The sequence below is a fragment of the Streptomyces venetus genome (genome assembly GCF_039540295.1).
GTDB lineage: Bacteria > Actinomycetota > Actinomycetes > Streptomycetales > Streptomycetaceae > Streptomyces > Streptomyces venetus.
Window position 1 is genome coordinate 285,054 of record NZ_BAABET010000001.1, and the last position, 459,107, is coordinate 744,160.

Below are 459,107 nucleotides of genomic sequence, written 5' to 3' on the forward strand. Positions count from 1 at the left end.
GACACCCGCGCTCCCAGGCGCCCCGAAGGGGCGCGGGGAACTGCGCGACAAGCCACCGCGACGCCGCACCCGCACGACGACCAGGACACCCGGGTTCTCAGGCGCCCCGCACTGCCCCCAGAAACTCCGTCAGGATCCGCTCCCCGGCGAGAACGCCCCGTTCGGGAAGCGCCCTGATCGAGGGAGCTGTGAAACCGGAGTCGGCCAACTCCCCGTGCCCCGGGCGCCAGCCCCGATCCGCCGCGAGCAGCAGGTCGGCGTCGAGCAGGGAGTCCCCGGCGGCGAGGGTGAGATCGGCCCCGGTCCGCCGGGCGATCTCGCGCATCGCCGCGCTCTTGGTGAGCGGCTTGGGCACGGCGTAGATCTTGCGGCCCTGGAGGGACACCGTCCAGCCGCGGTTCTCCGCCCACACCGCGAGTTCCTTCACCCAGTCCTCGGGCAGCAGTTCACGCTCGACCACGAGGTAGGCGAAGAGGTCGTCGGCGACGCGGTGCTTGCGCACCCAGACCGGGTCGGCCGCCCTCAGCAGGTGTTCCTGCACCTCGGCGAGGGGCGCGCACTGGTCGGCCAGTCGTGCGGTGACGTGGGCGTGCCAGTCGGGGTCGGAGACGCCGTCCACCAGCAGGTGGCCGCCGTTGGCGCAGATCGCGTACCTGGGCTCGGGGCCCGGCAGGTTGATGCGCTGGTACTGCTTGCGCGTCCGGGTCGTCGTCGGCACGAACACGGCCGCGTCGCCCAGGTCGGTGAGGAGCTGGGCCGCCGTCTCCGTCATGTACGACAGCGGTCTGCTCTCGTGCACCTCCACGCACAGCAGCCGGGGCGCCCGGGCGTCCGGCATGGTCAGTGCCAGGGCCGCGGCGGAGTAGATCAGCGTACGGTCGAGGTCGCTGGCGACGAGTGCGGGCATCAGAGCGTCACCGCCTTGCCGTCGGCGCCGGTCGCGCCCCGGGTGTACCTGGGGTGGATCAGGCCGACGCAGGTGTACGGCAGTGCGTCGACCTCCTCGACGGGCACACCGCGCTGCTCGGCCAGCAGGCGCACATGGTCGAGGTCGCTGCCCGCCCCGGCACGTGCCAGCACCTTCCAGGGCACGCGGCGCAGCAGCACCCGGGTGGTCTCGCCGACGCCGGGCTTGACGAGGTTCAAGTCGTGGATGCCGTACTCGTCGCTGATGCGCTCGACGGCGGCCCAGCCCTCCCAGGTGGGCGAGCGGTCGACGGAGAGCAGTTCCTTGGCCTGGGCGCAGGCCGCGTCCGCGACCTCCGGGAAGCGGGCGGACACGGCGTCCAGGAAGGTCACCGAGACGTCGGTGCCGGCGAGTTCGCGGTAGAACTTGGCGCCGTGGTAGTCGTGCGGGCCGACCAGGTCCGCCCGCAGCACGGTCCGCGAGATCAGGCCGGACACGGTCGAGTTGAGGCAGGCGGAGGGGATGAGGAAGTCCTCGCGGGTGCCGTAGGTCCGTACGCAGGAGCCCGGGTCGGCCAGGACGGCGATCTCGGGGCTGAAGCCGGTGATGCCGTCGGACTTCTCGAACTCCTCCAGGGCCTGGGCGAGTTCGCGGGTGATGGCGCCCTTGCCGGTCCAGCCGTCGACGAAGACGACGTCCCCGGGGTCGTGGTGTGCGGCGAGCCAGCGCAGCGCGTTGGCGTCGATACCGCGGCCGCGGACGATCGACACGGCGTAGTGCGGCAGGTCGAGGCCGTGCCGGTACTGCGCCCAGCGGCGCATGAGGATGCCGACGGGCGTCCCCGCGCGGGCCAGCGAGACCAGGACCGGACGGGGACCGCGCTCGGTGAGGACCGTCTCGGTGACCACGCCGACCGCCTGGGCGATGCGGGCCGCCGAGGTCTCCAGCGCGGCGTGGAACAGCGCCTGGTACTGCTCGTTCGGCTGGTACTCCACGGGCAGCGACTCGGCGTAGTGCGCGCCGCCGCTCTGGATCGCCTCCTCGCGCTCCTCGGTCGGCGCCTCCAGCGTCACGTCCGAGAGGTCCTGGAGCAGCCAGCCGACCTCCTCGGGCGGGTACGAGGAGAAGGCGGGGCCGCGGAGGGGCTCGGGCAGCATGGAGGGCCTTTCAGGGACGTACGAGTCGGGGACGTACGACGGTATGACGGCGAGCAGCACGTGCGGGGTGTGTGCGGCGAGCCGGGCCAGCAGGCCGTCGGGCGCGTGCAGCGCGGGAGTGTCCGCGGTCGAGTCGACCACCACGACGACGGCGTCGAATCCGGCACCGGCGACGTTGTAGGCGTACCGCTCGCCGGGGCCGTCGGCGGGGTCGTCGTGGGCGGGGAAGGTGAGCCGGGTGCGTATCGCGTAACCCGGGTCATCGACGGCCAGGACGGGTGAGCGGGTGGTGGTGGAGTAACGGACCTCGACGTCGGTCGTGCGCTCCAGCTCCAGGGCGAGTCGGAGGGGGGCGTACATCAGCTCTTCGAAGCCGAGGATGTGCACGCGGTGTGCGTCGGGGGGCAGGGCGGCGGCGAGCCGGGCGGCCATCTCTGGCAGGGCGGCCTCCAAGCGCTCCCGATGGGAGGGAGTGAACCCGTGCCGACCGCCGTCCGGCAGCCCGGCGGGCCAGCGCAGGTCTATGCGGTTGACTTCCGGGTGCGGGCCGGTGGGGGCTTGTCGCGCAGTTCCCCGCGCCCCTAGGGGGTTGGCGCCGTCGTTTGGGGGCGCGGGGGACTGCGCGAACAACCCCGACGGCGCCGCAGACGACACAGCACCTGCCGCGGCACTCTCGGACTCGTACCGCGCCACCAGCTCCTGCCCCTTCTCCAGCACCCCCTCGGGCAACCGCACCGTCCCCGACGCCGCCGCGACCAGGTCCACACGGGCCCCGATCTCGCGGGCGAACTCCTCCAGCCGCCCGGCATCCCCCGCCGACCGCATGTCGACCAGCGCCACCACGACGTACCGCCGCCGCGGATACCGCCCATGCAGATCCCGGACGGTGTTCAGCACCGTGTTCCCCGTGGAGAACTCGTCGTCGACCAGCACCAGCGGCCCGTCACCGGTCAGCAGCTCGGGATCCTCCGGCAGCAGCAGGTGCGAGGTCGCGTGCGAGTGGGACTCCTCGAAGCCGCCGGCCGTGGCGACACCGGCGACGGGGCGGCGGGTGGAGTGCAGGCAGGGGGCGAGGCCCAGCCCGTCGGCGACGGAGTGGCCGAGGCCGGTCGCGGTCTCCGCGTAGCCGAGGACGACCGCCCGCCCTGCCTCCTCGTCACCCAGCAGCTCACGCACCCGGCGGCCGAGCTCGAACCCGTAGCCGTACACGACGGACGGCGACTGCGGTACGTGCTTGCCCAGCACGTTCGACACCAGCAGGTGGGCCCGCTTGGGGTTGCGGCGCAGCGCCAGCCCCAGCAGGCCGGCCAGCCGGTCGTCGCCGACGAGCTCGACACCGAGCCGTTCGGCGACCCAGCTGCCGGACCAGACACCGTCGGCGTCGTCGCGCATCTCGCCGTACTCCCCCTCGTTCACTGCCTTCTCCGCCTTCTCCATGCCTTCAGCCCGGCAATCCCGCCGCCAGCAGTTCCACGAAGCCGATGTCCTCGCCGGCCACGCCGAAAACCTCGGCACGCAGCAGGGTCCGCTCGGCCCAGGCCCGATGCGGCTTCACCTCGTTCATCTTGTTCGTGTACGCCGACCTCAGGACACCCCCGCCGCCGCGGTCGGGGCGCAGTATGTCCTCGGCGTCCGAGAACTCCTCGTGGCTGACGACCGACAGGGCGTGCACCGGCAGCACGTGCGAGGGGTGGATGCAGGTCTTGCCCAGCAGGCCGTTGGCCTGGTCCAGGGAGATCTCCCTGAGCAGGCCGTCCATGGCGTGCTCAATCAGCTTCTCGCGCAGTTCGGCGGCCTGCACCTCAAGGAACGGGCTCTGCCTCAGCAGCGGCTTGAACATGCGCTCCTGGACCCGGAAGTACTCCCACACCGGCCCGGTCACGGTGAAGCCGGTGCCGTCGGCCCGGCCCAGCATGTTCACCACGTCGGCGATCACGGAGGCGACGATCTGCACGTCGTACGCGGTCATGTCGGGGCCTCTGCGCAGCCCGTACGAGGAGCAGAAGTCCGTCACGCCGAGGCGCAGGGCGAGCACGCGGTCGCGGTACTTGTCGACGGCCCGGGCGATGCCCTCCAGGGTCTCCACGCGGGACTCCCGGTAGAGCAGCTCCGGCGACTCCAGCACCGGCATGGCGAAAAGGCGACGGCCGCTTTCGGCCTCGGCGGTCGCCAGCGCCTCAAGGAACGGTATGCCGCGTTCCGCGGTGAACTTCGGCAGCACGAACCCGGACAGCAGCCGTACGGCGGGCCCGAGGCGGCGTACGAGGTCGGGGATCTGCTCGGGGACACGGACCCGGATGAACAGCAGCGGCACATCCGCGTCCGGGAGCCCGGCGAGGCCGGTGAGCTGGCGGACGAGGTTCTCCTCGCCCGGGCCGACCTCCGCGTCGTCGATCGAGTCCTCCAGGCACAGCACCATCGAGACCACACCGCGCCCGGCCTGCTTGAGGATGTCGTCGGCGAGGCGCGGCCGGGTGGCCGGGCTGTAGAGCGTGGCACCCAGGGCGACCGAGAGCAGCCGGGCCGGGGAGTCCGGGGTGAACGCGCACGGCTCCCGATGGAAGAGACGCTTCCGCACCTCAGGGGCGATGTGCCCGAAATGACGCATGGATCTCCCCCGTGGTGGTTGTGCGACCTGCGAATCGTCGAAAGCTGGCCGGTAATAGTACGTAGAAGGCCTGTCAGAGGTTCCCATAGGGCATGAATTTCAGGTAACGCGGGCAAGCACAGCCAGACCCGGCCATGACGACGGTAGCCCCCGACGGCCGACGGCGCCGCTCGTGACGCCGCGGCCCCGCGTTGTCGTGAGCAGGACCGAGAAGGCAGGATGACCGCATGACGCACGCGATGCTGAAGGGGTCGAACGTCCCACTGGAAGCCACCACGGTGCGCGCCGTGCTGCGCTGGACGCCCGGGCAGGGGGTTCCGGACGTCGACGCCTCCGCGCTGCTCCTCGGCCCCGACGGTCGGACGCGTTCCGACGAGGACTTCGTCTTCTACAACCAGCCCCGGCACCCCTCCGGGAAGGTGTGGCGGCTCGGCAAGAAGCGGGTCGCCGAGGGCCTGACCGACACGATCCAGACGGAGCTCACCGGTGTCGAGTCGGGAGTCAGCCGGATTCTGCTGGTCGCATCGGCGGACGGCGTGACCTTCGACCGCGTACAGGCGCTGCGCATCCTGCTGTACGACGCGGCGGGCACCGGGGAGGAGGCGCTGGCGTACTTCGACGTCAAGCCGGAGACGGGCGAGGAGACCGCGCTGATCTGCGGTGAGCTGTACCGGCGCGGGGAGGGCTGGAAGTTCCGGGCGCTGGGCGAGGGCTATTCGAACGGGCTGGAGGGGCTCGCGACCGACTACGGCATCTCCGTGGACGAGTCGGAGGCGCTGGAGGAACCGCCGACCACGACCGTTCCCACGCCCCCGACCACGGCCTCGACCATCCAGCATCCCCCGGCCCCGGCCCAGCCCTCCGCCGAGGTGTCCCGGCCGCTGCCGCCGGAGCAGCCGACCGCGGTGCCCGCGCAGCCCGGGTACGGCTATCCGCCCCAGCAGCCGGCGACGACCCAGCCGGCCTACGGCTACCCGCAGCCCGCCGGCCAGCCCGCCTACGGCTACCCCCAGGCGCCGGCCACGGCGGGTGTCACGGGGGCACAGTCGGGCTACGGCTACCCCCAGCCCGTCGCCGCCGCGGCCCCCGACCCGGACCTCCGGCTTCCCCCGCAGGGCCCGCAGTTCATCGGCCGCTGAGCGCCGGGGAGCCCTGGGCCGGGCCCTCCCCCGCCTGCCGGAGGTCCTTCTCCAGCAGCGTGAAGGCCTTGGGCGCCCCGCCCGGCTGCGGCTTGCCCTCCTTGCGGCCCACGACGCGGTATCCGGCGTCCCGGTAGTAGGCGTTGAGCTGTGCGCTGCCGGCCAGGCAGTCGAGGCGCACATGGGTCCGTCCCGCGGCCGCCACGCGGCGTTCCGCGGCCCGCAGCAGCAAGCGCCCGGTGCCGGGTGGGGCGGTGCTCCGGTCCACCATGAGCCGGTGCACGTAGCCGGCCACGGGCGGCTGCGGGCCCCAGGCAGCCTCGTCCTCCCACCACACCTCCCAGGCGCCGGCGACGTGCCCGCCCGACTCCGCGAGCCAGACCTCGCCGTGGGCCATGACCTGGCGGAAGTGGTCTTCGTCCAGTTCTCCCGGCCGCCACTGCCCGGTGACGCCGCGGGCCAGCATCCAGCGTGCCGCGTCGTCGCGGAGGCGGACGAGGGTGGGAAGGTCGGACTCGGTGGCGGGGCGGACGCGTAAATCATTCACCCGGGGATCCTCGCACGAGCGTCCGACCGTCCTCCCTCCGGGCGGCGCCCCGGGCACAGCGGCGGCCCTCAGCGGTCGACCTTCGTCTTGTACCCCCGGCCCCACTGCAACCCCCACCCGTACAGCCGGTCGATCTCGGCCTGGAAGCCGTAGACGAACTTCGCCTCGCGGCGCACCACGATCTCGTTCTTGACGTTCTCGATCATGACGACGGCGCAGGAGCGAGCCTGGGGCTGGCGTTCGTCGAGGTGGATCTCGATACGCGGGCCGCTGCTCGGGTAGAGGGTGACGCTGGCGTGGGTGCGGTCGAAGGCGGGCGTCTGGTCGTAGATGTAGACGAAGACCAGGAGCCGCTTGATGCTCTCGCGGTGGTCGAGGTTGATGTACATCGTCTCGCCGGACCCGGAGCCGAAGCGGTCGTCGCCGCTGAGCTTGACGTACGGCGGGGCGTTGACGTCGCCGAAGTAGCCCCCGAGGGGCTGGACGACGCCCTTGGTGCCGTCCTGGAGCTCGTACAGACAGCCCAGGTCGAGGTCGACGTTGACCATGCTCTGGCTGTGGCCGACGACCTCAGGCGGTTTCAGCGCCCGGAAGGGGTGCCTCAGCAGGCTCTCCCGCTGCGGGCCCCCGATGTCGGAGGTACGCATCCGCCAGCTCAGATTGACGCGTAGATGGCCGGTGGCCGCGTCCTGCTTGGTGAGCGATATCTGAGCGCGCCGTTTGGTCAGTTCGATCGCGTTGGTTGCCGCGTGGCCCGAGTCGAACTGCACATCGCCACGCCGGAGTCCGTCGAACAGGCCCATTCCGCCCCCACGTTCACTTGGAGACCGCGGGTCACCGTCGTACCCGCGGCCCTTGACGACCGACGGGGCGGCCCCGAGGAGTCGCCTCGGCAGCCGCCCCGCACAGAGCGTTCCTCACCCGGAGGGATGTCACACCCCGGACGAGACCTCAGTCTTCTCGTCCGAGTCGGCCTTTCCCTCAGCCGCCGCGATGGCGCGGTTGCGTCGCACGGAGGACCAGAAGGAGGCGGCGATCAGGACGACGCCGATGAGGCCGGTGATGATCTCGTTGATCTGGTACTGGATGGTCACGAGCAGGAGCACGGCGAGCGCGCCGATCGCGTAGTGCGCGCCGTGCTCCAGGTAGACGTAGTCGTCGAGGGTGCCCTGGCGGACCAGGTAGACCGTCAGCGACCGGACGTACATGGCGCCGATGCCGAGGCCGAGAGCCATCAGGACGATGTCGTTGGTGATGGCGAAGGCGCCGATCACGCCGTCGAAGGAGAAGGACGCGTCCAGGACCTCGAGGTAGAGGAACATGAAGAAGGCGGCCTTGCCGGCCAGGGCGACGGCCGAGCGGGGCTTGCCGGTGCGTTCGGCTTCCTCCTCCGCCTCCTGCTCGCGTTCCTCCTCCTCTTCGAGCTTGTCCTCGAAGTACCCGGAGAGACCGCCGACGATCATGTAAGTGATCAGACCGGCGATGCCGGCGAGCAGGACGGTCTCCGCCTTGTCGACGTGGGTGCCACCGTGCTGGTGGGCGTGGGTGGCGAAGGTCATCGACGAGATCAGCAGGACGATCAGCGCGATGCAGACCGACAGCATGTCGACCTTGCCGAGCTTGGCCAGCGGGCGCTCCAGCCAGGCGAGCCACTTGATGTCCCGGTCCTCGAAGATGAAGTCCAGGAAGATCATCAGCAGGAACATGCCACCGAAGGCGGCGATCGACGGGTGAGCGTCGGTCACCAGCTGCTGGTAGCGATCCTTGTCGTTCAGAGCGAGCTCGACAGCCTTGATCGGGCCCAGCTGGGCACTGATCGCGACGATCACGACGGGGAAGACCAGCCGCATGCCGAAGACGGCGATCAGGATGCCGACGGTGAGGAAGATCTTCTGCCAGAAGGCATTCATCTTCTTCAGGATCCCGGCGTTGACCACCGCGTTGTCGAAGGACAGCGAGATCTCGAGGACGGAGAGGATCGCGACGATGCCGAGCGCGGTCCACCCGCCGAACAGGACCGCCGCGACCAGGCCGAGCGCGGTGACCGCGAACGACCACCCGAAGGTTTTCAGAACCACTGGCTACCCAATCGTGTGTGTACGGGGCTCCCCCGCGCCGTACCCGGCTTTACGAACTTTTGAAGCCGAAGTCTAGTCGGACCCCCTCCGCACCCCCATGGGCCCCGGATTTTGCTCATATCGCGTTATGACAAGTTGACCCCGAAGTCCAGCGCGATGCCCCGCAGCCCCGACGCGTACCCCTGTCCGACGGCTCTGAACTTCCATTCGCCCTGGTAGCGATAGACCTCGCCGAAGATCATGGCGGTCTCGGTGGAGGCGTCCTCGCTGAGGTCGTAGCGGGCGAGCTCCTGGCCGTCCGCCTGGTTCACGACGCGGATGAAGGCGTTGCTGACCTGGCCGAAAGTCTGCCCCCGCTCGTCGGCCATGTGGATCGAGACCGGAAAGACGATCTTGTCGCACTGCGGCGGCACCTTGGAGAGGTCGATCAGGAGCGACTCGTCGTCGCCCTCGCCCTCACCGGTGAGGTTGTCACCGGTGTGCTCCACCGAGCCGTCCGGGCTCTTGAGCTGGTTGTAGAAGACGAACCACTCGTCCCCCATCACGCGTCCGCCGCTGCACACCAGGGCGCTGGCGTCGAGGTCGAAGTCGGCTCCGGTGGTGGAGCGCGCGTCCCAGCCGAGCCCGATCATCACCTGAGTGAGGTTCGGTGCGGCCTTGGACAGGGAGACGTTGCCCCCCTTGGCGAGTGTGACGCCCATGATTCCCTCCCCGAATGGTGTTTCTGAGGTGGTCCTGCGCGTCCGGCGCCGCACGTAAACCGCGCGGCGCCGGACAAAAGACCTTCAGGCCCCGCGAGCGGGGCCTTGTAAACGGCTCAGACGTTCACACCGAAGTCCTGCGCGATACCGCGCAGACCCGAGGCGTAGCCCTGGCCGATGGCGCGGAACTTCCACTCCGCTCCGTGCCGGTAGAGCTCACCGAAGACCATGGCGGTCTCGGTGGACGCGTCCTCGCTCAGGTCGTAGCGGGCGATCTCGGTGCCGCCGGCCTGGTTCACGACGCGGATGAACGCGTTGCGGACCTGGCCGAAGGACTGCTGGCGGGTCTCGGCGTCGTAGATCGAGACCGGGAAGACGATCTTCTCCACGTCGGCCGGGACGCCGGCGAGATCGACCTTGATCTGCTCGTCGTCGCCCTCGCCCTCACCGGTGAGGTTGTCACCGGTGTGCTCCACCGAGCCGTCCGGGCTCTTGAGGTTGTTGAAGAAGATGAAGTGCTGGTCGTTGCCGACCTTGCCGGAGTTGTTCAGCAGCAGCGCGCTGGCGTCCAGGTCGAAGTCGGTGCCGGTCGTGGTGCGGACGTCCCACCCCAGACCGATGATGACCGCGGTCAGGCCCGGCGCCTCCTTGGTCAGCGATACGTTGCCGCCCTTGCTGAGGCTGACTCCCACGAGTCCTCCATTGGTGTTCTGGGGCGGGATGCCCCGTTGTGCTCGGATGTCGGATCAACGAGTCGATCCTAGTGACGGGTTCCCGCCCCTCGCAGTCCCTGAAGGCGACAAATCAGCGGGTGTCGAGCGCGTGCGGCCCGAGCGGCGTCACAGGGCGTCGAGCGCCTTCACGTAGTCGTTCAGGTCGCGCGCGTCCGGCAGGCCGTTGACGACGGTCCAGCGCACGACGCCCTCCTTGTCGATGACGAAGGTGCCGCGCACGGCGCAGCCCTTGTCCTCGTCGAAGACGCCGTAGGCCCGCGAGACGTTGCCGTGCGGCCAGAAGTCCGACAGCAGCGGGTACTCCAGGCCCTCCTGCTCGGCGAAGACGCGCAGGGTGTGGATGGAGTCGTTGGAGACGGCGAGCAGCTGGGTGTCGCGGTCGGAGAACTGCGGCAGGTTGTCGCGCAGCTCGCACAGCTCGCCGGTGCAGACGCCGGTGAAGGCGAAGGGGTAGAAGAGCAGGACGACGTTCTTCTCACCGCGGAAGTCGGACAGCTTCACGCTCGCGCCGTGGTTGTCCTTGAGCTCGAAGTCAGGGGCCTTGTCGCCGACCTGGATCGCCATCGTGGTGGGTGTCCCTTCCTGGGGCTTCGACAGTGGGACCACCCTACGCAGGAACCGGCGCAGACCGACGGGCGGGCCGACGGCGTCGGCCCGCCCTTCCCGTACGACTTGGCTGGGGCCGGTCGTGCGGCTGGCGCTGGTACGCGCCGTGCGGCTATCGCTTGGACTTGGCCGCTTTCGGCGTGGCCAGCCGGCTGCCGCTCCAGTCCTTGCCGACGCTGACGCTCTTGGACGCCGTCAGACCCGCCGTCGTGGCGGCTTCCGAGATGTCGCTCGGCTCCACGTAGCCCGAACGGCCGGTCTTCGGCGTGAGGAGCAGGATGGCACCGCCCTCTTCGATGTACGTGGTGGCGTCGACCAGCGAGTCCGTCAGGTCGCCGTCGTCGTCACGGAACCACAGCACAACGGCGTCGGCCACGTCGTCGTAGTCCTCGTCCACCAGGTCGCTCTCGACAATGCCCTCGATGGCCTCGCGGAGCTCCTGATCCACGTCGTCGTCGTAGCCGATCTCCTGGACCACCTGCCCGGGCTGGAACCCCAGCCTGGCGGCAGGGTTCGTCCGCTCCTCCGCGTGGTCCGCGGTCGCGCTCACGGGTTGCCTCCTGATCATGTCTTGGGAATATCTCAGCCACGCGCGTGCGCGAAGCATTGGCCGTAGTCCACACGGGCGGGACGGATCGCGCAAGTACCCGGCCGTTCAGACCGCCGAAACGGTGACGATCCTGGCCGTGTCGCCGCAACTCCAGGCACACCATCATGGTCCGAGGTGACGTACACCACACCTTTCTGCCCTGTTTGGGCGTTTGGGAATCGTCTGTGGGTACGAGACTCGAAGGTATTCGCCCCATACGTCACGGAGTCGATCTCACGTCTGGGTTACCGATCGGTAGAGATGACGTTTCCCGGCCCCGAGGTGGACCATGGGGAAGGCGCGCCCCAGCGACGACGCCCCGGCGACGACAGCGAAACAGCGGCCCTCGCAGGCCCTCTGACAGGTAAGGAACAGCGTGGCTTCCGCATCCGATCGCAACCCGATCATCATTGGCGGCCTTCCGAGTCAGGTTCCTGACTTCGACCCCGAAGAGACGCAGGAGTGGCTCGACTCCCTCGACGCCGCCGTCGACGAGCGCGGCCGGGAGCGCGCCCGTTACCTCATGCTGCGGCTGATCGAGCGGGCCCGCGAGAAGCGTGTGGCCGTGCCGGAGATGCGCAGCACGGACTACGTCAACACCATCCCGACCAAGAGCGAGCCGTTCTTCCCCGGCAACGAGGAGATCGAGCGGAAGGTCCTCAACGCGACCCGCTGGAACGCGGCGGTGATGGTCTCCAGGGCCCAGCGCCCCGGCATCGGCGTCGGCGGCCACATCGCCACGTTCGCGTCCTCCGCCTCCCTCTACGACGTCGGCTTCAACCACTTCTTCCGCGGCAAGGACGACGGCCTCGGCGGCGACCAGGTCTTCTTCCAGGGCCACGCCTCCCCCGGCATCTACGCCCGCGCCTTCCTGCTGGACCGGCTCAGCGAGCAGAACCTGGACGGCTTCCGCCAGGAGAAGTCGAAGGCGCCCCACGGCCTGTCGTCGTACCCCCACCCACGGCTGATGCCGGACTTCTGGGAGTTCCCCACGGTCTCGATGGGCCTCGGCCCGATCGGCGCGATCTACCAGGCGCGGATGAACCGCTACATGCACGCGCGCGGGATCGCCGACACCTCCAAGTCGCACGTGTGGGCGTTCCTCGGCGACGGCGAGATGGACGAGCCCGAGTCGCTGGGGCAGCTCACGCTCGCCGCCCGCGAGGGCCTGGACAATCTGACCTTCGTGGTCAACTGCAACCTCCAGCGCCTCGACGGCCCGGTGCGGGGCAACGGCAAGATCATCCAGGAGCTGGAGTCGGTCTTCCGCGGCGCCGGCTGGAACGTGATCAAGCTGGTCTGGGACCGCTCCTGGGACCCGCTGCTCGCCCAGGACCGCGACGGCGTGCTGGTCAACAAGATGAACACCACGCCCGACGGACAGTTCCAGACGTACGCCACGGAGACCGGCGCGTACATCCGCGAGCACTTCTTCGGCGACGACCAGCGGCTGCGCGCCATGGTCGAGGGCATGACCGACGACCAGATCCTGCATCTGGGGCGCGGCGGTCACGACCACCGGAAGATCTTCGCGGCGTACAAGGCGGCCGTGGAGCACAAGGGCCAGCCCACGGTGATCCTCGCCAAGACGATCAAGGGCTGGACCCTGGGCCCGAACTTCGAGGGCCGCAACGCCACGCACCAGATGAAGAAGCTGACGGTCGACGACCTCAAGCGCTTCCGCGACCGCCTCCACCTGCCGATCTCCGACAAGGAGCTGGAGTCCGGCGTCCCGCCGTACTACCACCCGGGCCGGGACTCGGAGGAGATCCAGTACATGCACGACCGCCGCAAGGGGCTCGGCGGTTACGTCCCGACGCGTGTGGTGCGCTCCAAGCCGCTGCCGCTGCCCGAGGACAAGACGTACGCGACCGTGAAGAAGGGTTCGGGCCAGCAGTCCATCGCGACGACGATGGCCTTCGTCCGTCTCCTCAAGGACCTCATGCGGGACAAGGAGATCGGCAAGCGGTTCGTGCTGATCGCGCCGGACGAGTACCGCACGTTCGGTATGGACTCGTTCTTCCCGAGCGCGAAGATCTACAACCCGCTCGGCCAGCAGTACGAGTCGGTCGACCGTGACCTGCTGCTCGCCTACAAGGAGTCGCCGAACGGCCAGATGCTGCACGACGGCATCTCCGAGGCGGGCTGCACGGCGTCCCTGATCGCGGCCGGCTCCGCCTACGCGACCCACGGCGAGCCGCTGATCCCGGTCTACGTCTTCTACTCGATGTTCGGTTTCCAGCGCACCGGCGACCAGTTCTGGCAGATGTCCGACCAGCTGGCGCGTGGTTTCGTCCTGGGCGCGACCGCCGGCCGGACGACCCTGACCGGCGAGGGCCTCCAGCACGCGGACGGGCACTCCCAGCTGCTGGCCTCCACGAACCCGGGCTGCGTCGCGTACGACCCGGCGTTCGGCTTCGAGATCGCGCACATCGTGAAGGACGGCCTGCGCCGGATGTACGGCGGCGACGAGGAGCACCCGCACGGCGAGGACGTCTTCTACTACCTGACCGTCTACAACGAGCCCATCCAGCACCCGGCCGAGCCGGAGAACGTGGACGTCGACGGCATCCTCAAGGGCCTGTACCGCTTCAGCGAGGGCACGGCGGGTTCGGTTCCGGCGCAGATCCTGGCGTCCGGCGTGGCGCTCCCCTGGGCGATCGAGGCCCAGAAGATCCTGGCCGAGGACTGGAACGTCAAGGCCGACGTGTGGTCGGCGACCTCCTGGAACGAGCTGCGGCGCGAGGCCGTGGACTGCGAGCAGCACAACCTGCTGCACCCCGAGGAGGAGCAGCGGGTGCCGTACGTGACGCGGAAGCTGGCCGACGCGCAGGGTCCGGTCGTGGCCGTGTCCGACTGGATGCGAGCGGTTCCGGACCAGATCGCGCGCTGGGTGCCGCAGACGTACCAGTCGCTGGGCGCGGACGGCTTCGGCTTCGCGGACACGCGCGGCGCGGCCCGCCGCTTCTTCCACATCGACGCGGAGTCGATCGTGGTGGGGGTGCTGACCGAGCTGGCGCGGGCGGGCAAGGTCGACCGGTCGGTGCTCAAGCAGGCGATCGACCGGTACCAGCTGCTCGACGTGGCGGCGGCCGACCCGGGGGTCGCGGGCGGCGACGCGTAGCACCTGGATCACCGTCAAGGGGTGGTGAGCCTCACGGGTACACCGTGGGCACACCACCCCTTCACGTTTCCTACGATGCGGCCATGCAGCAGCAGTCGGCCCAGCTCCGTTGGGAACAGCACACGCAGCGGCCGCTCTTCGGCCTGGCCCTCGCCTTCGCCGTCGCCTACGCGGTGCCGATCGTCCGGCCGGACGCGAGCCGGGCCGTGGTGGACGTGTGCGCCGCCGTCGAGTGGGTGGTGTGGGGCGCGTTCGCGCTCGACTACGGCGTACGGCTCGGTCTCGCCCGGGAGCGGCTGGTGTTCATTCGGACGCACTGGCTCGACCTGGGGGCGGTGCTGCTGCCGATGCTCCAGCCGATGCGGTTGCTGCGGCTGGTGTCGACGCTGCTGCTGGTCGGGCAGCGGGCGCGGATGGCCTCGCAGATCAAGCTCACGACCTATGTCGCCGGTGCGGTGGTCGGGCTGCTGATGTTCGGGTCACTGGCCGTGCTGTCGGTGGAGCGGGACGCGCCGGGCGGGAACATCCGGACGTTGGGGGACGCGGTGTGGTGGTCCTTCACGACGATGACGACGGTCGGGTACGGGGACCATGCGCCGACGACCGGGCTGGGGCGGATGCTCGCGGTCGGGTTGATGCTGTCCGGGATCGCCTTGCTGGGTGTGGTGACGGCGAACATCGCGGCGTGGTTCATCGCGCGGTTCGAGATGGATGACGTGGAGGAGCGGCGGCAGACGGAGGCGATTCGGGAGCTGACGGAGGAGGTTCGGGCGTTGCGGGGGGAGGTGGCGGCCCTTAAGGGGACGCGGGTTGAGTAGCCCTGGGGGTTTCGCTGGGGCGGGGCGTCGCGCAGCCCGGCATAGCGGGGTGCCGCTGCGCCCACCCTCCCCCAAGCTCTCGGCTTCGCTCGAGCAGGGGGGACCCCCATCGCCCCTAGCGGCACGCATGCCCGCAGCTAGGCCGGCAGGCCGGCCAGTCGGATGATGGCCAGGAGCGTGTCGATGGTGCCCAGGGTGAGGGCGACCACGGCCGTGGTCGGGCGGGAGCCCGACCAGGTGCGGCCCATGGCGAGCCAGCCGCAGACGATCGCCGCGGGGCCGAGGATGATCCCCAGCACGAAGAAGCCGGCGACCGCGCAGATGACTCCGATGATGCCGAGCGTCGCGCGATCCGGCCCGGTCCGTGACCACGTCCGGCCACGTGAGCGGGGGCGCCTGCGCGTACCGTGCCCAAAGCTCGCCATCATCAACTCCCGTGAACCCTCGGTCGGTTGGGGTTCGGTTCGGGTACTGAATGGCGAGTACCCCCGGTACGGGCCTTAATCGTGCTGCCTGCGCGCTGCCCCCCTCCAGCAGCGCGCCGCAGCGTCCGTCCTCCATGCCCTGCGGAGGACTTGACCCACTGTGACCTGCGATGCGTGCCGGAGGGGAGAGTTCGAGGGCGCTGTTCACCCTGATGGGCGAACACCTCGGGGTCGGCCGTCAGATGTGCGCCGCGCCCGCGCCGGCGCCCGCGTTCTCACCGCGCTTCGTCAGGAACGCCACCAGCACCGCCACCACGGCGACCCCGGCGGCGACGAGCGACGCCGCGCTCATACCGGAGATGAACGTGTCGTGCGCGACGCCCGTGATCTTCGCGGCGATCGCGTCCGGCGTCCCCGGCGCCAGCGGCGGGACACCGACCTGGACGGCCTCGGACGCCTGGTGCTGCTGCTCCGGCGTCAGCGGCGGAAGCCCCGCCTTCTCCCAGTTGCCCGCGAGGTCGCTGTTGACCTTGGACGCCATCACGGCACCCAGCACGGCCGTACCGAGGCTGCCGCCGATCTGCATGGCGGCCTGCTGGAGACCGCCCGCCACGCCGGACAGCTCCATCGGGGCGTTGCCGACGATGACTTCGGTCGCGCCGACCATCACCGGCGCGAGGCCGAGGCCGAGCAGGGCGAACCAGAGCGACATGATGCCGCTGCCGGTGTCCGTCTCCAGCGTCGACATTCCGTACATGGCGATCGCGGTGAGCGCCATGCCGCCTGCGAGCGGGATCCGCGGGCCGACCTTGGTGATCATCGCGCCGGCGAGCGGCGAGCCGACGATCATCATGCCGGTCAGCGGCAGCAGGTGCAGACCCGCGTCGATCGGGCTCATGCCGTGCACGTTCTGGAGGTAGAACGTCACGAAGAACAGGCCGCCCATGAACGCGATGGCCATCAGGACCATCAGCACGACACCGGCGGACAGCGCGACGGACCGGAACAGCGCGAGCGGGATCAGCGGCTCCTTCACCTTCGTCTCCCAGAAGGCGAAGACCGCGAAGCACAGCACCGAAGCACCGAGGAAGGACAGGGTCTTGACGTCGCCCCAGCCCCACTCGGACGGCGGGGCCTTGATGAGCGCCCACACCAGGCAGAACACCGCGGTCGACAGCAGGGCGATGCCCAGGAGGTCGAAGGAGCGCGGGGCGTTCTCCGCACGGTGGTCGAGGAGGATCCAGACACCGAGGACGACGGCGAGGACACCGACCGGCACGTTGATGAAGAACACCGACTGCCAGTTGACGTGCTCGACGAGCACGCCGCCGAGGATCGGGCCGCCCGCGGTGGACGCGCCGATGACCATGCCCCAGATGCCGATGGCCATGTTGAGCTTCTCGGCCGGGAAGGTGGCCCGCAGCAGGCCGAGCGCGGCCGGCATCAGCAGCGCGCCGAACAGCCCCTGAAGGACGCGGAAGGTGACGACCAGCGCGATGCTGTCGGACAGTCCGATGGCGCCCGATGCGGCGGCGAAGCCGACCACGCCGATGAGGAAGGTCTGCCGGTGGCCGAAGCGGTCGCCGAGCTTGCCCGCGGTGATCAGGGAGACCGCGAGGGCGAGGAAGTATCCGTTGGTGATCCACTGGACCTCGGCGAAGGTGGCGCCGAGGTCCTTCTGTATCGCTGGGTTGGCTATGGCCACGATGGTGCCGTCGAGGGCCACCATCATGACCCCCACAGCGACGGTGATGAGGGTGAGCCAGGGGTGCCCTCGCAGCCCCTTGCCCGGCGTCGCGTCCGACGGCGCCGCCGGCGCGTCGCCCCCCGACCCCGTCGTGTCGATGGTGGTCTGACTAGTCATGCCTTCGAGGCTAATGACAGCCACTGACAATTGACAAACCAATTCACAAGTCGGTAACTGTCAGGACACCCTCGGCTAGCCTGAACTGGGCAAACACTTCAGACGAGAGGCACCTCTTGAACCTGCGCGAACGCAAGAAACGGCGCACCCGGGACGCCCTGCTGCGGGCCGCCCTGGAACTGTTCGCCACGCGCGGGTACGACGAGACGACCGTCGACGACATCGCCGCCGCCGTCGACGTCTCGCAGCGCACCTTCTTCCGCTACTTCGCCGGCAAGGAGGAGACCGCGTTCTTCGTGCCGCGCCTCGCCGAGGCACTCGTCGTCGACGCCGTACGGGCACGTCCGCCGGGCGAGGCACCTCTGGAGGCGCTGCGCCGGGCCGTGCTGGAGAGCTGGGACGCGATCGGCGAGGCCATCGCGGAGCTCGTGCCGATCGAGCTCCACATGCGCGTCTACCGGGTGATCGAGTCCACCCCCGCACTGCTCGCCGCGCATCTGCGGCGGGCGGTGGAGCTGGAGGAGCAGCTCGCCCGGATCATCGCGGAGCGCGAGGGGCTCGACGTGGACGCGGATCCGCGTCCGAGGATCGTCGTGGCACTGTTCGGCGGGGTGATTCGCGTCACCGAGCGACTGTGGTCCACGGGGGACGACCTCACCCTCGACGCGATGCGCCAACTCACCGCGACCTACCTGGATCAGGTGGGTCCCGCACTGGCGGGGAACTGGCGTACGGAGCCCTCCCCTTAGCGCATACACCGAAACGTGATCCCGGTCACTTGGTTAACGCGAGACCCTCTCGTTCTCCTAGTGTGTCCTTCCAGTGACTTCCTTCGACACCTCCCCGCAACTGAACGTCTGGCGCGCACTGCTCGCTCTGGCCGTCGTGTTCGTGATGCTGGCGACCACCGGCTGGACCGCCATGCGCAACCAGCGGGGTGACACGCCGCTGCAAGCCTCGCTCTCCGCCTGGGAGCACGGCCGGATCGGCGGACACCGGCTGCCGGACCCGCAGTCCCAGCCGACGAAGCTGGCCCGCTTCTTCTCCTCGCTCACCGAGCGGCAGCGCGCGAGCCTGGTCCACACGTACCCGCTCACGGTGGGCAACATGAACGGCGCCCCGGTCGAGCTGCGTTACCGCGCCAACCGCGTGGCGCTCGACCGGGCCCGCGACGTCGAGCGGGAACGCATGCACGACAACCGCCTCACCCCGGCCGGGAAGAACGACGCCGGCCGCCGGATGCACCGCTTCGAAGACCTCATGGAGAAGGGCCGCCACATCCTCGCCTTCGACCCCGAGGGCTCGGGCCGGGTGGCGGAGGTCTTCGGCGACCTGCGCGAGGCGGACCGGGTGTCGGTCGTGGTGCCCGGTGTGGACACCGACCTGCTCACCTTCCAGCGCACCAACCGCAAGTACTCGGCGCCCGTCGGCATGGCCGAGTCGCTGTACTCGGCCGAGCGGAGGACGAGCCCGTCGACCCGTACCGCCGTGATCGCCTGGGCCGACTACACGGCGCCCAGCGGACTCGGCATCGACTCGGCCACGGCGATGCGCGCCGAGGAGGGTGCGGTACGGCTCAACGCGCTGGTGCGGTCACTGCCCGGCTCGTCGCCGGTGTCGCTGTTCTGCCACAGCTACGGCTCCGTGGTGTGCGGGGTCGCCGCGCACACGATGCCGGGCCGGGTGTCCGACATCGCGGTGGCCGGCAGCCCGGGCATGCGCGTGGAGAAGGCCGCCCAACTGCACACCAGCGCCCGGGTGTGGGCGATGCGGGACTCCGACGACTGGATCCAGGACGTGCCGTACCTGGAGGTCGGCGGGCTGGGCCACGGGGCCGACCCGATGTCCGCCGGGTTCGGCGCGCGGGTGCTGTCGGCGCAGGGTGCGAAGGGTCACGCCGGCTACTTCGAGCCGGGCACGGCAAGTCTGATGAATTTCGCAGAGATCGGCGTTGGCGCATACCGCTCGGTGCACTGCGCGCACGAAGACGGCGTCTGCCGTACCGGTTTGTCCGGCACGGCGGCGGCCTGACGCGCGTAGAGGCGAAGGAACTGCGGTCTGCTCAGGAGGGGGACGGAGGAGCGCGTGCCGCATACGATGACCCGCATGGGTGACGTACTGGCCGGATTTCATGCCGCCTGGGAGTTCGAGTCCGACTCCGTGCTCATCCGCTACGAACGGGGGATTCGAACACCCAAGCTCTTCCAGGCGCTCGGGGAACGGCGTGTCCCCCTGGACGCGCTCGCCGGGGTGACGCTGACACGCGGGAAGCGCGGCACGGTCGTGCTGCGCGTCGAGCCGCGGCCCGGAGCGGACCCGCTGATGGAGGCGGCCGCCGGGCAGCTGAAGGAGAGCGGCGACCCCTACCGGCTGGTGCTGCCCGCCGAGCGGGAGGTCCTCGCCGAGTACTACGCCGACGAGTTGCGGGGCCTGCTGACGGAGTCCGGACCGGCGGAGCGGTTCCTGGTGGAGCCGCCGAAGGGGCCGCTGTCCTTCAAGGCGTACGACGGGAAGGCGTCCTTCGACGGCCGGACCGTGAACTTCCGCTGGTTCTGGACGGGGGCGTCGTCGGCGAAGTGGAAGGCCGGCGACCAGACGTTTGGCGTCGGGGAGCTGACCGGGGTGGAGTGGCGGTCGCCGGAGGTGTTCGAAGGGCATCTGCGGCTGCTGCGGCGCGACGGGGCGGACGACTCCGCCGCGCAGGCCGATCAGGATCCCGCCGCGGTGGTGTTCGGGCTGGGGTACGGGCCCGTGCACGAGTCACTGCCGTTCGCCGCGGCGGTGCTGGCCGCGGCGCGGGCGTCCAGTCCGGTGGCGGCTGTTCCGGCGGCGGCGGCGAGGCGGGACCCTGCGGATATCGCCGAGAGGATCCGGCATCTCGGGGAGTTGCATCAGGCCGGTTTGGTGACGGATGAGGAGTTTTCGGTCAAAAAGGCCGAGTTGTTGGCGGAGCTTTAGCGTCTGCCGGCATCCCACCGTGGGCGGGCGCGGGTTCGTGCGTGGTGGTTCGCGCCCACGCGGCGGGGCCGCATATCGATGCGGCCCCGCGCCCCCGAAAAACCTCCCCTACTCCCTGCCCGCAGAAGTGAACGCCATGTCCGCGTAGCGGTTGCCCGCCACCTGGGCAGCGATGCCGTCCAGCAGGTCCAGTTGCTCGTCCGTCAGGACGATCCTGGTCGCCGCCGTGTTCTCCTCCACCCTGGACGGCTTGCGGGTGCCCGGGATCGGGATGACCGGGAGGTCGTGGATCGTCGCCTGCTGGTGGGCCCAGGCCAGGGCGATCTGGCCCAGGGAGGCGTCATGGGCGTCGGCCACCGAGCGGATCAGCCCCAGCAGGGTCGCGTTGGCCGTCGCGTTGTCGCCCGTGAAGCGGGGCTGCTGGCGGCGGAAGTCGCCGGGGGTCAGGTCCTGGTCGGCGTGGGTGAAGGAGCCCGTGAGGAAGCCGCGGCCCAGCGGCGAGTACGCGACCAGGGCCACGCCCAGGTCACGGACCGCGGGGACCACCTTCGGCTCGATGTCACGACTGAACAGCGACCACTCCGACTGCACGGCGGCGATGGGGTGGACGGCGTGCGCGGCGCGCAGTTCGTCGGCCGTGACCTCGCTCAGGCCGAGATGCTTGACCTTGCCCTCGCGGACCAGATCGGCCATGGTGCCGACGGTCTCCTCGATCGGCACGTTCACATCGCGCCGGTGCATGTAGTAGAGGTCGATGACGTCGACGTCGAGGCGCTTCAGGCTGGCCTCGACCGCCTCGCGGATGTAGGGCGGGTCGTTGCGGATGACGCGCCGGGTCGGGTCGTCCGGGGGTATCGACAGCGAGAACTTGGTCGCGATGACGACCTCGTCGCGGTGGGCCTTGAAGAACGGCGACAGGAACCGCTCGTTCTCGCCGGCGCCGTACGCGTCGGCCGTGTCGTAGAGGGTGACGCCCAGTTCGAGGGCTCGTTCCAGGGTGGCCCGGGAGGCGTCCGCGTCCGCGGGGCCGTAGCCGAAGCTCATGCCCATGCAGCCGAGGCCCTGGACACCCACCTCGGGGCCGTCGTCGCCGAGCTTCGCCGTCGTGATCCTGCCGTCCGTCATCGGGACCTCTCCGACGCCAGGGCACGCCCGGCGTCCGCGTAGAAACTGATCTTCCGGTCGAGCACGGCGAGTGTGCCGCGGAGTTCGTCGATCCTGGCCAGGACGTCCTCGCGGGTCGCCTGGAGCAGCTCGAAGCGCTCGACATAGGTGTGGTCGCCCTCGCGCACCAGTTCCGCGTACCGGACCATGTCGGCGACCGGCATTCCCGTCAGGCGGAGCTTGCCGACGAGGTCGAGCCAGTCGAGGTCACGGTTGGTGTAGCGGCGCTGGCCGGTGTGGGACCGGTCGATGTGCGGCATCAGACCGATGCGCTCGTACCAGCGCAGGGTGTGTGCCGTCAGGCCGGTGAAGGCGACGACCTCGCTGATCGTGTACCTGTCCTCACCGTCCGGGCGCCGGTTCTGCTGCGGCGGGGCGGCGCAGATGTCGGTCCTGGTCCCCGTGGTCTCCATCACCGTCATGGCCCCAACGCTAGAACCTTGGAGTGCGCTCCAAGCAAGCGTCGACGGTAAGAAATCGGCAGGACGCGTCCTGATCCGAATGGTTAGCGTACGGAGTCATGAGTTCTGTACGCCGCGCCTTGCCCGAAGACGCCGAGGAAGTCCTGCGACTGCGCCAGATCATGATCGACTCGCTGTTCGCCGCCGACCCGTCCACCGCCTGGCACGGGGAGTCCCTCCCCACGCTGAAGTCCAAACTGGGCGAGCCGGACGGGGACTTCGTGGCGTTCGTCGTGGACCACCCGGAGCGGCCGGGGGCGCTGGCCTGCCTGGTCGCCGGGACGATCGACTACCGCATCGGCAAGGCGGCCAACCCAGGGGGCAAGGTGGGCTTCGTCTTCAGTGTGGCCACCGACCCGGGCGCCCGGCGCCGCGGGTACGCGCGCGCGTGCATGACGACGCTGCTGGAGTGGTTCCGCGAGCGTGGTGCCCGGCGCGTACAGCTGACCGCCTCGCCGGAAGCCGAGCCGCTGTACGTGTCCCTCGGTTTCCGGCCCAAGCCCGACCCGTTGCTGGAGCTCACGCTCTGAGCGCCAAGGGGTCCTTGCACTATGAGCGCCCGACCCGGGCGGGCATAGTGCAAGGATCCCTTAGGCTCGAACGCATGTCGCTGAAGAGCCTCGCGTTGATCGAGAACTGGCCGGTTCCCACCGCTGCGGCGGGTGTCGTACGAGCGGACGGCACCGTCCTCGGCACTCATGGGCCGGCCGGACAGCGCTTCCCGCTCGCGTCGGTGACCAAGCCGCTGGCCGCCTACGCGGCGCTCGTCGCGTACGAGGAGGGCGCGGTCGAGCTCGACGAGCCCGCCGGTCCGGCCGGTTCGACGGTCCGGCACCTGCTCGCGCACACCTCGGGTCTCGCCTTCGACGAGCACAAGGTCACGGCCCCGCCCGGCGAGCGGCGGCTGTACTCCAACGCCGGGTTCGAGCAGCTGGGCGACCACATCACGAAGGCGACCGACATCCCCTTCGGCGAGTACCTGCGGCAGGCCGTGCTGGAGCCGCTGGGCATGACCTCGACCACCCTGGAGGGCTCTCCGGCCAAGGACGGGGTCTCCACGGTCGAGGACCTGCTGCGGTTCGCGGCCGAGGTGCAGGCCCCGCGGCTGCTGGACCCGCGTACGGTCGCCGAGGCGATGACCGTGCACTACCCGGGTACCAAGGGTGTCCTGCCGGGGTACGGGCATCAGAACCCGAACGACTGGGGCCTCGGTTTCGAGATCCGGGACGGCAAGTCTCCGCACTGGACCGGCTCGTCGCCCTCACCGCGCACGTTCGGACATTTCGGACAGTCGGGTACGTTCCTGTGGATCGACCCGGACGCGGGCGCGGCCTGCGTCGCCCTGACGGACCGGGCGTTCGGGCCGTGGGCGGTCGAGGCGTGGCCGGTGTTCACGGACGCGGTCGTCGCCGAGCTCTAGGTCATCTCCCAGACCAGCAGCTCCGCTTCCGTCGCGGCCTCCGCCTCCAGGCCCTTGGCGTCGGTGATCCGCGCCGCGTCGCCGGTGTGCAGCTCCTCGCCGTCCAGGCGCACGTCGCCGCGTACGACATGCACGTACACGTGCGCCGCGTCCGGCACCGCCGTCCGCTCCCCCGCCCTCAGCCGCCGTACGTGCAGCATCGCACCGGCCTCGGGGAGGGCGTAGGGCGTCGAGTCGGCGATGCCGCGGACGACCTCGTAGAAGGGGTCGCCGCCGGGGTCGAGCGGGGCCAGCCACATCTGGACGAAGGTCAGGGGGCCGGGGCCGTCGTTGCGCTCCACGTGCCGTACGCCGCCCGCCGAGCTGAGCCGCTGCACGTCCCCGTGGCGCACCACCGACTCGTGACCGGTGGAGTCGCGGTGGGTCAGTTCACCCGCCACCACCCACGTGACGATCTCGGTGTGGCTGTGCGGGTGTTCGTCGAAGCCGGCGCCCGGCGCCAGGTTCTCCTCGTTGCAGGCGATCACCGCGCCGAAGCGGAGGTTGTCCGGGTCGTAGTGGGGCCCGAAGGAGAAGGCGTGCCACGTCTCGATGCCTGCGGTCGAATCCCCTCCGGGGTAGCGCTCGTCCGCGCGCCTCACGTCCATCACGAGATCCACCGTAGACCCGGCGACGCACCTTCCCGTCCGGATAAGGCAGTCTTGTCCCCGTGCCCGAACCCGAAACCAGCAAGAACGAAGCCGCAGCACACGACGTCCACCCGCATGCCGCGACGCTGAAGCGGCTGGAGAAGTCGTCCGGATCGCTCGCCGCGCAGGCCATCGCGCGGATGGACGAGACGCTGCCCTGGTACCGGGCCATGCCCCCGGAGAACCGTTCCTGGATCGGTCTGGTCGCGCAGGCGGGTATCGCCGCCTTCACGGAGTGGTTCCGGCATCCGGACGCCCCGCAGGCGATCTCGACCGACGTGTTCGGAACCGCGCCGCGCGAGCTGACCCGGGCGATCACGCTGCGCCAGACCGTGGAGATGGTGCGCACCACCATCGAGGTCATGGAGAGCGCGATCGACGAGGTCGCGGCCCCGGGCGACGAGAGCGTGCTGCGCGAGGCGCTGCTCGTCTACGCCCGGGAGATCGCCTTCGCCACCGCCCAGGTGTACGCGCAGGCCGCCGAGGCGCGCGGCGCCTGGGACGCCCGCCTGGAGTCCCTGGTCGTGAACGCGGTGCTGAGCGGCGAGGCCGACGAGGGGGCCGTGTCCCGGGCCGCCGCCCTGGGATGGAACTCGCCCGAACACGTGTGCGTGGTGCTCGGCACGGCGCCCAACGGTGACTCCGAGCTGACCGTGGAGGCGATCCGGCGGGCCGCCCGGCACGCCAAGCTCCAGGTGCTGACCGGGGTGCTCGGGGACCGGCTGGTCGTCATCGCGGGCGGCAGCGACAACCCGCTGGCCGTCGCCAAGTCACTGATCGGCCCGTACGCGGCCGGGCCGGTCGTGGCGGGCCCGGTGGTGCCGGACCTCCAGGCCGCGACCCGCTCCGCGCAGGCCGCCGCGGCGGGGCTGAAGGCGTGTTCTGCCTGGCAGGACGCCCCGCGGCCGGTCCTGGCGGACGACCTGCTCCCGGAGCGGGCGATCGCCGGTGACCCCTCGGCACGCGTCCAACTGGTGGAGGAGATCTACAGACCGCTGGAGGAGGCCGGGGCCGCGCTCCTGGAGACCCTCAGTGTCTATCTCGAACAGGCGAGCAGCCTCGAAGGCGCGGCCCGGATGCTGTTCGTTCACCCCAACACCGTCCGCTACCGGCTTCGACGTGTGACTGACGTCACCGGTTGGTCACCCTCCGATGTACGCTCTGCCTTCACGCTGCGGATCGCGCTGATCCTGGGGCGTCTGGTCGATGGAGATCTCCAGCCCTAAGGTTTTGTCGAAGCTCGACAAAACCCCCTCGTGTTCTTCGTCCCTGTCCCCACGGGCGGCCGTGCCCGTACCCAAGAGAGAGTGTGAGAGTGCTCGTACTCGTCGCTCCCGGCCAGGGCGCCCAGACGCCCGGCTTCCTGACTGAATGGCTCGACCTCCCCGGTGTCCGCGGTGCCCTTGAGGCATGGTCCGACGCCGTGGATCTCGACCTGATCCGCTACGGCACCGAGGCCGACGCGGAGGAGATCCGCGACACCGCGGTGGCGCAGCCGCTGCTCGTCGCGGCCGGACTGGCGTCCGCGTACACGCTGTTCGACGACCCGGCGGAGCTGCCGCGCAAGGTCGGCGCCCTCGCCGGTCACAGCGTCGGTGAGATCACCGCGGCGTCGCTCGCCGGGGTGCTCCCGCACGAGGAGGCCGTCCGGCTGGTCCGCACCCGTGGACTCGCCATGGCCGAGGCCGCCGCCGTCACCGAGACCGGAATGGCCGCCCTCCTCGGCGGCGACCCCGAAGTGACGGTTCCGCACCTGGAGAAGCTGGGCCTGACCCCGGCGAACATCAACGGCGCGGGCCAGATCGTGGCGGCCGGTACGAAGGAGCAGCTCGCCGAGCTGGAGGCGGACAAGCCGGAGGGCGTGCGCAAGGTCGTCGCGCTGAAGGTCGCGGGCGCCTTCCACACGCACCACATGGCTCCCGCGGTCGACACGCTGGCGAAGGCCGCCGAGGCCCTGGCGCCCGGCGACCCCAAGCTCACCTACGTCTCGAACAAGGACGGGCGGACGGTCAGCTCCGGCACCGAGGTGCTGGACCGTCTGGTCGGCCAGGTCGCCAACCCGGTCCGCTGGGACCTGTGCATGGAGACCTTCAAGGAGCTCGGCGTCACGGCCCTGATCGAGCTGTGCCCCGGCGGGACCCTCACGGGCCTCGCCAAGCGCGCCCTGCCCGGTGTGAAGACGCTGGCGCTGAAGACCCCCGCCGACCTCGACGCCGCTCGCGAGCTCATCGCCGAGCACGCCTGACAAGGAGCCCGAGAGCATGGCGAAGATCAAGCCCAGCAAGGGCGCCCCGTACGCGCGGATCCTCGGTGTGGGCGGCTACCGCCCGACCCGGGTCGTGCCGAACGAGGTCATCCTCGAGACGATCGAGTCGTCCGACGAGTGGATCCGCTCGCGCTCCGGCATCGAGACGCGGCACTGGGCCTCCGACGAGGAGACCGTCGCCGCGATGTCGGTCGAGGCGTCCGGCAAGGCCATCGCGGACGCGGGCATCTCCGTCGAGCAGATCGGCGGCGTGATCGTCTCGACCGTCTCGCACTTCAAGCAGACTCCGGCCGTCGCCACCGAGATCGCCGACAAGCTGGGCACCGCCAAGGCCGCCGCCTTCGACATCTCGGCGGGCTGCGCGGGCTTCGGCTACGGTCTCACGCTCGCCAAGGGCATGATCGTCGAGGGCTCGGCGGAGTACGTCCTGGTGATCGGCGTCGAGCGGCTGAGCGACCTGACCGACCTGGAGGACCGCGCGACGGCCTTCCTGTTCGGCGACGGCGCCGGCGCGGTCGTGGTCGGCCCGGCCCAGGAGCCCGCGATCGGCCCGACCGTGTGGGGCTCCGAGGGCGACAAGTCCGACACCATCAAGCAGACCGTACCGTGGACGGACTACCGCGACGGGACGGTCGAGAAGTTCCCCGCGATCACCCAGGAAGGCCAGGCGGTGTTCCGCTGGGCCGTGTTCGAGATGGCGAAGGTCGCCCAGCAGGCGCTGGACGCGGCCGGGATCACCGCGGACGAACTGGACGTCTTCATCCCGCACCAGGCCAACGTGCGGATCATCGACTCGATGGTGAAGACCCTGAAACTGCCGGAGCACGTCACGGTCGCCCGGGACATCCGCACCACCGGCAACACCTCGGCCGCCTCGATCCCGCTCGCGATGGAGCGGCTCCTGGCGACCGGTGAGGCGAAGAGCGGGGACACCGCGCTCGTCATCGGCTTCGGGGCGGGTCTCGTCTACGCCGCGACTGTCGTTACCCTCCCCTAGGCACTCCGTGCCGGATCATGCGATCCAGCACGGGAGCAAACACCTGCCACACCCTCTGGATATCTACGAAGGAGCGCCAACATGGCCGCCACTCAGGAAGAGATCGTCGCCGGTCTCGCCGAGATCGTGAACGAGATCGCCGGCATCCCGGTTGAGGACGTCCAGCTGGACAAGTCCTTCACCGACGACCTGGACGTCGACTCGCTGTCCATGGTCGAGGTCGTCGTCGCCGCCGAAGAGCGCTTCGACGTCAAGATCCCGGACGAGGACGTCAAGAACCTCAAGACCGTCGGTGACGCGACCGACTACATCCTCAAGCACCAGGGCTGATCTACCGATCAGGTCCTAGGGCTGACTGCCCCGCCACCCGGCGGTGGCGCCGCTTAATCCTCGTATCCGTTGGAGAAAGAATTCCCGTGAGCCCGACCAATCGCACCGTGGTCGTCACCGGTATCGGCGCAACCACACCGCTGGGTGGCGACGTAGCCTCTACCTGGGAGGGCCTGATCGCCGGACGTTCCGGCGTCAAGCCCCTGGAGCAGGACTGGGCCGCCGATCAGGCGGTCCGTATCGCGGCCCCGGTCGCCGTGGAACCGACCGAGGTCATCCCCCGGCCGCAGGCCCGCCGCCTGGACCGTTCGGCGCAGTTCGCGCTGGTCGCGGCCAAGGAGGCGTGGGCGGACGCCGGTTTTGAAGCGAAGGCCGGCGACGACCCGGCCGTCGACCCCGACCGGCTCGGCGCCGTCATCGCCTCCGGCATCGGCGGTGTGACGACCCTGCTCGACCAGTACGACGTGCTGAAGGAGAAGGGCGTCCGCCGCGTCTCCCCGCACACCGTTCCCATGCTGATGCCCAACAGCCCCTCGGCCAACGTGGGTCTGGCCGTGGGCGCCCGTGCGGGCGTGCACACGCCGGTCTCCGCCTGCGCCTCGGGCGCCGAGGCCATCGGCTACGCCATCGAGATGATCCGCACCGGCCGCGCCGACGTCGTCGTCGCGGGTGGCACGGAGGCGGCGATCCACCCGCTGCCCATCGCCGCGTTCGGCAACATGATGGCGATGTCCAAGAACAACGACGACCCGCAGGGCGCGTCGCGTCCCTACGACACCGCCCGCGACGGCTTCGTCCTCGGTGAGGGCGCCGGTGTCGTGGTCCTGGAGTCCGCCGAGCACGCCGCCAAGCGTGGTGCCCGGGTGTACGCCGAGGCGGTCGGGCAGGGCATCTCCGCCGACGCGCACGACATCGTGCAGCCGGAGCCGGAGGGGCGGGGCATCTCGCACGCCCTGCAGAACCTGCTGGACCGCAATGACCTGGACCCGGCGGAGATCGTGCACGTCAACGCGCACGCGACGTCGACGCCGGCCGGTGACATCGCCGAGTTGAAGGCGCTGCGGAAGGTGTTCGGTGACGACGCCGACCACTTCGCGGTGTCCGCGACGAAGTCGATGACCGGGCATCTGCTGGGTGGTGCCGGTGGTGTCGAGACGGTGGCGACCGTGCTCGCGCTGTACCACCGGGTGGCTCCGCCGACGATCAACGTGGAGAACCTTGACCCGGAGGCCGAGGCGAATGCCGATGTCGTCCGGGGTGAGGCTCGGAAGCTGCCGGTCGACGGGCGGATCGCGGCGTTGAACGACTCGTTCGGGTTCGGTGGGCACAACGTGGTGCTGGCGTTCCGGACCATTTGATTCTGGGCGTTGAATGGCCCGAACCCCCTTCGGTGGGGTTCGGGCCATTCGCCGTTTCTGTGGCGTTGTGTGCCGGGTGCGGGCTGTCTGGGGTTGTTCGCGCAGTTCCCCGCGCCCCTGGGGGGCGTGCCCCTGAAGGGGTCTACACGACCTGGTGGAGCCAGCGGACCGGGGCGCCCTCGCCTGCGTAGCGGAACGGTTCCAGTTCGTCGTCCCAGGGCTTGCCGAGCAGCTTGTTGAGTTCGGCTTCCAGGTCGGTCTCCCCCTGCCGACTGCGTTGCAGTGCCGCGCGCAGGCGGTCCTCGGGGATGAGGATGTCGCCGTGGATGCCGGTGACGGCGTGGAAGATGCCCAGGTCGGGGGTGCAGCTGTAGCGCTCGCCCTCGGCGGTGGGGCAGGGTTCCGCGGTGACCTCGAAGCGGAGGAGGTGCCAGCCGCGCAGCGCCGACGCCAGCTTCGACGCCGTGCCCGCCTGGCCCTGCCAGGAGAACTCCGAGCGCCAGGTGCCCGGGGCGGCGGGCTGACGGATCCAGTCCAGGTTGACGCGTGTGCCGAGCACCCCGGCGATGGCCCACTCGACGTGCGGGCACAGCGCGCGCGGCGCGGAGTGCACGTACAGGACTCCACGTGTCGTCACCGGAACCTCCGGGCAGAGCGGGACAGCTTGGAAACGGGCGGACGGCTGTGACCGGGCGGGTCACGTTGATGGCGAGGCTACCGTGCGGTGGCGCAAGGAGTGTGACGTACGGTCGGTCCAGGTGGCGGGAAACGCTTGGCATTCACCCAGGGGGACGCTTGTGCGGGTGTGAGGCGTTGCACCTGATCGGTCGGGAACCCTCGTGCGTTGTTATGGGTTGGGGAGACAGGCACGGCGCGGCGAGGGGATGGACCAGGGATGCGGAAGCGAAGCCACCGCTCACGGGCCGTGCTTGCCCTGGTGGCGGCGGCCGTGGTGGGTGTGGCCGGCTGTGACGCCGTGGGGGGTGACTCCGCCGCGCCGTCGGAGAGGGCCGAGCCGTCCCCGAAGCCCTCACCCCTCTGGGACCGCAGTCCGCGTTCCGTGGCGGCCGTCGGTGACTCCATCACGCGCGGCTTCGACGCCTGTGACGTGCTGTCGGACTGCCCGGAGGCGTCCTGGGCGACCGGCGCGAGCCCCGAGGTCGACTCGCTCGCCGTCCGGCTGCTGGGGCGGACCGGCGCCGCCGAGCGGAGCTGGAACTACGCCGTGACGGGGGCGCGGATGGCGGACCTGCCCGGGCAGGTGGACCGGGCCGTGCGGCGGAAACCGCAGCTGGTGACGGTGATGGTGGGGGCGAACGACGCGTGTCGGGCCACGCCCTCGGCGATGACCCCGGTCTCCGAGTTCCGCGCCGACTTCGAGGACTCCATGCGCACGCTGCGCAAAGCCCTGCCCAAGACCCAGGTGTTCGTGGCGAGCGTGCCGAACCTGAAGCGGCTGTGGTCCGAGGGCCGTGCCAGCCCGATGGGCAAGCAGGTGTGGAAGCTGGGCATCTGCCCGTCCATGCTGGGCGACGCGGACGCCCTGGACTCGACGGCCACCCTGCGGCGGAACACGGTGCAGAAGAGGGTGGAGGACTACAACAAGGTGTTGGCGGAGGTCTGTGCCGAGGACAAGCGGTGCCGCTCCGACGGGGGCGCGGTGTACGACTACCGCTTCGGCACCGCCCAGTTGAGCCGCTGGGACTACTTCCACCCCAGCGTGAACGGACAGGCCCGGTTGGCGGAGATCGCCTACCGGACCGTGACGGCGAAGCGGCCCTGACCCGGACCCCTGACTTAGAGTTCCGCACATGAACGAACTCTTCGGCACACTTTCCGACGGCACGCCGGTGCACCGCTGGACCCTGGAGCGGGCGGGCGTGCGGGTGCGGATCCTGACGTACGGCGGGATCGTGCAGTCCGTGGAGGTGCCGGACCGCGAGGGGCGGGCCGGGGACGTGGTGCTGGGGTTCCCGGACCTCGACGGCTACCTCGCCCACCCGGGCCCCTACCTCGGCGCCCTGGTCGGGCGGTACGCCAACCGGATCGCCGGCGCCCGTTTCCCGCTGGACGGGCGTACGTACGCACTGGAACCGAACAACGGGCCGAACTCGCTGCACGGCGGGGAACGTGGTTTCGACAAGCGCGTGTGGGAGGGCACACCCGTCGAGCACGGGGTGCGGCTCACCCGGGTCAGTCCCCACGGGGAGGAGGGCTTCCCCGGGCGGCTGGAGGTCTCGGCGACGTACACGCTCCAGGAGAGCGGCGCGCTGCGGATCGTGTACGAGGCGGTGACGGACGCGCCGACCGTGGTGAACCTGACGAACCACAGCTACTTCAATCTGGGCGGTTCCGGCGACGCGGCCGGCCACGAACTGCGGCTGGCCGCCTCCCGGTACACGCCGGTCGACGCGGATCTGATCCCGACGGGGGCCCCGAAGGACGTGACGGGCACGCGCTTCGACTTCCGTCAGGCCCGCAAGACCGGTTCCGGCTACGACCACAACTTCGTGCTCGACAAGGGCCTGACGGACACTCCGGTGGAGGTCGCCGAGCTGCACGACCCGGCGTCCGGACGGGTGCTGACGGTGGCGACGACCGAGCCCGGACTCCAGCTGTACACCGCGGACCATCTGGGCCAGCCCTTCGCACCCGGCGACGGCATCGCGCTGGAGACCCAGCACTTCCCCGACTCCCCGAACCGGCCGGACTTCCCGAGCACGGTGCTGCGGCCGGGCGGTCTGTACCTCTCGGAGACGGTGTACGGGTTCGGCACGCGCTAGGTCGACCGGGCTGAGCACGAGCCCCGGTCCAGGGGTCAGGTCCCGGACCGGGGCTGCTCGTGGGGATGTCGTCCCGGATCAGACGTTAATCGTCGCGGTGATCCTGCGGTCCGTGATCGAGCGCGCCACCTGGATCTCGTACGAACCCTTCACAAACGACCACGACATGGTCGCCTCGTCCCAGATCTCGAAGGCGCGGCGCGGCAGTGGGACGGTCGCCTCGACGCTCTCGCCGGGGCCCGCCTCGACGCCCGCGAAGCCGGCCAGCCAACGGGCCGGGCGGGTGGGGTCGGTCTCGCCGGGGGCGAGGTAGAGCTGGACGGTCTCGCGGCCCGGGCGGTCGCCGGTGTTTCGGAGGCGGACCTTCGCCGTGGTGCCTTCGGCGGTGGCGTCGACCTCGACCGACTCGTAGGTCCAGTCGGTGTAGCCGAGGCCGTGGCCGAAGGGGTAGGCGGGGGTGCGGCCCTGCTTCTCCCAGGCGCGGTAGCCGATGAAGACGCCCTCGTCGTAGGGGAGTTCGCCGTTCTCGGGGACGACCCGGGTGACCGGGGCGTCGGCCAGGGAGCCCCAGGTGGTGGGCAGTCGGCCGCCGGGCTCGTGGGCGCCGGTGAGCACGTCCGCGAGGGCCGCGCCGCCCTCCTGGCCCGGGAACCAGGTGAGGAGCACGGCGGCGACGTCGTCGCGCCACGGCATCTCCACCGGGGAGCCGGCGTTGACGACCACGACCGTATTGGGGTTGGCGGCGGCGACGGCGTGGACCAGGTCGTCCTGGCGGCCGGGGAGGCGCAGGTCCCGGCGGTCGAAGCCCTCCGACTCCACGCGGTCGGTGGTGGCGACCACGACGACGGCCGTGTCGGCGGCGCGGGCGGCCTCGGCGGCCTCGGCGATCAGTTCGTCGGGGTCGCGCTGCGGGTCCTGGTGGGCGAGGGTGAAGCCGATGGCGTGCATCGGGTGGCCGCTGGGCGGCGGGACCGTGTAGGTGAGGGAGACCTCGACCGGTTCGCCCGCGGTGAGGTCGACCCGGGCGCGGGGCACCGGGGCGCCGAAGAAGGCCGCGAAGGGGTCGCCGTCCTCGGCGGGGCGCTGGACGTCGTCGAAGTGGGTGGTACCGGCGACGGTGAGCCTGAAGGGGCCGAGGCCCTTGATGCCGAGGGTGTGGGTGCCGGTCTCGCGCGGGGTGAAGGTGCCGGTCAGTTCGACACTGTGCAGGGTGTCGTGGGTGACTCCCTCGGGGAGGTCGTCGCCCATCCACTGGAGCCGGCCGCTGGGGGCCGAGCGGGAGCCGATGACCGTGCCGTGGCTGTCGCGGCAGACGGCGCGCAGCTCGAAGCCCTGGTCGGCGACGGGGAGTTCGGTGTTCGGGTCGGCGCCGAGGGCGTACGTGAGGCTGCCGTCGGGCAGCGCGGCGGTGAGGCCGTCGAGCGGGGAGACGGTCCGGGCGGGGAAGACGGTGGCGGAGCCGCCGCCGAGGACGCGGGCGTCACGGGCGGCGGCGCCGATCAGCGCGACCCTGCCGGGCTTCAGCGGCAGCGCGCCGTTCTCGTTGCGGACGAGGACGAAGGAGCGGCGGGCGATCTCGCGGGCGAGCGACTCGCCGTCGACGGGCGCGGGCGGTTCGGTGACGACCGGTTCGGCACCGTCCAGGACGCCGACCCGGGCGGCGAGGCGCAGGACGCGGCGGACGGCCTCGTCGACCAGCGCCTCGTCGGCCTCGCCGTCGCGCACGGCCCGGGCGAGGGCCTCGCCGTAGACGGTCCGCGGACCGGGCATGGCGATGTCGAGGCCGCCGGAGAGGGCGCCGGTGGTGGAGCGGGCGGCGGTCCAGTCGGAGACGTTGATCCCGTCGAAGCCCCATTCGCCGCGCAGGACCTCGTTGACCAGGTGGTGGTGCTCGGTCATCGTCGTGCCGTTGACCGTGTTGTAGGCGGTCATGATGCCCCAGGGGTGGGCGTTCTCGACGATCGCCTCGAAGGGGGCCAGGTAGAGCTCGCGCAGGGCGCGTTCGCTCAGCAGGTTGTTCACCGTGAGGCGGTCGGTCTCGGCGTCGTTGGCGACGAAGTGCTTGACGGTGGTGCCGACGCCGCCGGACTGGACGCCCCGGACGTACTCGGTGCCGATCCGGCCGGTCAGGTACGGGTCCTCGCTGTAGGCCTCGAAGTGGCGTCCGCCGAGCGGGGAGCGATGCAGGTTGACCGTGGGGGCGAGCAGGACGTGGACGCCCTTGCGGCGGGCCTCCTGGGCCAGCAGGACACCGGCCCGGTGGGCGAGCCCCGGGTCCCAGGTGGCGGCGAGCGCGGTCGGGGAGGGCAGGGCGACGGACGGGTCGTCGGCGCTCCAGTGCACCCCGCGGACACCGATCGGGCCGTCGGACATGACCAGCGAGGCCAGTCCGGCCTCCGGCAGCGCGGGCAGGCTCCACATGTCCCGCCCGGCCAGCAGCCGTGCCTTGGCGTCCAGGCCGAGCTTGCCGAGGGCCGCCTCGACCGCCGCCTCACGCCGTGCCTCCGCTGTCTGCGCCGGCGTCTCCGCCATGTCGCCACCTCCGCGTCGAGAGTCGCTGGATGCCGACATCGTGCCCGCGTCACCTGTAATGCGGTAGGTTTCGTTATCTTCTCGTAACAATCAGCTGTTCGTCATGTCGTACGGTGACGCCATGACGGGCAGGACCAGAAGCGAGGCGCGGCGCGCGGAGATCGTGCGGGCGGCTCTGGAGGTGATCGCCGAGCGCGGCTACCGGGGAGCGAGCCTGGCCGCCGTCGCGGAGCGTGTCGGGCTCACCCAGCAGGGGCTGCTGCACCACTTCCCGACGAAGGAGGCCCTGCTGGTCGCGGTGCTCCAGGAGCGGGACCGCTGGGACGCGATGCCCGCCGGGCGGCTGCGGCTCGACCTGCTGGCCTCGCTGGTCGAGTACAACGCGATGCGGCCCGCCATCATCCAGACCTTCTCGGCCCTGCTCGGCGAGAGCGTCACGGAAAACCATCCGGCCGGCGCCTACTTCACCGAGCGCTACGTCGGGGTCCGCGCCGGCATGGCCGAGGTGCTGCGCGCCGAATACGGCGACCGCCTGCCGAGCGGCCTCACCCCCGAACGGGCGGCGCCCCTCCTCGTGGCGGTCCTGGACGGGCTGCAGTACCAGTGGCTGCTGGACCCGGAGTCGGTCGACATGGCGTCCGCGTTCCGGGACTTCCTGACCCTGCTCGGGGAGAGCGCCGGCTGAGCACCCATGGCGTAGATCACCTCCGTCACGCGATACTTCCGCCGTCCGGCACCACGCCCTCGCAGCACCCCCACCGCGACGGAAGGCCTGAACCTCCTTGAACTCCATACGCGTTCGCCTCGGCGTCCTCGGCCTCGCCCTGCTGACCGGCCTCACCACCCCCACGACCGCGAGCGCCGCCGAGGCGGCCCCCTCCCCCACCGTCGAGGAGCAGCGGCTCGGCAAGGCCGTCCCGCAGGAGATCCTGCGCCGCTCCGGATTCGACGCCGTGGCACCGGGGTTGGCCCGGGAGCTCGACACGGCCCGGTCCTACGGGCAGGCCCGCCGGGCGATCGCGCGGGCAGGGGCGCGGCTGTGGCAGCGGGCCGTGGACCGGGCGCAGGGGCGCGGTCCGGCCGGCGGGGATCTCAGCCGGGACGACGACCGGCCGCTGTACTGGGCCCGGCTCGGCATGACGCGTGAAGTACGCACCTGGCAGCCGGGGTTCGGCCTGACCGACGGGCAGCGGGCCGCGCTGCTGGACGAGCTGGAGCGCACCTCGCGCGGCCAGACGGCCATCAACTACGCGCACGCCAAAGGCCTCAAGCGGATCCTGGTCACCGGCTTCGACCCGTTCACCCTGGACCGGGACATCCGCATCTCCAACCCGTCCGGCGCCACCGCGCTCGCCCTCGACGGCACGGTGATCGAGACGGCGGACGGCCCGGCCCGGATCGAGACGGCCGTGTTCCCGGTGCGCTGGCAGGACTTCGCGGACGGCACGGTCGAGCGCACGCTGCGGCCGTACCTGCCGGAGGTCGACCTGTTCACGACCGTGAGCCAGGGCCGGGTCGGGCGGTTCGACGTGGAGCGGACCAACGGGGCCTGGCGGGGCGGCTTCGCGGACAACGACAACATCGGCCGTACCGAGACCGTGCCCGTCACCGACCCGGCCTCGCAGCCGCAGTGGACGACGACCACGCTGCCGTACGCCGCGATCGTCGCCGCGGACACCGGCCGCTTCCCCGTGTACGACAACACGAGCGTCACCGAGATCCCGGCCGGCGGCACCGAGCCCGTCGTCCGCCCCGACGGGCCGACCCCCGGCTCGACCGCGAGGGCGGGCGGCGGCGGTGACTACCTCTCCAACGAGATCGCCTACCGGGCGACGCTGCTGCGGGACCGGCTGGGACTGCACGACCGCCTGCCGGGCGGGCATGTGCACACGCCCGTCCTCCAGTTCGGCGCCGGGAACACCACCGAGGTCACCGACCCGGAGTTCGTGCGCAACCGGCTGGACATCATCGCCCAGGTGCGGGCCATCCTGAAGGTGGCTGCGGAGCAGCGGTGACGGCCCCGTCGCCCTCCTCGCCACCCTCCTGAATCTCCTCACCCAGCAGCTCCCGCGCCATGAGGGTGGCGCCCGCGACCGCGCCCGGCATCAGGAACACCGCCACGAAGGGCACCAGGAAGGCCACGGCCAGCGGGGTGCCGAAGCCCCAGACGAGGGTCTTGCGGGTACGGAGCAGGGTGAGGCGGGTGCGCAGTTCGACGCCGCGGCGCTGGAGGGCGACGGCGGTCAGTTCCTCGGTGAGGAAGAACCCGGTGACGAAGAACCCGATCACCGGGACGACCGTCTGGCCCACCACCGGGACGAACCCGCAGGCGAACAGCAGCACGCCCCACAGGGCGGCGCGGACGACGATCCGGAGGCTGTCGCGGGCGGAGATCCACAGTTCGCGCCAGAGCGGCAGGCCCGACTCGGGGGCGTGCCCGTCCGGGGACACGTCCCGGTCGACCTTCTCGGAGAGGTTCTCGTAGAAGGGCTGCCCGACCAGCAGCGTCACCGCGGTGAACGTCACGACGGCGAGGAGCAGGGCGAGGGCGAACAGTACGGCGGTCAGGAAGCCCCGGAAGAGCCCGAGCCACGGGCTCGACCAGTCGTCGGCGAACGGTGTCGCCCAGGCCACCGCGTCCTCGCCCCACAACGCCAGTGCGACGAGCGCCGCCGCGTACAGGACGAGGGTGATCAGGCCCGGGAGCAGCCCGAAGCCGTACTGCCTGCCGTGCCGGGCCACCCACCGCTGGCCCTTCAGCAGGTACCGGAAACCCACCCCGAGATCGCGCATGGGAAAACCCTATCGGGGCAGGCCGGAACACTCCCCGAAGGGGCCGTCCGGGGCACCGGTGACACCAACGCGGCCTTGTTGCCGTTGAGTCGAACCGGTACACCTCGCCGTACCGATCTCAGGAAGCCCCGGAGGAGGTACGCGTGCGCACCACGAGAAGCGTTCCCGCGAGACCTGCACTGATCGCCGCCCTGGCCCTCGCCACGGCGGGCTCGCTCCTGCTCGCCCCCGACACGGCAGGCGCCGACCCGTTACCCGTCACCCGCGAGGGCTCCGCCCTGGACGACCGCGCGGCCGAGGCTCCCGCGAGCGCGGCCCGGCGGGCCCTGGCCGCCGCCGAGGAGACTCCCACCAGGACGGCCGCCCGCGGCTACCCCCGCAGGCAGCCCCTCTCCCCCGACCCCGGGAACCCCGGCGACAAGTCCCTGAAGCTCGGCCTGACCCCGTACCACGCGATCGCACCGAAGCTGAACGCCCTGCAACGCCTCGGCGACCGTGTGAGCGTGGAGGTGACCGGCCGCTCGGCCGGTGGCCACCGGCTCTACCTCGTCACCGTCACCGCCCCGGAGACCACCGGTCAGGCACGCGCCCAGGACCGGATGCGCGAGCTGATCGAGAACGCGCCCGCGACCGCCGCGAAGTCCCGCGAGATCAAGCGCGCGTACAAGACGCCGGTCTTCGTCAACAACAACATCCACGGCAACGAGTGGGAGGGCACGGACGCCTCCCTGAAGATCATCGAGCAGCTCGCGACGGCCAAGGACGCGAAGACCCGCGACCTCCTGGCGCACAGCCGCCTGTACTTCAACATCACGGCCAACCCGGACGGCCGTATCGCCGGCACCCGCGCCAACGCGAACGGCTTCGACCTGAACCGCGACTTCGTCACCGCCTCCCAGCCCGAGTCCCGGGCGATGCGGCGGATCGAACTCGACACACAGCCGGCCGTCCTGCTCGACCTGCACGGCTACGTCAACGGCACCCTCATCGAGCCCACCACTCCCCCGCACGGCGAGAACTACGAGTACGACCTGTTCCTGAAGAACTCGTACGCCAACGCCCTCGGCATGGAGTCCGCCGTCAACGCCCTCGGCTACACACCCGCGAAGGACGGCGTGGAACCGGCCCAGATCCCCTTCCGCGACCAGGAGGAGGGCTGGGACGACTGGCCGCCGATCTTCACCCCGCAGTACGCGGCCTTCCACGGCACGGTGGCCGCGCACACGGTGGAGATCCCGCTGGCGGTGAACAACGAGGAGTACGACCAGCTCCCGGTCCCGGAGCTGCGCCGCCGCTCGGCGGTCAACACGGCCGTGGCGGGCGCGGCGATCCGCGCGACCCTGGACCACGTCCGTGAGCACCGCGCCTCGCTCGTCGCCGACCAGATCGAGGTCTTCCGGCGCGGGGCGACGGGCGCCCCGCAGGTGCCGGTGTCACCGCGGACGGTCCCCGGCGTCCCCGGCATCGGCCCGGAGGACGTCTACACGACCACCTTCCCGCGCGCGTACGTCATCCCGCCCGGCGACTCCCGCACCCAGCGCTCCGCCCCGGCCGCCGCCCGCCTCGTCGACCACCTCCTCGCCAACGACGTCCGGGTCACCCGGGCCACCCGGCCCTTCCGCCTGGCCGGACGCACGTACCCCCGGGGTTCCTACGTCGTCGACCTGCACCAGCCCAAGCGCGGCATGGCGAACGTGCTGCTGGCCGACGGCCGGGACATCAGCGGCAAGGTGTCGGTGATGTACGACATCTCGGGCTGGAGCCTGGGCCGTCTGTGGGGCGCCACCGTCGAGCAGGTGCCGTCGGGCAGCCTGAAGGGCGCGCCCCTGCGCCCGGTGACGGAAGCCGCCCCCGTGGCTCATGTCCCCGGGCACGGTGACCTCCGTCTGCGTCTGACCGACCCGCGCGAGGTCGCCGCCCTCAACTCCCTCCTCCGGCAGGGCGTCCCGGTCCGCCGGGCACCGGACGGCAGCGCGATCGTGCCGGCGTCGGCACGCGGCAAGGCGCTCACCGCGGCCCGGACCCACGATGTCTCCTTCACGGCCACCCGCCTCACGGGCGGCGCGCCCCTGCACCGCCTCCGGGTCGCCGCGGCCGTCACACCGGGTGAGCTGTTCGCGCTGCGGGAGATGGACTTCGAGGTCACACCGGTCTCGACGGCCGTGCTGAACGCGGGCTTCGACTGGTCCGGCACGGACGTGCTGATGGTCTCCGCCGACCTGGACCCGGCCGGCCTGACCGCCGCCGCCCGCAGCGCTCTGGACGCCTTCCTCGACGGCCACGGCCTCGTGGGCCGGGGTGCGACCGGAGCGGCCCTCAACGCGGCGACGGACCGGCTGGCCGTCAAGCCGGTCGAGGGCAACCCGGACGCCAACGGCGTCGTACGGACCCGCAACACGGGCAGCGTCACGCGCGGCGCCCCCGCCCACACCTTCGTCTACGCCCCGGTCTGGTTCACCGACCTCGGCCCCGGCGTCCGCGCGGAGCAGTCGTACGCGAGTGGAAACCCGCTCGTCTCCGGACACTGGCGCCCGCTCCGCGACGGCACCGGCGGCCCGGCCGCGGCGGCCGGCAACGCCTCGGTGGTCAGCGGCGACCGGACGGTCCTGTTCGGCACCGAACCACTCTTCCGGGACCACCCCAAGGGGGAATTCCCGCAGGTGGCGGAGGCATTGTTCACAGTGGCACACAGCGGTTCAGCAAAGGAGAACGGATGACGCAGGAGATCCACGGCACCGTGGCGGACGGCTTCGAGGGGGTACGCGAGGAGTTCGCCGCGTTCGTGGCCGGGGAACGCCCTGACTACGAGGGCCAGCTGTGCGCCTACGTCCATGGCCGGAAGGTGGTCGACCTGTGGGCGGGGACCGAGGCGGACGCCCTGTATGGCGTGTTCTCGTCCACCAAGGGCGCCGCCTACCTGGTCGTGGCCCTCCTGGTCCAGGACGGCACGCTCGAACTGGACCGCAAGGTGACGTACTACTGGCCGGAGTTCGCGGCCGAGGGCAAGGGAGCCCTGACCCTGCGCGAACTGCTCGCGCACCGGGCGGGTGTGGTCGGCACGGACACCGGCTTCACCCTGGCCGAGCTGGCCGACGACCGGCACCTCGCCGAACGCCTCGCCGACCAGCGCCCGTTCTGGCGTCCCGGCACGGCGTTCGGCTATCACGCGCTGGTCAGCGGAGCCCTGGTGGGCGAGGTCGTACGCCGTGCCACGGGCCGCACGCTCCAGGAGGTCTACCAGGAGCGCGTCAGGACCCCGTACGGCCTGGACCTCCACCTCGGCCTGCCCGCATCCGACGAACCGCGTTTCCGCCCCACCCAGCCTATGGCCCCGACCCCTGAACAGCAGGCGGTCCTCGACGCGACCCCGGACGGACCGCACACGCTCGCCTCGATCGCCTTCAACCGCAACGCGGCCGAACCGACCGACCTCGCCGCACTGCCGAACATGCCGCTGGTCCGGGCCAAGGGCCCGGCGTCGGTGGGCGGAGTGGCCTCGGCGCGGGGGCTGGCCGGGATGTACGCGGCGGCGATCAGCGAGGTGGGCCAGCAGGCACCGCTGCTGAAGCCGGACACGGTCGCGGAGTTCGGCCAGTTCCACTCGGTCGGCTACGACCTGGTGGCACGTGCCCACAAGTCGTTCGGCCTGGGGTTCCAGACGACGGCTGACACGTGGCACCCGTTCCTCGGTGCCGGGACGATCGGGCACAGCGGCGCGAGCGGCTCGCAGGCCTTCGCGGACCCGTGGAGCGGCCTCGCCTACGGCTACACCCGCCGCCGTTTCGCCTTCCCCGGCGGCGCGGCCCCGGAGAACGACCGCCTGGCCCGGGCGATCCACAAGGCGACCCTGGCCGCCTGACCGGCGGCGCGTAGAGGCCGCACCCCACGTCCAAGGGTGCGGCCTCCACGTAGCCAACGACGACCGTCAGGCCGGCGTCACGCTGATGTTCCCGCGGGTCGCCTTCGAGTAGGGGCACACCTGGTGGGCCTTCTCGATCAGCGCCGGCGCGGTCCCCGGCTCCACCCCGGGGATGTCGGCGGAGATCTCGACGATGATCCCGAACCCGTCCCCGTTCTTGCCGAGGCCGACCTTCGCGATAGGGGTCTCCCCTGCTCGAACGAAGTTGAGAGCTTGGGGAACGTCGATCCGGTGAGGTCGGCACCCGCCTCACGGGCGACGACACCGAGAGCGCCCTGGAAGCAGGCGCTGTACCCGGCGGCGAACAGCTGCTCCGGGTTGGTCCCGGCGCCGCTGCCGCCCAGTTCCTTCGGCGGGCTGACGACGACCTCGAGCTTGCCGTCGTCGGTGGCGACCCTTCCGTCGCGTCCGCCCTCGGCGGTGGCGACGGCGGTGTACAGGACGTCGGACTGCTGGATGGGCATGCGGTTGTGTTCCGTCTGTCGTCCGCCGCGGCTCGCGCCCGGGCCGAGCGGATTCGGAAAGAATTTATCGCATGCCGGAATCCAACAGAAGGCGTCAGACCTTGACGATCATCTTCCCGGTGTTGTCCCCGCGCAGCACGCCCAGGAACGCCTCCAGGTTGTTCTCGATGCCCTCGACGACGGTCTCCCGGTACTTGAGCTGACCGGAGGCGACCCAGGGGGCGACCTCGCGCACGAACTCCGGCTGGAGGTCGTAGTGGTCCCCGACCAGGAAGCCCTCGATACGGCCGCGCGTGGCGATGAGGCGCGAGAGGTTCCTCGGGCCCGGGGCGGCCTCGGTGTTGTTGTAGACCGAGATCATGCCGCAGACGACGATCCGTCCACCCTCGTTGAGCGACCCGATGGCGGCCTCCAGATGGTCACCACCCACATTGTCGAAGTAGACGTCGATCCCGTCCGGGGCGGCGGCGCGCAGCTGCTCGCTCACCGGCCCGTCCTTGTAGTTGAAGGCGGCGTCGAAGCCGTACTCGTCGACGAGCAGCCTCACCTTCTCGTCGGACCCGGCGGACCCGATGACCCGTGCGGCGCCCTTGAGCCGGGCTATCTGCCCGACCTGACCGCCCACGGCGCCGGCGGCGCCGGACACGAAGACGGTGTCGCCCTTCTTGAAGGAGGCGGTGCGCAGCAGACCGGCGTACGCGGTCAGCCCCGTCATGCCGAGCACACCGAGGTACGTCGACAGCGGCGCGGCCTCCGGGTCCACCTTCACGGCGTTCTTCGCGGACACGACGGCGTACTCGCGCCACCCGAGGAAGTGCAGTACGTGATCACCGACGGCCAGGCCCTCCGCGTTGGAGGCCACGACCTCGCCGACGGCACCGCCCTGCATGACCTTGCCGAGCTCGAACGGGGCGATGTAGGACTTCGCGTCGCTCATGCGGCCCCGCATGTACGGGTCCACGGAGAGGTACTTGTTCCGCACGAGGACCTGGCCCTCACCGGGCTGCGGGATCTCCGTCTCGACGAAGGCGAAGTCCTCGGGCTTCGGCCAGCCGACGGGACGGCTCGCCAGGTGCCATTCGCGGCTGACGGCGGGGAGGCTGGTGGTGTCGGTCATGGTGCGCCTGTCCTCTGTGGCTCGATGCCAGTGTCGAATGTTTCAGCAACTGAAACAACCATGCTCCTGAAAATTTCAGGCTGTCAAATAACCGGGTACCCTCGATCCCATGGCGTCCACCACACCGACTCCCCGAAACAACCGTCCCGATGCCCTGACCCTGGAGGTCGTGGAGCTCATCGGGGAGGTCGTGGCGCGGTTCCACGAGGACTACGAGGAGGCGGCGGCGGAACATGCGCTGACCGGCGCGCAGGCCCGGCTGCTGAGCCTGCTGTGCCTTGAGCCGCTGCCGATGCGGAGGCTCGCGCAGCGGTTGAAGTGCGAGCCGTCGAACGTGACCGGGATCGTGGACCGGCTGGAGGCGCGGGGGCTGGTGGAGCGGCAGTCCGATCCCGCGGACCGACGGGTGAAGGTGGCGGTGGCGACGGAGGAAGGGCGGGGGGTGGCGCGGAGTCTGCGGGAGTCGTTGCGCTTCGCCAGGGAGCCGCTGGCTGGGCTGTCGGAGGGGGAGCGGGTGGCATTGCGGGATGCGTTGCGGGGGATGCTGGGCTGACCTGCGGGCGCTGCCGGTGTCTTCCGGGACTCGGCGTTGGTGCCCGGGGCGGGGCGTTGCGCAACCCGGCGCGACGAGGCGCCGCTGCACCTAGCGGCCCGCATGCCCGCAGCACCGGTGCGAGGTGCTCGGCGTCGGTGCCCGGGGCGGGGCGTTGCGCAACCCGGCGCGACGAGGTGCCGCTGCACCTAGCGGCACGCATGCCCGCAGCACCGGTGCCAAGTGCTCGGCGTCCGTGCCCGGGGCGGGGCGTTGCGCAGCTCGGCGGAGCGAGGTGCCGCTGCGCCCACCCGTGCCGCCCCTAGCGGCACGCATGCCCGCAGCTAGGGGCACGACTGCCCGCAGCTGGGTACGTGCGTGAGGGGACGTGTCGGGGGGTGTTCGCCCGCAGTGGGCGGCGCGTGTGATGCCAGTTAGTCGGTAGGTGACCGCGTCGCGCCGTTCCGAGGACGGACACCCCCCGGCGCGGCCCCGACCCCACGCGCTACGTGCACCACCACAGAAAGCGGTTGCACTTTTCCGTCGGGGTGGGCTCCGGCGCAGGGGTCGGGCTCGCGGGAGCCGCCGTCCGCGTCGGGGCCGGGGCAGGCCGGGCCGAGGTGGGGGCAGAGGTAGGGCGAGCGGGCGCGGCGTCCCCCACGGTCGACTCGGGGGACTTCGACGGCTCGACGTCCTCCCCCTTCTCCGCCTCCTCCGCCTTCTCCGACTTCTCAGGCTTCGGAGACCCGGAAGCCGACGGAGAGTCAGACACCCCCGGAGAAGCGGACCTCGACGCGTCGCCCCCCTTCGGCCGACCCGTCTCGTCCGCCTCGGCCGACGCGTCACCGTCCGCCGACTCGTCCCCGGCAGCCGCCGGCTTCGGCGCCGACCTCGGCGCGTCCATACCGAGCTCCGCCAGACTCAGCCCACCCGCCGCGAGCACGAACCCCGCCGCGACGAACAGGGTCCGGCGCCGCCGTCTGCGGTGTGCCGCGGCCTTCCGGTCCCGCCGGCTCGACCCGCCGCCCGGGCCATCGGCGACCGCCCCGTGCCCACTTCCACGGCCACGCCGCCGAGCGGCCCGCCCCGGCGGCTCACCGACGTCATCGCGCTCACCGACGTCATCGCGCTCACCGACGTCTTCGCGCTCACCGTCGGCCCCGTCCGAACCGCCCGGGCCCTCGTGAACACTCTCGCCGCCTTCGGGCGCAGCCCCGTACTCCCACGCGGGCCGGCGCACCGATTCCGCTGAGGTGCCGCACCCGGGGCAGGCCAGCGCGCCGTTGAGGTGCCGTCGGCACGGGTCGCAGTAGTCCATGACGCGGGAAGATTAAGTTCCGCGTCGGTCACGTTCCTAGATCCAGCTGTGAAGGTTCTGTAGGGACACACCCCACCCGTGGTTTCGAAACTGTCGAAACCGTTATGCGCGTGACCCATTGACACCCCCACCGCCCCGTCCTTACTGTCACGCCAGCATTTCGAACGTGTGACGAAATCTCGAACACGTCGAACTGAACTGAATGACTGACGGAACTGAGCCGACGAAGCTGCGAGGGACAACCGCCGTGCGCATCACCGGAATCAGCACACACGTGGTCGGGACGCCGTGGCGCAACCTGACGTACGTCCAGGTGCACACCGACGAGGGAATCACCGGAGTCGGCGAGACCCGGATGCTGGGACACACCGACGCCCTTCTCGGTTACCTGAAGGAGGCCCAGGCCAACCACATTCTCGGCTCGGACCCCTTCGCTGTCGAGGACCTCGTCAAGCGCATGAAGTACGGCGACTACGGCCGCGCCGGTGAGATCGTGATGTCCGGTATCGCCGTCATCGAGATGGCGTGCTGGGACATCAAGGGCAAGGCCCTCGGCGTCCCCGTCTGGCAGCTGCTGGGCGGCAAGGTCACCGACAAGGTCAAGGCGTACGCCAACGGCTGGTACACCACCGAACGGACTCCGGAGGCGTACCACAAGGCCGCTCAGGGCGTGATGGAGCGCGGCTACCGGGCGCTGAAGATCGACCCGTTCGGCACCGGGCACTTCGAGCTCGACCACGAGCAGACCCTGTACGCCGTCTCCCTGATCGAGGCCGTACGCGACGCCATCGGCCCCGAGGCGGAGCTGATGCTGGAGATGCACGGCCGCTTCTCCCCCGCCACGGCCGTACGCCTGGCCAAGGAGCTCGCACCCTTCAAGCCGGCGTGGCTGGAGGAGCCGGTCCCGCCGGAGAACCTCAAGGCCCTGGAGAAGGTCGCCGCCAAGGTCGACATGCCGGTGGCCACCGGTGAGCGCATCCACGACCGGATCGAGTTCCGCGAGCTGTTCGAGAGCCAGGCCGTGGACATCATCCAGCCGGACGTCGGCCACATCGGTGGAATCTGGGAGACCCGGAAGCTCGCGGCGACCGCCGAGACGCACTACATGCTGGTGGCCCCCCACAACGTGGGCGGCTCGGTCCTGACCGCCGCCTCCCTCCAGGTCGGCTTCACCTCCCCGAACTTCAAGATCCTGGAGCACTTCAACGACTTCGCCGACGCGGAGATCAAGAAGGTCGTCAAGGGCGCCCCGCAGGTGAACCCGGAGGACGGCTGCTTCCACGTCTCCGACGCGCCCGGTCTCGGCGTCGAGCTGGACGTCGACGCCGCCGCCGAGTTCCCCCAGCAGCAGGCCCGCTTCGACCTCTGGGCGGAGGGCTGGGAGCAGCGCAAGCCCAAGGGCGGTCAGTGACCGTCCGGAGCGCGCAAACCCGGACCCGGCAACCGAAACCTTCGAAAACCTCAGGAGCGACGTGAGCACCGCCGACGCGAACACCGCGGTCGTCATCGACGCCCCGGGCGAGCACCGCCTCGTCCCGCACGAGCCCCGGCAGCCCGAGGCCGGCGAGGCGCTGGTCCGCGTCCACGCCTCCGGCATCTGCGGCAGCGACCGCGAGGTCTACCAGGGCAACCGCCCCGAGGGGTATGTGCGCTACCCGCTCACCCCGGGCCACGAGTGGTCCGGGACGGTGGAGGCCGTGGGCGCCGGTGTCCCCGGGTCCCTCGTCGGCCGCAAGGTCGTCGGCGAGGGCTTCCGCAACTGCCAGGTCTGCGACCGCTGCCACGCGGGCGACACGACGCTGTGCACGGCCGGTTACGAGGAGACCGGGTTCACCCAGCCGGGCGCGATGGCGGCCACGCTGACGCTGCCGGCCCGTCTCCTGCACGCCCTCCCCGACGACTGCGACCTCACCGCGGCGGCCCTGCTGGAGCCCGCCGCGTGCATCGCGGCCGCCGCGCTGAAGGCGAACGCGCGGCCCGGCGAGCGCGTCGCCGTGGTGGGCACCGGCACGCTCGGCATGTTCGCGGTGCAGTTCCTCAAGGCGAACGCGCCGGCCGAACTGCTGGTGGTCGGCACCCGCAACGACCGCGAGGAGTTGTCGCGGCAGTACGGGGCGACCGACTTCCGCACGAAGGACCAGGAGCTCCCGGACGACTTCGACGTCGTCATCGAGACCGCCGGGTCCGCGGACGCCGCCCGGGTCTCCGCCGCCCTGCTCCGGCGTGGCGGCCGGCTGGTCCTGACCGGCATCCCGGCGCCCGGCGCCGACGGTCTGGATCCGACGGACCTGGTCGTGAAGCAGTTGGAGGTGCACACCGTCTTCGGTGCTCCGCCGGACGCCTGGGCGCACACGGTGCGGGTGTTCGCGGCCGGTCTGCTCGACCCGCTGCCGCTGGTGACGCACGAGCTGCCGCTCGCCGAGTTCTCGCGGGCCATCGAGCTGGTGGGAGCCGGCGATCCGAAGGTGGGCAAGGTGCTGCTCCGCCCGTAGACGTACGCCGGTACGGGGGCAACCTGACGGCTCCCGTGCCGGCGTACACCCCAGCCTTGCCCTACCCAGAGCCGCGAACCTCGTCCGAAATATCGAACTGAAGGACATTCCTGTGACCGACGCTTCCGCCACGGCAGTCCGCAGGCCCGGGGAGCAGGCGCTCGCCGAACTCGGCCTGAGCGCGCCCGCCCTCGACCCCGCCGACGCCTCGCCGCACTCCTTCCCCGGCGGCGGCCGCTGGCGCACCGAGATCCCCTCCTGCGAGGGTCCCGAGGCGCTGGCGGTGGTCCTGAAGGAGGCCTCGCGGCTGGACGTGCCGATCCACCGGATCAGCCAGGGCAGCGGCGTGTGGATGCTGACCGACGCCGAGATCACCGAGATGGTGGAGGCGACCGGCGAACGCGACATCGAGCTCTGCCTGTTCACCGGTCCGCGCGGCACCTGGGACATCGGCGGCTCGACCCGGACCGACTCGCGCGGGGCGGGCCTCAGAGCCCGCGGCCACGACGCCGTCGCCGGGTGTGTCGAAGACGCCGTGCGGGCGACGGAGTTGGGCGTCAAGTGCCTGCTCGTCGCCGACGAGGGCGTGCTGTGGACGCTGCACCGGGCGCGCGCGGCCGGCATCATCCCGGCCGACACGACCCTCAAGGTGAGCGCGCTCATCGGGCCGGTCAACCCGGCGGCGTACGCGGTGTACGAGAAGCTGGGCGCCGACTCGGTCAACGTGCCCAGCGACCTGACGCTGGATCACCTCACCGAGATCCGGCGGGTGTCGGGCGCTCCGATGGACATGTACATCGAGGCCCCCGACGACCTCGGCGGCTACGTCCGGATGTACGAGGTCGCCGAACTCATCCGGCGCGGGGCCCCGTTGTACCTGAAGTTCGGTCTGTCCAAGGCCCCGGGGATCTACCCGTACGGGCACCACATGCGGGAGTTGACCCTGGCCACGGCCAAGGAGCGGGTGCGGCGCGGCCGGCTCGCCCTGGATCTGCTGGCCCGTCACGGCGCGGACGGCGACATGGCGCCGCTCGGGTCCCGACTGCCGGGCGTTCTGCAACGGTTCGAAATCTCGGCATAACGTTCCGGAAACTCGGCTTCACAAAAGAAGACACAGCCGACCACAATCCGACACATCTCTTCTCGGTCTTTCCGGCACGACCACCCGGAGCGACTTCGCGCCCATCGGACCGAGCCCTGCACACAGATCAAGGATGATCATCATGCGTAACCGCAGAGCCGCTCTCGCCGCCATAGCCGGAGCCGCGTCCCTCGCCCTGACCCTGTCCGCGTGCGGCCAGAGCGGCGAGGGAGGCAGCAAGGAAGGCGAAGGAGACGCCAAGGGCGGGACCATCGGCATCGCGATGCCGACCAAGTCCTCCGAGCGCTGGATCCTCGACGGCGACTACGTCAAGAAGAACCTGGAGGCCAAGGGCTACAAGCCCAAGCTGGTCTACGGCGAGGACGACCCGGACCAGCAGGTCTCCCAGGTCGAGAACCTGATCACGCAGGGCGTCAAGGCGCTGATCATCGCCGCCATCGACAACAAGTCGATGAACAACGTGCTCCAGCAGGCCAAGGACGCGAACATCCCGGTCATCTCCTACGACCGCCTGATCCTCGGCACGAAGGACGTCGACTACTACGCCTCCTTCGACAACGAGAAGGTCGGCGAACTCCAGGGCAGCTACATCGTCGAGAAGCTGGGTCTGAAGGACGGCTCCAAGAAGGGCCCCTTCAACATCGAGCTGTTCGCCGGCTCCAACGACGACAACAACACCCGCTACTTCTTCGGCGGGGCGATGAAGGTCCTCCAGCCCTACATCGACAAGAAGCAGCTCGTCGTCCGCTCCGGCCAGACCAAGCTCAACCAGGTCACCACGCTGCGCTGGGACGGCGGCACCGCCCAGAAGCGCATGGACGACATCCTGACCTCGGCCTACAAGAGCGAGCGCGTCGACGCCGTCCTCTCCCCCTACGACGGCATCTCCATCGGCATCCTGTCGGCGCTGAAGTCCGACGACTACGGCTCCAAGAGCAAGCCGCTGCCGGTCGTCACCGGCCAGGACGCCGAGGTCGCCTCCCTGAAGTCGATCGAGGCGGGCCAGCAGACCCAGACCGTCTTCAAGGACACCCGCGAACTCGCCAAGGTGGCCACGAACATGGTCGATGCGGCGCTGAACGACAAGAAGCCGGAGCTCAACGACACCAAGACCTACGACAACGGCGTGAAGGTCGTGCCCGCGTACCTGCTGAAGCCCGTGAGCGTCGACAAGTCCAACTACCAGAAGGTCGTCATCGACTCCGGCTACCACAAGGCAAGCGACCTCAAGTAGTCCCCGCCACCGACCGACGATTCACCACTGAATGGAAGGCACGACCATGGCGGGACCCGTCCTGGAAATGCGCTCGATCGTCAAGACCTTTCCCGGCGTCAAGGCGCTGTCGGACGTTTCACTGACCGTCCGTCAGGGCGAGGTCCACGCCATCTGCGGGGAGAACGGCGCCGGCAAGTCGACCCTGATGAAGGTCCTCTCCGGCGTCCACCCGCACGGCACCTACGAGGGCGACATCCTCTTCGAGGGAGAGGTCTGCCAGTTCAAGGACATCCGGGCCAGCGAAGAGCGCGGCATCGTGATCATCCACCAGGAACTGGCCCTGGTGCCCTACCTCTCCCTCGCGGAGAACATCTTCCTCGGCAACGAGCACGCCACGCGCGGGATCATCAGCTGGACCGAGACCCTGCGTCACGCCACGGAACTGCTGCGCCGGGTCGGTCTCTCCGACCACCCGGACACCCGCGTCGCCGACATCGGCGTCGGCAAGCAGCAGCTCGTGGAGATCGCGAAGGCCCTGTCGAAGAAGGTGAAGCTGCTCATCCTGGATGAGCCGACCGCCGCGCTGAACGACGAGGACAGCGGCAAACTCCTGGATCTCATCCTGGAGTTGAAGAAGCAGGGCATCACCTCGATCATCATCTCCCACAAGCTCAACGAGATCCGCAAGGTCGCCGACTCGGTGACGATCATCCGTGACGGCCAGACCATCGAGACCCTCGACGTCAAGGCCCCGGAGACCACCGAGGACCGGATCATCAGCGGCATGGTCGGCCGCGACCTGGAGAACCGCTTCCCGGAGCGGTCGCCGCACGAGCCCGAGGAGGGCGTGGCGCCCGCCCTGGAGATCCGGGGCTGGACCGTGCACCACCCGATCGACCAGCAGCGCAAGGTCGTCGACGACGTCTCCCTCCAGGTGCGGCGCGGCGAGATCGTCGGCATCGCCGGCCTGATGGGCGCCGGCCGCACCGAACTCGCGATGAGCGTCTTCGGGCGGACGTACGGCCGGTACGCGGCCGGGACGGTCCTCAAGGACGGCACGGAGATCCGCACCAAGACCGTCCCCGAGGCGGTCAGGCACGGGATCGCGTACGTCACCGAGGACCGCAAGCACTACGGCCTCAACCTCATCGACACCATCAACCGGAACATCTCGCTGACGGCCCTCGGCAAGGTCGCCAAGCGCGGTGTGGTCGACGAGCACGAGGAGCGGCAGGTCGCCGAGGGCTTCCGCAAGTCCATGAACATCAAGGCGCCGACCGTCTTCGAGCCGGTGGGCAAGCTGTCCGGCGGCAACCAGCAGAAGGTCGTCCTCAGCAAGTGGATCTTCTCGGGTCCGGACGTGCTGATCCTGGACGAGCCGACGCGCGGCATCGACGTCGGTGCCAAGTACGAGATCTACACGGTCATCGACCAGCTGGCCGCCCAGGGCAAGGCGGTCGTCTTCATCTCCTCCGAGCTGCCCGAGCTGCTCGGCATGTGCGACCGCATCTACACGATGGCCGCGGGGCGGCTGACGGGTGAGTTCTCGCGGGCCGAGGCCTCCCAGGAATCGCTGATGCGTCAGATGACGAAGGACAAAGAGGTAACCCGATGAGCACGGACGTGACCGCCAAGAGCCCGGCCCCCGCGCCGTCGGGCAAGAGCGGAGGGGCCGCGGGCGACGGCCTGTTGCAGCTGGTGGTGGAGGGCATGCGCCGCAACATGCGGCAGTACGGCATGCTGATCGCCCTGGGCCTGATCGTGGTGCTGTTCGCCGTGTGGACCGACGGCGACCTGCTGCTGCCGCGCAACGTCTCCAACCTGGTGCTTCAGAACAGCTACATCCTGATCCTCGCGATCGGCATGATGCTGGTCATCATCGCGGGCCACATCGACCTGTCGGTCGGTTCGCTCACGGCGTTCGTCGGCTCCATGGCCGCGGTGTTCATGGTCAAACACGACATACCGTGGGTCCTCGCCGTGGTGCTGTGCCTGGCCGTGGGCGCGGTCGCGGGTGCCATCCAGGGGTTCTTCATCGCGTACGGCGGCATACCGTCCTTCATCGTGACCCTGGCGGGCATGCTGATCTTCCGCGGTCTGACCGAGATCTTCCTGGAGGGCCAGACGCTCGGCCCGTTCCCGGAGGGCCTGCAGAAGGTCGCCAACGGGTTCCTGCCCGAGGTCGGCCCGAACACCAACTACCACAACCTGACCCTGCTGCTGGGCTTCGCGATGATCGCCTTCGTGATCTTCCAGGAGGTCCGTGACCGCAAGCGGCAGCAGGAGTTCCACCTGGACGTCCCGCCCACCAAGCTGTTCCTGCTGAAGCTGGTCGCGATCGGCGCCGCCGTGCTGACGCTCACCATGCTGCTGGCCAGCTACAAGGGCGCCCCGATCGTCCTGCTCATCCTCGGTGTGCTGCTCGTCGGCTTCGGCTACGTGATGCGCAACGCGATCATCGGCCGCCACATCTACGCCATCGGCGGCAACCTCCCGGCGGCCAAGCTGTCGGGTGTGAAGGACAAGAAGGTCACCTTCCTGGTCTTCCTGAACATGGGCATGCTCGCGGCCCTGGCGGGTCTGGTCTTCGCCGCCCGCTTCAACGCGGCCTCTCCCAAGGCCGGCCTCAACTTCGAGCTGGAGGCGATCGCGGCCTCGTTCATCGGCGGCGCGTCGATGAGCGGCGGTGTCGGCACCGTGCTCGGCGCGATCATCGGTGGCCTGGTCCTGGGCGTGCTGAACAACGGTATGAACCTCGTCGGCATCGGCACCGACTGGCAGCAGGTCATCAAGGGCCTGGTGCTGCTGGCGGCGGTCGGGTTCGACGTGTGGAACAAGCGCAAGGTCGGTTCGTAAGTCAGATCGGGGCCCCGCCGGAAAGGCGGGGCCCTCTCCTTATAGGGGAGCCGCACACATGGAACTGAACAGACGTACGGTCATCGCGGGAGCCGCGGCGGCGGGCATCGCCGCCACCACGCTCGGTGGCACGGCGCACGCCACGGGAGGCAGGAAGCCGGTGAAGACGCTCTTCGGCAAGCTCGCCGACGGCACCAAGGTCTACAGCTGGTCGCTGGAGAACGGCGGCACCCGCCTGAAGGTCCTCTCCTACGGCGGCATCGTCCAGTCCCTGGAGATCCCCGACCGCCGGGGCCACTACGCCAACGTCAGCGCCGGTTTCGCCACCCTCGAGGACTACGTCGCCAAGAGCCCGTACTTCGGCGCCCTCATCGGCCGCTACGGCAACCGCATCGGCAAGGGCAAGTTCACGCTGGACGGCAAGGACTACCAGCTCTCCGTCAACGACGGTGAGCAGAGCCTGCACGGCGGCGCCAAGGGCTTCGACAAGCGGGTGTGGGACGTCGAGCCGTTCACCAAGGGCACCGACGTCGGCCTGCACCTGTACTACACGAGCGTCGACGGCGAGATGGGCTACCCCGGCACGCTCAAGGCGAAGGTGACGTACACGCTCACCCGGCGCGGCGACTGGCGCATCGACTACGAGGCCACCACCGACAAGGCCACCGTCGTCAACCTCACCAGCCACGTCTACTGGAACCTGGCCGGCGCGGGCAGCGGCACGATCGAGGACCACGAGCTCCAGATCGCGGGCTCCCGCTTCACGCCCACCGACGCGGGCCTGATCCCCACGGGCGAGCTGGCCAAGGTCGCGGGCACGCCCTTCGACTTCACTCGCGCCAAGCCGATCGGCCGGGACATCCGCGTCTCGCACCCCCAGCTGGTCACCGCCAAGGGCTTCGACCACAACTGGGTCCTCGACAAGGGCATCACCGCCCGGCCCGAGCACGCCGCCACCCTGCGCGACCCGTCCTCCGGCCGCACCCTGAAGATCGCCACGAACGAGCCGGGCCTGCAGTTCTACTCCGGCAACTTCCTCGACGGCACCCTGACCGGCCCGTCCGGCCGCACCTACCGGCAGGGCGACGCGCTGTGCCTGGAGACCCAGCACTTCCCGGACTCGCCGAACAAGCCGAAGTTCCCGTCGACGGTGCTGCGGCCCGGGCAGACCTACCGGACGACGACCATCCACACGTTCGGCTACTGACAGCCCTTCACGGGTAGGACACAAGTTCTGACTGGTTCCCTGACGGTTGAACAGTGTCACCACAAGCTCCGTATCCAAGGGTGGCCCGCGCTCCCCCGCGCGGGCCACCCTTAAACGTCGGGTTCGTCCGTCCCCCACGGGCCCGCCTCATACGGAGGTTCCATGGCCGACAACGTCACCTCGCTGTTCCGCAGCACTGCGGCACACAGCCCCTCGATGGCGGCGTTGACGCGCGAGGGCGGCGACGGAGCCGGGCCGGTGGACTTCTGCATCCCCTGCAACCCCTACTTCCCCACCCCGGCCATGTTCGAGGACATGGCGGGCAGACTGCGCGACATCATCACGTACTACCCGAGCAGCGCCGACACCATCACGGCCGAGCTGTGCAACCTGCTCCAGCTGCCGCCGCAGTGCGTGGCGATGGGCAACGGCTCCACCGAGCTCATCACCTGGATCGACCACCTGCTGGTCCGCGAGTCCCTCGCCATCCCCGTCCCCACGTTCGGCCGCTGGACCGACCAGCCCATGGAGACCGGCAAGCGGGTCGACATGTTCCCGCTCCAGGAGTCCAGCGGCTTCGCCCTCGACCTCGCGCAGTACGCCGAGTTCATCCGCGCGAGGGGCACGCGCGTCGCCGTCATCTGCAACCCCAACAACCCCGACGGCGGCTTCCTGCACAAGCACGCGATCGTCCAGTTCATGGACGCCATGGCCGACCTGGACCTGGTCGTCATCGACGAGTCGTTCCTGGAGTTCGCGGACGCCGAGGCGGAGCCGTCCGTCGTCCAGGAGGCGATGCTGCGGCCCAACGTGGTCGTGCTGCGCAGCCTCGGCAAGAACTTCGGCCTTCACGGCATCCGCTTCGGCTACCTGGTCGCCAACCCGGCGCTCGCCGGGCGGGTGAGGTCCATGCTCCCCAAGTGGAACCTCAACTCCTTCGCCGAGCACGTCGTCTTCATGCTCAAGGAGCACGGCAACGAGTACGCGCAGAGCCTCCAGCAGGTGCGCCGCGACCGGCTCGACATGGCCAGCCAGCTGTCTTCCCTGCCCGGTCTGACGGTCTACCCGTCCCAGGGCAACTTCCTCTTCGTGCGCCTCCCCGTGGGTGCCGAGGGCACGGTGGTCCGGGACCGGATGCTCACCGAGCACCGGATCCTGGTCCGCGAGTGCGGCAACAAGATCGGTTCGTCCAGCCGCTTCCTGCGTCTCGTGGTGCGCCCCCAGGTGGACGTGCGTCGCCTGGTGTCCGGCCTGGAACAGGTGCTCTACGGGACGTCCAGGAGGGGAGCCGCCGTATCCGAGCTGGGCCATGGGACCAGCTACAGCTCGGGTACGGCGGCAGTGGACCGTCTGGTGAGCGAGACCAACGGGTCCGGCATGCGGGGCCTTGCCGCTCAGGCCGCCGGTATCGGCGGTCCGGGCCCCGCAGCCGCCCCGGCCGCCGGTACGGGCATGCCGCTTCCCGCCGCGGCGTCCACGGGTGCCGTGCCGGCGGCTGCCGCGGGCGGGATGCCGATGTCGGCGGCGGCGCCCATGGGACAGACAGGCCAGCTGAGCCAGCTCGGGCAGATGGGGCAGCAGCAGATGCCACAGCCGGTGCCTCAAGCGGTGCCCCAGCCGGTGCCGCAACCCGCTCCGCAGCCGGTGCCTCGGTCGGCTCCGCAGCCCATGGCCGCTCCGGCGCCGCCGCTGGCTCCTGTCGCCCAGGCGCCGGCCCCGATCCCTGCCCCGATCCCTGCTCCGGCCCCGGTCCCGACTCCAGCCCCGGCGCCGGTCCCTGCTCCGGCGCCGGTCCCCACACCGGCCCCCACTGGTCCCACCCCGCCGGGGGTTCCCGCCCGGGGCGGACTGACCGCGGCGCAGGTGCGGGGGACGAACGGCTTGTCCCCGGCGCCTGCCACAGGGTGGCCGGGCGCGCAGGCCTGGCCCAACGCGGCGGGGATGGGGCAGGCCGGGTAGTCCGGCGGGCGCGGGTGCGTCGTGGTCGTTCGCGCAGTTCCTCGCGCCCCTTAAGGTTCCGCCGTCAGTAGGCCACGGGCCATCCGCTGCTCCAGTTCAGGAGGTTGACGCCCAGCTTGGGTGTGCCGTTGTCGTTGCCGTCGTAGTAGTGGTAGACGATCAGGTCGCCGTCGACGTCCTTCATGATCGACTGACCGCCCGGGCCGATGACGCTGCCGTGCGACTCGAGGACCGGGGTGCCGCCGTTGTTCATCATGGAGACGCCGTTCCGGTCGACGTAGGGCCCGGTGACGCTGGTGGCGCGGCCGACCTTCACCTTGTAGGTGGAGCTGGTGCCGGCGCAGCAGGTGTCGTAGGACGCGAAGAGGTAGTAGTAGCCGCCCCGCTTGACGATGAAGGGTGCCTCGACGGCCTTGGTGCCGGTCGGGCGGGAGGCGAGCGAGTAGCGGGTGGTGTTGGACGAGAGCTGCTTCCCGGTGGCGGGGTTGATCTGGATCATCTTGATGCCGGTCCACCAACTGCCGAAGGACAGCCACCACTTGCCGTCGTCGTTCACGAAGAGGTTCGGGTCGATGGCGTTGAAGTCACTCGCGGAGTTCGACGTGTAGACCGTGCCCTGGTCGGTCCAGCTGCCCGGCCGGCCGGTGCTGGACGTCGCGAGGCCGATGGCGGACGTGTTCGAGCCGAACTTCGAGACGGAGTAGTACATCAGGTACTTGCCGCCCTGGTAGGAGATGTCCGGCGCCCAGGCCTCCGGGACGGAGGAGTAGTTCCGCCACCAGCTCGGCCTGGCGGTGAACGCGTCGGCGCCGTTGCGGAAGGCGGTGCGGTCGGTGGAGGTCTTGTTGGCGATGCCGCCGCCGGTGGCGTAGAGCAGGTACTGGCCGGACGAGGTGCGGATCATCGACGGGTCGTGTGTGACGACGTCGCCGGTGACGCGGCCGGGGTTGGGGTACGCGGACGCCGCGCTCGGGACGAGGGCGAGCAGGGCGGCGGCGGGGAGGGCGAGCAGGGCGGTTCTCCTGCGCGGGCTGAAGCGGCTCATGACGGTCCTCCTTGCGGTGGGGGTGTCAGTACTGCTCGATATCTCGAACAGCGATCGCAAGTTCGAACGGACCGTAGAATCGAACCTCTTGCGCGTCAATGGCCCGCGCGGCAACGGCTGTGACCGACACGGCGAGATCCGGGGTCGATAAAGTACCTGTCTCATCAGATACTTGACGCCGCAGCACTTTGCCGAACTCACAGCGCACGGACAGAATCCGCCTCTAATCTGCCGTGTCCATGACAGACAAGACGAGCGCCAACTCATCCCCCGTCGGACGCCGCACCGTCCTCCTGGCCACCGGCGCCACCGCCGCGACCCTGGCCGTCGGAGTCGCCGCGTCGACCGACGCCCCCACGTCCCAGGCGGACAACACCGCTCCCGTCGCCGCCGCAGCCGTCTGCACCCTCACGAAGGAGATGACCGAGGGCCCCTACTACCTCGACGGACAGTACGTTCGCGCCGACATCAGCGAGGGCAAGTCGGGCATCCCCCTGAAACTGACCCTCACGGTCGTGGACGACGACACCTGCGCCCCGCTGAACAAGGCCCTGGTGGAGATCTGGCACTGCGACGCTCTCGGCGAGTACTCCGGCTTCGTCGGGAACAACGGCCACAACGAGCCCGACAACGGCACGTTCCTGCGCGGCGGCGTCCTCACCGACGCGAGCGGCGTCGCGAAGATCACCACGATCTACCCGGGCTGGTACCGGGGCCGCTGCCTGCACATCCACATCAAGGTCCACACGAACGTCACCCTGACCTCCGACGGCTCCTTCACCGGCGGCCAGGAACTGCACACCGGCCAGCTCTTCTTCGACGAGACGATCACGGCCAAGGTCGCGCGACTCTCCCAGTACGCGGTCAACACGGTCCCCCGCACCACTCTCGCCCAGGACTCCATCTACGACGGCGGAGGCGCCCGTTCGGGCCTGCTCACCCTCACCGCCCTCGGCAGCACGACATCGGCCGGCTACGCCGGTGCGCTGACACTGGGCGTGGAACAGGGCTGACACCGGCACACACGGCCCCGGGCCCAGCCGCTTCACCGGGCTCCGGGGCCACTCCTCACCGTCGTCCGCCGAACTCCCAGTCGTGCACCTCGATATCGGCGTACCGCCCCCGCGTCAGGACGCCACGCGCCGCCTCCGCGTCGGGCGCCCGCACCAGCGCCGCCGTACCCAGCCAGGCGTTGCCGTCGTCGGAGAGGAGCGGTCCGTACGCGATCAGTTCGTCACGGGTGTCAGAGGGAATTTCGAGGTCCGCCGCCTGGCCCGACCCGAAGCCGAGCACCAGGTAGCGGTTGCCGCCCGTCGGGCCGCCTGGGAAGTCCCACATGGTGCGGCCCAGCAGGTTGCGCCACCGGCGCAACAGTACGTCCCGGTACACGCCCGCCTGGTAGTTGGGCTCGTCGAAGGCGAAGGCCCGGGCGGCGGCGGGGCCCGGCAGATCGACGATGTGGATGCTGCCGGTGGGGGTCTCGCCGTCATCGGCGTAGGTGGGGCCGCGGGCGATCAGCTCGTCGGCGTACCGGTCCATGTAGGACCAGTGGTCCTCCACCAGTTGCTCGCGCAGGGGAAGCGATCCGGGTCTGTCGCGGTGGAAGCAGAGGAACTCCATGGCCGAAGAGCCTCGCCGACCGCACGGCGGATCTCAACCGCCTTTCCGAGCCCGTGGCGGCGGCTCGCGCCGCTGTGGCTACGCTCATGGCTCTCCCCACCCGGACCACCGTGAACAGAGGAGAGCAGACCGTGCGCAGCGCCGCCGTGACCCCCGAGGGCGATCACATCAGATGGGTCGAGTTGCCGGGGCAGGAGCCGCCGCGGGTGTACGTGCACGGGCTGGGCGCCACGTCGCCCGCCTACTTCACGGAAGTCGCGGTCGATCCCCGGCTGGCCGGCCGTCGCTCGCTGCTGATCGACCTCCTGGGCCACGGCCTCAGCGATCGCCCGGCGACCTTCGACTACACGCTGGAATCGCACGCCGACGCGCTCGCCGCCGCCCTGGAGGAGGCCGGTGTCTCCGGCGCCGAAGTCATCGCCCACAGCATGGGCGGCTCCGTCGCCATCGTCCTGGCCGCCCGGCATCCTCGCCTGGTCTCACGCCTGGTGCTGATCGACGCCAACCTCGACCCGATCCCGCGCGCCCCCGGTTCGTCGGGCAGCAGCGGCATCGCCTTCTACTCCGAGGAGGAGTTCGTGAACGGCGGCGGGTGGGAGGAGGTCCGCGACCGGGTCGGGGCGCACTGGTGGGCCACGATGAGACTGGCGGGCCGGGAGGCACTGCACCGCAGCGCGTTCCACCTCACCCGCGGCTCGGTGCCCACGATGCGCGAGATCCTCCTGGAGCTGCGGATCCCCCGCACGTTCCTGCTTCCCGAGGACGACGGCCCGCTTCCGGGCGCCCACGCCCTGGTCGAGGCCGGGGTGTCCGTCGTCGCGGTCCCCGACTGCGGGCACAACATCATGCTGGACAACCCGGAGGCCTTCGTGGTGGCGACCGCGGCGGCGCTCGAAGAGCGGTAGCAGAGCAGCGGACGAGCGGTTGCCGGGCGCGGCCCACCCCGAGGTGGACCGCACCGTTCCTACGGTCACTTCTTCGGCGGGCACTCCTTCCACGCCAGGTGGTACACCGTGCTGATGTCCCCGTCCGTCGAGTCCATGGTCATGAAGCTGACCTTGTTGGCCGACTGGGTACCGGCGGTGACCCGGAGCTCGGTGTTGATGTTGAAGTTGCGCTGGACCCCGCAGGGTGCGTAGACCAGCTGGGCCCAGTCCGTCTCGTCGGTGGCCTGCCAGTTGTCGTTGAGGGGGCCGCTGAAGGGGTGGTTCTTCTGCACCGTGCTCGGTGAGCCCTGGAAGTAGTACGAGGCTCGCTGGGAGCCGCTCGCGCCGGGCTGGAGGGAGGCGAAGCCCCGGTAGTCGGCGCTCGCGATGGCGTAGGTGAAGCCGCCGGGGACGTGGACGATCAGGCTGAGCTGGCAGTTCCTGCGGAACGCGGTCGGGTCGGAGCCGCCGCCGGCCTGGGCGAGGTAGTCGCTGTAGGTGACCGTGAACGCGGTGTTGTCCTCGGAGACGGCGACCGCCGCCGTGCCCGCGGGACAGCCGGAGCCGTTCACCGTGGCGACCTTGATGACGATCTTGTCCGGGGGCGGGTCGTCGAACCCGGAGGACGGGGATTGTGCGGGGAGTGCGCTGGTGAGGAGCGCTGCGATCGCGCCGCTCAGGAGCAGGCCACCGGCCATGGTTCTCCCATCCGTTCGTGGGGGGTGGATCACGAGGCGGGCATGAGCATGTCAAGACGACAGCACATGCACCCCCGACCTGTGACCATTCCATGAAGGAGCTGTGAAGGCCGGGAGCGGTGGCATCGTACGCAGGGCGGGAGGGGTCGGCCAGGGCGCTCTCCGGCCATTCACAGTGGCGTGAATTCACGCGGGATGTCGGTGGACACATAAGGTGCGGTGCAGTGCGTCAGACCCAGGACTCCCCGAGGACGCGATGAGGATCACCCACCGGCACGGACGCGGCCCGTCACGGGTTCTCCCACGCCGCCGGTTCCGCCGCCAGCCGCTCCACCGGCTCGGGCAGCGCCCCGGCCGCGAGGTCGGCGACCGTCACGCCCTCCAGGATCCTGCGCACATTGGCCCGCAGGGCGACCCACAGCGGCAGCAGCGGCTCGGCCGTGCCGGTGTAGGCGAGGCCGGTCGGGCGCTCGCCGCGTACCGAGACGATCGGGCCGTCCACGGCCCGGATCACGTCCGCGACCGTGATCTCGGCGGCCTCCCGGGCCAGCCGGTAGCCACCGCCCCCGCCGCGCCTGCTGTCGACGACACCCCCGCGGCGCAGATCGCCGAGGATCCCCTCCAGGAACTTGTGGGGAATGTCCTGCGCGGAGGCGACGGCCTCCGCCTTGACCGGCCCCTCACCTTGCCGGGCGGCCAGCTCCACGACCGCTCGTACCGCGTAGTCCGCACGTGCCGAGATCCTCATAGCACCATTGTCGCGGTCGGCCTGTAGACAATGACGCACCAGCACCACGTACGGCACGGCAGCACAACAGGAGGCGCTCCCTTGGAGCTCAGCAGGCGTACCTTCCACGCTCTCGCCGGCACGGCGGCGCTCGGCTTCGCGCTGACCGGCAGCGGGTCGCCGACCTCCGCCGTCCCGGGACGCCGCGTGCCCACCGGCCCGCCGCCGCCCGTGCCGAGCGCGGACGGCAGGCGGCACGAGATCGGCTTCGACCGGTACTCGCTGCTGGTCGACGGCCGGCGCCTGGTGCTCTGGTCCGGCGAGCTGCACCCCTTCCGGCTGCCGAGCCCGTCGCTGTGGCGGGACATGCTGGAGAAGATGCGTGCCCACGGCTACAACGCCGTCAGTGTGTACGTCGCCTGGAACTACCACTCCCCCGCCCCGGGCCGGTACGACTTCACCGGTGTGCGCGACCTGGACCTGTTCCTGCGGACGGCCGCCGAGACCGGTCTGTACGTGATCGTGCGGCCCGGCCCGTACATCAACGCGGAGGTCGACGCGGGAGGCTTCCCCGGTTGGCTGACCGCGACCGAGGGCAGGGCCCGGACCTCCGACCCGACGTATCTGCGGTACGTCGACGAGTGGCTGACCGCCGTCAACGCCGTCGTCGCCAAGCGGCTGTTCACCCGGGGCACGGGCACGGTCCTGCTGTACCAGATCGAGAACGAGTACGACGCGCACGTCGACGAGCCGTCCGGGCGCGCCTACATGTCGTACCTGTACGAGAAGGTCCGCGCCGACGGCATCGACGTGCCGCTGTTCCACAACGACAAGGGGCGCAACGGCCACTGGGCCCCGGGGTCGTTCGGCACCGGGGGCGAGAAGGGCCGCTGGCTGTACGGGTTCGACGCGTACCCGGAGCCGGGCGAGGTGCCGCCCGACTGGGGGCACTTCGGGCCCGGCGGGGCGAAGGGCGGGGCCACGGCCGGCCCGAGGACGCCCGGGTTCGTGCCCGAGTCCGGCGGGGGCTGGTTCGACCCGTGGGGCGGGTCCTGGTTCGACGGCAAGGGGTACGCCGAGGCGCGCCGGACCCGGGACGCGGCCTACGAGCGGCGCTTCTACCTCACCCACCTCGCCAACGGCATCACGCTGCACAACGTCTACATGACCTTCGGCGGCACCTCCTGGGGCTGGCTGCCCGCACCGGCCGTCTACACCTCGTACGACTACGGCGCGGCCTTCGACGAGGCCCGCAACGCCACGCCCAAGCTCGCCACGATGCACCAGCTCGGGCAGCTGCTGCGGCATGTGCCGGACCTCGCCAGACTGGACCGGGCGAAGGCCGTACGGGCCACCGACGAGCGGATCAAGGTCTACCACCTGGCCAACCCCGACACCGGCGCGCACGTCTACGTCCTGCGCAACGACTCCGACGAGGCGGTCGCCTCGACGCTGCCGGACGCCGGGATCGACGTGCCGGTCACCGTCCCGGCGCGGGACGCCAAGCTGATCGCCGCCGGGCTGAGGCTCGGGAAGCGGACGCTGGTGCACTCCACCGTGCAGCCCATGCTGAGCCTGACCGCCGGACGGCAGGACATCGCCGTGTTCACGGGCCGGCGGGGCGATCTGGCGCAGGTCGTACTGGACTGCCCGGACGAACCGACACCCATGCGGCTGGACGCGGAGCCCGCGTGGTCCTGGAACCTCAACAAGCTGAACATCACCGCTCCGCTCGGGGCCGGCGGGCTGAGCCGGGTGCGGGTCGAGGGCGACGGCGTGGACACGCCGATGCTGCTGCTCTTCGCCGACGACGCGACGGCCGTGCGGCTGTGGCCGTACGAGACGCCGTCCGGCCGACTCCTCGTCTACGGCCCGGCGCTGCTGCGGTCCGCCACCCTGCGCGGTTCCACCGTCCACCTGACCGGTGACACCGTCGGCGCGACCGGCCTGGAGGTGTGGGGACCGCCCGGGATCACCCATGTGACGTGGAACGGGCGTGCGGTGCCCACGCGGATCAGCGCCTCCGGCAGTCTGCTGGCGCTGCGGCCGCTGCCCGGTGTGACCCGGCCGGCCCTGCCCGCCCTGGACGGCTGGCGGTGGCGGGCGGAGAACCCGGAGTCCGAGCCCGGTTTCGACGACTCCGGCTGGACGACGGCCGACAGGACGACGTCGTTCAGCACGACGCCCGTGCCCGACGGGCAGCCCGTGCTCTTCGCCGACGACTACGGCTTCCACTACGGCGACGTCTGGTACCGGGGCGAGTGGAGCGACGAGAACGGCGTCGAGTCCGTCTCCCTCGCGTACAGCACGGGCACGCAGGGCCTGCTGATGGCCTGGCTGGACGGGGAGCCGCTGGGCACGCACCGGATGCCGGTGCCGGACAAGAAGCGGGCACGGCAGGGCACTTGGACGGCGAAGGCCGTCTTCGACCTGCCGGAGAAGCTGCGGGAGAGGTTCCGCGAGGCGCGGGACGGGAAGCGTGACCGGCACGTGCTGTCCGTGCTCGTCCGGCCGATGCAGCACGACATGGACGGCAAGGCGCTCGACACGCACAAGGCCGCACGCGGCCTGACCGCCGTCACCTTCGAGGGCGGCTCCCCCGAGGTGACGTGGCGCGTCCAGGGCGCGTCCACGCCCGATCCCGTGCGCGGGCCGATGAACAACGGCGGGCTGTACGGGGAGCGCGAGGGCTGGCATCTGCCCGAACACGACGACGCGGACTGGAAGGACGCCGACCTCCCGCGGGACGACCGGCGCCAGGGCGTGACCTGGTACCGGACGGACTTCCGGCTGGACGTCGACCCGGGCGTCGACGCCTCGGTCGGGCTCGTCCTCGACGACGACCCGGAGAGGGCCTATCGCGTCCAGATCTTCCTCAACGGCTGGAACATGGGCCAGTACATCAACGACGTGGGGCCGCAGCACACTTTCGTGCTGCCGAACGGGATTCTGCGCACACGGGGCGCCAACACCCTGGCGCTGGCGGTGTTGTCCGACGGCACCACACCGTCCGGGCCGAAGGACGTACGGCTGACCCTGCTGGGCGCGGCGGCCGGAGGTGTGCCGGTCAAGCCGGTGTGACCGGATCGAGGCGTCCGCGCGCATTGCCTTCTCCGGCGGGCTGGGCCACCGTGTTGTGCCCTTCAGGGCTGTCGACAGGGAGGGGAACCTCGTGCGAAGAAGACGTTTCGTCAGCGGATTAGTCGGTGCGGGGGCGGGTCTCGGACTCGCCTCGGTGGGCGTCGGTAAGGCGGGCGCCGCGTCCGGCCGGGCCGGCGACGCACCACGCGAGTGGGAGGCGGTCACCGCCCCGGAGGCCACCCCGGCGGCCCAGTTGCTCGACGTGGCGGCCGCGGGTCCGGGCCTCGCCTGGGCCGTGGGCGAGGAGGGGCGCGGCGGCAGCGTCCGGGGGACGGCGCTGGCACTCGTATGGGACGGCACGGCCTGGAAACGGACCGTCCCCGGCTTCCACGGCTACCTCGGCTCGGTCGCCGCCACGACCGGGGGTTCCGCCTGGGCCGTCGGCACGGACACCTCCGGCACCGCCCGGCTCCTCGTCGGGGACGGGCTGACCTGGAAGGAGGCCGACTTCCCCGGGCGCGGAACGGCCGGTACCTCCCTCACCGCGGTCGCGACCGGCCCCAGGGGCCACGTATGGGTCTCCGGGCGGAACAGCGCCGGCTCGGTGCTGCTGCACGGCCACGGGGGAGACTGGACCTGGCTGGAGGCGCCCCCGGCCACCACCACCGTCGCCCCCTCGGGCGTGCACCGCGCACCCTGCGGGGACGTCTGGGTCTACGGCGGCGAGCTCGTCGCCCGCTGGGACGGTGACTCCTGGACCGTGCTGCCGGCACCGGGCGGCATCCGGGCGGGCTTCACCGGGCTGCTTCCGGTCGCCCGAGACGACATCTGGATGACGGGCTACGACTACGGCGTCGGCGGCCCGCCCGGCAAGCCACCCGGCGTACGGCTGCTGCACGGGGACGGCACCGGTTGGGAGTACGTCACGGCACCGTTCGGCGTGGGAGTGCTCACCGGCATCGTGGCGGACGCGCAGGGCCGCCCCGACCGCATCTCCGGCTGGGACTTCTGGGACCAGGCCCGGGCCCACTATCTGCGCTGGGACGGCACGGCCTGGGTGAGCGAGCGGGGGCCGCTGGCCACGACCCCCGTCGTCATGAACTCCCTCACCACTGTGCCCGGGTCGGACGCTTACTGGGCGGTCGGCTCGACGGAGACGATGCCGTCCTCGGCCGCCCGGCCGCGCATCGAACGCTGACCCGCCCGGTCCGCCTACGCCAGCCGGATCACGTTCCAGGACAGCGGCTCCAGGACGGTGCTCAGCGTGCCGTCCTGGAGGGCCGTGCCGTCGACCGGGTGCGGGGCGACCCGCTCGGGGTCGTCCAGGGTGTTGCGGGCGTCGGGGTCGGCGTCCGCGAGGGCGCTGTGCTCGACGACCCGGGTGAGGTCGAGGCCGGTCAGGGCGACTTCGAGCGGGAGGGCGTCGGTGCGGCCGCGGTTGACGGCGAAGACCGTGACCGTGCCGTCCTCGGCGCGTACGGCGGTGGCGTGCAGCAGGTCGGTCTCGCCGTACTTCTTCGTCTCGTACGTCGGCGAGTCCACGCGGACGTCCAGGACCTGGCCGCGGCCGTGCCGGGCGGCCTGCGCGAAGGGGAAGAACGTGGTCTGGCGCCAGGCCTTGCCGCCCGGCTCGGTCATGATCGGCGCGATGACGTTGACGAGCTGGGCGAGGCAGGCGACCGTGACGCGGTCGGCGTGCCGGAGCAGGGCGATGAGGAGCGAGCCGAAGACGACGGCGTCGGTGACGCTGTAGTTGTCCTCCAGCAGGCGGGGGGCCTCCGCCCAGTCCCGCGTGCCGGAGTTCTCGATCTCGTGCCACTCCGACATGTACCAGACGTTCCATTCGTCGAAGGAGAGGTTGATCTTCTTCTTCGACTTCAGTTTCGCGCCGATGTGGTCGGCGGTGGCGACCACGTTCTCGATGAAGGACTCCATGTCGACGGCGGAGGCCAGGAAGGAGTCGAGGTCGCCGTCCTCGGGCTGGTAGTAGGCGTGCAGGGAGATGTAGTCGACGAGGTCGTACGTCTCCTCCAGGACCGTCGCCTCCCACGCGGCGAAGGTCGGCATGGACTGGCTGGAGGAGCCGCAGGCGACGAGTTCGACGCCCGGGTCGATCTGGCGCATCGCGCGGGCGGTCTCGGCGGCGGCCCGGCCGTACTCCTCCGCCGTCTTGTGGCCGGTCTGCCAGGGGCCGTCCATCTCGTTGCCCAGGCACCAGAGGTTGATGCCGAAGGGGTCCTTGTCTCCGTGTGCGGCACGGAGGTCGGACAGGGCCGTGCCGGCGGGGTGGTTGGCGTACTCCTGGAGTTCGAGGGCCTCGGCGACACCCCGGGTGCCGAGGTTGAGGGCCATCATGGGCTCGGCCTGGGGGCCGATCTTCTTCAGGAAGGCGATGTACTCGGAGAGGCCGAAGCGGTTGGTCTCGGTGGAACGCCAGGCGAGGTCGAGGCGGCGGGGGCGGTCCTCGACGGGGCCGACGGAGTCCTCCCACTTGTAGCCGGAGACGAAGTTGCCGCCGGGGTAGCGGATGGCGGTGACGCCGAGTTCCTTGACGAGGTCCAGGACGTCCTGGCGGAGGCCGGCTTCGTCGGCTGTGGGGTGGTCGGGTTCGAAGATGCCGGTGTAGACGCAGCGGCCGAGGTGTTCCACGAAGCTGCCGAAGAGGCGGGGGTTTACTTCGCCGATGGTGAAGGCGGGGTTGAGGGTGAAGCGGGCGGTGTGCATGTGCGCCTTTCGGGGGTGGGTGGTTCTGTTTGAGTGGCGGCTGCGGGTTTGTGGGGGCTGGTCGCGCCCACGCGGCGGAGCCGCACATCAGGCACAGCCCCGCGCCCCTGAAAGAAGGTCGTTATTGCCCTGCCAAGCCTGTATGTGCGACGCCCGCCACTATCTGCCTCTGGAAGAAGACGAAGACGATGATCAGGGGCAGGCCTGCCATCAGGCCGCCGGCCATGAGTTGGGCCCATTGGATGCCGTAGGAGTTCATCACGGTGGCTATGCCGTTCGGCATGGTCATCAGGTCGGGGTTGTTGGTCACCATGTACGGCCAGAGGAAGTTGTTCCACGAGGCGATGAAGGTGAAGATCCCGACCGCGGCGAGGGAGGGGCGGGAGAGCGGGAGGACGATGGTGAAGAAGACGCGCCAGCGGCCCGCGCCGTCGATGAACGCGGCCTCTTCGAGTTCGCGCGGGATGCCCTGGAAGAACTTGTAGAGGATGTAGACCATCGCGGCGGGCGCGCACTGCGGCAGGATCATGCCCCAGTAGGTGTCGACCATGCCCATCTGCTGGACGGTGGTGAACAGGGGGACTCCGAGGACGGCCGGGGAGACCATCAGGCCCGCCATGACCAGGCCCAGCAGGACGTTCTTGCCGCGGAACTCGGTGCGGGCGAAGCCGTAGCCGGCGAGGGCGCTGACGAGGAGCACCACCGACGTCACGCAGACCGAGACGACCAGGGAGTTCACGAACCAGTTGGTGATGTTGCCGGACTCGAAGAGGGCCTTCCATGCCTGGCCCGTCCAGTCCTTCGGCAGCCAGTGCGGCGGGACCTCGACGGCTTCGGTCTCCGACTTGAGGGACGTGAACAGACCCCACGCGAACGGGGCGAGGAAGACGGCCGAGACGGCGGTGCCGAGCAGGGTGAGCACGATCTGGCTGGGCGTCCACGCCTTGGTGGTCATCGGGCGGCCTCCTCACGGTTGCGCAGCAGCCACATCCTCGCCAGGGCGACGGCCGCGATGATCACGAAGAAGATGACGGAGATGGCGGAGGCGTAGCCCACGCGGTAGCTGGTGAAGCCCTCTTCGAGGGTGAACTGGACGAAGGTGCGGGTCGATTCCTCCGGGCCGGGGCCGAAGTCCATCATCACGACGGCCTGGTCGAAGACCTGGAGCGACGCGAGGATCTGCAGGGCGATGACGAGGCCGGTGATGTTGCGCAGCATCGGCAGGGTGATGTGGACCATGCGGTGCCAGGCGTTCGCGCCGTCCAGCTTGGCGGCCTCGTAGAGGTGACCGGGGATGGACTGGAGCGCGGCGAGGTAGAGCAGGAAGCTGAAGCCGACGGTCCACCACAGGGTCTCGATGACGAGGGCGAGCATGGCGTACGCCTTGTCGGTCAGCCACGGCGTCTCGATGCCGAAGACGTGGTTGACCATTCCGGTGCCCGGGTTGAACAGCCACTGCCACAGGTTGCCCGCGACGGTGGACGGGAGGAGGAACGGCGCGAAGAAGCAGAGGCGCCACAGCCACTTCCCGCGTTCGATGTGGTGGGCGAGCATCGCGAGGAGGAAGGCGAGGACGGTGATGCAGGGGACGACCAGGAGCGTGAAGTACGCGCTGTGGCCGAGCGCGTCCCACATCAGGGGGTCCTTGAGGGCCTCGCGGTAATTGTCGAGGCCGACGAAGCTCTCGCCCTCGCCGGTGATGTTGGCGTCGGTGAGGCTGAGGTAGATGCCGCGCAGCAGCGGCCAGATGACGAACAGGGCGAACAGGGCCAGGAACGGGGCGACGAACCAGCCGCCGTGCTGGAAGCCCTGGCCGCGGCGCAGGGTGGCGCCCGCGGTGGCCGTTCTCGCGCGTGCGGGTGCTGCGATGGGCTGGGCGCTGGTCGCCGTCACGCGGCCGCACCTCCTTCGGCGGCGGTCATGCCGTCCATGGGGTTCTTCATGGCGAGGAGCTGGGCGAGCGCTGTGCGCATGCGGCGGGCGGCGGTGTCCGGCTTGGCGGAGCCCATCGTGGAGGCGACGACGACGGGGCCGACGCGCTGGGCGAGGATGCCGGTGGACCCGGCGAACCACACCTTCGGCTCGGTGGCCTGGTGGTCCATGGCGGAGGCGTACTCGTTCTGCGGGTCCAGCTTCTGGTAGGCGGCCGTGGAGAGGGTGGCTGTGTGGGCCGGGATGTGGCCGCCGGCCGCCCACTGCCGGGCGTGCTGGACGACGTAGGCGGCGAGCCGGTGGGCGCCCTCATTGGTGGCGCCGCCGCGGTCGGACTGGTGCGGCAGGACGAAGGCGTGCGACTCGGCGTGCGTGGCCTGCCTGCCGAAGACGGGGGGCAGCGGGATCGCGCCGTAGTCGAGCTTCGCCCCGGAGTAGACGGGGACCGACCAGTTGCCCTCCCAGGCGAAGGGGGCGCCGTTGATGAACTGTTCGGCGCCCACGGAGCCCATGCCGGGGGCGGTGTAGCCGTCGGTGACGTGCCTGCGCAGGAACTCCAGGACCTGGGTGGCCTTGTCGGTGTCGAAGGTGACCTCGGTGCGGGCGGCGTCGAACCAGGTGCCGCCGAGCTGGGTGTAGAAGGCGACGAAGAACCACCACTGGAAGTTCTGGTCGTTGACCCACAGGCCGATGGTCTGGAGCCCTTTCCGGGTGGCCTTCCTGGCCTCCTTGAGCACGTCGAACCACTCGTCGGCCGAGGTGACGGGCACGATCCGGCCGTCGTCGCCGAGCAGGCCCGCCTTCTTCAGCACGTCCTTGCGGTAGAAGCAGAGCTGGACGTGGATGTCGAGCGGGAGGGCGTAGAGCTTGCCGTCGACGACGGCGCGCTTCCATAGGGCGGGGTTGAAGTCGGACTCCCGTACGCCGTACTTGGCGAGCAGGCCGGTGTCCCAGGGGTCGAGGAGGCGGCCGGGTGCGAAGCCGGTGACCCGGCCGAGGTGCATGACGCCGAGGTCGGGGGCGCGGTTGCCCGCGGCGGCCATGGCGAGCTTGGTGTAGAAGGGGTTGCCCCACTGGAGGGTGGAGTCCTTCACCGCGATGTCCGGGTTGGCGGCGCGGAAGGCGTCCAGCATGGCGATCATGTTGGAGCCGTCGCCGCCGCTGAAGAGGTTCCAGTACCGCACCCGCGTGTCGGCGCCGGCGGCGAGTGCGTCGGCGCCGGTGCCGAGTGCGGCGAAGCCGAAGCCGCTCGCGACGGAGAGGCCCCCGAGCCCGTAGAGAAGCTGCCTGCGATTCAGGCCAGGTCGTCCCATGCCCTGCCCTTACTGTCGTTGTTCGGTATACCGAAAGGCGCTCGTTACTTCGAACGGGACCGTAAGTTCGAAGGGCTTGCGCGTCAATGGGCGGCCCGGAACTTTGCGCACGTCTTTCGCGCGGAATCAGTCGTTCCTCGTTGAACTACGGGCACCTGAATCGCCTGACGCGAACAGTTTCGGGCGCGTAGTCTCGGACCCGCTGCCAAGCCGTCGGCCGGTGGTGAGAAGGGGGAGCGATGGACATCGCGGGCGCGCGGAGCAGAGCCGCCCGAGTCGCCGCCGCGTTTCGGCGTTCACGCAGCGGTTCCGCCATGCGCGGCCTGGCCGCCGGGCTCGCCGCCGCGGTCCGGGCGAGAGGGCAGGTCCCGGCCGACGTGCCGGCGCTGTGCCGGCTGCTGTGCGAGGAGATGAGCGCGCGGCGCGGCGGGCGCCGGGTCGAACTGCGCTTTGAACGCTTCCCCGACGAGATCGAGGTGACCGGGCTGTGGGTCGAGTTCCAGGACTTCGACCTCGTGATCGTCGAGGAGCGGGCCGAGGCGGTGCAGCAACTGGTCATCCTCGGGCATGAGCTGTGGCATCTGCACGCGGGGCACGGCCACCACCACGCGGTGGGGACGGCGGCGGCCCACGCGTTCGCCGACCGGCCGGGGTGGGAGGACGTCGCGCTGGCGGTGGCCGCGCGCCACGGATCCCGGGAGCGGGACGAGGCCGAGGCGGACGAGTTCGGACATCGGCTGGCGGCGGTCTGCCGTCCGCTGCTGCCGGGCGTGCGCGGTCCGGACGTCCCCCTCGCTCCGGTGCAGCGGTCGCTGGGCTACCGGGGGCCGCGAGGAGGTGCGGCACCGTGACGACGGTGGCACTCACCCCGGTCGAGTTCGTCAACCAGTTCTATCCGAACTTCTGGTGGATCCCCGCCGGGATCCTGGCCGCGGCCCTGGCCATCAAGCTGCCCAGCATCATCCGGCTGTGGAAGGACCCGATGCTGCGCGCGGTCGGCGGGTTGCTGCTGCTGGCCTGCGCGGTGTTCGTGTTCGTGGCGCCTTCGACGATCGCCCGGGTCAACCGGCTGACGGGCGTGGCGAACTTCTCGGGGCCCTGGGTCTACTCGCTGCTCACCGCGTTCTGTGCCTCCTGTCTGCTGCTCATCATCACCTGGCGCAACGGGCTGTCCGACCGCTCGGACCGCACGCGGCGCGCCATGCGTGGGGTCGTGGCGGTCTACTCGTGCGTGATCGTCGCGATGTGGGTGCTGTTCGCTCTCGCGGACGTACCGGTGGAGCGGCTGCGGGACCTGGACACGTACTACGCCAACACCCCGTACATGCGCGAGATGATCGTGCTGTACCTGCTCGCGCACACCGTGGCCGCGCTGGTCACCAACGGGCTGATCTGGAACTGGATCCGCACCGACGGGCTGGACTCCCTGCTGCGCTGGGGGCTGAAGTTCCTCGGCGCGGGCTACGCGTCACAGTTGTTCTTCGACGCCGCCAAACTCACCGCCGTGGCGGCCCGTTGGTCCGGGCGGGACCTGGACTGGCTCAGCACTGCGGTGGCGCCGCCGCTCGCCTGTCTGTCCGCCGTGCTGATCGCGGTGGGCTTCATCCTTCCGCACGCCGGGCAGTACCTGCACGGCCGGCTGCACGTCCGGCTGGCTCACCACGAGCTGCGGCCGCTGTACCTGCTCATGAAGACGGTCAACGGCGGCGGCGTCCCCTTCCTGCTGCGCGCCACGCCGGAGCTGCGGCTGGTCCGCCGGGAGACGTTCATCCGCGACGTCCTGCTCCCGCTCGCCCGGTTCGTCGACGAGGACCGGCGCGCACGGTTCCACGACGCCGCCGTCGCCCTCGGGCATCCACCGGACCGGGCGAAGACACTCGCCGCGACGGCGGCGATCCTGGACGCGATCGACTCCAGGACCCGGACGCCGGAGGACGACGGCGCCGGCGCCCGCGACACCACGGAGTTGCTGCGCGAGATCGGAGCCGTGTCCCGCGCCCTGCGCCACCCGGAGGACCTCCGCGCCATCCGCACCCACACGGAACCCCACCCTGGCGGCCACTCCCTCACGGGATGACCGCACGTTCCCTGTCGCGGTCGACGTCACCCACCGACGCGGGCACCCCGGCCCGACATCGCGCCACACGGGCCGAACCGGGACGCGCCACGCGGGAGGTCGGCGTGGCGGGTGCGGGGCACCGAGGTCGGCGTGGCGGGTGCGGGGCACCGAGGTCGGCGTGGCGGGTGCGGGGCACCGAGGTCGGCGTGGCGGGTGCGGGGCGCCGAGGTGGGCGTGGTGGGTGCGGGGCACCGGGCGGGGCCGTGCGGCAGGGCCCGCCGGACACCGCCAAACCGCCCGGCAACCGGGCATCGCACGCCAGCGCCTCGCCGTCGCGGGCCCCGCGCCGCAGGGGCGACGCGCGCCGCGCGGGCGGCCCGCGCCGATGCTTGCCGTGCCGCACGGAACCGGCCCGGGCCACACCGATGTCTCCCACGGGAGCCCCGAACGCCCTGGGCCGGCCGAGGCGGGGCTTGTGCGACGCGAACCCCGGGGAGCGGGGACGGGCGAAGGGGCCGCCGGAGACCGCCCGGCAGCCCACGGGAGTCCCGGGCGCTGCTCCCCCGTCGGCAGCGCCCAGGACGCCCTGGGCCGGCCGAGGCGGCCTCGTGTGACGCGAAACGGCAGTGCTCGCGTCCCCCCGTGGAGGGTGGCCTCGGCCTCGTACGGCCGCGAGAAGAGGCGGGTGCGCGGCCGGACGTTCGTGAGCCGCGGACCGCTGAAGCGGAATGCAGCTCTCAGTGACGCGATCATTGCCCGCAGCGACAGCACCTGTCAACTATTGCTGCGTAAAACAGCAGCTTTTGCTGCCCTGTTGCTGGCCGCCGACCGGCCGACCCGATACTCTCCCTCCGTCACGGATCGGCGGCCGCGCCCAGGGAGAACAGGGAGAACTCGGTGAGAGACGCCCACGCTTCCCTGGCCGAACTGCGTGCGCGCCTGGAGGAACTGACCGGCCGGCCGGGCCGGCTGTCCGAAGTGCTCGATGTGGCCGCGCTGTCGTACCGCACCGGCATTCCCGCCGAGACCGTCACCGCCCTCCTGGAGGGCCGGCGCCTGCCCGAGACGAGCCTCGGCGACCGGGTCCGGCAGCGGCTCGACTTCGTGCGCGAGACCCGCCGCCGCCCCGACGGCAAGCGGTACTCACTGGACGAGCTGGCCAGGATCGCCGGCACGAGCAGACAGTGGCTGAGCGAGTGGCGCCGCAGCGGACTGCCCAGCCTGGAGCACGCCGACCGGCTCCGCCGCCACTTCGACCTGCCCGCCGGTTTCTTCACCGAGGACGAGGCGGAGGCCCTGCACGGCGCGCTCCAGCCGGTGCTCAAGGAACTGGAGGCGAAGGCGGACCCGTTGGCCCCGCTGCGCACCCCCGGCTTCTACCGGCTGGCCAGACGCGCCCCGCACATGTCGCCGCGCAAACTCCAGGCCCTGGCCGAGTGGGCCGAGATGATCACGGAGCGGAACCCGGTGGACGAGGACGGCCTCTGAGCATCTGACACCCGCGCGCCGCCGTTCGGTTTCGGCCATCCCTGGTGGACCGGCGCCGCGGGAGGTGGCTGAAGCGGCGCGGGAGTTGGCATATTGCACAGCGTCGAACGTCCAGCAGCCACGGGGAGAACCGTGCGAACGAACAGGGAGATGCGTCGCCTCGCTGACGCCCTCATCGGCCCCGTCCGCGTACCCGTACCCGCTGACCCCGAGGTCCTGTTCCGCGCGGTCGTCGACTCGGCCGTCCAGTGGCGCGGACGCCCGATCGTCGTCCACCGCGAGATCTTCCCGCCGCACACCGCGAGCGGGCTGTGGCTGGAGCGCGAGACCCATGACGACGTCATCGTCGACAAGCGGGCCGCCGTGTGGCACCAGATCGTGATCTTCTGCCACGAGGTGTGGCACATGCACCAGCTGCGGGAGAGCACGGCCGGCCGCCGGGCCGCCGCCCGCTCCGACTTCACCCTCGCCGACGAACAGGAGGCCGACCGCTTCGGCATGCTGATGGGCCGTCGGCTGCGTACCTGGCTGGACGCCTCCTCGGACTCCGTGTACGCCACCGGCGAGGGCGCCGACCAGGACATCGCCGGCCGCATCGGAGCCGCGCTCAACTACCGCGGGACCAGGAGATGAGCGGTCTGATCGGCTACGCCAGCTGCGCGGTGCTCTGGCTCGGCCTGGTGGTGAAGGCCCCGGACCTGCTCCGGCACCGGCGCGATCCCTATCTGCGGGCCATCTGCGCGGTGCTGGGCCTGGCCGGCCTGTGCTTCTTCCTCGGCTCGCCGCCCACGATCGGCGCCGTCAACCGCCTCAGCGGCATCCCCAACCTGGCGGCGCCGCTGACGTACGCGGCGATCACCGCGTACAGCGCCGCCTCCCAGATCCTGGTCGCCCTGTGGCGGGGCGGGCCGGGCGCGCACCGCACCGCGCGGTGCTGGGTGGTCGCCTACTGCGGTGTGGTCCTGGGCATCGCGACGCTGTTCGCGCTGGGCGAGGCTCCGGTGGAGCGCCGCACCGACCTGGACACGTACTACGCGGACACGCCGTATCTGCGCGAGATGATCGTGCTGTACCTGACCGGGCACCTCACCGCCATCACCGTCACCGCCGTCTCGGCGCTGCGCTGGGCCCGGGAGGTGCGCGGCTGGCTGCGCGCGGGACTCGTCACGCTGGGCGTGGGCGCCGTGTGCGCCGCCGGGTTCAGCGTGACCAAGCTCGTCGCCGTGGCCGCCCGCTGGTCCGGCCGCGACTGGTCGCTGCTCGGCTCCGAGATCGCCATGTCGGTGGCCGGCCTGGGCGCCCTGCTGACGGCGGCGGGCGTCCTGATCCCGCTGGCCGGCCCCCGGCTGGCCGAGTGGCGGCGGGCCTGGCGGACGTACGTACGTCTCGCGCCCCTGGAGCGCGAGCTGGACGACGTCCTCGCCCGCCGTGCCCTGCGCCTGCCGCGCCCCCGCTGGTCCTCCCCCGCCACCCGGCTGGTCTGGCGCCGGACGAGCATCCACAACGCGCTCAGCCATCTGGACGCCTACGCCGACCGGGAGTTGTACGACGAGACGCTCGCGGCCGCGCTGCGGACGACGGGCGACGCGGAGCGGGCCACGGCGACGGCCTGGGCGGCGGTGATCGCGGCTGCGGCCCGGGGCACGGCGGCGCTCCCCGCCCCGGCCCGGCGGGCCGCGCAGGCCCGTGAGTCGGAGTGGTTCCAGGAGCGGGCGCCCGGTCCGGACGCGCTGGTGCGCATCGCGGACGCGCTGGCGACCTCTCCGCTCGTCCGCAGGGCCGCCGCCGGGGCGCGGGCGCTGGCGACCGAACGGAGCTCCCCGGTATGAGTCTCGTCGTCTATCTGGCGGCCGGGGTGCTGGCCCTGTCCGCCGCGGTGCTGTTCCGGCGACCGCGTACGACCGCCGGGAAGCCGTCGGCCCCGCACAACCCGCTGACCGCGTCCACCTGTGCGGCGATCGTGCTCGGGGCGGTGGTGTTCCTCTGTTCGGCGCCGATGACGCTGGCCGCCGTCAACGGCCTCACCGGCATCCCGAACTTCGGCGCCCCGCTGACCTACGGCCTGCTCTCCGCGTACAGCTGCTCGCTGCTGATCCTGCTGATCAACTGGCGGGGCGGGCCGCGGGACCGGGTACGCGGGCTGGTCCTGCGCAGCATCGCGGCGTACGTCCCGCTGATCGTGGCGATCGTGCTGCTGTTCTCGCTGGCGGACGCGCGGGTGGAGCGGCTGACCGACCTCGACACGTACTACGCGAACACCCCGGGTATGCGCGAGATGATCGTGCTGTACCTGCTGGGGCACAGCGCGGCCACCGTGGCGATGTCCGTGGTGTGCGTGCGGTGGGGGCGTGAGGTCACGGGCCTGCTCAGGACCGGGCTGCGGCTGATCTTCGTGGGGGCGGTGCTGGACCTGGTGGGGTTCCAGCTGGCCAAGTACACGGCCGTGGTGGCGCGTTGGACGGGCCACGACCTGGACTTCCTCTCGACCAGGGTGGCCCCGCCCATGGCCGCGCTGGCGGCGCTGATCTGTTCGGCCGGCTTCGTGCTGCCGAGGCTGCTGCCGGCGGCCGTCGGGCACTGGCGGGGGCTGCGCGACTACCGCAGGCTGGACCCGCTGTGGCACCGGGTCGGGTTCGTGTCGACGGCGCCCAAGCCGCCCGTGTCCTGGTGGCAGTTGCCCGGGGAGCGTCTGCACTGGCGCGAAGTCGCCATCCATGACGCCCTGTTGGCACTGGCTCCGTACTTCGACGACCGGGTGCGCGAGCGGGCGCTGTCGGCCGCCCTGTGCGACGGCCACTCCGCGCACCAGGCGCGGGTCACCTCGGAGGCGGCCATGCTCGCCGCCGCGGCGCACCGGGCGGCCGCGCGGGAGGAGCCGCTGCGGACGCCGAGCACCTACCGTCTGCACGCCATGGAAGGGTCCGGCGCGCGCGGGCTGGTGGAACTGGCGCAGGCGCTGCGCGTACCGCGACAGGGGTCATGAGACTGCTTGCACCGGGGGGTTGTCGCCGCGGTACGTGAAGGTACGGTGAGAGCCTTCCGGGGCCGAGCCCTGGGGCCCGTGTGGCTCGATGCCGGTGCTGACGGACGGTCCCGTGCGGTCCCGGGCGGTGCGGCCGTGGCCGAAAGTCGAGGAATGCCTTCATGGCGGGGGAAGCCTTCATGGCTGAGTGCGAGGAGTCGCATGTCGCGTAGAGCTGTCGTCATCGGTGCGGGGCTGGCCGGCATGCTGGCCGCGGCGGCCCTGTCCGCCGTCGCGGACGAGGTGGTCGTGCTCGACCGCGACGATCTGCCCGAGGGGCCCGAGCACCGCAAGGGCCTCCCGCAGGGACGTCACGCGCACCTCCTCATGGCCGGCGGCCTGGCCTCGATGGAGGAGCTGGTGCCGGGGGTGAGCATGCGCAAGCATCTGCTCGCCGCCGGGGCGCACGAGATACCGCTCGGCTCGGGCATGGTCGCCCTCACGCCCGAGGGCTGGTTGCGGCGCTGGCGTCATCCCGGTCCGCGGATGCTGACGTGCACGCGGGCGCTGCTCGACTGGGCGGTGCGGTCGGCGGTGCTGGACAACACGCGGGTGGTGATCCGCAAGGCGCAGGTGCGGGAACTGACCGGGTCCCGGCAGCGGGTCACCGGGGTGCGTCTGTCGACCGCCGCCGGGGACGAGGAACTGGCCGCCGACTTCGTGGTGGACGCCAGTGGGCGTGGCTCACGGATCGTCACATGGCTGGCGGGGCTGGGCATCGACGGTGTGCGCGAGAAGACGGTGGACGCCGGTCTGGTGAACGCCACCCGCCTGTACCGCACTCCCGAGGGCGCCGAGCGCTTCCCGCTGACCATGGTGCAGGCGGATCCGTACCAGGGCCGGCCCGGCCGCAGCGGCATGGTGCTGCCCATCGAGGGCGACCGCTGGATGGTGAGCCTCGCCGGCACCCGCGGCGGCGGTGAGCCACCCTCCGACCCGGAGGCCTTCCTCCAGTACACCCTGGACCTGCCGGATCCCGTCGTGGGCCGCCTGATCTCCGGTGCGCAGCCGCTCACCGACGTCCACGTCAGCCGCAGCACCAGCAACCACCGGCGGTTCCTGGAGAGGGTCCGCCCCTGGCCCGAACGCCTCGTCGTCCTCGGCGACGCGCTGGCCACCTTCAACCCGGCGTACGGGCAGGGCATGTCGGTGGCCGCGCTGGGCGTCCGGGAGCTGGACCGCGAGCTGCGGCGGGCGGGCCTCGACGGGCCCGGGCTGGCCAGGCGCGTGCAGCGGCGGGCCGCGAGGCCGGTGCAGGCGGCGTGGACGATGGCGGTGAGCCAGGACGTCTGGTTCCCCGGGACGCGCGGGGGATCGCCCGGGGCGGCCGACCGTCTGGTCACCGCCTACACGCGCCGCATGATCCGCACGGCGACCGGCTCGTACACGGCGGCGTCGGCGCTGTGGGACGTGATGAGCATGACGACGGGGCCGACGCGGCTGCTGCGCCCCTCGACGGTGCTGGCGACGCTGAGCGGGCCGCCGTTGCCGGCGGCGGTGGGGGCGCCGCTGACGGAGGAGGAGGCGGGGATTCTGCGCGGTCTGGACCGCACGGGAGGCTGAACCGCACGGGGACGGTGAACCGCACGGGACGCTGAGGCGGGGGCACGCCGGTGCTCGCGCCCGCCCCCGTCCTCGCGTGCTGTCGCCGTGGCGCCCCTCAGCCTCCTCAGCCGGCGAACGCGGGCTGGGCCAGGCCCTTGCCCGCACCGGGCACGACCAGCAGCGAACCCGAGAGCGGAGGCGGTGACGCCAGGCCGACGCGGGCCGTCGTGATGTAGAGGTCGGTCAGGTCGGGGCCGGCGAAGGCGCAGGCCGTCACGCGGGGCACCGGGAACGGGATGACCCGGTCCAGCTCGCCGTCCGGCGTGTAACGGCGTACCGCCGCGCCCTCCCAGAGGGCCACCCACACACAGCCCTCGGCGTCGACGGTGAGACCGTCGGGGAATCCGGCGCCGTCCTCGATCTCGGCGAGGGTCCGCCGCCCCGACACCTGTCCGTCCGCGAAGTCGAAGACGTCGATGCGGCGGGTGGGCGAGTCGATGTAGTACATCAGCCGGCCGTCCGGGCTCCAGCCCGTGCCGTTGCTCACCGCCACATCGTCGAGGATCACCGCGACCGAGCCGTCCCCGCTGATCCGGGACAGGGTGCCGCCGCCCGGTGCCTCGTCGTAGCGCATGGTGCCGGCCCAGAGCGTGCCGTCGGGGGCGACGGCGGCGTCGTTGGCGCGGCGGCCGGGGACGGGCTCGTGGTGCAGCCACCGGAAACCGCCGTCGAGGTCGCCGTCGAGGAGGCCGATCCCGTCGCGCAGGTTCAGCACCAGTCCGCCGCCGGCGCGGGGCTTGACCGCGCCCACGTGCTGTTCGGTGCGGCGGACCGTGCGCCGTCCGGTGGCCGGGTCGTAGGTGTGCACGCGGGAGCCGAGGATGTCGATCCAGAGGAGCCGGCCGGTGGCCGCGTCCCAGGTGGGTCCCTCGCCGAGCTCGGCCTCGGCCCGTACGGCGACCTCGTACGACGTCGTCGTCATGCCACGCTCCGGTGGCCGAGGTGCTCGGACAGCTCGGCGGCGCCCTTCGCGGCGAGCTGCTCCAGCTCGGCGAGGCGCTCCTCGCTCCAGCGGATCATCGGCACGGAGATGGACAGGGCGGCGACGACCTGCCCGGTGCGGTCGCGGACCGGAGCGGCCACGCAGCTCACGTCCGGGTTGGACTCGCGGCTCTCCACGGCGACGCCCCGCTGCCGGATCTCCGCCAGGGCCTCGCGCAGGGCGCCCGGGTCGGTGATGCTGTTGGGGGTCATCGCGACCAGCTCGGCGCCGTCGGGGATCCGCGCGGCGAGCTCCTGCTCGGGAAGGGAGGCCAGCAGCATCTTGCCGACGGAGGTGCAGTGGGCGGGCAGCCTGCGCCCGGCCGCCGACACCATCCGCACGGCGTGCGTGGAGTCGACCTTGGCGATGTAGATGACGTCCGTGTCCTCCAGGATCGCCACGTGCACCGTCTCGTCGCAGGTCTCGGCGACCGACCGGGCGACCTGCTGCCCCTCGGCGGCGAGGTCGAGCTGCTCGGCGTAGCGGGCACCGAGCTGGTACGGGCGTACGCCGAGCCGGTAGCGTCCCGGCTGGCCGGGCACCGGGACGATGTACTTCCGGGCGGCGAGCGTGGTCACCAGCTCGTGCACGGTCGTGCGCGGCAGCTGGAGCTTGCGCACGATGTCGGGGGCGGACAGCGTCCCGTCCCCGTCGAGAAAGAGCTCGAGAATGTCGAGAGCCCGGGTCACGGCTGGCACGAGACGTCCCACGACCGGCCCCCTCCCTATGTGTCTCAGGCGCCTGTGTTCGAGATATCAACAGGCGATCGGCATGACGAACACAGGCTAGCCATAGAGGTTTGCCCGGGCAATGGGCGGGTGCACGGCGCACGTAATTGCACGAGCACACCACGGACACGTTGCGTGCGCATTACAGTGCCCTGCGTGCGACACGTCACATGTGTCGCAAGGTGGGGGGTATCTGTGCACGACATGACCAAGGGCTCGAACGTGTCTTTGACGGCCCTGAGCGAAAACGTCGGTTCCGTGATCGTCGGTCTGGGCTGGTCCAGTCCCACGGGCGAGGGTGACGCCGACGTGTCCGTCCTGCTGCTGGACGCGGGCGGCAAGGTACGCAGCGACGCGGACTTCTGCTTCTACAACAACCCGATGGTCGCCGACGGCAGCGTGCAGCTCCTCGGCAAGGAGCCGACGGCCGACGGCAGCGAGGACCGGATCAGCTTCGACCTGACCGTGGTCCCGGCCGACGTGGAGCGGATGGTCGTGGCCGCCAGCCGCTACGAGGGGGCCCACTTCGGAGAGCTCGACGACCTCAAGGTGACGTTGGCCGACGCGGTGGGCGAGAGCATTCTCCGGTTCGTCATCGAGGACGCGGGTCCGGTCAGCGCGATCATCTTCGGTGAGCTGTACCGGCGGGGCGATGAGTGGAAGTTCCGAGCCGTCGGCCAGGGCTACGACACCGGTCTGGCGGGCCTGGCGACGGACTTCGGTGTCGACATCGAGGACGACGAGGCGGAGGATGCCGCCACGGTGACCGCGGAGGAACCCGCCGCTGACCCCGCCGCCGTCACCGAACTCGAGGCCGCGCCGCCCCAGGCGGTACTGGAGGCGGTACCGGCACCGCGCCCGCCGGTTGAGCAGGAAACCGCGCCCAGGCAGCGGACGGTCCGGCCCCGCACCGCGAAGAAGAAGGTCACGCTCCCCAAGGCGCCCGCGAAGAGCCTGGCGGAGAACGAGTCCTGGAAGCAGGCCCGGCTCTTCCCCGTCTCGGCACTCAAGAGCGACCGGGACCGGGAGATGCGCGCCACTTCCGTGCTGTTGTCGGTGATGGCCCAGGTGCCACGGTTCGGCCGGCGCATCACCGCTCCTTTCGGCGCGCCGTCCGGCCGCATGGAGACGTTCACCGAGGTCTCCCTGCCGCACGGCGACACACCCCGGCGTCCTGACGGAGTCATCCGGGTGGAGCGCGCGGGCAAGCTGTGGACGGCACTCGTCGAAACCAAGACCAACGGCAACGCCCTCAGGTCCGACCAGGTCCAGGCCTACATGGACATCGCGGCCCGGCGCGGCTACGAGGCCGTCATCACGCTGTCGAACGATGTCGCGCTCGAGGGGAGCCCGCTGGTCGACGTCAAGATCGACCGGCGCCGCAAGCACCAGGTGGCGCTGTGGCACCTGTCCTGGGCCGAAGTGGCGCATCAGGCGCAGATGCTGATCCGACATGAGGGCGTCGGCAACGTGGCACGGACCTGGCTGCTCCAGGACCTGCTGTACTACCTCCAGCACGACAACTCCGGTTGCCACGGCTTCCAGAACATGGGTTCGGCCTGGGTGCCGGTCCGCAACGGAATCAATGACGAGACCCTGTGTCAGGGCGATCCGCGCGCCCTGGAAGTCGTCGAGAGCTGGGAGCGGCTCATCCGCCAGGTGTGCCTCCGGCTCGGCGGTGAACTGGGGCAGAAGGTGCTGCCCGCCCAGCGCGCCCGGCGCGGCACCGATCCGGGGGCCCGCCGGGCTCGCCTCGCCGACCAGCTGTGCCTCGAGGGCAGGCTCCAGGCGGAGCTGCGCGTCGAGGGCGCACCCGGCCTGCTCAGCGTCAGCGCCGACCTGCGCACCGCCAAGCTGCGTACCTCCGTGGAGATCCCGGCCCCCGAGCAGGGTTATCCGCTGACCTGGGCCAAACGCCTGATCCGGCGGCTGGCCGAAGCACCCGCGGACCTGCACGTGGAGACTCTGGTGGAGGGCGAAACGGGCGGCCCGCGGGGCACCTTGGAGCGACTGCGTCCCGAACCGGCGGACCTGCTCCCGAAGGACAGCGGCACCCGGATCACGGGATTCCGCCTGTCCCTCTTCAAGGGCATGGGCAGCGGTCGGGGAAACGCCGAGTCGGGCTTCATCCGCAGCGTGGACGACGCTGTGCACCGCTTCTACACCTCGGTGGTGGTCCACCTGGACGGTCCGGTGTCCGGGCGGGCGGCAACGAAGGAACGAGTCGCCGTGGGGTGAAGCGGACGCCCCGCACGGGTGGCGGTGAGTGGGGTCGCTCCGCTCACCGTCGTCCTCGCATCGCCCCCAGCTCCCCCCGCAGCCGCTGCGCCCGCAGTACCAGTTCCAGTTCGAAGCGGCGGTCGGGGTCGTCGATCTCGTCGCCCCAGAGTTCGCGGATCTGGCGGAGGCGGTAGCGGACCGTCTGGGGGTGGACGCCCAGGCGGGTGGCGACCTCGGGGGCTCCGCCGCGGGTTTCCAGCCAGGCCAGGAGGGTCTCGGCGAGGCGGCGGCCGTGGGTGGGGCCGCAGTGGGTCAGGGGGGCCAGGCAGCGCAGGGCCAGGTCGTCGATCAGCTCCTCGGGCTGGAGGAGGACCAGGGCCTCGGTGTGCTCGGTGCAGTGGAGGACCTCGCCCGAGGGGAGCAGGTCGCGTTCCATGAGGCGTACCGCGGCCTCGGCCCAGCGCAGGGACTTCGCCGCGTCGATGAGCGGGACGGGCGGGCCGATCGCGCCGGACCAGCCGGCCAGGGCGCGGTGCAGGAGCTCGGGGCGGCCCTTGGCGTCCGGCTCGGGCACCACCATGCGGGGCTGCTCGTACTCCATGTCGAGCAGGACGCCCTGCCCGACCGCTGGGGCCATGGCCTCCCGGGCGGGGCGGAGCAGGACGCCGACCGCGACCTTGGACGGCAGGGGCCAGCCGATCCGGGCGGCCCGTTCGGTCAGGGCCTCGGAGGGGTCGCCACGGTGGTGCTCGGCCAGGAGGAGTTCCATCAGGCGGCGCTGGAGGCGCAGGCGTTCCCCGGCCTGGCGGGCCGCTGCCTCGGCGTAGCCGCGTACGGACTGGTCGACCAGGCCGTCCAGGTACTCGTAGCCCGCGTCGACGAGTTCGTACATCGCCGGGGGCGGGATCTCCACGCGCTGGCCGATGTCGGCGAGCCGGCGCCAGGCCAGGCGTACGCCCATGCGGTAGATGGCCTGGAGGGAGTCGAGCGAGCGGCCGTTCAGGCCCTCGCCGCGGCCGAAGTCCTGGAAGACGCCGGGGGGTACGGTGGGCCGCCCCTCCGAGTGCTCCAGGTGCTGGACGAAGACCTCGATGGCCCGGCGGATGCCGACGAGGGCCATCGGCTCGCCGGAGTCGTCGACGACGAACGGCAGATGGGGGTACTCGCGCTGGATCTCGCCGAGGATCTCCTCGGCGAGCGCGGGTGCCTCGGCCATGGCGATCGCGGCGAACCGGCGCACCTGGAAGCGCGGTACGTCGTGCCAGGCCGAGCGTGTGGTGACGGTTCCGGTGCGGGCGGCCGTCATCCGTCAACTCCCCTGCCCGGTCCGCTCGTACGTGATCAGGGGCGTGTTCGGCTGCTCGGGCGTGGCTTCGAGCAGTGCGACGACGCCCAGCGCGGCACCCACGGCGAGGGCGGCGGCGAGCGCGACGGTCAGCGTGGCAGCGAGCAGTCTCGACATCGCAGGGTCAGCCTCTCTGTCCGGATCCGTCCGGAGATCGTCCGGAGGTCGTCCCCACCCCGGCACCCCGTCCCTGCCTGTCGCGCCCAGTGTCGACAAGCATTGACACCCCGTCAAGAGCCGCCTACGGTTCCCGGCCCAGCCGCACGAGCGGGCTCCACCGCCGTGCCGGCCTTCTCGTACGTCGAGCCGTCCCAAGCCACTGGAGTGCCCGGATGCGCCGTACAACCTCTCCGTTTTCCCTGGTCCTGCTGGGTCTCGGCACGTTCCTGCTGGTGCTGGCGCCCCTGCTCGCCTGGTACGTGGAACCGCGTGCCGCGGTGAACCCGATCGACATCGACACGACCGCCGTCTACACCGGCAGGGGCAGCGTCTTCGACACTGACCGGATCAAGACCGTGCCCGACCGGAAGATCACCGTGACCCAGCGGGTGCGGGGCGACGTGGAGGACAGCGAACGCAGCGGCAAGGCCGTCTGGGACGTGACGACCACGGTCGACACCGACAAGTCGCTGCCGGCCGCCGATCCGCACGACGCGCTGGAGTTCGTGCCCCACCGCTGGGTGATGGACCGCAAGACCACCCGGCCGGCGCACTGCTGCGGGGAGAAGCCGTACATCGAGGGCGAGGCCTATCTGAAGTTCCCCTTCGACGTGCGCAAACGCTCCTACCAGTGGTGGGACAACTCCCTCGGCGACACCATCGTGCTGCACTACCGGGGCACCGAGAAGGTCCAGGGGTACACGGGCTACCGGTTCACCGGCTCCGTGCCGCCGACCAGGACCGGCACACGGATGGTGCCGGGCAGCATCGTCGACCAGCCGAAGCGGCCGCAGGTGCTGGCCGAGGAGTGGTACTCCAACCACGGTTTCGAGCTGGTCGTCGACCAGGCCACCGGCCGGGTGCTGTACGCGCAGACCGGGCCGAGGCGCACCCTGCGGGCGCCGGGCGGCAAGAAGGACGCGGCGGTGCTGCTGGACAGCCGGAAGATCTCCTTCACGACTGAGACGCAGAAGGAAGCGGTGCGGCAGGCGAAGCGGGAGAGCGGTCAACTGCGGCTGCTCGGCACGACGTTGCCGATCGGGGCCGCGGCGGCGGGTCTGGTGCTCGCGGTGGTGGGTGGCCTTCTGGTGGCCCGTGGGCGGAAGGAGCCGGAGCAGCCCGCTCCGTCCGAAACACCCGATACGCCCCAGCCCACCCTCACGATGTGACACAACGTCAGCTCCAACAAAGCCCGAAATTGTCACGCCGGTGAGTAGCCGTGGAGTTGGTCCGGGCGAAAACTGTCCAACCCCACCCGAGCACAACCCGTCCACACTCCCCTCCCAGGAAGATCCCAGGCCCCCCACAGGCCGACTTCTCCGCGACGACCACACCCCCCACGTTTCCCCACGCTGATTTCCGCACCCCGAGACGAGTTGGAGCACCCATGCCCCAGCACGTACCGTCCTCGCTGCGCGCCACGCTCCCGGGCGTGCCGCAGCACCCCCCGGCGCTCCCCCCACATCCGCGCCGGATCGTCTTCCTCGCTCATCGCGATCTGGACAACCCGTCCGCCGGCGGCTCCGAGCTGCTGGTCGACAAGCTCGCCGACGGCCTGACCCGCCTGGGCCACCAGGTGACCCTGCTGTGCGGGGGCCCCGCGGCCTTCCGCGACTACCGGGTCGTGTCGGCGGGCGGCCCGTACGGCCACTATCTGCGCGCCCGGTCCGCCTTCGCCCGCCAGGTCGGTGACTGCGATCTGCTGGTCGAGGTGTGCAACGGCATGCCGTACCTGGCGCCGCTGTGGCACCAGGGGCCCACGCTGTGCCTGGTCAACCACGTCCATACGGACCTGTGGTCGATGCGCTTCGGCGGACCGCTGGCCCCGGCCGCGAAGATCGGCCGAAGACTCGAGCACTGGGCGCTGACCGGGGCGCGGCAGCGCGGCCTGCTGGTCGCCGTGTCGTCCTCGACGGCCCATGCGCTGCGGGAGATCGGGGTCGAGCGGGAGCGGATCCGGGTCGTGCACAACGGGGTCGAGGAGCCGGGGCCGAGAGCGGACCGGTCGCCGGAGCCGTTGTTCGTCGCCGTCGGGCGGCTCGTCGAGTACAAGCGGATCGATCTGCTGCTGCGGTTGTGGGAGCGGGTGCGGCCGGTGACCGGCGGGCGGTTGGTGATCGTCGGGGACGGGCCGGAGCGGGAACGCCTGGAGCGACTCGCCGGTCCCGGTGTGGAGTTCACCGGGTACGTGTCCGAGGCCGAGAAGCACCGGCTGCTGTGTGCCGCCTGGTTGTTGCTGCACCCCTCCGCCGTGGAGGGGTGGGGGCTGGTCGTGACGGAGGCCGCGGCTCGGGAGACGCCGAGTGTGGCCTTCGACGTGCCCGGGCTCAAGGACTCCGTGGTGGACGGTGAGACCGGGGTTCTCGCGCAGGGTGAGTCGTCGTTCGCCGCGGCGTGGTGTGCGCTGGCCCTGGCCGGGCGGCGGCGGGAGTTGATGGGGAAGGCGGCACGGGAGCGGGCGGCACGGTTTCGGTGGGATCGGACTGTGCGGCAGTTTCGGGTTGTTGCCGCGGAGGCGGTGAGGGGCTGGGCCCCGTGACACCGCCCGTGCGCCCACGCGGCGGAGCCGCACATGTCACAGCCCCGCGCCCCCAAGAAGGCACCTCCCGGCGCCGCGGTGTGAAAGATCCATCCCTTCGACGCTCGGTCGCCCTGTTCCGTGCCTTCCTTCATGAGCAGGGTGATCCCGAGGGCTGCTACTCGTTGCTCGCGCGGGACGCCGTCGATCAGGTGGAGGCGTACGACGGGCCCGTGGACGGGCGTACCGTCCTGGATGTCGGTGGAGGCGGCGGGTACTTCACCGCGGAGTTCCGGCGGCGCGGGGCGCACGCGTTTCTCTTCGAGCCGGACATGGCCGAGTTGGGCGAGAAGCCGCCCGACAGCACAGTCGTCGCCGACGGCTACCTGCTGCCCCTCCGGGACGGTATCGCCGACGTCACCTTCTCCTCCAACGTGCTGGAGCACGTGGCCGATCCGGAGACGTTCCTCAGTGAGCTGGCCCGGGTGACCCGGCCGGGCGGGCTGATCTACGTGTCGTTCACCAACTGGCTGTCGCCGTGGGGCGGGCACGAGTGGGCCCCGTGGCACTACTTCGGCGCCGAGCGGGCCCGGGCCCGGTATCTGCGGCGGACCGGCAGGCCCGCCAAGCACACGCTCGGCGAGAACCTGTTCGCGGTGCACATCGGCTCCACCCTGCGGCAGGTGCGTGCCCGGGACGACGTCACGGTCGTCTCGGCGCGCTCCCGCTACTGGCCGTTCCTCGCGGAGGCCGTCGTCAAGGCGCCCGGGATCCGCGAGTTCGCCACCTGGAACCTCCTCCTCATCCTGCGGCGGTGTCCTACATGACAACCACGGTCCAGGCTCCTCCACCGGCAGCCGTCCCCACCACCGCCACCGCGGCGGGGCCGCCCGAGGGCCCCCGGTCGCGGCGCTGGCTGCTGGGTTTCTGGGCCGTGGTGTTCGTGCTGTTCCTGGTGGTGCACCCGGGACGGCAGACCTTCGACACCAAGCTGGGTGTCACGGTCGACCCGGGTCAGTTCCTCGCCGATCTGGGGCAGTTGTGGCACGACCGGGCCGGGTTCGGCGGGATCCAGGACCAGTACGTCGGCTACCTGTGGCCGATGCTGCCGTTCTACTGGCTGTGCGATCTCGTACGGCTGCCGGTGTGGCTGGCGGAGCGGCTGTGGCTGTCGGTCGTCGTGTCCGTCGCCTTCTGGGGTGCGCTGCGGCTGGCCGAGCGGCTGCGGGTGGGGAGCGGGGCTTCGCGGTTACTGGGGGCCGTGGCGTATGCGCTGTGGCCGCTGTTCACGACCGTCATCGGGTCGACGTCGGCCGCGGCGCTGCCCGGCGCGTTCCTGCCGTGGGTGCTGCTGCCGCTGACGACCGAGCGGTACGCCGCCCGGGTCGCGGCCCTGCGGTCGGCGCTGCTCGTGCCGTTCATGGGTGGGGTGAACGCCTCGGCGACCCTGGCGTCCCTGCTGCCCGTCGGGCTGTACCTGCTGTCCAGACCGCCCGGGCCGCGGCAGCGCAAGCTGATCGCCTGGTGGGCCCCGGCCGTGCTCGTGGTGACGGCCTGGTGGTGGGTGCCGCTGCTGCTGCTCGGCGTCTACGGCGAGAACTTCCTGCCCTACATCGAGACGTCGCAGACGACCACGGACACCATGTCGGCGACCGAGGCGCTGCGCGGCGCCGGGAACTGGGTCGCCTATCTGCACTTCGGTGAGGCGTGGCTGCCCGCGGGGTGGGCCGTGGCCTCGTCGGTCGTGGTGATCGTGGGCTCGGCGCTCGCCGCCGGGCTGGGGCTCGCGGGTCTCGCCCGGCGGGACATGCCCGAGCGGCGGTGGCTCGTGCTGACCGTGCTGGTGACGGCGCTGGTGCTGCTCGCCGGGTACGGCGGGGCGTTCGGGGCGCCGTTCCACGGGGTCGTGCAGGGCTGGCTGGACGGCTGGCTGTCGCCGTTCCGCAACATCTACAAGTTCCAGACGGGACTGGCGCTGGCGCTCGTGCTGGGCCTGGCGCATCTGGTGGGTGTGGCGGCCGAGACGCGCGGTGCCCGGCCGGTGCGCGGGCGGCGTTTCGCCCCACTGGTCGCGGCCGTGCTGATCCTGCCGGGGCTGCTGTGGCCGTACCTCAACGGCTCGATCCTCAACCCGGGTTCGTTCCAGAAGCTGCCGGCGTACTGGCAGGCCACCGCCGACTGGCTGGACAAGTACTCGCCCGACTCGCGGGCCCTGGTGGTCCCGGCCACCGCGCACGGCATGTACACGTGGGGCTCGCCGATCGACCAGCCGCTGGACGTGCTCGCGGAGTCCCGCTGGGCGCAGCGCGACTACGTGCCGTTCGGCACACCGGGCAACCGGCGGGCGATGGACGCGGTCGAGCAGGCGCTGATGACGGGCTCCGAAGTGCCGGGCCTGGCAGACTACTTGAGCCGGGCGGGGCTGTACTACGTCGTCGTACGCAACGACCTCGATCCGGACCAGATCGGGTCCGTGCCGACCGCGACCGTGAAGCGCACGCTGGAGCAGTCGGGGTACGAGCGGGTGACGGGGCTGGGGCCGGTGATGACCGGCGGTCGGATCGCCCAGGACGCCCCGCTCCAGGTCGAGGGACTGTACGCGCGGCAGCGGGCCGTGGAGATCTACCGGCCGACCGGGGAGGACGTGGCACGCCCCGGGCAGGCGGGGCTGCTCCCGGTCTCCGACACGGCCGTGGTGTCCGGCGGCCCGGAGGCGCTGCTGCCGCTGGCGTCCCGGCTGCGCGGGCGGCCGGCCGTCCTGACCGGCGACAACCACCCGGGGCTCGGCACTCCGGCCGTGCAGGTGCTGGGCGACGGGATGCGGCGCGCCGACACCCGGTTCGGCCTGGTCAACGCCAACACGTCGTACACGTACACGCGGGACGAGCGCAACGCGCCCGACGGTCAGCAGGACCCGGGTGAGAAGCCGCGGCAGATCCTGCCCGTCGAGGGGTCCGGCCACCAGACGGTGGCCGAACTGCGCGGCGCCCGCTCGGTGACGGCGTCCTCGTACGGCAACTGGCTCTTCCACCTGCCGCAGTTCGACCCGGTCAACGCCTTCGACGGCAATCCGGACACGGCCTGGACGGAGGGCGCGCCGGACACGCCGGACGGGCAGTGGCTGCGCATCGGCTTCACCGGCTCCTACACCATGCCGTCCTCCTTCAAGGTCACGCCGTTGCCGCAGGAGAGCGTGCGGGCGGCGGCGACGAAGGTGCGGGTAGAGACGGAGAAGGGCTCGCGGACCAGCTTCCTCCAGCCGAACGGCACGACCCAGCGGATCAAGGCACCCGAGGGCGCCACGCGGTGGATGAAGCTGACGATCGTGGACTCGGTCGAGCGGCGGGCCGGTCTCACGGGAGCGGGGTTCTCCGAGATCGACCTGCCGGACGTGCGGGTGACCCGGCTGCTGCGGCTCCCGACGGACGCGCACGACGCGACATCGGACGCCACGGTCGTCTCCCTGCACCGGGCGTCCGACCCGACCGGCCTCTCCGCGACCGGCACCGAGGCCGGCCTGCACCGTCGCTTCACGACACCGGCCGGCGGGACGTACGAGGTGACGGCGAGCGCGGTCCCGGTGCCGGGCGAGGAACTCGACCGGCTGCTGTACGAGGTCGCGCCGGAGCAGCAGTCCCGGATCGTCGCCACGGCCGACTCCACGGCGAGCCTCGGCGCGGGCCTCACGACACGCAACCTCACCGACGGCGACCTGACGACGGCGTGGATCGCGGGCGACCGGCCGACGATCCATCTGAGCTGGGAGGGCAAGCAGCCGGTCGGCGAACTGGTGCTGGCACCCGCCGGGGGGCTGTCCACCCGCGCGTCCGAGGTGCACATCAGCTCCCCGGACGGCGCGGCGATCGCCGCTGTCGACGAGAACGGCTGGGTCCGCTTCCCGCCGATCACCACGGACCGGCTCGACGTCACGATCACCGGGACCGCCCCGCTGACCCTGCACAACCCGGTCGCCGACGAGGATCTGCGCCTCCCGGTGGGCCTGACGGAGGCGTACCTCCCGGCCCTCGACCAGTACCGAACCCCGCAGCCGGACGGCACCCGGAAGTTCTCCCTGCCGTGCGGCAAGGGCCCTGACGTGGCACTGGACGGCGAGCTCTACCAGACGGGTGCGAAGGGAACGGTCCAGGACCTCGTGGAGCGGCGGTCCGTCGAGCTCACGCTGTGTCAGCGGGGGCGGGACGACAGCGAGGTGGAGCTCGGGTCGGGCGAGCACCGGCTGGAGGGCGGTGACGCCGGTCCGCTCGCGCTGACCGACGTGACACTGGCCCGCGGGACGGTCCCTAAGGCCGCCGCGGCCGGGCGCGAGCTGCGGGTGCGGGACTGGCTGGGCGACCGGCGCGAGGTGACGGTCGGCTCGGGCGCGGCCTCGTACCTGACCACGTACGAGAACCACAACGACGGCTGGAAGGCCACGCTGAACGGCAAGGAGCTCGCCCCGCTGCGGCTGGACGGCTGGCAGCAGGGCTGGCGGATCCCCGCCGGGGCGGGCGGCACGGTCAAGCTGTCGTACGAACCGGCCACGACCTACGACGCCGGTCTGATCGGCAGCGGCGCCGGCATCGCGGTGCTGCTGGGGCTGGCCCTGTGGCGCCGCCGGGCCCCCAACCCGGACGCCCCGCAACCGTCCCCGCCGCCGCCCGGCCTGTGGCTCGGCACGGTGGCGCTGACGCTGGTCGGGGTGGTGATCGCGGGCTGGTTCGCGCTGCTGGTCCCGGCGCTGGCGCTCTTGGCCTCGCGGCGGCACACGCTGCTGGTGCCGATCGCGTTCGTGGCCCTGGCGGGTGCGGGGGTCGCGGCGGCGACCGGGGCCGGTGAGCCGGTGGGCGCGGGCGACGGCGCGTTCGGCCACGTGGCCCAACTGCTGGCGTTGATCGGCCTGTTCGCGGGCCTGGTGAGCCTGCGCGAGCCCGCCCCGGAGAGGACCGACCCCGCATGACGTCTCCGACCCGCATCCCCTTCCCGGTGGTGGACGAGGTCTCCCGGCACTGCCTCCAGGAGGAGGAACCGGAAACCGTCCACATCGAGGTCCACCTGCCCGGCCCGCTCGACGAGCCCCGCTTCCGCAAGGCGTTCACGGAGGCCCTGCACCGGCATCCGCGGATCCTCATGCGGGAGGCACAGGGCCCTTGGTACCGACGCCGCTACGAGTGGGAGCTGACGCGAGAGCCGGACACGGAGGCGATCACCTTCACACCGCCGGACCCGCGCGCGTTACAGGACGCCAGAACCCGGTCCCTGACAGAGGCCCCACCCCTGTCGATGTCACCGCCGATACGCCTGGAGGTAGTCGCCCTAGCTGCGGGCAGTCGTGCCGCTGGGGCGATGGGGGTCCCCCCTGCTCATGGGGGTCCCCCCTGTTCGAGCGCAGCCGAGAACTTGGGGGAGAAGCCGAGAGCTTGGGGGAGGGTGGGCGATGGGGGTACCCCCTGCTCGAGCGAAGCCGAGAGCTTGGGGGAGGCACCCCGCGACGCCGGGCCGCGCGACGCCCCGCCCCCAGCCCCGACACCCAGCACCACCCAAGGCACAGTCCTGGTCCTCACCATCAACCACACCGCCCTGGACGGCCCGGCCTGCCTCCGCATACTCGCCACCGCCGCGGAGCTCTACAGCGGCAGTGACAACTCCCCCACCGCACCCCCCACCCGTACACCCCGAGCCCCTCAGGAAGCCCCTGCCATCCCGACCAGCTGGTCGCCCCCCGCCCGGGTCGCACAAGGCACACCGGAACCGTCCCCCGGCAACGGCGTGCTCGTCACCGAACTCCCCCTGCCCCACCGCCCCAAGGGCTCCCCCTACACCGTCAACGACCAGCTCATGGTCACCACGGCCCTGACCATCGCCCACTGGAACCGGGAGCACGGCATCCGCCCCCGCCGCCCGCTCCGCATCACCATGCCCGTGGACGACCGCCCCCGCGACACCACGATGCCCATCGGCAACGGCACCCGCCTCGTCGAAGTACCGTTTCTCCCAACGGAGTTGCACGTCACCGACATGCCCGCCCTGCTCCGCCGCACCGCGGAGCGGACCCGCGCCCTCAAGTCCCTGCCGCGCCCCCAGCTGGGCCATGGCGCCACCCTCCTCACCGCCCCCTGGGCACCCGTCGCCGTCCGCGCCGCCCTCACCCGCACCCTGCGCAGGGCCGCCGCGCCCTGGACCTCGACGACCTTGCTCAGCAACATCGGCCGTATCCCGTACCCCCTGGACTTCGGCGCGGAGGCGGGCCGCGCGCACGCGGTGTGGTTCTCGGCCCCGGCCCGGATGCCGCGCGGCCTCACCGTCACCACCGCCTCCACCGCCGGCCGCCTCCACCTGGCCCTGCGCTGGTCCCGGGCCCTGCTCAGCCACGGCGACGGCGCCCACCTCCGCGACCTCTTCGAGCACTATCTGCGCACCACGGAGGTGACCCCGTGAAGACGACGGCCTCGACGGCCTCCACCACCGCTCCCCCGCCCCGCGGCCTGCGCGACTTCTACGAGAACCCGGCCGTGCCGGTCGCCTCCGGCACCCCGCGCGGTATCCGCCAGGCCCGCATGCTGGCCCGGGCCCTCGGCCCGGCCGCCGACGGCACCCGCACCGTCGTCGACATCGGCTGCGGCGACGGCACCGCCGCCGCCACCGCCGCGCCCTTCCTCCCCGGCCATCGCATCGTCGGCGTCGACTGGTCCCAGGACGCCCTGCGCCGCGCCCGCACCCGCGTCCCGTACGCGGTGCGCGGTGAACTCACCGGCGGCGGTCTGCCGTTCGCCACCGAGTCGGCCGACGCCGTGCTGTTCAGCGAGGTGATCGAGCACCTCGTCGATCCGGACGCCGCGCTGGACGAGATCCGCCGGATCCTGCGGCCCGGCGGGCATCTGATGCTGTCCACGCCGAATCTGGCCGCCTGGTACAACCGCGCCCTGCTGCTGGCCGGTGTGCAGCCGGTCTTCTCGGAGGTCAGTCTGCGCGGCATCCACGGCCGGCCGGGCAAGGAGGTCGTGGGACACCTGCGCCTCTACACCGCCCGCGCGCTCAAGGAGTTCGTCGCCGCGTCCGGGTTCGAGGTCGTACGGCTCGACGGCGCCCCCTTCCACGGCGTACCGCGCCCGCTGCGGCCCCTGGACCGGCTGGCCTGTGCCCGGCCGCGGCTCGCGTCGATCCTGCTGCTGCACGCCAGGAGGACGTAGCCCATGTGGTGGGGAGTGGCCGCGGCGCTGCTGGCGAACACCCTGTACAGCCTGGGCTTCGTGCTGGAGAAACGGGCGCTCACCGCCCTCCCCGAGGTGACGATCCGGGAGCCGGCCCGGCTGCTGCGCCTCGTCCTCGGCAGCCCTCTGTGGATCGGCGGTTCGCTCTCCCTGGCCGCCGGTTTCGGAGCGCAGCTCGTCGTCTACCGCACGCTGCCGATCGCCGCCGCGCAAGGCATCTTCGTCTCCGGTCTGGTGCTGCTCGTGCTGCTGTCGGCGCGGCTGCTCGGGGAGGAGACGAGCGGCCGGGAGCGGTACGCGCTGGGCGCGATCCTGCTCGCGCTTTTGATGGTGGTGCTGTCGCTGCGCGAGAGCGCGGACCGGGTCGGCCAGGAGGCGCCCTATCCGTTGATCCTGCTGGTGTGCGTGCCGTCGCTGGCGGCCGGGGTGTGGCTGTACGGCTCCGCGGAGCGGCGGGCCCGCAACCGGCACCGGCGTCCGACGACCGGCGTCGAGTACGGCGTGGCGGTGGGCCTGCTGTACGGCGTCAGCTCGCTGGCCATCAAGGGCGTGTCGAGCCGTCTGACGACCAGCGGGATCGGCGGTGCGGTCCTGGGCCTGCTGAGCTCCCCGTATCCGTATCTGCTGTTGTTCACCGGTGTGTTCGGCCTGGTGATGTCGCAGGCCGCGCTCCAGCGCTGCCGGGCCTCGCTGATCGTGCCGGTGTGCACGACCGTGACCTCTCTGTTCACTGCGGTGCTCGGCACGCTGTCGTTCGGCGAGGCCCTGCCGGGCGACCCGCTGCGGCTCGCGCTGCGAGTGGCGGGCACGGCCCTCGCGGTCGCCGTGCTGCTGACCATGCCGAAGCACGACGACGCTCCCCGACCCGCCCCACCCGCCAAGGAGTTGGCCTCACCGTGAAGCCCGACGACCCACTGCTGAAGATCCTGGCCTGCCCGCTCGACAAGGGCCCGCTGCGTCTGCTGGCCGAGACGGCCGGGCAGGAGGAGGCGCTGTACAACCCGCGTCTGCAACGCCGCTATCCGATCGTCGACGGCATCCCGCAGTTGCTGCCCTCCTCGGGCGAACAGGTGCCGGACGACGAACACGAGGAACTCCTCAGGAGGATGGCGCCGTGACCAGTCTGGCCGCCCGCCTCGCGCCCCTCCTGCCCACGCGTCTGGTGGCCGCGACGGCCCGGGCGCTGTATCCCCGGTTCGAACCGGAGCTGGCCCGGCTCGCCGAGTTGTGCCCGCCGGAGTGCGGCACGGCGGTGGACGTCGGCGGCTGGTACGGGCCCTGGACGCACCGGCTGTCCGGTCTCGCCGAGCATGTCGTGACGATCGAACCGGTGCCCCATCTGGCCCGGCTGCTGGCAGCCGGGGCCCCGCCGAACGTTCGGGTGATCCGTGCCGCGGCCTCGGACCGGCCGGGCATCGCCCGGCTGTGGCTGCCGTCGGACGACTCGGGCGACCGGGGTGTGTCGTCGCTGGTGCGGCGCGACATCCACGGCCGGGCGCTGGACGTCCCCTGCGTCACGCTGGACGAGCTGGGGCTGCGCGACGTCGGCTTCGTCAAGATCGACGTGGACGGCAACGAGCCGGCGGTGCTGCGCGGCGCGACGGGCCTGCTGGCCCGGGACCGCCCGGCCCTGTTCGTGGAGCTGGAGTCCCGCATCCAGCCGATCGCGCCGGTGGTGACGTACCTGTCCCTGCTGGGCTACGACGGCTGGGTCCTGCCCCGCGACACCTGGGTGCCGCTGGCGAAGTTCCCCCTGGAGGACCACCAGGCCGGCGCCTCCCACGTCGTCTCCCACGGTCTGCTCCGCCGTGTGCTGCCCTCCCCCGTCCTCAGGGGCCCGCGTTACGTCAACTCGGTCCTCTTCCTGCCGGACGGCCGCCGCCCGGGCTCCGCCCCGGTGGGCGACGATGGGTCCCATGCCCTCCGGAAAGCGCCCCGCTAGCCCCTTCACCCCGCTCGACTTCCAGTTGGTGCTGCTGCGCCGCATGGCCGACCACAACCCCGGCCTGGTCGAGGACGCCCGCCACGAGCTGGGGGTGTCCCTCGCGGACATGCGCGAGGCGAACAAGCGCTGGCAGGCGATGGTCCGCTCGCCGCGCTCCCGCGCGCCCCTCTCCCGGTACCGTTCGGTCCTCGGCGAACCGGAGTCCCGCACCGCCCGCCGGATCGGCGACCTGGACTGCGAGGCCTGGCTCTGGCCCGTGCCGCTCTGGCCCGATCTGCGGTTCGAGGTCCTGACCGCCCCGAACGGCGCCGTGTGGAACGAGTGGCTGGTCCGCGCCCCGGGCGCCAAGGGTCCCGAGTTGCGCACGCTCGACGATCTGACCCCCTGGTGCTGCACGGTCGACGAAGTGGCCCGCGCCTTCGCCCCGGCCCGCCCCCTGGAGGGCACGGCACCGACCCGGTGGGGGCTGGCGTTCACCGCGCCGGACGCGCGGGGCGTGCCGAGGGAGGTCGTCGCGGAGTTCACCTGGGGTCTGTTGCAGCGGGTGGGCGTCACCGGCCGTCCGGGCTGAGACGCTCCGACCCGGTCGAGAGCCGGGGGCCTCAGGCCATCACGGGCTGCCCGGCCTTCGGGGGCACGCAGCGCCACGCGAGGCCCGCGGCGGCCAGGTAAGCCGCGGCCCCGATGAGCATGCCGGTGCGGATCCCGGTGCCGTAGTTCGAGGCGGAGGCGAGCAGGCTGCCGCCGAGTGCCACGCCGGTGGCGCTGCCGACCTGGCGGGTGGTGTTGAACAGGGCGGAGGCGGCCCCCGAGTAGGCCTGGGGGGCCGCGCCCATCACGGTGGCGGTCGAGCCGGTGAGGGCGAACGACGTGCCGAAGCCGGCGGCCATCATCGGGAGCACCAGGAGCCCGTAGGCGGGGTCGGCGCCCGCGGCGGCCCAGCCGGCCAGGCCCAGCGCGGCCAGGAGCATGCCGGAGACGACCAGGGGCCGGTCGCCGGTGCGGCGGCTGAGCCGGCCGGACAGGACGGAGGCGAACATGGTCATCGCCACGGCCGGGAAGAGGGCGAGACCGGTGCCGAGGGCGCTGTAGCCACGCTGGTGCTGGAACTCCAGGCTGGCGGTGAACACCATGCCGTAGAAGCCGAAGTTGAACAGCAGGCCGATGACGGCGCCGCCGCTCATGGCGCGTGCGCGCAGCAGGCTCAGTGGGAGGGCGGGAGAGCGGGCCAGCCGCTCGCGCAGGCCGAAGGCCGCGGCGGACAGCACGGCCAGGCCCAGCCCGGCGAGGACGGCCGGGTCGGACCAGCCGCGCCGTCCGGCCTCGTTGAGCGCCGCGGTCAGCAGTGCCACCGCCGCGACGACCGCGACCTGCGCCGGCCAGTCCAGGGCCCGGTCGGCGCGCCGGGGCGAGCGCGCCACGTGCCGCAGCGTCAGCGCCAGGCAGACCGCCCCGACGGGCAGGTTGATGAGGAACACCCAGCGCCAGCCCACCGTGGAGACGAGCAGCCCGCCGAGCAGTGGTCCGGCGGAGGCCGCGATGCCCGCCATGGAACCCCACAGCCCGAAGGCCCGCGAGCGTGCGGCCCGCTCCGGGTAGGACTGCTGGAGCAGCGCCAGCGAGCCGGGCACGATCAGTGCCGCGCCGAGCCCCTCCACCAGCCGCGCCACCACCAGGAAGGGGGCGTTGGGCGCGAGGGCGCAGGCCGCCGAGGACACGGTGAACACCGTCACGCCCGCGCAGAACACCCGGCGGTTGCCGAGCCGGTCGCCCAGCGCGCCGCCGGTCAGCAGGAACCCGGCGAAGACCAGGGTGTACCCGTCGGTGATCCACTGGATGCCGGTGAGCGAGGCCGACAGCTCCCGGCCGATCACCGGAACGGCGACGTTGATGACCGTCACGTCCAGGATCACCATGAAGTACCCGGCGCACACCGCGAGCAGCGGTGCCCAGGAGTGTCGCTCGGAGGGCATGGTGCTACCACTACACCAAAAGCCTCAAAGAGGGGCGTACGCCCCACAGGTGGTGGTCAGCAGGCGGCGGCCAGGATCGCCTTCACGACCAGCGGCACGGAGTCCGGGTGCAGCCACAGGAACAGGTTCGGCTCGATCAGCTCCAGCTCCATCACGCACGGCTGCCCGTCCTCGCCGGTGACGAGGTCCACGCGCGCGTAGAGCAGCTCCGGCTGCCCGGGGACGGCGGCCAGGGCCCGCTCGGCGACGTCGAGTTCCGCTGCCGTCGGCTGCCAGGGGCGGAGGTCCGGGTGGGCGATCTTGTCGGCGTCGTACGGGGTGCCCGGCTCGAGGACGGCGCCCTTGCGGCTGGCGTGCAGCAGACGTCCGCCGAAGAACTGAAGGGCCCGCTCGCCGTGTGTCTCGATGCCGGTGAGGTACGGCTGCACCATCACGGTGAACCCCTCGGCGTGCATCCGCTCGGTCTGGCGCAGCGCGGCGTCACGCTCCCCGGCCGGGTAGCGGGCGGCGTACCGGGCGCCGGCGCCGGAGGTGGGCTTCACGACGTACTCGTGGCCGTCGGGCAGCTCGACGGGGTCGCCGGGGGCGAAGTACCGGGTGGGCACGGCGGGCACCCCGGCCTCCGCGAGCCGGCCGAGGTACCGCTTGTCGGCGTTCCACCGCACGACGTCCACGGGGTTGGCCAGCCGGGTCTCCCGCCCGCACCGCTCGGCCCAGGCCGTGAACTCCTCGGCCCGCCAGCTGTAGTCCCAGGTGGACCGTATGAGGGCGAGGTCGAACCCGGCCCAGTCCACCTCGGGGTCGTCCCAGTGGACGACGGCGGCCTCGGCCCCGGCCTCCCGCAGGGCGCCCGCGAGCACCGGCATGTCCCGGTCCTTGCTCTCCTCGCCCCGGGGGTCGTAGGTGACGAGCGCGATGCGCGGGGTGCCGGCCACGGCGACTCCATCCTCGGACGAACGATCGATCCCGGCGCAGGCTAACAAGCCGCCCGGGAACCGCGACACCCTGCTTGACCTTCACCTTCGGTGAAGCCCCAGCATCGGTGGCGGAATCAGGAAAGCGCGAGGAAAGCGCGGAGCCCAGGGGGGCGCATGGACATGCTGACGATCGGCGCGTTCGCGAAGGCCTGCCGGCTCTCGCCGAAGGCACTGCGCCTGTACGACGAGCTGGACCTGCTGCCGCCCGCCCGGGTGGACCCGGAAACCGGATACCGGTACTACGCGGTCGCGCAGCTGGAGCGGGCTCGGCTGGTGGCGTGGTTGCGGCGGCTGGGCATGCCGCTGGCCGAGATCCGCCGGGTGTGCCGGCTGCACGACCGCGACGCCACGGCCGCCGCCCGGGAGATCCGCGCCTACTGGGCACGGGTCGAGGCCGAGACGGCGCTGCGGCGGGACATCGCCGCGTTCCTGGTCGATCACCTGACGGCGGACTCGCCAGAGTCCGGAAAGGACACCGCCATGCTGGAACTTCGCTACTCCGCCCACTCGGACACCGGCCGCGTGCGCCCGGCCAACCAGGACACGGCGTACGCGGGCACGCGGCTGCTGGCCGTCGCCGACGGCTTCGGGCCGGCCGGCGGGCCCGCGAGCAGTGCCGCCGTGGAGGCGCTGCGCTTCCTGGACACGGACGAGATCCCGGCGGGCGGGGTCCTCAACCTCCTGGAGGACGCGGTACGGGGAGCGGCCGAGGCCGTCCGGGCCGTGGCCGAGGGCGCCGACGACATCGGCACGACCCTGACCGCCGCGCTGTGGACGGGCTCGCGGCTGGCCCTGGTGCACATCGGCGACTCCCGTGTCTACCTGCTGCGCGACGGCGAGCTGTTCCGTATCACCCACGACCACACGATGGTCCAGTCGATGGTGGACGAGGGCCGTCTGACCGCCGAGGAGGCCACGTCCCACCCCCAGCGTGCGCTGCTGCTGAAGGCCCTGACGGGCGGGGGCTCCGACGCGCTCCCGGACCTCCGCCTGCACGACGCCCTCCCCGGCGACCGGTATCTGCTGTGCTCCGACGGTCTGTCGGGCGTCGTCCCCGAAGACCGGATCCACGGCCTCCTCACCTCGCGGGTCACCCCGGACGAGACGGTCAAGGCCCTGGTCGGGGCGGCGAACAAGGCCGGCGGGCCGGACAACGTCAGCTGCGTCGTGGCGGACGTCGTGGCGGCGTGATCCGGACGCGGGTGTCAGCCGCGGGTCACGCCTCTTCCTCAGGTTCCCAGTCCAGCAGCCGCACCTTGGCCACCGTGGCGACGTGACGCCGCATGGCCGCGGCGGCCTGGCGGGGCTGCTGTGCGGCGATCGCGTCGAGGATGGCCTGGTGCTGGGAGAGCGAGCGGGGCGGGCGGCCGGGCTGGCGGAGGGACTCGGTGCGGCTCTCGGCGATCTGCTCGGCGATCGACCGCATGAACTCGGCGAGCAGACTGCTGTGGGCCGCCGCCGTCACGGCCGCGTGGAACAACCGGTCGCCCTCGACGCCGTGACCGCCCGCCGCGATCTCCTCCGACATGTGAGCGAGCGCCGAGCGCATCGCGGCCACGTCCTCCTCCGTGCGCCGCTCGGCCGCCAGTTCGGCCAGCTTCGTCTCCAGCGCCTCCCGGGCCTCCAGCACGTCCGGGAGGCGCCGCCGGCGTTCGACCATGCGGTCGACGGGTTCGGTGTCGAGGCTGTCCCGGACGAGGTAGGTGCCGCCGCCGTGCCGGGCCTCCACCAGGCCCTGGACCTCCAGCACCACGATCGCCTGCTTCACCGAGGCGCGGCTCACCCCGAGCCGCTGGGCCAGGTCCCGCTCGGGCGGCAACCGGTCACCGGCGCGCAGGCCGCCCTCGGCGACGTACTGGCGCAGCCGCTCCAGCACCTGTTCGTAGAGCCGCTGTTTCGTCATGGGGCGCAGGGCGTCGGTCACGAAGTCCCCCTCTCGTCGGGAGCGTAACACCGGCCTCTCGCACTGGCCGAGTGGCTGAACCAATTCTCGCCGGACCCCTTGACGCGCGCCCGGGCCGCACCCACGCTGTTCGACCAACGCACCTCAAGTGGCTCAGCCACTCGTCCACTACCGGCGGGGTGCTCCCAGTCAGCTCCGGGGCCCAAAGACGGGAGCCCGTATGTCCCCTGAACTCATCTCGATCCTCGTCCTCGTCGTGGTGTTCGTCATCGCCACCACCCGTTCCGTCAACATGGGCGCGCTCGCCTTCGCCGCCGCCTTCGGGGTCGGCGGGCTCGTCGCCGACCTCGACGCGGACGGCATCTTCGCCGGCTTCCCGGGCGACCTGTTCGTCGTCCTGGTCGGCGTCACCTACCTGTTCGCGATCGCCCGCGCCAACGGCACCACCGACTGGCTGGTGCACGCCGCCGTACGGCTCGTGCGGGGGCGGGTGGCGCTCATCCCCTGGGTGATGTTCGCGCTGACCGGCGCGCTCACGGCGATCGGCGCGGTCAGCCCGGCCGCCGTCGCGATCGTCGCCCCGATCGCCCTGAGCTTCGCGGCGCGGTACGGGATCAGCCCCCTGCTGATGGGCGCGATGGTCGTCCACGGCGCCCAGGCGGGCGGCTTCTCCCCGATCAGCATCTACGGCTCGATCGTCAACGGCATCGTCGAACGCGAGAAGCTCCCGGGCAACGAGGTGGTCCTCTTCCTGGCGTCCTTCGCGGCGAACCTGGTGATCGCGGCGGTGGTGTTCGTGGTGTGCGGCGGGATGAAGCTCTGGGCACAGGGGGCGGTGGACGAGACCCCCGCTGCGGGCAGTCGTGCCGCTGGGGCGGCACAGGTGGGCGCAGCGGCACCTGGCACCGCCCAGGTGCGGACCGCCCCGACAGCAACCCCCACGCTGAGCACGGAAACCACCACCCTCACCCCGGCCCGCACAGCCACCCTCACCTCCCTCCTCGCCCTGGTCGTAGCCGTCCTGATCTTCGACCTCGACGCCGGCCTCACCGCCATCACCCTCGCCGTCCTCCTCAGCACCGCCTGGCCGGAAGCCAGCCGCAAGGCGGTGGGCGAGATCGCCTGGCCGACGGTCCTGCTCATCTGCGGCGTCCTCACTTACGTGGGCGTCCTCGACGAGATGGGCACCATCACCTGGGCCGGCGAGGGCGTGGGCGGCATCGGCATCCCCCTGCTCGCCGCCGTCCTGCTCTGCTACATCGGCGCCCTGGTCTCGGCCTTCGCCTCCTCCGTGGGGATCATGGGCGCCCTGATCCCCCTCGCCGTGCCGTTCCTGGAGCGCGGTGAGATCGGAGCCGTCGGGATGGTCGCGGCACTCGCCGTCTCGGCGACGGTCGTCGACGTCAGCCCGTTCTCGACCAACGGCGCCCTCGTCCTCGCCGCCGCACCGGACGTCGACCGCGAGCGTTTCTTCCGGCAGCTGATGGTGTACGGAGGGATCGTGGTCGCGGTCGTCCCCGCGGCGGCGTGGCTGGTGATGGTCGTCCCCGGCTGGGGGTAGCGAGCCGATGACCAGTGGACAGGCAGACATTTAAGGAGATGTGACGCGTGACCTCCCTCTTCCCGGCCCTGACGGGCGGCTCCTGTGACCGGCCCGCCGTACGGTTCGGCGAGCGCTCGCTGACCTACGGAGAACTCGCCGCCGCGGCCGGTGCGACCGCCGCACGCATCCGGGACGCCCGCCGGGTCGCCGTCTGGGCGACCCCCACCATGGAGACCGCCGTGGCCGTCGTCGCCGCGCTGCTGGCCGGCGTGCCCGCCGTGCCGCTCAACCCGAAGTCGGGTGAGAAGGAACTCGGGCACATCCTGTCCGACAGCGCACCCGACCTGGTGCTCGCGGCACCGGACGACCAACTGCCCGCCCCCGTAGGGGACCTGCCCCGTCTCGACGTGGACGTGCACGGCACCGGACCCGTCCCCGAGGACCGCACCCGCGCGTCCGACCCGGCGCTGATCGTCTACACCTCCGGCACCACCGGCCCGCCCAAGGGCGCCGTGATCCCGCGCCGGGCGATCGCCTCGACCCTGGACGCGCTGGCCGACGCCTGGCAGTGGACCGGCGACGACGTGCTCGTCCACGGGCTGCCGCTGTTCCACGTGCACGGCCTGGTCCTGGGCACGCTCGGCCCGCTGCGGCGCGGCGGCTCGGTGCGCCACCTGGGCCGGTTCAGCACCCAGGGCGTGGCCCGGGAACTGAGCGGCGGCGCGACCATGCTGTTCGGCGTGCCGACGATGTACCACCGCATCGCGGAGGCGGTGACCGGCGACCCCGACCTGGTCAAGGCGCTGACCGGGGCGCGGCTGCTCGTGTCGGGTTCCGCCGCGCTGCCCGTGCACGACCACGGCCGGATCGCGACGGCGACCGGGCGGCGCGTGATCGAGCGGTACGGCATGACGGAGACGCTGATGAACACCAGTGTCCGGGCCGACGGCGAGGCCCGTCCGGGCACGGTCGGGGTGCCGCTGCCGGGCGTGGAGCTGCGGCTCGTCGAGGAGGACGGCTCGGAGGTCACCGGGTACGACGGGGAGACCGTCGGAGAGATCCAGGTGCGCGGCCCGAACCTGTTCACCGAGTACCTCAACCGGCCCGACGCGACCGCCGCCGCCTTCACCGCCGACGGCTGGTTCCGCACCGGCGACATGGCGGTGCGCGACCCCGACGGCTACGTCCGGATCGTCGGCCGCAAGGCCACCGACCTGATCAAGAGCGGGGGTTACAAGATCGGGGCCGGGGAGATCGAGAACGCGCTGCTGGAGCACCCGGGGGTGCGGGAGGCCGCCGTCACCGGGGAGCCGGACGCGGATCTGGGTGAGCGGATCGTGGCGTGGATCGTCCCGGCCGAGCCCCAGTCGCCGCCGTCCCTCGACGAGTTGGCGGACCACGTGGCCGGGCGTCTCGCCCCGCACAAGCGCCCGCGGGTCGTCCACCACCTCGACGCCCTGCCGCGCAACGACATGGGGAAGATCATGAAGCGGGCGCTGGGCCATGGCTGAGCGGCTCTCGGCCCGCGAGGTCGTCGCCGCCGTCACGGACGACTCGACCTTCGCGGAACTTCCCGCGGTGATACGGGACGCCAAGCCGGACGGCCCGCTCGCCTGGCCGGGCTACGACGCCTCGCGCGACCGTGCCGCCGAACGCACCGGCGAGCAGGAGTCCGTGGTCTGCGGCACCGCCCGCGTCGGAGGCGTCCGGGCCGTGCTCATCGCGTTCGAGTTCGGCTTCCTCGGCGGCTCGCTCGGCGAGCGCACCGGAGACCGGCTGGAGGCGGCGTACACGTACGCCCGGGAGCACCGCCTGCCGGTCGTGCCGCTGGTCGCCACGGGCGGCAGCCGGATGCAGGAGGGCATGCTCGCGCTGGTCCAACTCCAGCGGGTGGCCCGCCAGTCGGCGTTGACCAGGGAGGCCGGTCTCGCCCAGGTCGCGGTGGTGCGCGACCCGACGACCGGGGGCGGCTGGGCCACGCTGGGGGCGGGTGCCGACGTGGTGCTCGCGCTGCCCGGCGCCCAGGTCGGCTTCGCCGGCTCGCGGGTGCGGCCGGCCGACGCGGACCCGGCGGCGTACACGGCGGAGGCGCAGGTCGCGGCCGGGGCGGCGGACGCGGTCGTAGAGCCGAAGGAGCTGCGCGAGACGCTGGGGCGGTGGCTGCGGCTGCTGACGTGCCCGTCCGGCACGCCCGCCCCGCCGCCCGAGCCGCTCGGTGACACCGCGGTCCTGCCGGCCACGGGCTGGGACGCCGTCCGGCGGGCCCGCTCGCCCCGCCGCCCGCGCGCCGCCGCCTACCTGGACGCCTACTTCACCGAACGGGCCGCGATCAGCGGCGACCGCTGCGGCGGCACGGACCCGGACGGCATGCTGTGCGGGTTCGGCGTGCACGAGGGCCGTACGGTCGCGTACGCCGCGCAGACCGGGACGGCGACCCGCCCCGCCGGGTACCGGACCGCGGCCCGGCTGATCCGCCTCGCGGACCGGCTCGGCATCCCGGTGCTGACCCTGGTGGACACTCCGGGCGCCGCCAACGACGCGGAAGCGGAACGGCAGGGCGCGGGTGCGGCGATCGCGGACCTGTTCGGCGCGGTGGCGGGCGCCCGCACCCCGGTGACGACGCTGGTGATCGGCGAGGGCGGCTCCGGCGGCGCGCTGGCCCTGGCCGCGCCCGGCAACACCTGGGCCACTCCCGACAGTTACTTCTCGGTGATCGCGCCGGAGCTCGCGGCGGCCATCCTCAAGCGGCCGCCGCGGGAAGTGGAGGCGACGGCGGACCAACTGCGCATCCGGCCGCAGGACCTGGTGGAGCTGGGGGTGATCCGGGGGACCGTCGGGCCGTGAGGGTTCGGTGATGTCCCACGCGCCATCAAGTACCTTCCGTCACAATGGAAATGCGCAATGCGACAGGACGACGGGGGTGCCGTGGACGGAGTGGTCGAGTTCAGGACCGGTGACGGTGCGGTGGTCGCGGTCGAGGCGGTGGAGGAGCGCTCCGGTTCCCGCCTGGTCTCCCGCGGCGACGGCACGGTCCAGGCGGCCCGCACCTTCGAGGGCGCCCTGGACGGGGTGCGTGCGGCGGCGGAGTCCGCGCTGCGGGTGTTCCGGGACGGCTCGCTGCGGCCCGACGGCGTGGAGATCGAGTTCGGGGTGAAACTGTCCGCCGAGACGGGTGCGATCATCGCCAAGGGCACCGCCGAGGGCCATCTGGTGGTCAAGCTGTCCTGGTCCCCGGCCGCCCCGGAGGCCGGCGCAGCGTCATGAACAGCGCCGAGTGGCACGCCCGGATCGAATTACGGGGCCGCGTGGCCGGAGCGGGCTTCCTGGTCACCCCCAGCACGGTGCTGACCTGCGCCCATGTCGTACAGGACGGTGACGGCCTCACCGTGACGCTCACGGAGCTGCCCGGCTCCCCGCCCGTGCCGGCCCGGGTCGTCGCCCACGGCGGCTGGGCCGGCGGCAGCACCGACCTCGGTGACCTCGCCGTGCTGGAACTGGACCGGGAGCTGCCCGTCACCCCGGCCGCGCTGGCCCCGGCCGACGCGGCGCACGGCACGAGTCCCCGCAAGCTCGTCGTCTACGGCTTCCCGGCCGGCTTCGACGAGGGCACCCTCGCCGAGTACCGCGTCACCGCACCGCAGTTGATCAAACGGGAGTGGATCCAGCTGGAGGCCTGGCACCCGGGGGGCCAGCCCCTGGCTCCCGGCTTCAGCGGGGCCGCCGTCACCCTGGCCGACACCGGCGAGGTCGTCGGCATGGTCACCGCCGCGGCCGGCACCTCGGGCGTGCGCAACGGCCGGATGATGCCCACCGAGGTCATGTCCCGCTACTGGCCCGGACTCCAGGGTCTCGTCCCCACCTCGGACCACGCGAGCGCCGACCGGGCCCGGCTGCGCGCCCTGGTGGAGAAGGCGGCCCGCACGGGCGTGGACTGCGACCCGGTACGGCTCTACACCGCGGCGGCCGACCCGTTCGACCCCCCGCCGCCCGAGGAGGGGTTCGACTCGCTGTGGTCGGCGGCCCTGTTCGTGCTGTGCGAACTCGACGGGCCGGGCGCCGCGGCGACCCTGGCCCGGTTCGCCGACCGGCTGGAGGCCCTGCTGCACACCCCGGCCGTGGAGCCGGAGGCGCCCGAGTGGTCTCCCATCCTCGTCGAACTCGGGCACAGCGGCGCGGGCGACGGCCTGGTCCGCGTCGAGGTGTCCGCGCACAGCGAGGGGCGCCGGCACCCGGTGGACTCCGGCACGGTCGAGCAGCACCGGCTGCGCGCGTACGTGCGGGACCGCATCGAGGAGGCCTTCCGGTTCCTGACGCCCGGGGCCGACGAACTCGTCGCGTTCGCGCTGCCCCGGGACTGGCTGGACTGGCCCGTCGACCGCTGGGAGAGCGCCCCCGACGACGCCACCCCGCTCGGCTGCGTCTACCCGCTGGTCGTCACCGACCACGCCCGCCGCAAGGCCAGCACCCGGCACGTGCTGACCCGGGCCTGGAAGCGCCTCGACTCCCTGCCGGGCGCGCGGATGCACCGGGTGGAGTGCGGCGGGCCGGAGGAGCCCGGGCGGCTGCGGATGCGGCTGCGGCGGCCCGACGCCTGCCTCGCCGGGTTCGGCACCGCCCCGGCCGCCTCCCGCACCCGGCCGCAGTTCGACACCTCGCTCACCGCCCCGGCCCCGGTGATCGTGTGGTCGCGCGGTGGCTGCGGCTCGGGGCAGGAGGACTGCACCGGAGCGGACGGCTGCACCGGCAAGGCCTTCCTGGACGCGCTCGACGCCTGCGTCGCGGGCGTACCGCCCGCCGAACTCCCCCGCCACGTCCTGGCCCTGCGCGAGGAGGCCGCAGCGGAGGAGGACCACTGGGCCCACGGCATCCAGCTGCTGTGGGACGACCCGCGGGTCTTCACCGACCCGCACGCCGTCGCCGGGGCCCACACACGAACACCGGTGGCCTGACCCACCGGGAAGCCACCCGGCGCGCCCGAGGAACACCCGCACGAAAACGGAGAGCGGAGACACACCCCCATGCCGCACTGGTCCGTCTACACCGGCAGCAACGAGCCGCACGACGGCATCGACGACCTCCCCGCCCCACCGCCCTGGCGCGCCTTCGACGGCGGGCCCGCCCTGCCGCCGCCGCACGACGCCGACGACGCGACGGCCGTCTCCCCCGACCGGGTGCACCGGGCGAAGTCGTACGTGGCCACCCCCGAGAGCGTCCGGCTCGTCAACGCCGCGCTCTGCCTGCGCCGCCCGCTGCTCGTCACCGGCCCGCCCGGCACCGGCAAGTCCTCCCTGGCCTACGCGGTCGCCCGCGAACTGCGCCTCGGGCCGGTCCTGCGCTGGAACATCACCAGCCGCAGCGCCCTCGCCGACGGCCTCTACCAGTACGACCCGCTGTCCCGGCTGTACGCGGCCCGGGAGGGGCAGGACAGGCGGGACCGGCCCGACGGTTCCGGCCGTTCGGCCGCCGAGGTCGAGGACCACCTCCGCCTCGGCCCGCTCGGCACGGCCCTGCTCCCCTACGACCGGCCCCGCGCCCTGCTCGTCGACGAGATCGACAAGAGCGACCTCGACCTGCCGAACGACCTGCTCAACGTCCTGGAGGAGGGCCAGTACGAGATCCCCGAACTGGTGCGGGCCGCCCGTCACGCGGGGGGCGGCGCGGCCGAGGTCCTCGCGGACGGCACGGACACCCCGGTCACCGTGCGGCGCGGCCGGGTGCGCTGCCGCGCCTTCCCGTTCGTGGTGCTGACCAGCAACGGCGAACGCGAGTTCCCGCCCGCCTTCCTGCGCCGCTGCGTCCGGCTGAAGCTGCGCCGCCCCGACCGGGAGCAGCTCACCGACATCGTCCGCGCCCACCTCGACACCCCGGACGGCCACGCCGACCGCCTGATCAGCCGGTTCCTGGAACGGGCCAGCGGCGGCGAACTGGCCACCGACCAGCTGCTGAACGCCCTCTACCTCACCGGGGTCGCGGGCCTGGACGCCGACTCCCGCGACGACCTCGCCGAGCAGCTGATGCCGTACCTCAGCTCGACGGCCGACGGCGATGGCTTCTGACCCGGAAGCCGGGCGGCCGTCGCCGGTCGCCCGGCTGGCCGCGGCCCTGTCCGCGGCGGGCTCGTCGCCGACGCCGCGGGAGCTGGCGGAACTGCTGTGGATGGCGACCCTGTTGGCGCCACCGGACCGGCCGGAGGAGACGCCGTCGGGGGACGTCGGGTCCGGCGGCCTCGCCGACTCCCCCAGCACCGCCGGCGTCGCCGACGTCGCCGACATCGCTGACGAGAACGTCGCTCCGGTCCCCCCACCGGTGGACCCGCCCCGCCAGGCCCCGGAGCCAACCGACCCCACCCCCGGCCGCGTTCCGCTCAGCCTGCCCGCCCCCCGCTCTCCGCAGCACCGGCCCGACCACCCGGGCGGCGGCGGATCGCGCCTCCTGGCCCCCGCGCCCCCGATGCTCCCGCACCCGCTGGCGCTGCAACGCGCCCTGCGCCCGCTGAAGCGCAAGGTGCCCTCCCCGCACGCCCGGGTGCTGGACGAGCGGGCCACGGCCGACCGGATCGCCCGGCTCGGCGCCCACCCCGACGTGTGGTTCCCCGTGCTGCGCCCGGCCCCCGACCGCTGGCTGCGCCTCAACCTCGTGCACGACACCGGCCCCACCATGCCGGTCTGGCGCCCTCTCGTGTCCGAACTGCACGCGGCTCTCGCCCAGTCGGGCATCTTCCGCACGGTCGGCCTGCACCCGGCCACCCCCGACGGCCGGGCCCGCCAGGTCCCCGTCCTCGACGACGGCCGCACGGTCACCCTCGTCCTCAGCGACTGCATGGGCCCGCAGTGGCGCCCGGGCGAGGCGGGCGACCGCTGGTACCGCACCCTGCGGCACTGGGCCCACCACATGCCGCTCGCCGTCGTCCAGCCCCTCCCGGAACACCTCTGGCCCACCACCGCGCTCCCCGCCGAACCGGGCCTGCTCACCGCGCCGTCCACGGCGGCGCCCTCGGCGACGCTGGACTTCACCCCGTACGACCCCGCGCCCGCCCCCGAGCAGGCCCTCCCGGTCCCCGTCCTGGAACCGGGCGCCCCCTGGCTCGCCCACTGGGCGGCCCTGGTGGCCGACCCGGGCGGTGCCCGCACACCCGGTGCGGCGGCCTGGCTGCCGCCCGCCCCCGTACCGCCCGCCGAACCGGCCCCCGACCTCGCCTCGTCCTCCCCGGAGGACCTGGTGCTGCGCTTCCGCGCCACCGCGTCCCCGGAGGCCTTCCGCCTCGCCGGGCACCTCGCGCTGGCGGTCCCCTCGGTCCCGGTGATGCGTCTCGTGCAGCGCACCCTGGACCGCGACCCGCGCCCCCAGCACCTCGCCGAGGTGATCCTCAGCGGCATGCTGACCTCCGTGCCCGGGCCACCGGGCACGTACGAGTTCCGGCCCGGCGTACGGGAGTTGCTGCTGCGCTCCCTCCCGCGCACGGCCCGCGGCCGGACCCGCGAGTTCCTCGCGCGGGTCGGCGGCCTGATCGACGAGCGGGCGGGCCTCGCGGCCGGGGAGTTCCGGGCCCAGACGGCGGGCGGCCGGGGCGACGACCCGGGCACGGCCTTCGCGACGGTGAGCGAGGAGACGGTGCGGCGGCTGGGCGGGGAGGGGGCGCAGGAGCGGCTGATCGGCGGGCGGTACCGGCCGACCGGGTCGCGCGGAGCCGACCGCCGCCTGTGGAAGGCCGTGGACGTCCGTACCGGCCGGCAGGTGGTCGTACGCCGGTACCGCGAGCAGCCCGCACCGCACGAGCGGTTCCTGCGGGAGGCGGGTGCGCTGGCCGGGCTGGACGATCCGCACGTCGTGCGGGTGCTCGACTTCGGGGTGGAGGACGACACGCCGTACGTGGTCACGGAGTTCGTGGACGGACTGACGCTGGCCGAAACGCTCCAGGCCGTCTCCTTCCGGACGTTCGTCCGCCTGGTGTGCCAGGGCCTGGCCGGCCTCGAAGCCCTCCACGCCCACGGTCTGGTGCGCGGGGAGCGCGGGGCCGACGGCCTCCTGCTGCGGCCCGACGGCACCGTGATGATCAGCCGGATCGCGTTGGGCGAGGAGTCGCGGGGCAAGGACCCCGAGTCGGACCTGACCGAGTTCCGCTGGCTGCTCAAGCAGTTGGGCGCGGGCTTGTCGGTCCCCGCCGAGTACCGGAAGCTGCTCGACCTGATCGAGGGGCGCAAGCTGCGCGAAGCCGCCCGCTACGCCGCCGAACTCCCCGCGATGGCCCAGTGGTCGGCCCCGCTCCACATCACGGTGCTCGGCCCCCTGCGCATCAGCGACGCCATGTTCCCCCGCGAACTCCCCTCGCCGGAAGCCCAGGCCCTGCTGTGCATGCTGCTCTTCCGTCACGGACGGCGGGTGTCCGGCGCCGAGCTGGCCCGGGGACTGTGGGGGGATCCCCCGGGGGAACGCCAGGCCGCCGCCCGCATCGAGAACCTGGTTCTGGAACTACGACCGCTGCTGCCCCCCGGCGCCCTCGTCACCCTCCAGGACGCCTACGCCCTGCACGTCCCGGACGTCTACGTCGACGCGTTCCACTGCGAGGAACTCCTCGGCACCACCACGCGCGGGCCCGCCGAGCTCCGGCGCGCCCTCGACCTCTGGTACGGCGACCCGCTGGACGGCGTCCCGGGCCCCGCCGCCGCGGCCGCCCGGGACCGCCTGCGCGCCCTCAGGCTGGACCTCGAGACCATGCGCGACGGAGGGGACCAGGGGGCGTCCGCGACGGCCGCCGCACCCACGATCCGTTTCGAGGCCGACGACCTCACCGGCCACCCCGAGGCCCGCATCACCCTCGAGTACGCGGTGCACGAGATGCTCTCCCGGGGCGCCCTCGCCCCCCACCGGTTCGAGGTCCGGGTCCTCGACAACGGCTACCTCGTCGACACCGAGCCCGGGACCTACGTCCTCCCCGTGCTGGTCGCGGTCCTGCGCGGCCTCCCCGAGGTCCTCACCGGGCTGGTCGACGCGCCGCCTCTCACCGTGACGTTCTGGGACGGGCCGCCCCCGCCGCCGCAGGCACCGCCCGTGCCCGCAGACATCCAGGTCCTCCTCTCCCCGGCCCTGTACGAGGAGTTCGCCGCCAGCTCGGCGGCCCAGGGTCCGCAGCGGTTCCAGCCCGTCTACGAGGGCGGTGCCGCGGACACCCCGCCCGTCGCCTGGTACTGCCCGCTGTCCCCCGCCACGGCCGCCCCCGAACCCGAGGCCCGTGACCTGGTGCGGGGCCCCTTCATCACGCGCGACCTGCGCCGGCTCGGCATACCGGCCCCGGGCCGCACGGCCGTCGTCCACACACGGCCCGACGGCCCGCTGACCCTCCTCAACCCCGCCCAGCCGCACGGCGACGGGCCGCCCCGGCACGTGACGTACTACGAGGTGGACCTCACCACCCACCAGGCCCGCCACCGGGTCTCCCTGCCGGGCTCCGGCAAGGCCGTCTTCGCCGCGTCGGTCGAGCTGTCCTGGCACGTGGACGACCCGGTCGCCTTCGTGCGCGCCGAGGCCGGCCGGGTGTCCGAGCAGTTGCTCGGCCATCTGCTGGAGGAGGCGGCCCGCATCACCCGCCGTCATCCGCTGCGCCGGGCGGGCGCGGCCCAGCGGGCGGTCAACGCCGGGCTGCGCCGGTGGCCGGTGCCGGGGCTGTCGGTGACGGCGTCCGTGCAGCTGGCCCCGGAGGGTGCGGCGCTGCCCGGCCCGCAGGACGCGGCCCCGTCGCCGCCCCCGCCGGCCGGTCTCCTCGGTGACGCCGAGACCGTGCTGCTCGGCTTCGACGGGCCCGTGGCCCGCCTGTTCTCGGCGAACGCCGCCCACGAGGCCGTGCTCGACCTGCTCGGTCTCGTCGCCGAGCACCGCGGCCCGGACGCCGTGGCCCCCGGGTGGCGGGAGACGTTCACACACCCGCTGGACGTGCTGCGGGCCTTCGCACAGGACCCGCTGGGGCCGGTGCTGCGCGAGCGTCTGGACGCCCTCGAACTGCGGGCGGTGCCCCACGCCCCGGCGACGCACAACGCGGTGCCCCTGCTGCGCGCCCTGTACGCCGCCGGTCGTCGCGTGTGCGTGGTCACGGACGCCTGCGCCGACGTCGTGCACCGCTATCTGAGGCCCTACGGCACGCTCCCCCTGGCCGGCGTCCACGGCCGCGCCGAGGATCCCGGACTCCTCACCCCGCATCCGGACTGTCTGCTGCGTGCCCTGGACTCCTGCGCCGGGTCCGCCGCCACGGGCCTGGTCATCGGGTCCACGGTCGCCGAGCTGGCCGCCGCCCAGCGGGCCGGGCTGCGTTTCATCGGCCTCGCCCGCAACGCCACCATCGGCCGGGAGCTCCGCGAGGCGGGCTGCGAAACCACCGTCACCTCCTTGGCCCCACTCCTGGAGGCCGCCCGCTCCCTCTAGTGCCCCGACAGGCAACGTTCGCCCCGTCGCGACGCCCGGCACGCTCCCCCAAGCTCTTCGAGCAGGGGGTACCCCCACTCGCCGCACCGGCCGAAAGCCCAAGTACGTCCAGTACGAGGACTTCCGGCCGGCACGCCGAGAGCACGCACCGGACGCCGCTCCTTGACGGGCAAACGTTGCCTGCCGCGGCACTGGGTGATCAAACCCCCCGTTCGGCGGCGCCCCGCCCGGCCCCCCAGGAAAGGCGGCCTGGGCGCCTCGCGCGCACGATGCGAGGGAGGCCCGCCGCCCGGCGGCCCCACGTCTGCGAGGCCCGCCACCTGGCGGCCCCCCACGGTCTGTGCTCTCGGGAGGACCTGCCATGACCGCCAGTCTGGAGCAGTTGCGCCGCTGCCACTTCGCCGTCGACCTGGGAGCGGCCCGCACACGCGTCTTCGTCAAGGGAGCCGGGCTCGTCGTGGACCAGCCGTCCGCCGCCGCCGTGAACACCCGCACCGGCGCGCTGATCGCGGTCGGCGAACTCGCGGAGAAGATGACGGGCCGCACACCCGACTACATCCGGGTCGTACGGCCGGTGAGCGGCGGCACCGTCGTCGACATCGAGATGGCGCAGCGCATGCTGCGGCACCTGCTCGGCGACAAGATGCGCCGCAGTCTGCGCCGCAAGCCGATCCTGCGGGCGGCGGCCTGCACCCCGCACGACGCCGACCCGCTGGCCCAGCGCGCCGCGATCGAGACGCTGGTCGGTCTCGGGGCCCGGCGGGTGGAGCTGGTGGACACGCTGATCGCCGCCGCCGTCGGCTGCGGGCTGCCCGTGGAGCAGCCCGAGGCCACGATGATCATGGTGTGCGGGGCTGCCGCCACGCAGGTGGCCGTGCTGTCGCTGGGGTCCATCGTCACCGCCGAGCGCATCCCGGTGGGCGGCGAGGCCGTCGACCACGCGATCGTGCAGCACCTGCGCCACGAGCACGAGCTGATGCTGCCCAGCCAGTCGGTACGGCCGTTGCAGCTCGCCCTCTCCGGCAACGGCCTCACCCCGCACGGTCCGGCCGTGACGGAGATCCACGGGCGGGACGTCGCCACCGGCCTGGCCCGCTCGGTCCAGGTCGACACCGCCGCCGTCCGGGACGCGATCCAGACGCCGCTCACCGCGATCCTGGACGGCATCGGCAAGGTGCTGCGCGACTGCCCGCCCGACCTGGTCGCCGACCTCGCCGACCGGGGAATCATGATGGTCGGCGGCAGCGCGCTGCTGCCGGGCCTGGACCAGATGCTGCGGCAGGCGACCGGCATGCCCGTGCACATCGCGGAGCGCCCGGACGTGTGCGCGGTGCAGGGCCTCGGCGCGATGCTGGAGGGCCGGATCGAACCGCTGGCGCTGGATCCGCTGGGGGCGTGAGCGCGGGGGCACGGGCCGCCGGGGCGTGCCCCCTCAGCGGTCGAACCAGCAGCGTACGGTCGTACCGCTGTCGGCCGTGTGCACCCGCACCAGGTCGGCGATCAGGTTGACCAGCAGCAGCCCGCGCCCGCCGCGCTGGTCGCGGGGCACGGGCCGGCGCCCGGCCAGGGGGTCCACGAGGCGCCCCTCGTCGCGCACCTCGCACACCACGTACCCGTCCTCGGTCCACACCCGCAGCACGCCGGAACCGCCGCCGTGGATCACGCTGTTGGTGGTCAGCTCGGCCATGGCGAGGGCCAGGTCGTCGAGCTTGACGCCGGCCAGGCCGTGCCGCGCGCCCTCCCCGACGGCCACGTGCCGGGCCTCGGGGAGCGAGGCGGAGTCGAAGGGGAACGTCAGCGCGTCCGGCACGGGCGGCAGCGGCTCGTTGTAGCGGGCGACGATGTCGGCGGGCGCGTACGCCTCGCTGTCCTCCGCGTGGTCGGTGCCGGAGCGGATGACCTTGGGGTGGGTGGCGTAGGCGTCGGCGAGGACGTGCTCGGGCAGCTGCCCGACGTCGTACGGGCACAGGATGGTCGCCGTGCTGCCCTGGAAGGACGCGTTGATGAGCGCCTCGTGCTGGACGCAGGCGGCGTACTCGGTGCCGGAACGCCCGGCCCAGACGGGCTCGCCGATGATCCGCACCCGGCTGCCCGGCGGCTGGGCGTCGGCGAAGGCGCGGAGCACGCCGGGGATGATCCGCCCGGGGTTGCGTCCGGCCTCGCGCATGTCCAGGAGCCGCACGGCGCCGGCGGCGTCGCCCAGGGCGTCCCTGATCAGCTCCAGGTTCTTGCCGGGCACCGCGACCGCGACCGGGTCGCCGGCCGCCAGGGCCTCGCGCACGAACGGGACGGTGCCGCCGAGGTACTCCTGCTCGTCCCGGTAGAAGAACGCGGGGTGGACGAAGGACTCCGAGGGCGCGAAGGGGTCGGTCACCGCAGCGGTCATGACGTCGTCACCTCGATCCCCGTCTGGTCGGGCCACAGCAGGTCCAGCGTGCGCCGCAGCGCCGACGGGGGCCGCCGCACCACGAACCGCCGGCCGTCGGTAAGCCGCCCGGCGGCGTCCGCGAGCGCACCCGCGCCGGCGACGTCGACGAAGGTCACGTCGGACAGCTCCAGGTAGTACACGTCGTCATCCTCGCGAACGGCCTCTTCCAGTACAGCTTCCCAGATCGCACGGGTGGTCAGGCCGACCTCCCCGGCCGCCCGGACCCCGCTCCGCCCGGCCAGCGGGAACACCGAAAGACCCGGCACGGAACCACGGTGACCGGCGCCCGGCACCTGATACGGAGTGTTCACGCCCCTCTCCCCACGTTCTGGACCACAGCGCTCGTACCCGCCCGGGGACAGCTCATTCCCCACATCCGGGTGTAGTAAGCCGTACGGCGGGCAGGCGCACCTCACACCGACGTCCACGGGGGCGAGTGACGTCGTGCAGATCCGGTGAGGACGAACACGACCGACGAGGACCGAGAAGGCGGTGACATGACCACTGCGGCATCACCACATCTCACAGGAGGGCTGAATCCACTGGTCATCAGTGGTCGCGTGGACGCGGAACGCGCCGAGCTCACCCCGCGTGGTGAGCTGGTACACGGCTGCGCGGAAACTCTGGCCAGAACGCTGGCCGAGCTGCCGCACACCATCACACGGGTGGACCTGGACATGGGGGGCGTGCACTTCATGGACACGGCCGGTCTGCAGTTCCTGGACATGCTCGGCGACTACGGCCGGCAGCGCTCGCTGACGGTCACGACCACGAACTGGAACGGCCAGCCGCGTCGGATCCTGGAGCTCGCGGGCCTGGACACCACGGACCCGCTGCGCTCCGAGCCCACCCCCGACGCCCCGGCCCCGGCCCTGGGCTCCTCCGTGGTCTACCTGGAGCGTGCGGAGCGGCTGCACGTCCTCCAGGAGGAGGTCGAGCAGCTGCGCCAGGCCATCGCCTCCCGCCCGGTCATCGACCAGGCCCGAGGGATCCTCATGGCCACCCACGGCTGCACCTCCGACGAGGCCTGGCACATCCTGCGCGAGACGTCCCAGCTCTCCAACACCAAGCTGCGCGAGGTGGCCGCCGCGGTGACCGCCAGCGCCGAGACGAACGCGCCACCCCCGCCCCCGGAACTCCGCACAGCCCTCCAGCGGGCCATCGCCCGCCGCCGGGGCTGAGTCCGGGGCGCCCCTGCTCCGGCCACTCCGACCGTGGCCGGGGCACCCGAAGGCACCGGCGACCAGCGGCACACCCGCGCCCGCGTGCACCGGCCCACCCGCTCGCCGCACAACCTGGACCGAGCCGTCCTCGTTGGGAGTCGTGTGCCTCGCGCGAACACACGACCGGCAGACCGACGAGCGACCACCGCAGGGGCGGTGATCGGCGACGACCCGGCGCTGCGGGCGGCCTACGGGCTGTGCCGGCGCCGGACCCGGGAGCAGGATCCGGCGGAGTACGCGCTGATCCAGCTGGTGCCCTCGGCGCTGCGTCCGGCCTGCTGGGCCCTGTGGGCGGCGGCCAACGCGCTCGACGACCTGGGCGACGACCGCACCGCGCCCGCGGCGGAACGCGCCGCCCGGGTCGAGGAGTGGATCAGCGCGCTGCGCCGTGAACTGCCCACCGGCACGAGCCCTGACCCCGTCCGCCACGCCCTGCTGGACACCACGGCCCGCTGGCGGCTGGACCTGTCCGAACTGCACGGCGCCCTGGCCCAGGTGCGGGACGACACCCGCGGCAGGCGCTTCGACGACTGGGCCGCGTGGCGCACCTGGGGCCGGGACAACCTGCTGCCCTGGTTCGGCCAGGTCCGCACCCTCTTCGACCGGGCCGGTGTGCCCGTGGCCCTCCGCCTGGACACCCGGGAGACCTACGAGGAGTTCCTCGACGGCGTCCGGCTCACCGACATCCTCACCGACCTGTCCGCGGACCTCGCCCAGGGCGACCTGCTCCTGCCCGACGAGGCCGTGCGGCCCTTCCCGGGGGCTGCGGAGGACCTGGCCCACCGGCGCTGGAGCCCCGCCGTCGCCGCCCTGGTCACCCACCTGACCGGACTGGCCCGCCAGTGGGTGACCCAGGACGGCCTCGGCCGCGGCATGCACCCCGGCCCGGCCACCGTCCTCGACACCATGGCCGCCCTGCTGCGCGCCCAGCTGGACGCCATCGGCACCGCCGGTCCGGCCCTGCTCCGGCGCCCGCCCCGGCCGGCGTTCCCGGCCCGGGCCCGGATCCTCGCCCCCGCCCGGGTGCGCGCCGCCCTGGCCTGGAGCCTGACCCCGCTGACGGTGCCACCCGCCCGGCGCGCCGGCCAAGCCGTCCCTCCCCCGGCCGACCGCCCGGCCCTCACCACGGTGCTCCGTCCCCCACCGCCCCACCCCACCGGCCTGCGGCCCCCGTCGATCCCCCCGGGGCAGCTCCCCACCCACGTCGCCGTGATCATGGACGGCAACGGCCGCTGGGCCCAGCGGCGCGGTCTGCCCCGGTACGAGGGCCACCGCGCCGGCGCCGCCGCCGTCCGCGAGGTGGTGCACGGCGCCCTGGACATCGGTCTGCGGCACCTGACGCTCTACACGTTCTCCACCGAGAACTGGAACCGCGGCGCGCAGGAGGTCGACGCGATCCTCGGCCTGCTGCGCCGCGAGGTGGCGGACGACCCGTTCCGCGAACTCGACGTCCGGCTGCGCTGGCACGGCCGATCCCGCCGTCTGCCGCCCGACCTGGTCGACCTCCTGCACCTGCGGGAGCGCACCACCCGCACCCGCACCGGCCTCACGCTGACGATGTGCATCGACTACGGCGGCCGTGACGAGCTCACCCGCACCGCCGCCGCCCTCGCCCGCCGGGCCCGGGCCGGCCGGCTGGATCCCGACCTCATCACCGAGGAGGACTTCGCCCGCCACCTGCCCCACCCCGACATGCCGGACGTCGACCTGCTCTGGCGCACCGGCAACGAGCAGCGGACCTCCAACTTCCTGCCCTGGCACACGGCCTACGCGGAGCTGCACTTCACCCCGGAGCTCTGGCCGGACGTCGACCGCCGCCACCTGTGGCAGGCCATCACCACGTACACCCACCGCCAACGCCGCCTCGGCACCGCTCCGGTGGACGGCGAGGATGAGGCCGGCGACGCCTAGTGCCCCGACAGGCAACGTTCGCCCCGTCGCGACGCCCGGCACGCTCCCCCAAGCTCTTCGAGCAGGGGGTACCCCCACTCGCCGCACCGGCCGAAAGCCCAAGTACGTCCAGTACGAGGACTTCCGGCCGGCACGCCGAGAGCACGCACCGGACGCCGCTCCTTGACGGGCAAACGTTGCCTGCCGCGGCACTAGGTAGATGAACAGGTTGATCAGCGCCTGGCTGGTTCCGTGACCGCCGAAGTAGATCGTGTGGTGCAGCGGGATGTAGCCGTTGCGGGGCGGCAGCCAAGGTCCGATGTCCCGTGGCCGAACGGGTCCTTCATGGACGGCACCACGATGAGAGTGTTCGGCCGCCGCCTCTCCGATGGGCTCTCCGGGGCGTCGGACCGGTGATCACCGTGCCGCGCTCGCCGGGAAGTGCGCCGTGGCCAGGACGCTCCCGTCCGGGGCCACCAGACGGGCGCCGGTCACCGTCGCCGGATCGACCTCGGCCGGTGCCCCCCAGGATCCGTAACCGCCCTTGAGCGGGAACGAACCCACCGAGGCCGTCGACCCGTCGGCGTGTACGAGCAGACACCGCACCGGGCCCCGGCCGGCTTCGTCGAGGTCGACGGACATGTACACCCAGCCCTCGCCCCCGGCATGAGCGAAGATGCGGCCGATCTCATGGCCGTCGGAGACCAGGGCCGCCTCCCGGATGCGGTCGTCCGTCCGCTGCGAGGCCGCCGGCGGCGTGCCCTCGATCGCCGTACCGACCGCCCATCCGCCGAAACCACAGGCCAGGGCCGTGGCGACAGCGGCCGCCGCCAGCCGCAGCCGGCGCCTGTGGGGCTTCGGCGCGGGTGTCGCGCCCAGGGCCCGTACGACCCGGCTCTCGAAACCGACCGGTGGATCGGCGCCCGGCAGCAGCGCGAGCAGACCGTCGCCGACCGCTGTCAGCCGCTCGACGTGCTCCCGGCAGTCCGGGCAGCGGTCCAGGTGGGCGACCGCCTCGGCCCGCTCGCGGGCCGGCAGGACACCGAGCGCCAGTTCGGCGTCCAGTTCCCGCAGCCGCTCGCACTCCATGGCGCTCACCGCTTCTCCTCCGCCTCGAGGAGGGCTCGTATCTTGAGCGTCCCGGTCCGGATCCGGGTCTTCGCCGTGCCCAGTGGAACGTCCTCGGCGTCCGCGACCTCCCGCGCCGTCATCCCGTAGATCCCGGCCATCACCAGGGCCCGCGCCTGCTCCCGGGGCAGTGCCGCCACCGCTCGACGGACCCGCTCCGCGCTGTCGTCGGCGAGCGCTCGCCGCTCGGGCGTCTCGGTGACGATGCCGAGCAGTTCGTCCAGGTCCTCCGGGTCGGCCGGGCTCGCCCGCCGGGCCCGTACCGTGTCGATCGCGAGGTTGTGCGCGATGGCCGTCAGCCAGGCCCGTACGGAGCCGCGCCGGGAGTCGTACACCTGTGCGTGCCGCCAGGCCCGCTCGAACGTCTGCTGAGCGACGTCCTCGGCGAGTTGGGGGTCGCCGAGGACGGCGAGGGCCACGCCGAACACCGTGCGCTGGAAACGGCGTACGAACGCGACGGCGAGCTCGGGATCGCCCGTCGTCAGACCGGTGAGCAGTGCCTCGTCAGGCATCCGCCCGTGGGAAAGGCCCATGCGCCGCACACCAGGGATACGTTCCGCCGCCCGGATTGGATTGCCTCACCCCCATTCTCCGCCCGCGCGATCCCGCGGTCCGCAATCCCTCGTCCCGTCAGCTCCGTATCTCTTGCGGGGGGACGATCCGGAGGACCGATTCATGACCATCCCGCACACCCGCCAACGCGTGCTCCTCGGCGTCGCCGCAGGCGGCCTGACCGCCCTGCTCGCCGCCTGTGGAGGCGGTGGCAACGGCAGCAGCGCCGGTGGCACCACGACCTCGCCCCCGCCGAAGTCCACCACCTCGGGGACCCCGGTCACGGCGGAGCTGACCGACTTCCACATCGCGCTCTCGACGGGGAAGTTCCAGCCCGGTCAGTACACCTTCACCGCGAAGAACATGGGCCAGCACGAACACGCCCTGGAGATCGAGGGTCCCGGCGGCGAGAACCGCAGCAAGACGCTGGACCCGGGGCAGTCCACGACGCTCACGGTGACGCTGAAGTCCGGCTCGTACGAGGTCTACTGCCCGGTCGACGGACACAAGGACCTGGGCATGAAGACGAGCATCACCGTCGGCGGAGCCCCGGCATCGTCCGGCGGCAACACCTCCCAGAACAATGGCTACTAGGGAGACGGCCGCCCGGCTCGTCCTGCGTCTGGCCGGCGCGGGCCTGACGGCGGCGATGGCCGCGATCCATCTGCGCCTGTGGGCCGAGGGCTACCGGGGCCTCGCCACCATCGGCCCGCTCTTCCTGCTCAACGGCGTCGTCGGCATCCTGCTCGCCGTGGCGCTGCTTGTCACCCCCGTGCGCCGGCTCGGCCCGGTCGCCGCCGTCACCGCACTGTTCACGGCCGGCACTCTGGGCGCACTGATCCTGAGCCTCACCACCGGCCTGTTCGACTTCACCGAGTCGATCGACGCGGAGCTGGTCCGCCCGACCCTGTACGTCGAGACGGCGGGTACGGCCGTCCTGACCGTCCTGGCGGTGGCCGCCCTCCGCCACCGCTCCCCCGGCGAGCACCACCACCGCCACCGCCCTCGACAGGACCGCACGCGCTCCACGCCCGAGCACGAAGACCTCAGGAAGTAGCCGATCTTGTACAGCGGCTGCGCCCGCTACCGCGCCCACTCCTCCGGCACCCGGCCCTCCCGGCTCAGCATCTGTGTCGCCAGCACCCGCAGAGCCGCCGCGAAGATCGCCGGATTGCGCAGGAACTCCATGTGGATACCGGGGAACTCCACCCACGGCACACCGATCCGGCGGGCGATCTCGACGGAGGGCCGCGCGTAGTACGCGCCCCGGTCGGCGGCGCCCGCGCCCAGCACCATCGGGAACGGCGCGGCCTTCAGCGCGGCTTCGTCGGGAAGGAAGCCGGCGAAGCCGGGCCACTCCGTGCCGAACAGGTGGTCCTGGTTTCCCAGGAACCGTTTCCAGAGGTCGTCGGGCCAGCGGTACGTCCCCTCGCCACGCGTCGTCGCCGCGAACCGGCGTCCCGCCGCCGAACCTCCGCCCTCGGCGTACAGCGCGGCCATGTCGTCGAAGAAAGAGCGGTCGGGATCGCCGTCGGGCAGGACGTTCACGGCCGGTGGCTCGTGCGCGACCAGACCGGTCAGCACCTGCGGGTGCGACGCGGCCAGCGTGAGCCCGATGATCGCGCCTGCGCTGTTGCCGAACACGAGCGCGCGTCCGCCCGCCACGGACTCGATCAGTGCGCGAGCGTCGGCCGCCTGCTGAGCGAGGTCCATCGGTTCGGCGGAGCGGCCTGTGCTGCGGGAGTTGCCTCGCCGGTCGTAGGTGATCACGGTGAAGGCGTCGGCCAGCTCCTCGGCGACACCCGAGTAGTACCCGGCGTCCCCTCCCGCCCCACTGATCATCAGCAGGGCGGGCCCGCTGCCGCGCACTTCGTGGTGGAGCAGCGCTCCGTCGGTCTCGAACACGTCACTGCGCACGGCAGGGCTCCGATCCACGGTGAAGGGCGGTGTCAGGACCGGGCGAGCCGAGGGACGAGGAGTTCGGCGTTGCCCCGGTTGACGGCGTGGAGCTGCCCGGGTTCCCAGTCCGGGTACGTGTCCAGCCCGCTGTCGAATCCGGTGGCCCAGTCCTCGGGAAGCATGGGGAAGTCGCTGCCGTACAGGACGTGTCCGGGCTCGGCGAAGGCGAGCAGTGAGGGCAGCGCGGCCGGGCCGGCGGAGATGGCGGTGTCGAAGTAGAAGCGCCGGAGGTCGCTCAGCAGGCCCTCGGGGGTGGAGCCCGGGTGGAGCCGGGCGGCGACCGCGAAGCGGTGGGCGGCATACGGCAGGAAGCCGCCGGCGTGGGGAAGGATCATCTTGATCCGTGGGTATCGTCCCGGCACCCCGTTCAGTGCCAGGTGGAGGGCCGTGCGGACGGTGTCGTAGGGGAAGTCCACCAGAGGGCTGGGCAGTCCGGGGACCGGCGCGACCGGCGGCGCGGTGGGGTGGACGAGGACGACAGCGGCGCGGGCGTCCAGCTCGGCCCAGAGCGGTTCCAACGCCGGGTCGCCGAGATAACGGCCGTGCACGTTGGAGAGGACGATCAGCCCGTCGGCGTTCAGCTCGTCCAGTGCGTGGGCGGCCTCGTCGAGTGCGGCGTCCACGTCGGGCAGCGGGAGGACGGCGAAGTGACCGAAGCGGTCGGGCCGGTCCTTGACGACTTCGGCGGTGCACTCGTTCACGCTCCGGGCGCCGGCGCGGGCACCGGCGGGGTCGTCCGGAGCCGCGACCGGCGCGGGGAAGGACAGCAGACCGGTGGCGATCGATCTGCGGTCCATCATCGCGATCGCGCTCTGAACGTCCCACGCGGGAGCGGGCCAGCCGAGGGCCTCGGCCCGCTCGGCCATCGCACGGCTGAGGTCCGGTGGGATCAGGTGTTGGTGTACGTCGATGCGCGCGGCGTCCGGCATGTCTGTCCGAGCCTCCTCGGGTACGGGATGCGGTGAGCGAGGCTGCGGCGTGGCAGCCCGCATTCCGGAGGTACCCCGTGGGGAGGGGCGGCGGAGGTGAACGGCGCGCTCCGGCCCCGGACAGCGGGTGCCGCCCGGCGGGGAATCACCCGAGCGGGCCAACCCGGAGCGGCGTGGCGAGGAATCCGGCTCCGACACAGGTGAGAACGTTCCTGCTGGGGAGCGCTCGATGTCCTATATCACCGTGGCACGAGGTAGGGGCCGAAAATTACCATCAGACAGATACATTCCGCTGCGGCGCTAGCTTGGGCCGATGCACACCCATGCTTCGCCCGCGTCCCTGCTGTCCGCCCTGAGGCCCCGGACCCAAGAGCGCCTCTACGACTTCTACAAGGAGCTACGGAGCGCCGACGACCTCTTCTGGGACCCCCGCCTGGATGCCTGGATCGCGACCAGCCATGCAGTGGTCAGCAGCGCCGCCGGCGACCCGCGGTTCTCCTCGGTGCGCTATCCCGACATCGGGGCCGTCTCCGAGGAACTACGGCCGCTGGCCCGGGTCCTGAGTCGGCAGATGCTCTACAGCGATGCCCCTGACCACTCCCGGCTGCGAGCCCTGCTCAGCAGAGCCTTCACCCCCCGGGCAGTAGCGACGCTCCGCGACCGGATCTCCGGGGCTGTCGAGGAGATCATCACCCGTGCGGCGCCGACCGGGCGGTTGGACATCGTCGCGGAGCTCGCCCGCCCCCTGCCCCTGACCATCATCTGCGACCTCCTGGATGTGCCGGAACAGGACCGACCCGCCTTGTCTTCCTGGTCCGACCCGATCGCCGCGGCCATCGGCAGTTCCAGACTCGACGCCGATGACAGCCGTGCCGCCTCGCAGAGCATGGCACGCATGCTCGCCTACCTCCGGGAACTCCTCACCAGCCAGGACTCCCCGCCCGCCCCCCACACCCTGCGCGCACTGTTGACCACGCGGGCCGAGAGTACCGACCAGGACTTCGACGAACTCCTCGCCAACTGCGCCCTGCTCCTGATCGCCGGCCATGAGACCACCACCCACTTCATCGGCAACGCCGCTCTCGCCCTGCTGCGCCACCCCCAGGCAGCCGATCAACTGCGCCGGCGGACCGACCTGATCCCCGCTGCGGTCGAGGAACTCCTGCGCTACGACAGCCCGGTGCAACTGATGCTGCGCCGGGCGCGGCACGACCTGGACCTGGCGGGTCGCTCCATCGCTGCCGGGCAGGTGGTGCTCCTCGTGTGTGGTGCCGCCAACCGGGATCCGGCCGCTTTCCCCGATCCGGACGTGCTGGACTTCCAACGGCCTGATCGGCGGCACGTCGCCTTCGGATACGGGCCGCACTTCTGCCTCGGCGCGGCGCTGGCCCGGCTGGAGGGCGCTGTCGTCCTGGAGGCACTCCTCACCCGGCTTCCCGACCTGAGGCTCGACGGCATTGCGCCTCAGTGGCAGCGCAGCCTCAACTTCCGCGGGCTCACCCGCCTGAACGTTGCCTTCACCCCCGTCTTCGAGTGATCACGGCAGCGCCACGCAAGCCTCGCTGACCGATGGCCGGTTGAGCGACTCATGGTCTCCGCGTGGCGCCGCCGCCTGGGGCACCGGCTGGTGTCGGACCGCGTCTCCTGGTTCCGTTACCCACCGTCAGCTAGTGCGGAAGGAGAGCGCTGGCGGTCCGGCTGGCGGCTGTGGAGCCCCGGCCACCATCGCTACCGGCTGCGCGCCAAGGTCCGGGAGGTGCTGGGCCGGGATGCCGAGCCGAGTGCCGGGTGATCGACTCGCAGTCCGGTCATCGGCGCCCTCTGGGAGATCGACGACGGCATGGCCGTCACGGTAGCCGACAGGTTTCACTCCCGGCTCAGGGCTGGGGCGCCTCGGACACCAGCCGGGCCGCCCACGCACTCCACACGGCGGTACGAGCCGTCCGCGCCGGCCGCGGCCGCCCCGATGGCCTGAACCTGACCCGCACTCCCTCCCTGTGGGCCGCGTACATCCACGCCGGTGCCTGATCTTGTCCAACGTGGGACGGGCCGGTCATGTGACCACGTCGCGGTTCGCGATCAGCCGCCCGCCGAGCATCATGGTCGCCACGCAGGCAACGCGCAGTCCTCTCAGCCCAGCGGACGGCGCCTCCGGGGGCGTGGGTCCCGCAGGATGTCGGTGAGGGCAGCAGACCAGCGATCCACGTTTCCGCAGGTCAGAGACCTGCATGGTGGGGCGGGTGGGACTCGAACCCACGGCCGACGGATTATGAGTCCGCTGCTCTAACCGGCTGAGCTACCGCCCCATAGCGGCGTGTCGCGTACATGTGTGCGCGCCGTCTGCCGCAGCATAGCCGCTCATACGATCTCCTGCTTCGGCTGGGCGGCTTCGCACGGCCTTCGTGACCATGAGGACTGCGCCTGGTGCCGCGCGGTTCCCAGGAGCTCGGAACAGACATGAAAAAGGACCCCGGTTGGGGCCCTCGTTCACCATGCTCCCCCGACTGGACTCGAACCAGTAACCTGCCGGTTAACAGCCGGCTGCTCTGCCAATTGAGCTACGGAGGACCGAGCTCCCCGGACTGGACTCGAACCAGTAACCTGCCGGTTAACAGCCGGCTGCTCTGCCAATTGAGCTACCGAGGAAGGTCTCGTTTGCATCGAACGTACCTACCTGGGTATCCGCCAGGGGGCGCGCGCTCGCTGCGACACATACATTAGCGCAAGCAGGGGGGTGCTTTGCCAATCGGTACTCCCCGGCGCCGACGCCGCACCGGAGACCTACGCAAGGAAAGGGTGGCCGCATGCGTTACCGGCTCACGTTCGTCGCCGGAGTCGTCCTGGGTTACGTGCTGGGCACGAGGGCCGGACGCGAGCGCTACGAGCAGCTGAAGAAGACAGCCCAGCAGTTCGCACAGAACCCCGCCGTCCGCAACACCGCGGAGACCGCCGCCCACCAGGGCCGTGAGTTCGCGGGCAAGGCGTACCACGTGGTGAGCGACAAGGTCGGCGACCGAGTCCCCGACTCGGTGGCAGACCGCGTCCGCCACCTCCGCGACCGAGCCACCCACAACGGCGGCGAGGACGACTGGGGCACCAGCAACACGTAACAGTTCCTTCTCAGGCGCGGGGCGCGCCCCTGACCTTTCAGGGGCGCGGGGAACTGCGCGACCAGCCACGACGCGGCCGCACCCGGGACTCGGCGCACACCCCTCACAGTCTCCCCTGCTCAACCCAAGCGGAGTGTGCGGCAGAATTTTGGCCATGGGGATAGTCGCCGGGTTGGACAGTTCACCCGATTTCACTCGTATCGTCGTCTGTGACACGGACTCCGGAGCCGTGCTCAGGCAGGGATATGCACCGCATCCGGTGGAGAGCCCCGAGGGCGGCGGCCGGCCGTCCGACGTCGACCCTCAGGCGTGGCTGCTGTCCCTCGGCGAGGCCGCCGGCGGCGGCCTGCTCGAGGGCGTGCAGGCGATCGGCGTGTCGGCGCAGCAGAACGCCGTGGTGCCGCTGGACGCACAGGGGAACACCGTGCGTCCGGCGATGGTCGGCGGCGACAAGCGGACGCAGGTCGCCGCGGCCGATCTGGTCGACGCGCTCGGCGGGCGCGAGGCGTGGGCGCAGGCCGTGGGGTGTGTGCCGCAGGCCGCGCAGCCGGTGACGAAGCTGCGCTGGCTGGCCCGGACCGAGCCCGAGAACGCGCAGCGCACGGCGATCCTCCTCCAGGCGCACGACTGGCTGGTGTGGCAGTTGCTGGGCCGGCCGGTGCGCAGAACGACCGACCGGGGCGGGGCGTCCGGCACCGGGTACTGGTCGGCGGCGACCGGCGCCTACCGGCCCGACCTCGTCGAGCTGGCGCTCGGGCACCAGGTGATGCTGCCGGAGGTGATCGGCCCGGCGGACGCGGCCGGTACGACGCCGGAAGGGCTGCTGATCTCCGTCGGGACCGGCGAGACCATGGCGGCGGCGTTCGGACTGGGCATCGGCCTCGGGGACGCGGTCGTGTCGCTGGGCGCGTCCGGTTCCGTGATGGCCGTGCACCCCGAGGCGCTCGTCGACGGCTCCGGGATGATCACCGCGCTCGCGGACGCGACCGGCATGCACCTGCCCGTCGTCACCACGCTGAACGCCGTACGGACGCTGCGCGGGGCCGCCGAGCTGCTGGGGCTGCCCGATCTGGAGAGTCTGTCCGACCTGGCGATGAAGTCCACGCCGGGATCGCACGGCCTGGTGCTGCTGCCCTATCTGGAGGGTGAGCGGACACCGAACCTGCCGCACACCGCCGGGACCCTGGCGGGGCTGCGGCGCGAGTCGATGAAGCCGGAGCATCTGGCGCGGGCCGCGTTCGAGGGCATGCTGTGCGGGCTCGCGGACGCCCTGGACGTGCTGCGCGGCCGGGGCGTGGAGGTACGGCGGGTGTTCCTGCTCGGACCGGCCGCCGAACTGCCCGCCGTGCAGGCCGCCGCGCCGTCGCTGTTCGGGACGCAGGTCGTCGTGCCCCAGCCGGCCGACTACGCGGCGATCGGCGCCGCCCGGCAGGCCGCCTGGGCGCTCGGGGTGTCCCAGGGCACGCTGGACTCGCGGAACCCGCCGACCTGGCAGGGAGCGGTCGCGCAGGTACTGGAGCCCGGGGACGAACTGGCCGTGGGGCAGGCGGTGCGCCAGCAGTTCGTGTCGGTGCGGGAGCAGACGCACCCGGGGGCTCTGCGGCCGTAGCGGTCGGTCAGGGAGATCCGGTGCGCTCCTGGGGCCTTTTGACCGCCTGTTGGGTTAATTCGGTTGAGGTAACGCGGGTGGAGTGTTCGACGATAGGGGCCAAGGGCAACCAACCGCCCCGTCGCCCACTCCGAGAGAAGCAGCGTGCTCATACGACTTCTGCGGACCTATCTCAGGCCCTACAAGAGACCCATCACCCTGCTGGTGCTGCTGCAGTTCCTGCAGACCTGCGCCACGCTCTACCTGCCCACGCTGAACGCGGACATCATCGACCGGGGTGTCGTGAACGGGGACACCGGCTACATCCTCGGCTACGGCGGCCTGATGATCGGCATCTCGCTGACCCAGGTCGTGTGCAACATCGGTGCCGTGTACTACGGCGCCCGTACGGCGTCGGCGCTCGGGCGGGACGTGCGCGCCGCCGTGTTCGACCGGGTGCAGTCGTTCTCCGCGCGTGAGGTCGGTCACTTCGGGGCTCCGTCGCTGATCACCCGTACGACGAACGACGTCCAGCAGGTGCAGATGCTGGCGCTGATGACGTTCACGCTGATGGTGTCGGCGCCGATCATGTGCGTGGGCGGCATCGTGCTGGCGCTCGGGCTGGACGTGCCGCTGTCGGGCGTCCTGGTGGCGGTCGTGCCGGTGCTGGGCATCTGCGTGACGCTGATCGTGCGGCGGCTGCGGCCGCTGTTCCGGGCCATGCAGGAGCGGCTGGACACGGTGAACCGGGTGCTGCGCGAGCAGATCACCGGCAACCGGGTGATCCGTGCCTTCGTCCGCGACGAGTACGAGCAGCAGCGCTTCCGGAAGGCCAACACCGACCTCACGGACTTCGCGCTGGGCACCGGCAACCTGCTCGCGCTGATGTTCCCGATCGTCATGACGGTGGTGAACCTGTCGTCGATCGCCGTGGTGTGGTTCGGTGCGCACCGGATCGACAGCGGCGGGATGCAGATCGGCGACCTGACCGCGTTCCTCGCCTATCTGATGCAGATCGTCATGTCCGTGATGATGGCCACCTTCATGTTCATGATGGTGCCGCGCGCGGAGGTGTGCGCCGAGCGCATCAGCGAAGTGCTGGACACCTCCTCCAGCGTCGTGCCGCCGTCCGCGCCCGTCACGGAGCTGCGCCGGCACGGGCATCTGGAGATCCGCGGGGCGGGCTTCCGCTACCCGGGTGCCGAGGAGCCGGTGCTGCGGGCCGTGGACCTCGTGGCCCGGCCGGGCGAGACGACCGCCGTCATCGGCTCGACCGGCAGCGGCAAGTCGACGCTGCTGGGGCTGGTCCCGCGGCTGTTCGACGTGACCGACGGGCAGGTGCTCGTGGACGGTGTCGAGGTGGCGGACATCGATCCGCGGCTGCTCGCGAGGACCGTCGGGCTGGTGCCGCAGAAGCCGTACCTCTTCGCGGGCACGGTGGCGACCAACCTGCGGTACGGCAAACCGGACGCCACCGACGAGGAGCTGTGGCACGCGCTGGAGGTGGCGCAGGGCAAGGACTTCGTGGAGCGGCTGGAGGGCGGTCTCGACGCGCCGATCGCGCAGGGCGGGACGAACGTCTCCGGTGGTCAGCGGCAGCGCCTCGCGATCGCCCGCACCCTGGTGCAGCGGCCCGAGATCTACCTCTTCGACGACTCGTTCTCCGCGCTCGACTACGCCACGGACGCGGCGCTGCGGGCCGCGCTCGCGGAGGAGACCGCGGAGGCGACCGTGGTGATCGTCGCCCAGCGGGTGGCGACCATCCGGGACGCCGACCGGATCGTCGTCCTCGACGAGGGCCGGGTCGTCGGCACCGGACGGCACCACGAGCTGATGGCGGACAACGAGACCTACCGGGAGATCGTGCTCTCCCAGCTCACGGAAGCGGAGGCTGCCTGATGGCCGGTCCGATGGGGCGGATGATGGCCGGGGGCGGCCCCGACCAGCGCTCACTGGACTTCAAGGGGTCCGGCAAACGGCTCGTCGCGCAGTTCCGGCCGGAGCGGCTGACCATCTACGTGCTGCTGCTGTGCGTGGTGCTGAGCGTCGGCCTCAGCGTCGTCGGGCCGAAGATCCTCGGCAAGGCGACCGACCTGGTCTTCGCGGGGATCGTCGGGCGGGGCATGCCGGAGGGGGCGAGCAAGGAGCAGGTCCTCGACTCCATGCGGCAGCGCGGGGACGGTGACGTCGCCGACATGCTGCGCAGCACCGACTTCACCCCGGGCGAGGGCATCGACTTCACCGCCGTCGGGCATGTGCTGCTGCTCGCGCTGGGCGTGTTCACGGTGGCCGGGCTCCTGATGGCGGTGGCGACGCGCCTGGTCAACCGGGCCGTGAACCGGACCATGTTCCGGATGCGCGAGGACGTGCAGACGAAGCTGTCGCGGCTGCCGCTGTCGTACTTCGACAAGCGCCAGCGCGGTGAGGTGCTGTCGCGGGCGACCAACGACATCGACAACATCGGGCAGACGCTCCAGCAGTCGATGGGGCAGCTCATCAACTCGGTGCTGACCATCATCGGTGTCCTCGCGATGATGTTCTGGGTCTCCTGGGTCCTGGCGCTGGTCGCGCTGGTGACCGTGCCGCTGTCGTTCGTCGTCGCCACGCGTGTGGGCAAGCGGTCGCAGCCGCACTTCGTGCAGCAGTGGCGTACGACGGGCAAGCTCAACGCGCACATCGAGGAGATGTACACCGGGCACACCCTGGTGAAGGTGTTCGGGCGACAGGAGGAGTCGGCTCAGCAGTTCGCCGAGCAGAACGAGGCGCTGTACGAGGCCGGGTTCAAGGCGCAGTTCAACAGCGGGGTCATGCAGCCGCTGATGATGTTCGTGTCGAACCTGAACTACGTGCTGGTGGCGGTCGTCGGCGGGCTGCGGGTCGCCTCCGGCTCGCTGTCCATCGGCGATGTGCAGGCCTTCATCCAGTACTCGCGGCAGTTCTCCATGCCGCTGACGCAGGTCGCGTCCATGGCGAACCTGGTGCAGTCGGGTGTCGCCTCGGCGGAGCGGGTCTTCGAGCTGCTGGACGCGGAGGAGCAGAGCGCGGACCCGGTGCCGGGTGTGCGGCCCGAGGAGTTGCGCGGGCAGGTGGCGCTGGAGAACGTGTCGTTCCGGTACGACCCCGAGAAGCCGCTGATCGAGGACCTGTCGCTGAAGGTCGAGCCCGGGCACACGGTGGCCATCGTCGGCCCGACGGGCGCGGGCAAGACGACGCTGGTGAACCTGCTGATGCGGTTCTACGACGTCACCGGCGGGCGTATCACCCTCGACGGGGTCGACATCGCGCGGATGTCCCGGGACGAACTGCGGGCCGGGATCGGCATGGTGTTGCAGGACACGTGGCTGTTCGGCGGGACGATCGCGGAGAACATCGCGTACGGGGCGTCCCGTGAGGTGACCCGGGGCGAGATCGAGGAGGCGGCCCGGGCGGCGCACGCGGACCGGTTCGTGCGGACGCTGCCGGACGGGTACGACACGGTGATCGACGACGAGGGAACGGGGGTCAGCGCGGGTGAGAAGCAGCTGATCACGATCGCCCGGGCGTTTCTGTCGGACCCGGTGATTCTGGTGCTGGACGAGGCGACGAGTTCGGTCGACACCCGTACCGAGGTGCTCATCCAGAAGGCCATGGCGAAGCTCGCGCACGGGCGTACGTCGTTCGTCATCGCGCACCGGCTGTCGACGATCCGGGACGCGGACGCGATTCTGGTAATGGAGAACGGGGCGATCGTGGAGCAGGGGGCGCACGAGGAGTTGCTGGCGGCGGACGGGGCTTATGCGCGGCTGTACAAGGCACAGTTCGCGCAGGCCGTGGCGGAGGTCGACTGAGTCGCGTTCCGGGGTGCCATGGGGCGTCGTGGGCGGCTGCGGATCCGGTGGGGGCGGATCGCGCAGTTCCCCGCGCCCCTGAAGGGGCGTCAGCCGCACGCACCCAAGGGGCGCGGGGAACTGCGCGACCAGCCCCCACCGGGCCCGCGGACGGCGTCAGTCCAGGTAGCCCCTCAGCTGGTCCGCGAAGGCGTGGTCGCGGAGTTTGTTCAGGGTCTTCGACTCGATCTGACGGATGCGTTCCCTCGTCACGCCGAAGATCCTGCCTATCTCCTCCAGCGTGCGGGGGCGGCCGTCCGCCAGGCCGTAGCGGAGTTGGACGACCTTCCGCTCCCGCTCCCCCAGGGTCGACAGGACCGCCTCCAGGTGCTCCCTGAGCAGCAGGAACGCCGCCGACTCGACGGGCGATGTCGCGTCGCCGTCCTCTATGAGGTCGCCCAGCGCGACATCGTCCTCCTCGCCCACGGGCGCGTGCAGCGACACCGGCTCCTGGGCGAGCCGCAGCACCTCGCCGACCCGCTCCGGGGGCAGTTCCAGGTGTGCGGCGACCTCCTCGGGGGTCGGCTCGTAGCCCCGTTCCTGGAGCATGCGGCGCTGGACGCGGACGACGCGGTTGATGAGCTCCACGACGTGGACCGGGACCCGGATGGTGCGGGCCTGGTCGGCCAGGGCGCGGGACATGGCCTGGCGGATCCACCAGGTGGCGTAGGTGGAGAACTTGTAGCCGCGGGCGTAGTCGAACTTCTCGACGGCCCGGATGAGCCCGAGGTTGCCCTCCTGGACGAGGTCCAGCATGGTCAGGCCGCGCCCCACGTAGCGCTTGGCGACGGAGACGACGAGCCGCAGGTTGGCCTCGATGAGCCGGCGCTTGGCCATCCGGCCCATGACGACGAGCCGGTCGAGGTCCACCGCCAACTGGCTGTCCAGATCGGGGGTGAGCCGCAGTTTCTCCTCGGCGAACAGGCCGGCCTCGACACGGCGGGCGAGTTCGACCTCCTCGGCGGCGGTCAGCAGGGGGATGCGGCCGATCTCCCGCAGGTACTGGCGGAAGAGGTCCGAGGAGGGGCCGCTGGTGTCGGGTCGGGCCGGTGGGGGTTCGACGGCCTCGGGGGGTTCGGCCGTCTCGACGGTCCCGGCCGGCGGCTCCTTCGGCTCCGGTTCCGCCTCGCCTTCCGTCTCGGGGTGGAGCACGGCGCGGCTCTGGGCCGGGACGGCGGAGAGGACGTCGGCCTCCGGGTCCGGCGCGGGGTCGCCGGCGTCGGCGGCGGCACTGACGGCGGTCTGGGTGAGGGTCTGGGTCTGCACGGGGGCGACCTCCAGGATGATCGCTGCCAAGGGGGGCGGCAGCGGTACTTCGGGAGCGGAGTCGGCGGCCTCGCCGCTGTCCGTCCCGTACGCGATGAGCGGAACCGCGGGGGTGTGGGACCCGCCGGTGACGGATCGGCCGCGCTCCGAGGACTCAGGCACCGCAACCCAGTGTGGGGGAAGACACACAGTCCCCACGAGGGGCGTGCGATGACTTTTTGCGTCCGGTCCGTGACCGCGCGGTGACGTCAGAGCGCGGCGGCGCCGTGCACCCGGAGGGTCTGGTCGTACTGCTGGAGGACCCAGAGTTCGTTCTGCACGGCGGCCAGCTGGGCCGGGTCGCCGTGGGTGCCGAGGCGGGTGAGCTGGCTCTGGATGTCGCGGATGCGGCGTTCGACGGCGCGGCGGCGGACGGTGACCAACTGGGCGCCCGCGTAGACCTCGTCGACCCCCTTCGTGCCCTTGTGCAGCAGGATCGCCTCGACGGCCAGTTCCGTGACCATCGCGCGGACCGCGTCGTCGGGGGCGGCCTCGCGGACCTTGACCAGGTAGCCCTGGGGGTCCTCCACGCCCGGTTCGCAGCCCCCCGCGTCGAGGATGGCCTGGCGTACGGCGGCGTAGGGCGGGGCGGTGAACTCGTCGATGCCGTACGCGTCGAAGGCCGGGGAGACCAGCTCGGGGCGCTGGAGGGCGAGTTTGAGGAGTTCTCGTTCGGTGGCGTAGACGGGGTTGCGGAGGTTGAGGGCCGGGCCGCGGGGGGCGGCGGACGACTGGGCGGCGTACTGCTGTGCGGCGTGCTGGTGCCGGTCCGGGGCCGGGCCCTTGCCGCCGCGTTCACGGGCCCAGCGGGCCAGCTGGGCCACGCGCTTGACCACGAACTGGGTGTCGAGGATGCCGAGCATGCCGGCGAGCTGGACGGCGACCTCGTGCTGGGCGCCGCTGTTCTTGATGCGGGCGACGACGGGGGCCGCCTCGTCCAGGGCGGCGGCGCGGCCCGCCGGGGTGTCGAGGTCGTAGCGGCTCACGATCTGGCGCAGCGCGAACTCGAAGAGCGGGGTGCGGGGTTCGACCAGGTCGGCCACCGCTTCGTCGCCCTTGGCGAGGCGCAGGTCGCAGGGGTCCATGCCCTCGGGGGCGATGGCGATGTAGGTCTCGGCGGCGAACTTCTGGTCGTCCTCGAAGGCGCGCAGGGCCGCCTTCTGGCCGGCCGCGTCGCCGTCGAAGGTGAAGATGACGCGGGCCGAGCCGTTGTCCATGAGGAGCCGGCGGAGGATCTTGATGTGCTCGCCGCCGAAGGCGGTGCCGCAGGTGGCGATGGCGGTGGTGACGCCGGCGAGGTGGCAGGCCATGACGTCCGTGTAGCCCTCGACGACGACCGCGCGGGACGCCTTGGCGATGTCCTTCTTCGCCAGGTCGATGCCGTAGAGGACCTGGGACTTCTTGTAGATCGCCGTGTCGGGGGTGTTGAGGTACTTGGGGCCGTTGTCCGCCTCGTACAGCTTGCGGGCGCCGAAGCCGACGACGTCGCCGCCGATGTCGCGGATGGGCCACATCAGACGGCCCCGGAAGCGGTCGATGGGGCCGCGGCGGCCTTCCTGGGCGAGACCGGAGAGGAGGAGCTCCTTGTCGGTGAAGCCCTTGCCGCGCAGATAGCGCGTGAGGTGGTCCCAGCCCTGGGGGCTGTAGCCGACACCGAAGTGGACGGCGGCCGCCTGGTCGAACCCGCGCTCGGCGAGGAAGACCCGGCCGGTGTCCGCCTCGGGGGACATGGCGAGCTGTTCCGCGTACCACTCCGCGGCGATCTTGTGGGCCTCGACCAGGCGGATGCGTTCGCCGCGCTGGTGGGAGGGGTTGTAGCCGCCCTCCTCGTAACGCAGGGTGATGCCCGCCTGGCCGGCCAGGCGCTCGACCGCCTCCGAGAAGGAGAGGTGGTCGATCTTCATCACGAACGTGAGGGTGTCGCCACCCTCCTGGCAGCCGAAGCAGTGGAACAGGCCCTTGCTGGGGCTGACCTGGAAGGAGGGCGACTTCTCGTCGTGGAACGGGCAGAGCCCCTTGAGGTTGCCGCCGCCCGCGTTGCGCAGCTGGAGGTACTCGGACACCACGGCGTCGATCGGGACCGCGTCCCGTACCGCCTTCACGTCCTCGTCGTTGATCCGTCCTGCCACGCGTGAATTCTACGGTGGCCCGCCGACAGTCCTGACGGCTATGAGGCGAGGCTCTCCAGCGGGACGTGCGGGTCCGCCAGCGACTCCGTGTTCACCTGGGCCCCGGAGCGGATCAGGCGCTGGATCTTGTCCGTGACATCCCACACGTTCACGTTCATCCCGGCCAGCACCCGGCCGTCCTTCACCCAGAACGCGATGAACTCGCGCTTGCCGGCGTCGCCGCGGATCACCACCTGGTCGTAGGTGCCCGCCGGTGCCCAGCCGGAGTACTCCATGCCCAGGTCGTACTGGTCGGAGAAGAAGTAGGGCACCCGGTCGTAGGTCACGTCGTGGTCCAGCATGGCGCGCGCCGCGGCCGGTCCGCCGTTCAGCGCGTTGGCCCAGTGCTCCACCCGCAGGCTCGTGTCGAACAGGGCGTGGTGGAAGGAGGCCACGTCGCCGGCCGCGTAGATGTCGGGGTCGGAGGTGCGCAGCCGCTCGTCGACCACGACGCCACCGCCCTGCGCCCGGTCGGCGATCTCCAGCCCGGCCGCCTCCGCGAGAGCGACCCGCGGGGCCGCGCCGATCGCGGCCAGGACGTCGTGCGCGGGGTGCTCCTCGCCGTCGTCGGTGCGGGCCGCGAGGACCATGCCGTCCTGGCCGACGATCTCCGTCAGCCGCCTGCCGAAGTGGAAACGCACTCCGTGCCCACGGTGCAGTTCGGCGAAGAGCCCGCCGAGCTCCGGGCCCAGCACACCGTGCAGCGGGGTCGGCCCGTGCTCGACGACGGTGACCTCAGCGCCGTACTCGCGGGCCGCCGCCGCGACCTCCAGGCCGATCCAGCCGGCGCCGGCGATCACGAGGTGGCCGTTGTCGCGGCCGAGGTTGGTCAGGACGTGTTTGAGGCGCTCGGCGTGGGCGAGGCGGCGCAGGTGGTGCACTCCGGCCAGGTCCGTGCCCGGGATGTCGAGGCGGCGCGGCTCGGCGCCGGTGGCCAGGAGCAGCTTGTCGTAGCGGACGACGGTGCCGTCCTCGCCGAAGCGGACCGTCTTCGCCGTGCGGTCGATCGCGTCGACGGTCTGGCCGAGGTGGAGCTCGATGTCGTGGGCCGCGTACCAGGCGGGCTCGTGCACGAAGACGCTGTCGCGTTCCTCCTTGCCGAGGAGGTAGCCCTTGGACAGCGGTGGGCGCTCGTAGGGGTGGTCGCGTTCGTCGCAGATCAGTATCACGCGGCCGGTGAAGCCCTCCGCGCGGAGCGTCTCGGCCGCCTTGGCGCCTGCCAGTCCGCCTCCGACGATGACGAATGTCTGATCCGCGTCGACCACTTGATGCCTCCTCGTAAGGGTGTCGCCACTTGCGAGCGTCCCGCACGGAGCGTGATGCGGGAAGAGGGAGTGACCCGATCAGGCCACGGAGGGTCACCTTCGGGGGCACTCGCGCCCCCCGTGTCGCGTCAGTCTCATGCCTGCCCCGTCAGACGGGCGTGAAGCGAGCGGGCCGAGGTGTCGGTGAGGGAGGCGATCTGGTCGACGATCACCCGTTTGCGGGAGCGGTCGTCGCCCGCCTGCTCGAACAGGGCGCGGAACTGCGGGTCCAGACCCTCCGGCGCGCGGGCGGTGAGCGCCTCGGCAAGGCCGGCGACGACGACTCGCTGGTCGGCGCGCAGGACTTCCTGCTCATCGCGCTGCATGACGTACCGGTCGGCGACCGCCTTGAGGACGGCGCACTCCATCCGGGTCCCGCGCGGGACGACCAGTTCGGCGGCGTACCGGGTGAGCCGTCCGGCGCCGTAGGCAGTGCGGGTCGCGGTCTCGGCGGCCAGGCAGAAGCGGCCGATGAGCTGGCTGGTGGCATCCTTCAGGCGGGCCTGGGCCACGGCGGTGCCGTCGTAGCCGTGCGGCCACCACTCCTCGGCGAGGAGCCGGTCCAGGGCCTCGGCGAGCTCGGCGGGGTCGGTGTCCGCCGGTACGTAGCGGCCGAGGGCGACCTGGAAGACCTCCTGCCGTTCGGGGTCGGCGTGCAGGCAGTCCGGGTCGATGTGGCCGGCGTGCAGGCCGTCCTCCACGTCGTGCACCGAGTAGGCCACGTCGTCGGACCAGTCCATGACCTGCGCCTCGAAGCAGGTGCGGGTGCCGGGGGCGTCCTTGCGGACCCAGTCGAAGACGGGGCGGTCGTCCTCGTAGACACCGAATTTGGGTGATGCCGGGTCGGTGGGGTGGGCGCCGCGGGGCCAGGGGTACTTCGTGGCGGCGTCGAGGGCGGCACGGGTGAGGTTGAGGCCGACGGAGCCCTCCGGGGTGAACCGTTTGGGTTCGATGCGGGTGAGGAGCCTCAGGGACTGGGCGTTGCCCTCGAAGCCGCCGCAGTCGGCCGCGAACTCGTTGAGGGCCTGCTCGCCGTTGTGGCCGAAGGGCGGGTGGCCGAGGTCGTGGGAGAGGCAGGCGGCTTCCACGAGGTCCGGGTCACAGCCGAGGGCCGCGCCGAGCTCGCGGCCGACCTGGGCGCATTCGAGGGAGTGGGTGAGGCGGGTGCGGGGGCTGGCGTCCCAGGCCGGGCCCAGGGTGCCGGGCGTCACCACCTGGGTCTTGCCGGCGAGGCGGCGGAGGGCGGCGGAGTGGAGGACCCGGGCCCGGTCGCGCTGGAAGGCGGTGCGGCCGGGGCGTTTGTCTGGCTCTTGGGCCCAGCGGTCGACTGACGTCGGGTCGTAGGCCGGGGGGTTCTGTGCGGTGCCGTCCATGTGACGACAGTAAGCGCGTCTGCGTGTGCCGGGTTCCCATTTCGGGCGGGTGCGGGTGGGTTGTGGCTGGTCGCGCCCACGCGGCGGAGCCGCACAGGGAGACAGCCCCGCGCCCCTTCAGGGCGTCACGCCGAGGCCAGTTCCCGGGCAGCGGGTGACGTCGCCAGGGCCTCGTCGTAGCGGTGGAGGAGGAGGTGGGCCATCGACGGGTGCGTGCCGAGGGGGGCCGCCGCTATCCAGGGGGCCTGCTGGGCGCACTCCGTGGCGAAGCGGCCGGGGGCCGTGAAGTAGGACGCCAGGGCTATGTGGCGCCGGCCCCTTGCCAGGAGCGTGCGGACGGCCGTTTCGACCGTCGGGGTCGCGGCGGAGGCGTAGGCCGGGACGACCGGGACGCCGAGGCGGGCGGCCAGGAGGTGGGCCGTGCGGGCGGTGTCGGCCTTGGAGTCCGGGTCGCGGGAGCCCGCCGCGGCGAGGACCACCGCGCTGGTGCGGCGGGGCGTTCCGCCCCAGCCGGCCTCCGTCAGGCGGGCCTCGAGGGCGTCCACGAGGTGGGGGTGCGGGCCCAGGGGGGCCGCCACGCGGGTGCGGGCCCGCGCGGCCGCGGCCATCTCGGGGATGTCCTGCTTGACGTGGTAGCCGCGGCTGAGGAGGAGCGGGACGAGGACCGCTTCCGTGTCCCCGAGGGCGGCGAGCGTGTCGGGGAGCAGCGGGGCGTTGAGTTCGATGTGCCCCAGGTGCACCGGCAGGCCGGGGCGCAGCGCGCGGACCCGGTCGAGGAGGGCGCGGACCGTGCTCAGCGCGCGTGGGTCGCGGCTGCCGTGCGCCACGACGACGAGGGCGGGCGGCGCCGGGCGACGTGGGGCGGCCGGCGGGACGAGGCTGAGCTGGCTGGGCATGGATCGATGGTCGCGGCACCACGTTGCCTGCCCGTTGCGTGGGGGTCACGGGTGTTTTCCGGCTGTTCACCGTGTGGGACAGGGTCGGTGTGAGCGCCTTTGAACTGGGGTTTCGGGGTTTCGCGTGAAGCTGGTCACCTGCCGTGGGGTGAACCGGAGGGTCCGAACAGGCGTCCTCGAATGTCGAGAGCCGTCCTGGGGAGGGACCGTCCGATGCGCCGTCCGAAGTTCCGCAGACCGAGGCTGCCGCGTACCCGGAAGGGGCAGCGGCGGCTCGTGCAGGCCGTGATGGGCGCGTGTGTGCTCGCGCTGCTTCCGGCGGCCTGGATGTACGTGGTGGCGGGTGACCGGCTGCGGACGGCGGCGGAGGTGCCGCGTACCGATGTCGCCGTGGTGTTCGGTGCCGGGCTGTGGGACGGGGAGCCCTCGCCGTACCTCGCGCACCGGCTGGACGCGGCGGCCGGACTGTACCGGGAGGGGCGAGTCGAGGTGGTGCTCGTCACCGGGGACAACAGCCGCGAGGACTACGACGAGCCGGACGCGATGCGCGCGTATCTGACCCGGCACGGAGTGCCCGACCGGCGGATCGTCAGTGACTACGCGGGGTTCGACACCTGGGACTCGTGCGTGCGCGCGAAGAAGATCTTCGGCGTGGACGAGGCCGTGCTGATCAGCCAGGGGTTCCACATCCGGCGGGCGGTGGCACTGTGTCAGGCCGCGGGGGTCGAGTCGTACGGGGTGGGGGTGGACGCCGTGCACGACGCGACCTGGTACTACGGGGGTGCCCGGGAGATCCTGGCCGCCGGGAAGGCCGCTCTGGACGCGGTGTTCCGGCCGGATCCACGGTTCCTCGGGCCTCAGGAGCCGGGTGTGGAGCGGGCGTTGGCCGTGCCCTGACCAGGCACGGTGGCGCCGGCCTTCCGCAGCCGTGAGCGGCGGGCATGCCGGGTTGTCGAACGCCGTGCGGAGTCGTGCGAGCGCTGCGCGTGAAGGTGGGCGGGACTGTGCCTCACGCCGGAGGCTCGGCGGCGGGGAGGTGTGCGTCCCGGCGGCGTAACAGGGAACCGTGCCGGGTGTAACACGGCCGAAGCACGCTGAACGGTATGCAGACCACCGTGACGCCCACGCACTGCCCGTACTGCGCCCTGCAGTGCGGGATGAACCTGACTCCCGCGCCGGACGGGACCGTCGAGGTGAGCGAGCGCGCGGACTTCCCGGTGAACCGGGGCGCGCTGTGCGGCAAGGGCCGTACGGCGCCGGCGGTGCTGGCCTCGAACGTGCGCCTGACCTCGCCGTTGGTGCGCTCCGGTGACGCGCTGGTGCCCGCCTCCTGGGACGAGGCGCTGGACCGGATCGCCGCGGGGCTGCGCCGTACGCGCGAGGAGTACGGGCCGGACGGGGTCGGGGTGTTCGGCGGGGGCGGGCTGACGAACGAGAAGGCGTACACCCTCGGCAAGTTCGCGCGGGTCGTGCTCGGCACGTCCCAGATCGACTACAACGGCCGTTTCTGCATGTCGTCGGCCGCGGCGGCCGGCATCAAGGCCTTCGGTCTGGACCGCGGGCTGCCCTTCCCGCTGGAGGACGTCCCGAAGACGGGCTGCGTGATCCTGGTCGGCTCGAACCTCGCGGAGACCATGCCGCCGTCCCTGCGTTTCCTCACCGAGCTGAAGGAGAACGGCGGGACGCTGATCGTCATCGACCCGCGCCGCACGAAGACCGCCGAGCAGGCGGACCTGCACCTGGCGCCCCGGCCGGGCACGGACCTCGCGCTGGCGCTGGGCCTGCTGCATCTGGTGATCGCCGAGGGGCGGGTGGACGAGGAGTACGTCCAGGAGCGGACCGTGGGCTGGGAGGACGCCCGGGCCGCCGCGATGGCGCACTGGCCGGAGCACGTGGAGCGGATCACGGGGGTGTCCGTTCCCGAGCTGCGGGAGACCGTACGGCTGTTCTGTGAGCCGGAGTCGGCGATGGTGCTCACCGCCCGGGGGCCGGAGCAGCAGTCCAAGGGCACGGACACGGTGGGCGCGTGGATCAACCTGTGCCTGGCGACCGGCCGGGCGGGCCGCCCGCTGTCCGGGTACGGCTGTCTGACCGGGCAGGGCAACGGCCAGGGCGGGCGCGAACACGGGCAGAAGGCCGACCAGTTGCCGGGCTACCGCAAGCTCGACGACCCGGCGGCGCGGCGGCATGTCGCCGAGGTGTGGGGCGTGGACCCGGACTCGCTGCCCGGGCCGGGGCGCAGCGCCTACGAGCTGCTGGACGCGCTGGGCACGGACATCAGGTCCCTGCTGCTGATGGCGTCCAACCCGGTGGTGTCGGCGCCGCGTGCCGCGCACATCGAGGAGCGCATCCGGTCACTGGACTTCCTGGCCGTCTGTGACGTGGTGCTGTCGGAGACGGCGGCCCTCGCGGACGTGGTCCTGCCGGTCACCCAGTGGGCCGAGGAGACCGGCACGACGACCAACCTGGAGGGCAGGGTCCTGCTCCGCCGCCGGGCCATCACCCCGCCGGACGGCGTCCGCACCGACCTGGAGGTCCTCCACGAACTGGCCGCCCGCCTGGGCGTGGAGAAGGGCTTCCCGACCGACCCGGAGGAGGTCTTCGAGGAACTCCGCCGTGCGAGCGCGGGCGGCCCGGCGGACTACTCGGGGATCACGTACCGGAGGCTGGCGGAGGAGAACGGGGTGTTCTGGCCCTGTCCGTCGGGCGAGACGGAGGAGCCGGCGGACCGGCCCTCCCCCGCGACCGAGCCCGCGGGCGCGGCGCCCGGCCGGACGGAGGGGGCCCCGGCCGGGGCGGCAGCGACGGCGGGGGGACCCGCCGGGGTGACGGGCGCGGCAGCGGCACCCGCCGGATCGGCAGCGGCAGCGCGGGGACCCGCCGGGCCGGCAGGCGCGGCAGGAGAACCCACCGGGGCGACGGGCGCGGCAGGCGGCACGGACGCGCTAGCGAGCGCGCCGGAGCGCCCGGCCGTCACGGGAGACACGACGCATCACCCCGTCACCACGACCGGCCCCACGAGCTACCCCGCCGCCGCCCTCGGCACGACGAGCCAGCCCGCCACCACGCCCGGCACGACCAGCGGCCCCGCCACCACGCCCGGCACGGCCAACCGCCCAGACGCCGCCGGTGGCGCGGCGGGCGACGGGCGTGCCGTCCATCCCGGTACGCCGCGCCTCTTCCTCGACCGTTTCGCCACGCCCGACGGCCGGGCCCGGTTCGTGTCCGTCTCGCATCGTGCGACCGCCGAGGAACCGGACGACGAGTACCCCGTGCTGCTGACCACCGGGCGGGTCGTGGCGCAGTACCAGTCCGGGGCGCAGACCCGGCGGGTGGCGGAGCTGAACGCCGCCGCGCCCGGGCCGTTCGTGGAGCTGCATCCGCGACTGGCGGCGCGCCTCGGGGCCGCCGAGGGCGACCCGGTGGCCGTCGTGTCCCGGCGGGGCCGGGCCGTGGCCCCCGCGCGGATCACGGCCGCCATCCGCCCCGACACCGTCTTCATGCCCTTCCACTGGCCGGGCGAGGGCCGCGCCAACACCCTCACCAACCCCGCGCTCGACCCGACCTCCCGGATGCCGGAGTTCAAGGCGTGCGCGGTGCGGCTGGAGGCGGTGCGGTCCTAGGGCCCGTCTTCAAAACGCACGATGTAGGCGGCGCCTCCCACGACGTTCTCCCCGTCCTCCTGGAGGATGTGCAGTTGACCCTCGCTGCCCTCGTCCATCCCCTCGGGGAGTCGCACGTTGAGAGCTACGGCGCGGGAGTGGTGGAGCGGAATGCGCAGGTCGGACAGCCGGGTCTGATGGTCCTGGGCCGCGGACAACTCGTAGGCGTGGCGGAAGTCGAAGTTCCGTACCCGGCCTTGGTGGTCGGTGAACCGGGCGGGCAGGACCGCGGGTCCGTCATCGATCGGTCTGGCGCCGTCTCCCGGCCGGGGCCCCTGGCCGTTCTCCCCCTCCTCGAAGACGGTGAACAGCCGGGAGCCGTGCGGCAGTCCGGCCCACTGGACCACGAGGGTGAACGAACGGTCGATGTGCGCCGGGTTGTTCAGGAGGAGAACGAACGCGTCGTCCGGGGTGGTCGCGCCCCTGGACACGCTGACGACCTGGAGGTTCTTGAGCGTGACGTGTTTCCTCTCGGGCACCAGGGTGCTGACATCGAAGATGCCGGCGCCGTTCAGCGGGTCCTGTGCGCAGGTCGTCACCGCCAGGATGCATGAATGCTCGGACGCCGAGGGGGGAGCCGTGTAGTCCCAGGCGACTACGCTCGGCTCCGCCGGCTTCAGCAAGGGCACCGTGCGGGTGGGCCCGATCGGGGTCCAGGCGCCGGCCGCCGGGTCGCCGGTGAAGGGCTTGCCGCCCGTCCAGAAATCCGCCGGCAGCGCGGGAAGGCCCGCTGAGGCGTCAGCGATGAAGGCACGTACCTGGACGTTGGTCGCCGCGGCGGCTCCGCGGTTGTGCAGCTGCACGTAGACGCGGTTGACGCGGCCACGCTGGATGCTGCGGTGCCGGAGGCGGCTCAACGCGACGAAGTCGGTGACCGGCGACGGCGTCTGATAGTCCGGCACGGGAGCGTCGACGAGGATGTCCGGGCTCTGCCACCACCACAGCCGGTTCGCGCCGGTCGGGTCGAACGGGTCGGTCACGCCGGTCGGCGTGTAGCCCCGGCCGGAGTCGAGCATGTTGTCGCGCATGTACAGGTCGACCGCAGGGGCCGTGGTCACGTCGATCGGCCGTTCCCACACACTGCGTCCGTGCGTCGCGGCTCGCAGCAGTCTGCGCGGGCCGTGTACGACGAGGTCGAAGACGGGGACGTTGGGAAGGCCCTGGTCCCACGGGTACCAGTTCTGGCCCGCGTTCTCGGTGCGGAACACCCCGACGTCGGCTCCGCAGAAGAGCCGGTTGTTGTTGTTCGGGTCGATGACGATGGTGTTGACGGGGTTGGCCTGGGCCAGCCCGTTGGAACGCGGCGTCCACCGGTTGTCGTTCGGCCCCAGGCGCCAGACGTGGTCGCTGCTGAACTCTCCCCCGCCTTCGCTCTGCCTCACGGATCCCAGCGTCACCCATGCCGTTCCGGTGTTGTCCACGGCGAGGTCGGAGATGCAGTTGACGGGCATGGGGGCGGTCACGTCGGTGCGGGTGACGTCCGCCGGATTCCACGTGGCGCCGGTGCGCCGCAGCCGGTAGACATTGCCGCCGTTGGTTCCGACGTAGATCGTCCTGTTGTCGGAGTGCACCGCGATGGCGGTGATCGCCGTCTGGATGCCGGAGGTGACGGGTGACCAGTTGTCGGCGTTGTTGGTGCTGCGCCAGAGCTCCGTGCCGCCGAAGTAGCAGATGTTCGGGTTGCCAGGGTCGAAGGCGAAGGGCGCGTAGAACCCGGCGCCGCTGTCGATCCCCTCGTTCTTCGGCATCCAGGACATGCCGGCGTCGTCGGAACGGTAGAACGTGGTGTAGATGTACTGGTGGTACATGCGGGTGGGGGTCTGCGGGTCGATCGCCGTGAACCCCCCGTCGCCGCCGTCGACCACTCTCCACGCGGGCAGACCTTCGTAGCGCTGGGTGCCGTTGTCCTGCGTACCGCCCAGCATCACGTTGTCCCAGGTCGAGTGCTGTGCGAGGGAGATGTACTGCAGGGTGGCCAGGTGCCGGTTGCGGGAGGTCCAGGTCAATCCGGAGTCCGTCGACACGTAGACCCCGCCGTCGTTGACGTCCCAGCAGGTTCCGGGGGATGCCGGGTCGAAGGCGAAGGCATGGTGGTCCGAGTGGATACCGGAGGCGGGGTTGAAGATGCCGCCGCCGGTGAGGCTGCGGTGCAGATTCACTTCGCCTATGAAGAGGATGTTGGGGTTGGCCGGGTTTATGGCGACATGAAGGTCATAGCTGGTCTGGCGGCAGACGCCGAACCGGATGGTGTGCGTGTGGCCTGTGGCGTCGGCGTTGGTGTCGGCCACGACGACACCCCCGGCCGCCATGGTGGCTGTCTGCTGTGCGGTGAGCGAGATCGTATGTGTGTGGGCAGGTATTCCGGCTCCTCCGCCCTGTGTGGTCGTGTAGGTGTGGGCGGCCGCCGCGGCGATCAGGTCCGCACCCGGCACCTGCACCGAGTGGAGGTGGTTCGCCGGGTCGGATTTGTACGAGGCCGTGACGTTGAGGCGGACGGGAACGGTCGTCCATGTCGTTCCCCCGTCCGTCGTCCGTGCCAGGCCCGCGAGGCCGCCGTTCGAAGCGAACACCGCGATGATCACTGAGGGGTTGGACCGCCGCTGGGCCAGCTCCACCCGGTCTTCCACGGTCGGCAGCGCGGACGACGTGATCCGGACCCAGGCCGACCAGCTGCCTGATGTGCGGGTACTCGTCCACAGGCCGAACCCTTTGAACGCCGCGACGAGTTTCACGGTGCCGGAGGAGTCCAGCGGGATGGCCACCAGGTCGCTGACATCACCGGCCCTCAGTTGCAGCCAGTTCACCCCGTCGTCGGTGCTCTCGTACACACCGATGCTGGAGGAGAGGAATTGGCGCTGCCCGCTGGTGTCCGTCGGGTCGAACAGGATCCGGGAGATCTCGTCCCGTTCGAAGACGGTGGTTCCGAGTTCTGCCCAGGTCGTGCCGCCGTCCCTCGACCGCAGCACGCCGTTGCCGTAATAGGTGCCGACGTAGATGTTGTTGTACTCACCGGTGCCGGCGATGATGTGATTCCGGTTTCCGGGGTCGATGGCCACGGTGCCGATGGACAGACTTCGTTGGAAATCGGTCTTGGGCGACCACGTCAGGCCTCGGTCGGTGCTTTTCCACAATCCGCCGCCGGCCGTGCCGACGTACAACGTGTTCCCGTCCGTCGGGGCGACGGCTATGGCAAGAGCACGGCCGCCGTTCGTGTCGTTCGGCCACAGGACCGGGCCGGGACCCACCGGCGTCCAGTTCGCTCCCCCGGGCACCGGTGCCGACCGGTCGAACCCGCCCGTGTCCTCTTCGTTCTCGTTCGTGGCCGGACGTTCCCTCGCCAGCAGGTCCCGGCGCGCTCGCAACGCGCGTATCTCCTCGATCTGCCGCGCGCGGACGCCCGGCGGCACGTGCCCGATGTGGCCGAAGCGCCGCTCGAAGTGGTAGCGGTCCCGTGCGAAGGGATCTTCGAACTCGCCGTGCTCCAGCCCTCCGGGCAGGTCCACCGCGGGGTCGTGGAGATCAGGAGGGAGCCCGCCATGGCGTTCGCGCAGGACGAGCGTGCGGTGGGCGACGACCCTGGCACCGTCGCCCGAGGAGGAGGCCGTGAACGTGTGCTCTCCCGGTTGCAGCCGCATGGTCGACACCTGGACGACAAAAGCCCCGGATCCGTCCGGCAGGATCCCTTCAGGTCCGGCCAGCCCGAGTGACACGCGCTCCACGTGGGCGGGATGTCCGTCGACGGTGAGACGCACGCTCCAGCCGTGCCACCCTTCACCCCGGACATCGACTCTCGTTCCGTACAGACAATCCGGCGGCAGGACCTCGAGCGTGGCCGCGGCCTCCGCGTCGCCCGCCCCGCTGCTTCCGTAAGCGTCCATGTCCAAACAACCCTTGGAGAACTACACGGCGTTGACCATTACCCGGATCGGACGTCGGCTTCCTTGACCTTTCGCCATTCACTGCGCGCGAGCAGCGAGAATCCCACCGTGGCACAGAAAGCGACAGCGACGATCCCCCATTCCAGGGCGCCACTGCCCCTATCCGGCTCCACGCCGAAAACGTGCTCGATCCAGTCGCGCCAGACAAGGGTGACAACGAAAAGGATTCCACTGATCGCAGCGGCGATGGTCTCTGTCCACGCCCGCGTTCGCGCGTTCCGCATCACGATGGGCACCCCGGTTACGATGTTGTCACGCAGACTTCACTGGTGTACTTCCAGTAAGCGCCCGCATGCGGTTTTCCACAACTTTTGCGCAGGGGTGGCCAGTCCGGTTTCGCTTTCACCAATTGGGCGGGCCTGGTAGCGGAGCAGCACGCTCCGACACAGACCTCGGTGGTGTCCGCACCCGAACTGCGGACACCACCGAGGGTCGGAAGGGGCGGGGTCGGGAGGGGCGACTCAGCCCACGTCGACGGCGCTCCAGGCGGCGGCCACCGCCTTCTGCTCCGCGCTGTCGGTGCCGTAGAGGTCCTTGGCCGCGTTCAGGGTGGCCGTACGCGCGCCCGCGTAGTTGGTGGAGGACGTCATGTAGACCGTCAGGGCGCGGTACCAGATCTTGCCGAGCTTGGCCCGGCCGATGCCCTGGACCGTGGAGCCGTCGCAGGTCGGCGAGTCGTGGCTGACGCCGTTGATCGTCTTCGCGCCGCTGCCCTCCGCGAGCAGGTACGCGAAGTGGTTGCCGACGCCCGAGGAGTAGTGCACGTCGAGGTCGCCGAGCTTCTCGCTCCAGCAGTCGGCGGACTTGCCGTCCCTCGACGGCTTGTCCATGAAGCGCAGCGCCTCCCGGCCCAGGCCGGAGCGGACGATCTTCTCGCCGATGCGCCAGTCGCCCGGGTCCTTCGTGTTGTCGGCGTAGAACTCGACCAGCGTGCCGAAGATGTCCGACGTGGCCTCGTTCAGGCCGCCGGACTCGCCCGAGTACCGCAGCGCCGCCGTCTTCGACGTCACGCCGTGGGACATCTCGTGCCCGGCCACGTCCAGCGACACCAGCGGGCCGAGCTGCTTGCCGTCGCCGTCGCCGTACGTCATGCAGAAGCAGTTGTCGTCCCAGAAGGCGTTGTTGTAGTCCTTGCCGTAGTGGACGCGGTTGAAGGAGCCCTTGCCGTCGCCGGCGATGCCGTTCCGGTCGTGGACCTTCTTGTAGTAGTCCCAGGTGACGTCCGTGCCGTACTGGGCGTCCACCGCCACCGTGGAGCGGTCGGAGGCCGCGCCCGAGCCCCAGTGGTTGTCGGGGTCGGTGAAGAGCGTCGCGGGGGCGCGGGTCAGGCAGACCGTCAGCAGGCACTTGTCCGTCTGGTTGGCCGCGTCGCCGGTGTACGTGCCGCCGCGCGTCGCGTCCTTCAGCTGGTACGACGACCCGGACAGGGTCGTCTCCAGCGGAACCGTGCCGCCGTAGAGGGACTTGCCGTCGCCCGAGGCCGATTCCATCGTGTCCCAGGTGTCTATTCGGTCGCCGGTCGTCGCGTCGGTCAGCACCGTGCGCCCGACCGGGTTGCCGAGCCCGTCGTGCGCCACCGCGTCGGTCTGCCAGGCCAGTCTGGGGGCGCCGTGCAGGGCGTCGACGACCAGCCGGGGCTTGGCGCTCAGCTTCTTCAGGGTCTCGCCGAGGTGCGCGGCGCGCAGCAGGCCCGCCGCGAGGTCGGCGGCCTTGGGGGCGCTCACCTTGGGAGTGACGGTGGCGAGGGAGAGTTCGGACTTCGTCGCCCGGCTGGTACCGCGGTACGTGCCGTCCGGGTTCAGGTGGAGGACGAAGTCGCCGCCGAGGACCGGGAGCCCCCGGTAGGTGCGGTCGTAGCGGACGTGCCGGGTGCCGTCCTCGTCGATGACGACGTCCCGGACCTTCGTCTCCTGGGCCGAGGAGAGGCCGAGAGCCCCGGCCCGGTCCGCGAGCACCGTCTCCGCCTCCTCGATCACGCTCGACCTGGCCGGTCCGTCGACCGCGCCGGCGGTCGGGGAGAGCACGGCGGCCAGCAGGGCGGCGGTGCCGGTGACGGCCACACCGGCGGTGGCGAGACGGGAACCGCGGACATGACGTATCCGACTCATCGGTCTCCTCATACGGGCGCACCCGGTCGCGTGGGGTCGACCGGGTGCGGCGCTGATGTTGACCGCGAGTTAATGCGGCCCGTACATGCCATGTCCATAGGCCCGCTGTGCAGGTGTGTGAGGGTGGAGAATCGTTCCTGTGACCCTCCCCTTCTTCGTCTACGGCACCCTCCGTCCCGGCGAGGTCAACCACGACCTCTTCCTGCGCGGCCGTACCCGCTCCGCGGAGCCCGGGCGGCTCGTCGGGGCGGTGCTGTACGACGGGCCGGGCTACCCCTACGCGGTCGAGGAACCCGGCGACGGCGAGGTGAGCGGGGACCTGGTGACCGCGCCGCCCGAGGGGTACGCCGAGCTGCTCGCCGAGCTCGACCGGCTGGAGGAGTACGTGCCGGGCGACCCGCGCAGCCTGTACGAGCGCGTCGAGCGGAAGGTCGTACGGGAGACGGACGGGGCGGCGGTCCGGGCCTGGGTGTACGTCGCCGCGCCCGCCGTCGCCGCGCGGCTGCGGGCCCGTGGGAGGGCGATCGCGGGCGGGGACTGGCGGGCGCGGGGGTGAGACCGGGGCGTTCCGGGAGGACGGCGGCCGCGCCTCAGCCCCCGTAGGGCCACTTCTGCCTGCCCTCCCGCAACGCCCGCCCCCACCAGACCAGTTGGTCCAGCATGGTCTTGGCCGCCGCGTCCGGGCCCGCCGGGTCCCTGAGGGCGCCCTCGTCGTCGAAGGACGCGCCCGCGTTGTGGAAGGAGACGGTGTCGCGGACCGTCACGGCGTGGAGCTCGGCGAAGACCTGCCGGAGGTGCTCCGCGGCGCGCAGGCCGCCGGCCAGCCCGCCGTAGGAGACGAGGGCGACGGGTTTGGCCCGCCACTCGCCGTAGTGCCAGTCGACGAGGTTCTTCAGGCCGGCCGGGAAGGAGTGGTTGTACTCGGGCGTGAGGACCACGAAGGCGTCCGCTCCGGCCAGCTTCGGGGTGATGCCGGACAGGGCGGCGGTCGCCTCCGGGGTCGGCTCGAAGGAGGTCGGCAGCTCGGCTTCCGCGACGTCGACGACGTCGGCGACGATGTCGTCCCGGTCCCGGAGACGGCCGAGGAGCCAGTCGGCCACGACAGGGCCGAAGCGGCCGTGGCGGTTGCTGCCCACGACGAGGGTCACACGGAGAGGGCCGGCCTCGGTGAGGGCGGCGGTGGACTTGCCGGTCAGGGTTGGGTTCATGCCGCAGAGCCTCGTACCTCAACCTTTCTTGAGGTCAAGTCGCGCCACGCGTCACGCTCGGGTCACCCGTTCACACGCGCGCCCCGCGGTTTTCCGCACATCGCCTGACGAACACCTGTGACCTGCCCAAACAGGCTCGACGGGCCGCCCTGTCGACCGGTCCTGACACCCATTCACCCCAATTCTGACACGCCATCAGAAAGCGCGGTCGCCCCGCTGCCCGTTACCTCGGAAGGGCACGTGCACGACCGACAGCTCGAAGGAGCACCGATGCGACGTACCGTCCGGCCGCTGACCGGGGCCGCGCTCGCCGTCGCCGCCGCGGCACTCGCCGTCGCCCCCGCGTACGGCGCGTCGGCGGGTGACCTGGAGGTGTCCCCGGCCTCGGTCGTGCCGGGCGGACAGGTCACGGTGCGCACGGCGGCCTGCGGCGACGGCGGCGCGGCGACCGGTGACGCCGACGCGGTCGGGGCCGGTTTCCTCAGCCTGGCGCCGGGCCCGGACGAGCAGGACGCGAGCGGGCGGTTCAGGGTGCCGCCGAGCGCGCAGCCGGGGACGTACGAGATCACCGCGACCTGCACCGGGAGCGGCCACCGGGTCACCGGTGACCTGGTGGTCACGCTGACGGCCGGGAACCGGCAGGTGCAACCGAGAGGGAGTGTGAAGACGGGGGTCGGCGGCGCCCTGGGCACCGATCCCGTGCAGACCGCGGGTGGTGTGGCGGCCCTGGCCGTCGCCGCCGCGGGCGGTACCTGGCTCCTGCATCGCCGGGCGAGAGGCGACGGGATCTGACGGACACCCTCCGCTGTCCGTCGCCGGTACCGCATGTCCCTCCCCCTCCGGGTCCGACGCCCCTCGCGGCCCGGAGGGGGCACGGGGCGACCATCAGGAAGGGGTCGGTCATGCGTGGATTCCCCGGACACGGCACCGGGTTCGGTGATCCGGCCACCGCCGCCATAGCAGCCGTCACGGTGTGCGCGCTGTGCTCCGGGGCGTGGCTGCTGCGCGACGGCGCCGGGACGCACGCCCCGCCACAGCCGTCCGCCGCACAGGCCCGCGACGGTCACGCCGGGCAGGACGGCCGTGCCCGGGAGCGGCCCGCCGCCCCCGCGCTGCCACCGTCGCCGCCCGACCGCGTCCGCATCCCGGCGATCCGGGTGAACGCCCCCCTGACCGGACTCGGCCTGACGAAGACCGGCGGTCTCGACGTACCGCCGGCCGCGCGGAAGAACCTCGCGGGCTGGTACGAGGCCGGCACCACGCCCGGCGAGCGGGGCACCGCGATCGTCGCCGGCCACGTCGACAACGCCGACGGCCCCGCGGTCTTCTACGACCTCGGCGCCCTGGCCAAGGGCAGCACGATCGAGGTGGACCGGCGGGACGGCGGCGTCGCTGTGTTCACCGTGGACGCCGTCGAGGTGTACGCCGCGAAGGACTTCCCCGACGAGAAGGTCTACGGCGCCGCCGACCGCCCCGAGCTGCGCGTCATCACCTGCGGCGGCGGCTGGTCGCGCGGCACCGGGTACCAGGGGAACGTGGTCGTGTTCGCACACCTGACCGACAGCCGCTGACCGACAGCCGCTGACCGCCGCCGTGGCCGGGGGTTCCTCTAGGCCACCCACTGCTCGTACGCCAGGTTCGCCACCAGCGCGAACACCACCGTCAGCAGCACGACGCGGACGAAGCCGCTGCCCTTCTTCAGGGCGGTGTGGGCGCCCAGGGTGCCGCCCACGAGGTTGAAGACGGCCATCACGGCGGCCAGTTGCCACAGGACCACGCCCTGCCAGGCGAAGGTGGCGAGGGCGCCCGCGTTGGTGCAGCAGTTGACGATCTTGGCGGTGGCGGAGGCGGTGACGAGGTCGAGGTGGAGGACGGCGGTGAGGGCGAGGACCAGGAAGGTGCCGGTGCCGGGGCCGATGAGGCCGTCGTAGAAGCCGATGCCGAGGCCCGCGAGGCCGATCGCCGCGAGGATCTGCCTGCGGGTGACCGGGCCGGTCGCTGGGGCCGTGCCGAAGGCCGGGCGCAGGATCACGAAGGCCGCGACCCCGAGCAGCACCACCATGATCACCGGCTTGAGGACCTCGGTGCTCATCCCCGCCGCGAGGAAGGCCCCGGCGGAGGATCCGGCGAGCGCGGCCAGACCGATGCGGACGGCCGTGCGGACGTCCACCGGCGCCTTGCGGGCGTACGTCACCGCCGCGCCCGTGGTGCCGACGATGGCGACCGCCTTGTTGGTGCCGAGGGCGTGCGCGGCGGGCGTGCCGGACGGCAGTCCGAGCAGCAGCACCGGCAGCAGGAGCAGCCCGCCGCCACCGACCACGGCGTCGATCCACCCGGCGGCGAGCGCCGCGAGGCAGAGCAGGGCGATCATGGTCAGTGATATGTCGGGCATGATCGAGACCCTATGCGAGGCCGGTACGGCGCCCCTCACAGCCCGCTCTCTGCACACCCTGGGAACCCTCACACCCGGCCCCCGCTCCCGCTGAGGGCAGCGTTCCCCGTGGGAAACAGACGTGATGCTGCCGGGTAACACCGGCACCGCACGCTCAAGGACATGACCTCGAATGAGCGTGTGGTGGTGATCGGCACCGGCCTCGCGGGCGTACGGCTCGCCCGGCGGCTCGGTGAGCTCGGCACGCCCGCGTCGCTGATCGGCGAGGAGGAGCACCGGCCGTACAACCGGGTGCTGCTCGCCGAGGTGCTGGCCGGACGGTACGGCCCCGAGGTGATCGCCCTGCCGGCCCCCGCGGAGCTGCGGCGCGGGCGGGTCACCGGCATCGACCGCGACGGGCGGACCGTCACCTGCGCCGACGGCACGGTGATCGCATACGACCGGCTCGTCCTGGCCACCGGATCCAACCCCGTTCTGCCGCCGCTGCGCGGACTGTTCACCCCCGACCACGTCCTGCCCGAGGGCGTCCACGCCTTCCGGACCATGGACGACTGCCTCGGCCTGTCCAAGGCGGTCCGGCCGGGGGCGCGGGCGGTCGTCATCGGCGGCGGGCTCCTCGGGGTCTCCGCGGCCCGCGCGCTCGCGCTGCGCGGCGCCCAGGTCGTCCTCGCCCAGCAGTCCGAGCGGCTGATGGAGCGCCAGCTCGACCCGGCCGCCTCGAAGCTCGTCAAGCGGCATCTGACCGACCTGGGCGTCGAGGTGCACACCGAGTGCCGCGTGCGGGACGTGCGCTGCGTCGGCGGCGCCGTCCGCTCCGTGGAGATGGCCGACCGGTACGCGCTCGACGCGGACCTGGTCGTCGTCTCCTGCGGCGTCCGCCCCCGGGTGGGGCTCGCCCAGACCGCCGGCCTCGACGTCCGCAAGGGCGTCGTCGTCGACGACGAGCTGCGCACGTCCGACCCCTACATCCACGCGATCGGCGACTGCGCCCAGCACGACGGGGTCGTGTACGGCCTCGCCGCTCCGGCACTCGAACAGGCCGACGCGCTCGCCGAGCTGCTCGCCGGTGACGCCGACGCCCGCTACACCGGCACCCGCTCGCTGACCCGGCTCACCCTGAACGGGCACGACAGCCCCTTCGACCTCGCCGCGTTCGGCGAGACCGAGGCGCTCCCGGGCGACGACGTCGTCCAGCTCGCCGACGCCACCCGCGGCACCTACCGCAAGGTCGTCGTCCGCGACGACCGGCTGGTCGGCGGGGTCCTCGTCGGCGAACTCGGCACCGTCGGCGCGCTCGCCCGCGCCTGGGAGGGAGCAGAGCCGCTCCCCTCCGACGGCGGCCCGCTGCTCCACCTGCTCACCAACGATGGAGGCTCCTGATGACGGCCACCCTGGGGGCCACCCCCACGATCGTGCTCGTCGGCCACGGCATGGTCGGCCAGCGCTTCCTCGAAGCGCTCGCCGAGCGCGGCCTGACCGCCACGCACCGCGTGGTCGTGCTCTGCGAGGAGCCGCGTCCGGCCTACGACCGCGTCGCCCTCACGTCGTACTTCTCGGGCAAGACGCCGGACGACCTGTCCATGACGGACATGGAGTTCATCAAGGACCACGGCATCGAGCTGTACGTGGGCGACCCGGCGGTCTCCGTCGACCGCGAGGCGAAGAAGGTCACCGCCCGGTCCGGTGAGGTCTTCGAGTACGACACGCTCGTCCTCGCCACCGGCTCGTACCCGTTCGTGCCGCCCGTCCCGAACAAGGACGCCGAGGGCTGTTTCGTCTACCGCACGATCGAGGACCTGCTCGCGATCGAGGAGTACGCCAAGTCGAAGGCCACGGTGGGTGCCGTGGTCGGCGGCGGTCTGCTCGGCCTGGAGGCCGCGGGGGCGCTGAAAGGCCTCGGACTCACCTCCCACATCGTGGAGTTCGCGCCCCGGCTGATGCCCGTCCAGGTGGACGACGGCGGCGGCGCCGCCCTGCTGCGCACCATCGAGGAGATGGGCCTGAGCGTCCACACGGGTGTGGGCACCCAGGAGATCGTGGTCGGCGAGGACGGCGCCGTGACCGGCATGAAGCTGTCCGACGGCTCCGAACTCGCCACCGACATGGTGGTGTTCAGCGCCGGTGTCCGGCCCCGCGACCAGCTCGCCCGGGACTGCGGTCTTAACGTCGGCGAGCGCGGCGGCATCACCGTCGACGAGCAGTGCCGTACGGTCGCCGACCCGCACGTGTTCGCGATCGGCGAGTGCGCGCTGGCCGCCGACGGCCGGGTCTACGGCCTGGTGGCCCCGGGCTACGAGCAGGCGGAGACGGCGGCGGCGACGATCGCCTCCGACGAGGCGTCCTTCACCGGCGCCGACCTCTCCACCAAGCTGAAGCTGCTCGGCGTGGACGTGGCGTCCTTCGGCGACGCGCACGGCACCGCCGAGGACTGCCTGGACGTCGTCTACTCCGACTCCCGCGCGGGTCTGTACAAGAAGCTGGTCATCGGCCGCGACGGGACGCTGCTCGGCGGCATCCTGGTCGGTGACGCGGAGGCCTACGGCACGCTGAAGGCCTTCACCGGCTCGGTCCCGCCGGTCTCACCCGAGTCGCTCGTGCTGCCGGCCGGGGCCGGGGAGTCCGTCCAGCTCGGCCCGTCGGCGCTGCCGGACGACGCGGTCATCTGCTCCTGCCACAACGTCTCCAAGGGCACCATCCGCGGCGCGGTCACCGACCACCAGTGCACGACCGTGCCCGAGGTGAAGAAGTGCACCAAGGCCGGCACCGGCTGCGGCTCCTGCGTCAAGGTCCTCGGCCAGCTCGTCAACGCCGAGCTGGAGGCGAGCGGCATCGAGGTCGACAAGGGCCTGTGCGGCTGCTTCGCGCAGACCCGCGAGGAGCTCTACGAGATCGTCCTCGCCCTGCGCGTCAACAGCTATCAGGAACTGCTGGACCGGCACGGCCGCGAGGAGGCCCGGGGCGGTGACGGCTGCGAGGTCTGCAAGCCGGCCGTCGGCTCGATCATCGCCTCCCTCGCCCCGGCGATCGGCGCGAGCGGCTACGTCCTGGACGGCGAGCAGGCGGCCCTTCAGGACACCAACGACCACTTCCTGGCGAACCTCCAGAAGAACGGCTCGTACTCGGTCGTGCCGCGCATCCCCGGCGGCGAGATCGCCCCGGAGAAGCTGATCGTGATCGGCGAGATCGCCCGCGACTTCGGTCTCTACACGAAGATCACCGGCGGTCAGCGGATCGACATGTTCGGCGCCCGCGTCGAGCAGCTGCCCTTGATCTGGGCCCGGCTGGTCGACGCCGGCTTCGAGTCCGGCCACGCCTACGGCAAGTCGCTGCGCACGGTGAAGTCCTGCGTCGGGCAGACCTGGTGCCGCTACGGCGTGCAGGACTCGGTCCGTATGGCGATCGACCTGGAGCTGCGCTACCGCGGCCTGCGCTCGCCGCACAAGCTCAAGTCGGCGGTCTCGGGCTGCCAGCGCGAGTGCGCGGAGGCCCAGTCGAAGGACTTCGGCGTGATCGCCACCGCCAACGGCTGGAACCTGTACGTCGGCGGCAACGGCGGCGCCACGCCCCGCCACGCGGACCTGCTCGCCCAGGACCTGTCCGACGCCGAACTGGTCCGGCTGATCGACCGGTTCCTGATGTTCTACATCCGTACGGCCGACCGCCTGGAGCGCACGTCGACCTGGCTGGAGCGGATCCCCGGCGGCCTCGACCACGTGCGGGACGTCGTCGTCCACGACTCGCTCGGCATCTGCGACGAGCTGGAGAAGCTGATGCGGGACCACGTCGCGCACTACCGCGACGAGTGGGCCGAGACCATCAACGACCCCGAGAAGCTCGCCCGGTTCGTGTCCTTCGTGAACGCCCCGGACACCCCGGACCCGGTCGTCGCCTTCGTGCCCGAGCGCGACCAGATGAAGCCCGACCTGCCGCTGCTGTCCATCGGTATGCGACCCGCCGACGTTCTGGAAGGAAGCACCCAGCGATGACCCTGGCACCCGAGACCACCGAGCTGAAGATCGAACTCGCCCTGGACGGGGACTGGTTCACGGTCTGCGACCTGAGCACGCTGCTCCCGGGCCGCGGGGTGGCGGCACTGCTGCCGAACGGCCACCAGGCCGCGATCTTCCGCGACCGCTCCGGCGAACTGTTCGCCATCGACAACCGCGACCCCTTCACCGGCGCGGCCGTCCTCTCCCGCGGCCTGACGGGCACCCACCAGGGCCGCCCGTTCGTCGCCTCCCCACTGCTCAAGCAGCGCTTCGACCTGGCGTCCGGGCAGTGCCTGGACGACGAGGAGGTACGTGTGACGGCGTACCAGGTGCGCGCCGCGTAGGAGTGCCGGGCTGAGACACCCCTCTTCCGGAGGGGTGTCTCTTCTGTTTCGAGACCACGTTCGACGCGGTGGCCGTACCCCTGTGAGCGTTACGCCTTCCAAGCTCCGTACGTCACCCCGGTCAGCTCCTCCGACGCGGCCCACAGCCGTTCCCCGGCCGTGTCACTGAGGGTCCAGGGCGCTCGCCAGGACGGTGCGGGCGCGCCGCGCCACATCGCGAAGGACGGGCCGGTGAAGGAGTCCGGCCGTACGCCCGGTTCCGTCGCGGCGTACAGGACGGGCACGGCGCCCGCCTCGGCCGACTGCGCGAAGATCCGGTTGCCGATCGACATGAACCGCTCGGCGGCCCGGCGGCCCTCCGCGCGCGGCCCGGCCGTCTGGAGGTTGGTCGCGGCGTACCCGGGGTGCGCCGCGGCCGCCACCAGGTCGCTGCCGTGCGCCGCCGCCCTGCGCGCCAGCTCGTGGACGAACAGCAGGTTCGCCGTCTTGGAGCGGGCGTAGGCGATCCAGCGCCGGTAACGCCGCTCACCGTTGAGGTCCTCGATATCGATGTTGGCCAGCGCGTGCGCCGGGCTGGAGACGGCCACGACCCGCGCTCCCGGTGCCGCGAGCAGTGCGGGCAGCAGCAGGCCGGTGAGCGCGAAGTGCCCCAGGTGGTTGGTCCCGAACTGCGTCTCGAAGCCGTCCGCCGTACGGCCGTACGGCAGCGCCATCACCCCGGCGTTGTCGACGAGCACGTCCAGCCGCTCGTACGGGAAACCGGCCGCGAAGTCGCGCACGGAGGCCAGGTCCCCGAGGTCGAGCCGCCCCAGCTCGACCCGGGCCCGCGGCAGCTCCGCCCGGAGCCGGTCCACGGCCGCGTTCCCGCGGGCCTCGCTCCGGCACGCGAGCACCACCCGCGCCCCCTTGCGCGCCAGCTCCCGCGCCGTGACGAACCCGAGCCCGCTGTTCGCGCCGGTGACGACGGCGACGCGGCCGCTCTGGTCGGGGATGTCCTGCGTGGTCCAGCCCGGCATGACGGCCTCCCTCCACGGTGGCGACGACGACCAGCCTACGAGGAGTGACCGGGCGACGGTGTGGCCCCGGCGGCCCGGGCGCAGTGCGGCCAGTCCCCGAAGTCGCGCTCCTTGCTCCACAGCTTCCGCGCCGCCTGGATGTTCCACTCCGGGTCCAGGGCCTGGCGCGGGGTGCCGCCGAGGTCGCGCAACCGGGCGTCGGAGATCTGGAACAGGCCCCAGTTCCGGGTGCCGTTGGTGTTGGGCAGGATGTGCAGCGGGTCGAGGAAGGACTGGCAGTCGGCGATGGCCACCGCCTTGTCCGGCGCCTCGGGGAACACCTCGCGGACCCGCTGCCGCACCTTCTTCTCCGGCCACACGGTCATCCGCACCCGTGAGGTGTACAGCGCCTTCTTGGTGGGCTCCTCGACGACCCCGTTGGGCTGGAGTCCCGCGAGCACCTGGAAGGCGGTGACCCGGCGCAGGGTCTGCGGCCCGAAGTCCCCGTCGACGTCGATGTCCGCGCCCTTGGTGTGCAGGAGCCGCTGGACCTCCTTCACGCACGCGTCGTGCTCGCCCATGGCGATGGTGGTCGGGCAGCCGGCCGAGAACAGGGGGCGGCTGTCCCCGGTGCCGTGCCCGCCGCCGTGCCCGCTGCCGTCGCTGTTCGACGACGCCCGGCCGTTCGACAGCGTCCAGGTGGCGACGCCGACGGTGGCGAGGAGCACGGCGGCGACGACGGCGGCGCGGAGCCGGCGTCGGTGCGACCGGGCGTCGGGGCGGGCGTCACCCTGGGCATCGGGCCGGTCGGGCGCGGCGGTGCCGTCCGGCTCGGCGGGCCGGTCGGTCGCGGCGGTGGCTTCCGGCTCCGTGGCCCGGTCGGGCGCGCCGGCGGCTTCCGGCTCCGTGGGCCGGTCAGGTGCCGGGTCCGCACCCGCTTCCCGGGCTCCGGGTCTCCTCGCTTCGGCTCCCGGTCTCCGCTCTTCGGCTCCGGGTCTCCTCCCTTCGGCTCCGGGTGCCCTCGCTTCGGCTTCCGGTGCCGTCTGCACCGTCTCCTCTTCCGCTCCGGCCGCCTTCGCCGCGTCCGCCAGGGCCCACAGCCGGTGCAGGGTGCGCAGTTCCTCCGGAGTCGCCCCGCACACCGTGGCGAGCCGGTGGACACTGCCGTAGTCCTGGGGCACCGAGGTGCCACGGCAGTAGCGGTGCAACGTCGAGCCGGCCAGTCCGGACTTCCTGGCGAGGGCCTCGTAGCTCAGGCCGGACCGGCTCTTCAGCGAACGCAACAGTGCGGCGAACCGTTCCGTTTCCGGGCACTCAGGCATCGGGTTCCCCCCTCGGATACCCCCACAGGGCGCTGGTCGGGCGCCTCGGAGCGCCACTGTGCCACCAAAGGCGTCCCGTGGCCGTCCCAACCGTCGTGGAACGCGCCAGTTGGGCCGCGTCCCGGCATCCCGGCGTCCCAGCGGGCCCCGCTCTCCTTGCCCGTCCCGGTCGTGCCTTGCCAGCGTCGGGCCGTCCGAACCACCGGGTCACGACCTCCGAGGAGACCAGGCTCATGCGCCTTCCCGTACGCCGGCACACCCGTACGAACCCGCTGCTCGCGGTTCTCGCCGTCAGCGCGGCGGCCGTCACCGCCCTGGCCGTTCCGAGCACCGCGTCGGCAGCCCCGGCCGCGCCGACCGCGGTGGACTGCGCGTCCGGCCACGTCTGCTTCTGGACCGGCTTCAACTTCACGGGCAGCAAGTGCTCGTGGGACGTGGCCGACCCGGACTGGCAGAGCGGTTCCATCAGGTGTTCCTGGGCCGCCACGACCAACGTGAAGTCGGTGTGGAACGCCGGCACCAGCAGCTCCACCGGCGTCGCGTACTACCGGGGCACCGACTACTCCGACCGGATCGGCTGCACCCGCCAGCAGCACGGCGGCAACCTGGCCGGTACGTACAAGGTCCGCTCCCACAAGTGGATCTCCGGCAGCTGCGGCTGAACCGGCCCCGGCACGAACGCGGTGGCGTGCACGCCTGCTCGGGCGTGCACGCCACCGTGGCATGTCCCAGGGGAGGTCAGCCCACGAAGGGCGAGCGCGAGTGCTCCTCCGGGAGGGGCCGGGTGTCGAGGTAGAACCACTCGGCGTCGGCGGTGGGCCAGGGGGAGGGTTCGGCCGCTTCCTCCTCCGTGGTGGCGACCGGGCGCCGGGGCAGAGGCGCCGTCGCCGGAGCCTCGAAGCCGGGCGCCGCGGACCCGGCCGGCTTCGCCTCCCCCGGCATCAGCAGTTCCACCCGCAGTCCCAGGCCCCGTTGCTGGGCGGTGAACTCCTCGACCTGGCTGCGGCAGGCGTGGTCCAGGTGGGTCACTCCGGTCAGGTCGAGCCGGATCCGCTGCTTGCCGGACGCGGCGGCGGCCTCCAGCGCCTCGATGACCTGCGGAAGCCGCAGGAACGTGGCGTTGCCCGCCATGACGATCTTCGCCGTGTCGGCTTCGACGTGCTGACGGATCACGGTCTGCGACATGCGCAGCGCGGCCAGCACGATCCCCGCGGCGACGCCGAACAGCACGCCCTCCAGCAGCGCGGTCGCCACGATCACCAGCATGGTCATCGTCATCACCGCGAACTCGCCCCTGTCCTGCCGCCACATCTTCGGGAACTCGGCGGGCGCGAACAGCTTCCAGCCGCTGTGCACGAGGACACCGGCGAGCACCGAGATCGGGATCAGCGCGAGCACCTGCGGCAGCAGCAGCGCGAACGCGAGCAGCCACAGGCCGTGCAGGGTGCGGGAGAGCCGGGTCTTGGCCCCGGCCTGGACGTTGGCCGAACTGCGGGCCACGACCGCGGTGATGGGGAGCGCGCCGAGGATGCCCGCGACGGTGTTGCCGGCGCCCTGGGCGATCAGCTCGGTGTTGTAGCGGGTACGCGGGCCGCTGTGCATGCGGTCCACGGCGGCCGCGGTGAACAGGCTCTCGGCGGACGCGATGACCGTGAAGGTCAGGATGGCGGTGATGATCGCCCCGTCCGCGAGCCGGGCGAACTGCTCCGGCCCCGGCACCTGTACGGACGCCAGCAGGTTGCCGACCTGGAGGGTCTTCACCTCCACGCCGGGCAGGGCGGCGACCACGATGCCGATGCCCACGGCGACCAGCGCGGCCGGTATCTTCCCGGCCGGCCCCGGCACCTTCTTCCACAGGAAGCTGAGCACGATGGTGGCGACACCGAGCAGGGTGGCGATCAGCGCCTGCGGGTCGGTCAGGATGCCGGCCAGCAGGCCGGGGATCCCGGCCATGTTCTCGAGCGCGGTGCCGGGGGCCTTGGCGTCGGCCATCGGATAGGCCTGGCTGAACATCAGCGGCACACCGATACCGGCCAGCATGCCCTGGACGACGGCGACCGAGATGGCCTGGAACATCCGGCCCAGTCGCACCAGTCCGAGCACGATCTGGAGGACGCCGGTGAACAGCACGATCACGCCGAGCATGGCCACGCCGACCTCGGCGACGGTCTCCGCGACGAGTGCGGCGAGTCCGGCGGCCGGTCCGCTGACCTGGAGCGTGCTCCCCCGGACCACGCCGACCACGAGACCGCCGATCACCCCGGAGATGATCCCCAGCTCGGGCGGGACGCCGGAGGCGACGGCGACGCCGATGCACAGCGGCAGGGCGACGAGGAAGACGACGAGGGAGGCGGTGATGTCGGTGGCCAGGTCACCCTTGGCCCCGCCCTTGCCCCCGGCGCCCTTCGCACCACCCGTCACACGGCCGAGCAGCCCACCCAGCACACCACCGGCCGGCCCCCCTCCCGGCCACCCGGCTCCACCCGCTCCCGGACCGCCACCGGGACCACCTGCCCCACGCCCCGGAGGTCCACCCCCGAGTCCGCCCGTCCCACGCCCCGGGGGACCGCCCACCGTGCCCCCGTACGGACCGCCCATCGGGCTCCCCAGGCGCCCGGTCACCGTCCCGGTCGCCTGCCGCCCCGCGGCACCTCCGACATGGCCTCCGGTCCCCCAGTCCGCGTCACCCCCCGCGTGGCCACCGGTGGACCCCCATCCCGCGGAGCCCTCGCCGCGACCGCCCGGCCCCCAGTCCGTGGCACCGCCCGAGGAAGCGCCCGGCCCCCAATCCGCGCCCCCCGCCTGGGGCCCCGCCGACGACCGACCCGCCGCTCCCGCCCCGCGACCACCCGTCCCCCAGTCCGCACCACTCCCCGAGAAACCGCCCGTCCCCCAGCCGGTATCAGTCCCTGAGGAACCGCCCGTACCCCAGCCGGCATCACCCCCACCGGAACCGGCGCCCCTCCAGTCCGCACCGCCGCCGGCGGAACCACCCGCCCCCCAGCCGGCATCACCCCCACCGGGACCGGCGGCCCCCCAGTCCGTGCCACCCCCCACCGGCCCCTCCGACCGGCCGTCCGGCGCGCCGCCGCCGCGTACCCGGCCCCGCGCGTGTGCCCCGCTCACGCGGCATGCACCCGGAAGTCGCCGTCGTCGCCGAGTTCGTAGACGAAGCCGGTGTCGATCTCGTAGTACCAGCCGTGCAGCCGCAGCCGTCCCGTGTCGAGCCGCTGGCGGACCCCGGGGTAACTCCGCAGGGCCGCCAGCTGGTTGACGACGTTGCCCTGGGACACCTCCGGCAGCGACGGCTCGTCGGGAGCCGACTCCAGGACGGAGGTGAGTTCGGGGCGGGCGATGCGGAGCCAGGCGTCGACGCCGGGCAGCGCGGACAGGTCGTCGCCGGACATCAGCGCGCCCATCGCGCCGCAGTGTGAGTGACCGCACACCACGATGTCCTGAACTCCCAGCACCTCCAGTGCGTACTCGATGGTGGCCGCCTCGCCGGAGGCCCCGGGCCGTCCGTAGGGCGGCACGATGTTTCCTGCGTTGCGCAGCTCGAATATCTCTCCGGGCCGCGCACCCGTGATCAGTGCGGGTATCACCCGCGAGTCCGAGCAAGTGATGAACAGCGCCTCCGGGTATTGCCCTTCAGCCAGTTTCCGGTATTCGCCGCTGTCGAAATCGATGCGCGTCCTGAACGTACGGGCGCGGTCCAGCAGTGCCTTCAACTCCGCCTCCTGAGCTGCGAGTTCTTCCTGTGCACCACACCGTAGACGGACGACCTACAGAGGAAGGTTAAGCGGACTCCAGAGCCCGGCCAGGAATTGAACATTCTTTGTCCCGGATATACAGACGAACGGTCGTCTTGTAGCGTGTGAACTCCTGGGCAGGGAATGAGAATTCACGCTGCCCGGATTCATGCCGGCTCACGGAGAGACAGGACGAATGGGCATACGAGTACTGCTCATCGAAGACGACGAGACGATCGCCGAACCGCTCACCGAGGGCCTGGGCCACTTCGGGCTGACGGTCGACCACGTCGCCACGGGCACGGACGGCCTGAGAGGCCCGTACAACGACGTCGTCCTGCTCGACCTGGGGCTGCCGGACATGGACGGCATCGACGTCTGCCGCGGTATCCGGCAGGTCTCGGACGTGCCGATCGTCATCCTCAGTGCCCGCGGCGAGGAGGCCGACCGCGTACTGGGTCTGGAACTGGGCGCCGACGACTACCTGGCGAAACCTTTCAGCGTGCGGGAACTGGTGGCCCGGGTCCGTGCCGTGACCCGCCGTACGCAACGCGGCCGGCAGGCGTTCCCCGAGCCCGCGCAGACCGCCGAGCCGCCGTACGAACCGCCCGCCCCGGCCTACGCCCACGAACCGGCCCCGGCCCTCTCCTACGACCCCCCTGCCACACCGTCGTACGACCCCGCCCCCGATCCCCCGCTCGACCCGGGCCCGCTCGTGGTGGACCGCCGGACCCGTCAGGTCTGGGTCGGTGACTCGCCCGTGCTGCTCACACCCAAGGAGTTCGACCTGCTGGCCCTGCTCAGCGAGGACCCGGGCGCGGTCTACTCGCGCCAGCAGATCCTGGACCGCGTCTGGGACCCGCACTACGACGGCCCGACCAAGACCCTGGACGTCCATGTGGCCGCGCTGCGCCGCAAACTGGGACACCCGGCGTGGATCCGGACGCTGCGGGGCGTGGGTTTCCGACTGTCGGTGCACACGGGGCCGAACGCGCCGCAGGTGGCCTCCCCGTGACCCGCCGGCTGCTGCTCAGCTACCTCAGCCTCGCCGCACTGGTGCTGCTCTGCCTGGAGATCCCGCTGGGCTTCGTCTACTCGCGCGGCGAGCGGGAGCGGGTGGTCAACGCGGCGAAGGACGAGGCCGAGTCGGTCTCGGCGTACGCGGCGCTGTCCCTCGCGGCGGGGCGGGCCGAGCGCGACCTGCCCGCGCGGGTGGTGCACTGCGCGCACCGCATCGGCGGGAAGGTGGTGATCGTCGGCGCCTCCGGCTCGCCGCTCGCCACCTCGCACCCGATGGACCCGGAGATGTCCGGCGCCCTGGCCGCCCGGCCGGGGATCGCGGCGGCGCTGCGGGGCACCTCCAGCGTGGACGTGCGCACCTCGAAGATCGGCGGGGTCGAGTACCTGTCGGTGGCCGCGCCGGTCGGCCAGGAGGCGCGGCCGGTGGGTGCCGTGTGGCTGACGGTGCCCACGCGGACCGTGCACGAGCGCGTCCACCACGTGTGGCTGCTGCTCGCCCTGGGCGGACTGGCCGTGCTGACGGCGGTGGCCGTGGTCGGCTTCGCCTTCGCCCGCTGGGCGGGCCGCCCCATTCGCGAACTGGAGCACGCCACCCACGAACTGGCCGAGGGCGGCGGGCGGTTCACCCCGGTGACGATCACCAAGGGCCCGCCGGAGGTACGCAGCCTGGCCGCCGCGTTCAACCGCACCGCGGCCCGGCTCGCCCATCTGCTCTCCTCCCAGCGGGCGTTCGCGGGCGAGGCCTCGCACCAGCTGAAGACGCCGCTCGCGGCACTGCGGCTGCGCCTGGAGAACCTGGAGCCGGACGTGGCCGCCCGAGGCCGGGGCAGCCTCACGGCCGCCGTCACGGAGACGGACCGGCTGGCGCGGATGGTGGGCCACCTGCTGTCGATGGCCCGGCTGGAGGAGCACGCGGCGATCCCCGCCACCGTCGATCTGGGCGCGCTCTGCGCGGAGCGGCACCGCACCTGGCAGCCGCTGTTCGCGCGGGAGGGCGTCTCCCTCGCGCTGTTCGCGGGGAGTGTGGGACCGGTGCTCGCGGTGCCGGGAGCCGTCGAGCAGATCATGGACAACCTGCTCTCCAACGCCCTGCGGGCGTCCCCGCCCGGCAGCACCGTCACGATCGAGCTGCGGGTGCTGGCCCCGCCCCGTCGCGCCCTGCGCGACAGCCGCCCCGGCTGGGTCGACCTGCATGTCACCGACGAGGGTCCCGGTATGACGGAGGAGCAGCGGGCCCGCGCCTTCGACCGCTTCTGGCGCGCCCCGGGCGCCCCCAAGGGCGGCACGGGACTCGGACTGGCCCTGGTGCAGCGCCTCGCCCATGCCAGCGGCGGCGAGGCGACGCTGCGCGCGGCGGCGACCGGCGGCCTGGACGTGGTGATCCGGCTGCCGTCGGCGCGGGTACAGGCCGAGGGCGGCGGTCCGGGCGGGGACCGCCCGAGGAGGCCGAGACAGCAGGCGCCGGCGCTGCCCGCGTAGGCCGTCCGGACACCGGCGGGCACGGGCCGCGCCGCCACGTACAGGCGGCACACAGCATGCCGCTCCCCGGCCATGAGTTGTCCACGGCCCGTCAACCCCGCGCCCCTAGCGTTCCTTCCGCCTCCCCCCAACGCACAACCCCGCCGCCGACCGGCGGCGGGGCGGTACGGCACCCTTGGAGTGAGAGTGGAACGTCGTAGCCTTCTGCGTGCGGCCGTCCTCGGCGGTACTACGGCCGCGCTGGGCGGAACCCTGTGGCGCGGCGCCGCGTACGCGGCCCCCGCCCAGCCGGGCGCCGGCCCCTACGGGGCGCTGGGCTCCCCCGATGCCAACGGCATCCGGCTCCCGAGCGGCTTCACCAGCCGGGTGATCGCCCGGTCGGGCCAGCAGGTCGGCAGCACGTCGTACACCTGGCACAACGCCCCGGACGGCGGCGCCTGTTACGCCGACGGCACGGGCTGGATCTACGTCTCCAACTCCGAGATCAACCCCTCGGGCGGCGCGAGCGCGGTGAAGTTCTCCTCGACGGGCACGATCACCGGCGCGTACCGCATCCTCTCGAACACCCGCCAGAACTGCGCGGGCGGCAAGACACCGTGGAACACCTGGCTGTCCTGCGAGGAGGTGTCCCTCGGCTACGTCTACGAGACCGACCCGTGGGGCACGAACGCGGCGGTGCAGCGCGCCGCGATGGGCCGCTTCAAGCACGAGGCGGCGGCCGCCGACCCGGTGCGCAAGGTGGTCTACCTGACCGAGGACGAGACGAACGGGCGGTTCTACCGCTTCGTGCCGACCACCTGGGGCGACCTGGGGTCCGGAAAGCTTCAGGTGATGGTCGCGGGCAGCGCCACGAGCGGCTCCTTCACCTGGGCCGACGTCCCCGACCCGGACGGCTCCCCCACGGCCACCCGCTCCCAGGTCTCGGGCTCGAAGTCCTTCAACGGCGGCGAGGGCTGCCACTACGCGAACGACACCGTCTGGTTCACGACCAAGGGCGACAACCGCGTCTGGCAGGTCAATCCGCAGAACAACACGTACGAACTGGCCTAGACGACTCCCTCGTCAACGGCACGGCTCCCCTCACCGGCGTCGACAACATCACCGGCGCCTCCTCCGGTGACCTCTTCGTCGCCGAGGACGGCGGCAACATGGAGATCTGCGTCATCACCCCGGACGACGTCGTCGCCTCGTTCCTGCGCATCGACGGCCAGTCGGGCTCGGAGATCACGGGCCCGGCGTTCTCCCCGGACGGCACCCGCCTGTACTTCTCGAGCCAGCGCGGCACCACCGGCAGTTCCTCGGGCGGCATCACGTACGAGGTGACGGGCCCGTTCCGCTCGTAACCCCACGTCTGTTCTTCACGTGACCATCACAAAATGGTCACCCCTCCCTCATCCCGGGCCGCCCGGATCTACGGTCATCCCTCCACGTACCACCTCTGGGGGGATGACCATGACCAATCCGTACACCGGCCCGCACACCAGCCCGTACCCCGCGCCGCCCATGCCGCGGCCCGGCGGACCGGCACCCCGCTGGGCCCGGAAACGCTACGTACTGCCCGCGCTGGGGCTGGCCCTGTTCCTCGGCATCGGGATAGGCGCCGGCGGCGGGGAGACCACCGCCGACGCGAAGCCCGCGTCCGCCGAGCCGCGGCCGACCGTCACGGTCACCGCGACGGCCACGGCCACCGCGACCCCGCCCGCCGAGGAGCCGGAGCCCGCTCCCACCGTGACCGCCACGAAGACCGTCAGGGTCACCACCACGGTCACGGCCCAGCCGGCGGCCGGCGGCGGAGGCGGCGGCTCCGACGACAGCGGCTCGGGCGGCTCCCAGGACGTCTACTACGGCAACTGCAGCGAGGTCCGCGCCGCCGGCGCCGCCCCGATCCACCGGGGTGAACCCGGGTACGCCTCCCACCTGGACCGTGACAACGACGGGGTCGCGTGCGACGTGTGACCCCGGTGCGCCGGTGCGCCGGTGACCATCGGCGTGTCCGGCCGTTCCACCGGTTGGGCAGCTCGCACCGGGCTGCCCGGCCGACGGAAGGAACACCACCGTGGACACGACCGTTCCGGCCCCCGACGCGCAGCCCGTGCTGCCGCGTGCCGAGTGGGTCAAGACGCTGCCGCAGACCATCGTCGCGTCCTGCGTCCTGTTTCTCGACGCCGAGGACCGGATCCTGTTGCTGCGCTACGCCGAGGGCCAGCCCGGTGCCGGGCTCTGGGGGCTGCCGGGCGGGATGCTCGACCACGGGGAGGATCCCGTCGGCGCCGCCTGCCGGGAGGTGTGCGAGGAGACCGGCATCGTGCTCGACCGCCCGCCCCGGTTCCTCGGGTACGACCACCGGGCCGACGTGAAGGGCACGGGCCCGGTGATCGACTTCTACTTCTACGGCGGCCGCCTCCCCGCCCCCCTGTCCGTCCGGCGCAGCGCGGAGCACGACGACGACGGCCTGTTCGCCCTCGCCGACCTGGGATCCACCGAGCTGACGCCCCGGCTGCCCGCGCTCACCGCCCTGCACACCGCCGCGCTGACCGGGACCGTCGTGTGCCTGCGGGAAGGACTGCCCCGGTGACCGCGCCGCGCCGCAGGGCCGTGGTCGTCCTGGCTTCCCTCGCGCTGTCCCTCTCGCTGTCCCTCGCCCTGCACACACCGTCGGCCGGTACCACCACGGGTCCCGTCACCGCCGAGGAGGTGCGGCGCGAGGCCGCCACGCTCCTGGAGACCGCCCGGTCCGTCAGCGTGCACGTCCGCGTGCGCGACGGGCGGCACACGGTCGCGGCGGGTGCGGGAGAGGCCGTTCTCGGCACCGGCCGGCCCGTGCCGCGGGGCGCGCACTTCCGGGCCGCCAGCGTCACGAAGTCGTTCGTGGCGGCGACGGTGCTGCACCTGGTCGCCGAGCGGCGGCTGTCCCTGAACGACACGGTGGAGCACTGGCTCCCCGGCCGCGTCCGGGGCAACGGCAACGACGGCAGCCGCATCACCGTCCGGCACCTGCTCCAGCACACCAGCGGCCTGTACGACTACGACTCCACCGAGCTGACGGGGAAGACGGCCCCGGACTTCGGGCGGCACAGGTTCGACCACATCAGCCCCGAGCAGCTCGTCACCGCCGCGCTGCGACACGCCCCCGACTTCCCTCCGGCCGACCCCGACGACCCCGAGCCCCGCTGGAGCTACTCCAACACCGGCTACTTCCTCCTGGGCGCCATCATCGAGCGGGTGACGGGACGCCCCTGGGCCGTGGAGGTGCACAACCGGATCGTCCGCCGCGCCGGTCTGCGCGGCACCCGGTTCCCCGGGGACGATCCGCACCTGCCGGAGCCCTACGCGCGCACCTACCACCGGTTCGCCGGATCCGGCGGCTACACCGACACCACCGTCCGCAACATGTTCTGGGCGGGCCCCGCCGGCGCGCTGGTCTCCACCTCCCGCGACCTGGACCGGTTCTTCACGGCCCTGCTCACCGGCGAACTGCTGCCGCCCCGGGAGCTCGCCGCGATGCGCAGCACCGTCCCCAGCAACGAGGAGCACCAGCAGTTCACGCCCGGGATGCGCTACGGCCTCGGCCTGATGCGGCAGCCGCTGAGCTGTGGCGGCAGCCGCTGGGGCCATCACGGCGACCTGGAAGGCACCTTCGTCAGAACGGGATTCACCGCCGACGGGGAACGGTCGGTGGTCCTCACGGTCAACGGCCGCACCACCGACGACACCCGGCTCCTCACCACGGAGAAGGCCATGCAGGGGCTCATCGACCGGTTTCTGTGCCGACGGTGACCACCGCTCAGGACAGCAGGTCGACGGCCCGCACCCGGTCCTGATGGATCAGCACGTCGAAGCAGCGGCCCAGCGCGATGTCGTACCAGTTCCGCTCCTCCGGGTAGGAGGTGCCGACGCTGCGGGTGGGCCGGGCCACGGCGAGCCAGGGGCGGGCCGGCCCCGGGGCGGTCCGCAGGTCCAGGACGTAGCGGTCGTGGCGCACCTGGTCCAGGGTGTGCTCGTTGCTGCCGGGAGGGGCGGGGTCGACCGTGTGGGTGAGCATGTGCGCCTCCTCCGGGTCGGTGGCCTTGAACGAGCCGGCGCCGAAGGTGAGTCCGACGCTCACATAGCCGCCGAGCCGGTCCCGGAGGACGGCGCCCTGGGTCCTGGGCAGGACCTGCGGGTCCTCGGGCTCGTAGCCGACGTGGTTGTTGTGACCGGACAGCAGGATCCGGTGCCCGGTGTGCTCACGCCACCAGACGACGTTGTCCGCCATGACCTCGTCCCGCCAGCGCATGGCCTCGGCGCGCTGCCGCGGATCCGTGAAGTCGAAGCCGTAGCCGGTGGCCGTCTGGTCGATCACCGTGGCGTGTCGCAGCACCTCGGCGAACTCCCGCCGCCCGGCCCCGCCCCGCGGCTCCAGTGACCTCAGCAGCGCCAGTGCCCGTCCGGTCCGGGACGCCATCTCCTGCCGTTCGGCGAGCGGCCGGGCCAGGTACGCCTTCTGGTACGCGCCGGAGGGGGCGGTCGGCCGCAGCCCCCGGTACAGCTCCTCGAAGCGCGGCGTGAGGTCCGGGCGGACCCGGGCCACGTGGTCCGTCACCCGGTCGTACAGCTCCGGCCCGGTGTAGCCCCAGTCGTCGCCCATGAAGCGGACCGGGTCCTTCGGGTGGCGGCGGTTGTGGTTCCGCATCCACGCGACCAGCGCCAGGTTCTCGGCGGTGGGGTTCAGCGCGTACGTGTACTGGAGGTCCTCGCGCATGATGCGCGCCGGGTCGCCCTTGCCGTGCACGACGTAGTCGTCGAGGCGCACCCCGGTGCTCCAGGCCGTCTCCAGGGCGAAGGTGCGAAAGCCCCGGTGCTCCACCAGGTACCGGAAGACCCGTTCCTTCATGGTGAGGAACTCGTGCGAGCCGTGCGTCGCCTCGCCCATCCCCACCACGACCGCGTCCCCGACGGCTCTGCCGACCGGGCGGAGGTCGCCGGTGTTCCCGCCGGGCTCGGCGCTGCGCAGTGGACTCGCGGCCCGCTCCAGCACGGGCACGACCGGGTCCCCCGCGGAGCCGGCGGCGGCAGCGACGGGGGCGGGGAGAAGCAGCGCGAGAACGAGGACGGTCCACGGACGCAGGCACGACATGTCCGCATACGTGCCCGGTTGCCGATCTCCGCGAACCCACCGGTACCTGAACGGATCGCAAGGGAACGGGAGAACGGGAGGGGGCCAAAGGCGAGAGAGCGGGGCGGCACCTCCGCACAAAGGTGCCGCGCCCGCTCTTCTCCGTGAGCCGGAGCCGCCGCGATCGGTGAGGGTGGTCGGGGACCGCCGACGGCTCCGGGTTCTTGGGTGGCCCTGCGCGGGCCACGGTTCTAGCGGTGGTCGCTGCCCTGCGACTGGACCGCCGCCCGGCCGGCCTCCAGGCGGGCCACCGGGATGCGGAACGGGGAGCAGGAGACGTAGTCGAGCCCCACCTCGTGGAAGAAGTGGACCGACTCCGGGTCGCCGCCGTGCTCGCCGCAGACGCCGAGCTTGAGGTCGGGACGGGTCTCGCGGCCGGCCTTGGCGGCGAGCTTCACCAGGGAGCCGACGCCGTCCTTGTCGATCGTCTCGAACGGGGAGACGCCGAAGATGCCCTTCTCCAGGTACGCGGTGAAGAAGCTCGCCTCCACGTCGTCCCGGGAGAAGCCCCACACCGTCTGGGTCAGGTCGTTCGTGCCGAAGGAGAAGAACTGGGCCGCCTCGGCGATCTGACCGGCGGTCAGGGCGGCGCGCGGCAGCTCGATCATCGTGCCGATGGACAGCTTGAGCTGCGCGCCCGAGGCCGCCTCCACCTCGGCGATGACCTTGTCGGCCTCCTCGCGCACGATCTCCAGCTCTTGCACCGTGCCGACGAGCGGGATCATGATCTCCGCGCGCGGGTCGCCCTTGGCGGCCTTGCGCTCGGCCGCGGCCTCGGCGATCGCCCGGACCTGCATGGTGAACAGGCCGGGGATGACCAGGCCGAGACGGACGCCGCGCAGACCCAGCATCGGGTTCTGCTCGTGCAGCCGGTGCACGGCCTGGAGCAGGCGCAGTTCGTTCTCGTGCGGCTCCTGGCGGGACTCGGCGAGGGCCACGCGGACGGACAGCTCGGTGATGTCCGGGAGGAACTCGTGCAGCGGCGGGTCCAGGAGGCGGATGGTGACCGGGAGGCCGTCCATCGACTCGAAGAGCTGCACGAAGTCCTGCTTCTGGAGCGGGAGCAGCTGCTTGAGGGACTCCTCGCGCTCGGCGTCCGTGTCGGCCAGGATCAGCCGCTCCACCAGCTCGCGCCGGTCGCCGAGGAACATGTGCTCGGTGCGGCACAGGCCGATGCCCTGGGCGCCGAAGCGGCGGGCGCGCAGCGCGTCCTCGGCGTTGTCGGCGTTGGCGCGCACCCGCAGGCGGCGCTTGCGGTCGGCGAAGGCCATCATGCGGTGGACGGCCTCGACCAGCTCGTCGGCGTCGTCGGCGCCCGGGTGCATCCGGCCCTCGAAGTACTCCACGACCGGCGACGGCACGACCGGTACCTCACCGAGGTAGACCTTGCCGGAGGAGCCGTCGATGGAGACGACGTCGCCCTCCTCGACGACGTGCCCGCCCGGGACGGTCATCCGGCGGCGCTTGGTGTCGACCTCCAGCTCCTCGGCGCCGCAGACACAGGTCTTGCCCATGCCGCGGGCGACGACGGCCGCGTGGGAGGTCTTGCCGCCGCGCGAGGTCAGGATGCCCTCGGCGGCGATCATGCCGTCCAGGTCGTCGGGGTTGGTCTCACGGCGGATGAGGATGACCTTCTCGCCGGAGCGGGACCACTTCACGGCCGTGTAGGAGTCGAAGACGGCCTTGCCGACGGCCGCGCCCGGGGAGGCGGCGATGCCGCGCCCGACCTGCTCGACCTTGGCGGTCTCGTCGAAGCGCGGGAACATCAGCTGGGCGAGCTGGGCGCCGTTGACGCGGGTGAGCGCCTCGGCCTCGTCGATCAGGCCCTGGTCGACCAGCTGGGTCGCGATGCGGAAGGCCGCGCCCGCGGTGCGCTTGCCGACGCGGGTCTGGAGCATCCAGAGCACACCGCGCTCGATGGTGAACTCGATGTCGCAGAGATCCTTGTAGTGGTTCTCCAGCGTCTCCATGATCTGCATCAGCTGGTCGTACGACTTCTTGTCGATCCGCTCCAGCTCGGCGAGCGGCACGGTGTTGCGGATGCCCGCGACGACGTCCTCGCCCTGCGCGTTCTGGAGGTAGTCGCCGTAGACGCCCTGGTGGCCGCTGGCGGGGTCGCGGGTGAAGGCGACGCCGGTGCCGGAGTCGGGGCCGAGGTTGCCGAAGACCATGGAACAGACGTTGACGGCCGTGCCCAGGTCGTGCGGGATGCGCTCCTGGCGGCGGTAGAGCTTGGCCCGGTCGGTGTTCCAGGAGTCGAAGACCGCGTGGATGGCGAGGTCCATCTGCTCGCGCGGGTCCTGCGGGAAGTCCCGGCCGGCCTCGGTCTTGACGATCTTCTTGAACTTGGTGACGAGCTTTTTGAGGTCGGCGGCCTCCAGCTCGGTGTCGACCGTGACCTTCTTGGCCGCCTTCGCCGCTTCCAGCGCGTCCTCGAAGAGCTCGCCGTCGACGCCGAGGACGGTCTTGCCGAACATCTGGATGAGGCGGCGGTAGGAGTCCCAGGCGAACCGGTCGTCGCCGGCCTGCTTGGCGAGCCCCTGCACCGACTTGTCGGAGAGGCCGATGTTGAGGACGGTGTCCATCATGCCGGGCATGGAGAACTTGGCACCGGAGCGCACCGACACCAGCAGCGGGTCGTCGGCCTGGCCGAGCTTCTTGCCCATGCGGGCCTCGAGGGCGTCGAGGTGCGCACTCACCTCGTCACGCAGTGCCGCCGGCTCCTCGCCGCTGTCGAGGTAGACCTTGCAGGCCTCGGTGGTGATCGTGAAGCCGGGCGGGACAGGAAGACCGAGGTTCGTCATCTCGGCGAGGTTCGCGCCCTTGCCACCGAGGAGGTCCTTGAGGTCCTTGTTGCCCTCGGTGAAGTCGTAGACGAACTTCACGCCCTCAACGCTCGCGGCCTGCTCGGCTACCGGGAGATCTTTGTTTTCCGACACGGGTCTCGACTCCTCGAGGACGCGGTGGCTGCCCTGACGGCGAGGAACATACCCAGATCAAAGGCGTCTGGGTACGTCCACTCGTGCGTCATGCGCCCGTAACCACTCGTCCGCCAGCGGATCGAAAGTCAAGGCTCGGCAAGCGATCACGGGCGTATGTTTTCACTTCTTGAACGCAAGAACCTCCCCAGGCCCTCTGGGCGCTCATATGAGCGGTGATACCGCACGCTTGATTTCGCTCGATGAACGATCAAACGGTGGCACTCAGTGCCACCCTTTGGAGAAGTGCAGCCGCTCAAGATCCGCTCATCTGAGCGCAACCCTTATCAGGGGTGGCGAGAATCACGCTGCCACAGCCCGGCGGATTTCACCATGCGGACGTGTCGCGCGACTGAAATGTCCGCGTCACACCCCGAGCGCGCGCAGCCGCTCCTCGACCCGTTCCGGGGCGTAGAGGTACTCCACGACCATCGCACCGGCCCCCACCAGCCCGGCTCGCTCACCCAGCCGGGACGTCACCACGTCGAGGTGGGCGGTGGAGCGGGGCAGCGCCCGCTGGTAGAGCAGTTCGCGCACACCGGTGAGGAAGGCGGTTCCGGCCAGATCCCCGGCGATCATCAGCACTCCGGGGTTGAGCAGCGTCACGACGGTCGCCAGCACGTCCCCGACCCGGCGCCCGGCCTCCCGGGCGAGGCCGACCGCCTCGGGGTGCCCGGACGCCAGCAGGTTCCGCACGTCCGAGCCGGAGGCCGCCGGGACCCCGGCCTCCGCGAGCCGCCGGGCCACCGCGCCACCGCTCGCGACGGCGGCCAGGCAGCCGTACGAACCGCACCGGCACAGCGCCTGGGCGCCCTCCGGCACCCGGATGTGCCCGATGTCCCCGGCGCCGCCGTCGATGCCCCGGAAGACCGAGCCGCCGACCACGACCCCGGCACCGATGCCGGTGGAGACCTTCACCAGCACGAAGGCGGAGCAGTCGGGGTAGCCGGTGCGCTGTTCGCCGTACGCCATGAGGTTGGCGTCGTTGTCCACCAGCACCGGCAGGGGGCCTGCGCCGGTGTGCTCGGTGAGCGCCCGGGCCAGCCGGCCCCGTATGTCGTAACCGTCCCAGCCGGGCATGATCGGCGGCTGGACGACACGGCCGGTCTCGGTGTCGACCGGGCCGGGTACCGCGAGCCCGACACCGCAGACCGCCTCCGCCCCGTGCCCGGCCTTCTCCAGCAGCTCGGCGAACCAGCGGCCGAGTTCGCCGAGCACGGCGTCCGGCCCGTCCTCCACGACCAGGGTGCCGGAGTGCTCGGCGAAGATCTCGCCGGACAGCGACAGCACGGCCGCCCGCGCGTGCCGGGTGTCGAGGTCGGCGGCCAGGACCACCGCGTGCTCGTCGTCGAACTCCAGGGTGATGGAGGGGCGTCCGCCCAGCGGGGAGTCGACCGGCCCCCCGGCACCCTCGCGCAGCCAGCCCGCGCGGAAGAGCCGGTCCAGCCGCTGGCCGACCGTGGCGCGGGACAGTCCGGTCGCCCGTTGCAGCGCACCCCTCGTCACGGCGCGGCGACTGCGCACCAGTTCGAGCAGTTCGCCGGCGCTCGCCTGGCCCACGCCTCTGCCGGTCCTCCCGGGACGTCCGGTCATGCACACCCCCTTGTGTTTCTCAACCTTGCCTTACATAGTGGGTTTTGCGTGTTAAATAGACGTAACCTCACCGTAGCCGCAGCCGAACCGGCCGGCCGGACGTCTCCCGGAGAGTTCCGAGTGGACCGCACCGCCCGACGCGCCCCCCGCCCCACGGGAGGCACCATTGCATACGATCCGTCCCGTACCGCCCTTCCCCTGCACCTCAGGGCGGCCGCCGTGCTGGAGGCCGGCTGGACGGGTTCCTCCACCGTGCCCTCGCGCAGCCTGTATCCGCACCAGTGGTCGTGGGACTCGGCGTTCATCGCCATCGGCCTGCGCCACCTGTCGCCGTTACGGGCGCAGACGGAGCTGGAGACGCTGCTGGCGGCCCAGTGGGCGGACGGGCGGATCCCGCACATCGTCTTCAACCCCTCCGTCCCGCTCGACGCGTACTTCCCCAGCCCCGACTTCTGGCGGTCCGCCACCGCGGGGCGTGCCGCGGGCGCCCCGCGCACCGTACAGACCTCCGGGATCGTGCAGCCACCGGTGCACGCGCTGGCCGCCTGGCTGGTGCACCTCGCCGACCCGGGCCTGTCCCGGGCCCGCGGCTTCCTCACCCGGGCGTACCCCCGACTCGCCGCCTGGCACCGGTACTTGCTGCACCGGCGCGACCTGGGCGGGGGCGGGCTGGTGTCCGTGGTGCACCCCTGGGAACAGGGTATGGACAACAGCCCCTGCTGGGACCGTCCGCTGTCCCGGGTCACTCCGGCCCCGGCCCGCTCCTTCCGCCGCGCCGACCTCGACCACGGTTCCCCCGAGGGCCGGCCGACGGATCTGGACTACGGGCGGTACGTGCGGCTCGCGGCGGACTACCGGGACCGGGGCTATGCGGACGGGCCCGGGGACTTCATGGTGGAGGACCCGGCGTTCAACGCCCTGCTCATCACCTCCGAGTACGCCCTGGCCCGGATCGCGCACGAGCTGGGCGCGGCGGGCTCGGCCCGGCGGACCCGCGCCGAGCGGCTGACCGCCGCCCTGGTGGAGCGGCTGTGGGACCCGGCCGCGGGGATGTTCCTGTGCCGGGACGTACGCGCCGGGGAGCTCGTCCCCGAGCGCGGTGTCGCCGGGCTGGTCCCCCTGCTGCTGCCGACCCTGCCGCGCGACCTCGCGGCCACCCTGGTCCGTACCGTCTGCGGCCCGCACTTCGGCCTCGGCGGATCGACCCGCCTGGTGCCCAGCTACGACCTGCTCGGCGAGGCCTTCGACCCGCACCGCTACTGGCGCGGCCCGGCCTGGTTCAACACCAGCTGGCTGCTGGAGCGCGGACTGCGGCTTCAGGGCGAGCGCGGCCGGGCCGACGCCCTGCGCAGGGGCATCCTGCACACCGCCGGCGCCTCCGGCTTCGCGGAGTACGTCGACCCGTACACGGCACAGGCCTGCGGCGCCACCGGCTTCGGCTGGACCGCCGCGCTCACGCTCGACCTGCTGCACGACCGGCCCGCATGGGACAAGAACGGTGTCACGGCGACCAAGGGAGAGGACCGGCTATGACGGACCGGCATCATCTGCTCGTGCACGGCGGGACGTTCGCCGCCGTCGGCGACCGCGGCGACATCAGCGGCTACCGGGGCGGCAGCGCCCCGGACGGCATGTTCGTACGGGACGCGCGGCACCTGAGCCGCTGGCAGCTCACCGTCGACGGGGCCGTGCCCGACACGCTCACCCCGGTGACCGACGGGGACACGGCGGCCTGCGTGCTGGTCCCGCGCGGCGGCCGCGACGAACCGCCCGCGTACACGCTCTTCCGTGAACAGGCCGTCGGCGACGCCTCGTTCGTCGAGTCGCTGCGCGTCACCAGCAACCGTCCCGTACCGACGACGGTCCGGCTCGCGGTCACCGCCGACGCCGACTTCACCGACCAGTTCGAACTGCGCTCCGACCACCGCACCTACTCCAAGGCGGGCGCCGTCCGCTCCCGCAAGGTCCTCGGGCACGGGGTGGAGTTCAGCTACCGGCGCGGCGAGTGGCGGTCCGTCACGACCGTGACGGCCGAACCGCGGCCGGACGCGGTGGAGGAGACCGGCACCGGTGCCCGCCGCATGGTGTGGACCCTGGACCTCGATCCGCACGGCACCGCCGAGCTGGTCCTGCGGGTCATCGCCCGCCCGCACGGTGACAGGCGCGCCCTGCGCGTGCCCCGCTCCCCCGCCGCGCTCCAGCGGCAGCTCCGGGAGCGGGAGAGCGAGTTCATGGAGGGCGTGGCCTTCCCGAGCGGCCGGCCGGAGCTGGCCGCGGCCTGCGCCCGGGGCCTCGCCGACCTCGCCGCGCTCCAGGTCCCCGCGACCGGCCCGGACGGCGAGGAACTGCGCGTTCCGGCGGCCGGCGCACCCTGGTTCCTGACGCTGCTGGGCCGGGACGCGCTGCTGACCTCGCTGTTCGCCCTGCCCTACCGGCCCCGGCTGGCCGCGGCCACGCTGCCCGCGCTCGCCGCGACCCAGGCGACGGGCGCGGGCGTCGACGAGGTCGCCCAGCCCGGCAAGATCGTGCACGAGGTGCGGCACGGCGAACTGGCGCACTTCGGCCAGGTCCCCTACGGCCGTTACTACGGCTCGGTCGACGCCACGCCGTTGTTCCTCGTGCTCCTCGGCGCCTATGTGGAGCAGACGGGCGACACCGCTCTGGCCCGCCGTCTCGAACCCCACGCCCGTGCCGCCGTCGGCTGGATGCTCGACCACGGCGGCCTGACCTCGCGCGGCTACCTGGTCTACCGCGCCGACCGGGGCGGCCTCGCCAACCAGAACTGGAAGGACTCCCCCGGCGCGATCTGCTCCGCCGACGGCACCCGGCCCCACGGCCCGGTGACCGCCGCGGGCGCCCAGGGCTACGCGTACGACGCGCTGCGCCGCACGGCGTGGCTGGCGCGCACGGTGTGGCAGGACGGGACGTACGCGGACCTGCTGGAGCAGGGGGCCGGTGACCTGCGCGACCGTTTCCAGCGGGACTTCTGGATGCCGGAGCGCTCCTTCCCTGCGCTCGCCCTCGACGGCCGGGGCGAGCGGGTCGACGCCCTCGCCTCCGACGCCGGGCACCTGCTGTGGTCGGGGCTGCTGGACAAGGAGTACGGCGAACAGGTCGGCCGGCGGCTCCTCGAACCGGACTTCTTCTCGGGCTGGGGCGTGCGCACCCTGGCCGCCGGGCAGCCGGCCTACCACCCGCTGTCCTACCACCGCGGTTCGGTCTGGCCGCACGACAACGCGCTGATCGCGCTGGGCCTGGCCCGCTACGGGCTGCACGACGAGGCCCGCGCGATCGCGGGCGGTCTCGTCGACGCGGCGGCCGCGACCGGTCACCGGCTGCCGGAGGTCCTCGCGGGCTACGACCGCGACACCCACCCCGAGCCGGTGCCGTACCCGCACGCGTGCGTCCGCGAATCCCGCTCGGCCGCGGCCCCGTTGGCGCTGCTCACGGCGGTCGGCGGCGTCTGAGTCCCGGTTGGCCGAGCGTTTGCCGGGTGTTTGCCGAGCGCTGGCCGCGGGCGCTGAACACACCCGCTGAACGCCCCGTACGGAACTGAGGCGGACCCGCACCCCCACACGGGTCCGCCACCTCACCGGTTTCCGTACGGGAAGGACCTCTCCGGGTGCCTGTCTTCACACGCTTCAGCGAGTCATCGGGGTCAGGTGACGTGCCCTCAGAGGCCGTGACAGAGACGCGGCGTGACGAGACGGAGGGGGAGGAAAGGAAACCGGGTGCCGGGGGGCCAGGCGACACGGAGGAAGCGGAGCCGGAGTCGGCACCAGCACGCGACCGCGTGCCGGGCCCCACGCGGACGCCCGAGCCGGAGCTGAAGCCGGCGCCGGAACTCGACTCGTCAACGGCACCCGCAGCGGCATCGTCGTCGCAGCCCACGCCGGAGGCGAAACCCGCGCCCCCACCGATACCCACACCCGAGCCGGAACCCGCACCCGTATCCGCACCCGCCGCAACATCGGAACCCGCGCCGGACCCCGCAGCGACACCGACACCGGAACCCAGCCCCGAGGCGAGGCCCGCAGCGACACCGACAGCGGACCCCACACCCGAGCCGGAACCGGGACCGGCACCGGAGCCCGCACTGGAACAGGAACCCGCACCGGCACCGGCGCCCGCAGCGGCATCGTCGTCGCAGACCACGCCGGAGGCGAAAGCCGCACCCGAGGCGGAACAGGCGTCGGCGGTCGGGAGACCGGCCGGCGGCGCCCTAGCCGTCACACCCGAGCCTGTCACCGCCGAGTCCGTCGCGGACGAGCCCGTCACCGCCGCTCCCCGGGCCGGCCGGAGATCCCGCCTCGCTCGCCTCACCGGAGTCACCTACCTCCGCACCCGCCACCCCCGGGTCGCCCGAGTCCTCTCCTGGAGCGTCACCGCCCTCGCGGCCGTGCTCGTCCTCGGGGCTCTGCTGCTGCCCAACACCCTGCCCGGTGTGGAGCCGCGGAGCTTCACCCGTATCCCGGCGGAGGCGGTGCTCGGGGCCGGCGTCGTGCTGGGGCTGCCGCGGCGGCCCCGGGTGGTCGCGGCGGTGCTGTACGGGCTCGGCCTCACCGCGCTGACCGCGGTGAACCTGCTCGACATGGGGTTCAACGAGTACCTGGGCCGTGGCTTCAACGCCGCGCTCGACTGGGACCTGCTGCCCGACGCGCAGGCGTACGTCGAGGACACGCTGGGCAGCGGCGTCGCGACCGCCGCCGCCGTCGGCGCGGTCGTCCTCGTCCTGCTGCTGGCGGTCGTCATGGTCCTGGCGACGATCCGGCTCAGCGAGCTGCTGGTCCGCCACCGGCCGCGGGCGGCCCGGGGCGCGCTGATCGCCGGCACCATCTGGATCACCTGCTCGGCCCTGGGCCTGACGCTCTTCGGCGGGCCGATCGCCTCCGAGCGCGCGGCCGGTGCCCTCCGGGTGCACGCGCAGCGGACGGTGGAGTCGCTGCGGGACGAGGCGGCGTTCGCGCAGGAGGCGAAGGCGGACAGCTTCGGCAACACCCCGCCCGACCAGCTGCTGCCCGACCTGCGCGGCAAGGACATGATCTTCACGTTCATCGAGAGCTACGGCCGCAGCGCCATCGAGGACCCGATCATGGCCCCCGGCGTCGACCGGACCCTCGACACCAGCACCAAGGCCCTCGCGAAGGCCGGTTTCGCCGCCCGGAGCGGCTGGCTGACCTCGGCCACCTACGGCGGCAGCAGCTGGCTCGGTCACTCCACGACCATGTCCGGCCTGTGGATCGACAACCAGCGCCGCTACCGCACGGTCAGCGCCGGCGACCACCTCACCCTCACCAAGGCGTTCCAGAAGTCCGGCGCCTGGGACACGGTCGGTGTCATGCCGGGCGTGCAGAAGGGCTGGCCGGAGGAGAAGTGGTACGGCCTCGACAAGCTCTACGACGCGTACGACCTGGGCTACAAGGGCCCGAAGTTCAGCTGGTCCACCATGCCCGACCAGTACGCGCTGGAGGCGTTCCAGCGCCAGGTGCACGGCCGGAAGCGCGACAAGCCGCTGATGTCGTTCGTCATCCTGACCTCCAGTCACCAGCCCTGGGCGCCCATCCCGAAGACGGTCGGCTGGGACGAACTGGGCGACGGCTCCGTCTTCGACGCGATCCAGAAGGCCGGCAACAAGGCGTCGGACATCATCACCGACACCACCAGGTCCCGCGAGGAGTACGGCAAGGCCGTCCAGTACTCGGTCACCAGCCTCACCCAGTGGCTGGAGCGCTACGGCACCGACGACACCGTCCTGGTCTTCCTCGGCGACCACCAGCCCATCGCCCGGGTCAGCGGCGAACGCGCCAGCCGGGACGTGCCGGTGTCGATCGTCGCGAAGGACCCGAAGGTCCTGGACAAGGTCGCCGGCTGGAACTGGACGGAGGGCCTGAAGCCGGACCGCGACGCGCCCGTCTGGAAGATGAGCTCCTTCCGCGACCGCTTCCTGAAGGCGTTCGGCTCGACACCCCGCCCGTCGGGCTGATCAGCCGCCGGAGGTGTCCAGTTCCGCGTCCTCGCCGACGCCCGCGCAGTCGTAGGGGTCCTTCAGCCAGCCGTCCGGCAGCACCACCCGGTTGTTGCCGGACGTACGGCCCCGGGGCCCGTCGGCGCCGGTGGGCCAGGGCTGGTCGAGGTCGAGTTCGTCGAGCCCGGCCCGCAGTTCCTCCAGCGAGGAGGTGATCGCGAGGCGCCCCCGCATCTCCGAGCCGACCGCGAACCCCTTGAGGTACCAGGCGACGTGCTTGCGGAAGTCGACGACGCCCTTGGACTCGTCGCCGATCCACTCGCCGAGCAGCGTGGCGTGCCGGACCATGACGTCGGCGACCTCGCGGAGCGTGGGCCGGGCGATGTCGTCGTGCCGTCCCTCGAAGGCGGCGACGAGGTCGGAGAACAGCCAGGGCCGCCCCAGGCACCCGCGCCCGACCACGACCCCGTCGCAGCCGGTCTCGCGCACCATCCGCAGCGCGTCCTCGGCCGACCAGATGTCGCCGTTGCCGAGCACGGGGATCTCCGGCACATGCTCCTTCAGCCGGGCGATGGCGTCCCAGTCGGCGGTGCCGCCGTAGTGCTGGGCGGCGGTGCGGCCGTGCAGCGCGATGGCGGTGACGCCCTCCTCGACGGCGATCCGGCCGGCGTCGAGGAAGGTGATGTGGTCGTCGTCGATGCCCTTGCGCATCTTCATCGTCACGGGCAGGTCGCCGGCGCCGCTGACGGCCTCGCGCAGGATGGCGCGCAGCAGGTTCCGCTTGTACGGGAGCGCGGATCCACCGCCCTTGCGGGTCACCTTGGGCACCGGGCAGCCGAAGTTCAGGTCGATGTGGTCGGCGAGGTCCTCCTCCGCGATCATGCGGACGGCCTTGCCGACGGTCGCCGGGTCCACGCCGTAGAGCTGGACGGACCGGGGGCGCTCACTCGCGTCGAAGTGAATGAGCTGCATCGTCTTCTCGTTGCGTTCCACCAGCGCCCGGGTGGTGATCATCTCGCTGACGAACAGGCCCTTGCCGCCGCTGAACTCCCGGCACAGCGTGCGGAAGGGGGCGTTGGTGATCCCGGCCATGGGGGCCAGGACGACGGGCGGCTGGACGGTGTGCGGGCCGATGCGCAGGGGCGTGGTGGGCGTGGACATTCCTCCATTGTGCCGTGCGGCGCGAAGGCACAATTCATTAGTTAGCCGCACTATCGAACTCGGCGTACGATGGAGCGCATGCCCGAGCTCAGCCACCGCCGCCGCATGCTGGTCCTCGCGATCTGCTGCATGAGCCTGCTCATCGTCAGCCTCGACAACACGGTCCTGAACGTGGCCCTGCCGTCCATGCAGCGGGACCTGCACGCGAGTACGTCGGGCCTTCAGTGGACGATCGACGCGTACACCCTGGTCCTGGCCTCGCTGCTGATGCTCGCGGGCTCCACGGCCGACCGGATCGGCCGCAAGCGCGTGTTCATGGCGGGTCTGGTCGTCTTCACCGTCGGCTCGGTGCTCTGCTCCCTCGCGCCGAACCTGGAGGCGCTGATCGCCTTCCGGATGGTGCAGGCGGTGGGCGGCTCCATGCTCAACCCGGTCGCCATGTCGATCATCACCAACACCTTCACCGACCCCCGTGAGCGCGCCCGGGCGATCGGCGTGTGGGGCGCGGTCGTCGGCATATCGATGGCCGCCGGCCCGCTGGTCGGCGGCCTGCTGGTGGAGTCGGTCGGCTGGCGCTCGATCTTCTGGATCAACCTCCCCGTGGGCCTCGCCGCCCTCCTGCTCACGCTGCGCTTCGTCCCCGAGTCCCGGGCCGGCCGGGCCCGCCGCCCCGACCCCGTCGGCCAGCTCCTGGTGATCGCCCTGTTCGGCTCCCTGACCTACGCGATCATCGAGGCGCCGACCACACCGTTCGCCTCGACCGCCCCGCTCGTCGTGGTGGCCCTGGCCGCGCTCACGGGCCTGCTCCTGTACGAGCCGCGGCGCGCGGAGCCGCTGATCGACCTGCGGTTCTTCCGCTCGGCACCCTTCAGCGGCGCCACCGTCATCGCGATCAGCGCGTTCGCCGCACTCGGCGGCTTCCTGTTCCTGTCCACGCTGTACCTCCAGAACGTACGCGGTCTGACCGCCCTGGAGGCCGGCCTGTGGATGCTGCCGATGGCGGCCCCGACCTTCCTGTGCGCCCCGCTCTCCGGCCGTCTGGTGGGGACCCGCGGTCCACGCCTGCCGCTGCTGATCGCGGGCGGCGCGATGACGGCCAGCGGCCTCCTCTTCGCCGCGTTCGACGCCGAGACCTCGAACGTCACGCTCGTGGCCGGGTACGCCCTCTTCGGCATCGGCTTCGGCTTCGTCAACGCCCCCATCACCAACACGGCGGTCTCCGGCATGCCCCGCGCCCAGGCGGGCGTCGCCGCGGCCGTCGCCTCCACGAGCCGCCAGCTCGGCCAGACGCTCGGTGTCGCGGTGGTGGGCGCGGTGCTCGCCGCGGGCGTGGGCGCGTCCTCGTCGTACCGGGAGATGTTCGTCACGGCCGCGCGGCCGGGCTGGTGGATCCTGACGGTCTGCGGTGCCGCGGTGCTGACGCTGGGCGCCCTGACCAGCGGACACTGGGCCCGCCGGACCGCCGAGCGAACAGCTGAGCAGTTGGAGGCCGCCGAGGTACGGGAGGCCGCAGGCGTCAGGGCTTGAGGGCTGCTGCTGCCCCTCGCCCTATCTTGCGGACACCCCCTAGTCCTCCTGCACGGCACGGCCCTCGCCCGCCATGAACCGCCAGACGAGGGCGTGGCCCAGGACGACCAGAGCGATCAGCAGCAGGGCCTCGGCCTGGATGGGGCGCAGCCCGACATGGTCGGCGAGTCCGGGGAACGCGCCCACGACCGCGATCACGGCGTAGAGCAGGGTGGCACCGGCCTGCTGCCAGACGACGAAGCCGTCGCCGCGGGTGCGGGCCAGCAGCCGCAGGGTGCACGCGCAGCCGATCAAGGCGAGGAAGACGAAGGCCGCCCGCCAGATCCGCGGCTGTTCGGCGCCGCCGACCTGACCGAACAGGCCCATCACGGCGGGCAGCAGGAAGGACAGGTAGACCCCGCCGACGACGCGGCGCTGGGCGGGGTCGCGCATCCATTCGTCATGACTCTGGACGACGTTCCACCAAAGGCCTACCAGGGTGAAGCAGGTCGCGGAGAAGAGGGCGTAGAAGGTGGCGATATCCATGGACGACGAGGGTCGCAGTGCTCGCGGCCCTGAGGTGTGCCCCACGCCCTGCACCCGCTGGAACGGACTAGCCAGGGCCCTTCTTCCGGAGCTGACCCCGCCGCATTGAGGCGATCGCCTGGAGCTCCTCCAGGCGCTCCCTCGACTCCGCGTCCGCCGGTACGTACGTCACGATCCTCGGCCCCACGCCGGGCGTCAGCCACAGGTCGGTGTGGTCGACGGTGATACGGCCGACGTGCGGGTTGAGGAACTCCTTGCGCTTGGTGCGGTGGGCGACGACCTCATGGCGGTCCCAGGCGGCGCGGAACTGGGGGGACTCCGTGCGCAGCCGCTTCAGCAGCATCTTCCAGGCGGGCTCGGTGAGATGACCGGCCATGGCCGCGCGGAAGCGGGCGGCCATCAGGCGCTGCGTCTCCTCCAGGTGCACGATCGACGACTGCCATCCGGGGTGCGTGTAGGACAGGACCATGCAGTTGCGGTCCTCGGGCGGCACCGTGTCCAGGTCGCACAGCAGCAGTCCGTAGGTGCGGTTGTAGGCGAGGATGTCGTAGCGGCTGTTCTGAAGGCACGCCGGGAACGGCTCGACCTGTTCCAGCACCGCCCGCATGGCCGGCGTGACCGACGGGCAGGTGGTCGCCGGCGTCGGGTCCGCGGCCCCCGCCAGCTGGAAGAGGTGGGCGCGCTCACCGGGGTCGAGCAGCAGCGCGCGGGCGAGCGCGTCGAGGACCTGGACGGAGACCTGGATGTCCCGGGCCTGCTCCAGCCACGTGTACCAGGTGACGCCCACGGCGGAGAGCTGGGCGACCTCCTCGCGGCGCAGGCCCGGTGTACGGCGTCGGCGGCCCCGGGGCAGGCCGACCTCCTCGGGGGCGATCCGCTCACGGCGGCTGCGCAGGAAGGCCGCCAGTTCGTGCCGCCGGACGTCCGTGTCACGGAGCGCCCCGGGCGCGCGTACCGGTGTCTCCTGAGCCATGGTCACCATGCCCTCCAGCCTGCCGCCGCCCGGACCCTGTTTCCAGGTAGTGCTTCTACCAGGATAAGAACACTCTGGTACCAGCCTGGGACGGGTCGCAGGATCGTGACCGTGACCACGGAATCCCTCACCCCACGCACTGTTCGCCCACCGGCCGCCCCGGCGCCGGTGCTGGGCGGCCTCGGCCTGTTCACGGTGCTGCTGGCCGCCGCGCTGCCCCTCGTCGACTTCTTCATCGTCAACGTCGCTCTGCCCACCATCGGCACCGACCTCGCCGCGAGCGAGTCGGTCCTCGAACTGGTGGTCGCCGGTTACGGCGTGGCGTACGCCGTCCTGCTGGTCCTCGGCGGGCGGCTCGGTGACCTGTTCGGGCGGCGGCGGCTGTTCCTCGTCGGTATGGCCGCCTTCGGGCTGACCTCGCTGGCGTGCGGACTGGCGCCCGGCGCCTGGTCGCTGGTCGCGGCCCGGGTCGCGCAGGGCGCGTCGGCCGCCGCGATGCTGCCGCAGGTGCTCGCCACCATCCAGGCCACCACGACCGGCCCGCGGCGGGCGAAGGCCATGGGCCTGTACGGCGCGACGGCCGGGCTGTCCATGGTGGCCGGGCAGATCCTCGGCGGGGTCCTGGTCGCGGCCGACATCGCCGGTACCGGCTGGCGTTCGGTGTTCCTCGTCAATGTGCCGGTGGTCCTCGCCGGGCTGGTGCTGGCCGTCCGCGCGGTCCCCGAGACCCGTTCCCCGCGCCCGGAGCCGGTCGACGTCCCCGGCACGGTCCTCCTCGCGGCCTCGCTCCTCACCCTGCTCGTCCCGCTCACCGAGGGCCGGGCGGCGGGCTGGCCGCTGTGGACGTGGCTGTCGCTGGGGGCGTTCCCGTTCGTGGCGGCGGCGTTCTACGCGGTGGAGCGCCGGGCCGACCGCGAGGGCCGTACGCCGCTGGTCCCGCCGAGCCTGTTCGCGCTCGTCTCCCTGCGCCGCGGACTGCTGCTGATCCTGCCCTTCTCCATCGGCTTCAGCGGTTTCATGTTCGTGATCGCGGTGGCGTTGCAGCAGGGCGCCGGGCTCGATCCGGTGGCCGCGGGGCTGGCGCTCGCGCCCCTGGCGGTGGTGTTCTTCGTCTTCTCCCTGCTGGGCCCGCGCCTGGTCGCCCGGTACGGGACCCGCGTGGTGACGGCGGGCGCCGCGCTCCAGGGCCTGGGCCTGGCCCTGATGGCACTCGCCGCCTGGCGCTTCTGGCCGCATCTCGGCTTCGTCGAGCTGCTCCCGGGTGCGGCGGTCGCCGGCGCGGGCCAGGCGCTGCAACTCCCGGTCGTCTACCGGGTCATCCTCTCCGAGGTGCCGCCCGCCCGGGCCGGGGTGGGCAGCGGTGTGATGATCACCACCCAGCAGTCGGCGCTGGCGCTCGGTGTGGCCACCCTGGGCACGCTGTTCCTCTCCCTGGTCCCGGGGACCGGCATGCGGGACGCCCTGGTCACGACGCTGCTGGTGCAGCTCGGCGGGGTGGTGCTGACCGGGCTGCTGAGCCTCAGGCTGCCGCGCACGGTCGTCTGAGGTCTCTCACAGCCTGGTAACTCGCTGCCCCGGGAGCCCCGTTGATATTGGTCTTGCTGCACACTCCTTGCTGCGAAACGGGCCGGAACCGCCGGATTCCCGGACGCGGGAGGCGTCATGAGGCAGAACGACACGAGCAAGGTCAGCCGCTGGGACCAGCACGGCCGGGAGCACGTGGTGCGGGTGCGGCGCACGGGCGTGCAGCGCACGATCAGATGCGACACCTGCGGCTGGCGCAGAGGAGCCCAGTTCCTGCCGTGGCTCAAGGCGGAGGAGCACCTGGCGGAGGCCCACCAGGCGACCGTTGATCCGACGGCGGCCTGAAGGGCCCGCCGGTCAGGGCGGGCACCTCGGCCCGAGGCGGGTCCTAATAGAGGATCGAGGGCAGGTACGCCCCCTCGGGGCGGTGGTACAGGCCGATGGTCATCAGGCTCATCAGCTGCACGACCTTGAGGCCGTTGGACAGGCACCACCTGAGCAGCACGCTGTCGCCCGCCGGTACCAGGATGCCCGGTCCCCCGAACCGCTCGGCCGACGCGATCAGAGCCTGGAGGTCCGGCACGGTCTCGCCCACGGCGTGCCCGAAGAAGGCCAGGTCGGTGGCGTACCCGGTGACGCGTCCCGCGCGTTCGACGACTCGGGCGGTGCCCTGTTTGAGCGCGTCGGCGACCTCACCGCCACGGTCGACGCCGTGGACCTGCCGGCACACGTCGTTGCAGGGGCCCAGATCCGCGTCGGTGGCCTCCCGCACCGCGTACCCCGGCATCGCACGCCGGATCGGCGGGCCCTGCACACAGGCCATGGTGGCCCGATGGGCGAAGCCGAGGCTCACGTACAGCGAGAACGACCTGTTGTGGTAGCCGCTCTGCAACAACCGGATGCCCGGCGCTCCCCGCTCGTCGGCCCGCTCCATCACGTCCCGCATCAGGCGGCGGCCCACGCCCGCGTTCTGCACGGTGGGATCGACGGTGACCGGCCCGACCCCGACGACGGTCGAGCGCTCGTCGAGGAAGTTGCTGCCCACGATCCGTCCGTCGAGTTCGGCGACGACACCGTAGAAGCCCGGGTGTGTCAGGGCTCCTTCGATCAGCGCGACACTCACGTCGGGGCTCGGAAAGTCGGGAGGGAACGCGTGCTCCTCGGCGATGCCCGCGAAAGCCTGGTAGCAGATCCTTCCGCACTCCGCGGCGTCGTCCGCGGTGCCCGGACGCAGTACGAGATCCACGATCGCCATCCCCTTCTCGGCGCCCCCGCGCGGCGACCCGCCCCTCCCTTCCCATCCTGTGCTCCTCGGGGCCGGGGCGCACTCCGGCATGGCGATGCGGCTAGGGCCGCAGCCCTCGCACCACCAGGTCCAGGACCGCCGCGAAGTCCGCCTCGATCCCGGGCTCTTCCCACTCCCGGGCGTAGCGCGGATCATGGAAGCGGCCCGTGGCGTCGAAGACTGCGCGGGCGGTCTTCTCGGCGTCGGTGGTGCCGGCGAAGCAGCCGGACTCGACGCCGGCCTCGATGATGCGGGCCAGCTGGGCGGTCAGGTCGGTGATGTGTTCGCCGACCGCCGTGCCGGTCTCGCCCGTGAGCACCATGTACGTGGCGAACAGCTCCGGGTCGTCGCCCGCCTTGCGGCGCTTGGCGGCGAACAGCGCGCCGAGCCAGTCCCTCAGCCGGGCCTCCGGGTCGCCCTCCGTGGCGACTATTCCGGACAGCTCCCCGGACGTGCGGTCCAGCCAGCGCTTGGTGACCGCTTCGCGCAGCGCCGCCTTGGTGCGGAAGTGCCGGTAGACGCTGCCGTGGCTGACGCCGAGCGCGCGGGCCACGTCGACCACGGTGGCCTTGGCCGGGCCGTGGCGGCGCAGCACCTCCTCGGTGGCTTCGAGGATGCGCTCGGCGGTCAGGGTCTCGGTGGTCGGTGCCATGCCCTGACCGTACCCGGGCCGCGGTTCAGCTCTCGAGGTGCGCCATCTGTGCCGCCGGGTAGCGGTCACCGGCCGCGGCACCGGCGGGCACGGCCTGCTCGATCGCGGCCAGGTCGGCCGCGTCCAGGGTCACGTCGAGCGCGCCCAGCGCCTCGGTGAGCCGGTCGCGGCGGCGGGCTCCGACCAGCGGCACGATGTCCTCACCGCGCGACAGCACCCAGGCGATCGCGATCTGGGCGACGCTGACGCCCTTCTGCTCGGCGATCTTCCGCAGCGCCTCGACGAGGCCGAGGTTGTGCTGGAGGTTGTCGCCCTGGAAGCGCGGCGACATCGCCCGGAAGTCGCCCGCGCCGAGCTGCCGGTCCGCGGTGAAGTGGCCGGAGATCAGGCCCCGGGAGAGCACCCCGTACGCCGTGATCCCGATGCCCAGCTCGCGCGTGGCCGGGAGGACCGCGTCCTCGATGCCGCGCGAGATGAGGGAGTACTCGATCTGGAGGTCCGCGATCGGCGCCGTGGCGGCGGCCCGGCGGACGGTGTCGGCGCCGACCTCGCTGAGGCCGATGTGCCGCACGTAGCCCTTCTCGACGAGCTCCGCGATCGCGCCGACCGTCTCCTCGATCGGCACGTCCGGGTCGAGACGGGCGATGCGGTAGACGTCGATGTGGTCGACGCCGAGCCGCTGGAGGGAGTACGCGGCGAAGTTCTTCACGGCGGCGGGACGGCCGTCGTACCCCAGCCAGCTGCCGTCCGGGCCGCGCAGGGCGCCGAACTTCACGCTGACCAGGGCCTGTTCCCGCCGGGCGGCGGGGGCCGCGCGCAGGGCCTCGCCGATCAGCAGTTCGTTGTGGCCCATGCCGTAGAAGTCGCCGGTGTCCAGCAGGGTGACGCCCGCTTCGAGCGCCGCGTGGATGGTCGCGATGGACTCGGCCCGGTCCGCCTCGCCGTACAGCGCGGACATACCCATGCAGCCGAGGCCGAGGGCGGAGACCTGGGGGCCGGTCTTTCCGAGGGGGCGGGTTCGCATCGTCATGCCCTCCACCCTGCCAGCACAGCTGACAGATTTCAATATCTGTCAGCTGTCAGATGTCATCGAGTTGCGACCCGGCACCGGGGACGGGAAATTTGGGGAGGTGGAGCACGAGATGCCCGAAACGGACGCCGAGGTGGCGGTACTGATCGTCGGCGGTGGGCCGGTGGGCCTCACCGCCCGAGCGCTCCTCGCGCGCTGGGGCGTACCGACCCTGCTGGTCGAGAAGCATGGAGAGCTGTCGCCGTTCCCCCGGTCCCGGCTGATCAACGTGCGCTCCATGGAGATCTTCCGCGGACTCGGCGTCGCCCCCGCGATCACGGCCCGCGCGTTCCCGCGCGAGTACGGCCGTGTCCGTTTCCGCGACACCCTGCACGCACGCGACTTCGCCACGGAGGCGATGATCGGCATCCACGCGCCGGTACCGGAAAGCCCCGCGCTCGGCGTGGTGACCTCACAGGACCGGCTGGAGCCCACCCTTCTCGGCGCGGCGGACGCACCGGTCCGGTTCGGGGCCGAGCTCGTCGACCTGGCCGAGGAGGCCGAGGCCGTCGTGGCCGTGCTCGCCGACCACCGACGCGGTACGCGGACCCGCCTCCGCGCGCGTTACCTCCTGGCCGCCGACGGCGCCAACTCCTTCGTGCGGCAGCGGCTGGCGATCGGCACGTCCGGTCCCGGCGCGGTGGGGCGCATCACCACCGTCGTGTTCGACGCCGACCTCAACGACTGGCGCGCCCGACAGCCCGCCGGGGTCTACTTCACCTCGCACGGATCGCTCCTCCCCCTGTACCCGGAGGGAGGGTGGGGCCTGCTCGTCCCCACGCCCGAGGATGCCGCGGACGCCGACTGGTCCGACCTCGCCTCGCGCGCCCTCGGCACGGACGGCGGCTCACGCGCCGAGGTGCTGCGGGTGCAGCACTGGGTGGTGAACGCGTTCGTCGCCGAGCACCTCCGCGACGGCCGGGTCCTGCTCGCCGGCGATGCCGCGCACGCGATCCCCCCGGCCGGCGGTCTGGGCATGAACACCGGCGTCGCCGACGTGCACAACCTGTGCTGGAAACTGGCAGGCGTCCTGCGCGGGTGGGCGGGACCGGACCTGCTGGACACCTACGAGACGGAACGGCTGCCCGTCGCCCACCGGACGCTCCGCCAAGCGGTGGCCAACACCCGGCTCATGTTCCAGGTGCAGAGCCTGCGCGACAAACAGCTCATGGCCGGCGCCTCAGCGCCTACCGAGGTCGAACTCCCCTGGTCAGAGGAGTACTTCGCCCAACTCGGCCTTGTCCTGGGAGTCGCTTACGGCTCCCACGCGTCGTCCGGCGACGGCGTGGACTACGTCCCCACCGCCGAACCGGGCCACCGCATGCCGCACCTCTGGCTCACACCGGGCCGCTCCACGCTCGACGCGTTCGGCGAGTGGTTCACCCTGCTCACACCGGACCCCGAGGGCTGGGGGCAGCAGGCTGCCACGGCATGGCCACTGCGTGTCGAGCCCCTGTCGGCCGAACAGGCGGAACTCTGCGGCCTGAGTACGCACGGGGCGCTGCTGGTCCGGCCGGACGGTCACGTCGGCGCCCGCTGGGGCCACCGCCCGCCGGACGGCTCCGCCCTCCGCGACACCCTTGCCGCGCTCACCGGCTCAGGCCGATAGACGGCCGTACGCCGGGCAGCCCCACCACCCCAGCCGGCGCCCCTCCAGCACCCTGCACCGCCGGCGCCGCCCGTGACAGACGAAAGGCCGGCCCGGCGGGATCCCATCCCCGCCAGAGCCGGCCTCGTGCGTACGTCGCGCCTAGCAGCCGACCAGGCGGGCCGCCAGGTAGCCCTCGATCTGGTCGAGGGAGATGCGCTCCTGCTTCATGGAGTCACGCTCGCGGACGGTGACCGCGTTGTCCTCCAGCGTGTCGAAGTCGACGGTCACGCAGAACGGCGTACCGATCTCGTCCTGACGGCGGTAGCGGCGGCCGATGGCGCCGGCGTCGTCGAACTCGATGTTCCAGTTCTGGCGCAGGGCCTGGGCGAGACCCTTGGCCTTCGGCGACAGCTCGGGGTTGCGGGAGAGCGGGAGCACCGCGACCTTCACCGGGGCCAGGCGGTGGTCCAGGCGCAGGACCGTGCGCTTCTCCATCTTGCCCTTGGCGTTGGGCGCCTCGTCCTCGACGTAGGCGTCGAGCAGGAAGGCGAGCATCGCCCGGCCGACACCGGCCGCGGGCTCGATGACGTACGGGGTCCAGCGCTCGCCGGCCTCCTGGTCGAAGTAGGTGAGGTCCTGGCCGGAGGCCTTGGAGTGCGCGCCGAGGTCGTAGTCGGTGCGGTTGGCGACGCCCTCCAGCTCGCCCCACTCACTGCCGCCGAACTGGAAGCGGTACTCGATGTCGGCGGTGCGCTTGGAGTAGTGGGAGAGCTTCTCCTTCGGGTGCTCGTACCACCGCATGTTCTCCTCGCGCAGGCCCAGGCCGGTGTACCAGTTCCAGCGCTGCTCCATCCAGTACTCCTGCCACTTCTCGTCCTCGCCCGGCTTGACGAAGAACTCCATCTCCATCTGCTCGAACTCGCGGGTGCGGAAGATGAAGTTGCCGGGCGTGATCTCGTTGCGGAAGGACTTGCCCATCTGGGCGATGCCGAACGGCGGCTTGCGCCGCGAGGTGGTCTGCACCTGGGAGAAGTTGGTGAAGATGCCCTGCGCGGTCTCGGGCCGCAGGTAGGCGATGGAGCCGGAGTCCTGCGTCGGGCCGAGGTGGGTCGACAGCAGGCCGGAGAACTGCTTGGGCTCGGTGAAGGTGCCCTTGTTGCCGCAGTTGGGGCAGTTGAGGTCCGCGAGCCCGTTCTCCGGGGCGTGCCCCTTCTTCTCCTCGTAGGCCTCCTCCAGGTGGTCCGCGCGGAACCGCTTGTGGCAGGAGGTGCACTCGGTGAGGGGGTCCGTGAAGGTGGCGACGTGACCGGAGGCGACCCAGACCTCGGGGGCCAGGATCACGGACGAGTCGATGCCCACGACGTCCTCGCGCGACGTCACCATGTAGCGCCACCACTGGCGCTTGAGGTTCTCCTTGAGCTCGACACCCAGGGGGCCGTAGTCCCAAGCGGCGCGCTGACCGCCGTAGATCTCACTACAGGGGAATACGAAGCCACGGCGCTTGCTCAGGCTGACGATGGTGTCGATCTTGTCGGCGGCCACGGTGCTCTCTTCATTACGACGACGGGCGACGGAGCGAGTTGCTTCCAGCGAATGCTTCAGGTTACCGGCGGGGGCGCCCCCTCAATCAAATCGCTCCCCCTCCGGCGATCTCAAGGCCCTGCTCAGAGGCTTTGTTGACAACGGTTTCCATATTTGTTGAAAATGAGTGTCATGAACGTACGACGACTCATACCCGCCGCCGCGGCCACCGCTCTCGGCCTCGGCGCTCTGACCGCCTGCTCCAGCGACAGCGCGGCGACGGGCAACACGGACAAGTTCGACGTCGTCGCCTCGTTCTACCCCATGGCGTTCCTCGCCCAGCAGATCGGCGGCGACCACGCGAACGTCATCAGCCTGACCGAGCCCGGCCAGGAGCCGCACGACCTGGAGCTCAGCACCAAGCAGCGCGCGCAGCTGGAGGAGGCCGACGCGGCGCTCTTCCTCAAGGGCCTCCAGCCCGCCGTCGACGAGGCCGTCTCGCAGACCGGCATCAAGACGAAGATCGACGCGGCCACGCTGACCCACCTGGAGGACCACGGCACCGGCGGCCACAGCCACGAGGGCGAGGAAGGCCACTCCGAGGGCCACTCCGAGGAGGAGGAACACGGCCGCGACCCGCACGTCTGGCTCGACCCGGTGAAGTACGCCGAGATCGCCCAGGGCGTCGGCAAGGCCTTCGAGAAGGCCGACCCGGACCACGCGGCCGACTACAAGAAGAACACCGAAGCCCTGGTCACGAAGCTGAACGGGCTGAACAGCGACTTCGAGAACGGCCTGAAGGACACGAAGACCAAGGTCTTCTTCACCAACCACGCCGCCTTCGGCTACCTCGCCGAGCGCTACGGCCTCACCCAGGAGGCCATCTCCGGCCTCGACCCCGAGAGCGAGCCCAGCGCCGCCCGGGTCCGCGAGCTCCAGCAGGAGGCCAAGGCCGACGGCGTCACCACGGTCTTCTACGAGACACTGGTCTCCGGCAAGACCGCGAAGACCCTCGCCCGGGACGCGAACCTGAAGACGGACGTCCTCGACCCGCTCGAGGGCATCACCGACCAGTCCCGCGGCGACGACTACTTCCAGGTCATGGAAGCCAACCTCAAGGCCCTGCGGACGGCCATGGGCGCCAAGTGATCGACTCAACGGAGGACGGCATGACCGAGTCCGTCATATCCCTGCGCGGCGTCCGCGCGGACCTGGGCTCGCGCCCCGTCCTGCGCGGAATCGACCTCACCGTGCGGCGCGGCGAGGTCGTCGCCCTGCTCGGTGCGAACGGCTCCGGCAAGTCGACGGCCGTGCGCAGCATCATCGGCCAGGTGCAGACCGGCGCGGGCGAGATACGGCTGTTCGGCACGGACCGAGGGCGGTTCCGCGACTGGCACCGCGTGGGCTACGTCCCGCAGCGCACCACGGCCGCGGGCGGGGTGCCCGCCACGGTGACCGAGGTGGTCTCCTCCGGCCGCCTGTCGCGGGCCCGCTTCGGCGTGCTGCGCAAGGCGGACCACACGGCCGTACGGCGGGCCCTGGAGCTCGTCGGCATGGCGGACCGGGCCAAGGACTCGGTCGACGCGCTCTCCGGCGGCCAGCACCAGCGGGTGCTGATCGCCCGCGCCCTCGCCGCCGAACCCGAGCTGCTGATCATGGACGAGCCGATGGCGGGCGTCGACCTGGCCAGCCAGGAGGTGCTCGCGCACACGCTGCGCGAGCAGGTCGCCCAGGGCACCACCGTGCTGCTGGTGCTGCACGAGCTGGGCCCGCTGGAGCCCCTCATCGACCGGGCGGTGGTGCTCCGCGACGGCTGCGTCCTGCACGACGGGCCGCCCCCGAAGGCCGTCGGACAGCACGCCCTGCCCGGCCACGACCACGTACACCCGCACGCGCCGGCGGGCGCCGAACCGATCCGTACGGGACTGCTGAGCTGATGGACATCCTCGACTACGCCTTCATGCAGCGGGCGCTGCTCGCCGCCGTCCTCGTCGGCATCACGGCCCCCGCGGTGGGCATCTACCTGGTCCAGCGCCGCCAGGCCCTGATGGGCGACGGCATCGGCCACGTCGCGATGACCGGTGTGGGCCTCGGCTTCCTGCTCACCTGGTCCCCGGTGTGGATGGCGACCCTCGTCTCGGTCCTCGGCGCGATCCTCATGGAGCTGATCCGCTGGTACGGCAGGACCCGCGGCGACCTCGCCCTCGCGATGCTGTTCTACGGCGGTATGGCGGGCGGTGTGATGTTCATCAACCTCGCGCCGACCGGCTCCAACGCCAATCTGACCTCGTACCTGTTCGGCTCCCTGTCGACGGTGTCCCCGTCGGACGTCACGGCGATCTGTGTGCTGGCCGCCTTCGTCGTGCTGGTCACCCTCGGCCTGCGCCGGCAGCTGTTCGCGGTCAGCCAGGACGAGGAGTTCGCGCGGGTGACGGGCCTGCCCGTGCGCGTCCTGAACCTGCTGACGGCGGTCACCGCGGCCGTCACGGTGACGGTGGCGATGCGCGTGGTCGGCCTGTTGCTGGTCAGCGCGCTGATGGTGGTGCCGGTCGCGGCCGCCCAGCAGATCACCCGCAGCTTCGCCGCCACGTTCGCCGTCGCCGTCGCCATCGGTGTGAGCGTGACGATCGGCGGCACCGTCACCTCGTACTACCAGGACGTGCCGCCCGGCGCGACCATCGTGCTGCTGACGATCGGCGCTTTCATCGTGCTGACGGCGCTCGCCACGCCGCTCGCCCGGCGCCGCGCCCGTGCCCGGACGGCCGCGGATGCCGCCACCGACCCGGCGGAGTGCGCGATTCCGGGCACCCGGGAGGCAGCCGACGAAGTCGGCGTCTGACCGCCCCCACCCCGGGCTGGCACAATGGCCCGGGCAAGGCAGACGTGAGGAGGCAACGGTGACGACCGCTGGACCGTCCGTGAAGGGCCGCGCCACCAAGCAGCGGGCCGCTGTGGCGGCGGCCCTGCAGGAGGTCGACGAGTTCCGCAGCGCGCAGGAACTGCACGACATGCTCAAGCACAAGGGCGACTCGGTCGGGCTCACCACGGTCTACCGCACCCTCCAGTCCCTCGCCGACGCCGGCGAGGTCGACGTCCTGCGCACCGCCGACGGCGAGTCCGTCTACCGCCGCTGCTCCACCGACGACCATCACCACCACCTCGTGTGCCGCGGCTGCGGCAAGGCCGTCGAGGTCGAGGGCCCGGCCGTGGAGAAGTGGGCGGAGTCCATCGCCGCCGAGCACGGCTATGTGAACGTGGCTCACACGGTGGAGATCTTCGGCACCTGCGCGGAGTGCGCCGCGGGTTGAGCCGCGCGCCGGTTCGCCGTGGAGCTACGGCGCGTCGGCGGCCGCGGGTGCGTTGCGGCCGGCCGCGCCCACGCGGCGGAGCCGCATATGAGAACAGTCCCGCGCCCCTGGGGCGTATCCGCGGCTAGCGCACACGCCCCAGGGGGCACAGCTCAGCGTGCCTCAGGGGAACGCCCCTCCATGGCCAGCAGCTCCTCGTTCGGGATGGCGCCGCCGAAGCGCCGGTCCCGCGAGGCGAACTCCAGACACGCCCGCCACAGGTCACGCCGGTCGAAGTCCGGCCACAGCACGTCCTGGAAGACCATCTCGGCGTAGGCGCTCTGCCAGATCAGGTAGTTGGAGGTCCGCTGCTCGCCGCTGGGACGCAGGAAGAGGTCGACGTCCGGCATGTCCGGGTAGTACATGTACTTCGCGAAGGTCTTCTCGTTGACCTTCGACGGGTCGAGCTTCCCGCTCTTCACGTCCTCGGCGAGCGCCTGCGCGGCGTCGGCGATCTCGGCGCGCCCTCCGTAGTTCATGCAGAAGTACAGGGTCAGCCGGTCGTTGCCCTTGGTCTGCTCCTGGGCGATCTGGAGCTCCTTGGCCACGGACCGCCACAGCTTGGGCATACGGCCCACCCAGCGCACCCGGATGCCCAGCTCGTCGAGCTGGTCGCGGGTCTTGCGGATGAAGTCCCGGTTGAAGTTCATCAGGAAGCGCACCTCGTCCGGCGACCGCTTCCAGTTCTCGGTGGAGAAGGCGTACAGGGAGATCGCGCCCACGCCCATCTCGATGGCGCCCTGGAGCACGTCGAGCACCCGCTCGGCACCGACCTTGTGGCCCTCCGTGCGCGGCAGCCCCCGGTCCTTGGCCCAGCGTCCGTTGCCGTCCATGACGATCGCCACATGCTTGGGTACGAGCTCTCCGAGCTTCGGCGGCCGCGCGCCGGACGGGTGCGGCTCCGGCGTCCTGTACTCCCGGCGCTGCCGCCCCAGGATCCCGCGTACGGCCATGTGTCTCTCGCTCCTCGTGCTCGCTTGCTTACTTCTGTACGGCTTGCTTGTGGACGGGCCTACTTCTCGACGTAGCGCAGGGAGCGCAGCCCGCGCTCCATGTGCCAGTGCAGATACGCGGACACCAGCCCGCTGCCCTCCCGGACGTACCGCGCCTCGCACGCGTCCGCGGTCTCCCAGTCTCCCGTGAGCAGGGCGCCGAGGAGTGCCAGGGCCTGGGGCGAGGGTACGACGCTGCCGGGGACCCGGCAGTCCACGCAGACGGAACCGCCCGACGCGACCGAGAAGAACCGGTTGGGCCCGGGCATACCGCATTTCGCGCAGTCGGTGAAGCTCGGGGCGTACCCGTTGACGGCGAGGGAGCGGAGCAGGAACGCGTCGAGCACGAGGTGCGGCGCGTGCTCGCCCCGCGCGAGGGTCCGCAGTCCGCCGACGAGCAGCAGGTACTGCTGCACGGCCGGCTCGCCCTCGTGGTCGGTGAACCGCTCGGCGGTCTCCAGCATGGCGGTCCCGGCGGTGTACCGGGCGTAGTCGCTCACGATGCCGCCGCCGTACGGGGCGATGGTCTCACTCTGCGTGCACAGCGGGAGCCCGCGCCCGACGAGCTCGCTCCCCTTCGCGAAGAACTGCACGTCGACATGGGAGAACGGCTCGAGGCGCGCACCGAACTTCGACTTCGTCCGGCGCACGCCCCGGGCCACGGCCCGTACCCGTCCGTGACCGCGCGTGAGCAGCGTGATGATCCGGTCCGCCTCACCCAGCTTCTGGGTGCGCAGCACGATGCCGTCGTCGCGGAACAGACTCATGGCGCCATTCTCGCAGGGTCATCGCGTCAAGGGACCTCACCCCTGCTGCGTGCGTTGGCGTACGCCGTCGCCGCGCGCAGCCGCTCGGCCGGGGTGGCGTGCCGTACGGCACCGGGGTCGACGTCCCACTCCCTGCCGCCCCCGTGTGGCCTTAACTGCACATAGGGCCCCTCATGCCCCATGACGATGCCGATGCGTCCGCTGATCGTGTCCACGACGTACACACCGACCGGGGGTTTCATCGCAACACCGCCGCGAGCCGGCGGGCGGTCTCCACGGAACATCGGCCCAATTCCACGAGCGGGCAGGGCGCTTCCCGCGCAAGACTCACCGGGTCGAGCCCCAGTGACGGCAGGACGATTCCGGCCTTGGCGAGTTCTGCCCGCAATTCTTTCACCGCATCCTCCGCTTCTTCGGCGCAGAGCGCCGAGTGTCGTGCCTCCACCGTGCTCCCCTTCCTCCTCGGGTTTTACTCTTCGCGTCTCCACGGTGACACTCCGCATCTACACTCGGGAGGGGCTGAGCCCTACAACTGCGGGGCAGTGCAAAGGGGTCCGGTAATGGCCAACGGTTCTCGGCAGGCGGCATGGGAGTTCTTCGGCGCGGAGCTGAAACGACGCAGGGAGGACGCGGACCTCACCCAGGTGGAGCTGGGCTCCCGGGTATTCGTCTCCGGCGGCTACATCGGCCAGTTCGAACAGGCCATTCGCAAACCACAGTTGGATGTCGCCCATCGCATCGACGGGGTACTGCAAACCGACGGTATTTTCGAGCGGTTGTGCAGGAAGCTGATTGACGACAAGCGGTATGCGGAGTATTTCGCGGGGGTTGTGGAGCTGGAGAGGCAGGCTGCGCAGATCTGCGAGTTCGAACCGACCGTCGTGCCGGGGCTCCTCCAAACACCGGCGTACACCAGCGCTCTCACTCTGGCGACGCATCCGTTCGCGGCAGACGAGTTCATCGAGGAGAGAGTCACCGCCCGCGTAGAACGTGCCCAGATCCTCAGTGGCCCTACAAGGCCGCTGTATTGGGTGGTTGTGCACGAGACCGTGCTCCGCGTACCGGTGGGTGGGCCGGACGTCACGGCTCGGGCCCTCGACCACATGGCCGACCTCGCCGACGCACGCAGGGTGGTGCTTCAGGCGCTTCCGTTCTCCGCGGGTGCGCCGGCCAACAACGGCTCGCTACGGCTCATGGAGTTCGAGGACGCGCCGCCTGTCGCCTACACAGAGACCTCGTTCTCGGGGACGTTGGTCGACGACCCGGCCATGGTGAAGCGTGCGGAGCGCGCTTACGATCTGCTCAGGGGCGCCGCACTGTCGCCGGAGGCGTCCCTCGCCCTGGTCCGATCGGCGGCTGAGGACTTCAGACGATGCACGAGTACGACCTGAGCAACGCCAGCTGGCGAAAGAGCAGTTACAGCAACGGCGATGGCGGCAACTGCGTCGAAGTCGCCGACGGAACCCCCGGGACGGTCCCCGTACGGGACAGCAAGCTGACATCCGACAGCGGACCCGTGCTCCTGGTCGGGTCGGATGCCTGGAGGGCGTTCATAAGCACCGTCGGGGCCGCCCGCTCCTGACGGTGATGCGGAATGATCACCCCGTGGACACGAGGGCATGGACCATGCGCCCGGCGGAGCAGGCGGACGTCGAGGCGATAGCGGAGCTGCGGGCGGTGGTGATGCGCCCGGACCTGGAGCGGCTGGGCCGCTACGACGCCCACCGGGTCAGACAGCGCCTGCGCGACGGCTTCTCCCCTCAGCACACGTCCGTCATCACGACCGACGGCACCTTCGCGGGCAGCGTGGCGCTGCGTCCCTCGGAGGACGCCCTGTGGCTGGAGCACTTCTATCTCCGTCCGGAGGTCCAAGGCCGAGGCCTTGGCTCGGCAGTCCTCCGCACCCTTCTCACCAGCACGGACGCCACGGGCGACCGCGTCCGCCTGAACGTCCTGCGGGGCAGCCCGGCCCGTCGCCTCTACGAACGCCACGGCTTCACCGTCGAATCCCAGGACCCGATCGACGTCTTCATGCTCCGCCTCCCGGCGCCCGCGGCGTCCCGAGGGGCGGGCGGGGGGTAAACCCCCTGCGTTTTCCTCCAGTTGGCCGGATGTGACGTGGGGTGGCGAACCGCCAGGCTCATCCCATGAAGAAGATCAAGCGCAACGCCTCACTGCTTGCCGCCTCCGCGGTCCTGCTCGGGCTCACCGCCCCGGTGACCGCGTCCGCCGCCGGGGGCGAGGCCCTCCAGTGGACCAGGTGCACCGGCCCCGGCCTCGACCCCCGCCAGCAGTGCGCCACCGTCGACGTTCCCCTGGACTACTCCGACCAGAACGGCCGGAAGATCCAGATCGCCATCTCCCGCATCCCGAGTGAGAAGCCCTCCGCACGCCGCGGTGCGCTGTTCCTCATCCCGGGCGGCCCCGGTGGGGTCAGCCTCGGGGATCCCTCCGGCAAGGGGCAGACGCTGCCGCAGAAGGTACGGGACACCTACGACCTGATCGGGTTCGCACCCCGCGGAATGGCCCCGTCCAGTGCCGCCACCTGTGGGCTCGAGAGCAAGGACCTCGCCCTCGCCAAACTGGCCTGGCCCACCCCGGACGGTTCCGTCAACGAGTCCATGGCCACCGCACGGCGTATGGCCGACGCCTGTGCCCGTAACGGCGGAGAGCTGCTGCGGCACCTCAGCAGCGCCAACGAGGCCCGTGACCTCGACCGTGTCCGGGCCGCGCTGGGCGAGAGCCGGATCTCCGCGTGGGGCGACTCGTACGGCACGTACGTCGGCTCCCTCTACAGCCAGCTGTTCCCGCAGCGCACCGACCGCATCGTGCTGGACAGCAACCAGAACCCCGACCCCACCCGGGTGGGACGCGCCTGGCTCGCCGCGTTCGAGGACGGCGTGGAGGACAACTTCCCGGAGTTCGCCAAGTGGGCCTCCCGGCCGGGGAATCCGCACCGGGTCGCCCGTAAGGCCGCGGACGTACGCCCCCTCTTCCTGCGGCTGGCCGAACGGCTCGACCACGAGCCCCTCCCCTGGCCCGGCGCCACCCCGGCGGAACTGAACGGCAACGTCCTGCGCCAGACCATGCTGAACAGCCTGTACGACCCCGACGACTACCCCGCACTGGCGAAGATGATCCTGGCCGCGCGCAAGGGCACCGTGCCGCCCGCACCCCAGCCCCCGAACGCAGACGGGGACGAGTCGATGATGCAGAACGCCGCAGCGGTCGGCGCCGGCATCCTCTGCAACAACGTCACCTGGCCCAAGTCGGCCGCCCACTACCAGAAGGAGGTCGACGAGAGCCGCGCCGCGTTCCCGCTGACGGCGGGCATGCCGCGCGGTCCGATGCTGTGCGCCGCCTGGCCGTTCGAGCTGCGGGAGCCCGCGGTCCGGATCACCGATCGCGGGCCGTCCAACATCCTGCTCGTCCAGAACGAGCGGGACGTCTCCACCCCCCTGAGCGGGGCCCGAGTGCTCCGGCGGGCCTTCGGTGACCGGGCCGTCATGGTGACGGTGAACTCCACGGGCCACGGGGCCTACCTCGCCAACGGCAACACCTGCGGCGACCGGACCGTCTCCCGCTTCCTGGCGACGGGCGAACGTCCGGACCGGGACACGTACTGCGCCTAGGCGCCGACGCTGGTCGAGGGGTGCCGCGGCCTCCCCTGCGCCGGCCGTTCATCCCTCGCCGAACCGGTGCACGTACCGCCGCTGCCAGGGCGTTTCCACAGCATGCCGGTCGTAGTGCCGCCGGACGTACGCCACCGCCTCCCCGCCCGGTACACCGTCCAGGACGGCGAGGCAGGCCAGGGCCGTGCCCGTCCGGCCGCGTCCTCCGCCGCAGGCGAGCTCCACCCGCTCCCCGGCGGCCCGTTCCCAGGCGTCCGCCAGCGCCCCGCGGGCGGCCACCCGGTCCGACGGGAGGCGGAAGTCGGGCCAGCGGATCCAGCCCGACTCCCAGGGAACCTCGGGCGGCTGCCGGCCGAGCAGGTAGAGACCGTAGGCAGGAAGGGGCGCGCTGGGGTCCACGGGGTGGCGGAGACCTCGCCCTCGGACCAGCCGGCCGGAAGGCAGTCTCAGGACGCCGGGGTCACTCTCGTTCCACAGCTCGCTCACGCCCTCATCATGCTGCGCGCTCGCTCCGCGGGGAGCGGAATCAGCTCACCCCCCGCGACTCCTCCGCCGCCCGCGCCTCGATCCCCCGGAAGTGGACCGCCATCGCCCGCTGCGCCCCCTCCACGTCACGCGCGCGCAGCGCCGTGACGATGTCGCGGTGGCGGCGGACGGTGATCTCGGGGGACGGGTCGTCGGTCCAGCCGCGGGCGCCGGAGACCCGGCGGAACACCGTCCAGAAGGCGGCGAGGAGCTGCGGGACCAGCGCGTTGCCCAGGGAGGCGTACAGGACCTCGTGGAACTCACGGTCGAGCTCCGGGAAGGAGCGGCCCGTGCCGCCGGCGGACTCCATACGGGTCACCACGCCTTCCAGTCGGTCCAGTTCCGCTTCCGTGACCGTCGTGGCGACCCGGCGGATGAGCCCCTCCTCCAGGACCTCGCGGACCTGGAGGATCTCGGCGAGGGCGCCGGTGTCGTCGTCGTGCCGGGCCAGGGTGCGAAAGGTGAGGCCGTCGACGAGCGGGGTGAGGGAGGCCTGGCCGACGTAGGTGCCGTAGCCGTGGCGGATCTCGACGATGTCGAGGGCCTGGAGGGCCTTGAGTGCCTCGCGGACGGAGTTGCGGCTGACGCCGAGGGCCTCCATCAGTTCGGCCTCGGTGGGCAGCGGCGCGCCGGGGTTAAGTCTGCGGTCGAGGATGAGCTGCACGACCTGGCGCTGTACCCGGCTGGTCCTGGGCTCCTCGGACATGCGCCGCATCGTACGCGCCCCGGACGTCCCACGTCCCACCTCCGGCGGTACCCGGTGTGATCCCGTCCTGATACGACGTCAACTCCCGTCGCATGCGGCGCCATTGGTGCGACCTCTGGCGGATACGCCATTCGTGTGCGATCCCTTGACCGGCCTCACGGCCCCTCCTATGGTCGCGCTGACCGCAGGACGTAGGACGTCGTATCTCCTCAGCCAGTCCCTTCCCCGCAGATCTCTCGCTGGAGGACCCGTGCGCGACGTGACCCATGACGTACCGGCGCCGCACCGCCGGTCGTTCCTGAAGTACACCGGCGCGCTGGGCGCGGCCGCCGCCGTCTCCGCGTCGCTGTCGGCCTGTTCGTCCGGGCCGGAGTCCACGAACGACACCGGCGGCGGGGGCGACGGCGCGAACCGGACGCTCACCGCGGTGATCGGCTACGGCAACGACGGCAGCTGGGACCCCACCCAGACGGCCTCCGCGTTCTGCATGGCCGCCAACAACCACATCTACGAGGGCCTGCTGGACACGGATCCGATCTCCCGCGAGCCGTACGCGGCCCTGGCGACCGAGGTGCCGAAGGACCCGAACAGCACGTCCTGGAAGTTCGCGCTGCGGGCCGGGGCGACCTTCCACGACGGCAAGCCCGTCACCGCCGACGACGTCGTCTTCGTGTTCGAGCGGATCCTCGACCCGAACACCCAGACCCTCGCCAAGGGGTTCTTCGCGAGCTGGCTGAAGGAGGTCCGGAAGATCGACGCGCGGAACGTCGAGCTGGTGCTCAAGTTCCCGTTCCCGGACGGCCTTTCCCGGCTGACGCTCGCCAAGATCATGCCGAAGCACGTGTTCTCGAAGCCGGGCGCGTGGGACGACGCCATCAAGGGCAAGGCGATCGGCTCGGGTCCCTACCGGCAGACCGCGCACCACCCGAAGTCGAACACGACCTTCGAGGCGTTCGACGGCTACAACGGCCCGCGCAAACCCGCCTTCCGGAAGATGAACTGGCTGACGATCGTGGACGCGGCGCCCCGCGTCGCGAAGATCTCCGGGTCCAGCGCGGGCGCGCAGATCGCGGACAACATCCCGTACGCCAACATCGGGCAGTTGGAGAGCAGCGGGCTGACGGTCGCCGGCGGTGCCGGGATGAACAACCTGTTCCTGATGTTCAACACCAAGCACAAGCCGTTCGACGACGTGCGCGTGCGCCAGGCCCTGCACTACGCCATCGACACCGGGAAGATGGTGGAGGTGGCGCTCAAGGGCCATGGAAAGGCGGCGACTTCCTTCCTGGACGAGAGCAACCCGTCCTACCGCCGGGCGAAGACGGTCTACGACTACGACCCCGACAAGGCGAAGGCGCTGCTCAAGGCCGCCGGGGTCAAGGGGCTGAGCGTCGAGATCCTCGCCGTGAACGTCAGCTGGATCGTCGACTGCCTGCCGACCGTCAAGGCCTCCTGGGACGCCATCGGTGTCCGTACCACCCTGTCCCCGCAGGAGACCACGGCCGTGTTCACGAAGATGGACCAGAAGCAGGACTACCAGGTCGTCGCCGCCGCCTCGAACCCCAACCAGTTCGGCCTCGACGCCGACCTGATCATGCACTACAACTACGGGCCCGAGAACCTGTGGATGCAGTACACGCGGTGGGCCGGCGACCCCGTCGCCAAGGCGCTCTTCAAGGACATGGACCGGGCCACCCGGGAGCCGGACACCGCGAGGAAGAAGGCGATGGTCCAGGACTACATCGACGTCGTCGCCGAGCAGGCCGTGCTCTACCCGGTCGTCCACAACGAGCTGATGACCGCGTGGGACCCGAAGCGGCTCAGCGGGATAAGGGCCCAGCCGTATCCGGGCATCAACCTCCTCCAGGCCAAGTGGGCCTAGCGGTATGACGGCCGTCCTGCGGATCCTGCTCCGCCGCGTCGCCCTGCTCGTGCCGCTGATGCTGGGCATCGTGCTGTTCGTGTTCCTGGTGATGCGTTTCTCGGACGTCGACCCGGCGTCCGCGTTCTTCCAGGGCGCCAACCCGACACCGGAACAGTTGCACGACTTCCGGGAGGAACACGGCCTGCTCGACCCGCTGCCCGTGCGCTACGTGGACTTCGTCGCCGACCTGCTGCACGGCGACATGGGCACCAGCGCGCTGACCCGGGCACCGGTGCTCGACCAGGTCACCACCGCGCTGCCGCTCACCCTCCAGCTGACCTTCCTGGGCCTGGGCATCGCGGTGGTGCTGTCCCTGGTGGGCGGGGTCACCGCCGCGATCTACCGGGACCGGCTGCCCGACCAGATCATCCGGGTCGTGTCGCTGACCGGTGTCGCGGCGCCCGGCTTCTGGCTGGCGCTGCTGATGATCCAGTACCTGGCGGTGGACCTGGGCTGGTTCCCGACCGGCGGCTACATCAACCCGGCCGACTCCTTCACCGGCTGGCTGAAGACGATGACGCTCCCCGCCCTCGCCCTCTCGCTCCCGGTGGCGGCACAGCTGACCAGGATCGTGCGGACGGCGGTGGTGGAGGAGCTGGACAAGGACTACGTACGGACGGCGATCGGGAGCGGTCTGCCACCCCGGGTCGTGGTCGGGCGGAACGTCCTGCGCAACGCCCTGATCAATCCGCTCACCGTGCTCGGTCTGCGCGTCGGCTACCTCCTCGGCGGCGCGGTCGTCATCGAGACGATCTTCTCGCTGCCCGGCATGGGCAAGCTGATGATCGACGCCGTGAAGAACGGCGATCCGGCCGTCGTCCAGGGCGTCGTCCTGACCACGGCGGCCGGCTTCGTCGTGGTGAACCTCGTCATCGACGTCCTCTACCTGCTGGTCAACCCGCGACTGAGGGATGCGGCCACATGATGACCCGTAAGAGCATGGCCACGGCGCTGTCCCGGCCCGGAGTCCGGCTGCGCGGCTGGCACCGGCTGCCGTCGCTGTCGAAGGTCGCCGTCTGCTTCCTGGCGGTCGTCGTCCTGGTGGCGGCCCTCGCGCCCGTCCTCGCCCCGCACGACCCGCTCGACCAGCAACCGCCCGTCGACGGCACCGGGCATCCGTCCGCCGAGCACTGGATGGGCCAGGACAGCCTCGGCCGGGACATCCTCAGCCGGCTGATGTACGGGGCGCGCTGGTCGCTCGCGATCGGACTCGGCGCCACCGCCCTCGCACTGGTGGTCGGCGCGCTGCTCGGCGCGGTCGCGGCCACCTCGCGCAAGGCCGTCGACGAGACGCTGATGCGCTGTCTGGACGTGGTGATGGCGTTCCCGGGCATCGCGCTCGCGGCCGTGCTGGTGGCGGTGTTCGGCGGCGGGATCACGGTGCTGATCTGCGCGATCGCGTTCCTGTTCACCCCGCCGGTGGCGCGGGTCGTCCGGGCGAACGTCCTCGACCAGTACGGCGAGGACTATGTGACGGCCGAACGGGTGATCGGCGCCCGGACACCGCACATCGTGCTGAAGCACGTGGCGATCAACTGCGCCGCGCCCGTGCTGGTGTTCTGCACGGTCCAGGTCGCCGAGGCGATCGTCTTCGAGGCGTCCCTGTCCTTCATCGGAGCGGGCGTACGGCCGCCCGACCCGTCCTGGGGCAGCGTCATCGCGGACGGCAAGAACATGGTGCTGACCGGGGGCTGGTGGGCGACCGTGTTCCCCGGTCTGCTGATGCTGGTCACGGTGCTGTCGCTGAACATCCTGTCCGAGGGGGTGTCCGACGCCTGGGCCGCCCCGTCGGCGCGGGAGGTGGACGCGCCGGAGGACGACCGGCTCGAGGCGCCGGAGCCGGGCAGCGGGGAGGTCGTCCAGCTGCCCGGTCTCGTGGAGGCGGCGCGACGGCTGCGGGCCCGGGCCCGTGACCTGCCCCGGGACGGACAGCCGGTGCTCGCGGTGGAGAACCTCGCCGTCGGCTTCGAGCAGCGGCACGGCGGCGTGGACGTCGTGGACGGCATCAGCTTCGAGGTGCGTCCCGGCGAGGTGCTCGGGCTGGTCGGCGAGTCGGGGTGCGGAAAGTCGCTGACCGCGCTCGCGGTCATGGGGCTCCAGCCGAAGGGGGCGCGCGTGCGGGGCCAGGTCCGTTTCGACCAGCGGGACCTGCTCGCCGAGCCGATGCGCGTCCGCCGCAGGCTGCTCGGTCACGAGATGGCGATGATCTACCAGGACGCCCTGTCGTCGCTGAACCCGGCGATGACGATCCGCGCCCAGCTGGGGCAGGTCGTCCGGCGCGGCGGCCGGCGCACTCCCGCCGAGCTGCTGACGATGGTCGGCCTCGACCCCGAGCGCACCCTGCGCAGCTACCCGCACGAACTCTCCGGCGGCCAGCGCCAGCGCGTCCTGATCGCCATGGCCCTGTCCCGCGACCCGAAGCTGATCGTCGCCGACGAGCCGACGACCGCCCTCGACGTCACCGTGCAGGCGCAGGTCATAGAGCTGCTGCTGCGGCTGCGCGAGGAGCTGGGTTTCGCCCTGATCCTCGTCTCGCACGACCTGGCGCTGATCGCGGACGTCACCGACCGGGTGGTGGTGATGTACGGCGGGCAGATCGTGGAGACGGGCGTGACCGCCGACCTGGTGGAGGCACCGGCCCACCACTACACGCGCGGCCTGCTCGGCAGTGTGCTGTCGCTGGAGTCCTCGCAGGAGCGCATGACGCAGATCAGGGGGGTCGTGCCGTCCCCGGCCGACTTCCCGGCGGGGTGCCGGTTCGCCGACCGGTGCCCGCGCGCGAGCGAGACCTGCCGTACGACGGCTCCCGTCCTGGCCGGTCCTCCCGCGCACACGGTGGCCTGTCATCACCCGGCCCTGGAACTGGCGACCACCGAGACCGAGGCGGTGTCATGAGCGCGCTGGTGGAGTTGGCGCAGGCGCACGTCGTCCACAAGGCCCGCAGCGGCGGCCTGTTCACCCGGGACCGGGTGTACGCCCTGACCGGCGCCGACCTGGCCGTCGCGCCCGGCGAGACGGTCGGGGTGGTCGGTGAGTCGGGCTGCGGGAAGTCGACGCTGGCGAAGGTGCTGGTGGGCGTGGAGCGGCCGACCCGGGGGACGGTGTCGTTCCGGGGCCGCGACCTGTGGGCGATGCCGGCGGCCGAGCGTCGCCGGGTCGTCGGCGGCGGCACCGGCATGATCTTCCAGGATCCGTCGACGGCCCTGAACCGCCGCCTGACCGTCCGGCAGATCCTGCGGGACCCGCTGGACGTGCACGACCGGGGCACGCGAGCCCAGCGGGAGGAGCGGGTGCGGGAGCTGATGGCCCTGGTGGGCCTCCCCCGGGCCCTGGCCGAGGCCCTGCCGGGTCAGTTGTCGGGCGGGCAGCGGCAGCGCGTGGCGATCGCCCGGGCGCTGGCACTGGACCCGGACCTGGTCGTGGCGGACGAGCCGACGAGCGCCCTGGACGTCTCGGTCCGCGCGCAGATCCTCAATCTCCTGCTGGACCTGAAGGAACGCCTCGGGCTGGCCCTGGTGTTCGTCTCGCACGACATCCAGACGGTACGCCGGATGAGCGACCGTGTGATCACCATGTACCTGGGGCGGATCGTGGAGGAGACCCCGGCCGCCCTGGTCACCGACCGGGCCCGGCACCCGTACACCCGCGCCCTGTTCTCCGCCACGCCCGGCCTGCTCGACCCGATCGATCCCATCCCGCTGACCGGTCCGGTCCCGTCGGCGACGCGCCCGCCGAGCGGCTGCCCGTTCCGTACCCGATGCTGGAAGGCGGACGGGCTGTGCGGGCGAGAGATGCCGGGCTTCTCCACCGCGTCGTCCCCCGGACACCGCTTCCGCTGCCACCATCCTGTCCAGGAGGACGAGTCGACCCGCGACCTCGTCCGCCGACGCGCCCCGATGGAGGCTCCGTGACCCTCACCTCGCCGACCGGTGTCATCCCGCCCGTCTGCACGCCCCTGACACCGGACCGCGAGGTGGATGTTCCCTCGCTGCTCAGGCTGGTCGATCATCTGGTGGCCGGTGGGGCGCACGGCCTGTTCGTGCTCGGCTCGACGTCGGAGGCGGCGTATCTGACGGACGAGCAGCGCAGGCTGGTGGTCGAGTCGGTCGCGGCGCACGTCGGCGGAGAGCTTCCGGTGCTGGCCGGGGCGATCGACATGACGACGCCCCGGGTCCTGGACCACGTCGCGTCGGTGACGGCGGCCGGCGCGGACGGCGTCGTCGTCACCGCACCCTTCTACGCCCGCACCCACCCGGCGGAGATCTCCCGCCACTACCGGCGGGTCGCGGCGGCGAGCCCGGTCCCGGTCATCGCCTACGACATCCCGGTCGCCGTCCACACGAAGCTGCCCGCGGACGTCGTCCTGGAGCTGGCGGCGGACGGTGTCCTGGCCGGGCTGAAGGACTCCAGCGGCGACCTGGCGGCGTTCCGCACCGTGGTCAGCGGCGCCCGGGACCGTCAGGGCCTCACCGGCTTCAGCGTGCTGACCGGCTCCGAGCTGGTCGTGGACGCGGCCCTCACGCTGGGCGCGGACGGCGCGGTCCCCGGCCTCGCCAACGTCGACCCGCACGGCTACGTGCGCCTGTACGACCTGCACCGCTCCGGGGATCCGGAGGGTGCCCGTGCCGAGCAGGAGCGGCTGTGCGCCCTGTTCGGCCTGGTGAGCGTCGGCGACCCGGCCCGGATGGGTCCCGGTTCCTCGGCGATCGGCGCCTTCAAGGCCGCGCTGCACCTGCGGGGCGTGATCGACTGCCCGGTCACGGCGGAGCCGCAGGTGCCCTTGGCGCAGGACGAGGTGGAGCGGGTCGGGAAGTACCTGGCGGCGGCCGGGCTGCTCTAGAGCTCGTCGACGGTCAGGCGGCGGAACTCGATCGTCTCGTAGGTCCCCTGCGCTCCCGTCTCGTAGAGGATCCCCACCGTCCTCGGGCCGAGCGGCACCAGGTCGGAGTAGGCGGCGGGCTGCTGGGAGAGCGTCAGCACCTTGGTGAAGCCGGTGCCGCCGTCCGTGCTGCGCCACACGGCCATGGCCCGGCGGGCGGTGGGCACGGACGGTCCGGAGAACAGCAGGGGCGCGCGGCGGCCGGGGAGCTGGAGCACGCTTCCCTGGACCACGGGGACGTCGTTCAGGGTGGGCTGGACGGTGTACGGCCGGTCGAGGGTCCGGCCGCCGTCGCGGGAGTGACTGTCGAGCCGGTTGCCGGCGCTCGTGCCGTGCTGGTCGCGCGCGTTGAAGTACACCCTGCCGTCGGGGAGCTGGGCGGCGGTCGATTCGTTGGCGTTGTGCACGCCTTCGTAGGAGTCGTCGACGAAGCCGAGGCGCCAGGTCCGGCCGCCGTCGTCGCTGAGGAGGGCGTGGGCGCCGTAGTACCGGGGCTCCTGGCCGGTGTCCGGGGAACCGGCCGGCGGGGCCGCCGAGTGGTTGGCGGGGACGACCAGGCGACCCGCGTAGGGGCCGTGGGTCAGGGCGATGGCGTGGCCGGGGCCGGTCGCGTACCAGCGCCAGGACGGGAGTCTCGCCTGCCGCGTGATCTCGCGGGGTGCGGTGAAGTGCCGGCCGTCGTCCCGGCTGTGCTGCACGAACACGCGGCGGCCCTGCTCGGGCGTGACCTCACCGCGCATGATCTGGGCCTCGGTCACCTTGCCGCTGTTGTAGCAGGTGAGCAGGACGACCGCGCCGGTGCGCGGGTCGACGACGGGCGCCGGGTTGCCCCGGGTGTCGCCGTTCCCGGCGGCCACGACGACGAGCGGGCCCCAGGTGCAGCCGCCGTCGGTCGAGCGCCTGAGGACGACGTCGATGTCGCCGGTGTCGCCGGCGCCCCCGCGTCGCCCTTCGGCGAAGGCGAGGACGGTGCCCCTGCCGGTGACGACCGTGGCGGGGATGCGGTACGTGTCGTAGCCGCCCTCGCCCGCGACGTACGGGACGGAGGAGACGCAGCCGGGGGTGGCCGAGGCGTCGGTGGCGGCGGTGAGCGGGGTGAGGAGGACCGCGGTGGCGAGGAGTGTGCGGCTGAGGAGTCTCATCCTTCTCCTGACGGAACGTGACGGTGTGTCGGACCGTGCCTGTCCGTCAGATGTTCCCCGCTGCCGGATCAGGAGGGCGTGCGCGCCGCGGCCGCCATCAACCGCGTCACATCGTCGGAGCAGATGGTGAGCGCGGCCCCGACCGTGGCGAGGACGTCGCGTTCGGCGGGGGTGTAGGGCCCGTCCGCGAGGGCGATCCGCGCTCCCTGGAGCAGGATCGATTCGCGGCCGACGGTGGCGAGGTGCGGGGCGAGCGGATCCAGCGCCTCGTGCAGCTCTATGGCCAGCCCCGCGCCGCAGGGCTCTCCGGTGATCCGCCCGGTGTCCGCCTCCAGTGCCTCGACGAGGGCGGCCAGCCGCTCCTCCGTGCAGTCGTCGGACCCGGCCGCGCGCACGGCGAGCACGGCGGTCTCCAGGGCCGTACGCGAACCGGCGCCGCCCGCTGCCAGGACCGCGAGGGCGACGGTGTGCACGGCGTCGCGGAGCATCGCGGAGAAGCGGGTGGTGGTCGGATGGTCGAGGACGTCGGTGCCGAAGTGGCGGCGGCAGGCGGCGCACTCCACGACCGGGCCGGTGTCGCCGCGTGGCAGCACGGGCAGGCCGAGCAGGGTGAAGCGGCGCTGTCCGGTCAGCCGCTGGTAGTTGCGGTCGCCGCCGCAGCCGGGGCAGAAGAACTCCCCGTCACCGGCGGCCGTCCATGCGATACGGGTGCCCAGGATGCGCGAACACCTGGCGGCATGGCCGTTTCGTCCCCGTCCTGGCAGCACGTCGCACCTCCGTCACGCCGCACGGCAGCGTCGCCGCGCTTGCGTGATGTTAGCCACATCCATGAGCAGGAGTCAGCACCCCGGAGGAGACCTTTCCGTGACCCTCACAGGGATTGGCCGGTATACGACGGGGCTCCGTCCGCCGGACATCGGCGGACGGAGCCCTCAAACCGCCTTCAGGGCTGGTCAGCGCGTGGCACGGTTGACGGCCGAAACGACCGCCTTCAGCGAGGCGCGCGTCGTGTTCGCGTCGATTCCGATCCCCCACAGGACCTTGCCGTCGATCGCGCATTCGATGTAGGAGGCGGCCTGCGCGGACGCGCCCTCGCTCATCGTGTGCTCCTGGTAGTCCAGCAGGCGTACGTCGATGCCGATGGACTGCAGCGCGTCGAAGAAGGCCGAGATCGGACCGTTGCCGGAACCGGTGAGGACGGTGTCCTGGCCGTCGACCGTGGCCTCCACCTTCAGCGTGTCCACACCGTCGGTGTCGGTGGTCGACTGGTTGTTCTTGACCTGGATCCGGCCCCACGGGTTCTCCGGGTTGGGCAGGTACTCGTCCTGGAACACCGCCCAGATGTCCTTCGGCGTGACCTCGCCGCCCTCGGCGTCCGTCTTCGCCTGGATGACCTTGGAGAACTCGACCTGCATACGGCGCGGCAGGTCCAGGCTGTGGTCGTTCTTCAGGACGTACGCGATACCGCCCTTGCCGGACTGCGAGTTGACCCGGATGACCGCCTCGTAGGAGCGGCCGACGTCCTTGGGGTCGATCGGCAGGTAGGGGACGGCCCACTCGATGTCGTCGACCGTGACGCCCTTGGCGGCCGCGTCGGCCTCCATGGCGTCGAAGCCCTTCTTGATGGCGTCCTGGTGGGAGCCGGAGAAGGACGTGTAGACCAGGTCGCCCACGTACGGGTGGCGCGGGTGGACCTCCATCTGGTTGCAGTACTCCCACGTCCGACGGATCTCGTCGATGTCGGAGAAGTCGATCTGCGGGTCGACGCCCTGGGAGAAGAGGTTCATGCCCAGGGTGACCAGGTCGACGTTGCCGGTGCGCTCGCCCTGCCCGAACAGGCAGCCCTCGACGCGGTCGGCACCGGCCATCAGGGCCAGCTCGGCGGCGGCGACGGCCGTGCCGCGGTCGTTGTGCGGGTGGATGGACAGGCAGACGTGCTCGCGGCGGGAGAGGTTGCGGCCCATCCACTCGAAGCGGTCCGCGTGCGTGGACGGCGTCGAACGCTCCACGGTGGCGGGCAGGTTCAGGATGATCTCGCGGCCCGGACCGGGCTCCCAGACGTCCATGACCGCCTCGCAGACCTCCAGGGCGAAGTCCAGCTCGGTGTCGGTGAAGATCTCGGGGCTGTACTGGTAGCCGAACTCGGTCTCGGGGCCCAGCAGCTTCTCCGCGTACTCCATGACCAGGCGGGTGCCGTCGACGGCGATCTGCTTGATGTCGTCCTTGGAGCCGCGGAAGACGACGCGGCGGAAGACGGGGGCCGTGGCGTTGTAGAGGTGGACGGTCGCGCGCTTGGCGCCCTTCAGGGACTCCACGGTCCGCTCGATCAGGTCCTCGCGGGCCTGGGTCAGTACGGAGATGGTGACGTCGTCGGGGATGGCGCCCGGCTCCTCGATGATGGAGCGCACGAAGTCGAAGTCGGTCTGGCCGGAGGCCGGGAAGCCGACCTCGATCTCCTTGTAGCCCATCTTGACCAGCAGGTCGAACATGGCGCGCTTGCGGGCGGGCGACATGGGGTCGATCAGGGCCTGGTTGCCGTCACGCAGGTCGGTGGAGAGCCAGCGGGGGGCGGCGGTGATCCGGTTGCCGGGCCAGGTGCGGTCGGGGATGTCGACCTGCTCGTAGCGGCCGTACTTGTGGATCGGCATGGAACTGGGCTGCTGGCGGTTCGCCATGATGCGGGGGCTCCTCAGAGTGTCCGGAAGGACGGCCGACGACGCAGCACCAAGCTCCGCGGGGAGGGAGTCGGCCTCGACTACAGGCCCTCGCCGCGGCAGCTAAGGAGAAGCAGCCCGAAACGCATGATGCGCAGCATGCTAGCCGAGGCTCTCCGTAGTGCGGAGGTCCGTATCAGTATGCGGGACCGGACGCCCATACGGGACAAAAAGTGCGCTATACCACGTGGCCACGGAGCGTGAAGGCCGTTGTCCCGGTATTTCACCAATCATGGTGGCGACTAGTGACAGGGTCGTCACGCAGTGCAAGGGTGCCGGGCATGACGACTCACGGGGGCTTCGAGCCCGTCTTCTGCACCATCGTCCCGCCCCACGTCCTCGACAAGCTGTCCCAGGCCGAGGACCCCGCGCTGGCCGGTCCGGCCCGCCGCACCCTTCAGCGCGACGCCTACGAGCGCACCCAGCGCCGCCTCACCACGGTCATCGGCGCGAGCGCCGTCGCCTCGGTCGCCGACGGCAAGCCGCAGCGCACGGTCTACGACGCCCGGCACGGCACCGACCTGCCCGGCCGCAAGGTCCGCGGGGAGGGCGAGGACCCGGGCAGGGACGCCACCGTCAACCGCGCCTACGCCGGCCTCGGCGCGACCTTCGAGCTGCTGCTCACGGCGTACCAGCGCGACTCGATCGACGGGAACGGGCTGCCGCTGGACGCGACGGTCCACTACGACCGGGACTACAACAACGCCTTCTGGAACGGCGAGCAGATGGTCTTCGGCGACGGGGACGGGGAGATCTTCCTCGACTTCACCATCCCGATCGACGTCATCGGCCACGAACTCGTCCACGGGGTCACGCAGTACACGGCCAACCTCACCTACTTCGGCCAGCCCGGCGCGCTGAACGAGTCGGTCTCGGACGTCTTCGGCTCGCTCATCAAGCAGTACACGCTCGGCCAGACCGCCGCCGAGGCCGACTGGCTGATCGGCGCGGGCCTGCTCGCCCCGCGGGTGACGGGCGTGGCGCTGCGCTCCATGAAGGCGCCGGGCACGGCGTACGACGACGACGTCCTCGGCAAGGACCCGCAGCCCGCGTCGATGGACGACTACGTCCGCACCGGCCGCGACAACGGCGGGGTCCACATCAACTCGGGCATCCCGAACCACGCCTTCTACCTCGCGGCCACGGCCCTCGGCGGCCACGCCTGGGAGCGGGCGGGGCAGGTCTGGTACGACGTGCTGACCGGCGGCGAGCTGAGGCAGGACGCGATGTTCACCGACTTCGCCACGCTCACGGTCAAGGCCGCGCGGGAGCGGTTCGGCGACGGGGAGGAGCTGGACGCCGTCTCCAAGGGGTGGGAGCAGGTCGGGGTGCGGACCCTGTAGTTCCGTACTAGACAGGTGCCATGCGGATTCAGGTGAGGCGCACGGGCGGGTTCGCGGGCATCGAGCGGTACGCCGAGGTGGACACCTCGGGCCGCCTCGATGCCCCCGAGTGGCACGCCCTGGCCGAGCGGGCGGTGGCCGACGGCCGGAGCACACCGCCGGTCGGGGTTCCGGACGGGTTCGGCTACCAGCTCACGGTGGACGGGAAGACCGTGTACTGCGCGGACCCCCGGCTGACCGACGAGCAGCGGAAGCTGATCTCGCGGGTGCTGAAGGAGGGGGCGTAACGGGTCCCTCCCGCCTGCCCGTTGACTTCTGTTACCGCCGGTACGGATGATCCAGCGCATGGCGACTGACGCAGGCAACCCGATCCCCCGCTTCCCGGCCGGCTTCCTCTGGGGCGTGTCGACCTCGGCGCACCAGATCGAGGGCGCGGCGGAGCTGCGCGAGCCGTCCGTGTGGGACGCCTTCACGGCCGGACCGGGACGGGTGAAGGACGGCTCGACGGCGGCGGTGGCCTGCGACCACTACCACCGCCACCGCGAGGACGTGGCCCTCCTCGCCGACCTGGGCGTGAGCGCGTACCGCTTTTCGGTCTCCTGGCCCAGGGTGCGCTCCGAGAAGGGCCTGGACTTCTACGACCGGCTGGTGGACGAGCTGTGCGCGGCGGGCGTCCGCCCGGTGCCGACCCTCTTCCACTGGGACCTGCCGGCGGACCTGGACTGGCTGGAGCGGGACACGGCGGAACGCTTCGCGGAGTACGTGTCGCTGGTCGCCGGCCGCCTCGGTGACCGGGTGACCAAGTGGATCACCCTGAACGAGCCCGCCGAGCACACCCTGCTCGGCCACGCCCTGGGGGTCCACGCACCGGGCAAGCGGCTGCTGTTCGACGCGCTCCCGGCCGCCCACCACCAGCTGCTGGCCCACGGCCTGGCCGTACGGGCCCTGCGCGCCCGCGGCGCCGGTGACATCGGCATCGCCAACTCGCACGGCCCGACCTGGGCGGCGTCGACCGAGGCGGCGGACGTGGAGGCCGCCGACTTCTACGACCTGCTGCTGAACCGCCTCTTCGCGGACCCGCTGCTGCTGGGCCGGTACCCGGACGGCATCGGGGAGCTGATGCCCGGGGACGTCGAGGCCGACCTGAAGGTGATCGCCGAGCCGCTCGACTGGTACGGCGTCAACTACTACGCGCCGACCCGGGTGGGCGCCCCGCAGGGCACGGAGATCGAGTTCGGCGGCGTCACCATGCCCGCCGAACTCCCCTTCTCGGTCCGGGAGATCGAGGGCCACCCGGTCACGGACTTCGGCTGGCCCGTCGTCCCCGAGGGCCTCACCGAACTCCTCACCGGCTTCCGCGACCGCTACGGCGACCGTCTGCCGCCCGTCGTCATCACCGAGAACGGCTGCTCCTACCCGGGCGTCGACGACCAGGAGCGCGTCAGCTACCTGGACGGCCACGTCCGGGCGCTGCACCGGGCGATCGAGGCGGGCGTGGACGTGCGCGGCTACTTCGTGTGGTCCCTGCTCGACAACTTCGAGTGGGCCGAGGGCTACGCACGCCGCTTCGGCCTGGTCCACGTCGACTTCGAGACCCTGGAGCGGACCCCCAAGGCCTCGTACCGCTGGTACCGGGAGATGCTGAGGGCACAGGCGCCTACGGCTTGATGCCCACTCCGGTCCACAGGCTGACCTCGGCGTCCGTCGGGACCTCGCCCTCGGTGGCGTCGGGCCGCCAGCGGTGGCCCACGGTGACGCCCGGGTCGAGCAGCTCCAGCCCGTCGAAGAAGCGGGCGACGTCCTCCCGGGAGCGGAACCGCACCGGGGTGCCGGCCGAGGTGTAGATGTCCGTGACCTTCTGCCACGTGGCCGGGTCGAAGTCGGGCGTGCAGTGGCTCAGCGCCAGGGCGCTGCCCGAGGGCAGGACGTCCAGCAGGCGGCGCACGATGCCGTAGGGGTCCTGGGCGTCGGTGACGAAGTGCATCAGGGCGTTGAGGGAGAGCGCGACCGGGCGGTTCAGGTCCAGGACCTCGGCCAGCTCGGGCGCGTTCAGCAGGGTCCGGGGGTCGTTGACGTCCGCCTCGATGTACGTCGTGCGGCCCTCGGGCGAGCTGCGCATCAGGCGCTCGGCGTACTTGAGGACCAGCGGGTCGTTGTCGGCGTAGACCACGCGGGCGTCGGAGACGACCGACTGGGCCACCTGGTGCAGGTTGGGCTCGGTGGGGATGCCGGTGCCTATGTCCAGCCACTGGCGGATGCCGTGCTCGCGGGCGAGGACCCGGGTGGCGCGGTGCATGAAGGCCCGGTTCTCGCGTGCGCAGACGAAGATGGCGGGATAGGCCTCGGCGACCCGCTCGGCCGCCTGCTTGTCGATCTCGAAGTGGTCCTTGCCGCCGAGGTAGTAGTCGTACATGCGGGCGGAGTGCGGCCTGCTGGTGTCGATGACCCGCGCGGCCTGCGAGTGGGTCATGCTGTGCCTTTCGAGTGTGGGGGGAGGGTGGTGCGCGTAAGGCTCAGTGGTGTCAGTGCGCCGTCAAGTGGTCGGCGAGACCCTTCTTGACCCCCGCGACGAACGCGGTGATCTCCTCGGGCGTGTAGATCAGCGCCGGACCGGCCGGATCCGTGGACTGCCGGACCGCCACGCGGCCGTCGGCGAGTTGCTTGGTCTCCACGCACTGGCCGCCGTTGGGACCGCTCCAGGGCCGTTCCCAGCCCTGCTCCCCCAGGTCCGACGCGGGCATCCCGTTGTAGACGGTGCCCTCGGCGATGGTCATGAGTACTCCTTCCGCATGCGGTTCAACAGCGCCTTGCTGTCCGCGGACGAGGTCTTCAGCGACAGCCGGTTGTGCGCCTCCAGATGGGCGACGACGTCGGCGCGCTGGTCGAGGTAGACGGAGGCGGAGAGGATCTCGCTGTAGACGATGTCGGGCAGTTCCCGCTCCTCGAACCGGAAGTAGGTGAAGGGCGCGCACGCGCCGACGTGGGCGCCGGCGGAGAACGGAACCACGTCGACGCTGACGTGCTCCAGCTCGGACGCCTCCAGGAGCCGGTCGATCTGCTCCCGCATCACCTCGGGGCCGCCCACCTCCCGGTGCAGTACGGCCTCCTCCATCACCACCCACAGGGTGGGCGCGTCCGGCTTGGTGAGCAGGCTCTGGCGGCGCAGCCGCAGCTCCACGCGCCGGTCCAGGTCCTCCTCGTTCTCGTTCGGGAACCCACCGCGCAGCACGGCCCGCGCGTACCCGGGTGTCTGGAGCAGGCCCGTGACGTACTGCGGCTCGTAGGTGCGCACCGTGCTCGCGCCGGTCTCCAGGCTCACGTAGGCGGTGAACCACGACGGCATCACATCGCGATACGGGTGCCACCAGCCGGGCTCGTTGGCCCGCTCGGCCAGGGCTACGAACTCCTCGATCTCCTGCCGGCCCGCCCCGTAGGTCTGGAGCAGCTTCTCGACGTAGAGGATCTTCAGGCCGACCTCGGCCTTCTCCAGACGGCGGATGGTCAGCGGTGTCACCCGCAGGGCCTTGGCCGCGTCGTCGAGGGACAGGCCCGCGGACTGCCGGGCCTCCTGGAGCCGACGGCCGAGGATCATGCGGAGAACGGTGGGTGCGCCGGCGCCGGTGCCCGGTCTCGCGTCGTTCACGCCCTACCTCCTGAGGGGTCGTCACGGGCGCAAGCCTGAACAGGACTTGATCGTTCCGTCAGACGTCCAAGCGGGACGATACGTTCCGGTTGAAATTATCAGGGAGATGGTTGCAGCGTGAACTGCTCTGCGAGCATAGTTACTTGTGTGAACAGGGCTCCGGAAGCCCGAACCCCACTTTCCGGCCGGTCCGTTGCCCGCTCCCCCTTCCTCGACTCGCCCACCCCCCACGGAAGGCGACCGCCGTGTCCCCCCACACGACTTCCACTCCCCGTTCCCTGGACGCGGTGCGCCCGGACCGCACGCACTGGCTGGAACTACCGCCCCACCGGACCAGCGTCAGGGTCGCCCGTCACGCCACGCAGGCCCGGCTGGCCTCGTGGCGGATACCCGACGAGGCGTGCGCGAACGCCGTGCTGCTCGTGTCCGAACTGGTGACCAACGCCGTCCTGCACACCCTCAGCGAACGCATCCTCTGCGGCGTCGCACGGATGAGGAACGACCGCTTCCGGCTAGAGGTGCACGACGGCGACCTCACGGGCCGCGGCATCCCCGATCGCCGCCCCGGCCCCGACGACGAGCACGGCCGCGGACTCCTGCTCGTCCGCGAGATAGCCGACTGCTGGGGCATCACCCGCTCCCCTCTGACGGGCGGCAACGCGGTGTGGGCGAGCCTGGCGACGGTGTTATGAGCACGGCACACTGAGAAGGCCTAAATATTGAATCCGCAACAGAGCTGGACATCTTGGCCATTTGGTTGAATCGATGCCTATTGTGGAGGAGATAACCGATAGCGATGTGCGCAGTTCAGGAGGTGCAACGAGATGCGCACCTACGAGCGTCCGACGCTGACTGCGGTCGGCTCCTTCCGCAAGACCGGTCTGGGCTTCAAGGACGGACCGGAACGGTTCTGGTTCTTCCGGAGGAAGTTCTCCTGATCCGCCGGTTGTGCCACCGGCACGGGATATCCAAGCGGCGGTAGGGCGTCAGTCCTGCCGCCCCCCGCGTGCAGGAAGGGACCGACATGGTCGGTTTTCCTGATTCCGGCGAGGGGCCGGGCTGGTTCGTCGTCCTCCCGGACTGTGCTTCGGCGGCCCCGGTGGCCGCCGCACTTCGCGTCCGGAACATCCAGGAGGTCGGCCACCCGTCCGGACGGTCCTGGCTGCTCGGCCGCTGGTCCCCCGGTGCCATGACCGTCGGGGAGGCGGGCCGGACGAAGATCGTGGTCGTCGGTGAACACGCCGTCACCGCCGACCGGCTCGGCCCGGCGGCGGGCCGGATCAACACGGTCGCCGACCTGGACGGGCCGGCTCGTGACATGGTCGGGAGTTCTCACCTGATCGCATCTGTCGCCGGACGTGTGCGGGTCCAGGGAAGCATCAGCGGCTTCCGGCGGGTGTTCCACGCCAGGATCGGTGACGCCACCGTGGCCGCGGACCGGGCCGACGTCCTGGCCGCCCTGCTCGGCGCGGAGGTCGACGAGCAGCGGCTGGCAGTCCGCCTGCTGAACCCGTACGCGCCGCACCCGCTGGCCGGCGAGCCGGTGTGGCGTGAGGTGAACGCCCTGGAGATGGGCCGCTACCTGGCGCTCGACGCGGACGGCCGGGGACGGCCCGTCGCGTGGTGGACGCCTCCCGAGCCGGTGGTGCCGATGGCCGAGGGCGCGCCGGCCTTTCGGCAGGCGCTCTCGGCGGCGGTGGAGGTCCGTGTCCGGGGCCGGGAGGTGGTGAGCTGCGATCTGGGCGGGCTGGACTCGACCTCGGTGTGCGCGCTGGCCGCACGCGGCACGGCGAAGGTCATCGCCTACACCGCCGACGGCCTCGATCCCCTGTGCGACGACGTGACCTGGGCTCGCCGGACGGTCGCGGGACTGGACGGCGTCGAACACCACACCCTCGCCGGAGACCGGTTGCCGATGGTCTTCGAGGGCCTTCGGGACGTGGTCGAGCGCTTCGACGAGCCGTGCCCGGCGATGATGCATCCCAGCCGCTGTCTGGCCGTTCCACGGTTGGCCGCGGAACACGGTTCCCGCATGCACCTGACGGGCTTCGGCGGGGACGAGTTGCTCGCCGGCTCGCCCGCGCATCTGCACACGCTGATACGAACCCACCCCAGGGTCGCGTGGCAGCGCCTGCGTGGCTTCGCCGCGCAGGGCCCCTGGCCGTACCGGGAAGCGCTCCGGCAGTTGTGGGACAACAGTTCCTACCGCTCGTGGCTCGCCCGGGCCGGCGATCTGCTCACCGGCCTGCCGCCCCCCTTGGAGGCGCCCGCGCTGGACTGGGGCACGCCTCCGCGGCTCCCCCCATGGGCGACACCGGACGCCGTCGAAACCGTACGAGAGCTGATCCGCACCACGGCACGTACCACCGAACCCCTGGCGGAAGGGCGCGGACAGCACGTCGAGCTGGACGCCCTGGGAAACAACTCCCGCATGGTCCGGCAGGTGAGCCAGCTGGCCGGCCGCACCGGGCTCACCTTCGCCGCCCCCTACTACGACGACCGCGTGATCGAAGCGGGCCTGGCGGTGCGGCCGCAGGACCGGATCACCCCCTGGCGGTACAAGCCGCTCATCGTCGAGGCGATGCGCGGCATCGTTCCCGACGAGAGCCTGACCCGCCACACCAAGGACGAGGGCTCCTACGAGGCGGAGGCCGGGATGCGGGAGCAGCGTGCCGAGTTGCTGGCCCTGTGCGAGGACTCCCGGCTGGCCCGGGCGGGTCTGATCGACGCGAGGGAGTTGCGCGAGACGTGCGGTGGCCCGCTGCCCCCGACCCTGCCGTTCGACGCGCTGTACCAGACCGTGGTGTGCGAGCTGTGGCTGCGCACGCTGGAGCTGGAGAGGGCCGATGACATTCAAGCTGCGTGAAGGTGTGTTCACGGCCGAGACGGACTACGGGATCGCGCTCCTCGACGAGGACCGCGACCAGTACTGGACCCTCAACCCCACCGCCGCCCTCGCCTTGCGGACGTTGCTGGACGGCGGCACCGAAGCCGATGCCGCGCGGAAACTCAGCGACGAGTACGCGGTGGACATCGGCACCGCGCACCGGGACGTCCGGGAGCTGGTCGGCCAACTGCACTCGGCGGGCCTGGACGAAGGCGAGCGGGGCCGCAGTGCGCACGACCGATGGCCGCACGGACGCGCACGACGGGCGGGGAGGAAGCGGCGATGACCTCACCGGAGGTGATCTTCCACGACCCGCGCTCGGTGCCCCTGCGGCGCCGGATCCCGGTTCGGCTCGCCGTGGGCGCCGCGCGGCTTCTGGCCCACCGACGCCCCCGGCGCATACGGGCCGTGCTGGAGTGGCTGCGCCGGGGCGCCCGCCCGGCGACCCTCGAACAGACCCGGGCCGCCCGGGACTCCGTGGTCGCGGTCAGCCTGGCGTGCGGGGGCCGGGAAGGGTGCCTGCCCCGGTCCCTGGCCACGATCCTGCTGTGCCGCCTGCACGGCCAGTGGCCGACCTGGTGCGTGGGCGCGCGGCGTCTGCCGCCCTTCGGCGCGCACGCCTGGGTGGAGGCGGAGGGGGTGCCGGTGGGAGAGCCCCACCCGCCCGACTACTTCCGCCCCCTCTTCACCGTGCCCTGCGCTCCCGGTTCCGTCAGCCGCGAGGCCGTGATCCATGAAGCCCGAAGCGACCGGTGAGACCGGCGAGCGGAGCCGGACCGCCCCGCTGGACTTCCTGCGTCTGCTGCACGGCCACCGGCGGTGGGTCGCCCTCGCCGTCCTGCTGACGCTGGGGGCCTCGGCCCTGAGCCTGGCCCAGCCGCTGCTGGTCAAGCAGGTGATCGAGTCGACCGCGTCCGGCAGCTCGATCGGGCCCGCCCTGGCGCTGCTGGTCGTCCTCTTTCTCGCCCAGGCACTGGTGCAGGGCCTCGCCCAGTTCGTCCTGGCCCGCACGGGCGAAGGGATCGTCCTGGGGATCCGGATCGGCCTGATCAAGCACGTACTGCGGCTGCCCATGGCCGTGTACGACCGCCACCGCATCGGCGATCTGATCTCGCGCACCAGCACCGACAGCACCACCTTGCGGCTGCTCGTCGCGGAGGGCTTCACCGAGGCGATCACCGGTGCCATCGGGCTGATCGGCATCGTGGTGCTGATGGTCTGGCTCGACTGGCTGATGTTCCTCGTCGTGCTGGGCATGGTGGCGATCGCCACCGTGGTCGTCGTGTCGGTGCTGCACGGCATCGAGGTGGCGTCGCTCCTCACGCAGCGGGCGACGGGCGCGATGACCGCCGATCTGGAGCGCGCCCTCGGTGCCATCCGCACCGTCCGGGCCAGCCGCGCCGAGCAGCGCGAGACCGACCGCATCGCGGGTGGCGCCAGATCGGCCTACGTGGGAAGCGTGCGGATGGCGAAGCTGGACGCCGTGGTGGCACCGGCGATCCAACTGGCCGTCAAGGGATCGTTCGTCGTCGTCCTGCTCATCGGCGGCATGCGGGTCGCCGACCGGCAGGGGTCGATCGCCGACCTCGCCGCCTTCCTGCTCTACATGATCTACCTGGTGGAGCCGATCGGCATGCTGTTCCAGTCGCTCAGCACCATGGAGCAGGGCGTGGGGGCGTACCGCAGGGTCACGGAAGTGCTCGAGCTGCCCACGGAGCAGGACGCCGTGTCAGCGGCCGGGGCTCCGGCGGCCGGCCCGGCGGGTGGCGGCGGCCGGCCACGAGCGCCCGCGCTGGAGTTCCGTGACGTGTGGTTCGGCTACGAACCGCGGCGCCCCGTCCTGCGCGGCGTGACCTTCGAGGCACCGGAGCACTCCCATGTCGCCCTGATCGGCAGCTCGGGAGTCGGAAAGTCCACCGTGTTCGCGCTGATCGAGCGGTTCTACGACCCGGATCGCGGCCACATCCTCTTCGGCGGCGGTGACATACGGGAGATCGGCCGGGCCGCGCACCGGGCCCGGGTCGGTCTGGTGGAACAGCACGCCCCGGTGCTGTACGGCACGCTGCGGGAGAACCTGACCTACGCCGTCCCGGACGCCGGGCCGGAGGAGCTGGACCGGGTGGTCGAGCTGGCACACCTCACGGATCTGATCGACCGTCTGCCGGAGGGTCTGGAGACCGACGCCGGGGAGCACGGCATGGCGCTCTCCGGTGGTGAGCGCCAGCGGATCGCGATCGCCCGGGCTCTGCTGGCCCGGCCGCGCCTGCTCCTGCTGGACGAGCCGACCGCCCATCTGGACGCGGTCAGCGAAGCGGCGCTGCGCAGGTCGATGCGGGAAACCGCGCGGGAGTGCACGCTGCTCGTGATCGCGCACCGCATGTCGACCATCCGCGCCGCGGACCTGATCGTCGTCCTCGACGCCGGCCGAGTCGTCGCCACGGGCAGCCACGGGGAGCTCCTCGACAGCAGTGAGCACTACCGGTCGCTCATCCGCGCTCAGCAGACCGGGGATCTCCGCGTGCCGCGCGCAGCGGGCCTGAAGGGCGGAGCCGGGTGACCGATCGGCCGACCCCTCAGAAACCCAGCTTGCGCAACTGCCTGGGATCCCGCTGCCAGTCCTTCGCGACCTTCACATGGAGGTCCAGGAAGACCGGCGTGCCCAGCAGGGCCTCGATCTGTTTGCGGGACTTGATGCCGACCTCCTTCAGGCGCTTGCCCTTGGGGCCGATGATGATGCCCTTCTGGCTGGGGCGCTCGATGTAGACGAAGGCGTGGATGTCGAGGAGGGGCTTGTCGGCGGGGCGGTCCTCGCGGGGGAGCATCTCCTCGACCACGACCGCGATGGAGTGCGGCAGCTCGTCGCGCACACCCTCCAGGGCCGCCTCGCGGATCAGCTCCGCGATCATGACCTGCTCGGGCTCGTCGGTCAGGTCGCCCTCGGGGTAGAGCGCGGGGCCCTCGGGCAGCAGGGGGACGATCAGGTCGGCCAGCAGGTCCACCTGCTTGTCGCCGACCGCCGACACCGGGATGATCTCGGCCCACTCGAAGCCCAGGTCCTTGCCGAGCTGGTCGATCGCGATGAGCTGCTCGGCGAGCGTCTTGCCGTCGACCAGGTCGGTCTTCGTGACGATCGCGATCTTCGGCGTCTTCTTGATGGACGCCAGTTCCTTCGCGATGAAGCGGTCACCGGGGCCGAGCTTCTCGTTCGCCGGCAGGCAGAAGCCGATCACGTCGACCTCGGCCCACGTCGTGCGCACGACGTCGTTGAGCCGCTCGCCCAGCAGTGTGCGCGGCTTGTGCAGCCCCGGGGTGTCGACCAGGATCAGCTGGGCGTCCGGGCGGTGCACGATGCCCCGCACGGTGTGCCGCGTCGTCTGCGGCTGGTTCGCAGTGATCGCCACCTTCTGGCCGACCAGAGCGTTCGTCAGGGTCGACTTGCCCGCGTTGGGGCGGCCGACGAAGCAGGCGAAGCCGGCACGGTGGACGGTCTCGCCCGACTCTTCGGATGACTGGGTACGCACGCTCATGCCGCCCATTCTCCCTGATCCACGAGACCCCTCCGCACCGCGGCCCGCGCACCCCCGGCCCGGTGAGCTTTCCGAAACCCTCACGCAACGAAACACCGTGGAAACACGGCCGTGCACCGCCGGAAACGCGGGGCGGTGAACCTCTGACGAGCCCCGGAGAGCCCCACCCGTTGGAGACACCGTGCCCCTGGCCGCCGCAAGCGCCGACACCGGCGATACCGCCTGGCTGCTCGCCGCCACCGCCCTCGTCCTGCTGATGACCCCGGGCCTCGCCCTGTTCTACGGCGGCATGGTCCGCACGAAGAGCGTCCTCAACATGCTGATGATGAGCTTCGTGTCGATCGCCCTGGTGACCGTGGTGTGGCTGGCCGCCGGCTACTCGCTCGCCTTCGGCGAGGACGCCGCCGGGGGACTCATCGGCGGTCTCGACCACGTCGGCATGAGCGGCCTCGGCCCGGACAGCGTCCAGGGCACCGTCCCCACCTTCCTCTTCGCGACCTTCCAGCTCACCTTCGCGATCATCACGGCCGCCCTGGTCAGCGGCGCGGTCGCCGACCGGGCGAAGTTCGGGGCGTGGCTGGTCTTCGTCCCGGTGTGGGCGCTGCTCGTATACGTTCCGGTCGCGCACTGGGTGTGGGGCCCGGGTGGCTGGATCCTGGAGAAGCTCGGCGCTCTCGACTTCGCCGGCGGACTGCCCGTCGAGATCGTCTCCGGTGCCTCCGGACTGGCGTTGTGCCTGGTCCTCGGCCCGCGGCTCGGTTTCAAGAAGGACTCCATGCGTCCGCACAACCTGCCCATGGTGATGCTGGGCGCCGGTCTGCTCTGGTTCGGCTGGTTCGGCTTCAACGCCGGTTCCGCCCTCGGCGCGAACGGTCTCGCGGCCGCCGCGTTCCTCAACACCCTCGCCGCGGGCTGCACCGGCCTGCTCGGCTGGCTCTTCGTCGAGCAGAAGCGCGACGGCCACCCCACGACCCTGGGCGCCGCGTCCGGCGCGGTCGCCGGTCTGGTCGCGATCACCCCGTCCTGCGGGTCCGTCTCCCTGCTCGGCGCCCTGGTCGTCGGCCTCGCCGCCGGCACGGTCTGCTCGTACGCCGTGAGCTGGAAGTTCAAGCTGAACTACGACGACTCCCTCGACGTCGTCGGCGTCCACCTGGTCGGCGGTGTCATCGGCACGCTCCTCATCGGCGTCTTCGCCGTGGACTCGATGACCGGCGGCGCCGAGGGCCTCCTGTACGGCGGCGGCCTCGCCCAGCTCGGCAAGCAGCTGCTGGCCGTGGTCGTGGTGGGGGTGTACGCCTTCGCCGTGACGTACGGCATCGGCAGGCTGATCGACGCCACGATGGGCTTGCGCGCGAGCGAGGAGCAGGAGCAGACCGGCCTGGACCTTACGGTGCACGCCGAGACGGCCTACGATCACGGGGTCCTGGGCCACGGCGCCCCGGTCTCCTCCTCCGTCGTCTCCCCCGCCCAGAAGGTCACCCCTCAGGCATGAAGCTCATCACCGCCATCGTCAAGCCGTACCGCCTCGACGAGGTCAAGAACGCCTTGCAGGAACTCGGCATCCAGGGCCTGACCGTGAGCGAGGCCAGCGGCTACGGCCGGCAGCGCGGTCACACCGAGGTGTACCGCGGCGCCGAGTACCAGGTCGACCTGGTACCGAAGGTCCGTGTCGAGGTCGTCGTCGAGGACGCGGACGCCGAGGCCGTCATCGACGCGGTCGTGAAGGCCGCACAGACCGGCAAGATCGGCGACGGGAAGGTCTGGGCGCTGCCCGTGGACACCGTCGTCCGGGTGCGGACGGGCGAGCGCGGCCCCGACGCGCTCTGACACCGGGGCCGCCTCGCTTCGGTCAGGGCTGTCAGTCGAACACGAACGGGCCCGGCGACTGCGGCCCGGCCGCCGTGCAGGTGATCGTGATGCCGAAGACGGTCATCCTCAGCGAGCCGCCGAAGGCCTCCAGGCTGTCGCCGGAGGCCACGGTGCCGCTGAGGGGACCGACCTCGACGGGGGCACCGGCGGCGATCGCCGGGTTCTCCGTGCCGGTGAAGTCGACGGTGCCGCCGCCGGCCTTCACCAGGGTGAGGGTGGACGTGATCGAGTCCTCGCCGAGCGCGATCGGCGCGGTGATGGCGGAGGACTTGACGGTGACGGTGGCGGCGGTGCCGTCCTGTGTGGCGGTGAGCGTGGCCTCGCCGCTGCCGAACGCGCCGCAGTCCGCGCTGATCGTCGCCGTCTGGGGGGTGACGGCGAGAGCTGCCGGTGCGAAGGCGAGCCCGGTGACCGCGAGGGCCCCGGCCGCCAGTGCCGCACCTGCTCCGATTCGCTTGCGTCTCATGGGATTCCGGCTCCCTTTTCGTGGTGGGGGGACCGCTCGGCAGGTGAGTGCGGGCACGCTGCGCGAGAGCCGAACCTGACGGTCCGTCGGAATTTACGGTTCCATTGATGCGTGTGGGGCAGACGGCGGCAAGGTTGAAATCTGGCCTAATTACCGCCGGTTACAGCGAAGTTCGGCCAGGGCTCACCGGACAGCCCGGTGGGCACCAACCAGACCGTCCGGCGATTGAGGACGAGGCCGTCCAGGCCGATGGGGGGTCTGGGGGCGCAGCCCCCAGGTCCTCAGCCCGCAGAGACCCTCAGCCGGACAACCCCGTCGGGCCCGGCCACCAGCACCGGCGTCTCCGCACCGCCGAGATCCCGTACCGCCGCCCGGTCCTCCGCGGTCGCGGTCTCCGCCTCGGTCACGACGGCCGCCGCCTCCAGGGACGTCGCGCCCGAGGCCACGGCCATCGCCACCGCCGTCCGCAGGGCACTGAGCTTCAGGGAGTCGAGGGCCACGGTGCCCGCGACATAGGTGCGTCCGGTCTCGTCCCGTACGGCCGCGCCCTCGGGCACGCCGTTGCGGGCCCGCGCGGAACGGGCCAGGGTGACGATCTTGCGGTCCTCGGGGTCGAGCGCGTTGCTGTCGGTCATGCCCCGAGCATACGAACAGGTACCGCCGCTATCCCGCCACGGGGTACATCGCCCCGCGCCGTCCCTCGGGCGACGCCAGCCACTCCAGTTTGGCCGCGGTGTCCGCCTCGTTCAGCGGCGTGTGCAGCACGACCGCCAGGTCCGGCCGCGCCGGCAGCTTCATCACGCTGGACTCGAAGCACAGCAGCCCCACCACCGGGTGGTCCATCTCCTTGCGGATCTGCCCGGCCTCCTCGATGTCCCGCCGCTCCCACAGCTCGGCGAACTCCGCGCTCGCCGCCTTCAGTTCGGCCACCACCTCCTGGAACCCCTCGTCGTCCGGGCTGGCCAGGCAGGCGGCCCGGAACTGCGCGACGACCGTGCGCGCGTTCCGCTCCCAACTCAGCGCACGGGAGCGGTACATCGGGTCGGTGAAGAAGTCGATGATGCAGTTCTGCGTGATGCCGGGCCGCATTCCGAGGACGGACGCGGCCGCGTCGTTGTACAGCACGCAGTTGTAGTACGAGTCCATGATGTGCGCCGGGTACGGCATCCACGCGTCGATCAGCCGCCGCAGCCCCTCGCACATGTCCCGCTGCTTGTCCGGCTCGGCCTCGGGCACGGGCGGGTTCATGCCGGCGAGGGCGTAGAGGTGGCGGCGCTCGGCGTTGTTCAGCCGCAGGACCCGGGCGACGGAGTCGAGGACCTGCGGGGAGACCGAGATGTCCCGGCCCTGTTCCAGCCACTGGTACCAGGAGGCGCCGACACCGGCGAGCACCGCGACCTCCTCGCGGCGCAGCCCCGGGGTGCGGCGGCGGGCGCCACCGTCCGGGAGTCCGGCTTCGGCCGGGCTGATCCGGGCCCTCCGGCTCATCAGGAACTCGCGCAGCTCACTTCGCCGCCGGGCCTTGAGCTCGTCCACGGGCACGGACCCGTCCCCCTCGTGTCTGGTGGTGTGACCACCAGGACAACCTGCCGCTACCCACGGCTATTCCGCCGGCCGCAGGCTCTTGCCCATGGCGATCGACACCACACCCGCACCCCCACCGCTCGACACACCACGGCTGTCGACGCGCGACAGACTCGTCCTGTTCGTCCTGTGCGCCGCCCAGTTCATGGTGGCCCTCGACTTCTCCGTGCTGAACGTGGCACTGCCCGTCCTCGGCGCCGACCTCGGCATGAGCCAGTCGGCGTTGCAGTGGGCGGTCACCGCGTTCGCGCTGCCGTCCGGCGGCTTCCTGCTCCTCTTCGGCCGCGTCGGCGACCTGTACGGCCGCCGACGGCTGTTCCTGACCGGACTCGCCCTGTTCGGGGCGGCCTCGCTGCTGGCCACCTTCGCCTGGGACCCCGCGTCGTTCCTGACCGGGCGGGCCCTGCAGGGGATCGGCGCGGCGGCCATCGTGCCGACCGGGATGTCCCTGCTCACCACGACCTTCGCGGAGGGGCCGGCCCGCGACCGCGCCCTCGGCATCTCGGGCACGCTGCTCTCGCTCGGCTTCACCGTCGGCATGGTGGCCGGTGGTGTCCTGACCGACCTGCTGGGCTGGCGCTCCACCATGGGCGTGCTCGCCCTCTTCGCGCTGATCGTCCTGCCCCTGGCCCCCGGTCTGCTGCCGGAGTCCCGCACCCCCGAGCGCGGGCGCCTGGACGTGCCGGGCGCGGTCACCGTCACCGGCGGTCTGCTCTGCGTGATCTACGCCCTGTCGACGGCCGCCGACCGCGGTTTCGGCCATGTCGACGTCATCGCGACCCTGGTCGCGGGTTCGGCACTGCTCATCGCGTTCGTGCGCGTCGAGTCCCGCACCGAGGCGCCGCTGGTCTCCCTGCCGATGCTGCGCCGGCGCACCGTGGCGTGGGGCAACGTGGGCGGTCTGGTCACCTTCTCGATGATGTCGACGGTGGTGTTCGTGCTGACCCTGTACTTCCAGGAGACCCTGCGCCTGTCCGCCTTCGAGACCGGGCTGGTCTTCGGCGTGCAGGGCGTGCTGTCGGCGGTCGCCGGGACCCTCGCCGCCCGGGTCATCGGGCGTTTCGGCGCCCGCCGCACGCTCGTCGGCTCGCTCGCCGGGCAGGGTGTGCTGACCGCCGCGATGCTGGGGCTGGGCACCCACGTCTGGTCGGTGTGGCTCGCCACGGCCGCCGTCTCGCTGGCGAGCATGTGCCACCTCGGCGCGATCGTCTCCTACGGCCTGACGGTCACGTCCGGAGTTCCCGACGCGGAGCAGGGCCTGGCGACCGGTCTGGTCACCTCCACCCAGCAGGTCGGCATCACCATCGGCATCCCGCTGCTGGGCGTCCTCGCGACCACCTCGTCGGACCTGCTGACCGGCCTCCACACGGTCCTCGCGGTGGAGACCGCGATCGTGCTGGCGGCGGCCGTCCTCGTCGGCCTCGGCCTGCGGGGCCGCAGGGCGGATGCGCAGAGGGCCTCAGGAGCGGTCGAGCCGGAGGCGCTCGGCTCGCGGTAGGCCCGCCACCACCAGGTCGTACGAGTCCTCGATGAGCTCCCGGACCAGCTGATCCGGGAGCTCGCCGTCGGCCGTGACGGTGTTCCAGTGGCGCTTGTTCATGTGCCAGCCGGGGACGACGAGCCCCTCGTGCTCGCGGCGCAGCCGGATCGCGTCGTCCGGGTCGCACTTGAGGTTGACCTTCAGGGGACGCGCGTCGAGGTGCGACAGGGCGAACAGCTTGCCCCGCACCTTGAAGACCGAGATCTCCGGGCTGAACGGGAAGTCCTCCACCGCCGCGTTGAAGGACAGGCAGAACGCGCGCAGTTCCTGGGGAGTCACTCCGGCTTCTCCTCCTCCGCGGGGTCCGCCGGGGGCACCGGCTCCGCGAGCACCGTCACGATCTTGTTGCGGCGGCCTGCCGCGGCCTCCGCGGTCAGCCGCAGTTCCCGGCCGTCGGGGAGGGCGACGACGGACGACGCCCCGGCGATGGGGACGCGGCCCAGCGCCTTCGCCAGCAGCCCGCCGACCGTCTCGACGTCCTCGTCGTCGAACTCCTCCAGGCCGTACAGCTCGCCCAGGTCACTGATGTCGAGGCGGGCCGTGACCCGGTAGCGGTCCTTGCCGAGGTCCTCCACCGGCGGCAGTTCGCGGTCGTACTCGTCGGTGATCTCGCCGACGATCTCCTCGAGGATGTCCTCGATGGTGACGATGCCGGCGGTGCCGCCGTACTCGTCGATGACGACGGCGACGTGGTTGCGTTCCTTCTGCATCTCGCGCAGCAGGTCGCCGGCGTTCTTGGTGTCGGGCACGAAGAACGCCGGGCGCATGGCCGTGGACACCTGCTCGGACTCGGCGTCGCGGCTGATGTGCGTCTTGCGGACCAGGTCCTTCAGATACACGATCCCGACGATGTCGTCCTCGCTCTCGCCGGTCACCGGGATGCGGGAGAAGCCGGAGCGCAGGGCGAGGGTGAGGGCCTGGCGGATGGTCTTGAAGCGCTCGATGACCACGAGGTCCGTGCGCGGGACCATGACCTCCCGGACGAGGGTGTCGCCCAGTTCGAAGACCGAGTGCACCATGCGGCGCTCCTCGTCCTCGATGAGGGACTCCTTCTCGGCGAGGTCGACCAGCGCCCGCAGCTCCGCCTCGGAGGCGAACGGGCCGCGCCGGAAGCCCTTGCCGGGGGTGAGCGCGTTACCGATGAGGATGAGCAGCGACGGGATCGGGCCCATGACCCGGGCCAGCGGCACCAGGACGTACGCCGAGACCGTCGCCGTGTTCAGCGGGTGCTGGCGGCCGATGGTGCGCGGCGAGACCCCGACGGCCACGTAGGACACCAGGACCATCACCGCGATGGCGACCAGCAGGGCCTCCGTGGTGCCGTCGAACGCCTTCAGGCAGCCGTAGGTGATCAGCGCGGCGGCGGCCATCTCGCAGGCGACGCGGACCAGCAACGCCACGTTGAGGTAGCGGGTCGGGTCGGCGGCGACCTGGGAGAGCTTGGCGCTGCCGCGGCGGCCGGAGCGCACGGCCTCCTCGGCGCGGAAGCTGGAGACGCGCGCGAGGCCCGCCTCCGCGCAGGCGGCCAGCCAGGCCACGACGACCAGGGCGATGGCACCCAGGGCGAGTTGCGGACTCATCGGCGGCGCTACGAGACCGTCGGCGCCGGGGAGGGACCGGTCAGGCCCCGCTCCGCGCGCCAGCCGTCCACGATGGCCGCCTGGAGTCCGAACATCTCGGCCTTCTCGTCCGGCTCCTCGTGGTCGTAGCCCAGCAGGTGCAGCACGCCGTGGACGGTGAGCAACTGGAGCTCCTCGTCCATGGAGTGCTGCGTCTCCGCTTCCTGGCCCTGCTTGGTGGCGACCTCGGGGCACAGCACGATGTCGCCGAGCAGCCCCTGCGGCGGCTCGTCGTCGTCCTTGGACGGCGGACGCAGCTCGTCCATCGGGAAGGACATGACATCCGTCGGGCCCGGCAGGTCCATCCACTGGATGTGGAGCTGCTCCATGGCGTCGGCGTCCACGACGATCACCGAGAGCTCGGAGAGCGGGTGGATGCGCATCCGCGCGAGTGCGTAGCGGGCGATGTCGAGGATCGCCTGCTCGTCGACCTCGGTGCCGGACTCGTTGTTGACGTCGATCGACATGGTGTTGTGCTTGTCTACTTCCCCTTGTGCACGGACTTGCCGCGGCTCTTGTTCCCGCCGTTCTGGGTGCCGTGCGTGGTGTCGTACTTCTCGTACGCGTCGACGATACGGCCCACCAGCTTGTGCCGGACCACGTCGTGGGACGAAAGCCGGGAGAAGTGGACGTCCTCGACGCCGTCCAGGATGTCCTGCACCTGCCGCAGACCCGACTTCTGGCCGTCGGGCAGGTCCACCTGGGTCACGTCACCCGTGATCACGATCTTCGAGTCGAAGCCGAGGCGGGTGAGGAACATCTTCATCTGCTCGGGGCTCGTGTTCTGGGCCTCGTCCAGGATGATGAAGGCGTCGTTGAGGGTGCGGCCGCGCATGTAGGCGAGCGGCGCGACCTCGATGGTGCCGGCCGCCATCAGCCGCGGGATGGAGTCCGGGTCGAGCATGTCGTGCAGCGCGTCGTAGAGCGGGCGCAGGTAGGGGTCGATCTTCTCGTAGAGCGTGCCCGGGAGGAATCCGAGCCGCTCTCCGGCCTCGACCGCGGGGCGGGTCAGGATGATGCGGTTGACCTGCTTGGACTGCAGGGCCTGCACCGCCTTGGCCATCGCCAGGTACGTCTTGCCGGTGCCGGCGGGGCCGATGCCGAAGACGACCGTGTGCTTGTCGATCGCGTCCACGTAGCGCTTCTGGTTGAGCGTCTTGGGGCGGATCGTGCGGCCTCGCGAGGACAGGATGTTCTGCGTGAGCACCTGGGCCGGGGTCTCCTGGCCGTCGCTCTCCCCGTTCTCGCTCGCCTTCAGCATGGCGATCGAGCGTTCCACTGCGTCCTCCGTCATCGGCTGCCCGGTGCGGAGCACCAGCATCATCTCGTCGAACACGCGCGAAATGAGGGCGACGTCCTTCGGGTCGCCGACCGCGCTGATCTCGTTGCCCCGGACGTGGATGTCGGCCGCCGGGAAGGCCTTCTCGATCACGCGCAGGAGGGAGTCGCCGGATCCCAGCACGGTCACCATGGGGTGCTGGGCGGGGACGGTGAACTGCGCTCTCGCCTGCTCCTGCGCGGCGGTGTGAGCTGTCGATGATTGAGTCATGGGCCGGCGCTTAAGGCCTGCGGATCCTCCTCTTCACGGCCGCGTAGCTGAGGGCGGCCTCGCGATTCCCAGGGTACGACGGGGGACTGACAACGCCGTAGGGGTTTTGGAGGCGGGGCCGGAAACGGAAGGCGACAGCCAGGCTCGGCCGGCCGTGTCGGGAGGCGACGGTGCGTCTTGGCCGGCCGTGTCGGGTGGTGGATGGGCACAGGCCGGGGGTCCAGGGGGCGGAGCCCCCTGGCAGGCCAGGGGGTCACGCCGAGCGCCGGAAGCCGATCGTGGGAACAGCTCTCCGCAACGGCCAGGGTCTCACCAACTCCTCCGGCACGAGCCCCGCGAGGAACCCGTACCTCCGCAACGCCGCCTGCGACTGCCCCTCCACCGACTGCACCCTGCGCCACCACGCCGCGATCTCCGACCACCCGGGCGCCGACAACGACCCCCCGAACTCCTGCACCGACAGCGCCGCCGTCAGCCCGGCGAAGGCCAGCCGGTCCGCCAGCGGCCAGTCCGCCAGCGTCCCGGCCACGAACCCGGCGACGAACACGTCTCCGGCACCCGTGGGGTCGAGCGCCTCGACGGCGATGGCCGGCACCTCGGCCGTCTCCCCGGTGCGCCGGTCCACCGCGTACGCTCCGTCCGCCCCGAGGGTCACCACGGCGACCGGCACGTACTCCGTCAGGGCGTGCGCGGCGGCCCGCGGGCTGTCCGCCCCCGTGTACCGCATCGCCTCCTCCGCGTTCGGCAGGAACGCCTCGCAGTGCCGCAGGTCGGGCAGGCCCGCCAGGTCCCACGCGCCGGTGTCGTCCCAGCCGACGTCGCCGAAGACGCGGGTGCCCTTGCCCGCCGCCTGGGCGATCCAGGGCGCGCTGACACCGGGCGAGAGGGAGGCGACGGCGGCACGGGCGCGGGGCGGGCAGTCGGGGGCGGGTTCCTCCGGGGGCGGCTCGTGGCCGTGCGAGACCATCGTGCGCTCCCCCTCGTACGCCATGGAGACGGTCACCGGGGAGTGCCAGCCGGGCACCGTGCGCGACGGGGAGAGGTCGATGCCCTCGCCGTGCTCCAGGGCGTCCCAGCAGTAGTCGCCGTAGTGGTCGTCGCCGAAGGCCGCCGCGAGGGAGGTGCGCAGGCCGAGGCGGGCCAGCGCGGTCGCCATGTTGGCGACGCCGCCGGGGCTCGACCCCATCCCGCGGGCCCAGGACTCCGTCCCGCGCACCGGGGCGGAGTCGAGCCCGGTGAAGATGATGTCGAGGAAGACGGTGCCGGTGAGGTAGACGTCCCAGGGCGGGTCGTCCGGGGCTCGCAGCGAGGCGAGGGGATCGACCTGGGTCTGGCGGTGCGATCCCTTTCTCGGGCCCTTTCCGGCCGGGACGGTGGACGCGATCACGGTGCGCTCCCTGACGTGGTGCGGATCAGCCCAGTCTGCACCACACCACCGACAACGTGACGCCGGTCACGCATGCATCGGTGTCACCAGCGCGGCATCGAGGGCGTCACCCACTCGGGATCGGCGACCCGCATCGCCGCCGCGTCGTCGCGGTCCCGCAGCGCGCCGGCGTCGTCCAGCCACCGCTGGTGCAGCTCGGCCAGCCGGTCACGGTCGAGCTCCACACCGAGCCCGGGCGCGTCGGACACGGTCACCTTGCCGCCCTCGAAGGTGAGCCGCTCGGTGAGCACGTCCTCCGACTGCCAGGGGTAGTGGGAGTCGCAGGCGTGGTGCAGATCCGGGACGGTGGCCGCCACGTGGGTCATCGCGGCGAGCGAGATGCCCAGGTGGGTGTTGGAGTGCATCGACACACCGACGCCGAAGGTGCGGCAGACGGCGGCGAGCTGCTGGGTGTTGCGCAGCCCGCCCCAGTAGTGGTGGTCGGAGAGCACGACCTGGACGGCGTTCTTGGTGAACGCCTCCTTGATCTCGGCGAAGGTCGTCACGCACATGTTGGTCGCCAGCGGGACCCCGGTCCGCTCGGCGACCTCGGCCATGCCGGGGGTGCCGAGGGTCGGGTCCTCCAGGTACTCCAGGACGTCCCCGAGCTCCTGCGCCACCTTCAGCGAGGTCTCCACGGACCAGGCGCCGTTGGGGTCCAGCCGCAGCGGATGCCCCGGGAACGCCTCGGCCAGCGCCTTGATCGCGGCGATCTCCTCGTCGGGCGGGAAGACACCGCCCTTGAGCTTGAAGGAGGTGAAGCCGTACCGCTCGGTGAACCGCCGGGCCTGTTCCACCACCCCGGCCGGGTCGACGGCGGCCCCCCAGTCGTCCTTCTCGCAGGCGACGCCCGCCGGGTGGTCGGCCCACTTGTAGAACAGGTACGCGCTGTACTCGACGGCGTCGCGCACCTTGCCGCCGAGCAGCGCGTGCACGGGCAGCCCGAGGGCCTTGCCGAGGGCGTCGAGGCAGGCGACCTCGAAGCCGGAGACGACGGACAGCCGCAGTTTGTCGGCGGTCTGGACCCCGCGCAGCCCGCCGACGTCCACGGCGTTCTCGACCCGGGAGGCGTCCACCGTGACCTGGTCCGCGACCGTGAACAGCCCGCCCAGGTCGCTGACCCGCCGCCCCTTCAGCCGCTCGGCGAAGGGCCGGGCCAGCTCCAGGTACTTGGTGTCGCCGTAGGTCTCCCCCACGCCCGTGACCCCGTCCGCGGTGACGACCTCGACGATCAGCCGGGGCGTGTACGGCTGGTGCACGCCCTGGGTGTTCAGCAGCGGCGGGTCGGCGACCAGGATCGGCGTCAGCCGGACGTCGGTGATGGTGAGGTTCACAGGGCTGCTCCTACGAGGTCGAGTCCGGCGGCGAGGAGGGCGGTGAGGGCGGCCAGGTCGGCGGGCGAGGGGTCGGTGAGCGGGGCGCGTACCGGTCCGACCCGGTGGCCGCGCAGCCGGGCCGCCGCCTTCACCAGCGACACGGCGTACCCGGGGACGCGGTCGCGCAGTTCGACGAGCGGGACGTAGAAGCCGCGCAGCAGTGTGTCGACGGTGGCGTGGTCGTCGTCGCGCAGGGCGGTGAAGAAGGCGTCGGCGATCTCGGGGGCGAAGGCGTGCACGGCGGAGGAGTAGGCGGGGACGCCGACGGTCGCGTAGGCCCGGGCCTGGATCTCGGCGGTGGCGGCGCCGTTGAAGAACAGGAAGTCCTCGGGCGCGGCGAGCGTGAGGCGCTGGAGCCGGTCGAGGTCGCTGTGACCGTCCTTGAGGCCGATGACGTTCGGAAGGGCGGCGATGCGCTCGACCGAGGCGGCGGTGAAGGCGACCTGGCCGCGCTGGTAGGCGATCAGGGGCAGCCGGGTGCGGGCGGCGATGTGCTCCAGCTGGGCGACCAGCCCGTCCTGCGGAGCGGCGACGAGGTAGTGGGGCAGCACGAGGAGCGCGTCGGCGCCGGCCTCCTCGGCGATACGCGCGAACCGGGCGGCCTGTGCCCAGCCGTATCCGGTCCCGGCCACGACCGGTACGCGGCCCGCCGCCTCCTCGACGGCGATGGTCACGACCTGCCGGTACTCGTCCTCGTCGAGCGAGAAGAACTCGCCGGTGCCGCAGGCGGGGAAGACGGCGCCGGGCGAGGCGGCGAGCCGCTGTGCGACGTAGGCGCGGAAGCCGTCCGGGTCGAGGGTGCCGTCGTCGCGGAAGCTGGTCAGCGGGAACGACAGCACGCCGCCGGCCATGCCCTCCCGCAGCCGGTGCGCGACCGTGCCCGGTCCAGCGCTCGGGGTCATCTCCGCGCTCATCTCCTTATGTAGACGCCATCTATGTATGAGAATGCTGGTTGGGTACGCGCACGTCAACCGTCACGGCGGCCGGATTACCATCGGGCCATGCCAGACACAGGGGGCGTCCGCGAGGTGAAGTCCGCGGCCCGCACGGTCGAGCTGCTGGAACTCCTGGCGGCACGCGGGGACCGCCCCGCGCGGCTCCAGGAGCTCGCGGACGAACTCGGCGTGCCGCGCAGCTCGATGTACGCGCTGCTCCAGACCCTAATCTCGCGCGGCTGGGTCCGCACCGACATCACCGGCTCCCTGTACGGCATCGGCATCCACGCTTTGCTCACCGGCACGAGCTACCTGGACTCCGACCCGCGGGTCCGGGCGGTGCGGCCGTACCTCGACGAGGCGTCCGAGGCGCTCGGCGAGACGATCCACATGGGCCGGCTGGACGGCAGGGACGTGACCTACCTGGCGACGCGGGAGTCGCACGAGTACCTGCGTACGATCAGCCGGGTGGGCCGACGGCTGCCCGCGCACGCCGGAGCCCTGGGCAAGGCGCTGCTGGCGGAGCGCCCGGACGAGGAGCTGCCCGAGGGGCCGTACGCGGCGCTGACCCCGAACTCGCACACGACCCGGGAGTCCCTGGCGGCCGACCTCGCCGGTGTCCGGGCCCACGGCCACTCCGTGGACCGGGAGGAGGGCGTGACGGGCATCGTCGGCTTCGGGTTCGCCCTGCGCTACGACACCCCGGCACAGGACGCGATCAGCTGCTCGGTGCCGGTGGCCCGGCTCACGCCGGAGCACGAGGAGCGGATCATCGCCGTGATGCGGGAGGTCCGGGCGAAGGCCGAGGCGACGGTCCCGGCAGGCGGCGGAACGGTGCACTGGCGGTAGCGGGAGAGTCCTGAAACACCGCTCGAAAGGCTCTCGTCTACCCGGGGTTCAGCACCCCAAACGCAACGTGCCCCACATCACACCCCCCGGGTTCTCGTCCCCGACTACTTGCTTGATACAAATTGCCCGCGCGTTCCTGTCCGTCGACGGTCGTCGCCCCCTCCCCCTTTTCTTCCGCTCCTTTCGCATGCCCTGGGAACGCCCGTGTTCGCCCCCCGCACCACCCCCTGGCCCCTCGTCGCCCTTTTCACGGCCGGGTACCTCGCTCCGTATCTGCTGCCGACCACCGTCGGCCGGCTCGATTCGGGCCTTCCGCTCTCCACCACGCAGGCCGGCGCCGTCGGCAGCGCGCTGCTGCTGAGTTCGGCGACCGCCGGATTCGTCCTGGCCTCGCGCGTCGAACGGATCGGGGCCCGCACCCTCGCCCGGCTCGGTCTCGCCCTGGCCCTGCTCGGCTACGGCGCCGCCGCGCTGACCACCGCCGTCCCGGCCGTCGTCACCGGCGCGGTCGTCGGCGGGTTCGGCTCCGGCACGGCCACCACCGTCGCCGCCACCCTGATAGCCGGGCAGCGGGATCCGCACCGGGCGTCCACGGCCGGTCTGCTCAGCGTCTCCGCCCTCGCGGGCGCCGTGTATCTGACGGTCCCGCACCTCGGTCCGGGGCACGGCCTGCCGCTGGCCGCGATCGCCCTCACGGCCCTGGCCGTCTGGCCGCTCACCGGCCGGCTCCCCGCCGGTGCCCCCGCCGCGCCCACCCGGCACGACAAGGCCCGGCTGCCGCACGCCCGTTCCGGGCTGCTGCTGGCCGCCGCCATGCTGTGCTGGTCGCTCGCCCAGAACTCCCTGTGGGGCGTGAGCGGACAGATAGGCCTGGCACAGGCCGGCCTCGGCGAGGCCACCGTCGGCGCCGTCTTCGCCGTGGCCCTGGTGGCCGGGCTGACCGGTGTCCTCGCGGCGGGCGCGCTCGGGGCGCGACTGGGACGCGCCGTGCCGATCGGGGCGGGCACCGTCCTCATCGCCGGCTGCATCGTGCTCAGCGCCTCCGCGACCGACCTGACGAGCTTCGCGACCGGCGAGATCGCCTGGAACACGCTGTACCCGGTGGTGCTGTCCTACCTGATCGGCCTCGCCGCCTCGCTCGACCCGCGCGGCCGCTGGGCGGTGCTGGTCGGCTCGGCGTCCTCGCTGGGCACGGCCGCCGGGCCGCTGACCGGCAGTGTGCTGTCGGCGCAGGCCGGCTTCCCGGTCATGGGCACGATCCTGGCCGCCGGTCTGCTGGTCATCGCCCTGCCGATGACCGCCGTCGCCCTGCACACCGGCGGACGCCCGCTGCTGCCCGGCGCGATCCGCCGCCGCGGCGGTCACCCGGCCGCCCTGGTCGCCGCCGCCACGGGCACCCCCACCGGCGCCGTCCCCGAGATCGGCGCCCCGGAACAGCCGGTGGTGGAGATCCCCGTGGAGACCCCTGCCGTCCCCGCCCAGCGTGACTACGACAAGGCGGGGTCGGAGGTCTTCTAGGCCCTAGGTGAAGGTGTACGCCTCCACCTCGGCGAGATACCGCGCCCGCAGCTCCTCGTCGTCGTCCAGGAAGGAGGCGAGGAAGGAGTTGCGGGCGAGCTCGCGCAGCCGGTCCTCGGTCAGGCCGAGGGTCTCGCGCACGGCGTCGAAGTTGTCGCCGGCGTAGCCGCCGAAGTAGGCCGGGTCGTCCGAGTTCACCGTGCACATCAGGCCGGCGTCCAGCATCGCGGGCAGCGGGTGGTCGGCGAGCGTGTCGACCGTGCGCAGCCGGACGTTCGACAGGGGGCACAGGGTCAGCGGCACCCGGTCGCGCACCAGCCGCTCCACCAGCGCCGGGTCCTCCACGCAGCGCAGCCCGTGGTCGACCCGCTCCACGCCGAGGATGTCCAGCGCCTCGATGATGTACTCCGGCGGCCCCTCCTCACCGGCGTGCGCGACCCTCCGCAGCCCGAGCGCGGCGGCGGCCTCGTAGACCTCGCGGAACTTCACCGGCGGGTGCCCGACCTCGGCCGAGTCGAGGCCGACGCCGGTGATCCGGTCCAGGTACGGCTTGGCGGCGTCCAGCGTGGCCAGGGCCGACTCGGCGGACTCGTCGCGCAGGAAGCACAGGATCAGCCGGGTCGAGACGCCGTGGTTCGCCTCACTGTTCCCCAGCGCGCGCCACAGCCCCTCGACGACCGTGCCGAGCTCCAGACCGCGGCTGGTGTGGGCCTGCGGGTCGAAGAAGATCTCCGCGTGCCGCACGCCCTGGGCGGCGGCACGTTCGAGGTAGGCGTTCGCGAGGTCCTCGAAGTCCCGCTCGGTGCGCAGGACGGCCATCAGCTCGTAGTACAGGTTCAGGAAGGACTGGAGGTCCTCGAACCGGTACGCCTCGCGCAGCTCGTCCGTGGACGCGTACGGCAGCGTGACGCCGCCCCGCGCGGCGAGCTCGAAGGCGAGTTCCGGTTCCAGGGTGCCTTCGATGTGAAGGTGCAGTTCGGCTTTGGGGAGGGACATCAATTCATCGTACGGCTGTTTCACCGACGCTTCGGTACCGGCACCCTCAGCAGATCATGCGCCACGGTGAGCTCACCCTCGTACCCGGCGGCCCGGGCCTGCCGCTCGAAATCGTCCGGGTCGGTGTAGCGCTGGCTGAAGTGGGTCAGCACGAGGTGCCGCACACCGCCGTCCCGGGCCACCCGGGCGGCCTGACCGGCAGTCAGATGCCCGTGCTCGACGGCGAGTTCCTCGTCCTCGTCGAGGAACGTCGACTCGATGACGAGCATGTCGCAGCCCTCGGCGAGCGCGTGCACGCCGTCGCACAACCGGGTGTCCATGACGAACGCGAACCGCTGCCCGCGCCGCGCCTCGCTGACGTCGTCGAGCGAGACCCCGCCGAGGGAGCCCTCGCGCTGGATCCGGCCGACGTCCGGGCCCTTGATGCCGTGCGCGGCGAGCCGCTCGGGCAGCATGCGGCGGCCGTCGGGCTCGATGATCCGGTAGCCGTACGACTCCACCGGGTGCGACAGCTTGCGGGCCTCCAGCGTGTAGCCCTCCGTATGGGCGAGGGGCCCGTCGGCAGCGACCGGGGCCTCGGTGATACCGACGGTCTCGCGGTAGGCGGTGGCGTACCGGAGCCGGTCGAAGAAGCGCTGCCCGGAGCGGGGGTAGTGGGCGGTGATCTCGTGCGGGACCTTGTCGAGGTTGATGCGCTGGATCACGCCGGCGAGGCCGAGGGAGTGGTCGCCGTGGAAGTGCGTGACGCAGATCCGGTCGAGGTCGTGCGCGGCCACCCCGGCGCGCAGCATCTGGCGCTGCGTGCCCTCGCCGGGGTCGAACAGGATGCCCTCGCCGTCCCAGCGGAGCAGGTAGCCGTTGTGGTTGCGGTGCCGGGTCGGGACCTGGCTGGCGGTGCCGAGCACCACGAGTTCACGTACGGACAACGCGGATCATCCCGGGGGCCATTCGAGGCCGCGGCCGCCGAGGATGTGGGCGTGCACGTGCCAGACCGTCTGGCCGGCGCCGCTGCCGGTGTTGAACACGAGGCGGTAGCTCTCCAGCTTTTCCTGGTCGGCGACGGCCTGGGCCTCGCGGAGCACGTCCGCGGTGAGGGCCGGGTCGGCGGTGGCGAGGGCGGCGGCGTTCTCGTGGTGCGCCTTGGGGATGATCAGGACGTGGGTGGGGGCCTGGGGGTTGATGTCGCGGAACGCGACGGTGGTGTCTGTTTCGCGGACGATGGTCGCCGGGATGGTGCCGGCGACGATCTTGCAGAACAGGCAGTCTTCCTGGGGCTCCCCTGCCATGGTCCCTCCGGGGGTTGGCCGATCTTGTGTCCGACTCGGGCATCGTATCGTCGTCGGGTGCGGGTGCGTTGTGGCTGGTCGCGCAGTTCCCCGCGCCCCTAAAGGGTTGGCATGGCCGGGGGCGTTTTCGCCGGTGCTGTCTCCAGGCTCTCCAGTGCCAGTCGGATGGCCTCGTCCAGTTGGGTGTCTCTGTCTGCCGCGTAGTCCTGGGGGCGTTGGACGATCTCCACGTCGGGGTCCACGCCGTGGTTCTCCACTCCCCATTCGTAGCCCTCCAGCCAGAAGGCGTACTTGGGCTGGGTGACGAGGGTGCCGTCGACGAGTCGGTAGCGGCTGTCGATGCCGATGACGCCGCCCCAGGTGCGGGTGCCGACGACCGGGCCGAGGCCCAGGGCCTTGATCGCGGCGTTGACGATGTCGCCGTCGGAGCCGGAGAACTCGTTGGCGACGGCGACGACGGGGCCGCGGGGGGCGTCCTCGGGGTAGCTGTAGGCGCGCATCCCGCGGGGCACGGCCCAGCCGACGACACGGCGGGCGAGTTTCTCGACGACCAGCTGGGAGGTGTGGCCGCCGCGGTTCTCGCGGACGTCGACGACCAGGCCCTCGCGGGCCACCTCCACGCGCAGGTCACGGTGGATCTGGGCCCAGCCGGGCGCCTGCATGTCGGGAACGTGCAGGTAGCCGAGGCGGCCGCCGGACTTCTCGTGGACGTAGGCGCGCCGGTCGGTGACCCAGGCGTGGTAGCGCAGCGGTTCCTCGTCCGCGACCGGGACGACGACGGCGTGCCGCGGGTCGCCGCCGCCGGACGGGGAGATCGTCAGCTCGACGGGCTTGCCCGCCGTGCCGATCAGCAGCGGGCCGGGGCCGGTCACCGGGTCGACCGGCTGTCCGGCGATCGCCAGGATCGCGTCCCCGGGGCGCACCGCGACGCCGGGCGCGGCCAGCGGACTGCGGGCGTCCGGGTCGGAGGTCTCGGAGGGCAGGATGCGGTCGACGCGCCAACTGCCGTCCTCGTGGCGGGAGATGTCGGCGCCGAGCAGGCCCTGGCGGGGTCCGCCGCCGAAGCCGCCGCGCGGGGTGACGTAGGCGTGCGAGGTGCCGAGTTCGCCCTGTACCTCCCACAGCAGGTCGACGAGGTCGTCGTGGGTGGCGCAGCGGTCCACGACCGGGCGGTAGCGGTCGAGGACGCCGGCCCAGTCGACGCCGCTCATGTCGGGCCGCCAGAAGTGGTCGCGCATGATGCGGCCGTTCTCGTCGAACATCTGCCGCCACTCGGCGGCCGGGTCGATGAACTGGCGTACGCGGCTGAGGTCGACGGTGATGTTGCTGTCGCTGTCGTCGTCGTTCGAGGCGCGCCGGTCGCTGGGCACGACCTTCAGCCGTCCGTCGGTCCACAGCAGGACCCGCTTGCCGTCGCCGCTCACCTCGAAGTGGTCGGCGTCCACGGCGAGATGCTCCACGCGCTGCTGGGCGAGGTCGTACCGCTCCAGCTCGGACTTGGGGTCGGGGTCGTCCGGGGTGGCCCGGGACGCGCCGAGCACACCGGCGACCGGGTGGCGCAGCCACAGGACGCCGTCCTTGGCGGCGCGCAGGTTGGAGTAGCGGGCGGCCTCCACCGGGAACGGCACGATGCGGTCGGCGAGCCCCTCCAGGTCGATGCGGGTGGTGGGGGTGCCCTCGCTGTCCGGGGTCTCCTCCCGGTCGGGTGTCTCGAAGGACCGGCCGTGCCGCTGCGGCCCGAACGGGGAGGGGGTGGTGGCCGCGAGGGTGATGAGGTGCGGCCGGGCGCCCTCCACGAAGGCCAGGTCGAAGACGTGCTCGTCGTAGACCGGGTCGAAGGAGCGGGTCGACAGGAACGCGAGGTGCTTGCCGTCCACCGTGAACGCCGGCGCGTAGTCCTGGAAGCGCAGCGGGGTCGCCTCGGTGACCGACAGGTCGGTGGTGTTGGCGAGCTTCAGCTGGCACAGGGGCCGCGGGCCGGGGTGGGACCAGGCGAGCCAGGACGAGTCGGGCGAGAAGACCAGCCCGGACACGTCTCCGTCCTCGCTGCGGTCCAGCTCCCGCACCTCGCCCGTCTCCCGCTCGACGAGCAGCAGACGGCCGTCGTGGGAGGCCACGGCGGCGCGGCTGCCGTCGGGCGCCATGGCGAGGTCCAGCACCCGGCCGAGCTGCCCGGCGGCGAGCCGGCGCGGTGTCGCCCCCGGGGCGAGGCCGGTGGCGGGCGCGAACTCCAGGGCGTCGTCGCCCTCGGCGTCCGTCACCCACACCACCCACTCCTCGCCGTCGGCGCGGAACGTCCGCGGCAGCCGGGCCCGCACCCCGGGGGTCGCGGCGAGCGCGCGGGCCGGTCCGGAGCGGTGGGTGACCCAGTGGACGGAGCCGCGTACGGAGACGGCGCTGCCGCGCGCGGTGTGGTCGGGGGAAGCCGCCCCGAACCACCGGGAGGCGTTCACCGGGAACGGCTGAAGGTCGACGCGCTGCCCACCGAGCCGTACGTCGAGCCGGCGCGGCTCGGCACCGTCCAGGTCGTCGAGCATCCACAGCTCACCGGCGCTGGCGTAGACGACCCGGGTGCCGTCGCCGGCGGCGTGCCGGGCGTAGAAACCGTCGAGCGGCGTGTGCCTGCGCAGGTCGGACCCGTCGGCGAGGGAGGAGTACAGCGCGCCGGTCCCCTCGTGGTCGGAGAGGAACGCGATCCTCTCTCCCACCCACAGCGGGTACTCGATGTTCCCGTCGAGCTCCTCGTGGAGCCGTACGAACTCCCCGTCGCCGTCGCGGTCGATCCACAGCTTGCCGGCCGTGCCGCCGCGGTACCGCTTCCACCAGGCGGCCTCGCGGCCCATCGGCGCGGACAGGAGCACCGGGTGCGGCCCGAAGGCGACGTCCCCCACCGGCCCGTACGGCAGGGTGGTGGCCGGGCCGCCGTCGAGCGGGACGGCACGCGCCCAGGTGCGGCGCAGGCTCGCCTGGCCCTGGGTGCTGATCACCAGGACCTCGCCGTCCGGGGTCCAGCCGCACACCCGGGTCTTCACACCGCCCCAGTACGTCAGCCGCCTGGCGGGGCCGCCGTCGACCGGGGCGATGTGCACCTCGGGGGCGCCGTCGCGGGTGGAGGTCCAGGCGACGGTGGTGCCGTCGGGCGAGATGCGGGGCTGGGTCACCGGCACGTTGTCGGCGCTGACCCGCCAGGCCCGGCCGCCGTCGAGTGGCGCGAGCCACACGTCGTCCTCGGCGGTGAAGGCGACCAGGTCGCCGTGCACATGGGGGAACCGGAGGTATGCGGGCGATGTCACCTGATCACCCTATGCAAGGACGGCGTCGTGGGGACAGGGTTCGGATCACTTGCCCTCGACGGGGCGGCAGTCCGGGTACCGGTCGCACCAGATGGTCTGGGTGACGGTCACCGTGACGGTGGGGCCGGGCTGCCCGTTCGAGGGTCCTCCGCCCACGGGCGGGGGGCTGGTGCTGTCGCAGTCGCCGAGCCCGTCGACCTCGAACCACACCTTGCCGTCCACCTTGGCGGTGATGTTCCCGCGCACACAGGCACCGTCCACGGCGTGGGTCACCTCGCCGTCGACGGTGATGTCCTTGCCGTCCTCCGTCTCGCCCTCGCAGTCGACGGTGGCGACGGTCCGCCGGCTCGCGGAGGGCGTCGACTTCGCGCTCGTGCCGCCCTCGCCGTAGGAGGCGGTGCAGGTGAGCCAACGCACGCCCGCCTTCTGGCGGTTGAGTTCCTTGGTGACGGTCTCGTCGGTGGTGTAGGCGACGGAGGCGGAGCTGATGGCGCCGGGTTCGCAGGCGACCGCGCCGCCCACGGCGACGACCGCGAACGTCGCCGCCAGAGCCATCCGCCGACCGCGCGTGCCCCTCCGGACCCTCCTCGAAGCCCCCATGGAGGGCAGCCTGCCACCGACGAGGGCGGTGCGGTAGGGCGCAAAGGCGTCAGGTGCGCAGCAGCAGCCACTCCTGGAGCTCCACCAAGTTGCCCTCGGGGTCCTTGAGATGGGCCACGCGCATGCGGTCCGTCATCGGGGCGGGGCCGTGGAGGATCCTGGCGCCGCGTCGGGTGATCTCCTCGCAGTAGGCGTTCAGGGCGTCCACGCGCAGGACCACCAGGGAGCGGTGGCCGGCCGCCTCGTCGCCCAGCTCGCCGAGCACGCCGGCCATCATGGACCGGTCCTGCAACGCGATCCCGGCGGAGCCCACCGTGGGGCTGAACTTCTCGTAGGGGCCGTCCACGGCGCCCGACTGCGGCTTGAGGCCGAGCACCTCGTCGTAGAAGCGGTAGCAGGCGGCGAAGTCGTTCACGAGCAGTCGTACCTGGGCGAGTTCCACGGTGCCTCCGAGGTGGTCAGGACCAGCGGCCGGTCCGAGCCAGGAGCACGGCCGCGGCCGCGGTCCCGGCGGTCGATGTGCGCAGCACACTGCGCCCGAGGCGGTACGGCTTCGCCCCGGCCCCCTCGAACAGTGCCAACTCCTCCGGCGCCACGCCCCCTTCGGGCCCCACGACCAGCACGATCTCGCCGGACGACGGCAGTTCGGCGGTCGCCAGCGGCTCGTCCCCGCTCTCGTGGAGCACGGCGGCGAAGTCGGCTCCGGCCAGCAGCGCGGCGACCTGCTTGGTCGTCGCCGCCTCCGTGACCTCGGGGAAGCGCACCCTGCGGGACTGCTTCCCGGCCTCCCGCGCCGTCGCCCGCCACTTGCCCAGTGCCTTCAGGCCGCGGTCGCCCTTCCACTGCGTGATGCAGCGCGCCGCCGCCCACGGCACGATCGTGTCGACGCCGACCTCGGTCATGGTCTCCACGGCCAGTTCCCCGCGGTCGCCCTTGGGCAGGGCCTGGACGACGGTGACCCGGGGCTCCTCCGGCGGCTCCTCGGTCACCGAGTCCAGCTGGACGATCAGCCGGTCCTTGCCCTCGGTGTCGAGCACCACGCAGTCCGCCCAGCGCCCGGCCCCGTCCGTGAGGACGACGTCCTCGCCGGGGCGCAGCCGCTTCACGGAGACGGCGTGCCGCCCTTCCGGCCCTTCGAGGACGTAGCGGCCGCCGCCGCCCGCGTCGAAGTGCTCGACCACGAAGACCGGAGCTGTCATCGAACGCCCCCGCCCGCCAACGCCGACCTGGCCGCCGCGAGTTCACCGGCCAGCACCTCCACCAGCTGCCCCGCGGGCAGCTCCCGCGCCATCCGGTGTCCCTGCCCGGCCCACAGCGCCATGCCCTGCGCGTCGCCCGCCTTGGCGGCGGCCTTGCGCAGCGGCGAGGTGAGGTGGTGGATCTCGGGGTAGGCGGCGGGCGCGTACGGTCCGTGCTCGCGCAGGAAACGGTTGACGAGGCCGCGCGCCGGGCGGCCCGAGAAGGCCCGGGTCAACTCCGTACGGACGAACAGGGGGTTGGTCAGCGCCTGCTTGTGCAGGGCGTTCGCGCCCGACTCGGACGTCGCGAGGAACGCGGTGCCGAGCTGCGCCGCGCTCGCGCCCGCCGCGAGCACCGCGGCGATCTGGCCGCCGCGCATGATGCCGCCGGCGGCGACGATCGGGATGCTCACGGCCTCCCGGACCTGGGCGACCAGGGACAGCAGTCCGATACCGGAGCCGTCCGTCTCGGGGACGTCCCGGTGCGTGCCCTGATGGCCGCCGGCCTCGACGCCCTGCGCGATGACCGCGTCCGCGCCCGAGCGCTCGACGGCCCGGGCCTCGTCGGGGGTGGTGGCGGCGGCCAGGACGAAGGTGCCGACCCGGTGCAGGGCGTCGACGACCTCCCGGCTCGGGGCGCCGAAGTGGAACGACACCACGGGCACGGGGTTGTCGCGCAGCACCGCGAGCTTGGTCTCGTAACCGTCGTCACGGCCGCTCTCGGGATCGCCGAGCTCCGCCTCGTACCAGGAGGCCTCGCCGGCCAGCTGGTGGGCGTAGACGTCGACGGCGGCGGGGTCGGCGTACTCCGGCTGCGGCATGAAGAGGTTCACGCCGAACGGCCTGTTCGTGAGGGACCGGAGCTGCTTGATCTCCTCGTACATCCCGTCGGCGGTCTTGTACCCGGCGGCGAGGAACCCGAGCCCGCCCGCCTCGCACACGGCGGCGGCGAGCCGCGGCAGGGAGACTCCGCCCGCCATGGGGGCCTGCACGATCGGGTGCGGGAAGAGATCGGTCAGCGCGGAGGACATGACCGCATGTTGTCACGTCCTCCGAACAACTCCGAAACCGGCCTGCCGTGTGGCATAGACCAGAGGGAAGGCCACTCGCCGATCCCCTGGGCGAGCCTCGTCAGCGCCCGTTGAACGCGTCCTTCAACCGCGAGAACAGCCCCTGCTGCCCGGGCTGGAACTGCCCCGTGGGCCGTTCCTCGCCGCGGAGCTTGGAGAGCTCGCGGAGCAGGCGTTCCTGTTCGGGGTCGAGCTTGGTCGGGGTCTGGACCTCGACGTGGACGATGAGGTCGCCGCGTCCGCCGCCCCGCAGGTGGGTGACGCCCCGGCCGTGCAGCGGGATCGACTGGCCGGACTGGGTGCCCGGGCGGATGTCGACCTCCTCCATGCCGTCGAGCGTCTCCAGCGGCACCTTCGTGCCGAGGGCCGCCGCCGTCATGGGGATCGTCACCGTGCAGTGCAGGTCGTCGCCGCGCCGCTGGAAGGTGGAGTGCGGGAGTTCGTGGATCTCCACGTACAGGTCGCCCGCCGGACCACCGCCCGGCCCGACCTCGCCCTCACCGGCGAGCTGGATCCGCGTGCCGTTGTCGACACCGGCCGGGATCTTGACGGTGAGCGTACGACGGGAGCGGACCCGGCCGTCGCCGGCGCACTCCGGGCACGGGGTCGGGACCACCGTGCCGAAGCCCTGGCACTGCGGGCAGGGCCGCGAGGTCATGACCTGGCCGAGGAAGGACCGGGTGACCTGGGACACCTCACCGCGGCCGCGGCACATGTCACACGTCTGAGCGGAGGTGCCCGGCGCCGCGCCCTCACCGCTACAGGTGTTGCAGACGACCGCCGTGTCGACCTGGATGTCCTTCGTCGTGCCGAAGGCCGCCTCGTCGAGCTCCACCTCGATACGGATCATCGCGTCCTGGCCCCGGCGGGTGCGCGAGCGCGGACCGCGCTGCGACGCCGTGCCGAAGAACGCGTCCATGATGTCCGAGAAGTTCCCGAAGCCACCGGCTCCGAAGCCGCCCGCGCCGCCGCCTCCGGCCTGCGAGAGCGGGTCGCCGCCGAGGTCGTAGACCTGCTTCTTCTGCGGGTCCGACAGCACCTCGTAAGCGGCGTTGATCTCCTTGAACCGCTCCTGGGTCTTCGGATCGGGGTTGACGTCCGGATGCAGCTCGCGTGCGAGCCGCCGGAAGGCCTTCTTGATCTCTTCCTGCGACGCGTCGCGGCGCACGCCGAGTACGGCGTAGTAGTCCGTGGCCACTACGACTCCGCCAGGATCTGTCCGACGTACCGTGCCACTGCGCGTACCGCTCCCATCGTTCCCGGGTAGTCCATGCGGGTCGGTCCGACCACGCCGAGCTTGGCGACAGCCTCGCCGCCCGAACCGTAGCCGACCGACACGACGGACGTGGAGTTGAGTCCTTCGTGGGCGTTCTCATGACCGATACGTACGGTCACGCCCGGATCCTTCGCCTCGCCGAGCAGCTTGAGGAGCACGACCTGCTCCTCCAGCGCCTCCAGCACCGGCCGGATCGTGAGGGGAAAATCATGCCCGAAGCGAGTGAGATTGGCGGTGCCGCCGATCATCAGCCGCTCCTCGTTCTCCTCGACGAGCGTCTCCAGAAGCGTGGAGAGCACCATCGAGACCGTACCCCGGTCCTCGTGCTCGAACGCCTCGGGGAGATCCTCCACCAAACTCGGCACATCCGCGAAACGGCGGTTCGCCACGCGGCTGTTGAGCCGCGCCCGGAGGTCCGCGAGCGAGGCCTCGCCGAACGGGGCCGCGCAGTCGACGACGCGCTGCTCGACCCGCCCGGTGTCCGTGATCAGCACGAGCATCAGCCGCGCGGGCGCGAGGGAGAGCAACTCCACGTGCCGCACGGTCGACCGGGTCAGCGACGGGTACTGCACGACGGCGACCTGCCGTGTGAGCTGGGCGAGCAGCCGTACCGTACGCGCCACGACGTCGTCGAGGTCGACGGCGCCCTCGAGGAAGTTCTGGATCGCGCGCCGCTCGGGCGCGGTCATCGGCTTGACCCCGGCCAGCTTGTCCACGAACAGCCGGTAGCCCTTGTCGGTGGGGATGCGCCCGGCGCTGGTGTGCGGCTGGGCGATGTACCCCTCGTCCTCCAGGGCCGCCATGTCGTTGCGGACGGTGGCCGGGGAGACGCCGAGGCTGTGCCGCTCGGTGAGGGCCTTGGAGCCCACCGGCTCCTCGGTGCCGACGTAGTCCTGGACGATGGCGCGCAGCACCTGAAGCCTGCGTTCACTGAGCATCGCGCACACCTCCAGAAGTCGTCCGCCCGTTGTCCTGCCTGTCGAGCCTGGCACTCTGCGCGTGCGAGTGCCAGCTTTCCCCGGCCCAGTGTACGGCGGTGGGGTACACCCCCGGCAAGGCTGGTCGCGCGCTGTCGTGCCCGCAGCGGGTGCCACCGCTAGCGTCGCCGTATGACGGTGACTTGGGAAGAGCTTGGCTGGGAGCGCGTGGCCGCCGGTGTGGGGCGGTGCCGGCTCCCGGTGTGGGACTGCACGATCGGGCTGGTCGCCGGTGAGGGGGCGGTCCTCATGATCGACGCGGGGTCGAGCCTCGCCGAGGGCGCGAAACTGGGCGCGCAGGCGCGGGCGCTCACCGGCCAGCGTGTGACGCATCTCGCGCTGACCCACCCGCACTTCGACCATGTCTTCGGCGCCGCGGCGCTGCCGGACACCGAGGTGTTCGGCGCGGTGGGCGTGGACGCGCTGCTGGCACGGGCGCGGGACCGCGAGGAACTGCGCGCGGACGGGGTGCGCCAGGGCCTGGCGGCGCCCACGGCCCAGGAGGCGGCGGAGCGGCTGGTCCCGCCCGGCCACCTGGTCTCCGGCGAGTGGACGCTCGACCTGGGCGGCGGCCGGCAGGTGCTGCTGGCGAACGTCGGCCCGGGGCACACCGCGCACGATCTGGCGGTGCTGGTGCCGGGCGATCCGGAGGTGGTGTTCTGCGGCGACCTGGTCGAGGAGTCGGGCGAGCCTCAGGCGGGTCCGGACGCGGTGCCGTCGCAGTGGCCTGCCGCCCTCGACCGGCTGCTCGCCCTCGGCGGCGAGGACGCGCTGTACGTGCCCGGTCACGGAGCGGTGGTGGACGCGGCGTTCGTGCGGGAGCAACGGGACGCGCTGGCGGCGCGTTTCGGCGTGTCGCGGTGATCGCGGTACGCCTTCTCCTATCGTCATCCGAATGCGCCAGTACTCCGCCGATCTGACCCCGCCGTGGAAGAAGCCGACGCCGGTGCCCGAGGTTCCGGCGGAGCCGGGCCTGGTGGTCGAGGAGCCGGGGACCGGGTTCTGCGGGGCGGTGATCCGCTGCGAGGCCGGCACGGTGACGCTGGAGGACCGCTTCGGCAAGCACCGGGTGTTCCCGATGGAGCCGCGCGGGTTCCTGCTGGAGGGCAAGGTGGTGACGCTGGTGCGGCCGTCGTCGGGCGGTCCCGCGCGTCCGACGCGCACGGCCTCCGGATCGGTCGCCGTCCCCGGCGCCCGCGCACGCGTGGCCCGCGCCGGCCGCATCTACGTCGAGGGCCGGCACGACGCCGAGCTGGTCGAGAAGGTGTGGGGCGACGACCTGCGCGTCGAGGGCGTGGTGGTGGAGTATCTGGAGGGCGTCGACGACCTGCCCTCGATCGTCGAGTCCTTCGCCCCCGGCCCGGACGCCCGCCTCGGCGTGCTGGTCGACCACCTGGTCCCGGGCAGCAAGGAGTGGCGCATCGCCGAGTCGGTGACGAGCGAGCACGCGCTGGTCGTCGGCCACCCGTACATCGACATCTGGGAGGCGGTGAAGCCGTCGTCCCTCGGCATCGACGCCTGGCCCCGCGTCCCCCGCGGCCAGGACTGGAAGACGGGCGTGTGCCGGGCCCTGGGCTGGCCGGAGAACACGGGCGCGGCCTGGCAGCGCATCCTGTCGGCAGTGCACTCGTACAAGGACCTGGAACCGCAGCTCCTGGGCAGAGTAGAAGAACTGATCGACTTCGTAACGACTTAGCTGCGGGCAGTCGTGCCGCTGGGGCGATGGGGGTCCCCCCTGCTCGAGCGAAGCCGAGAGCTTGGGGGAGGGTGGGCGCAGCGGCACCCCGCAACGCGGCCTAGCTGCGGGCAGTCGTGCCGCTAGGGGCGGCACGGGTGGGCGCAGCGGTACCCCGCTACGCCGGGCTGCGCAACCCCCCGCCCCCAGCCCCGACCCCGAGCACCTCAGTCCACCAGGTCTCGCACAACCCCGTCCGCCAGCAACCGCCCCCGCAACGTCAGCACAGCCCGCCCCTCCTCGTACGGCCCGGCCTGAAGAAGCCCCTCCGACAACGCCCTGCGCGAGGCAGCCACCCCCTCCTCCCGCAGCAGCGACAGCGGCACCCCCTCCCGAAGCCGAAGCTCCAGCAGAATCCGCTCCACCCGCCGATCCTCCTCCGCCAGCACCTCACGCCCGGCCCCCGGCGACCGCCCCGCCGCCAGCGCCCCCGCATAAGCCCCCGGGTGCTTGACGTTCCACCACCGCACGCCCCCCACATGGCTGTGCGCCCCCGGCCCGGCCCCCCACCAGTCGGCCCCCCGCCAGTACAGCTCGTTGTGCAGACAGCGCCCCGCCTCCGAGGTCGCCCAGTTCGACACCTCGTACCACTCGAAGCCCGCCGCCGAGAGCGTCTCCTCGGCGATCAGATACCGGTCGGCATGCACATCGTCGTCCGTCATCGGCACCTCGCCCCGGCGGATCCGGCGGGCCAGCTGCGTACCCTCCTCCACGATCAGGGCGTACGCGCTGACGTGATCGGGCCCGGCCCCGATCGCCGCCTCCAGCGAGGCCCGCCAGTCGTCGTCGCTCTCCCCCGGCGTGCCGTAGATCAGATCCAGGTTCACGTGCTCGAAGCCCGCCGCCCGCGCCTCCGCCACGCAGCGCTCGGGCCGCCCCGGCGTGTGCGTACGGTCCAGCACCTTCAGCACGTGCTGCCTGGCACTCTGCATCCCGAACGAGATCCGGTTGAACCCGCCCTCCCGCAGCGCGGCCAGATACGCCGGATCCACCGATTCCGGGTTCGCCTCGGTCGTGATCTCGGCATCCGGCGCCAGCCCGAACTCGTCGCGGATCGCGCCCAGCATCCGTACGAGATCACCGGCGTCCAGCAGCGTCGGCGTCCCCCCGCCGACGAACACGGTGCGGACGGGCCGCGGGTCGTCACCCAGCACCTTCCGGGCCAGGCGGACCTCCTCGACCAGCGTCTCGGCGTAGTTGTCGCGGGAGGCGAGCACACCGCCGGTGCCGCGCAGCTCGGTCGCCGTGTAGGTGTTGAAATCGCAGTAGCCGCAGCGGGTCGCGCAGTACGGAACGTGCAGGTAGAACCCGAGCGGGCGGTCGGCGGCCCCGGCGAGTGCGGACGCGGGCAGTGCGCCGTCGTCGGGGACGGGCTCGCCGTCGGGGAGTGCGGAAGGCATGCCTTCCATTGTCCAGCACCCGCGCGGTCGCTCCCCCTCCGCACTCGGCCCGCTCAGTCCGCTCAGTCCGCCTGGAGCACCAGCAGCGCCAGATCGTCCGCCGGGGGCCGCGCCCCGAACTCGTGCACCAGCCGTTTGATGCGCTCGGCTATCAGCTCGGCGTCCAGCCCGGCGCACCCGGCCAGTGCCGCCGCGAGCCCGTCCTCGTCGTCGAACTGGCGGGAGCCGGAGCGGCGCTCGGTGACACCGTCGGTGACGCACAGGAGCGTGTCGCCGGAGAGCAGCTCGAAGGTGTCGCTGGTGTACGTGGCGTCCTCGACGACGCCCAGGAGGGTCTGCGGCTGCGCGGCGGTGTGGACCTCACCGCCCGCGCCGAGCAGCAGGGGCAGCGGGTGCCCGGCGGAGGCGACGGTGCAGCGGACACCGCCGTCGAAGGGGACCAGCTCGCCGTAGAGCAGGGACAGGAAGCGCGTCTGGGGGCCGTCGCCGGGCGGGGTCGGCCGGGCGCCGGCCGCCACCAGCGCCCGGGCCGCGGCGTCCGCGGCCTCCGTGGCGTCGTCGAGCAGGAGCTGGTTGAGGCGGTCCAGGACGTCGGCGACCCGGTAGCCCTCCCGGGCCAGCAGCCGCAGCCAGGGCCGGGCCAGGCCGATCACGACGGCCGCCTCGGGGCCCTTGCCCTGGACGTCGCCGACGGCGAAGCACCAACGGCCGTCGCCGGCCGGGAACAGGTCGTAGAAGTCGCCGCTGGGCCCGCCCTTGTCGCACGGCTCGTAGACGAGGGCGCTGCGCACCCCGGGGATCTCGGCCACGGCGCCGGGCAGCAGTCCGCGTTGCAGGACGGCGCTGATGGTGGCCTGGCGGGCGTACTGCCGGGCGGCGCCGATGGCGAGCGCGACGCGGCGGGTGAGGTCCTCCAGGAGGCCGGTGATCTCGTCGGGGAAGGCGAGCGTCCCGGACCTCCCGATCACCAGGGTGCCCAGCGGGCGTCCCCCGGCGATCAGCCGGTACGCCAGGGCCGAGCCCGGTTCGCCGGGCGCTTCACCGAGCGCCTCGCCGGGCCAGGGGTAGTCCAGGGGCCCGGACCGCAAGGGGTCGGACGGGGGCGGTGGCTCCTTCTCCAGGGCCTGGCGCAGCTCCTCGATGCGGTTCTCGCTGGCGTGCCAGACCCGGGCCAGCCGGGGTCCGCCCGCCGCTGCCCCGCCGTTCCAGCCGCCGCCGGTGGCCTCGTCCTCCAGCCACACCGCGCACCAGTCGGCCAGCCGGGGCACGATCAGCTGCCCGGCGAGGGCGGCGACCAGGTCCTCGTCGAGCTGTCCGGCGAGCAGGTCGGAGGCCTCGGCGAGGAAGGACAGGGCACCGTGCCCCAGCCAGGCACCGTCCTGACCGTCCCGGCGGCCGTACCGCTCCTGCCAGTCCTGGTCGTACCAGTCGCGTACGTCCTGCGCGTCGCGTAGGTCCCGTGCGTCGCGCAGGTCCCGTGCGTCGCGCAGGTCCCGTGCGTCGCGTAGGTCCTGCCGGTCGTGGACGCCCTCCGCCGGCCCCTCGCCCTCGCCCTCGCCCGGGAGCGGCTCCGGCGCCAGGATCTCCGCCACCCGCAGCCCGCGCGCCAGCGCCTGATCCCCGGCGTACGCCTCGATCTGCTCGTCCGCCTCGCACCCCGCGGCGGGCAGTCGCGCCCACACGGTCTTCCGGCCCGTGCGGTAGGTGATGCCCCAGGCCTCGGAGAGCGCGCCGACGAGCCGCAGGCCGCGCCCGTACTCGGGTGTCTCGTGCGGGGATTCCGGCTCGCCGCCGCGCGGGGCGCGGGAGGGGTGGTGGTCGGAGACCTCCACGACGAGGGCGGCCGTGTCCTTGTCGTCGCCTTCCAGCCGGCACTCGAACTCGACGTCGGTCCCCGCGTGCACGACGGCGTTGGTGACGAGTTCGCTGACGATGAGCAGGGCGTCGTCGGCGAGGCGTTCGGTGAGGTGCTCGGCGCCGGGCAGGCCGAGTCCGGTCCACTCGGCGAGCGCGTCGCGGACCAGGGCGCGGGCGGCGCCCGGCGCGAGGGAGCTGCCGGACAGGGCCGCGTACGCCCGCGCGCGCTCCGGCACGGGCGGTGCGGGATCCTCGGAGACGGATCCGTCTTTCTGGATGGGCACAGGCATTTCCGAAGCGGGTGCAGGCGCCTCTGATGCACGGGAGGCGGTCTCCCGTTGCGTCGGAATGGCCCCCATGGACAGCTCCCCGGGCAGTTCGTACGAATACGCCACAGTCGATGCCGACAGAGTGACAGACTGGCCACGCCCATAAGCATCGAGTTACCGAAGTGGGCCGCCATGAGTGAGAACAGTGCTACTCCTGTGGTCGAAGACAGGTACGAAGACGGTCAGATTCGTGCATCCGATCTGCGTCCCCTGCTCGCCGCGATGACAGCCGCGCGCGACGGCGACTTCACGCGGGCGCCGGAATCCGGCCACGGGATGGTGGCCGAACTCACCGCGGTCTTCAACCAGATCATGGACCGCAGCGTCCACTTCACCACCGAGGTGCAGCGGGTGAGACGGGAGCTGGTGCGGCACGGCCGGCTCGACGAGCGGCTCTCGGCCAGTCCGGGGCAGGGCCTGTGGACGTCCCGCGTCAACGACGTGAACCAGTTGCTCGACGCCCTGGTCGCCCCGGCGGCGAATGCGACACGTGTTCTGGACGCGGTGGCCGGCGGTGATCTGACCCAGCGGGTCGATCTGCACGACGGGACCCGGCAGTTACGCGGCGATCTGCGTCGCCTGGGCCGGGCCGTGAACACGATGGTGGACCAGCTCTCCCTGTTCACGGGCGAGGTGACGCGGGTCGCGCGCGAGGTCGGCACCGAGGGGCGGCTCGGCGGACGGGCCAAGGTGCGGGGTCTGTCGGGCAGTTGGCGGGACGTGACGGAGGCCGTCAACACGATGGCGTCCCGGCTGACGGCGCAGGTGCGGGACATCGCGGCCGTGACGACGGCCGTGGCGCGTGGCGATCTGACCCGCACGGTCAAGGTCGAGGCGACCGGTGAGCTCCTCGAACTGAAGCTGACCGTGAACACGATGGTCGACCAGCTGTCCGCCTTCGCCGACGAGGTCACCCGGGTGGCCCGCGAGGTAGGCACCGAGGGCCAGTTGGGCGGCCGGGCGCAGGTGCGGGGCGTCTCCGGGGTCTGGAAGGACCTCACCGACAACGTCAACTTCATGGCGTCGAACCTGACCTCCCAGGTCCGCAACATCGCCCAGGTCACCACGGCCGTCGCCAACGGCGATCTGTCCCAGAAGATCACGGTCGACGCGCAGGGCGAGATCCTGGAGCTCAAGTCGACCATCAACACGATGGTCGACCAGCTCTCCGCCTTCGCCGACGAGGTGACCCGGGTCGCCCGCGAGGTCGGCACCGAGGGCAACCTCGGCGGCCGGGCCCAGGTGCGGGGCGTCTCCGGGGTCTGGAAGGACCTCACCGACAACGTCAACTTCATGGCCGACAACCTCACCTCCCAGGTGCGGAACATCGCGCTCGTCTCCACCGCCGTGGCCCAGGGCGACCTCGGCAAGAAGATCACGGTGGAGGCCAAGGGCGAGATCCTGGAGCTCAAGTCCACGATCAACACGATGGTCGACCAGCTCTCCGCCTTCGCCGACGAGGTGACCCGCGTCGCCCGCGAGGTCGGCACGGAAGGCAACCTCGGCGGCCAGGCCCAGGTCCGCGGCGTCTCCGGCGTCTGGAAGGACCTCACCGACAACGTCAACTTCATGGCGCTGAACCTGACCTCCCAGGTCCGCAACATCGCCCAGGTCACCACGGCCGTCGCCAACGGCGACCTGTCGAAGAAGATCACGGTCGACGCCCGCGGCGAGATCCTCGAACTCAAGGACACCGTCAACACGATGGTGGAGCAGCTGCGCGCCTTCGCCGACGAAGTGACGAGGGTCGCCCGCGAGGTCGGCACCGACGGCCGGCTCGGCGGCCGGGCGCAGGTCCTGGGCGTCTCCGGGGTGTGGCGGGACCTCACGGACAACGTCAACTCGATGGCCGACAACCTCACCTCCCAGGTGCGCAATATCGCCCAGGTCGCCACGGCCGTGGCGCAGGGCGACCTGTCCCGGAAGATCGACGTGGACGCGCGCGGCGAGATCCTGGAGCTGAAGACGACCATCAACACGATGGTCGACACGCTGTCCTCCTTCGCCTCGGAGGTCACGCGCGTGGCCCGCGAGGTCGGCTCCGAGGGACAGCTCGGCGGCCAGGCCAGGGTGGAGGGCGTCTACGGCACGTGGAAGCGCCTGACGACGAACGTCAACGAACTCGCGCTCAACCTCACCACCCAGGTCCGTGCGATCGCCGAGGTCGCCTCCGCCGTGGCCCAGGGCGACATGTCCCGCTCGATCACGGTGGAGACGCAGGGCGAGGTCGCCGAGCTGAAGGACAACATCAACCTGATGGTGGCCAACCTGCGCGAGACCACCCGCGCAAAGGACTGGCTGGAGTCCAACCTGGCCCGTCTCGCCGCGCTGATGCAGGGCCACCGCGACCTGATGGAGGTCGCCGACCTGATACTGCGCGAGCTGACGCCGCTGGTGAGCGCGCAGTACGGCGCGTTCTACCTGGCCGACCCGGAGGAGGACGGGGCGACGGTCCCCACCAAGGGGCTCGCCTTCATCGCCGGCTACGGCGCCGCGCAGGACGCGACCGTCGAGACCGGCGGCCTCCCCGTGCACGGTCTGGTCGCGCAGGCGGCCCGGGAGAAGAAACGCATCCTGGTGGAGGGCGCTCCGCCGGACTACATCAAGATCAACAGCGGTCTGGGCGAAGCCGCTCCCACCACGATCGTGATCATCCCGATCCTCTTCGAGGACAAGCTCCTCGGTGTCATCGAACTCGCCTCCTTCTCCCGCTTCTCCGATGTGCACCTGGCCTTCTTCGACCAGTTCGTCAACACCATCGGCGTCGCCATCAACACCATCATCGCCAACTCCCGCACGGAGTCCCTGCTCGGCGAGTCCCAGCGCCTGGCCCGGCAGCTCCAGGAGCGCTCGGACGAACTCCAGTCGCAACAGGGCGAGTTGCAGCGCTCCAACGCCGAACTGGAGGAGAAGGCCGCCCTGCTGGCCACGTCCTCGCAGTACAAGTCGGAGTTCCTCGCGAACATGTCGCACGAGCTGCGCACCCCGCTGAACTCGCTGCTGATCCTGGCCCGGCTGCTCTCCGACAACCCGGACGGCCACCTCTCCGACCAGGAGGTGCAGTTCGCGACGACGATCCACCGCTCGGGCTCGGACCTCCTCCAGCTGATCAACGACATCCTGGACCTGTCGAAGATCGAGGCCGGCCGGATGGACGTACGCCCCAAACGGCTGCCCCTGATCAAGCTGCTCGACTACGTTCACGCCACCTTCCGCCCCCTCACCCTCGACCGGGGGCTCGCCTTCGAGGTGGCGGTCGGCGAGGACGTGCCGCGCGAGGTGTACTCGGACGAGCAGCGCTTGCAGCAGATCCTGCGCAACCTCCTGTCCAACGCGATCAAGTTCACCGCGACGGGCAAGGTCGAGCTGCGGGTGGACCGGGTGCGGGACACCGAGCACCGCTTCGTACGGGACGCCGACGAGGTGATCGCGTTCTCCGTGTCCGACACGGGCATCGGTATCGCACCGGAGAAACTCCCGGTGATCTTCGAGGCGTTCGCGCAGGCCGACGGCACCACCAACCGCAAGTACGGCGGCACCGGCCTCGGACTGTCCATCAGCCGGGAGATCGCCGGCCTGCTCGGCGGCCGGATCGTCGCCGAGAGCGAGCCCGGCAAGGGCTCCACGTTCACCCTCTACGTGCCGGTCGTCAGCCCCGGTCACACGGTGCCGCAACCCCGCCCCGGGGACCGACCCGAACTCCCGCTGCCCCTCCAGCCCGCCGTCGCCGGACCGCTCCCGGCGACGCCCGACACGGACGACGCCTGGCCCTCACCGACCAGGCTGGAGGCGTGGACGTCCGGCAGGCCGGGCCGGATCCTGGCCGGGCGGCGCGTGCTGATCGTCGACGACGACATCCGCAACGTCTTCGCCCTCACCCATGTCCTCGGCCGGGTCGGCATGACCGTGCTGTACGCGGAGAACGGCCGCGAGGGCGTCGAGACGCTGGAGCGCAGCGGGGCGGTCGAACTGGTCCTGATGGACATCATGATGCCGGAGATGGACGGCTACGAGACCATCTCCGCCATCCGCCGCACCCCGCGCTGGGCCGACCTGCCCATCGTCGCCCTGACCGCGAAGGCGATGCCCGGCGACCGCGAGAAGTCCATCGCCCGCGGCGCCAACGACTACGTGCCCAAGCCGGTGGACATCGACCGGCTGCTGACGGTCGTGTGCGAACTGCTGGACCCGCAGGCCACGCCGTCATGAACTCGAGAGATCCAGGACCTCGAACGCCGAGCGGACAAGGGCACTCAGGGGCGCGGGGAACTGCGCGACAAGCCACGACGAACCCGCGGCCGCCACGCGATCCCCGCCACTCCCTACGCCTCGCGAGAGCCCTCGTACATCTCATCGATCAGATGCTTGTACTCCCGCTCCACCACGGGCCGCTTCAGCTTCAGACTCGGCGTGATCTCCCCGTGCTCCACATCGAGATCCCGCGGCAGCAGCCGGAACTTCTTGATGGTCTGCCACCGCTGAAGCCCCTCGTTGAGCTGCTTCACGTACCCGTCGACCATCTCCACCGTGACCGGCGAGGCGACGATCTCCGCGTACGACTTCCCCTCCAGCCCGTTCTCCTTCGCCCACTCCGTGAGGGCGACCTCGTCGAGCGCGATCAGCGCCGTGCAGAAGTTCCGGTCGGCCCCGTGCACGAGGATGTTGGACACGTACGGGCAGACCGCCTTGAACTGCCCCTCGACCTCCGCCGGCGCGATGTACTTGCCGCCCGAGGTTTTGATGAGGTCCTTCTTGCGGTCGGTGATGCGCAGGTACCCGTCGGGCGACAGCTCGCCGATGTCCCCGGTGTGGAACCAGCCGTCCGGCTCCAGCACCTCCGCCGTCTTCTCGGGCAGCCCGTGGTAGCCCTCCATGATCCCGGGCCCGCGCAGCAGGATCTCCCCGTCGTCGGCGATCCGCACCTCCGTGCCGGGCAGCGGCTTGCCGACCGTGCCGGTGCGGTAGGCCTCGCCCGGGTTCACGAACGAGGCGGCCGAGGACTCGGTCAGGCCGTAGCCCTCGAGGATGTGGATGCCGGCGCCGGAGAAGAAGTACCCGATCTCGGGTGCCAGCGCCGCCGAGCCGGAGACGCACGCCCGCAGGTTCCCGCCGAACGCCTCCTTGATCTTGGCGTACACCAGCGCATCGGCGACCTTGTGCTTCACGCCCAGGCCGAACGGCACGGACGCGGTGCCGGTCCGCCGGAAGTTGTCCTGCGCGACCTTGGCGTACTCGCGCGCGACCTCGGCCGCCCACTGGAAGATCTTGTACTTGGCGCCGCCGCCGGCTCGGGCCTTCGCGGCCACGCCGTTGTATACCTTCTCGAAGATGCGCGGCACGGCCGCCATGTACGTCGGCTGCACCACCGGCAGATTGTCGATGATCTTGTCGACGCGGCCGTCCACGGCGGTGACGTGCCCGACCTCGATCTGGCCGGAGGTGAGCACCTTGCCGAAGACGTGCGCGAGGGGCAGCCACAGGTACTGCACGTCCTCGCCGCTGACCAGGCCCGTCGCGGCGATGGCCTTCGCCATGTAGGACCAGTTGTCGTGCGGGAGGCGCACGCCCTTGGGGCGGCCGGTGGTGCCGGAGGTGTAGATGAGGGTGGCCAGCTGATCCTTGCTGATCGCCCCGACCCGCTCCTTGATCAGCTCGGGGTCCTTCTCCAGCCGGGCCGCGCCGCGCTTCTCCAGCTCGTCGAGGGTGAGGATCCAGTCGGCGGTCTCGACACCGGCCGCGTCGATGACCACCACATGGGTGAGGTCGGGCAGCTCGGCGCGCTTCTCCCGCGCCTTGGCCAGCTGCTCGGCGTTCTCCGCGATGAGCACCCGGCTCTCGGAGTCCGACAGGATGTACGCGGACTCCTCGGCGTTGGTCTGCGGATACACCGTGGTCGTGGCCGCGCCGGCGCACATGATGCCGAGGTCGGCGAGGATCCACTCGATCCGGGTACTGGCGGCGAGCGCGACGCGCTGCTCGGGCTCGACGCCCAGCTCGATGAGGCCCGCCGCGATGGCGTAGACCCGTTCGGCGGCCTGCGCCCAGTTCAGCGACTTCCAGTCGTCTGGCCCCTGCCCGGAGCCAGAGGGCACCGGATAGCGGTAGGCCTCGGCGTCCGGCGTGGCCGCCACGCGCTCCAGGAAGAGGCCCGCCACGGACGGCGGACGGTTCTCGATCAGGGTCTGTGTGTCGCTCACGACATCCTCCGGGCCCGCGACAGTGCGGCTGGCTCAGGTGCGGCTGGTTGATACCCACGAGTTGCTGGTCACGCGCTCTTGTTTAACTCGCGAGTAACTATGGAGCAGGGATCAGAGTAAAGGCCGACCGCTCCCCGCGTAAGGGTCCGCGGCCTGTCATTTCATACAGAGAGCTACCCCGTATACGCACAGGAGCCCGCCGCACTTTCGCACGACGGGCCCCTGTTCTACCCGGTTTGCCGCGTAACCGACGGTAACCAGTCGTTACTTCTTGCTCTTGGCCGACCCCGCGCTGTCATCGCTCGACAGGACGGCGATGAAGGCCTCCTGCGGAACTTCCACGGAACCCACCATCTTCATCCGCTTCTTGCCCTCCTTCTGCTTCTCCAGCAGCTTCCGCTTACGGGAGATGTCACCGCCGTAGCACTTCGCGAGGACGTCCTTGCGGATGGCGCGGATGGTCTCGCGGGCGATGACCCGGGAGCCGATGGCGGCCTGGACGGGCACCTCGAAGGCCTGCCTCGGGATCAGCTCCTTGAGCTTGGCGACGAGCCGCACGCCGTACGCGTACGCCTGGTCCTTGTGCGTGATCGCCGAGAAGGCGTCCACCTTGTCGCCGTGCAGCAGGATGTCGACCTTGACCAGGCTGGAGGTCTGCTCGCCGGTGGGCTCGTAGTCGAGCGAGGCGTAGCCGCGGGTCTTGGACTTCAGCTGGTCGAAGAAATCGAAGACGATCTCGGCGAGGGGCAGGGTGTAGCGGATCTCGACCCGCTCCTCGGAGAGGTAGTCCATGCCGAGCAGCGTGCCGCGCCGGGTCTGGCAGAGCTCCATGATCGAGCCGATGAACTCGCTGGGCGCCAGGATGGTGGCCCGCACGACCGGCTCGTAGACCTCCGAGATCTTGCCCTCGGGGAACTCGCTCGGGTTGGTGACGGTGTGCTCGGTGCCGTCCTCCATGAGGACGCGGTAGACCACGTTCGGGGCGGTCGCGATCAGGTCGAGCCCGAACTCGCGCTCCAGCCGCTCACGGATCACGTCCAGGTGCAGCAGGCCGAGGAAGCCGACGCGGAAACCGAAGCCGAGGGCGGCGGAGGTCTCCGGCTCGTAGACCAGCGCGGCGTCGTTGAGCTGGAGCTTGTCGAGGGCCTCGCGCAGCTCGGGGTAGTCGGAGCCGTCCAGCGGATACAGACCCGAGAAGACCATCGGCTTGGGGTCCTTGTAGCCGCCCAGCGGCTCCTCGGCGCCCTTCTGCTGGCTGGTGACGGTGTCACCGACCTTGGACTGGCGGACGTCCTTCACACCCGTGATCAGGTAGCCCACCTCGCCGACGCCGAGGCCGTCGGCCGACAGCATCTCCGGCGAGTTGGTGCCGATCTCCAGCAGCTCGTGCGTGGCGCCCGTGGACATCATCCTGATGCGCTCGCGCTTGTTGAGCTGCCCGTCGATGACCCTGACGTACGTCACCACGCCGCGGTAGGAGTCGTAGACGGAGTCGAAGATCATGGCCCGCGCGGGGGCGTCCTTCACACCGACCGGGGCCGGGACCTGCTCGACCACCTTGTCCAGCAGCGCCTCGACACCGAGCCCGGTCTTGGCGGAGACCTTGAGCACGTCGTCGGGGTCGCACCCGATGAGGTGGGCCAGCTCGTCGGCGAACTTCTCGGGCTGCGCGGCCGGCAGGTCGATCTTGTTGAGAACGGGGATGATCGTGAGGTCGTTCTCCATCGCCAGGTAGAGGTTGGCGAGGGTCTGGGCCTCGATGCCCTGGGCGGCGTCGACCAGGAGGATGGTGCCCTCGCAGGCGGCGAGCGACCGCGAGACCTCGTAGGTGAAGTCGACGTGACCCGGGGTGTCGATCATGTTGAGGATGTGCGTGTTGCTCTTGTCGTGGGTGGGAGCCCACGGCAGACGCACGGCCTGGGACTTGATCGTGATGCCGCGCTCGCGCTCGATGTCCATGCGGTCGAGGTACTGAGCGCGCATCTGCCGCTGCTCGACCACCCCGGTGAGCTGGAGCATCCGGTCGGCGAGCGTGGACTTGCCGTGGTCGATGTGCGCGATGATGCAGAAGTTGCGGATCAGAGCCGGGTCGGTACGGCTCGGCTCGGGCACATGGCTAGGGATCGCGGGCACGCAGGGTCCTGATTCTTGAGGCGTCCGCAGTGTCTGCGGTCTCGGGTCGGATCGGATCGATACGTAGCCTCCATGGTCCCACGGGTGCGGACCATGGACGGGTTTGGGCCGTGGAAGGGCCCGCTGGTAGCCTGGGTGGCTGTGTCTCATGCCCTCTCGCACGAGGCACGTCATCAGAAATCACACCTGAAAAGGCTCATTCGTGGCGAACATCAAGTCCCAGATCAAGCGGATCAAGACCAACGAGAAGGCGCGGCTGCGCAACAAGGCCGTCAAGTCCTCCCTCAAGACCGCGATCCGCAAGGCCCGTGAGGCCGTGGCCGCGGGTGACGTCGAGAAGGCCACCGAGTACCAGCGCGTTGCCGCGCGTCAGCTCGACAAGGCCGTCTCGAAGGGCGTCATCCACAAGAACCAGGCCGCCAACAAGAAGTCGGCGCTGGCTCAGAAGGTCGCCGCGCTCAAGGGCTGACGTTTGATGTGACGCCGGAGGGAATCGAGCGGGCCCTCTCTCATCCGCTCCCGTCCGGCACCCCTCGGATCCACGCGCGGCCTGCGTTCGCCACGCGGGCGTGGATCCAGCAGCTTGAATCGAAGGCCGGGTGTTCTCCTGTTCCCCATGGGAGGGCACCCGGCCTTCGGCCTGCTCAGGACCAGAACGCGTCGTTCTTGTCGATGTCCTCGACGCACTCGTCGAGGTCCGTGACCCGGTCCCCGACGATCCGGAAGACGATGCAGCCGGTGTCGTCCAGGCGCTTGCCCTGCCGCTCGGCGGTGACCCGGCACATGCCGACCGCGTGACCACGGCCGTCCACGGCGATCCCGAGCACGTCCAGACGCATCGACCCGCCGGTCTCCTCCCCGATCCGCCGGTACATGTCGATGATCGCGTCCTGGCCCTTGAAGTCGCCCGAGAGCGGGTGGCTGCCGGGCACGTGGTGCGTGGCGTCCTTCGCGATCAGTTCCCGCAGGGTGTCCAGGTCGCCTCGGGTGAAGGCCTCGAAGCCCTTGCGGACGAGCGCTGCGTGCGGGTGTTCAGCCATGTCCCTCGCCACCTCTCCGTCTCTTGGCGACGTACGGCTGACACAACCGATTCTCCCTCCGGGCGGGTTTCGCGGCACAGTGGAGACATGGACGCAGTCTGCGGGAACGTGCTGGCCGGGGCCCGGGTGGCGACCCGGCTGCCCGCCCAGGACCTGGACCGGGCGCGGCGCTTCTACTCCGAGAAGCTCGGGCTCGACCCCGTCGACGAACGGCCCGGCGGGCTGCTGTACCGGTGCGGCGGCGCGGACTTCGTGCTGTTCCGCTCCACGGGGGCTTCGCCCGGCACCTTCACGCAGATGGCGCTGGAGGTCGACGACATCGAGGCCGCCGTGGCCGAGCTCAAGCGGCGTGGCGTGGTCTTCGAGGAGGTCGACGTGCCCGGCTTCCGCACGGAGGGCGGAATCGCCGAGATCGAGGGCAACTACCCGAGCAAGGGCGCCCGCGGCGAGCGGGGCGCCTGGTTCCACGACAGCGAGGGGAACCTGCTGGGGATCGGGGAGCCGGTCGTCTGAGCCCGACTCGGTCCGAATTGCGCCACTGCCCCGGCACGGCCCCCGGCCCCCGGCCCCCGGGAAACCGGTCGCCCCGGCGAAGCCGTGCCCGAGAGGCACCGCCGCCCGACCTCCGGGAAGTCCGTCTTCCGGCAAGCCCGGCCCGAGAGATCCGCCGGGCCCGCCGGAGCAGCCGGTCGTCCGAGCGCGACCCGGACCGAAGGGTGCCGCTAGCCCCGGCCCCTGGAGCGTGCTGCCCGGGCGATGGCGACCACGGCCTTCTCCAGGGCGTACTCGGGGTCGTCTCCGCCGCCCTTCACTCCCGCGTCCGCTTCGGCCACCGCTCGCAGGGCCACGGCGACCCCGTCCGGGGTCCATCCCCGCATCTGCTGCCGTACCCGGTCGATCTTCCACGGCGGCATCCCCAGCTCCCGCGCGAGATCGGCCGGCCGACCGCCCCGGGCCGACGACAGCTTCCCGATCGCGCGGACTCCCTGCGCCAGCGCACTCGTGATCAGCACCGGCGCCACCCCGGTCGCCAGCGACCAGCGCAACGCCTCCAGCGCCTCCGCCGCCCGCCCCTCGACCGCCCGGTCGGCGACCGTGAAGCTCGACGCCTCGGCCCGGCCGGTGTAGTACCGCCCGACGACCGCCTCGTCGATCGTCCCCTCGATGTCCGCGACCAGCTGCGACACCGCCGACGCCAGCTCCCGCAGATCACTCCCGATCGCGTCGACGAGCGACTGGCACGCCTCCGGCGTGGCGGACCTGCCCGCCGCCCGGAACTCTCCCCGCACGAACGCCAGCCGGTCCGCCGGCTTCGTCATCTTCGGGCAGGCCACCTCGCGCGCCCCCGCTTTGCGCGCCGCGTCGAGCAGCCCCTTCCCCTTGGCCCCGCCGGCGTGCAGCAGCACCAGGGTGATCTCCTCGGCGGGCGCCCCGAGATACGCCTTCACGTCCTTGATCGTGTCGGCCGACAGGTCCTGGGCGTTGCGTACGACGACGACCTTGCGCTCGGCGAAGAGCGACGGACTCGTCAGCTCGGCGAGTGTGCCGGGCTGCAACTGGTCCGGAGTCAGGTCCCGTACGTCCGTGTCGGCGTCGGCGGCCTTCGCGGCGGCCACCACCTCCTGCACGGCGCGGTCGAGCAGCAGCTCCTCCTGGCCCACGGCGAGCGTCACCGGGGCGAGAGGGTCGTCATTCGCAGTCTTCCTGGCCATCGCGACAAGCATCCCACGCACCACTGACAGCGATGCCCGCGAGGACCACGCGTACGAAGACGTGCGAGGACGCCGTGCGAGGACACCGGACGGGGAAGCTACGGCTCCTCCCGCCAGCCCTCCCACTCCCCGGCGAACCGGTCCAGCTCCGCGGCGTCCAGCCGCCCGGCCTCGTCCCGCAGGACGACCAGCCACTGGGCGTCCTCGGCGTCGTCCTCACCGGCCAGTGCGTCCCGCACCAGCTGTGGCTCCTCCACGACCCCGAACCGCTCCCCGAGCGCCTCCACCACCTCTTCCGCGGCATCCCGGTCGGGTAGCACCAGCACATGTCGCACATCACTCACGCCGGACATTGTCCGTCACGGCACCGGAGCCGGGCCGCCGGCTCAGCCCTTGCGCACGACCTGGACGTCGAGGTCGACCTTGATGCTCGGCCCGACCACCGCGATGCCCCGCGCGAGCATGGTCTGCCAGCTCACGGTGAAGTCGTCCCGGTGCAGTTCGGTGGTGGCCCGGCAGGCCGCCGACCCGAACGGATCGGCGCCACCGCTGACCACCGCACACCCCATGGCGTCGGTGACCGCGAACTCCGCGTGCCTGACCGGCTCGTCGACCGGATCGAGCACCCGGCTTTGATCACTGTTCGTCGAGGACGCATTCGACCACTGATGAGGTTTTCGAGGCAACACGGGAACACATCATGGGAATCCAGCACTTGTGATGGGACTAGGCACGAGTAGAACCGACAAGAACCATGTGAACCATGTGTGGACGGTGTGACCCCTCTGGTCCGGTTCAGTCACGGTCCCGGCCGGTGTCCCGGGTCGTCGCGCCGCGGACCGTCGGCACCTCGCCGAGCTCGATGCCGAACCGCTCCCGGTACACCCCCAGCACCTCCCCGTCCGTCGCCAGTTCCCGCTCCTCCCGCGTCCCGTCGGCCCCCGTCACCGTGTATCTGCGGCCGCTGAGGGTGATCCTCCCGCCGTCCTCCGTGACCCGCGAGCAGACCAGCGACCGCGTGAAGTGCGACACCGACGACGTGCTGTGCCACCACGCCCCGGCCACGAAGTCGCCCAGCGCCCGCGGCCGTACCTCCAGGCGGTACCGCGGGCTGCCGTCCCGGATCACGTCCAGGTCCGCCGCCTCCACCGTGTCGTGCCCTCCACGGACCCCGGCCGCGTCGGGCCGCGCCTCGACGATCCGGAAGGTGCCCGCGGGGTCCTCCTGCGATCCCCGGTCCCCGAACGCCAGCGGCAGATGGCTGTGCGCCCCGAACCCGACGTCCGCCAGCCAGTCGCCCCCGTCCACCGTCCGCACCCGCAGCGCGAGATGGTCGTACGGGATCCCGAGCCGCTCCCCCTCCCCGTACACCCGCCCCGCGAGCAGCGCCACGTCGTATCCCAGCGCGGCGAGCAACGCCCCGAAGGCGCCGTTGAGTTCGTAGCAGAACCCGCCCCGCCGCGCGCCCACGACCTTGTCCAGCAGCCGCTGCTCCTCCAGCACGATCTCCTCGCCCAGATGGACGGAGAGGTTCTCGAACGGCACGGTCCGCAGATGACGCAGATGCAGATCGCGCAGCGCGTCGACCGTGGGCCACGCCGGGTGCTCGGCTCCCAGGCGGCGGAGATAGGCATCAATCTGTGCTGGATTCATGCCCTCAGTCTCGCGCCACTCTCAGCCCCCCGTCCCCTTCCAGCACCGCCAACGCGCCGTCCCGGTCCGTCCGCAGCACCGCCGCGCCCCCGGCGCGCAACGCCGCGACCGTGCCGGGCGCCGGGTGCCCGTACGTGTTGTCCTCGCCGCAGGAGATGAGCGCCAGCCGCGGGGCCGCCCGGCGTATGAGGCCGGGGTCCTGGTAGGCCGAGCCGTGATGGGCGACCTTCAGCACGTCCACGCGCCGCAGCGCCTCGGCCGCCGGTGACCTGGCCAGCGCCCGCTGGGCCGGGGGTTCGAGGTCCCCGAGGAGCAGCAGACGCAGTCCCGCGGACCGGACCAGCATGGCGACACTGGCGTCGTTCGGCCCCTCCGGCTCCGGGTGCCCCGGGAGCACCTGCGGGGGCGAGCCGGGTGAGGGGTTCGGCGGCGGGCTCGGGGGCGGCCACACCACCTGCCAGGACAGCTCCCCCGTGCGGCGCTGCTCCCCGGCGGCGGCCCGCGTCACGGGGATCCTCCGGGCGGCCGCCTGTCTCCGGACGAACGCGGCCTGTTCGGCGGGCTCTTCGAAGCCGGTCGTCTCGATCGCGCCGACGGTCCGTCCGCGCAGCACGCCGGGCAGACCCGCCACGTGATCGGCGTGGAAGTGGGTGAGGACGACCAGCGGGACTCTGGTGATGCCGAGGGCGCGCAGGCAGTGGTCGACGAGCTGCGGGTCGGGCCCCGCGTCCACCACCACACCGGCGCCCTCGCCCGCCGCGAGCACCATGGCGTCGCCCTGCCCCACGTCGCACATGACCAGCCGCCAGCCCGGCGGCGGCCAGCCCGTGAGCACCCGGGTCAGCGGCGGCGGCTGCACCACCGCCAGCGCCAGCAGCAGCCCGCAGACCCCGCACCACCAGGGATGCCGGAGCAGCCGCCGCCCCACGAGCAGCACGGCCGACGTCACGACCGCGAGCAGCGCGGCCCCCGTCCAGCTGCCCGGCCAGTCCACTCCCGCACCGGGCAGCGCCGCCCCGGTACGGGCGATGGTCGCGATCCACTCGGCCGGCCAGTGCGCGCACCACGCCAGGGCCTCGGCCACCGGCATCACGGCCGGTGCCGCGGCCAGCGCGGCGAAGCCCAGTACCGTGGCCGGCGCGATCGCGAACTCCGCGATCAGGTTGCACGGCACCGCCACCAGGCTCACCCGCGCCGAGAGCACGGCGACGATCGGCGCGCACACGGCCTGCGCCGCGCCGGCGGCACCCAGCGCCTCGGCGAGCCGTGGCGGCACTCCCCGCCGTCGCAGCCCGGCGCTCCAGCGCGGCGCGAGCGTGAGCAGGGCGCCGGTGGCGGCGACGGAGAGCAGGAACCCGTAACTCCGCGCCAGCCACGGGTCGTACAGCACCAGCAGCAGGACCGCCGTCGCCAGCGCCGGGATCAGCGATCTGCGGCGGCCGGTGGCGAGGGCGAGCAGCGCGACGGCTCCGCAGGCCGCGGCCCGCAGCACGCTCGGGTCCGGTCTGCACACGACGACGAACCCGAGTGAGAGCACGCCCCCGAGCACCGCGGTCGCCCGCAGGGAGATGCCGAGGCGAGGCGCGAGTCCCCGCCGCTCGACGCGCTGCGCCAGGCCCGGTGGCCCGAGCAGCAGGGCGAGCAGGATGGTGAAGTTGGCCCCGGACACGGCCAGGGTGTGGGTGAGGTCCGTCTCCTTGAAGGCCTCCTCCAGCTCCGGGGTGATCCGCGAGGTGTCCCCCACGACCAGTCCCGGCAGCAACGCCCGGGCATCCGGCGTCAGCCCGTCGGTCGCCTCCCGCAGCCCGGCACGCAGCCGGCCGGCGAGTCGTTGCGCGTCCGAGGGCGCTCCCACCACCTCCGGTTCGGTCTCGCCCCGCACCCGCAGCACGGCCGCGATCCGGTCACCGCCCGTCAGGGCGGGCGCCGATCGCGCGCTGACCCGCAGCCGGGTCGAGGGCAGCAGCCCGAGCCACGGCGACCGCCCGGCCTCGTCGGCGGCCGGCCGCCCGCCCCGCCGGCCCGAACCCACGTCGACGATCAGCAGCACCGGTGTCCGCGTCGCCGCCGTCGCGCCACCGCTGTCGTGGACACGCCGTACTTCGGCGTCGATCAGTACGGCGGTCGGAGTGACGTGATCGCCGCGGACCCTGGGCCGGGTGAGGCGTGGGTCGGAGGTGAGTTCGACCTCGGCGGTCACGGTCGCGTACGACCGGGCCAGTCCGGGCACGGGCCCTCGCCGCAGATCCGCCCCGTGCAGCCCGGCCGAAGCAGCCGCAGCGGCGACGCACAGCAGCACGGCCGCGGCGGACGCCCGCGACCAGGACGCCCACCCCGCTCGCCGGGTCCACGGCAGCAGCGCGACGGCGGCCAGACAACCGGCCACGATGCCCGTGGACCCCGGTGAGGCGTCGAGCATCAGGGCGGCAGTGGCCCAGGCCGCCAGGGCCGGTGGGACCAGCCGCAGGTCCGTGGGGCCCTCCTGCCGTGGACGGGCGGCGCCGAGGCGCTTCCCGGAGGCGGCGTGTACCGCCGACCGGCCGCGCGTCAGGTCGGGCGCGCTCGTCATGGCCGCACGAGGTTGCGCAGGTCGGCGAAGCGGCGGTCGCCGATGCCGTTCACCTCGCGCAGCTCGTCCACGGAGCGGAATCCGCCGTGCTGCGTGCGGTAGTCGATGATGTGCTGCGCCAGCACCGGGCCGACACCGGGCAGGGTGTCGAGCTGGTCGGCGGTGGCCGTGTTGAGGGAGACCGGAGCCGGTGGCCCGCCGCCCGCCGCGCCACCGGCCGTGCCACCGGAGGCCGTTCCGCTCGTGCCGGTCCCCGCGGCGGGAGCCGGTGCACCGACGATCACCTGCTCGCCGTCCACGAGGAAGCGGGCGCGGTTGAGGCCGTCGGTGTTCGTGCCGGGCTTCACACCGCCCGCCGCCCGCAGGGCGTCCGCGACCCGGGAGCCGGCCGGCAGCCGGTGGACTCCGGGATCCCGGACCTTGCCGCCGACGTCCACGACGACCTCGGCCGCCGCTGCTCCACCCGCCGCCTTCGCCGCCCCGGCGGGCACACCAGGCCCCCGCTTCTCGCCGGTCTGCCCGGTCCGCCCCTGCTCCGCCCCGTACGGTGCCGCCGCGCGCACCACCTCGGGCGGCCGCACGGACTGGGTGCGGCCGGTCCAGAAGTGCTGTACGGCGAACGCCGCGCCGAGGCAGAGCACGACGGTCAGCGCGAGCACGCTCCGCCGCTCCAGGCCGCATCTCGCCTGCAACCACAGCGGCATGCGCTCCCGCAGCGCCAGCCCGGCCCGCTCCCGCCAGGCACCGTCCGCGCCACGCCCGTCCCGGCGGTCATCCGCGGTGTCCGCCTCGGCGCGGGCCCCGGCCTCACCCCTGAAGGGTTCAGCCTCATCCCTGAACGGCCCGGCCTCGTCACTGAAGGCCCCGGCCCCCTCACGCCTGAGTGGCCCAGTCTCGTCCCTGGAGGCCCCGGCCTCACGCCTGAAGGCTCCAGTCTCGTCCCTGAAGGCCCCAGCCTCACCCCGTAAAAGCCCACCCCCGCCCCCGGCAAGGGGCTCGGCCCCCTCGGCACACCGTTCGCCGCCCGGCGGGCCATGGCCCGACTCCCCCCGCTCCCCGGCCCGTTCGGCAGACTCCCCGGCCCGTTCGGCAGGCTCGCCGAACAGCACCTCCGCGCGCCGCCGGAGGTCCTCCGCGGAGGCGTGACGCTGCCGTGCCCGACCCCGGGCGGCAGGCCGGTGACGGCGGTGGCGGACGCGGCCGTCGGACGCCGGGCCACGGCCCGGGCCACTGCTCGCGGGCGTTGTGCGTGAACGTGATCGAAGTGCCATGCGACGAGGATCGGCCACATCGGCCCCCTCGCGATGATCTTGTTCAATTCCCGGGGACAACACCCCACTTGTGGATAACTCCCCCACTCATCCGAGTGAGTCAGGGCCCGCGGTGACCGTTCACCTCGGCGAAATCACGACTCCCAGCAACCCGGGCCCCGTGTGCGCCCCGATCACCGCCCCGACTTCGCTGACATGCAGATCGGCCAGCCCGGACACCCGTGTCCGCAACCGGTCGGCGAGGGCCGACGCCCGGTCGGGCGCGGCGAGATGGTGGACGGCGACATCGACCTGGGCGCCGGCCGCCCGGTCCGCCGCGATCTCCTCGAGGCGGGCGATCGCCTTCGACGCGGTCCGCACCTTCTCCAGCGGTTCGATACGGCCGTCGGCCAGTTGCAGCAGCGGCTTCACCGCGAGCGCCGAACCCAGCAGGGCCTGCGCGGCACCGATGCGACCGCCGCGGCGCAGGTAGTCGAGGGTGTCGACGTAGAAGTAGGCGGACGTGCCCGCGGCCCGCTTCTCCGCGGCCGCGACGGCCTCGTCCACCGTTCCCCCGGACTCCGCGGTCTGTGCCGCGGAGAGCGCGCAGAATCCCAGCGCCATCGCGATCATGCCGGTGTCCACCACGCGCACCGGCACCGGCGCCTGCCGGGCGGCGGCGACGGCGGCGTCGTACGTGCCGGAGAGTTCGGCGGAGAGGTGGAGGGAGACGATGCCGGTGGCGCCGGACTCGGCGACCTTGCGGTAGGTCTCCTCGAAGACCGCGGGGCCGGGTCGCGAGGTCGTCACCGGGCGCCGCTTCTGCAAAGCCTGGGCGAGCGCGCGGGTCGAGATCTCGGTGCCCTCCTCCAGCGCCCGGTCGCCCAGGACGACCGTCAGAGGTACCGCGGTGATGCCGTGACGCTCCATCGTCCGGGCCGGCAGGTAGGCCGTTGAATCGGTGACGATCGCGACATGGCGGGACATGAGCTGGAGGTTACCTGCCGTAGCGCGCGTGCGGCAGCCCGGCCCCTGTGCCCTGTACCGCGACTGGCCGGATCAAGTGGTGCTCTCGGGGCGGGGCTTCTTCTGCCAGGGGTAGGTGGGGCGCGGTCGGGCCGGTGCGATGGCGGGCTGTGCCGGCTCCTGTGCCGGGCTCGACTGCGGGGTCTCCGGCCAGGTCTGCCCGGCCGTGGGGGCGTCGGCGGCGGGTGCGTCGGGCCACGGCGGCGGGGCGGGCCGGGACTCCGGTTCCGTCGTCCAGTGCCGCAGCGCGCCGGCTTCCACGTCGATCTGGGCGCTGAGCGTGTCCAGGTCGTCCTCGGCGAAGCGGCGGGCCCGGTCGCGGGCCGCCCAGCGCAGGGCGTCCGCCGACTGCGTGATGCGTTCGGTGCGCTCGCGCAGCCCGGGCAGCCGCTCGGTCAGTGCTGACCGGTTCGGCTCGGACTCCAGGCGCTTCAGCTCGTCGTCCAGCTCGTGCCCGTGCGCACTGAGCCGCTCGAAGAGGCCGACGGACTCCTTCATGGACTGGTCCTCGGCGGCGGCCGCGTGCAGCGCGTCCTGGGTGGCGCGCAGGGAGGTGCGCAGTTTCAGCCTCAGCTGGGCGAGTTCGCCCGCCGCGCCGGGCTGGGCGAAGGACTTGGCCCGCAGGGTGTGGTCCTCGACCGTGCGGCGGGCCTGGGTGATGCCTCGGTCCACCCCGCGCTTGGCGGCGCCGACCACCTTGACCGTGGCGTACACGCCGAGCCCGAGAAAGAGCACGAAGAGCAGAGCGAATACTGCGATCACTGCTTCCACCGGCTTCTCCTCAGGCTGTCGCGGCACACCTCACGTCGCTCTTCAACGGTAAACGCAACAGGCAGGTCCGGAGTTCCAGAAAAACCCCGAACCTGCCCGTAGGGGACTACCCCGAGCCCGGCGAAACGCCAGGCCAGACGCTCCGCGGGACGAACGTCACGCCGGAACGGAGTTCGTTCACGCCGGAACGATGTTCACCAGCTTGGGCGCCCGCACGATCACCTTCCGGATGCCGGCCCCGCCGAGAGCGGCGACGACCTTCTCGTCCGCCAGCGCGACCTTCTCCAGCTCCTCGTCGGAGATGGCCGGCGAGACCTCCAGCCGTGCCTTGACCTTGCCCTTGATCTGCACGACGCAGGTCACGGTCTCGTCCACGACGTACTCCGGGTCGGCCACCGGGAAGTCCTGGTGCACCACCGAGTCCTCGTGCCCCAGCCTGTGCCACAGCTCCTCGGCGACGTGCGGGGCCAGCGGCGCGACCATCAGCACCAGCGGCTCGGCGACGGACCGCGGCACCGGCGTTCCCGCCTTGGTCAGGTGGTTGTTCAGCTCGGTGACCTTGGCGATGGCGGTGTTGAAGCGCATGCCCTCCAGGTCGCCGCTCACCCCGTCGATGGCCTTGTGCAGGGCGCGCAGCGTCTCCTCGTCCGGCTCGGCGTCGACGACGGTCACCTCGCCGGTCGCCTCGTCGACGATGTTGCGCCACAGCCGCTGGAGCAGACGGAACTGGCCCACCACCGCGCGCGTGTCCCACGGCCGGGAGACATCCAGCGGGCCCATCGCCATCTCGTACAGCCGCAGCGTGTCGGCGCCGTACTCGGCGCAGATCTCGTCCGGGGTGACCGCGTTCTTCAGGGACTTGCCCATCTTGCCCAGCAGCCGGGAGACCTTCTCGCCCTGGTAGTAGTACGCGCCGTCGCGCTCCTCCACCTCGGCGGCGGGCACCGCGATGCCACGGCTGTCACGGTAGACGTAGGCCTGGATCATGCCCTGGTTGAACAGCTTGTGGAACGGCTCGGCCGAGGAGACGTGCCCCAGGTCGAACAGGACCTTGGACCAGAAGCGCGCGTACAGCAGGTGCAGCACCGCGTGTTCGGCGCCGCCGACGTACAGGTCGACACCGCCGTGCGGCTGGCCCTCGCGCGGGCCCATCCAGTACCGCTCGATCTCGGGGTCGACCAGCTGCTCGCTGTTGTGCGGGTCCAGGTAGCGCAGCTCGTACCAGCAGGAACCGGCCCAGTTGGGCATGGTGTTGGTCTCGCGGCGGAACTTGCGGGGACCACGGCCGTCGCCCAGGTCCAGCGTGACGTTGACCCAGTCCTCGTTGCGGGACAGCGGCGTCTCGGGCTGGGTGTCGGCGTCGTCCGGGTCGAAGGTGCGCGGGCTGTAGTCCTCGACCTCGGGCAGCTCCAGCGGCAGCATCGACTCGGGCAGCGCGTGGGCGATGCCCTCCTCGTCGTAGACGATCGGGAAGGGCTCGCCCCAGTAGCGCTGACGGCTGAACAGCCAGTCGCGCAGCCGGAAGTTGACGGTGCCCTCACCGATGCCCTTGCTCTCCAGCCACTCGGTGATGCGCGCCTTGGCCTCGGCGACACCCAGCCCGTCCAGGCTGACCTCGTCGTTCGACGAGTTGATGATCTTCGCCTCGTACGACGCGAAGGCGTTCTCCCAGGTCGTGGTGTCGGTCCCACGACCGTCGGTCGGCTCGACGATGCAATGGATCGGCAGCTCGAAGGCGCGGGCGAACTCGAAGTCGCGCTGGTCTCCGGCCGGGACGGCCATGATCGCGCCGGTGCCGTAGCCCATCAGCACGTAGTCGGCGATGAAGACCGGGACCTGCTCGCCGTTGACCGGGTTGGTCGCGTACGCGCCGATGAAGACGCCGGTCTTGTCCTTGGCCTCGGCCTGCCGCTCCACGTCGGACTTGGACGCGGCCTGGGCGCGGTAGGCGGCGACGGCCTCGGCCGGGGTCGCGTGGCCTCCGGTCCACACCTCGTGCGTGCCCTCGGGCCAGGCGGCCGGGGTGAACTTCTCGACCAGCGGGTGCTCGGGCGCCAGCACCATGTAGGTGGCGCCGAACAGGGTGTCGGGGCGGGTGGTGAAGACGGTGATGCGCTCGCCGTCGATGGGGAAGTCGACGCGGGCGCCCTCGGAGCGGCCGATCCAGTTGCGCTGCTGGAGCTTGATGGCCTCGGGCCAGTCCAGCTCCTCCAGGTCCTCCAGCAGCCGGTCGGCGTAGGCCGTGATGCGCATGTTCCACTGGCGCAGCTTGGCCTTGAAGACGGGGAAGTTGCCGCGCTCGGAGCGGCCGTCGGCGGTGACCTCCTCGTTGGCCAGCACGGTGCCCAGCCCGGGGCACCAGTTGACCGGCGCGTCGGAGGCGTAGGCCAGCCGGAACTCGCCCAGGACGTCGGCCTGCTCGGCGGCGCTCAGCTCGCTCCACGCGCGCGTGTGCCCCGGGACGGGGCGCTCACCCGACTCGAACAGGTCGACCAGTTCGGCGATCGGGCGGGCCTTGCGCGCCTCGTGGTCGTACCAGGAGTTGAAGATCTGCAGGAAGATCCACTGGGTCCACTTGTAGTAGTCCGGGTCGATCGTGGCGAACGACCGGCGCTTGTCGTGGCCCAGGCCCAGCCGGCGCAGCTGGGACTTCATGTTCTCCATGTTGGCCTCGGTGGACACGCGCGGGTGCGTGCCGGTCTGCACCGCGTACTGCTCCGCGGGCAGGCCGAAGGCGTCGAAGCCCAGGGTGTGCAGGACGTTGTGGCCGGTCATCCGCTGGAAGCGCGCGAAGACGTCGGTGGCGATGTAGCCCAGGGGGTGCCCGACGTGCAGGCCCGCACCCGAGGGGTACGGGAACATGTCCATGATGAACTTCTTGGGCCTGGCGACGGTCCCCGGGTCGCCCGCCAGGTCACCCTTCGGGTTGGGTGCGGCGTAGGTGCCGTCGACGTCCCAGAAGTCCTGCCAGCGTGCTTCGATCTCGGCAGCCATGGCGGCCGTGTAGCGGTGCGGCGCCACCTCCGCCGGCGTGGCGGCGGCAGCGGCGGGGTTCGTCTCGCTCATGATCCTCAAAGCTCCATCGATCGTCTCTGCCTGCGGCTGTCTGGTTCGAGAAACGAAAAATCCCCTCACACAGGAGGGGACGCCGCGCCGATGCCGGCCACTCGACTCGTCCGGTGGCCGGGACTGATCAGCGCGGCCCGCTAAGCAGAAGGCGTACGGCACGCATGGCGTTAGGGTACCGCAGGCCTCCAGCGGCCCGCGACGCGCTTCCGGAGAGCCGTCTCGGCGCCACAAACACTGAACCAGGGTCAAAAGTTACTTCGCGTAACAGTAACTAAGGGACATCACAACAACCACATTGTCCTTTGATAACAACGCAATAACTCAAACCTCGTACCCCTCGGTATGGCGCGGCTTAGAGTTCAGCAGCGGGACCGCCTTCCCGAACCGCTCGGAGTTGCCCCCATGAACCCTCATCGCAGTAACCGCTCGCCCCACCCGGCCGCCGGGACGTGGGGAGGCCGGCCGTGACGAACGACTCCACAGTCGACGACTCCTTCGCCGACTTCCTCAACTTCGGCGCCGGCGTGCTGTCCCTCGTGTCCCTCACCTGCTCGGTGATCTGGGGGCTCGTCGCCCAGGACCGGGTCCTCCTCGACACCCGCAGGCGCATCCTGGCGCAGGCCGTGCACCGGACCACGGCCGTCGCCTCGATCGTCTTCCTCCTGGTGCACATCGGGGTGAAGCTGGCGCTGGCGCACACCTCCTTCGTGGCCGCAGTGATCCCCTTCGGGCTGCTCCTCACCGACGAGATCGACACGGGCCGGGCATACCTGATCGGCCTCGGCACCCTGGCCGGACTGCTCATGATCTTCGTGGGCGTCACGGGCGTCCTGCGCAATCGTTTCGCTTCCCCGGCACCCGTCGCGGCCCGCTGGCGGGCCATGCACATGCTGGCCTATCCGGCCTGGTGCGCCGCGCTGATCCACGGGCTCTACGCGGGTCGCTCGGCCAAGCCGATCTTCGTCATCCTGTACTGCCTGTCCCTGGCCGGGGTGGCCGGCGCCCTCGCCCTGCGCGCCGCTCCGCGCCCCGTCAAGCGCAAGGTCGCCGACAAGCTCACCAGCATCTTCGGCTCCCCGGAGGGCCAGGCATTCAGGGACCTGGAGGAGAGCCGCTCCCGTGCGACCGGCGGCTCCTCGCTGCCCGGCTACGAAGGCCGGGAGGCGTTCGCGGGCGCCAAGGCGTCCCCGTCGGGACCGCTGTACGAGAGGGCGGAACGCCCCGCGCCCCAGGAGTCCGCGAACGGCTTCGCCGCGGCCTACCGGGCCGTCTCCGGCCCGCCCCAGGGGCAGGCCTTCGCGGCGCCGGGGCCGACCACCCGCACCGAACTACCGCTGGACATGCAGCCCACCCAGACCATCCCCACCGTGGACGGCCCCTCCAGCACCTCGGGCAGCTGGCCGATCCCGTCCCCGCCGCCGGTCGGCGAGGCCCCGCCGTCGGCCTACGACCCGCTCCAGGACACGGGCTTCAACATCCCGCCCTACGACCCCCTGCAGGACACCGGACAAAGCATCCCGGCCTATGGCAATCCAGGCGCCGCCGGCTACGGATCGAGTGACGTGTACGACACGGGTGAGACGAACGCGGTCTACGACACGTACTACCCGAACGACACGTACAACAGCGGTCCCGCCAATGAAACAAACCCCGGTGCGCCCTATGACTTCGACGCACCGGGATCGGGCGAACCTTGGAACACGCCTTCCGGAGGCTTTAAGTGAACGAGGCCCTGCCCGACGTACCCGAAGTCCGCGTGGTCGGACTTCCTCAGCTCACGTCGGGCTTCGACCTTGTCGATCGGCTCGATCTGCCCATGCACCTGAAGGTGCACGGGCCCCTCGAACCGATGGGCGGCGAGCAGCTCGCGCAACTCGCCGAACGCATCAACCTGAAGGGCCGCGGCGGCGCGGGCTTCCCCTTCCACAAGAAGCTGCGCTCGGTCGCCGAATCGGCGATCAAGCGCGGCGTCCGGCCGGTCGTCGTCGTGAACGGAAGCGAGGACGAACCGGCCTGCCGCAAGGACACGGTGCTGATCAACCGTGCTCCGCACCTGATCCTGGACGGCGCACTGCTGTGCGCCGAGGCGCTGGGTGCCCGCACGCTCGTGGTGGGGGTCACCCGTGAGTCCACACAGCGCTCCATGGAGGCCGCCCTGGCCGAACGCGGCCTCAACAACGGCCGCCGGTCGGCGCTCCGGGCGCGCGTCCAGCGCAACCCGGTCCGCATGGTCACCGGTGCCGCCGCGTCGCTGATCCGCTCCATCGACGGCGGCCCGGCCGTCCCGCCCGGCCGCAAGGTCAGCGCCTCGCAGAACGGCGTCGGCGGCGCACCCACGCTGCTGTCCAACGCCGAGACCTTCGCCCAGCTCGCCATCGCCGCCCGCATCGGCCCGGAACGCTACGGCAACACGGGCCTGTACGACGAGCCGGGCACCGTCATGCTCACCGTCTCCGGGGCGGTCGCCCGCCCCATGGTGGTCGAGGTGCCGACGGGCGTGCCGCTGCGGTACGTCCTCCAGCTCGCCGGCGCGCCGCCGGTGCCGCAGGGCGTCCTCACCGGCGGCTACCACGGCAAGTGGATCGACGCCGCGACGGTCAACGAGGCGATCGTCTCCCGCAACTCCCTGGACGCGGTGGGCGGCGCCCTCGGCGCCGGCGCGATTCTGCCGATCACTCAGGACACCTGCCCGCTCGGCGAGTCGCTGCGGGTGGCGCAGTGGCTGGCCGAGGAGAGCGCCGGCCAGTGCGGCCCCTGCTACCTCGGCCTGCCGGCCGCCGCGCGCGGCATGGAGGACATCCTCAACGGCGGCGGGCCGGCCGCCCTGGAGGCGCTCAAGCAGGTCGCCAAGAACGTGAAGCGGCGCGGCGCGTGCTCGCATCCGGACGGCTCCGCGATGTTCCTGGAGTCGACCATCAAGGCGTTCACGGACGACTTGGCCGCCCATGTCCTCGGAAACGGCTGCGGACGGCCCGTGGAGGGCGTTCTGCCGCTCTTCGAGGGCGGCAGGGCCCCTACGGGCATCCCGGGCGGCGGCGAGTCCGAGGAGAACGGCGCCAGCCGTCAGAAGATCTACGTGGACTGGACGTTGTGCCGGGGCCACGGCCTGTGTGCCGACATCCTGCCCGAGGTGTTCCAGCTGGGCGCCGACGGCTTCCCCACCGTGGCCCAGGCGCAGGTGCCGCGGTACGCCGAGGCCAAGGCTCTACGCGCGGTGCGCCGCTGCCCGGCGCTGGCCCTGCGCATCGAGGAGTCGGGCGCACCCGGTGCGCCGTCCCGCAACCTCCCGGTCCTCTCCCAGGGCCGGGGGCGCCGCGCTCTCGGCCGCTGAACGCACGTACGGCGGGCTCCCCTCCGGGGGAGCCCGCCGTACGTGTACGCACGACAAGAAGGCGGGCCATCCGATCGGATGGCCCGCCTTCTCATCTACTGTGGAGCTAAGGAGAATTGAACTCCTGACCTCCTGCATGCCATGCAGGCGCTCTACCAACTGAGCTATAGCCCCTCGTTGTGTTGCCCCCGGTTTCCCTGGCGGCGACGCCAACATTACTGGCCCATCGGGCCCAACACCAAATCGATTTCCTCTTGCCCGAAATGCCCGTTATGACGGGCCTCAGGCCGTGACGAACGAATAGAACCGCTTGAGCGTGCAGTGCTCCTCCAGAAGCCGGCCGTAGATCGGCTCGCCCTCCAGTTCGCGGTACGTCACGATCGGGTCGCCTTTTATGATCAGCGCCCGCGCGCACTCCTCGCACCAGTACTGGTAGTCGGGATTGATCGGCTCCATGTCGCGGACGATCGGAGTCCCGCTGCCGCACCAGTCGCACTTCCGCCTGTGGGCACCCATCGATCAGCTCCAGCTGTGGCCGCAGGCGGTGCACACGTACGAGATCCCCCCGTTGTCGCCGAGCATCTGGGCCACGTGCGCGGAACCACAGGAAGGGCAGCTGAGCCGGGTGGACAGATCTCGTGTCACCGCTGCTCCGAGGAGGTGGTCGACCTCCTCGAGGATGCTCGCAGGCATCGCTACTCCTCCCGTCGGGCCGCGCCCCCTTCCGGCCGTTTGATTCTGCCACGGCCGGACCAATACGGTCAGCGACGCCTCAGTACCAGTCCGGACACGGCAGGCGTCGTGACCGTAGAGGTATACGCCTCAGCAGGCCCGACCGACTCAACCCGGGGCACGAAAAATCCCGCCCCCTGGACGGGAACGGGATCTTGACGTGGAGCTAAGGAGAATTGAACTCCTGACCTCCTGCATGCCATGCAGGCGCTCTACCAACTGAGCTATAGCCCCTCGTGTTCATCCCCGTCGGGCGGGGCGAACAAGAAGAACTTTAGCCTGCGACCTGCCAGAAAGTGAAATCCGGGGTCAGTCGTCGTCGCCGAGCACCGGTTCCGGCAGGGTGCCGGCGTTGTGCTCCAGCAGGCGCCAGCCGCGGGCGCCTTCGCCGAGGACGGACCAGCAGCAGTTGGAGAGGCCGCCGAGGCTCTCCCAGTGGTGGGGGTCCAGGCCGAGGAGGCGGCCGATGGTGGTGCGGATGGTGCCGCCGTGGCTGACCACGACGAGCGTGCCGCCCTCGGGGAGCTTCTCGGCGTGCCGGAGCACCACGGGGGCGGCGCGGTCGGCCACCTCGGTCTCCAGTTCGCCTCCGCCGCGGCGCACCGGCTCACCGCGCTTCCACGCGGCGTACTCCTCGCCGTACCGGGCGATGATCTCCTCGTGCGTCAGGCCCTGCCAGAAGCCCGCGTAGGTCTCGCGCAGGCCCTCGTCGTGGATCACGTCGAGGCCGGTGAGCGCGGCGAGCTCGGCGGCCGTGTGCGCGGCCCGCTTCAGGTCGGAGGCGACTATCGCGTCCGGCTTCAGCGCGACCAGCAGGCGGGCGGCACGGCGCGCCTGGGCGACGCCGGTCTCGGTGAGTTCGACGTCCGTGGTGCCCTGGAAGCGGCGCTCCACGTTCCACGAGGTCTGGCCGTGCCGCCAGAGGATGACGCGGCGGCCCCTGCCCGGCCCGGAGGCCTCGCCGAAGGGGCTCACCGCCAGTCTCCGTCCAGCTCCGCCGCCTCCTCGGCCGCCCGCAGCTTGGCGTGCTCCTCGGCCTTGCCCCGGGTGGCCTTGGCGTCCTCGGGCAGCTCGAGCTCGGGGCAGTCCTTCCACAGCCGCTCCAGGGCGTAGAAGACGCGCTCCTCGCTGTGCTGGACGTGCACGACGATGTCGACGTAGTCGAGCAGGACCCAGCGGGCCTCGCGGTCGCCCTCGCGGCGCACCGGCTTGGCGCCGAGTTCCTTCTGCAGCCGCTCCTCGATCTCGTCGACGATCGACTTGACCTGACGGTCGTTGGGTGCCGAGGCCAGCAGGAAGGCGTCCGTGATGGACAGCACGTCACTGACGTCGTAGGCGACGATGTCATGCGCCAGCTTGTCGGCGGCCGCGTGGGCGGCGGTGTTGATGAGCTCCTGAGAGCGGTCGGTGACGGTCACTACACGGCTTTCGGTCGGCGGTCACTTGCCCCCAAGGGTCTCACGGACCGCCGCGCGCCCCCCACGCGATTACGGGGATCACGTGGGGGGCGCGCTCCTGCCGCGCCTGGTCGGACTAGGGCTTGTAGTCCTGGCCGAGCACCACGGCGATGCCTGCGTTCGAAGAGATCTTGCCCTTCGTGACGGAGCCCGGGGGCAGGCCCAGGGTCTTGGCGACCTCGGCGGCGTCCGCCTTGTGGGCGGCGTCCGCGTAGACCACCTCGGAGGTGGCCCGGGCGGCGCCCGGCGTGCCGCCCTCCAGGAAGGTGAAGCCGCCGTTGAGGAGCACGACGCGGGCCTTCTCGGTGTTGTCCTTGACGCCACTGGCGTTCTGGACGGAGACGCTGACCGCCGCGTCCTTGTCGGGGCTCTTGGCGGTGCCGCCGAGGACGTTCTTGACCACGCCCGCACTGGCCTGGGCGCTGAGGGTGCCGTCGTTCTGGACGGGCAGCAGGTCCGTCTTGTAGTCGCCGCCCTTGGCGAGGTCGGAGAGTCCGGCGAGGAAGGAGCCGAGGTCCTTGTCGGTCAGGGACGGGTCCAGGATCTGCGACAGGGTCTGGATCGTGGTCGTCGCGCCCTGCGGGTCGGAGGAGATCTTGCGCAGGACGGCCTGCATGACCTGCCCGAACCGCTCCAGCTGGGCGTTCTGGGCCTCGCCGGGGGCGCGGTAGGTGGCGTAGGCGACGGCCATCTTGCCGCTGAGGGTCTGGCCCTCGCCCTTGCTGACCAGGGGGGCCTGGCCCTTCTTCTTGGCGGCCGGGTCGGGGACGTCGGTGTCGGTGTCGACCTCGATGTTGCCGACGAGGTCGACGAGGTTCTGGAGGTAGGGGGTGTCCAGGCGCCAGGTGCCTTGGATGTCGGTGCCGAGGACCGAGTCGAGCGCGTCGCGGGTGCCGTCGGAGCCGTCGTCGTCGACCGACTCGGCGAGGGTCGTCGTGGTGCCGTCGTCGCTGGTCAGGGCGAGGGAGTTGGGCACCAGGACGGTCGTGCCCCGCTTGGTGGTGGTGTTGTCGACGAGGAGGGCCGTGGAGGTGCCGCCCTTGGTGTTGTGCAGGTGCACGACGATCACGTCGCGCTTCTGGGCGCCGGCCGCGGTCGCGGTGCCCGTCGCGGAGTCCTCGGAGGACAGGGCGGGCAGCTTCCCGGCGTACCAGAGGTAGCCGACACCGCCGACCGCCGCGAGCGCGAGGACGACGGCCAGCGCGACGAGCCGGCTGCGGGCGCGGCGCCGGGCCTCCTCGCGGCGCTCGGTGCGGTTCTCGGTGAACTTCAGCCAGTCGATGACGTCTTCGGAGTTGTCGTCGGGCTCCTCGACGAAGGCGAACTGCTCGGTGTGGTAGTCCGGTTCGGACCGGTCGGGGACTTCGCCGTCGGCCGGTCCGGCCTGCTGGGGGATGTGCGCGGTCTGTTCGGCGACGCGCGGCTGCTGAGCCGTGCCGGCGCCGGCCGCGCTCTGGCCGTAGGGGTCGTGGGCCGCCGGGCCGCCGCTCTGGTGGGCGCCCGGGGCGTACGGGTCGTAGGAGCCGTACTGCCCGCCGCCGTAGTCGTACGCGGGCGGGGTCTGCTGCCCGGCCGCGTAGGGGTCGTAGCCGTAGCCCTGGTGCCGGCCCGGCTGGCCCTGCTGTCCTGGCTGCCCCTGCTGGCCCTGCTGGCCCTGCTGGGCGTACGGGTCGTAGGTCTGGGTCTGCTGTGCCGGGACCTGCCGGTAGACAGGCCGGCCGTACTCGTCGTAGCCGACGAGCTCGTACTGGTCGCCCCCGTACCCCGGGTCGTATCGGTCGTTCACCGGTGCCCCTCTCGGCTCACTCGCCGCGGTACAGCTCGCGCTTGTCGATATAGCGCACGACTCCGTCCGGCACCAGGTACCAGATGGGGTCGCCCTTGGCGACTCTCGCACGGCAGTCCGTGGAGGAGATGGCCAGGGCGGGAACCTCCACCAGCGAGACGCCGCCCTCCGGGAGTCCGGAGTCGTCCAGGTGGTGGCCGGGGCGGGTGGCCCCGATGAAGTGCGCGAGGGAGAACAGTTCCTCGCTGTCCCGCCAGGTGAGGATCTGGGCGAGCGCGTCGGCGCCCGTGATGAAGAAGAGGTCCGTGTCGGGGTTGAGCGCGCGCAGGTCCCGCAGGGTGTCCACGGTGTAGGTGGGGCCGCCGCGGTCGATGTCGATGCGGCTCACGGAGAACTGCGGGTTCTCGGCCGTCGCGATGACCGTCATCAGATAGCGGTCCTCGGCCGGGGACACGCTGCGGTGACTCTTCTGCCAGGGCTGGCCGGTGGGGACGAACACCACCTCGTCGAGGTGGAACGCCGCGGCGACCTCGCTGGCCGCCACCAGGTGCCCGTGGTGGATCGGGTCGAAGGTGCCGCCCATGACGCCGAGGCGGCGCTTGCCGGGCCGCGGCCGGCCGTTTCCGGGGCCGTCGGTCGGGCGGGGGCCCGCGGCGGCACGGCGGGGCTCCGAGTGTCGCTCGGTGCCGCTCGCCGTGTCCTGTGCCGGGTCGTGCGGCGTCTCGTTCGCCGGACCGGTAGGCATGTCCTGCTCTCCCATGCGTGCAGACCCTACCGGCCCCGGCTGAGGGCTCCGGTCGCGCCCATGGCCCCCGGGGCACCCCGCGCGGGGCGCCCTGCCGGGCTCAGCGGTCGCGGTTGAAGCGGGTGGTGATCCACAGCAGGAGCAGCAGGATGAAGAGGGCACCGCCACCGGTGAGGTAGGGGCTGAGGCTCTCGTGGTTTCCGCCGTGCTCCTCGCCCTCGGCGGCGAGGGTGACCAACTGGGCAGCGGTGCTGTGGAAGCTCATCTTCGGCAGGACCTATCGCGTGTGGGCGGGATAAAGACGTCGGCTCATCGTAAGCGGGCGCCTCGACCGCGATCACGCCGACTCCGCCTCATCGGGCCGCGGGTGGTGGTGCGCGGCGCCGCCCGGCCCGGTCCCGGGGCCCGGCGGGGAACCTTCCCGGTGGCTCAGTCGTCCTTCCGTCTGTAGCCACGCAGCAGGAACCACCCGGTCAGCACGCATCCCACGATCATCACGAGGAGCACGATCCGGAGCACCCCCGGTCCCCCGTGCCGATCGGCGGCGGTCGCGGCCTCGGCGAGCCAGGCTGCCGCGGGGTGGTGCTGCATGGCGGTGGTCTCCTTCGCTGTACTGCCCGACCACCGTAACTCCGCCTAGGCTGGGCTCTGCCTCGGGGAAGCAAAGGGCCGCACAAAGGGCCGCAAAGGCCACACAGACGCATGGGGGAAGACATGTCCGACGGCCACGAGCACACCGGGCACGAGCACGTGCCGAGCAGGCAGCGCAGGCGCTTCCCCGGGATCTCCTCACGTACCTACGAGCACCCGGCCGACCGCTCCGCCCTGGTGGCGCTGCGCAAGCTGAGCGGGTTCGACACGGTGTTCAAGGCGCTCAGCGGCCTGCTGCCCGAGCGCAGTCTGCGGCTGCTGTTCCTGTCCGACTCGGTGCGGGTCTCGGACCAGCAGTTCGCCCATCTGAACGTGATGCTGCGGGACGCCTGCTACATCCTGGACCTGGAGAAGGTCCCGCCGATGTACGTGAACCAGGACCCGCAGCCGAACGCGATGTGCATCGGGCTGGACGAGCCGATCATCGTCGTCACCACGGGCCTCGTCGAGCTGCTCGACGAGGAGGAGATGCGGGCGGTCGTCGGGCACGAGGTCGGGCACGCGCTGTCCGGGCACTCGGTCTACCGGACCATCCTGCTGTTCCTGACCAGCCTCGCCGTCCGCGTCGCCTGGATCCCGCTGGGCAATCTCGCGATCATGGCGATCGTGACCGGGCTGCGCGAGTGGTTCCGCAAGTCGGAGCTGTCCGCGGACCGGGCCGGCCTGCTGGTCGGGCAGGACCTCCAGGCGTCCATGCGGGGCCTGATGAAGATCGCGGGCGGCAACCATCTGCACGAGATGAACGTGGACGCGTTCCTCGAGCAGGCCGAGGAGTACGAGGCCGGGGGCGACCTGCGCGACTCCGTGCTGAAGATCCTCAACGTGCTGCCCCGCTCCCACCCGTTCACCACCGTGCGGGCGGCCGAGCTGAAGAAGTGGGCCGAGTCGCGGGACTACCAGCGGATCATGGACGGCCACTACCCGCGGCGCGACGAGGACAAGGACACCTCGGTCCGGGACTCCTGGCGGGAGTCGGCGAACCACTACACGACGCATGTGAAGAGCTCCAAGGACCCGCTGATGAAGCTGGTCACCGACCTCGCCGGCGGCGCGGGCGACCTGGGCGACCGGGTCCGCCGCGGCTTCGGCGGCTTCACGAACCCGTCCCCGAAGCCGTCGCAGGGCCCGGAGACCGGCCCGGAGACCGGCCCCGAGACCGGTTCGTCGGAGGCCCCGGGGGACGACCGGCCGCCGCGCGACGGCGGGTGAGTCACCAGCCTGTCCAGGGAGCCTGCGCAGGCCCGCCTCACACCTTCGGCTGCGCGCTGGTCGCCAGCGAGCCGCACAGGGCCGTGGCGCTGCCCGTGGCGTAGGGGTCGGTACCGGCGGGGCCGCCCTCCTTGGCCGTCTGGCCGGCGAGCAGCGGGCGCAGGTGGTGCGTGGAGTCCTCGGCGCAGGAGAGCGGTCCGGCCTGGACGTAGGAGACGACGAGCTGGGCCTGGTGCAGGCGCAGGTCGTCGCGGTCGAAGCGGAAGTGCAGCTCGCGCCGGACGGTGAACAGGGAGGCCTCGGCCTTGTCGTCGGCGCCGGCCGGCCGCAGCGCGTAGACGAACGTATGGTCCGCGGTGACCTCGAGCGTGGACGAGTCGGTCTCGGCGGCCTGAAGCGTGCCCTGGGCCCGCACCCGCCGGTCGGCCAGCTCCGCGCGGGAGGGGTCGAAGCGGACGAGCCAGCCGGTGGGCGCGTGCCGGCCGTCCGCGGTGGGGCGGGCGAAGCTCTGGTCGAACTGGTCCAGTTGGCCGGGGTCGAGCAGGACCCGGACGGCGCGCACCTCACCGCCGGTGAGCACCTCGGGGTCGAGGGCGGACCGGACGATGTAGTCCTTGGCGGTGCTCAGGGCGGTCACGACCTGGCTGTCCGAGAAGTGCTCGGTGCGGCGCGAGGCGGGCAGCGGTACGCCCTCCGCGCCGGTTTTGAACTGTGCGGCCGGGCTGTGCTCGTACAGGTAGGCCGCGTCGGCCGTGCCGGGCACCTTGCCCTCGGGGACGAGCGGGATGACGGTCATCCGCAGGGGCTCGACGGACTCCCGGGCGGCGGGGCTCTGGTACGGGTGCCGTACGCCCATGTAGATCGCGGTGCCGAAGGCGACGGCGATCAGCAGGACCAGGACCAGCGCCTGCCGGGACAGGCCCCGGCGCAGGGGCGGCCGTCGGCGTACGGCGGGCGCGTGGTCGGCGATGCGCTCCTGCGCGGAGAACTCCTGGAGGCGGGCAGCACGGACGAACGACTCGTCGAAAACGACGGATCGGTACTCGTCCTCTCCACCTCCGGGAGCGCCCTCGGGCGTCCCCTCAGGTGGGTCCGCTGGCCCGCCCATATCTTCAGGGTAGGTCTCGGGGAGGTCGGGTAAACGCCCTGCTCCACCACAAGTTCTGACAGGTTCTCACCCGTACGGGCGGGTTCCGGTCAGGGGTTGCGCGGGATCACCGAGATGGCAGGCTGGGAGTGGTCGGCGGAGGCCGAGGGGGTCACTCCGCTGCCCTGCTCCAGCCCGGTCGAGGCGGGCGGTGGGGCGGGTTCCTGGCGACCGGAGTTCGCGCCCCGGTAGACCGCCGTGAAGGCGAGCGCGACCATGCCGACGCCCATCACGAGGGCGAGCACCCAGGCGACGGGGCGGTGCCAGCGGACCTGTTTGGCGTACGGGCCCGTGCCGTAGTGGTCATCGAGGAGGTCGGGGTCGTCGAACTCGCCCAGGTCGGGATCATGGCCGAAATCGCCGGGTCCGTCCGTGCCGTACCCGTCGTCGTACCGCTCGCCTCTGGAGTGGGCGCGGCGCGCCTCCGCCTCGGAGGCCTCGGCTCTCGCCTGTGCCGCGGCCAGGAGGCGCTCCACGGCGGTCGGCTCGTGCACCACGGCCGCGCGTACGAAGGCCTCGTCGAAGACCACGGAGGCGAACTCTTCGTCCGACACCCCGCGGTCGTGGTCGTCGTCGGGCTCGCGGCCGTCCGGAAACGGCGTGCCCCCCACGTCCTCCGGCACGGATCCAGAGTAGACCTGGGGGGTCAATTTGGGCAGACGGTATGGAAATTCATCCACCCGTTGAGACGGCGTTCACAGGGTGCCGCACGGCGCGCGCCCGGTGGGTCCGCCCCTGCCGCGCGCATATGCGCCCGCACGGTTATGCGGCTGCCCGCATGACGCCTTAGGCCGTCCGTGGCTCAGCGCCGTACGTGCCCGTCACCGGTGACGATGTACTTCGTGCTGGTCAGCTCCGGCAGGCCCATCGGGCCGCGGGCGTGCAGCTTCTGCGTGGAGATGCCGATCTCGGCGCCGAAGCCGAACTGGCCGCCGTCGGTGAAGCGGGTGGAGGCGTTGACCGCGACCGTGGTCGAGTCGACCAGCTGGGTGAAGCGGCGGGCGGCCTGCTGGGAGGTCGTGACGATGGCCTCGGTGTGGCCGGAGGTCCACAGCCGGATGTGCTCGACGGCCTTCTCCAGCGAGTCCACCACGGCCGCGGCGATGTCGTACGACAGGTACTCGGTCTCCCAGTCCTCGGTCGTCGCCTCGACGACGGTGGCCTTGGAGTCCTTGGCGTAGCCCTGCACGCGCTCGTCGGCGTGCACGGTGACCCCGGCCTCGGCGAGGGCGTCCAGCGCCCGGGGCAGGAACTCGGCGGCGATGTCCTGGTGGACGAGGAGGGTCTCCGCGGCGTTGCAGACCCCGACCCGCTGGGCCTTGGAGTTGATCAGGATCTCGACGGCCATGTCGACGTCGGCGGCGGCGTCCACGTAGACGTGGCAGTTGCCGGTGCCGGTCTCGATGACCGGGACGGTGGACTCCTGGACGACCGTGTTGATCAGGGAGGCACCGCCGCGCGGGATGAGCACGTCGACCAGGCCACGGGCGCGCATCAGCTCGCGCACGCTGTCACGGCTCTCGCCGGGCACGAGCTGGACGGCGTCGGCCGGCAGCCCGGCCCCGCCCACGGCGTCGCGCAGGACGCGCACGAGGGCGCTGTTCGACTGGTAGGCCGAGGAGGAGCCGCGCAGCAGGACCGCGTTGCCGGACTTCAGGCAGAGGGCGGCGGCGTCGACGGTGACGTTCGGCCGGCCCTCGTAGATGATCCCGACGACGCCGAGCGGCACGCGGACCTGGCGCAGGTCGATGCCGTTGGGCAGCGTGGAGCCGCGCACGACCTCGCCGACCGGGTCGGGCAGCGCGGCGACGTCGCGCACGTCGGAGGCGATGGCGCGGACCCGCTCGGGGGTGAGCGTGAGCCGGTCGATCATGCCCTCGCTGATGCCGGCCTCGCGGGCCTTGGCGACGTCCTTGGCATTGGCCTCCACGATCTCGCTCGTACGGACCTCCAGTGCGTCGGCGATGGCGAGCAGCGCGTCGTCCTTCTCGGCCCGCGGCACCGGAGCGAGGCTCGCGGCGGCGGCCTTGGCCCGGTAGGCGGCCTGGGTGACCGGGGTCATGGAGTCGTACGGCGAGAGCGTGGTCATGAGGGAAGGGTAGTGCGCCGGGCCGGTCGGTTCATCGTTCGTTCCACACCCCGAGACACGCTTTGGACCGGGGTGGGACCAGGTCAGAAGGGATGGACTCCGACCGGGGAGGCGGGCGGCGGGCCGTACCCCTCGGCGATGCGCTGGTGGTAGGTCACGCGGTCGATGACCTCCAGGCCGACGATCTCCCAGGGCGGCAGGCCGGCGGTCTGCCGGTGCTCGCCCCACAGGCGCAGGGCGACGGCGGCCGCGTCGTGCAGGTCGCGGGCCTCCTCCCAGTAGCGGATCTCCGCGTGGTCGACGGCGTACCGGCTGGTCAGGAAGAAGGGGTGGTCGTGGGCGAGCTGCTCCAGGGCGCGCCGGACCTCCTTGATCGGGGCCTCCTTGCCGGAGACGCTGAGGGTGACGTGCCACAGGCGCGGGGTGTCACCGGGTTCCTCGCCCTGGAACCGGTCCTTTGCGGCCTGGAACCGGTCCCCTGCCGCCACGCTCGTCAGGGCGCGCTCCTCACCGGCCGCGCGGGAGCCGGCACCACCACGGGACAGCGCGGCCCCTTGGCGTACTCGTCTCACGACGGCCTCCTTTGCACAGTGGCGCTGCTGTCGGATTGTCCCCGGGGAACGCGCGTCCCCGATACAAAGTTGAGCAGGCCACAAGAGATCGCGTGGCGGTTTTGCGGAACGTCCACCACCGGGGGCGGATGTTTCGGCCTATTACGGGTGCAGAACCACCAGGTCGTCCCTGTGTACGACCTCGCGTTCGTACGCGGGTCCGAGCTCGCGGGCCAGTTCGCGGGTCGAGCGGCCGATCAGCCGGGGGATCTCCTTGGCGTCGAAGCTGACGAGCCCGCGGGCCACCGCGTGCCCCGTGCCGTCCCGCAGCTCCACCGGGTCGCCGGCGCTGAACTCGCCCTCGACGGCCGCGATACCGGCCGGCAGCAGTGACTTGCGGCGCTCCACGACGGCCTGCACGGCACCGTCGTCCAGGGTCAGCGCGCCCTGCGGGGTGGAGGCGTGCTGGAGCCAGAGCAGCCGGTCGGCGGAGCGCTTGCCGGTGGGGTGGAAGTAGGTGCCGGTGTCCTCGCCGGTCAGGGCGTCGGCCGCGTGGACGGCGCTGGTGAGGACGACGGGGACACCGGCGGCGGCCGCGATCCGGGCGGCCTCGACCTTGGTGACCATGCCGCCGGTGCCGACGCCGGCCTTGCCCGTGCTGCCGATCTCGACACCGGCGAGGTCGGCAGGGTCGCGCACCTCGGCGATCCGGGAGGTGCCGGGCTTGCCGGGGTCGCCGTCGTAGACGCCGTCCACGTCGGACAGCAGCACCAGCAGGTCGGCGTGGACGAGGTGGGCGACGAGGGCGGCCAGGCGGTCGTTGTCGCCGAAGCGGATCTCGTCCGTGGCGACGGTGTCGTTCTCGTTGACGATCGGGAAGGCGCCCATCGCGAGCAGCTTGTCGAGGGTGCGGGAGGCGTTGCGGTGGTGGGCGCGGCGGCTCATGTCGTCGGAGGTCAGCAGCACCTGGCCGACGCGGACGCCGTAGCGGGCGAAGGAGGCGGTGTAGCGGGCGACCAGCAGGCCCTGGCCGACACTGGCGGCGGCCTGCTGACGGGCCAGGTCCCTGGGGCGGCGGCGCAGTCCGAGGGGGGCGAGGCCCGCGGCGATGGCGCCCGAGGAGACCAGGACGATCTCCCGTTCACCCCCGCCCGCCCGTCTCCCGCCACCACCCTCGACCGAGGCCCTACGGGCCGCCCCTTGGTTTCGGACCTTGGCGAGCACGTCGACCAGCGCGTCCACGCGGTCCGCGTCCAGGCCGCCGGACGCGGTGGTCAGCGACGAGGAGCCGACCTTGACGACGATCCTGCGGGCCTCGCCCACGCCCTGTCTTGCCCCTGCCACGTCGCCGCCCGTCCCCTCACGTCGTTCCGGTCCTCACCAGGAAATCTACGGGACCCGCGGGTACGGCGCGGAGCCGGTCCACGCTACGGACGGTGCGGGAGGGGTCACGCAAGGGTCGGCGCCCTGATTCGGCCCCACCCGCGACAGGAACGCGATCTTCCGCTACGGTCCGACGACACGGCGGGCGGCAATCGCCTCTTGGGCCCCCCGACATGCGCGTGTCGTCCGGTGGTCGCCACGCGTTAACCCGGACGGCCGACCTGCGCCGACCCGACGCTCCTGGAGTGACCGCAGTGCCCGTACCTCTCCCCCGCCCGCCGGCCCTGCTGAAAGGGCTGGTCACCGTCGTCCTGGCCGCCGCGTTCGCCGCTCAGGCGGTCGCGGCGCTGCTGCCCCACGTACCGTTGCTGCTCGCCGCGACCGCCGTCTCCCTGGCCACCGAGGGTGCCCTGCACCGGTGGCAGCGCGGGGTGCTGTCGCTGTTCGCCAAGTCGCACGCGGACATCACCGTGCGGCACGTCCTGCGGGACCTGCTGCTGGTCGTGGGCCTGCTGCGGCTGGGCGAGCAGGAGCGGGAGACGGTGTACGTCCCGCTGGTGGCCGGGCTGCTCGCCTTCTACGCGCTGCACTGCGCGATCCAGGCGGTCTCCGTGCTGGTGCGCCGGACCCGCACCCTGCCGGTGGTGACCCGGAACATCGACGCCTCGGCACTGCGGCTGTCCCCGGCCCCGTCCGTGCTGCTGCGCCGCCCGGGCCAGCGGCTGCTGGTGTTCGGTCTGCCGGCGACGGCCGGACTGCTGGCCGCCGCCGCGGCCGACGAGCCCCGGTACGCGGCCGCGGGCATCGCGCTCTCCGTCGCCCTGTCGCTGGCCGGCCTCGGCGCGCTGCTGTTCCGGCTGCTGCCGTCGCGCCGTCCGGCCGGCGAGCAGGAGGTGCTCGACTGGTTCGACGCGTGGCTGGCCTCGTACCGGCCGACCGTCGGCCTGTACTTCTCGGGCGGCGCCTCCTCGGCCTACCAGGTGAACATGTGGCTGGAGCCGCTCGCCCGGACCGACGGCCGGCCGGTCATCGTGCTGCGCGAGCGGTTCATGGTGCAGAAGATCGCGGCGACGGACATCCCCGTGGTGTGCCTGCCGAAGGTGTCGACGCTGATGCGTCTGGAGCACTCCACGCTCCAGGTCCTCATCCACCCGTCGAACTCCGGCAAGACGTCCCAGGTACTGCGCATCCCCACCATCAAGCACACCTTCGTCAACCACGGCGAGAGCGACAAGCTGTCCTCGTGCAACCCGTACGCGAAGGCGTACGACCAGGTGTGGGTGGCCGGGTCCGCCGCGCGGGAGCGGTACGCGCTGGCCGAGGTGGGGGTCGAGGACAAGGACGTGGTGGAGACGGGCCGACCGCAGCTGGACGCCGTACGGCCGGCCGCGGCCCGTCCGTCCGAGCCCGGCGGCGAAGCCGCCGGGGGACGCGTCACGACGGTTCTCTACGCGCCGACCTGGGAGGGCTGGGACGGCAACCCCGGCAACACCTCGGTGATCGCGGCCGGTGAGAACCTGGTGCGGGCGCTGCTCGCGGACCCGGGCGTGCGGCTGCTCTACAAGCCGCATCCGCTGACGGGGTCGGTGGACCCGCGCGCGGGCGCGGCCGATCTACGCATCCGGGAGCTGATCCGGGCGGCCAACCGGGAGCGGACGGGGGCGCGCGTCCCGGACGACGCGGAACTCGCGCGGTGCACACGGGAGCTGGACCGGCTCACCACGGCCGTCTTCCGGGCCGGCGCCGACACGGTGGAGCGGATGCTGGTGCAGTCGGCGCCGGAGCCGGGCCGGGCCGAGGCGGTGCGGCGGGCGACGGCCGCGTGGGAGGAGGCGTACTGGGCCTCGCTGCCGGAAGGGGAGCACCAGGTCGTCACGGACGCCCGGCCGGCGCTGTACTCCTGCTTCAACGCGGCCGACCTGCTGATCAGTGATGTGTCGAGCGTGATCAGCGAGTTCCTGGCGAGCGAGAAGCCGTACGCGGTGGCCAACACCAGCGGGCTGCCCGAGGAGGTTTTCCGTACGGCGTTCCCGACGGTGGCGGCGGCGACCGTGCTGACGCCGGACGCGGCCGGGGTGCCCGCTCTGCTGGAGACGGTCCGGCACCCGGCGAAGGACGTACTCGCCGAAGCGCGCGCCGAGTTGAAGCTGCGCCTGCTGGGTCCGGCCGACCCGCCGTCGCAGCAGCGCTTCGACGCGGCCGTACGGGCCCTGTGCGCGGCGGCCCGGGAGCACCGGGCCCGGATCGCGGCGCGCCTGACGGCGGAGCGGCCGACGGCGGACCTGCCCGGGCAGCGCACGGAGACCACCGGCGACGGCGCCGGACTGCCGGTGACCCCGACCGCACCCCGCTGACCGACGGCACGACGGGGTTCACGCCGCCGGTCGTACCTCACGGGACGTCAGCACGCGGCGTGCCTTGCGCACCGCCCGGCGTACGAGGGTGTCGACGCCGCCCTCGCGGTAGCCCGGGAAGGCGCGGGCCTCGCGGGGCTCGGCGAGGTAGACCGCGTCGGGGACACCCGCGGCGCGGTCGCGGAAGTGCGGGTAGGCCAGGTAGACACGGCGCCCCTTCTTCTCCAGGAGGGCCGCCGCCTGCTTCTTGGCCTTGACGAACTTCACGACCTCCAGCAGCAGGTCGGGGCGCTGCTCGGCGACCAGGTGCAGCCGCAGCCGCTCGTGGACCTTGAGGCGCTGGGCGACGCCCTCCGTCCAGTAGGTGTCCATCAGCGGCTTGGCCAGCTCGAACTTGTGCCGGCGTATCTCCTCGCTGTCCGTGAGGTACTTGGGCCCGAACTGCGGCAGCAGGGTGACCAGGAAGGGCCGGATCATCAGCTGGTCGCGCCGGGCACCCGCGGGGACGAGCTCGGCGATGAGCCGCATCAGGGCCCGCGCGGAGTCGAACCGCAGGGTGTAACTGCCGCTCTTGGTCACGTGCTTGCCGTCGTCGCGGCCGACCAGGTAGTAGCAGGTGTGGTCGGCGACCACGGAGACACCGTCGGCCCGCAGGTACGCCTCCATCGTGAACAGCGCGTCCTCGCCGGTGAACAGCGACTCGTCGAACCGCATGCCGTGCCGGTCGAGCAGCTCGCGGCGGAACAGCTTCTGCGCGCTGAGCGTGAACTTGATGTTGGACGAGTAGACGTCCGTGCGCTCCACCGTCTTGCCCCACATGGACTTCGGCGCGGAGCGGTTGACGCCCTCGACCTTGCCGAGGACGACGTCCGTGCCGGCGCGGTCGGCCATGCCGACCATGCGTTCCAGGGCCTCCGGGCCCAGTCGGTCGTCGGCGTCGAGGAAGAAGACGTAACGTCCCGTGGCCTTGGCCAGGCCGACGTTGCGCGGGCCGCTGGGGCCGCCCGAGTTCTCCTGCCGGATCACCAGGACGTGCATGGGAGCGCGCTCGGCGAACTCCTCCAGGTACTCGCCCGTCCCGTCCGTGGATCCGTCGTCCACCGCGATGACCTCGACGCGCTCCGGATCGATGGTCTGCGCCTCGACGGAGGAGAGGCACTCGATCAGGTACGGCATCGCTTCGTACGCCCCGATGATCACACTCACATCAGGTTGCGCAACGGTCACGTCGTTTCCCCCTAGTCAACAGGATATTCCCCCTGTATCGCCTCATTCGCTACTTGGAAGACGGGTGACCCGGGCAAGCGGTTGCCTCGATCACACGTGTTAGTGAGTCACCTCACATGCTGAACCGGCGCAAACAGGGAAAACGAAAGGGCCCGGCCCCCGAGGAATACGCTCCTCGGGGGCCGGGCCCTCAACTCGGCGGGGTGGTCAGCCCGTTCCGACACCGTCCGTGTCACCGGCCGCGGACACCCGCTGCCCGGGCACGGCGTTGGCCAGCTCGGCCTCGGCGCCGGCCGCCGCGGCCCGTGACTCCTGACCGACGTTGCGCGTCTCGGCCTTGAGCGCGAGGTTCGCGACGGCGGTGTTGAACTGGACGAGCGAGGTCGGCTCGTCCGGGCCCAGCAGGTACTGCTTGAGCTCCTTGCGGTCCTCGGCCAGCGGGTCGGCGGCCGGGTCACGGACCGCGCTGAGCAACTCGCCCAGCTCCTCGGCGCTGTTGGACAGGATCACCGCGGCACGCACCGCCGTGTTGTTCCGCTTGAACTCCTCGACACCCACCGCCGCGGAGTCGGTGACCGCGTAGGGCTTGCCGCTCGCGATGAAGTCGGAGACCACGCTGGAGATGTCGGAGACCATCGCGTCGGAGACGTTGAAGCAGTCGTACAGGCGCGGCTGGGCGCCGGTGATGACGCGGTGCTCCCAGGCGGGGAAGGAACGCCAGTAGGCGTCGTTCCACTCGGCGCGCAGCCGGGCGACCTCCTCGTGCCGGGCGACGTCGACCAGGCCGTCACGGGTGGCCTCGGCCTCGTCGCGCCCGCTGCCGCCGGAGCCGGACAGCTCGGCCAGCCGGGCCTCGATCCGGGCCAGCTCGGTCTTGGCCTGCGCCTGGGCGGCCGTGTCGGGGGTGAACCGCGTGTCGATGGCGCGCGCGGCGGCGGCCTTCTGCACCAAGGCCGTGATGCGCTGGTGGGCGGCCTTGGCCTCCTTGCTGACGTTGCCGGTGAACGGGTGCGGCTTGTACAGGACGCGGACCGGCGGGTCGGCCTGCACGAGCCGCTGCACGATGTTCTCGCCGGCCAGCACCACCGAGGTGTTGCCCGGGTTGCCGTCCCAGCCCTCCCAGGTGGGGGCGTACAGGACGGTCGGGATCCGCCCGTCGGGCACGCCCTGCCAGGTCTGGATCGGGGCGAGCTGCGGGCGGCCGACCTCGACGATGTCCTCGTCGCGGACACCGACGTCGGCGATGGCGTAGCGGTCGCGGCCCGCGCGGCCGGCGGTCCACACCTCGTCGTAGACCTTGCTGTACGGGTTGACGCTGGCGAGCTTGTCGCTGTCGCCGTGGCCGATGAAGACGTGCTTGATGGTGGGCACGCGCAGCATGTGGATGTTCTTGCCGACGTTCGCCGCGTAGAGCGCGACGCGCACCGTGGACAGGTCCAGGTTCATCAGGTGCACCCCTCCGGGCACGCAGATGACGGGGACCGTGGTGGGCGCCAGATTGTTCAGGATGGCCCGCTCACGCAGGATGATCAGCGGCTTGGAGTCCAGCTTCTCCATGGTGTCCAGCCACATGTTGACCTGGTACGCGGAGTCCTTGGAGCCGGAGAAGTACAGGACGGTCTCCGGCTGGTACTCGGCCAGCCAGTCGTCGACGGCCGCCAGGACCTTCTCGGCGTTCGGCGGGATCCTCCGGCCGCGCACGTACGGCACGAGCGCCAGGACGTACAGGGTGGCGACGGCCACCGTGATGCCGATGCCGACGAAGCCGACGAGGGCCGACTTCACCTGGGCGGCGAGCAGGATGCCGGCGACCGCCGCGAGGTCGAGGTGCAGCATCTTCTCGGCGGAGCGGTGCAGCAGCTTGCGCGGCGGGGCGTCCGGGATGCGGATGCGGGACTTGAGGTCGACGTTGCGCGTGGCGACCGGCATGCGGCGGCGGTTGCGGATCAGCTGGACCAGCGCACCGTGCGGGGCCTGCAGACCGTAGAAGGCGATGAAGCAGGCGATCGCCCCGTAGTAGATCAGGTTGTCCGCGAGGGACAGCCGGGCCAGCAGCAGGACGAGCAGCAGCTGCCGGATCAGGAAGCGGATCGACAGGCCGGCCCGCACCTTGCCGAGGCGGTTGATCAGGTAGCTGCCCTTGCGGTGCAGATAGTGGTCCGCCAGGTACGTCACGGCGGCCGCTGCCGCGAAGGCGGGGACGCTCGGGACGAGCGCGGCCAGCATGAGGCAGGGGAAGCCCAGCATCATGAGGACCGCCGCGGCCAGCTCGGCCGCGCTGCCCACCCGGGCGACGCGAATAGCGGTGGATATCACGGAGAAACCTGCTCTTGGGAGGGGTGTGCCGGTCTTGGTTCGAGAATGCGGCTGGTCTGTGAATATTCGCTTGGGGTATGGATTCAGGCCCCTGCGAACACTCCTGTTGACGAAACCCGTTAACAGGAGGGCGCAGAGGCCTGAATTACTGAAGTCTATTTGGCGCCAATTATTACACGCCGTCCTGCCGGTCCAGCACCGTCGCCAGTGCCTGCTCGAAGCCGGAGGCCCGGGCCGCGCCGGCGGTCGGGTCCTGCTGGCGGACGTCGATGACGTGGCCGGTCAGCTCGGAGAGCAGCACGTCGAGCGAGGTGCGGGCCACGGCCTCGGAGGACAGCAGGGAGCCGGCCGGCTCCTGGCCGAAGGCCTTGGTGCGCATGGGGGTGGCGGTGCGCTCGGGGTTGATGCAGTTGACGCGGACGCCGTCGCCGGCCCACTCGTCGGACAGCGCCTGGGTGAGGTTCACCATGGCGGCCTTGGTCGAGGAGTACAGGCTGTACTCGGCGCGACCGCGGGTGTAGCTGCTGGAGGTGTACAGCAGCAGCTGGCCCTTGGTCTCGGACAGGTACTTGTACGACGAACGGGCGATCTGCACCGGGGCCAGGTAGTTGACCTTCAGCGCCTCCTCGATGGTGGCGTTGTCGGTCTCGGCGAGCTTGCCTATGCGCAGCACGCCGGCGGTGTTGACCACGTAGTCGATACGGCCGGTCTCGGCGTACGCCTTGGACAGGGCGTCGTCGACCTCCTCCGGGTTCTCCACGTGCGTGCCGGTGGTGGAGCGGCCGAGGGCGTAGACCTTGGCGCCGTAGGACTCGGCGAGTTCGCCGATGTCCTTGCCGATGCCGTAGGAGCCGCCGAAGACGACCATGGTCTTGCCGGTGAGGAGCTCGCGGTAGGCCTCCTCGGAGACCTGCTCGGGCGCGGCGGTCGAGGCGAGCTGGAAGAGCTTGTCGGCGATGAAGACGTCGACGGGCTGGGTGACCTTCATGTTGTACTCGTCACCCGCGACGACGTGGATCGGCACGTCCGGCAGGTACTTGAGCACGACGGTGCAGTCGTCGGTGGCCTGGAAGTTGGGGTCGCCGGCGGCGACCTCGTAGGCCCGCTTGATCGTGGACAGCTTGAAGGCCTGCGGGGTCTGGCCGCGGCGCAGCCGGGAGCGGTCCGGGATCTCGGTGATGAACTCGCCGTCCTCGCCGTGCGTGCGCGTGACGATGATGGTGTCGGCGGAGGGGATGGCCACGTCGACGGCCTGGTAGCGCTCCAGCGCCACGACGCAGTCGTCGATGACGCGCTGCGACAGCAGGGGGCGCACGGCGTCGTGGAAGAGGACGTTGGCGTCCTCGCCCTCGGCCAGGCCCTCGCCCAGCGCGGCGATGGCGCGCTCGGTGGTCTCGTTCCGCGTGGAGCCGCCCTCGATGACCCTCGAGACCTTCTTGAATCCGGCCTTCGCGACGATCTTCTCGACGTCGGGCACGTAGCCCGGCGCCATCAGCACGATGATGTCGTCGATCGAGTCCGCGTTCTCGAAGGTGGTCAGCGTGTGCTCGATGACTGCCTTGCCGGCGATCTTCAGCAGCTGCTTGGGGATCGACAGACCCACCCGCTGACCGGTGCCACCGGCCAGGATCACTGCGGTGGTACGGGGCTTGGCTATGTGCTGGGACACAGGTGACCTACCTTGGGGCGACAGGGAACTTGGAAATGGTCCCACTTCGGGTTACCGCAGTGCAAGGTGAGCGACCTCTGCCGCATATGTGCGCGCAACCTGTCATTCACCTCCCACTCCTGGTGATTGGTGAGACGGTTCCGCGGGCCTCCGGGAAATGCGCTGTGAGTAACTCCACAGGGGCTCAGCGACGTCGGAGACGCTTGGGACAGCGGTGCCCGAGGACCTTCACGAGTTCCTTGGACGATGTCTGGTGCACGGTACGCGCTTTGGCGGTGTGGGCCGCATCGGCGAGTGCTCCGTACAGCGTCGACCGCTCCGTACGGCGGCGGCGGGGCGGTGACGGACGGCACGGTGTGCCGATCTTCACGCCCGCGGGCGTGGGACCGCACGCGTTCTTCATATGGATGACCGCGCCGCTGCGGACAAGTCGTGAATACCGCTCGTCCGGCGTCTCCTCCGGCGTCTCCTCCGTTGTCTCATTGCCGCGGGAATTCCCGGTCAAGATTCCGCAGCATTTCGGTCTCGGCGAGGTAAGGGAACCGATTCGCCGCGGGACGAACCGAGAAGAGCCTGGGACCCGCACGGGTCCCAGGCTCTTCGGCCGTCATCCGGAAGGGGGTCAGACGACCTCGACGCCCGGCCGGCCCGCCTCGACCCTCAGCCGGGCCAGCGTGCTCGGCGTCGCGGTGGGCTGCCGCACGGTGTCGACCACGCGCACCTGCGCGTCGATGCCGTCCCGGCCGACGTCGAACAGGTGGTAGCCGCGGTGCGCGTCGAGCAGCTTCCAGTGCGGGTTGTCCGGCCGCCGCGGGTCCCACTCCTTGCGGAAGGCCTCCTGGTTCTGGTCGCCGTTGCTGGAGATGGAGGTGCCGACGAACTCGGCGCCGACGACGCCGGATTCCGGGTCGGCGTAGTCCTCCTTGAGGTCGCTGATCATCGTCAGGTGCCGGTCGCCGGAGAGCACGACGGGGTTGCGGACCTGCTTGAACTCCTGGAGGAACTGGTTGCGCTCGGCCTGGTAGCCGTCCCAGGCGTCGTAGAACCAGAGCTTGCCCTCGCCGACCTGGAGGTCCGTCTCCGCCATCATGATCTGCGAGGCGATCAGGTTCCAGCGGGCGGGCGAGTCCTGGAGCGAGTTCAGCAGCCACCGCTTCTGCTGCGCGCCCAGCATGGTCAGCGAGGGGTCCTGGGCGCCGGTCTGGCTGGTGGCCTGGTCGCTGCGGTACTGCCGGGTGTCCAGGACGTTGAGCCGGGCCAGGCCGCCGAACTCCAGGCGGCGGTACATGCGGATGTGCGGGCCGTTCGGGACGGCGGTCGCGCGGACCGGCATGTGCTCGTAGAAGGCCTGGTAGGCCGCGGTCAGCCGGGCGACGAACGCGTCGTGCGGCTGCTTGTCCGGGTCCTGCGGGATCTCGCCGGCGAAGTCGTTGTCCACCTCGTGGTCGTCGAAGGTCACCACGAAGGGCGCGTGCGCGTGCATCGCCGCCAGGTCGGGGTCGGTGCGGTACTGGGCGTACCGGTTGCGGTACTGGGCGAGGCTGAACGGCTCACCGCTCCCCTCGTGCCGGCGTACGGCCGTGGCCGACGGGGTGGACTCGTAGATGTAGTCGCCGACGAACACCACGACGTCCGGGTCCTGCTCCAGCATGTCTGCGTATGGCGTGAAATAGCCGTGCTGCCAGTTCTGGCAGGAGGCGAGAGCCATGCGCAGGGAGCCACCGGAGCTGTGCGGGTGGGGCGCGGTACGGGTGCGGCCGGCGGGCGAGAGCTGGCCGCCGGTGCGGAAGCGGTACCAGTAGACGCGGTCCGGGCGCAGCCCGCGTACGTCCACGTGAACGCTGTGCCCGTACTCGGGCCGGGCCTGGGCGGTGCCGCGACGGACGAGCTTTCTGAACCGGTGGTCCTCCGCGAGCTGCCACTCCACGGGCACCACCCGGTCGGGCATGCCGCCGCCGTTCAGCGGGTCCGGGGCGAGCCTGGTCCACAGCACGATGCCGTCCGGCAGCGGGTCACCTGAGGCGACGCCGAGGCTGAACACACCGTCGGGCAGTGGCGTCTCGGCCGCGTGCGCGGCGGCCGGGAGCCACAGCTGGGCGGAGGCCGCGGCACCGACCACGGCGGCGCCGGCGGTCAGGAAGCGGCGTCGGTCGGGGGAAACTGCTCCGGTCATCAGGTGACTCCCTTACCTCGCTGGCCACTTGGACTCTGGGAAGCTTCACGTTCGCGGGCGGTCCGCCCGCTGAACGCCGGGGTTCACGTACATGACAACTAAGCAGACAAAAAGAGACTCGCCGCCAGCACCGGAACAAGCCGTTGCTGGGGCGAGTCTGACAGGTGATCAGTCGGCGAAAGCGGTGCCGAGCCTTGCGTCCGTGGCGGTCGTGCCGAGGAGCGTGTTGCCGAAGGTGGTGGTGCCGTTGGGGCTCACCACGGTGGTCGGACCGGACCTGAAGTACCAGACGGACCCGGCCTTGCCGTTCTCCCCCGGCGCGCCGGCGGCCAGGTCGGCCAGGCCGTCGTGGTCGGCGTCGGCGAGGTGCACGGCCCCGCCGAAGGTGTCGCCCTGTTCGGCGGCGCCCGGCACATTGGGCGTGTTCTGCGTGACCACCTGTGCGCCGGTGCCGGTGAGGCCCTGTGCGGTGCCGCGCAGGACGACGACCGCGCCCGCGCCGGTCACGCCGTCCAGGTCCTCGCCGGGAAGGCCGGTCGCCACGTCCGGGTATCCGTCGCCGTTGACGTCGGCGATCCGGACGTCGGTCCCGAAGCCGTCGCCCCGCTCGGCGCTGCCGGGCACGCCGGGGCTGTCCTGGTTCAGGAACGTGGCCTTGGCGCCGTCGGGTCCGTCCGGGGTGCCGGGGATCCAGGCGACCCGGCCGCCCTTGGCGAGCGGGGTGTCGAGGTCGCTGTCGTACCCGTCGACGGCCCGGCCGACCACGATGTCGTCGACACCGTCCTGGTCGACGTCCCCGATGTCGAGGTTCTCGCCGCCCTGGAGCCGGTGGCCGTCACCGCCCTGCACGGTGGTGTACGGCGAGAGTCCCTGCTCGGAGCCCGGCCAGTACACGACCCGCCGGGCGTCGTACTCGTCGCCGTCGTTCTCGGTGGCGGCGATGTCCGTGACGCCGTCGCCGTTGACGTCACCGGCGGCCAGGTCGAGGACGCGGCTGTCGAACTCGTCCTTGACGACCTGCTCGCCGTGGGCCGTGCCGCCGTCCCGGGTGAACGGGCCGCTCAGCACGCGCAGGTCGTGCTGGTTCGCCACGGTCACCAGATCCGCGGCTCCGTCGCCGTTCACGTCCCCGACGGTCAGGTGGCCCTTGCCGCCGAGCCCGTCGTACGCCTTTCCGGTGGCGAGGACGGGACCGCCGGTCAGCCCCTCGGGGCCGCCCCACAGGACCTCGGCCATCCCGGACTCGGCACCACCGTCGGCCGTGTCCTCACGGCCGACACCCACGACCAGGTCCGCGTACCCGTCGCGGTCGAGGTCGGCGGTGCTGAGCGCGCTGCCGAACGCGTCGTCGGTCTCGGGACTGCCGGGCACACCGGCCGTGCTCTGGCTGAGGACCTGCCTCGTCGAGATGTTCAGCCCGTTCTTCGAGCCGTAGACGACGGCGACGTAGCCGGCGCCCTTCTTGCCGTCGACGGTCGCGCTCGGGGCGGCCACCGCGAGGTCGGCGTAACCGTCGCCGTTGAGGTCGTCGTGGAGCTTCGTCGCGGCGGACTCGGCGGCGCCGGCGCCGGGGGCGGCGTGCGCGGCCACCGGGGCGGTGACGGCGGCGACGACGGCGACCGCCGCCGCGACTCCGACGCCCCGGCCGATCCTGCGCTTGCTCGTGGACTGAGGCACGTACGTCAACTCCGTTGATCGCATGGGCAGTTGCTACACGGCGAGGAACAAGATCCTCATCCGCTCTGCCCTGTACGACACACGGACGAGCGACTTGGTTGCATCAAAGTCGGTCGCAAATTTGCTTTTTGTTAACTCAGAACGGCTCGAAGTCGTCGAACTCCCGCTGCGCCTCGTCCCGCTCGGCCTGGCGGTCCCTGCGGCGCTGCGCGGCCGGACGCTCCCCTTCGAACCGGTGGTCCTCGCCCCGTCGGCCGAGCATCTCCGCCCCGGCCGTCAGGGACGGCTCCCAGTCGAAGACGACGGCGTTGTCCTCGGGCCCGATGGCGACTCCGTCCCCGCCGCGGGCGCCCGCCTTCACGAGCTCCTCCTCGACGCCGAGGCGGTTGAGCCGGTCCGCGAGGTAGCCGACCGCCTCGTCGTTGTTGAAGTCGGTCTGCCGCACCCAGCGCTCGGGCTTCTCCCCGCGCACCCGGAACAAACCGTCGGCCTCGCGCTGCACGGTGAAGCCGGTGTCGTCCACGGCCTTGGGCCGGATCACGATCCGGGTGGCCTCTTCCTTCGGCTTCGCCGCCCGCGCCTTCGCGACGAGCTCACCGAGCGCGTACGACAGCTCCTTCAGGCCCATGTGCGCCACGGCCGACACCTCGAAGACGCGGTAGCCGCGCGCCTCCAGGTCGGGCCGCACCATGTCGGCCAGGTCCTTGCCGTCCGGTACGTCGATCTTGTTCATGACGACGATCCGCGGCCGGTTGTCCAGACCGCCGTACTGCCGCAGCTCCTCCTCGATGATGTCGAGGTCGGAGACCGGGTCACGGTCGGACTCCAGCGTGGCGGTGTCCAGGACGTGCACGAGCACACTGCACCGCTCCACGTGCCGCAGGAACTCCAGGCCGAGGCCCTTGCCCTGGCTGGCTCCGGGGATCAGGCCGGGCACGTCGGCGATGGTGTAGACCGTCGAACCGGCCGTGACGACGCCGAGGTTCGGCACGAGCGTGGTGAAGGGGTAGTCGGCGATCTTCGGCTTGGCGGCGCTCAGCACCGAGATCAGGGACGACTTGCCGGCGCTCGGGTAGCCGACGAGCGCCACGTCGGCGACCGTCTTCAGCTCCAGGACGATATCCCGCAGGTCTCCGGGCTCGCCGAGCAGCGCGAATCCGGGCGCCTTGCGCCGCGCGGATGCCAGCGCCGCGTTGCCGAGCCCGCCCCGGCCGCCCTGCGCGGCGACGAACGACGTGCCGTGCCCGACCAGGTCGGCCAGGACGTTGCCCGCCTTGTCGAGCACGACCGTGCCGTCCGGTACCGGCAGCACCAGGTCCTGGCCGTCCTTGCCGAAGCGGTTGCCGCCCTCGCCGGGCTTGCCGTTGGTGGCCTTGCGGTGCGGGGAGTGGTGGTAGTCGAGGAGCGTGGTGATCGACTGGTCGACGGTGAGGATCACGTCCCCGCCGCGACCGCCGTTGCCGCCGTCGGGCCCGCCCAGCGGCTTGAACTTCTCGCGGTGGACGGAGGCACAGCCGTGACCTCCGTTACCCGCGGCGACATGCAGCTCGACGCGGTCCACGAAGGTGGTCATGGTGTGTGCCTCCAGTTACGTACGGGTTCTTCTTTTTGGTACGGGTTGTTCTCGGACCAACACGCGAAAGGCGGACCCGCTTCCCGTGGGGGAAGTGAGGTCCGCCTCGCGAAAGTCTCCGGTCAGGCGACCGGAACGATGTTCACGACCTTGCGGCCACGGTGGGTGCCGAACTGCACCGAACCGGCCTCGAGGGCGAACAGCGTGTCGTCGCCACCACGGCCGACGCCGGCGCCCGGGTGGAAGTGGGTGCCGCGCTGGCGGACCAGGATCTCACCCGCGTTGACGACCTGACCGCCGAAGCGCTTCACGCCGAGCCGCTGGGCATTGGAGTCGCGACCGTTCCGGGTGGACGATGCGCCCTTCTTGTGTGCCATTTCTCCTCAGTCCCTTACTTCGCAGCCGTGGGGATCTCGGTGACCTTGATCGCCGTGTACTGCTGGCGGTGGCCCTGCCGACGACGGTAACCGGTCTTGTTCTTGTAGCGCAGAATGTCGATCTTCTGGCCCTTGTGGTGGTCCACGACCTCGGCCTGGACCTTGATGCCGGCCAGCACCCACGGGTCGCTGGTCACGGCCTCGCCGTCGACAACGAGCAGGGTCGAGAGCTCGACCGTGTCGCCAACCTTGGCAGTGGAAATCTTGTCAACCTCAACGATGTCGCCGACAGCAACCTTGTGCTGGCGACCACCGCTGCGCACGATGGCGTACACGCGGAACTCACTCTCTCGCTCGGGAAACGGCACCCCCGCAGTCCAGTCACCCGCGACAGCGCGCGAACGACCTCTCCCGATCACGGCCCGTGTCCGGGAGGATGAGGTTTACGGGGATGTGGCGCGCCTGACGACACGCCGACGGTCAAGGTTACGGGGCCACGGCCGAGAGGGTCAAACCGGGCCCCTCGAAGCTCAGGATCCGAGGCTCTCCCGGTAGGCCACGCACGCCTCGTACGAGGGCAGCAGCCCCTGTTCCCGGGCCTCGGCCAGGGTGGGCGCCTGCTCGTCCTTGGCGGAGAGCAGCGGGGTGATGTCGGCGGGCCAGTCGATGCCGAGGGCCGGGTCGAGCGGCTGGATGCCGTGCTCCCGCTCGGGGGCGTAGCCCTCGGAGCAGAGGTAGACCACGGTGGCGTCGTCGGTCAGCGCCATGAAGCCGTGGCCGAGCCCCTCGGAGAGGTACAGCGCGTGGTGGTCCCGGTCGTCGAGACGGACGAGCTCCGACTGGCCGAAGGTGGGTGAGCCGGTCCGGATGTCCACGACCACGTCGAGCACCGCACCGCGCACGCACTTGACGTACTTGGCCTGGCTGGGCGGCACGTCCGCGAAGTGGATGCCGCGCAGGGTGCCCCGGGCGGAGACCGACATGTTGGCCTGGGCCAGCTTCAGCGGGTGGCCGACCGCCTCGGTGAAGAGCGGGGCCTTGAACCACTCGTGGAAGCTGCCACGGCTGTCGGGGAAGACCTTCGGCTCGTGCACCCAGGCGCCGGAGATGGAAAGGGGCCGCATCACAGTCTCCTCAGCTCTTCTTCAGCGCTCTTCTTCCGGGGATTCGATCAGTCTAGGGACATGCGCCGCCGCCGGGGGCCGAAGGGCGTGAGGAAGCGATCCGCCCCCGGCCGTCGGACCGGGGGCGGATCACTTCCTGCGTTCGGCGCGGGGCGTCAGGCCTCGTCCGCCGGGCTCGACACGGACGGGACGGACTGCTGCTCCGCGGCCGCCGTCTTCTTCGACGCCGCCTTCTTCGCGGTCGTCTTCTTCGTGGCGGTCTTCTTCGCGGCCGTCTTCTTGGCCGTCGTCGTCTTCTTGGCCGCCGTCTTCTTGGTGGCGGCCTTCTTCGCCGTGGCCTTCTTGGCCGTCTTGCGGGCGGCCTTCTTGGCCGGGGCCGGCTCCTCGGACACCTCGCCCGCCTCGGCGGCGGCCGGGGCCTCGTCGGCGGTCGCGGACACGACCACGACGGCCGCCTCCTCGGACGCCGTCGGCGCGGTGGACTTGCGCACGGCGCGGCGACGCGGCCGGGCCGGCGCGGCGCTCTCGGCGGGCGCCTCGGCCGCTGCTGCCTGCTCGGCAGTCGCCCCGCCGGACGTCGGCTCCACGGACGTCGGCTCGCCGGACCGCGGCGCTTCGGACCTGTGCTCCGAAGCCGACTCCGAGACCGTCACCACGGTCGCCTCGGCCCCTGCCGGCGAACCGGCCGGAGCGGACACCTTGCGGGTGGCCCGCCGCCGGGTACGGCCCTTCGGCGCGGCCTCCTCCGCGGCCGGGGCCGCAGCCTCGACCACCGGGTCCTCGACGGCCATCGGCTCGGCCTGCGCCTCGGCGGCCGGCTCGGGCAGCACCGGACGTGCGGCCTCCTGCTCGGCCGTCACGTCCTGAGCCGTCGGCGCCTGCGCCTCGGCCTGCCCGGCCTCGCTCTTCCGGCCGGACCTGACCGGTTCGGGCGTCTGCTCGGCCGTCCTGGCGGCGTCACCGCCGCGCGGCGCACCCGCCGGAGCCGACGCCCGCCGGCTCGCCCGGCGTCGCGACCGGCCACGGCCGGCGGCGGCCTCCGCCTCGGCGGCGCTGCTGTACAGCTCCTCGTCGGGCTCGAAGGCCGGCCCGGGCAGCGCGATCGGCTCGGCGACCTCGGCACCCACCTCCGCCTCGGTCTCCGCCTCCTGCTCGGCGGTCTCGGCGACGGCGGCCTCGTGCACGTGCGGCTGCTCGGCGGCACCGGCGCGGGCCCGCTTCTTGCGCTTGCCGCCGCCTCCGGGGGAGGTCGGCTGTTCCATGTGCACGATGACACCGCGCCCGTTGCAGTGGACGCAGGTCTCGGAGAAGGACTCCAGCAGCCCCTGCCCGACCCGCTTGCGGGTCATCTGCACGAGCCCCAGCGAGGTCACCTCGGCCACCTGGTGCTTCGTACGGTCACGGCCCAGGCACTCGAGCAGGCGCCGCAGCACCAGGTCCCGGTTGGACTCCAGCACCATGTCGATGAAGTCGATGACGATGATGCCGCCGAGGTCGCGCAGCCTCAGCTGACGGACGATCTCCTCGGCCGCCTCCAGGTTGTTCCTGGTGACGGTCTCCTCGAGGTTGCCGCCCTGGCCGGTGAACTTGCCGGTGTTGACGTCGACGACGACCATCGCCTCGGTCCGGTCGATCACCAGCGAACCGCCGCTGGGCAGCCACACCTTGCGGTCGAGGGCCTTGGCGAGCTGCTCGTCGATCCGGTACGTGGCGAAGACGTCGACCTCGGAGGTCCACTTCGTCAGCCGCTCGGCGAGATCCGGCGCGACGTGCGAGACGTACCCGTGGATGGTCGACCAGGCCTCGTCACCGCTGACGACGACCTTGGAGAAGTCCTCGTTGAAGATGTCGCGCACGACCCGGACGGTCATGTCCGGCTCGCCGTAGAGCAGCGTCGGGGCGTTGCCGCTCTTGGCCTTCTTCTGGATGTCCTCCCACTGCTGCTGCAGCCGCTCGACGTCCCGGCGCAGCTCGTCCTCGCTCGCGCCCTCGGCGGCGGTGCGCACGATGACGCCCGCGTCCTCGGGGACGATCTTCTTGAGGATGGTCTTCAGCCGCGACCGCTCGGTGTCGGGCAGCTTGCGGCTGATGCCCGTCATGGAGCCCTCGGGGACGTACACGAGGTAGCGCCCGGGGAGGGAGACCTGGCTGGTCAGGCGGGCGCCCTTGTGACCGATCGGGTCCTTCGTCACCTGGACGAGCACCGACTGGCCGGACTTCAGGGCCGACTCGATACGGCGCGGCCCGTGGGCCATGCCGAGCGCCTCGAAGTTGACCTCACCGGCGTACAGGACGGCGTTGCGGCCCTTGCCGATGTCGATGAAGGCGGCCTCCATCGACGGCAGCACGTTCTGCACCTTGCCGAGGTAGACGTTGCCGACGTACGAGGTCGCCTGCTCCTTGTTGACGTAGTGCTCGACGAGCACGTCGTCCTCGAGGACGCCGATCTGCGTGCGGTCGCCGTGCTGGCGGACGACCATCACACGCTCGACGGCCTCGCGGCGGGCCAGGAACTCGGCCTCGGTGATGATCGGCACGCGCCGGCGGCCCTGCTCGCGGCCTTCCCGGCGGCGCTGCTTCTTGGCCTCCAGACGGGTCGAGCCCTTGATGGACTGCACCTCGTCGGACGGTTCGGCGCCCTTTTCCCGCGGGGGCCGGGGCTCGCGGACCTTGACGACCGTGCGCTCCGGGTCGCTCTCGGAGGGCTCGGAATCGCCCGTGGCGTCACCGGCACGGCGACGGCGGCGACGGCGCCGGCGGCTGCTGCTGGAGCCGCCCCCGCCGCCCGACTCGTCACGGTCGGCGTCCTCGGCGTCCTCCCGGTCCTCCTCGGTCTGCTCGGCGGTGTCCTCGGCGTCCTGCGCGGCCTGCTCGGACTCGGCGTCCTCGCCGTCCGTGTCGGACTCGGCGGACTCCCCACGCCGGCGGCGGCGACCGCCCCGGCGACGGCGGCGGCGCGAGCCGGCCCCCTCGGATTCGTCCTGGTCGTCGCCCTCGGCGGACTCCTCGGGCTCCTCGGGCTCCTCGGGCTCCTCCGTCTCGTCGACGGTGCTCTCCGCGGCGGCGGGCTCGGGGGCCCGGGCCGCCTCGGACTCGTCCGCGGAACCCCGGCGGCGGCGCCGACGACGCGATCCGCCGGACTGGTCCTCGCGCGTGCTCTCGGCCGCGGCGGACTCCTCCGCCTCCTCGGGCTCCTCGCTCCCGGCCGCCTCGGCGGCGGCAGCGGCGGCGGCCCGCTCCGGGGTCTGGAACTGGGGCTCGGTGAACACCGGCGCCTGGAACAGGGCGACGGCGGGCCGCGCGCGACGCGCCGACGAGTCGCCCTCGCCAGCGGCGTCCTGCGAAGCCTCGGCGCTCTTCGCGGCCTTCGCGGCCTTCGTGGTCTTGGCGGCCTTCGACGTCTGCCCGGGCTCGGCGAAACCACTGGCGGCCCGGCGGACGACCCGGCGGCGGCGACGCGGCCCGGCCTCCTCGTCCTCGCCGGTCTGGGCGGCGGGCGCGACGGCTTCGGCGGTGGTCTCGGAGGTGGCGGCCTCGGCGGCGGGGGTCTCGGCGGCAGCGGCCTCGGGGGCGGAGCTCTCGGCAGCGGTGGCCCTGGACGCGCGGGCGGGCTCGGCGGCGGGGGTCTCGGCCTCGGGAGCCTTCGTCTCCTCGGCGGTCACGTCCGCAGCAGCGGGCGCCTCGGTGGGCGCGGTGACCCGGCGCGTGGCACGACGCCGCGCCCGGCGCGGAGCGGCCTCCTCGGCGGGCTCCACGGCCTCGGCACCCTCGGCGGCACCGGCCGCGACGGGCTCGGCAGCGGTCGCCGCGGATGCCGCCGTCGTCTCGCTCGGCTCCGCCGGAGCCGCAGCAGGCGTGGCCACGCTGCGCGTCGCACGACGCCGGGTACGCCGGGGAGCGGCGTCCTCGGACACCTCGGCGGACGCGGGTGCCTCGGCCTGCTCCGACGCCTCGGAGGCGATCGGGGCGGCGGCGGTCACCGGCACCACGGTCTCGGCGGCCTCGGCGGCCTCCGGAGACCCGGCGGGCGCGGAGGCGCGGCGGACGGCGCGACGCCGCTTACGGGCGGCAGGCGCGGCGTCTTCCGCGGGCTCGCCGCTCTCGGCAGCCTCGGGGGTCTCCCGCGCGACGGCTTCCTCGTTCTCCTCGATCTCCTCGAGGTCCTCGGGATCCGCGGCCGGTATGGCCGGCGTGACGGTCTCCGCCACCGCGTCGGAGGCGCCGCCGACGGGCGGACCCGCCGGGCGGGACGCGGCACGGCGCCGCCGGCGGGGCGGCAGGGTGTCGCTGGGGGTGTTGTTCTGTTCGGAGCCCGTGGAGGAGGACTCTGTGGGTTCGGTCGGTTCGAGCATGCGGGCTTGTCTCCCGTCAGGCTCCCGGGCGCCGCGCCTGGTCCGGCGGTGCCGGTGACGTCCGCGGCTCGCGCTGTGCGCGTCGCCGCCGTCCGGGGCGCGGGCGCCGCACGGGAGCTCTCCGTGTCCTGTCTCGCCGGTTCCGTACACCGAATGCGTACGGCCTGGCGAAAGTCTTCTGGTCGGTGCGCTGCCCGACCCAGGTGGCTCCCGAGTACGAGGGCGGCGCTACGACGTCCGTCCCTACGCGGAACCTTCCTTACGCCGGCGCCGTCGCGGCGGCAGGCGGTTCGGCCGTTGAGCGGGCCTCCGCTGCCTCGCGGTCGGGCGCGAGCGGGTCGGTCACCGTGCCGGTCTCTTCATCGAGCAGCCCCTGCGCCAGCCTGGTCACCGCTGCGGGGACCGGCGGCGCCAGGTCGGCCACGGCGCGGAGACCGGACAGGACGTCGTCGGGTCGTACGGCAGGCGTCACGTGCCGAACAACCAGCCGCAGTATCGCACAGGGCTGGTCGGTCGGCCTATCAGCCTGCGAACTGTGCGTTTCTGTGTGGTCGGGGATCTCCAGGCTGACGACGGCGGAGCGGGCGTCGAAGGTACGGACCCCGTTCTTGGCGAGGCGCTGGACCTCCACGGTCTCGGCCGCGTTGAAGACGTCCGCCGCGCGGCGGGCCTCCTCCTGCGGCACGCCGTCCAGCCGCAGCTCCCACACGGAAGCCGTGAGCCGGTCGGCGAGGCCCGAGGTGCGGGCCTCGACCGCCTCGACGATGTCGAGCCCGGTGGGGAGCGACTCGTCGAGAAGGGCCCTCAGCTGCTCCGGGTCGCGGGGCGCGGTGAGCGCGATCTCCAGGTACTCCGCCTCACTGCCCGTGCCGGTGGGTGCGGCATTGGCGTACGACACCTTCGGGTGCGGTGTGAAGCCCGCCGAGTAGGCCATCGGCACCTCGGCACGGCGCAACGCACGCTCGAAGGCGCGCTGGAAGTCACGGTGGCTGGTGAACCGGAGGCGGCCGCGCTTGGTGTAACGCAGTCGGATGCGCTGCACCGCGGGTGCGGGCGGCGGGCCTTCGGGCTGTCGCTTGCCCAGTGTCGTTCAGTCCTTCGTGAGAGCGGTCGTACTGCTACCTAGAGTACGTGCCTCGCGGTCCGAAGGTTCCCTCCGGTCGACCGGCCGCGGCTGCCTCGGCTCCCCGAAGAGCATCCGCCGGACGTCGGCGCGGGCCTGCCGTACGGACTCACCTGCGGAGGCGAGCGCCTGCCGGGTGGCGCGTCCCACACCGCGGGCGGCCTCGGCGGCGGGCCGCAGGACGGCGTCCCGCACCACGTGCCCGACAGGTGTCAGCACGCTGCGGTACACCCACCGCACCGGCTCGACGAAGATCCACCGGAAGAGGGTGCCGAGGAACCGCCCGACGGCGAGCGAGACGTACCCGGCGACGCGCCACGCGTGACCGAGTGCGTCCCAAACCTCCCGTCCGACGACGGCCAGGACCCGGCCGACCGGCACCAGGACCCAGCGCCAGAGGGCGAGCGCCGGAAGGACCAGCAGGATCCGGGTGATCCAGTGGAGGACGATCCCGATGCCGGTGACGATCGTGCGCACCAGCCACACGAGTCCCTTGCCGCACCAGACGATCGCGCGCCCGACGGGCGCGAGCACCCACGTGTACAGCCAGACGGCGGGGACCACGAGGAGGTAGCGCACGAGCCACGCCAGAGCCGTGTACAGGCCGATCCCGATCGCGGCCAGCACCGCTCCGAGCCCCTTGAGCACCCACATCACGGCGTGCCCGACGGGCGTGAGCACGGACGAGTACACCCAGCCGAGTCCGGCCCCCACTCCCCGCGCGACCCAGGCGATCGCATGCCCCACCGGGGTCAGCACGTACCGGTGGCACCACACCGCCGGCACGACGACGAGGACGTACCCGAGCCACCCGAGGGCCTTGGCCACGGGCACCACGACATACCGCCACAGCCCCACGAACGGCCAGACGAACAGCGCCCGCCCGAGCCACAGCAGCGCCCGCCCCAGCGGCCGGAACAGCACGTCGTTCAGGAACCGCCCGGCCACGACGAGCGCGTCCCACACCATCCGCACGGGGACGACCAGCAGGAGCACGACGATCCGCACGGGAATCCGGATCGCGACGACCAGACACCCCTCGGGCGCGTCCGGCTCCCGCCGAACGGCCGGCACGGTCCGCCCGTTCCGCCCGTTCCGCTCGTTCCACTCGGCGGGCTCAGTCGCGGACTTGCGCAGATCGACCCGCGCCTCGGGACCCTCTCGGGCCGGCTTCTCCAGATCCATACCGTCGAAGACGCCTCAGCGCCCCGCCCGGATCCAGCACCGCACAGTCCCGCCCCGTTCTCCCGCACATTCTCCACTCGGCCCCGTGGTCGTACGACTCACCCCTGTGCGACACGCACTTGCCCACGGCTTCGATGAGCCGCCCGCCCAGTCCGGCGCCCCGCGCCCCGGGTACGACGTACACGCACTGGAGGTTGCGACCCGGCGTTCTCCTCGGCCCAGCCGGCGAAGTGCCTGACGAAGTCCTCGCGTTCACCGGGGCGAGCCGGGCGGATGCTGATGTTCTCCATCAGGGCATCGTCCGGTCGGCGGCGCCGTCCGCCTCCCAGCGCAGCAGGTCCCCCGGCTGGCACTCGAGCACCTCGCAGAGGGCTGCGAGGGTCGAGAAGCGGACCGCCTTGGCGCGGCCGTTCTTGAGGACGGCCAGGTTGGCGGGGGTGATGCCGACGCGTTCCGCCAGCTCGCCCACGGACATCTTCCGTTTGGCCAGCATCACGTCGATGTCGACGGCGATCGGCATCAGATGACCTCTTCCAGCAGCACGAGCACGGCCGGCTTCCCCATCGCCACTCCTCCGATCGAACTCCGATTGAAATCTATCGAGACTCGATAGGCCCTGCAAGAGGTGCCGTGCGCCCGGAGCCGAGAGGGCCGAAAGTGGAGCCCACCGAACACGACGCATGAAGGCACATCAGACGTGTGCCAGGCGTGGCACCGTGGGCAGGAGGCACTGAAGCACCCGCTGCACCCGGACCGAGGAGGACGACAGTGGACTGGCGCCTGTTCGCACAGCAGATGGCTTCCATGTCCCGGGAACTGCTGGCCCAGGACTCGGTCGACGCCACCCTCGAACACATCACCCGCTCGGCCACCGAACTGGTGTGGGGCTGCGACGCGGCCGGCATCCTCCTCCTGCACGGCAAGAAGGTGGAGACCCTCGCACCCACCCACGACCTGGTCACCGAGAGCGACCGCCTCCAGGAGCGCCTCGCCGAGGGCCCCTGCTTCGACGCCGCGCGCGGCGACACCGACGAACGGGTCTTCCGCATCCACGACTTCACCCACGAGGTGCCCCGCTGGCCCCAGTACGCCTCACGAGCCAAGGAACTGGGCGTGGGCAGCATGATGGGCTTCCTGCTCTACACCGAGGAGGAGGAGCTCGGCGCACTCAACCTCTACTCCGGCCACCCCGGGGCCTTCACGGAGGACAGCGAAACCGCCGGCTGGCTGCTGGCCTCGCACGCGGCGATCGCCTTCTCCAGCGCCCGCAGCCAGGCCCAGCTGGAGCAGGCCATCGCCACACGTCACCTCATCGGCGAGGCCATGGGCATCCTCATGGGAAGCCACGACCTCACCGAGAAGGAGGCCTTCGACGTCCTGCGCCGCTTCTCCCAGGACAACAACATCAAGCTCCGCGAGGTCGCCCGCCGCGTCTGCGAACACGGCAGCCTGGCCTGACCCGCGAGTCCCCGAGAACCGGCCCGACGGTCAGTGTGAGTGCCCGCTCGGCGCCGGCGCCGCGTTCTTGACCGTCAGGGGCAGGAGCTTCTTGCCCGTGGGGCCGATCTGAATGTGGGTGTCCATCTGCGGACACACCCCACAATCGAAGCAAGGCGTCCAGCGGCAGTCCTCGACCTCCGTCTCGTCGAGGGCGTCCTGCCAGTCCTCCCAGAGCCAGTCCTTGTCGAGGCCGGAGTCGAGGTGGTCCCAGGGGAGGACCTCCTCGTACGTGCGCTCGCGCGTGGTGTACCAGTCGACGTCCACGCCGAACGGCTCCAGGGCCTTGTCGGCGCAGGCCATCCAGCGGTCGTACGAGAAGTGCTCGCGCCAGCCGTCGAAGCGGCCGCCGTCGTCGTAGACCGCGCGGATGATCGCGCCGGTGCGGCGGTCGCCGCGGGACAGCAGGCCCTCGACGATGCCGGGCTTGCCGTCGTGGTAGCGGAAGCCGATGGAGCGGCCGTACTTCTTGTCGCCGCGGATCTTGTTGCGCAGCTTCTCCAGGCGGGCGTCCGTCTCCTCCGCCGACAGCTGCGGTGCCCACTGGAAGGGCGTGTGGGGCTTGGGGACGAAGCCGCCGATGGAGACCGTGCAGCGGATGTCGTTGGACTTCGACACCTCGCGGCCCTTGGCGATGACCCGCGTCGCCATGTCCGCGATCTGCAGGACGTCCTCGTCGGTCTCCGTCGGCAGGCCGCACATGAAGTAGAGCTTCACCTGGCGCCAGCCGTTGCCGTACGCCGTCGCGACGGTCCTGATGAGGTCGTCTTCCGAGACCATCTTGTTGATGACCTTGCGGATGCGTTCCGAGCCGCCCTCGGGGGCGAAGGTGAGGCCGGAGCGGCGGCCGTTGCGCGTCAGCTCGTTCGCCAGGTCGATGTTGAAGGCGTCCACGCGGGTGGAGGGGAGGGAGAGGCCGATCTTGTCGTCCTCGTAGCGGTCCGCGAGGCCCTTGGCGACGTCGCCGATCTCGCTGTGGTCCGCCGAGGAGAGCGACAGCAGGCCGACCTCCTCGAAGCCCGTCGCCTTCAGGCCCTGTTCGACCATGTCGCCGATGCCGGTGATGGAGCGCTCGCGGACCGGGCGCGTGATCATGCCGGCCTGGCAGAAGCGGCAGCCTCGGGTGCAGCCGCGGAAGATCTCCACCGACATGCGCTCGTGGACCGTCTCGGCCAGCGGGACCAGGGGCTGCTTGGGGTACGGCCACTCGTCGAGGTCCATCACGGTGTGCTTGGAGACCCGCCACGGCACACCGCTGCGGTTCGGTACGACGCGGGCGATACGGCCGTCCGGCAGGTATTCGACGTCGTAGAAGCCGGGGACGTAGACCCCGCCCGTCTTCGCGAGGCGGAAGAGGAGCTCCTCGCGGCCGCCGGGGCGGCCCTCGGCCTTCCAGGCGCGGATGATCGCGGTGATCTCCAGGACGGCCTGTTCGCCGTCGCCGATCACCGCGCAGTCGATGAAGTCCGCGATGGGCTCGGGGTTGAACGCGGCGTGGCCGCCGGCCAGGACGATCGGGTCGTCCGGGCCGCGGTCCTTGGCCTCCAGGGGGATCCCGGAGAGGTCCAGGGCCGCCAGCATGTTGGTGTAGCCCAGCTCCGTGGAGAAGGAGAGGCCGAGCACGTCGAACGCCTTGACCGGGCGGTGGCTGTCCACGGTGAACTGCGGGACGTCGTGCTTGCGCATCAGCTCCTCGAGGTCCGGCCACACGCTGTAGGTGCGCTCGGCGAGGACGCCCTGCTGCTCGTTGAGCACCTCGTAGAGGATCATGACGCCCTGGTTGGGGAGGCCGACCTCGTAGGCGTCCGGGTACATGAGCGCCCAGCGGACGTCACAGGACTCCCAGTCCTTGACCGTGGAGTTGAGCTCTCCGCCGACGTACTGGATCGGCTTCTGCACATGCGGGAGCAGAGCTTCGAGCTGCGGGAAGACCGACGCAGCGACTTCGGCAGGCATGTCGCGCACCTTCGTGAGCTGGACTGAACTGACAGGGGTGACCATCCAGACTAACGCGACCGCGGGGTGCCCCCGTACGCCGGAAGATCTACAGGCCCGCCGTGGCGTCCTTGATGCCGTCCCAGAACGCGGGCAGCTCGGCCTCCACGCGCAGGGCCCGCTGCTCCTCGCGCTCGTGGAGCAGGCCGTAGGTGAAGGTGTCCTGCCCCGCCGCGTGGGCGACGGCCGACAGCTCGCGGAGGGTCTGCCGGGCCATCACGCTGTCCTGGTGGTCGCCGAGCAGGTTCTGCAGCCCCTTCATGGTCTTGACCAGGTTCTTGGCGGGTTTGCCGAGGGCCGGTTCGCCGGCTTCCGCGGCGTAGCGGGTGCGCTTGGTCTTCTTGCGGGCGTTGTGGATCGCGACGTCCCGGTCGGTGCCGGGCTCCAGTTCCCGTGCCCGCTGGACCAGCCCGGCGACCTTGCGGACGTCCTTCTTCACGGCTTTGGCGAGCACCTTGCGCGGTTTCCTGCCGGCGGCCTTGCGCAGCGGCGGGTCGGCGATCAGCGCGTCGAGGGTGTCGAGCAGGTCGAGGTAGCGGCGGGAGTCCAGGACGCCGAGGAGCCGGCCGCGGGCCCCGTCGTGCTCGGCGCGGGACCAGGTGGTGATCCGCTCGGACACCGGGCCGCGGACCAGGTCGGCGGGCACCCCGTCGAGGGTCGTGGTGAGCCGTTCGGTGAGCACCTCCCGGTCCCGGTCCCGGCCCAGCTCGCCGGCCAGCCACTTCAGCTCGTCGCCGACCGGGTCGGTGACGGCCCGGTCGAGGACCTTGCCGAAGGACTTGAAGGTGCTGCGCAGCCGGCGGGTGGCCACGCGCATGCTGTGCACGGAGTCCTCGGCGTCGCGGCGGACGGCCGGGTCGAGCTCGACGATCGCGTCGCGCTGGGCGCGCAGGTACGCGAGCACATGGTCTCCGGCGGTCACGGGCTTTCCGGCGGGCACGGGCTCTCCTGCGGCGGTCGCGCGCTGTTTCGGCGGTGCCGTCTCGGCGAGGGCGCGCGCCAGCTTGGAGGGCGAGGCGGACGGCCGTACGCCCGCCTTGCGCAGCCGCTTGTCCACCTTGTCGAGGAAGGCGGGGTCTCCCCCGTCGGCGAGTTCGACCTCGATCTCGGTCCACTCGGCGGTGCCCTCGCCGCCGTGGAGCCGCTCCGCCCGTACGGCGTCCACGCTCGTCTCGGCGAGCGGCCGCCCGCCGTGGTCGAGGAGTTCGCGTACGTCCCGTCGGGAGCGCAGCCGGACGACGGCCACGATCTGCCCGGTGCGGACGCGGGAGCGGACCAGCGCCGCGATCTCGTCCGGGACCGTGTCGGAGAGGGGGGCCTGGATCTCGTCCCGGACGCCGGGGGCGACCGGCAGCTTGAGGTGCCAGCCGGCGTCGGAGCCGCCGGTGCGGCGGCGCAGGGTGATCGATGCCGCTGCCAGGCGAAGGTCGGCCGTGTCGTAGTAGGTGGCGTCCAGTTCCGTGACGCCCTTGTCGAGGACGTCCGCGACACCGGCGACGCCGGTCAGGTCGGGAAGGCCGCTGTCGTCGGACTCGTACTTGCGCTCGACCTCGCGTTTCGTCTCCGCCATGCCATGAATCTAATGGCTGACCGGCCGGGAGGGCAGTGGTGGGCGCCGCGAGAGGGTCGTCGGGTTCAGGTGGTCAGCAGGGCCCGCATCTCCTCGCCGTCCGGGAACGGCGCGTCCTTCGCCGTCCGGGAGACGAGGTACACGTGGGCGTCCTCGAACTGGTGGTACGACAGCGGCTCCGGGCCCTGTCCGACGATCAGCACGTTGTGCTCCAGGCGCCAGCTGACGTACCGGGTGTCGTACTTGGGCTGCCGGATGTCGTGGTCGGGCAGGCCCAGCCGGTCGGTGAAGTACTGCGCGACGGTGGCGAAGTGGGCGTCGAACTCGGGCCGCCAGGCGCCCTCCTGGCTGGTCCAGCCGGGCAGGGGGCCCCAGCAGTCCTCGTCGAGCAGGCCGCCGTCGACCGAGTAGAGGTAGGCGAAGGGCAGGTAGAGCGAGCCGTCGCCGTCGCAGGTGACGAAGTGGCCCTGTGGGGTGACGTGGGTGGCCTCGGGAACGTCGGGCGCGTCCTCGTACGCGGATGCCCGCACCGCCTGCGACCAGTCGGGCCAGCCTGCCTCGCGCATCCGCGACTCGATGGCGTCGTCGTCGGTGAGGTCCAGCTCCGCCATCGCGAGGAGGTGACTCACCAGTTCCTCGGTCACCGGGCACAGGGCCACATACTCTTCGGACATTTCACTCCCCCGTTTGTGCCGCTAGGCCGACATCGGTCGCTGTACCCGGATCGACTGCAGCAGGCCGACCGCTATCCATACGGCGAACATCGACGAGCCGCCGTACGACACGAACGGCAGTGGCAGGCCGGTGACGGGCATGATGCCGAGTGTCATGCCGACGTTCTCGAACGTCTGGAAGGCGAACCAGGCGACGATGCCGGCCGCTACGACCGTGCCGTACAGGTCGGTGGTCTCGCGGGCGATACGGCAGGCCCGCCACAGGACGATGCCGAGCAGCAGGATGATCAGGCCGCCGCCGAGGAAGCCCAGTTCCTCGCCCGCGACGGTGAAGACGAAGTCGGTCTGCTGCTCGGGCACGAACTGGCCGGTGGTCTGCGAGCCGTGGAAGAGGCCGGAGCCGGTCAGTCCGCCGGAGCCGATGGCGATACGGGCCTGGTTGGTGTTGTAGCCGACGCCGGCCGGGTCGAGTTCGGGGTTGGCGAAGGCGGCGAAGCGGTTGATCTGGTACTCGTCGAGCACTCCGAGCTGCCAGACGGCGATCGCGCCGGCCGCGCCCGCGCCGAGCAGCCCGAACACCCACCTGTTGGAGGAGCCGGAGGCGAGCAGCACACCGAGCACGATGATGACCATGACCATGACCGACCCGAGGTCGGGCATGAGCATCACGATGAGCATGGGCACGGCGGCCAGGCCCAGGGCTTGCAGCACCGTGCGGTGGTCGGGGTACTGCCGGTCTCCGGCGTCGACGCGGGCCGAGAGCAGCATCGCCATGCCCAGGATGATCGTGACCTTCACGAACTCGGAGGGCTGGAGGGAGAAGCCGCCGGGGAGCTTGATCCACGAGTGGGCGCCGTTGATCGTGGAGCCGAGCGGGGTGAGCACCAGCAGGATCAGCAGGACCGAGACGCCGTACAGGAACGGCACGGCGGTGCGCAGGCCGCGGTGGCCGAGCCAGATGGTGCCGACCATCAGGGCGAGGCCGATGCCGGTGTTGAGCAGGTGCCGGATGAGGAAGTAGTACTGGTCGCCCTGGTTGAGCTCCGTGCGGTTGCGGGTCGCCGAGTAGACGAGGAGCGTGCCGAGCAGCGACAGGGCCATCGCCGACAGCAGGATCGGCCAGTCGAGCCGCCGCGCCACCGAGTCGCGGGCGAGGAGCCGGTTCCAGCCGGAGCGCTCGGGGCCGTAGCCCGAGACCTGGAAGCTGTTCACACCGCCGGTCATGTCGGCAACCTCCGGCTTCCCCGCCGGCGCCGGCGCCTTCGGGTGTCACGGTTCTCGGGGGACGGCGGGGCCGAGGTCGCCGGCTGGAGCGGGTCGGCCGGGGCGTTCGGGTCCTTCTTCTTCGCCTGCGGGTCCTTGGCCGGGTCCTTGGCGATCTTCGGGGTGGCGATGGTGCCGTCCGTCTTGACCTTGGGCAGGGCCTTCTCGGGGGTGGGCAGCAGGGCCTTCTTCGAGTTGATCTTGCCGTCCTCGGAGACGCCGTACAGCGCGTTGTAGATGTTGCGGACGGCGGGGCCCGAGGCGCCGGAGCCCGTACCACCCTGGGAGATCGTCATGACGACCGTGTAGTCCTTGGTGTACGTGGCGAACCAGGAGGTCGTCTGCTTGCCGTAGACCTCGGCCGTACCCGTCTTGGCGTGCATCGGGATCTTGTCCTGCGGCCAGCCGCCGAAGCGCCAGGCGGCCGTACCGCGGGTGGCGACTCCCGCGAGGGCTTCGTCTATGCGGTCGCGCGTCGTCCGCGTCATCGGCAGCTTGCCGTGCGACTTGGGCTTGATCGGGGTGATGGTCCTGCCGTCGGCGCTGATGACGGCCTTGCCGATGGAGGGGTCGTACAGCGTGCCGCCGTTGGAGATGGCGCCGTAGATGGTGGCCATCTGGATGGGCGTCACGAGCGTGTCGCCCTGGCCGATGGAGTAGTTGACGGAGTCACCGGCGCGCATGCGGTTGCCTTCGAGGCAGTTCTCGTAGGCGATCTTCTCGGCGTAGCTGCCGTTGCGCTTGCCGGTGCGGCACCAGGCGTCCTTGTTGGCCTTCCAGTAGTTCAGCTTCCACTGGCGGTCGGGGACGCGGCCGGTGACCTCGTTGGGCAGGTCGATGCCGGTTTCCTTGCCGAGGCCGAACTGGTGGGCGGTCTTGTAGAACCAGTCGTGGGGCTTCTTCTTCGGCTTGGCGCCGCCGTCGCGCTTCCACTCCTCGTGGGAGAGCCGGTAGAAGACGGTGTCGCAGGAGACCTCCAGGGCGCGGCCGAGGCTGATCGGGCCGTACCCCTTGGACTCGAAGTTCTTGAAGACCTGGCCGCCGAGGTTGTACGAGCTGGAGCACTCGTAGGGGCCGTCGAAGGAGTAGCCGGCGTTGATCGCGGCGGCCGTCGGGACGACCTTGAAGATCGAGCCGGGCGCCGACTGGCCCTGGATCGCGCGGTTGAGCAGCGGGTAGTTGGAGCTCTTGCCGGTGAGCCGGGCGTAGTCCTTCGCGGAGATGCCGCCGACCCAGGCGTTCGGGTCGTAGTCCGGGTTGGACGCCATGGCGACGACGCGGCCGGTCTTGGCCTCCATCACCACGACGGCACCGGAGTCGGCCTTGTAGTTGGTGCCGGTGTTCCGGTCGTGCTGCTTGCGGGCCTCCTTCATGGCCTCGTTCAGCTGGTACTCGGCGATCCGCTGGACGCGGGCGTCGATGCTGGTGACGAGGTTGTCGCCCGGGTGGGCGGGGTCGGCCTCGGCCTGGCCGATGACGCGGCCGAGGTTGTCGACCTCGTAGCGGGTGACGCCGGCCTTGCCGCGCAGCTGCTTGTCGTACTGGCGCTCGATGCCCGAGCGGCCCACCTGGTCGGAGCGCAGGTACGGCGAGTTGGTGTCCTGCGCCTGCTTGATCTCCTCGTCGGTGACCGGCGAGAGGTAGCCGAGGACCTGGGCGGTGTTGGCCTTGCCCGGGCTCGGGTAGCGGCGCACGGCCTGCGGCTCGGCGGTGATGCCGGGGAAGTCCTCGGCGCGCTCGCGGATCTGGAGGGCCTGCTTGGCGGTGGCCTCGTCGGTGATGGGGATGGGCTGGTACGGCGAGCCGTTCCAGCAGGGCTGGGGCGTCTTGGCGTCGCACAGCCGGACCTTCGCCATGACCTCCGCGGGGGTCATGCCCAGCACGCCGGCGAGCTTGGTCAGGACGTCCTTGCCGTCGTCCTTCATCTTCAGCAGGTCGGTGCGGGAGGCGGAGACGACCAGCCGGGTCTCGTTGTCGGCGAGGGCCACGCCCCGCGCGTCCAGGATGGAGCCGCGGACGGCCGGCTGGACGACCTGCTGGACGTGGTTGCCGGAGGCCTCCTTGGCGTAGGCCGCGCCCTCACGGATCTGGAGGTACCACAGGCGTCCGCCGAGGGTGAGCAGGAGGGAGAGGACGAGCACCTGGATGACGACGAGCCGGATCTGGACCCGTGTGCTCCGGCCGGTCTCGGGAATGTTGGTCACTGCTGCTGCCTCCCCCTCTCCGTACGCCTACGACTCTGTGATGACGGGCTGAAGTCCTCGGTGTGCACAGCCGCTTGTCCCGTCACCGCCGCTCGACCGTTCACAGCCGCTTGACCCCCTTGATGCGCCCGGCGCGCGCCATGCGTGCGCGGGCCGCCTTCACCCGCAGTCCGTTCCGCTGGCTGCCGATCTTCAGGCCGGTGCCGCCGGAGAGCCAGCCGGAGGAGATGTCGGTGGCCGTGGCGGCGGAACCGGACTCGGCGAGCGGATCGTTCTCGGCGCGCCGGGCCAGTGCCATCACCCCGGGCACGACGAACGGGGCGAGCAGCAGGTCGTACAGGGCGGCCGTGAACAGCAGGCTGCCCAGGCCCACGTGGCGGGCGGCGGTGTCACCGACGAGGGCGCCGACCCCGGCGTACAGCAGGGTGGAGCCGACGGCGGCGGCGACCACCACGACCATGGGGCCGGTCGCGGACTTCAGCCGGCCCGTCTCGGGCTTCACCAGGCCCGCGAGGTAGCCGATGACGCACAGCACGAGGGCATAGCGCCCGGCCGCGTGGTCCGCCGGCGGGGCCAGGTCGGCGAGCAGCCCCGCGCCGAAGCCGACGAGGGCGCCGCCGACGTGCCCGTACACCAGGGCGAGTCCGAGGACGGTGAGCAGCATCAGGTCGGGCACGGCGCCGGGCAGGTGAAGGCGGGCGAGGACGCTCACCTGGATCACCAGGGCGACGACGACCAGGACGGAGGAGAGCAGGATCCGGTTGACGCGCATGAGGTGACAGCTCCTACTGCTCTGGCTGGTTCTGGCCGTCTGCGGATGCCTCGGCCGACGGGGTCACGGTCACCGTCACCGTCGGCCTGGGGGTCGGCTTGGGCTTGGGCGGGAGCACCGTGTCGCGCGGGTCCTTCTTCGGGGCCTCGACGACGACACCGACGATGTCGAGCTTGGTGAACCCGGCGTACGGCGTGACGTACAGCGTGCGGGTCAGGCCCCCGCCGGAGGGGTCGACACGGGAGACGACGCCGACGGGCACGCCGGGCACGAACGGCCGGTCGGCCTGCGAGCCGAAGGTGACCAGGCGGTCGCCCTTCTTGACCTCCGCCTTGCCGTTGAGGAGTTCCACGCGCAGCGGGCGGTCGCCCTGCCCGGAGGCGAAGCCGAGTTCGTCGCTGGACTCCATCCGGGTGCCGACCGTGAAGTCGGGGTCGCTGGCGAGCAGGACCGTGGCGGTGTCGGGCCCGACGGTGGTGACCCGGCCGACGAGCCCGTCCCCGTTCAGGACGGTCATGTCGCGCTTGATGCCGTCGCGCGCGCCGACGTCGATGGTGATGGTCCAGGAGAATCCCTGCGCCGCCCCTATGGCGATGACCTCGGCGCCCTTGATGCCGTACTGGCCCCGGCCGGCCGTCTTCAGCATCTTGTCGAGCTGCTTGAGGCGGCTGCGGCTGCGGTCGTCGCTGCCGAGCCGGGCCTTCAGGGCCGCGTTCTCCTCCTCCAGCAGCTTGAGCCGGTCGTGCCGCGCGCCGGAATCACGGACGGCGGAGACCGCGTTGCCGATCGGGTCGACCCCGGCCGACACACCGCTCTCGATCGGGCCGAAGACCGTCGCCGCGGCCTGCCGGGCGCCGTCCACGGGCGAATCCTCCCCGCCGCGGATGTCCACCGTGATCAACGCGAACGCGATGGCGATCAGCAGCACCAGGAGCAGCCGGCTCTCTCGTGTGTCCCTCACGTGCGGCGGCCGTGCCCTTCCTCATAGGAATTCGGGAAGCCCCAGGGAAACCCGAGGGGCTGCTTTGTGGGAGCTTATGCCTCTATATCAACGATCCGCCGTACGAGAGGAGATCGTCCCGTACGGCGGAATCGAAGAGTTACGTCATCTGCGCGGCTGAGCGTCCAGCACCTGCTGGAGCGCCTCGAACTCCTCGACGCACTTTCCGGAACCGAGCGCCACGCTGTCCAGGGGATCCTCGGCGATGTGGATCGGCATACCGGTCTCCCGGCGCAGCCGCTCGTCCAGGCCCCGCAGCAGCGCCCCGCCGCCGGTCAGCACGATTCCCCGGTCCATGATGTCGCCGGACAGCTCCGGCGGACACTTGTCGAGGGTCGTCTTGACGGCGTCGACGATCGCGTTGACCGGTTCCTCGATCGCCTTGCGGACTTCCGCCGCGGAGATGACGACGGTCTTCGGCAGCCCGGAGACCAGGTCCCGGCCGCGGATTTCGGTGTGCTCGTCGGAGTCGAGGTCGTACGCCGAACCGATCGTGATCTTGATCTGTTCGGCCGTGCGCTCACCCAGCAGCAGGGAGTACTCCTTCTTGATGTGCTGGATGATCGCGTTGTCCAGTTCGTCGCCCGCGACACGGATGGACTGGGCGGTGACGATGCCGCCGAGGGAGATGACCGCGACCTCCGTGGTGCCGCCGCCGATGTCGACCACCATGTTGCCCGTGGCCTCGTGGACCGGCAGGCCGGAGCCGATGGCCGCGGCCATGGGCTCCTCGATGATGTGCACCTGGCGGGCGCCGGCCTGGGACGACGCCTCGATGACGGCGCGGCGCTCGACGCCCGTGATGCCCGAGGGCACGCAGACGACGACCCGCGGACGAGCCAGATACCGCCGCTTGTGGATCTTCAGGATGAAGTAGCGGAGCATCCGCTCGGTGATCTCGAAGTCGGCGATCACGCCGTCCTTCAGTGGACGTACGGCAACGATGTTGCCGGGCGTGCGCCCGATCATCTTCTTCGCTTCGGCGCCGACCGCGAGGATGCCACCGGTGTTGGTGTTGATCGCGACTACGGACGGCTCGTTGAGTACGATCCCACGACCCCTGACGTACACCAGCGTGTTGGCGGTCCCGAGGTCGACAGCCATGTCACGGCCGATGAACGACATTGAGTTCCCCATCAGGATTCGTCTGGCCTTCCCAGGAGCTTTTGAGGGCTTTTCAGGTAGGCAAAGGTGGGTGCTGTGACGTGAAGGCTTCCATCGTAGACGCGCCTTCGCGAACACTGCGGGAGGGTCTCCGCCAATGTCAGCAGATGCTGCGCGGGTTCGCTTGTGGAGACGGGCGTTCGGGGGCGATCGTTCCCTCGATCGGCACGCATATGCCAGAAAAGTCTGGGAGCGGCGCCCCCAGACTTTGCTCGCCCTTCGCGCTTTACGCGCGACCCGGGAAGAAGATCTTCACTTCGCGCTCCGCGGAGTCCTCCGAGTCGGAGGCGTGGATCAGGTTCTCCCGGACGATCACGCCGTAGTCGCCGCGGATGGATCCGGGGGCAGCGGCGATCGGGTCGGTCGGGCCGGCGAGCGCGCGCAGCCCCTCGATGACCCGCTCACCCTCGACGATCAGCGCCACGACCGGGCCGGAGGCCATGAACTCCACCAGCGGCTCGTAGAAGGGCTTGCCCTTGTGCTCGCCGTAGTGCTGCTCCAGCGTGTCCTGGTCCAGGGTGCGCAGTTCCAGCGCGGTGATCGTCCAGCCCGCCTTGCGCTCGATGCGGCTGATGATCTCGCCGGTCAGTCCGCGCCGGACGGCGTCGGGCTTGAGCAGGACGAGGGTGCGCTGGGTCACGACGGGGCTCCTTATGCGTCAAGGTTGTGCGGTTGTGCGGTGAGACGAGGTTACCCGGCGTGTCGGGGCACCTGTTACGCAGCGTCAGGTGTGGAGGAACCGGCCTCGGCCGCCGCGAATCTCGCCTTCGCGGCGTCGACCTTCCGCCCGTAGTGCACGGACGCCCACCACAGGGCCGCGAAGACCGCGCCGAGGAAGAACATCATGGGCACGACGAAGCCCGAGGCGATGAGCCCGAGCTGCAACGCCCAGCCGAGCACGACCCCGCCGGGACGCGTCACCAGGCCGCACAGGACCAGGCACAGGAACATCGCGACACCGCTGACCGTCCACACCGTGGTCATGGACAGGTCGGGGTCCTTCATGGCGACCAGCCCGGCGAAGCCGATGATGAAGAACTCGCCGATCAGGGTCGAGGAACAGAGGGTACGCACGGGATCTCAGCCCCTCCCCAGGAGCAGTCGGGCCTCGCCGACGGTGATGACGGAGCCGGTGACGAGCACACCGCCGCCCGCGAACTCGCCCTCCTCCTCGGCCAGGGTGATCGCGGCCTCCAGGGCGTCCGGCAGCCGCGGCTCGACCTGGACCCGCTCCTCGCCGAACACCTCGACGGCGATACCGGCCAGCTCGTCGGCGTCCATCGCGCGGTGGGTCGAGTTCTGCGTGACCACGATCTCCGCGAAGACCGGCTCGAAGGCCTCCAGCAGCTCCCTCACGTTCTTGTCGCCGCTCGCGCCGACCACGCCGATGAGGCGGCTGAACTGGAAGGCCTCCCCGATCGCGGCGGCCGCCGCCCGGGCGCCCGCCGGGTTGTGGGCGGCGTCCAGCACGACGGTCGGTGAGCGCCGCACGACCTCGAGCCGCCCGGGCGAGGCGACCGCCGCGAACGCCTTGCGGATCGTGTCCAGATCCAGCTGCTCGGCCCGCTGGGCGCCGACCCCGAAGAACGCCTCGACGGCGGCGAGCGCGACGGCCGCGTTGTGCGCCTGGTGCGCGCCGTGCAGCGGCAGGTACACCTCGGGGTACTCGCCGCCGAGCCCGCGCAGCGTCACCAGCTGGCCGCCGACGGCCACCTGCCGGTCCACGACACCGAACTCCAGCCCCTCCCGGGCCACGGTCGCGTCCACCTCGACGGCCTTCTTCAGCAGCACCTGGGCCGCGTCGACCGGCTGCTGCGCCATGATGACCGTCGCACCCTGCTTGATGATGCCGGCCTTCTCCGTGGCGATCTCGGTGTGCGTGCCGCCGAGCCGGTCGGTGTGGTCGAGGTCTATCGGCGTGACGACGGCGACGTCACCGTCGATCACGTTCGTGGCGTCCCAGGACCCGCCCATGCCGACCTCGACGACGGCGACGTCCGCGGGGGCGTCGGCGAAGGCCGCGTAGGCCATGCCGGTGAGCACCTCGAAGAAGGACAGCCGGTACTCCTGCGACACGTCGACCATCTCGACGTACGGCTTGATGTCCTGGTACGTCTCGATGAACCGCTCGGCGGAGATGGGGGCGCCGTCCAGGCTGATGCGCTCGGTGATCGACTGCACGTGCGGCGAGGTGTAGCGGCCGGTCCGCAGCTCGAAGGCGCCGAGCAGGGCCTCGATCATGCGGGCGGTGGAGGTCTTGCCGTTGGTGCCCGTGATGTGGATGGACGGGTACGACCGCTGCGGCTCTCCCAGCACGTCCATCAGCGCGGCGATACGGCTGACGGACGGCTCCAGCTTGGTCTCGCCCCAGCGGGTGGCCAGCTCGGCCTCGACCTCGCGCAGGGCCTTGTCGACCTCGGGGTCGGCGGGGCGGGCGGGGATGTCCGCGTCCGGGGGACCGCCCTGGGTGCGGAGGGTTCGGCTGCCGGCTTCGATGACCGCGAGGTCGGGATCGCGGTCGGTCTCCTCCGCGATGATCTCGTCGAAGGAGTCGAGGGGGTCGGGCTGGTCGTCGGCGTTGTGGTCTGGAGGGAGCTCGCTCACGGGGCCCAGTCTACGGAGCGGGGGTGACAAAGGTCGGGGGTGGTTTGTGTCGTCGTCTGTGTGCGGGTTCGTCGTGACTTGTCGCGCCCACGCGGCGGAGCCGCAGATCGATACAGCCCCGCGCCCCCGAGAGAGCAGGTGCGTGCCCCTGAGCGACGTCAGAGGCCCCCGGGCCTGACAGGTCCGGGGGCCTCTGACACCGTGCGCGCCCTTACGCCTGCGGCAGCCTCTCCAGCTGGGACTGGATGCGGGCGATGTCCTCCTCCGCCTTGGCGAGGCGGGTGCGGATCTTGTCCACGACGTGGTCGGGGGCCTTCGACAGGAACGCCTCGTTGCCGAGCTTCCCCGTCGCCTGGGCCTTCTCCTTCTCCGCCGCCGCCAGGTCCTTCGCCAGGCGCTTGCGCTCCGCCGCCACGTCGATCGTGCCGGAGAGGTCGAGGGCGACCTCGGCGCCGGCGACCGGGAGGGTCGCCGTGGCCGTGAACGCGTCCCCCTCCGGCTGGAGGCGCAGCAGCTGGCGGATGGCGGCCTCGTGGGTGGCGAACGGCGTGCCGTCCAGGGTGAGGCGGGCCGGGACCCGCTGGCCGGGCTGGAGGCCCTGGTCGGCGCGGAAGCGGCGGACCTCGGTGATGACCGACTGGAGGGACTCGATCTCGCGCTCGGCGCCGGCGTCCCGGAAGCCGCTGTCCTTCGGCCACTCGGCGATGACGACCGACTCGCCACCGGTGAGGGTGGTCCACAGGGTCTCGGTGACGAAGGGAACCACCGGGTGCAGCAGCTTCAGCGTGACGTCGAGGACCTCGCCGAGGACGCGCTTCGAGACCTCGGCCGCCTCGCCGCCCGCCTGGAACGTCGTCTTGGACAGCTCGACGTACCAGTCGAAGACCTCGTCCCACGCGAAGTGGAAGAGCGCGTCGGAGAGCTTGGCGAACTGGAAGTCCTCGTAGAACGCGTCGACTTCGGCGACGACGCTGTTCAGGCGGGAGAGGATCCACCGGTCCGTGGCGGACATCTTCGACGGGGCGGGCAGCGGGCCGTCGATCGTCGCGCCGTTCATCATCGCGAAGCGCGTCGCGTTCCAGATCTTGTTGGCGAAGTTGCGGGAGCCCTGGACCCAGTCCTCGCCGATCGGGACGTCGACGCCCGGGTTGGCCCCGCGGGCGAGGGTGAAGCGGAGGGCGTCGGAGCCGTACTTGTCCATCCAGTCCAGCGGGTTGACCGCGTTGCCGAAGGACTTCGACATCTTCTTGCCGAACTGGTCGCGGACCATGCCGTGCAGGGCGATGGTGTGGAACGGCGGGGTGCCGTCCATCGCGTACAGGCCGAACATCATCATCCGGGCGACCCAGAAGAAGAGGATGTCGTAGCCGGTGACCAGGACCGAGTTCGGGTAGAACTTCGCGAGCGACTCGGTCTGTTCGGGCCAGCCGAGCGTGGAGAAGGGCCACAGGCCGGAGGAGAACCAGGTGTCGAGGACGTCGGTGTCCTGACGCCAGCCCTCGGCCTCGGTTCCGGGCGGCTGCTCGTCGGGGCCGACGCAGACGACCTCGCCGTTCGGGCCGTACCAGACCGGGATGCGGTGGCCCCACCACAACTGCCGCGAGATGCACCAGTCGTGGAGGTTGTCGACCCAGTCGAAGTAGCGCTTCTCCATCTCCTGCGGGTGGATCTTGACGCGCCCGTCGCGGACCGCGTCACCCGCGGCCTTGGCGAGCGGGCCGACCTTGACCCACCACTGCATGGACAGACGCGGCTCGATGGTGGTCTTGCAGCGCGAGCAGTGGCCGACGGAGTGGACGTACGGCCGCTTCTCGGCGACGATCCGGCCCTCGGCGCGCAGCGCGGCGACGATCGCCGAGCGGGCCTCCAGGCGGTCCAGGCCCTGGAAGGGGCCGTGGGCGGTGATGACCGCGTGCTCGTCCATGATCGTCAGTGCCGGGAGGTCGTGGCGCTGGCCGATCTCGAAGTCGTTCGGGTCGTGCGCCGGGGTCACCTTGACGGCACCCGTGCCGAACTCGGGGTCGACGTGCTCGTCGGCGACGACCGGGATGGAGCGGTCGGTCAGCGGCAGCTTGACCGTCTTGCCGACCAGGTGCTTGTAGCGCTCGTCCTCGGGGTGGACGGCGACGGCCGTGTCACCGAGCATCGTCTCGGCGCGGGTGGTGGCGACGACGATGGTGTCGTCCCCGTCGCCGTACTTCATGGAGACGAGCTCGCCGTCGTCGTCCTGGTACTCGACCTCGATGTCCGAGATGGCCGTCAGACAGCGGGGGCACCAGTTGATGATGCGCTCGGCGCGGTAGATCAGCTCGTCGTCGTAGAGCCGCTTGAAGATGGTCTGGACGGCCTGGGAGAGGCCCTCGTCCATGGTGAAGCGCTCGCGGGACCAGGCGACGCCGTCGCCGAGGCGGCGCATCTGGCCGCTGATCTGGCCGCCGGACTCGCCCTTCCACTGCCAGACGCGCTCGACGAAGGCCTCACGGCCCAGGTCGTGCCGGGACTTGCCCTCCTTGGCGAGCTCCCGCTCGACGACGTTCTGCGTGGCGATGCCGGCGTGGTCCATGCCGGGCTGCCACAGCGTCTCGTACCCCTGCATGCGCTTGCGACGGGTCAGGGCGTCGATGAGGGTGTGCTCGAAGGCGTGCCCCAGGTGGAGCGAGCCCGTGACGTTCGGCGGCGGGATGACGACGGTGTACGGCGGCTTCTCGCTCTTCTCGTCCGCCTCGAAGTAACCCCGCTCTACCCAGCGCTCGTACAGCGGCCCCTCTACGTCGGCCGGCGCGTACTGGGTCGGCAGGTCGGTGCTGGGCGCTGGTGGCTGCTGCTGAGCGTTCTCGGTCACGGGGGTCAGTTTAGAGGCGTCACGTCCGTGTCCCGAAACGCGTTTCGTTTGTAACGGTGGGGGGCCCGATGCCATGCACACGGCGGGTCTGCGCCAGGATGTCTCGAACGCACAAGCATCTGGAGGGGAACCCAGAACATGAGCTACAACCAGCCGGGCCCGTACGGCGGGCAGCCTCAGCAGCCCGGTCCGTACGGCCAGCCGGGTCCGTACGGCCAGCCGCCGCAGGCGCCCCAGCCCGGCTACGGCTACCCCCAGCAGGCCCCTCCGGCCCAGCCCGGTTACGGCTACCCGCAGCAGGCCCCGCAGGGCGTCCCGCCCCAGCAGGCCCCCTACGGCCAGCAGCCCCAGTACGGTCAGCAGCCGCCCTACGGCCAGCAGCCCCAGTACGGCGTCCCCCAGCCCCCGCCCCCGGGCGGCGGCAAGAAGAAGACGGGCATCGTCATCGGCGCTGTCGCGGTTGTCGCCGCGATCGCCGTGGGCGCCTACTTCGTGATCGGCGGCGGTGGTGGCCTGGAGGACGACGGGCCGCACAAGCTGACGACGCCGGCGACCGTGCTCACCGACTACAAGCGCAGCACGAAGGACGGGGCGTCCGCCGGCAGCGACTCGACGGCGGAGCTGGAGAAGAGCGGCGTCAAGAACGCCAAGTCCGCGGCGGGCATCTACAACACGGTGGACCTGAGCGACTACGACCCCGACGACCCGTCGTCCGCGGCGAAGCTGGCGACGGCCAAGACGCTCACGATGGCCGGCGCCTACGGCGAGATCTCCGACCCGGAGGCGACGCTGGACCTGTTCTTCGCCAACTTCAAGAAGTCGGCCGAGAAGGAGTCCGCCACCGGGTCCGGCAAGCCCGAGGTGATCGGCGAGCCCGAGGCGGTCGACCTCGACGGCGCGGTCATGAAGTGCCAGTCGGCCAAGGCTCAGGACCGGCTGACCAAGAAGGAGAAGACCAACTGGTTCTGCGCGTGGGCCGACTACAGCACCATCGCCATCGTGTCGCCGGGTGACGCGGCGCAGGGCGTCACCAAGGACGTGGCGGTCGACCTGACGACCAAGGTCCGCAAGGAGGTCCGCGTCGCGGCCTGACGCCGGACACGACGAAGGCGCCCGGCAACAGTGCCGGGCGCCTTTCGCGTGCGGTGGGTGACGGGCCGTACTAGGCCGTCTTCTGCTCGCCCGGGCCGCGTCCGCGCGCGTCCCGCGGGATCAGCGTCGGGTTGACGTTCGACTGGACGACGTCCGCCGTGATGACGACCCGGGCCACGTCCTTGCGGGACGGGACCTCGTACATCACGCCCTGGAGGACCTCCTCCATGATGGCCCTGAGGCCACGCGCGCCGGTCTGGCGGAGGATGGCCTGGTCGGCGATGGCCTCCAGGGCCTCGCGCTCGAAGTCCAGTTCCACGCCGTCGAGTTCGAAGAGGCGCTGGTACTGCTTCACCAGGGCGTTGCGCGGCTCGACGAGGATCTGGAGCAGGGCCTCGCGGTCCAGGTTGTGGACCGAGGTGATGACCGGCAGACGGCCGATGAACTCGGGGATCATGCCGAACTTGACCAGGTCCTCCGGCATGACCTCCTGGAACTGGTCCTTGGACTCCATCTCGCGCTTGGAGCGGATCTGCGCGCCGAAGCCGATGCCCTTGGCGCCGGCCCGGGCCTCGATGATCTTCTCAAGACCGGCGAAGGCACCGCCCACGATGAACAGCACGTTCGTCGTGTCGATCTGGATGAACTCCTGGTGGGGGTGTTTGCGGCCGCCCTGCGGCGGGACCGAGGCCGTGGTGCCCTCCAGGATCTTCAGCAGTGCCTGCTGGACGCCCTCGCCCGACACGTCGCGGGTGATCGAGGGGTTCTCGCTCTTCCTCGCGACCTTGTCGATCTCGTCGATGTAGATGATCCCGGTCTCGGCCTTCTTGACGTCGTAGTCGGCCGCCTGGATCAGCTTGAGCAGGATGTTCTCGACGTCCTCGCCGACGTATCCCGCCTCCGTGAGCGCCGTGGCGTCGGCGATCGCGAAGGGGACGTTCAGCATGCGCGCGAGGGTCTGCGCGAGGAGGGTCTTGCCGGAGCCCGTGGGGCCGAGCAGGAGGATGTTGGACTTCGCCAACTCGATGGCGTCGTCACGGCCGTTCCCCCCGCCGTTCTCGCCGGCCTGGACGCGCTTGTAGTGGTTGTACACCGCGACCGAGAGGGCCTTCTTGGCGGCCTCCTGGCCCACCACGTACCCCTCGAGGAACTCGTAGATCTCGCGAGGCTTCGGGAGTTCCTCCCAGCGGACCTCGCTGGTCTCGGCCAGCTCTTCCTCGATGATCTCGTTGCAGAGATCGATGCACTCGTCGCAGATGTACACACCGGGCCCTGCGATGAGCTTCTTGACCTGCTTCTGGCTCTTGCCGCAGAACGAGCACTTGAGCAGATCGCCGCCGTCACCGATGCGTGCCACGGTGTGCTTCCCCTTCGCCTGGGAGACTCCTGGACGCCGACGTCCAGCGGACTCCTGGTGCTGCCTTATGTCCGACGGTACCTTGCCGGGCCCCTCGTTCGGGCCCCCCTTGGCGCGGTTCACTTTGACGTGGACCGTGCCAAACCGTGCCAAGGGGCGGCAGACGATACAGCCTCTCGCCTCAGCGCAGGCTCGAGTTGTCCATCTTCCGGGTGGTGATGATCTGGTCGATCAGCCCGTAGCTCAGCGCGTCCTCGGCCGTGAGGATCTTGTCGCGCTCGATGTCCTCGCGGATCTTCTCGACCGGCGTGGTGGAGTGCTTGGCGAGCATCTCCTCCAGCTGCGAGCGCATCCGGAGGATCTCGTTGGCGGCGATCTCCAGGTCGGACACCTGGCCGCGGCCGGTCTCGCTGTACGGCTGGTGGATCAGCACGCGCGCGTTCGGCAGGGCCATGCGCTTGCCCGGCGTACCGGCGGCCAGCAGGACGGCGGCGGCGGAGGCGGCCTGGCCCATGCAGACCGTCTGGATGTCCGGCTTCACGTACTGCATCGTGTCGTAGATCGCGGTGAGCGCCGTGAAGGAGCCGCCGGGGCTGTTGATGTAGACCGAGATGTCACGGTCGGGGTCCATCGACTCCAGGCACAGCAGCTGCGCCATGACGTCGTTGGCGGAGGCGTCGTCGATCTGGACGCCGAGGAAGATCACGCGCTCCTCGAAGAGCTTCGCGTACGGGTCGTACTCGCGGATGCCCTGCGAGGTGCGCTCGACGAAGCGCGGGATGACGTAGCGGGACTCGGCCTGCGGTCCGGTGTAGCGGCCCTGTGAGTCGCTCATGTCCTGCACGGCGCTCATGCGGTCGTAGAGGCCGCTGCCGGGGAAGTGGTTCACGGTGTCTCCTGAAAGGGGCTGAGGCGGTCGGCTGGGGCTGCTGGGGCGTCCTGGGCCCCGCACGGGGCCAGGTGGGGTCCTACGGGGCTCTGGGAGCCTCGTGGGCCCGCTCAGGCCCCGGTGCCGCCGCCGCCCGGCATACCGGCGGCCGTGGGAATCACGTCGTCGATGAGGCCGTACTCCTTGGCCTCGAAGGCGTCGAACCAGCGGTCGCGGTCCGAGTCGCGGGTGATCTGCTCGACCGTCTGGCCGGTGTGCTGGGACGTGAGCTCGGCCATGCGCTTCTTGGTGTGCAGCAGCCGCTCGGCGTGGATCTTGATGTCCGACGCCGAACCGGCCAGGCCCGCGGAGGGCTGGTGGATCAGGATCTCGGCGTTCGGCAGGGCGAAGCGCTTGCCGGGGGTGCCCGCGCTGAGCAGGAACTGGCCCATCGAGGCCGCGAGGCCCATGGCGATGGTCACCACGTCGTTCTTGATGTACTGCATGGTGTCGTAGATCGCCATGCCGGCCGTGATCGAACCGCCCGGGCTGTTGATGTACATGTAGATGTCCTTGTCCGGGTCGGCGGCAAGGAGCAGCAGCTGTGCGGTGATCTTGTTCGCGATGTCGTCGTCGACCGGCTGGCCGAGGAAGATGATCCGCTCGTTGAGCAGCCGGTTGTAGACATGGTCGCCGAGGCCTCCGCCAATGGAAGGCTCGCCGGCGGCGGAGGGCATCAGATTCGTCACGTATCCACCTGCTCGTCTTACGACGGCGCCGGGCCGTCTCACGTTTCCCTGCGGGGCTGGAGCCGTTCGCAGACTCCACTGCCCTCGTATTCATGGACCCTAACGCGCGGGTCCCTTCGGGGAATCCCGGAGATGGGAGTGTTCGCCGGGGGCGTAGCGCTGCGCGGCGGGGCCGGGGTGGTTTCGGGCCGTGGGCGGCTGCGGGCGCGTGGGGGCTTGGCGCGCAGTTCCCCGCGCCCCTGAGGGCGCTGCCCCCGCGGGTGACAAGAAGGCCCCGGGGTTTCACACCCGGGGCCTTCCTACGATCTACGCGGTGCCGGGGGCTCAGCCCTCGGTCTTCTCCTCGGCGGACTCGGTGGTCTCGGCGGCCTCGGCCTCGGGGGCCTCGGTCTCCTCGTCCTCGTCGTCCAGGTCGATGACCTCGCCGTTGGTGTCCTTGACCGTGGCCTTCTCGACCACGACGGCCAGGGCCTTGCCGCGGGCGACCTCGCCGACCAGGAGCGGAACCTGGCCGCCCTCGACGACGGCCTGGGCGAACTGGTCGGGGGACATGCCGGAGGAAGCGGCGCGGCGCATGAGGTGCTCGGTGAGCTCCTCCTGGTTGACGTTGAGCTTCTCCTGCTTGACGAGCTCGTCGAGCACGAACTGGGTCTTGATGCCCTTGACCGCGGCCTCACGGGTCTCGGTCTCGAACTCCTCCTCGGTCTTGCCCTGGATCTCCAGGTACTTCGCGAGGTCGAGGCCCATCTGGCCGAGCTGGTGGTGCTCCAGGTTGTGCTTGCGGGTGTTGACCTCGTCCTCGAGCAGCTTCTCGGGGACCGGGACCTCGACCAGCTCGAGCAGCTTCTCCAGGACACGCTCCTGGGCCTGCGTGGCCTGGTCGTACTGCTTCATGTTCTCCAGGCGCTTGCGGCTGTCGGCGCGCAGCTCCTCGATGGTGTCGAACTCGGAGGCGAGCTGCGCGAACTCGTCGTCCAGCTCGGGCAGTTCGCGGGCGGCGACCTGGGTGACCTTGACGGTGACCTCGGCCTCCTTGCCGGCCGCCGAGCCGCCCTTGAGCTCGGAGGTGAAGGTGGCCTCGCCACCGGCCTCCAGGCCCTTCACGGCGTCGTCGATGCCGTCCAGCAGCTCACCGGAGCCGATCGTGTAGGAGACGCCGTCGGCGACGCCGTCCTCCAGGACCTCGCCGTCGACCTTGGCCTCCAGGTCGATCGTCACGACGTCGCCGTCCTCGGCGGCGCGCTCGACCGGGGAGGTGGAGGCGAAGCGCTCGCGGAGCTCCTCGACCGCCTTCGCGACGTCCTCGTCGGTGACCTCGACGGCGTCGACCTCGACCTCGATGCCGGAGAAGTCCGGGATCTCGATGGAGGGGCGGATGTCGACCTCGGCGGTGAAGTTCAGCGTCTCGCCGTCCTTCAGCTCCGTGATGTCGACCTCGGGCTGGCCGAGCACGTTGAGCTCGGCCTCGTTGACCGCGTCGGTGTAGAACTTCGGAAGCGCGTCGTTGACGGCCTCCTCCAGAACCGCACCGCGGCCGAACCGCTGGTCGATGACCCGGGCCGGGACCTTGCCCTTGCGGAAGCCCTTCACCGTGACCTGCTGGTTGATCTTCTTGTACGCCGCGTCGAGGCTGTCCTTGAGCTCCTCGAAGGGCACCTCGACAGTGAGCCGAACCCGAGTCGGGTTCAGGGTCTCCACGGCGCTCTTCACGGTTCGGTCTCCTTGTGGCTGACTTCTTGGTTTCTGCCGGGGCCAGAACGGCCCGGCGGATTTCGCCGCCCGGAGGACTTCAGACGCTGAGACACACGGGCGTGCAGCTTGCATAGTAACGGCAGCGACTACACCGCCCAAAAGGCGATCACATAAGTGATCCGATGGGCGATCACGCGAGGTGATCGGGTGGCTGGTCGGGGTGGCGGGATTTGAACCCACGGCCTTCCGCTCCCAAAGCGGACGCGCTACCAAGCTGCGCCACACCCCGTCTGGTGCGACACGTAGGGTACATGCCGACGGGCGGTGTGGCCGCCGCATTTCCACCGGGGCTCCGCCTCGTCGGCCCGGGCCGGAATGCGGTGTGCGGCGGAGGGGTCCGACCCGCTACGATGCCTTCTGTGCCGCGGTCACCCGACCTGCGGCGCATGCCGTGCGGGCGTAGCTCAATGGTAGAGCCCTAGTCTTCCAAACTAGCTACGCGGGTTCGATTCCCGTCGCCCGCTCTGAAGGCCGAAGGCCCGGGTGAGAGGTTGTTTTCCTCTCCCCGGGCCTTCCGCGTACCCGGGGCATTCGCCCGTCCGGGGGACCGTGGGCCTTGTCCGAGGCGCTCTGAAATATCTCCTGCCGGTTCAGGCGCCACTATGGGTGCCAAGCAGGAGGCCCGCACCACCGAACGGGCTTGGCGGCTGATCGGTGGGGCGGGCACCGAGTACCAGGAGGTACCGCTATGAGTGTGGTTCCCACCCGCTCTGTTCTGTCAATCGCTCGCCCGAGGGACTGGGCGGCCCTGCTCGTCGTCATCGTGATCGTCTACGCCCCGGCGGCACAGGTCCAGGACATCCTGACCAGTCTGATCGCCCTGTCAGGAGTGCTCGTCTCGGGCTCCGCGGTGAGGGCCGTCTCGCTGCGGCAGCCGCAGGCGACCGTCTGAGGGCTGGTCGCCCGCTCGGTACGGCTCGGGCCCGGTCCCCGTGGACCGGGCCCGACGTGTTGTCCGGGACCTTCCCGGCTCAGAGGTCGCGTACGTCCACCGTGTAGACGGAGCGGACGCCGTAGGGGACGTACAGGGCGTCGCCGACGAGGACCGGCGGGGCTCCGGAGGTGACGAGCGCGCTGTCGACGCGGCCGCCGTCGTCGCGGCCGGGCCGGGTGTCCTCGACCTCGCCGGTGCCCGTGTCCAGGGCGGCCAGGCGGCCGCTGGGGGACGCGAAGTACACGTGGGTGGCGGAGGCGGTCGGCGGGCCCTGCTGCTCCACGGTGGAGTTGGACTCCCACAGCGTCCGGCCGGTGCTCGGGGAGACCGCGCGGACGCCGCCGCTGCTCCGGGTGAAGTAGAGCGTTCCGCGGACCAGGTACACGTTCGCGTCCTCGGGCCGGGGCTGCGCGAGCCGGCGCACGGTGAGCACGTGCGAGGAGACGTCGATCAGGGTCAGACCGCTTCGTGTGGTGAAGGCGTCCGCGAGCACCAGGCGTCCGTCGTGCTGGCCGAGGACGTCCGCGGCGCCCTTGATCTCGACGGACCAGCGGGCCTTTCCGGTGGCCGGGTCGAGCTGGGAGACGGTGGTACGGGCGGCTTCGCGGTCTTCCGGCGAGGTCGCGCAGATGAGGTAGGCGCGGTCGGCCGCGGTGCGCAGCAGGCAGTCGCCCCGGTCGTCCGGCTTGGGGCGCTTCCAGCGGACCTCGCCGGTCCCGGCGTCGAGCAGGGCGTACTCGTCGCCCTGGGGTCCGTAGAGGGTGATGACCCCCTCGGGCACGGCCGTGGACGCGCCCTGCGTGCTGTCGGGGGCCGTGGCCATGAATCCGCTGCCGGTCGGGGTCCGCCAGAGCACCTTGCCACTGCCGGGGGCCAGGGCGAGGACCCGGTAGCTGCTCCATATGCCGTTCGCCGCGTCCCGCTCGTCGGCCTCGTAGGCGTAGACGCGGCCGTCGCCGGTGCCGATGATCGCGCCCTCGTCGCCGAAGCTCGCGTCGGGTGTGGGGTCGACGGGCATGGACCAGGTGTTGCGGCCGTCGGCGAGACCGAAGCGGGTCGCCGTGAGGTAGGCGCCGGCACAGACCAGGGAGGTGTCGACGGCGGCGCAGCCCGCGAGGGGGCTGTCGGACCCGCCCAGGACGCGCTCGCTGCCCTCGGGGGCCTTCGCCGTGGTGGCCCAGGGCTTCCAGCCCGCGGGGAGGTCGCTGCGGGCGGCGGGGACCGGTGAGGGGGCGGAGTCGCTGTCGCGGCCGAGGGCGTCGGTGAGGACGACGGTGGTGACGGCCAGTACGGCGGTCAGGGCCGCCATGACGGCCGCGGCGAGGAGGTACCGGCGTGCGCGGCCGCCGGACGGCCGGGTGGGCTCGGGCGCTGCGTCGCCGGAACGGGTCGCCGGGGTCCCGCCACGAACGGGTTCGGCTCCTCGGCTCGCCGGGCGGCCGGACGGGGCCGGGGCCCCGGGGCGGACCGGGTCGGTCCTCAGGCCCTCGGACGCCGAACGGCGGGACGGGGCCGGGGCCCCGGGGCGGACCGGGTCGGTCCTCGGGCTCTCCGGTGCCGGGCGCGGGGCGGGGGCGTGGCCGTCGCGCAGCAGGGTCAGGAGTTCGTCGGCGGTGACGCGGGACTTGGGGTGCTTCTCCAGGCAGAGGCGCAGGAGCGGAAGCAGTTCGTCCGGTACGCCGGAGAGTTCCGGTTCGCCCTCGACGACCCGCAGGGCCGTTTCGTAGGGGCTCGGGCTGTCGAACGGTCCGCGGCGGGTCGCGGCGTAGGTGAGGACCGAGCCGAGGGAGAAGACGTCGGCGGCGGGGCCGACGTCCTGGGGGGAGGCGAACTGTTCCGGGGACATGAAGGGCGGGGTGCCCATCACGCGGCCGGTCTGGGTGAGGACCTCTGCGGCGGCGAATTCCGCGGCGCGGGAGATGCCGAAGTCGATGACGCGGGGGCCGTCGTCGGCGAGCATCACGTTGGCCGGCTTCAGGTCGCGGTGGACGACTCCGGCCCGGTGAATGTCGCGCAGCGCCTCGGCGAGGCCCGCGGCGAGTTCGCGCAGGCGGGGCGGCGGGAGCGGGCCGTGCCGGCGGATGTGGGTGCCGAGGTCGGCGCCGGGGATGTAGAGGGTGGCCATCCAGGGGCGCGGGGCGCCCGCGTCCGCGTCCACGACCGGTGCCGTGAAAGCGCCGCTGACCTGGCGTGCGGCGGCCACCTCGCGGCGGAACCGGGCGCGGAACTCGTCGTCGTCGGCGTACTGGCCGTGCACGACCTTGATCGCGAGGCGCCGGCCGGAGGCCGAGCGGGCCAGGTAGACCACACCCATGCCGCCGGAGCCGAGGCGGTCCTCGATGCGGTAGCCGCCCACTTCCGCCGGGTCGGAATCGCGCAGCGCCATCCCCGTACGTTCCCCCCGTCACGCACCGTCCTGTGGTCGGGGCGAGCGTATCCGCCCGCGCCGGAGACCCGCCGCGCGGGGCTCTGGAGGGGGCGCGCTCCTCCCGGTCAGAAGCTGATGGAGTTGATGGTCTCCGCTATCGAGTTGAGGAACCGCTGGATGTCGTCGGCCATGCCGGTCGAGGCGAGGAAGAAGCCGAAGAGGACCGCCACGATCGCGGGACCGGCCTTGATGGAGCCGCCTCTCAGCAACACCACAAGGATGATCGCCAACAGCAGCACCACAGACAGTGAAATGGCCACAACTGATCACACCCTAGGTCGGTCCGCTCTCCCGGCCCGGGGACGCGACCCCGCGCACCCCCGCCAGAACCATCGTGCCACCAACCCGGCCCCGCTATGCGGCCGGTGACGCATCGACCACCTCACCCCTGTCCGGAACCTCGGGTACCAGGTGTGTCGCGGGCCCGACGGCAGGATCCCAACGGCGGAGACTCGTACGGCAATTCGAGACACCACCCGGGCTGGGAATTCACCTCGGTCGTTTCCGTATCCACACAACGCGTTCGCAGCTAATTCGAATTGCCGCCACGGGCTTCCCAACGACCCTGTGAGCAGGCGCCGAAGGGGGGCGGAGGCGGACATTCCACCAGAGTCGCCTGCTGGTCTTATGCACTGCTTAGTCCGGAAGTATGCCGACAAGGAGGGCCTACGCCGTGGACGCAATCCACCCTCGGACGATGTGTCGGCCATCACGCCGACAGTGATGTCAACTACCCGTAATCCGGGGTACTCACAGCGAATAGCCAGGATTAACGTCCGGCGTTTTACGAATAGCCGCAGGGAACGCTAGGGTGCCTCAGATGTTCCACGCTGCCCCGTCCCCCGCACGCGCAGCGAGGTCCCGGATCGTCTTCCCGAACTCCTGGTGGGAGGGTCTGTGACGAACTCGCTGCGACCGAACGGCGACCGCAAGGCGCCACTCCCCCCGGCCCGGTCATCGGCCGACGGAGTGCCGAGCCCGCGCTCGCCGCAGAGCCCGCAGAGCCCGCAGAGCCCGCAGAACGGCAAGCAGCGCGACGCGTTCTTCGACAACGCCAAGTACCTCGCCATCGCGCTGGTGGCCATGGGCCACGCCTGGGAGCCGCTCAAGGGCGACAGCCGGATCCTCGAGGCCGCGTACCAGGTCGTCTACGCGTTCCACATGCCGGCGTTCATCATCATCTCCGGCTACTTCTCGCGCAGTTTCGACATGCGGCCCGACCGGCTGAAGCGCCTGATCACCGGCGTCGCCGTGCCGTACGTCGTCTTCGAGACGGCCTACCCGCTCTTCAAGCGCTGGATCGACAACGACCCGAGTCAGGAGATCAGCCTCCTCGATCCCTGGTACCTGACCTGGTTCCTGGTCGCGCTGTTCATCTGGCGGCTGACCACCCCCATCTGGAAGGTGGCGCGCTGGCCGCTGCCGCTCGCGCTCGGCCTCGCCATGCTGGCGACCGTCTCCCCCGAGATCGGTGACGACCTGGACCTCCAGCGCGTCCTTCAGTTCCTGCCGTTCTTCGTGCTGGGCCTGGTGATGAAGCCCGAGCACTTCCAGATGGTGCGCCGCCGGTCGGTGCGGATCGCCTCGGTGCCCGTGTTCGCCGTCGCGCTGGCCTTCAGCTGGTGGGCGGTGCCGCGCATGAACACCGCGTGGTTCTACCACCGGGACGCCGCGCAGGAGCTGGGCGCCCCGTGGTGGACCGGCCCGGTCATGGTGCTCGCGATGTTCGGCTGCTCCCTGGTACTGACCGCGTGCTTCTTCGCCTGGGTGCCGCGCCGCCACATGTGGTTCACCGCCCTCGGCGCCGGCACGCTCTACGGCTACCTGCTGCACGGCTTCCTGGTGAAGGCCGGCGACTACCAGGGCTGGTTCGAGGCGACCTGGTTGCACCAGCCGCTCGGTGAGATCGCCGTGACCGTCCTCGCCGCCGCCGTGGTGACGGTGTTGTGCACCAAGCCGGTGCAGCGCGTGTTCCGGTTCGCGATGGAGCCGAAGATGGAGTGGGCCTTCAAGCGGGACGCGGCCGAACTCGCCCGCGAACGCCAGAGCTCCGAGCGGCGCGAACGCGAGAAGGTCAGCGCCTGACGGCCGGAGCGGAACTCACCTGACGAGACCGAGAAGTACGCGCATCCGTGCGTACTTCTCGGTCAGTCGTGTCCGGGTGTCCGCGTCGAGGACCGCGAGGCGGGCCGGGTCCGCGTTGTGCGCCAGGTCCGCCTCCTTCACCAGCAGCGCGCCGGGCGTGGCGAGGATGCGCGCGGCGTACGCCTCGGGCGGCTCCCCGGACCGCTTGGTGACCGCGAGGACGATGTCCTTGGTACGGCTGCTCAAGCCCGCCTCGCGCAGCCACTCCGGCGACAGCGCCTCGTCCTCGACGGCGTCGTGCAGCCAGGCCGCCGCGATCTGCTCCTCGTCACCGCCCCTGGCCCGTACCCCCTCCGCGACGGCGCGCAGATGCTCGGCGTACGGCCGCCCCGCCTTGTCGGTCTGGCCGGCGTGCGCGGCGCGGGCGGTGGCCTCGACCTGGGCCAGGGGCAGCGGGGTGCGGGGTGTCTCGGTCACCGCCCCAGTGTCCCCCCGCGCAGCGCCGCCCGGGCACCCGCCTCAGCGGATGGCGGCGGCCGTCGGGCCCTCTCGGCAGATCAGCAGCAGGGCCCGGTCGTCGTTGACGTCCTTGGCCACTGCCTCGATGAGGTGCCAGGCGGCGCCGTGGAAGCCGCCGGGCACGTAGCGGTCGGCCTCGCCGGTGAGGCGGTCGATGCCCTCGACGATGTCGCGGTCGGCGGTCTCCACCAGGCCGTCCGTGAACAGCATCAGTACGTCACCCGGCCGCAGCGAGCCCTTCACCGGATCGAACTGGGCACCGTCGTACACCCCGAGGAGCGGTCCCTCGGCCGCCTTCTCCTCCCAGCGGCCGCTGCCGGCGCTGAGTTGCAGGCCTGGCGGATGCCCGGCGGAGTAGAGCTCGTAGTCGCCGGAGTCCAGGTCGAGGACGAGGTGGATGGAGGTCGCGAAGCCCTCGTCCCAGTCCTGGCGGAGCAGGTAGCCGTTCGCGGCGGGGAGGAAGGCGTGCGGCGGCAGGGAGCCCAGCAGGCCGCCGAAGGCGCCGGACAGCAGCAGAGCGCGGGAGCCCGCGTCCATGCCCTTGCCGGAGACGTCGGTGAGGACGACCTCGAGCGTACGGCCGCCGTTGGTGCGCGCCGCCACGACGAAGTCGCCGGAGAAGGACTGGCCGCCGGCGGGGCGCAGGGCCATCTCCCGGTGCCAGCCGTCGGGCAGGTCGGGCAGCTTGCTCTGCACCCGGATGCGTTCGCGCAGGTCGAAGAGCATGGTGCCGCCGCGCCGCCAGGGCACACCGACCCGGCTGCGGAACTGGGCCAGCAGCAGCCCGAAGAAGCCGCAGGCCGCGACCACGAGCACCACGCCCGGGGTGACCCTGGACGGGCCCTCCGTGTACGGGCCCAGCCGCACCGACTCCACGATCAGCGCGGTGGCCGCCGCCGCGTACAGGCCGAGCAGGCTCGCCGGGCGCAGCAACAGGCCGCCCACGACGACCGGCAGGACCAGCGCGGCCGGTGAGAACCACACCGAGTTCGCCAGCGTGGCCGCGGCGATCAGCGGGACGGTCAGGAACAGTCCGGCCAGGGCGATCCAGTCCGAGCCGTCGCCGCGGAAGTAGTCCACGGCGGCTCGGCGCACGCCGACGCGGGCCCGGTGCCACTGCTTCTTCAACCGGGCCGTGAACGTGTCGGCTTCCGCGCGCCGCTCTCGTCCTGATGCCATTAGTTCGGGACCCTATCCATCGGACCAGCCGCTTGGCACGGGAGGTCCCACTTGTCCCCCGTCCGAGGGCCGACTTCACAGTGAACTTCACCACGTGCCGCCCCGCCGCCGCCCGGGGGAAATTCCCTCGCTCGTCCCGCATTGCCCTGGTAGGCATGGCCCATGGCGACTGACTCGGCCGGTTCCGCGGCGACCCCGCGGGTGCTTCGGCAGGACGACTGGGACAAGTGGTACGACACCCTCATACGGGGCTTCGGCGGGGTGCCGGAGGCCGCCGAGGAGCGGGAGTTGTGGAACTCGCTGACCGAGTTCGACCGTTCACTCGGGGTGTGGGACGGGGCCGAGTGCGTGGGGACGGCGGGGGCGTTCGGCTTCCGGCTCACCGTGCCCGGCGGGGCCTCGGTGCCGGCCGCGGGCGTCACGATGGTGAGCGTGGCCGCCACGCACCGGCGGCGCGGGGTCCTGACGTCGATGATGCGGCGGCAGTTGGACGACGTCCGGTCCTGGGGCGAGCCGCTGGCCGTGCTCACGGCTTCCGAACCGGCGATCTACGGGCGCTTCGGATACGGCGCCGCCTCCTTCCATCTGAACGCCGAGATCGACACGAGCCGGGTGCGCCTGCCGTCCCTGCCCGCGGGCACGGACGAGGTGCGGGTGCGGTACGCCGACCCGACCGAAGTGCTCGGCGCGTGCGAGGCCGTGTACGCGCGTCTGGTGCCGTCGCGGCCGGGGATGCTGGCCCGGCAGCCCGGCTGGGAGCGGCTCGGGGTGCTCGATCCGGAGAGCCAGCGGGAGGGCGCGTCGCCGTTGCAGTGCGTCCTCGCCGAGCGGGACGGCGAGACGGTCGGGTACGCCCGGTACCGCGTCAAGCCGAGCTGGGAACCGGCCGGGCCGGAGGGCACGGTGATGCTGAAGGACTCGGCCGCGCTGGACCCGGCGGCGGACGCCGCGCTGTGGAGCTTCCTGTTCGGTATCGACCTGACGTCGAAGCTGGTGATGTACGGGCGGCCCGTCGACGACACGTGGCAGTACCTGGTGTCCGACATACGGCGGTGCCTGCCGCGCTTGCGGGATTCGCTCTATGTGCGTCCGGTGGAGGTGGGCGCCGCGCTGGAGGCCCGGACCTATCAGGCGCCGGTGGACGTGGTGTTCGAGGTGGAGGACGCGTTCTGCCCCTGGAACGCCGGGCGTTGGCGGCTCAGCGGCGATGCGAAGGGGGCGTCCTGCGCGCGTACGACGGACGCGGCGGACGTCGCGTTGTCCGTGCGGGAGCTGGGGGCGGTGTATCTCGGCGGGGTGAGCCTCTCGGCGCTGGCGGCCGCGGGGCGGGTACGAGAGGTGCGGCGGGGGGCGGTGGCGGAGGCCTCGCTGGGGTTCGGGACCGGCGTGGCGCCGTGGCTGCCGCACGGGTTCTGACCCGGCGGGGTGTTCAGCGGCGCTGGCAGCCCGGGCACCAGAAGAGGTTGCGGGCGGCGAGATCGGCGGTGCGGATCTCGCCGCCACAGATGTGACAGGGCAGGTCGGCCCGGCGGTAGACGTACACCTCACCGCCGTGGTCGTCCACGCGGGGCGGCCGGCCCATCGCCTCCGGGGTGTGTTCCGGGCGGACGGTGTCGATGCGGTTGTTGCGGACGCCCTCGTGCATGAGCTCGACCAGGTCGGTCCAGACGGCCTTCCACTCGGCCGGGGTGATGTCCCTGCCCGCGCGGTACGGGTCGATGCGGTGCCGGAAGAGGACCTCCGCGCGGTAGACGTTCCCCACGCCGGCGATGACCTTCTGGTCCATGAGGAGAGCGGCGATCGTCGTACGGCTGCGGGCGATGCGGCGGTACGCGGTGTCCGGGTCGGCGTCGTCACGGAGCGGGTCGGGGCCGAGGCGGTCGTGTATCGCCTGCTTCTCCGGGGGTGTGATCAGGGCGCAGGTGGTGGGGCCGCGGAGGTCGACGTACGCCGTGTCGTTCGCGAGGCGCAGGCGGACGGTGTCGGTGGGCGGGGGCGCGGGGGCCGGGCCGAAGGTGACCTTGCCGAAGAGGCCGAGGTGGATGTGGACCCAGTCGGTGTCGCGGAAGCCGAGGAAGAGGTGCTTGCCGTGGGCTTCCGTGCGGGTCAGTTCCGCGCCGGCGAGGAGGGTGGCGGCGGGGGTGAACTTGCCCTGCGGGCTGGTCGTCCGCGGGGTGGTGTGGAGGAAGGCGGCGGCGTAGTCCTGGGCCAGCCGGTGAATGGTGTGGCCTTCCGGCACGGGTCTCTCCAGTGATCGTCGCCTTGCCCCAGCGCCCGGAGCGGACCTGCGCCCGGACGCCGCGTCGCCCCCCTGGCCCGTGTGCGCAGGGGAGCGGTCCCGTTACTGCTGGGGGTGGTGCGGGGGGATGGGGGGCAGGTCGCCGGTCGTCTCGTAGCTCTTGAGCATGTCGATGCGCCGGATGTGACGCTCGTCACCGGAGAACGGCGTGCTGAGGAAGACCTCGACGAACTTCGTCGCCTCGTCCTGCGAGTGCATGCGCGCGCCCACGGCGACGACGTTGGCGTTGTTGTGCTGGCGGCCGAGCCCGGCCGTCTCCTCGCTCCAGGCGAGGGCCGCGCGGACGCCCTTGACCTTGTTCGCGGCGATCTGCTCGCCGTTGCCGGAACCGCCGATGACGACACCGAGGGCGTCGGGGTCGGCGGCCGTGCGCTCCGCGGCGCGGAGGCAGAACGGCGGGTAGTCGTCCTGGGCGTCGTAGATGTGCGGGCCGCAGTCGACGGGGTCGTGACCCGCCGCCTTCAGCCACTCGACGAGGTGGTTCTTGAGTTCGTAGCCCGCATGGTCCGAGCCGAGGTACACGCGCATGGGATGAGTGTGACACGGGGGTTTCGGGGAAGGTGCGCGGGGTGGCGCTCACGAAAACCTGAGCCGAATGTGAGGCGCATTACGGAAGCTCAGGAAAACCTCAAGTAACAATCTGGATTCAAAGGTTCTCCTATTCGTTCGCCTCCGATTCACTGGACCGGCTCGTACACCGCTCGTACGAGCCTCTGTACGCCGTCACACCACGACACACCCCGTTCGTGCGGCTCGTGCGGTCCGTACAAGTACAGCCCCCCGGCGCAAAGGAAATCCGTTCCATGACCTCGCAGCCGACGACGAAGACGACTGGAAACGATCGCGGCCCCGGAGAACCCGGCGGCCCCGGCGGCAGCGGCGGAGCCCACGACTCCGGACTGCAGGCCGGCCTCAAGAACCGGCACCTGTCGATGATCGCCATCGGCGGTGTCATCGGAGCCGGCCTCTTCGTCGGATCCAGCTCCGGCATCGCCACCGCCGGCCCCGGCATCCTCCTCTCCTACGCCCTCGTCGGCACGCTCGTCGTGCTGGTGATGCGGATGCTGGGCGAGATGTCGGCCGCCAACCCGACCTCCGGGTCCTTCTCCGCGCACGCCGACCGCGCGCTCGGATCCTGGGCCGGGTTCTCCATCGGCTGGCTGTACTGGTTCTTCTGGGTCGTCGTGCTCGCGGTCGAGGCGACCGCCGGCGCGGTGATCCTGGAGGGCTGGATACCGGCCGTGCCGCAGTGGGGCTGGGCCCTGATCGTGATGCTGGTGCTGACCGCCACCAACCTGGTCTCCGTCGGGTCGTACGGCGAGTTCGAGTTCTGGTTCGCCGGGATCAAGGTCGTCGCGATCGCCGCGTTCATCGTCATCGGCGGACTGGCCGTCTTCGGGCTGCTTCCCGGCGTCGACAGCGAGCAGGCCGGACTGAGCAACCTCACCGCGCACGGCGGCTTCCTGCCCCACGGCGCGGGCGCCATCCTCACCGGTGTGCTCCTGGTCGTCTTCTCCTTCATGGGCAGCGAGATCGCCACCCTGGCCGCCGGTGAGTCCGAGAACCCGCAGCAGGCCGTCACCAAGGCCACCAACAGCATCATCTGGCGTGTCGCCGTCTTCTACCTCGGCTCGATCCTCGTCGTGGTCTCCCTGCTCCCGTGGGACAGCAAGTCCATCACCGACGACGGCTCCTACGTCGCCGCGCTGGACTCCCTCGGCATTCCGCACGCCGGCCAGATCATGAACTTCATCGTGCTGACCTCGGTGCTGTCCTGTCTCAACTCCGGCCTCTACACCGCCTCCCGCATGGCCTTCTCGCTCGGCCAGCGCGGCGACGCCCCGAAGGGCTTCGCGCGGACGACCGGCCGTGGTGTGCCGCGCACGGCGATCCTCGTGTCCGTCCTGTTCGGCTTCGTCGCCGTCTTCTTCAACTACAAGTTCCCGGACTCCGTCTTCCTGTTCCTCGTGAACTCCTCGGGAGCGGTCGCCCTGTTCGTGTGGCTGGTGATCTGCTTCTCCCAGCTGCGGATGCGGAAGATCATCCAGGCCGAGGCGCCGGAGAAGCTCGTCGTGAAGATGTGGCTGTACCCGTACCTGACCTGGGCCACGGCCGGGCTGATCGTGTTCATCCTCGGTTACATGCTCACCGACACCGAGCACGACGGGCGCACCACCATCCTGCTGTCGCTGCTCGTCGCGGCGGTCGTCCTCGTCATCGCCTTCGTGAAGGAGAAGACGCGCGGCAGGCGGCGCGCCGCCGAAGCCGCGCAGGCCCGGGACGAGGTCCCGGCCGGCTGACCGCCGGGCGCATGCCCTCGGTTCGCGGGGCCTGCGGTGCGCGTCCTTCCAGGACCCGCACCGCAGGCCCCCTCCTTTTTCCCGCTCTTTCCCGAGCGGTCCCTACAGCACGGTGAAGCTGTCCTTCACCCGCTCGTAGGTGGCCAAAGCAGCCGTTTCGATGCTCGACTCGTACCAGGTGTTGACCTGGTAGGACTTGCCGCCGACGTTGAAGCCGAGCAGACGGGCGTGCCAGCCGACGCCCTTCAGCGTGAACGTGTACTCCCAGACCACCGCCGGGTGGCCGCGGAACGTCGTCTCCTCCAGGCGGATCTTGCGGTAGTCCTCGCCCTGGTGGGCGTTGCGCTCCGAGGTCTGCCAGGTCTCCAGCAGGTCGCCACGCGCCAGCGACGACTTGCCGACCAGTTCCTGCGCGCCGTCCGGGGAGGTGTAGTGCACCTCCGCGCCCGTCTTCACGTCCCTGCGCCAGCCGTCCGGTGTCGACCAGGCGAACCCGCCGGCCTCCCGGTGCGCGCCGGGCGGCAGGCTTCGGGGCCTGGTGGTGCCCTCGACGGTGGGTGAGGGGGCGGGGGTGGGGCCCGTGGTGGGCGGGGCAGACGCCGAGGAGCCTGCGCGGGGCTCGCCGTCGCCCGGTGGGCCCGACTGCGCCGCCAGCAGGATCCCCACGACGGCACCGGCTGTCGCGACCGTGGCCGCCACGGCGGCGAGCACCGTACGGCGGTGGCCCGCGCGGGGGCGGGTGGCGGCCGGGGCGGCCGGGCCCGGGAGTTCACCCGGCGGCATCGCAGGGGGCGTGGGGTGGGGGCGGCCCTCGGTCGCCGCCCGGGCCCGGGCGAGGGAGACGGGGCTGGGACCGTGGTGCGCAGGGGCGGGGCCAGTTGACGGGTGGGTGCTCGGCTGGGCTTTCGCCGCGGGTCCGATGGGTGTCGCGGGGATGGGCGGTGCTGCTGTGCCCGGCGTGAGCGTGGGGGTGGGTGCAGCGTGCTCGGGCTGCTGGGGTGGTGCCGCTCCGGGGGCGGGGGCCGGGCGGCGGGGGTCCTGTGGGCCCGGTCGCCGAGGGGACTGTGGCGCCGCGGCATGGTCCCGGGCCGGTTCGTACGACGGCCGTGCCTCCGGGCCGGGCTCCGGTTCCGGCTCCCCGTCCCGTGACGGGTCCGGCGTCGGCCTCAGCGCTGGACCTGGACCTGGATTTGCACTTGGACCTGGCCTTGGCTCCGGTGCCGGTGCCGGTGCCGGTGCCGGTCCCGGCATCGTCGCCGGCGGCTCCGGGAACGCCACCGGTTCCAGGGCCGTTTCCAGGTCCTCCAAGCCAGGGCGGGTCGACGGGTCCTTCGCCAGGAGGGCGGTGAGGATGCCGCGCAACGGGCCCGACGCGGCGGGGAGTTCGGGCTCCTCGTACAGCACCGCGTGCAGGGTCGCCAGCGTGGTCTCACGGGCGAAGGGGGAACGGCCGCCGAGGGCCGCGCAGAGCGTGGCGCCGAGGGACCAGACGTCGGAGGGCGGGCCCTGCGGGTGGCCGGAGATGCGCTCGGGCGCCATGTAGTCGGGCGAGCCGACCAGCATGCCGACCATGGTGAGCGCCTTGGCGTCCTGGATCGCGGCGATGCCGAAGTCCGTGAGGACGACTCGCCGTTCAGCAGGACGGGGGCCCGGGCCCTGGCCGGATACCAGGCCTCTGACCCGTCGGGATCCGGCCGCCCCTCCCCCGTTCTCGACCAGCACGTTCCCGGGCTTGATGTCCCGGTGCAGCACTCCCCCCGCGTGGACCTGCCGCAGCGCCGCGACCAGCCCGAGCCCGATCCGCGCCGTCTCGCGGGGGCTCAGCGGGCCCTCCTGCGCGAGGATCCGTTCGAGGGAGCGGCCGGCGACCAACTCCATGACGATCCACAGGCGTTCGCCTTCGTCGACCACGTCGTAGACCCGTACGACGTTGGGGTGGTCGATCCGGGCCGTGGCCCTGGCCTCGCGCAGGGTGCGTTCACGGCGCGTCCCGCTGTCCTCCGCGTCCAGGCCGTCGATACGCATTTCCTTGACGGCGACCTGCCGGTCGAGTATTTCGTCGGCGGCTCGCCACACCCGTCCCATTCCCCCCTGGCCGATACTTTCGACCAGCCGATAGCGCCCCGTCACCAATATCCCTGGAACACCGCCACTGTTCGCATTCCCCGGCAATCCGCTGCACCCCCTCCACGACGCCGCGACCGGCTCCCAGTGAAACACAACGGTCACACTTCGTGCCGTACCAGGATAGTGCGGGGAAATCTTGTGGTACCTCTTTCAGTGCTGCGAATTCAGGCGCAGTCCAGGGGGACGCAAGGGGGGACGAACATGAGTTCTCGTCGTACGGTGGCGGTCGCGGGATCGCTGGTGGCCGCATCTTTCTCGGCACTGGTGATCTTTTCCGGAACCGCCGGAGCGGAAGACGAAGGGCCCGCGAGCGGCAAGGGAGGAAAGGCCGTTGACGAGGCGCCTGCGGGGGTGAAGCTGACCACGCTGCTGCCCAGGAGGATCTCGGTCGACAACAGCTCCGAAAAGACGTCGCTCACCGCCACGGTGAAGAACGAGGGGAGCAAGGACAGCGGGAAGATCAGGCTTTTGGTCGTCGGTTTCGACGGACTCACCGTCAAGAACGTCCAGGGCTGCTCGACTATAGCCGAGAACAATCTTCCGGAGGGATCGAACAGCGGTTTCAGCTGCCCGATCGACAATCTCGCCGCCGGTAAGTCGAAGTCGTACGCCGTCGACGCGACATACGACCTGGGCAAGACCGGGAAGATCTGCCTGCCCGTCCAGACGAGCGACGGGAAGAAGACCTTCTGGCAGCAGGGCCCGGTGCCGTTCGGCACGACCAACCCGTCGCCGGACGCTCCGGCGACGCCCCTGCTGCTCGGCACCGACAACGAGCCCGTCTCTCCCGACAAGCCCAAGTCACCGGACCGCGAGGAACTGCCGAAGACCGGTAAGGAACTGCCGAGGACCGGTCCGGCCCGTGACCTGCTGCCGCTGGGCGCGGCCGGCGCCTCGCTGCTCGCGGCGGGCGCGGCCGGAATGTGGTGGTCGCAGCGGCGGCGGCCGGCGCGGCAGGAGGGCTGATTCGGCCCTCGGTGGTCTGAGCCCACACATGTTCTGAGCACACACATGTTCTGGCCCAGACCTGTTCTGAGCACACGCGAGAGGCCCGCCGGGGAAGCTCTCCCCGGCGGGCCTCGGCGACGTCTTCGACGTCCGCGACGTCAGCGCTTGTTCGCGAACTTCCAGGCCGTCGGCAGGGCTCCCATGGCCAGCGCCGCCTTCAGCACGTCGCCGATCAGGAACGGCGTGAGCCCGGCCGCGATCGCGGCGGCGGCGGACATGCCGGTGGCGAGGGCCAGGTAGGGCACGCCGATGGCGTAGATGATCGCCTCGCCCACCAGCATCGTGCCCGCCATGCGCAGCATCGAGCGGTCGGCGCCGCGGCGGGCCAGGGCGCCCACCACGGTGGAGGCCAGGATCATGCCGAGGATGTAGCCGAACGACGGCGCGACACCGGAGGTGGCGGACGCGAACCACGGCATGCCGGCGAGGCCGGCCACGGCGTACAGCGCGAGCGAGAGGAAGCCGCGGCCGGCGCCGAGGGCCGTGCCGACGAGCAGCGCGGCGAAGGTCTGTCCGGTCACCGGCACCGGGGAGCCCGGGACGGGCACGGCGATCTGGGCGGCGATGCCGGTGAGCGCGGCGCCGCCGAGCACGAGGGCCGCGTCCCGGACACGGGAGGCGGGGAGCAGGTCGGCGAGGACCTGTCCGGTGCGGGCGGGTGTGGCGGCAGCGGTGCTCATGGGGACTCCGCGAGGGTGAGGGCCGATGGGACACCGTGACGCTATCCCAGCGTCCCCGCCCCGATCACCGTCAGCGATCGACAAAGGCGCGAACCGGCTGTTGGTCGGCTCCGGACAAAGAGTGGGCCGTACACCGAGCGCGGCGTGACGCCAGTCACGGTGGTGAGGTGGCGTCCGGCACGGGAGCCCGGCCGTGGGGCAACTGTCGGTTCCCGCCAAAGGCGCCGGGCCCGCCGTCTCGCCCGTCGGTCACCGTCTGGGCAGCCCCGGGCCGTTTTGCTAGCGTCGCGGACATGGTTGCCCAGGCCCGGTACTTCTCGTCGCGTCGCTACGTCGACCTGCGGCGCCAGGGCACGGCCACCTGTCGCCGCCCGGTGTGAGGCGGGGCGGAGCGGATCCGGCTCGCCGATCGAGACGGCGCAGTGTCGGACCGGCCCCAGGAAGACTCCCATGCCTCGTACCGCGGCTCCCCTTCTGACGTCCCCCATTCCCCGTGTCGCCGACAGCGACCGGCGCCGCACCAGCGCCAGTGTCGTCCTGCGGTCCGTGCTGGAGCACGGGCCGGTCGCGCGCAGCACCATAGCCCGGCTGACCGGCCTGTCGCCGGCGTCGGTGACCGACTACTGTGCCCGCTTCGCCGAGTTGGGGCTCATCCGCGAGTCCGCCGTGCCGCGCCGGTCCCGGGGCGTGGGGCGACCGCATCTGCCGGTCGACCTGGACGACTCCCGGTTCGTGGTCGGCGGAGTGCACGTGGCGGTGCCGTACACCACGGTCGCGCTGCTGGATCTGCGCGGGCGGGTGGTGGCCCGGCGCGAGGTGAAACACGGACGCACCGAGCCCGCGGAGGTGCTGGCCCGGGCCGCCGACGGGCTGCGGGCGCTGCTCGCCGGGGCTCCCGGCAGCACGGCGCTGGGCGTCGGTTTCGCGGCGGGCGGCTGGGTGGACCGGGACTCGGGCACCGTCGTCGAGCATCCCCTGCTGGGCTGGCGCGAGGTGCCGGTGCGGGAGGTGCTCGGCGGGCACACCGGGCTGCCGGTCCATGTGGACGGGCACGCGCGGGCGCTGGTCAACGCGGAGCGCCTGTTCGGCGGGGCGCGGAGCAGCCGCAGCGTGCTGCACCTGTTCGCGGGCAACGTGGTGGACGCGGCGTTCGCCACCCACGACGAGGTGCACCACGGGCCGCGCTCGCAGGCGGGGGCCATCGCCCATCTGCCGGTGCCGGGCGGCACGGAGAGCTGCGACTGCGGCCGGGTGGGCTGCCTCCAGGCCGAGTTGAGCGAGCGGACGCTGTGCCGGCAGGCCCGCGAGGCGGGGGTCGTCGACGGAGTGAACCCGATGCACGTGGTCGGCGCCGCCGCGGCCGGTGACCCGGTGGCCGTACGGCTGTTGCTGGAGCGGTCCCGGAGGGTCGGGCGTGCGGTGGGGCTGCTGCTCGACGTGCTCAATCCGGAACGGGTGGTCGTGACGGAGATCGGGATCATGTACCGGGAGGACTGCCTGACCGCGTTGCGCGAAGAGGTCGAAGCCGGCCGCGCCGCGACCGTGTCACCGACCAGTTTCCCGGATTCCGTCCTGGCCGTGGCGGGTGGTTCGGTGGCGCTCGACGTGCTCTATCGCGATCCGCTGGGCGCGTCACCTGAGGTCATTTAATTCAGAAACTCGGAATGTTGACAGGAGTCGTGCATGGCCGGGAACATCCTGTTCATGACCCCGCTCACGAGCTGTCGCACTCTCTGTTGCTGACCCGTTGACGCGCCCCCGGCGCCCGTTCACGGAGCGCCTTCTCCTTCCCGTGTGAAATTCATGTGAATTCCCCTGCCCGGCTTTTGCCTGCCCGGAATTCCGTGTGCTGTTCCGCCCTTCCATACCCAGGGAGTCCTCCCATGCCCTCGTCCCCCGTGCCCGGTGTCGACCGGCGTCTGTTCCTGACCTCACTGCTCGGCGCGACGGCCGCCGCGGCCGGACTGAGCGGCTGCGCGGACAACAGCGCCGCGGCCGAGGCGGCGTCCGACGCTCCGCTGGCCTCCAAGGTTCCCGCCGGTACGAGCCTGAAGATCGCCTCGTTCCAGAACGCGCAGCAACTCCAGTTCAAGCTGGCCGGGTTCCACGATCTGCCGTTCAAGGTGTCCAACTGGCTGAACATCGGCGCGGGCCCCGATGTCATCAACGCTTTCCGCGCGAAGTCGCTGGAGGTCGCCAACAACGCGGGTGTTCCGCCGATCCAGGCGCACTTCCAGGGCTTCGACGCGAAGATCGTCGCGATCAACATCACCCGCAAGCCCAACTATCTCTTCGCCACCAAGCCCGGCAGCGACATCCGCTCGGTCGCCGACTTCAAGGGCAAGCGGCTGGCCTTCTCCCAGGGGCAGGCCCAGGGCGTGGTGCTGCTGCGGGCGCTGAAGAAGGCCGGGCTGGCGTACGACGACGTGGAGCTGGTGCCGTTGACCAGCAACCAGTTCCTCACCGCCCTGCAGTCCGGGCAGGTGGACATCGCCCCGCTCGGCAACACGCAGGCGCCCGCGTACCTGGCGCAGTACAAGTCCGCCCGGACCATCACGACGGACGTGGTGGACCTGCTCAACCTGCTGTGGGCGCCGGTCTCGGTGCTGAACGACAAGGCGAAGGCCGCCGCGATCGCCGCGTACATCCCGTACTGGGCGAAGGGCCAGGTGTGGACGTACGAGCACCCCGACGAGTGGAACGAGCAGTTCTACGTCGGGACGCAGAACCTGACCCTGGCCCAGGCGAAGGGGATCACCGAGCTGGCCAACAAGCCGCTGTTCCCGCCGCGCTGGGACGAGGCGATCGAGTGGGAGCAGGAGACCGCCGATCTGCTCGCGGAGGGCGGCTTCGTGAAGAAGTTCGACGTCTCCGGGCTCTTCGACCACCGATTCGAGTCCATCGCGGCGAAGGCCGTACCCGCGGAGTACCGGAGGTGACCGCCGTGACCACCACAACGCACACGACCACGACCGCCGCCGCACCGCTCGCCGCCGCCGAGGAGACGCGCCAGGTGCGCAGGCGCCGGCGGCTGGCCCCGGGCAGGCGGCTGCCCGCCACCCGGCTCATCGGGCCCGCCGTCGTCCTCGCCCTGTGGGTCGTCGCCTCCGCGGCCGGACTGCTCGACCCGGGCGCGATCCCGGCGCCCTGGACGGTGCTGGAGACGGGCAGCCGGCTGTGGGGCGCGGGCACGCTGCCGGACGACATCCTGACCTCGTTGCAGCGCGCGGCCACCGGCTTCGCCATCGGCCTGACCGTGGGGATCGTGCTCGCGCTGGCGTCCGGGCTCACCCGGACCGGCGAGGCGCTGATCGACGGCACGGTCAACCTCAACCGGGCTATCCCCACCCTGGGTCTGATCCCGCTGTTCATCCTCTGGCTGGGCATCGGCGAGACCTTCAAGATCGCGATCATCGCGATCGTCGTCTACATCCCGATCTACCTCAACACGCATGCCGCGCTGTCCGGTATCGACAGCCGTTTCGTCGAACTCGCCGAGGTGCAGGGTCTGTCGAAGCTCCAGTTCATCCGGCAGGTCGTCATCCCCGGCGCGCTGCCCGGCTTCTTCGTCGGGCTGCGGCTCGGCGTGACCGGCTCCTGGCTGGGCCTGGTGGTGCTGGAGCAGATCAACGCCACCAGCGGCCTCGGCTACATGATGTTCCAGGCGCAGAACTACGGCCAGACGGACGTCATCCTCGTCGGCCTGGTCGTCTACGGCATCTTCGGCCTCATCTCCGACAGCGCGGTCCGCATCGTCGAACGGAGGGTGCTGTCATGGCGCCGCACACTGAGCAGCTGACCCGCCCGGCCGTCCAACTGCGCGGCCTGACCCGGTCGTTCGACGGGCGTACGGTCCTCGACGGCATCGACCTCGATCTGCCCGCCGGGCAGCTGACGGCCCTGCTCGGGCACAGCGGCTCCGGCAAGAGCACCCTGCTGCGGGCGATCGCCGGACTCGACCACGGCGTGACGGGGAGCGGGCAGCTGACCGCGCCCGAGCGGGTGTCGGTGGTCTTCCAGGACTCCCGGCTGCTGCCCTGGCGGCGGGTGCTCCCCAACGTCCTGCTCGGTCTGGACGGCAAGGACGCCGAGCGACGGGGCCGTGAGGCCCTGGAGGAGGTGGGGCTGAAGGGCCGCGAGCGGGCCTGGCCGGGCGAGCTGTCCGGCGGGGAGGCCCAGCGTGCCGCCCTGGCCCGATCCCTGGTGCGTGAGCCGGAACTGCTGCTGGCCGACGAGCCGTTCGGGGCGCTGGACGCGCTCACCCGGATCCGGATGCACGGTCTGCTCAGGGAGCTGTGGGAGCGCCACCGGCCCTCGGTGCTGCTGGTCACCCACGACGTGGACGAGGCGATCGTGCTGGCCGACCGGGTGCTCGTCCTGGAGAAGGGCCGGATCGGCCTCGACCTCACGATCGACCGCGCGCACCCCCGGTCGTATCGCGACCCCCTGCTCGGCGAGTACCGGGAGCGGTTGCTGGCCGCGCTCGGTGTCACGGAGGACCATCGATGACCGGCAGACAGCTGCACCTCAACGCGTTCCTGATGACCACCGGCCACCACGAGGCGTCGTGGCGGCTGCCGGAGAGCGACCCGTACGCCCACGTGGACCTGGCCCACTACGTGCGGCTCGCCCGGATCGCCGAGCGCGGCACCTTCGACTCGCTGTTCCTCGCCGACGGCCCGCAACTGTGGAGCAGTGTGGCCCAGCGGCCTGCCGGGGCACTGGAGCCGATCACGCTGCTGACCGCCCTGGCGACGGCCACCGAGCACATCGGCCTGATCGCCACGGCCTCCACCTCGTACAACTCGCCCTACAACCTGGCCCGCAAGTTCGCCACGCTGGACCACATCAGCGGTGGCCGGGCGGGCTGGAACATCGTCACCACCGCCGGTGCGGAGGCCGCCCGCAACTTCGGCCTGGACGCCGAGCCGGCACACGCCGAGCGGTACGCGCGGGCCGCCGAGTTCGTCGACGTGGCGCTGAAGCTGTGGGACAGCTGGGAGGACGACACGATCGTCGCCGACAAGGCGGCGGGCGTGTGGGGCGACGACGCGAAGATCCACCCGCCCCGGCACAAGGGCCGCTACTTCAGCGTCGAGGGGGCGCTCAACGTGCCCCGCACGCCCCAGGGTTACCCCTTGCTCGTGCAGGCCGGCTCCTCCGAGGACGGCAAGCGGTTCGCCGCGCGGTACGCGGAGGCGGTGTTCACCGCCCAGCAGACCGTCGAGGACGCGCGGGCCTTCTACACCGACCTCAAGTCCCGCACGGTCGCGGCCGGCCGCGACGCCGACCACATCAAGGTGCTGCCGGGCATCGTCCCGGTGATCGGCTCGACGGAGGCCGAGGCACGGGCGAACGAACAGGTCCTGGAGGACCACATCGTGCACACGCACGGAGTGAACCACCTGGAGCGGCTGCTGCAACTGGCTCCGGGGACCCTGGATCTGGACGGTCCGCTCCCCTCCGACCTGCCGCCGGAGAGCGCCGTCGAGGGCGCCAAGAGCCGCTACACGCTCGTCGTCGAGCTGGCCCGGCGCGACCGGCTCACCGTGCGGCAGCTGATCGGGCGGCTCGGCGGCGGGCGCGGGCACCTCACCTTCGCCGGGACGCCCGAGCAGGTCGCCGACACGATCGAGCTGTGGTTCGGCTCGGGCGCCGCCGACGGCTTCAACATCATGCCCGCCGTGCTGCCGTCCGGCCTGGAGGCCTTCGTCGAGCACGTCGTCCCGATCCTGCGCGCCCGGGGCCTGCTCCGCACCGAGTACGGCAGCCCCCGCCGGACCCTGCGGGAGCGCTACGGCCTCCCGCGCCCCGCCAACCAGCACGTCGTCACCCCCGCTCTCGTCTGATACGGAAGGAACCCGTCATGGCCATCGAGATCCACAAGGTCACCGCGAACATCGGCGCCCGCGTCGAGGGCGTCGACATCACCCGTCCCCTCGACGAGGAGACGTACAGCGCCCTGCGTGAGGCGCTCAACACCCACAAGGCCCTGGTCTTCGACGCGGAGGGCCTCGACGACGCGGGCCAGCAGGCCTTCGCACGCCACTTCGGCGACATCACCACCGCCCATCCGACGGTGTCCGCCGTGGACGGCGCCCCGAACGTGCTGCCCGTCGACAGCGAGCGGGGCCGGGCCGCCAACCACTGGCACACCGACGTCACCTTCGTCCTCAACCCGCCGCAGGCCAGCACCCTGCGCAGCATCACGGTCCCGCCGTACGGCGGCGAGACGCTGATCGCCAGCTCGGCCGCCGCCTACCGGAACCTGCCGGAGCCGCTGCGCCACCTCGCCGACACCCTGTGGGCCGAGCACACCAACGACTACGACTACGCCGTCGCGGACGAGGACGTCGACGAGGAGCAGGCCGCCCGGCGCGCCCAGTTCACCTCGATCAAGTACCGCACGGTCCACCCGGTGGTCCGCGTCCATCCGCTGACCGGCGAGCGCGGGCTGTTCATCGGCGGTTTCGCACAGCGGATCGTGGGCCTGTCGCCGGGCGAGTCGCGCAAGATCCTCGACCTGCTCCAGGCGTACGTCACCCGGCCGGAGAACCTCTTGCGCCATCGCTGGTCGCCGAACCAGCTCGTCCTGTTCGACAACCGCATCACCCAGCACTACGCCGTCGACAACTACGACGGCCTGCCCCGCCGCCTGCACCGGGTCACGGTCGCGGGGGACATCCCCGTCGGGATCGAGGGTAAGGAGAGCTACGTCATCGAGGGCGACGCCTCGCACTACACGCCGGTCGCCGCGTAGCCACGGAGAGCTACACGGCCGTCCATATGCTGGGATGCCTCTTCGTCTCGACGGGGAGGCATCCGACACTGTCGGCGTTTTTGCCCATCCACGCCTCTCACGCATTGGACGAGCCGCGCCCATGCCCAGCAGCACCACCACGGAGACGTCTCCCAGCAGGGACGACGTCTCCCTCTCCCATGGCCTGAAGCAGCGCCACCTGTCGATGATCGCCCTCGGTGGTGTGATCGGCGCCGGTCTGTTCGTCGGCTCCGGGGCCGGCATCGCCGCCGCCGGTCCGTCGATCGTGGTCGCCTACGCCCTCTCCGGTCTCCTCGTGATGCTGGTGATGCGGATGCTCGGCGAGATGTCGGCCGCGTATCCGTCGTCGGGGTCGTTCTCGGCGCACGCGGAGCGGGCGATCGGCCCCTGGGCCGGGTTCACCGCCGGGTGGTCCTTCTGGGTCCTGCTCTGCACGGCCGTCGGCCTGGAGGGCATCGGCGCCGCGAAGATCGTCAGCGGCTGGCTGCCGGGCACCCCGGAGTGGGTGTGGGTGGCGCTGTTCATGGTCGTCTTCTGCGGTACGAACCTCGCGGCCGTGAAGAACTTCGGGGAGTTCGAGTTCTGGTTCGCGGCCCTGAAGGTCGGCGCGATCACCCTGTTCCTGGTGCTCGGCGTCCTGGCGATCGCCGGCGTCCTGCCCGGCACGGACTCGCCGGGCGCGAGCCACCTCGACGACTTCCTGCCGAACGGCGGCGAGGGCCTGGTCATCGGCCTGCTCGCCTCGGTCTTCGCCTACGGCGGCCTGGAGACGGTCACCATCGCGGCGGCCGAGTCGGAGAACCCCGTCAAGGGCGTGGCGAGCGCGGTCCGTACGGCGATGTGGCGCATCGCGCTGTTCTACGTCGGCTCGATGGCCGTCATCGTCACGCTCGTCCCCTGGGACTCCAAGGAGGTCGTCGAGAAGGGCCCGTACGTCGCCGCCCTCGACGAGCTCGGCATCCCGGGCGCCGGGCAGCTGATGAACGTGGTCGTGCTGGTGGCCCTGCTGTCCGCCATGAACGCCAACGTCTACGGCGCCTCCCGCATCGCCTACTCGCTGGTGGGCCGCGGCCAGGGCCCGAAGGTGCTGGGCCGGGTCTCGGGCGGGGTGCCGCGGATCGCCGTCCTGGCGTCCTCGGTCTTCGGCTTCCTGTGCGTGCTGCTCAGCTACTGGCGGCCGAACGACGTGTTCGCCTGGCTGCTGAACATGATCGGCGCGGTGATCCTGGTCGTCTGGATCTTCATCGCCGTGTCCCAGCTGCGCCTGCGCCGCCGCCTGGACCGCGAGGCCCCCGAGAAGCTCGTGGTCCGCATGTGGGCGTTCCCCTGGCTGACCTGGATCGCGCTGGCCGGCATGGCCACGATCTTCGTCCTGATGGCCCGGGAGCCGGACACCCGGGTGCAGCTGTACTCGACGGGCGGCATGACGCTGGCGCTGGCGGCCGTGGGGTACGCCTGGCAGAAGGCGCGGGCGAGGGCCCAGGGCTGATCAGCCCCGGGCCTCGGCCTGCCAGGCGGCGACCCAGGCCCGGTCGTGTTCGGCGAACGGGTGCTCGTGGCCGAGCACCCGCGCCCGGCGTTCGGACAGCTCCTTCATCATCCGGACGGCCTCGTCGATCCTGCCCAGACCGTGGGTGATCCGGGCGGTGAGGGAGGTGGCCGACAAGGTGAGGGGATGGTCCGGGCCCTGGAGCCGGTTCCGGTCGGCCAGCACCTGGCGGGCCATGGGTTCGGCCTCCTCATGGCGGCCGAACTCGAACAGGCCGCCGGCGTAGTCGTGCCGGGCCAGCACCGTCGTGGGATGGTCCGGCCCCAGGGCCCGCTCGCAGGCCTCGACGAGGGCGAGGCCCTCCTCGGCGAACTCCCGTTCCTTGCCGAGCTGGGGCAGGATCTCGATCAGCCCGCACCAGATGAACAGGGCCTCCGCGCTGTCCACCCCCAGCGTCCGCCGATAGCCGTCCAGCGCCCGCCTGCCCCAGCTTTCGGCCTCCTCGTCCCGGTCGAGCAGATCGAGCGCCTGGGAGAGCGCGGCACAGCTGTGCAGCGTGTCCACGTCCTCGGCGCCCAGCAGGGTCTCCCGGCGTTCCAGCACCCCGCGGTGCAGGGCCTCGGCCTCGGCGAACCGCCCCATCCGGAACAGGGCCGTGCCCTGGAGGTGCTGGGCGTTCAGCACCAGCCTGTGCTCAGCGCCCAGGACGCCCCGCACGGCTTCGACGACCGTGGGCGCGAGCGCCAGCGCCGCCGCGTAGTCCCCCGAGTCGTAGACCTGCCGCAGCACCCGCACCCCGAGGGTCGCGGTCCGTTCGTCCGCGGCCACCGCGAGCAGTCTCGTCGCGTGCGGGGCCAGCAGCGCGAGCCGGCTGCGACTCTCGGGAGAGTCGGCACCCTCCTCGGGCAGGGCGGCCTCCAGGAGGGAAGCCGCCGCTTCCGCGACGGCCGGCCGCCGGTCGTCCGGCACTCCCGCGGCGACGCTGTCGAGCAGCACTCCGTGGGCCCGTACGCAGCGCACCCCCTCCACGGTGACCAGTTCGGTCAGGGAATGGTCGATCAGCCCCTTCAGCGCCGGTTCCAACCGCTGTGCCCGAAGGGCGGGTTCCAGTCCGTCGAGGGTCACCTCCGCGCGGGCCACCGGCAGCAGCACGCTCAACGGCAAGGGATCCGCGGCCAGGAACGACAGCAGCCGCAGGAGCGTCGCCGCCTCGGGAAGCCCTTGTCCGGCCAGCGCGTCCAGCGACAGCTGCCAGGTCCGGCCCACCAGCTGGCGGGACTGGCTGCCGCCCCGCCCGGCCGCGCCCTGGTCGACGATCACCGTCGACTCCTCGCCGAGCTTGCGGTCGTACTCGTCCATGGACCACGACTCCAGAAGTTGGTGGGCAAGGTGGGACCCGGCGAGTGTGAGCGCGAGCGGCAGGCGCCCGAGGCGCTCGGCGACCTTCCGTGCCGACTCCACGTCGCCCGCCTCCGGCGCCAGGTCGCACAGCACCTGGGCCGCCTCCTCCAACGGCAGGAGGCCCAGGGCATGCCGGTGCACGCCCGGTCCCCGCCACAGCGGCGACGTGGCGTGGCGGGTCGTGACCAGCACCGTGCCGCGACCGCTGGGCCGGAGCCACGCACCGTTCTCCAGGACCGTCGGATCGTCGGCGTTGTCGAGGACGAGGAGCCAGGGGTCGGCGGAGTGGTCGAGGTAGTGCCAGACGAGGTCGGCGGCAGCGCGCCGGCCCGCCGCGGCAGCCGCGAGCTCACCGGCCTCCGCACCACGGTCTCCGGCCACGGCCAGCATCCCGGCGCGCAGGGACATCAGCTCGGACGCGTTGACCCAGAAGCCGACGCGGCCGTGCTCGCGCACCGCCTCGTCGAAGAGCCAGTACGCCAGCGCGGTCTTGCCGCAGCCGCCCATGCCGTACACCACGTGGATGTCGCCGCCGGGGCCGGCGACGGCCGCGCCGAGCGTCTCGCGGAGTTGTTCACGGTCGCGCAGGATGCCCGGTGGCCGGCCGACCAACGGCATCCGCACGGAGTCGGGGGCGGCCTGCCCGGCCCCCGCCGAGGCCACGACCTCCCGCCCGAAGAGCGGCCCGCCGGCGCCGTAGTGATGGTGGTGCTCCTCGATGTACTGGTCACCCGACGTCTGGAAGATTCGCCCCTGCCCCGAGGCCCGGGCGCCGAGTTCGCTCATCGTTCGGTGATGTGCTGGTCGCGGCCGGCCTGGTAGACCCGGCCGCTGCCGGAGGCCTCGGCGCGCAGCCGGACCTTCACCGTCGAGTGCGCCGGGGGGAGCTCGGGGTCCAACTCGGCGAGGATCCGCCGGAGTTCGTCGGCGACCTCGGGCCGGGCCACCAGGAGGCGGCGCAGCCTCGCCTGCCATTCGGCGGTGAGTTCGGCCTCGGTGTCGGTGTCTCCCGACTCGCGGGCGAGCAGCAGGTCCTCGCGGGTGGCCTCGAGTTCACCGCCCACGGTCTCGGCCCGATCGGGCTGGAAGCGCCGCCAGAGGGTGAGAACTCCCTCGCGGGTGGACTCCCAGGCCTGGCCGGCCATCAGCGTCACCATCGTCGTACCCGCTGTTCTGGCGAGTTCGGCCATCTCCGGACCCACGGCATCCCCCTGTCGCGTTCCTACCGATGGTAGGTCGCGTCCTCCGGGCCTGCCGAACGCATTCACCCAACGCTTTCGACCCTCCCACCTCCGACGCCTTGATGCTGCTAGCCTGCACTTGCAAGTGACTTGCAATAAGAGGTTCGAAGGGGTCCTGTCATGCCCGTCTACACGCTGCCCGAGCTCCCGTACGACTACTCCACGCTCGCCCCCGTGATCAGCCCCGAGATCATCGAGCTGCACCACGACAAGCACCACGCGGCCTATGTGAAAGGGGCCAACGACACGCTGGAGCAGTTGGCCGAGGCGCGGGACAAGGAGAGCTGGGGGGCGATCAACGGGCTGGAGAAGAATCTGGCGTTCCATCTCTCCGGGCACATCCTGCACAGCATCTACTGGCAGAACATGACCGGCCCGAAGGACGGCGGCGGGGAGCCGCTGGCGCAGGACGGGGTGGGTGAGCTCGCGGACGCGATCAGCGAGTCGTTCGGGTCGTTCGCGAACTTCAAGGCGCAGCTGACCAAGGCGTCCGCGACCACGCAGGGGTCCGGCTGGGGCGTGCTCGCCTATGAGCCGCTGAGCGGGCGGCTGATCGTGGAGCAGGTCTACGACCACCAGGGCAACGTCGGCCAGGGCTCGACGCCGATCCTGGTCTTCGACGCCTGGGAGCACGCCTTCTACCTGCAGTACAAGAACCAGAAGGTCGACTTCATCGAGGCGATGTGGCAGGTCGTCAACTGGCAGGACGTGGCCCGGCGTCACGCGGCCGCGAAGTCCCGGGCGGACGTGTTGCTGCTGGCCCCCTGAGGCCGCTCGGAGCGTCCTGCCTCGTGATCGTCTTCTCACCCTTCACGGCGGCAGGCGGAAAGAGGGAGGCCCCCGCGAGGACGTGACTCGCGGGGGCTTTCCCGTGTGCGGGCCACGGCTTGCGGCCCAGGCCGCCGCGCTGGGCCCCGCCGGGCTACGGCGCGTCCGGCTCGCACGGCACATTGAGGGAGAGGAGTGCGGCGGAACCGTCGGGGTTCATGCGCAGTTCGCTGATCGCCGCGTTCCGCAGCCGTGGGAGCACCCTGCGGTACTCCCGGACGGGGATCGACAGCAGGGTGCACAGCACGAGGCGCAGCAGGGTGTTGTGGGCGACGACCAGGACGCGTCCGCCGGGATGCTCGGCGGCGATCTCCCGCAGGGCACGGATCGCCCGGGCCGCCGCGGCCGACGGGTCCTCGGCTCCGGGGAAGGAATGGGCCACCGGGTCGGCGCGGTAGGCGGCGGCCCACTCCGGGTCCTCCGTCTCGAACTCGGCGAGCGTACGGCCCTCGACCACGCCGAAGTCGCACTCGCGCAGGTCCGGTTCGATCCGCGGGGTGAGCCCCAGGGCGCGGCAGGCGGGGTCGGCGGTGGCGACGGCCCGGGACAGCGGGGACGTCCGGATCGCGTCCACGGGGTGGGCGGCGGCCCAGCGGCCGAGGGCCTCGGCCTGGGCGCGGCCGGTGTCGGTGAGAGCGATGTCGCTGACGCCGGCGTACCGGTTCTCGGCGTGCCAGACGGTCTGCCCGTGCCGGGCCAGCAGGAGGGTGGTGGTCATGATTCCCCAGTGTCCCTGCGCAGACGGCTCCGCGCGTGTTGCGCCACGGGTCCGGGCAGCCAGCCGCGTTCCCGGAGGGCGTCGACGAGCCGGGCGTACGGCTCCGCGTAACGGGCCGTGCGTCCGGGGCGCGGTTCGACGACCGTGCGGAGGCGGACCATGCGCTCGGCGACGTCCGCCAGCGTTCGGGCCTCCGACGCCCCGTACGCGGCCAACGCGGCCATGCCCAGGGCCGGTTCGGTCTGCTCGGGGACACGGGCCGGGCGGCCCAGGATGTCGGTGCGGAGCTGGTTCCAGTACGGGCTGCGGGCGCCGCCGCCGGTGAAGGTGAGCGGGCCGTCGAGGGGCGCGCCGAGGTGGTGCAGGTAGTCCAGGCACAGGCGTTCCGCGAAGCCGACGCCCTGGAGGAGCGCGGCCCACAGGTCGGCGTCGTCCGTGGGTTCACCGAGGACGAGTCGCGTCGCCTCCGGCGCCCGGAACGGGAACCGCTCCCCCGCGGACACCAGCGGGTACGCGACCGCCCGGGACGGTTCGAAGGCCGCGGCCCGCTCGTCCATCGCGGCGGGGTCGGCGTCCGGGAACCGTGCCGTGAGGGCTCCGGCGCCCACGCTCGACGCCCCGCCGGGCAGCCAGGTGCCGTCCGGGGCACGGTGGTTGTAGACCACGCCGGTGGGGTCCCGGACGGGGTCGCGGGCGGCGCCCTTCAGCACCAGCGTGGTGCCGAGCACCGAGTTCCAGGAGCCGGGGCGCAGCGCGCCCGAGGCGATCTGGGCCGCGCAGCCGTCCGTCATCCCGGCGAACACCGGGGTGCCGGCGGGGATACCGGTGGCGTCCGCCGCAGCCGCGCACACCTCGCCGAGGCGCGTGCCGGGGCGTACGACATCGGGCAGGAGGCGTTCGGGGACGCCGAGTTGGGCCAGCGCCGCCTCCGGCCACGCCTCGCCCCGCAGGTCGTAGCCGGTCTTGAGGGCGTGGCTGGAGTCGGCCGGGGGCACCTCGCCGATGAGGCGGCTGATGATCAGGTCGGGCTGGTGGGCGAGGCGCAGGCCCGGGCCGTACTCCCCCAGCAGCCACAGCGCCTTCGGCAGCGCCCAGGTGTCCTGGACCGCGAGCCCCGCCTCCCGGGCCCGGACCGCCTCCTTCGCCGCGCGTCCGTCGTCGTACATCAGCGCGGGGCTCACCGGCCGTCCCGAACCGTCCGTCAGCAGCACCGTGCCGGACGTGCCGCAGACCGCGAGACCGCCGATCGGCAGGCCGGAGGGCGCGCAGGCGAGGGCCGCCCGGGACGCCGTGCGCAGCGCCGCCCACCAGCGCACCGGGTCCTGCTCGTGCCGCACACCGTCCCGCCGCCCGGACAGCGGGGCCGAGCCGCTGCCCAGCACCGTGCCGTCGGCGGTGACGAGCAGCACGCGGACGCCCTGCGTGCCCAGGTCGACGCCCAGCCAGCCCACACCTTCGCCGGCACCCTCGTCCACCATCCGGAACCTCCCACGCCGTCGCAGCCGGATCTGTGAACTTCTCACTGTGCCCCGATATTTTCCCGTGCGCGAGGGATTGACGCCCAACTTCAGCCGTTCCACCCTCTGTTAACGAGTCGACTCGACGTGTTAACCAGCCCCCACGTGGAGGTACGGATGGACACGCACGTGCACGACCGCCGGAGGTTCCTCGCGCTCGCCGCCGGGGCTGCCGCGGCGCCCCTGCTGACGGCCTGCGGCGCCGGGTTCGGCGGGGACGACGGCAAGAGCGACGGGTCCGCCGCGGACGACGTCACCGGCTCCTTCGACTGGAAGCGGGAGAAGGGCACCACCGTCAAGGCGCTGCTCAACAAGCACCCGTACACCGACGCCCTCATAGCCGACCTCAAGTCCTTCACCGAGAAGACCGGCATCAAGGTGGAGTACGACGTCTTCCCCGAGGACAACTACTTCGACAAGCTCACCGTGGACCTGTCCAGCGGACGTGCCTCCTACGACGTCTTCATGCTGGGCGCGTACATGGTGTGGCAGTACGGGCCGCCGGGCTGGCTGGAGGACCTCGGCCCCTGGATGCGCAACTCCTCGGCCACGGGCGCCGAATGGGACCAGGCGGACTTCTTCCCGAACCTGCTCCAGGCCGACCAGTGGTCGCTGAAGGCGGGCGCTCCGCTGGGGCAGGGCGGGCAGTACGCGCTGCCGTGGGGCTGGGAGACCAACGTCGTCGCCTACAACACCGAGGTGTTCCGCAAACTCGGGCTGAAACCCGCCGAGTCCTTCGACGAGCTGGCCGAACTCGCGGGCACCATCAAGCGCAAGGCGCCGGGCGCCGGCTACGACGGGATGTACGGGATCGCCGTACGCGGATCGAGGAGCTGGGCCACCATCCACCCCGGCTTCATGACGATGTACGCCCGCAACGGGCTGAAGGACTTCACGGTCGACGGCGGGAAGCTCACCCCCGTCATGAACAGCCCCGAGGCCGTCGCGTTCACCGAGGACTGGGCCGACATGGTCAAGCGGGGCGGGCCGCCGTCCTGGACCTCGTACACCTGGTACCAGTGCTCCAGCGACCTGGGCGCGAAGAAGGCCGGGATGCTGTTCGACGCCGACACGGCCGCCTACTTCCAGGCGGTGAAGGGCGCCAGCCCCGCCTCCGGGAAGATCGCCTTCCACCCCGGGCCGAAGGGCCCGGACGGCTCGCTCGCCACCAACATGTGGATCTGGTCGCTCGGCATGAACGCCAAGAGCAAGAAGAAGAGCGCCGGTTGGCTGTTCCTCCAGTGGGCCACCGGCAAGGAGCACCTGCGCAAGAGCGCGATCACGCACAACCACATCGACCCGGTGCGCAAGTCGGTCGCCGACGACGCCGCGTACAAGGACAAGATGAAGCACCTGCCGGGCTTCCTGGAGACCTTCGAGACGGTCGTCGACCAGACGAAGATCCAGTTCACCCCGCAGGCACAGTTCTTCGACGCGACGACCAGCTGGGCGGCGGCCCTCCAGGAGATCTACGGCGGCAAGGGCGCGAAGTCGGTCCTGGACGGGCTGGCGGACGACCTCGCCGGCAAGGTGGGCTAGCCCATGGGGTGGCGGCTCACCCTGCGCCCGTACGTCCTGATCGTGCCCGCCCTGCTGCTGACCTGCGGGATCCTCTACCCGTTCGGGCTCGGGCTGTACTACACGCTGTTCGACTTCTCGGCGAGCAAACCGCAGCCGGACATGGTGCGGTTCGAGAACTACACGACGGTGTTCACGCAGGAGGCCTTCTGGAACTCGGCGTGGGTGACCGTGCTGTACGCGGTCGGGGCGGCGTTCGTCGAGACCGTGCTCGGCGTGGCCGTCGCCCTGCTGCTGCACCGGTCGACGCTCCTCGGCAGGGTCCTGGAGAAGATCCTGATCCTGCCGCTGATGATCGCCCCGGTGATCGCGGCGATCATCTGGAAGCTGATGCTCCAGCCGTCGGTCGGGGTCGTCAACCACCTGCTGAAACCCTTCGGTCTCGGCGGGGTGCAGTGGACGGACACCCCGACGGGCGCCCTGCTGTCGTCGATCGCCGTGGACGTGTGGGTCTACACGCCGTTCGTGGCGATCCTCGCCCTCGCCGGTCTGCGGTCGCTGCCCACCTCCCCGTTCGAGGCGGCGGCCGTGGACGGCGCGGGGTGGTGGTACACCTTCCGGCGGCTGACCCTGCCGATGCTGTGGCCGTACGTGCTGGTCGCGGTGATCTTCCGGTTCATGGACTCGCTGAAGGTGTTCGACATCATCTACGCCCTGACGGAGGGCGGGCCGGGCGACTCCACCGTCGTGCTCCAGATCCGGGCGTACCTCGAAGCCATCCGCTTCCAGCGGTACTCCTTCGGGATCAGCTACACGATCGTGCTGTGGGCCGTGGTGTATCTGGCCGCGATGGTGCTGGTGAAGCACCTGGGGAAGATCCAGCGGAAGGCCGCGGAGGTCACCACATGAGGAAACGCGTCCTGGGGTGGCTGGCCGACGCCGCCCTCGTCCTCTACTTCGTCTTCGCGCTGTTCCCGATCGCCTGGATGGTGATCCTGTCGCTGAAGCCGACCGACCAGCTCTTCTCCACCTACTTCTCCTTCTCCCCCACCCTGGACGGCTACCGCACGGTCCTCGGCGACAGCGAGGGCATCCCGTTCGTGCGGTTCTTCGTCAACAGCCTGGTGGTGTCGGTGGGGGCGGTCGCGCTGTCCCTGGTGGTGGGGCTGCCGGCGGCGTACGCCTCGGCGCGGTGGCGGTTCAGGGGCTCGGAGAACCTGATGTTCACGCTGCTGTCGTTCCGGTTCGCACCCGAACTCACCGTGATCATCCCGCTGTTCGTGCTGTATCAGAAGCTGGGTCTGTTCGACACGTACGTCGGCATGGTGTGGGTGCTGCAACTGGTGACGCTGCCGCTGATCGTGTGGATCATGCGGTCCTACTTCGCCGACCTCACACCCGAGCTGGAGCAGGCCGCCCTGCTGGACGGCTACACCCGCAAGCAGGCCTTCTTCAGAGTGGCCCTCCCGCTGGTGAAGCCGGGCATCGCGGCCGTGTCGCTGCTGGCGTTCATCTTCGCCTGGAACAACTTCGTCTTTCCGCTGATCCTCACCTCCAACGAGGCCCAGACGGTGACCGTGGGCGCGTTGTCCTTCCTCGGCGGGGACCGGCCCAAGTACAACCTCACGGCCGCCGCGGCGCTCGTGTCCGTCGTCCCGCCGCTGCTGCTCGCGCTGACGATCCAGCGGTACCTGGTGCGTGGCCTGTCGTTCGGGGCGGTGAAGTCATGATCACGCTGAGCGGGATACGGAAGACCTACGGGAAGACCGTGGCGCTCGACGGGCTCGACCTTCAGGTGCGGGAGGGCGAGTTCTTCTGTCTGCTGGGCCCCTCGGGGGCCGGCAAGACGACGACGCTCAAGACCGTCGCCGGGCTCGAACAGCCCGACTCCGGCACGGTCCTGCTCGGCGGCGAGGACATGCGGGGCGTGGAGCCGTACGACCGGGGTGTGGCGATGTGCTTCGAGAGCTACGCCCTCTACCCGCACCGCTCGGCCTACGACAACCTCGCCTCGCCTCTGCGCTCCCCCCGCTACCGTCTCCCGGCCACGGAGGCCCGGCAGCGGATCGGCGCCGTCGCCGAACTGCTCGGCATCTCCGGGCTGCTGGACCGGCCCGTGGGCCGGCTGTCCAACGGGCAGCGGCAGCGGGTGGCGCTCGGGCGGGTCCTGGTCCGCCCGGCCAAGGCCTTCCTCCTCGACGAGCCGCTCTCCCACCTGGACGCCAAGCTGCGCCAGCAGATGCGGGCCGAGCTGAAGGCGATCGGGGAGGTGCGGCACACCACCACCCTGTACGTCACGCACGACTCGGTCGAGGCACTGGCGCTCGGCGACCGGATCGGGGTCGTCCGTCAGGGGCGGATCGTGCAGACGGGCACGCGGGAGGAGATCTGGTACCAGCCGTACGACACCGAGGTCGCGCGAGCCTTCGGGCGGCCCCGGATCAATCTGCTGCCCGGGGTGGTGACGGAGCGCGGGGTGCGGTCGGACGGCGGGGTCGAGCTGCCGGTCCGGTCGCGGGCCGCCCCGGGTACGGACGTCCTGGTCGGCCTCCGCCCCCGGGACCTCGCGCTGCACGGCACGGGTCACGAGCTGACCGGCACGGTGTACGTCACCGAGGTGCTCGGCCGGTCCGTGGAGGTCACCGTCCGGCTCGGGACCGGGGAGCAGCGGGTGTCGCTCGTCGCCCCACGGGCGGACGCGGCACGCCTTCGTCCGGACGATCCGGTACGGCTGGTGGTCCGGCCTGAGAACCTGCTGCTGTTCGAGGCCGACCGGCCGGAGCGACCGGGACGACGGATAGAGACAGAGCGATGAGCAGCAGCAGTGGTGGACAGCAGGGGCCCGCGGCGCGGCAGACCGCCATGGCCGAGCAGGTGCTGGCCGACGGTTCGGCGACGGCGGCGGAGCTCGCCGAGCGGTTCGGGGTGAGCCTGATGACCATCCACCGGGACCTCGACGAGCTCGAACGGCAGGGCATCGTACGGAAGTTCCGGGGCGGGGTGACCGCGCAGCCGTCGGGGGTCTTCGAGTCGAACGTGCAGTACCGGCTGAAGACCATGCGGGCCGAGAAGGCGGCCGTCGCCGAGCGTGCGCTGCGGATGGTGGAGCCCGGCATGGCGATCCTGCTGGACGACTCCACGTCCACGCTGGAGATAGCCAGGCGGCTGCGTACGGGCGAGGTCACACCGTTGACGGTCGTCACCAACTTCCTGGAGGCGATCAACCTGCTGGCCGACCAGCGGGGCATCCACCTGATGGCGCTCGGCGGCGACTACGACCCGCTGCACTCCTCGTTCCTGGGGGTGTCGTGCGTGGAGGCGGTCGAGCAGCTGCGCGTGGACGTGTGCTTCGCGTCGACGTCGGCGGTGCACCGGGGCTACGCCTACCACCAGGAACAGCACATCGTGTCGGTGAAGCGGGCGATGCTCGACGCGGCCGCGCGCAACGTCCTGCTGATCGACCACACCAAGCTCGGCCGGGTCGCCCTGCACCGGGTCGTCCCGCTGTCCCGCTTCGACCTGCTCCTGGTGGACGACGGGGCGTCGCCGGAGGAACTGCGGGATCTGGACGAGCACAAGGTCCGTTACGAGGTTTGCGCGATGAAGGGCGACCATGACGGGAACGGGACTGGAGCTACGTGAGCTGCGCAAGACCTACCGGTCGCGGGGGCGGCCCTCCGTGGACGCCGTACGCGGCATCGACCTGAGCCTGCGCTCCGGGGAGCTGCTCGGGCTGCTCGGGCCCTCCGGCTGCGGCAAGTCGACCACCCTGCGGATGATCGCCGGACTGGAGTCCGTCACCGGCGGGGACATCCTCGTCGGCGGCGCGTCGGTGGTCGAACGGCCCGCGCAGGAGCGGAACATCGGCGTCGCGTTCGAGAACTACGCGCTGTATCCGCCGCTGTCGGTCGCGGAGAACCTGGCGTTCGGCCTGAAGGCCCGGCGCAGGGCCGACCGCGGTGACGTCGACCGCAAGGTGAAGGAGATCGCCGAGCGGGTCGGTCTCACCGGCTTCCTCGACGCCCGCCCGGCCGGACTCTCCAGCGGCCAGAAACAGCGCGTGTCGCTGGCCCGGGCGCTGATCCGCGAGCCGGACGTGCTGCTCCTGGACGAGCCGCTGTCCCATCTGGACGCGGCACAGCGCGACACCACCCGCCGTGAACTCAAGCGCATCCAGAAGGACCTGGGCCACACCACGATCCTGGTCACCCACGACCAGGAGGAGGCCCTCTCCCTCGCCGACCGGATCGCCGTGATGAAGGACGGTGTCATCCAGCAGCTCGGCACCCCCTACGAGATCTACGACAGCCCGGCCAACGTGTTCGTCGCGGACTTCGTCGGTGAACCCGCGATCACCCTGCTGCCCGGCATCGCCACCGGCGACGGTCACGCCCGCCTCTCCGGCCCGGTGCGGATCGCCCTGCCCGTGCCGGTGGAGGAGGGCCGGGAGGTGGTGGTCGGGATCCGACCGGAGGACGTCCGGCTCACCGCCGAGGGCGGCCTGCCCGCCCGGGTCGTCGCCCACGAACCCCTCCTGGAGGCGGGCCTGGCGACCCTCGCCCTCGACGGGGTCGAACGGCACCTGGTCGTCCTCACCGACCCCGAGGTACGGCTCGCCCACGACGAGCGGGTCCGGGTCGCCGCCGACCTCCAGCACACCCATGTCTTCGACGCCGAGACGGGAGAGGCACTGCGATGACCCCCGACCCTTCCGGAAAGAACGTGCGTGTCGTGGCCGCCGGTGACCACTTCGTGCTGCCGTCGCTGATCAGCCGGGCGGTGGCGCACGAGGTGGAGCGGGCCGATGTCAGGGAGGTGAAACTGGGCTGGCCCCTGGAGCCGTTCGGGCCGGTCGCCGAGGTGCAGGAGGCCAGCGACGCCGAGGACGAGATGATCGAGGCGCTGGCCGGGGCTGAGGTCCTGGTCACGCAGATGGGGCCGGTCACCGAACGGGTCCTCGCCGCCTGCCCGGACCTGAGGCTGGTCGTGGTCTGCCGGGGCGGGCCGGTGAACGTCAACCTGGACGCGGCCAAGAACCGTGACGTGCGGGTGTGCTTCGCGCCGGGCCGCAACGCCGCCGCCACCGCCGAGTTCACCGTCGGCCTGATGCTGTCGGCCCTGCGCCGCATCCCCCAGGCCCACGACCCGCTGGCCCGGCAGGGCAGCTGGGAGGGGGCGACGTACTACACGTACGAGCAGAGCGGTCTGGAGCTGGAGGACCTGCCCGTCGGGCTCGTCGGGTACGGGGCCGTCGGCAGCCGGGTCGCCCGGGTGCTGTGCGCGTTCGGGGCACGGGTCATGGTGTACGACCCGTATGTGCACGGCGAGATCCACGGACTGCGCGTGTCCTCGCTGGACGAACTTCTGCGCCGCTCCCAGGTGATCACCCTGCACGCCCGGCTCACCCCGGAAACCCGGGGCCTGATCGGCGCCCGGGAGCTGGGGCTGCTGCCGACCGGCGCGGTGGTGGTGAACGTGGCGCGGGGTCCGCTGCTGGACGAGGACGCGCTGTGCGACGCGCTGGCGAGCGGTCAGGTGTCGGCGGCGGCGCTCGACACGTACGAGCGGGAGCCGCTGCCGGCCGGCTCCCGGCTGCTGGGGCTCTCCGAACGCGTGGTGCTCACCCCCCATCTGGGCGGCGCCTCACGCGCCGTCGCGGAGAAGGCGGCCCGGATCGCGGCCGAAGAGGTGGGCCGCTGGGTGCGTGGCGAGCCCCTCGCGCACTGTCTGACCTGAGGACCCGGAGGAGAGCCGCATGTACGTCGGTATCGATGTGGGCACGTCCATGGTCAAGGCGGCGGCCTTCGACTCCGGGGGCCGCCAGCTGGCCGTGTCCTCCCGCCCGGTGGGGCTGAAGCTGCACGGCGGTGTCGTCGAGCAGGACATGGAGGAGGTGTACGGGGCGGTCGTCGCCGTGCTCGGCGAGGTCACGGAGCGCGTCCCGGAGCCGGTCGAGCTCGCCGGTCTCACCGGACAGGGCGACGGGGTGTGGCTGGTCGACGGCGAGGGCCGGCCCGTACGGCCTGCGGCCTCCTGGATGGACGGACGGGCGCACGAACTGGTCGACCGGTGGCTGTCGGACGGCACGTTCGAGACGGTGTTCCGGCGGACCGGGAGCGCGATGTTCCCGGGCTGCCCGGGGCCGCTGCTGGCCTGGCTGGACAGCAACGAACCGAAGGTCCTCGACGCCGCGAAGGCCGCCCTGTACTGCAAGGACATGGTGTTCCAGCGGCTGACGGGTGCGGGTCCGACGACCGATGTGTCGGACGCCTCGATGCCCTTCCTGGACCCGCGTACCCGGAGCTACGACAACCAGGTCGTGGAGCTGCTGGGCCTCACGCACCGGCGCGGACTGCTCGCCCCGGTCAGCGACCCGCTGGCCACCGCCGAGGCCCTGGGTGAGGGCCTGCCGTCCGGCACCCGGATCGCGAACGGCCCGTACGACCTGCCGGCCTGCGCGCTGGGCGCCGGGGTGACGGCCCCGGGGGACGGACTGCTGATCGTCGGCACCTGCCTGGCCAGCCTGGTGGCCACGACCGAGCTGGACCTGACCGGCGAACCGGCCGGCCTGTACATCTCCACGGACCGGCCCGGTCACTGGCTGCGCGCCATGCCCGCGATGGTCGGCACGGCGGCGCTGGACTGGGTGCTGTCGACGACGGGGGTGCGGCACGACGAGGTGGACGCCCTGCTCGCCGAGACCCCGCCGGGCGCGAACGGCGTCCGTGTGCTGCCGTACTTCGCGCCCTCCGGGGAACGCGCCCCGTTCGTCGAGCCCCGGCTGCGCGCCGAACTCACCGGTGTCTCCCTCGAGTCGACCCGGGGCGATCTGGTCCGCGCCACCTGCGAGGGCATCGGCTACGCCGCCCGGCACTGCCTGGAGGCGGCCGGGCTGACGGGCACGCTGGCCGTGTGCGGCGGCGGCACCCGCAGCCCCGCCTGGATGCGGCTGCTGGCGGACGTGCTCGGCCGTCCGCTGCGGGTCGTCGAGGGCGAGGTGGGCGCCCGGGGCGCGGTCCTGGCGGCGGCCGAGCGGTACGGGGTCGGACTCGACGCCGAGACGTGGACGAAGCCGACGGCCGTGGTCGAGCCGGACCCGGGCCGGGCCGCGTTCCACACGAAGGGCTACGAGGAGCACCTGGCCCGCCTGACGCAGGCGCGGGCCCGGGCGCGGACATGAACCGTCCCACGGTGAAAGGGAGTCGTATGCAGCTCGGACGGAGATCTCTTCTGCTGGCGGCGGCCGCCGGTACGGCCGGCGCGGCCACCGCCGTCCCCGCGGCGGCCGAACCCCGCAGGGGCGGCCCGGTCGTCATAGGCCACCGCGGCGCGGCCGGCTGGCGCCCGGAGCACACGGCGGCGTCGTACACGTACGCCGTGCAGACGGGCGCCGACTGGATCGAACCCGACCTGGTGCCGACGAAGGACCACGTGCTGGTGGTGCGGCACGAGAACGAGATCTCCCAGACGACCGACGTGGCCCGGCACCCGGAGTTCGCCGGCCGTCGCACGACGAAGACGGTCGACGGCCGGGCGGTCACCGGCTGGTTCACGGAGGACTTCACGCTGGCCGAGCTGAAGACGCTGCGGGCGGTGGAGCGGCTGCCGGCTGTCCGCAACCGCAACACCGTCTTCGACGGCCGTGCGGAGGTCATGACGTTCCAGGAGGTGGTGGACCTGGCGCGGCGGCTGTCGCGGACGTACGGCCGCACGGTCGCCGTCTTCCCGGAGACCAAGCACCCCACGTACTTCCGCTCGATCGGCCTGCCGCTGGAGCCCAAGCTCGCGGCGGCGATCCGCCGCAACCGGCTCGGCCGGCGCGAGTGCGTCGTCCAGTCCTTCGAGCCGACCAGCCTGAAGCGTATGGCGGGGCTGGGGGTACCGCTGTGGCAGGCGCTGGGCACGACGGGCGGGCCCTACGACCTGCCCTCGACGACGTACCGGGACATGATGACGCCGGCGGGGCTGGCGGAGATCGCCGAGTACGCGGACTGGATCGGCCCGGACAAGTCGTCGGTCGCCGGCAGTTCCCTGGTCGCGGACGCGCACGCGGCGGGGCTGCGGGTGGGGCCGTACACCTTCCGCGCGGAGAACCAGTTCCTGCCCCCGGAATTCCGACACGGGAGCGGAGCGAACGATTTCGGGGACGCGTTCGCCGAGTACGCGCTGTACTACCGCTTGGGAGTCGACGCGGTCGTGACCGACTTCCCCGACTTGGCGGTGATGGCGAGGAGGGGCTGATGATTCGCAGAGCCTGCCGGACATGCGGCACCATGCAGGACTTCCGGAAGCTCAACGAGGAGGAGCGGGCGGCGGTCCGTGAGGAGCGGAAAGACCCCCGCCACTACGTGGACAACCTCTGGCGCTGCACCGTGCGGGGCTGCCTCTGGTACCAGCCCTATCTGCACACGGACGGCGGCGGCCTCCTGCCGGAGAGGTTCCGGGAGGAGCCCGCCGTCGCCGAGTGAGTCCTAGAGGTTGCTGAAGTCCGGGCCCTTCGTGCGCGTGCGCTTGATCTCGTAGAAGCCGGGGACCGAGGCCACGGCGAGGGTGCCGTCCCAGAGGCGGGCGGCCTCCTCGCCCTGCGGGGCCGGGGTGACGACCGGGCCGAAGAAGGCGAGCTGCTCGCCGTCGGCTCCGGGGACGGCGATGACCGGGGTGCCGACCTCCTGGCCGACCTTGTCGATGCCCTCCTTGTGGGAGGCGCGCAGCTGCGGCTCGTAGGGGGTGGCGTCCCAGTGGTCGAGGAGGGAGTCGGGCAGGCCGGCGTCCTTCAGCGCTCCGGCGACGGCCTCCTTCGTCGGGCCCTCTCCCTGGTTGTGGAAGCGGGTGCCGAGCGCGGTGTAGAGGTCACCGAGCACCTCGGCGCCGTGCTCCTCCTGCGCGGCGATGACGACGCGGACCGGGCCCCACGCCTTGGTCTCCAGCATGTCGCGGTACTGCTCGGGCAGCTCGTCGAGCTTGTCCTCGTTGAGGACGGCGAGGCTCATGACGTGCCAGCGGACCTCGATGTCCCTGACCTTCTCCACCTCCAGCACCCAACGGGAGGTCATCCACGCCCAGGGGCACAGCGGGTCGAACCAGAAATCGACCGGGGTCTTGTCCGACATGTCTCTCCTCATGAGGAAACCGTTTCCCGGGGAAACGCCGCTGCTCGCCCCGGTCATTCCCGGCTCCCCCGCGTCAGGGGCTCGTGGCAGGATCGGTGCTGCTCAGCCGTATCCGAGACATTCGAGGAGTGCTGCCCGTGCCCGGTGAGAATCTGTCCCGCGACGAGGCCCGGGAGCGGGCCGCCCTGATCGGCGTCGACGGGTACGAGGTGTCCCTCGACCTGCGGTCCGCGGTCGGTGAGGACGACACCGACGGGCCCCGCACGTTCCGGTCCGTCACGACCGTCCGGTTCCGCTGCAACGAGCCCGGTGCGAGCAGCTTCGCCGACCTGATCGCGCCGAGTGTGACGTCCGTCTCACTCAACGGCCGTGATCTGGACCCCGGAGAGGTCTTCGACGGCTCCCGGATCACCCTGGAGGACCTGGCCGCGGACAACGAGCTGGTCGTCGACGCCCAGTGCGCCTACTCCCGCACCGGCGAGGGCCTGCACCGCTTCGTCGACCCCGAGGACGGCGAGGTGTACCTGTACACGCAGTACGAGCCGGCCGACTCCCGCCGGGTCTTCGCGAACTTCGAGCAGCCCGACCTGAAGGCTCCCTACCGCTGCTTCGAGGTGCGGGCGCCCGAGGGCTGGACGGTGTGGAGCAACGGGGCCGGTGAGCGGGCCGACGGGGTGTGGCGGTTCGCCGAGACCAAGCCGATCTCGACGTACATCACCTGTGTGGTGGCGGGCCCGTACCACTACGTGACGGACTCGTACTCCCGTACCTTCGCGGACGGCACGACGCTGGAGATCCCGCTGGGCGCCCTGTGCCGCAAGGGCCTCGCACCCCACTTCGACGCCGACGACGTGTTCCTGGTGACCAAGCAGGGCCTGGACTTCTTCCACGACCACTTCGACTTCCCGTACCCGTTCGGGAAGTACGACCAGGCGTTCGTGCCCGAGTACAACCTCGGCGCGATGGAGAACCCGGGTCTGGTGACGTTCCGGGAGGAGTTCATCTTCCGCGGGAAGGTGACGCAGGCGTCCTACGAGGGCCGGGCCAACGTCGTGCTGCACGAGATGGCGCACATGTGGTTCGGCGACCTGGTCACCATGGAGTGGTGGGACGACCTGTGGCTGAAGGAGTCGTTCGCGGACTTCATGGGGGCGTTCTCACTGGTCGGCGCCACCCGCTTCGAGAACGGCTGGGTCACCTTCGCCAACCGCCGCAAGGCGTGGGCCTACCGCGCCGACCAGCTGCCCTCCACGCATCCGATCACGGCGGACATCCGCGACCTCCAGGACGCCAAGCTGAACTTCGACGGCATCACGTACGCCAAGGGCGCGTCGGTGCTGAAGCAGCTCGTGGCGTACGTCGGCGAGGATGCGTTCCTGGAGGGCGCCCGGCGCTACTTCAAGCGGCACGCGTACGGCAACACACGCCTCGGTGACCTGCTGTCGGTGCTGGCGGAGACCAGCGGCCGGGACATGAGCGGCTGGGCGCGCTCCTGGCTCCAGACGGCCGGGGTGAACTCGCTGACGCCGCAGGTGCTGCTGGGCCCGGACGGCCGCGTCAAGGAGCTGGCCGTCGTGCAGGAGGCCGCCGAGTCGCATCCCGAACTCCGGCCGCACCGGGTCGCGGTGGGCCTGTACCGGGTGACGGACGCGGGGACGGTCGAGCGGTACGCGCGCGCCGAGACCGACGTGGACGGCGCCCGGACGGTCGTGGCGGACCTGGCGGGCGCCGACGCCCCCGACCTGGTCCTGGTCAACGACGACGACCTCACCTACTGCAAGATCCGCTTCGACGAGACCTCGCTGGCGACGCTGCGCGAGCACCTGGGCTCGGTGACCGACCCGCTCGCTCGCGCCCTGTGCTGGTCGGCGCTGTGGAACATGACGCGCGACGCGCTGCTCCCGGCGCGGCGGTTCGTGGACCTGGTGCTGCGATTCGCGGGCCGCGAGTCCGGGATCGGCGTCCTGCAGATGCTGCACGCGTGGGCCGAGTCGGCCCTCACGCACTACGCGGCGGACGACTGGCGGGAGACCGGCGGCCAGCTGCTCGCCGAGGGCGCGCGGCGCGAGCTGTACGCGGCCGAGCCGGGCAGCGAGCACCAGTTGGCCTGGGCGCGTTTCTTCGCCCGGACGGCCACCGCCGAGGCCGACTTCGGGCTGCTGCGGGACCTGCTGACGGGCGCGGAGTCGGTCGAGGGCCTCGACCTGGACCAGGAGCTGCGCTGGGTGTTCCTGGAGCCGCTGGCCGCGCACGGGGTGGTGGACGAGAAGGTGCTGGCCGAGGAGCTGGCCAGGGACGACACGGCCTCGGGCAGGCGCCACCAGGTGCGCTGCCTGGCGGCCCGCCCGTCGCAGGGGGTCAAGGCCCAGGCCTGGGCACAGGTCGTGGAGTCGGACGCGCTGTCCAACGCCATGGTCGAGGCGACCATCTCGGGCTTCGTCCAGGGCTCGCAGCGGGAGTTGCTCGCCCCGTACGCGGACCGGTACTTCGCGGCGATCGAGCGGGTCTGGTCCGAGCGGTCGATCCAGATCGGGATGCACGTGGTGCAGGGCCTCTTCCCGTCGCTCCAGCAGTCCCCGGCGACGCTCGACGCCACGGACGCGTGGCTGGAGTCCCACCGCGAGGCCGCCCCGGCCCTGCGCCGCCTGGTACTGGAGGCCCGGGACGACCTGGCGCGCGCCCTGCGGGGTCAGGCGTGCGACGCGACGGCGGACCAACGGCTCTGAACCGACAGCTCTGAACCGACAGCTCTGGCCAAGGATCTGAGGTTCCGTCACCGTTACTGAATTCAGGCAATCACAGCCGTAACCCCTGGTCCGCACCCGGATGGACCAGGGGTTTTCGGCATCCGAACATGCGTCCTTTAGTGCGTGCTTGTCCGTATTTGTCGACGGGCGTGTAACAGCGGTTAAAGAAGGGATCGGGCGCGGGAAATCCCGGGTCATGAACCACAACACCCCGCTCTCCCCCCGCCCGCTGCACGACCTGTCCGGCCACGGCCGGCTCCGGGTGATGACGGTCACGCAGCTCCACGCACACGGCGTCCCGACGGCCCGGACGAACGAGCAGTGCCGCCCCGGTGGACCCTGGCAGCTGTTCCTCCCGGGCGTCGTCCTGCTCCACCCGGGGCCGCCGACCAGCGAGGAGCGGCTGCACGCGGTACTGCTGTACGCGTCGCGGGAGCGCGGCACCGGGGTCCCCACCCAGCCCGGGGCGGGCGAGTCACCCGCACCCGCCTACCCGGACGCGATGATCACGGGTCTGGCCGCGCTGACGCTGCACGGCTTCTCCTCCACTCCCCCGCTGCCGTCCCTGGAGGCGATCGACGTCCTGGTCCCGCGCATGCGCCGGCTCCGCTCGGCCGGCTGCGCCCGCGTCGTCCGGGGTACCGCACTGCCCGCCCCGGAGCAGGTGACGGGCCTGCCGGTGGCACCGGTCGCCCGCGCGCTGGCCGACGCGGTGGCGGAACTCCAGGACGCGGGTGTCGTGCGCCGGCTGATGACGGAGGCGGTGCGCGGCGCCCACTGCGAGGCGGCCGCGGTCGTCCGGGAGCTGAACCAGGCGCGGCTGCTGAGCCGCCCCCACGTGGTGGACGCGGTGGAGTCCCTGCTGGCCGAGGGCCGGGCCCGCGCGGAGGACCGCCTGTACCGCATGGTCCGCGAGTACGGCCTGCCCGACCCGCTGTGGAACGTGGACCTGCGCCTGCCCGGCGGGCCCTACCTCGGCGGCCTGGACGCCTACTGGCCCGAGCAGGCGGTGGCACTGGAACTGGACACGCGGGCGCCCCGCCAGGCCGACGACACCGTCTGGTCCGAGTACACCCGCAAGCGCGAGCACCTGGAGCGCCTCGGCATCACGGTCGTCCACATCACGCCCAGGAAGCTCCGCGACTCCATGGAACAGCAGGCCACGGTGATCCGCACGGCGCTGATGGCCTCGTCCGACCGCGACCCCGCCGCGTACGTCGTGGCCCTGCCCCGATAGTGACGGACCGGGGCACGACGAGAAGGCGAGAGGCGGGACCACCGGGGATACCGGTGGCCCCGCCTCGTGTCATGGGGACGCTACTTGCCGCAGAACTCCGCCTCGACGATCGCGTCGCTGTCCCCCGTCCAGTCGCCGTTGAAGTTGAGGGCGAGGGAGTGGCGGCCGTCGGCGGTGGTGAGGGCCTTGGAGTGGGAGCCGTGGATGTCGCCGCCGTGGCCCCAGACGGTCGTGCCGCAGCTCAGTTCGTAGGACCGCAGACCCAGGCCGTAGGCCTCGTTCTCCTTCGTCGGGACGGTGGTCTTCATCTCCTTCAGCTGCTCGGGAGGGAGCAGCCGGCCCCGCAGCAGGGCGCTGTAGAAGCGGTTGAGGTCCGCCGAGTCGGAGATCATCTCGCCGGAGGCACCGGCGATGGACGGGTTGAGTTCCGTGACGTCGTACGTCGGGCCCGTCGCCGTCCTGGCCAGCTTGGAGTAGGCACGGCTGCTGGGGCGGGGGAGGGTGGCCCGCGTGCCGGGGACCGAGGTCTCCTCCAGGTGCAGGGGGTTGATGATGCGGCGCCGGATCTCGTCGCCGTACGGGTGGCCCGTGACCTTCTCGATCAGCATCCCGGCCAGGACGTAGTTGGTGTTCGAGTAGTTCCAGGAGGTGCCCGGCTCGAAGTCCGGCTCGTGGGACATGGCGATGCCGAGGATCCGCTCGGGTGTCACCGTGTCGTAGCGGACCCGGTAGAAGCCGTCCTTCGTGAAGTAGGCGCGCTGGACGTCCTCGTCCGCAGTGACGTCGAAGATGCCGCTGGTGTGGTTGAGGAGTTGGCGGAGGGTGATGCGGCTGCCGTCGTGGCCGTTGCCGTGCACCACACCCGGCAGCCACTTCTCCACCGTGTCGTCGAGCGACAGCCGTCCCTCCGCCTCCAGTTGCAGGACGACGGTGGCGACAAACGTCTTGGTGATGCTGGCGACGCGGTAGTGGTCACGCGTCGAGCGCGGCTTGCCCGTTTCCAGGTTGCCGACGCCGGCCGTGGCCGCCCACGTCCCGTGTCCCCGCTGGACCCGCGCGACCACGCCGGGCACGCCGTCGGCGACCGCGGCCCGCACCGCCTGCCGGGTCCCGTCATGGCTGCCGGAGGTCTGGGCAGGGGCCGCCGCCAGGGCCGGGCCCGCCAGGGCCGCCGACAGTGCCATCGCATTGGCCGTCGTCAGGATCGTGCGTACGTGTCTCTTCATGTCCCCGTTTCCCCCAGTCACATGCCCCAAGGAGCCGTGTCGCAGGGAGGGACCCCGGCCACGCGGCAGGGGGTTGATCGCCCCCGGCCGGTTCAGCCGGATTCAGCCCTTCTTCAGGACCAGCTCGGTGTTGCGGTCCTTCGGGTCGCCGCCGAGGTTCGGGTTCGCGCCGGGGGCGTTGAGGGACAGCTCGCGGTAGAGGGCCGCGAGGCCGGTCTGGGAGAGGTCGGAGAAGTCCGTGCGGTGCGGGGCGGAGGACTCGACGAGGGTGGTGAACAGGGAGATCGTGCCGTCCTTGTTGTCGGTCAGCTCGATGATCCGGGCGAGCTGGGGGTAGTCGACGTGGGACGCCGTGGAGATCTCCCAGAAGGAGCCGCCGCTCGACGTGGAGTGCGGGGTGATGACGTTCTTGTGGATGTGGCCGTTCACCCAGGCGAGCACGTTGCGGTGGCCGCCGAGCAGGGCGAGGACCTCCTGGCCGGTGTGGCGGCGCTCGCCCGGGCGGGCCGGGTCGCGGCGGGTGTTCGTCATCGTCTTGCTGGTGTGGTGGCTGAAGATCACCGCATGGGAGTCCTTGTTCTCCCGCAGCGTCCGCTCCAGCCACTTCAGCTGGGCCGTGCCGATGGAGCCTTCGTAGTGGCCGCCCGCGTCGGTGGTGTCGAGGCTGATGCCGATGACGTCGTCGGAGACGCGGAAGGCGTAGTACTGGGTGCCCGCGTCGAGGTTCGCGGAGGAGTAGCCGTGTCCGGCCGGGCCGACGCCCTGGTAGGCCGGGTTCAGGTGCGCCTTGAGGTACTCGGCGGGGGTGAAGGGGGCGCGGCTCTCGTCGGGGGTGACCGAACGCATGGCGCGGGTGTGGGACTTGAGGAAGTCGTGGTAGCTGACGCCCTTGGGGTCGCCGGCGTTCTTGATGAGGGTCTGGAGCCGCTGTGCCTCGGCCGCGGAGACGTTCATCAGTTTCTTGCCGCCGACGGCGAGTTCGGTGAGGTAGGAGTCGCCGTGCGAGGCGTAACAGCCCATCGGCAGGGAGTCGTGGTTGCCGACCGTGGAGTACCAGGGCAGGTTGAGGCCGGGGCTTCTGACCTCGCGGACGGCGGCCTTGAGGAAGCCGTCCAGGTGCGGGAAGCCGACCTGCTTGTCGGTGTCGCGCAGGGCGGCGTCGGGCTGCCAGTACTGCTTGAGTCCGCTGTTCTGGACACCCTCGTACTGACGCGGGTCCCCGGTGTTGGGGGTGATGCGCCCGCCGCTCATGATCTTCAGGAACCAGTCCAGCTCGGACTTGGCGTTGTTGTCCGTGTTGTCGCCGGTGGTCATGGCGAAGTGCAGCGGGGAGCCGGTGACGGGGGCGCCCCGGAGGGCGTTGATCCGCTCCACCAGCGCGATGGCGCCCTGCACGGTGAGGGCCTCGTGCGGCCGCCAGGCGTGTATGTCGGCCGAGCGGAGGTACTCCAGACGCAGCGGATGCTGGGCGTCGATGATGTGCAGGTCGGTGAGCTGCACGAACGCGGCGAGGGCGGTACGGCGTCCGGTGCGGCCGGACTTGGGCGCGGCCAGGTCGGAGCGGACGACGCGCTGCCAGCCGGGTCCGTCGCCCAGGCGCCGGTAGCCGGAGCCGCTGCGCGGGGTGGCGACCGAGGCCAGGGTCGTGCCCTTGGTGTAGGGGGCCAGGGGCGCGGCGGGCGCCTGGCGCGAGGAGGCGGCGACGGCCTCGGTGGCCTCCTTGGTCGTCGTGGCGGCCTGGCTGTCGCTGGGCCGCAGGGCGTAGCCGACGCCCGCGGAGAGGGCGACCGCTCCGGAGGCGGCGAGGACGGAACGACGGTGGATGCCCTGGCCGGGGCCGGCGACTGAGCGTGTGCGCGACATGCGCTTTCTCTCCCCGAGTACGAACGCGTCGGCAGTGGTCGCGGGGCGTTCGGCGTTCGAACGTCCCGCACTCACTGGATCGTTGGCACCGGGGATGACCTGCGTGTGAACGACGTGGCAACGGGCAGCGCCGATCACCGTACGTGGATCTTGGATGACCCTGCGCGTCGTCGGCCGCTCCTGGAACGTCCCGGAGTCGGTCACGCGGTGTTCATTTTCGGGGGTAGGGCAGCTATTCCACTGCTTCTTCTTCCACGGTGTCGGTGAGCCGTCCGGTGACCGGCCGCTCCCGCCACATGCGCAGGGCGATGTCGACCAGCCGGATCCGGAGCAGTCCGGGCACCGCGTCCAGGTCCTGCCAGGCGGCGAGGTCGGTGGAGCCGCCGATCTCGTTGCGGAGTTCGCCGCCGATGACGCGGCCCTCGTAGACGAACCGGACGCTGTGGTGGTCGACGGGGCGTCCGAACCGGTCGCGGGAGGTGTGGCGGGAGGAGTTCACGCCGAGCAGTCCGGCGACCTCGATGCGGTAGCCGGTCTCCTCCTCGACCTCCCGGCGCACGGTGTCGTAGGGGTCCTCGCCGTGTTCCATGCCGCCGCCGGGGACGACCCACTCGGGGGTGCCGTCGGCGGCGGGGGAACGGGCGAGCAGGATCTGTCCGTCACGGACACATATGGCGTAGGCCGCCACCCTCAACTTCTGTCGCACTCCGGGACGTTACCCGATTTCGCCGCCTTCTGGACCGATGCCCGCAAAACGCATCGGGGGTTTTCCCCATACATCCATTGCGGTTCGGTCAACCCTCCCCAAAGAACCCCACCTTGCGTAAAGCTGTGCGATCGTCCGGGCTCGCGAACCGGACCGTGGCGACCAGGGCCGATCGGTCCCGGTCGCTTCCCGCTCGTTCCTTTACCTGCAAGGGATGCCGATGACCCACAGCTCCCAGCGTGATCCGATATCGAGCCGGAGACGGGCGGCGCGCACAGCCGTCGCCGCCGGGCTCGTCGCCGCGCTCTCCGCGGCCGGACCGGTCCCCCTGGCCTTCTCCGCCGACGGGCCGGGCGCGTCCGCACCGGCCGACACGGACGTCAAGTCCGCGCACAGCAAGCTCGGTTCGGACGACGCGGACCTGCTCGCGGAGGCCAAGGCCGACGGCGACAAGACCGTCACCATGATGATCGCCACCGCGCCCGGGAAGACCGAGCAGGTCGCCGGGCAGCTGGACGCGGTCAAGGGCGGCTCGGTGGGCCGGGCCGACGACAAGCTGGGCTACGTCCGCGCCACCGTCCCGACGGCCAAGGCGGACTCGGCGATCGCCGCCGCCGCCAAGCTCTCCTCCGTGCACGGCATCGACCTGCGCGAGGAGATCCCGCTGGACGACCCGGCGCCGAGCGCGGGCACCGCCGAGGGCGCCGAGGCGACGGGCACGTACCCGGCGCCGGGCAAGAAGACCCCGGCCGAGAACCCGTACAACCCGTCCTTCGAGACGGGCGCGGTCGACTTCGTCGAGGACCACCCGAAGGCGGACGGCCGCGGTGTCACCATCGGCATCCTCGACTCCGGCGTGGACCTCGGCCACCCGGCGCTCCAGAAGACCACGACCGGCGAGCGGAAGATCGTCGACTGGGTGACGGCGACCGACCCGCTCGTCGACAGCGACAACACCTGGCGCCCGATGGTGACGGCCGTGTCCGGCCCGGCGTTCACCTACCAGGGCCAGTCGTGGAAGGCCCCGGCGGGCTCGTACACCGTCAGCGTCTTCAAGGAGTCGTACACCACCGGCGGCGACGCGAAGGGCGACGCCAACCGCGACGGCGACACCACCGACGCCTGGGGTGTGCTGTACGACGCGGCGGCCGGCACGGTCCGGGTCGACCTGAACAACAACTTCGACTTCGGCGACGACGCCCCGATGAAGCCGTACAAGGACGGCCACCAGGTCGGGTACTTCGGCACCGACGACCCGAAGACCGACGTCGCCGAGCGGCAGCCGTTCGTCGTGGAGATCCGCAAGGACGTGCCCATGGACCCGCTGGGCGGTTCCTGGGTCGGCAAGAAGTCCGACTTCGTCAACATCGGCGTCATCGAGTCCGAGCACGGCACCCACGTCGCCGGCATCACCGCCGCCAACGGCCTGTTCGGCGGGAAGATGAACGGCGCCGCGCCCGGCGCCAAGCTGGTCTCCTCCCGCGCCTGCACCTGGTCCGGCGGCTGCACCAACGTCGCCCTCACCGAGGGCATGATCGACCTCGTCACCAAGCGCGGCGTCGACATCGTCAACATGTCCATCGGCGGCCTGCCGGCGCTGAACGACGGCAACAACGCGCGCGCCGAGCTGTACACCCGTCTCATCGACGAGTACGGCGTGCAGCTGGTGATCTCCGCGGGCAACTCCGGCCCCGGCGCCAACACCATCGGCGACCCGGCCCTGGCCGAGAAGGTCATCTCGGTGGGCGCGTCCGTCTCCAAGGAGACCTGGGCCGCCAACTACGGCTCGGTCGTGGAGAAGAAGTACGCGCTGATGCCGTTCTCCTCGCGCGGCCCGCGTGAGGACGGCGGCTTCACGCCGACCCTGGTCGCCCCGGGCGCGGCGATCAACACCACGCAGACCTGGCTGCCGGGCGCCCCGGTCGCCGAGGCGGGCTACTCCCTGCCGGCCGGCTACTCGATGCTCCAGGGCACCTCGATGGCCTCCCCGCAGGCCACCGGCGCCTCGGCGCTGCTCCTGTCGGCCGCGAAGCAGAAGAAGATCGACCTCACGCCGGCGACCCTGCGCACGGCCCTCACCTCGACCGCCGACCACATCAAGGGTGTGCAGGCGTACGAGGAGGGCGCGGGCCTCATGAACATCGAGGACGCCTGGGACTCGATCCGCGACGACGCGACCGCCCACGACTACACGGTCAAGGCGCCGGTCGACACCGCGATGGACGACAAGCTCAAGACGCCCGGCTACGGCACGGGCCTCTACGACCGTGAGGGCGGCCTGAAGGCCGGCCAGAAGAAGACCTACGAGGTCACGATCACCCGTACGTCCGGCGCCGACAAGGCGATCCGGCACGAGCTGCGCCTCGAGAACAACGCGGGCGGCACGTTCCGGATCGTCGGCTCCGACGAGGTGAGGCTGCCGCTGAACCGGCCGGTGACCGTCAAGGTCCAGGCCGCGCCGAAGTCCGCGGGTCTGAAGAGCGCGATCCTGGAGGTCGACGACCCGAGGACCGAGGGCATCGACAAGCAGGTCCTCAACACGGTCGTGGTCTCCGCGCCGCTGAAGTACAGCTACTCGGCGAAGAGCTCGGTGCAGCGCAACAGCACCCAGCACTACTTCGTCACCGTCCCCGAGGGCGCGAAGACCCTTGAGGTCGCGATGAGCGGGCTGAAGGACAAGAGCCAGACCCGGTTCATCTCCATCCACCCGTACGGCGTCCCGTCCGACCCGACGTCGACGATCAACTGCTACCCGAACTACACCAACACGGCGAACACCTGCCGCCCCGATGTGCGTTCGTACGCCGACCCGCAGGCGGGCGTCTGGGAGATCGAGGTCGAGTCGCGCCGTACGTCGCCGCTGCTCGACAACCCGTACCAGCTGGATGTCGCCGTGCTCGGCGCGGCCTTCGACCCGGAGACCGTGACCGTGCCCGAGGCGAAGGTCGGCACCCCGGCCGCCGCCTCCTGGAAGGTGACGAACGGCTTCGCGGCGATCGACGGGAAGCTGGTGGGCGGTCCGCTCGGTTCGGCGAAGGCGACCCGTCCTTCGATCAAGCAGGGCGAGACGCAGAGCACCACGGTCGAGGTGCCCGCGGGCGCCAAGTCGCTGGACGTCGCCATCGGCGGTGTCTCGGACGCCGCGGCCGACCTGGATCTGACGGTCTACAACGCCGCCGGCACGCAGGTGGGCAGCTCCGCCGACGGTGACTCGGAGGAGTCGGTCTCCGTGCCGTCCCCGGCCGCCGGCACGTACACGATCAAGGTCGTCGGCTACGCGGTGCCGGCCGGCACGACGGCGTACGACTACCGGGACGTGTTCTTCGCTCCGACCCTCGGCAGTGTCTCGGTCGACGGGTCGGCGCCGGTGAAGCTCGGCACGGGCGACTCGGCGACGTTCTCGGGCAGCGTCACCGCCACGGCGGCGGCCCCCGAGGGACGCGAGTTCTTCGGCCAGGTGCAGCTGGTCAACGCGCGCGGCACGGTCGCGGGCCTGGGCAGCGTGAAGATCGAGAAGGTCGTGCCGTAACCGACGGCGACGGGAAGGTCAGGGCGGGCGTCCGTACGGGCGCCCGCCGCTTTTTCCTACCCGCAGGACAACGTGCGCGACTCGGGCAGCGCGTCGGTGATCCAGGCCCGGTCGCGGGCGATCTCCTTCTCCCCCGTCGTCCACAGGTCGGGCTCGGCCTGACCGTCGGGGATACCGACGAGCGCGTGATCACCGGCCCTGAGCCGGGGCTCGGCGCCGGTCTCCAGGGGAAAGGTGATCCGCGTCGGGCCCTTCGCGGGCTTGTAGTGACGCCGCACGTCGAGGGTGATCAGGTCCTGGCCGGTACCGGGGACGGTCTCGACCTCGGTGACGGTGCCCTCGACGACGAGTCGGGCGCAGGCGAGGTACCCGGCGCGACCGAGCTTGGATTCCTCATCGGTCCGCGACCGGCTCACGGAACTGTCCGAGGCGGCCGACCCGCCTTGATCGGCCCCGCCCCCCATGCCGTCGCTCTGGACGACGAGCCAGCCCATGCCGATGACGAGACCGGCCCCGACGGCCGCGACGAGGCCCTTCACGGCCACGGCGAGGGAGCCGGCCCGGGTGCGGCGCGCGGACAGCGGCGTCACGGACGCGACGGCCTCCGGCCCGGGCGTCCGCGCAGGCTCGCCGAGTGCCTGCCCGATGAGGCCGAGCTGTTCGCGCAGCAGCGCCACGTCGGCGGTCGCGGAGCGGTACTCGGCCATGAAGGCGTCGTCCGCGAGGGCGTCGTCCGGTGGCGCTTCACCGGTGATCACCGCCAGCAGCGCGGCCTCGCGGTGCTCGTCCTTGTCGTGCTCGTGCTGGTCATGCTCGTGCTGGTCGTGCTCGTGCTTGTCATGCTCGGCGGTCATGTCACACCACCTCGTCCTCGTGCAGGCGGGTGCGCAGAGCCCGTACCGCCGTGTGGAGTCTGCTCTTGACCGTGCCCTCCGGGACGCCGAGCTGCTCGGCGATGGAGCGGACCGGCAGATCGGCGTAGAAACGCAGCACGACGACCTGGCGCTGGGCGTCGGGCAGCTCGTCCAGGCCCTGGGCGACGGCGACGGAGAGCACGCTGGTGTCCTCGCCGGAGGGGTGCTCGTGTTGGCGCAGGGCTGCCAGCCGCTCCCCGAGGCGCTCCTGGCGGCGCTTGGCCCGGTGCCAGTCCATGGCGAGGTTGGAGGCGACGACCGCGGCCCACGCCGAGACGTCCCGCGGTGCCTCCCGCCCGCTCGCGGCCCGCTCCAGCAGCCGCAGCCGGACCTGCTGCACCCCGTCCGGCAGGTCCGCCTGCGGCACACCGCCCAGCGCGAGCACCGCCCGCACCCGGCGTTCCTGTGCCGCGTCCAGCGGATCGGCCTCGTCCGGCTCAGCAGCCGCCTCCAGCGGATCGTCGCCGGTACCGGCCCGCGGCGTCTCCGGGCCCCGCCGGGCCCTTCCCCGCAGCAGCACAAGCCACCCCCCTCGCCGTGTTTCTCCTACGACGCCGGTGCGGCCCGGAACGTTCGGTCCTTTTTCCGACGGAGTGGTCGAGGCATACGTCACACTCCCGTGTGGCCGAGACCGACCGGGGCAGGCGACCTTGCGGCCTGTACCCCCCGGGGAACGAATTTCTCCAGCTCAGCGGGCGTGGACACCGGACGTCCGCAACCATGGAGCGGGACACGCCGTCCCACTCCCCGGGCAGGCGGGGCAAAGAAGTGGACAGACGGGCCGTGGTCGGCCGCATGATGGAAAAGCCTCGGCCAAGCAACGAGCACGTGAAGAGACGCAGGAGAGGGAGTCACCGTGAGGGTCGGAATCGTCGGAGCCACCGGACAGGTGGGCACGGTCATGCGCAGGATCCTCACGGAACGGAACTTCCCGGTCACCGAGCTGCGCCTGTTCGCCTCGGCCCGTTCCGCGGGCTCGGAGCTGGACGGCGTGACGGTGGAGGACGCGGCCACCGCCGACTACACCGGCCTGGACATCGTGCTGTTCTCCGCGGGCGGCGCCACGTCCAAGGCGCTGGCCGAGAAGGTCGCCTCCCAGGGCCCCGTGGTGATCGACAACTCCTCCGCGTGGCGCAAGCACCCGGAGGTCCCCCTGGTCGTCTCCGAGGTCAACCCGCACGCGATCAAGAACCGCCCCAAGGGCATCATCGCCAACCCGAACTGCACCACGATGGCCGCCATGCCGGTGCTGCGTCCGCTGCACGACGAGGCCGGCCTGGAGGCCCTGGTCGTCGCCACGTACCAGGCGGTCTCCGGCTCCGGTCTCGCGGGCGTGGCCGAGCTGCACGGGCAGGCGCAGAAGGTCGTCGCCGACGCCGACAAGCTCACGCATGACGGCGAGGCCGTCGACTTCCCGGAGCCGGGCGTCTACAAGCGCCCCATCGCCTTCAACGTGCTGCCGATGGCGGGCAGCATCGTCGACGACGGCCTGAACGAGACCGACGAGGAGCAGAAGCTCCGCAACGAGTCCCGCAAGATCCTGGAGATCCCCGAGCTGAAGGTCTCCGGCACCTGCGTGCGCGTCCCGGTCTTCTCCGGCCACTCGCTCCAGGTCAACGCCCGCTTCGCCCGCCCGATCTCCCCGGAGCGCGCGACGGAGCTGCTGGCCGAGGCCCCGGGCGTCGTCCTCACCGACATCCCCACCCCGCTCCAGGCCGCCGGCAAGGACCCGTCCTACGTGGGCCGCATCCGTCGCGACGAGACGGTGGAGAACGGCCTGGCCCTGTTCCTCTCCAACGACAACCTCCGCAAGGGCGCCGCGCTGAACGCGGTCCAGATCGCGGAGCTGGTGGCGGCGGAGCTGAAGGGCTAGGGCCTGCGCACCTCGTAGTAGAAGCAGCCGTATTCGACGGCCCGGACGTGGACGAGCGCCACGGCCGGGTCGTCGAACGCTTCTGTGAAGGCCTCGTCGAAGGCGGCGGAGTCCTCGACCAGCCGTCCGCCCAGGATGTGCCCGTCGGCCGAGTAGCGGCGGGCCGTGCGGTGGCTGTTGGTGAAGGGGAGGGCGCCGGTGTCCGGCCCCGCGCACTCCTCGGCGTGGATGAAGACGGGGCCCTGTTCGTCGTAGGCGCCGGGGTCGACGCCCGTTTCCGCCGCCCAGCGGCGCAGCGGGGCGTACGAGACCAGGGCGATGCGTTCGCCCGGGGCGCTGTGGCGTAGGCAGCAGCGGAGCGGGGCGCCGCCCTCGGTGTCGGTGAACGGGGAGGTCGTGCGGCCCGCGTCGTCCGTCTCGCGGAGTTCCTTCAGGGCGGGCGGGGCGATGGGGCGGGCGGTGTACACCGTCGTCTTCATGGCTGTCCTGGTCGTCGTGTTCATGGTTTCAGGCTCGCTCGCGCGCGGCCGGGGCACCGGCGGTTTCCGGACGTCGTTCTCCCCCGGGGCGCCCGGCGCGTACGACCGCCGGCAGGGCCGTCAGCGCCAGTCCGCCGCCCACGCACAGCACCGCCGTCGCACCGAGCCCGTCCGCCGTGCGGCCGCCCGTGAACGCCCCGAGGGCGATCGCGGCGTTGAAGACACTCGCGAAGAGCGCCGACCCGGCCTCACGGGCCCCGGGTGCGGCCGCCGACAGCCAGTTCCGTCCGCCGTGCCCGGCCCGGTGGTGACCACTCTCCAGGAGGGTCTGACGCAGGTCGCCGCCGGCCGCGCGGGCATGCTGCTGTGCCGGCCGACGGCCGCGTACCACCGGCGCGAGGACGTGGCGTTCGTGCCGGTGGAGGGTGTTCCGGAGTCGGCTCTCGGCATGGTGTGACACCGGGACGGGGAGACGGCGGCGGTGCGTGAGTTCGCCCGGGCCCTCGCCTCCCGAGGGGTATCCCTAGAAGACTCCCAGGTCGTCGCATGAGGCGAGGCTGCCGTGGAAGGATGGCGCAAGCCACCCATACCGAGGAGATGACCGCGTGCCTGGCACAAACCTGACCCGCGAGGAGGCGCAGCAGCGGGCGAAGCTGCTCGCCGTTGACTCGTACGAGATCGAACTCGACCTCTCCGGCGCGCAGGAGGGCGGCACCTACCGGTCCGTGACCACGGTGCGCTTCGACGTCACGGCGGAGGCCGGCGCCGAGAACGGGGCGGAGTCGTTCATCGACCTGGTGGCCCCGGCGGTGCACGAGGTGACCCTGAACGGAGACTCCCTCGACCCCGCCGAGATCTTCGCGGACTCCCGGATCGCCCTGCGCGGCCTGCTCCGGGGCCGCAACATCCTGCGGGTGGTCGCCGACTGCGCGTACACCAACACCGGTGAGGGCCTGCACCGTTTCGTCGACCCGGTCGACGACCAGGCGTACCTCTACACGCAGTTCGAGGTGCCGGACGCCCGCCGGGTGTTCGCGAGCTTCGAGCAGCCGGACCTCAAGGCGACCTTCCAGTTCACGGTGAAGGCGCCGGAGGGCTGGACCGTCGTCTCCAACTCGCCCACGCCGGAGCCCCAGGACAACGTCTGGGTCTTCGAGCCGACGCCGCGCATCTCGTCGTACATCACGGCGCTGATCGTCGGCCCGTACCACTCGGTGCACAGCGTGTACGAGAAGGACGGCCAGTCCGTCCCGCTCGGCATCTACTGCCGGCCCTCGCTCGCGGAGTACCTCGACTCGGACGCCATCTTCGAGGTGACCCGGCAGGGCTTCGAGTGGTTCCAGGAGAAGTTCGACTACACGTACCCGTTCAAGAAGTACGACCAGCTGTTCGTGCCGGAGTTCAACGCGGGCGCGATGGAGAACGCGGGCGCGGTGACCATCCGCGACCAGTACGTGTTCCGGTCGAAGGTGACGGACGCGGCGTACGAGGTGCGCGCGGAGACCATCCTGCACGAGCTGGCCCACATGTGGTTCGGCGACCTCGTGACCATGGAGTGGTGGAACGACCTGTGGCTGAACGAGTCGTTCGCCACGTACACCTCGATCGCCTGCCAGGCGGCCCACCCCGAGTCGCGCTGGCCGCACTCCTGGACCACGTTCGCCAACTCCATGAAGACGTGGGCGTACCGCCAGGACCAGCTGCCGTCGACGCACCCGATCATGGCCGAGATCAACGACCTCGACGACGTGCTCGTCAACTTCGACGGCATCACGTACGCCAAGGGCGCGAGCGTACTCAAGCAGCTCGTCGCGTACGTCGGCGAGGACGAGTTCTTCCGGGGCGTACAGGCGTACTTCAAGGCGCACGCGTTCGGCAACACGCGCCTGTCGGACCTGCTGGGCGCCCTGGAGGAGACCTCGGGGCGTGATCTGAAGTCGTGGTCGAAGGCCTGGCTGGAGACGGCCGGCATCAACGTGCTGCGTCCGGAGATCGAGACGGACGCCGACGACGTCGTCACGTCCTTCGCCATCCGCCAGGAGGCCCCGGCCCTGCCCGCCGGCGCCAAGGGCGAGCCGACGCTGCGGCCGCACCGCATCGCCGTCGGCCTGTACGAGCTCGACGAGGCGAGCGGCAAGCTGGTCCGCCGGGAGCGCGTCGAGCTGGACGTGGACGGCGAGCTGACGGCCGTGCCGCAGCTGGCCGGTCAGCGCCGCCCGGCCGTGATCCTGCTCAACGACGACGACCTGTCGTACGCCAAGGTCCGCCTGGACGAGCAGTCGCTGGCCTTCGTCACGGAGCACCTCGGCGACTTCGAGTCCTCCCTGCCCCGTGCCCTGTGCTGGGCGTCGGCCTGGGACATGACGCGCGACGCCGAGCTGGCGGCCCGCGACTACCTGTCCCTGGTGCTCTCGGGCATCGGCAAGGAGTCCGACATCGGCGTCGTGCAGTCGCTGCACCGCCAGGTGAAGCTGGCGATCGACCTGTACGCCGACCCGGCCGCCCGGGAGGCGCTGCTGGCCCGCTGGACCGACGCGACGCTGGCCCACCTGCGGGCGGCGGCGCCGGGCAGCGACCACCAGCTGGCGTGGGCGCGCGCGTTCGCCGCGACGGCCCGCACGCCCGAGCAGCTGGACGTGCTGGACGCGCTGCTGGACGGCTCGCAGACCATCGACGGCCTGGTCGTCGACACGGAGCTGCGGTGGTCGTTCGTGCAGCGGCTCGCCGCGGTCGGCCGGTTCGACGAGGCGGAGATCGCGGGCGAGTACGAGCGTGACCGGACAGCCGCCGGTGAGCGTCACGCCGCCACGGCCCGGGCCGCCCGTCCGACCCCGGAGGCCAAGGCGGAGGCATGGGCGTCGGTCGTCGACTCCGACAAGCTGCCGAACGCCGTGCAGGAGGCGGTGATCGGCGGCTTCGTCCAGACCGACCAGCGTGAGCTGCTCGCCCCGTACGCGGACCGGTACTTCGAGGTGGTCAAGGACATCTGGGAGTCCCGCTCCCACGAGATGGCCCAGCAGATCGCCGTCGGCCTCTACCCGACGGTCCAGGTCTCGCAGGAGACCCTGGACCGGACGGACGCCTGGCTGGCCTCGGCCGAGCCGAGCGCGGCCCTGCGGCGGCTGGTCTCGGAGTCCCGCGCGGGCGTGGAGCGCGCCCTGCGTGCCCAGCGTGCGGACGCGGCGGCGGAGTAGCCGACCACACGCGTGTAAGGGGGCGCCCGGCGACTTGCCGGGCGCCCCTGTCTTTTCGGAGGCCGGTGGTCCCGGGGTCCCGAGGGCCGGTGGTCTCGGGGGATCTACCGTCGCGGTGCCGTGTCCGTCAGGTCCGTCGCACGGTCGAGGGGGTTCCTTCGGGTGAATCTGACGACGCGTGCCTCCCGAGTGACGAACTGCCCCGCCACGGTCGCCCCGAACGTCAGCCCCATGCCCACCAGTTGCACGGGCGTGAGCGCCTGGTCGAGCGCCGCCCAGCCGACGACGGCCGCGGTGAGCGGGGAGAGCGGGCCGAGGAAGGTGACCTGGGTGGCGGTGAGGCGGCCGATGCCGCGGAACCACAGCCAGTAGGCGACCGCCGTGTTCGCGACGGCGAGGTAAAGGTAACCGCCGGCCGCCCGGGCGTCCAGGGCTGGTGGCGCGCCCTCGACGAGGAGGGCGAGGGGCGCGATGAGCAGGCCTCCGGCGGTCAGCTGCCAGCCGGTGAGGGCCAGCGGGCCGACGCCCTCGGGCCTGCCCCACCGCTGGGTGAGCACGGTGCCGGTGGACATCGACGCGGTGGCGGCGACAGCCGCCAGCACGCCGAGCGCGTCCAGCGCCCCGGCCGCCCGCAGGACGACGAGGCTGACGCCGAACGCGGCCACGGCCCCGGTCAGCAGCGTGCGCCGGGTCGGCCGCTGCCCGAGCAGCAGCGCCGAGAGCCCGGCCACGAACAGCGGCCCGGCCGAGCCGACCACCGCCGCCATGCCGCCGGGCAGCCGGTACGCGGAGAGGAACAGCAGCGGGAAGAAGGCGCCGATGTTCAGCGCGCCGAGCACCGCCGCCTTCCACCACCAGGCACCGCGCGGCAGCACCCGGGCGACGGCGAGCAAGAGCAGACCGGCGGGCAGCGCGCGCATCAGCCCGGTGAACAGGGGGCGGTCGGCCGGGAGGAACTCGGTGGTGAGCGCGTAGGTCGTGCCCCAGGAGATGGGGGCGAGGGCGGTGAGGGCGATGAGAGCCGGGCGGGAGGCGGCCATGGGGAGACACCCTTCGAAGTAGGTCGGCAGAAAGTAGCTTAGCGCTAAGCAACTTTCCGTCAAGCTACTTTCTTGCGGGTGACCGAGCCTCGGCCGATACTCGTGCCATGAGCGAACGCCCTGAGCAGCGCAAGGACCCCGTCGACGCGATCATCGAGCAGTGGGCGACGGTCCGGCCCGACCTGGACACCACCGCCATGGAGGTCTTCGGCCGGGTCGGCCGGCTCTCGCTCGCGATGGGTGACCGGATGGCCAAGGCGTACGCGAAGTTCGGGATCTCACGCGGGGAGTTCGACGTGCTGGCGACCCTGCGCCGCTCCGGGGAGCCCTACACGCTCTCTCCCCGCCAGCTGTCCGCGACGCTGATGCTCACGACCGGCGGCATGACGGGGCGTCTGGACAAGCTGGAGCGTGCGGGGCTGCTGCGCCGCTCGCCGGATCCGCACGACCGGCGCGGGCTGCGTGTCACGCTCACCGACAAGGGCCTCGGGGTGGTCGACGAGGCGGTCGCGGCGGGCCTGGCCGTCCAGACGGAGGCGCTGTCCGCCCTGGACGCGGAACGGGCCGCCCTCCTGGCCGGCCTCCTGCGGGAACTGCTGGCGGGGACGGAGAGGCCCTGACGACAACGAGGGCGTCGCGCGGTGACCGCGGCGACGCCCTCGAAGAGGAACGCTGATCAGGCCTTGACTTCGCTCTTCGCCTCGGCCTTGGTGGCGATGTTGGAGCTGGTCGGGTCCTTCTTCTTGTGCGACTTGTCGCCGGCCATCACCAGACCTGCGATGACCAGGTACAGCACGATCGGGGCAAAGACGAAGAGGCCCAGCGTCTCGATGACGCTCAGGCCCGTACCGGGGTCGTCACCGTCGTCGCGCGTGAGCGCGGAGGCGGGCGACGACAGGAGCAGCATCATCAGCGTCGTACCGGCTGCCAGGGCGCCGGCGCGCAGGGCGTTCTTCTTGTCCACGGTGTCAAAAGTATCCAACGCCGAGTGGGGACGCGCGTCCGGGGTGCCGTAAGGAGTCCCGAGAGGCCCTCGCCTCACGCGCCGCCGTCCCGGAGCACACTCATCAGCGCGTGCAGCCGAGGCGACGCCGCCAGGTCCTCCAGCGTCACAGGGCGCCCCTCCGCGTCCGCGATCGGCAGGCGCCAGTTCGGGTACTGGTCCCAGGTGCCCGGAAGGTTCTGCGGGCGGCGGTCGCCCACCCCGTCCGGGAGCCAGACGCCGATCATGCGGGCCGGGGTGCGCAGCAGGAAGCGGTGGACGGCCTGGATCTCGGCCTCCTCCGAGGACGTGTCGGTGCCGCCGGTGCCGCCGTCCAGCAGGCCGAGGCTGTTGAGCAGGGCCAGCCACTCCCCCGTGTCGGCGGCGGCTTCGGCGCGCTCCTCCGCCAGGGGGCGGGTCAGCAGGCCGAGGCTGTCACGGAGCTCGACGTGCTCACCGCTGAGGCGGGCGGCCGTGGAGGGCAGGTCGTGGGTGGTGGCGGTGGCCAGGCAGTCGGAGCGCCAGCCGCCGGGGGGCAGGGGGCGGCCGTCACCCTCCCAGTCGCGTTCGAACCACAGCACGGACGTGCCGAGCACCCCGCGCTCGCGGAGCTTCTCGCGGACGCCGGGTTCGACGGTGCCCAGGTCCTCACCGATCACCAGGGCCCCGGCCCGGGAGGCCTCCAGGACGAGGACCGCGAGCATGGCCTCGGCGTCGTAGCGGACGTAGGTGCCCTCCGTGGGCGGACGGCCCTCGGGGACCCACCACAGGCGGAACAGGCCCATGACGTGGTCGATGCGCAGGGCTCCGGCGTAGCGGAACAGGGCGCGGAGCAGTTCGCGGAACGGGGTGTAGCCCGAGGCGGCCAGGCGGTCGGGGCGCCAGGGCGGCAGGCCCCAGTCCTGGCCGCGCGCGTTGAAGGCGTCCGGCGGGGCGCCCACCGACATCCCGGCGGCGAAGTACTCCTGCTGCGCCCAGGCGTCGGCGCCGCCGGGGTGCACGCCGACCGCGAGGTCGTGCACGATCCCGACCCGCATCCCGGCCTCGCGGCCCGCGCGCTGTGCGGCGGTGAGCTGGGTGTCGGTGAGCCAGGCGAGCCGCGTCCAGAAGTCGACCCTGTCCATGAGCCCGGACCGGGCGCGGGCGACGTCGGGCGAGCGGGGGTCACGCAGGCCGGTCGGCCAGCGGTGCCAGTCCGAGCCGTGCACCTCGGCGAGCGCGCACCAGGTGGCGTGGTCCTCCAGGGCATGGCCCTGCCCGGCGAGGAAGTCGCAGTAGGCGGCGCGCCTGCCGGGACCGAGCGGCACCTCGCACAGCAGCTCCAGCGCCTCCCGCTTGAGCTCCCACACGGCGTCCCGGTCGATCAGCGCGCCCTCCGTCAGCACCGCTTCGCGCAGCCGTCCTGCTCCCTCCAGCAGGGGGCGCAGCCGCTCGCGGTCCTCGACGTAGGCGTACTCGGGGACGTCCTCGATCCGCAGGTGCACGGGGTCGGGGAAGCGGCGTGAGGAGGGGCGGTACGGGGAGGGGTCGGTGGGCGCGCCGGGCACGGCCGCGTGCAGCGGGTTGACCTGGACGAACCCGGCGCCGAACGACCTCCCGGCCCAGCCGGCCAGTTCCGCGAGGTCGCCGAGGTCGCCCATGCCCCAGGAGCGGCGGGAGAGGAGGGAGTACAGCTGGACGAGGAGTCCGTGCGAGCGTGCGGTGGCGGCGGGCAGGCGGGGCGGGGCGACGATCAGGTGGGCGGTGGCCGTGCGGCCGTCGGGGGCGGTGGCGGTCAGGCGGTGGACGCCCGGCGGGAGCCGCTCGGCAGAGGTGTGTGTCTCGCCCTGCTCGGTGTCGACGCGCAGCCGGGTGCCGTCGGGGAGCGCGGCCAGGGCGGCCGGGGGGCCGGTGCCCCAGCCGACCACCGTGGGCGGCAGCAGTCGTGCGCCCAGTTCCCGCTCCCGGGCGGCGAGCGCGGCGCGGACGGCGCCGGGCGTGCTCGCGTCCACCCCGAGAGCGGCGAGGGTGAGGGTGACCGCGGTGGCCGAGGCCGGAACCGAACGGTCCGGGGAGGGGCTGTAGGACGTGGCGACGCCGTGCAGGTCGGCGAGGCGCGACAGGTCCTCGGAGGGCGGTTCGGCCGGCCGGGATGCGGTCATCCAGGCCCCCTAGGACCTCATGTAGTCCGGCACGAAGGCGGAGGGCTCGCTGGTCAGGGGGGCGGATTCGGCGAGCGGCGGTTCACTGGTGAGGGGCTCGGCGTCGGGCAGCGGGGGCTCGCTGGTCAGCGGCGGCTCGGCGCAGGTGCTCTCGGCGCTGAAGATGCAGTAGTGGGGGTCGTCGTAGCGGGGATCGTCGTAGTGCGGGTCGAGTTCGGCGGACGTGTCCGCCACGGGTTTGGACGGGGCCGGGAGCGGAAGGAAAGTCATCGCAGCCACGGGGGCCTCCTAGTCTGGTTCGTCGTTCGACGGGTTATCGCAGCCCTACCCAGTCGAGGCGAGGACAGACGCCCCAGGCCGAACATCGTGCTTCTGTTCACATTCCACTCCCCTCCACTTCCTCCAGAGTCCGACAAATCGGCCACACCGGCCACTCCCGTTGACACCTTCACCGCAGGGGTGGTGGGCTCGTTCTCCCGGTCGAACACATCAGGAGGGGGCCTGTGGGACTGAGGCGTGGGAAGCGGGCAGTGGCTCTCGCGGTCGCCGTCGTCGCCGGAAGCCTCGGCATCCCGCCCGCCGCGGTGGCCGCTCCGCCCGCCCCGGGCACGACCGCGACGCCGACCCCCGACAGCGCCGGGCCGGACCTCTCCGTCTGGCCGCGGCCGCAGTCCTTGCGCGGGAACGGCGCCCCGGTCGCGGTGCCGGACGAGGTCGCCCTGATCACCGGCCCCGGGGCCGACCCCTACGCCGTCGAGGCCCTGCGCGAGCTGCTGGGCGAGGCCGGGGCCCGCAGGATCACCGACTCCGCCGAGCAGCGGCCGGGAGCGCTGACGGTGCGCGCTTCGACCGAGCCGGTACGCCGGGGCGACCGGCACGCGCTCCCCTCCGGGGGATACGAGCTGTCCGTGGGCGCGGGCGGCGTGTCCCTCACCGGCACCGGTCAGGACGGACTGTTCCACGCGGTGCAGACGCTGCGGCAGCTCCTGCGACCCGACGGCACCCTCGCGGCGGCCGTCGTACGCGACTGGCCCGGCACCGCCGTGCGCGGCATCGCCGAGGGCTTCTACGGCACCGCGTGGACGCACGGGCAGCGGCTGGGACAGCTCGACTTCATGGGGCGCACCAAGCAGAACCGCTACCTGTACGCCCCCGGCGACGACCTGTACCGGCAGGCGCGCTGGCGGGAGCCGTACCCGGCGCGGCAGCGGGCCGAGTTCCGGGAGCTGGCCGAGCGGGCGCGCCGCAACCACGTCACCCTCGGCTGGGCGGTGGCTCCGGGCCAGGCGATGTGCTTCGCCTCGGACGCCGACGTGCGCGCGCTGACGCGCAAGCTCGACGCCATGTGGGCGCTGGGCTTCCGGGCCTTCCAGCTCCAGTTCCAGGACGTCAGCTACAGCGAGTGGCACTGCGGCGCGGACGCCGACCGGTTCGGCTCCGGCCCGCGGGCCGCCGCGCGGGCGCAGGCCCGGGTGGCGAACGCGGTGACCCGGCACCTGGCGGAACGGCATCCCGGCGCCGCGGCCCTGTCCCTGATGCCGACCGAGTACTACGAGGACGGCTCGACCGACTACCGGCGGGCCCTCGCGGACGCGCTGGACGCGGAGGTCGAGGTGGCCTGGACGGGTGTCGGGGTGGTGCCCCGCACCATCACGGGCGGCGAACTGGCCGGCGCGCGGAAGGCGTTCGGGCATCCGCTGGTCACGATGGACAACTACCCGGTCAACGACTACGAGCCGGGCCGTATCTTCCTCGGCCCCTACCAGGGCCGCGAACCGGCCGTGGCCTCCGGATCGGCCGCCCTGCTCGCCAACGCGATGCAGCAGCCGGAGGCGTCCCGCATCCCGCTGTTCACCGCCGCCGACTACGCCTGGAACCCCCGCGCCTACCGTCCCGGGGAGTCCTGGCGGGCCGCGATCACCGACCTCGCGGGCGGGGACCGGGACCGCGAGGAGGCCCTGGCCGCGCTCGCCGGGAACGACGCGTCGTCGGTCCTCGGCGGTGAGGAGTCCGCGTATCTGCGCCCGCTGACGGAGGCGTACTGGCGGGCCCGTACGGCGGGCGGGGCCGGGACGGACGGTGACGCCGGGCGGCGGCTGCGCGAGGCGTTCACGGTGCTGCGCGAGCTGCCCCGGCGGCTGACGGGCACCGGCCTCGGCTCCGAGGTCGCCCCCTGGGCCGAGCAGCTGTCCCGCTACGGCGAGGCGGGCACGGCCGCGCTCGACATGCTGGACGCGCAGCGCGCCGGCGACACGGCGGCGGCCTGGACGGCGTATCGCAGGCTCGGCACGCTGCGGGCCCGGCTGGAACCGGCCTCGGTCGAGGTCGGCACGGACGTGCTGGACCCGTTCCTGCGGCAGGCGCAGAAGGCGTACGCGGCTTGGTCGGGCATCCACCACGAGCCGCCCCCGAACCCCGGCGACCCGGGCGCCGGCCGCACCCTGCGCTTCCCGCACCCCCGGGACCTGACCGCCGTGACGGTCCTCACCGACCCCGGCACCGAGGGCAGTGTCGAACTGCATGTGCCGGGCGAGGGCTGGCGGACCGTCGGCCGGCTGTCCCCGTCGGGGGCGACGGAGGTACGCGTACCGGGCCGGGCCGGGCCGGACGCCCCCCGGCCGGACACGCCGGGCACGTCCCCGACCCGGACACCAGGTGCTCCACGGGCCCAGACACCGGGGCAGGACCGGCGGGACGACCACCAGCCGAAGGCCTCGCCCACGACCGGGACACAGGCCCCGAGCCGGGCCGGGCAGGACGCCCCCCGGCCGGACACACCGGGCACGCCCCCGACCCCGACACCGGGGACTCCACGGGCCCAGGCACCCGGGCAGGACCAGCGGGACGACCACCAGCCGGAGGCTTCGCCCACGACCGGGACACAGGCTCCGGGCCGGACCCGGGAGGACGACCCCCGCCCCCGGACACCGGGGCAGGACCAGCAAGCCGGGCACGAGATCTCGCACCGGCCCGAGACGCGGGCACCGGGCCAGGCCCGGCAGGACCACCCCCGGCCGGACACACCGGGCACGCCCCCGACCCGGACACCGGGCCAGGGCCGGGCGGCAGAGCGGCCGCCGGGCGCACCCGGGCAGGGCCGGGCGGAGGGTCGCGCCCCGGCCGCGTCCGGCACGGCCGGGGCCCGGGGCGGGCTCCGGGCCGACGCCGTCCGGGTCACCGGCCCCGCCGCCTCCCGCGTTCGCCATCTGGTGCCGTGGTTCACGGACTCCCCCGCCACCTCCCTGTCGCTGCCGCGCGATCGCGTGGACGCCGAGAACGGCAAGACGGAGCGGCTGACGGCCGGGCTGGGCTCGCTGCGCCCCGCCGACGCCCGGGGCAGGCTCACCGTGAAGGCGCCCGAGGGCGTCCAGGTGCGGGTGCCGAGGAACGAGCTGACCGTGCCGCGCGGCACGACCGTGGAGGTCCCGGTCGAGGTGACCGTGGAGCGCGGCTCGCCGGGGCGGTCGTACGACATCCGGCTGGGGTTCGCGGGAGCGACCCGCACGCTCACCGTCCGGGCCTTCCCGCCCACCGGCGGACCCGACCTGGCGCGCACCGGCACGGCACGTTCCTCGGCCGACGAGACGCCCGACTTCCCCGCCTCGGCGGCGAACGACGGCGACCCGGAGACCCGCTGGTCCTCCCCGGTCGACGACGGCGCCTGGTGGCAGGTCGAGCTGGCCCGCCCGACACGGCTCGGGCAGCTCGTGCTGAGCTGGCAGGACGCCCACCCCTCGGCGTACCGCGTCCAGGTCTCGCCGGACGGCCGCCGCTGGCGCACGGCGGCCGCGGTACGGGACGGCAAGGGCGGCCGGGAGAGCGTCCGCATGGACGAGCGTGACGTCCGCTTCGTGCGGGTGCAGGGCGAGAAGCGGGCGACCCCGTACGGGTACTCGCTGTGGTCCGTGGAGGCGTACGCCGTCACCGAGTGACCTGTCCGGAGCTCCGGTCGGACTTCCCCCGGCCGGAAGTCGATCAGGCCCCACTATTCACTCAGTACATGTACTCAGTACATAATGATCGGCATGAGCACCCGCCACATCCTGCTGGGCCTGCTCGCCTCGGGGCCGAGCCATGGCTACGACCTCAAGCGACGCCACGACGAACGCTTCCCCCAGGCCCGTCCCCTCGCCTACGGGCAGGTCTACACGACGCTCCAGCGCCTCGTCCGGGACGGCCTCGCCGAAGTCGAGGGCACCGACTCGGACGGCGGCCCGGAGCGGACGATGTACCGCACGACCGACGAGGGGACGCACGAACTGTCCCGCTGGTCCGGCGCGATCGCGCCGCCCGCCCCCTTCGTGGCGAACGAGATCTTCGCCAAGGTCGTGGTCGCCATCCTCGCGGGCGGCGACCCGGCCGGGTACCTGAGCGCCCAGCGCACCGCCCACATGGAGCGGATGCGGGAACTCACGGCGGTCAAGGCCGCCAAGGGCGCCGACCTGGCGACCGTGCTCTCGGCGGACTACGCCCTCAACCACCTCGACGCCGACCTCCGCTGGATGAGCACCACGGCGGCCCGGCTGACCACCCTGACCGCGGAGGTCGACGCAGTATGAGCAGACCCGTGCCCCTCCTCTCGGCGAGCGGCCTCACCAAGGCACACGGCAGGACACCCGCCCTGCGCGGCGCCTCGGTCGAGCTGCACGCGGGCGAGATACTCGCCGTGACCGGCGCGAGCGGCAGCGGCAAGTCGACGCTGCTGCACTGTCTGGCCGGGATCGTCCGCCCGGACGAGGGCTCGGTGACGTACGACGGGCGGCGGCTGGAGGACCTGTCCGAGAAGCGGCTGAGCGAGCTGCGCCGCACCGAGTTCGGCGTGGTGTTCCAGTTCGGGCAGCTCATCCCCGAGCTGACGGCCCTGGACAACGTCGCCCTCCCGCTGCTGCTGGCGGGCACCGACCGGGCCGGCGCCCGGGCCCGGGCCGCCGAGTGGCTGGAGCGGTTCGGGGTGCGCGGCCAGGGGGAGGCGCGGCCGGGCGAGATGAGCGGCGGCCAGGCCCAGCGGGCCGCCCTGGCCCGGGCCCTGGTCACCGGCCCGAAGGTGGTCTTCGCCGACGAGCCGACGGGGGCGCTGGACTCGCTGTCCGGCGAGCAGGTCATGACGGCCCTGGTCCACACGGCCCGCGAGTCGGGCACGGCGGTCGTGCTGATCACCCACGACGCCCAGGTGGCGGCGTACGCGGACCGCGAGGTGCAGCTCCTCGACGGCACGGTGGCCCCGCTGGGGGTGACGGCATGAACCCCTTGCGCTCCGATCTGCGTCTCGCCTGGGAACTCACCCGGGGTTCCGACCGCGGCGAGTGGTGGCGGGTGACGCTCACGGCGACGGGAGCCGCGCTCGCGACGGGGTTCGCGCTGGCCGCCGTCGCCCTCGCCTCGCTGCGCGGCAGCGCCGACGTGTCCGTCGCGGAGGGTCTGCTGGACGAGCCCGGTACGCGGTCCGGTGTGATCGTCGGCCTGCTGCTTCTGCTCGTGCCGGTGCTCGGCTTCCTCGGCCAGTGCGCCCGGATCGGCGCGGTGCACCGCGACCGGCGGCTGGCCGGGCTGCGGCTGGCCGGGGCGACGCCCTGGCAGGTGCGGCGGATCGCGGCACTGGAGACCGGGCTGGCCTGTCTGCTGGGCTCGGCGGTCGCCACCGTCTTCTCGGTGCTGTTCCTGCTGCGCCTGTGGGACCGGCCGAACGCCCTGACGTGGGCGGGGATCGCCCTGGTCGCCGTGGCCGTACCAGTCCTGGGCGCGGTCACGGGCGCGCTGGCGCTGCGCCGGGTGGTGGCCTCGCCGCTCGGCTGGGTGCGCCGGGTCGGGCCGCGCGGCGGGCGGGGGCCCGGGCTGCTGTTCCTCGCCGGGATCCTGGTCGTGGCGGTGATGGCGCTGCTGACCGTGGCCACGACGTCCACGGCCGCCGCCGACCGGCCGGGCGGCGGGCCGCCGCTGACCCTGATGGGCGCGGTCCTCGCGGTCGGGGCGGGCGCGGTGTGGCTCTCCGGCGCCACCGCGCGGGCGACCGGGCGGATCCTCGCGGTCCGGGCCCGGTCGGCGGCGACCCTGATCGCGGCGGAACGGCTGCGCGACGACCCGTGGTCGGCCGCCCGCACCCATGCGGCGGTGCTGCTGGTGACGGTCGTCGGGACCGGCTTCCTGGGCATCCGGCAGGTGCTGGGCGACGTGGTGCGCACCGAGGAGCACCTCGCCGAGAGCGAGTCCTACTACACCACCGGTCTCGACCTCACCGGCGCCGCCATCGTGGTCGCCTTCGCGATCACCCTGTCCGGTCTCGCCGTCGGCACAGCCGAGTCCCTGGCCACCCGCCGCCGGGGCCTGGCCGCGCAGGCCGCCGCCGGGGTGCCGCGCACGGTGCTCGCCAAGGCCCTGCTGCTGGAGACCGCGCTGCCGCTGGCGCCCGCGGTGCTGCTCGCGGGCCTCGGCGGGATGGCCATCGGCACGTGGTACGCCGCGCTCTCGGGCCGCGCCGTGCCATGGGCGACGGCCCTGGTGCCCCTCGCCGTCCACGCCGCCTGCCTGCTGGCCGCGGCCACCTCGCTGCCCCTGCTGCGCCGCACGCTGCGCCCGGGGGAGCTGCGGTACGCGTAAGGGCGCACCGCATGACGGCCCGGCCCGGGGGAACGGGGGTTCCCCGGGCCGGCCGGTGCCGCACGCGGCAATACGAAGGCCCGGATCGTCGTCAGGCGGGAATGCCGTCGATCCGGGCCATGGCGTCGTCCGCGCCGTACGGTTGCAAGTACGGCAGCCAGCGCGGATCCCGGTGACCGGTCCCGATGATGCGCCAGGCCAGGCCGGAGGGCGGGGCGGGTTTGTGGCGCAGCCGCCAGCCGATCTCGACGAGATGCCGGTCGGCCTTCACGTGGTTGCAGCGGCGGCAGGACGCCACCACGTTGTCCCAGACGTGTTTGCCCCCGCGGCTGCGCGGGATGACGTGGTCGACGCTGGTTGCGACGCCACCGCAGTACATGCACCGGCCCCCGTCGCGGGCGAACAGCGCCCGGCGGGTCAGTGGAACGGGCCCCCGATAGGGAACCCGGACGAATCGCTTGAGCCGGACCACGCTGGGTGCGGGGACTGTGACGGTCGCGCTGTGCAGGTAGGCGCCGGACTCCTCGAGACATACGGCCTTGTTCTCGAGGACGAGGACGAGCGCGCGGCGGAGCGGTACGACACCTAGCGGCTCGTACGACGCGTTGAGGACCAGGACATGCGGCACGGATGCCTCCTTGGACGCCGGCGGCGCGTGGCTCGCGCCGGGACGATTCGTAGTCAGTCTCTCCTCATGCCTGGTGGAAGCGCCACCATGTCCCGGTAACGGGCTGGGAGTGTTTTCGACCACATCTGATTCATCCCCCAGATCATGGCCTGTTCAAGCCCAGGTGAGCACGGTCTCTCCTTCACACATTCCGAGGGAGCACACACAATGCCCCGTTAGTGTGGTGGTTCTGTCCCTTCGGTGACCCAGTCGTGACCTTGACCCCCGCCGGACCACCGCACCGGGGCAGACCGTTGCACCTGGAGGTATCTGCCGTGTCCCTGTCCGCGATCCTGCTCGCCGCCGGTCCGTCGCCGTCGCCGACACCCTCGGACACAGAGACCCCGAGAGTCCCCTCGCTCCAGGACGCCCAGGAGAAGGCGACGAACGCCGCCGGCTGGGTCGAGCAGAACTGGTCGACGTGGCTCGCGATCGGCTTGCAGGTCCTGCTCGTCGTGGTGATAGCGACAGTACTGCGGATCGTGGTGCGCCGGGCGATCACCAAGCTCATAGACCGGATGAGCCGCACCGAGCAGTCGGTGGACGGCTCAGCCCTGGGCGGCCTGCTGGTCAACCTCGAGCGCCGCCGTCAACGTTCCCAGGCGATCGGCTCGGTACTGCGCTCGGTCGCGAGCTTCCTGATCATCGGCACCGCGGCCCTGATGATCCTCTCCGCGTTCAACATCAATCTGGCGCCGCTGCTGGCGTCCGCCGGTGTCGCCGGTGTGGCGATCGGTTTCGGCGCCCGCAACCTCGTCACGGACTTCCTGTCCGGCGTCTTCATGATCCTGGAGGACCAGTACGGCGTCGGCGACACGATCGACGCGGGCGTCGCCTCCGGCGAGGTGATCGAGGTGGGCCTGCGCGTGACCAAGCTGCGCGGCGACGGCGGTGAGATCTGGTACGTGCGCAACGGCGAGGTCAAGCGCATCGGCAACCTCTCCCAGGGCTGGGCCACGGCCAACGTGGACGTCACGGTCCACGCCGGTGAGGACCTGGACAAGGTCAAGGCCACGCTCGACGAGGTCGCCGAGAAGATGGGCGCCGAGGAGCCGTGGAACGAACTGCTGTGGGGCCCGATCGAGGTCCTCGGTCTGGACAGCGTGCTGCTGGACTCCATGGTCGTGCGCGTCACGGCCAAGACCATGCCCGGCAAGTCCCTGACCGTGGAGCGCGAGCTGCGCTGGCGCATCAAGCGGGCCTTCGACGCGGCCGGCATCCGCATCGTCGGCGGTGCCACGGCCCCGCTGGAGGAGCAGACCTCCGACCCGACGGCGGGGATGGCCGCCCCGTCGGTCTACGCCAACTCCACCTCGCCGCAGTCCCAGGCCGCGACGCCGCTGGCCCCGCCGAGCGTGACCAAGTAGGACCTCCGCACCGAAGAAAGGGCTCCCGTCACCGGGAGCCCTTTCGCGTTCAGCAGGTCTTCTTGTGCTCGAACTTGATCGGCGGCGTGTAGAAGACGTGGGAACCCTTCTTTCCGCCCCCCACCCATATGCACTCGTGCGACAGCCCCGCATTGGTCGTCACATAGAGACCGTGGCTGCCCGCGCACGTGTTGTGGTAATAGACGGTGTAACTCGCGATACCGTCGTCACCCCATGAGTAATTGAAGCAGGTGACGCTTCCCCGCTGCACCTTCTTCACGGAAATTCCGCCGTCACCGGCGGCGGCACTCGCCGGAGCAGTCGACAGCGCCCCCACCGCGAGAGCAGCCCCCACCAGAGACCCGAGCAGCTTGAGCTTGCGCAACGTGCCCCCTCCTTCTGATTCCCCTTGATGAAACTCGCCACCGACGCATGCGGCAGCAAGCGCTCACTTTGCCATTCGATCTCTCGCAATTCAAACGGCAATACACATGGACAACGAATGGATGACGTCGAGATCACCGAAAGGGAAAAGGGGGAACCGTGAGGTCTGTTTTTCCATCTCCCTTCTAACAGCACGTCCACGGGCGCGCAGCCTGAGGGCGCGAACGCGACGCCCCCGCGGACGCGCGACCCGAGCCACGGCGCCGATCCGGCGACCACCCCTTGACGCCGCACCCCCTTCGCCCTACCTTCCTCTCAACCAACAGGAAACTTTCCTAACAGTGCTCGTGAGGCTCGGCTTCCCCCCGACGCCGGTCGCCGGATGGACTTCCCCTCCTGATCACTGAAAAGCTGAGCAGCCGAAGGGCAGGTGTGGACACGCATGGCAGGAACCGCCGGAACGCCGGGCACCCCACGCGTCCTGCGCGCCATGAACGACCGGGCCGCCCTGGACCTGCTGCTGGAGCACGGTCAGCTGTCCCGCACCCGGATCGGCAAGCTCACCGGCCTGTCCAAGCCGACCGCCTCCCAGCTCCTGGCCCGCCTGGAGGCGGCGGGCCTCGTCCTGGCCACCGGCACCACCGAAGGCCGACCCGGCCCGAACGCCCAGCTCTACGAGGTCAACCCGGCCGCCGGACACGCCGCCGGACTCGACGTCACCCCGCAGCGGATCATCGCCGCCGTCGCCGACATCACCGGCCGCACGGTCGGCCGTCACGAACTGCCCACCCCCGGCAGGCGCACCGGCACCCCGGTCGTCCGTCAGGTCACCGACGCCCTGGACGGCGCGGTGAAGGCGGCGGGCCTCACCCGGGGCGACATCCACCGCCTCGTCATCGGCACTCCCGGCGCCTTCGACCCCACGACGGGCCGGCTGCGCTACGCCTCCCACCTGCCCGGCTGGCACTCCCCGACCCTCCTGGACGAGCTCGCCGCCGCGCTGCCGATGCCGTTCGAGTACGAGAACGACGTCAACCTGGTCGCGCTCGCCGAACAGCGCCTCGGCGCGGCCCGGGGCCACACGGACTTCGTGCTGCTGTGGAACGAGGAGGGCCTGGGCGCCGCCCTGGTCCTCGGCGGCCGGCTGCACCGCGGCTGGACCGGCGGCGCCGGCGAGGTCGGCTTCCTGCCGGTGCCGGGCACGCCTCTGGTCCGTCAGGTCACCAAGGCCAACAGCGGCGGCTACCAGGAGCTCGCCGGTTCACAGGCCGTACCCCGGCTGGCCCGCGAGCTCGGCATCGAGGACATCCCGCCGGGCCCGTACGCCGAGGCCGCCGCCGCGCTGGTGTCCAGGGCGGCGGAGACCGACGACGCAGCCCACCGCCGTCTCCTCCAGACCTACGCGACCCGGCTGGCGACCGGTCTGGCCTCCCTCGTCTCGGTCCTCGACCCCGAACTCGTCGTGCTGAGCGGCGCCTCCCTCACCTCGGGCGGCGAGGCGCTGCGCGCCCTCGTCCAGGCCGAGCTGGAGGAGCTGGCCGCGTCACGGCCGCGCCTGGTCGTGGGCGACGTGCGTGAACACCCCGTGCTGCGCGGCGCGCTGGAGAGTGCGCTCGCGACCACGCGCGACGAGGTCTTCGACACCTCCCGCTGACCCCACCCCCCTCCCCCGGTATTTCCCTTCTCCCCTCCCTCCTTCCTCTTCTTCCGCGTGCCTCAGGGAGCTCTGCCATGCCCGGAATTTCAAGAAAAACCGCCATAACACTCGCCGCCTCCGCCTCCGTCGCCCTCCTCGCCACCGCCTGCACCGGCCAGTCGGGGTCCGCCGCGAGTGACGACGCCTCGAAGGACACCACCATCAACTTCTGGCACGCCTGGAGCGCGCCCGCCGAGGTGAAGGCCGTCCGGTCCCTGATCGCCGGATTCGAGAAGGCGCACCCCAACATCCACGTCGACGTCGTCGGCAACATGACCGACGACAAGATCAACCAGGCCCTGCGCACCGGCGGCGCCAAGGCCCCGGACGTGATCTCGTCGTTCACCACGAACAGCGTCGGACGGTTCTGTTCCTCCGGCGCCCTGGTGGATCTCAACCCGTTCTTCGAGAAGTCCGGCGTCGACCCGGAGAAGACCTTCCCGAAGGCGATGAACCAGTACACCCAGTTCGACGGCAACCGCTGCGCGGTCCCGCTCCTCGGCGACGCCTACGGCCTCTACTACAACAAGACGGCCTTCGAGAAGGCCGGCATCACCAGCCCCCCGAAGACCTGGTCCGAGTTCGAGAAGGACGCGAAGAAGCTCACCATCCCCGAGGGCGACACCTACAAGCAGCTCGGCTTCATGCCGAACTACCACGGCTGGGAGACCACCACCGAGCACTACCTCGGCCAGTTCTCCCCCACGTACTTCGGCAAGGACGGCACGTCGAACGTCGCCAAGGACCCGGCCTTCGAGAACGCCTTCAAACTCCAGAAGAAACTGGTCGACGAACTGGGCGGCTACCGCAAGCTGGAGACCTACCGTTCGAAGCTCGGCGACGAATGGGGCCCCAAGCACCCCTTCCACACCGGCCAGGTCGCGATGCAGCTGGACGGCGAGTGGCGGCTGGGCATGGCCCTCGCCGCCAAGCCGAAGTTCGAGATCGGCGTGGCCCCGCTGCCCGTCCCCGACGACCAGGCCGACCAGTACGGCAAGGGCTACATCACCGGCACCATCGCGGGTGTCGCGGCGACCAGCAAGAAGCAGAACGCGGCCTGGGAGCTGGTGAAGTACATGACCACGGACACGGACGCGGTCGTGAACTTCTCCAACGCCATCCACAACGTCCCGTCGACGCTCGCCGCCCTGAAGTCCCCGAAGCTCACGTTCGACCCGCGCTTCAAGACGTTCCTGGAGATCGCCGCGAACCCGGACTCCACCACCGCCCCCGCCTCCGTCAACGGCGGCGTCTACCTCACCACCATCCAGGAGTTCGGCTACGACTACGAAAGCGGCAGGGCGACCGATCTCAAGGCGGGCCTGAAGAAGACGGCCCGGCAGATCGACACGGACATCGCGCAGGCGAAGTGAGCCAAGAGCATCATGAGCACTTACACGCTGCGCGCGAAACACCGCCGCTCGACCCTGCGCACCCTCGCCTTCCTCTCCCCGTGGCTGATCGGCTTCTCGGTCTTCTTCGCCTACCCGCTGCTCTCCACCGTCTACTTCTCCTTCATGCACTACGACGGCTTCCGGCCGCCGTCCTGGTCGGGCACGAAGAACTGGGGTTACGTCTTCGCGCACTACCCGTTCTTCTGGCCCGCCCTGCGCAACACCCTGTGGCTGGTCGTCATCATGGTCACGCTCCGGGTCGCCTTCGGCCTGGGCGTGGGCCTGCTGATCACCAGGATCAAGACGGCCACGGGTGTCTTCCGCACCCTCTTCTACCTGCCGTACCTCGCCCCGCCGGTGGCGGCCACGATGGCCTTCGCCTTCCTCCTCAACCCCGGCACGGGCCCGGTCGACTCCCTTCTGGAGAAAGCCGGTCTCCCCACCCCGGGCTGGTTCAACGACCCCGCCTGGTCGAAGCCGGCCCTCACCCTCCTGGCCCTCTGGGGCATCGGCGACCTGATGGTCATCTTCATGGCGGCGCTGCTCGACGTGCCGAAGGAGCAGTACGAGGCGGCCGAACTGGACGGCGCGACGCCCTGGCAGCGCTTCCGCTACGTCACGCTCCCGAACATCTCACCGATCGTCATGTTCGCGGTCGTCACCGGCGTCATCCAGACGATGCAGTACTACACACAGCCACTGATCGCCGGAAAGGTCGCGTCGGGCGTGATCCAGGGGGCGGGCACCCAGTTCGAGCCCGGCTACCCGGACAAGTCCACGCTCACCCTCCCCCAACTCGTCTACAACCTCGGCTTCCAGCGCTTCGACTACGGCTCCGCCTGTGTGGTGGCGCTGATCCTCTTCGTGCTCTCCATGGCCTTCACGGCACTTCTGATGCGCCGCCGGGGCGGCCTGATCCAGGCAGGTGACCGATGACTCAGGTACTCGACAAACCCCTGGAGTCGAAGGCACCGCCTTCCCCCGCGGAACGCACGGCCCACCGAAGGGCGTTGCTGGAATGGGTCGCGATCCACTCCGTGGGCATCGCGGCGGCCCTCTTCTTCACGCTCCCCTTCGTCTTCGTCCTCCTCACCTCCCTCATGAGCGACAGCCAGGCGCTCAGCCGCGACCTGATCCCGCACACCTGGGAGTGGGGCAACTACGCGAAGGTCTTCGACACCCCCGGCTTCCTCACGTGGTGGAAGAACACCCTCCTCTACGCGGGCCTGGGCACGGTCCTCACCGTCGTCTCCTCGATCCCCGTCGCCTACGCCCTGGCCAAGTTCCGCTTCCGCGGCCGCAACCTGGCCCTGATGCTGGTCATCTCGATGATGATGCTGCCGCCCCAGGTGGTCATCATCCCGATGTACCTGTTCTGGGCGAAGCAGCTGGACCTGTCCGGCACGCTCTGGCCGCTGATCATCCCGATGGCGTTCGGGGACGCGTTCTCGATCTTCCTGCTGCGCCAGTTCCTCACCACGATCCCCGACGAGTACCTGGACGCGGCGAGGGTCGACGGCTGCGGCGACCTGCGCACCCTCCTGAAGGTCGTCCTCCCGATGGCGAAACCGGGCATCGCCGCGGTGGCCCTCTTCCAGTTCTTCTACGCGTGGAACGACTACTTCGGCCCCCAGATCTACGCCTCGGAGAACCCGGGCGCCTGGACCCTCTCCTACGGCCTGGAGTCGTTCAAGGGTGCCCACCACACCGACTGGAACCTCACCATGGCCGCCACCGTGCTGGTCATGGCCCCCGTGATCCTCGTGTTCTTCTTCGCCCAGAAGGCGTTCGTCGAGGGCGTCACGCTCACCGGAGTGAAGGGTTAGACAGACGTGAAACTCACCGTGGTCGGCGCAGGCTCGACCTACACCCCCGAACTCGTGGACGGCTTCGCCCGGCTGCGGGACACCCTGCCCGTCGAGGAACTGGTCCTGATGGACCCGGCGGAGGACCGTCTGGACCTGGTCGGCGGCCTGTCCCGCCGTATCTTCGCCCGTCAGGGCCACCCGGGCCGGATCACCACCACCACCGACCTCGACCGGGCGGTGGACGGCGCGGACGCGGTGCTCCTCCAGCTCCGTGTCGGCGGCCAGGCGGCCCGTGCACAGGACGAGACCTGGCCCCTGGAGTGCGGCTGCGTGGGCCAGGAGACGACGGGCGCCGGCGGCCTGGCGAAGGCCCTGCGCACGGTCCCCGTCGTCCTGGACATCGCGGACCGCGTACGCCGCACCAACCCCGACGCGTGGATCATCGACTTCACCAACCCCGTGGGCATCGTCACCCGGGCCCTGCTCCAGGCGGGCCACAGGGCGGTCGGCCTGTGCAACGTGGCGATCGGCCTGCAACGCAAGTTCGCGGCCCTGCTGGGCGTGGGAGCCGCCGAGGTGCACCTGGACCACGTGGGCCTCAACCACCTCACGTGGGAGACCGGGGTACGCCTGGGCGGCCCGGAGGGCGAGGACGTCCTGCCCGAACTGCTGGGCGACCACGGCGACACGATCGCGACGGACCTGCGCCTGCCCCGCCCCCTCCTGGACCGCCTCGGCGTGGTCCCGTCGTACTACCTGCGCTACTACTACGCCCACGACGAGGTGGTCCGGGAACTGGGTACGAAGCCGTCCCGGGCCGCCGAAGTGGCGGCGATGGAACGGCGACTGCTGGAGCTGTACGCCGACCCGGCCCTCGACGAGAAGCCGGACCTGCTCGCCAAGCGGGGCGGCGCCTACTACTCGGAGGCGGCGGTGGACCTGGCCGCGGCCCTCCTCACCGGCACGGGCAGCCCGTACCAGGTGGTGAACACGTACAACCGGGGCACGCTTCCGTTCCTCCCCGACGACGCCGTGATCGAGGTACAGGCCGCGGTCGGCGCGAAGGGCGCGTCCCCCCTCCCCGTCCCCGCGGTGGGCCCCCTGTACGCGGGCCTGATGGCGAACGTGACGGCCTACGAGGAGCTGGCCCTGGAGGCGGCCCTGCACGGCGGCCGGACGCGCGTCTTCCAGGCCCTCCTCTCCCACCCCCTCATCGGCCAGTACGAGTACGCCGAGGCGCTCACCGACCGGCTGATCGCACACAACCGGGAGCACCTCGCGTGGGCCTGACCGCACGTGTCCTCGCCATCGACGCCGGCAACAGCAAGACGGACGTCGCGATCGTGACGGCGGACGGAGAAGTCCTGGCCACCGCACGCGGGGGCGGCTTCCGCCCGCCGGCCGTCGGACTGGAGACGGCCATGGGCGTGCTGGCCGACACGGTTTCGAGGGCGCTCATCACGGGGGGCCTCACGTCCGTCGACCACGTCTCGGCCTGCCTCGCCAACGCCGACTTCCCGGTCGAGGAGGAACAACTGGCGACCGCGCTGCGCGCCCGCGCGTGGGGGGCGACGGTGACGGTCCGCAACGACACGTTCGCGATCCTCCGCTCCGGGGTCACGGAACCCCGGGGCGTCGCCGTCGTCTGCGGCGCGGGCATCAACTGCGTGGGCATGCACCCCGACGGCCGCACGGCCCGCTTCCCCGCGCTGGGCAGGGTCTCGGGCGACTGGGGCGGCGGTTGGGGCCTGTCGGAGGAGGCGATGTGGCACGCGTCCCGCGCGGAGGACGGCCGCGGCCCCGCCACCGCCCTCGCCGACACCCTCCCCGCCCACTTCGGCCTCCCCTCCATGTACGCCCTGATCGAGGCCCTGCACCTGGGTCATGTGGCCCAGCCCCGCCGCCACGAACTGACCCCGGTCCTCTTCACCACGGCCGCCGACGGCGACCCGGTCGCCCGCGCGATCGTGGAACGCCAGGCGGAAGAGGTCGTCTCCATGGCGGTGGTCGCCCTGACCCGCCTGGACCTCCTGGACGAACCGGCGCCCGTCCTCCTGGGCGGCGGCGTCCTGGCGGCCCGGCACCCGCAACTCAACGACAAGATCACGGACTTGCTGACCGCCCTCGCCCCCAAGGCGCTCCCCCAGGTGATCGAGGCGAGCCCTGTCCTCGGCGCCGCCCTGCTGGGGCTGGACGAGGTGGGGGCGAGGGAGGGGGCGCAGGCGCGGTTGAGGGCGCACTTCGGGGGGTGAGAACGTGCTCACAGGGAAATTCCGGGCACGCTTTCGCGGTGATTCGGTGAAGAGTTAATACCTCGCCTGTTCGAATTCACGCACCCTTCAATTCTTTCACGGAATGCAATGTGGCATTAGGGCGCGGACGTCCGGCCTCACAGACCACCCCCAGCTCGAAGTGAGGCAATGAAACCGTCGATTAACTGACGTGTAGTCGTCGGGAATCGTTGTTTCTGATCCACTCCTCGGCACTGCGGTTCATGCACAGTGTCTGGAGGGCTCATGTCCTTGTTCGCCAGGGCTTCCTGGCCTGGAGACCATCGCGACGAGATCGTCGCCGGAACGCTCGTCGCGGCGGTGATCGTCGTCCTCGGCTACGCCTCCGGCATGGGCTCGCCGGTTCCCACGACGGTCGAAACCGCCGTACCTCCGGCTGCCAAGGCACCGTCCGAGTCGTCCGGCCCTGCCGACGACGGCTCGCAGGCCAGTGGCCCGGGGGTGACGGCTCAAGACCCGGGGGCCGGTTCGGTGGGCGGCGCCTGGCCCGGCGCCGGAGACGCCGGAATCCCGGTCACGGTCGGCACGCCGCCCGCTGCCGGGCACGAGGGCCACGGCGGGGGCGGGGCGGACACCGGGCACGGTCCGGCGCCCTCGCCTTCCGGATCCGCCACGACCCCGCCTTCACCCGCACCCTCGGACACCTGCGACGAGGGCGAAGTGCGTCTCGTCCGACCCTTGTTGAGCGGCACGCTCGACAAGGTGACCGGTCTGCTGGACGACGGCCTCACCGGGATGGCCGTGCCACCGTCGCCGCTGCCTTCGCCCTCGTCATCGCCCTCGTCGTCCCCCTCGCCGGACGGCCCGTGCGTCGGCGTGGCCGCCTCGCCCTCCGTGCTGACGGGGGTGCTTGAGTGACGAACCGTCTCCTGCCCCGGCTCCTCGCCGTCCTGACCGCCCTCGCCGCCGTGCTGCTCGCCGCGCCCGCCGCGTCCGCGCACGCTGAACTGGAGTCGTCCTCCCCGAAGACCGGCTCCCGGCTCGCCGGCACGCCCGCGACCGTACGGCTGACCTTCAGCGAGCCCGTCGATCCCGCCGACGTCGATGTCACCGCCGATGGGAAGCAGTTGCCCGTGGGCCGGGCCGCGCACGGCGACAGCGAAGGACGCGTCGTCGAGGTCGCCGTGCCGAAGACAGCCGGTCAGGAGCACCTCGCCCTGCATTGGCATGTGCTTGACACGGAGGACGGGCACGCGACCTCAGGCACCCTGTCCTTCAGGCTCACCCCGAAGGCCACCGGCGCGGCCGGCTCCGACGACGTACAGGCAGCCCCGCAGGAGCCGGAGACGGTGCGCGCGGCCTGGGTGGCCACCCGATGGGCCGGCTACCTCGCCCTCGCCGTCTACGTCGGCGGTATCGCGTTCCTCGCACTGCTCTGGCCTCAGGGCGCCCATGACCGCCGCACCCGGCGCATCCTCGCGCTCTCCTGGACCGTCGGCCTCGCGGCGAGCCTCCTGGCACCCGGGCTGCAGAGTGCGTACGGAGCGATGGGCACCGTCGGCGACGTGTTCCGGACCACTGCCTACACGGACCTGTTGAACACCGAGGTGGGCATCGTGGCCGCCTGCCGAGTGCTGCTGTGGGTGCTCGCGGCCGTCGTCCTGGCGGCACTGCTCCAAGGTGGAGAGCGGGCCGCACGATCGCCGGGCTGGCGCCTCGGTGCCCTCGCGGTCGGCCTCGGGCTGCTGCGCACCACCGGCATGACCGGTCACAACGCCGAGGGCACGCATCCTGGCTGGGGTGAGGTCGCGGACCTGGTCCATCTGCTCGGCGTCTCCCTCTGGCTGGGCGGGCTGACGCTCCTGCTGTTGGGGGTGCTGCCGAGGCGGCGCCCGGAGGAGTTGTCGGCGACGGTGTCCGGCTACTCCGTTCTGGCCGGGGTGTCGGTCGCGGCCGTCGCGCTGGCCGGCGCGGTGCTGACCTGGCAGGTGGTCGGCTCGTTCGACGCGCTGACCGGCACCGGCTACGGCAGGTTGCTCCTGCTGAAACTCGCCCTGCTGGCCACTGTCCTGGTGATCGCCCAGCGCAGCCGCGGTTGGGTGCGCACGCGGCTCGACATCGCCGTACTCCTGCGTGGCGACCGCGCCACCCTCCGGCCCTTCGTCTACTCGGTCGCTGCTGAGACGGGGCTCGTCCTCGTCGTCCTCGCCGCGACGAGTCTGCTGGTCACGTCCGCCCCGGGCCGCTGACCGGCGCCCCTCACGCCCCTCTCACCCGACTAGGGAGACGCACCACCATGCACACTGACGACACCACAGCCCCCGCACCGCCCCAGCGCCACCGGCGATCCCAGGTGGGGAACCGGGTCCTGCTCGCGACCGGTGCAGGCGCCGGCCTCGCGGCCGCGGCCTGCTTCGGCCTGCTCCAGGCCTCCAGTGGGGTCGCGGCCCCGCAGACGGCCAAGCCGGCGGCCGAGGCCCACTCGATGGCGGGCGAGGCGCAGCCGGCCGCCGCCGACACCAAGGCGGCCGACCACACCATCGAGATCAAGGACTTCAAGTTCGCCCAGCCGAAGCTGACGGTGAAGGTCGGCCAGACCGTGAAGTGGGTCAACGAGGACACCGCTCCGCACACGGTCACGACCACCAGCGGCCCGGCCAAGTTCGATTCCGGGACCCTGAACAAGGGCGACAGCTGGTCGTACACCTTCACCAAGCCCGGTACGTACGAGTACTACTGCGCGGTGCACCCGGACATGACCGCCTCGGTCACCGTGGTGGCCGACGACAGCGGCGGCAGCACGGGAGGTTCCGGCGGGGGCTCTACCGGCGGCTCGACCGGAGGACACACCGGCGGTTCCACGGGCGGCTCGACCGGAGGCGGGACCGGTGGTTCGACCGGAGGCGGGACCGGTGGTTCGACCGGAGGCGGGACCGGCGGTTCGACCGGAGGCGGGACCGGTGGTTCGACCGGCGGGGGCAGCAGCTCCGGCGGCACCGGCGGCGGAGACGACGGCGACGACAAGCAGTGCGCGAGCGTCCAGCAGGTCCTGCTGCCGATCCTCCAGCACCTGAACAAGGCCCACCTGGAGGAGTCTCCGGGGCAGCAGGTCCAGGACGCGCTCAAGCTCGACAGTTACATCAAGATGCACACCGTCTGGGTGGAGTCCATCCTCACCCCGGCCGTGAACGGCGGCGGCGGTGTCGCCGACGACACCCTCGGCGTGCTGCTCCAGCACGTGAACAAGGCCCACCTGGAGGAGTCTCCGGGGCAGCAGGTCGCGGACATCCTCAACCCCGACGCCTACGTGAAGATGCACACCGTCTGGGCCGAGCACATGCTCGCCCCCACCACGGACTACCTCACCGACTCCTGCTGACCCGGGTCCGACAGAACGTGGCGGGCCGGCCGAGTCGCAGTCGGCCGGCCCGCCACCGGACCATTGTCGCCCTCCGTCACTCCGCTCGCCCCCCCGAGGTGCCCGAGATGACCACCGAATCCTTTCCCACCGCAGTCCTTCCCCCGTCACCCACCGGACCCTCGTGGCTTCCCCTGCCCGGCACCTACAGCGCGGCTCCGGGCCGCTGCATCGCCGAACTGACAGCTCACCTGGGCCCGTTGCCGACCCTGCGCCGACGCCTGACCGCCGAGCGAGCAGACCTCACGGTCGCGCCCGACCCGGAGAGCTGCGTCCTGAGGCTGGAGCTGACCGGCCGGCCGCTGAGGGGCAGAACGCTCATATTCGTCAGTACGGGCATCACGCCGGAGTCCGGCGGCTCCCGCCTCAGCGTGCCCGGCGAACTCGCCCTGGACGACGGAGAGGGCCCCGGCGGCGCCTTGCTGCCCGCCGAGTTCACCCTGCGTGTCGTCGACCGCGCCGACGATCAGCTCCTCGTCCTCGGCGCTCTGCGACTGCCGTACCGCGCGTTCCGCCGCACGACCGGCATCACCCTGTCTCGCATCCGTCCCGCAGACCGCATACGGCTGCTCCTCGCCGTGGAGTTCACATGCCCCGCCTGACCGTCCCGCGCGCGCTGCCGGCAGCCCTCTTGGTGACCGGCGCCGTCACCGTGCTGCCCGGTGCCGCTCCCGTGGCTCACGCGGCCACCGCCCACCAGGTCCTCATGTCGGGTTACGCGTTCAGCCCTCGCTCCCTCACCATCACCGCGGGGGACACCGTCACCTGGACCAACCAGGACCAGGCGCCCCACGACGTGAAAACCACCTCCGGTCCCGCGTCCGTCCACTCCCCGATGCTGAACAAGGGCGGCACCTGGAGCCACACCTTCACCACGGCGGGCAGCTACGGCTACGTCTGCACCGTGCACCCGGGCATGACCGCACAGCTCGTCGTGAAGACCGCGCCGGCCCCCTCACCCACCGCACCCCCGGCCGCCCACCAGCACGCCACGTCCGCCCCCGATGCCGGACGCCCCGTCACCCGGCCCACCCGTACCGCCACGTCCGCCTCCCCCACCCCGTCCGCCCCCTCCACCGACCGCAGTGGCATGGCCGCCGCCGAGAAGGACGACTCGCCCTCGCCCTCCCCTTCGGCCGCCGCGGGGGCCGAGGCGGCCGCGGCCTCGGCGCAACCCGCCATGGCCGCCCAGGGCGCCGCCTCCGCGGTCCGGCCTCTCGATCCGCTGCTCCTCCTCGCGGGCATCGTCGCCGGCGTCGCGGTGCTGTGCCTGCTCCTGGTCGGCTCCCGCTCAGCGGCCACCACGTCCCGTACCGGCGGTCCCGACCGGAGCTGATCCCAGCGCCGTGGTGCGAGTCCGGCATCACCGGCACAGGCCGAGCACTGCCGGACGACCCGGCACCTGCTCGGCCTGTGCCGTGCGGGGCGCGTCCGGGGTGCCTGGTCGTGTGCCGGCCGACTCGCGTCCTGAGCAGGTGACCTCAAGTGATCACCCTTGGGCCGTCCCTAGGCCGAGCGAGGGTGCCCGAGGCCGGCCAAAGACGACCGGCAGTGACAGTCACCCGGCAGTCGGCATCCGAGAAGAGCCAGGTCAGAGCCCCCCGGCGATACGCGTTTCCGCCCAGGGGTGGCGGTACGGCAAGATGGGGTGTATCTGCCCACTGCCAGTTTCAAGCTGCCGGACGGTTTCTCTTGGCTGAGTTCATTTACACCATGCGCAAGGCGCGCAAAGCGCACGGCGACAAGGTGATCCTCGACGACGTGACGACGAGCTTCTACCCGGGAGCGAAGATCGGCGTCGTCGGCCCGAACGGCGCCGGCAAGTCGACGATCCTGAAGATCATGGCGGGTCTGGAGCAGCCGTCCAACGGTGACGCCTTCCTCACGCCCGGTTACACCGTCGGTATCCTGCAGCAGGAGCCGCCACTGACCGAGGACAAGACCGTCCTGGAGAACGTCCAGGAGGGTGTCGCCGAGGTCAAGGGCAAGCTCGACCGGTTCAACGAGATCGCCGAGCAGATGGCGACCGACTACACCGACGCGCTCATGGAGGAGATGGGCAAGCTCCAGGAGGACCTCGACCACGCCAATGCGTGGGACCTGGACGCCCAGCTGGAGCAGGCCATGGACGCCCTGGGCTGCCCGCCCGGCGACTGGCCCGTCACCAACCTGTCCGGCGGTGAGCGCCGCCGCGTCGCGCTGTGCAAGCTGCTGCTGGAGCAGCCCGACCTGCTGCTCCTCGACGAGCCCACCAACCACCTCGACGCCGAGTCCGTGAACTGGCTGGAGCAGCACCTGGCCAAGTACCCGGGCACCGTCGTGGCGGTCACCCACGACCGGTACTTCCTCGACAACGTCGCCCAGTGGATCTGCGAGGTCGACCGCGGCCGCCTCTACCCCTACGAGGGCAACTACTCCAAGTACCTGGAGACCAAGGCCGCCCGCCTCAAGGTCGAGGGCCAGAAGGACGCCAAGCGGCAGAAGCGGCTCAAGGAAGAGCTGGACTGGGTCCGCTCCAACACCAAGGGGCGGCAGGCCAAGTCCAAGGCGCGTCTCGCCCGCTACGAGGAGATGGCCGCCGAGGCCGACAAGATGCGGAAGCTGGACTTCGAGGAGATCCAGATCCCGCCGGGCCCGCGTCTGGGCAATGTCGTCGTCGAGGTCAACAACCTCAGCAAGGGCTTCGGCGACAAGCTGCTCATCGACGACCTCAGCTTCACGCTCCCGCGGAACGGGATCGTCGGCATCATCGGTCCGAACGGTGCCGGCAAGACCACCCTGTTCAAGATGATCCAGGGCCTCGAGGAGCCGGACTCCGGCGCCATCAAGGTCGGCGACACGGTCAAGATCTCCTACGTCGACCAGAGCCGCGAGAACATCGACCCGAAGAAGACCCTGTGGGCCGTCGTGAGCGACGAGCTGGACTACATCAACGTGGGCCAGGTCGAGATGCCGAGCCGTGCCTACGTCTCCGCCTTCGGGTTCAAGGGCCCGGACCAGCAGAAGCCGGCCGGTGTGCTCTCCGGTGGTGAGCGCAACCGCCTGAACCTCGCGCTCACCCTCAAGCAGGGCGGCAACCTGCTGCTCCTCGACGAGCCGACCAACGACCTCGACGTCGAGACCCTCAGCAGCCTGGAGAACGCGCTGCTGGAGTTCCCCGGCTGCGCCGTGGTCGTCTCCCACGACCGGTGGTTCCTCGACCGCATCGCCACCCACATCCTCGCCTACGAGGGCGAGTCCAAGTGGTTCTGGTTCGAGGGCAACTTCGAGTCGTACGAGAAGAACAAGGTCGAGCGGCTCGGCCCGGACGCGGCCCGTCCGCACCGCGCCACCTACAAGAAGCTGACCCGGGGCTGATCGGTCTTGCGCCACGTCTACCGCTGCCCCCTGCGCTGGTCCGACATGGACGCGTACGGGCACGTCAACAACGCGGTCTTCGTCCGCTACCTGGAAGAAGCCCGTATCGACTTCCTGTTCCGCCCCGAGAAGGACTTCAAGCAGGGGTCGGTGGTGGCGCGGCACGAGATCGACTACAAGCGCCAGCTCGTCCACCGGCACCACCCGGTGGACATCGAGCTGTGGATCACCCAGATCAGGGCCGCGTCCTTCACCATCACCTACGAGGTGAAGGACGACGACGTGGTCTACGTACGGGCCTCGACGGTGGTCGTGCCGTTCGACTTCGAGGCCCAGCGCCCGCGCCGGATCACTTCGGAGGAGCGTGAGTTCCTCCAGGAGTACACGGACGACGCCGAGGAGGAGGCCGTCGCCGCATGACGGTGCTCCATCTCGCCGACGAGGGGGAGGCTGCGGATCTCGCCGCCTTCCTCTCCCGGCTGCTCCACTACGACCGTGGAGCCGCGGTTCGTCTCCAGGCCGCCGGCACGGCGCTGGCCGTCTTCGGACGCCCGCCGTCCTTCGAGGTGCTGGCCATCCGCGCGGTGCGGCTCGCGAAGCCGTACGAGAACGGGCTGGACGTCACCCTGGACGTGACCGTGTCCGCCGGTGAGTTCCTGGAGTCGGTGGACGAGAAGGGCGCCACGGCCGTCGTGCCGGGCGCGGTGACCGGCCCGCCGTGGGCGGGTGTGCTGCCGCCGCGCGGCGGCTGGCGTCCCGAGCCGGGGCTGCCGGCGCCCGACGCCCTGCGGTCGCTGGTCGCCGCCGTGGTCGCCGAGTTCCGCACCCGTACGCAGGAGTTGCCCGCCGAGCGGCGGACGCGGGGCGAGCTGGACCGGATCGGGCGGGACGTCTGGTCCCGTACGGTCGGCGACACCCGGCTCCCCGTCCGGGTGGTGCACGCCGCGCAGTCACTCGGCTTCCTGCGGCCCGCCCGTGCTCAGGCCTCCGGCGAGGTGGAGCCGCTGGGTCTGTTCTCGTCGGGCGCGTGGCTCCGGCTGCGCACCCCGTACGGGTCCGTCGCCGTACGACGGGCGGGGCTCGGGGCGCTGGACGTCAGCGTCCGCTGACCAGCGCCCCCTCCCGGGGCCCCTGAGGGGCGTCAGCCCGCCGTGTTCACCATCGACGCCGCCGCGTACGTCAGGTAGTTCCACAGCGTGCGCTCGTGCTCCTCGGACAGCCCGAGTTCGTCGACGGCGACCCGCATGTGCTTCAGCCAGGCGTCGTGCGCCGCCCGGTCGACCGTGAAGGGCGCGTGCCGCATCCGCAGACGGGGGTGGCCGCGGTTGTCGCTGTACGTCGTGGGGCCGCCCCAGTACTGGATGAGGAACAGCACGAGGCGCTCCTCGGCCGGGCCCAGGTCCTCCTCGGGATACATGGGCCGCAGCAGCGGGTCCTCGGCGACTCCCTCGTAGAAACGGTGGACGAGCCGACGGAAGGTCTCCTCCCCGCCGACCTGCTCGTAGAAGGTCTGCTCCTGAAGCGTGCCGCGCCGAATCTCATTCACGCCCTCCATGCTCTCAGACACGGGGACATAGGACTCAAGGCCTAGGACCGGCACCCCGTGCCCTTACTGTGGGGGTATGGGCGGGCATGCTCCCGACAGGGAATCCGACGGTCTCGCCGCCTCCGCGCGGGCGGGCCTGGTGCGCAGGATCGACGCGAACGGGGCGTGGGCCGCCGACCCGCTGTGGCGGGAGGCGTTCGCGGCGGTCCCGCGCCACCTCTTCGTGCCGTACTACTACGTCGGCGTCGCCGGCGGCTACGAACGCCGGTGGGGCGAGAGCCCCGACCCCCAGGCGCGTGAGCGGTGGATACGGGGCGCCTACGAGGACACCCCGCTGGCGACCCGGCTGCGCGACGGCGAACTGCTCTCCTCCAGCAGCCAGCCGTCCCTGATGGCGGACATGCTGGCCGCGCTGTGCGTGGAGGCCGGGAACACCGTCCTGGAGATCGGCGCCGGCACCGGATACAACGCCGCGCTGCTCGCCCACCGGCTGGGCGACGACAAGGTCACCACCGTCGATCTCGACCCGGAGATCACCGAGTCGGCCCGCCGGCACCTGGCCACGGCCGGGTACCACCCGGTCGTCGTCACCGGCGACGGCGCGCGGGGCGTGCCCGAGCGTGCGCCGTTCGACCGGATCATCGCCACGTGCGCGCTGAGCACCGTGCCGCGCCCCTGGCTCGCCCAGAGCCGCCCCGGCGGCCGGATCCTGATGCCGCTCGCCACCGGCCTGGTCCTGCTCACGGTGTCCGACGCCGGGCAGGCCGAGGGGCGTTTCCTGCACACGCCCGCCTACTTCGTGCCGCTGCGCGGCGGGAGCCGGCCCGGGGGTGAGCCGCTCCAGATGGGCGGGGTGCCGCGCCGGGCCAGGGAGGACGATCTGTTCCGCTTCCTGCTGGCGCTGACCCGCGGCAGCCTCGACCCGCAGGAGGCGCACTCACTGTGGGAACAGGAGGGCAGGCCGCAGCGCGAGCGCTACGGCATCACGGTCAGTGGCGACCGGGAATGGGCCTGGCTGGACGACCCGGAGGGGCCGTACGCCTGGCCCCTCCCGTCCTGAGCCGGCGGGGCGCTCAGCCCCGGCGGATCGTGATCGTCGTCCAGGCGCCCACGTGCACCCGGTCGCCGTCGCGGAGCGGCACGGGGACGAACGGCTGGATGGGCTCGTCCGAGCCGTTGACCGTGGTGCCGTTCGTCGAGTTCTGGTCGACGACCGCCCAGCTGCCGTCCGGCTGCTGGACCAGCACCGCGTGCTGGTGCGAGACGCCCGGGTCCTCCGGCGGCACCGACAGGTCGATGTCGGGGGTGTCGCCGGTGGAGTGCCGGCGGCGGCCGATCGTGAGCTGGTTGCCGGTGAGCGTGCGCTGCTGCTCGGGCGAGTACGCGGGCAGGTTGAGGCCCGCGGCCTCGGGGCCGGAGCGCTGCATCATCGCCATGAAGTAGTCGCGGTCCGGGCCGATGGTCGCGGTCCAGGTCGCGGGTCCCTGCGGCGCCTGGGGCTGCTGCGGGAAGCCGCCGGGGCCGGGGGGCGCCTGGGTCGCGCCGGGCTGCGGGTAGCCGTAGCCGCCGCCCTGACCGCCGCCGGGGCCGCCAGGGCCGCCGGGGCCGTTGGACGGCGGGGAGAGCATCCAGTCGTCGTCACCGCCGCCGAAGGACGGACCACCCTGCGGCGGGCGCTGGGTCTCCTGCGGGAATCCGGGCGGGGCCGGCGGGCCGGACTGCTGGAAGCCCTGCGGAGCGCCGCCGGGCCCACCGGGGCCGGGCGGGGGCGGGACCGGACGCGAGGGGTCGGCACCGAAGCCGGGCGGGCCGGGAGGACCACCGGGGCCGGAGGGGCCGGGGCCGGAAGGGCCACCGGGTCCGGGAGGACCGCCCGGACCGGAAGGGCCGCCGGGGCCGGGGAAACCGCCGCCGGGAGGAGGACCGCCGGGACCGGGGAAGCCACCGCCGGGCGGGCCGGGAGGACCGGGAGGGCCCGAGGGCTCGCCGCCGAACGGCGGGATCGGCTCGGCCGGGCGGTTCACCTGCGACGGGCGGGAGCCCTGGTACTCGTAGGAGTCACCGCCGCCGTAGGACGGGCCGGGCGGGCCGGGCGGACCGCCGGGACCGGGCTGGCCCGGTGGCTGGAACCGCACGCCCGGGCCGGGCGCCGTCGGGTGCGGAGCCGCGGGTGTGTACGAGGTGGCCGTGTTCGTCAGGAAGTTCCACCGGCACTCCTCGCAGAACGGGGCGCCGCCCTCACGCGGCGTACGGCACTGCGGGCAGAGCTCCGGCTGGGCGTTCGGCACGGACAGGTGCGGAGGAGGTCCACCGGCCTGGCCCCCCGGGCCACCGGGGCCACCGGGCGGGCCGCCGGGGCCACCGCCGGGGCCGCCCGGGGGCGGGAAGCCGTAGCCGCCGCCGGGCGGGGGCGGCGGGGGTGGCGGAGGCACGGCACCCGCCATGCGGTGACCGCAGACCTCGCACCAGTCGTCGGAACCCGACTGGTGTCCGTTCGGGCAGGTCGGCATGTCGGCGCGTCCCTCCTTCGATCTCTTCTAGGTCACTTCTTCACGCGAACAGTCTTGGTGGACCGAGTCTCGAGCGTCATCTCGTCGGCCTCCTCGACCTTCGCCTTCAGTCGCACAGTACCGGTCGCGGCGTCGACCACGTCCACCACCTTCGCAAGCAGTTTCGCAGTATCGGCGTTCCCGGAGGCACTCGCGAGCTGAACGGCCCGGCCCAGTTTGGCCGTTGCTCCATCCATATCCCCCGACTTGCGAAGATCCAGCCCTTGTTGGATGACTTGTGCCAGTTCGGCCTGCCCGGTGTAGTGGGCGACCTGGGGGCTGATCGACGTCGAGGCGACCATGTCGTCCGTCCACACGGCACGCACCAGGCCCTGCGCGCCGAGGTTCTGGACGCTGCCGTCGGGCTGCGGAATGACCAGCGAGATCCGGGCCGCGAGCATCTCCTGCCCGATGTTCGCGGGCGGCACCTCGACGCAGACGTGGTAGTCACGGGACTCGTCGCCCCAGGAACCCAGGGGGTAGTCGCCCGCGCGCGGGCCCGCCTCGGTGCGTCGGCCGGTCAGGTTCTCGACGGTGGGCGCGACTTGCTTGACGAACCTCACAGTGGTGCCGACCGGAGTCCACAGCCGCAGGGAGACGTCCGCGACCTCCTTCCCCATCGCCGTCTCCATCATCTGCGTGAAGTCGGCGGCGAGTCCGGCCGGGTCGGCGACGATGTCGGCGGTGCCGAGCAGGGCGGAGGCGATCCCTGTGACTTCTTTCACTTCCCAGTCGGTGCCCACGCCGCGCGCGTCACAGGTGAAGCGCCCGGCGCACGCGTCGAGCGCGGCTTTGAGGTCCTGGGGCGACTCGTGCTCGTTGCGGCCGTCGGTGAGCAGGATGCCGTGCCGGATGGCGACGTCCGCCGAGGACAGCAGGCGGTCGGCCAGTTTCAGCCAGGTGCCGATGGCCGTGCCGCCGCCCGCGCTAAGCGAGCGGAGCGCCTGCTTGGCCTGGGCCCGGGTGGTGGCGTCGGCGACCGCGAGGCTCCCGCCGCCCGGGTAGACCTCCTTGGCCACGTGCGTCCCGCCGATCACCGCGAAGTGCACGCCGTCGCGCAGGGTGTCGATCGCGGCGGCCGTGGCGTCCCGGGCGTTGCGCATCTTGGTCGGCGGGTAGTCCATCGAGCCCGAGCAGTCGACCATGACGGCCACGGCCGCGGACGGGCCCTGGCCGGGCGAGTAGAGGTGGGGCGCCGAGACCGCGGTGCCGATCGTGCCGCCGCCGGTCGCCGTCACCGTGACGACGGCGTTGACCTCGCCGGCCCCCTCCGGCAGGTACTCGTTCTGGTAGACGTCCACCGAGAACTGGGGCACGTTCGACTTCGAGAAAATGGCCATGCGTGCTTCGATCCCCCTCGAAAGCCCCCGCCTCAGCGGGGTGATGACGGTAGGCGGACCGGTCCCCTCCGGTCCGCCGAGGCGTCCCCGTACGTGGCCTCAGGCCGATCCTGCCCCCTGGGGGACGGCCGGGAACGGCACGAGGGCCACTGTTACGTTGTCGTGGCCCCCGCCGTCCAGGGCGTGGCCGACGAGCACCCGGGCGCTGTGCAGCGGATGCGTGGCCGCGTCGAGCGGCACGACCCGGGCCATCTCCTCGGCCGCCTCCGCGTAGTTCCACAGGCCGTCGGTGCAGACCACGACCACGCCCGGCCGGTCCGGCTTGAACGCGGCGGTGTGCGGTTCCAGTTCGTAAGCGTCCGCGCCGAGCCAGCCGGTGATCGCGTGGGCGCGCTCGTCGGCGTAGGCCTCGGCCTCGTTCATCAGGCCCGCGGCGACCATCTGCGCGGCCCACGAGTCGTCCTCGGTGAGCCGGGCGGGGGGAGCGCTCCGGTCGACCGGGACCCAGTAGGCCCTGCTGTCGCCGACCCAGCCGACGATCAGCAGGCCGGACGTCACCACGGCACCGACGATGGTGCACGCGGGCGCGTTCTGGTGCGGGGCCTGCTCACGGGCCGTGGCGGGCTCCTCGGCGAGCGAGTTGACGGCGCGTGAGGCGGCGATGATCGCGTCGTGCATGGCCTGCTGGGGGTGCGTGCCGCGCGGCAGGGCGGCGAGCAGGGTCTCGCTCGCCGCCTTCGACGCCGCCATCGAGGCGTCGTCGGGGCGGGTCGCCGAGGAGACGCCGTCGCAGACGATCGCCACGGAGGCGGGCGAGCCGTCCGGCAGCGCCGCCGTGCCGATGGCGAACGCGTCCTCGTTGCGGTGGTGGCGCAGGCCGCGGTCGCTGACCGCGGCCACCGGGCCGGACTCCTGCTCCATGTGGTCCCGTTCGCGCGGCTGGGCGTGGCCGCAGTTCTCGCAGTAGCCGTCGTCGTCCACGCGGCCGGCCCGGCAGGCGACACAGACCTTGCCGCCGGCGCCCGCGGACGCGGGCTCGGCGGACACCCGGGGGTCCGGTGCCTGGAGAAGGTACTCGTCGGGCTGCTGTCCCGGGGCGGACCCGGGCTGGGCGGTGTCGCCGCCGGGCGGCGAGGGAGGTCCGTCCGGCTGCGCTCGCAGGTCGAACCGCACTCCGGCGGCCGGGGCGGCCGGCGGTGCGCTGGGGGGCGGAGGTGGCGACGGGGGCGCCGGCCAGGCCGTGCCGCCGGGTGGCTCCGTCGGTGGCTCGGGGTACTCACCTGCCGGGGCGCCCTGGGCGGGCACCGAGCCGTTCATGGTGATGGTCGGGTTGTCCTGAGGCCGTGCCGGCACGGCGGACAGGTCGTATCCGCACGCCCCGCAGAAACGGTCACCCGACTCGAGGGGTTCCTCGCAGCTCGGGCAGGCGGACAACTGGGGCATCTGCGACATCAACTACACCCACGTCCGGGGGCGGTAACGGTTGGCACGTTCCACCAGGTCGATCCTCTCCTCGCCGCCCCGCGCCAGCCGGGCCAGCGTGCGGTACGAGCGTTCCAGACCGAACCGCAGGCCCCGCTCGTCCAGGCCGCTGCCGAGCAGCGTCCGTCCCCCGGCGGCGGGAGGGGCGGAACCCTGGCCCCCGGAGAGTACCCAGTCCAGCGCGCAACCGAGGACTTCGGCCGACAACTGCTCCCGCCGCGCCGGGTCCAGACCGTACGCCTCCAGCGCCTCCACCTGCGCCGCGGCGGCCGTCAGGTCCTCCAGGAAGGGCACGTCGGAGGCCGTCGCCGTGCGCTGCCGCAGCCGGGCCCGCACGGCCGCCACACGGGCCGCCGTGTAGTGGATGGAGGACTCCGGCACCGACTCCAGCGTCCGTACGGCACCGCGCCGGTCCCCGGTCGCCAGCTGCACACGGGCCAGGCCGAACGCGGAACTCACATAACTGGGGTCGGTCGACCACACCAGCCGGTAGTACTCGGCGGCGTTGTCCAGCTGGCCCAGCACCTCCGCGCACAGGCCCAGCGCCAGCTTGGGCGCGATCTCGCCGGGGAAGGCGTCGTAGATCGCGTCGAAGGCGAGCGCGGCGCCCTCGTCGTCGCCCGTCACGAGCGCGGCCACGCCCCGGTACCAGACCACCCGCCAGTCGTCGGGCCGCTCGCCCTCCAGCGTGACCAGCGCTTCCAGCGCGGCGGACGGATCACCGGTCTCCAGCCAGGCCCGGATCTGCCGCAGCCGGGTCTCGGTCGACGGGGCCGGAGCCGCCGCGAGCGCGCCGAGGAGCTCGGCCGGGGCGGAGGTCATCAGGCCCGCCAGGAAACCGGCGTTGGGGTCGGACGGGTCCACCCGCGGGACGGGCAGGGCCAAGGCGGCGGCGGTGGTGTCGACGGGTTTGACGAGGCCGGGCGGGGTGCCGGGGCCGGGCGGGGCGGTGACGTCCGGTGAGCCGGCCGGGAGTTGGGCGTTGGCCGGCCGGCCTACGGGTAGGCCGGCGGTGGGCGGGTGAGCGCCCGTGGCGGGCAGGGCGGTGACGGCCGGGGAGCCGCGCCGGGTGCGCACCACCCGCGCTCCCAGCCGGGACACCTCGCCGTCCAGCTTCGGGAACAGCTCCGCGTCGGTGACCCGGAGTTCGGGCCCGAACAGCGTGGACAGGGCGGGCCTCGCCCGGCCGGTCTGGAGGGACACGACCTCCCGCAGCACCCCCGTCAGCTGCTCGGTCATCTCCTGCGCGGAGGCGAACCGGCGGGCCGGGTCCGGGTCCGTGGCGCGCACCAGCAGGCGGTAGAACGACTCGTACTGGCGGAAGACCTCGATGTGGTCCGGGTCGGGCAGCGAGTCCGCGTAGACGTTGGTGTAGCCCTGGAAGTCGAAGGTCAGGACGGCGAGGGTGCGGGCGACGGTGTAGAGGTCGCTCGCCACCGACGGGCCCACCTCGGCCACCTCCGGCGCCTGGTAGCCGACCGTGCCGTAGATGGCCGACTCCTCGTCGTCCATCCTGCGCACCGCGCCCATGTCGATCAGCTTGAGCTGGTCCTCGGTCTGGATCGCGTTGTCGACCTTGAAGTCGCAGTACAGCAGGTTGCGGCTGTGCAGATGGCCGAGCGCCTCCAGGGCCTCCAGGCCGTACGCGCAGGCCTGTTCCACCGGCAGCGGGTCGCGTCTGCCCTGCGGTGTGCGGCGGGCGTTGGCGATCTCCTTCAGCGACTTGCCGCCGACGTACTCCATGACGATGTAGCCGTCGAGGGAACCGGTGCGCTGGTCGAGGTGCTCCACGAAGTTGTAGATCCGCACGATGTTGGCGTGCTCGATCTCCGCGAGGAAGCGCCGCTCGGAGATGGCCGCCGCCATCGCGTCCTGGTCGCCCGTGTCCAGCAGGCCCTTGAGGACCACCCACCTGTCGGACACCGCCCGGTCGACCGCCAGGTAGATCCAGCCCAGGCCGCCGTGCGCGAGGCAGCCCACGACCTCGTACTGGCCGTGCACGACGTCCAGGCCCTTCAGCTTCGGTACGAACGAGTACGGGTGCCCGCACTTGGTGCAGAAGCCCTCCGTACGCCCCGGCCGGTCGCCGCGCGCACGGCCCACCTGGGCGCCACAGTCGGAGCGCGAGCAGAACCGCTTCCGCTCGGGCACCTCGGGGTTGTCCAGGACCATCTCGCGCGGGTCGGGGCGCGGGATCGGCGGGACCTGGACGAGACCGGCGCCCAGCCGGCCCCGGGTCGAGGAACCGGCGCCGGAACCGGAGCTGCGCACCGACACCGAGCGGCTCGTGGACTTCCCCGACAGGGAGCGCGAGAGGCGTCCCGACACCGAGCGGCGGGACTTCGACGACTGGGACGACGTACGGGAACTGCGGCCGCTGGAGCGGGAACTGCCGCTGCCCGCCGACCCTCCCCTCGCGCCGCTGGTCAGGCCGGTCGGGGGTGACCCGACCATGCCGTTCGATGCGACCACGGGGGCGAGGCCGCAGGTGTCGCAGTACAGTTCGCCGCCGCCCACGTCCTCGTAGCTGCCGCCGCAGCCGGGCCGCTGGCAGGTGCGTGGAGACGGGCCGGGTGGTTCGTGCGGTGCCTGACTCATGGACTCCCCCTTGTCGCTCATGCGCCGGGCCCCCGCCGGTCGTCCTCGGACATGCCCTGGTCCGGGACCCGCGGGCCGCCGAGCAGTTCCGCGGCCGCCTGCTGGTAGCGCAGCACGGCCTGTTCGGCGGCGCGCAGGTCGCAGGGGGCGCTCCACAGCATGCGGCGCGCCTTCTCGTACCGCTCCATGACGAACGTGTCCTCGGCGAAGCCGTGCCGGGCGATCTTCGCCTTGTACGCGTCGAGGCGGCCCCGCAGCTCGGCCCGGACGGCCAGGGGCGCGGTGACCGCGGTCAACGACTCACGGGCGCGCAGCAGTTCGTCCTCGGCCTTCTGCTCCAGGGACTCCAGGAGCGGGGACAGGCGGTGCCACTGCGCCTGCCTGCGGTACTCCGCGGCCGTCGCCAGCTGCTCCTGCAACGCCGTCGGCGGCCCGCTGACGACCGGCACCTCCGTCGCCGCGATCTTCGCGAGGACCTCGCCCCGGGCGGTGCGGGCCTCGGCGAGCGTGCGGTCCGCGCGGCTGAGGATGTCCCGCAGCTTGAGGATCCGCGTCTCGGCGTCCTGACGTACCGTCAGCACGGCGTCGATCTCCCGCCGTACGTCCTCCAGGGCGCGTGCCTCCCGGTCGTACACCGTGGTGTCCGGCCTGCCGCCGCCCGGAGCGGAACTGCCCTCCGCGGCCTGCCAGTACGCCAGCGGGTCCGAGACGACCTCCTCGCGCAGCCTGGTCAGGGTGCGGGTGATGCGCTCCAGGTCGTCGCCCGCCGGGTGCTCGCCGGGGCGCACGCCGACCGAGTGCGCGAGGCGGCGGGTGCGCTGGAGTTCGGCCGCCAGCAGGTCGATCCGGGCGGGCAGCGCCGACCAGACCGCGTCGGCGGCGACGACCATGTCCAGGCTCGTCGCGTACAGCTCGTTCATCCGGTCGACGAGGGTGCCGAGCGAGTAGCGTTCGCTGAGTCTGTTCGGCGAGCCCTGCGGAGTGGGGGCGTGGGCCGTCGCGGTGGCGCTGCCCGCGACCGTGACCGACTCGCCCGTCAGCAGGTCCGTCAGCTCCACCAGGTCCTCGCGGCTGGACCAGCGGCGGCGGGCACGGATCTCCCGGGCGGTGCGCAGAGCGTCCGCGTACGCGTCGAAGTAGGTCCACAGCAGCGTGATCGACGCCTCCGTGGACGTCCAGCGGTCCCGGGTGACGCCGGTGAGTTCGGCGCCCTCCAGGAGTCTGCGGCCCGCGTGGTCCTGGAGGGCGAGGAGCGAGGTCTCGATCGCCTCGTGCTCCGCGCCGAGCCGCGCCAGCGCACGGTCCACCTCGTCCCGGTCCATCACCGGCCCGGTGGATCCCGTGACGCCCATCGATCACCTCTCGCTGCGGTTGTGCCGGTTGGGGGTTCGGTCGAGTTGTCAGGTGGTGCGGCGGTACTGCGGTGCGGGTGGCTCCGATTTCCTCGCATCCTTGCCCAGTGTCGCCGAGAGCCATTTCCCGTACGACGCCTGCCAGCCCTTCGTGGTGTCCTCGCGGTAGTCCACCAGGATCTGGTTGACCCGGCGTACCAGATCGTCCGCGTCCTTCTTCATCGCCACGCCGTAGTACTCGGCAGTGAAGGCGTCGCCCTTGAGTTGGACCGTCGGATCCTGGGCCGCCTGGCTCGCCGCGAGCGCGCCGTCGGTGACCACGGCGTCGGCCTCGCCGAGCTGGAGCCGCACCAGGCAGTCGAGTTGGTTGGGGACGGTCCCGGAGATGTCGGTCGTCGCGGGGAGCTTGCCGTCCTTCTGGTCCTCCTCCAGCGTGGAGTGGGCCGTGGAGCCCGCCGCCGTGCAGATCCTGCGGCCCGCCAGCGTGTCGTCGTAGCCCTTGACGGGCGAGGACTTGGGGGCCAGGACCTGCTGTCCCGTCTTGAAGTAGGGCGCGGAGAAGGCGACGTCCTTGATGCGGTCGCAGTTGATCGTCATCGTGCGGACGACCATGTCCACGCGGCCGTCCTGGATCGCCGGTATGCGCTGGTCGGTGGGGATCGCCTTGAACTGGACCGCGTCCGGGTCGCCGAGGATGTCCTCGGCGATGCGGTGGACCAGGTCGATGTCGAAGCCCTCCAGCTCCGCCGTCCTGCCGCTGTTGGGGTCGCGGTAGCCCCAGCGGTAGCTGTTCTGGTCGACGCCGACGATCAGCTTGCGCTTCTCGCCCTCGCGGTTCTTGATCGCCTCGATGGTGTCGCCGTCCGCGGAGGAGGGGGACAGGGTCTGCTTCTCGGGGGCCTCGCAGTCCTCTTCGGCCTTCTCGGTCTCTCCGGCCTTGGCCCCGGTGCTCTGGGAGACGGCCTGGCCGTCCACCAGGGCCGATGTGGACAGGGGGACGCACAGCGCGAAGACCGCCACCAGGGCGCAGACGACCGCCATCGCGGCCACCCCGCCCCAGCCCTTCAGACTGGCCCGCAGACGTCGTGCTCGCATGGTCACGCCCCCTTTCACCCCTGTCCCGATCACCGGTACTCCGAGAGCCTGCGGCCGATGCCCAGGACCGCGCCCGCGGCACCGAGCACGGCGAGTACGGCCGCGCCCGCCGCCAGGCCCGTCAGGGCGTCCCGGCCGTCGCCGGCGGCCTGCTTGAACTCGGTCTCCTCGTGCGCGAGTGCCGTGCGCAGGTTCTCGTCGACGCTGTCGAAGCACTCGCCGGTCGCGTCCTTGGTGCCGATGACCATGCCCAGCGCGCGCTGGTAGTTGCCGTTCTCGTCCTGCTCGCGGGCCGCGGTGTGGCGCTTCTTCCACTCCGTCATGTTGCCGACGGCGGCGGTGACGGGCCGCTCGCCCGAGGTGTCGTCGGCGAGCTTCCCGGCGTCCGCCAGGTACGCGCCCAGGGCTTTCATGTCCGCGCGGAAGGCGTAGTCGTAGGCGTCGTAGGTCTCTTCGCCGACCTTCTTCGTCTCCGCGCCGCGGGCCACCAGGGTCAGGTTCTCGTTGCCCCTCGCCTTGAGGGAGGCGATGCGGGCGTCGTGCAGGACGTTCAGGGAGCGGACGCCGTGGTCGTAGGAGTCGTTCAGGCCCGCGCGGGCGAGGCTGTGGCCGACGACCAGCCAGAGGAGGACCACGGTCGCGGTTGCCGTGGCGGCGACCAGGCCGTGGTTCAGGACACGGTTCGTGCGCCGGTAGTTGCGGTGCTGGGCCCAGGCGAGAGCGGCCAGCGCGGCGATGCCGAGGGCGATGGCGGCCCACGGGTAGGGCGTGGCGTCCGCGTAGTCGGCGCGCAGGCGCTGGTTCTCCTTCTTGTACAGATCCTCCGCGGCCGGGAGCATCTGCTGCTGCATCTTCTCGTTGGCGTAGCGCAGGTAGGCGCCGCCGACCGGGAAGCCCTGGCGGTTGTAGGTGCGGGCACGTTCGACCAGGCCCTTGTACTCCGGGAGGAGCCTGTTCAGCTCGGCGATGGTCGTGGCCGACGGGGAGTCGGGGTCCGAGTTGGCGGCGGCGTTGACGAGCTTCTCGGCGGCCGTGCGGATGTTCTTCTCGTACCGGTCGCGGGAGGTGGCCGTCTCCTGGCCACCGGCGAGGAAACCGCTGGAGGCGGCGGTGTTGGCGTCCGCAAGGGAACGGTAGATGTCCGCCGCGTCCGAGCTGAGGGGCTGGCTGCTGGTGAGGACGTCGTCGGCGGCGGCCGCGCGCTCGGTCATCTGCCAGGCGGTGACGGCGCCGAAGGCGACGACGAGGAGGGCGAGGACGGCGCCGATGATGCGGAGCCGGCCGGGTTCCGTGGTGGCGGCGTCCCGGAGCCGGTCGACACCCTCGGCGAAGGCGGTACGGCGGGGTTGAGGCTCTGCACGGCCTTGCGGCGCCTGGGGTGGTCGCACCGGCTGGGCAGGGAGAACGGGCGTCCCCGTGCCCGGTGGTGGTGCGCTGCTCGTCGGCAGGTGTGTCACTGTGACCTCCCCCATGGTCATCCGTCGCCGCAAGTATCCCTTCCGGCACTGACATCCGCACCGGCCTTGCCTCGATCTTGATCGGATCGCAGCGTGAGGCACCACCCCTTGTCCTGGAACACGTCGCGGGACGTGGTTCGGTTCCGTGAGAGAAGCGCGCGATCACTGGACGTAGCGACGGAACCCCTGCGCCAGGGCGCCGAACCCGCACGCTTCGTAGAACCTGTGGACGTACGCGTCATCCGCCGCCAGCAGCTGCACCTTGTAGCAGCCGGCGGATTCCCCCAACAGCACGGCTGCCTCCATCAGCTGCCGCCCGACACCCCTCCGCTGGAAGTGGCCCGCGACCACGACGTTCTCCACGAACAGGATGGCCCGGCCGCCCCGCGTGAGGTTCGGCATGACGACACAGTCCGCCGCCCCGGCCACGACGCCATCAGCCTCGGCGACCAGCACGGTCCGCCCCTGCTGACCGCGTATGGCTGCCCAGACGGCCTCTGCCGTGGCGTGGGGCAACGGCGCGTCATCGGGGTTCAGTTCCCTGTAGAGGGCCAGCAGAGCTGACAGATCTGCCGCGTCTGCTGCCCGCACGGTGATCTTCATGGGCTGAGCTTAGAAGGGACGCAAACAGCGAGCCGCAAAGGAGTGGGACGCCGAGCAGGCAGGCATTAAGGTCCCATTGGCCATGGCTAGTTACGACACATACGGCACCAGTACGCACACCGTCGATGATCTGGTACGGCTTGTGAGCGTCCGCCTGGGAATGACTTTCACGGAGCGAGAGAGCCACTTCCGGGGCGTCTACCACCTCGCTGACGACCACAGCGTGCGGGTCGAGGTCCAGCCCAATGAAGTCCCCGGCGACGACGAAGACGAACCTTTCGATGACGCGCACCCGGAATGCCGAGTCCTCGTGCTGACGACCACCACGACCCCCGGGACCACCTTGCGGGCTCGGCTGGAGTCCATCGAAGGGCTTCTGCACCTGCGGCACGAGTCAGTGTGAGACCCGGCCGCTCGCACACCCGCCTCCCGCTCGCACACCCGCCGTCGGCTGGCCCCAGGCCCGATCAGGGCCCCCGCCCGCCGGGGCCGCGGTCAGTCTCCCGTCGGCGTCTCCTTGCGGCGCAGTACGACCAGGGTCGCTCCGCCGAGCAGGACCAGGGTGATGGCGATCCCCGCGATCAGGGGTGTGACCTCGGAGCCGCCGGTTTCGGCGAGGTTGGTGTCCGTGGCCGTGCCGCCCACCGTCGCCGGGCTCGGTTCACTCAGGGTCTGGGTGGCCGTGCCCGTCTCGCTGCCCTGGGTCTGGCAGTCCAGCATGCCGGTGAAGCGCTTGGTGAAGCCGCCCGGGCCGTGGATCGTGAAGTCGTACGCCTGGTCCTCCTGGAGAGGCACCGTCACCGTACGGGACTCGCCCGGGGCGATGGTGTGCTCAAGGCCGGCCAGTTCGAAGGTGAACGGCTCGTCGCCCTTGTTCGAGGCGATGACGTCCACTCCCCCGTCGGCGCAGTTCTTCGCCGCCGACAGCGCCGGGATCGGCCCCTCCTTCGCCCAGGTCGCGCCGGCCGTCGCCGACACCGTCGACTCACTCGACCCGGCCAGGATCTGCGTCTGGCTCCGGCTCTCGGAGGCGAAGGCCCGGCCGACCGGCACGGTCGTCGAAGCCTGCACGGTCAGGTCGGCCGTGCCCGACTCCGTGTCCTCGGGCACGTCGAAGAACACCTGCCCGCCGTCGGCCGCGGACGTGAGGGCCTTGCCCTGCTTGTCGACGATCCGCACCCCGCTCGTGGCCGCGTCCGCGGGCGGCGACACCGTCACGCTGCTCGCGTTGGTGTGCACCGTCACCGGTCCGAGCCGCTCGCCCGGCCGCCCGGAGACCGCAGGCGGGTCGAGGGTGAGCGAGGCCCTGGGCTCGGGCAGGTCGCGGGCGTTCTTCTCCAGGTAGTCGGCGAGCTGCTCGGCCTGCGGGTCGAGGGCGTCGACGGCCACGTCGTCCGAGTAGCGCCAGATCGCCACCTGCGTGCCCGATGCCGCGTCCTGCTCGGTCAGCACGCCCCGGACACCCGCCTTCCGGGCGAGCGCCGCGAGGTCGTTCACCTGCGGATACGAGTTCTGCAGGATCCAGCGGATCCGCCCCGCGTCCTTGTTGGCACCCAGGGACGTGCCGCTCCACGGCGTCTCGTGGTACTTGGCATCCCGCTGCGTGGGGTTGTGCAGGTCGACGCAGTACGTCTGGAGCATGCCGCCGCCGTCGACGGACATCTCGAACAGACCCGCCGAGACCTGCTGGTCCCCGGTGCCACCGTGTATCACGGCGGTGCCGTACGTCTTGAGCCCCGCTATCGTGGCGGTCGCTCCGCCCTGACTCTGCGTGGTCTCGTCGGCGGCCGCCCGGCCGGCACCGGCCACCACGCCAGCGGCGACCAGCCCGGACACCAGGGTCGCGGCGCCGAGGCCGGCCGTCCCTCGCCTGCGTACGCGCACCGCAGAGAACGAAGCAATCACCAAATTCCCCTTCGAGCAGGACCCGTCGATGTGGGGGGTACGGTCCCACCAGCAGAATCAGAAGCCTCGCAGGCCCCAAGAGCCTCGAAAGCTTTCCCGGCATCCTAGGGATGCGACCGACCCCGCTCGCCGGTGAGACAGTCGGACGAGTGATCCGACTCGGAATCGTTATCGCCAAGATCCCTTGTGAGCAGGGCTTATCGACAAATCCACGCCTGACTTTCCGGTGTGCAGTTGCCGATAAGCGACAGTTCGGGCGGCTCACGCAGTGATTGACGTCACGTCAGCACTGCTGGTTCTGAAGGAGGTTGGGCTGCTGCCGCCGCCGTTTCCGCGGAACCGTCCGGCGGTGTCTCCCAGTTGGGCTCGGACTGTGCCGGCGCGCCCGCGGTCTCCGTCTTGCTCCCGCGCCGGAACGCCGAGGTGCCCCAGGCGAGATCGTGACCGATCGCCACCGCGTCGATGTCCGCCGAGGTCCAGTTCTGCCCCTCGCGCACATCGGACCGCACCTTCAGCCTGCCCTGCACAATCACGGGCTCCCCCACCGTCAGCGACGCCGCCGTGTTCGTGGCGAGCTGGCGGTTGGCCCACACCGTGAAGAAGTTGGTGTGCCCGTCCGTCCACACGTTCTTCTCCCGGTCCCAGTAGCGCGCGGTCGCCGCCAGCCGGAACCTCGCCGACGGGCCGGACGCCACCTCCCGGTACACCGGCTGCGTCGCCACTCGCCCGACCGCGCACACCATCGTCTCGTTCATCGCGAACCCCTCCCTCGCCCGGGCTCCGGCCCCGGTGCCGACACTCGTACGGGCCTGTCCCGTACCGCTGTGCCCACCAGACTGCCGCCGCCGGGCCGAGCCCGCTGAGCGCTGTGGACCACCGCTGACCTGTGGACAACGCCGCCACCCGGGCGGGTGATGCCGAGGGGGGTTGCGTACACACAGGGGGCCGCGTACTCACGGGGGCCGCGTACTCACGGGGGGCTGCGTACTCACGGGGGGCTGCGTACTCACGGGGGGCTGCGTACTCACGGGGGGGTCCGGCTTACTCATGGGCTGAGGGCGGCGCCCGGCCGGACGCCGCCCTCAGCCCATGGAGGCACACGGTCCGTCACAACCGTCATGCCTCCGAAGCCACCACTCGGGCCTCGAGCCCGCCCACCGCAGCTCCTGGATCCGGGAGCCATGAGCCGGGCTCAACGCCCCGGCGCCATCCTCATCTCCCCACTCCCACCACCCTCCCGTACTGCTCCCGAACCTCCCGGTACCGCAGCAACTCCGCCGCCACCGGATCCAGCACCCGTGCCCGCCCGCACCCGGCCGCCGCCTCCCGCAGCCGGCGTTCCGCCTCCAGGCCGTAGCGCCGGGCCGGGCCGCGCGCCGCCATCCGGCAGCTCCACTCGATGAGCGGTCCACCGACGATGCCGATGATCATCAGCAGCACCGGCACGCCGAGGTTCGGCGACATGATCTGGAGGATCTGCCCCAGCAGCCACAGACCACCCAGGAACTGAAGAATCGTCATGGACGCCTGGGCCAGCACGGCCATCGGCCACCACCCCGGCCGCGGCGGCCGCCCCGTTGGCACTCCCGCGCGCACGCTCAGCTCGTCCAGCGCCTCGGGCAGCCCCTGGGAGCCCCGGGCGGCCGCCTCGCGCACCGCCTGGGCCCAGGGTGCGGGCAGCCCGGCCGAGGCACGGTCGGCCACCATCCGCACCGCCGTCTCGACCCGCTGCCTGGCGGTGGCCTCCTCGTCGGCCTGCGTGCGTCCGGCGAGCCGGCCCGTGGTGGGCTCGCCGCGATCCTGGTACCAGCGCCACAACCGCAGCCAGGGAGTACCACAGGCGCGGTTGGCGTTGCGCAGCCACGCGCGCTCGGCCGCCTCCCCCGCCGCCGTGGCGCCCACCGCGTCCGCGAGCCGGTCGGAGAACTCCTCCCGGGCCTGTTCGCTGAGCCCGGTCCGCCGCCGGGTGGCGTAGACGGGCCTGAGCCGGGCCGCCGCGATGTCGACGTCGGCCGAGATACGGCGGGCCGGTGCCGTGCGCTCCGCGACGAACTGGCCGAGCGATTCGCGCAGTTCGCCGACGCCCTCCCCGGTGAGCGCGGACAGTGCGAGGACGGTCGTACCGGGTTCGCCGAACTCCCCGAGGGCGATGCCGTCCTCGTCGAGGAGCCGCCGCAGGTCGTCGAGGACCTGCTCGGCGGCCTCCCCGGGCAGCCGGTCGACCTGGTTGAGGACGACGAACATGACCTCCGCGTGGGCCGCCATCGGCCGCAGATAGCGCTCATGGAGGACGGCGTCGGCGTACTTCTCCGGGTCGACGACCCAGATGACCGCGTCGACGAGCCCCAGGACGCGGTCGACGTGCTCACGGTGCTGTACGACCGCCGAGTCGTGGTCGGGCAGGTCGATCAGGACGAGCCCGCGAAGGGGCGACTCCGCGTCCCCGGCGGTGGGCAGCGGGCGCCGGCGCAGCCGCGGTGGGATGCCGAGCCGTTCGATGAGGTTCGCCGCCCCGTCGCTCCAACTGCACGCGATGGGTGCCGCTGTGGTGGGACGGCGCAGGCCGGTCTCCGAGATGGCCACCCCGGCGAGCGCGTTGAACAGCTGCGACTTGCCGCTGCCCGTGGCGCCCGCGATGGCGACGACGGTGTGCTGCCCGGAGAGCCTGCGGCGCGCGGACGCCTCGTCGAGCACCCGTCCCGCCCGTGCCAGCGTCCGGCTGTCGAGCCGGGTACGGGACAGCCCCACCAGTTCGCGCAACGCCTCCAGCCGGGAGCGCAGCCCCGAGTCGTACACCAACGGGGCCACCGTCTGCGGCGTGGCTGCACGGCTGTCCATGACGACGTACTCGTCGCCCCCGACGGTCTCGTTGACCCGCCGCGCGATGAGCCCGTCGTCCCAGGCGTCGGTGGAGTCGGTGTGGTCCATGGAGTCGGGACGGCCCCGGGATTCCGAACGTCCCCCGGCCTCCGAACGGCTCGCGGCACCCGTCCGGCTCGCGGCACCCGTCGTGCTCGCGGGATCCGTCCTGCTCCCGGTATCCGTCCTGCTCCCGGTATCCGTACGGCCCGTCGAGCCCCTACTCGAGGAGGAGTCACCGTCCCGCACGCGCGCGTGGGCGGTGCCGTCCCCGCCCTCGCTCCCGCTCCCGCTCCCGCTCCCGCTCCCGCTCCCGCTCCCGGACGGATTCTCGGCCGTCCGCGCCGCCGTCTTCGCGTGTGAGCTCTCGGCGTCGGCGGATCCGGCCTTGCTCCCGTCCCCCGGCTGATCGGCGTGCTCGGTGTGGTCCTGGTCAGTGACGGCGGTCACCGGTCACCTCTCCTTCTGCAGTACGGACAGCGCGGCGATGAGTTCGGCCTGCGGCTCCGGATGGACTTCGAGCGCGTCGAGCGGGGCGAGCCGGCGCTCGCGTTCGACGTGCAGGACCCGGTCCACGTAGTCGGAGAGCAGCCGCCCGGCCCGGTCGCGCAGCCGCAGCGCGGCGTGGGCGCCGATCCGCTCGGCGAGGCTCTCCCCTGCCATCCGCCCCCGTCGGCCGCCCAGCAGGGAGGTGGCGAGCAGGGCGGCCACCTGCTCGGGGTCGGGCGCGAGGTTCCGGTCGAGCTCGCGCACCTCGTCATCGGCGTACTCCTCGAGCTCCCGCCGCCAGCGTCGTACGGCGAGTCCGATCCGGTGCTCGGCGCTCTCCGCCGCGGGTTCACGGTCGGCGAGCCCGGGTGCGGCCGCGGCCGGTTCGCGCCGCCAGGCGTCGTCGATGCGCTCGTCGGCAGCGGTGACGGCGCACAGCAGCAGCGTGCTCAGGCTCTCCACGAGCGCGTCGAGGAGTTCACCGGCGGTGCAGTCCAGGGGGAAGGCGCGCCACCGCTTGAGGGCGTCCCCGGCGAGCACGGCCCCGGCCTGCAATCGGCCCCGCACGCGCGTGTACTCGCTGTCGTACGCCCCGTCGACGGCGGCGGTGAGCCGCAGGGCGGCGGCGTACTGCGCGGCGGCGGCACCGGCGAGTGCGGGCATCCGGGACTTGAGGGAGTCGAGGACGCCGTGGGCGGTGCGGGCCAGGACCTGCTGGCGGGCCGCCGGGTCCTGGACCAGGTGGACCAGCCAGCTGCGCAGCTGGGCCACGGCGGTGGCCGGCAGCAGCCCGCCGCCCCAGGCCGACTCGGGCAGTTCGGGCACGGTGAACCGCGGCACGTGCCCGAGACCGGCCTTGGTGAGCAGGGCCCCGTACTGCCGGGACACCTCGGCGACCACCTGGTGGGGCACCCGGTCGAGGACGGTGACGAGGGTCACGTCGTACTCCTTGGCGGTGCGCAGCATGTGCCAGGGCACGGCGTCGGCGTAGCGGGCGGCCGTGGTGACCATGATCCAGATGTCGGCAGCGCAGATCAGCTCGGCGGCCAGGACGCGGTTGTCGGAGACCAGGGAGTCGATGTCGGGTGCGTCGAGGAGGGCGAGGCCGGGCGGGAGCGTGGCGGCGGTCTCGACGCGCAGCACGCGCGCGGGGTTCTCGCCCGGGAGCAGCAGGTCGTCCGTGGATTCCTGCTGGGCCACCCACACGCGCGTCAGGTCTGGCAGCACCCTCATCCCGCTGAACCAGTGCTGGTCCTCCGGATGGCAGACCAGTACGGGGGTCCGTGTCGTCGGCCGCAGCACGCCCGCCTCACTGACCCGCCGCCCCACGAGCGAGTTCACCAAGGTCGACTTTCCGGCTCCGGTCGATCCGCCCACGACGGCCAGAAGCGGCGCTTCGGGCTCCCGCAACCGGGGCACCAAGTAGTCGTCGAGCTGCGCGAGCAGTTCGTCGCGGTTGGCACGCGCGCGTGGGGCCCCCGCCAGGGGCAGCGGGAAGCGTGCGGCGGCGACACGGTCGCGCAGGGCGGAAAGTGCGTCGAGCAGCTGAGGCCGTACGTCCAAGGTCACCACATGCGAAGAATGCCCAATTTTAGGGGATTACTGAAGCATATGAGCATGTCTGCGCGCCGACGGAACACAAGGGACGGAAGGGACTAGTGGGACAGGGGCACACTCCAGGCATAACGAGTGCACAACACCCGATGCGTCAGGCGCCAAAAGCGATGCACGATTCGTACCTGCCTGCGATTATCAGGACCGCTTCACCGAACCTCCACATCGAGCCACGGAGGCGAAGCAACAGGGACAAGGACGCGGGAGCCCTATCCTTGTCCCCGGCAACGTCACGGATCGGCCCACACCAGGGCACCACGACAGAGGCCACCACACCCGGCCCCCGTAGCTCAGTGGATAGAGCAGGCGCCTTCTAAGCGCTTGGCCGCAGGTTCGAGTCCTGCCGGGGGCGCAAGTCTCCGCCCTCCCTTTGGGGAGGGCTTTTTGCTGGTCAGAGCAGTTCTCGGTTGGTGAGACGAAGCTCCGGACGCCCACTTGGTGATCAAGGCGGGCTCCAGGGCTGTCCGGCTGGTACCGGGTTTCTGCGGGTGGCCGCGTCGAGGTGCGATGCCCCTGCGTTCCAGCTCGTGCACCAGCCTGCGAGGCCCCCAGCCGGGATGCCGACGCCGCGACTCACACACGACTGCCTCCACCTCCCCGGCGATCCGATGCGGACACGAGGCCGGGCGATGCCACCGGCCCGCCAGACCCGCGAGGCCCCGACTGCTCCTACTTCCTCATTTATGAGGGGGCTCCCATCCCGCACACCGTCGACCCAGGCAGAGCCGAGCAGACGCGGCCCATGGCGTACGGGATGGGAGCTGGGGGCGGTGGTGGGCTGAGGGGAGATGCTCGGCTCGCCAGTGGATTTGAGTCTGCGTACGTCAGCGAATGGCCAACCCGCCCTCATGCGCTCGATGGGGCGGTACTGGCGCCGGCGTTTCCCTGTGCTCCGTTTCGTCTGCGCCGCCACCGATCCCACGCAGCAAACAAGGCGAGCGCAAGCAGGGAAAACGCGATGCCGTACAGGGGTAGCCAGCGGGTCGTTTCCTCCGCCTTGCAGTTGTTCTCGGCTTCTCTTTGGACAGCTTCAGGAACCCGGTTGGTGGCCTTCTCAGGGTGCTTGGCCACGATCTGAGCGGGTCCCATTTCGTTGACTGGGGCCGCGAACACCGTCCCGGCCCGGCTCAGGGCGCCAGCACAACCCTGCCGAACACCTTCCCCGCGTCCATCTCACGGTGGGTCAGCACCGCCTGGTCCAGCGGCAACACCGCATGCACGACTGTGCGCAGGTCCCCGTGCGCAGCATCGGCGAAGTGGGACGACCGCACGGCCTGCCGGTCGGGGCCGGGCACGGTGTCAGAGCTGAAAGTGGCGAACGACAACGACCTGCGGAAGGCGTCCATCAGCCGCATGCCGAAGTCCGCCGGCGGCTGCCCACCGACCACACCGACAGCCACGTACCGCCCGTTGGAGGTCAACTTGTCCAGGAAAAGGGAAAGCTGGGGACCCCCCACGACATCGATCACCACGTCGAAGCCCGCCGGTGAGTCCGAGCCGCCCTCACCGGAGCGGTCAAGGACATGAGTCGCGCCCAAGTCCCGCAGGCGGGCGCCACGCTCCACCGACGAGGTGGTGACCGCCACCGCGTTCGCACCGCCCCTGGCTGCGAGCTGGACCGCCGTAATCCCGATGCTGCCCGCAGCACCGCGCACGAGCACCGTCTCGCCGGACGTGAAACGGGCCCGGTCCAGGGCGAAGTGGGCGACCACGCCGGAGCCGCCGAGGGTCACCGCGTCAGCGCCGGTCAGGCCGTCGGGCAGCGGAAGGACGTCCTCGATCAAGGCGACGGCCTGCTCGGCGTACCCACCGGACAGGCCGGTGAACGCCCACACCCGCCGCCCGATCCACGAGGCGTCCACGCCCCCTCCCACCGCGGTGACCTTTCCCGCAACCTCGCTGCCGAGGATATGGCCCTCCCGGAAGCCGTAGGCGGCAAGCGTTCCCCGGCGGATCACGGCGTCCACGCCGCCTACCCCGATCGCCTCCGTGGCGATCCGCACCTGCCCCGGGGCAGGAACGGGCGCGGGCACATCGACGATCTCCAGGCCATCGGGGTCTCCGAACGTCCTGATCACGACGGCTTTCATCTCGGCTCCTCGGGTCGGTGGAAGGACGGATCGCAGCTGCTGCGGCCGCGGGCGTCGAGCCGGCCCCCACGGCCGGGGCACCACCGGCAAAGTGCCGGGACGGGGCGGCAGCACCGCCATCGGACCGTAACGGACGCCCCCGTCCGTTTGGCTAAAGTGAGAATCGATGACCAGTCGTTTGCCTCAGACCGTGCGCTCCGACGCCCGAGACAACCGCGCCCGCATCCTGGACGCCGCCCGCGCGGTGTTCGGCGAAGAGGGCCTGAGTGCGCCCATGCGCGAGGTCGCCCGGCACGCAGGCGTCGGCCCCGCCACGCTGTACCGGCACTTCCCGGCCAAACAGGCACTGATCGCGGAGACCTTCGCCGAGCAGCGGCGAGCCTGCCACGCCGCCGTCCGCGACGCCCTTTCGGACCCGGACCCGTGGCACGGATTCCGGAGCCTGATCGAGCGGATCTGCGAACTCCACGCGCACAGCCGGGGATTCGCCGACGCCTTCATGACGGCCTTCCCCGAGGCCATGGACTTCGCCGCCGACCAAGAGCAGACTCTGCGCGCGGTCGGAGAACTGGCCCGCCGCGCCCAGGAGACCGGCCAGCTGCGTCCCGGCTTCGTCGTCGACGACCTGATCCTCATGCTCATGGCCCACCGGGGCCTCCAAGGCACGCCGCGTGCCGCCCGGGCCACGGCCTCCCGCCGCTTCGCCGCCTACGTGATCGAGGCGTTCCGCGCCGCACCAGAGACGGGAGCGCCTACGCCGTTGCCGCCAGCACCACGCCTGCAGCTCACAGGCTCCCCCAGCACGCCGTAAATTCCGTCACCTGCAGGTCCGTCAGTTCTAAGAGCAGTGTTCAGCGAGGCGGCTGTGTGCCTGGGTACAGCTCGATACGCAGGTTGTCGTCGTCGACGATGACGTATGTGGGGCCGGTGTGGTGGTGCCAGCCCAGAGGTAGGGCGTAATAGCGCTGGTCGCGCTGGACGAGCAAGCGCAGCTGGCTGTACCGGTACCGGTAGTGCTGGTCCTTTCCCAGGTCCTCCACCAGTGGACCGGGGGACCCCGGCATGCTGAGACGATCGGTGCTGAGGACCACCACGGCAGTGCGACTCACCAAATGGTCGGCTGTTCGTTCTGCGGCTGCTCTGCCTTGCTGGCCTGCCGCCATACCGGCCGCCCACACCAACAGCAATGCTGCCATAGTGAGGCTCACTCCCCGCTGCCAGGGCTTCTGGTCGCCAGGCGTGAACAACCCCATCAGCAAGCCGAAGGCCACGGTGACGGGGGCGGTCCAGCCAAAAGGCTGGACGTAAGGCCAGAAGGCCATGAGACAGAGTCCGGCGAGGACAAACAGTAAGTGCCGCCGGGCAATCTCTGTGCCCACCTGTTGGGCGCTTCGCGTGATCCGTTCAGAGAGTCCCAGAGAGGCCAAGGCCTGGGGCAGCCGAGGCATGATCACCATCACGGTCATTACGGCAAGTACCGGCATGGTGATCAGCTGCAGGCTCTTGAGTGCAATCTCGGTAAAGCTCAGGCCTAGCGAGAAGGACTGCAGGCGGAAATAGGAGTAGAAAGCGTTGTTGTACATCGCCCCCGCGTAAAACATCAAGGCTGTGAAGAGCGAGCCGGCGGCGACAACGGTGTTGATCCATTCGGCCGAGTTGGTGTTCGCCTCTGTCGGCAGAGGAGGGCGACGCGATGGGCGGACAGGGCTTCGCGTACCAGCCTGCGGAGGTAGGCGTCGAGGACGCGGTGTGGGCCTGGGAGCCAACGACGGGTCGTTCACGGCCGTTGGTCGGCGAGCATTTGGCTGCCCCGGTCGAAAACGGGGCCGGGGCAGCGGAGATCGGCCTGAGGCTGGAGGGTTCGGCATGGTACCTCTACGAGGTGGGTGGCGGCGGTGTCACGCCGGGTGAGCTGATCCTGGTAGAAGGATCATGCGGCGTAGCCGAAGCGCTGATGACTGGGCTCTCCGAGCAGTCAGAGCCTGGGTCGCACGTATCCGCGGGCTCTACGACGGGCGGTTCTGGACAGTCGGATCCTTCTTCACACGGGTCGGTGGGTTCCTCTGTAGGCCCAACGCTCGGGTTGTAGGGATCTTCGTGTCCGGTCGTCTCCGCCGAGGGCGAAGCCACCGGCGGCACCTCAGGGTCTCCAGTGCTCCGACGACTCTCACTGCTCGCACCTGGCCCGGATGACTCACGGCTTCCGCGCCTACCCTCGCTCGCGGTGGAGTGGCTGGAGCCGGGGCTGGACGAAACCGTTGGCGATGAGGGCGCCTGAGTGCCTGGTGTGGACCGAGTGCAGCCAACGGCCAAGAAGGCGCACAGCGCGCAGCAGGCTGCTGGATATGTCTTCCGCAGTCTTAAGCCCATATCCCCCCCGAAGTGGACGCCAATGGTATGGGATCCGACGCAAGGCGACCACCAGGACCACTCTTTCGGATGACTGCGGCAACGAGGTCAGGGCGCATCTTCGGAAATCACGGGGGCGTTAAGGATTTCCGGTTCCGCAGCGTCCGTGCCCGGACAGCGTGTCAGGGCCGCTCGTTCTCGATCAATAGGACCAAGGTCCCACGCCCGCCCCGCTGATATCCGGCGGAGTCTGCGGTGTAATGCATCGGGCGCCAGGCGGCTTGAAGGGAGGGGACCCCATGATGAGGGACGCGTCCGATGGCGAGTTCGTCATACGGCCAGTGACCCAGGCATATGGGGCCGCACTCCGGCTCATGTACCGCAGATGTACGCCACTCACGCCGCTACCACCAGTTGCTGACCACGTGCCCGGAGATCCCTGCGGATCGCTCGTGCGCCCTGCTGTCGCGGGACGCCGGTACGGACGCTCTGCCGGCTGTCCCCGTCGGGGACCCGGGCCGCAATCGCGCGGGGCGGCACCGCCCCGTACCGCCCCGGTGTTGCGGAGGTCTGGGTGCTGCAACGCGGAGGAGTGGGGCGGCTGTTACCGCGCCGGCTCGCGGAGCGGTGCGGTCGGCGGGGCATGACGGCGCTCGCGGCTCAGACTCTCTGAGGCCGACGCACACCGCTGGGTGCGGTGCGCGAGGAGGCGGGCGGTCCCGTGGAGTACGGGCCGCTCTCCGACACGTACGGATGACGGCGAAACTTGCGGCAAGGAGTCCTTCGGATGTTCAGTTGTAAGCCCCTGAACGGATCTTTCGGCGTCGAGGTGTTCGACGCCGGCCTCGGCACGCCGGAGGCCGAGGAGCACGCGGCGGAACTCATCGAGGCACTGCACAGACACCAGTTACTTCTCTTCTCGGGCCAGAGTCTCACCGCCGAGGCACAGTTGAAGGTGACTTCCCTCTTCGGCCGGCCCATGCTGCCGTGGGACCCCACGCACGCCCACCCGGACAGTCCGTACGTCGAGGTGTTCCGCGAATCTCCGCCCCGCGCGTACAGGCGGCCCGCCGAACACTGGCACAGCGACGCCTCGTTCCGGGCGGAGCCCACGGACACCACGCTCCTGTACGGGGTCGCGGTGCCGCCGGAAGGCGGCCGAACCCACTTCAACGACATCCGCCTGCCGCTGGCCGCGCTGCCGGCCCGGCTGCGCGAGCGGATCGCCTCGCTGCACGCCGTACACGACTTCGGGCGCAACTTCTCGACCTTGCGGCGGGCCTCGAAGCGCGTGTCGGACGAGGAGGCACAGGCCGAGCTCGCCGCCTTCCCGCCCGTGACGCATCCGCTGGTCCGCCCCCACCCGGTCACCGGTGAGCCGGCCCTGTACCTGAACGAGATGTGCCTGGACCGGGTCGTCGACCTGCCCGAGGACGAGAGCCGCGAGCTGCTCGAGGAGCTGTACGCCCACACGCTGCACCCCCGGTGGCAGTACGTCCATGTCTGGCGCCCCGGCGACCTGCTGGTGTGGGACAACCCCTCGCTGCTCCACCGCGGCGAGGCCGTTCCCCCCGGTCTGCACCGCCGGGTCCACCGTACGACCGCCCAGTACGCCGGACAGGCGCGTTGAGCCCTGCCCGGCCGCGCACCGAGTCTGGAGGCACCGGGTGACCGAGCGCTCGGAGCGCGAGAACGCCTGGCGGCTGCTGGGCCACGTATGCACGGCGGATCTGGATCCGCGGGCTGCGGCAGCCGCTGCCGAGCTGCTCAGCGGCCCGCTGGACGTCGATGAGCTGATCAGCCAGGCGGCCCGGCACGCGCTGCTCCCGGCCCTGGCAGCCCATGTCATCGAGGTGGAGCGCACCGATCTGTTCCCACTGGAGCTGCGGCGGCATCTGATCGATTCGCTGTACTGGAACCGGCACAAGACCGCGCTCGCCACCGCCGAGGCGCTCCGCATCGGCGCCGCGGCCGACGCGTCCGGGATGTCTCTGGCCTGCACGAAGGGCGTCGTGTGCCAGTTCACCACGTACGGCGGCCGGGGGGTCAGGGCCTTCGGCGACATCGATCTCATGGCGCACCCCGACGACCGGGAGAAGGTCGCGGCACTCCTCGGCGATCTGGGCTACTCCGGCGCTGTGACGTACGACCACAAGGCCGGTCGGGTGGTGGAGCTGGGGCGGGCCGACAAGGCTCTCTACCGGCTCCACCGCGATCACCTGCCGCACTTCCTGCGGGTGACGGAGGGGGAGAGCATTCCCTTCCATGTGGTCGACGTCGCCTTCAGCCTCACCTGGCAGACCAGTGGCTGGCAGTTACCCATGGACGAGGTGCTCGCCGATCTGGAACAGGTGGCCGTTCCGGGACCTTCGGGGGGTGACGTGCTGCCGGCCCTGGCCGTCCCGTACGACTTCCTCTTCCTGGTCCTCCATCTGTTCCGGGAAGCCTGGTTCCAGCGCACGATCCTCAAGAAAAACGTGCGGCTGGGGCAGTTCGCCGACATCTGCCGGTTCTGGTGGCTGCGGGGCAGGGATCACGCCGCGGAGATCTCCCGGCTGGTCGCCGCGCACGGTCTTCAGCCGCCGATCGCCTGGGTGTGCCATCACACGGACGCCGTCTTCGGCTCGGCTCTCGTCGCGGAACTCGGGCTCGACGGGTATGTGGCCGAAGACTGGGTGAACAGCGCGGGCGCCACCGATGGCAGTGGACTGGCCTGGCGGGGAAGCATGCGGGACCGGCTCCGCGACCGGGTTCCCCCTCAGCTGACCGCCGCCCCCCTGCCCTCCCTTGCCCGAGCCGTCCGCGCCTGACGGTGAATCGTGCAGTGAGAAGCGCGGCAGCTGGTTCATGAGAAGAACGACGGAGTGAAGCCATGACGAACCCCTGGGACGACCGCTTCGAGGCCCTCCTGCGCGACGCCCTGCGCTTCCTGCCACGGGATGAGGCACTCCGTCCCGACCTGGACACGAACGCCGCGGGCTTGGACTCGATGGCCATGGTGGAGCTGCTGCTGTCCCTTGAGACGGCCTATGACATCTCCATGCCGGACGAATTCCTGCGGCCGGAGACCTTCGCCAGCCCGGGCGCCCTGTGGGAAGCGGTCTGCGCGGTGCGCGCCATACAGAGCGAGCCGGCGTGACGGCGCCGGCGCTCACCTCCTCCGTGCTCTCCGTTCTGCGAGAACACGCGGCCCGGGTGGACACGCAGGGCGAGTTCCCCGTCAAGAGCCTCACCGCGCTGCGGGAGTCCGGACTGCTCGGATTGCTGGTGCCCCGGGCGTACGGCGGTGCAGACGGCGACCTGCGAACCTTCGTCGAGACGGCCCAGGAACTCGCGTCCGCGTGTCTGTCCACCGCCTCCGTCTGGGCGATGCACTGCCAACAAGTGGACGCCATCGCCAGGTTCGGCTCCGGCGAACTCCGCGACGACCTGCTGCCGTCCGTGGCCCGGGGCGAGACGTACATCGCCTCCGTCACCACGGAGCGGGCCAAAGGCGGCCATCTGCTGAGCGCGCAGCAGGCTCTGACCCAGCAGGACGGGCGGCTGTACATCGAGCGCCGGGCACCCGTCGTCACCGGCGGCCGCCACGCCGAAGGATTTCTCATCACGATGCGTGCGCATGAGGACGCCCGCCCGGATGAGGTCTCGCTGGTGTACGCGCAGCGCGAGCAGTTGGATGTCCAGGAGTCCGGGCGGTGGGACGCGATGGGCATGCGCGGCACCGAAAGCGTGGGGCTGGACCTTGCCGGCACGGTGCCCGCGACCCATGTCGTCGGCGAGCCGGGACGGTTCCGGACCGTGGCTGTCGAGAGCATGATCCCCCTGGCCCACCTGGGATGGGCGGCCTGCTGGCTGGGCGCGGCCCGGGGCTGCCTGCGCGAGCTCGTCGCACATGTGCGCAGGCCGGGCAGGAGCGGTGGTCCTGACCTCACCTCCGACCTGTTCCGTGAGCGACTGGCACGCATCCGGCTCGACCTGGAGCTCACCCATGCCTATCTGCACCGCGTCTGCCAGGAGGTCTCCGACAGGCGGGAACGAGGCGAGTCGCTCGACGCTCACGCGGTGCAGATCCATCTCAACTCGCTGAAGCTCGCGGCCTCGGAGCTGGCCTTCCGCGCGGTCGACCGCATGGTGGAGCTGGCGGGACTGTCGGCGGGGTACGCCAAGGGTTCCGGGCTGCCCCTCGAAAGGTGCTTCCGGGATCTGCGCTCGGCCAGCCTGAACTACGCCAACGACCGGCTGTGGGCGGCCAACGGGGCGCTGGTGCTCGTCGACCGTTCGGTGACTCTCGCCTGACGGTCGGCGCAAACGCCGCCGGACGTGACCCTGCGCCCGTGGAAGGAGCTCAGCGTGCCTGACCTCGATGCCATAGCCGACACGTACGGCACACCCGCATACGTGTACGACCTGGATCGGTTGGAGCAGGCATACGGCGACCTCGTAGGCGCGCTCCCCGCGGGCTCTCTCGTCTACTACTCCTTGAAGGCCAATCCGCATCCCGCACTGGTGCGGCGCCTGGGCGGCCTCGGTGCCCGTCTCGAAGTCAGCTCCGCCGGCGAACTGGCTGCCGTCCTGGCCGCCGGGCAGCCTTCCCAGCACGTGCTGTACACCGGACCAGGCAAGACTCCCGCAGAACTCGGCGGGGCCCTGGCAGCGGGCGTACGTCTCTTCTCCGCCGAGTCCTTCGGGGACGTTCGCCGGATCGGTGCTGCGGCCGAACGGCACGGTGTGCACGTCGACTGCCTCCTGCGGGTCAATGCGCCGGACGCGGCCGGCGGCAGCGGGCTCCGCATGACGGGCACTTCGTCGCAGTTCGGCCTCGACTACGAACAGTTGACGGCCGAGTGGCCCGCCTTCCGGGCACCCAGCACCGTGACCGTGCGGGGTTTCCACTTCTTCCCCCTGACCAATGCCCGCGACGAGGCGACCCTGCTGGACGAGATGGCCCAGAGCATCCGGTGCGCGGCAGAGCTGTCTCACAGGCTCGGCATCCCACTGGAGTTACTCGACCTGGGCGGCGGTTTTGCCGCACCGTACGCGGTCCCCGGCCCCCGCCCGCAGTACGCGAGATTGCGGGCAGGACTGGAGGCGGCGCTCGAGAAGTGGCTTCCGGAGCGGGACGAGGGGCGGCCGCTCCTCGCCTTCGAGTCGGGGCGCTACCTGGTGGCCGACTGCGGCACCCTCCTGGCGTCCGTCATCGACGTGAAGGAGAGCAGGGGCCGTACCTTCGCGGTCCTTGACGCCGGCATCAACGCACTCGGCGGGCTGTCAGCGACAGGCCGGCTGCTGCCGGTCAGCGTCGGCCCGGAGGACACCGGACGGCCGGGACCCGCGTCCACCGCCGACCTGGTCGGGCCGCTGTGCACCCCGCTGGATCGGCTGGGACGGCAAGTGAAACTGAACAGTCTCGAACCAGGCGACGTGCTGCGCATTCCGAACACCGGCGCGTACGGCTTGACCGCCAGCCTGCTCGGTTTCCTCAGCCGACCGGTCGCTACCGAAGTGATCGTCTCGTCCGGGCACGTCGAAGAAGCAAGCCGACTGGCCCTCGTGAGGACGACCGAAGACCTGGTGATGCATGCGGCTTCGGCGCACCAGTAGGGCAGGAAAGGGTGGAAATGGACACGATAACGATTCATTTCGAAGGTAAGCGCGACGCGATCGCCCCCCTTACATGGGCACAGCAGAGGACTTCGCGAGGCTCTCGCCTCAAGTACCGGCCGTTCGTACATGTCCAGCCTGTTCCGCCAGGGAAAAGTCTCCACGAAGTCAGCAATGCCGTCAAATGGGCGTTCGAGGAGTTCGAGTCCCTGAGAACGATATTTCCGTTGGATGCCGATGGCAACCCTTATCAAAAGGTTGAAAAAGTCGGATCAGTGGAGATCGCAAAGGTTCCGGCCGGAGAACCTGCCGAGACTGATATTCAGGAGGCAATACACCGCCTTCGAGCGGAACGCTTTGATATCACAACCGAGTTTGGGGCCTTGTTCGCCATAGTGACTTGTGCCGACGTGCCAACGCACCTTATGTGCCTCGTTTCCCACCTTGCAGTCGACGATCAGGGGTGCAGGGCACTGGGAGCGGCGCTCGATGGCTACTTTTCCGGGGAGCGCGACCGGTCATCGGCGCCTCTCGCACAGCCAGTGGACCGAGCACAGCTAGAGCAGTCGCCGAAGTGGCAAGAAAGGAGCGCTCGCTCCCTCGAATACTGGAAGTCGGTTCTGGAAAAGCTTCCGCAGGACGGCGATCGTGCAGCAGTGATGGACTCCTACGCACTGAGGGCTGCTGTTTCCGTCCTGTCGAAGAAGTATGCAATGAGCACATCCACTCTCTACCTGGCCGCTGTTTCAGTGGTTACCGGCGCACTCTTGGGGCGGAGCAAGTCCTCCTTCATACTGCCGGCTGCCAACCGCCTGAACCAGGAAGAACGTTCATTCGTCGGTGAGCTTGTGCAATTCGCCCCTGGAGTACTGGAATCGCTCAACGCCCCTTTCGAGACAATAGTCAGTGATGCCTGGAAAACAAGCCTCAAGGGTTACAGATCCAGTCGCTACGATGAGCAGGCCCTTCAACTGATGCTCACGGACCTCGACGAAGACAGAGAAAGCAAAAGAGCTTTCGACCTGTCATTCAACGACATGAGGAATTCTACGGAAACGGAAGGGGGGAACGACTGCGAGACAGCAAGCGACATCCACAATCTCACGAAACTGACGAAAATCGAATCGCGCGCACGCGCATACCGAGGCGGGACTCGTTTTCTGTCCTTCGGTCTCCGAGGTGACGGCGACGAAACACTCTCGATCACTGTTCACGACTCATACTTCCCAGAGTTTCCTGTCCAGCGCATTTTGCTCGCAATCGAGGCTCTGGCGGTCGGGGCAGCCATGGGGGACGCGGAACCTCTTAATCACCCCTTGCGATTCGCGAGGGCTTACCTGACGTCTCGAAACGCGACAGTCCATTGAGAGCCGCGCCAGGATGGGTCCGGCGCCTGCGGGCTCATATGCTCCGGCACCGCAAGACGATGATGCTCTCACTGCTCGGCGCGGTACTCGGCAGCACCTGCATGATCACCACGCCGCTGGTCGTGCGGCAGATCATCGACGGCGTCATACTCACCCACGGGTCGGCGTTGTGGCCATGGCTGGCCCTGGTACTGGCGCTCGGCACCGCTACGGTCAGCTTCGAATTCCTCCGCCGTCTGTCCGGTGCTCGCCTTGCCCTTGAAGTCGAGTGCGACCTGCGGAATGCCATGCACGACCGCCTTCAGTCCATGGACGCGGGGAATCTCGACCGCATGCCGACGGGCCAGCTCGTCGGGCGGGCCAATTCCGATACCGCCCTGGTCCAGGGACTGCTCAACTACTTCCCGTTCCTGAGCAGCGACGCCCTGCGGGTGGTGCTGTCGGTCGGGGTGATGCTCTTCCTGTCCCCCTTGCTGGCTGTCGTCAGTATCGCCATCGTGCCCATCGTGCTCGCTGTCTCCTACAGGATGCGCTGGAAGGTGTTCCCCGCCACGTGGGACGCCCAGCAGCGCGTGGGCGACGTCGTCCAGATCGTCGACGAGGATCTCAACGGCGTTCGGGTCGTCAAGGCTTTCGGCCAGGAGGAGCAGGAACTCAAGCGGCTCACCGAGGCGTCGCGGGCCCTCTACGGTTCGCAGATGCGGCTGGTTCGACTGCAGGCCCGTTACCAGCCGGTCTTGCAGGCTGTTCCGGTCTTCGGGCAGGTCGCCATCCTGGCCCTGGGCGGCTGGATGGCACTGCGCCACGAGATCACGGTGGGCACATTCCTGGCCTTCTCCACCTACGTCGCCCAACTCGTTCCCCCCGCCGGCCGATTGGCCCGTCTCCCCGTCATCGCGCAGCAGGCCAGGGCCGGTGCCGAGCGCATCTTCCAGCTCATCGACATGCGCCCCGCCATCGCCGACGCGCCCGACGCGACAGAACTGCCCACTCTCCGCGGCGAGATCACCTTCTCCGGTGTTCACCTCTCCTACGAAGCAGGCGCCAAGGTGCTGCGCGGCCTCGACCTGCACATCCCGGCCGGGTCACGTGTCGCCATCGTCGGCCCGAGCGGGAGCGGCAAGTCGACCGCGGTGGCGCTGGTGTCGCGCATCCATGACCCGCAGCAGGGTGCTGTGCTCGTGGACGGCCATGACGTACGGGACGTGACGCTGCGCTCCCTGCGCAGCCAGGTCGGCGTGGCGTTCGAGGAGAGCTTCCTCTTCTCCGTTTCCGTTCGGGACAACATCGCCTACGGGCGCCCTGGCGCCAGTGACGCCGACATCGAGCGGGCGGCACGCGCCGCGGGGGCTCACGACTTCATCATGGAGCTGCCCCGTGGCTACGACACCGTGGTGGGCGAGCGGGGACAGAGCCTGTCGGGCGGGCAGCGTCAACGGGTGGCCCTGGCCCGGACGCTGCTGTACGACCCCAGGGTCCTGATCCTCGACGACGCGACCAGCGCGGTGGACGCCTCCACCGAGGCTGCCATCCACGACGCCCTGCGCGAGGTGATGGCCGGGCGGACCACGATCCTGGTCGCGCACCGCCGCTCGACCCTGCACCTCGCGGACCAGATCGTCGTCATGCACCACGGCCGAGTCGTCGACACCGGCACCCACGACGAGCTGATGGAGCGCAACGCCCTCTACCGGACACTGCTCGACGGGAAACTCGGCGGGGACGCTGCCGACGGCGGGAGCGAGGCCCTGGCATCCCCTTCCGCCCCCGCCACGACCGTCACCACGGGCACGACCGCCACCACGGGCACGACCGCCACGGCGTCGAACGAGCAGCGGCAGCCCGGCCAGGGCGACGGCGGCCGTGGCCGGCGCGGCAGCGTGGACGTTCCTCCCGAACTGCTGGGCCGCGTGGCGGCACTCAAGCCGGTACGCGACATTCCGGCCGTCGACCTCGAGTCCGAGTCACGCCGGGACCCCTCGTTCGGCCTGGGCCGGCTCCTCTCGGAGTTCCGCCGCCCGCTCCTGCTGGGCCTGCTCCTGGTCGTCCTCGACACGGTCGCCTCGCTGATCGGCCCGTACCTGATCAAGAACGGCATCAACAGCGGCGTGACGGCCGGGTCCGAGGTCGCCCTGTTCACCGCATCGGGCATCTACCTAGGGGTGGCCCTGGCCGGCATGATCGATGAGATCGGCGGCACGTTCGTGACCGGTAAGGCCGCCCAGCGCATCATGCTCTCCCTGCGGATCCGGATCTGGGCCCAGTTGCAGCGGCTGTCCCTCGACTACTACGAGGGCGAGATGGCCGGGCGGACCATGACTCGGATGACCACCGACGTCAATCAGTTCGAGTCGCTGATCGAGAACGGCGTGCTGTCCGCGATCGTCTCGCTGGTCACTTTCGCCGGCGTGGGTGCAGCGCTGTTCGTGCTCAACCCCGAACTGGCGGCTGCCGTACTTCTCGTCGTCCTACCGCTCGTCCTGGCGACCGTGCTGTACCGGCGACGAGGCACCCTTCTCTACGACCAGGCCAGGGAACGGATCGCCGCCGTCAACGCCGACTTCCAGGAGAGTCTGTCCGGGGTTCGCGAAGCGCAGGCCTTCGTCCACGAGGAGGTCACGAAGGCCCGGTACCGCCGACTCGGCCGCGACTACATCGTCGCCCGGCTCTCGGCCCAACGGCTGATGCTTGCTTATTTCCTGTTCGTGCAGTTCCTCCCGGACGCCGCCGTTGTCGTCGTCCTGGGCCTGGGAGCCGGGATGGTCACGTCCGGGCACCTCACCGTGGGCGCACTGATCGCGTTCGTCCTCTACGTCGACCTGCTCTTCTCACCCGTCCAACAGCTTTCGCAGGTCTTCGACTCGTGGCAGCAGACCCGGATTTCGGTGAACCGCATCGCTGACCTCATGAAGAGGGACACGCTCACCCCGAATTCCGAGTGCCCCAAGGAAACGGGGCGGCTGTCCGGTGAAGTGGTCTTCGACGACGTGCACTTCTCCTACCTGAACAGTCGCCAGGGCCCCGGCGCCCCGGCGACCGAGCCATCCGAGGCGTTGCGCGGCGTCAGCCTGCGTATCGCGGCCGGCGAGACGGTCGCGCTCGTCGGCGAGACAGGCGCGGGCAAGTCGACGATCATGAAACTGGTGGCACGGTTCTACGATCCGAGCGGGGGCGCCATCCGTGTTGATGGGCATGACCTCCGAGAACTCGACCTGCTGTCGTACCGGCGCCGGCTCGGCTACGTGCCGCAAGAAGCCTTCCTGTTCACCGGGTCGGTCCGCGACAACATCGCCTACGGTCGGCCCGGCGCCGGCGATGCCGAGGTCGAGGCGGCGGCACGGGCGGTCGGTGCCCACGACTTCATCGCCGGGCTGCCCGGCGGCTATCTGCACGAGCTGGCCGAACGTGGCCGGTCCCTGTCGGCCGGGCAGCGCCAGCTCATCGCACTGGCCAGGGCCGAGCTGGTCGATCCCGTCCTGCTCTTGCTGGACGAGGCCACCTCCAACCTCGACCTCGCCACCGAGGCTCGGGTCGCAGCGGCGATGCGGCGCGTCTCGCACGGCAGGACCACGATCGTGATCGCACACCGCCTGCAGACGGCTCGGACCGCGGACCGGATCGTCGTACTCGACGGCGGCCGGATCATCGAGACCGGGCCGCACGAGGAGTTGCTCGCCGAGGGCGGAAAGTACGCCTCGATGTGGGAGGCGTTCGAGACGGCCGGCCACGCCAGAGCGCATTCCGCCCGAGAATATTCCGTTCTGGCGTGGAGCCGGCCGCGGCGGAGCGCCCGTCAACCCCGAACAGACGCAGCTTCAGCTGAACATCCCTAGACAGGCAGGTCGGCAACGATGAAATCTCGCGGCAGCAGAACCGGCGGTGTCCCCGGCAGGCAGCGTCTCCAAGTGGAGACGCACGGTCTCGACGTGATCGGGGACGCCGAACGCAAGGGCACGCCACGCACACTGTTCTGGCCCTGGTTCGGGGCCAACGTCAGTGTTCTGGGGCTCAGTTACGGTGCATTCGCGCTGGGCTTCGGCATCTCCTTCTGGCAGGCGCTGGTGGCCGGCTGGCTCGGCATCGTGCTGTCCTTCCTGCTCTGCGGGTTGACCGCGACGGCGGGCAAGCGCGGCTCCGCGCCGACGATGGTGCTCAGCCGCGCCGCGTACGGCGTCCGCGGCAACCGGCTGCCCTCGGCGATCTCATGGGTACTGACCGTCGGCTGGGAGATCGTGCTCGTCTCCCTCGCCACCATGGCCACTGCCACCGTCTTCGACCGGCTGGGCTGGGGCGACGGCAGTGGGACCAAGGTGGTCGCCCTGGTCCTGATCAGCGTGGTGACCGTGGTCGGCGGGGTCATGGGCTTCGACTTGATCATGCGCTTGCAGACGGTGATCACCGTGGTGACCGGTGTGCTCACCGTCGTCTACATCGCGCTGGTGGCCGAACACATCCACTGGCACAGCGTCAGCGCCGTACCGGCCGGTTCCACGCAGGAGTTCATCGGCGCCCTGGTCTTCATGATGACCGGCTTCGGCCTCGGCTGGGTCAACACCGCCGCGGACTACTCCCGCTACCTTCCGCGCTCCACCGCCGGCAGGGGTGTCATCGGCTGGACCACCTTCGGCGGCTCGGTGGCGCCCGTCCTCCTGCTGGTGTTCGGCCTCCTGCTGGCCGGTTCCTCCGACGACCTCAGCAAGGCCATCGGCCTCGACCCCATCGGCGCGCTGGCCACGATCCTGCCCCAGTGGTTCCTGGTCCCCTTCGCTGTGGTCGCCGTCCTCGGCCTGGTCGGTGGCGCGGTGCTCGACATCTACTCCTCCGGCCTGGCCCTGCTGGCCGCCGGTCTGCGGGTGCCGCGTCACGTGGCCGCGCTCGTCGACGGCATCCTGATGGTCGCCGGTTCGGTCTACATCGTGTTCTTCACCGACAACTTCCTCGGCCAGTTCATCGGCTTCCTCACCACCTTGGGCGTCCCGGTCGCCGCCTGGTGCGGGATCATGCTGGCCGACCTGGCGATGCGCCGCCGCGACTACGACGAGGCCGACCTGTTCCGCGCCGGCGGGCGGTACGGCGACGTCCCCCTGCGACCGCTGCTGCTCACACTGGTCGCGTCCTGGCTGGGCTGGGGACTGGTCACCAACGCGGCCGCGAGCTGGCTGGAGTGGCAGGGCTATCTGCTCGGGCCGCTGGGCCTCGGTGGGAAGTCGGGCCCGTGGGCGTACGCGAACCTGGGCGTGCTGGCGGCGCTCGTGCTGGGCTTCCTCGGCACACTGGCCTTGGGCAGCGGGCGGATACGGGCGCAGGAACTGCAGGCGCCGAGCCCGGAGGCGACGGAGGAAGCGCTGACCGGATGAGCACGGACGACGTACAGGAAGTCCGGCCGGACGGTGTGTCACGCGGGCTGTTGGCCGTCATCGACATGCAACGCGTGTTCGCCGAGCCCGACAGCCCCTGGGCCACCCCCCGCTTCGGCGAAGCAGCCGAGGGAATACGACGCCTGCTGCCCGTCTTCGGGGAGCACGTCACCTTCACCCGGTTCGTCGCGCCCGGCAAACCCGTCGGCAGCTGGCAGGCGTATTACGAGCAGTGGCCCTTCGCGTTGCAGCCGCCGGACGCCTCCCTGTGGGAGCTGACGGACGAGTTCGCGGCTCTGGCCCGGGACTCGATGGACGCGACCACCTTCGGCAAGTGGACTCCCGAGCTGGCCGAGCGTGTCGGCCGCGGCGGACGGCTGGTGCTGACCGGGGTCAGTACGGACTGCTGCGTGCTGTCGACGGCGCTGGCCGCCGCAGACGCCGGCGTGGAGGTGATCGTGGTCGCCGATGCGTGCGCGGGAGCGGACGACGCTTCGCATGCCACAGCGCTTCGGGTGATGGACCTGTACCGGCCGTTGATCCGGGTCGTCACGTCGGACGAGGTTCTCACCAGGAGCGACCTCGGTGCCGGCGCCCCGTCATGACCGGCATCCGCCTCCCTCGGTGAGGGGCGGAGTCCCGCATAGAGTCGGTCTCCGGACCAAGGGCCGTGGAGAGGAAGCGACGTGCGGCTGCGCTGTGCTGTGCTGGACGATTTTCAGAGGGTGGCGACCCAGGTCGCCGACTGGTCGCCGATCACGGGTGAGGTGGAGGTCGTCTCCTTCGACACCCATCTGGACGGCGAGGACGCCCTCGCCGCGGCCCTGGCCGACTTCGACATCGTGGTGACCCTGCGCGAGCGCGTGTCCTTCCCCGGGTCGCTGATCGCCCGCCTGCCCCGGCTGAAACTGATCGTCGCCTCCGGCATGCGCAACTCGGTCATCGACTACACGGCCGCCGAGGAGCACGGCGTCACGGTGTGCGGCACGGCCAGTTCCTCCACCCCTCCCGTGGAACTGACCTGGGCGCTGCTGCTCGGCCTGGCCCGCGGCCTCGTGGCGGAGAGCAACGCCCTGCGCTCCGGCGGCCCCTGGCAGTCCACCGTCGGCGCCGACCTGCACGGCCGCCGCCTCGGGCTGCTCGGCCTCGGGAAGATCGGCAGCCGAGTGGCCCGGATCGGCCTCGCCTTCGGTATGCACGTCAGCGCGTGGAGCCAGAACCTCACCGAGGAGCGCACCGCCGAGCTCGGTGTCGAACTCGCCCCCTCCCGGGAGGACCTCCTCGCGAGCAGCGACTTCGTCTCGGTTCATCTCGCGCTGAGCGACCGTACCCGCGGGCTGCTCGGCCCCGCCCAACTCGCCCTCCTCAAGCCGACCGCGTACCTGATCAACACCTCGCGGGCGGCCATCGTCGACCAGGAGGCCCTGCTCGCCGCGCTGCACGAGGGCCGGATCGCCGGCGCCGGCGTCGACGTCTTCGACATCGAGCCGCTACCCGCCGGCCACCCGATGCGCACGGCGCCCCGTCTCCTCGCCACGCCCCACCTCGGCTACGTGTCCCGGGCCAACTACACGACGTACTACGGCCAGGCGGTCGAGGACATCCGCGCGTACCTCGCGGGCGCGCCCGTACGACGGCTGCCCTGACAGGCCGTTCCGTGCCTGACCGTCGGGCGCCGCGTGCGAGCAGCAGCAGCGGGCCCCGGCGCACGCAAATGGCCGGGACCCGGTATCGGGCCCCGGCCATT

The 459,107-nt window shown here is 71.4% G+C and carries 383 protein-coding genes, 8 tRNA genes and 4 pseudogenes; 192 read left to right on the top strand and 203 right to left on the bottom strand.

Features of this window, described 5'->3' with window-relative positions; all coding sequences use genetic code 11:
- Positions 1–97: 97 nt before the first annotated feature.
- The 3 genes from ABEA82_RS01255 to ABEA82_RS01265 are packed head-to-tail and all read right to left on the bottom strand — an operon-like array spanning position 98 to position 4,672.
- On the bottom strand, positions 98–907 hold the full coding sequence (locus ABEA82_RS01255; protein ID WP_345659436.1) for an HAD family hydrolase: 810 nt from the start codon (positions 905–907) through the stop codon (positions 98–100).
- Positions 907–3,456, bottom strand: coding sequence for a phosphoribosyltransferase (locus tag ABEA82_RS01260; RefSeq protein ID WP_345660095.1), 2,550 nt, complete (start codon positions 3,454–3,456; stop codon positions 907–909). Before ABEA82_RS01260 ends, ABEA82_RS01255 begins: the two co-directional genes overlap by 1 nt.
- 49 nt (positions 3,457–3,505) lie before the next feature.
- Entirely contained in the window at positions 3,506–4,672 is a 1,167-nt protein-coding gene (locus ABEA82_RS01265; RefSeq protein WP_345659437.1) for an HpcH/HpaI aldolase/citrate lyase family protein, read from the bottom strand.
- A 227-nt stretch (positions 4,673–4,899) separates the two neighbouring features.
- Here ABEA82_RS01265 and ABEA82_RS01270 point away from each other — a divergent pair, with 227 nt between their 5' ends.
- Positions 4,900–5,811, top strand: coding sequence for a TerD family protein (locus ABEA82_RS01270; RefSeq protein ID WP_345659438.1), 912 nt, complete (start codon positions 4,900–4,902; stop codon positions 5,809–5,811).
- On the opposite strand, the gene ABEA82_RS01275 is transcribed toward ABEA82_RS01270, so the two are convergent.
- The 7 genes from ABEA82_RS01275 to ABEA82_RS01305 all read right to left on the bottom strand — a co-directional run bounded on the left by ABEA82_RS01275 (position 5,798) and on the right by ABEA82_RS01305 (position 11,027).
- On the bottom strand, positions 5,798–6,358 hold the full coding sequence (locus tag ABEA82_RS01275) for a GNAT family N-acetyltransferase (protein WP_345659439.1): 561 nt from the start codon (positions 6,356–6,358) through the stop codon (positions 5,798–5,800). The genes ABEA82_RS01270 and ABEA82_RS01275 overlap by 14 nt on opposite strands.
- 68 nt (positions 6,359–6,426) lie before the next feature.
- Positions 6,427–7,161, bottom strand: a complete 735-nt coding sequence (locus ABEA82_RS01280; RefSeq protein ID WP_345659440.1) for a TerD family protein — start codon at positions 7,159–7,161, stop codon at positions 6,427–6,429.
- A gap of 129 nt (positions 7,162–7,290) precedes the next feature.
- On the bottom strand, positions 7,291–8,436 hold the full coding sequence (locus ABEA82_RS01285; RefSeq protein ID WP_345659441.1) for a DUF475 domain-containing protein: 1,146 nt from the start codon (positions 8,434–8,436) through the stop codon (positions 7,291–7,293).
- Between the two features lie 125 nt (positions 8,437–8,561).
- Entirely contained in the window at positions 8,562–9,137 is a 576-nt protein-coding gene (locus ABEA82_RS01290; RefSeq protein WP_345659442.1) for a TerD family protein, read from the bottom strand.
- A gap of 116 nt (positions 9,138–9,253) precedes the next feature.
- Positions 9,254–9,829: a TerD family protein gene (locus ABEA82_RS01295; RefSeq protein ID WP_003989933.1), complete on the bottom strand. Its 576-nt coding sequence runs from the start codon at positions 9,827–9,829 to the stop codon at positions 9,254–9,256.
- 147 nt (positions 9,830–9,976) lie between these two features.
- Positions 9,977–10,435, bottom strand: coding sequence for a peroxiredoxin (locus ABEA82_RS01300; RefSeq protein WP_345659443.1), 459 nt, complete (start codon positions 10,433–10,435; stop codon positions 9,977–9,979).
- A 154-nt stretch (positions 10,436–10,589) separates the two neighbouring features.
- On the bottom strand, positions 10,590–11,027 hold the full coding sequence (locus ABEA82_RS01305) for a DUF3052 domain-containing protein (RefSeq protein ID WP_039932421.1): 438 nt from the start codon (positions 11,025–11,027) through the stop codon (positions 10,590–10,592).
- A 415-nt stretch (positions 11,028–11,442) separates the two neighbouring features.
- Here ABEA82_RS01305 and aceE point away from each other — a divergent pair, with 415 nt between their 5' ends.
- Entirely contained in the window at positions 11,443–14,190 is a 2,748-nt protein-coding gene (gene aceE / locus ABEA82_RS01310; RefSeq protein ID WP_345659445.1) for a pyruvate dehydrogenase (acetyl-transferring), homodimeric type, read from the top strand.
- A gap of 83 nt (positions 14,191–14,273) precedes the next feature.
- A complete protein-coding gene (locus ABEA82_RS01315; RefSeq protein WP_345659446.1) occupies positions 14,274–15,008 on the top strand; it encodes a potassium channel family protein in 735 nt (244 codons plus the stop codon).
- Between the two features lie 137 nt (positions 15,009–15,145).
- On the opposite strand, the gene ABEA82_RS01320 is transcribed toward ABEA82_RS01315, so the two are convergent.
- Positions 15,146–15,436, bottom strand: a complete 291-nt coding sequence (locus ABEA82_RS01320; protein WP_345659448.1) for a small hydrophobic protein — start codon at positions 15,434–15,436, stop codon at positions 15,146–15,148.
- A 235-nt stretch (positions 15,437–15,671) separates the two neighbouring features.
- Entirely contained in the window at positions 15,672–17,297 is a 1,626-nt protein-coding gene (locus ABEA82_RS01325; protein WP_345659449.1) for an MFS transporter, read from the bottom strand.
- A gap of 116 nt (positions 17,298–17,413) precedes the next feature.
- Between ABEA82_RS01325 and ABEA82_RS01330 the strand changes: the two genes are divergently transcribed.
- The 3 genes from ABEA82_RS01330 (at position 17,414) to ABEA82_RS01340 (ending at position 20,255) form a co-directional block, all read left to right on the top strand.
- The gene (locus ABEA82_RS01330; RefSeq protein ID WP_345659450.1) at positions 17,414–18,046 is read left to right on the top strand and encodes a TetR family transcriptional regulator; all 633 of its coding nucleotides are present in this window, start codon (positions 17,414–17,416) and stop codon (positions 18,044–18,046) included.
- A 73-nt stretch (positions 18,047–18,119) separates the two neighbouring features.
- Positions 18,120–19,328: an alpha/beta hydrolase gene (locus ABEA82_RS01335; RefSeq protein ID WP_345659451.1), complete on the top strand. Its 1,209-nt coding sequence runs from the start codon at positions 18,120–18,122 to the stop codon at positions 19,326–19,328.
- A gap of 66 nt (positions 19,329–19,394) precedes the next feature.
- Entirely contained in the window at positions 19,395–20,255 is an 861-nt protein-coding gene (locus ABEA82_RS01340; RefSeq protein WP_345660096.1) for a DUF4429 domain-containing protein, read from the top strand.
- Between the two features lie 108 nt (positions 20,256–20,363).
- Here ABEA82_RS01340 and ABEA82_RS01345 read toward each other — a convergent pair whose 3' ends face one another.
- Positions 20,364–21,380 carry an aldo/keto reductase gene (locus ABEA82_RS01345; protein WP_345659452.1) on the bottom strand — a complete coding sequence of 339 codons (1,017 nt, stop codon included), beginning with the start codon at positions 21,378–21,380 and terminating at the stop codon, positions 20,364–20,366.
- Positions 21,377–21,841 carry a MerR family transcriptional regulator gene (locus ABEA82_RS01350; RefSeq protein WP_345659453.1) on the bottom strand — a complete coding sequence of 155 codons (465 nt, stop codon included), beginning with the start codon at positions 21,839–21,841 and terminating at the stop codon, positions 21,377–21,379. Before ABEA82_RS01350 ends, ABEA82_RS01345 begins: the two co-directional genes overlap by 4 nt.
- 98 nt (positions 21,842–21,939) lie before the next feature.
- Here ABEA82_RS01350 and ABEA82_RS01355 point away from each other — a divergent pair, with 98 nt between their 5' ends.
- On the top strand, positions 21,940–22,410 hold the full coding sequence (locus ABEA82_RS01355; RefSeq protein WP_345659454.1) for a GNAT family N-acetyltransferase: 471 nt from the start codon (positions 21,940–21,942) through the stop codon (positions 22,408–22,410).
- A 74-nt stretch (positions 22,411–22,484) separates the two neighbouring features.
- A complete protein-coding gene (locus tag ABEA82_RS01360; RefSeq protein WP_345659455.1) occupies positions 22,485–23,300 on the top strand; it encodes a serine hydrolase domain-containing protein in 816 nt (271 codons plus the stop codon).
- On the opposite strand, the gene ABEA82_RS01365 is transcribed toward ABEA82_RS01360, so the two are convergent.
- Positions 23,297–23,947, bottom strand: a complete 651-nt coding sequence (locus tag ABEA82_RS01365) for a pirin family protein (protein WP_345660097.1) — start codon at positions 23,945–23,947, stop codon at positions 23,297–23,299. The two genes, ABEA82_RS01360 and ABEA82_RS01365, sit on opposite strands and share 4 nt — an antisense overlap.
- Before the next feature lie 62 nt (positions 23,948–24,009).
- Between ABEA82_RS01365 and fasR the strand changes: the two genes are divergently transcribed.
- The 5 genes from fasR (at position 24,010) to fabF (ending at position 28,940) form a co-directional block, all read left to right on the top strand.
- Positions 24,010–25,215 carry a fatty acid biosynthesis transcriptional regulator FasR gene (fasR, locus tag ABEA82_RS01370; protein WP_345659456.1) on the top strand — a complete coding sequence of 402 codons (1,206 nt, stop codon included), beginning with the start codon at positions 24,010–24,012 and terminating at the stop codon, positions 25,213–25,215.
- Between the two features lie 89 nt (positions 25,216–25,304).
- Positions 25,305–26,234: an ACP S-malonyltransferase gene (locus tag ABEA82_RS01375; protein WP_345659457.1), complete on the top strand. Its 930-nt coding sequence runs from the start codon at positions 25,305–25,307 to the stop codon at positions 26,232–26,234.
- A 16-nt stretch (positions 26,235–26,250) separates the two neighbouring features.
- Positions 26,251–27,252 (top strand): ketoacyl-ACP synthase III, encoded by a 1,002-nt coding sequence (locus ABEA82_RS01380; protein ID WP_345659458.1) that lies wholly within the window; start codon positions 26,251–26,253, stop codon positions 27,250–27,252.
- A gap of 81 nt (positions 27,253–27,333) precedes the next feature.
- The gene (locus ABEA82_RS01385) at positions 27,334–27,582 is read left to right on the top strand and encodes an acyl carrier protein (protein WP_003989952.1); all 249 of its coding nucleotides are present in this window, start codon (positions 27,334–27,336) and stop codon (positions 27,580–27,582) included.
- Between the two features lie 86 nt (positions 27,583–27,668).
- Positions 27,669–28,940, top strand: a complete 1,272-nt coding sequence (fabF, locus tag ABEA82_RS01390) for a beta-ketoacyl-ACP synthase II (RefSeq protein ID WP_345659459.1) — start codon at positions 27,669–27,671, stop codon at positions 28,938–28,940.
- Between the two features lie 142 nt (positions 28,941–29,082).
- Here the strand turns inward: fabF and ABEA82_RS01395 are convergent, their stop codons facing one another.
- On the bottom strand, positions 29,083–29,577 hold the full coding sequence (locus ABEA82_RS01395) for a DUF3145 domain-containing protein (protein ID WP_345659460.1): 495 nt from the start codon (positions 29,575–29,577) through the stop codon (positions 29,083–29,085).
- Between the two features lie 258 nt (positions 29,578–29,835).
- Here ABEA82_RS01395 and ABEA82_RS01400 point away from each other — a divergent pair, with 258 nt between their 5' ends.
- Complete coding sequence (locus tag ABEA82_RS01400; protein ID WP_345659461.1) at positions 29,836–30,723, top strand: SGNH/GDSL hydrolase family protein; 888 nt, start codon at positions 29,836–29,838, stop codon at positions 30,721–30,723.
- A gap of 28 nt (positions 30,724–30,751) precedes the next feature.
- Positions 30,752–31,723 (top strand): aldose epimerase family protein, encoded by a 972-nt coding sequence (locus ABEA82_RS01405; RefSeq protein WP_345659462.1) that lies wholly within the window; start codon positions 30,752–30,754, stop codon positions 31,721–31,723.
- Between the two features lie 78 nt (positions 31,724–31,801).
- Here the strand turns inward: ABEA82_RS01405 and ABEA82_RS01410 are convergent, their stop codons facing one another.
- A complete protein-coding gene (locus ABEA82_RS01410) occupies positions 31,802–34,255 on the bottom strand; it encodes a beta-glucosidase H (RefSeq protein ID WP_345659463.1) in 2,454 nt (817 codons plus the stop codon).
- 103 nt (positions 34,256–34,358) lie between these two features.
- Between ABEA82_RS01410 and ABEA82_RS01415 the strand changes: the two genes are divergently transcribed.
- Positions 34,359–34,940, top strand: coding sequence for a TetR/AcrR family transcriptional regulator (locus ABEA82_RS01415; RefSeq protein WP_345659464.1), 582 nt, complete (start codon positions 34,359–34,361; stop codon positions 34,938–34,940).
- Between the two features lie 97 nt (positions 34,941–35,037).
- The gene (locus ABEA82_RS01420) at positions 35,038–36,270 is read left to right on the top strand and encodes a pyroglutamyl-peptidase I (protein WP_345659465.1); all 1,233 of its coding nucleotides are present in this window, start codon (positions 35,038–35,040) and stop codon (positions 36,268–36,270) included.
- Here the strand turns inward: ABEA82_RS01420 and ABEA82_RS01425 are convergent.
- Positions 36,221–37,048, bottom strand: a complete 828-nt coding sequence (locus tag ABEA82_RS01425) for an EI24 domain-containing protein (protein ID WP_345659466.1) — start codon at positions 37,046–37,048, stop codon at positions 36,221–36,223. The genes ABEA82_RS01420 and ABEA82_RS01425 overlap by 50 nt on opposite strands.
- A gap of 143 nt (positions 37,049–37,191) precedes the next feature.
- Here ABEA82_RS01425 and ABEA82_RS01430 point away from each other — a divergent pair, with 143 nt between their 5' ends.
- Positions 37,192–39,765: a M14 family zinc carboxypeptidase gene (locus tag ABEA82_RS01430; protein WP_345659467.1), complete on the top strand. Its 2,574-nt coding sequence runs from the start codon at positions 37,192–37,194 to the stop codon at positions 39,763–39,765.
- On the top strand, positions 39,762–40,907 hold the full coding sequence (locus ABEA82_RS01435) for a serine hydrolase domain-containing protein (RefSeq protein WP_345659468.1): 1,146 nt from the start codon (positions 39,762–39,764) through the stop codon (positions 40,905–40,907). The genes ABEA82_RS01430 and ABEA82_RS01435 overlap by 4 nt, the downstream gene beginning before the upstream one ends.
- A gap of 66 nt (positions 40,908–40,973) precedes the next feature.
- On the opposite strand, the pseudogene ABEA82_RS01440 reads toward ABEA82_RS01435, so the two are convergent.
- Both ABEA82_RS01440 and ABEA82_RS01445 read right to left on the bottom strand, forming a co-directional pair.
- Positions 40,974–41,431 (bottom strand): annotated as a pseudogene (locus tag ABEA82_RS01440) (organic hydroperoxide resistance protein).
- A 94-nt stretch (positions 41,432–41,525) separates the two neighbouring features.
- Positions 41,526–42,548 carry an NADP-dependent oxidoreductase gene (locus tag ABEA82_RS01445; RefSeq protein ID WP_345659469.1) on the bottom strand — a complete coding sequence of 341 codons (1,023 nt, stop codon included), beginning with the start codon at positions 42,546–42,548 and terminating at the stop codon, positions 41,526–41,528.
- A 109-nt stretch (positions 42,549–42,657) separates the two neighbouring features.
- On the opposite strand from ABEA82_RS01445, the gene ABEA82_RS01450 reads away from it, so the two are divergent.
- Entirely contained in the window at positions 42,658–43,101 is a 444-nt protein-coding gene (locus ABEA82_RS01450) for a MarR family winged helix-turn-helix transcriptional regulator (protein ID WP_345659470.1), read from the top strand.
- 484 nt (positions 43,102–43,585) lie between these two features.
- Here ABEA82_RS01450 and ABEA82_RS38620 read toward each other — a convergent pair whose 3' ends face one another.
- Entirely contained in the window at positions 43,586–44,398 is an 813-nt protein-coding gene (locus ABEA82_RS38620) for an SCO2400 family protein (protein ID WP_425588464.1), read from the bottom strand.
- A gap of 247 nt (positions 44,399–44,645) precedes the next feature.
- On the opposite strand from ABEA82_RS38620, the gene ABEA82_RS01460 reads away from it, so the two are divergent.
- From ABEA82_RS01460 to ABEA82_RS01495, 8 genes are all read left to right on the top strand, one after another.
- Positions 44,646–45,809: a mandelate racemase/muconate lactonizing enzyme family protein gene (locus ABEA82_RS01460; protein WP_345659472.1), complete on the top strand. Its 1,164-nt coding sequence runs from the start codon at positions 44,646–44,648 to the stop codon at positions 45,807–45,809.
- A 61-nt stretch (positions 45,810–45,870) separates the two neighbouring features.
- Positions 45,871–46,890, top strand: coding sequence for a zinc-dependent alcohol dehydrogenase (locus ABEA82_RS01465; RefSeq protein WP_345659473.1), 1,020 nt, complete (start codon positions 45,871–45,873; stop codon positions 46,888–46,890).
- A 112-nt stretch (positions 46,891–47,002) separates the two neighbouring features.
- A complete protein-coding gene (locus tag ABEA82_RS01470) occupies positions 47,003–47,971 on the top strand; it encodes a glycosyltransferase family protein (protein WP_345659474.1) in 969 nt (322 codons plus the stop codon).
- A 142-nt stretch (positions 47,972–48,113) separates the two neighbouring features.
- Complete coding sequence (gene chvE / locus ABEA82_RS01475; protein ID WP_423659675.1) at positions 48,114–49,226, top strand: multiple monosaccharide ABC transporter substrate-binding protein; 1,113 nt, start codon at positions 48,114–48,116, stop codon at positions 49,224–49,226.
- 46 nt (positions 49,227–49,272) lie between these two features.
- Positions 49,273–50,823 carry a multiple monosaccharide ABC transporter ATP-binding protein gene (mmsA, locus tag ABEA82_RS01480; protein ID WP_345659476.1) on the top strand — a complete coding sequence of 517 codons (1,551 nt, stop codon included), beginning with the start codon at positions 49,273–49,275 and terminating at the stop codon, positions 50,821–50,823.
- Positions 50,820–52,064, top strand: a complete 1,245-nt coding sequence (gene mmsB / locus ABEA82_RS01485; protein WP_345659477.1) for a multiple monosaccharide ABC transporter permease — start codon at positions 50,820–50,822, stop codon at positions 52,062–52,064. Before mmsA ends, mmsB begins: the two co-directional genes overlap by 4 nt.
- Before the next feature lie 58 nt (positions 52,065–52,122).
- Positions 52,123–53,271, top strand: coding sequence for an aldose epimerase family protein (locus ABEA82_RS01490; RefSeq protein ID WP_345659478.1), 1,149 nt, complete (start codon positions 52,123–52,125; stop codon positions 53,269–53,271).
- A gap of 162 nt (positions 53,272–53,433) precedes the next feature.
- The gene (locus ABEA82_RS01495) at positions 53,434–55,230 is read left to right on the top strand and encodes a pyridoxal phosphate-dependent aminotransferase (protein ID WP_345659479.1); all 1,797 of its coding nucleotides are present in this window, start codon (positions 53,434–53,436) and stop codon (positions 55,228–55,230) included.
- Positions 55,231–55,294: 64 nt separating this feature from the next.
- Here ABEA82_RS01495 and ABEA82_RS01500 read toward each other — a convergent pair whose 3' ends face one another.
- A complete protein-coding gene (locus ABEA82_RS01500; RefSeq protein WP_345659480.1) occupies positions 55,295–56,275 on the bottom strand; it encodes an arabinan endo-1,5-alpha-L-arabinosidase in 981 nt (326 codons plus the stop codon).
- Positions 56,276–56,514: 239 nt separating this feature from the next.
- On the opposite strand from ABEA82_RS01500, the gene ABEA82_RS01505 reads away from it, so the two are divergent.
- Entirely contained in the window at positions 56,515–57,288 is a 774-nt protein-coding gene (locus ABEA82_RS01505) for an intradiol ring-cleavage dioxygenase (RefSeq protein WP_345659481.1), read from the top strand.
- 55 nt (positions 57,289–57,343) lie between these two features.
- Here ABEA82_RS01505 and ABEA82_RS01510 read toward each other — a convergent pair whose 3' ends face one another.
- Positions 57,344–57,895: a YciI family protein gene (locus ABEA82_RS01510; RefSeq protein WP_345659482.1), complete on the bottom strand. Its 552-nt coding sequence runs from the start codon at positions 57,893–57,895 to the stop codon at positions 57,344–57,346.
- Positions 57,896–58,026: 131 nt separating this feature from the next.
- On the opposite strand from ABEA82_RS01510, the gene ABEA82_RS01515 reads away from it, so the two are divergent.
- Positions 58,027–58,800, top strand: a complete 774-nt coding sequence (locus tag ABEA82_RS01515) for an alpha/beta fold hydrolase (RefSeq protein WP_345659483.1) — start codon at positions 58,027–58,029, stop codon at positions 58,798–58,800.
- A 65-nt stretch (positions 58,801–58,865) separates the two neighbouring features.
- Here the strand turns inward: ABEA82_RS01515 and ABEA82_RS01520 are convergent, their stop codons facing one another.
- Both ABEA82_RS01520 and ABEA82_RS01525 read right to left on the bottom strand, forming a co-directional pair.
- Positions 58,866–59,519 carry a DUF4360 domain-containing protein gene (locus ABEA82_RS01520; RefSeq protein WP_345659484.1) on the bottom strand — a complete coding sequence of 218 codons (654 nt, stop codon included), beginning with the start codon at positions 59,517–59,519 and terminating at the stop codon, positions 58,866–58,868.
- Between the two features lie 289 nt (positions 59,520–59,808).
- The gene (locus tag ABEA82_RS01525) at positions 59,809–60,267 is read right to left on the bottom strand and encodes an RrF2 family transcriptional regulator (protein WP_345659485.1); all 459 of its coding nucleotides are present in this window, start codon (positions 60,265–60,267) and stop codon (positions 59,809–59,811) included.
- 81 nt (positions 60,268–60,348) lie between these two features.
- Between ABEA82_RS01525 and ABEA82_RS01530 the strand changes: the two genes are divergently transcribed.
- Positions 60,349–63,327 (top strand): glycoside hydrolase family 35 protein, encoded by a 2,979-nt coding sequence (locus ABEA82_RS01530; RefSeq protein ID WP_345659486.1) that lies wholly within the window; start codon positions 60,349–60,351, stop codon positions 63,325–63,327.
- Between the two features lie 91 nt (positions 63,328–63,418).
- Positions 63,419–64,525 carry an NHL repeat-containing protein gene (locus ABEA82_RS01535; RefSeq protein WP_345659487.1) on the top strand — a complete coding sequence of 369 codons (1,107 nt, stop codon included), beginning with the start codon at positions 63,419–63,421 and terminating at the stop codon, positions 64,523–64,525.
- A 14-nt stretch (positions 64,526–64,539) separates the two neighbouring features.
- Here ABEA82_RS01535 and arfA read toward each other — a convergent pair whose 3' ends face one another.
- The 4 genes from arfA to ABEA82_RS01555 form a co-directional block, all read right to left on the bottom strand.
- Positions 64,540–66,051: an arabinosylfuranosidase ArfA gene (gene arfA, locus ABEA82_RS01540; protein WP_345659488.1), complete on the bottom strand. Its 1,512-nt coding sequence runs from the start codon at positions 66,049–66,051 to the stop codon at positions 64,540–64,542.
- A 121-nt stretch (positions 66,052–66,172) separates the two neighbouring features.
- Positions 66,173–67,006: a carbohydrate ABC transporter permease gene (locus ABEA82_RS01545; protein WP_345659489.1), complete on the bottom strand. Its 834-nt coding sequence runs from the start codon at positions 67,004–67,006 to the stop codon at positions 66,173–66,175.
- Positions 67,003–67,944 carry a carbohydrate ABC transporter permease gene (locus ABEA82_RS01550; RefSeq protein ID WP_345659490.1) on the bottom strand — a complete coding sequence of 314 codons (942 nt, stop codon included), beginning with the start codon at positions 67,942–67,944 and terminating at the stop codon, positions 67,003–67,005. The genes ABEA82_RS01545 and ABEA82_RS01550 overlap by 4 nt, the downstream gene beginning before the upstream one ends.
- The gene (locus ABEA82_RS01555) at positions 67,941–69,296 is read right to left on the bottom strand and encodes an extracellular solute-binding protein (protein WP_345659491.1); all 1,356 of its coding nucleotides are present in this window, start codon (positions 69,294–69,296) and stop codon (positions 67,941–67,943) included. Before ABEA82_RS01555 ends, ABEA82_RS01550 begins: the two co-directional genes overlap by 4 nt.
- A 239-nt stretch (positions 69,297–69,535) precedes the next feature.
- Here ABEA82_RS01555 and ABEA82_RS01560 point away from each other — a divergent pair, with 239 nt between their 5' ends.
- The 7 genes from ABEA82_RS01560 (at position 69,536) to ABEA82_RS01590 (ending at position 77,428) form a co-directional block, all read left to right on the top strand.
- The gene (locus tag ABEA82_RS01560; protein ID WP_345659492.1) at positions 69,536–70,147 is read left to right on the top strand and encodes a toxin-antitoxin system, toxin component family protein; all 612 of its coding nucleotides are present in this window, start codon (positions 69,536–69,538) and stop codon (positions 70,145–70,147) included.
- A complete protein-coding gene (locus tag ABEA82_RS01565) occupies positions 70,144–71,373 on the top strand; it encodes a DUF6545 domain-containing protein (protein ID WP_345659493.1) in 1,230 nt (409 codons plus the stop codon). The genes ABEA82_RS01560 and ABEA82_RS01565 overlap by 4 nt, the downstream gene beginning before the upstream one ends.
- A gap of 879 nt (positions 71,374–72,252) precedes the next feature.
- Positions 72,253–72,843 (top strand): XRE family transcriptional regulator, encoded by a 591-nt coding sequence (locus tag ABEA82_RS01570; RefSeq protein WP_345659494.1) that lies wholly within the window; start codon positions 72,253–72,255, stop codon positions 72,841–72,843.
- A 132-nt stretch (positions 72,844–72,975) separates the two neighbouring features.
- Complete coding sequence (locus ABEA82_RS01575; RefSeq protein WP_345659495.1) at positions 72,976–73,476, top strand: toxin; 501 nt, start codon at positions 72,976–72,978, stop codon at positions 73,474–73,476.
- On the top strand, positions 73,473–74,672 hold the full coding sequence (locus tag ABEA82_RS01580; protein ID WP_345659496.1) for an MAB_1171c family putative transporter: 1,200 nt from the start codon (positions 73,473–73,475) through the stop codon (positions 74,670–74,672). The genes ABEA82_RS01575 and ABEA82_RS01580 overlap by 4 nt, the downstream gene beginning before the upstream one ends.
- Positions 74,669–75,826 carry an MAB_1171c family putative transporter gene (locus tag ABEA82_RS01585; protein WP_345659497.1) on the top strand — a complete coding sequence of 386 codons (1,158 nt, stop codon included), beginning with the start codon at positions 74,669–74,671 and terminating at the stop codon, positions 75,824–75,826. The genes ABEA82_RS01580 and ABEA82_RS01585 overlap by 4 nt, the downstream gene beginning before the upstream one ends.
- Positions 75,827–76,027: 201 nt before the next feature.
- A complete protein-coding gene (locus ABEA82_RS01590; RefSeq protein ID WP_345659498.1) occupies positions 76,028–77,428 on the top strand; it encodes an NAD(P)/FAD-dependent oxidoreductase in 1,401 nt (466 codons plus the stop codon).
- A 106-nt stretch (positions 77,429–77,534) separates the two neighbouring features.
- On the opposite strand, the gene ABEA82_RS01595 is transcribed toward ABEA82_RS01590, so the two are convergent.
- Positions 77,535–78,392, bottom strand: a complete 858-nt coding sequence (locus ABEA82_RS01595; protein ID WP_345659499.1) for an SMP-30/gluconolactonase/LRE family protein — start codon at positions 78,390–78,392, stop codon at positions 77,535–77,537.
- Positions 78,389–79,162, bottom strand: coding sequence for an IclR family transcriptional regulator (locus ABEA82_RS01600; protein ID WP_345659500.1), 774 nt, complete (start codon positions 79,160–79,162; stop codon positions 78,389–78,391). The genes ABEA82_RS01595 and ABEA82_RS01600 overlap by 4 nt, the downstream gene beginning before the upstream one ends.
- Positions 79,163–79,384: 222 nt before the next feature.
- Here ABEA82_RS01600 and ABEA82_RS01605 point away from each other — a divergent pair, with 222 nt between their 5' ends.
- Positions 79,385–81,418, top strand: a complete 2,034-nt coding sequence (locus ABEA82_RS01605) for a TerD family protein (protein WP_345660098.1) — start codon at positions 79,385–79,387, stop codon at positions 81,416–81,418.
- Between the two features lie 43 nt (positions 81,419–81,461).
- On the opposite strand, the gene ABEA82_RS01610 is transcribed toward ABEA82_RS01605, so the two are convergent.
- A complete protein-coding gene (locus tag ABEA82_RS01610; protein WP_345659501.1) occupies positions 81,462–82,706 on the bottom strand; it encodes a PucR-like N-terminal domain-containing protein in 1,245 nt (414 codons plus the stop codon).
- A 3-nt stretch (positions 82,707–82,709) separates the two neighbouring features.
- Complete coding sequence (locus tag ABEA82_RS01615; protein ID WP_167545784.1) at positions 82,710–82,862, bottom strand: hypothetical protein; 153 nt, start codon at positions 82,860–82,862, stop codon at positions 82,710–82,712.
- Between the two features lie 215 nt (positions 82,863–83,077).
- Here ABEA82_RS01615 and pgfA point away from each other — a divergent pair, with 215 nt between their 5' ends.
- From pgfA to ABEA82_RS01665, 10 genes are all read left to right on the top strand, one after another.
- Complete coding sequence (gene pgfA / locus ABEA82_RS01620) at positions 83,078–84,073, top strand: cell envelope lipid trafficking protein PgfA (protein ID WP_345659502.1); 996 nt, start codon at positions 83,078–83,080, stop codon at positions 84,071–84,073.
- Positions 84,074–84,291: 218 nt separating this feature from the next.
- Positions 84,292–85,443: a glycosyltransferase family 4 protein gene (locus ABEA82_RS01625; protein WP_345659503.1), complete on the top strand. Its 1,152-nt coding sequence runs from the start codon at positions 84,292–84,294 to the stop codon at positions 85,441–85,443.
- Between the two features lie 80 nt (positions 85,444–85,523).
- Positions 85,524–86,249, top strand: a complete 726-nt coding sequence (locus tag ABEA82_RS01630; protein ID WP_345659504.1) for a class I SAM-dependent methyltransferase — start codon at positions 85,524–85,526, stop codon at positions 86,247–86,249.
- Entirely contained in the window at positions 86,246–90,379 is a 4,134-nt protein-coding gene (locus ABEA82_RS01635; protein WP_345659505.1) for an alpha-(1->3)-arabinofuranosyltransferase, read from the top strand. The genes ABEA82_RS01630 and ABEA82_RS01635 overlap by 4 nt, the downstream gene beginning before the upstream one ends.
- The gene (locus ABEA82_RS01640; protein WP_345659506.1) at positions 90,376–91,857 is read left to right on the top strand and encodes a condensation protein; all 1,482 of its coding nucleotides are present in this window, start codon (positions 90,376–90,378) and stop codon (positions 91,855–91,857) included. The genes ABEA82_RS01635 and ABEA82_RS01640 overlap by 4 nt, the downstream gene beginning before the upstream one ends.
- Positions 91,854–92,609 carry a class I SAM-dependent methyltransferase gene (locus ABEA82_RS01645; protein WP_345659507.1) on the top strand — a complete coding sequence of 252 codons (756 nt, stop codon included), beginning with the start codon at positions 91,854–91,856 and terminating at the stop codon, positions 92,607–92,609. The genes ABEA82_RS01640 and ABEA82_RS01645 overlap by 4 nt, the downstream gene beginning before the upstream one ends.
- Positions 92,610–92,624: 15 nt before the next feature.
- Positions 92,625–93,530: a hypothetical protein gene (locus ABEA82_RS01650; RefSeq protein WP_345660099.1), complete on the top strand. Its 906-nt coding sequence runs from the start codon at positions 92,625–92,627 to the stop codon at positions 93,528–93,530.
- Entirely contained in the window at positions 93,527–93,748 is a 222-nt protein-coding gene (locus tag ABEA82_RS01655; RefSeq protein WP_345659508.1) for a Trm112 family protein, read from the top strand. The genes ABEA82_RS01650 and ABEA82_RS01655 overlap by 4 nt, the downstream gene beginning before the upstream one ends.
- Positions 93,745–94,572, top strand: a complete 828-nt coding sequence (locus tag ABEA82_RS01660; protein WP_345659509.1) for an FkbM family methyltransferase — start codon at positions 93,745–93,747, stop codon at positions 94,570–94,572. Before ABEA82_RS01655 ends, ABEA82_RS01660 begins: the two co-directional genes overlap by 4 nt.
- Complete coding sequence (locus tag ABEA82_RS01665) at positions 94,538–95,146, top strand: hypothetical protein (RefSeq protein ID WP_345659510.1); 609 nt, start codon at positions 94,538–94,540, stop codon at positions 95,144–95,146. The genes ABEA82_RS01660 and ABEA82_RS01665 overlap by 35 nt, the downstream gene beginning before the upstream one ends.
- Before the next feature lie 31 nt (positions 95,147–95,177).
- Here the strand turns inward: ABEA82_RS01665 and ABEA82_RS01670 are convergent, their stop codons facing one another.
- A complete protein-coding gene (locus ABEA82_RS01670) occupies positions 95,178–96,548 on the bottom strand; it encodes an MFS transporter (RefSeq protein WP_345659511.1) in 1,371 nt (456 codons plus the stop codon).
- A gap of 56 nt (positions 96,549–96,604) precedes the next feature.
- Positions 96,605–97,483, bottom strand: a complete 879-nt coding sequence (locus tag ABEA82_RS01675; protein ID WP_345659512.1) for an ATP-grasp domain-containing protein — start codon at positions 97,481–97,483, stop codon at positions 96,605–96,607.
- Positions 97,484–97,639: 156 nt separating this feature from the next.
- Here ABEA82_RS01675 and ABEA82_RS01680 point away from each other — a divergent pair, with 156 nt between their 5' ends.
- Positions 97,640–98,716 carry a MerR family transcriptional regulator gene (locus ABEA82_RS01680; protein WP_345659513.1) on the top strand — a complete coding sequence of 359 codons (1,077 nt, stop codon included), beginning with the start codon at positions 97,640–97,642 and terminating at the stop codon, positions 98,714–98,716.
- Positions 98,717–98,741: 25 nt separating this feature from the next.
- Here ABEA82_RS01680 and ABEA82_RS01685 read toward each other — a convergent pair whose 3' ends face one another.
- A complete protein-coding gene (locus ABEA82_RS01685) occupies positions 98,742–99,449 on the bottom strand; it encodes a FadR/GntR family transcriptional regulator (protein WP_345659514.1) in 708 nt (235 codons plus the stop codon).
- Positions 99,450–99,648: 199 nt separating this feature from the next.
- On the opposite strand from ABEA82_RS01685, the gene ABEA82_RS01690 reads away from it, so the two are divergent.
- From ABEA82_RS01690 to ABEA82_RS01725, 8 genes are all read left to right on the top strand, one after another.
- Complete coding sequence (locus ABEA82_RS01690; RefSeq protein ID WP_345659516.1) at positions 99,649–100,989, top strand: SLC13 family permease; 1,341 nt, start codon at positions 99,649–99,651, stop codon at positions 100,987–100,989.
- A gap of 47 nt (positions 100,990–101,036) precedes the next feature.
- Positions 101,037–102,482 carry an acyl-CoA synthetase gene (locus tag ABEA82_RS01695; RefSeq protein ID WP_345659517.1) on the top strand — a complete coding sequence of 482 codons (1,446 nt, stop codon included), beginning with the start codon at positions 101,037–101,039 and terminating at the stop codon, positions 102,480–102,482.
- Positions 102,475–103,815 carry a carboxyl transferase domain-containing protein gene (locus ABEA82_RS01700; RefSeq protein ID WP_345659518.1) on the top strand — a complete coding sequence of 447 codons (1,341 nt, stop codon included), beginning with the start codon at positions 102,475–102,477 and terminating at the stop codon, positions 103,813–103,815. The genes ABEA82_RS01695 and ABEA82_RS01700 overlap by 8 nt, the downstream gene beginning before the upstream one ends.
- A gap of 81 nt (positions 103,816–103,896) precedes the next feature.
- Complete coding sequence (locus ABEA82_RS01705) at positions 103,897–104,235, top strand: CU044_2847 family protein (RefSeq protein ID WP_345660100.1); 339 nt, start codon at positions 103,897–103,899, stop codon at positions 104,233–104,235.
- The gene (locus tag ABEA82_RS01710; protein ID WP_345659519.1) at positions 104,232–105,920 is read left to right on the top strand and encodes a VMAP-C domain-containing protein; all 1,689 of its coding nucleotides are present in this window, start codon (positions 104,232–104,234) and stop codon (positions 105,918–105,920) included. Before ABEA82_RS01705 ends, ABEA82_RS01710 begins: the two co-directional genes overlap by 4 nt.
- A 69-nt stretch (positions 105,921–105,989) precedes the next feature.
- The gene (locus tag ABEA82_RS01715; RefSeq protein WP_345659520.1) at positions 105,990–107,027 is read left to right on the top strand and encodes an AAA family ATPase; all 1,038 of its coding nucleotides are present in this window, start codon (positions 105,990–105,992) and stop codon (positions 107,025–107,027) included.
- A complete protein-coding gene (locus ABEA82_RS01720; RefSeq protein WP_345659521.1) occupies positions 107,017–111,384 on the top strand; it encodes an SAV_2336 N-terminal domain-related protein in 4,368 nt (1,455 codons plus the stop codon). Before ABEA82_RS01715 ends, ABEA82_RS01720 begins: the two co-directional genes overlap by 11 nt.
- A gap of 361 nt (positions 111,385–111,745) precedes the next feature.
- A complete protein-coding gene (locus ABEA82_RS01725; protein ID WP_345659522.1) occupies positions 111,746–112,783 on the top strand; it encodes a rod shape-determining protein in 1,038 nt (345 codons plus the stop codon).
- Between the two features lie 33 nt (positions 112,784–112,816).
- Here ABEA82_RS01725 and ABEA82_RS01730 read toward each other — a convergent pair whose 3' ends face one another.
- Positions 112,817–113,770, bottom strand: coding sequence for an anti-sigma factor RsbA family regulatory protein (locus tag ABEA82_RS01730; protein ID WP_345659523.1), 954 nt, complete (start codon positions 113,768–113,770; stop codon positions 112,817–112,819).
- Positions 113,767–114,123 (bottom strand): STAS domain-containing protein, encoded by a 357-nt coding sequence (locus ABEA82_RS01735; protein WP_345659524.1) that lies wholly within the window; start codon positions 114,121–114,123, stop codon positions 113,767–113,769. Before ABEA82_RS01735 ends, ABEA82_RS01730 begins: the two co-directional genes overlap by 4 nt.
- Before the next feature lie 186 nt (positions 114,124–114,309).
- Between ABEA82_RS01735 and ABEA82_RS01740 the strand changes: the two genes are divergently transcribed.
- Positions 114,310–114,993, top strand: coding sequence for an ANTAR domain-containing protein (locus ABEA82_RS01740; protein WP_345659525.1), 684 nt, complete (start codon positions 114,310–114,312; stop codon positions 114,991–114,993).
- A gap of 198 nt (positions 114,994–115,191) precedes the next feature.
- Positions 115,192–116,946, top strand: coding sequence for a polyprenyl diphosphate synthase (uppS, locus tag ABEA82_RS01745; protein ID WP_345659526.1), 1,755 nt, complete (start codon positions 115,192–115,194; stop codon positions 116,944–116,946).
- A 396-nt stretch (positions 116,947–117,342) separates the two neighbouring features.
- On the opposite strand, the gene ABEA82_RS01750 is transcribed toward uppS, so the two are convergent.
- Positions 117,343–118,014 (bottom strand): hypothetical protein, encoded by a 672-nt coding sequence (locus ABEA82_RS01750; RefSeq protein WP_345660101.1) that lies wholly within the window; start codon positions 118,012–118,014, stop codon positions 117,343–117,345.
- A gap of 5 nt (positions 118,015–118,019) precedes the next feature.
- Positions 118,020–118,565, bottom strand: a complete 546-nt coding sequence (locus tag ABEA82_RS01755; RefSeq protein WP_345659527.1) for an RNA polymerase sigma factor — start codon at positions 118,563–118,565, stop codon at positions 118,020–118,022.
- Positions 118,566–118,728: 163 nt separating this feature from the next.
- Here ABEA82_RS01755 and ABEA82_RS01760 point away from each other — a divergent pair, with 163 nt between their 5' ends.
- Complete coding sequence (locus ABEA82_RS01760) at positions 118,729–119,199, top strand: copper-binding protein (protein ID WP_345659528.1); 471 nt, start codon at positions 118,729–118,731, stop codon at positions 119,197–119,199.
- Entirely contained in the window at positions 119,189–119,662 is a 474-nt protein-coding gene (locus tag ABEA82_RS01765) for a hypothetical protein (protein ID WP_345659529.1), read from the top strand. The genes ABEA82_RS01760 and ABEA82_RS01765 overlap by 11 nt, the downstream gene beginning before the upstream one ends.
- Before the next feature lie 26 nt (positions 119,663–119,688).
- Here ABEA82_RS01765 and ABEA82_RS01770 read toward each other — a convergent pair whose 3' ends face one another.
- Complete coding sequence (locus ABEA82_RS01770) at positions 119,689–120,522, bottom strand: alpha/beta fold hydrolase (protein ID WP_345659530.1); 834 nt, start codon at positions 120,520–120,522, stop codon at positions 119,689–119,691.
- Between the two features lie 32 nt (positions 120,523–120,554).
- A complete protein-coding gene (locus ABEA82_RS01775; protein ID WP_345659531.1) occupies positions 120,555–121,493 on the bottom strand; it encodes an amidohydrolase family protein in 939 nt (312 codons plus the stop codon).
- Positions 121,494–121,806: 313 nt separating this feature from the next.
- Between ABEA82_RS01775 and ABEA82_RS01780 the strand changes: the two genes are divergently transcribed.
- Both ABEA82_RS01780 and ABEA82_RS01785 read left to right on the top strand, forming a co-directional pair.
- The gene (locus ABEA82_RS01780) at positions 121,807–123,030 is read left to right on the top strand and encodes a cytochrome P450 (protein WP_345659532.1); all 1,224 of its coding nucleotides are present in this window, start codon (positions 121,807–121,809) and stop codon (positions 123,028–123,030) included.
- 51 nt (positions 123,031–123,081) lie between these two features.
- Entirely contained in the window at positions 123,082–123,285 is a 204-nt protein-coding gene (locus ABEA82_RS01785) for a hypothetical protein (protein ID WP_345659533.1), read from the top strand.
- A 437-nt stretch (positions 123,286–123,722) separates the two neighbouring features.
- Here ABEA82_RS01785 and ABEA82_RS01790 read toward each other — a convergent pair.
- The 3 genes from ABEA82_RS01790 to ABEA82_RS01800 all read right to left on the bottom strand — a co-directional run bounded on the left by ABEA82_RS01790 (position 123,723) and on the right by ABEA82_RS01800 (position 124,139).
- A tRNA-Ile gene (locus tag ABEA82_RS01790) sits at positions 123,723–123,799 on the bottom strand.
- Between the two features lie 189 nt (positions 123,800–123,988).
- Positions 123,989–124,061 (bottom strand) — tRNA-Asn (locus tag ABEA82_RS01795).
- Positions 124,062–124,066: 5 nt separating this feature from the next.
- A tRNA-Asn gene (locus tag ABEA82_RS01800) sits at positions 124,067–124,139 on the bottom strand.
- Positions 124,140–124,297: 158 nt separating this feature from the next.
- Here ABEA82_RS01800 and ABEA82_RS01805 point away from each other — a divergent pair.
- The 4 genes from ABEA82_RS01805 (at position 124,298) to ABEA82_RS01820 (ending at position 130,018) form a co-directional block, all read left to right on the top strand.
- A complete protein-coding gene (locus tag ABEA82_RS01805) occupies positions 124,298–124,603 on the top strand; it encodes a YtxH domain-containing protein (RefSeq protein WP_345659534.1) in 306 nt (101 codons plus the stop codon).
- 154 nt (positions 124,604–124,757) lie between these two features.
- Positions 124,758–126,212, top strand: coding sequence for a xylulokinase (locus ABEA82_RS01810; RefSeq protein ID WP_345659535.1), 1,455 nt, complete (start codon positions 124,758–124,760; stop codon positions 126,210–126,212).
- A gap of 144 nt (positions 126,213–126,356) precedes the next feature.
- The gene (locus tag ABEA82_RS01815) at positions 126,357–128,090 is read left to right on the top strand and encodes an ABC transporter ATP-binding protein (RefSeq protein WP_345659536.1); all 1,734 of its coding nucleotides are present in this window, start codon (positions 126,357–126,359) and stop codon (positions 128,088–128,090) included.
- The gene (locus ABEA82_RS01820) at positions 128,090–130,018 is read left to right on the top strand and encodes an ABC transporter ATP-binding protein (protein WP_345659537.1); all 1,929 of its coding nucleotides are present in this window, start codon (positions 128,090–128,092) and stop codon (positions 130,016–130,018) included. The genes ABEA82_RS01815 and ABEA82_RS01820 overlap by 1 nt, the downstream gene beginning before the upstream one ends.
- A gap of 156 nt (positions 130,019–130,174) precedes the next feature.
- On the opposite strand, the gene ABEA82_RS01825 is transcribed toward ABEA82_RS01820, so the two are convergent.
- The 5 genes from ABEA82_RS01825 to ABEA82_RS01845 form a co-directional block, all read right to left on the bottom strand.
- Positions 130,175–131,485 carry an RNA polymerase sigma factor gene (locus ABEA82_RS01825; protein ID WP_345659538.1) on the bottom strand — a complete coding sequence of 437 codons (1,311 nt, stop codon included), beginning with the start codon at positions 131,483–131,485 and terminating at the stop codon, positions 130,175–130,177.
- A gap of 86 nt (positions 131,486–131,571) precedes the next feature.
- Entirely contained in the window at positions 131,572–133,491 is a 1,920-nt protein-coding gene (gene dnaG, locus ABEA82_RS01830; RefSeq protein ID WP_345659539.1) for a DNA primase, read from the bottom strand.
- A gap of 38 nt (positions 133,492–133,529) precedes the next feature.
- Entirely contained in the window at positions 133,530–134,795 is a 1,266-nt protein-coding gene (locus ABEA82_RS01835; RefSeq protein ID WP_345659540.1) for an NAD(P)/FAD-dependent oxidoreductase, read from the bottom strand.
- A 134-nt stretch (positions 134,796–134,929) separates the two neighbouring features.
- Positions 134,930–136,207 carry a deoxyguanosinetriphosphate triphosphohydrolase gene (locus ABEA82_RS01840; protein WP_345659541.1) on the bottom strand — a complete coding sequence of 426 codons (1,278 nt, stop codon included), beginning with the start codon at positions 136,205–136,207 and terminating at the stop codon, positions 134,930–134,932.
- 125 nt (positions 136,208–136,332) lie between these two features.
- Complete coding sequence (locus tag ABEA82_RS01845; RefSeq protein WP_345659542.1) at positions 136,333–137,103, bottom strand: sirohydrochlorin chelatase; 771 nt, start codon at positions 137,101–137,103, stop codon at positions 136,333–136,335.
- Between the two features lie 213 nt (positions 137,104–137,316).
- On the opposite strand from ABEA82_RS01845, the gene ABEA82_RS01850 reads away from it, so the two are divergent.
- Together ABEA82_RS01850 and ABEA82_RS01855 are read left to right on the top strand one after the other, a co-directional pair.
- Positions 137,317–138,000, top strand: coding sequence for a SanA/YdcF family protein (locus ABEA82_RS01850; RefSeq protein ID WP_345659543.1), 684 nt, complete (start codon positions 137,317–137,319; stop codon positions 137,998–138,000).
- Positions 138,001–138,206: 206 nt separating this feature from the next.
- Positions 138,207–140,726, top strand: coding sequence for a molybdopterin oxidoreductase family protein (locus tag ABEA82_RS01855; RefSeq protein WP_345659544.1), 2,520 nt, complete (start codon positions 138,207–138,209; stop codon positions 140,724–140,726).
- On the opposite strand, the gene ABEA82_RS01860 is transcribed toward ABEA82_RS01855, so the two are convergent.
- The 3 genes from ABEA82_RS01860 to ABEA82_RS01870 form a co-directional block, all read right to left on the bottom strand.
- Entirely contained in the window at positions 140,723–144,643 is a 3,921-nt protein-coding gene (locus ABEA82_RS01860; protein WP_345659545.1) for a WD40/YVTN/BNR-like repeat-containing protein, read from the bottom strand. The two genes, ABEA82_RS01855 and ABEA82_RS01860, sit on opposite strands and share 4 nt — an antisense overlap.
- Positions 144,644–144,681: 38 nt before the next feature.
- The gene (locus ABEA82_RS01865) at positions 144,682–144,939 is read right to left on the bottom strand and encodes an ABC transporter permease (RefSeq protein ID WP_345659546.1); all 258 of its coding nucleotides are present in this window, start codon (positions 144,937–144,939) and stop codon (positions 144,682–144,684) included.
- A 225-nt stretch (positions 144,940–145,164) separates the two neighbouring features.
- Entirely contained in the window at positions 145,165–146,811 is a 1,647-nt protein-coding gene (locus ABEA82_RS01870) for a M4 family metallopeptidase (protein ID WP_345659547.1), read from the bottom strand.
- Positions 146,812–146,950: 139 nt separating this feature from the next.
- Between ABEA82_RS01870 and ABEA82_RS01875 the strand changes: the two genes are divergently transcribed.
- On the top strand, positions 146,951–147,367 hold the full coding sequence (locus ABEA82_RS01875) for a gamma-glutamylcyclotransferase family protein (RefSeq protein WP_345659548.1): 417 nt from the start codon (positions 146,951–146,953) through the stop codon (positions 147,365–147,367).
- Between the two features lie 34 nt (positions 147,368–147,401).
- Here the strand turns inward: ABEA82_RS01875 and ABEA82_RS01880 are convergent, their stop codons facing one another.
- A complete protein-coding gene (locus ABEA82_RS01880; protein ID WP_345659549.1) occupies positions 147,402–148,019 on the bottom strand; it encodes an NADPH-dependent FMN reductase in 618 nt (205 codons plus the stop codon).
- Between the two features lie 270 nt (positions 148,020–148,289).
- Here ABEA82_RS01880 and ABEA82_RS01885 point away from each other — a divergent pair, with 270 nt between their 5' ends.
- Entirely contained in the window at positions 148,290–148,811 is a 522-nt protein-coding gene (locus ABEA82_RS01885) for a hypothetical protein (RefSeq protein WP_345659550.1), read from the top strand.
- 110 nt (positions 148,812–148,921) lie between these two features.
- Positions 148,922–149,590: a class F sortase gene (locus ABEA82_RS01890; RefSeq protein ID WP_345659551.1), complete on the top strand. Its 669-nt coding sequence runs from the start codon at positions 148,922–148,924 to the stop codon at positions 149,588–149,590.
- A gap of 38 nt (positions 149,591–149,628) precedes the next feature.
- On the opposite strand, the gene ABEA82_RS01895 is transcribed toward ABEA82_RS01890, so the two are convergent.
- Entirely contained in the window at positions 149,629–150,411 is a 783-nt protein-coding gene (locus tag ABEA82_RS01895; RefSeq protein WP_345659552.1) for a sulfite exporter TauE/SafE family protein, read from the bottom strand.
- A 162-nt stretch (positions 150,412–150,573) separates the two neighbouring features.
- Here ABEA82_RS01895 and ABEA82_RS01900 point away from each other — a divergent pair, with 162 nt between their 5' ends.
- From ABEA82_RS01900 to nirD, 3 genes are read left to right on the top strand one after another with little or no spacing between them, the layout of a single operon-like run.
- Positions 150,574–151,791 carry an NAD(P)/FAD-dependent oxidoreductase gene (locus tag ABEA82_RS01900; RefSeq protein ID WP_345659553.1) on the top strand — a complete coding sequence of 406 codons (1,218 nt, stop codon included), beginning with the start codon at positions 150,574–150,576 and terminating at the stop codon, positions 151,789–151,791.
- On the top strand, positions 151,791–154,397 hold the full coding sequence (gene nirB / locus ABEA82_RS01905) for a nitrite reductase large subunit NirB (protein ID WP_345659554.1): 2,607 nt from the start codon (positions 151,791–151,793) through the stop codon (positions 154,395–154,397). Before ABEA82_RS01900 ends, nirB begins: the two co-directional genes overlap by 1 nt.
- Positions 154,394–154,744 (top strand): nitrite reductase small subunit NirD, encoded by a 351-nt coding sequence (nirD, locus tag ABEA82_RS01910; protein ID WP_345659555.1) that lies wholly within the window; start codon positions 154,394–154,396, stop codon positions 154,742–154,744. The genes nirB and nirD overlap by 4 nt, the downstream gene beginning before the upstream one ends.
- Before the next feature lie 89 nt (positions 154,745–154,833).
- On the opposite strand, the gene ABEA82_RS01915 is transcribed toward nirD, so the two are convergent.
- Together ABEA82_RS01915 and ABEA82_RS01920 are read right to left on the bottom strand one after the other, a co-directional pair.
- Complete coding sequence (locus ABEA82_RS01915; protein ID WP_345659556.1) at positions 154,834–155,760, bottom strand: oxidoreductase; 927 nt, start codon at positions 155,758–155,760, stop codon at positions 154,834–154,836.
- Positions 155,761–155,795: 35 nt separating this feature from the next.
- Entirely contained in the window at positions 155,796–157,061 is a 1,266-nt protein-coding gene (locus tag ABEA82_RS01920; protein WP_345659557.1) for a helix-turn-helix domain-containing protein, read from the bottom strand.
- 233 nt (positions 157,062–157,294) lie between these two features.
- Between ABEA82_RS01920 and ABEA82_RS01925 the strand changes: the two genes are divergently transcribed.
- The gene (locus ABEA82_RS01925; RefSeq protein WP_345659558.1) at positions 157,295–157,723 is read left to right on the top strand and encodes a peptidase inhibitor family I36 protein; all 429 of its coding nucleotides are present in this window, start codon (positions 157,295–157,297) and stop codon (positions 157,721–157,723) included.
- A gap of 76 nt (positions 157,724–157,799) precedes the next feature.
- On the opposite strand, the gene ABEA82_RS01930 is transcribed toward ABEA82_RS01925, so the two are convergent.
- On the bottom strand, positions 157,800–159,659 hold the full coding sequence (locus ABEA82_RS01930; RefSeq protein ID WP_345659559.1) for a SulP family inorganic anion transporter: 1,860 nt from the start codon (positions 159,657–159,659) through the stop codon (positions 157,800–157,802).
- 524 nt (positions 159,660–160,183) lie between these two features.
- The gene (locus ABEA82_RS01935; RefSeq protein ID WP_345659560.1) at positions 160,184–160,789 is read right to left on the bottom strand and encodes a carbonic anhydrase; all 606 of its coding nucleotides are present in this window, start codon (positions 160,787–160,789) and stop codon (positions 160,184–160,186) included.
- A gap of 217 nt (positions 160,790–161,006) precedes the next feature.
- On the opposite strand from ABEA82_RS01935, the gene ABEA82_RS01940 reads away from it, so the two are divergent.
- The 6 genes and pseudogenes from ABEA82_RS01940 (at position 161,007) to ABEA82_RS01965 (ending at position 167,086) form a co-directional block, all read left to right on the top strand.
- Positions 161,007–161,825: a response regulator transcription factor gene (locus ABEA82_RS01940; RefSeq protein WP_345659561.1), complete on the top strand. Its 819-nt coding sequence runs from the start codon at positions 161,007–161,009 to the stop codon at positions 161,823–161,825.
- The gene (locus tag ABEA82_RS01945) at positions 161,822–163,309 is read left to right on the top strand and encodes a sensor histidine kinase (protein ID WP_345659562.1); all 1,488 of its coding nucleotides are present in this window, start codon (positions 161,822–161,824) and stop codon (positions 163,307–163,309) included. The genes ABEA82_RS01940 and ABEA82_RS01945 overlap by 4 nt, the downstream gene beginning before the upstream one ends.
- Before the next feature lie 186 nt (positions 163,310–163,495).
- Positions 163,496–164,652 (top strand): annotated as a pseudogene (locus ABEA82_RS01950) (alkaline phosphatase PhoX).
- Between the two features lie 109 nt (positions 164,653–164,761).
- Entirely contained in the window at positions 164,762–165,265 is a 504-nt protein-coding gene (locus ABEA82_RS01955) for an excalibur calcium-binding domain-containing protein (protein WP_345659563.1), read from the top strand.
- A 100-nt stretch (positions 165,266–165,365) separates the two neighbouring features.
- Positions 165,366–165,884 carry an NUDIX hydrolase gene (locus ABEA82_RS01960; protein ID WP_345659564.1) on the top strand — a complete coding sequence of 173 codons (519 nt, stop codon included), beginning with the start codon at positions 165,366–165,368 and terminating at the stop codon, positions 165,882–165,884.
- Positions 165,881–167,086, top strand: a complete 1,206-nt coding sequence (locus ABEA82_RS01965) for a serine hydrolase domain-containing protein (protein WP_345659565.1) — start codon at positions 165,881–165,883, stop codon at positions 167,084–167,086. Before ABEA82_RS01960 ends, ABEA82_RS01965 begins: the two co-directional genes overlap by 4 nt.
- Positions 167,087–167,093: 7 nt before the next feature.
- Here the strand turns inward: ABEA82_RS01965 and ABEA82_RS01970 are convergent, their stop codons facing one another.
- The 3 genes from ABEA82_RS01970 to ABEA82_RS01980 form a co-directional block, all read right to left on the bottom strand.
- Positions 167,094–168,425 (bottom strand): erythromycin esterase family protein, encoded by a 1,332-nt coding sequence (locus tag ABEA82_RS01970; protein ID WP_345659566.1) that lies wholly within the window; start codon positions 168,423–168,425, stop codon positions 167,094–167,096.
- Positions 168,426–168,655: 230 nt separating this feature from the next.
- Complete coding sequence (gene ppdK, locus ABEA82_RS01975; RefSeq protein WP_423657576.1) at positions 168,656–171,403, bottom strand: pyruvate, phosphate dikinase; 2,748 nt, start codon at positions 171,401–171,403, stop codon at positions 168,656–168,658.
- A 405-nt stretch (positions 171,404–171,808) separates the two neighbouring features.
- The gene (locus ABEA82_RS01980) at positions 171,809–173,035 is read right to left on the bottom strand and encodes an ROK family transcriptional regulator (RefSeq protein ID WP_345659567.1); all 1,227 of its coding nucleotides are present in this window, start codon (positions 173,033–173,035) and stop codon (positions 171,809–171,811) included.
- Positions 173,036–173,155: 120 nt separating this feature from the next.
- On the opposite strand from ABEA82_RS01980, the gene ABEA82_RS01985 reads away from it, so the two are divergent.
- The 3 genes from ABEA82_RS01985 (at position 173,156) to ABEA82_RS01995 (ending at position 179,018) form a co-directional block, all read left to right on the top strand.
- The gene (locus ABEA82_RS01985) at positions 173,156–174,568 is read left to right on the top strand and encodes an MGH1-like glycoside hydrolase domain-containing protein (RefSeq protein WP_425588465.1); all 1,413 of its coding nucleotides are present in this window, start codon (positions 173,156–173,158) and stop codon (positions 174,566–174,568) included.
- Positions 174,565–176,502, top strand: a complete 1,938-nt coding sequence (locus ABEA82_RS01990) for an amylo-alpha-1,6-glucosidase (protein WP_345659568.1) — start codon at positions 174,565–174,567, stop codon at positions 176,500–176,502. The genes ABEA82_RS01985 and ABEA82_RS01990 overlap by 4 nt, the downstream gene beginning before the upstream one ends.
- A gap of 452 nt (positions 176,503–176,954) precedes the next feature.
- Entirely contained in the window at positions 176,955–179,018 is a 2,064-nt protein-coding gene (locus ABEA82_RS01995; protein WP_345660104.1) for a sulfatase-like hydrolase/transferase, read from the top strand.
- On the opposite strand, the gene dusB is transcribed toward ABEA82_RS01995, so the two are convergent.
- Positions 179,019–180,161, bottom strand: coding sequence for a tRNA dihydrouridine synthase DusB (gene dusB / locus ABEA82_RS02000; RefSeq protein WP_345659569.1), 1,143 nt, complete (start codon positions 180,159–180,161; stop codon positions 179,019–179,021).
- Positions 180,162–180,239: 78 nt separating this feature from the next.
- Here dusB and ABEA82_RS02005 point away from each other — a divergent pair, with 78 nt between their 5' ends.
- Positions 180,240–181,688, top strand: a complete 1,449-nt coding sequence (locus tag ABEA82_RS02005; RefSeq protein ID WP_345659570.1) for an MFS transporter — start codon at positions 180,240–180,242, stop codon at positions 181,686–181,688.
- A 39-nt stretch (positions 181,689–181,727) separates the two neighbouring features.
- On the opposite strand, the gene ABEA82_RS02010 is transcribed toward ABEA82_RS02005, so the two are convergent.
- A complete protein-coding gene (locus tag ABEA82_RS02010; protein WP_345659571.1) occupies positions 181,728–182,213 on the bottom strand; it encodes a hypothetical protein in 486 nt (161 codons plus the stop codon).
- A gap of 67 nt (positions 182,214–182,280) precedes the next feature.
- Positions 182,281–183,195, bottom strand: a complete 915-nt coding sequence (locus ABEA82_RS02015) for an MmyB family transcriptional regulator (protein WP_345659572.1) — start codon at positions 183,193–183,195, stop codon at positions 182,281–182,283.
- 102 nt (positions 183,196–183,297) lie between these two features.
- Between ABEA82_RS02015 and ABEA82_RS02020 the strand changes: the two genes are divergently transcribed.
- Positions 183,298–184,731: an MFS transporter gene (locus ABEA82_RS02020; protein ID WP_345659573.1), complete on the top strand. Its 1,434-nt coding sequence runs from the start codon at positions 183,298–183,300 to the stop codon at positions 184,729–184,731.
- Between the two features lie 117 nt (positions 184,732–184,848).
- Entirely contained in the window at positions 184,849–185,055 is a 207-nt protein-coding gene (locus ABEA82_RS02025; protein ID WP_345659574.1) for a hypothetical protein, read from the top strand.
- Positions 185,056–185,098: 43 nt separating this feature from the next.
- On the opposite strand, the gene ABEA82_RS02030 is transcribed toward ABEA82_RS02025, so the two are convergent.
- From ABEA82_RS02030 to ABEA82_RS02040, 3 genes are all read right to left on the bottom strand, one after another.
- A complete protein-coding gene (locus tag ABEA82_RS02030; RefSeq protein ID WP_345659575.1) occupies positions 185,099–185,965 on the bottom strand; it encodes a GNAT family N-acetyltransferase in 867 nt (288 codons plus the stop codon).
- A 91-nt stretch (positions 185,966–186,056) separates the two neighbouring features.
- Positions 186,057–186,647 (bottom strand): TetR/AcrR family transcriptional regulator, encoded by a 591-nt coding sequence (locus ABEA82_RS02035; RefSeq protein ID WP_345659576.1) that lies wholly within the window; start codon positions 186,645–186,647, stop codon positions 186,057–186,059.
- Positions 186,648–186,672: 25 nt separating this feature from the next.
- The gene (locus ABEA82_RS02040) at positions 186,673–187,677 is read right to left on the bottom strand and encodes an aldo/keto reductase (RefSeq protein ID WP_345659577.1); all 1,005 of its coding nucleotides are present in this window, start codon (positions 187,675–187,677) and stop codon (positions 186,673–186,675) included.
- Positions 187,678–187,789: 112 nt separating this feature from the next.
- Here ABEA82_RS02040 and ABEA82_RS02045 point away from each other — a divergent pair, with 112 nt between their 5' ends.
- Complete coding sequence (locus ABEA82_RS02045) at positions 187,790–189,325, top strand: FAD-dependent monooxygenase (protein ID WP_345659578.1); 1,536 nt, start codon at positions 187,790–187,792, stop codon at positions 189,323–189,325.
- 141 nt (positions 189,326–189,466) lie between these two features.
- On the opposite strand, the gene ABEA82_RS02050 is transcribed toward ABEA82_RS02045, so the two are convergent.
- A complete protein-coding gene (locus ABEA82_RS02050) occupies positions 189,467–190,849 on the bottom strand; it encodes a glycine--tRNA ligase (RefSeq protein ID WP_345659579.1) in 1,383 nt (460 codons plus the stop codon).
- 171 nt (positions 190,850–191,020) lie between these two features.
- On the opposite strand from ABEA82_RS02050, the gene ABEA82_RS02055 reads away from it, so the two are divergent.
- The 4 genes from ABEA82_RS02055 to ABEA82_RS02070 are packed head-to-tail and all read left to right on the top strand — an operon-like array spanning position 191,021 to position 194,136.
- Positions 191,021–191,977, top strand: a complete 957-nt coding sequence (locus ABEA82_RS02055; RefSeq protein ID WP_345659580.1) for a metal ABC transporter substrate-binding protein — start codon at positions 191,021–191,023, stop codon at positions 191,975–191,977.
- Between the two features lie 20 nt (positions 191,978–191,997).
- Entirely contained in the window at positions 191,998–192,765 is a 768-nt protein-coding gene (locus tag ABEA82_RS02060) for a metal ABC transporter ATP-binding protein (RefSeq protein WP_345659582.1), read from the top strand.
- Positions 192,765–193,667 carry a metal ABC transporter permease gene (locus tag ABEA82_RS02065; protein WP_345659583.1) on the top strand — a complete coding sequence of 301 codons (903 nt, stop codon included), beginning with the start codon at positions 192,765–192,767 and terminating at the stop codon, positions 193,665–193,667. The genes ABEA82_RS02060 and ABEA82_RS02065 overlap by 1 nt, the downstream gene beginning before the upstream one ends.
- Positions 193,668–193,725: 58 nt before the next feature.
- Positions 193,726–194,136 (top strand): Fur family transcriptional regulator, encoded by a 411-nt coding sequence (locus ABEA82_RS02070; protein WP_345659584.1) that lies wholly within the window; start codon positions 193,726–193,728, stop codon positions 194,134–194,136.
- 152 nt (positions 194,137–194,288) lie between these two features.
- Here ABEA82_RS02070 and ABEA82_RS02075 read toward each other — a convergent pair whose 3' ends face one another.
- The 4 genes from ABEA82_RS02075 to ABEA82_RS02090 are packed head-to-tail and all read right to left on the bottom strand — an operon-like array spanning position 194,289 to position 196,379.
- Positions 194,289–195,128 carry an isoprenyl transferase gene (locus ABEA82_RS02075; RefSeq protein ID WP_345659585.1) on the bottom strand — a complete coding sequence of 280 codons (840 nt, stop codon included), beginning with the start codon at positions 195,126–195,128 and terminating at the stop codon, positions 194,289–194,291.
- A gap of 59 nt (positions 195,129–195,187) precedes the next feature.
- Complete coding sequence (gene recO / locus ABEA82_RS02080) at positions 195,188–195,934, bottom strand: DNA repair protein RecO (protein ID WP_345659586.1); 747 nt, start codon at positions 195,932–195,934, stop codon at positions 195,188–195,190.
- Between the two features lie 26 nt (positions 195,935–195,960).
- On the bottom strand, positions 195,961–196,176 hold the full coding sequence (locus ABEA82_RS02085) for a hypothetical protein (RefSeq protein WP_345659587.1): 216 nt from the start codon (positions 196,174–196,176) through the stop codon (positions 195,961–195,963).
- Positions 196,173–196,379 (bottom strand): hypothetical protein, encoded by a 207-nt coding sequence (locus ABEA82_RS02090; RefSeq protein WP_345659588.1) that lies wholly within the window; start codon positions 196,377–196,379, stop codon positions 196,173–196,175. The genes ABEA82_RS02085 and ABEA82_RS02090 overlap by 4 nt, the downstream gene beginning before the upstream one ends.
- A 115-nt stretch (positions 196,380–196,494) precedes the next feature.
- Between ABEA82_RS02090 and ABEA82_RS02095 the strand changes: the two genes are divergently transcribed.
- The 4 genes from ABEA82_RS02095 to ABEA82_RS02110 all read left to right on the top strand — a co-directional run bounded on the left by ABEA82_RS02095 (position 196,495) and on the right by ABEA82_RS02110 (position 199,566).
- Positions 196,495–197,325, top strand: coding sequence for a helix-turn-helix domain-containing protein (locus ABEA82_RS02095; RefSeq protein WP_345659589.1), 831 nt, complete (start codon positions 196,495–196,497; stop codon positions 197,323–197,325).
- Positions 197,307–197,516 (top strand): DUF397 domain-containing protein, encoded by a 210-nt coding sequence (locus tag ABEA82_RS02100; protein WP_345659590.1) that lies wholly within the window; start codon positions 197,307–197,309, stop codon positions 197,514–197,516. Before ABEA82_RS02095 ends, ABEA82_RS02100 begins: the two co-directional genes overlap by 19 nt.
- Positions 197,517–197,560: 44 nt before the next feature.
- Positions 197,561–198,016: a GNAT family N-acetyltransferase gene (locus tag ABEA82_RS02105; RefSeq protein WP_345660105.1), complete on the top strand. Its 456-nt coding sequence runs from the start codon at positions 197,561–197,563 to the stop codon at positions 198,014–198,016.
- 65 nt (positions 198,017–198,081) lie between these two features.
- A complete protein-coding gene (locus tag ABEA82_RS02110) occupies positions 198,082–199,566 on the top strand; it encodes an alpha/beta hydrolase (RefSeq protein ID WP_345659591.1) in 1,485 nt (494 codons plus the stop codon).
- Positions 199,567–199,614: 48 nt separating this feature from the next.
- Here the strand turns inward: ABEA82_RS02110 and ABEA82_RS02115 are convergent, their stop codons facing one another.
- Positions 199,615–200,052, bottom strand: coding sequence for a protein-tyrosine phosphatase family protein (locus ABEA82_RS02115; protein ID WP_345659592.1), 438 nt, complete (start codon positions 200,050–200,052; stop codon positions 199,615–199,617).
- Positions 200,053–200,092: 40 nt separating this feature from the next.
- The gene (locus tag ABEA82_RS02120; protein ID WP_345659593.1) at positions 200,093–200,806 is read right to left on the bottom strand and encodes a FadR/GntR family transcriptional regulator; all 714 of its coding nucleotides are present in this window, start codon (positions 200,804–200,806) and stop codon (positions 200,093–200,095) included.
- Positions 200,807–201,047: 241 nt separating this feature from the next.
- Here ABEA82_RS02120 and ABEA82_RS02125 point away from each other — a divergent pair, with 241 nt between their 5' ends.
- From ABEA82_RS02125 to ABEA82_RS02145, 5 genes are read left to right on the top strand one after another with little or no spacing between them, the layout of a single operon-like run.
- Positions 201,048–202,679: an ABC transporter substrate-binding protein gene (locus ABEA82_RS02125; protein WP_345659594.1), complete on the top strand. Its 1,632-nt coding sequence runs from the start codon at positions 201,048–201,050 to the stop codon at positions 202,677–202,679.
- A gap of 4 nt (positions 202,680–202,683) precedes the next feature.
- On the top strand, positions 202,684–203,646 hold the full coding sequence (locus tag ABEA82_RS02130) for an ABC transporter permease (protein WP_345659595.1): 963 nt from the start codon (positions 202,684–202,686) through the stop codon (positions 203,644–203,646).
- A complete protein-coding gene (locus ABEA82_RS02135; protein ID WP_345659596.1) occupies positions 203,643–205,616 on the top strand; it encodes a dipeptide/oligopeptide/nickel ABC transporter permease/ATP-binding protein in 1,974 nt (657 codons plus the stop codon). The genes ABEA82_RS02130 and ABEA82_RS02135 overlap by 4 nt, the downstream gene beginning before the upstream one ends.
- Positions 205,613–206,632, top strand: a complete 1,020-nt coding sequence (locus ABEA82_RS02140; protein WP_345659597.1) for an oligopeptide/dipeptide ABC transporter ATP-binding protein — start codon at positions 205,613–205,615, stop codon at positions 206,630–206,632. The genes ABEA82_RS02135 and ABEA82_RS02140 overlap by 4 nt, the downstream gene beginning before the upstream one ends.
- On the top strand, positions 206,629–207,561 hold the full coding sequence (locus ABEA82_RS02145) for a dihydrodipicolinate synthase family protein (RefSeq protein WP_345659598.1): 933 nt from the start codon (positions 206,629–206,631) through the stop codon (positions 207,559–207,561). Before ABEA82_RS02140 ends, ABEA82_RS02145 begins: the two co-directional genes overlap by 4 nt.
- Here the strand turns inward: ABEA82_RS02145 and ABEA82_RS02150 are convergent.
- The 3 genes from ABEA82_RS02150 to leuA all read right to left on the bottom strand — a co-directional run bounded on the left by ABEA82_RS02150 (position 207,558) and on the right by leuA (position 211,417).
- Positions 207,558–208,742 carry a sialidase family protein gene (locus ABEA82_RS02150; RefSeq protein ID WP_345659599.1) on the bottom strand — a complete coding sequence of 395 codons (1,185 nt, stop codon included), beginning with the start codon at positions 208,740–208,742 and terminating at the stop codon, positions 207,558–207,560. The two genes, ABEA82_RS02145 and ABEA82_RS02150, sit on opposite strands and share 4 nt — an antisense overlap.
- A 68-nt stretch (positions 208,743–208,810) precedes the next feature.
- Complete coding sequence (locus ABEA82_RS02155) at positions 208,811–209,509, bottom strand: TerB family tellurite resistance protein (RefSeq protein WP_345659601.1); 699 nt, start codon at positions 209,507–209,509, stop codon at positions 208,811–208,813.
- Positions 209,510–209,695: 186 nt separating this feature from the next.
- Entirely contained in the window at positions 209,696–211,417 is a 1,722-nt protein-coding gene (leuA, locus tag ABEA82_RS02160; protein ID WP_345659602.1) for a 2-isopropylmalate synthase, read from the bottom strand.
- 320 nt (positions 211,418–211,737) lie between these two features.
- Between leuA and ABEA82_RS02165 the strand changes: the two genes are divergently transcribed.
- Genes ABEA82_RS02165 through ABEA82_RS02175 form a run of 3 tightly spaced genes read left to right on the top strand, consistent with a single transcriptional unit; the run spans position 211,738 to position 214,467 of the window.
- Entirely contained in the window at positions 211,738–212,799 is a 1,062-nt protein-coding gene (locus ABEA82_RS02165; protein ID WP_345659603.1) for a M4 family metallopeptidase, read from the top strand.
- Positions 212,800–212,819: 20 nt separating this feature from the next.
- Complete coding sequence (locus tag ABEA82_RS02170; protein ID WP_345659604.1) at positions 212,820–213,086, top strand: protealysin inhibitor emfourin; 267 nt, start codon at positions 212,820–212,822, stop codon at positions 213,084–213,086.
- Between the two features lie 46 nt (positions 213,087–213,132).
- Positions 213,133–214,467 carry a GH1 family beta-glucosidase gene (locus tag ABEA82_RS02175; RefSeq protein WP_425588466.1) on the top strand — a complete coding sequence of 445 codons (1,335 nt, stop codon included), beginning with the start codon at positions 213,133–213,135 and terminating at the stop codon, positions 214,465–214,467.
- On the opposite strand, the gene ABEA82_RS02180 is transcribed toward ABEA82_RS02175, so the two are convergent.
- The 3 genes from ABEA82_RS02180 to ABEA82_RS02190 are packed head-to-tail and all read right to left on the bottom strand — an operon-like array spanning position 214,457 to position 216,442.
- Complete coding sequence (locus tag ABEA82_RS02180; RefSeq protein ID WP_345659606.1) at positions 214,457–215,269, bottom strand: SAM-dependent methyltransferase; 813 nt, start codon at positions 215,267–215,269, stop codon at positions 214,457–214,459. The genes ABEA82_RS02175 and ABEA82_RS02180 overlap by 11 nt on opposite strands.
- 52 nt (positions 215,270–215,321) lie before the next feature.
- Entirely contained in the window at positions 215,322–215,573 is a 252-nt protein-coding gene (locus tag ABEA82_RS02185; RefSeq protein WP_345659607.1) for a DUF397 domain-containing protein, read from the bottom strand.
- Positions 215,570–216,442, bottom strand: a complete 873-nt coding sequence (locus ABEA82_RS02190; RefSeq protein WP_345659608.1) for a helix-turn-helix domain-containing protein — start codon at positions 216,440–216,442, stop codon at positions 215,570–215,572. Before ABEA82_RS02190 ends, ABEA82_RS02185 begins: the two co-directional genes overlap by 4 nt.
- Positions 216,443–216,687: 245 nt before the next feature.
- On the opposite strand from ABEA82_RS02190, the gene ABEA82_RS02195 reads away from it, so the two are divergent.
- The 6 genes from ABEA82_RS02195 to ABEA82_RS02220 all read left to right on the top strand — a co-directional run bounded on the left by ABEA82_RS02195 (position 216,688) and on the right by ABEA82_RS02220 (position 221,886).
- Positions 216,688–217,134, top strand: coding sequence for an ATP-binding protein (locus ABEA82_RS02195; RefSeq protein WP_345659609.1), 447 nt, complete (start codon positions 216,688–216,690; stop codon positions 217,132–217,134).
- A gap of 132 nt (positions 217,135–217,266) precedes the next feature.
- A complete protein-coding gene (locus ABEA82_RS02200) occupies positions 217,267–217,380 on the top strand; it encodes a keywimysin-related RiPP (protein WP_345659610.1) in 114 nt (37 codons plus the stop codon).
- Positions 217,381–217,466: 86 nt separating this feature from the next.
- Positions 217,467–219,308, top strand: coding sequence for a lasso peptide isopeptide bond-forming cyclase (locus tag ABEA82_RS02205; protein WP_345659611.1), 1,842 nt, complete (start codon positions 217,467–217,469; stop codon positions 219,306–219,308).
- Positions 219,289–219,615, top strand: a complete 327-nt coding sequence (locus ABEA82_RS02210) for a lasso peptide biosynthesis PqqD family chaperone (RefSeq protein ID WP_345659612.1) — start codon at positions 219,289–219,291, stop codon at positions 219,613–219,615. Before ABEA82_RS02205 ends, ABEA82_RS02210 begins: the two co-directional genes overlap by 20 nt.
- On the top strand, positions 219,612–220,085 hold the full coding sequence (locus ABEA82_RS02215) for a lasso peptide biosynthesis B2 protein (protein WP_345659613.1): 474 nt from the start codon (positions 219,612–219,614) through the stop codon (positions 220,083–220,085). Before ABEA82_RS02210 ends, ABEA82_RS02215 begins: the two co-directional genes overlap by 4 nt.
- The gene (locus ABEA82_RS02220; RefSeq protein WP_345659614.1) at positions 220,063–221,886 is read left to right on the top strand and encodes an ABC transporter ATP-binding protein; all 1,824 of its coding nucleotides are present in this window, start codon (positions 220,063–220,065) and stop codon (positions 221,884–221,886) included. The genes ABEA82_RS02215 and ABEA82_RS02220 overlap by 23 nt, the downstream gene beginning before the upstream one ends.
- Before the next feature lie 16 nt (positions 221,887–221,902).
- On the opposite strand, the gene era is transcribed toward ABEA82_RS02220, so the two are convergent.
- Positions 221,903–222,865 (bottom strand): GTPase Era, encoded by a 963-nt coding sequence (era, locus tag ABEA82_RS02225; RefSeq protein WP_345659615.1) that lies wholly within the window; start codon positions 222,863–222,865, stop codon positions 221,903–221,905.
- Between the two features lie 172 nt (positions 222,866–223,037).
- Between era and ABEA82_RS02230 the strand changes: the two genes are divergently transcribed.
- On the top strand, positions 223,038–224,348 hold the full coding sequence (locus ABEA82_RS02230; protein WP_345659616.1) for an ammonium transporter: 1,311 nt from the start codon (positions 223,038–223,040) through the stop codon (positions 224,346–224,348).
- On the top strand, positions 224,345–224,683 hold the full coding sequence (locus ABEA82_RS02235; RefSeq protein WP_345659617.1) for a P-II family nitrogen regulator: 339 nt from the start codon (positions 224,345–224,347) through the stop codon (positions 224,681–224,683). The genes ABEA82_RS02230 and ABEA82_RS02235 overlap by 4 nt, the downstream gene beginning before the upstream one ends.
- A gap of 31 nt (positions 224,684–224,714) precedes the next feature.
- Here ABEA82_RS02235 and ABEA82_RS02240 read toward each other — a convergent pair whose 3' ends face one another.
- From ABEA82_RS02240 to ABEA82_RS02250, 3 genes are all read right to left on the bottom strand, one after another.
- A complete protein-coding gene (locus ABEA82_RS02240) occupies positions 224,715–225,191 on the bottom strand; it encodes a hypothetical protein (protein WP_345659618.1) in 477 nt (158 codons plus the stop codon).
- A gap of 281 nt (positions 225,192–225,472) precedes the next feature.
- Complete coding sequence (locus tag ABEA82_RS02245; RefSeq protein ID WP_345659619.1) at positions 225,473–225,826, bottom strand: cytidine deaminase; 354 nt, start codon at positions 225,824–225,826, stop codon at positions 225,473–225,475.
- A 28-nt stretch (positions 225,827–225,854) separates the two neighbouring features.
- Positions 225,855–226,679, bottom strand: a complete 825-nt coding sequence (locus ABEA82_RS02250; protein WP_345660106.1) for a helix-turn-helix transcriptional regulator — start codon at positions 226,677–226,679, stop codon at positions 225,855–225,857.
- Between the two features lie 142 nt (positions 226,680–226,821).
- On the opposite strand from ABEA82_RS02250, the gene ABEA82_RS02255 reads away from it, so the two are divergent.
- Complete coding sequence (locus ABEA82_RS02255; RefSeq protein WP_345659620.1) at positions 226,822–228,273, top strand: MFS transporter; 1,452 nt, start codon at positions 226,822–226,824, stop codon at positions 228,271–228,273.
- Here ABEA82_RS02255 and ABEA82_RS02260 read toward each other — a convergent pair.
- The 7 genes from ABEA82_RS02260 to ABEA82_RS02290 all read right to left on the bottom strand — a co-directional run bounded on the left by ABEA82_RS02260 (position 228,235) and on the right by ABEA82_RS02290 (position 235,187).
- A complete protein-coding gene (locus ABEA82_RS02260; protein WP_345659621.1) occupies positions 228,235–228,594 on the bottom strand; it encodes an MmcQ/YjbR family DNA-binding protein in 360 nt (119 codons plus the stop codon). The genes ABEA82_RS02255 and ABEA82_RS02260 overlap by 39 nt on opposite strands.
- Positions 228,591–229,895 carry a hemolysin family protein gene (locus ABEA82_RS02265; protein WP_345659622.1) on the bottom strand — a complete coding sequence of 435 codons (1,305 nt, stop codon included), beginning with the start codon at positions 229,893–229,895 and terminating at the stop codon, positions 228,591–228,593. Before ABEA82_RS02265 ends, ABEA82_RS02260 begins: the two co-directional genes overlap by 4 nt.
- An 8-nt stretch (positions 229,896–229,903) precedes the next feature.
- The gene (gene ybeY / locus ABEA82_RS02270) at positions 229,904–230,401 is read right to left on the bottom strand and encodes an rRNA maturation RNase YbeY (RefSeq protein WP_345659623.1); all 498 of its coding nucleotides are present in this window, start codon (positions 230,399–230,401) and stop codon (positions 229,904–229,906) included.
- A 14-nt stretch (positions 230,402–230,415) separates the two neighbouring features.
- The gene (locus ABEA82_RS02275) at positions 230,416–231,483 is read right to left on the bottom strand and encodes a PhoH family protein (RefSeq protein ID WP_345659624.1); all 1,068 of its coding nucleotides are present in this window, start codon (positions 231,481–231,483) and stop codon (positions 230,416–230,418) included.
- Positions 231,484–231,736: 253 nt separating this feature from the next.
- Positions 231,737–232,870: a carbohydrate kinase family protein gene (locus tag ABEA82_RS02280; protein WP_345659625.1), complete on the bottom strand. Its 1,134-nt coding sequence runs from the start codon at positions 232,868–232,870 to the stop codon at positions 231,737–231,739.
- Between the two features lie 83 nt (positions 232,871–232,953).
- Entirely contained in the window at positions 232,954–234,243 is a 1,290-nt protein-coding gene (locus ABEA82_RS02285; RefSeq protein WP_345659626.1) for a glucarate dehydratase family protein, read from the bottom strand.
- Positions 234,240–235,187, bottom strand: coding sequence for a 5-dehydro-4-deoxyglucarate dehydratase (locus tag ABEA82_RS02290; protein ID WP_345659627.1), 948 nt, complete (start codon positions 235,185–235,187; stop codon positions 234,240–234,242). The genes ABEA82_RS02285 and ABEA82_RS02290 overlap by 4 nt, the downstream gene beginning before the upstream one ends.
- A 99-nt stretch (positions 235,188–235,286) precedes the next feature.
- Here ABEA82_RS02290 and ABEA82_RS02295 point away from each other — a divergent pair, with 99 nt between their 5' ends.
- Together ABEA82_RS02295 and ABEA82_RS02300 are read left to right on the top strand one after the other, a co-directional pair.
- Positions 235,287–236,069, top strand: coding sequence for an IclR family transcriptional regulator (locus ABEA82_RS02295; RefSeq protein WP_345659628.1), 783 nt, complete (start codon positions 235,287–235,289; stop codon positions 236,067–236,069).
- 204 nt (positions 236,070–236,273) lie between these two features.
- Entirely contained in the window at positions 236,274–237,587 is a 1,314-nt protein-coding gene (locus tag ABEA82_RS02300) for an MFS transporter (protein ID WP_345659629.1), read from the top strand.
- 3 nt (positions 237,588–237,590) lie between these two features.
- Here the strand turns inward: ABEA82_RS02300 and ABEA82_RS02305 are convergent, their stop codons facing one another.
- The 10 genes from ABEA82_RS02305 to hrcA all read right to left on the bottom strand — a co-directional run bounded on the left by ABEA82_RS02305 (position 237,591) and on the right by hrcA (position 248,284).
- Positions 237,591–238,583 (bottom strand): adenosine deaminase, encoded by a 993-nt coding sequence (locus tag ABEA82_RS02305; RefSeq protein WP_345659630.1) that lies wholly within the window; start codon positions 238,581–238,583, stop codon positions 237,591–237,593.
- A 20-nt stretch (positions 238,584–238,603) separates the two neighbouring features.
- Complete coding sequence (locus ABEA82_RS02310; protein ID WP_345659631.1) at positions 238,604–239,509, bottom strand: ribonuclease Z; 906 nt, start codon at positions 239,507–239,509, stop codon at positions 238,604–238,606.
- Between the two features lie 6 nt (positions 239,510–239,515).
- The gene (locus tag ABEA82_RS02315; RefSeq protein ID WP_345659632.1) at positions 239,516–239,869 is read right to left on the bottom strand and encodes a histidine triad nucleotide-binding protein; all 354 of its coding nucleotides are present in this window, start codon (positions 239,867–239,869) and stop codon (positions 239,516–239,518) included.
- Between the two features lie 98 nt (positions 239,870–239,967).
- A complete protein-coding gene (locus ABEA82_RS02320) occupies positions 239,968–243,162 on the bottom strand; it encodes a S41 family peptidase (RefSeq protein WP_486389413.1) in 3,195 nt (1,064 codons plus the stop codon).
- A gap of 45 nt (positions 243,163–243,207) precedes the next feature.
- Positions 243,208–243,717: a hypothetical protein gene (locus ABEA82_RS02325; RefSeq protein ID WP_345659633.1), complete on the bottom strand. Its 510-nt coding sequence runs from the start codon at positions 243,715–243,717 to the stop codon at positions 243,208–243,210.
- 94 nt (positions 243,718–243,811) lie between these two features.
- Positions 243,812–244,204, bottom strand: coding sequence for a VOC family protein (locus tag ABEA82_RS02330; RefSeq protein ID WP_345659634.1), 393 nt, complete (start codon positions 244,202–244,204; stop codon positions 243,812–243,814).
- A gap of 16 nt (positions 244,205–244,220) precedes the next feature.
- On the bottom strand, positions 244,221–244,961 hold the full coding sequence (locus ABEA82_RS02335; protein ID WP_345659635.1) for a 16S rRNA (uracil(1498)-N(3))-methyltransferase: 741 nt from the start codon (positions 244,959–244,961) through the stop codon (positions 244,221–244,223).
- A complete protein-coding gene (locus tag ABEA82_RS02340) occupies positions 244,958–246,031 on the bottom strand; it encodes a nitronate monooxygenase (RefSeq protein WP_345659636.1) in 1,074 nt (357 codons plus the stop codon). The genes ABEA82_RS02335 and ABEA82_RS02340 overlap by 4 nt, the downstream gene beginning before the upstream one ends.
- A 100-nt stretch (positions 246,032–246,131) precedes the next feature.
- Entirely contained in the window at positions 246,132–247,268 is a 1,137-nt protein-coding gene (gene dnaJ, locus ABEA82_RS02345; protein WP_033306348.1) for a molecular chaperone DnaJ, read from the bottom strand.
- A complete protein-coding gene (hrcA, locus tag ABEA82_RS02350; protein WP_345659637.1) occupies positions 247,268–248,284 on the bottom strand; it encodes a heat-inducible transcriptional repressor HrcA in 1,017 nt (338 codons plus the stop codon). Before hrcA ends, dnaJ begins: the two co-directional genes overlap by 1 nt.
- A gap of 171 nt (positions 248,285–248,455) precedes the next feature.
- On the opposite strand from hrcA, the gene ABEA82_RS02355 reads away from it, so the two are divergent.
- Positions 248,456–249,187: an MBL fold metallo-hydrolase gene (locus ABEA82_RS02355; protein WP_345659638.1), complete on the top strand. Its 732-nt coding sequence runs from the start codon at positions 248,456–248,458 to the stop codon at positions 249,185–249,187.
- 31 nt (positions 249,188–249,218) lie between these two features.
- Positions 249,219–250,019: a DUF3097 domain-containing protein gene (locus ABEA82_RS02360; protein WP_345659639.1), complete on the top strand. Its 801-nt coding sequence runs from the start codon at positions 249,219–249,221 to the stop codon at positions 250,017–250,019.
- 206 nt (positions 250,020–250,225) lie between these two features.
- Here ABEA82_RS02360 and hemW read toward each other — a convergent pair whose 3' ends face one another.
- Together hemW and ABEA82_RS02370 are read right to left on the bottom strand one after the other, a co-directional pair.
- Positions 250,226–251,458 carry a radical SAM family heme chaperone HemW gene (gene hemW, locus ABEA82_RS02365; RefSeq protein ID WP_345659640.1) on the bottom strand — a complete coding sequence of 411 codons (1,233 nt, stop codon included), beginning with the start codon at positions 251,456–251,458 and terminating at the stop codon, positions 250,226–250,228.
- A 62-nt stretch (positions 251,459–251,520) separates the two neighbouring features.
- Positions 251,521–253,605 (bottom strand): SpoIIE family protein phosphatase, encoded by a 2,085-nt coding sequence (locus ABEA82_RS02370; protein WP_425588467.1) that lies wholly within the window; start codon positions 253,603–253,605, stop codon positions 251,521–251,523.
- Between the two features lie 171 nt (positions 253,606–253,776).
- Between ABEA82_RS02370 and ABEA82_RS02375 the strand changes: the two genes are divergently transcribed.
- A complete protein-coding gene (locus tag ABEA82_RS02375; RefSeq protein WP_345659642.1) occupies positions 253,777–257,853 on the top strand; it encodes a HAMP domain-containing protein in 4,077 nt (1,358 codons plus the stop codon).
- 113 nt (positions 257,854–257,966) lie between these two features.
- On the opposite strand, the gene ABEA82_RS02380 is transcribed toward ABEA82_RS02375, so the two are convergent.
- Both ABEA82_RS02380 and lepA read right to left on the bottom strand, forming a co-directional pair.
- Entirely contained in the window at positions 257,967–259,841 is a 1,875-nt protein-coding gene (locus tag ABEA82_RS02380) for an AMP-dependent synthetase/ligase (RefSeq protein ID WP_345659643.1), read from the bottom strand.
- A gap of 264 nt (positions 259,842–260,105) precedes the next feature.
- The gene (gene lepA / locus ABEA82_RS02385; protein WP_345659644.1) at positions 260,106–261,974 is read right to left on the bottom strand and encodes a translation elongation factor 4; all 1,869 of its coding nucleotides are present in this window, start codon (positions 261,972–261,974) and stop codon (positions 260,106–260,108) included.
- 202 nt (positions 261,975–262,176) lie between these two features.
- Between lepA and rpsT the strand changes: the two genes are divergently transcribed.
- Positions 262,177–262,443 carry a 30S ribosomal protein S20 gene (rpsT, locus tag ABEA82_RS02390; RefSeq protein ID WP_003990171.1) on the top strand — a complete coding sequence of 89 codons (267 nt, stop codon included), beginning with the start codon at positions 262,177–262,179 and terminating at the stop codon, positions 262,441–262,443.
- Between the two features lie 175 nt (positions 262,444–262,618).
- Here rpsT and ABEA82_RS02395 read toward each other — a convergent pair whose 3' ends face one another.
- Complete coding sequence (locus ABEA82_RS02395; RefSeq protein ID WP_345659645.1) at positions 262,619–263,014, bottom strand: nuclear transport factor 2 family protein; 396 nt, start codon at positions 263,012–263,014, stop codon at positions 262,619–262,621.
- 87 nt (positions 263,015–263,101) lie between these two features.
- Here ABEA82_RS02395 and ABEA82_RS02400 point away from each other — a divergent pair, with 87 nt between their 5' ends.
- The gene (locus ABEA82_RS02400) at positions 263,102–263,527 is read left to right on the top strand and encodes a VOC family protein (protein WP_345659646.1); all 426 of its coding nucleotides are present in this window, start codon (positions 263,102–263,104) and stop codon (positions 263,525–263,527) included.
- Between the two features lie 209 nt (positions 263,528–263,736).
- Here the strand turns inward: ABEA82_RS02400 and holA are convergent, their stop codons facing one another.
- The 9 genes and pseudogenes from holA to leuS form a co-directional block, all read right to left on the bottom strand.
- On the bottom strand, positions 263,737–264,726 hold the full coding sequence (gene holA / locus ABEA82_RS02405) for a DNA polymerase III subunit delta (RefSeq protein ID WP_345659647.1): 990 nt from the start codon (positions 264,724–264,726) through the stop codon (positions 263,737–263,739).
- Between the two features lie 98 nt (positions 264,727–264,824).
- Positions 264,825–265,070 (bottom strand): hypothetical protein, encoded by a 246-nt coding sequence (locus tag ABEA82_RS02410; RefSeq protein ID WP_345659648.1) that lies wholly within the window; start codon positions 265,068–265,070, stop codon positions 264,825–264,827.
- A 42-nt stretch (positions 265,071–265,112) separates the two neighbouring features.
- Positions 265,113–265,250: pseudogene (locus tag ABEA82_RS38625) on the bottom strand (YceI family protein); the annotation flags it as partial.
- A gap of 271 nt (positions 265,251–265,521) precedes the next feature.
- Positions 265,522–266,379, bottom strand: a complete 858-nt coding sequence (locus ABEA82_RS02420) for an arylamine N-acetyltransferase family protein (protein WP_345659649.1) — start codon at positions 266,377–266,379, stop codon at positions 265,522–265,524.
- Between the two features lie 4 nt (positions 266,380–266,383).
- Positions 266,384–268,948: a ComEC/Rec2 family competence protein gene (locus tag ABEA82_RS02425; RefSeq protein WP_345659650.1), complete on the bottom strand. Its 2,565-nt coding sequence runs from the start codon at positions 268,946–268,948 to the stop codon at positions 266,384–266,386.
- Positions 268,945–270,219 carry a ComEA family DNA-binding protein gene (locus ABEA82_RS02430; protein WP_345659651.1) on the bottom strand — a complete coding sequence of 425 codons (1,275 nt, stop codon included), beginning with the start codon at positions 270,217–270,219 and terminating at the stop codon, positions 268,945–268,947. The genes ABEA82_RS02425 and ABEA82_RS02430 overlap by 4 nt, the downstream gene beginning before the upstream one ends.
- 120 nt (positions 270,220–270,339) lie before the next feature.
- Positions 270,340–271,185 (bottom strand): DegV family protein, encoded by an 846-nt coding sequence (locus ABEA82_RS02435; RefSeq protein ID WP_345659652.1) that lies wholly within the window; start codon positions 271,183–271,185, stop codon positions 270,340–270,342.
- Between the two features lie 72 nt (positions 271,186–271,257).
- Positions 271,258–271,995 (bottom strand): hypothetical protein, encoded by a 738-nt coding sequence (locus ABEA82_RS02440; protein WP_345659653.1) that lies wholly within the window; start codon positions 271,993–271,995, stop codon positions 271,258–271,260.
- Between the two features lie 177 nt (positions 271,996–272,172).
- A complete protein-coding gene (leuS, locus tag ABEA82_RS02445) occupies positions 272,173–275,061 on the bottom strand; it encodes a leucine--tRNA ligase (protein ID WP_345659654.1) in 2,889 nt (962 codons plus the stop codon).
- A gap of 467 nt (positions 275,062–275,528) precedes the next feature.
- On the opposite strand from leuS, the gene ABEA82_RS02450 reads away from it, so the two are divergent.
- Together ABEA82_RS02450 and ABEA82_RS02455 are read left to right on the top strand one after the other, a co-directional pair.
- Complete coding sequence (locus ABEA82_RS02450; protein WP_345659655.1) at positions 275,529–276,788, top strand: ferric reductase-like transmembrane domain-containing protein; 1,260 nt, start codon at positions 275,529–275,531, stop codon at positions 276,786–276,788.
- On the top strand, positions 276,785–278,395 hold the full coding sequence (locus ABEA82_RS02455; protein WP_345659656.1) for an NADH-ubiquinone oxidoreductase-F iron-sulfur binding region domain-containing protein: 1,611 nt from the start codon (positions 276,785–276,787) through the stop codon (positions 278,393–278,395). The genes ABEA82_RS02450 and ABEA82_RS02455 overlap by 4 nt, the downstream gene beginning before the upstream one ends.
- A gap of 101 nt (positions 278,396–278,496) precedes the next feature.
- On the opposite strand, the gene ABEA82_RS02460 is transcribed toward ABEA82_RS02455, so the two are convergent.
- The 10 genes from ABEA82_RS02460 to ABEA82_RS02505 form a co-directional block, all read right to left on the bottom strand.
- A tRNA-Ala gene (locus ABEA82_RS02460) sits at positions 278,497–278,569 on the bottom strand.
- A 108-nt stretch (positions 278,570–278,677) separates the two neighbouring features.
- A complete protein-coding gene (locus ABEA82_RS02465; RefSeq protein ID WP_086559315.1) occupies positions 278,678–278,911 on the bottom strand; it encodes a hypothetical protein in 234 nt (77 codons plus the stop codon).
- Positions 278,912–278,914: 3 nt separating this feature from the next.
- Positions 278,915–279,088 carry a hypothetical protein gene (locus ABEA82_RS02470; protein WP_003990187.1) on the bottom strand — a complete coding sequence of 58 codons (174 nt, stop codon included), beginning with the start codon at positions 279,086–279,088 and terminating at the stop codon, positions 278,915–278,917.
- A gap of 200 nt (positions 279,089–279,288) precedes the next feature.
- Positions 279,289–279,361: transfer RNA gene (locus ABEA82_RS02475), tRNA-Ala, on the bottom strand.
- 75 nt (positions 279,362–279,436) lie between these two features.
- On the bottom strand, positions 279,437–280,108 hold the full coding sequence (locus ABEA82_RS02480; RefSeq protein ID WP_345660108.1) for a histidine phosphatase family protein: 672 nt from the start codon (positions 280,106–280,108) through the stop codon (positions 279,437–279,439).
- A complete protein-coding gene (rsfS, locus tag ABEA82_RS02485; RefSeq protein ID WP_003990189.1) occupies positions 280,099–280,545 on the bottom strand; it encodes a ribosome silencing factor in 447 nt (148 codons plus the stop codon). The genes ABEA82_RS02480 and rsfS overlap by 10 nt, the downstream gene beginning before the upstream one ends.
- A 115-nt stretch (positions 280,546–280,660) precedes the next feature.
- Entirely contained in the window at positions 280,661–282,370 is a 1,710-nt protein-coding gene (locus ABEA82_RS02490) for an LCP family protein (RefSeq protein WP_345659657.1), read from the bottom strand.
- 16 nt (positions 282,371–282,386) lie between these two features.
- A complete protein-coding gene (gene nadD / locus ABEA82_RS02495; protein WP_345659658.1) occupies positions 282,387–283,130 on the bottom strand; it encodes a nicotinate-nucleotide adenylyltransferase in 744 nt (247 codons plus the stop codon).
- Between the two features lie 85 nt (positions 283,131–283,215).
- Positions 283,216–283,380 carry a hypothetical protein gene (locus tag ABEA82_RS02500; RefSeq protein ID WP_003990192.1) on the bottom strand — a complete coding sequence of 55 codons (165 nt, stop codon included), beginning with the start codon at positions 283,378–283,380 and terminating at the stop codon, positions 283,216–283,218.
- 164 nt (positions 283,381–283,544) lie between these two features.
- Complete coding sequence (locus tag ABEA82_RS02505; protein WP_345659659.1) at positions 283,545–283,706, bottom strand: hypothetical protein; 162 nt, start codon at positions 283,704–283,706, stop codon at positions 283,545–283,547.
- Positions 283,707–283,829: 123 nt separating this feature from the next.
- On the opposite strand from ABEA82_RS02505, the gene ABEA82_RS02510 reads away from it, so the two are divergent.
- Positions 283,830–284,975, top strand: a complete 1,146-nt coding sequence (locus ABEA82_RS02510) for a M48 family metallopeptidase (RefSeq protein ID WP_345659660.1) — start codon at positions 283,830–283,832, stop codon at positions 284,973–284,975.
- A 37-nt stretch (positions 284,976–285,012) separates the two neighbouring features.
- On the opposite strand, the gene ABEA82_RS02515 is transcribed toward ABEA82_RS02510, so the two are convergent.
- The 5 genes from ABEA82_RS02515 to proB form a co-directional block, all read right to left on the bottom strand.
- A complete protein-coding gene (locus tag ABEA82_RS02515; RefSeq protein ID WP_345659661.1) occupies positions 285,013–286,083 on the bottom strand; it encodes an SCO2583 family membrane protein in 1,071 nt (356 codons plus the stop codon).
- 89 nt (positions 286,084–286,172) lie between these two features.
- Positions 286,173–286,745, bottom strand: a complete 573-nt coding sequence (locus ABEA82_RS02520) for an SCO2584 family spore wall biosynthesis protein (RefSeq protein ID WP_486389414.1) — start codon at positions 286,743–286,745, stop codon at positions 286,173–286,175.
- Between the two features lie 179 nt (positions 286,746–286,924).
- The gene (locus tag ABEA82_RS02525; protein ID WP_345659663.1) at positions 286,925–288,211 is read right to left on the bottom strand and encodes a glutamate-5-semialdehyde dehydrogenase; all 1,287 of its coding nucleotides are present in this window, start codon (positions 288,209–288,211) and stop codon (positions 286,925–286,927) included.
- Positions 288,212–288,294: 83 nt separating this feature from the next.
- A complete protein-coding gene (locus tag ABEA82_RS02530; protein ID WP_345659664.1) occupies positions 288,295–288,783 on the bottom strand; it encodes a hypothetical protein in 489 nt (162 codons plus the stop codon).
- A 141-nt stretch (positions 288,784–288,924) separates the two neighbouring features.
- Complete coding sequence (proB, locus tag ABEA82_RS02535; RefSeq protein ID WP_345660109.1) at positions 288,925–290,085, bottom strand: glutamate 5-kinase; 1,161 nt, start codon at positions 290,083–290,085, stop codon at positions 288,925–288,927.
- A 314-nt stretch (positions 290,086–290,399) separates the two neighbouring features.
- Between proB and ABEA82_RS02540 the strand changes: the two genes are divergently transcribed.
- Positions 290,400–292,499, top strand: a complete 2,100-nt coding sequence (locus tag ABEA82_RS02540; protein WP_345660110.1) for a hypothetical protein — start codon at positions 290,400–290,402, stop codon at positions 292,497–292,499.
- Between the two features lie 18 nt (positions 292,500–292,517).
- Here ABEA82_RS02540 and ABEA82_RS02545 read toward each other — a convergent pair whose 3' ends face one another.
- The 13 genes from ABEA82_RS02545 to ABEA82_RS02605 all read right to left on the bottom strand — a co-directional run bounded on the left by ABEA82_RS02545 (position 292,518) and on the right by ABEA82_RS02605 (position 311,815).
- A complete protein-coding gene (locus ABEA82_RS02545) occupies positions 292,518–293,726 on the bottom strand; it encodes a glycosyltransferase family 2 protein (RefSeq protein ID WP_345659665.1) in 1,209 nt (402 codons plus the stop codon).
- Between the two features lie 207 nt (positions 293,727–293,933).
- Positions 293,934–296,042 carry a hypothetical protein gene (locus tag ABEA82_RS02550; RefSeq protein ID WP_345659666.1) on the bottom strand — a complete coding sequence of 703 codons (2,109 nt, stop codon included), beginning with the start codon at positions 296,040–296,042 and terminating at the stop codon, positions 293,934–293,936.
- Positions 296,043–296,214: 172 nt separating this feature from the next.
- Positions 296,215–297,711, bottom strand: a complete 1,497-nt coding sequence (locus tag ABEA82_RS02555; protein ID WP_345659667.1) for a D-ribitol-5-phosphate cytidylyltransferase — start codon at positions 297,709–297,711, stop codon at positions 296,215–296,217.
- 622 nt (positions 297,712–298,333) lie between these two features.
- Positions 298,334–299,884 carry an alkaline phosphatase D family protein gene (locus tag ABEA82_RS02560; protein ID WP_345659668.1) on the bottom strand — a complete coding sequence of 517 codons (1,551 nt, stop codon included), beginning with the start codon at positions 299,882–299,884 and terminating at the stop codon, positions 298,334–298,336.
- A 168-nt stretch (positions 299,885–300,052) separates the two neighbouring features.
- Positions 300,053–301,561: an FG-GAP-like repeat-containing protein gene (locus tag ABEA82_RS02565; protein ID WP_345659669.1), complete on the bottom strand. Its 1,509-nt coding sequence runs from the start codon at positions 301,559–301,561 to the stop codon at positions 300,053–300,055.
- Between the two features lie 136 nt (positions 301,562–301,697).
- A complete protein-coding gene (obgE, locus tag ABEA82_RS02570) occupies positions 301,698–303,134 on the bottom strand; it encodes a GTPase ObgE (protein WP_345659670.1) in 1,437 nt (478 codons plus the stop codon).
- A 122-nt stretch (positions 303,135–303,256) separates the two neighbouring features.
- Positions 303,257–303,511, bottom strand: coding sequence for a 50S ribosomal protein L27 (gene rpmA, locus ABEA82_RS02575; protein ID WP_003990207.1), 255 nt, complete (start codon positions 303,509–303,511; stop codon positions 303,257–303,259).
- A gap of 14 nt (positions 303,512–303,525) precedes the next feature.
- Positions 303,526–303,846 carry a 50S ribosomal protein L21 gene (gene rplU, locus ABEA82_RS02580; RefSeq protein WP_345659671.1) on the bottom strand — a complete coding sequence of 107 codons (321 nt, stop codon included), beginning with the start codon at positions 303,844–303,846 and terminating at the stop codon, positions 303,526–303,528.
- A gap of 195 nt (positions 303,847–304,041) precedes the next feature.
- Complete coding sequence (rfbC, locus tag ABEA82_RS02585; protein ID WP_345659672.1) at positions 304,042–304,635, bottom strand: dTDP-4-dehydrorhamnose 3,5-epimerase; 594 nt, start codon at positions 304,633–304,635, stop codon at positions 304,042–304,044.
- Between the two features lie 155 nt (positions 304,636–304,790).
- Positions 304,791–308,987 carry an Rne/Rng family ribonuclease gene (locus ABEA82_RS02590; protein WP_345659673.1) on the bottom strand — a complete coding sequence of 1,399 codons (4,197 nt, stop codon included), beginning with the start codon at positions 308,985–308,987 and terminating at the stop codon, positions 304,791–304,793.
- Between the two features lie 259 nt (positions 308,988–309,246).
- Positions 309,247–310,029, bottom strand: coding sequence for a TIGR03936 family radical SAM-associated protein (locus ABEA82_RS02595; protein WP_345659674.1), 783 nt, complete (start codon positions 310,027–310,029; stop codon positions 309,247–309,249).
- Between the two features lie 48 nt (positions 310,030–310,077).
- Complete coding sequence (locus ABEA82_RS02600) at positions 310,078–311,295, bottom strand: hypothetical protein (RefSeq protein WP_345659675.1); 1,218 nt, start codon at positions 311,293–311,295, stop codon at positions 310,078–310,080.
- 289 nt (positions 311,296–311,584) lie between these two features.
- Positions 311,585–311,815 carry a helix-turn-helix domain-containing protein gene (locus tag ABEA82_RS02605; RefSeq protein ID WP_003990215.1) on the bottom strand — a complete coding sequence of 77 codons (231 nt, stop codon included), beginning with the start codon at positions 311,813–311,815 and terminating at the stop codon, positions 311,585–311,587.
- Positions 311,816–312,063: 248 nt separating this feature from the next.
- Between ABEA82_RS02605 and ABEA82_RS02610 the strand changes: the two genes are divergently transcribed.
- Complete coding sequence (locus ABEA82_RS02610; RefSeq protein WP_345659676.1) at positions 312,064–312,753, top strand: GAF and ANTAR domain-containing protein; 690 nt, start codon at positions 312,064–312,066, stop codon at positions 312,751–312,753.
- A 30-nt stretch (positions 312,754–312,783) separates the two neighbouring features.
- Here the strand turns inward: ABEA82_RS02610 and ABEA82_RS02615 are convergent, their stop codons facing one another.
- From ABEA82_RS02615 to ABEA82_RS02670, 12 genes are all read right to left on the bottom strand, one after another.
- Positions 312,784–314,748 (bottom strand): TIGR03960 family B12-binding radical SAM protein, encoded by a 1,965-nt coding sequence (locus ABEA82_RS02615; protein ID WP_345659677.1) that lies wholly within the window; start codon positions 314,746–314,748, stop codon positions 312,784–312,786.
- Between the two features lie 88 nt (positions 314,749–314,836).
- Positions 314,837–316,357, bottom strand: a complete 1,521-nt coding sequence (locus tag ABEA82_RS02620; RefSeq protein ID WP_345659678.1) for a CYTH and CHAD domain-containing protein — start codon at positions 316,355–316,357, stop codon at positions 314,837–314,839.
- Between the two features lie 65 nt (positions 316,358–316,422).
- Entirely contained in the window at positions 316,423–317,031 is a 609-nt protein-coding gene (locus tag ABEA82_RS02625) for a hypothetical protein (protein ID WP_345659679.1), read from the bottom strand.
- Positions 317,032–317,052: 21 nt separating this feature from the next.
- Positions 317,053–318,255, bottom strand: coding sequence for a rod shape-determining protein RodA (gene rodA / locus ABEA82_RS02630; protein ID WP_345659680.1), 1,203 nt, complete (start codon positions 318,253–318,255; stop codon positions 317,053–317,055).
- On the bottom strand, positions 318,252–320,498 hold the full coding sequence (mrdA, locus tag ABEA82_RS02635) for a penicillin-binding protein 2 (protein ID WP_345659681.1): 2,247 nt from the start codon (positions 320,496–320,498) through the stop codon (positions 318,252–318,254). Before mrdA ends, rodA begins: the two co-directional genes overlap by 4 nt.
- A gap of 100 nt (positions 320,499–320,598) precedes the next feature.
- Positions 320,599–321,270: a rod shape-determining protein MreD gene (gene mreD, locus ABEA82_RS02640; RefSeq protein WP_345659682.1), complete on the bottom strand. Its 672-nt coding sequence runs from the start codon at positions 321,268–321,270 to the stop codon at positions 320,599–320,601.
- Positions 321,271–321,283: 13 nt separating this feature from the next.
- On the bottom strand, positions 321,284–322,231 hold the full coding sequence (gene mreC, locus ABEA82_RS02645) for a rod shape-determining protein MreC (RefSeq protein WP_345659683.1): 948 nt from the start codon (positions 322,229–322,231) through the stop codon (positions 321,284–321,286).
- 144 nt (positions 322,232–322,375) lie between these two features.
- Entirely contained in the window at positions 322,376–323,395 is a 1,020-nt protein-coding gene (locus ABEA82_RS02650) for a rod shape-determining protein (RefSeq protein ID WP_004001297.1), read from the bottom strand.
- 265 nt (positions 323,396–323,660) lie between these two features.
- Entirely contained in the window at positions 323,661–324,074 is a 414-nt protein-coding gene (gene ndk, locus ABEA82_RS02655) for a nucleoside-diphosphate kinase (RefSeq protein WP_345659684.1), read from the bottom strand.
- Between the two features lie 74 nt (positions 324,075–324,148).
- Positions 324,149–324,508: a DUF4233 domain-containing protein gene (locus ABEA82_RS02660; protein ID WP_345659685.1), complete on the bottom strand. Its 360-nt coding sequence runs from the start codon at positions 324,506–324,508 to the stop codon at positions 324,149–324,151.
- A gap of 6 nt (positions 324,509–324,514) precedes the next feature.
- A complete protein-coding gene (gene folC / locus ABEA82_RS02665; RefSeq protein WP_345659686.1) occupies positions 324,515–326,038 on the bottom strand; it encodes a bifunctional tetrahydrofolate synthase/dihydrofolate synthase in 1,524 nt (507 codons plus the stop codon).
- A 211-nt stretch (positions 326,039–326,249) separates the two neighbouring features.
- Positions 326,250–328,880, bottom strand: coding sequence for a valine--tRNA ligase (locus ABEA82_RS02670; protein WP_345659687.1), 2,631 nt, complete (start codon positions 328,878–328,880; stop codon positions 326,250–326,252).
- Positions 328,881–329,018: 138 nt separating this feature from the next.
- Between ABEA82_RS02670 and ABEA82_RS02675 the strand changes: the two genes are divergently transcribed.
- Positions 329,019–329,972, top strand: a complete 954-nt coding sequence (locus tag ABEA82_RS02675; RefSeq protein ID WP_345659688.1) for a hypothetical protein — start codon at positions 329,019–329,021, stop codon at positions 329,970–329,972.
- A 70-nt stretch (positions 329,973–330,042) separates the two neighbouring features.
- Here the strand turns inward: ABEA82_RS02675 and clpX are convergent, their stop codons facing one another.
- The 5 genes from clpX to ABEA82_RS02700 form a co-directional block, all read right to left on the bottom strand.
- The gene (gene clpX, locus ABEA82_RS02680; RefSeq protein ID WP_345659689.1) at positions 330,043–331,329 is read right to left on the bottom strand and encodes an ATP-dependent Clp protease ATP-binding subunit ClpX; all 1,287 of its coding nucleotides are present in this window, start codon (positions 331,327–331,329) and stop codon (positions 330,043–330,045) included.
- Positions 331,330–331,510: 181 nt separating this feature from the next.
- Complete coding sequence (locus ABEA82_RS02685; protein ID WP_003990232.1) at positions 331,511–332,218, bottom strand: ATP-dependent Clp protease proteolytic subunit; 708 nt, start codon at positions 332,216–332,218, stop codon at positions 331,511–331,513.
- A gap of 110 nt (positions 332,219–332,328) precedes the next feature.
- A complete protein-coding gene (locus tag ABEA82_RS02690; protein ID WP_052310444.1) occupies positions 332,329–332,934 on the bottom strand; it encodes an ATP-dependent Clp protease proteolytic subunit in 606 nt (201 codons plus the stop codon).
- Between the two features lie 336 nt (positions 332,935–333,270).
- Positions 333,271–334,656: a trigger factor gene (gene tig, locus ABEA82_RS02695; protein ID WP_345659690.1), complete on the bottom strand. Its 1,386-nt coding sequence runs from the start codon at positions 334,654–334,656 to the stop codon at positions 333,271–333,273.
- Between the two features lie 194 nt (positions 334,657–334,850).
- Positions 334,851–334,927, bottom strand: a tRNA-Pro gene (locus tag ABEA82_RS02700).
- Between the two features lie 164 nt (positions 334,928–335,091).
- Between ABEA82_RS02700 and ABEA82_RS02705 the strand changes: the two genes are divergently transcribed.
- Positions 335,092–335,162, top strand: a tRNA-Gly gene (locus tag ABEA82_RS02705).
- Between the two features lie 224 nt (positions 335,163–335,386).
- Entirely contained in the window at positions 335,387–335,590 is a 204-nt protein-coding gene (locus ABEA82_RS02710; protein WP_345659691.1) for a hypothetical protein, read from the top strand.
- Between the two features lie 79 nt (positions 335,591–335,669).
- Here ABEA82_RS02710 and ABEA82_RS02715 read toward each other — a convergent pair whose 3' ends face one another.
- Together ABEA82_RS02715 and ABEA82_RS02720 are read right to left on the bottom strand one after the other, a co-directional pair.
- The gene (locus tag ABEA82_RS02715) at positions 335,670–338,018 is read right to left on the bottom strand and encodes a protein kinase domain-containing protein (protein WP_345659692.1); all 2,349 of its coding nucleotides are present in this window, start codon (positions 338,016–338,018) and stop codon (positions 335,670–335,672) included.
- 107 nt (positions 338,019–338,125) lie between these two features.
- Entirely contained in the window at positions 338,126–338,320 is a 195-nt protein-coding gene (locus ABEA82_RS02720; protein WP_003990237.1) for a hypothetical protein, read from the bottom strand.
- 637 nt (positions 338,321–338,957) lie between these two features.
- On the opposite strand from ABEA82_RS02720, the gene ABEA82_RS02725 reads away from it, so the two are divergent.
- Entirely contained in the window at positions 338,958–340,145 is a 1,188-nt protein-coding gene (locus ABEA82_RS02725) for an acyltransferase family protein (protein WP_345659693.1), read from the top strand.
- 15 nt (positions 340,146–340,160) lie between these two features.
- Here the strand turns inward: ABEA82_RS02725 and ABEA82_RS02730 are convergent, their stop codons facing one another.
- Positions 340,161–340,622 carry an HD domain-containing protein gene (locus tag ABEA82_RS02730; RefSeq protein WP_345659694.1) on the bottom strand — a complete coding sequence of 154 codons (462 nt, stop codon included), beginning with the start codon at positions 340,620–340,622 and terminating at the stop codon, positions 340,161–340,163.
- A 42-nt stretch (positions 340,623–340,664) separates the two neighbouring features.
- The gene (locus tag ABEA82_RS02735; protein WP_345659695.1) at positions 340,665–341,843 is read right to left on the bottom strand and encodes a SpoIIE family protein phosphatase; all 1,179 of its coding nucleotides are present in this window, start codon (positions 341,841–341,843) and stop codon (positions 340,665–340,667) included.
- Positions 341,844–342,005: 162 nt separating this feature from the next.
- On the opposite strand from ABEA82_RS02735, the gene ABEA82_RS02740 reads away from it, so the two are divergent.
- Positions 342,006–343,259, top strand: coding sequence for a GNAT family N-acetyltransferase (locus tag ABEA82_RS02740; RefSeq protein WP_345659696.1), 1,254 nt, complete (start codon positions 342,006–342,008; stop codon positions 343,257–343,259).
- A 13-nt stretch (positions 343,260–343,272) separates the two neighbouring features.
- Here ABEA82_RS02740 and ABEA82_RS02745 read toward each other — a convergent pair whose 3' ends face one another.
- Positions 343,273–344,082, bottom strand: a complete 810-nt coding sequence (locus ABEA82_RS02745; RefSeq protein ID WP_345659697.1) for an Fpg/Nei family DNA glycosylase — start codon at positions 344,080–344,082, stop codon at positions 343,273–343,275.
- A gap of 102 nt (positions 344,083–344,184) precedes the next feature.
- Positions 344,185–344,670 carry a ribose-5-phosphate isomerase gene (locus ABEA82_RS02750; RefSeq protein WP_345659698.1) on the bottom strand — a complete coding sequence of 162 codons (486 nt, stop codon included), beginning with the start codon at positions 344,668–344,670 and terminating at the stop codon, positions 344,185–344,187.
- 275 nt (positions 344,671–344,945) lie between these two features.
- Between ABEA82_RS02750 and ABEA82_RS02755 the strand changes: the two genes are divergently transcribed.
- Complete coding sequence (locus ABEA82_RS02755; RefSeq protein WP_345659699.1) at positions 344,946–346,442, top strand: amino acid permease; 1,497 nt, start codon at positions 344,946–344,948, stop codon at positions 346,440–346,442.
- 102 nt (positions 346,443–346,544) lie between these two features.
- Here ABEA82_RS02755 and ABEA82_RS02760 read toward each other — a convergent pair whose 3' ends face one another.
- Positions 346,545–348,527 carry a serine/threonine-protein kinase gene (locus tag ABEA82_RS02760; protein WP_425588468.1) on the bottom strand — a complete coding sequence of 661 codons (1,983 nt, stop codon included), beginning with the start codon at positions 348,525–348,527 and terminating at the stop codon, positions 346,545–346,547.
- Between the two features lie 243 nt (positions 348,528–348,770).
- Here ABEA82_RS02760 and ABEA82_RS02765 point away from each other — a divergent pair, with 243 nt between their 5' ends.
- Positions 348,771–349,535, top strand: a complete 765-nt coding sequence (locus ABEA82_RS02765) for a hypothetical protein (RefSeq protein WP_345659700.1) — start codon at positions 348,771–348,773, stop codon at positions 349,533–349,535.
- Between the two features lie 140 nt (positions 349,536–349,675).
- Here the strand turns inward: ABEA82_RS02765 and ABEA82_RS02770 are convergent, their stop codons facing one another.
- A complete protein-coding gene (locus ABEA82_RS02770) occupies positions 349,676–350,257 on the bottom strand; it encodes a biotin transporter BioY (RefSeq protein WP_345659701.1) in 582 nt (193 codons plus the stop codon).
- Positions 350,258–350,707: 450 nt separating this feature from the next.
- Here ABEA82_RS02770 and ABEA82_RS02775 point away from each other — a divergent pair, with 450 nt between their 5' ends.
- The 7 genes from ABEA82_RS02775 (at position 350,708) to ABEA82_RS02805 (ending at position 358,527) form a co-directional block, all read left to right on the top strand.
- A complete protein-coding gene (locus ABEA82_RS02775; protein WP_345659702.1) occupies positions 350,708–351,907 on the top strand; it encodes an ROK family transcriptional regulator in 1,200 nt (399 codons plus the stop codon).
- A gap of 233 nt (positions 351,908–352,140) precedes the next feature.
- Positions 352,141–353,196, top strand: a complete 1,056-nt coding sequence (locus ABEA82_RS02780; RefSeq protein ID WP_345659703.1) for an ABC transporter substrate-binding protein — start codon at positions 352,141–352,143, stop codon at positions 353,194–353,196.
- On the top strand, positions 353,193–354,056 hold the full coding sequence (locus tag ABEA82_RS02785) for an ABC transporter permease (RefSeq protein ID WP_345659704.1): 864 nt from the start codon (positions 353,193–353,195) through the stop codon (positions 354,054–354,056). The genes ABEA82_RS02780 and ABEA82_RS02785 overlap by 4 nt, the downstream gene beginning before the upstream one ends.
- The gene (locus ABEA82_RS02790; RefSeq protein WP_345659705.1) at positions 354,032–354,766 is read left to right on the top strand and encodes an ABC transporter ATP-binding protein; all 735 of its coding nucleotides are present in this window, start codon (positions 354,032–354,034) and stop codon (positions 354,764–354,766) included. Before ABEA82_RS02785 ends, ABEA82_RS02790 begins: the two co-directional genes overlap by 25 nt.
- Entirely contained in the window at positions 354,763–356,106 is a 1,344-nt protein-coding gene (locus ABEA82_RS02795; protein ID WP_345659706.1) for an LLM class flavin-dependent oxidoreductase, read from the top strand. Before ABEA82_RS02790 ends, ABEA82_RS02795 begins: the two co-directional genes overlap by 4 nt.
- A gap of 17 nt (positions 356,107–356,123) precedes the next feature.
- Positions 356,124–357,017, top strand: coding sequence for a TauD/TfdA dioxygenase family protein (locus tag ABEA82_RS02800; protein ID WP_345659707.1), 894 nt, complete (start codon positions 356,124–356,126; stop codon positions 357,015–357,017).
- 121 nt (positions 357,018–357,138) lie between these two features.
- Complete coding sequence (locus ABEA82_RS02805; protein WP_345659708.1) at positions 357,139–358,527, top strand: amino acid permease; 1,389 nt, start codon at positions 357,139–357,141, stop codon at positions 358,525–358,527.
- Here the strand turns inward: ABEA82_RS02805 and ABEA82_RS02810 are convergent, their stop codons facing one another.
- Both ABEA82_RS02810 and ABEA82_RS02815 read right to left on the bottom strand, forming a co-directional pair.
- Complete coding sequence (locus ABEA82_RS02810; protein WP_345659709.1) at positions 358,528–360,714, bottom strand: tetratricopeptide repeat protein; 2,187 nt, start codon at positions 360,712–360,714, stop codon at positions 358,528–358,530. It abuts the gene before it with no gap.
- Positions 360,711–361,130 (bottom strand): hypothetical protein, encoded by a 420-nt coding sequence (locus tag ABEA82_RS02815; RefSeq protein WP_345659710.1) that lies wholly within the window; start codon positions 361,128–361,130, stop codon positions 360,711–360,713. The genes ABEA82_RS02810 and ABEA82_RS02815 overlap by 4 nt, the downstream gene beginning before the upstream one ends.
- 159 nt (positions 361,131–361,289) lie before the next feature.
- Here ABEA82_RS02815 and ABEA82_RS02820 point away from each other — a divergent pair, with 159 nt between their 5' ends.
- Positions 361,290–361,937, top strand: coding sequence for a superoxide dismutase (locus tag ABEA82_RS02820; protein WP_345659711.1), 648 nt, complete (start codon positions 361,290–361,292; stop codon positions 361,935–361,937).
- A gap of 154 nt (positions 361,938–362,091) precedes the next feature.
- On the opposite strand, the gene ABEA82_RS02825 is transcribed toward ABEA82_RS02820, so the two are convergent.
- Together ABEA82_RS02825 and ABEA82_RS02830 are read right to left on the bottom strand one after the other, a co-directional pair.
- Positions 362,092–362,715 carry a histidine phosphatase family protein gene (locus tag ABEA82_RS02825; RefSeq protein WP_345659712.1) on the bottom strand — a complete coding sequence of 208 codons (624 nt, stop codon included), beginning with the start codon at positions 362,713–362,715 and terminating at the stop codon, positions 362,092–362,094.
- A complete protein-coding gene (locus tag ABEA82_RS02830; RefSeq protein ID WP_345659713.1) occupies positions 362,712–364,193 on the bottom strand; it encodes an FGGY-family carbohydrate kinase in 1,482 nt (493 codons plus the stop codon). Before ABEA82_RS02830 ends, ABEA82_RS02825 begins: the two co-directional genes overlap by 4 nt.
- A 156-nt stretch (positions 364,194–364,349) precedes the next feature.
- Between ABEA82_RS02830 and ABEA82_RS02835 the strand changes: the two genes are divergently transcribed.
- Genes ABEA82_RS02835 through ABEA82_RS02880 form a run of 10 tightly spaced genes read left to right on the top strand, consistent with a single transcriptional unit; the run spans position 364,350 to position 374,218 of the window.
- On the top strand, positions 364,350–365,771 hold the full coding sequence (locus ABEA82_RS02835) for an ABC transporter substrate-binding protein (RefSeq protein WP_345659714.1): 1,422 nt from the start codon (positions 364,350–364,352) through the stop codon (positions 365,769–365,771).
- 3 nt (positions 365,772–365,774) lie between these two features.
- Positions 365,775–366,659 carry a carbohydrate ABC transporter permease gene (locus tag ABEA82_RS02840; protein ID WP_345659715.1) on the top strand — a complete coding sequence of 295 codons (885 nt, stop codon included), beginning with the start codon at positions 365,775–365,777 and terminating at the stop codon, positions 366,657–366,659.
- A complete protein-coding gene (locus ABEA82_RS02845) occupies positions 366,656–367,480 on the top strand; it encodes a carbohydrate ABC transporter permease (RefSeq protein WP_345659716.1) in 825 nt (274 codons plus the stop codon). Before ABEA82_RS02840 ends, ABEA82_RS02845 begins: the two co-directional genes overlap by 4 nt.
- Positions 367,477–368,565: an ABC transporter ATP-binding protein gene (locus tag ABEA82_RS02850; protein WP_345659717.1), complete on the top strand. Its 1,089-nt coding sequence runs from the start codon at positions 367,477–367,479 to the stop codon at positions 368,563–368,565. Before ABEA82_RS02845 ends, ABEA82_RS02850 begins: the two co-directional genes overlap by 4 nt.
- A complete protein-coding gene (locus tag ABEA82_RS02855) occupies positions 368,562–369,392 on the top strand; it encodes a DeoR/GlpR family DNA-binding transcription regulator (RefSeq protein ID WP_345659718.1) in 831 nt (276 codons plus the stop codon). Before ABEA82_RS02850 ends, ABEA82_RS02855 begins: the two co-directional genes overlap by 4 nt.
- Positions 369,364–370,449, top strand: coding sequence for an ABC transporter ATP-binding protein (locus ABEA82_RS02860; RefSeq protein WP_345659719.1), 1,086 nt, complete (start codon positions 369,364–369,366; stop codon positions 370,447–370,449). The genes ABEA82_RS02855 and ABEA82_RS02860 overlap by 29 nt, the downstream gene beginning before the upstream one ends.
- Positions 370,446–371,486, top strand: coding sequence for a 2-hydroxyacid dehydrogenase (locus ABEA82_RS02865; protein WP_345659720.1), 1,041 nt, complete (start codon positions 370,446–370,448; stop codon positions 371,484–371,486). The genes ABEA82_RS02860 and ABEA82_RS02865 overlap by 4 nt, the downstream gene beginning before the upstream one ends.
- A gap of 19 nt (positions 371,487–371,505) precedes the next feature.
- Positions 371,506–372,930: an FGGY family carbohydrate kinase gene (locus ABEA82_RS02870; protein ID WP_345659721.1), complete on the top strand. Its 1,425-nt coding sequence runs from the start codon at positions 371,506–371,508 to the stop codon at positions 372,928–372,930.
- A gap of 26 nt (positions 372,931–372,956) precedes the next feature.
- Positions 372,957–373,991 (top strand): glycerophosphodiester phosphodiesterase family protein, encoded by a 1,035-nt coding sequence (locus ABEA82_RS02875; RefSeq protein WP_345659722.1) that lies wholly within the window; start codon positions 372,957–372,959, stop codon positions 373,989–373,991.
- On the top strand, positions 373,991–374,218 hold the full coding sequence (locus ABEA82_RS02880; protein ID WP_003990269.1) for a hypothetical protein: 228 nt from the start codon (positions 373,991–373,993) through the stop codon (positions 374,216–374,218). The genes ABEA82_RS02875 and ABEA82_RS02880 overlap by 1 nt, the downstream gene beginning before the upstream one ends.
- 3 nt (positions 374,219–374,221) lie before the next feature.
- Here ABEA82_RS02880 and ABEA82_RS02885 read toward each other — a convergent pair whose 3' ends face one another.
- Positions 374,222–374,860, bottom strand: a complete 639-nt coding sequence (locus ABEA82_RS02885; protein WP_345659723.1) for a mycothiol-dependent nitroreductase Rv2466c family protein — start codon at positions 374,858–374,860, stop codon at positions 374,222–374,224.
- 137 nt (positions 374,861–374,997) lie between these two features.
- On the opposite strand from ABEA82_RS02885, the gene pepN (ABEA82_RS02890) reads away from it, so the two are divergent.
- The gene (gene pepN / locus ABEA82_RS02890) at positions 374,998–377,586 is read left to right on the top strand and encodes an aminopeptidase N (protein ID WP_345659724.1); all 2,589 of its coding nucleotides are present in this window, start codon (positions 374,998–375,000) and stop codon (positions 377,584–377,586) included.
- A 217-nt stretch (positions 377,587–377,803) separates the two neighbouring features.
- Positions 377,804–378,844: a hypothetical protein gene (locus tag ABEA82_RS02895; RefSeq protein WP_345659725.1), complete on the top strand. Its 1,041-nt coding sequence runs from the start codon at positions 377,804–377,806 to the stop codon at positions 378,842–378,844.
- Positions 378,845–378,924: 80 nt separating this feature from the next.
- On the opposite strand, the gene ABEA82_RS02900 is transcribed toward ABEA82_RS02895, so the two are convergent.
- The 3 genes from ABEA82_RS02900 to ABEA82_RS02910 all read right to left on the bottom strand — a co-directional run bounded on the left by ABEA82_RS02900 (position 378,925) and on the right by ABEA82_RS02910 (position 382,639).
- Positions 378,925–380,070, bottom strand: a complete 1,146-nt coding sequence (locus ABEA82_RS02900; RefSeq protein ID WP_345659726.1) for a serine hydrolase domain-containing protein — start codon at positions 380,068–380,070, stop codon at positions 378,925–378,927.
- A gap of 102 nt (positions 380,071–380,172) precedes the next feature.
- Positions 380,173–381,933, bottom strand: coding sequence for a TIGR03767 family metallophosphoesterase (locus ABEA82_RS02905; protein ID WP_345659727.1), 1,761 nt, complete (start codon positions 381,931–381,933; stop codon positions 380,173–380,175).
- Between the two features lie 232 nt (positions 381,934–382,165).
- Positions 382,166–382,639 (bottom strand): NUDIX hydrolase, encoded by a 474-nt coding sequence (locus ABEA82_RS02910; RefSeq protein WP_345659728.1) that lies wholly within the window; start codon positions 382,637–382,639, stop codon positions 382,166–382,168.
- Positions 382,640–382,859: 220 nt separating this feature from the next.
- On the opposite strand from ABEA82_RS02910, the gene ABEA82_RS02915 reads away from it, so the two are divergent.
- Positions 382,860–386,168: a S8 family serine peptidase gene (locus tag ABEA82_RS02915; protein WP_345659729.1), complete on the top strand. Its 3,309-nt coding sequence runs from the start codon at positions 382,860–382,862 to the stop codon at positions 386,166–386,168.
- A gap of 56 nt (positions 386,169–386,224) precedes the next feature.
- Here ABEA82_RS02915 and ABEA82_RS02920 read toward each other — a convergent pair whose 3' ends face one another.
- Both ABEA82_RS02920 and ABEA82_RS02925 read right to left on the bottom strand, forming a co-directional pair.
- Entirely contained in the window at positions 386,225–387,022 is a 798-nt protein-coding gene (locus ABEA82_RS02920; protein WP_345659730.1) for a hypothetical protein, read from the bottom strand.
- A 1-nt stretch (position 387,023) separates the two neighbouring features.
- Positions 387,024–387,599, bottom strand: coding sequence for a sigma-70 family RNA polymerase sigma factor (locus ABEA82_RS02925; protein ID WP_425588476.1), 576 nt, complete (start codon positions 387,597–387,599; stop codon positions 387,024–387,026).
- Positions 387,600–387,938: 339 nt separating this feature from the next.
- Here ABEA82_RS02925 and ABEA82_RS02930 point away from each other — a divergent pair, with 339 nt between their 5' ends.
- Positions 387,939–388,955, top strand: coding sequence for an aspartate-semialdehyde dehydrogenase (locus tag ABEA82_RS02930; RefSeq protein WP_345659731.1), 1,017 nt, complete (start codon positions 387,939–387,941; stop codon positions 388,953–388,955).
- Here the strand turns inward: ABEA82_RS02930 and ABEA82_RS02935 are convergent.
- Both ABEA82_RS02935 and ABEA82_RS38630 read right to left on the bottom strand, forming a co-directional pair.
- On the bottom strand, positions 388,952–389,458 hold the full coding sequence (locus tag ABEA82_RS02935; RefSeq protein WP_345659732.1) for a DUF1203 domain-containing protein: 507 nt from the start codon (positions 389,456–389,458) through the stop codon (positions 388,952–388,954). The genes ABEA82_RS02930 and ABEA82_RS02935 overlap by 4 nt on opposite strands.
- 4 nt (positions 389,459–389,462) lie before the next feature.
- Positions 389,463–389,894 carry a hypothetical protein gene (locus ABEA82_RS38630; RefSeq protein ID WP_425588469.1) on the bottom strand — a complete coding sequence of 144 codons (432 nt, stop codon included), beginning with the start codon at positions 389,892–389,894 and terminating at the stop codon, positions 389,463–389,465.
- Positions 389,895–390,039: 145 nt separating this feature from the next.
- Between ABEA82_RS38630 and pepN (ABEA82_RS02945) the strand changes: the two genes are divergently transcribed.
- A complete protein-coding gene (gene pepN / locus ABEA82_RS02945; protein ID WP_345659733.1) occupies positions 390,040–392,628 on the top strand; it encodes an aminopeptidase N in 2,589 nt (862 codons plus the stop codon).
- Between the two features lie 104 nt (positions 392,629–392,732).
- On the opposite strand, the gene ABEA82_RS02950 is transcribed toward pepN (ABEA82_RS02945), so the two are convergent.
- A complete protein-coding gene (locus tag ABEA82_RS02950; RefSeq protein ID WP_345659734.1) occupies positions 392,733–393,668 on the bottom strand; it encodes an EamA family transporter in 936 nt (311 codons plus the stop codon).
- Positions 393,669–393,775: 107 nt separating this feature from the next.
- Here ABEA82_RS02950 and ABEA82_RS02955 point away from each other — a divergent pair, with 107 nt between their 5' ends.
- Positions 393,776–394,288, top strand: a complete 513-nt coding sequence (locus tag ABEA82_RS02955; RefSeq protein WP_345659735.1) for a MarR family winged helix-turn-helix transcriptional regulator — start codon at positions 393,776–393,778, stop codon at positions 394,286–394,288.
- 56 nt (positions 394,289–394,344) lie between these two features.
- On the opposite strand, the gene ABEA82_RS02960 is transcribed toward ABEA82_RS02955, so the two are convergent.
- From ABEA82_RS02960 to ABEA82_RS02970, 3 genes are all read right to left on the bottom strand, one after another.
- Positions 394,345–394,632, bottom strand: a complete 288-nt coding sequence (locus tag ABEA82_RS02960; protein ID WP_345659736.1) for a hypothetical protein — start codon at positions 394,630–394,632, stop codon at positions 394,345–394,347.
- A gap of 74 nt (positions 394,633–394,706) precedes the next feature.
- Complete coding sequence (malQ, locus tag ABEA82_RS02965; protein ID WP_345659737.1) at positions 394,707–396,791, bottom strand: 4-alpha-glucanotransferase; 2,085 nt, start codon at positions 396,789–396,791, stop codon at positions 394,707–394,709.
- Between the two features lie 9 nt (positions 396,792–396,800).
- Positions 396,801–397,070 carry a hypothetical protein gene (locus ABEA82_RS02970; RefSeq protein ID WP_345659738.1) on the bottom strand — a complete coding sequence of 90 codons (270 nt, stop codon included), beginning with the start codon at positions 397,068–397,070 and terminating at the stop codon, positions 396,801–396,803.
- Between the two features lie 224 nt (positions 397,071–397,294).
- On the opposite strand from ABEA82_RS02970, the gene ABEA82_RS02975 reads away from it, so the two are divergent.
- The 4 genes from ABEA82_RS02975 (at position 397,295) to ABEA82_RS02990 (ending at position 403,385) form a co-directional block, all read left to right on the top strand.
- Entirely contained in the window at positions 397,295–400,723 is a 3,429-nt protein-coding gene (locus ABEA82_RS02975) for a beta-N-acetylglucosaminidase domain-containing protein (protein WP_345659739.1), read from the top strand.
- Positions 400,724–400,816: 93 nt separating this feature from the next.
- Positions 400,817–401,350, top strand: a complete 534-nt coding sequence (locus ABEA82_RS02980; RefSeq protein ID WP_345659740.1) for a PadR family transcriptional regulator — start codon at positions 400,817–400,819, stop codon at positions 401,348–401,350.
- On the top strand, positions 401,347–402,033 hold the full coding sequence (locus ABEA82_RS02985; protein WP_345659741.1) for an ABC transporter ATP-binding protein: 687 nt from the start codon (positions 401,347–401,349) through the stop codon (positions 402,031–402,033). Before ABEA82_RS02980 ends, ABEA82_RS02985 begins: the two co-directional genes overlap by 4 nt.
- Positions 402,030–403,385 carry an FtsX-like permease family protein gene (locus tag ABEA82_RS02990; protein WP_345659742.1) on the top strand — a complete coding sequence of 452 codons (1,356 nt, stop codon included), beginning with the start codon at positions 402,030–402,032 and terminating at the stop codon, positions 403,383–403,385. Before ABEA82_RS02985 ends, ABEA82_RS02990 begins: the two co-directional genes overlap by 4 nt.
- A gap of 91 nt (positions 403,386–403,476) precedes the next feature.
- On the opposite strand, the gene ABEA82_RS02995 is transcribed toward ABEA82_RS02990, so the two are convergent.
- Complete coding sequence (locus ABEA82_RS02995; RefSeq protein WP_345659743.1) at positions 403,477–404,013, bottom strand: HNH endonuclease; 537 nt, start codon at positions 404,011–404,013, stop codon at positions 403,477–403,479.
- A gap of 314 nt (positions 404,014–404,327) precedes the next feature.
- Here ABEA82_RS02995 and ABEA82_RS03000 point away from each other — a divergent pair, with 314 nt between their 5' ends.
- On the top strand, positions 404,328–405,419 hold the full coding sequence (locus ABEA82_RS03000; RefSeq protein ID WP_345659744.1) for a mechanosensitive ion channel family protein: 1,092 nt from the start codon (positions 404,328–404,330) through the stop codon (positions 405,417–405,419).
- 49 nt (positions 405,420–405,468) lie between these two features.
- Here the strand turns inward: ABEA82_RS03000 and ABEA82_RS03005 are convergent, their stop codons facing one another.
- Positions 405,469–405,804: a hypothetical protein gene (locus ABEA82_RS03005; RefSeq protein WP_345659745.1), complete on the bottom strand. Its 336-nt coding sequence runs from the start codon at positions 405,802–405,804 to the stop codon at positions 405,469–405,471.
- A gap of 441 nt (positions 405,805–406,245) precedes the next feature.
- Here ABEA82_RS03005 and ABEA82_RS03010 point away from each other — a divergent pair, with 441 nt between their 5' ends.
- From ABEA82_RS03010 to ABEA82_RS03075, 14 genes are all read left to right on the top strand, one after another.
- A complete protein-coding gene (locus ABEA82_RS03010) occupies positions 406,246–407,457 on the top strand; it encodes an ROK family transcriptional regulator (RefSeq protein WP_345659746.1) in 1,212 nt (403 codons plus the stop codon).
- 77 nt (positions 407,458–407,534) lie between these two features.
- Positions 407,535–408,872, top strand: coding sequence for an ABC transporter substrate-binding protein (locus ABEA82_RS03015; RefSeq protein WP_345659747.1), 1,338 nt, complete (start codon positions 407,535–407,537; stop codon positions 408,870–408,872).
- 12 nt (positions 408,873–408,884) lie between these two features.
- Positions 408,885–409,829 (top strand): carbohydrate ABC transporter permease, encoded by a 945-nt coding sequence (locus ABEA82_RS03020; RefSeq protein ID WP_345659748.1) that lies wholly within the window; start codon positions 408,885–408,887, stop codon positions 409,827–409,829.
- The gene (locus tag ABEA82_RS03025; protein WP_345659749.1) at positions 409,826–410,719 is read left to right on the top strand and encodes a carbohydrate ABC transporter permease; all 894 of its coding nucleotides are present in this window, start codon (positions 409,826–409,828) and stop codon (positions 410,717–410,719) included. Before ABEA82_RS03020 ends, ABEA82_RS03025 begins: the two co-directional genes overlap by 4 nt.
- Positions 410,720–410,725: 6 nt before the next feature.
- Positions 410,726–411,991 (top strand): 6-phospho-beta-glucosidase, encoded by a 1,266-nt coding sequence (locus ABEA82_RS03030; RefSeq protein WP_345659750.1) that lies wholly within the window; start codon positions 410,726–410,728, stop codon positions 411,989–411,991.
- Positions 411,982–412,953 carry an N-acetylglucosamine kinase gene (locus ABEA82_RS03035; protein ID WP_345659751.1) on the top strand — a complete coding sequence of 324 codons (972 nt, stop codon included), beginning with the start codon at positions 411,982–411,984 and terminating at the stop codon, positions 412,951–412,953. Before ABEA82_RS03030 ends, ABEA82_RS03035 begins: the two co-directional genes overlap by 10 nt.
- 264 nt (positions 412,954–413,217) lie before the next feature.
- Positions 413,218–413,850, top strand: coding sequence for a hypothetical protein (locus ABEA82_RS03040; RefSeq protein WP_345659752.1), 633 nt, complete (start codon positions 413,218–413,220; stop codon positions 413,848–413,850).
- Positions 413,847–415,181 (top strand): copper resistance CopC/CopD family protein, encoded by a 1,335-nt coding sequence (locus ABEA82_RS03045; protein WP_345659753.1) that lies wholly within the window; start codon positions 413,847–413,849, stop codon positions 415,179–415,181. Before ABEA82_RS03040 ends, ABEA82_RS03045 begins: the two co-directional genes overlap by 4 nt.
- Positions 415,182–415,228: 47 nt before the next feature.
- Entirely contained in the window at positions 415,229–416,311 is a 1,083-nt protein-coding gene (locus tag ABEA82_RS03050) for a cupredoxin domain-containing protein (RefSeq protein ID WP_345659754.1), read from the top strand.
- Between the two features lie 107 nt (positions 416,312–416,418).
- The gene (locus ABEA82_RS03055; protein WP_345659755.1) at positions 416,419–416,952 is read left to right on the top strand and encodes a hypothetical protein; all 534 of its coding nucleotides are present in this window, start codon (positions 416,419–416,421) and stop codon (positions 416,950–416,952) included.
- Complete coding sequence (locus ABEA82_RS03060) at positions 416,940–417,686, top strand: cupredoxin domain-containing protein (RefSeq protein WP_345659756.1); 747 nt, start codon at positions 416,940–416,942, stop codon at positions 417,684–417,686. The genes ABEA82_RS03055 and ABEA82_RS03060 overlap by 13 nt, the downstream gene beginning before the upstream one ends.
- A gap of 356 nt (positions 417,687–418,042) precedes the next feature.
- Entirely contained in the window at positions 418,043–419,707 is a 1,665-nt protein-coding gene (ettA, locus tag ABEA82_RS03065; RefSeq protein ID WP_345659757.1) for an energy-dependent translational throttle protein EttA, read from the top strand.
- Positions 419,708–419,713: 6 nt separating this feature from the next.
- Positions 419,714–420,127, top strand: coding sequence for an acyl-CoA thioesterase (locus tag ABEA82_RS03070; protein ID WP_345659758.1), 414 nt, complete (start codon positions 419,714–419,716; stop codon positions 420,125–420,127).
- A complete protein-coding gene (locus ABEA82_RS03075; RefSeq protein ID WP_345659759.1) occupies positions 420,124–420,816 on the top strand; it encodes a DUF8010 domain-containing protein in 693 nt (230 codons plus the stop codon). Before ABEA82_RS03070 ends, ABEA82_RS03075 begins: the two co-directional genes overlap by 4 nt.
- Positions 420,817–420,848: 32 nt before the next feature.
- Here ABEA82_RS03075 and ABEA82_RS03080 read toward each other — a convergent pair whose 3' ends face one another.
- Positions 420,849–421,262 carry a globin gene (locus tag ABEA82_RS03080; RefSeq protein ID WP_345660114.1) on the bottom strand — a complete coding sequence of 138 codons (414 nt, stop codon included), beginning with the start codon at positions 421,260–421,262 and terminating at the stop codon, positions 420,849–420,851.
- A gap of 67 nt (positions 421,263–421,329) precedes the next feature.
- On the opposite strand from ABEA82_RS03080, the gene ABEA82_RS03085 reads away from it, so the two are divergent.
- A complete protein-coding gene (locus tag ABEA82_RS03085; protein ID WP_345659760.1) occupies positions 421,330–422,313 on the top strand; it encodes a methyltransferase domain-containing protein in 984 nt (327 codons plus the stop codon).
- A gap of 13 nt (positions 422,314–422,326) precedes the next feature.
- Here the strand turns inward: ABEA82_RS03085 and ABEA82_RS03090 are convergent, their stop codons facing one another.
- The 8 genes from ABEA82_RS03090 to ABEA82_RS03125 all read right to left on the bottom strand — a co-directional run bounded on the left by ABEA82_RS03090 (position 422,327) and on the right by ABEA82_RS03125 (position 433,729).
- Positions 422,327–423,763, bottom strand: a complete 1,437-nt coding sequence (locus tag ABEA82_RS03090; protein ID WP_345659761.1) for an FHA domain-containing protein — start codon at positions 423,761–423,763, stop codon at positions 422,327–422,329.
- Positions 423,764–423,795: 32 nt separating this feature from the next.
- Positions 423,796–425,142: a vWA domain-containing protein gene (locus ABEA82_RS03095; RefSeq protein ID WP_345659762.1), complete on the bottom strand. Its 1,347-nt coding sequence runs from the start codon at positions 425,140–425,142 to the stop codon at positions 423,796–423,798.
- A gap of 99 nt (positions 425,143–425,241) precedes the next feature.
- A complete protein-coding gene (locus tag ABEA82_RS03100; RefSeq protein ID WP_345659763.1) occupies positions 425,242–426,594 on the bottom strand; it encodes a PP2C family protein-serine/threonine phosphatase in 1,353 nt (450 codons plus the stop codon).
- 3 nt (positions 426,595–426,597) lie between these two features.
- Positions 426,598–429,222: a serine/threonine-protein kinase gene (locus tag ABEA82_RS03105; RefSeq protein WP_345659764.1), complete on the bottom strand. Its 2,625-nt coding sequence runs from the start codon at positions 429,220–429,222 to the stop codon at positions 426,598–426,600.
- 17 nt (positions 429,223–429,239) lie between these two features.
- A complete protein-coding gene (locus tag ABEA82_RS03110; protein WP_345659765.1) occupies positions 429,240–430,574 on the bottom strand; it encodes a coiled-coil domain-containing protein in 1,335 nt (444 codons plus the stop codon).
- A gap of 48 nt (positions 430,575–430,622) precedes the next feature.
- Positions 430,623–431,669 carry a glutamate ABC transporter substrate-binding protein gene (locus tag ABEA82_RS03115; protein WP_345659766.1) on the bottom strand — a complete coding sequence of 349 codons (1,047 nt, stop codon included), beginning with the start codon at positions 431,667–431,669 and terminating at the stop codon, positions 430,623–430,625.
- Positions 431,670–431,698: 29 nt separating this feature from the next.
- Positions 431,699–433,141 carry a hypothetical protein gene (locus ABEA82_RS03120; RefSeq protein ID WP_345659767.1) on the bottom strand — a complete coding sequence of 481 codons (1,443 nt, stop codon included), beginning with the start codon at positions 433,139–433,141 and terminating at the stop codon, positions 431,699–431,701.
- A 147-nt stretch (positions 433,142–433,288) separates the two neighbouring features.
- Positions 433,289–433,729, bottom strand: a complete 441-nt coding sequence (locus tag ABEA82_RS03125; RefSeq protein ID WP_345659768.1) for a GNAT family N-acetyltransferase — start codon at positions 433,727–433,729, stop codon at positions 433,289–433,291.
- Between the two features lie 82 nt (positions 433,730–433,811).
- On the opposite strand from ABEA82_RS03125, the gene ABEA82_RS03130 reads away from it, so the two are divergent.
- Positions 433,812–434,132 (top strand): hypothetical protein, encoded by a 321-nt coding sequence (locus tag ABEA82_RS03130; RefSeq protein WP_345659769.1) that lies wholly within the window; start codon positions 433,812–433,814, stop codon positions 434,130–434,132.
- Between the two features lie 92 nt (positions 434,133–434,224).
- On the opposite strand, the gene ABEA82_RS03135 is transcribed toward ABEA82_RS03130, so the two are convergent.
- The 4 genes from ABEA82_RS03135 to ABEA82_RS03150 form a co-directional block, all read right to left on the bottom strand.
- Positions 434,225–435,634 (bottom strand): Cys-Gln thioester bond-forming surface protein, encoded by a 1,410-nt coding sequence (locus ABEA82_RS03135; protein ID WP_345659770.1) that lies wholly within the window; start codon positions 435,632–435,634, stop codon positions 434,225–434,227.
- A 278-nt stretch (positions 435,635–435,912) separates the two neighbouring features.
- Positions 435,913–436,389: a single-stranded DNA-binding protein gene (locus tag ABEA82_RS03140; protein ID WP_345659771.1), complete on the bottom strand. Its 477-nt coding sequence runs from the start codon at positions 436,387–436,389 to the stop codon at positions 435,913–435,915.
- 457 nt (positions 436,390–436,846) lie between these two features.
- Positions 436,847–438,943 (bottom strand): YfjP family GTPase, encoded by a 2,097-nt coding sequence (locus ABEA82_RS03145; RefSeq protein WP_425588470.1) that lies wholly within the window; start codon positions 438,941–438,943, stop codon positions 436,847–436,849.
- A gap of 3 nt (positions 438,944–438,946) precedes the next feature.
- Positions 438,947–440,554, bottom strand: a complete 1,608-nt coding sequence (locus tag ABEA82_RS03150; RefSeq protein WP_345659773.1) for a dynamin family protein — start codon at positions 440,552–440,554, stop codon at positions 438,947–438,949.
- Between the two features lie 321 nt (positions 440,555–440,875).
- On the opposite strand from ABEA82_RS03150, the gene ABEA82_RS03155 reads away from it, so the two are divergent.
- Positions 440,876–440,948, top strand: a tRNA-Arg gene (locus tag ABEA82_RS03155).
- A gap of 148 nt (positions 440,949–441,096) precedes the next feature.
- Here the strand turns inward: ABEA82_RS03155 and ABEA82_RS03160 are convergent.
- Positions 441,097–441,255, bottom strand: a pseudogene (locus ABEA82_RS03160) (RecX family transcriptional regulator); the annotation flags it as partial.
- 468 nt (positions 441,256–441,723) lie between these two features.
- On the bottom strand, positions 441,724–442,686 hold the full coding sequence (locus ABEA82_RS03165; protein ID WP_345659774.1) for a zinc-dependent alcohol dehydrogenase family protein: 963 nt from the start codon (positions 442,684–442,686) through the stop codon (positions 441,724–441,726).
- A 166-nt stretch (positions 442,687–442,852) separates the two neighbouring features.
- Here ABEA82_RS03165 and ABEA82_RS03170 point away from each other — a divergent pair, with 166 nt between their 5' ends.
- A complete protein-coding gene (locus ABEA82_RS03170; RefSeq protein WP_345659775.1) occupies positions 442,853–443,497 on the top strand; it encodes a TetR/AcrR family transcriptional regulator in 645 nt (214 codons plus the stop codon).
- Between the two features lie 40 nt (positions 443,498–443,537).
- Here the strand turns inward: ABEA82_RS03170 and ABEA82_RS03175 are convergent, their stop codons facing one another.
- Positions 443,538–444,269: a hypothetical protein gene (locus ABEA82_RS03175; RefSeq protein WP_345659776.1), complete on the bottom strand. Its 732-nt coding sequence runs from the start codon at positions 444,267–444,269 to the stop codon at positions 443,538–443,540.
- Positions 444,270–445,822: 1,553 nt separating this feature from the next.
- Here ABEA82_RS03175 and ABEA82_RS03180 point away from each other — a divergent pair.
- The 10 genes from ABEA82_RS03180 to ABEA82_RS03225 all read left to right on the top strand — a co-directional run bounded on the left by ABEA82_RS03180 (position 445,823) and on the right by ABEA82_RS03225 (position 459,006).
- A complete protein-coding gene (locus ABEA82_RS03180; protein WP_345659777.1) occupies positions 445,823–446,665 on the top strand; it encodes a TauD/TfdA dioxygenase family protein in 843 nt (280 codons plus the stop codon).
- 37 nt (positions 446,666–446,702) lie between these two features.
- Complete coding sequence (locus ABEA82_RS03185) at positions 446,703–447,845, top strand: nucleotidyltransferase family protein (protein ID WP_345659778.1); 1,143 nt, start codon at positions 446,703–446,705, stop codon at positions 447,843–447,845.
- 62 nt (positions 447,846–447,907) lie between these two features.
- Positions 447,908–448,174, top strand: a complete 267-nt coding sequence (locus tag ABEA82_RS03190; protein ID WP_345659779.1) for a phosphopantetheine-binding protein — start codon at positions 447,908–447,910, stop codon at positions 448,172–448,174.
- Positions 448,171–449,331, top strand: a complete 1,161-nt coding sequence (locus tag ABEA82_RS03195) for an acyl-CoA dehydrogenase family protein (protein ID WP_345659780.1) — start codon at positions 448,171–448,173, stop codon at positions 449,329–449,331. The genes ABEA82_RS03190 and ABEA82_RS03195 overlap by 4 nt, the downstream gene beginning before the upstream one ends.
- Positions 449,332–449,385: 54 nt before the next feature.
- Positions 449,386–450,636, top strand: a complete 1,251-nt coding sequence (locus ABEA82_RS03200; protein ID WP_345659781.1) for a type III PLP-dependent enzyme domain-containing protein — start codon at positions 449,386–449,388, stop codon at positions 450,634–450,636.
- 17 nt (positions 450,637–450,653) lie between these two features.
- A complete protein-coding gene (locus tag ABEA82_RS03205; RefSeq protein WP_345659782.1) occupies positions 450,654–452,003 on the top strand; it encodes a condensation domain-containing protein in 1,350 nt (449 codons plus the stop codon).
- A 59-nt stretch (positions 452,004–452,062) separates the two neighbouring features.
- Positions 452,063–455,836: an ABC transporter ATP-binding protein gene (locus ABEA82_RS03210; RefSeq protein ID WP_345659783.1), complete on the top strand. Its 3,774-nt coding sequence runs from the start codon at positions 452,063–452,065 to the stop codon at positions 455,834–455,836.
- A gap of 18 nt (positions 455,837–455,854) precedes the next feature.
- Positions 455,855–457,360 carry a purine-cytosine permease family protein gene (locus tag ABEA82_RS03215; RefSeq protein WP_345659784.1) on the top strand — a complete coding sequence of 502 codons (1,506 nt, stop codon included), beginning with the start codon at positions 455,855–455,857 and terminating at the stop codon, positions 457,358–457,360.
- The gene (locus ABEA82_RS03220) at positions 457,357–457,965 is read left to right on the top strand and encodes a cysteine hydrolase family protein (RefSeq protein ID WP_345659785.1); all 609 of its coding nucleotides are present in this window, start codon (positions 457,357–457,359) and stop codon (positions 457,963–457,965) included. The genes ABEA82_RS03215 and ABEA82_RS03220 overlap by 4 nt, the downstream gene beginning before the upstream one ends.
- A gap of 81 nt (positions 457,966–458,046) precedes the next feature.
- The gene (locus ABEA82_RS03225) at positions 458,047–459,006 is read left to right on the top strand and encodes a D-2-hydroxyacid dehydrogenase family protein (protein WP_345659786.1); all 960 of its coding nucleotides are present in this window, start codon (positions 458,047–458,049) and stop codon (positions 459,004–459,006) included.
- Positions 459,007–459,107: the final 101 nt, after the last annotated feature.

What these genes read in the sequence shown, in the direction of transcription:
- leuA (WP_345659602.1), bottom strand. Translation starts at nt 211,417, where the DNA reads ATGGCGAACCGCCAGCAGCCCAGTTCCATGCCGATCCACAAGTACGGC.
- ABEA82_RS02865 (WP_345659720.1), top strand. Translation starts at nt 370,446, where the DNA reads ATGACCCCCGACCCTTCCGGAAAGAACGTGCGTGTCGTGGCCGCCGGT.
- ABEA82_RS01980 (WP_345659567.1), bottom strand. Translation starts at nt 173,035, where the DNA reads ATGACCGGACGTCCCGGGAGGACCGGCAGAGGCGTGGGCCAGGCGAGC.
- mmsB (WP_345659477.1), top strand. Translation starts at nt 50,820, where the DNA reads ATGAGCACGGACGTGACCGCCAAGAGCCCGGCCCCCGCGCCGTCGGGC.
- ABEA82_RS03060 (WP_345659756.1), top strand. Translation starts at nt 416,940, where the DNA reads ATGCCCCGCCTGACCGTCCCGCGCGCGCTGCCGGCAGCCCTCTTGGTG.
- mreD (WP_345659682.1), bottom strand. Translation starts at nt 321,270, where the DNA reads ATGCGCGTCAACCGGATCCTGCTCTCCTCCGTCCTGGTCGTCGTCGCC.
- ABEA82_RS02470 (WP_003990187.1), bottom strand. Translation starts at nt 279,088, where the DNA reads ATGCCTGCGAGCATCCTCGAGGAGGTCGACCACCTCCTCGGAGCAGCG.
- ABEA82_RS03080 (WP_345660114.1), bottom strand. Translation starts at nt 421,262, where the DNA reads ATGGAGGGCGTGAATGAGATTCGGCGCGGCACGCTTCAGGAGCAGACC.
- ABEA82_RS02400 (WP_345659646.1), top strand. Translation starts at nt 263,102, where the DNA reads ATGGACGCAGTCTGCGGGAACGTGCTGGCCGGGGCCCGGGTGGCGACC.
- ABEA82_RS02100 (WP_345659590.1), top strand. Translation starts at nt 197,307, where the DNA reads ATGCACGAGTACGACCTGAGCAACGCCAGCTGGCGAAAGAGCAGTTAC.
- ABEA82_RS02005 (WP_345659570.1), top strand. Translation starts at nt 180,240, where the DNA reads ATGCCCGAGCTCAGCCACCGCCGCCGCATGCTGGTCCTCGCGATCTGC.
- ABEA82_RS02235 (WP_345659617.1), top strand. Translation starts at nt 224,345, where the DNA reads ATGAAGCTCATCACCGCCATCGTCAAGCCGTACCGCCTCGACGAGGTC.
- ABEA82_RS01435 (WP_345659468.1), top strand. Translation starts at nt 39,762, where the DNA reads ATGACGCAGGAGATCCACGGCACCGTGGCGGACGGCTTCGAGGGGGTA.
- ABEA82_RS02950 (WP_345659734.1), bottom strand. Translation starts at nt 393,668, where the DNA reads ATGGCCGCCTCCCGCCCGGCTCTCATCGCCCTCACCGCCCTCGCCCCC.
- ABEA82_RS02850 (WP_345659717.1), top strand. Translation starts at nt 367,477, where the DNA reads ATGATCACGCTGAGCGGGATACGGAAGACCTACGGGAAGACCGTGGCG.
- ABEA82_RS03025 (WP_345659749.1), top strand. Translation starts at nt 409,826, where the DNA reads ATGACTCAGGTACTCGACAAACCCCTGGAGTCGAAGGCACCGCCTTCC.
- ABEA82_RS02305 (WP_345659630.1), bottom strand. Translation starts at nt 238,583, where the DNA reads ATGTCCCTCCCCAAAGCCGAACTGCACCTTCACATCGAAGGCACCCTG.
- ABEA82_RS03115 (WP_345659766.1), bottom strand. Translation starts at nt 431,669, where the DNA reads ATGCGAGCACGACGTCTGCGGGCCAGTCTGAAGGGCTGGGGCGGGGTG.
- ABEA82_RS02105 (WP_345660105.1), top strand. Translation starts at nt 197,561, where the DNA reads ATGCGCCCGGCGGAGCAGGCGGACGTCGAGGCGATAGCGGAGCTGCGG.
- ABEA82_RS01560 (WP_345659492.1), top strand. Translation starts at nt 69,536, where the DNA reads ATGGACATCGCGGGCGCGCGGAGCAGAGCCGCCCGAGTCGCCGCCGCG.
- ABEA82_RS01665 (WP_345659510.1), top strand. Translation starts at nt 94,538, where the DNA reads ATGGGTCCCATGCCCTCCGGAAAGCGCCCCGCTAGCCCCTTCACCCCG.
- ABEA82_RS02790 (WP_345659705.1), top strand. Translation starts at nt 354,032, where the DNA reads ATGGCGCCGCACACTGAGCAGCTGACCCGCCCGGCCGTCCAACTGCGC.
- ABEA82_RS01340 (WP_345660096.1), top strand. Translation starts at nt 19,395, where the DNA reads ATGACCCGCATGGGTGACGTACTGGCCGGATTTCATGCCGCCTGGGAG.
- ABEA82_RS02150 (WP_345659599.1), bottom strand. Translation starts at nt 208,742, where the DNA reads ATGAGACTCCTCAGCCGCACACTCCTCGCCACCGCGGTCCTCCTCACC.
- ABEA82_RS02240 (WP_345659618.1), bottom strand. Translation starts at nt 225,191, where the DNA reads ATGAGACGCAAGCGAATCGGAGCAGGTGCGGCACTGGCGGCCGGGGCC.
- ABEA82_RS02935 (WP_345659732.1), bottom strand. Translation starts at nt 389,458, where the DNA reads ATGAACACGACGACCAGGACAGCCATGAAGACGACGGTGTACACCGCC.
- ABEA82_RS02205 (WP_345659611.1), top strand. Translation starts at nt 217,467, where the DNA reads ATGGTCGGTTTTCCTGATTCCGGCGAGGGGCCGGGCTGGTTCGTCGTC.
- ABEA82_RS03010 (WP_345659746.1), top strand. Translation starts at nt 406,246, where the DNA reads ATGGCAGGAACCGCCGGAACGCCGGGCACCCCACGCGTCCTGCGCGCC.
- ABEA82_RS02905 (WP_345659727.1), bottom strand. Translation starts at nt 381,933, where the DNA reads ATGTCGCGCACACGCTCAGTCGCCGGCCCCGGCCAGGGCATCCACCGT.
- ABEA82_RS01265 (WP_345659437.1), bottom strand. Translation starts at nt 4,672, where the DNA reads ATGCGTCATTTCGGGCACATCGCCCCTGAGGTGCGGAAGCGTCTCTTC.
- ABEA82_RS03165 (WP_345659774.1), bottom strand. Translation starts at nt 442,686, where the DNA reads ATGAAAGCCGTCGTGATCAGGACGTTCGGAGACCCCGATGGCCTGGAG.
- ABEA82_RS02120 (WP_345659593.1), bottom strand. Translation starts at nt 200,806, where the DNA reads ATGCGGCGCATGTCCGAGGAGCCCAGGACCAGCCGGGTACAGCGCCAG.
- ABEA82_RS03050 (WP_345659754.1), top strand. Translation starts at nt 415,229, where the DNA reads ATGCACACTGACGACACCACAGCCCCCGCACCGCCCCAGCGCCACCGG.
- ABEA82_RS03125 (WP_345659768.1), bottom strand. Translation starts at nt 433,729, where the DNA reads ATGAAGATCACCGTGCGGGCAGCAGACGCGGCAGATCTGTCAGCTCTG.
- ABEA82_RS02015 (WP_345659572.1), bottom strand. Translation starts at nt 183,195, where the DNA reads ATGGTGACCATGGCTCAGGAGACACCGGTACGCGCGCCCGGGGCGCTC.
- arfA (WP_345659488.1), bottom strand. Translation starts at nt 66,051, where the DNA reads ATGCACACCGCCCGCTTCACCCTCAACCCCGCCTTCACCATCGGCGAA.
- ABEA82_RS01765 (WP_345659529.1), top strand. Translation starts at nt 119,189, where the DNA reads ATGGCTACTAGGGAGACGGCCGCCCGGCTCGTCCTGCGTCTGGCCGGC.
- ABEA82_RS01890 (WP_345659551.1), top strand. Translation starts at nt 148,922, where the DNA reads ATGCGTGGATTCCCCGGACACGGCACCGGGTTCGGTGATCCGGCCACC.
- ABEA82_RS01520 (WP_345659484.1), bottom strand. Translation starts at nt 59,519, where the DNA reads ATGGCCGGTGGCCTGCTCCTGAGCGGCGCGATCGCAGCGCTCCTCACC.
- ABEA82_RS02335 (WP_345659635.1), bottom strand. Translation starts at nt 244,961, where the DNA reads ATGACAGCTCCGGTCTTCGTGGTCGAGCACTTCGACGCGGGCGGCGGC.
- ABEA82_RS01810 (WP_345659535.1), top strand. Translation starts at nt 124,758, where the DNA reads ATGGGGATAGTCGCCGGGTTGGACAGTTCACCCGATTTCACTCGTATC.
- ABEA82_RS01385 (WP_003989952.1), top strand. Translation starts at nt 27,334, where the DNA reads ATGGCCGCCACTCAGGAAGAGATCGTCGCCGGTCTCGCCGAGATCGTG.
- ABEA82_RS01270 (WP_345659438.1), top strand. Translation starts at nt 4,900, where the DNA reads ATGACGCACGCGATGCTGAAGGGGTCGAACGTCCCACTGGAAGCCACC.
- ABEA82_RS01300 (WP_345659443.1), bottom strand. Translation starts at nt 10,435, where the DNA reads ATGGCGATCCAGGTCGGCGACAAGGCCCCTGACTTCGAGCTCAAGGAC.
- ABEA82_RS01525 (WP_345659485.1), bottom strand. Translation starts at nt 60,267, where the DNA reads ATGAGGATCTCGGCACGTGCGGACTACGCGGTACGAGCGGTCGTGGAG.
- ABEA82_RS02895 (WP_345659725.1), top strand. Translation starts at nt 377,804, where the DNA reads ATGAACCACAACACCCCGCTCTCCCCCCGCCCGCTGCACGACCTGTCC.
- ABEA82_RS02265 (WP_345659622.1), bottom strand. Translation starts at nt 229,895, where the DNA reads ATGAGTCCGCAACTCGCCCTGGGTGCCATCGCCCTGGTCGTCGTGGCC.
- ABEA82_RS02295 (WP_345659628.1), top strand. Translation starts at nt 235,287, where the DNA reads ATGCCAGACACAGGGGGCGTCCGCGAGGTGAAGTCCGCGGCCCGCACG.
- ABEA82_RS03210 (WP_345659783.1), top strand. Translation starts at nt 452,063, where the DNA reads ATGATGCTCTCACTGCTCGGCGCGGTACTCGGCAGCACCTGCATGATC.
- ABEA82_RS01760 (WP_345659528.1), top strand. Translation starts at nt 118,729, where the DNA reads ATGACCATCCCGCACACCCGCCAACGCGTGCTCCTCGGCGTCGCCGCA.
- ABEA82_RS02130 (WP_345659595.1), top strand. Translation starts at nt 202,684, where the DNA reads ATGACGGCCGTCCTGCGGATCCTGCTCCGCCGCGTCGCCCTGCTCGTG.
- ABEA82_RS01400 (WP_345659461.1), top strand. Translation starts at nt 29,836, where the DNA reads ATGCGGAAGCGAAGCCACCGCTCACGGGCCGTGCTTGCCCTGGTGGCG.
- ABEA82_RS02810 (WP_345659709.1), bottom strand. Translation starts at nt 360,714, where the DNA reads ATGAGCGAACTCGGCGCCCGGGCCTCGGGGCAGGGGCGAATCTTCCAG.
- ABEA82_RS01700 (WP_345659518.1), top strand. Translation starts at nt 102,475, where the DNA reads ATGGCTGAGCGGCTCTCGGCCCGCGAGGTCGTCGCCGCCGTCACGGAC.
- ABEA82_RS02245 (WP_345659619.1), bottom strand. Translation starts at nt 225,826, where the DNA reads ATGACCGACAGCAACGCGCTCGACCCCGAGGACCGCAAGATCGTCACC.
- ABEA82_RS01925 (WP_345659558.1), top strand. Translation starts at nt 157,295, where the DNA reads ATGCGCCTTCCCGTACGCCGGCACACCCGTACGAACCCGCTGCTCGCG.
- ABEA82_RS01720 (WP_345659521.1), top strand. Translation starts at nt 107,017, where the DNA reads ATGGCTTCTGACCCGGAAGCCGGGCGGCCGTCGCCGGTCGCCCGGCTG.
- ABEA82_RS02990 (WP_345659742.1), top strand. Translation starts at nt 402,030, where the DNA reads ATGAACCCCTTGCGCTCCGATCTGCGTCTCGCCTGGGAACTCACCCGG.
- ABEA82_RS03105 (WP_345659764.1), bottom strand. Translation starts at nt 429,222, where the DNA reads ATGAGTCAGGCACCGCACGAACCACCCGGCCCGTCTCCACGCACCTGC.
- ABEA82_RS02515 (WP_345659661.1), bottom strand. Translation starts at nt 286,083, where the DNA reads ATGGGCGGGCCAGCGGACCCACCTGAGGGGACGCCCGAGGGCGCTCCC.
- ABEA82_RS01940 (WP_345659561.1), top strand. Translation starts at nt 161,007, where the DNA reads ATGGGCATACGAGTACTGCTCATCGAAGACGACGAGACGATCGCCGAA.
- nadD (WP_345659658.1), bottom strand. Translation starts at nt 283,130, where the DNA reads ATGGGAGAGCAGGACATGCCTACCGGTCCGGCGAACGAGACGCCGCAC.
- dusB (WP_345659569.1), bottom strand. Translation starts at nt 180,161, where the DNA reads ATGTCCACGCCCACCACGCCCCTGCGCATCGGCCCGCACACCGTCCAG.
- ABEA82_RS02220 (WP_345659614.1), top strand. Translation starts at nt 220,063, where the DNA reads ATGAAGCCCGAAGCGACCGGTGAGACCGGCGAGCGGAGCCGGACCGCC.
- ABEA82_RS02760 (WP_425588468.1), bottom strand. Translation starts at nt 348,527, where the DNA reads ATGGGACGGGTGTGGCGAGCCGCCGACGAAATACTCGACCGGCAGGTC.
- ABEA82_RS03095 (WP_345659762.1), bottom strand. Translation starts at nt 425,142, where the DNA reads ATGGCCATTTTCTCGAAGTCGAACGTGCCCCAGTTCTCGGTGGACGTC.
- ABEA82_RS03015 (WP_345659747.1), top strand. Translation starts at nt 407,535, where the DNA reads ATGCCCGGAATTTCAAGAAAAACCGCCATAACACTCGCCGCCTCCGCC.
- ABEA82_RS02370 (WP_425588467.1), bottom strand. Translation starts at nt 253,605, where the DNA reads ATGCCTGTGCCCATCCAGAAAGACGGATCCGTCTCCGAGGATCCCGCA.
- ABEA82_RS02435 (WP_345659652.1), bottom strand. Translation starts at nt 271,185, where the DNA reads ATGTCCCGCCATGTCGCGATCGTCACCGATTCAACGGCCTACCTGCCG.
- ABEA82_RS01405 (WP_345659462.1), top strand. Translation starts at nt 30,752, where the DNA reads ATGAACGAACTCTTCGGCACACTTTCCGACGGCACGCCGGTGCACCGC.
- ABEA82_RS01990 (WP_345659568.1), top strand. Translation starts at nt 174,565, where the DNA reads ATGACGGACCGGCATCATCTGCTCGTGCACGGCGGGACGTTCGCCGCC.
- ABEA82_RS02420 (WP_345659649.1), bottom strand. Translation starts at nt 266,379, where the DNA reads ATGAATCCAGCACAGATTGATGCCTATCTCCGCCGCCTGGGAGCCGAG.
- obgE (WP_345659670.1), bottom strand. Translation starts at nt 303,134, where the DNA reads ATGACCACCTTCGTGGACCGCGTCGAGCTGCATGTCGCCGCGGGTAAC.
- ABEA82_RS01900 (WP_345659553.1), top strand. Translation starts at nt 150,574, where the DNA reads ATGACCTCGAATGAGCGTGTGGTGGTGATCGGCACCGGCCTCGCGGGC.
- ABEA82_RS01690 (WP_345659516.1), top strand. Translation starts at nt 99,649, where the DNA reads ATGTCCCCTGAACTCATCTCGATCCTCGTCCTCGTCGTGGTGTTCGTC.
- ABEA82_RS03110 (WP_345659765.1), bottom strand. Translation starts at nt 430,574, where the DNA reads ATGGGCGTCACGGGATCCACCGGGCCGGTGATGGACCGGGACGAGGTG.
- ABEA82_RS01845 (WP_345659542.1), bottom strand. Translation starts at nt 137,103, where the DNA reads ATGCCCAGCCAGCTCAGCCTCGTCCCGCCGGCCGCCCCACGTCGCCCG.
- ABEA82_RS01920 (WP_345659557.1), bottom strand. Translation starts at nt 157,061, where the DNA reads ATGCCTGAGTGCCCGGAAACGGAACGGTTCGCCGCACTGTTGCGTTCG.
- ABEA82_RS01290 (WP_345659442.1), bottom strand. Translation starts at nt 9,137, where the DNA reads ATGGGCGTCACACTCGCCAAGGGGGGCAACGTCTCCCTGTCCAAGGCC.
- ABEA82_RS02590 (WP_345659673.1), bottom strand. Translation starts at nt 308,987, where the DNA reads ATGCTCGAACCGACCGAACCCACAGAGTCCTCCTCCACGGGCTCCGAA.
- ABEA82_RS02860 (WP_345659719.1), top strand. Translation starts at nt 369,364, where the DNA reads ATGACGGGAACGGGACTGGAGCTACGTGAGCTGCGCAAGACCTACCGG.
- ABEA82_RS01870 (WP_345659547.1), bottom strand. Translation starts at nt 146,811, where the DNA reads ATGAGTCGGATACGTCATGTCCGCGGTTCCCGTCTCGCCACCGCCGGT.
- ABEA82_RS01610 (WP_345659501.1), bottom strand. Translation starts at nt 82,706, where the DNA reads ATGACGGCCGCCCGCACCGGAACCGTCACCACACGCTCGGCCTGGCAC.
- ABEA82_RS02200 (WP_345659610.1), top strand. Translation starts at nt 217,267, where the DNA reads ATGCGCACCTACGAGCGTCCGACGCTGACTGCGGTCGGCTCCTTCCGC.
- ABEA82_RS01590 (WP_345659498.1), top strand. Translation starts at nt 76,028, where the DNA reads ATGTCGCGTAGAGCTGTCGTCATCGGTGCGGGGCTGGCCGGCATGCTG.
- ABEA82_RS02180 (WP_345659606.1), bottom strand. Translation starts at nt 215,269, where the DNA reads ATGACCCACTCGCAGGCCGCGCGGGTCATCGACACCAGCAGGCCGCAC.
- ABEA82_RS03170 (WP_345659775.1), top strand. Translation starts at nt 442,853, where the DNA reads ATGACCAGTCGTTTGCCTCAGACCGTGCGCTCCGACGCCCGAGACAAC.
- ABEA82_RS02870 (WP_345659721.1), top strand. Translation starts at nt 371,506, where the DNA reads ATGTACGTCGGTATCGATGTGGGCACGTCCATGGTCAAGGCGGCGGCC.
- ABEA82_RS01500 (WP_345659480.1), bottom strand. Translation starts at nt 56,275, where the DNA reads ATGAGCCGCTTCAGCCCGCGCAGGAGAACCGCCCTGCTCGCCCTCCCC.
- ABEA82_RS38620 (WP_425588464.1), bottom strand. Translation starts at nt 44,398, where the DNA reads ATGGACTACTGCGACCCGTGCCGACGGCACCTCAACGGCGCGCTGGCC.
- ABEA82_RS01755 (WP_345659527.1), bottom strand. Translation starts at nt 118,565, where the DNA reads ATGCCTGACGAGGCACTGCTCACCGGTCTGACGACGGGCGATCCCGAG.
- ABEA82_RS02605 (WP_003990215.1), bottom strand. Translation starts at nt 311,815, where the DNA reads ATGCCGATCGCCGTCGACATCGACGTGATGCTGGCCAAACGGAAGATG.
- rpmA (WP_003990207.1), bottom strand. Translation starts at nt 303,511, where the DNA reads ATGGCACACAAGAAGGGCGCATCGTCCACCCGGAACGGTCGCGACTCC.
- ABEA82_RS01445 (WP_345659469.1), bottom strand. Translation starts at nt 42,548, where the DNA reads ATGACCGACACCACCAGCCTCCCCGCCGTCAGCCGCGAATGGCACCTG.
- ABEA82_RS01805 (WP_345659534.1), top strand. Translation starts at nt 124,298, where the DNA reads ATGCGTTACCGGCTCACGTTCGTCGCCGGAGTCGTCCTGGGTTACGTG.
- malQ (WP_345659737.1), bottom strand. Translation starts at nt 396,791, where the DNA reads ATGACCGCATCCCGGCCGGCCGAACCGCCCTCCGAGGACCTGTCGCGC.
- ABEA82_RS02805 (WP_345659708.1), top strand. Translation starts at nt 357,139, where the DNA reads ATGCCCAGCAGCACCACCACGGAGACGTCTCCCAGCAGGGACGACGTC.
- ABEA82_RS01595 (WP_345659499.1), bottom strand. Translation starts at nt 78,392, where the DNA reads ATGACGACGACGTCGTACGAGGTCGCCGTACGGGCCGAGGCCGAGCTC.
- chvE (WP_423659675.1), top strand. Translation starts at nt 48,114, where the DNA reads ATGCGTAACCGCAGAGCCGCTCTCGCCGCCATAGCCGGAGCCGCGTCC.
- ABEA82_RS02110 (WP_345659591.1), top strand. Translation starts at nt 198,082, where the DNA reads ATGAAGAAGATCAAGCGCAACGCCTCACTGCTTGCCGCCTCCGCGGTC.
- ABEA82_RS01605 (WP_345660098.1), top strand. Translation starts at nt 79,385, where the DNA reads ATGACCAAGGGCTCGAACGTGTCTTTGACGGCCCTGAGCGAAAACGTC.
- ABEA82_RS02375 (WP_345659642.1), top strand. Translation starts at nt 253,777, where the DNA reads ATGAGTGAGAACAGTGCTACTCCTGTGGTCGAAGACAGGTACGAAGAC.
- ABEA82_RS02250 (WP_345660106.1), bottom strand. Translation starts at nt 226,679, where the DNA reads ATGAGCCGGAGGGCCCGGATCAGCCCGGCCGAAGCCGGACTCCCGGAC.
- ABEA82_RS02525 (WP_345659663.1), bottom strand. Translation starts at nt 288,211, where the DNA reads ATGACCACGCTCTCGCCGTACGACTCCATGACCCCGGTCACCCAGGCC.
- ABEA82_RS02255 (WP_345659620.1), top strand. Translation starts at nt 226,822, where the DNA reads ATGGCGATCGACACCACACCCGCACCCCCACCGCTCGACACACCACGG.
- ABEA82_RS02750 (WP_345659698.1), bottom strand. Translation starts at nt 344,670, where the DNA reads ATGCGCGTGTACCTCGGCTCGGACCATGCGGGCTACGAACTCAAGAAC.
- ABEA82_RS02215 (WP_345659613.1), top strand. Translation starts at nt 219,612, where the DNA reads ATGACCTCACCGGAGGTGATCTTCCACGACCCGCGCTCGGTGCCCCTG.
- ABEA82_RS02055 (WP_345659580.1), top strand. Translation starts at nt 191,021, where the DNA reads ATGAACGTACGACGACTCATACCCGCCGCCGCGGCCACCGCTCTCGGC.
- ABEA82_RS02770 (WP_345659701.1), bottom strand. Translation starts at nt 350,257, where the DNA reads ATGAGCACCGCTGCCGCCACACCCGCCCGCACCGGACAGGTCCTCGCC.
- ABEA82_RS03085 (WP_345659760.1), top strand. Translation starts at nt 421,330, where the DNA reads ATGGGCGGGCATGCTCCCGACAGGGAATCCGACGGTCTCGCCGCCTCC.
- ABEA82_RS02140 (WP_345659597.1), top strand. Translation starts at nt 205,613, where the DNA reads ATGAGCGCGCTGGTGGAGTTGGCGCAGGCGCACGTCGTCCACAAGGCC.
- ABEA82_RS02615 (WP_345659677.1), bottom strand. Translation starts at nt 314,748, where the DNA reads ATGCCTGCCGAAGTCGCTGCGTCGGTCTTCCCGCAGCTCGAAGCTCTG.
- ABEA82_RS03130 (WP_345659769.1), top strand. Translation starts at nt 433,812, where the DNA reads ATGGCTAGTTACGACACATACGGCACCAGTACGCACACCGTCGATGAT.
- ABEA82_RS02875 (WP_345659722.1), top strand. Translation starts at nt 372,957, where the DNA reads ATGCAGCTCGGACGGAGATCTCTTCTGCTGGCGGCGGCCGCCGGTACG.
- ABEA82_RS02715 (WP_345659692.1), bottom strand. Translation starts at nt 338,018, where the DNA reads ATGGCGCTGCGCGATTCCGACCCGGCGGAAGTGGGCGGCTACCGCATC.
- ABEA82_RS02735 (WP_345659695.1), bottom strand. Translation starts at nt 341,843, where the DNA reads ATGGCATCAGGACGAGAGCGGCGCGCGGAAGCCGACACGTTCACGGCC.
- ABEA82_RS01715 (WP_345659520.1), top strand. Translation starts at nt 105,990, where the DNA reads ATGCCGCACTGGTCCGTCTACACCGGCAGCAACGAGCCGCACGACGGC.
- ABEA82_RS01350 (WP_345659453.1), bottom strand. Translation starts at nt 21,841, where the DNA reads ATGACGGTGATGGAGACCACGGGGACCAGGACCGACATCTGCGCCGCC.
- ABEA82_RS02085 (WP_345659587.1), bottom strand. Translation starts at nt 196,176, where the DNA reads ATGAAACCCCCGGTCGGTGTGTACGTCGTGGACACGATCAGCGGACGC.
- ABEA82_RS01955 (WP_345659563.1), top strand. Translation starts at nt 164,762, where the DNA reads ATGACCAATCCGTACACCGGCCCGCACACCAGCCCGTACCCCGCGCCG.
- ABEA82_RS02920 (WP_345659730.1), bottom strand. Translation starts at nt 387,022, where the DNA reads ATGACCGCCGAGCATGACAAGCACGAGCACGACCAGCACGAGCATGAC.
- ABEA82_RS02275 (WP_345659624.1), bottom strand. Translation starts at nt 231,483, where the DNA reads ATGACTCAATCATCGACAGCTCACACCGCCGCGCAGGAGCAGGCGAGA.
- era (WP_345659615.1), bottom strand. Translation starts at nt 222,865, where the DNA reads ATGGGCGGCATGAGCGTGCGTACCCAGTCATCCGAAGAGTCGGGCGAG.
- ABEA82_RS01545 (WP_345659489.1), bottom strand. Translation starts at nt 67,006, where the DNA reads ATGACCACCAAGGCGTGGACGCCCAGCCAGATCGTGCTCACCCTGCTC.
- ABEA82_RS02325 (WP_345659633.1), bottom strand. Translation starts at nt 243,717, where the DNA reads ATGGCTCTGGCGGCGACGTTCGCGGTCGTCGCCGTGGGCGGCGCGGTC.
- ABEA82_RS03100 (WP_345659763.1), bottom strand. Translation starts at nt 426,594, where the DNA reads ATGTCGCAGATGCCCCAGTTGTCCGCCTGCCCGAGCTGCGAGGAACCC.
- ABEA82_RS01895 (WP_345659552.1), bottom strand. Translation starts at nt 150,411, where the DNA reads ATGCCCGACATATCACTGACCATGATCGCCCTGCTCTGCCTCGCGGCG.
- ABEA82_RS02290 (WP_345659627.1), bottom strand. Translation starts at nt 235,187, where the DNA reads ATGACCCCGAGCGCTGGACCGGGCACGGTCGCGCACCGGCTGCGGGAG.
- ABEA82_RS01380 (WP_345659458.1), top strand. Translation starts at nt 26,251, where the DNA reads ATGGCGAAGATCAAGCCCAGCAAGGGCGCCCCGTACGCGCGGATCCTC.
- ABEA82_RS01510 (WP_345659482.1), bottom strand. Translation starts at nt 57,895, where the DNA reads ATGGAGTTCCTCTGCTTCCACCGCGACAGACCCGGATCGCTTCCCCTG.
- ABEA82_RS02800 (WP_345659707.1), top strand. Translation starts at nt 356,124, where the DNA reads ATGGCCATCGAGATCCACAAGGTCACCGCGAACATCGGCGCCCGCGTC.
- ABEA82_RS03220 (WP_345659785.1), top strand. Translation starts at nt 457,357, where the DNA reads ATGAGCACGGACGACGTACAGGAAGTCCGGCCGGACGGTGTGTCACGC.
- ABEA82_RS01365 (WP_345660097.1), bottom strand. Translation starts at nt 23,947, where the DNA reads ATGGACGTGAGGCGCGCGGACGAGCGCTACCCCGGAGGGGATTCGACC.
- ABEA82_RS01320 (WP_345659448.1), bottom strand. Translation starts at nt 15,436, where the DNA reads ATGATGGCGAGCTTTGGGCACGGTACGCGCAGGCGCCCCCGCTCACGT.
- ABEA82_RS02625 (WP_345659679.1), bottom strand. Translation starts at nt 317,031, where the DNA reads ATGTCCGAAGAGTATGTGGCCCTGTGCCCGGTGACCGAGGAACTGGTG.
- ABEA82_RS02740 (WP_345659696.1), top strand. Translation starts at nt 342,006, where the DNA reads ATGGCGACTGACTCGGCCGGTTCCGCGGCGACCCCGCGGGTGCTTCGG.
- ABEA82_RS01670 (WP_345659511.1), bottom strand. Translation starts at nt 96,548, where the DNA reads ATGCCCTCCGAGCGACACTCCTGGGCACCGCTGCTCGCGGTGTGCGCC.
- ABEA82_RS01855 (WP_345659544.1), top strand. Translation starts at nt 138,207, where the DNA reads ATGCAGACCACCGTGACGCCCACGCACTGCCCGTACTGCGCCCTGCAG.
- ABEA82_RS01555 (WP_345659491.1), bottom strand. Translation starts at nt 69,296, where the DNA reads ATGGGACGACCTGGCCTGAATCGCAGGCAGCTTCTCTACGGGCTCGGG.
- ABEA82_RS01820 (WP_345659537.1), top strand. Translation starts at nt 128,090, where the DNA reads ATGGCCGGTCCGATGGGGCGGATGATGGCCGGGGGCGGCCCCGACCAG.
- ABEA82_RS02980 (WP_345659740.1), top strand. Translation starts at nt 400,817, where the DNA reads ATGAGCACCCGCCACATCCTGCTGGGCCTGCTCGCCTCGGGGCCGAGC.
- ABEA82_RS03055 (WP_345659755.1), top strand. Translation starts at nt 416,419, where the DNA reads ATGACCACCGAATCCTTTCCCACCGCAGTCCTTCCCCCGTCACCCACC.
- ABEA82_RS02620 (WP_345659678.1), bottom strand. Translation starts at nt 316,357, where the DNA reads ATGGCGGAGACGAAACGCGAGGTCGAGCGCAAGTACGAGTCCGACGAC.
- mmsA (WP_345659476.1), top strand. Translation starts at nt 49,273, where the DNA reads ATGGCGGGACCCGTCCTGGAAATGCGCTCGATCGTCAAGACCTTTCCC.
- ABEA82_RS02780 (WP_345659703.1), top strand. Translation starts at nt 352,141, where the DNA reads ATGCCCTCGTCCCCCGTGCCCGGTGTCGACCGGCGTCTGTTCCTGACC.
- pgfA (WP_345659502.1), top strand. Translation starts at nt 83,078, where the DNA reads ATGCGCCGTACAACCTCTCCGTTTTCCCTGGTCCTGCTGGGTCTCGGC.
- ABEA82_RS03140 (WP_345659771.1), bottom strand. Translation starts at nt 436,389, where the DNA reads ATGAACGAGACGATGGTGTGCGCGGTCGGGCGAGTGGCGACGCAGCCG.
- ABEA82_RS01885 (WP_345659550.1), top strand. Translation starts at nt 148,290, where the DNA reads ATGCGACGTACCGTCCGGCCGCTGACCGGGGCCGCGCTCGCCGTCGCC.
- ABEA82_RS02395 (WP_345659645.1), bottom strand. Translation starts at nt 263,014, where the DNA reads ATGGCTGAACACCCGCACGCAGCGCTCGTCCGCAAGGGCTTCGAGGCC.
- ABEA82_RS01740 (WP_345659525.1), top strand. Translation starts at nt 114,310, where the DNA reads ATGACCACTGCGGCATCACCACATCTCACAGGAGGGCTGAATCCACTG.
- ABEA82_RS02900 (WP_345659726.1), bottom strand. Translation starts at nt 380,070, where the DNA reads ATGAAGAGACACGTACGCACGATCCTGACGACGGCCAATGCGATGGCA.
- ABEA82_RS02035 (WP_345659576.1), bottom strand. Translation starts at nt 186,647, where the DNA reads ATGGCACCGACCACCGAGACCCTGACCGCCGAGCGCATCCTCGAAGCC.
- ABEA82_RS01640 (WP_345659506.1), top strand. Translation starts at nt 90,376, where the DNA reads ATGACGTCTCCGACCCGCATCCCCTTCCCGGTGGTGGACGAGGTCTCC.
- ABEA82_RS02315 (WP_345659632.1), bottom strand. Translation starts at nt 239,869, where the DNA reads ATGGCAGGGGAGCCCCAGGAAGACTGCCTGTTCTGCAAGATCGTCGCC.
- ABEA82_RS02500 (WP_003990192.1), bottom strand. Translation starts at nt 283,380, where the DNA reads ATGAGCTTCCACAGCACCGCTGCCCAGTTGGTCACCCTCGCCGCCGAG.
- ABEA82_RS02985 (WP_345659741.1), top strand. Translation starts at nt 401,347, where the DNA reads ATGAGCAGACCCGTGCCCCTCCTCTCGGCGAGCGGCCTCACCAAGGCA.
- ABEA82_RS01970 (WP_345659566.1), bottom strand. Translation starts at nt 168,425, where the DNA reads ATGTCGTGCCTGCGTCCGTGGACCGTCCTCGTTCTCGCGCTGCTTCTC.
- ABEA82_RS02095 (WP_345659589.1), top strand. Translation starts at nt 196,495, where the DNA reads ATGGCCAACGGTTCTCGGCAGGCGGCATGGGAGTTCTTCGGCGCGGAG.
- ABEA82_RS02775 (WP_345659702.1), top strand. Translation starts at nt 350,708, where the DNA reads ATGCCTCGTACCGCGGCTCCCCTTCTGACGTCCCCCATTCCCCGTGTC.
- ABEA82_RS02855 (WP_345659718.1), top strand. Translation starts at nt 368,562, where the DNA reads ATGAGCAGCAGCAGTGGTGGACAGCAGGGGCCCGCGGCGCGGCAGACC.
- hrcA (WP_345659637.1), bottom strand. Translation starts at nt 248,284, where the DNA reads ATGCTCAGTGAACGCAGGCTTCAGGTGCTGCGCGCCATCGTCCAGGAC.
- ABEA82_RS02915 (WP_345659729.1), top strand. Translation starts at nt 382,860, where the DNA reads ATGACCCACAGCTCCCAGCGTGATCCGATATCGAGCCGGAGACGGGCG.
- ABEA82_RS02650 (WP_004001297.1), bottom strand. Translation starts at nt 323,395, where the DNA reads ATGTCGTTCATCGGCCGTGACATGGCTGTCGACCTCGGGACCGCCAAC.
- nirD (WP_345659555.1), top strand. Translation starts at nt 154,394, where the DNA reads ATGACCCTGGCACCCGAGACCACCGAGCTGAAGATCGAACTCGCCCTG.
- ABEA82_RS02710 (WP_345659691.1), top strand. Translation starts at nt 335,387, where the DNA reads ATGAGTGTGGTTCCCACCCGCTCTGTTCTGTCAATCGCTCGCCCGAGG.
- ABEA82_RS01450 (WP_345659470.1), top strand. Translation starts at nt 42,658, where the DNA reads ATGGCGTCCACCACACCGACTCCCCGAAACAACCGTCCCGATGCCCTG.
- ABEA82_RS01495 (WP_345659479.1), top strand. Translation starts at nt 53,434, where the DNA reads ATGGCCGACAACGTCACCTCGCTGTTCCGCAGCACTGCGGCACACAGC.
- ABEA82_RS01260 (WP_345660095.1), bottom strand. Translation starts at nt 3,456, where the DNA reads ATGCGCGACGACGCCGACGGTGTCTGGTCCGGCAGCTGGGTCGCCGAA.
- ABEA82_RS02340 (WP_345659636.1), bottom strand. Translation starts at nt 246,031, where the DNA reads ATGTCCTCCGCGCTGACCGATCTCTTCCCGCACCCGATCGTGCAGGCC.
- ABEA82_RS02505 (WP_345659659.1), bottom strand. Translation starts at nt 283,706, where the DNA reads ATGCAGCACCACCCCGCGGCAGCCTGGCTCGCCGAGGCCGCGACCGCC.
- ABEA82_RS02045 (WP_345659578.1), top strand. Translation starts at nt 187,790, where the DNA reads ATGCCCGAAACGGACGCCGAGGTGGCGGTACTGATCGTCGGCGGTGGG.
- ABEA82_RS01930 (WP_345659559.1), bottom strand. Translation starts at nt 159,659, where the DNA reads ATGGGCGGTCCGTACGGGGGCACGGTGGGCGGTCCCCCGGGGCGTGGG.
- ABEA82_RS02210 (WP_345659612.1), top strand. Translation starts at nt 219,289, where the DNA reads ATGACATTCAAGCTGCGTGAAGGTGTGTTCACGGCCGAGACGGACTAC.
- ABEA82_RS01730 (WP_345659523.1), bottom strand. Translation starts at nt 113,770, where the DNA reads ATGACCGCTGCGGTGACCGACCCCTTCGCGCCCTCGGAGTCCTTCGTC.
- ABEA82_RS01425 (WP_345659466.1), bottom strand. Translation starts at nt 37,048, where the DNA reads ATGCGCGATCTCGGGGTGGGTTTCCGGTACCTGCTGAAGGGCCAGCGG.
- ABEA82_RS01505 (WP_345659481.1), top strand. Translation starts at nt 56,515, where the DNA reads ATGACAGACAAGACGAGCGCCAACTCATCCCCCGTCGGACGCCGCACC.
- ABEA82_RS02430 (WP_345659651.1), bottom strand. Translation starts at nt 270,219, where the DNA reads ATGGCACTTCGATCACGTTCACGCACAACGCCCGCGAGCAGTGGCCCG.
- ABEA82_RS02690 (WP_052310444.1), bottom strand. Translation starts at nt 332,934, where the DNA reads ATGCCCTCCGCCGCCGGCGAGCCTTCCATTGGCGGAGGCCTCGGCGAC.
- ABEA82_RS02065 (WP_345659583.1), top strand. Translation starts at nt 192,765, where the DNA reads ATGGACATCCTCGACTACGCCTTCATGCAGCGGGCGCTGCTCGCCGCC.
- ABEA82_RS03090 (WP_345659761.1), bottom strand. Translation starts at nt 423,763, where the DNA reads ATGCCGACCTGCCCGAACGGACACCAGTCGGGTTCCGACGACTGGTGC.
- ABEA82_RS02600 (WP_345659675.1), bottom strand. Translation starts at nt 311,295, where the DNA reads ATGGATCTGGAGAAGCCGGCCCGAGAGGGTCCCGAGGCGCGGGTCGAT.
- ABEA82_RS03205 (WP_345659782.1), top strand. Translation starts at nt 450,654, where the DNA reads ATGGACACGATAACGATTCATTTCGAAGGTAAGCGCGACGCGATCGCC.
- ABEA82_RS03020 (WP_345659748.1), top strand. Translation starts at nt 408,885, where the DNA reads ATGAGCACTTACACGCTGCGCGCGAAACACCGCCGCTCGACCCTGCGC.
- rodA (WP_345659680.1), bottom strand. Translation starts at nt 318,255, where the DNA reads ATGACCGGCGGTGTGAACAGCTTCCAGGTCTCGGGCTACGGCCCCGAG.
- ABEA82_RS02560 (WP_345659668.1), bottom strand. Translation starts at nt 299,884, where the DNA reads ATGACCGGAGCAGTTTCCCCCGACCGACGCCGCTTCCTGACCGCCGGC.
- ABEA82_RS02060 (WP_345659582.1), top strand. Translation starts at nt 191,998, where the DNA reads ATGACCGAGTCCGTCATATCCCTGCGCGGCGTCCGCGCGGACCTGGGC.
- ABEA82_RS02880 (WP_003990269.1), top strand. Translation starts at nt 373,991, where the DNA reads ATGATTCGCAGAGCCTGCCGGACATGCGGCACCATGCAGGACTTCCGG.
- ABEA82_RS01785 (WP_345659533.1), top strand. Translation starts at nt 123,082, where the DNA reads ATGGTCTCCGCGTGGCGCCGCCGCCTGGGGCACCGGCTGGTGTCGGAC.
- ABEA82_RS02025 (WP_345659574.1), top strand. Translation starts at nt 184,849, where the DNA reads ATGAGGCAGAACGACACGAGCAAGGTCAGCCGCTGGGACCAGCACGGC.
- ABEA82_RS02185 (WP_345659607.1), bottom strand. Translation starts at nt 215,573, where the DNA reads ATGACCATCGCCGAGGGCACCGTCTACAACGGGATGCCCGCGTCGGAC.
- ABEA82_RS03120 (WP_345659767.1), bottom strand. Translation starts at nt 433,141, where the DNA reads ATGGGGGAGGTCACAGTGACACACCTGCCGACGAGCAGCGCACCACCA.
- ABEA82_RS01585 (WP_345659497.1), top strand. Translation starts at nt 74,669, where the DNA reads ATGAGTCTCGTCGTCTATCTGGCGGCCGGGGTGCTGGCCCTGTCCGCC.
- ABEA82_RS02825 (WP_345659712.1), bottom strand. Translation starts at nt 362,715, where the DNA reads ATGACCACCACCCTCCTGCTGGCCCGGCACGGGCAGACCGTCTGGCAC.
- ABEA82_RS02795 (WP_345659706.1), top strand. Translation starts at nt 354,763, where the DNA reads ATGACCGGCAGACAGCTGCACCTCAACGCGTTCCTGATGACCACCGGC.
- recO (WP_345659586.1), bottom strand. Translation starts at nt 195,934, where the DNA reads ATGAGTCTGTTCCGCGACGACGGCATCGTGCTGCGCACCCAGAAGCTG.
- ABEA82_RS02010 (WP_345659571.1), bottom strand. Translation starts at nt 182,213, where the DNA reads ATGGATATCGCCACCTTCTACGCCCTCTTCTCCGCGACCTGCTTCACC.
- ABEA82_RS01750 (WP_345660101.1), bottom strand. Translation starts at nt 118,014, where the DNA reads ATGGAGTGCGAGCGGCTGCGGGAACTGGACGCCGAACTGGCGCTCGGT.
- ybeY (WP_345659623.1), bottom strand. Translation starts at nt 230,401, where the DNA reads ATGTCGATCGACGTCAACAACGAGTCCGGCACCGAGGTCGACGAGCAG.
- ABEA82_RS01410 (WP_345659463.1), bottom strand. Translation starts at nt 34,255, where the DNA reads ATGGCGGAGACGCCGGCGCAGACAGCGGAGGCACGGCGTGAGGCGGCG.
- ABEA82_RS02175 (WP_425588466.1), top strand. Translation starts at nt 213,133, where the DNA reads ATGATCCAGCGCATGGCGACTGACGCAGGCAACCCGATCCCCCGCTTC.
- ABEA82_RS01415 (WP_345659464.1), top strand. Translation starts at nt 34,359, where the DNA reads ATGTCGTACGGTGACGCCATGACGGGCAGGACCAGAAGCGAGGCGCGG.
- ABEA82_RS01850 (WP_345659543.1), top strand. Translation starts at nt 137,317, where the DNA reads ATGCGCCGTCCGAAGTTCCGCAGACCGAGGCTGCCGCGTACCCGGAAG.
- ABEA82_RS02075 (WP_345659585.1), bottom strand. Translation starts at nt 195,128, where the DNA reads ATGGCCGTACGCGGGATCCTGGGGCGGCAGCGCCGGGAGTACAGGACG.
- ABEA82_RS02845 (WP_345659716.1), top strand. Translation starts at nt 366,656, where the DNA reads ATGAGGAAACGCGTCCTGGGGTGGCTGGCCGACGCCGCCCTCGTCCTC.
- ABEA82_RS01725 (WP_345659522.1), top strand. Translation starts at nt 111,746, where the DNA reads ATGACCGCCAGTCTGGAGCAGTTGCGCCGCTGCCACTTCGCCGTCGAC.
- ABEA82_RS01360 (WP_345659455.1), top strand. Translation starts at nt 22,485, where the DNA reads ATGTCGCTGAAGAGCCTCGCGTTGATCGAGAACTGGCCGGTTCCCACC.
- ABEA82_RS01280 (WP_345659440.1), bottom strand. Translation starts at nt 7,161, where the DNA reads ATGGGCCTGTTCGACGGACTCCGGCGTGGCGATGTGCAGTTCGACTCG.
- ABEA82_RS02360 (WP_345659639.1), top strand. Translation starts at nt 249,219, where the DNA reads ATGCGCCAGTACTCCGCCGATCTGACCCCGCCGTGGAAGAAGCCGACG.
- ABEA82_RS02955 (WP_345659735.1), top strand. Translation starts at nt 393,776, where the DNA reads ATGAGCGAACGCCCTGAGCAGCGCAAGGACCCCGTCGACGCGATCATC.
- ABEA82_RS02170 (WP_345659604.1), top strand. Translation starts at nt 212,820, where the DNA reads ATGCGGATTCAGGTGAGGCGCACGGGCGGGTTCGCGGGCATCGAGCGG.
- ABEA82_RS01775 (WP_345659531.1), bottom strand. Translation starts at nt 121,493, where the DNA reads ATGCCGGACGCCGCGCGCATCGACGTACACCAACACCTGATCCCACCG.
- ABEA82_RS01325 (WP_345659449.1), bottom strand. Translation starts at nt 17,297, where the DNA reads ATGACTAGTCAGACCACCATCGACACGACGGGGTCGGGGGGCGACGCG.
- ABEA82_RS01490 (WP_345659478.1), top strand. Translation starts at nt 52,123, where the DNA reads ATGGAACTGAACAGACGTACGGTCATCGCGGGAGCCGCGGCGGCGGGC.
- ABEA82_RS02165 (WP_345659603.1), top strand. Translation starts at nt 211,738, where the DNA reads ATGACGACTCACGGGGGCTTCGAGCCCGTCTTCTGCACCATCGTCCCG.
- ABEA82_RS01635 (WP_345659505.1), top strand. Translation starts at nt 86,246, where the DNA reads ATGACAACCACGGTCCAGGCTCCTCCACCGGCAGCCGTCCCCACCACC.
- ABEA82_RS02355 (WP_345659638.1), top strand. Translation starts at nt 248,456, where the DNA reads ATGACGGTGACTTGGGAAGAGCTTGGCTGGGAGCGCGTGGCCGCCGGT.
- ABEA82_RS03190 (WP_345659779.1), top strand. Translation starts at nt 447,908, where the DNA reads ATGACGAACCCCTGGGACGACCGCTTCGAGGCCCTCCTGCGCGACGCC.
- ABEA82_RS01710 (WP_345659519.1), top strand. Translation starts at nt 104,232, where the DNA reads ATGAACAGCGCCGAGTGGCACGCCCGGATCGAATTACGGGGCCGCGTG.
- ABEA82_RS01840 (WP_345659541.1), bottom strand. Translation starts at nt 136,207, where the DNA reads ATGGACGGCACCGCACAGAACCCCCCGGCCTACGACCCGACGTCAGTC.
- ABEA82_RS01580 (WP_345659496.1), top strand. Translation starts at nt 73,473, where the DNA reads ATGAGCGGTCTGATCGGCTACGCCAGCTGCGCGGTGCTCTGGCTCGGC.
- leuS (WP_345659654.1), bottom strand. Translation starts at nt 275,061, where the DNA reads ATGAGCGAGACGAACCCCGCCGCTGCCGCCGCCACGCCGGCGGAGGTG.
- ABEA82_RS01860 (WP_345659545.1), bottom strand. Translation starts at nt 144,643, where the DNA reads ATGGACGCTTACGGAAGCAGCGGGGCGGGCGACGCGGAGGCCGCGGCC.
- ABEA82_RS03215 (WP_345659784.1), top strand. Translation starts at nt 455,855, where the DNA reads ATGAAATCTCGCGGCAGCAGAACCGGCGGTGTCCCCGGCAGGCAGCGT.
- hemW (WP_345659640.1), bottom strand. Translation starts at nt 251,458, where the DNA reads ATGCCTTCCGCACTCCCCGACGGCGAGCCCGTCCCCGACGACGGCGCA.
- ABEA82_RS02755 (WP_345659699.1), top strand. Translation starts at nt 344,946, where the DNA reads ATGACCTCGCAGCCGACGACGAAGACGACTGGAAACGATCGCGGCCCC.
- ABEA82_RS01615 (WP_167545784.1), bottom strand. Translation starts at nt 82,862, where the DNA reads ATGTCGAGACTGCTCGCTGCCACGCTGACCGTCGCGCTCGCCGCCGCC.
- holA (WP_345659647.1), bottom strand. Translation starts at nt 264,726, where the DNA reads ATGGCCAGGAAGACTGCGAATGACGACCCTCTCGCCCCGGTGACGCTC.
- ABEA82_RS03075 (WP_345659759.1), top strand. Translation starts at nt 420,124, where the DNA reads ATGACGGTGCTCCATCTCGCCGACGAGGGGGAGGCTGCGGATCTCGCC.
- ABEA82_RS01255 (WP_345659436.1), bottom strand. Translation starts at nt 907, where the DNA reads ATGCCCGCACTCGTCGCCAGCGACCTCGACCGTACGCTGATCTACTCC.
- ABEA82_RS02840 (WP_345659715.1), top strand. Translation starts at nt 365,775, where the DNA reads ATGGGGTGGCGGCTCACCCTGCGCCCGTACGTCCTGATCGTGCCCGCC.
- ABEA82_RS01880 (WP_345659549.1), bottom strand. Translation starts at nt 148,019, where the DNA reads ATGAACCCAACCCTGACCGGCAAGTCCACCGCCGCCCTCACCGAGGCC.
- ABEA82_RS01680 (WP_345659513.1), top strand. Translation starts at nt 97,640, where the DNA reads ATGGACATGCTGACGATCGGCGCGTTCGCGAAGGCCTGCCGGCTCTCG.
- ABEA82_RS02835 (WP_345659714.1), top strand. Translation starts at nt 364,350, where the DNA reads ATGGACACGCACGTGCACGACCGCCGGAGGTTCCTCGCGCTCGCCGCC.
- ABEA82_RS02135 (WP_345659596.1), top strand. Translation starts at nt 203,643, where the DNA reads ATGATGACCCGTAAGAGCATGGCCACGGCGCTGTCCCGGCCCGGAGTC.
- ABEA82_RS02765 (WP_345659700.1), top strand. Translation starts at nt 348,771, where the DNA reads ATGAGTTCTCGTCGTACGGTGGCGGTCGCGGGATCGCTGGTGGCCGCA.
- ABEA82_RS02425 (WP_345659650.1), bottom strand. Translation starts at nt 268,948, where the DNA reads ATGACGAGCGCGCCCGACCTGACGCGCGGCCGGTCGGCGGTACACGCC.
- ABEA82_RS02820 (WP_345659711.1), top strand. Translation starts at nt 361,290, where the DNA reads ATGCCCGTCTACACGCTGCCCGAGCTCCCGTACGACTACTCCACGCTC.
- ABEA82_RS01915 (WP_345659556.1), bottom strand. Translation starts at nt 155,760, where the DNA reads ATGCCGGGCTGGACCACGCAGGACATCCCCGACCAGAGCGGCCGCGTC.
- ABEA82_RS01625 (WP_345659503.1), top strand. Translation starts at nt 84,292, where the DNA reads ATGCCCCAGCACGTACCGTCCTCGCTGCGCGCCACGCTCCCGGGCGTG.
- ABEA82_RS02675 (WP_345659688.1), top strand. Translation starts at nt 329,019, where the DNA reads ATGAGCTACAACCAGCCGGGCCCGTACGGCGGGCAGCCTCAGCAGCCC.
- ABEA82_RS03175 (WP_345659776.1), bottom strand. Translation starts at nt 444,269, where the DNA reads ATGTACAACAACGCTTTCTACTCCTATTTCCGCCTGCAGTCCTTCTCG.
- ABEA82_RS02465 (WP_086559315.1), bottom strand. Translation starts at nt 278,911, where the DNA reads ATGGGTGCCCACAGGCGGAAGTGCGACTGGTGCGGCAGCGGGACTCCG.
- ABEA82_RS01345 (WP_345659452.1), bottom strand. Translation starts at nt 21,380, where the DNA reads ATGACGGACGGCAGGATCACGACGGCGAAGCTCGGCGACGACGGCCCC.
- ABEA82_RS03040 (WP_345659752.1), top strand. Translation starts at nt 413,218, where the DNA reads ATGTCCTTGTTCGCCAGGGCTTCCTGGCCTGGAGACCATCGCGACGAG.
- ABEA82_RS01780 (WP_345659532.1), top strand. Translation starts at nt 121,807, where the DNA reads ATGCACACCCATGCTTCGCCCGCGTCCCTGCTGTCCGCCCTGAGGCCC.
- ABEA82_RS02885 (WP_345659723.1), bottom strand. Translation starts at nt 374,860, where the DNA reads ATGTCGGACAAGACCCCGGTCGATTTCTGGTTCGACCCGCTGTGCCCC.
- ABEA82_RS02040 (WP_345659577.1), bottom strand. Translation starts at nt 187,677, where the DNA reads ATGACGATGCGAACCCGCCCCCTCGGAAAGACCGGCCCCCAGGTCTCC.
- nirB (WP_345659554.1), top strand. Translation starts at nt 151,791, where the DNA reads ATGACGGCCACCCTGGGGGCCACCCCCACGATCGTGCTCGTCGGCCAC.
- ABEA82_RS02510 (WP_345659660.1), top strand. Translation starts at nt 283,830, where the DNA reads ATGTCCGACGGCCACGAGCACACCGGGCACGAGCACGTGCCGAGCAGG.
- ABEA82_RS01315 (WP_345659446.1), top strand. Translation starts at nt 14,274, where the DNA reads ATGCAGCAGCAGTCGGCCCAGCTCCGTTGGGAACAGCACACGCAGCGG.
- ABEA82_RS03180 (WP_345659777.1), top strand. Translation starts at nt 445,823, where the DNA reads ATGTTCAGTTGTAAGCCCCTGAACGGATCTTTCGGCGTCGAGGTGTTC.
- ABEA82_RS02030 (WP_345659575.1), bottom strand. Translation starts at nt 185,965, where the DNA reads ATGGCGATCGTGGATCTCGTACTGCGTCCGGGCACCGCGGACGACGCC.
- rfbC (WP_345659672.1), bottom strand. Translation starts at nt 304,635, where the DNA reads ATGCGGCCCCTTTCCATCTCCGGCGCCTGGGTGCACGAGCCGAAGGTC.
- ABEA82_RS01355 (WP_345659454.1), top strand. Translation starts at nt 21,940, where the DNA reads ATGAGTTCTGTACGCCGCGCCTTGCCCGAAGACGCCGAGGAAGTCCTG.
- ABEA82_RS02830 (WP_345659713.1), bottom strand. Translation starts at nt 364,193, where the DNA reads ATGGTGGACGAGGGTGCCGGCGAAGGTGTGGGCTGGCTGGGCGTCGAC.